This is a genomic window from Roseivirga misakiensis, assembly GCF_001747105.1.
GTDB lineage: Bacteria > Bacteroidota > Bacteroidia > Cytophagales > Cyclobacteriaceae > Roseivirga > Roseivirga misakiensis.
This window is the reverse complement of record NZ_MDGQ01000003.1, coordinates 57,672-519,044: the sequence shown is the minus strand read 5'-3', so window position 1 is coordinate 519,044 and position 461,373 is coordinate 57,672. Positions and strand designations below refer to the sequence as shown.

The 461,373-nt window shown below is 40.0% G+C and carries 407 protein-coding genes, 4 tRNA genes, 1 other RNA gene and 1 pseudogene (2 of these 413 running past the window's edge); 183 read left to right on the top strand and 230 right to left on the bottom strand.

Translation table 11 applies throughout. The annotated features are described in order from the left end of the window. Together BFP71_RS02620 and BFP71_RS02615 are read right to left on the bottom strand one after the other, a co-directional pair. Positions 1-59, bottom strand: partial view of a hypothetical protein gene (locus BFP71_RS02620; protein WP_069833893.1) — the start only. The gene continues 547 nt to the left of window position 1, outside the view; the window shows 59 of its 606 coding nt (coding positions 1-59); it begins with the start codon at positions 57-59; its stop codon lies beyond the left edge, outside the window. Between the two features lie 8 nt (positions 60-67). Next, positions 68-730: a CAP domain-containing protein gene (locus BFP71_RS02615; protein ID WP_069833892.1), complete on the bottom strand. Its 663-nt coding sequence runs from the start codon at positions 728-730 to the stop codon at positions 68-70. A 93-nt stretch (positions 731-823) separates the two neighbouring features. On the opposite strand from BFP71_RS02615, the gene BFP71_RS02610 reads away from it, so the two are divergent. Further along, positions 824-1,297: a C40 family peptidase gene (locus BFP71_RS02610; RefSeq protein WP_088124898.1), complete on the top strand. Its 474-nt coding sequence runs from the start codon at positions 824-826 to the stop codon at positions 1,295-1,297. Between the two features lie 123 nt (positions 1,298-1,420). After that, positions 1,421-1,494: transfer RNA gene (locus BFP71_RS02605), tRNA-Ala, on the top strand. 609 nt (positions 1,495-2,103) lie between these two features. On the opposite strand, the gene BFP71_RS02595 is transcribed toward BFP71_RS02605, so the two are convergent. From BFP71_RS02595 to BFP71_RS02565, 7 genes are all read right to left on the bottom strand, one after another. Then, positions 2,104-2,616: an NYN domain-containing protein gene (locus BFP71_RS02595; protein WP_222843460.1), complete on the bottom strand. Its 513-nt coding sequence runs from the start codon at positions 2,614-2,616 to the stop codon at positions 2,104-2,106. Between the two features lie 416 nt (positions 2,617-3,032). Further along, a complete protein-coding gene (locus BFP71_RS02590) occupies positions 3,033-4,217 on the bottom strand; it encodes an AbiH family protein (protein ID WP_069833890.1) in 1,185 nt (394 codons plus the stop codon). A gap of 271 nt (positions 4,218-4,488) precedes the next feature. Beyond that, the gene (locus BFP71_RS19225; RefSeq protein ID WP_069833889.1) at positions 4,489-5,355 is read right to left on the bottom strand and encodes a hypothetical protein; all 867 of its coding nucleotides are present in this window, start codon (positions 5,353-5,355) and stop codon (positions 4,489-4,491) included. 74 nt (positions 5,356-5,429) lie between these two features. Next, entirely contained in the window at positions 5,430-6,245 is an 816-nt protein-coding gene (locus BFP71_RS02580) for a hypothetical protein (RefSeq protein ID WP_069833888.1), read from the bottom strand. Between the two features lie 133 nt (positions 6,246-6,378). Beyond that, positions 6,379-7,200, bottom strand: coding sequence for a hypothetical protein (locus tag BFP71_RS02575; protein WP_141719658.1), 822 nt, complete (start codon positions 7,198-7,200; stop codon positions 6,379-6,381). Between the two features lie 240 nt (positions 7,201-7,440). Continuing rightward, positions 7,441-9,063: an alkaline phosphatase PafA gene (gene pafA / locus BFP71_RS02570; protein WP_069833886.1), complete on the bottom strand. Its 1,623-nt coding sequence runs from the start codon at positions 9,061-9,063 to the stop codon at positions 7,441-7,443. A 7-nt stretch (positions 9,064-9,070) separates the two neighbouring features. Next, positions 9,071-11,728, bottom strand: a complete 2,658-nt coding sequence (locus BFP71_RS02565) for a WG repeat-containing protein (protein ID WP_069833885.1) — start codon at positions 11,726-11,728, stop codon at positions 9,071-9,073. A gap of 228 nt (positions 11,729-11,956) precedes the next feature. On the opposite strand from BFP71_RS02565, the gene BFP71_RS02560 reads away from it, so the two are divergent. The 10 genes from BFP71_RS02560 (at position 11,957) to BFP71_RS02515 (ending at position 22,393) form a co-directional block, all read left to right on the top strand. Further along, positions 11,957-14,398 carry a TonB-dependent receptor gene (locus tag BFP71_RS02560; RefSeq protein ID WP_069833884.1) on the top strand — a complete coding sequence of 814 codons (2,442 nt, stop codon included), beginning with the start codon at positions 11,957-11,959 and terminating at the stop codon, positions 14,396-14,398. Positions 14,399-14,404: 6 nt separating this feature from the next. Next, the gene (locus BFP71_RS02555; protein WP_069833883.1) at positions 14,405-15,505 is read left to right on the top strand and encodes a DUF4249 family protein; all 1,101 of its coding nucleotides are present in this window, start codon (positions 14,405-14,407) and stop codon (positions 15,503-15,505) included. 15 nt (positions 15,506-15,520) lie between these two features. Next, positions 15,521-16,657: a DUF4249 family protein gene (locus tag BFP71_RS02550; RefSeq protein WP_069833882.1), complete on the top strand. Its 1,137-nt coding sequence runs from the start codon at positions 15,521-15,523 to the stop codon at positions 16,655-16,657. Between the two features lie 61 nt (positions 16,658-16,718). Then, positions 16,719-17,042, top strand: coding sequence for a hypothetical protein (locus BFP71_RS02545; protein ID WP_069833881.1), 324 nt, complete (start codon positions 16,719-16,721; stop codon positions 17,040-17,042). Between the two features lie 81 nt (positions 17,043-17,123). Continuing rightward, on the top strand, positions 17,124-17,615 hold the full coding sequence (locus BFP71_RS02540) for a DUF4920 domain-containing protein (protein WP_069833880.1): 492 nt from the start codon (positions 17,124-17,126) through the stop codon (positions 17,613-17,615). 98 nt (positions 17,616-17,713) lie between these two features. Continuing rightward, positions 17,714-19,249, top strand: coding sequence for a 7TM domain-containing protein (locus BFP71_RS02535; protein WP_069833879.1), 1,536 nt, complete (start codon positions 17,714-17,716; stop codon positions 19,247-19,249). A 3-nt stretch (positions 19,250-19,252) separates the two neighbouring features. Next, positions 19,253-20,131 (top strand): sugar-transfer associated ATP-grasp domain-containing protein, encoded by an 879-nt coding sequence (locus BFP71_RS02530; RefSeq protein WP_069833878.1) that lies wholly within the window; start codon positions 19,253-19,255, stop codon positions 20,129-20,131. Position 20,132: 1 nt separating this feature from the next. Beyond that, a complete protein-coding gene (locus BFP71_RS19325) occupies positions 20,133-20,363 on the top strand; it encodes a hypothetical protein (RefSeq protein WP_069833877.1) in 231 nt (76 codons plus the stop codon). Continuing rightward, complete coding sequence (locus BFP71_RS02520) at positions 20,317-21,507, top strand: hypothetical protein (RefSeq protein WP_141719657.1); 1,191 nt, start codon at positions 20,317-20,319, stop codon at positions 21,505-21,507. Before BFP71_RS19325 ends, BFP71_RS02520 begins: the two co-directional genes overlap by 47 nt. Before the next feature lie 160 nt (positions 21,508-21,667). After that, on the top strand, positions 21,668-22,393 hold the full coding sequence (locus tag BFP71_RS02515; protein ID WP_069833875.1) for a pentapeptide repeat-containing protein: 726 nt from the start codon (positions 21,668-21,670) through the stop codon (positions 22,391-22,393). A gap of 60 nt (positions 22,394-22,453) precedes the next feature. Here the strand turns inward: BFP71_RS02515 and BFP71_RS02510 are convergent, their stop codons facing one another. From BFP71_RS02510 to BFP71_RS02500, 3 genes are read right to left on the bottom strand one after another with little or no spacing between them, the layout of a single operon-like run. After that, positions 22,454-23,254 carry an SDR family NAD(P)-dependent oxidoreductase gene (locus tag BFP71_RS02510; RefSeq protein ID WP_069833874.1) on the bottom strand — a complete coding sequence of 267 codons (801 nt, stop codon included), beginning with the start codon at positions 23,252-23,254 and terminating at the stop codon, positions 22,454-22,456. Then, complete coding sequence (locus BFP71_RS02505; protein ID WP_069833873.1) at positions 23,247-24,236, bottom strand: SDR family oxidoreductase; 990 nt, start codon at positions 24,234-24,236, stop codon at positions 23,247-23,249. Before BFP71_RS02505 ends, BFP71_RS02510 begins: the two co-directional genes overlap by 8 nt. After that, on the bottom strand, positions 24,236-24,952 hold the full coding sequence (locus BFP71_RS02500; protein WP_069833872.1) for a CPBP family intramembrane glutamic endopeptidase: 717 nt from the start codon (positions 24,950-24,952) through the stop codon (positions 24,236-24,238). Before BFP71_RS02500 ends, BFP71_RS02505 begins: the two co-directional genes overlap by 1 nt. Before the next feature lie 91 nt (positions 24,953-25,043). On the opposite strand from BFP71_RS02500, the gene BFP71_RS02495 reads away from it, so the two are divergent. Next, a complete protein-coding gene (locus tag BFP71_RS02495; protein ID WP_069833871.1) occupies positions 25,044-25,775 on the top strand; it encodes a DUF6503 family protein in 732 nt (243 codons plus the stop codon). 6 nt (positions 25,776-25,781) lie between these two features. Here BFP71_RS02495 and BFP71_RS02490 read toward each other — a convergent pair whose 3' ends face one another. Next, positions 25,782-26,429, bottom strand: a complete 648-nt coding sequence (locus tag BFP71_RS02490; RefSeq protein ID WP_069833870.1) for a hypothetical protein — start codon at positions 26,427-26,429, stop codon at positions 25,782-25,784. A 147-nt stretch (positions 26,430-26,576) separates the two neighbouring features. On the opposite strand from BFP71_RS02490, the gene BFP71_RS02485 reads away from it, so the two are divergent. The 9 genes from BFP71_RS02485 to BFP71_RS02440 all read left to right on the top strand — a co-directional run bounded on the left by BFP71_RS02485 (position 26,577) and on the right by BFP71_RS02440 (position 34,836). Continuing rightward, positions 26,577-26,960 carry a metalloregulator ArsR/SmtB family transcription factor gene (locus BFP71_RS02485; RefSeq protein ID WP_069833869.1) on the top strand — a complete coding sequence of 128 codons (384 nt, stop codon included), beginning with the start codon at positions 26,577-26,579 and terminating at the stop codon, positions 26,958-26,960. Between the two features lie 141 nt (positions 26,961-27,101). Next, complete coding sequence (locus tag BFP71_RS02480; RefSeq protein WP_141719656.1) at positions 27,102-28,082, top strand: hypothetical protein; 981 nt, start codon at positions 27,102-27,104, stop codon at positions 28,080-28,082. A 7-nt stretch (positions 28,083-28,089) separates the two neighbouring features. Further along, positions 28,090-29,178, top strand: a complete 1,089-nt coding sequence (locus tag BFP71_RS02475; RefSeq protein WP_069833867.1) for a 6-bladed beta-propeller — start codon at positions 28,090-28,092, stop codon at positions 29,176-29,178. A 361-nt stretch (positions 29,179-29,539) separates the two neighbouring features. Beyond that, entirely contained in the window at positions 29,540-30,727 is a 1,188-nt protein-coding gene (locus tag BFP71_RS02465) for a 6-bladed beta-propeller (protein WP_069833865.1), read from the top strand. A gap of 56 nt (positions 30,728-30,783) precedes the next feature. Then, positions 30,784-31,479, top strand: a complete 696-nt coding sequence (locus BFP71_RS02460) for a YjjG family noncanonical pyrimidine nucleotidase (RefSeq protein ID WP_069833864.1) — start codon at positions 30,784-30,786, stop codon at positions 31,477-31,479. Positions 31,480-31,553: 74 nt separating this feature from the next. Further along, positions 31,554-33,185 (top strand): L-glutamate gamma-semialdehyde dehydrogenase, encoded by a 1,632-nt coding sequence (gene pruA / locus BFP71_RS02455; protein WP_069833863.1) that lies wholly within the window; start codon positions 31,554-31,556, stop codon positions 33,183-33,185. Between the two features lie 48 nt (positions 33,186-33,233). Then, positions 33,234-33,716: a DinB family protein gene (locus tag BFP71_RS02450; protein ID WP_069833862.1), complete on the top strand. Its 483-nt coding sequence runs from the start codon at positions 33,234-33,236 to the stop codon at positions 33,714-33,716. Beyond that, complete coding sequence (locus BFP71_RS02445) at positions 33,706-34,149, top strand: PaaI family thioesterase (protein ID WP_069833861.1); 444 nt, start codon at positions 33,706-33,708, stop codon at positions 34,147-34,149. The genes BFP71_RS02450 and BFP71_RS02445 overlap by 11 nt, the downstream gene beginning before the upstream one ends. Before the next feature lie 180 nt (positions 34,150-34,329). Next, positions 34,330-34,836, top strand: a complete 507-nt coding sequence (locus BFP71_RS02440) for a hypothetical protein (RefSeq protein WP_069833860.1) — start codon at positions 34,330-34,332, stop codon at positions 34,834-34,836. Positions 34,837-34,907: 71 nt separating this feature from the next. Here the strand turns inward: BFP71_RS02440 and BFP71_RS02435 are convergent, their stop codons facing one another. From BFP71_RS02435 to lepB, 4 genes are all read right to left on the bottom strand, one after another. Beyond that, the gene (locus tag BFP71_RS02435; protein WP_069833859.1) at positions 34,908-35,912 is read right to left on the bottom strand and encodes a DUF4407 domain-containing protein; all 1,005 of its coding nucleotides are present in this window, start codon (positions 35,910-35,912) and stop codon (positions 34,908-34,910) included. 211 nt (positions 35,913-36,123) lie between these two features. Then, a complete protein-coding gene (locus BFP71_RS02430; protein ID WP_069833858.1) occupies positions 36,124-37,497 on the bottom strand; it encodes a M28 family peptidase in 1,374 nt (457 codons plus the stop codon). Between the two features lie 32 nt (positions 37,498-37,529). Beyond that, positions 37,530-37,919 carry a hypothetical protein gene (locus tag BFP71_RS02425; protein ID WP_088124843.1) on the bottom strand — a complete coding sequence of 130 codons (390 nt, stop codon included), beginning with the start codon at positions 37,917-37,919 and terminating at the stop codon, positions 37,530-37,532. Positions 37,920-37,966: 47 nt separating this feature from the next. Then, positions 37,967-39,136, bottom strand: a complete 1,170-nt coding sequence (gene lepB, locus BFP71_RS02420; protein WP_069833856.1) for a signal peptidase I — start codon at positions 39,134-39,136, stop codon at positions 37,967-37,969. 183 nt (positions 39,137-39,319) lie between these two features. On the opposite strand from lepB, the gene BFP71_RS02415 reads away from it, so the two are divergent. Genes BFP71_RS02415 through BFP71_RS02400 form a run of 4 tightly spaced genes read left to right on the top strand, consistent with a single transcriptional unit; the run spans position 39,320 to position 42,103 of the window. Beyond that, a complete protein-coding gene (locus tag BFP71_RS02415) occupies positions 39,320-39,955 on the top strand; it encodes an ABC transporter ATP-binding protein (RefSeq protein ID WP_069833855.1) in 636 nt (211 codons plus the stop codon). Continuing rightward, entirely contained in the window at positions 39,952-41,202 is a 1,251-nt protein-coding gene (locus tag BFP71_RS02410) for an ABC transporter permease (protein ID WP_069833854.1), read from the top strand. The genes BFP71_RS02415 and BFP71_RS02410 overlap by 4 nt, the downstream gene beginning before the upstream one ends. 10 nt (positions 41,203-41,212) lie before the next feature. After that, positions 41,213-41,674 (top strand): hypothetical protein, encoded by a 462-nt coding sequence (locus BFP71_RS02405; protein ID WP_069833853.1) that lies wholly within the window; start codon positions 41,213-41,215, stop codon positions 41,672-41,674. A gap of 18 nt (positions 41,675-41,692) precedes the next feature. Then, on the top strand, positions 41,693-42,103 hold the full coding sequence (locus BFP71_RS02400) for a hypothetical protein (protein WP_069833852.1): 411 nt from the start codon (positions 41,693-41,695) through the stop codon (positions 42,101-42,103). Between the two features lie 3 nt (positions 42,104-42,106). Here BFP71_RS02400 and BFP71_RS02395 read toward each other — a convergent pair whose 3' ends face one another. From BFP71_RS02395 to BFP71_RS19320, 8 genes are all read right to left on the bottom strand, one after another. Beyond that, positions 42,107-42,865 (bottom strand): energy transducer TonB, encoded by a 759-nt coding sequence (locus tag BFP71_RS02395; RefSeq protein WP_069833851.1) that lies wholly within the window; start codon positions 42,863-42,865, stop codon positions 42,107-42,109. A 3-nt stretch (positions 42,866-42,868) separates the two neighbouring features. Then, positions 42,869-43,345, bottom strand: a complete 477-nt coding sequence (locus BFP71_RS02390) for a c-type cytochrome (RefSeq protein ID WP_069833850.1) — start codon at positions 43,343-43,345, stop codon at positions 42,869-42,871. Beyond that, positions 43,338-43,982, bottom strand: a complete 645-nt coding sequence (locus BFP71_RS02385; RefSeq protein ID WP_069833849.1) for an SCO family protein — start codon at positions 43,980-43,982, stop codon at positions 43,338-43,340. Before BFP71_RS02385 ends, BFP71_RS02390 begins: the two co-directional genes overlap by 8 nt. A 3-nt stretch (positions 43,983-43,985) precedes the next feature. Next, on the bottom strand, positions 43,986-44,528 hold the full coding sequence (locus tag BFP71_RS02380) for a CopD family protein (RefSeq protein ID WP_069833848.1): 543 nt from the start codon (positions 44,526-44,528) through the stop codon (positions 43,986-43,988). A 189-nt stretch (positions 44,529-44,717) separates the two neighbouring features. Beyond that, positions 44,718-45,545: an MOSC domain-containing protein gene (locus tag BFP71_RS02375; RefSeq protein ID WP_069833847.1), complete on the bottom strand. Its 828-nt coding sequence runs from the start codon at positions 45,543-45,545 to the stop codon at positions 44,718-44,720. Between the two features lie 69 nt (positions 45,546-45,614). Continuing rightward, a complete protein-coding gene (locus BFP71_RS02370; protein ID WP_069834539.1) occupies positions 45,615-46,448 on the bottom strand; it encodes a hypothetical protein in 834 nt (277 codons plus the stop codon). 4 nt (positions 46,449-46,452) lie between these two features. Further along, a complete protein-coding gene (locus BFP71_RS02365) occupies positions 46,453-47,064 on the bottom strand; it encodes a TIGR04282 family arsenosugar biosynthesis glycosyltransferase (protein ID WP_069833846.1) in 612 nt (203 codons plus the stop codon). A 2-nt stretch (positions 47,065-47,066) separates the two neighbouring features. Further along, on the bottom strand, positions 47,067-47,453 hold the full coding sequence (locus tag BFP71_RS19320; RefSeq protein ID WP_176723304.1) for a rhodanese-like domain-containing protein: 387 nt from the start codon (positions 47,451-47,453) through the stop codon (positions 47,067-47,069). A 211-nt stretch (positions 47,454-47,664) separates the two neighbouring features. On the opposite strand from BFP71_RS19320, the gene meaB reads away from it, so the two are divergent. Further along, positions 47,665-48,657 carry a methylmalonyl Co-A mutase-associated GTPase MeaB gene (meaB, locus tag BFP71_RS02355; RefSeq protein WP_069833844.1) on the top strand — a complete coding sequence of 331 codons (993 nt, stop codon included), beginning with the start codon at positions 47,665-47,667 and terminating at the stop codon, positions 48,655-48,657. A gap of 115 nt (positions 48,658-48,772) precedes the next feature. On the opposite strand, the gene BFP71_RS02350 is transcribed toward meaB, so the two are convergent. Continuing rightward, on the bottom strand, positions 48,773-49,477 hold the full coding sequence (locus BFP71_RS02350; protein WP_176723303.1) for a head GIN domain-containing protein: 705 nt from the start codon (positions 49,475-49,477) through the stop codon (positions 48,773-48,775). Positions 49,478-49,684: 207 nt separating this feature from the next. Here BFP71_RS02350 and BFP71_RS02345 point away from each other — a divergent pair, with 207 nt between their 5' ends. Beyond that, positions 49,685-51,022 carry an NAD(P)/FAD-dependent oxidoreductase gene (locus tag BFP71_RS02345; protein ID WP_069833842.1) on the top strand — a complete coding sequence of 446 codons (1,338 nt, stop codon included), beginning with the start codon at positions 49,685-49,687 and terminating at the stop codon, positions 51,020-51,022. A 13-nt stretch (positions 51,023-51,035) separates the two neighbouring features. Beyond that, complete coding sequence (locus BFP71_RS02340) at positions 51,036-52,460, top strand: 4Fe-4S binding protein (protein WP_069833841.1); 1,425 nt, start codon at positions 51,036-51,038, stop codon at positions 52,458-52,460. A 179-nt stretch (positions 52,461-52,639) separates the two neighbouring features. On the opposite strand, the gene BFP71_RS02335 is transcribed toward BFP71_RS02340, so the two are convergent. The 5 genes from BFP71_RS02335 to BFP71_RS02315 form a co-directional block, all read right to left on the bottom strand. Beyond that, the gene (locus BFP71_RS02335; RefSeq protein WP_069833840.1) at positions 52,640-53,131 is read right to left on the bottom strand and encodes a DinB family protein; all 492 of its coding nucleotides are present in this window, start codon (positions 53,129-53,131) and stop codon (positions 52,640-52,642) included. Between the two features lie 164 nt (positions 53,132-53,295). Further along, positions 53,296-54,843 (bottom strand): DUF547 domain-containing protein, encoded by a 1,548-nt coding sequence (locus BFP71_RS02330; RefSeq protein ID WP_069833839.1) that lies wholly within the window; start codon positions 54,841-54,843, stop codon positions 53,296-53,298. A gap of 36 nt (positions 54,844-54,879) precedes the next feature. Beyond that, positions 54,880-55,383: a lipocalin-like domain-containing protein gene (locus tag BFP71_RS02325; RefSeq protein WP_069833838.1), complete on the bottom strand. Its 504-nt coding sequence runs from the start codon at positions 55,381-55,383 to the stop codon at positions 54,880-54,882. 236 nt (positions 55,384-55,619) lie between these two features. Then, a complete protein-coding gene (locus BFP71_RS02320; RefSeq protein ID WP_069833837.1) occupies positions 55,620-56,105 on the bottom strand; it encodes a lipocalin-like domain-containing protein in 486 nt (161 codons plus the stop codon). 208 nt (positions 56,106-56,313) lie between these two features. Continuing rightward, positions 56,314-57,027 (bottom strand): pirin family protein, encoded by a 714-nt coding sequence (locus BFP71_RS02315; protein WP_069834538.1) that lies wholly within the window; start codon positions 57,025-57,027, stop codon positions 56,314-56,316. A gap of 241 nt (positions 57,028-57,268) precedes the next feature. On the opposite strand from BFP71_RS02315, the gene BFP71_RS02310 reads away from it, so the two are divergent. The 3 genes from BFP71_RS02310 to BFP71_RS02300 are packed head-to-tail and all read left to right on the top strand — an operon-like array spanning position 57,269 to position 60,778. Then, the gene (locus BFP71_RS02310) at positions 57,269-57,970 is read left to right on the top strand and encodes a glycosyltransferase family 2 protein (protein WP_245701804.1); all 702 of its coding nucleotides are present in this window, start codon (positions 57,269-57,271) and stop codon (positions 57,968-57,970) included. Further along, positions 57,970-59,460: a cellulose synthase family protein gene (locus BFP71_RS02305; protein ID WP_069833836.1), complete on the top strand. Its 1,491-nt coding sequence runs from the start codon at positions 57,970-57,972 to the stop codon at positions 59,458-59,460. Before BFP71_RS02310 ends, BFP71_RS02305 begins: the two co-directional genes overlap by 1 nt. Beyond that, positions 59,450-60,778: a hypothetical protein gene (locus tag BFP71_RS02300; protein ID WP_069833835.1), complete on the top strand. Its 1,329-nt coding sequence runs from the start codon at positions 59,450-59,452 to the stop codon at positions 60,776-60,778. The genes BFP71_RS02305 and BFP71_RS02300 overlap by 11 nt, the downstream gene beginning before the upstream one ends. Here the strand turns inward: BFP71_RS02300 and BFP71_RS02295 are convergent. The 4 genes from BFP71_RS02295 to BFP71_RS02280 all read right to left on the bottom strand — a co-directional run bounded on the left by BFP71_RS02295 (position 60,771) and on the right by BFP71_RS02280 (position 65,644). Continuing rightward, entirely contained in the window at positions 60,771-61,895 is a 1,125-nt protein-coding gene (locus tag BFP71_RS02295; RefSeq protein ID WP_069833834.1) for a hypothetical protein, read from the bottom strand. The genes BFP71_RS02300 and BFP71_RS02295 overlap by 8 nt on opposite strands. A gap of 92 nt (positions 61,896-61,987) precedes the next feature. Further along, positions 61,988-62,383 (bottom strand): NUDIX hydrolase, encoded by a 396-nt coding sequence (locus BFP71_RS02290; RefSeq protein WP_069833833.1) that lies wholly within the window; start codon positions 62,381-62,383, stop codon positions 61,988-61,990. Between the two features lies 1 nt (position 62,384). After that, complete coding sequence (gene scpA / locus BFP71_RS02285) at positions 62,385-64,508, bottom strand: methylmalonyl-CoA mutase (RefSeq protein WP_069833832.1); 2,124 nt, start codon at positions 64,506-64,508, stop codon at positions 62,385-62,387. After that, positions 64,505-65,644, bottom strand: coding sequence for a methylmalonyl-CoA mutase family protein (locus BFP71_RS02280; protein ID WP_176723302.1), 1,140 nt, complete (start codon positions 65,642-65,644; stop codon positions 64,505-64,507). The genes scpA and BFP71_RS02280 overlap by 4 nt, the downstream gene beginning before the upstream one ends. Before the next feature lie 260 nt (positions 65,645-65,904). Here BFP71_RS02280 and dnaA point away from each other — a divergent pair, with 260 nt between their 5' ends. Further along, complete coding sequence (gene dnaA, locus BFP71_RS02275) at positions 65,905-67,332, top strand: chromosomal replication initiator protein DnaA (RefSeq protein ID WP_069834536.1); 1,428 nt, start codon at positions 65,905-65,907, stop codon at positions 67,330-67,332. 47 nt (positions 67,333-67,379) lie between these two features. On the opposite strand, the gene BFP71_RS02270 is transcribed toward dnaA, so the two are convergent. Beyond that, positions 67,380-67,964, bottom strand: coding sequence for a hypothetical protein (locus BFP71_RS02270; protein WP_141719654.1), 585 nt, complete (start codon positions 67,962-67,964; stop codon positions 67,380-67,382). A gap of 229 nt (positions 67,965-68,193) precedes the next feature. On the opposite strand from BFP71_RS02270, the gene BFP71_RS02265 reads away from it, so the two are divergent. Further along, a complete protein-coding gene (locus BFP71_RS02265; protein ID WP_069834535.1) occupies positions 68,194-69,072 on the top strand; it encodes an AraC family transcriptional regulator in 879 nt (292 codons plus the stop codon). Between the two features lie 38 nt (positions 69,073-69,110). Here BFP71_RS02265 and BFP71_RS02260 read toward each other — a convergent pair whose 3' ends face one another. Then, on the bottom strand, positions 69,111-70,595 hold the full coding sequence (locus tag BFP71_RS02260; protein WP_069833829.1) for a S1C family serine protease: 1,485 nt from the start codon (positions 70,593-70,595) through the stop codon (positions 69,111-69,113). A gap of 303 nt (positions 70,596-70,898) precedes the next feature. Between BFP71_RS02260 and BFP71_RS02255 the strand changes: the two genes are divergently transcribed. Together BFP71_RS02255 and rseP are read left to right on the top strand one after the other, a co-directional pair. Further along, the gene (locus BFP71_RS02255) at positions 70,899-72,056 is read left to right on the top strand and encodes a 1-deoxy-D-xylulose-5-phosphate reductoisomerase (RefSeq protein WP_069833828.1); all 1,158 of its coding nucleotides are present in this window, start codon (positions 70,899-70,901) and stop codon (positions 72,054-72,056) included. Continuing rightward, on the top strand, positions 72,056-73,369 hold the full coding sequence (gene rseP / locus BFP71_RS02250; RefSeq protein ID WP_069833827.1) for an RIP metalloprotease RseP: 1,314 nt from the start codon (positions 72,056-72,058) through the stop codon (positions 73,367-73,369). The genes BFP71_RS02255 and rseP overlap by 1 nt, the downstream gene beginning before the upstream one ends. Before the next feature lie 51 nt (positions 73,370-73,420). Here the strand turns inward: rseP and BFP71_RS02245 are convergent, their stop codons facing one another. Next, entirely contained in the window at positions 73,421-75,403 is a 1,983-nt protein-coding gene (locus BFP71_RS02245; protein ID WP_088124842.1) for an OmpA family protein, read from the bottom strand. 195 nt (positions 75,404-75,598) lie between these two features. On the opposite strand from BFP71_RS02245, the gene lon reads away from it, so the two are divergent. Genes lon through hslU form a run of 3 tightly spaced genes read left to right on the top strand, consistent with a single transcriptional unit; the run spans position 75,599 to position 80,484 of the window. Then, a complete protein-coding gene (gene lon, locus BFP71_RS02240) occupies positions 75,599-78,034 on the top strand; it encodes an endopeptidase La (RefSeq protein ID WP_245701821.1) in 2,436 nt (811 codons plus the stop codon). Positions 78,035-78,068: 34 nt separating this feature from the next. After that, a complete protein-coding gene (gene porQ, locus BFP71_RS02235) occupies positions 78,069-79,103 on the top strand; it encodes a type IX secretion system protein PorQ (protein ID WP_069833825.1) in 1,035 nt (344 codons plus the stop codon). After that, positions 79,096-80,484, top strand: coding sequence for an ATP-dependent protease ATPase subunit HslU (gene hslU / locus BFP71_RS02230; protein ID WP_069833824.1), 1,389 nt, complete (start codon positions 79,096-79,098; stop codon positions 80,482-80,484). The genes porQ and hslU overlap by 8 nt, the downstream gene beginning before the upstream one ends. A gap of 13 nt (positions 80,485-80,497) precedes the next feature. Here hslU and BFP71_RS02225 read toward each other — a convergent pair whose 3' ends face one another. After that, positions 80,498-80,998 (bottom strand): SixA phosphatase family protein, encoded by a 501-nt coding sequence (locus tag BFP71_RS02225; protein WP_088124841.1) that lies wholly within the window; start codon positions 80,996-80,998, stop codon positions 80,498-80,500. Between the two features lie 76 nt (positions 80,999-81,074). On the opposite strand from BFP71_RS02225, the gene BFP71_RS02220 reads away from it, so the two are divergent. Beyond that, positions 81,075-81,266 (top strand): cold-shock protein, encoded by a 192-nt coding sequence (locus BFP71_RS02220; RefSeq protein ID WP_069833823.1) that lies wholly within the window; start codon positions 81,075-81,077, stop codon positions 81,264-81,266. Positions 81,267-81,325: 59 nt separating this feature from the next. On the opposite strand, the gene BFP71_RS02215 is transcribed toward BFP71_RS02220, so the two are convergent. From BFP71_RS02215 to BFP71_RS02205, 3 genes are all read right to left on the bottom strand, one after another. Then, the gene (locus BFP71_RS02215) at positions 81,326-82,279 is read right to left on the bottom strand and encodes an aldo/keto reductase (RefSeq protein WP_069833822.1); all 954 of its coding nucleotides are present in this window, start codon (positions 82,277-82,279) and stop codon (positions 81,326-81,328) included. 61 nt (positions 82,280-82,340) lie between these two features. Next, positions 82,341-84,998, bottom strand: a complete 2,658-nt coding sequence (locus tag BFP71_RS02210; RefSeq protein ID WP_069833821.1) for an ABC transporter permease — start codon at positions 84,996-84,998, stop codon at positions 82,341-82,343. Continuing rightward, positions 84,999-85,328, bottom strand: coding sequence for a PadR family transcriptional regulator (locus BFP71_RS02205; RefSeq protein WP_069833820.1), 330 nt, complete (start codon positions 85,326-85,328; stop codon positions 84,999-85,001). A 162-nt stretch (positions 85,329-85,490) separates the two neighbouring features. Here BFP71_RS02205 and BFP71_RS02200 point away from each other — a divergent pair, with 162 nt between their 5' ends. Then, positions 85,491-86,963 carry a response regulator transcription factor gene (locus BFP71_RS02200; protein WP_069833819.1) on the top strand — a complete coding sequence of 491 codons (1,473 nt, stop codon included), beginning with the start codon at positions 85,491-85,493 and terminating at the stop codon, positions 86,961-86,963. A gap of 61 nt (positions 86,964-87,024) precedes the next feature. Here the strand turns inward: BFP71_RS02200 and BFP71_RS02195 are convergent, their stop codons facing one another. The 9 genes from BFP71_RS02195 to BFP71_RS02155 all read right to left on the bottom strand — a co-directional run bounded on the left by BFP71_RS02195 (position 87,025) and on the right by BFP71_RS02155 (position 96,138). Then, positions 87,025-88,572 (bottom strand): hypothetical protein, encoded by a 1,548-nt coding sequence (locus BFP71_RS02195; protein WP_069833818.1) that lies wholly within the window; start codon positions 88,570-88,572, stop codon positions 87,025-87,027. 1 nt (position 88,573) lies between these two features. After that, positions 88,574-89,437 carry an ABC transporter ATP-binding protein gene (locus tag BFP71_RS02190; protein ID WP_069833817.1) on the bottom strand — a complete coding sequence of 288 codons (864 nt, stop codon included), beginning with the start codon at positions 89,435-89,437 and terminating at the stop codon, positions 88,574-88,576. Between the two features lie 199 nt (positions 89,438-89,636). Further along, positions 89,637-90,038 carry a DUF5367 family protein gene (locus BFP71_RS02185; protein WP_069833816.1) on the bottom strand — a complete coding sequence of 134 codons (402 nt, stop codon included), beginning with the start codon at positions 90,036-90,038 and terminating at the stop codon, positions 89,637-89,639. Between the two features lie 5 nt (positions 90,039-90,043). After that, positions 90,044-90,886 carry an NmrA family NAD(P)-binding protein gene (locus BFP71_RS02180; protein ID WP_069834532.1) on the bottom strand — a complete coding sequence of 281 codons (843 nt, stop codon included), beginning with the start codon at positions 90,884-90,886 and terminating at the stop codon, positions 90,044-90,046. A 72-nt stretch (positions 90,887-90,958) separates the two neighbouring features. After that, positions 90,959-91,804, bottom strand: coding sequence for a MipA/OmpV family protein (locus BFP71_RS02175; RefSeq protein ID WP_176723301.1), 846 nt, complete (start codon positions 91,802-91,804; stop codon positions 90,959-90,961). Between the two features lie 35 nt (positions 91,805-91,839). Continuing rightward, the gene (locus BFP71_RS02170) at positions 91,840-92,346 is read right to left on the bottom strand and encodes an anthrone oxygenase family protein (RefSeq protein ID WP_069833814.1); all 507 of its coding nucleotides are present in this window, start codon (positions 92,344-92,346) and stop codon (positions 91,840-91,842) included. 2 nt (positions 92,347-92,348) lie between these two features. Continuing rightward, complete coding sequence (locus BFP71_RS02165; protein WP_069833813.1) at positions 92,349-92,576, bottom strand: hypothetical protein; 228 nt, start codon at positions 92,574-92,576, stop codon at positions 92,349-92,351. A gap of 106 nt (positions 92,577-92,682) precedes the next feature. Next, positions 92,683-93,669: an AraC family transcriptional regulator gene (locus BFP71_RS02160; protein WP_088124839.1), complete on the bottom strand. Its 987-nt coding sequence runs from the start codon at positions 93,667-93,669 to the stop codon at positions 92,683-92,685. 126 nt (positions 93,670-93,795) lie between these two features. Continuing rightward, entirely contained in the window at positions 93,796-96,138 is a 2,343-nt protein-coding gene (locus tag BFP71_RS02155; protein WP_069833811.1) for a preprotein translocase subunit SecA, read from the bottom strand. Between the two features lie 411 nt (positions 96,139-96,549). Here BFP71_RS02155 and BFP71_RS02150 point away from each other — a divergent pair, with 411 nt between their 5' ends. Further along, positions 96,550-105,654 carry a LamG-like jellyroll fold domain-containing protein gene (locus BFP71_RS02150; protein ID WP_069833810.1) on the top strand — a complete coding sequence of 3,035 codons (9,105 nt, stop codon included), beginning with the start codon at positions 96,550-96,552 and terminating at the stop codon, positions 105,652-105,654. A gap of 30 nt (positions 105,655-105,684) precedes the next feature. Here the strand turns inward: BFP71_RS02150 and BFP71_RS02145 are convergent, their stop codons facing one another. From BFP71_RS02145 to BFP71_RS02135, 3 genes are all read right to left on the bottom strand, one after another. Continuing rightward, positions 105,685-108,327, bottom strand: a complete 2,643-nt coding sequence (locus tag BFP71_RS02145) for an FtsX-like permease family protein (RefSeq protein WP_069833809.1) — start codon at positions 108,325-108,327, stop codon at positions 105,685-105,687. 2 nt (positions 108,328-108,329) lie between these two features. Further along, positions 108,330-108,653, bottom strand: coding sequence for a PadR family transcriptional regulator (locus tag BFP71_RS02140; protein ID WP_069833808.1), 324 nt, complete (start codon positions 108,651-108,653; stop codon positions 108,330-108,332). 123 nt (positions 108,654-108,776) lie between these two features. Then, complete coding sequence (locus BFP71_RS02135; RefSeq protein ID WP_069833807.1) at positions 108,777-109,115, bottom strand: winged helix-turn-helix transcriptional regulator; 339 nt, start codon at positions 109,113-109,115, stop codon at positions 108,777-108,779. A 153-nt stretch (positions 109,116-109,268) separates the two neighbouring features. Between BFP71_RS02135 and BFP71_RS02130 the strand changes: the two genes are divergently transcribed. Both BFP71_RS02130 and BFP71_RS02125 read left to right on the top strand, forming a co-directional pair. Next, complete coding sequence (locus BFP71_RS02130) at positions 109,269-109,757, top strand: luciferase domain-containing protein (protein WP_088124838.1); 489 nt, start codon at positions 109,269-109,271, stop codon at positions 109,755-109,757. Between the two features lie 35 nt (positions 109,758-109,792). Further along, on the top strand, positions 109,793-110,908 hold the full coding sequence (locus BFP71_RS02125; RefSeq protein WP_069833806.1) for an ABC transporter substrate-binding protein: 1,116 nt from the start codon (positions 109,793-109,795) through the stop codon (positions 110,906-110,908). A 139-nt stretch (positions 110,909-111,047) separates the two neighbouring features. Here the strand turns inward: BFP71_RS02125 and BFP71_RS02120 are convergent, their stop codons facing one another. The 6 genes from BFP71_RS02120 to mce all read right to left on the bottom strand — a co-directional run bounded on the left by BFP71_RS02120 (position 111,048) and on the right by mce (position 118,598). Beyond that, a complete protein-coding gene (locus tag BFP71_RS02120) occupies positions 111,048-113,975 on the bottom strand; it encodes a S9 family peptidase (protein WP_069833805.1) in 2,928 nt (975 codons plus the stop codon). 484 nt (positions 113,976-114,459) lie between these two features. Then, on the bottom strand, positions 114,460-115,488 hold the full coding sequence (locus tag BFP71_RS02115) for an alpha/beta hydrolase (RefSeq protein ID WP_088124837.1): 1,029 nt from the start codon (positions 115,486-115,488) through the stop codon (positions 114,460-114,462). A gap of 159 nt (positions 115,489-115,647) precedes the next feature. Further along, positions 115,648-116,037 (bottom strand): VOC family protein, encoded by a 390-nt coding sequence (locus BFP71_RS02110; protein WP_069833803.1) that lies wholly within the window; start codon positions 116,035-116,037, stop codon positions 115,648-115,650. 47 nt (positions 116,038-116,084) lie between these two features. Continuing rightward, the gene (locus tag BFP71_RS02105) at positions 116,085-116,519 is read right to left on the bottom strand and encodes a helix-turn-helix domain-containing protein (protein WP_222843459.1); all 435 of its coding nucleotides are present in this window, start codon (positions 116,517-116,519) and stop codon (positions 116,085-116,087) included. A 217-nt stretch (positions 116,520-116,736) separates the two neighbouring features. Continuing rightward, complete coding sequence (gene rlmD, locus BFP71_RS02100; protein WP_069833802.1) at positions 116,737-118,146, bottom strand: 23S rRNA (uracil(1939)-C(5))-methyltransferase RlmD; 1,410 nt, start codon at positions 118,144-118,146, stop codon at positions 116,737-116,739. A gap of 50 nt (positions 118,147-118,196) precedes the next feature. Next, positions 118,197-118,598 (bottom strand): methylmalonyl-CoA epimerase, encoded by a 402-nt coding sequence (gene mce, locus BFP71_RS02095; protein ID WP_069833801.1) that lies wholly within the window; start codon positions 118,596-118,598, stop codon positions 118,197-118,199. A gap of 204 nt (positions 118,599-118,802) precedes the next feature. On the opposite strand from mce, the gene BFP71_RS02090 reads away from it, so the two are divergent. The 4 genes from BFP71_RS02090 to BFP71_RS02075 all read left to right on the top strand — a co-directional run bounded on the left by BFP71_RS02090 (position 118,803) and on the right by BFP71_RS02075 (position 121,618). Continuing rightward, positions 118,803-119,219 carry a hypothetical protein gene (locus tag BFP71_RS02090; protein ID WP_245701802.1) on the top strand — a complete coding sequence of 139 codons (417 nt, stop codon included), beginning with the start codon at positions 118,803-118,805 and terminating at the stop codon, positions 119,217-119,219. After that, positions 119,219-119,545, top strand: coding sequence for a HesB/IscA family protein (locus tag BFP71_RS02085; protein ID WP_069833799.1), 327 nt, complete (start codon positions 119,219-119,221; stop codon positions 119,543-119,545). Before BFP71_RS02090 ends, BFP71_RS02085 begins: the two co-directional genes overlap by 1 nt. A 124-nt stretch (positions 119,546-119,669) precedes the next feature. After that, the gene (locus tag BFP71_RS02080) at positions 119,670-121,115 is read left to right on the top strand and encodes a hypothetical protein (protein WP_069833798.1); all 1,446 of its coding nucleotides are present in this window, start codon (positions 119,670-119,672) and stop codon (positions 121,113-121,115) included. Continuing rightward, the gene (locus BFP71_RS02075; RefSeq protein ID WP_069833797.1) at positions 121,115-121,618 is read left to right on the top strand and encodes a YdcF family protein; all 504 of its coding nucleotides are present in this window, start codon (positions 121,115-121,117) and stop codon (positions 121,616-121,618) included. Before BFP71_RS02080 ends, BFP71_RS02075 begins: the two co-directional genes overlap by 1 nt. A 62-nt stretch (positions 121,619-121,680) precedes the next feature. Here the strand turns inward: BFP71_RS02075 and BFP71_RS02070 are convergent, their stop codons facing one another. The 14 genes from BFP71_RS02070 to BFP71_RS02005 all read right to left on the bottom strand — a co-directional run bounded on the left by BFP71_RS02070 (position 121,681) and on the right by BFP71_RS02005 (position 138,159). Further along, entirely contained in the window at positions 121,681-122,382 is a 702-nt protein-coding gene (locus BFP71_RS02070) for a carbon-nitrogen hydrolase family protein (RefSeq protein ID WP_069833796.1), read from the bottom strand. Between the two features lie 66 nt (positions 122,383-122,448). Further along, the gene (locus BFP71_RS02065; protein WP_069833795.1) at positions 122,449-124,335 is read right to left on the bottom strand and encodes an amidophosphoribosyltransferase; all 1,887 of its coding nucleotides are present in this window, start codon (positions 124,333-124,335) and stop codon (positions 122,449-122,451) included. After that, positions 124,332-125,846 carry an NADH-quinone oxidoreductase subunit N gene (locus tag BFP71_RS02060; protein ID WP_069833794.1) on the bottom strand — a complete coding sequence of 505 codons (1,515 nt, stop codon included), beginning with the start codon at positions 125,844-125,846 and terminating at the stop codon, positions 124,332-124,334. Before BFP71_RS02060 ends, BFP71_RS02065 begins: the two co-directional genes overlap by 4 nt. Positions 125,847-125,850: 4 nt before the next feature. Beyond that, positions 125,851-127,542 carry a complex I subunit 4 family protein gene (locus BFP71_RS02055; RefSeq protein WP_069833793.1) on the bottom strand — a complete coding sequence of 564 codons (1,692 nt, stop codon included), beginning with the start codon at positions 127,540-127,542 and terminating at the stop codon, positions 125,851-125,853. A gap of 3 nt (positions 127,543-127,545) precedes the next feature. Next, the gene (gene nuoL / locus BFP71_RS02050; RefSeq protein WP_088124836.1) at positions 127,546-129,681 is read right to left on the bottom strand and encodes an NADH-quinone oxidoreductase subunit L; all 2,136 of its coding nucleotides are present in this window, start codon (positions 129,679-129,681) and stop codon (positions 127,546-127,548) included. Then, a complete protein-coding gene (gene nuoK, locus BFP71_RS02045) occupies positions 129,678-129,980 on the bottom strand; it encodes an NADH-quinone oxidoreductase subunit NuoK (RefSeq protein ID WP_069833792.1) in 303 nt (100 codons plus the stop codon). The genes nuoL and nuoK overlap by 4 nt, the downstream gene beginning before the upstream one ends. Then, entirely contained in the window at positions 129,970-130,497 is a 528-nt protein-coding gene (locus BFP71_RS02040) for an NADH-quinone oxidoreductase subunit J family protein (RefSeq protein ID WP_069833791.1), read from the bottom strand. Before BFP71_RS02040 ends, nuoK begins: the two co-directional genes overlap by 11 nt. A gap of 3 nt (positions 130,498-130,500) precedes the next feature. Next, positions 130,501-131,448: a 4Fe-4S dicluster domain-containing protein gene (locus tag BFP71_RS02035; protein WP_069833790.1), complete on the bottom strand. Its 948-nt coding sequence runs from the start codon at positions 131,446-131,448 to the stop codon at positions 130,501-130,503. 71 nt (positions 131,449-131,519) lie between these two features. Continuing rightward, complete coding sequence (locus tag BFP71_RS02030; RefSeq protein ID WP_088124835.1) at positions 131,520-132,617, bottom strand: complex I subunit 1/NuoH family protein; 1,098 nt, start codon at positions 132,615-132,617, stop codon at positions 131,520-131,522. Positions 132,618-132,746: 129 nt separating this feature from the next. After that, positions 132,747-133,550, bottom strand: coding sequence for a glutamate racemase (gene murI / locus BFP71_RS02025; RefSeq protein WP_176723300.1), 804 nt, complete (start codon positions 133,548-133,550; stop codon positions 132,747-132,749). Positions 133,551-133,609: 59 nt separating this feature from the next. After that, positions 133,610-136,252, bottom strand: coding sequence for an ABC transporter permease (locus BFP71_RS02020; RefSeq protein ID WP_088124834.1), 2,643 nt, complete (start codon positions 136,250-136,252; stop codon positions 133,610-133,612). Continuing rightward, on the bottom strand, positions 136,252-136,587 hold the full coding sequence (locus BFP71_RS02015) for a PadR family transcriptional regulator (RefSeq protein WP_069833787.1): 336 nt from the start codon (positions 136,585-136,587) through the stop codon (positions 136,252-136,254). The genes BFP71_RS02020 and BFP71_RS02015 overlap by 1 nt, the downstream gene beginning before the upstream one ends. A gap of 102 nt (positions 136,588-136,689) precedes the next feature. Beyond that, a complete protein-coding gene (locus BFP71_RS02010; RefSeq protein ID WP_069833786.1) occupies positions 136,690-137,895 on the bottom strand; it encodes a TlpA disulfide reductase family protein in 1,206 nt (401 codons plus the stop codon). Positions 137,896-138,086: 191 nt separating this feature from the next. After that, positions 138,087-138,159: transfer RNA gene (locus BFP71_RS02005), tRNA-Lys, on the bottom strand. A gap of 394 nt (positions 138,160-138,553) precedes the next feature. Here BFP71_RS02005 and BFP71_RS01995 point away from each other — a divergent pair. Continuing rightward, complete coding sequence (locus BFP71_RS01995; protein ID WP_069833784.1) at positions 138,554-139,291, top strand: SH3 domain-containing protein; 738 nt, start codon at positions 138,554-138,556, stop codon at positions 139,289-139,291. Between the two features lie 10 nt (positions 139,292-139,301). Here BFP71_RS01995 and BFP71_RS01990 read toward each other — a convergent pair whose 3' ends face one another. From BFP71_RS01990 to BFP71_RS01940, 11 genes are all read right to left on the bottom strand, one after another. Next, a complete protein-coding gene (locus BFP71_RS01990) occupies positions 139,302-140,519 on the bottom strand; it encodes an NADH-quinone oxidoreductase subunit D (RefSeq protein WP_069833783.1) in 1,218 nt (405 codons plus the stop codon). Continuing rightward, complete coding sequence (locus BFP71_RS01985) at positions 140,519-141,004, bottom strand: NADH-quinone oxidoreductase subunit C (RefSeq protein WP_069833782.1); 486 nt, start codon at positions 141,002-141,004, stop codon at positions 140,519-140,521. The genes BFP71_RS01990 and BFP71_RS01985 overlap by 1 nt, the downstream gene beginning before the upstream one ends. Beyond that, positions 141,001-141,522, bottom strand: a complete 522-nt coding sequence (nuoB, locus tag BFP71_RS01980) for an NADH-quinone oxidoreductase subunit NuoB (protein WP_069833781.1) — start codon at positions 141,520-141,522, stop codon at positions 141,001-141,003. Before nuoB ends, BFP71_RS01985 begins: the two co-directional genes overlap by 4 nt. 3 nt (positions 141,523-141,525) lie before the next feature. Continuing rightward, a complete protein-coding gene (locus BFP71_RS01975) occupies positions 141,526-141,993 on the bottom strand; it encodes an NADH-quinone oxidoreductase subunit A (protein ID WP_069833780.1) in 468 nt (155 codons plus the stop codon). Between the two features lie 2 nt (positions 141,994-141,995). Continuing rightward, positions 141,996-142,628, bottom strand: coding sequence for an LON peptidase substrate-binding domain-containing protein (locus BFP71_RS01970; RefSeq protein ID WP_069833779.1), 633 nt, complete (start codon positions 142,626-142,628; stop codon positions 141,996-141,998). Between the two features lie 121 nt (positions 142,629-142,749). Then, on the bottom strand, positions 142,750-143,976 hold the full coding sequence (icd, locus tag BFP71_RS01965) for an NADP-dependent isocitrate dehydrogenase (protein WP_069833778.1): 1,227 nt from the start codon (positions 143,974-143,976) through the stop codon (positions 142,750-142,752). Positions 143,977-144,087: 111 nt separating this feature from the next. Then, the gene (panB, locus tag BFP71_RS01960) at positions 144,088-144,906 is read right to left on the bottom strand and encodes a 3-methyl-2-oxobutanoate hydroxymethyltransferase (RefSeq protein ID WP_069833777.1); all 819 of its coding nucleotides are present in this window, start codon (positions 144,904-144,906) and stop codon (positions 144,088-144,090) included. A gap of 106 nt (positions 144,907-145,012) precedes the next feature. Continuing rightward, complete coding sequence (locus tag BFP71_RS01955; RefSeq protein ID WP_069833776.1) at positions 145,013-145,831, bottom strand: mechanosensitive ion channel family protein; 819 nt, start codon at positions 145,829-145,831, stop codon at positions 145,013-145,015. Between the two features lie 30 nt (positions 145,832-145,861). After that, the gene (locus BFP71_RS01950) at positions 145,862-146,362 is read right to left on the bottom strand and encodes a phosphoribosyltransferase family protein (protein WP_069833775.1); all 501 of its coding nucleotides are present in this window, start codon (positions 146,360-146,362) and stop codon (positions 145,862-145,864) included. A gap of 3 nt (positions 146,363-146,365) precedes the next feature. After that, entirely contained in the window at positions 146,366-146,836 is a 471-nt protein-coding gene (locus BFP71_RS01945; protein WP_069833774.1) for an Lrp/AsnC family transcriptional regulator, read from the bottom strand. A 93-nt stretch (positions 146,837-146,929) separates the two neighbouring features. Beyond that, positions 146,930-148,117 (bottom strand): tetratricopeptide repeat protein, encoded by a 1,188-nt coding sequence (locus tag BFP71_RS01940; RefSeq protein WP_141719653.1) that lies wholly within the window; start codon positions 148,115-148,117, stop codon positions 146,930-146,932. A gap of 112 nt (positions 148,118-148,229) precedes the next feature. On the opposite strand from BFP71_RS01940, the gene BFP71_RS01935 reads away from it, so the two are divergent. Together BFP71_RS01935 and BFP71_RS01930 are read left to right on the top strand one after the other, a co-directional pair. Continuing rightward, the gene (locus BFP71_RS01935) at positions 148,230-148,874 is read left to right on the top strand and encodes a hypothetical protein (protein WP_069833772.1); all 645 of its coding nucleotides are present in this window, start codon (positions 148,230-148,232) and stop codon (positions 148,872-148,874) included. A 79-nt stretch (positions 148,875-148,953) separates the two neighbouring features. Next, positions 148,954-151,950 carry a glycosyltransferase family 117 protein gene (locus tag BFP71_RS01930; protein WP_069833771.1) on the top strand — a complete coding sequence of 999 codons (2,997 nt, stop codon included), beginning with the start codon at positions 148,954-148,956 and terminating at the stop codon, positions 151,948-151,950. A 52-nt stretch (positions 151,951-152,002) separates the two neighbouring features. Here BFP71_RS01930 and BFP71_RS01925 read toward each other — a convergent pair whose 3' ends face one another. Then, complete coding sequence (locus BFP71_RS01925) at positions 152,003-152,776, bottom strand: class I SAM-dependent methyltransferase (protein WP_069833770.1); 774 nt, start codon at positions 152,774-152,776, stop codon at positions 152,003-152,005. 108 nt (positions 152,777-152,884) lie between these two features. Here BFP71_RS01925 and BFP71_RS01920 point away from each other — a divergent pair, with 108 nt between their 5' ends. Together BFP71_RS01920 and rlmB are read left to right on the top strand one after the other, a co-directional pair. After that, positions 152,885-154,099, top strand: a complete 1,215-nt coding sequence (locus tag BFP71_RS01920) for a GWxTD domain-containing protein (RefSeq protein WP_088124832.1) — start codon at positions 152,885-152,887, stop codon at positions 154,097-154,099. Continuing rightward, positions 154,100-154,846, top strand: coding sequence for a 23S rRNA (guanosine(2251)-2'-O)-methyltransferase RlmB (rlmB, locus tag BFP71_RS01915; RefSeq protein WP_069833768.1), 747 nt, complete (start codon positions 154,100-154,102; stop codon positions 154,844-154,846). On the opposite strand, the gene BFP71_RS01910 is transcribed toward rlmB, so the two are convergent. Both BFP71_RS01910 and BFP71_RS01905 read right to left on the bottom strand, forming a co-directional pair. Then, a complete protein-coding gene (locus BFP71_RS01910; protein ID WP_069833767.1) occupies positions 154,839-155,909 on the bottom strand; it encodes a mannose-1-phosphate guanylyltransferase in 1,071 nt (356 codons plus the stop codon). The genes rlmB and BFP71_RS01910 overlap by 8 nt on opposite strands. 1 nt (position 155,910) lies before the next feature. Further along, entirely contained in the window at positions 155,911-156,879 is a 969-nt protein-coding gene (locus BFP71_RS01905; protein WP_069834527.1) for a KpsF/GutQ family sugar-phosphate isomerase, read from the bottom strand. 72 nt (positions 156,880-156,951) lie between these two features. On the opposite strand from BFP71_RS01905, the gene recQ reads away from it, so the two are divergent. Genes recQ through BFP71_RS01885 form a run of 4 tightly spaced genes read left to right on the top strand, consistent with a single transcriptional unit; the run spans position 156,952 to position 162,252 of the window. After that, positions 156,952-159,150: a DNA helicase RecQ gene (gene recQ / locus BFP71_RS01900; protein WP_069833766.1), complete on the top strand. Its 2,199-nt coding sequence runs from the start codon at positions 156,952-156,954 to the stop codon at positions 159,148-159,150. 30 nt (positions 159,151-159,180) lie between these two features. Beyond that, positions 159,181-160,473, top strand: coding sequence for a phosphoribosylamine--glycine ligase (purD, locus tag BFP71_RS01895; protein WP_069833765.1), 1,293 nt, complete (start codon positions 159,181-159,183; stop codon positions 160,471-160,473). 35 nt (positions 160,474-160,508) lie between these two features. Next, positions 160,509-161,786: a PSP1 domain-containing protein gene (locus BFP71_RS01890; RefSeq protein WP_069833764.1), complete on the top strand. Its 1,278-nt coding sequence runs from the start codon at positions 160,509-160,511 to the stop codon at positions 161,784-161,786. Next, positions 161,779-162,252, top strand: a complete 474-nt coding sequence (locus BFP71_RS01885; RefSeq protein WP_069833763.1) for a gliding motility lipoprotein GldH — start codon at positions 161,779-161,781, stop codon at positions 162,250-162,252. Before BFP71_RS01890 ends, BFP71_RS01885 begins: the two co-directional genes overlap by 8 nt. A 15-nt stretch (positions 162,253-162,267) precedes the next feature. On the opposite strand, the gene BFP71_RS01880 is transcribed toward BFP71_RS01885, so the two are convergent. After that, entirely contained in the window at positions 162,268-166,266 is a 3,999-nt protein-coding gene (locus BFP71_RS01880; RefSeq protein ID WP_069833762.1) for an AAA domain-containing protein, read from the bottom strand. A gap of 144 nt (positions 166,267-166,410) precedes the next feature. After that, complete coding sequence (locus BFP71_RS01875) at positions 166,411-167,229, bottom strand: SDR family oxidoreductase (protein WP_069833761.1); 819 nt, start codon at positions 167,227-167,229, stop codon at positions 166,411-166,413. Positions 167,230-167,316: 87 nt separating this feature from the next. Here BFP71_RS01875 and thiL point away from each other — a divergent pair, with 87 nt between their 5' ends. Continuing rightward, the gene (gene thiL / locus BFP71_RS01870) at positions 167,317-168,360 is read left to right on the top strand and encodes a thiamine-phosphate kinase (RefSeq protein ID WP_069833760.1); all 1,044 of its coding nucleotides are present in this window, start codon (positions 167,317-167,319) and stop codon (positions 168,358-168,360) included. After that, complete coding sequence (locus tag BFP71_RS01865; RefSeq protein WP_069833759.1) at positions 168,360-169,208, top strand: aminotransferase class IV; 849 nt, start codon at positions 168,360-168,362, stop codon at positions 169,206-169,208. The genes thiL and BFP71_RS01865 overlap by 1 nt, the downstream gene beginning before the upstream one ends. On the opposite strand, the gene BFP71_RS01860 is transcribed toward BFP71_RS01865, so the two are convergent. From BFP71_RS01860 to BFP71_RS01835, 6 genes are all read right to left on the bottom strand, one after another. Further along, the gene (locus BFP71_RS01860; protein WP_069833758.1) at positions 169,205-169,501 is read right to left on the bottom strand and encodes a hypothetical protein; all 297 of its coding nucleotides are present in this window, start codon (positions 169,499-169,501) and stop codon (positions 169,205-169,207) included. The genes BFP71_RS01865 and BFP71_RS01860 overlap by 4 nt on opposite strands. A gap of 53 nt (positions 169,502-169,554) precedes the next feature. Further along, on the bottom strand, positions 169,555-169,920 hold the full coding sequence (locus tag BFP71_RS01855; RefSeq protein WP_069833757.1) for a hypothetical protein: 366 nt from the start codon (positions 169,918-169,920) through the stop codon (positions 169,555-169,557). 23 nt (positions 169,921-169,943) lie between these two features. Then, positions 169,944-170,354: a DUF3052 domain-containing protein gene (locus BFP71_RS01850; protein ID WP_069833756.1), complete on the bottom strand. Its 411-nt coding sequence runs from the start codon at positions 170,352-170,354 to the stop codon at positions 169,944-169,946. Positions 170,355-170,457: 103 nt separating this feature from the next. After that, entirely contained in the window at positions 170,458-173,037 is a 2,580-nt protein-coding gene (locus BFP71_RS01845) for an ABC transporter permease (RefSeq protein ID WP_069833755.1), read from the bottom strand. Further along, positions 173,024-173,359: a PadR family transcriptional regulator gene (locus tag BFP71_RS01840; protein WP_069833754.1), complete on the bottom strand. Its 336-nt coding sequence runs from the start codon at positions 173,357-173,359 to the stop codon at positions 173,024-173,026. Before BFP71_RS01840 ends, BFP71_RS01845 begins: the two co-directional genes overlap by 14 nt. 110 nt (positions 173,360-173,469) lie before the next feature. Continuing rightward, positions 173,470-174,792, bottom strand: a complete 1,323-nt coding sequence (locus BFP71_RS01835) for a hypothetical protein (protein ID WP_069833753.1) — start codon at positions 174,790-174,792, stop codon at positions 173,470-173,472. A gap of 109 nt (positions 174,793-174,901) precedes the next feature. Between BFP71_RS01835 and BFP71_RS01830 the strand changes: the two genes are divergently transcribed. Continuing rightward, positions 174,902-175,600 carry a hypothetical protein gene (locus BFP71_RS01830; RefSeq protein WP_069833752.1) on the top strand — a complete coding sequence of 233 codons (699 nt, stop codon included), beginning with the start codon at positions 174,902-174,904 and terminating at the stop codon, positions 175,598-175,600. Between the two features lies 1 nt (position 175,601). On the opposite strand, the gene BFP71_RS01825 is transcribed toward BFP71_RS01830, so the two are convergent. The 3 genes from BFP71_RS01825 to fabG form a co-directional block, all read right to left on the bottom strand. Beyond that, positions 175,602-176,360 carry a tetratricopeptide repeat protein gene (locus tag BFP71_RS01825; RefSeq protein WP_069833751.1) on the bottom strand — a complete coding sequence of 253 codons (759 nt, stop codon included), beginning with the start codon at positions 176,358-176,360 and terminating at the stop codon, positions 175,602-175,604. A gap of 142 nt (positions 176,361-176,502) precedes the next feature. Next, positions 176,503-178,497 carry a hypothetical protein gene (locus BFP71_RS01820; protein WP_069833750.1) on the bottom strand — a complete coding sequence of 665 codons (1,995 nt, stop codon included), beginning with the start codon at positions 178,495-178,497 and terminating at the stop codon, positions 176,503-176,505. A 197-nt stretch (positions 178,498-178,694) separates the two neighbouring features. Next, positions 178,695-179,441 (bottom strand): 3-oxoacyl-[acyl-carrier-protein] reductase, encoded by a 747-nt coding sequence (gene fabG / locus BFP71_RS01815; RefSeq protein ID WP_069834526.1) that lies wholly within the window; start codon positions 179,439-179,441, stop codon positions 178,695-178,697. Between the two features lie 163 nt (positions 179,442-179,604). On the opposite strand from fabG, the gene lpdA reads away from it, so the two are divergent. From lpdA to BFP71_RS01780, 7 genes are all read left to right on the top strand, one after another. Beyond that, positions 179,605-180,999 (top strand): dihydrolipoyl dehydrogenase, encoded by a 1,395-nt coding sequence (gene lpdA, locus BFP71_RS01810; RefSeq protein ID WP_069833749.1) that lies wholly within the window; start codon positions 179,605-179,607, stop codon positions 180,997-180,999. Between the two features lie 558 nt (positions 181,000-181,557). Then, on the top strand, positions 181,558-181,761 hold the full coding sequence (locus tag BFP71_RS01805) for a hypothetical protein (RefSeq protein WP_069833748.1): 204 nt from the start codon (positions 181,558-181,560) through the stop codon (positions 181,759-181,761). Position 181,762: 1 nt separating this feature from the next. Further along, positions 181,763-182,182, top strand: a complete 420-nt coding sequence (locus tag BFP71_RS01800) for a DUF2721 domain-containing protein (protein WP_069833747.1) — start codon at positions 181,763-181,765, stop codon at positions 182,180-182,182. A 208-nt stretch (positions 182,183-182,390) separates the two neighbouring features. After that, positions 182,391-182,849 carry a MarR family winged helix-turn-helix transcriptional regulator gene (locus BFP71_RS01795; RefSeq protein ID WP_069833746.1) on the top strand — a complete coding sequence of 153 codons (459 nt, stop codon included), beginning with the start codon at positions 182,391-182,393 and terminating at the stop codon, positions 182,847-182,849. Positions 182,850-183,017: 168 nt separating this feature from the next. Beyond that, complete coding sequence (locus BFP71_RS01790; protein ID WP_069833745.1) at positions 183,018-183,962, top strand: glycerophosphodiester phosphodiesterase family protein; 945 nt, start codon at positions 183,018-183,020, stop codon at positions 183,960-183,962. Next, a complete protein-coding gene (locus BFP71_RS01785) occupies positions 183,959-184,975 on the top strand; it encodes a threonine aldolase family protein (RefSeq protein ID WP_069833744.1) in 1,017 nt (338 codons plus the stop codon). The genes BFP71_RS01790 and BFP71_RS01785 overlap by 4 nt, the downstream gene beginning before the upstream one ends. A 1-nt stretch (position 184,976) precedes the next feature. Continuing rightward, positions 184,977-186,146: a lactonase family protein gene (locus tag BFP71_RS01780; protein ID WP_069833743.1), complete on the top strand. Its 1,170-nt coding sequence runs from the start codon at positions 184,977-184,979 to the stop codon at positions 186,144-186,146. Positions 186,147-186,182: 36 nt separating this feature from the next. Here BFP71_RS01780 and BFP71_RS01775 read toward each other — a convergent pair whose 3' ends face one another. From BFP71_RS01775 to BFP71_RS01755, 5 genes are all read right to left on the bottom strand, one after another. After that, positions 186,183-187,283: a Gfo/Idh/MocA family protein gene (locus tag BFP71_RS01775; protein WP_069833742.1), complete on the bottom strand. Its 1,101-nt coding sequence runs from the start codon at positions 187,281-187,283 to the stop codon at positions 186,183-186,185. 19 nt (positions 187,284-187,302) lie between these two features. Next, positions 187,303-187,833 (bottom strand): DinB family protein, encoded by a 531-nt coding sequence (locus BFP71_RS01770; RefSeq protein WP_069833741.1) that lies wholly within the window; start codon positions 187,831-187,833, stop codon positions 187,303-187,305. Positions 187,834-187,915: 82 nt separating this feature from the next. Further along, positions 187,916-188,635 (bottom strand): LytR/AlgR family response regulator transcription factor, encoded by a 720-nt coding sequence (locus BFP71_RS01765; RefSeq protein WP_069833740.1) that lies wholly within the window; start codon positions 188,633-188,635, stop codon positions 187,916-187,918. Continuing rightward, the gene (locus tag BFP71_RS01760) at positions 188,632-189,672 is read right to left on the bottom strand and encodes a sensor histidine kinase (protein WP_088124829.1); all 1,041 of its coding nucleotides are present in this window, start codon (positions 189,670-189,672) and stop codon (positions 188,632-188,634) included. Before BFP71_RS01760 ends, BFP71_RS01765 begins: the two co-directional genes overlap by 4 nt. A gap of 56 nt (positions 189,673-189,728) precedes the next feature. Then, a complete protein-coding gene (locus BFP71_RS01755) occupies positions 189,729-190,634 on the bottom strand; it encodes an alpha/beta fold hydrolase (protein ID WP_069833738.1) in 906 nt (301 codons plus the stop codon). A 221-nt stretch (positions 190,635-190,855) separates the two neighbouring features. Between BFP71_RS01755 and BFP71_RS01750 the strand changes: the two genes are divergently transcribed. The 4 genes and pseudogenes from BFP71_RS01750 (at position 190,856) to BFP71_RS01740 (ending at position 195,199) form a co-directional block, all read left to right on the top strand. Next, positions 190,856-191,173: a helix-turn-helix transcriptional regulator gene (locus tag BFP71_RS01750; RefSeq protein WP_088124828.1), complete on the top strand. Its 318-nt coding sequence runs from the start codon at positions 190,856-190,858 to the stop codon at positions 191,171-191,173. After that, positions 191,173-191,358, top strand: a pseudogene (locus BFP71_RS19495) (permease prefix domain 2-containing transporter); the annotation flags it as partial. The gene BFP71_RS01750 and the pseudogene BFP71_RS19495, both read left to right, overlap by 1 nt. Before the next feature lie 48 nt (positions 191,359-191,406). After that, a complete protein-coding gene (locus BFP71_RS01745; protein ID WP_176723298.1) occupies positions 191,407-193,857 on the top strand; it encodes an ABC transporter permease in 2,451 nt (816 codons plus the stop codon). A gap of 73 nt (positions 193,858-193,930) precedes the next feature. Further along, the gene (locus BFP71_RS01740; protein ID WP_069833736.1) at positions 193,931-195,199 is read left to right on the top strand and encodes a replication-associated recombination protein A; all 1,269 of its coding nucleotides are present in this window, start codon (positions 193,931-193,933) and stop codon (positions 195,197-195,199) included. 16 nt (positions 195,200-195,215) lie between these two features. Here the strand turns inward: BFP71_RS01740 and BFP71_RS01735 are convergent, their stop codons facing one another. Beyond that, positions 195,216-195,971 (bottom strand): hypothetical protein, encoded by a 756-nt coding sequence (locus BFP71_RS01735; RefSeq protein WP_141719652.1) that lies wholly within the window; start codon positions 195,969-195,971, stop codon positions 195,216-195,218. A gap of 83 nt (positions 195,972-196,054) precedes the next feature. Here BFP71_RS01735 and BFP71_RS01730 point away from each other — a divergent pair, with 83 nt between their 5' ends. Then, complete coding sequence (locus tag BFP71_RS01730) at positions 196,055-197,707, top strand: M28 family metallopeptidase (RefSeq protein WP_069833734.1); 1,653 nt, start codon at positions 196,055-196,057, stop codon at positions 197,705-197,707. 114 nt (positions 197,708-197,821) lie between these two features. After that, complete coding sequence (locus BFP71_RS01725; RefSeq protein WP_069833733.1) at positions 197,822-198,181, top strand: hypothetical protein; 360 nt, start codon at positions 197,822-197,824, stop codon at positions 198,179-198,181. 2 nt (positions 198,182-198,183) lie between these two features. Here the strand turns inward: BFP71_RS01725 and BFP71_RS01720 are convergent, their stop codons facing one another. Together BFP71_RS01720 and BFP71_RS01715 are read right to left on the bottom strand one after the other, a co-directional pair. Beyond that, positions 198,184-198,912 (bottom strand): nitroreductase family protein, encoded by a 729-nt coding sequence (locus BFP71_RS01720; protein WP_069833732.1) that lies wholly within the window; start codon positions 198,910-198,912, stop codon positions 198,184-198,186. Between the two features lies 1 nt (position 198,913). Continuing rightward, complete coding sequence (locus BFP71_RS01715) at positions 198,914-200,362, bottom strand: SLC13 family permease (RefSeq protein WP_069833731.1); 1,449 nt, start codon at positions 200,360-200,362, stop codon at positions 198,914-198,916. Between the two features lie 85 nt (positions 200,363-200,447). Here BFP71_RS01715 and BFP71_RS01710 point away from each other — a divergent pair, with 85 nt between their 5' ends. Both BFP71_RS01710 and sucD read left to right on the top strand, forming a co-directional pair. After that, positions 200,448-201,413 (top strand): endonuclease/exonuclease/phosphatase family protein, encoded by a 966-nt coding sequence (locus tag BFP71_RS01710; RefSeq protein WP_069833730.1) that lies wholly within the window; start codon positions 200,448-200,450, stop codon positions 201,411-201,413. 327 nt (positions 201,414-201,740) lie between these two features. Further along, complete coding sequence (sucD, locus tag BFP71_RS01705) at positions 201,741-202,613, top strand: succinate--CoA ligase subunit alpha (protein WP_069833729.1); 873 nt, start codon at positions 201,741-201,743, stop codon at positions 202,611-202,613. Between the two features lie 412 nt (positions 202,614-203,025). Here sucD and rny read toward each other — a convergent pair whose 3' ends face one another. The 7 genes from rny to rpsT all read right to left on the bottom strand — a co-directional run bounded on the left by rny (position 203,026) and on the right by rpsT (position 209,464). Next, on the bottom strand, positions 203,026-204,591 hold the full coding sequence (gene rny / locus BFP71_RS01700) for a ribonuclease Y (RefSeq protein WP_069833728.1): 1,566 nt from the start codon (positions 204,589-204,591) through the stop codon (positions 203,026-203,028). Positions 204,592-204,637: 46 nt separating this feature from the next. Beyond that, positions 204,638-204,925, bottom strand: coding sequence for a cell division protein ZapA (locus tag BFP71_RS01695; RefSeq protein WP_069833727.1), 288 nt, complete (start codon positions 204,923-204,925; stop codon positions 204,638-204,640). A 12-nt stretch (positions 204,926-204,937) separates the two neighbouring features. Next, positions 204,938-205,231, bottom strand: coding sequence for a hypothetical protein (locus BFP71_RS01690; protein WP_069833726.1), 294 nt, complete (start codon positions 205,229-205,231; stop codon positions 204,938-204,940). Continuing rightward, on the bottom strand, positions 205,231-207,645 hold the full coding sequence (gene pheT / locus BFP71_RS01685; protein ID WP_069833725.1) for a phenylalanine--tRNA ligase subunit beta: 2,415 nt from the start codon (positions 207,643-207,645) through the stop codon (positions 205,231-205,233). The genes BFP71_RS01690 and pheT overlap by 1 nt, the downstream gene beginning before the upstream one ends. A gap of 65 nt (positions 207,646-207,710) precedes the next feature. Beyond that, positions 207,711-208,340 carry a DUF1684 domain-containing protein gene (locus BFP71_RS01680; protein WP_088124827.1) on the bottom strand — a complete coding sequence of 210 codons (630 nt, stop codon included), beginning with the start codon at positions 208,338-208,340 and terminating at the stop codon, positions 207,711-207,713. Positions 208,341-208,414: 74 nt separating this feature from the next. Next, on the bottom strand, positions 208,415-209,104 hold the full coding sequence (gene radC, locus BFP71_RS01675; RefSeq protein ID WP_069833723.1) for a RadC family protein: 690 nt from the start codon (positions 209,102-209,104) through the stop codon (positions 208,415-208,417). A 108-nt stretch (positions 209,105-209,212) separates the two neighbouring features. Next, entirely contained in the window at positions 209,213-209,464 is a 252-nt protein-coding gene (gene rpsT, locus BFP71_RS01670) for a 30S ribosomal protein S20 (protein ID WP_069833722.1), read from the bottom strand. A 197-nt stretch (positions 209,465-209,661) separates the two neighbouring features. On the opposite strand from rpsT, the gene BFP71_RS01665 reads away from it, so the two are divergent. Further along, entirely contained in the window at positions 209,662-210,402 is a 741-nt protein-coding gene (locus BFP71_RS01665) for a membrane or secreted protein (protein ID WP_088124826.1), read from the top strand. A 196-nt stretch (positions 210,403-210,598) separates the two neighbouring features. Further along, on the top strand, positions 210,599-211,153 hold the full coding sequence (locus BFP71_RS01660) for a YXWGXW repeat-containing protein (protein WP_069833721.1): 555 nt from the start codon (positions 210,599-210,601) through the stop codon (positions 211,151-211,153). A gap of 35 nt (positions 211,154-211,188) precedes the next feature. Here the strand turns inward: BFP71_RS01660 and ytxJ are convergent, their stop codons facing one another. Together ytxJ and BFP71_RS01650 are read right to left on the bottom strand one after the other, a co-directional pair. Then, complete coding sequence (gene ytxJ / locus BFP71_RS01655) at positions 211,189-211,557, bottom strand: bacillithiol system redox-active protein YtxJ (protein ID WP_069833720.1); 369 nt, start codon at positions 211,555-211,557, stop codon at positions 211,189-211,191. A gap of 2 nt (positions 211,558-211,559) precedes the next feature. After that, positions 211,560-213,539, bottom strand: coding sequence for an alpha-ketoacid dehydrogenase subunit alpha/beta (locus BFP71_RS01650; protein WP_069833719.1), 1,980 nt, complete (start codon positions 213,537-213,539; stop codon positions 211,560-211,562). 88 nt (positions 213,540-213,627) lie between these two features. Between BFP71_RS01650 and BFP71_RS01645 the strand changes: the two genes are divergently transcribed. From BFP71_RS01645 to BFP71_RS01625, 5 genes are all read left to right on the top strand, one after another. Beyond that, positions 213,628-214,866 carry a M16 family metallopeptidase gene (locus tag BFP71_RS01645; protein ID WP_069833718.1) on the top strand — a complete coding sequence of 413 codons (1,239 nt, stop codon included), beginning with the start codon at positions 213,628-213,630 and terminating at the stop codon, positions 214,864-214,866. A 25-nt stretch (positions 214,867-214,891) separates the two neighbouring features. After that, positions 214,892-215,371: a 2-C-methyl-D-erythritol 2,4-cyclodiphosphate synthase gene (ispF, locus tag BFP71_RS01640; protein ID WP_069833717.1), complete on the top strand. Its 480-nt coding sequence runs from the start codon at positions 214,892-214,894 to the stop codon at positions 215,369-215,371. Then, positions 215,368-216,048, top strand: a complete 681-nt coding sequence (gene mnmD, locus BFP71_RS01635; RefSeq protein ID WP_069833716.1) for a tRNA (5-methylaminomethyl-2-thiouridine)(34)-methyltransferase MnmD — start codon at positions 215,368-215,370, stop codon at positions 216,046-216,048. Before ispF ends, mnmD begins: the two co-directional genes overlap by 4 nt. 343 nt (positions 216,049-216,391) lie before the next feature. Beyond that, a complete protein-coding gene (locus BFP71_RS01630) occupies positions 216,392-216,802 on the top strand; it encodes a hypothetical protein (protein ID WP_141719651.1) in 411 nt (136 codons plus the stop codon). Positions 216,803-216,810: 8 nt separating this feature from the next. Continuing rightward, positions 216,811-220,518 (top strand): T9SS type A sorting domain-containing protein, encoded by a 3,708-nt coding sequence (locus BFP71_RS01625; protein ID WP_069833714.1) that lies wholly within the window; start codon positions 216,811-216,813, stop codon positions 220,516-220,518. 55 nt (positions 220,519-220,573) lie between these two features. On the opposite strand, the gene BFP71_RS01620 is transcribed toward BFP71_RS01625, so the two are convergent. The 4 genes from BFP71_RS01620 to BFP71_RS01605 are packed head-to-tail and all read right to left on the bottom strand — an operon-like array spanning position 220,574 to position 224,423. Further along, entirely contained in the window at positions 220,574-221,155 is a 582-nt protein-coding gene (locus BFP71_RS01620) for a 5-formyltetrahydrofolate cyclo-ligase (RefSeq protein WP_069833713.1), read from the bottom strand. Continuing rightward, positions 221,148-222,734, bottom strand: coding sequence for a bacillithiol biosynthesis cysteine-adding enzyme BshC (bshC, locus tag BFP71_RS01615; protein ID WP_069833712.1), 1,587 nt, complete (start codon positions 222,732-222,734; stop codon positions 221,148-221,150). Before bshC ends, BFP71_RS01620 begins: the two co-directional genes overlap by 8 nt. Before the next feature lie 51 nt (positions 222,735-222,785). Then, on the bottom strand, positions 222,786-224,102 hold the full coding sequence (gene rimO, locus BFP71_RS01610) for a 30S ribosomal protein S12 methylthiotransferase RimO (protein WP_069833711.1): 1,317 nt from the start codon (positions 224,100-224,102) through the stop codon (positions 222,786-222,788). A 60-nt stretch (positions 224,103-224,162) separates the two neighbouring features. Next, entirely contained in the window at positions 224,163-224,423 is a 261-nt protein-coding gene (locus BFP71_RS01605) for a hypothetical protein (protein WP_069833710.1), read from the bottom strand. 278 nt (positions 224,424-224,701) lie between these two features. Here BFP71_RS01605 and BFP71_RS01600 point away from each other — a divergent pair, with 278 nt between their 5' ends. After that, on the top strand, positions 224,702-225,784 hold the full coding sequence (locus BFP71_RS01600; RefSeq protein WP_069833709.1) for a BF3164 family lipoprotein: 1,083 nt from the start codon (positions 224,702-224,704) through the stop codon (positions 225,782-225,784). Here the strand turns inward: BFP71_RS01600 and ftsY are convergent. From ftsY to BFP71_RS19315, 8 genes are all read right to left on the bottom strand, one after another. Next, positions 225,781-226,740 carry a signal recognition particle-docking protein FtsY gene (gene ftsY, locus BFP71_RS01595; protein WP_069833708.1) on the bottom strand — a complete coding sequence of 320 codons (960 nt, stop codon included), beginning with the start codon at positions 226,738-226,740 and terminating at the stop codon, positions 225,781-225,783. The genes BFP71_RS01600 and ftsY overlap by 4 nt on opposite strands. A gap of 72 nt (positions 226,741-226,812) precedes the next feature. Beyond that, on the bottom strand, positions 226,813-226,968 hold the full coding sequence (locus BFP71_RS19120) for a DUF4295 domain-containing protein (RefSeq protein WP_088124825.1): 156 nt from the start codon (positions 226,966-226,968) through the stop codon (positions 226,813-226,815). 2 nt (positions 226,969-226,970) lie between these two features. Then, a complete protein-coding gene (rpmG, locus tag BFP71_RS01590; RefSeq protein WP_069833707.1) occupies positions 226,971-227,156 on the bottom strand; it encodes a 50S ribosomal protein L33 in 186 nt (61 codons plus the stop codon). A 133-nt stretch (positions 227,157-227,289) separates the two neighbouring features. Next, on the bottom strand, positions 227,290-228,765 hold the full coding sequence (locus BFP71_RS01585; RefSeq protein WP_069833706.1) for an aminopeptidase P family protein: 1,476 nt from the start codon (positions 228,763-228,765) through the stop codon (positions 227,290-227,292). Between the two features lie 28 nt (positions 228,766-228,793). Beyond that, positions 228,794-229,033, bottom strand: coding sequence for a 50S ribosomal protein L28 (gene rpmB, locus BFP71_RS01580; RefSeq protein WP_069833705.1), 240 nt, complete (start codon positions 229,031-229,033; stop codon positions 228,794-228,796). Between the two features lie 94 nt (positions 229,034-229,127). Further along, on the bottom strand, positions 229,128-230,639 hold the full coding sequence (locus tag BFP71_RS01575; protein WP_069833704.1) for a PH domain-containing protein: 1,512 nt from the start codon (positions 230,637-230,639) through the stop codon (positions 229,128-229,130). Next, complete coding sequence (locus BFP71_RS01570; protein ID WP_069833703.1) at positions 230,620-231,159, bottom strand: PH domain-containing protein; 540 nt, start codon at positions 231,157-231,159, stop codon at positions 230,620-230,622. The genes BFP71_RS01575 and BFP71_RS01570 overlap by 20 nt, the downstream gene beginning before the upstream one ends. Further along, on the bottom strand, positions 231,156-231,314 hold the full coding sequence (locus BFP71_RS19315; RefSeq protein WP_176723297.1) for a DUF5522 domain-containing protein: 159 nt from the start codon (positions 231,312-231,314) through the stop codon (positions 231,156-231,158). Before BFP71_RS19315 ends, BFP71_RS01570 begins: the two co-directional genes overlap by 4 nt. An 80-nt stretch (positions 231,315-231,394) precedes the next feature. Here BFP71_RS19315 and rocD point away from each other — a divergent pair, with 80 nt between their 5' ends. Both rocD and BFP71_RS01560 read left to right on the top strand, forming a co-directional pair. Continuing rightward, positions 231,395-232,669: an ornithine--oxo-acid transaminase gene (gene rocD, locus BFP71_RS01565; RefSeq protein WP_069833702.1), complete on the top strand. Its 1,275-nt coding sequence runs from the start codon at positions 231,395-231,397 to the stop codon at positions 232,667-232,669. Between the two features lie 136 nt (positions 232,670-232,805). Further along, a complete protein-coding gene (locus BFP71_RS01560; protein ID WP_069833701.1) occupies positions 232,806-233,012 on the top strand; it encodes a hypothetical protein in 207 nt (68 codons plus the stop codon). Positions 233,013-233,157: 145 nt separating this feature from the next. On the opposite strand, the gene BFP71_RS01555 is transcribed toward BFP71_RS01560, so the two are convergent. From BFP71_RS01555 to BFP71_RS01545, 3 genes are all read right to left on the bottom strand, one after another. Further along, a complete protein-coding gene (locus BFP71_RS01555; protein WP_069833700.1) occupies positions 233,158-234,048 on the bottom strand; it encodes an anti-sigma factor in 891 nt (296 codons plus the stop codon). Between the two features lie 165 nt (positions 234,049-234,213). Then, a complete protein-coding gene (locus BFP71_RS01550; protein WP_069833699.1) occupies positions 234,214-236,943 on the bottom strand; it encodes a TonB-dependent receptor in 2,730 nt (909 codons plus the stop codon). A gap of 118 nt (positions 236,944-237,061) precedes the next feature. Then, positions 237,062-239,980 carry a TonB-dependent receptor gene (locus tag BFP71_RS01545; protein ID WP_069833698.1) on the bottom strand — a complete coding sequence of 973 codons (2,919 nt, stop codon included), beginning with the start codon at positions 239,978-239,980 and terminating at the stop codon, positions 237,062-237,064. A 118-nt stretch (positions 239,981-240,098) separates the two neighbouring features. On the opposite strand from BFP71_RS01545, the gene BFP71_RS01540 reads away from it, so the two are divergent. The 6 genes from BFP71_RS01540 (at position 240,099) to hemB (ending at position 243,978) form a co-directional block, all read left to right on the top strand. Then, on the top strand, positions 240,099-240,854 hold the full coding sequence (locus BFP71_RS01540; RefSeq protein WP_069833697.1) for a DUF2975 domain-containing protein: 756 nt from the start codon (positions 240,099-240,101) through the stop codon (positions 240,852-240,854). Between the two features lie 20 nt (positions 240,855-240,874). Then, positions 240,875-241,249, top strand: coding sequence for a hypothetical protein (locus BFP71_RS01535; RefSeq protein ID WP_069833696.1), 375 nt, complete (start codon positions 240,875-240,877; stop codon positions 241,247-241,249). 20 nt (positions 241,250-241,269) lie between these two features. Then, positions 241,270-242,094 carry a CPBP family intramembrane glutamic endopeptidase gene (locus tag BFP71_RS01530; RefSeq protein WP_141719650.1) on the top strand — a complete coding sequence of 275 codons (825 nt, stop codon included), beginning with the start codon at positions 241,270-241,272 and terminating at the stop codon, positions 242,092-242,094. A 126-nt stretch (positions 242,095-242,220) separates the two neighbouring features. Further along, a complete protein-coding gene (locus BFP71_RS01525) occupies positions 242,221-242,739 on the top strand; it encodes a DUF2975 domain-containing protein (RefSeq protein WP_176723296.1) in 519 nt (172 codons plus the stop codon). 2 nt (positions 242,740-242,741) lie between these two features. Continuing rightward, on the top strand, positions 242,742-242,951 hold the full coding sequence (locus BFP71_RS01520) for a helix-turn-helix domain-containing protein (protein ID WP_069833693.1): 210 nt from the start codon (positions 242,742-242,744) through the stop codon (positions 242,949-242,951). Between the two features lie 64 nt (positions 242,952-243,015). Beyond that, entirely contained in the window at positions 243,016-243,978 is a 963-nt protein-coding gene (gene hemB, locus BFP71_RS01515; RefSeq protein WP_069833692.1) for a porphobilinogen synthase, read from the top strand. Here hemB and BFP71_RS01510 read toward each other — a convergent pair. The 9 genes from BFP71_RS01510 to BFP71_RS01470 form a co-directional block, all read right to left on the bottom strand. After that, entirely contained in the window at positions 243,975-245,036 is a 1,062-nt protein-coding gene (locus tag BFP71_RS01510; protein WP_069833691.1) for a flavin monoamine oxidase family protein, read from the bottom strand. The genes hemB and BFP71_RS01510 overlap by 4 nt on opposite strands. A gap of 201 nt (positions 245,037-245,237) precedes the next feature. After that, entirely contained in the window at positions 245,238-246,335 is a 1,098-nt protein-coding gene (locus tag BFP71_RS01505) for a fatty acid desaturase family protein (RefSeq protein WP_069833690.1), read from the bottom strand. 177 nt (positions 246,336-246,512) lie between these two features. Then, positions 246,513-246,887 carry a co-chaperone GroES gene (locus BFP71_RS01500; protein WP_069833689.1) on the bottom strand — a complete coding sequence of 125 codons (375 nt, stop codon included), beginning with the start codon at positions 246,885-246,887 and terminating at the stop codon, positions 246,513-246,515. Position 246,888: 1 nt separating this feature from the next. Next, positions 246,889-248,196: a DNA recombination protein RmuC gene (locus BFP71_RS01495; protein WP_069833688.1), complete on the bottom strand. Its 1,308-nt coding sequence runs from the start codon at positions 248,194-248,196 to the stop codon at positions 246,889-246,891. A 59-nt stretch (positions 248,197-248,255) separates the two neighbouring features. Further along, on the bottom strand, positions 248,256-248,807 hold the full coding sequence (locus BFP71_RS01490) for a mechanosensitive ion channel domain-containing protein (protein WP_069833687.1): 552 nt from the start codon (positions 248,805-248,807) through the stop codon (positions 248,256-248,258). Positions 248,808-248,970: 163 nt separating this feature from the next. After that, the gene (locus BFP71_RS01485) at positions 248,971-251,394 is read right to left on the bottom strand and encodes an MFS transporter (RefSeq protein ID WP_069833686.1); all 2,424 of its coding nucleotides are present in this window, start codon (positions 251,392-251,394) and stop codon (positions 248,971-248,973) included. A gap of 123 nt (positions 251,395-251,517) precedes the next feature. Then, complete coding sequence (locus BFP71_RS01480) at positions 251,518-251,931, bottom strand: RidA family protein (protein ID WP_069833685.1); 414 nt, start codon at positions 251,929-251,931, stop codon at positions 251,518-251,520. Then, on the bottom strand, positions 251,928-252,368 hold the full coding sequence (locus BFP71_RS01475) for a GNAT family N-acetyltransferase (protein ID WP_069833684.1): 441 nt from the start codon (positions 252,366-252,368) through the stop codon (positions 251,928-251,930). The genes BFP71_RS01480 and BFP71_RS01475 overlap by 4 nt, the downstream gene beginning before the upstream one ends. Before the next feature lies 1 nt (position 252,369). Further along, positions 252,370-253,659 carry an aminopeptidase P N-terminal domain-containing protein gene (locus tag BFP71_RS01470; protein ID WP_069833683.1) on the bottom strand — a complete coding sequence of 430 codons (1,290 nt, stop codon included), beginning with the start codon at positions 253,657-253,659 and terminating at the stop codon, positions 252,370-252,372. Positions 253,660-253,803: 144 nt separating this feature from the next. Here BFP71_RS01470 and BFP71_RS01465 point away from each other — a divergent pair, with 144 nt between their 5' ends. Beyond that, positions 253,804-254,961 (top strand): DUF4221 family protein, encoded by a 1,158-nt coding sequence (locus BFP71_RS01465; protein ID WP_069833682.1) that lies wholly within the window; start codon positions 253,804-253,806, stop codon positions 254,959-254,961. Here BFP71_RS01465 and BFP71_RS01460 read toward each other — a convergent pair. Then, a complete protein-coding gene (locus tag BFP71_RS01460; RefSeq protein ID WP_317040693.1) occupies positions 254,948-255,961 on the bottom strand; it encodes a glycosyltransferase family 9 protein in 1,014 nt (337 codons plus the stop codon). The two genes, BFP71_RS01465 and BFP71_RS01460, sit on opposite strands and share 14 nt — an antisense overlap. A gap of 74 nt (positions 255,962-256,035) precedes the next feature. On the opposite strand from BFP71_RS01460, the gene BFP71_RS01455 reads away from it, so the two are divergent. The 5 genes from BFP71_RS01455 to BFP71_RS01435 all read left to right on the top strand — a co-directional run bounded on the left by BFP71_RS01455 (position 256,036) and on the right by BFP71_RS01435 (position 261,987). Beyond that, the gene (locus tag BFP71_RS01455) at positions 256,036-257,085 is read left to right on the top strand and encodes a DUF2652 domain-containing protein (RefSeq protein ID WP_069833680.1); all 1,050 of its coding nucleotides are present in this window, start codon (positions 256,036-256,038) and stop codon (positions 257,083-257,085) included. A 140-nt stretch (positions 257,086-257,225) separates the two neighbouring features. After that, positions 257,226-258,461, top strand: a complete 1,236-nt coding sequence (locus BFP71_RS01450) for a M16 family metallopeptidase (protein ID WP_069833679.1) — start codon at positions 257,226-257,228, stop codon at positions 258,459-258,461. Then, positions 258,461-259,102 (top strand): O-methyltransferase, encoded by a 642-nt coding sequence (locus BFP71_RS01445; RefSeq protein WP_069833678.1) that lies wholly within the window; start codon positions 258,461-258,463, stop codon positions 259,100-259,102. Before BFP71_RS01450 ends, BFP71_RS01445 begins: the two co-directional genes overlap by 1 nt. Next, positions 259,102-261,003, top strand: coding sequence for a LysM peptidoglycan-binding domain-containing protein (locus BFP71_RS01440; RefSeq protein ID WP_141719649.1), 1,902 nt, complete (start codon positions 259,102-259,104; stop codon positions 261,001-261,003). The genes BFP71_RS01445 and BFP71_RS01440 overlap by 1 nt, the downstream gene beginning before the upstream one ends. Positions 261,004-261,027: 24 nt before the next feature. After that, positions 261,028-261,987, top strand: a complete 960-nt coding sequence (locus BFP71_RS01435; RefSeq protein ID WP_176723295.1) for a DUF3078 domain-containing protein — start codon at positions 261,028-261,030, stop codon at positions 261,985-261,987. A gap of 21 nt (positions 261,988-262,008) precedes the next feature. Here BFP71_RS01435 and BFP71_RS01430 read toward each other — a convergent pair whose 3' ends face one another. Beyond that, a complete protein-coding gene (locus BFP71_RS01430; RefSeq protein WP_069833676.1) occupies positions 262,009-262,434 on the bottom strand; it encodes a hypothetical protein in 426 nt (141 codons plus the stop codon). A gap of 31 nt (positions 262,435-262,465) precedes the next feature. On the opposite strand from BFP71_RS01430, the gene BFP71_RS01425 reads away from it, so the two are divergent. Further along, on the top strand, positions 262,466-262,648 hold the full coding sequence (locus BFP71_RS01425) for a hypothetical protein (RefSeq protein ID WP_069833675.1): 183 nt from the start codon (positions 262,466-262,468) through the stop codon (positions 262,646-262,648). Between the two features lie 43 nt (positions 262,649-262,691). Here the strand turns inward: BFP71_RS01425 and dnaX are convergent, their stop codons facing one another. After that, positions 262,692-263,807 (bottom strand): DNA polymerase III subunit gamma/tau, encoded by a 1,116-nt coding sequence (dnaX, locus tag BFP71_RS01420; RefSeq protein ID WP_069833674.1) that lies wholly within the window; start codon positions 263,805-263,807, stop codon positions 262,692-262,694. 131 nt (positions 263,808-263,938) lie between these two features. On the opposite strand from dnaX, the gene ssrA reads away from it, so the two are divergent. Next, positions 263,939-264,306: a transfer-messenger RNA gene (gene ssrA / locus BFP71_RS01415) on the top strand. A gap of 401 nt (positions 264,307-264,707) precedes the next feature. On the opposite strand, the gene BFP71_RS01410 is transcribed toward ssrA, so the two are convergent. The 3 genes from BFP71_RS01410 to BFP71_RS01400 all read right to left on the bottom strand — a co-directional run bounded on the left by BFP71_RS01410 (position 264,708) and on the right by BFP71_RS01400 (position 265,976). After that, positions 264,708-265,082, bottom strand: coding sequence for a hypothetical protein (locus BFP71_RS01410; RefSeq protein WP_141719648.1), 375 nt, complete (start codon positions 265,080-265,082; stop codon positions 264,708-264,710). A gap of 83 nt (positions 265,083-265,165) precedes the next feature. Continuing rightward, positions 265,166-265,564, bottom strand: a complete 399-nt coding sequence (locus BFP71_RS01405) for a hypothetical protein (protein WP_069833672.1) — start codon at positions 265,562-265,564, stop codon at positions 265,166-265,168. Beyond that, entirely contained in the window at positions 265,554-265,976 is a 423-nt protein-coding gene (locus tag BFP71_RS01400; RefSeq protein ID WP_069833671.1) for a hypothetical protein, read from the bottom strand. The genes BFP71_RS01405 and BFP71_RS01400 overlap by 11 nt, the downstream gene beginning before the upstream one ends. A 493-nt stretch (positions 265,977-266,469) precedes the next feature. Between BFP71_RS01400 and BFP71_RS01395 the strand changes: the two genes are divergently transcribed. Next, on the top strand, positions 266,470-267,108 hold the full coding sequence (locus BFP71_RS01395; protein WP_069833670.1) for a hypothetical protein: 639 nt from the start codon (positions 266,470-266,472) through the stop codon (positions 267,106-267,108). A 104-nt stretch (positions 267,109-267,212) separates the two neighbouring features. On the opposite strand, the gene BFP71_RS01390 is transcribed toward BFP71_RS01395, so the two are convergent. Beyond that, the gene (locus BFP71_RS01390) at positions 267,213-267,593 is read right to left on the bottom strand and encodes a hypothetical protein (RefSeq protein WP_069833669.1); all 381 of its coding nucleotides are present in this window, start codon (positions 267,591-267,593) and stop codon (positions 267,213-267,215) included. 277 nt (positions 267,594-267,870) lie between these two features. Between BFP71_RS01390 and BFP71_RS01385 the strand changes: the two genes are divergently transcribed. After that, positions 267,871-268,278, top strand: a complete 408-nt coding sequence (locus BFP71_RS01385) for a hypothetical protein (protein WP_069833668.1) — start codon at positions 267,871-267,873, stop codon at positions 268,276-268,278. A 109-nt stretch (positions 268,279-268,387) separates the two neighbouring features. Here the strand turns inward: BFP71_RS01385 and BFP71_RS01380 are convergent, their stop codons facing one another. After that, complete coding sequence (locus BFP71_RS01380; protein WP_069833667.1) at positions 268,388-270,595, bottom strand: helix-turn-helix domain-containing protein; 2,208 nt, start codon at positions 270,593-270,595, stop codon at positions 268,388-268,390. 95 nt (positions 270,596-270,690) lie between these two features. Here BFP71_RS01380 and BFP71_RS01375 point away from each other — a divergent pair, with 95 nt between their 5' ends. Together BFP71_RS01375 and BFP71_RS01370 are read left to right on the top strand one after the other, a co-directional pair. Continuing rightward, complete coding sequence (locus tag BFP71_RS01375; protein WP_069833666.1) at positions 270,691-270,939, top strand: hypothetical protein; 249 nt, start codon at positions 270,691-270,693, stop codon at positions 270,937-270,939. 88 nt (positions 270,940-271,027) lie between these two features. Then, positions 271,028-272,053, top strand: coding sequence for an SDR family oxidoreductase (locus BFP71_RS01370; protein ID WP_069833665.1), 1,026 nt, complete (start codon positions 271,028-271,030; stop codon positions 272,051-272,053). Here BFP71_RS01370 and BFP71_RS01365 read toward each other — a convergent pair whose 3' ends face one another. The 3 genes from BFP71_RS01365 to BFP71_RS01355 all read right to left on the bottom strand — a co-directional run bounded on the left by BFP71_RS01365 (position 272,054) and on the right by BFP71_RS01355 (position 274,396). Next, on the bottom strand, positions 272,054-272,806 hold the full coding sequence (locus tag BFP71_RS01365) for a LytR/AlgR family response regulator transcription factor (protein WP_069833664.1): 753 nt from the start codon (positions 272,804-272,806) through the stop codon (positions 272,054-272,056). Further along, the gene (locus BFP71_RS01360) at positions 272,803-273,840 is read right to left on the bottom strand and encodes a sensor histidine kinase (protein WP_069833663.1); all 1,038 of its coding nucleotides are present in this window, start codon (positions 273,838-273,840) and stop codon (positions 272,803-272,805) included. The genes BFP71_RS01365 and BFP71_RS01360 overlap by 4 nt, the downstream gene beginning before the upstream one ends. 154 nt (positions 273,841-273,994) lie before the next feature. Then, a complete protein-coding gene (locus tag BFP71_RS01355) occupies positions 273,995-274,396 on the bottom strand; it encodes a hypothetical protein (RefSeq protein ID WP_069833662.1) in 402 nt (133 codons plus the stop codon). A gap of 197 nt (positions 274,397-274,593) precedes the next feature. Here BFP71_RS01355 and BFP71_RS01350 point away from each other — a divergent pair, with 197 nt between their 5' ends. The 4 genes from BFP71_RS01350 (at position 274,594) to BFP71_RS01335 (ending at position 279,479) form a co-directional block, all read left to right on the top strand. Next, on the top strand, positions 274,594-274,902 hold the full coding sequence (locus BFP71_RS01350; protein WP_069833661.1) for a PadR family transcriptional regulator: 309 nt from the start codon (positions 274,594-274,596) through the stop codon (positions 274,900-274,902). A 10-nt stretch (positions 274,903-274,912) separates the two neighbouring features. Next, the gene (locus BFP71_RS01345) at positions 274,913-277,570 is read left to right on the top strand and encodes an FtsX-like permease family protein (RefSeq protein WP_069833660.1); all 2,658 of its coding nucleotides are present in this window, start codon (positions 274,913-274,915) and stop codon (positions 277,568-277,570) included. 73 nt (positions 277,571-277,643) lie between these two features. Then, a complete protein-coding gene (locus tag BFP71_RS01340; RefSeq protein WP_069833659.1) occupies positions 277,644-278,471 on the top strand; it encodes an alpha/beta hydrolase in 828 nt (275 codons plus the stop codon). 135 nt (positions 278,472-278,606) lie between these two features. Next, on the top strand, positions 278,607-279,479 hold the full coding sequence (locus BFP71_RS01335; protein ID WP_069833658.1) for a lysophospholipid acyltransferase family protein: 873 nt from the start codon (positions 278,607-278,609) through the stop codon (positions 279,477-279,479). Between the two features lies 1 nt (position 279,480). Here the strand turns inward: BFP71_RS01335 and BFP71_RS01330 are convergent, their stop codons facing one another. From BFP71_RS01330 to htpG, 3 genes are all read right to left on the bottom strand, one after another. Continuing rightward, positions 279,481-281,985 (bottom strand): ABC transporter permease, encoded by a 2,505-nt coding sequence (locus BFP71_RS01330; protein ID WP_069833657.1) that lies wholly within the window; start codon positions 281,983-281,985, stop codon positions 279,481-279,483. 146 nt (positions 281,986-282,131) lie between these two features. Then, the gene (locus tag BFP71_RS01325; protein WP_069833656.1) at positions 282,132-283,100 is read right to left on the bottom strand and encodes a TlpA family protein disulfide reductase; all 969 of its coding nucleotides are present in this window, start codon (positions 283,098-283,100) and stop codon (positions 282,132-282,134) included. Between the two features lie 163 nt (positions 283,101-283,263). Then, positions 283,264-285,159, bottom strand: a complete 1,896-nt coding sequence (gene htpG / locus BFP71_RS01320) for a molecular chaperone HtpG (RefSeq protein ID WP_069833655.1) — start codon at positions 285,157-285,159, stop codon at positions 283,264-283,266. Between the two features lie 508 nt (positions 285,160-285,667). On the opposite strand from htpG, the gene BFP71_RS19220 reads away from it, so the two are divergent. The 5 genes from BFP71_RS19220 to BFP71_RS01300 all read left to right on the top strand — a co-directional run bounded on the left by BFP71_RS19220 (position 285,668) and on the right by BFP71_RS01300 (position 290,354). Continuing rightward, positions 285,668-285,925: a hypothetical protein gene (locus BFP71_RS19220; RefSeq protein WP_141719646.1), complete on the top strand. Its 258-nt coding sequence runs from the start codon at positions 285,668-285,670 to the stop codon at positions 285,923-285,925. Positions 285,926-285,986: 61 nt separating this feature from the next. Then, complete coding sequence (locus BFP71_RS01315) at positions 285,987-287,060, top strand: DUF4221 family protein (protein ID WP_069833654.1); 1,074 nt, start codon at positions 285,987-285,989, stop codon at positions 287,058-287,060. A gap of 315 nt (positions 287,061-287,375) precedes the next feature. Continuing rightward, on the top strand, positions 287,376-288,563 hold the full coding sequence (locus BFP71_RS01310; RefSeq protein WP_069833653.1) for a 6-bladed beta-propeller: 1,188 nt from the start codon (positions 287,376-287,378) through the stop codon (positions 288,561-288,563). After that, positions 288,553-289,164 carry a hypothetical protein gene (locus tag BFP71_RS01305; RefSeq protein WP_141719644.1) on the top strand — a complete coding sequence of 204 codons (612 nt, stop codon included), beginning with the start codon at positions 288,553-288,555 and terminating at the stop codon, positions 289,162-289,164. Before BFP71_RS01310 ends, BFP71_RS01305 begins: the two co-directional genes overlap by 11 nt. A gap of 170 nt (positions 289,165-289,334) precedes the next feature. Further along, positions 289,335-290,354, top strand: coding sequence for an NHL repeat-containing protein (locus tag BFP71_RS01300; protein WP_069833651.1), 1,020 nt, complete (start codon positions 289,335-289,337; stop codon positions 290,352-290,354). Between the two features lie 14 nt (positions 290,355-290,368). Here BFP71_RS01300 and BFP71_RS01295 read toward each other — a convergent pair whose 3' ends face one another. Both BFP71_RS01295 and BFP71_RS01290 read right to left on the bottom strand, forming a co-directional pair. Continuing rightward, complete coding sequence (locus BFP71_RS01295; RefSeq protein ID WP_069833650.1) at positions 290,369-293,410, bottom strand: efflux RND transporter permease subunit; 3,042 nt, start codon at positions 293,408-293,410, stop codon at positions 290,369-290,371. A 5-nt stretch (positions 293,411-293,415) separates the two neighbouring features. Further along, on the bottom strand, positions 293,416-294,474 hold the full coding sequence (locus tag BFP71_RS01290; protein ID WP_069833649.1) for an efflux RND transporter periplasmic adaptor subunit: 1,059 nt from the start codon (positions 294,472-294,474) through the stop codon (positions 293,416-293,418). Positions 294,475-294,535: 61 nt separating this feature from the next. Here BFP71_RS01290 and BFP71_RS01285 point away from each other — a divergent pair, with 61 nt between their 5' ends. Both BFP71_RS01285 and BFP71_RS01280 read left to right on the top strand, forming a co-directional pair. After that, positions 294,536-297,709: an efflux RND transporter permease subunit gene (locus tag BFP71_RS01285; protein ID WP_069833648.1), complete on the top strand. Its 3,174-nt coding sequence runs from the start codon at positions 294,536-294,538 to the stop codon at positions 297,707-297,709. 98 nt (positions 297,710-297,807) lie between these two features. Then, positions 297,808-298,899, top strand: a complete 1,092-nt coding sequence (locus BFP71_RS01280; protein WP_069833647.1) for a TolB-like 6-bladed beta-propeller domain-containing protein — start codon at positions 297,808-297,810, stop codon at positions 298,897-298,899. On the opposite strand, the gene BFP71_RS01275 is transcribed toward BFP71_RS01280, so the two are convergent. Next, positions 298,896-300,128 (bottom strand): glycosyltransferase, encoded by a 1,233-nt coding sequence (locus BFP71_RS01275; RefSeq protein ID WP_069833646.1) that lies wholly within the window; start codon positions 300,126-300,128, stop codon positions 298,896-298,898. The two genes, BFP71_RS01280 and BFP71_RS01275, sit on opposite strands and share 4 nt — an antisense overlap. A gap of 262 nt (positions 300,129-300,390) precedes the next feature. Between BFP71_RS01275 and miaE the strand changes: the two genes are divergently transcribed. Further along, positions 300,391-300,978, top strand: coding sequence for a tRNA-(ms[2]io[6]A)-hydroxylase (gene miaE, locus BFP71_RS01270; protein ID WP_069833645.1), 588 nt, complete (start codon positions 300,391-300,393; stop codon positions 300,976-300,978). 84 nt (positions 300,979-301,062) lie between these two features. Continuing rightward, complete coding sequence (locus BFP71_RS01265) at positions 301,063-301,677, top strand: hypothetical protein (RefSeq protein ID WP_069833644.1); 615 nt, start codon at positions 301,063-301,065, stop codon at positions 301,675-301,677. Between the two features lie 4 nt (positions 301,678-301,681). On the opposite strand, the gene BFP71_RS01260 is transcribed toward BFP71_RS01265, so the two are convergent. Then, positions 301,682-302,179 (bottom strand): DUF4293 domain-containing protein, encoded by a 498-nt coding sequence (locus BFP71_RS01260; protein WP_069833643.1) that lies wholly within the window; start codon positions 302,177-302,179, stop codon positions 301,682-301,684. A gap of 128 nt (positions 302,180-302,307) precedes the next feature. Between BFP71_RS01260 and BFP71_RS01255 the strand changes: the two genes are divergently transcribed. From BFP71_RS01255 to BFP71_RS01240, 4 genes are read left to right on the top strand one after another with little or no spacing between them, the layout of a single operon-like run. Continuing rightward, positions 302,308-303,507, top strand: a complete 1,200-nt coding sequence (locus tag BFP71_RS01255; protein WP_069833642.1) for a thiolase family protein — start codon at positions 302,308-302,310, stop codon at positions 303,505-303,507. Positions 303,508-303,526: 19 nt separating this feature from the next. Continuing rightward, a complete protein-coding gene (gene truA / locus BFP71_RS01250; protein WP_069834522.1) occupies positions 303,527-304,273 on the top strand; it encodes a tRNA pseudouridine(38-40) synthase TruA in 747 nt (248 codons plus the stop codon). A 3-nt stretch (positions 304,274-304,276) separates the two neighbouring features. Next, the gene (locus tag BFP71_RS01245; protein WP_069833641.1) at positions 304,277-306,052 is read left to right on the top strand and encodes an ABC transporter ATP-binding protein; all 1,776 of its coding nucleotides are present in this window, start codon (positions 304,277-304,279) and stop codon (positions 306,050-306,052) included. Then, positions 306,049-306,573, top strand: coding sequence for a hypothetical protein (locus BFP71_RS01240; RefSeq protein WP_069833640.1), 525 nt, complete (start codon positions 306,049-306,051; stop codon positions 306,571-306,573). The genes BFP71_RS01245 and BFP71_RS01240 overlap by 4 nt, the downstream gene beginning before the upstream one ends. A gap of 57 nt (positions 306,574-306,630) precedes the next feature. Here the strand turns inward: BFP71_RS01240 and BFP71_RS01235 are convergent, their stop codons facing one another. Next, a complete protein-coding gene (locus BFP71_RS01235) occupies positions 306,631-308,424 on the bottom strand; it encodes an ABC transporter ATP-binding protein (protein WP_069833639.1) in 1,794 nt (597 codons plus the stop codon). 149 nt (positions 308,425-308,573) lie between these two features. Between BFP71_RS01235 and BFP71_RS01230 the strand changes: the two genes are divergently transcribed. From BFP71_RS01230 to coaE, 7 genes are all read left to right on the top strand, one after another. Then, the gene (locus BFP71_RS01230) at positions 308,574-309,677 is read left to right on the top strand and encodes a Glu/Leu/Phe/Val dehydrogenase dimerization domain-containing protein (protein ID WP_069833638.1); all 1,104 of its coding nucleotides are present in this window, start codon (positions 308,574-308,576) and stop codon (positions 309,675-309,677) included. Positions 309,678-309,742: 65 nt separating this feature from the next. Continuing rightward, entirely contained in the window at positions 309,743-310,921 is a 1,179-nt protein-coding gene (nusB, locus tag BFP71_RS01225) for a transcription antitermination factor NusB (RefSeq protein WP_069833637.1), read from the top strand. Between the two features lie 3 nt (positions 310,922-310,924). Then, the gene (locus BFP71_RS01220) at positions 310,925-311,230 is read left to right on the top strand and encodes a YtxH domain-containing protein (RefSeq protein ID WP_069833636.1); all 306 of its coding nucleotides are present in this window, start codon (positions 310,925-310,927) and stop codon (positions 311,228-311,230) included. Positions 311,231-311,241: 11 nt separating this feature from the next. Beyond that, positions 311,242-311,775 carry a DUF1573 domain-containing protein gene (locus BFP71_RS01215; protein WP_069833635.1) on the top strand — a complete coding sequence of 178 codons (534 nt, stop codon included), beginning with the start codon at positions 311,242-311,244 and terminating at the stop codon, positions 311,773-311,775. A 9-nt stretch (positions 311,776-311,784) separates the two neighbouring features. Then, positions 311,785-312,108 (top strand): preprotein translocase subunit YajC, encoded by a 324-nt coding sequence (yajC, locus tag BFP71_RS01210; protein WP_069833634.1) that lies wholly within the window; start codon positions 311,785-311,787, stop codon positions 312,106-312,108. Positions 312,109-312,113: 5 nt separating this feature from the next. Next, positions 312,114-313,088: a YbbR-like domain-containing protein gene (locus BFP71_RS01205; protein WP_069833633.1), complete on the top strand. Its 975-nt coding sequence runs from the start codon at positions 312,114-312,116 to the stop codon at positions 313,086-313,088. Next, positions 313,081-313,686: a dephospho-CoA kinase gene (gene coaE, locus BFP71_RS01200; protein ID WP_069833632.1), complete on the top strand. Its 606-nt coding sequence runs from the start codon at positions 313,081-313,083 to the stop codon at positions 313,684-313,686. The genes BFP71_RS01205 and coaE overlap by 8 nt, the downstream gene beginning before the upstream one ends. On the opposite strand, the gene BFP71_RS01195 is transcribed toward coaE, so the two are convergent. Then, a complete protein-coding gene (locus BFP71_RS01195) occupies positions 313,679-313,936 on the bottom strand; it encodes a hypothetical protein (RefSeq protein ID WP_069833631.1) in 258 nt (85 codons plus the stop codon). The genes coaE and BFP71_RS01195 overlap by 8 nt on opposite strands. A 177-nt stretch (positions 313,937-314,113) precedes the next feature. Between BFP71_RS01195 and BFP71_RS01190 the strand changes: the two genes are divergently transcribed. The 3 genes from BFP71_RS01190 (at position 314,114) to BFP71_RS01180 (ending at position 316,732) form a co-directional block, all read left to right on the top strand. Then, a complete protein-coding gene (locus tag BFP71_RS01190) occupies positions 314,114-314,896 on the top strand; it encodes a pentapeptide repeat-containing protein (RefSeq protein ID WP_069833630.1) in 783 nt (260 codons plus the stop codon). A 217-nt stretch (positions 314,897-315,113) separates the two neighbouring features. Next, on the top strand, positions 315,114-315,305 hold the full coding sequence (locus BFP71_RS01185; protein WP_069833629.1) for a hypothetical protein: 192 nt from the start codon (positions 315,114-315,116) through the stop codon (positions 315,303-315,305). 104 nt (positions 315,306-315,409) lie between these two features. Continuing rightward, positions 315,410-316,732 carry a tetratricopeptide repeat protein gene (locus BFP71_RS01180; protein WP_069833628.1) on the top strand — a complete coding sequence of 441 codons (1,323 nt, stop codon included), beginning with the start codon at positions 315,410-315,412 and terminating at the stop codon, positions 316,730-316,732. Here the strand turns inward: BFP71_RS01180 and BFP71_RS01175 are convergent. From BFP71_RS01175 to BFP71_RS01160, 4 genes are all read right to left on the bottom strand, one after another. Then, positions 316,729-317,061 (bottom strand): hypothetical protein, encoded by a 333-nt coding sequence (locus BFP71_RS01175; RefSeq protein WP_069833627.1) that lies wholly within the window; start codon positions 317,059-317,061, stop codon positions 316,729-316,731. The genes BFP71_RS01180 and BFP71_RS01175 overlap by 4 nt on opposite strands. A gap of 69 nt (positions 317,062-317,130) precedes the next feature. Next, entirely contained in the window at positions 317,131-317,526 is a 396-nt protein-coding gene (locus BFP71_RS01170; protein ID WP_069833626.1) for a hypothetical protein, read from the bottom strand. A gap of 252 nt (positions 317,527-317,778) precedes the next feature. Then, a tRNA-His gene (locus BFP71_RS01165) sits at positions 317,779-317,852 on the bottom strand. 77 nt (positions 317,853-317,929) lie between these two features. Next, on the bottom strand, positions 317,930-319,267 hold the full coding sequence (locus BFP71_RS01160) for a dihydroorotase (RefSeq protein WP_069833625.1): 1,338 nt from the start codon (positions 319,265-319,267) through the stop codon (positions 317,930-317,932). A gap of 65 nt (positions 319,268-319,332) precedes the next feature. Here BFP71_RS01160 and BFP71_RS01155 point away from each other — a divergent pair, with 65 nt between their 5' ends. After that, complete coding sequence (locus BFP71_RS01155; RefSeq protein ID WP_069833624.1) at positions 319,333-320,655, top strand: DEAD/DEAH box helicase; 1,323 nt, start codon at positions 319,333-319,335, stop codon at positions 320,653-320,655. A 72-nt stretch (positions 320,656-320,727) separates the two neighbouring features. Further along, a complete protein-coding gene (locus BFP71_RS01150; protein ID WP_069833623.1) occupies positions 320,728-321,606 on the top strand; it encodes a DUF4097 family beta strand repeat-containing protein in 879 nt (292 codons plus the stop codon). 21 nt (positions 321,607-321,627) lie between these two features. Here the strand turns inward: BFP71_RS01150 and BFP71_RS01145 are convergent, their stop codons facing one another. After that, positions 321,628-322,542 carry a hypothetical protein gene (locus BFP71_RS01145; RefSeq protein WP_069833622.1) on the bottom strand — a complete coding sequence of 305 codons (915 nt, stop codon included), beginning with the start codon at positions 322,540-322,542 and terminating at the stop codon, positions 321,628-321,630. Between the two features lie 70 nt (positions 322,543-322,612). Then, positions 322,613-324,088: a M28 family peptidase gene (locus tag BFP71_RS01140; protein WP_069833621.1), complete on the bottom strand. Its 1,476-nt coding sequence runs from the start codon at positions 324,086-324,088 to the stop codon at positions 322,613-322,615. Positions 324,089-324,270: 182 nt separating this feature from the next. Between BFP71_RS01140 and gcvP the strand changes: the two genes are divergently transcribed. Beyond that, positions 324,271-327,168: an aminomethyl-transferring glycine dehydrogenase gene (gcvP, locus tag BFP71_RS01135; RefSeq protein ID WP_069833620.1), complete on the top strand. Its 2,898-nt coding sequence runs from the start codon at positions 324,271-324,273 to the stop codon at positions 327,166-327,168. Between the two features lie 69 nt (positions 327,169-327,237). Here the strand turns inward: gcvP and BFP71_RS01130 are convergent, their stop codons facing one another. The 4 genes from BFP71_RS01130 to BFP71_RS01115 all read right to left on the bottom strand — a co-directional run bounded on the left by BFP71_RS01130 (position 327,238) and on the right by BFP71_RS01115 (position 329,936). Then, positions 327,238-327,828, bottom strand: a complete 591-nt coding sequence (locus BFP71_RS01130; RefSeq protein ID WP_069833619.1) for a hypothetical protein — start codon at positions 327,826-327,828, stop codon at positions 327,238-327,240. Next, a complete protein-coding gene (locus BFP71_RS01125; protein WP_069833618.1) occupies positions 327,825-328,166 on the bottom strand; it encodes a PadR family transcriptional regulator in 342 nt (113 codons plus the stop codon). The genes BFP71_RS01130 and BFP71_RS01125 overlap by 4 nt, the downstream gene beginning before the upstream one ends. Positions 328,167-328,260: 94 nt before the next feature. Next, complete coding sequence (gene lipA / locus BFP71_RS01120) at positions 328,261-329,145, bottom strand: lipoyl synthase (RefSeq protein ID WP_069833617.1); 885 nt, start codon at positions 329,143-329,145, stop codon at positions 328,261-328,263. 65 nt (positions 329,146-329,210) lie between these two features. Continuing rightward, positions 329,211-329,936 carry a hypothetical protein gene (locus BFP71_RS01115; RefSeq protein WP_069833616.1) on the bottom strand — a complete coding sequence of 242 codons (726 nt, stop codon included), beginning with the start codon at positions 329,934-329,936 and terminating at the stop codon, positions 329,211-329,213. Positions 329,937-329,995: 59 nt separating this feature from the next. On the opposite strand from BFP71_RS01115, the gene BFP71_RS01110 reads away from it, so the two are divergent. Continuing rightward, positions 329,996-330,400 carry an OsmC family protein gene (locus tag BFP71_RS01110; RefSeq protein ID WP_069833615.1) on the top strand — a complete coding sequence of 135 codons (405 nt, stop codon included), beginning with the start codon at positions 329,996-329,998 and terminating at the stop codon, positions 330,398-330,400. Here BFP71_RS01110 and BFP71_RS01105 read toward each other — a convergent pair. Further along, positions 330,384-331,100: a hypothetical protein gene (locus BFP71_RS01105; protein WP_069833614.1), complete on the bottom strand. Its 717-nt coding sequence runs from the start codon at positions 331,098-331,100 to the stop codon at positions 330,384-330,386. The two genes, BFP71_RS01110 and BFP71_RS01105, sit on opposite strands and share 17 nt — an antisense overlap. A 52-nt stretch (positions 331,101-331,152) precedes the next feature. Then, positions 331,153-332,832: an energy-dependent translational throttle protein EttA gene (gene ettA, locus BFP71_RS01100; protein ID WP_069834521.1), complete on the bottom strand. Its 1,680-nt coding sequence runs from the start codon at positions 332,830-332,832 to the stop codon at positions 331,153-331,155. A 99-nt stretch (positions 332,833-332,931) separates the two neighbouring features. Between ettA and BFP71_RS01095 the strand changes: the two genes are divergently transcribed. The 4 genes from BFP71_RS01095 (at position 332,932) to BFP71_RS01080 (ending at position 337,055) form a co-directional block, all read left to right on the top strand. Then, on the top strand, positions 332,932-334,176 hold the full coding sequence (locus BFP71_RS01095) for a DUF349 domain-containing protein (RefSeq protein WP_176723294.1): 1,245 nt from the start codon (positions 332,932-332,934) through the stop codon (positions 334,174-334,176). Positions 334,177-334,285: 109 nt separating this feature from the next. Next, positions 334,286-334,507, top strand: a complete 222-nt coding sequence (locus tag BFP71_RS01090; protein ID WP_015329640.1) for a DUF2795 domain-containing protein — start codon at positions 334,286-334,288, stop codon at positions 334,505-334,507. A 169-nt stretch (positions 334,508-334,676) separates the two neighbouring features. Further along, positions 334,677-336,428: a GMC oxidoreductase gene (locus BFP71_RS01085; RefSeq protein WP_069833612.1), complete on the top strand. Its 1,752-nt coding sequence runs from the start codon at positions 334,677-334,679 to the stop codon at positions 336,426-336,428. A gap of 3 nt (positions 336,429-336,431) precedes the next feature. Next, positions 336,432-337,055 carry a gluconate 2-dehydrogenase subunit 3 family protein gene (locus BFP71_RS01080; protein WP_069833611.1) on the top strand — a complete coding sequence of 208 codons (624 nt, stop codon included), beginning with the start codon at positions 336,432-336,434 and terminating at the stop codon, positions 337,053-337,055. Positions 337,056-337,129: 74 nt separating this feature from the next. On the opposite strand, the gene BFP71_RS01075 is transcribed toward BFP71_RS01080, so the two are convergent. Genes BFP71_RS01075 through BFP71_RS01065 form a run of 3 tightly spaced genes read right to left on the bottom strand, consistent with a single transcriptional unit; the run spans position 337,130 to position 340,022 of the window. After that, on the bottom strand, positions 337,130-337,780 hold the full coding sequence (locus tag BFP71_RS01075) for a response regulator (RefSeq protein WP_069833610.1): 651 nt from the start codon (positions 337,778-337,780) through the stop codon (positions 337,130-337,132). After that, the gene (locus BFP71_RS01070; protein WP_069833609.1) at positions 337,773-339,527 is read right to left on the bottom strand and encodes a tetratricopeptide repeat-containing sensor histidine kinase; all 1,755 of its coding nucleotides are present in this window, start codon (positions 339,525-339,527) and stop codon (positions 337,773-337,775) included. The genes BFP71_RS01075 and BFP71_RS01070 overlap by 8 nt, the downstream gene beginning before the upstream one ends. A 6-nt stretch (positions 339,528-339,533) precedes the next feature. Further along, positions 339,534-340,022 carry a hypothetical protein gene (locus tag BFP71_RS01065; protein WP_069833608.1) on the bottom strand — a complete coding sequence of 163 codons (489 nt, stop codon included), beginning with the start codon at positions 340,020-340,022 and terminating at the stop codon, positions 339,534-339,536. A 236-nt stretch (positions 340,023-340,258) separates the two neighbouring features. Here BFP71_RS01065 and BFP71_RS01060 point away from each other — a divergent pair, with 236 nt between their 5' ends. After that, entirely contained in the window at positions 340,259-340,471 is a 213-nt protein-coding gene (locus BFP71_RS01060; RefSeq protein WP_069833607.1) for a response regulator transcription factor, read from the top strand. A 290-nt stretch (positions 340,472-340,761) separates the two neighbouring features. Here BFP71_RS01060 and BFP71_RS01055 read toward each other — a convergent pair whose 3' ends face one another. The 7 genes from BFP71_RS01055 to recA are packed head-to-tail and all read right to left on the bottom strand — an operon-like array spanning position 340,762 to position 347,467. Then, a complete protein-coding gene (locus tag BFP71_RS01055; RefSeq protein WP_245701800.1) occupies positions 340,762-341,442 on the bottom strand; it encodes a 3-keto-disaccharide hydrolase in 681 nt (226 codons plus the stop codon). Positions 341,443-341,489: 47 nt separating this feature from the next. After that, positions 341,490-342,542 (bottom strand): sugar phosphate isomerase/epimerase family protein, encoded by a 1,053-nt coding sequence (locus BFP71_RS01050; protein ID WP_069833605.1) that lies wholly within the window; start codon positions 342,540-342,542, stop codon positions 341,490-341,492. Between the two features lie 5 nt (positions 342,543-342,547). Next, positions 342,548-343,684, bottom strand: a complete 1,137-nt coding sequence (locus BFP71_RS01045; protein WP_069833604.1) for a Gfo/Idh/MocA family protein — start codon at positions 343,682-343,684, stop codon at positions 342,548-342,550. Between the two features lie 3 nt (positions 343,685-343,687). Next, complete coding sequence (locus BFP71_RS01040) at positions 343,688-344,917, bottom strand: MFS transporter (RefSeq protein WP_069833603.1); 1,230 nt, start codon at positions 344,915-344,917, stop codon at positions 343,688-343,690. Positions 344,918-344,937: 20 nt separating this feature from the next. Next, positions 344,938-345,720 carry a 3-keto-disaccharide hydrolase gene (locus tag BFP71_RS01035; protein WP_069833602.1) on the bottom strand — a complete coding sequence of 261 codons (783 nt, stop codon included), beginning with the start codon at positions 345,718-345,720 and terminating at the stop codon, positions 344,938-344,940. 51 nt (positions 345,721-345,771) lie between these two features. Then, positions 345,772-346,437, bottom strand: coding sequence for a 2-C-methyl-D-erythritol 4-phosphate cytidylyltransferase (locus BFP71_RS01030; protein WP_069833601.1), 666 nt, complete (start codon positions 346,435-346,437; stop codon positions 345,772-345,774). Positions 346,438-346,447: 10 nt separating this feature from the next. Beyond that, on the bottom strand, positions 346,448-347,467 hold the full coding sequence (gene recA / locus BFP71_RS01025) for a recombinase RecA (RefSeq protein WP_069833600.1): 1,020 nt from the start codon (positions 347,465-347,467) through the stop codon (positions 346,448-346,450). Between the two features lie 91 nt (positions 347,468-347,558). On the opposite strand from recA, the gene BFP71_RS01020 reads away from it, so the two are divergent. The 9 genes from BFP71_RS01020 (at position 347,559) to tsf (ending at position 354,775) form a co-directional block, all read left to right on the top strand. Continuing rightward, positions 347,559-348,599, top strand: a complete 1,041-nt coding sequence (locus BFP71_RS01020; protein ID WP_088124820.1) for an aminopeptidase — start codon at positions 347,559-347,561, stop codon at positions 348,597-348,599. Between the two features lie 43 nt (positions 348,600-348,642). Further along, on the top strand, positions 348,643-349,449 hold the full coding sequence (locus tag BFP71_RS01015; protein WP_069833599.1) for a DUF3108 domain-containing protein: 807 nt from the start codon (positions 348,643-348,645) through the stop codon (positions 349,447-349,449). Positions 349,450-349,511: 62 nt separating this feature from the next. Then, positions 349,512-350,201, top strand: a complete 690-nt coding sequence (locus BFP71_RS01010; RefSeq protein WP_069833598.1) for a response regulator — start codon at positions 349,512-349,514, stop codon at positions 350,199-350,201. Between the two features lie 2 nt (positions 350,202-350,203). Continuing rightward, the gene (locus BFP71_RS01005; RefSeq protein ID WP_069833597.1) at positions 350,204-351,301 is read left to right on the top strand and encodes a sensor histidine kinase; all 1,098 of its coding nucleotides are present in this window, start codon (positions 350,204-350,206) and stop codon (positions 351,299-351,301) included. Positions 351,302-351,325: 24 nt separating this feature from the next. Further along, complete coding sequence (locus tag BFP71_RS01000) at positions 351,326-352,036, top strand: RluA family pseudouridine synthase (RefSeq protein ID WP_069833596.1); 711 nt, start codon at positions 351,326-351,328, stop codon at positions 352,034-352,036. 177 nt (positions 352,037-352,213) lie between these two features. Then, positions 352,214-352,657: a 50S ribosomal protein L13 gene (rplM, locus tag BFP71_RS00995; protein ID WP_069833595.1), complete on the top strand. Its 444-nt coding sequence runs from the start codon at positions 352,214-352,216 to the stop codon at positions 352,655-352,657. Between the two features lie 10 nt (positions 352,658-352,667). Then, positions 352,668-353,054: a 30S ribosomal protein S9 gene (rpsI, locus tag BFP71_RS00990; RefSeq protein ID WP_069833594.1), complete on the top strand. Its 387-nt coding sequence runs from the start codon at positions 352,668-352,670 to the stop codon at positions 353,052-353,054. 24 nt (positions 353,055-353,078) lie between these two features. After that, positions 353,079-353,849, top strand: a complete 771-nt coding sequence (rpsB, locus tag BFP71_RS00985; protein WP_069833593.1) for a 30S ribosomal protein S2 — start codon at positions 353,079-353,081, stop codon at positions 353,847-353,849. 95 nt (positions 353,850-353,944) lie between these two features. Further along, positions 353,945-354,775 carry a translation elongation factor Ts gene (tsf, locus tag BFP71_RS00980; protein ID WP_069833592.1) on the top strand — a complete coding sequence of 277 codons (831 nt, stop codon included), beginning with the start codon at positions 353,945-353,947 and terminating at the stop codon, positions 354,773-354,775. A 283-nt stretch (positions 354,776-355,058) separates the two neighbouring features. Here tsf and BFP71_RS19465 read toward each other — a convergent pair whose 3' ends face one another. The 4 genes from BFP71_RS19465 to BFP71_RS00965 all read right to left on the bottom strand — a co-directional run bounded on the left by BFP71_RS19465 (position 355,059) and on the right by BFP71_RS00965 (position 357,466). Then, positions 355,059-355,187, bottom strand: coding sequence for a hypothetical protein (locus BFP71_RS19465; protein WP_262501519.1), 129 nt, complete (start codon positions 355,185-355,187; stop codon positions 355,059-355,061). A gap of 133 nt (positions 355,188-355,320) precedes the next feature. After that, positions 355,321-356,148, bottom strand: coding sequence for a mechanosensitive ion channel family protein (locus BFP71_RS00975; protein ID WP_245701799.1), 828 nt, complete (start codon positions 356,146-356,148; stop codon positions 355,321-355,323). A 127-nt stretch (positions 356,149-356,275) separates the two neighbouring features. After that, positions 356,276-357,250, bottom strand: coding sequence for an MBL fold metallo-hydrolase (locus BFP71_RS00970; protein ID WP_088124819.1), 975 nt, complete (start codon positions 357,248-357,250; stop codon positions 356,276-356,278). Positions 357,251-357,253: 3 nt separating this feature from the next. Beyond that, entirely contained in the window at positions 357,254-357,466 is a 213-nt protein-coding gene (locus tag BFP71_RS00965; protein WP_069833590.1) for a hypothetical protein, read from the bottom strand. Between the two features lie 275 nt (positions 357,467-357,741). Between BFP71_RS00965 and BFP71_RS00960 the strand changes: the two genes are divergently transcribed. The 5 genes from BFP71_RS00960 to BFP71_RS00940 all read left to right on the top strand — a co-directional run bounded on the left by BFP71_RS00960 (position 357,742) and on the right by BFP71_RS00940 (position 361,675). Further along, on the top strand, positions 357,742-358,278 hold the full coding sequence (locus BFP71_RS00960; protein ID WP_069833589.1) for an RNA polymerase sigma factor: 537 nt from the start codon (positions 357,742-357,744) through the stop codon (positions 358,276-358,278). An 18-nt stretch (positions 358,279-358,296) separates the two neighbouring features. After that, on the top strand, positions 358,297-359,163 hold the full coding sequence (locus tag BFP71_RS00955) for a DUF4097 family beta strand repeat-containing protein (RefSeq protein WP_069833588.1): 867 nt from the start codon (positions 358,297-358,299) through the stop codon (positions 359,161-359,163). A gap of 4 nt (positions 359,164-359,167) precedes the next feature. Continuing rightward, a complete protein-coding gene (locus BFP71_RS00950) occupies positions 359,168-359,962 on the top strand; it encodes a HEAT repeat domain-containing protein (RefSeq protein ID WP_069833587.1) in 795 nt (264 codons plus the stop codon). A 27-nt stretch (positions 359,963-359,989) separates the two neighbouring features. Then, a complete protein-coding gene (locus BFP71_RS00945; RefSeq protein WP_141719643.1) occupies positions 359,990-360,925 on the top strand; it encodes a DUF4097 family beta strand repeat-containing protein in 936 nt (311 codons plus the stop codon). 141 nt (positions 360,926-361,066) lie between these two features. Further along, entirely contained in the window at positions 361,067-361,675 is a 609-nt protein-coding gene (locus tag BFP71_RS00940; RefSeq protein ID WP_141719642.1) for a LolA family protein, read from the top strand. 43 nt (positions 361,676-361,718) lie between these two features. Here BFP71_RS00940 and BFP71_RS00935 read toward each other — a convergent pair whose 3' ends face one another. The 5 genes from BFP71_RS00935 to BFP71_RS00915 all read right to left on the bottom strand — a co-directional run bounded on the left by BFP71_RS00935 (position 361,719) and on the right by BFP71_RS00915 (position 367,401). Further along, positions 361,719-362,654 (bottom strand): carbon-nitrogen hydrolase family protein, encoded by a 936-nt coding sequence (locus BFP71_RS00935; protein ID WP_069833584.1) that lies wholly within the window; start codon positions 362,652-362,654, stop codon positions 361,719-361,721. A gap of 115 nt (positions 362,655-362,769) precedes the next feature. Then, a complete protein-coding gene (locus tag BFP71_RS00930; protein WP_069833583.1) occupies positions 362,770-363,531 on the bottom strand; it encodes a DUF6503 family protein in 762 nt (253 codons plus the stop codon). Between the two features lie 365 nt (positions 363,532-363,896). Then, on the bottom strand, positions 363,897-365,111 hold the full coding sequence (locus tag BFP71_RS00925; RefSeq protein ID WP_069833582.1) for a hypothetical protein: 1,215 nt from the start codon (positions 365,109-365,111) through the stop codon (positions 363,897-363,899). 80 nt (positions 365,112-365,191) lie between these two features. Next, the gene (locus BFP71_RS00920) at positions 365,192-365,689 is read right to left on the bottom strand and encodes a DUF4440 domain-containing protein (protein ID WP_069833581.1); all 498 of its coding nucleotides are present in this window, start codon (positions 365,687-365,689) and stop codon (positions 365,192-365,194) included. Between the two features lie 65 nt (positions 365,690-365,754). Further along, entirely contained in the window at positions 365,755-367,401 is a 1,647-nt protein-coding gene (locus BFP71_RS00915) for a S41 family peptidase (RefSeq protein ID WP_069833580.1), read from the bottom strand. Positions 367,402-367,568: 167 nt separating this feature from the next. On the opposite strand from BFP71_RS00915, the gene BFP71_RS00910 reads away from it, so the two are divergent. The 7 genes from BFP71_RS00910 (at position 367,569) to BFP71_RS00880 (ending at position 374,635) form a co-directional block, all read left to right on the top strand. Further along, the gene (locus BFP71_RS00910; RefSeq protein WP_069833579.1) at positions 367,569-368,321 is read left to right on the top strand and encodes a hemerythrin domain-containing protein; all 753 of its coding nucleotides are present in this window, start codon (positions 367,569-367,571) and stop codon (positions 368,319-368,321) included. Next, entirely contained in the window at positions 368,321-368,731 is a 411-nt protein-coding gene (gene ruvX, locus BFP71_RS00905) for a Holliday junction resolvase RuvX (protein ID WP_069833578.1), read from the top strand. Before BFP71_RS00910 ends, ruvX begins: the two co-directional genes overlap by 1 nt. Before the next feature lie 2 nt (positions 368,732-368,733). Beyond that, on the top strand, positions 368,734-369,294 hold the full coding sequence (gene def / locus BFP71_RS00900) for a peptide deformylase (protein WP_069833577.1): 561 nt from the start codon (positions 368,734-368,736) through the stop codon (positions 369,292-369,294). A 9-nt stretch (positions 369,295-369,303) separates the two neighbouring features. Next, positions 369,304-369,729 (top strand): Dabb family protein, encoded by a 426-nt coding sequence (locus tag BFP71_RS00895; protein WP_088124818.1) that lies wholly within the window; start codon positions 369,304-369,306, stop codon positions 369,727-369,729. Positions 369,730-369,844: 115 nt separating this feature from the next. Continuing rightward, positions 369,845-370,168 carry a PadR family transcriptional regulator gene (locus BFP71_RS00890; protein WP_069833575.1) on the top strand — a complete coding sequence of 108 codons (324 nt, stop codon included), beginning with the start codon at positions 369,845-369,847 and terminating at the stop codon, positions 370,166-370,168. Positions 370,169-370,194: 26 nt separating this feature from the next. Continuing rightward, entirely contained in the window at positions 370,195-372,819 is a 2,625-nt protein-coding gene (locus BFP71_RS00885) for an ABC transporter permease (RefSeq protein ID WP_069833574.1), read from the top strand. Between the two features lie 112 nt (positions 372,820-372,931). Then, positions 372,932-374,635 (top strand): alanine/glycine:cation symporter family protein, encoded by a 1,704-nt coding sequence (locus BFP71_RS00880; RefSeq protein WP_069833573.1) that lies wholly within the window; start codon positions 372,932-372,934, stop codon positions 374,633-374,635. Positions 374,636-374,776: 141 nt separating this feature from the next. Here BFP71_RS00880 and BFP71_RS00875 read toward each other — a convergent pair whose 3' ends face one another. From BFP71_RS00875 to BFP71_RS00815, 13 genes are all read right to left on the bottom strand, one after another. Further along, a complete protein-coding gene (locus BFP71_RS00875) occupies positions 374,777-375,664 on the bottom strand; it encodes a hypothetical protein (protein ID WP_069833572.1) in 888 nt (295 codons plus the stop codon). Positions 375,665-375,762: 98 nt separating this feature from the next. After that, on the bottom strand, positions 375,763-376,044 hold the full coding sequence (locus tag BFP71_RS00870; RefSeq protein WP_069833571.1) for a DUF427 domain-containing protein: 282 nt from the start codon (positions 376,042-376,044) through the stop codon (positions 375,763-375,765). A gap of 54 nt (positions 376,045-376,098) precedes the next feature. Then, positions 376,099-378,045, bottom strand: coding sequence for a thiamine pyrophosphate-dependent enzyme (locus BFP71_RS00865; protein ID WP_069833570.1), 1,947 nt, complete (start codon positions 378,043-378,045; stop codon positions 376,099-376,101). Positions 378,046-378,048: 3 nt separating this feature from the next. Beyond that, positions 378,049-378,447 (bottom strand): DUF2721 domain-containing protein, encoded by a 399-nt coding sequence (locus tag BFP71_RS00860; RefSeq protein WP_069833569.1) that lies wholly within the window; start codon positions 378,445-378,447, stop codon positions 378,049-378,051. Then, positions 378,447-379,232, bottom strand: coding sequence for a hypothetical protein (locus BFP71_RS00855; protein WP_069833568.1), 786 nt, complete (start codon positions 379,230-379,232; stop codon positions 378,447-378,449). The genes BFP71_RS00860 and BFP71_RS00855 overlap by 1 nt, the downstream gene beginning before the upstream one ends. A gap of 3 nt (positions 379,233-379,235) precedes the next feature. Continuing rightward, complete coding sequence (locus BFP71_RS00850) at positions 379,236-380,261, bottom strand: Rieske 2Fe-2S domain-containing protein (RefSeq protein ID WP_069833567.1); 1,026 nt, start codon at positions 380,259-380,261, stop codon at positions 379,236-379,238. A gap of 3 nt (positions 380,262-380,264) precedes the next feature. Then, positions 380,265-380,702 (bottom strand): hypothetical protein, encoded by a 438-nt coding sequence (locus BFP71_RS00845; protein WP_069833566.1) that lies wholly within the window; start codon positions 380,700-380,702, stop codon positions 380,265-380,267. Then, on the bottom strand, positions 380,699-380,914 hold the full coding sequence (locus tag BFP71_RS00840; RefSeq protein ID WP_069833565.1) for a hypothetical protein: 216 nt from the start codon (positions 380,912-380,914) through the stop codon (positions 380,699-380,701). Before BFP71_RS00840 ends, BFP71_RS00845 begins: the two co-directional genes overlap by 4 nt. Then, positions 380,907-382,133: an NAD(P)-dependent malic enzyme gene (locus tag BFP71_RS00835; protein WP_069833564.1), complete on the bottom strand. Its 1,227-nt coding sequence runs from the start codon at positions 382,131-382,133 to the stop codon at positions 380,907-380,909. Before BFP71_RS00835 ends, BFP71_RS00840 begins: the two co-directional genes overlap by 8 nt. A 12-nt stretch (positions 382,134-382,145) precedes the next feature. Then, positions 382,146-383,759 (bottom strand): glutamate synthase-related protein, encoded by a 1,614-nt coding sequence (locus BFP71_RS00830; RefSeq protein WP_069833563.1) that lies wholly within the window; start codon positions 383,757-383,759, stop codon positions 382,146-382,148. 91 nt (positions 383,760-383,850) lie between these two features. Beyond that, complete coding sequence (locus BFP71_RS00825; protein ID WP_069833562.1) at positions 383,851-384,537, bottom strand: ceramidase domain-containing protein; 687 nt, start codon at positions 384,535-384,537, stop codon at positions 383,851-383,853. A gap of 153 nt (positions 384,538-384,690) precedes the next feature. After that, positions 384,691-385,317, bottom strand: a complete 627-nt coding sequence (locus BFP71_RS00820) for a fasciclin domain-containing protein (protein WP_069833561.1) — start codon at positions 385,315-385,317, stop codon at positions 384,691-384,693. Between the two features lie 232 nt (positions 385,318-385,549). Continuing rightward, on the bottom strand, positions 385,550-386,344 hold the full coding sequence (locus BFP71_RS00815; RefSeq protein WP_069833560.1) for a LytR/AlgR family response regulator transcription factor: 795 nt from the start codon (positions 386,342-386,344) through the stop codon (positions 385,550-385,552). A gap of 132 nt (positions 386,345-386,476) precedes the next feature. Between BFP71_RS00815 and BFP71_RS00810 the strand changes: the two genes are divergently transcribed. Then, positions 386,477-387,010: a hypothetical protein gene (locus BFP71_RS00810; RefSeq protein ID WP_069833559.1), complete on the top strand. Its 534-nt coding sequence runs from the start codon at positions 386,477-386,479 to the stop codon at positions 387,008-387,010. A 312-nt stretch (positions 387,011-387,322) separates the two neighbouring features. Here the strand turns inward: BFP71_RS00810 and BFP71_RS00805 are convergent, their stop codons facing one another. The 6 genes from BFP71_RS00805 to BFP71_RS00780 form a co-directional block, all read right to left on the bottom strand. After that, positions 387,323-388,048 (bottom strand): DUF6090 family protein, encoded by a 726-nt coding sequence (locus tag BFP71_RS00805; RefSeq protein WP_069833558.1) that lies wholly within the window; start codon positions 388,046-388,048, stop codon positions 387,323-387,325. A gap of 3 nt (positions 388,049-388,051) precedes the next feature. After that, complete coding sequence (locus BFP71_RS00800) at positions 388,052-388,780, bottom strand: hypothetical protein (protein ID WP_069833557.1); 729 nt, start codon at positions 388,778-388,780, stop codon at positions 388,052-388,054. A gap of 77 nt (positions 388,781-388,857) precedes the next feature. Continuing rightward, positions 388,858-389,463: an SGNH/GDSL hydrolase family protein gene (locus BFP71_RS00795; RefSeq protein ID WP_222843458.1), complete on the bottom strand. Its 606-nt coding sequence runs from the start codon at positions 389,461-389,463 to the stop codon at positions 388,858-388,860. A gap of 243 nt (positions 389,464-389,706) precedes the next feature. Next, positions 389,707-390,420: a hypothetical protein gene (locus BFP71_RS00790; RefSeq protein ID WP_069833555.1), complete on the bottom strand. Its 714-nt coding sequence runs from the start codon at positions 390,418-390,420 to the stop codon at positions 389,707-389,709. Continuing rightward, positions 390,417-391,139 (bottom strand): hypothetical protein, encoded by a 723-nt coding sequence (locus BFP71_RS00785; RefSeq protein WP_069833554.1) that lies wholly within the window; start codon positions 391,137-391,139, stop codon positions 390,417-390,419. Before BFP71_RS00785 ends, BFP71_RS00790 begins: the two co-directional genes overlap by 4 nt. A gap of 66 nt (positions 391,140-391,205) precedes the next feature. Beyond that, a complete protein-coding gene (locus BFP71_RS00780; protein ID WP_069833553.1) occupies positions 391,206-391,484 on the bottom strand; it encodes a hypothetical protein in 279 nt (92 codons plus the stop codon). A 153-nt stretch (positions 391,485-391,637) separates the two neighbouring features. Here BFP71_RS00780 and BFP71_RS00775 point away from each other — a divergent pair, with 153 nt between their 5' ends. The 5 genes from BFP71_RS00775 (at position 391,638) to BFP71_RS00755 (ending at position 398,424) form a co-directional block, all read left to right on the top strand. Continuing rightward, positions 391,638-392,456, top strand: coding sequence for an oxidoreductase (locus tag BFP71_RS00775; protein WP_069833552.1), 819 nt, complete (start codon positions 391,638-391,640; stop codon positions 392,454-392,456). A gap of 35 nt (positions 392,457-392,491) precedes the next feature. Next, positions 392,492-393,409, top strand: coding sequence for a helix-turn-helix domain-containing protein (locus BFP71_RS00770; RefSeq protein WP_069833551.1), 918 nt, complete (start codon positions 392,492-392,494; stop codon positions 393,407-393,409). 202 nt (positions 393,410-393,611) lie between these two features. Further along, positions 393,612-396,368, top strand: a complete 2,757-nt coding sequence (locus tag BFP71_RS00765) for a S9 family peptidase (protein ID WP_069833550.1) — start codon at positions 393,612-393,614, stop codon at positions 396,366-396,368. Between the two features lie 12 nt (positions 396,369-396,380). Further along, a complete protein-coding gene (locus tag BFP71_RS00760) occupies positions 396,381-397,523 on the top strand; it encodes a methionine aminotransferase (protein ID WP_069833549.1) in 1,143 nt (380 codons plus the stop codon). 118 nt (positions 397,524-397,641) lie between these two features. Further along, positions 397,642-398,424 carry an amidohydrolase gene (locus BFP71_RS00755; RefSeq protein ID WP_069833548.1) on the top strand — a complete coding sequence of 261 codons (783 nt, stop codon included), beginning with the start codon at positions 397,642-397,644 and terminating at the stop codon, positions 398,422-398,424. On the opposite strand, the gene BFP71_RS00750 is transcribed toward BFP71_RS00755, so the two are convergent. Together BFP71_RS00750 and BFP71_RS00745 are read right to left on the bottom strand one after the other, a co-directional pair. Further along, positions 398,421-398,813, bottom strand: coding sequence for a hypothetical protein (locus tag BFP71_RS00750; RefSeq protein WP_069833547.1), 393 nt, complete (start codon positions 398,811-398,813; stop codon positions 398,421-398,423). The two genes, BFP71_RS00755 and BFP71_RS00750, sit on opposite strands and share 4 nt — an antisense overlap. Continuing rightward, the gene (locus BFP71_RS00745; protein WP_069833546.1) at positions 398,810-400,969 is read right to left on the bottom strand and encodes an FG-GAP-like repeat-containing protein; all 2,160 of its coding nucleotides are present in this window, start codon (positions 400,967-400,969) and stop codon (positions 398,810-398,812) included. The genes BFP71_RS00750 and BFP71_RS00745 overlap by 4 nt, the downstream gene beginning before the upstream one ends. Positions 400,970-401,072: 103 nt before the next feature. Between BFP71_RS00745 and BFP71_RS00740 the strand changes: the two genes are divergently transcribed. After that, positions 401,073-402,359, top strand: coding sequence for a UDP-N-acetylmuramoyl-tripeptide--D-alanyl-D-alanine ligase (locus BFP71_RS00740; protein WP_069833545.1), 1,287 nt, complete (start codon positions 401,073-401,075; stop codon positions 402,357-402,359). 96 nt (positions 402,360-402,455) lie between these two features. Here the strand turns inward: BFP71_RS00740 and BFP71_RS00735 are convergent, their stop codons facing one another. The 4 genes from BFP71_RS00735 to BFP71_RS00720 are packed head-to-tail and all read right to left on the bottom strand — an operon-like array spanning position 402,456 to position 407,565. Next, on the bottom strand, positions 402,456-403,403 hold the full coding sequence (locus BFP71_RS00735; RefSeq protein WP_069833544.1) for a FecR family protein: 948 nt from the start codon (positions 403,401-403,403) through the stop codon (positions 402,456-402,458). A 52-nt stretch (positions 403,404-403,455) separates the two neighbouring features. Beyond that, positions 403,456-406,158, bottom strand: a complete 2,703-nt coding sequence (locus BFP71_RS00730; RefSeq protein ID WP_088124817.1) for a TonB-dependent receptor — start codon at positions 406,156-406,158, stop codon at positions 403,456-403,458. Then, positions 406,158-407,060, bottom strand: a complete 903-nt coding sequence (locus BFP71_RS00725; RefSeq protein WP_069833542.1) for a FecR family protein — start codon at positions 407,058-407,060, stop codon at positions 406,158-406,160. Before BFP71_RS00725 ends, BFP71_RS00730 begins: the two co-directional genes overlap by 1 nt. A 13-nt stretch (positions 407,061-407,073) precedes the next feature. After that, a complete protein-coding gene (locus tag BFP71_RS00720) occupies positions 407,074-407,565 on the bottom strand; it encodes an RNA polymerase sigma factor (protein ID WP_069833541.1) in 492 nt (163 codons plus the stop codon). 158 nt (positions 407,566-407,723) lie between these two features. Between BFP71_RS00720 and BFP71_RS00715 the strand changes: the two genes are divergently transcribed. From BFP71_RS00715 to BFP71_RS19485, 4 genes are all read left to right on the top strand, one after another. Further along, positions 407,724-407,798, top strand: a tRNA-Val gene (locus tag BFP71_RS00715). Continuing rightward, on the top strand, positions 407,784-408,074 hold the full coding sequence (locus tag BFP71_RS19490) for a GIY-YIG nuclease family protein (protein ID WP_088124815.1): 291 nt from the start codon (positions 407,784-407,786) through the stop codon (positions 408,072-408,074). The genes BFP71_RS00715 and BFP71_RS19490 overlap by 15 nt, the downstream gene beginning before the upstream one ends. 110 nt (positions 408,075-408,184) lie before the next feature. After that, positions 408,185-408,490 (top strand): GIY-YIG nuclease family protein, encoded by a 306-nt coding sequence (locus BFP71_RS00710; protein WP_088124814.1) that lies wholly within the window; start codon positions 408,185-408,187, stop codon positions 408,488-408,490. A 62-nt stretch (positions 408,491-408,552) separates the two neighbouring features. Beyond that, positions 408,553-408,858, top strand: coding sequence for a GIY-YIG nuclease family protein (locus BFP71_RS19485; RefSeq protein ID WP_088124813.1), 306 nt, complete (start codon positions 408,553-408,555; stop codon positions 408,856-408,858). Positions 408,859-409,047: 189 nt separating this feature from the next. On the opposite strand, the gene BFP71_RS00700 is transcribed toward BFP71_RS19485, so the two are convergent. The 5 genes from BFP71_RS00700 to BFP71_RS00680 all read right to left on the bottom strand — a co-directional run bounded on the left by BFP71_RS00700 (position 409,048) and on the right by BFP71_RS00680 (position 415,281). Next, complete coding sequence (locus BFP71_RS00700) at positions 409,048-409,503, bottom strand: hypothetical protein (protein WP_069833540.1); 456 nt, start codon at positions 409,501-409,503, stop codon at positions 409,048-409,050. A 68-nt stretch (positions 409,504-409,571) separates the two neighbouring features. Beyond that, entirely contained in the window at positions 409,572-412,250 is a 2,679-nt protein-coding gene (locus BFP71_RS00695; RefSeq protein WP_069833539.1) for a valine--tRNA ligase, read from the bottom strand. A gap of 101 nt (positions 412,251-412,351) precedes the next feature. Further along, positions 412,352-412,972 (bottom strand): T9SS type B sorting domain-containing protein, encoded by a 621-nt coding sequence (locus BFP71_RS00690; RefSeq protein ID WP_069833538.1) that lies wholly within the window; start codon positions 412,970-412,972, stop codon positions 412,352-412,354. A 37-nt stretch (positions 412,973-413,009) separates the two neighbouring features. After that, complete coding sequence (locus BFP71_RS00685; RefSeq protein ID WP_176723293.1) at positions 413,010-414,629, bottom strand: SprB repeat-containing protein; 1,620 nt, start codon at positions 414,627-414,629, stop codon at positions 413,010-413,012. Between the two features lie 193 nt (positions 414,630-414,822). After that, positions 414,823-415,281 (bottom strand): Lrp/AsnC family transcriptional regulator, encoded by a 459-nt coding sequence (locus tag BFP71_RS00680; RefSeq protein WP_069833536.1) that lies wholly within the window; start codon positions 415,279-415,281, stop codon positions 414,823-414,825. Positions 415,282-415,451: 170 nt separating this feature from the next. Between BFP71_RS00680 and BFP71_RS00675 the strand changes: the two genes are divergently transcribed. The 6 genes from BFP71_RS00675 to BFP71_RS00650 are packed head-to-tail and all read left to right on the top strand — an operon-like array spanning position 415,452 to position 421,859. Next, a complete protein-coding gene (locus BFP71_RS00675; protein ID WP_069833535.1) occupies positions 415,452-416,681 on the top strand; it encodes a Glu/Leu/Phe/Val dehydrogenase dimerization domain-containing protein in 1,230 nt (409 codons plus the stop codon). Between the two features lie 12 nt (positions 416,682-416,693). Further along, entirely contained in the window at positions 416,694-417,854 is a 1,161-nt protein-coding gene (locus tag BFP71_RS00670) for a homogentisate 1,2-dioxygenase (RefSeq protein ID WP_069833534.1), read from the top strand. 22 nt (positions 417,855-417,876) lie between these two features. Beyond that, the gene (hppD, locus tag BFP71_RS00665) at positions 417,877-419,016 is read left to right on the top strand and encodes a 4-hydroxyphenylpyruvate dioxygenase (protein WP_069833533.1); all 1,140 of its coding nucleotides are present in this window, start codon (positions 417,877-417,879) and stop codon (positions 419,014-419,016) included. A gap of 17 nt (positions 419,017-419,033) precedes the next feature. Continuing rightward, the gene (gene fahA, locus BFP71_RS00660) at positions 419,034-420,305 is read left to right on the top strand and encodes a fumarylacetoacetase (RefSeq protein ID WP_069833532.1); all 1,272 of its coding nucleotides are present in this window, start codon (positions 419,034-419,036) and stop codon (positions 420,303-420,305) included. A 29-nt stretch (positions 420,306-420,334) separates the two neighbouring features. Then, entirely contained in the window at positions 420,335-421,222 is an 888-nt protein-coding gene (locus tag BFP71_RS00655) for a flavin reductase family protein (protein ID WP_069833531.1), read from the top strand. Between the two features lie 37 nt (positions 421,223-421,259). Next, complete coding sequence (locus BFP71_RS00650) at positions 421,260-421,859, top strand: outer membrane beta-barrel protein (RefSeq protein ID WP_069833530.1); 600 nt, start codon at positions 421,260-421,262, stop codon at positions 421,857-421,859. Positions 421,860-421,896: 37 nt separating this feature from the next. Here BFP71_RS00650 and bioB read toward each other — a convergent pair whose 3' ends face one another. Next, a complete protein-coding gene (gene bioB, locus BFP71_RS00645; RefSeq protein ID WP_069833529.1) occupies positions 421,897-423,000 on the bottom strand; it encodes a biotin synthase BioB in 1,104 nt (367 codons plus the stop codon). Positions 423,001-423,075: 75 nt separating this feature from the next. On the opposite strand from bioB, the gene folK reads away from it, so the two are divergent. Further along, the gene (gene folK / locus BFP71_RS00640) at positions 423,076-423,567 is read left to right on the top strand and encodes a 2-amino-4-hydroxy-6-hydroxymethyldihydropteridine diphosphokinase (protein WP_069833528.1); all 492 of its coding nucleotides are present in this window, start codon (positions 423,076-423,078) and stop codon (positions 423,565-423,567) included. A 55-nt stretch (positions 423,568-423,622) separates the two neighbouring features. Here folK and fabD read toward each other — a convergent pair whose 3' ends face one another. The 5 genes from fabD to BFP71_RS00615 all read right to left on the bottom strand — a co-directional run bounded on the left by fabD (position 423,623) and on the right by BFP71_RS00615 (position 433,729). Further along, positions 423,623-424,495, bottom strand: a complete 873-nt coding sequence (gene fabD / locus BFP71_RS00635; protein WP_069833527.1) for an ACP S-malonyltransferase — start codon at positions 424,493-424,495, stop codon at positions 423,623-423,625. A 41-nt stretch (positions 424,496-424,536) separates the two neighbouring features. Continuing rightward, a complete protein-coding gene (locus tag BFP71_RS00630; protein WP_222843457.1) occupies positions 424,537-424,959 on the bottom strand; it encodes a thiol-disulfide oxidoreductase DCC family protein in 423 nt (140 codons plus the stop codon). Further along, positions 424,938-427,802: a T9SS type B sorting domain-containing protein gene (locus tag BFP71_RS00625; RefSeq protein WP_069833526.1), complete on the bottom strand. Its 2,865-nt coding sequence runs from the start codon at positions 427,800-427,802 to the stop codon at positions 424,938-424,940. Before BFP71_RS00625 ends, BFP71_RS00630 begins: the two co-directional genes overlap by 22 nt. Positions 427,803-427,873: 71 nt before the next feature. Next, positions 427,874-430,750, bottom strand: coding sequence for a T9SS type B sorting domain-containing protein (locus BFP71_RS00620; protein ID WP_069833525.1), 2,877 nt, complete (start codon positions 430,748-430,750; stop codon positions 427,874-427,876). A 123-nt stretch (positions 430,751-430,873) separates the two neighbouring features. Next, positions 430,874-433,729 carry a T9SS type B sorting domain-containing protein gene (locus BFP71_RS00615; protein ID WP_141719641.1) on the bottom strand — a complete coding sequence of 952 codons (2,856 nt, stop codon included), beginning with the start codon at positions 433,727-433,729 and terminating at the stop codon, positions 430,874-430,876. A 184-nt stretch (positions 433,730-433,913) separates the two neighbouring features. Between BFP71_RS00615 and BFP71_RS00610 the strand changes: the two genes are divergently transcribed. The 5 genes from BFP71_RS00610 (at position 433,914) to BFP71_RS00590 (ending at position 451,446) form a co-directional block, all read left to right on the top strand. Next, on the top strand, positions 433,914-434,600 hold the full coding sequence (locus tag BFP71_RS00610) for a succinate dehydrogenase cytochrome b subunit (RefSeq protein ID WP_069833523.1): 687 nt from the start codon (positions 433,914-433,916) through the stop codon (positions 434,598-434,600). 9 nt (positions 434,601-434,609) lie between these two features. Then, a complete protein-coding gene (locus BFP71_RS00605) occupies positions 434,610-436,619 on the top strand; it encodes a fumarate reductase/succinate dehydrogenase flavoprotein subunit (RefSeq protein ID WP_069833522.1) in 2,010 nt (669 codons plus the stop codon). 28 nt (positions 436,620-436,647) lie between these two features. Next, positions 436,648-437,421 carry a succinate dehydrogenase/fumarate reductase iron-sulfur subunit gene (locus BFP71_RS00600; RefSeq protein WP_069833521.1) on the top strand — a complete coding sequence of 258 codons (774 nt, stop codon included), beginning with the start codon at positions 436,648-436,650 and terminating at the stop codon, positions 437,419-437,421. Between the two features lie 228 nt (positions 437,422-437,649). Continuing rightward, positions 437,650-450,579: an MBG domain-containing protein gene (locus BFP71_RS00595; protein WP_069833520.1), complete on the top strand. Its 12,930-nt coding sequence runs from the start codon at positions 437,650-437,652 to the stop codon at positions 450,577-450,579. A 111-nt stretch (positions 450,580-450,690) separates the two neighbouring features. Further along, positions 450,691-451,446, top strand: coding sequence for a hypothetical protein (locus tag BFP71_RS00590; protein WP_069833519.1), 756 nt, complete (start codon positions 450,691-450,693; stop codon positions 451,444-451,446). A gap of 1 nt (position 451,447) precedes the next feature. On the opposite strand, the gene BFP71_RS00585 is transcribed toward BFP71_RS00590, so the two are convergent. The 3 genes from BFP71_RS00585 to BFP71_RS00575 all read right to left on the bottom strand — a co-directional run. After that, positions 451,448-453,532 carry an OmpA family protein gene (locus BFP71_RS00585; protein ID WP_176723292.1) on the bottom strand — a complete coding sequence of 695 codons (2,085 nt, stop codon included), beginning with the start codon at positions 453,530-453,532 and terminating at the stop codon, positions 451,448-451,450. A 96-nt stretch (positions 453,533-453,628) separates the two neighbouring features. After that, entirely contained in the window at positions 453,629-454,549 is a 921-nt protein-coding gene (locus BFP71_RS00580) for a PorP/SprF family type IX secretion system membrane protein (protein WP_069833517.1), read from the bottom strand. 12 nt (positions 454,550-454,561) lie between these two features. Then, positions 454,562-461,373, bottom strand: the 3' portion of a protein-coding gene (locus BFP71_RS00575; protein WP_069833516.1) for an FG-GAP-like repeat-containing protein. It continues 35,299 nt past the right edge of the window; the window shows 6,812 of its 42,111 coding nt (coding positions 35,300-42,111); its start codon lies beyond the right edge, outside the window — the gene reads right to left on this strand; the stop codon is at positions 454,562-454,564.

Genomic DNA, 461,373 nt, shown 5'->3' with positions numbered 1-461,373 from the left:
GAAATTGTAGTCGAAATGGCGACTATGGCGATCGAGGTAAATAGTAATCTTTTAAGCATAATTGATATTAGTTAGAAGGACCTTTATCCTTCGCTTTTTTAGTTATAATCGGATTGTAAAGTTGAAAGTTTTGTGTTGCGAACCAGAACCCATTGCCCTGTTCGTAAACGTCTCTGTTTTTTTGCCAGATACCATCGTAAAAGTAGGTGCCACAGCCGAGCTGAACGGCGGTGTCTGAATAAAGCGTTTTCCGATGTGGTGGAGAATCAATCCATCCTTGTACCAAGTGATCGGCCAGTTCTAAATAGCTTCCAAAGGTTCGCCCACCAACGGCGGATATATTCTCTGCCACCGTCGGGTTCTTGACCCCTGCCAGGGAAGCTCGTTTTTGCGGATCGCGCCTCTTTTTGTCCTTCTTGTTATAATGATCGAAGAAATCCTTTTTAGCCATGCTCACCGAGTGATTCCAAGCCATGGCTTCCAAATTTGGGTGATATTCTAGCGCTTTAAGTCCTTGCTCTAGGCGCGCTTCGTTTGACACAAAGAAAACAGCCGCATCCAGTAGTTTATAGTCAATTTTATTGAGGTTGATGGACTTTTGAAAGAGCTTAAAATCTCTGAATGTCTCATCGGTGAGGGTGGTATAAAAACTGTCTTTCCATTTACACTGTGCCAGCGTGGCGGTACTCACGCCAATCATCAATAAGAAGAGGAAAAAACCTTTTTTCATTTGGCTAGCAATTTAAAGATTTGTCGATAGCTTCTATTGATTAATACTGATTTCATCAATTGTCTTATTTTTGATAAACCAAAGAGAAATACGTTGTCTACCGTCCAAAAGCGAAGTATTGGCCTATTAGTTATATGTGTGCTACTATTTGTAGGCTGTGCTGGAAACACTTCGCGCAGCAACAATATAAAAAGGGTAGTACAAACGGCCCGATCTTACACAGGAACACCCTATAAATTTGGAGGAACCACCAGAATAGGGATGGACTGCTCAGCGTTGATCTATCATGCCTACCGAAGTATTGGCGTAGACATGCCGCGTGTGACAGCCGATCAATCCAAAAGAGGGGATAAGGTGCGTTTAAAACAGCTAGCGGTAGGAGATTTAGTGTTTTTTGCCACTGGCAACAAGAAGAGAAAAGTTACCCACGCAGGAATTGTAACTTCCGTTTCTGGTAAAAACCAAGTACGTTTTATCCATGCTTCCTCGTCATTGGGGGTGATAGAAAGTAATCTGTATTCGCCTTATTATATCAAGCGGTTTTTGAGTGGCCGACGAATTCTTTGATATAATCAGGGGCAATCCTATATTTGCCACCGCTTGGGGGATTAGCTTGTCTGCCGATAGGCAGGGTCAACTGGCATTGGCCAGCGCATCTTTTAAGCAAAAGGCTTGTGATCAAGTCATAATGGGGGATTAGCTCAGCTGGCTAGAGCGCTACACTGGCAGTGTAGAGGTCATCGGTTCGACTCCGATATTCTCCACTAAAAACCCATAAATAATTGTAAATCAATAAGTTGCGAGTTTTATTTTGTGACAGTTTGGTGTCAGATTTGGACCAATTCAATATTTGAAATATCTATGGTACTTTTTCCAAGCCGCGAAATGCTGTTGAACAGAGTATCCTCCGCTCTTATTACTTTTCTTGACTTCTATTTTATAGTTTAGCAATGTTGTTATTTCTGTTTGGCACAAGGCAGCATAGATTTGTAATCTTTCTTCGGATATAGAAGTGTCGTCTGAAACCTTAATTTTTTTATCTCTCATATAGGTCGACCAAGAGATTGTAGATCTCCCAACGAATTTTCTCTCACTAAGGTCGCTTTTGTAGGCACTTATTGAGATCAAAGGATTGAGTAAATACTTAAGAGGGTGATAAGTGTTATAGGGAGTTTTTATTATGTTATACGACATATAATTGAACTTTTAGGGTTTAACCGACTATGAAAATCGGGATTCAATTGAATATGTTATTAAAGCAGAGCTTTTTGGATTAATTTGGGCAGGTTAAAGGGGGATGAGAAGAAATATGAATTCTTAAATTTGAATATATTCTTTTGTGAGCAATGGCAAAAGCTAATTGTTGTTATTCCTTACACCCAAGATGTTGGCCTTTTTAGCTCAAAGCCACTCTTGGTTTTTATAGAATCTGGTAAGAGGCTTGTTTTGAATCTTTTCTTCCAGTGCTCTAAATAAAGTGCATTATCACACACAGATTTAAGGTGCAACCCTGCTCTTCTTGGAGGAAAGTAAACATAAACTTGATGATCAGGACTATGGTTTTTGATAAATTCTATAGGTGGGGTTAAGTCAGAATCTCCAGAGACTATTATACTCTGGTCGCATTTTTCATAAATACAATCGCCAATCATATTTGTTGCAATATTGACATCCGTTTTTTTCTCCTCTGGAACTTGAAAATCGCTGTGACATATTTGACAACTTACATCTTTAAGTACATAGCTGCCTAGTATCAATTTGAAACGTTTGTTGAGTTTATTAGCCGAAAAAAAGGCACTTTGCCGTTGATATTTGCCGTTGATATTTGCCGTTGTGTTTTGTTGGTGCCGAGAAGTATTTGACGGATACCAATTCTTGATCTTCATTCATGAACGAATCAAAGAATTTTACGAGATCAAGCCAATAGTACTTTTTCCAATTAGCATCCTTCAGGCCATAATAGAAATTATAACCATCGACATAGACAATGACTCTCTTTTTTGCTGTGTGCATATAAAATAAAAGCTCTCCTTATGAGAGAGCTTGGCCTAAGAATATTTCATCATAGGGGGGTAAGGGAAAGGACAAATTTAAATTAATATGTCCAGCTTACACAAATTTTTACGTAAAAATGTGGAAAACGTTACGAAAAATGTGGAAAACTGAGCAATGAACTCATGGGACTATATTGTATGACACATATGCAAACGGTTGTCGATTAGTAATTTTTTAAAATGCATAAAGCTTAAATTGTGTGACGCACTCGTTGTTGTACGTTACATGAGTATCCAAATAGCGTTAATTAAGAAACTGAACCTGTCAGTTGCGGACATCTGTTTTCTACCCTGAATGGAATTACTTTTGACCGAACTTTTGATTTATTCTCTGGAGAGAAACATCTTGCAATATGTGTAAATATTTCTCTATGATGAAGCTCACCAGAACCATTACCCTTTCCGTCATGGTGTCGAATTGTAATTCCTTTGCAATTGTTAGGTTCGAATATTTCTTTTAATAAAACTCGATCTGACAGCCCACATGAATGTCCAATTATATCGACCCAGTAACTGCCTTTTTTTAAAAAGCTCTCTAGTTGGTGGTAATTCTCAGTTCTTGAGTAATGAATAGATTTAAAATGTTCTAGAGCCTTATCATCATTTAGCGCCTCTATTTGAGAATAATGTTCTTGCATTTCATCTCCGTACCCAAAAATTATTGGGTTATTAGGGTTACCAGCTTCGCCATGTATGTCTATAACTTGTGCTTGTGTGATCATTTTTCCGGCTGTATCAAATTCAGGTAAGCTATAACGCCGCACAGTATCAGTGTAATTGAAATTCAGAATGAGAACTTCTGATACTTCATGGTGCTCGTAAGTCATATCATCTATGCTAGTCACCTTTCCTTTTATTTTTTTACTAAGAAAAAGTGATTGAAGACTAACACTCTTTTGTTTAGGAGCTGATTGGTTCACCTTGGCTATGTAATTGGAAAATTCAACTTTTACTTGATTGAACTGTTCGTTGAGTGAATGAATGGCCTTAATTCTAAATTCTTCTTTCTTATAGTGTCCCTTAAAGATTTTCAAGAAATGTTTATAGTAGTTGTGCTCGAATTCAACCCAGTTGTTAACAGACGTATTACTTAAGACTGTTGCGAAAAACTTATTAGGGTATTCGAACTTTATACTGTTCCTTAATTTTAATTCTAGAAATTCAGGTAAGTGAAGATTACTTATTTTGAATAGAGATTTTACGCGAATTTCATTGGTGATATCATTGATTGGTTTAGTGAAGTCTATCTCTTTGGATGTTATTTTGACTCCTTCATCTACCTGGTCAGGAAGAGATATTTGAACGAGTTGACTTTCTGAATCTACACCATGATCAATTCTAGAACGTATAAGGTCTTTGACAAAATCATCGAAAGAAGTTGGCATACCATGAGCTAAATCGAAGCCATTACCGATAAGGAAAACTCTATTCATTGTGTGATATCTATTTAATAATAGTTAGAACTCAATTCTTGAACAACTTTTGAATTAACTGTTTTGGCCTAATAGTTGTCACAACTATTGGCACACTTAAGTTTTGACAAAGCATTAAGAAGCGATTTGAGTTAAAAAGTCACACTATTGAATTGAAAATATAACTATCTGTAAATGAGAGAGAAAGGTGTATTTGATACAAAAAACAAACTAATCCGGTATTCTCCACAAAAAAGCCCCACATTTGCGGGGCTTTTTTCATTATCGAAGATCAATTCTCTTTGCTCAGCGTATATTTTAGCTTAACCGTTTGGTCGCTAAACATATCAACGCCACTATTTGATTGCGCCTGATTGGCATTTGGTCTTCTGCCACCAGCTCCGCCACGGCCTCCTCCACCGCGACCGCCGCCAGCGCCACCTCTACCACCGCCGCCACCTCTCAGCGATGTGCCTCCACCACCAGCACCTTGTGGTCTTTCGATTCCATTGACCGTAATATTAATAGCTAATTCCGTGCTATAGACTTTATCCCAGTTGGGAGCCATGCCGTAGAGTGTTTTTAAAGCAATCTTTATTTCATAACCAAAAGTCGGTGCTTCAGTGGTTTCATCCATGCCTAAAGCCATTTCTACACCATCTAAGTCGGTTAGTAGTAAATGTCCGTTGCTAGCGCTAAAACCCTTTAGTTTTGCTTGGTTTTTGGATTGAAGCTGTCGCTCTATGCGTTCTTTGAAAAGTTTTTCTCGATCTACCGCTTCTCCAGAATTTCTTTGTCCTTGCGCTGCGCGTTGGCCTTGTCCTCGGTTACCACCTTGTGCTCTTACTGTCTCCAGAGGGAATTCAAGCTTGGCATTTAATTTCGGTTTTGTCTTGGCCTTAAATGTGATTTCCATACCCGCCTGAAGTAGTTTGTTTATGGCTAATCGGTCTGCGGTTTGGAAAAGGATATAAAGGTTTTCAGAATCATTGCGTATGGCAGTCGTGAACTTAGTTTTCTCGTCTACCGATAGTATTTCTTCAGACCAATCGGCAGAAAGGCCATCAATGGCAGAACTTCCAGTAAAATAAGTGGTGTTTTGGGCAGAGACCTGATGGGCGAAGAAGCTAATCGCCAGCAGCACAATGATTCTTTTCATGAAATGGACATTAAATATTGCTTGGACAAGTCAGTGCCCTTGAGGTTTAATTCGCCCGAAACTAAAAAAAGCCATTACCTGCTGAGCGCATATTTGAGTTTTACGTTTTGATCGCGCGTCATGTACTTGCTATCCTTCAATTTGTATTGATAAGCCTCTGGTTTTTCAACACCAGCAGGAACACCTCGTTCTTTTGATCGATTATTTATGGCACCCCCTGTTTTCACGTAATCGTCCGTTTTAAAAGGTATTTCAATGCCTTTTACGGTAATGTTGATCATCAATGCAGTTTTATAAACTTTATCCCAGTTGGAATTTGGACCATAAAGCTTGCTCAATGCAATTTTTAATTCATAGCTAAAAACTGGCTTCTCAACCGTCTCGTCTATGGCGAGCGCCATTTCAATTCCTTCAAGGTCTATTAACGATTTACGCCCATTTCCCGCATCAAAGCCATTCAGTTGTGCTTCTTTTTTTGATCTAACCTGTAGTTCACGATTAGCTTTAAGCAGCACCGCTGCATCAACGCCTTCACTAAGGACTCTTTTCTCGCTAGAGTCACCTGCATTATCCTCTTCAGTCACTAAAGGAAACTTCAATTTGGCATTCAATTTCGGTTTTGTTTTAGCCTTGAAAGACACTTCCATGCCAGCTGCCAACAGTTTATCAATAGCCATTTGGTCATCTGTTTGGAATAGGATGTATAGGTTCTCAGTGTCGTTTCGTACTGCGGTGGTAAATGCAGTTTCCCGATCGAAATTTAACAAGTCTTTGGACCATTCAGTAGACAATCCATCTATCGCGGCTGTCTTGGTAAAGTAAGCATCGTTTTGCGCAGAAACATTTTGGGTCAGTAGACCGATCAATAGAAATACTAAAATATTTTTCATGGTGGGTGGGTTTATTGTGTTTTTCTATCACTACAATCTAACGGTAGAATAGAAGTATTATCGTAAGAGCTACATTTTCAGTGATTTAGTTATACGTTTCTTATGGTTGGCCATCGTTAGAAATCGGAAAAAGTCACTGCCTGCTGATCCTATATTTGAGCTTTACATATTGGTCGTCAAATATACTTCCTCCTCTATTTGAAACCGTTTGATTCGCATTTGGGCTTTGGAAAGTCTTTGGCGTGCCAGCAGTGCCAGCGCGTCCAGCTCCACGGATTAGCATTGCATATTCAGTAGTATTTTGGCCTCTAGGGATATCATTTACATTGATCTTGATATTTAATGCAGTTTTATAGACCTTATCCCATTCGGGATTTGTCCCGAATAACGTTGCCAATGGAATCTTCATCTCGTAGCTAAGCGTAAGTATCTCTTTAGTTTCATCTTTTGCTAAAGCCACTTCTACCCCTGGCAATTTATTCAACGAAAAACGACCATTTCCTGAACTAAAACCCTTGAGCCTAGCTTCATTTTTACCCATCATTTGAAGAGTCATTCGTTCTAGAAAGCGCTTCTCGAAACTAGCGTCGTCATCTTGGCTGCCTGAGCCCTTGTATCCATCCACAACATCTGACGCGGTCTCTATTGCCAAAGGGAATGATAGTTTAGCGTTAAGCTTCGGTTTAGTCTTAGATTTCAACGTTACTTCCATGCCGGCTTGAAGGAGCTTGTTCATGGTAAATCGATCCGAGGTTTGGAATAGTATATAGAGATTCTCAGTGTCGTTCCGTACCGCTGTGGTAAATTGAGTTTTTCTATCAAAAGTGAGTAAGTCTTTAGACCATTCTGTAGATAAGCCATCTATAGCCGTTGTCTTGGTAAAGTAGGCATCGCTTTGCGCAGAAACTTTTTGGGTCAGTAGACCGATCAATAGAAGTGCGAATAAATTTTTCATGGCAGGTGGGTTTATTGTGCTTTTCTATCACTTCAGTCTAGAGGAAGTGTAGAGGGTTTGGTGTAACAACTACATTTTCAGTGATTTAGTTATTCTTTTTATGTGAAGAATTGAAGCTTTAGATCGCGGAATGCTTTTACGTTGTAAAACGCGAGGAATCGGGTCTCAACCGAACGTAACGCCGTTTGAAAGACTGCTCAAAGAAAAAGGCCAGTTGACACTGGCCTTTTTAAATATCTTTTATTTGATCGCTTCGAAAATTGGTTCCCCTTTAGCACCGTTTGGCACTCTAATGCGTAGGAGCATGCTCAGTGTTGGGGCAATATCAGTGATGTGCATTTCTCTGACAGAAATACCTTGTTTCACTCCCCATCCATAGAAAATGATCGGCACGTGGGTGTCTAAGGTCCAAGCATTGCCATGTCCAGTTCCTTTATCTCCGCCACGCTGCCATGCTGGGTCCAGAATAGTCTTAATATCACCAGATTCTTTAGGATGAAACGATTCTTGCATGAGTGAACGGGTCTTGTCATTATAGCTATTACGGACAAGGTCGGTATGGGTCAACGCCAAATGAATTCCTTCGAATGCCATCGCTTTTCGTGCCACGAACATTTGTATTTCGTAGAGGTCAACATTTTTTTCGGCCACTACATCGTGATCTAGAAATAAATCATAGCCCATTGGCCCTTCAAACCATTCCGCTTCACCGTACTTCTCGTTTACTGCTTTTTCAAGGTATTCTGAATATCCACGACCATTCAGGTTGTCCACTCTGAATTTATCGTCTTTCATGCGCTTAGAGTTCTCCGCCACTGCGTGATCTGCCGATAGAAAAACTACATAGTTTCCTTTGCCGACTTTGCTATCTAATGTGTTCAGGAGTTTTTCGATTTCCTTGTCTAGGCGAATGTAGGTGTCTTGAATTTCCTTTGATTGTGGTCCGAAATTATGGCCGATATAATCGGTGCTCGAAAAACTTACAGCAAGAAAATCTGTAATGGCATCGGCTCCTAAGTTTTCTGCATCTATGGCAGAAATCGCGAATTCATTAAGCAATTTATTACCGAATGGCGTGCTCGATAGTAATCCAAAATTTCCGTTTTGAGCTCTAAGTGTCGACAAGTCATAAGGGAAGGTAGGTGTTTCTTTGCCCCTAAATCCTCTTTCGTAAGGCGAGTTATCCACGCCGCTTTCGGTATACTCGGCCATCGGTTTGTAGGTATCCCAAGTTTGGTTTAAATACTCATTGGCGAGTTTCTGTTGATTGAATTTCACTACCCAATCTGGGAGTTCGTCCATATAATAAGAGGAAGTCATGAAAGTACCCGTTCTAGAGTCGTACCAATAAGATCCATCGGAATAATGCCCCCCAGGAAGGGCAGAACCTCTATCTTTTATCGACATGGCGATCACTTTGCCCTGTTGCATGGTAGAGATTTTTAATTCATCGGTAATGGTAGAACTGTAAAGGTTCATCGGGGAGATTTTACCGCTTCTGGCCGATCCGCCCACTGCCACTACAGAAGTATCTTCCGCACAGTAAACTGTTCTATTTAGCAGTCGACTATACCATGTATTTCCTACGATTCCGTGTACAGAAGGCGTGGTACCTGTGTAAACCGAAGCATGTCCAGGGCCTGTGCTAGTGGAAGCATAATTATAATGTCCGTTTTGAGCTGAAAAGCCATCTTTCAATAATCTTTTGAACCCGTTTTCACCAAAATCACTTTGAAAACGCCAAATGTACTCTTGTTTCATCTGATCAACCATAATCCCAACAACGAGTTTAGGTCTGTCATTTTGGCCTTTTAGTGCAATAACAATAGTAAAAAGGCACAGTATAAATAAGGACTTCTTCATGATCTTGTCATTTTGATGGGCAAACTATTCTAAAATATTCGTCTTGCCGAAAGCTCTGTGTGAAAAGTTTGTTACCCTTTTTGTCAAAGTAAATTACGACATAAATATTTGCCTCTGCCACGAGCTTCATAGCAAAATAAATTGGGTTATCTGGAGTGCCCAAGATTTTGATTTGCGTGTAGGTGGGTTCCACTATTTCACCCGCCGTGGCACTATAAATTCCCTCACCCGTGGCTGTTTTTACTTTTAGTAGCTTATCCTCACCTGTATTTTCGAGCAATTCAAAGGATTCAATACCCTCAAGTAAGGCTTCGTCCATACCGATGTGGTAAATCAGCCATTCGTCTTCTATTCTGGTTAGTGCCACCGTATCCGAAAAGTATTTGACCTCATCAAACTCAAAAGTGGTCAGTTCTTTATTGTCTTTATTGATAAATCCCTTGTATTTGCCATCCGAGGCTACCAAAATCGTGTCGGCATAGGGCTCTATGAGCTTTTCGTAGAACGGCGCTATTTTAATATCCTTAGCGGGGTTAATCACACCCACTTTGCCCTTATCTAGTATACTTACATAGCCCTGATTGCTCGATCCTATACCGTCATAAATAAAGTTTAACAAGTACTTACCAGTGCTATCGGCCAGTGCCGCATTACGTTTTTGTAAGCGGATCATATTTGGCCCAAGCGCTGTCACATCCCTGTATGTCGATGAGAGTATTTCGCGGCCGGTATCATTATATATCTTTCGAAAATTCTTGGCATTTGACACCATGAAAAAATCTGTGGTTGCTTTTTCCCCAGTGGCAATGTACTCCTGCGGAATAAGGAGTTTTGGTGTCCAACTGCGCTGCATCAGCAGTTTTTTACCGGTTTTGAATTGTGCCCAAGAGGAGTCGTTTCTAAAGAGCATGACCATGTTTTCGCCCCAAAAAGCTAAAGAATCATATCCGCTTTCTGGCTGAATTTTGCCTTGCTGATCCAAGAGCGTCCAGGCACTGTCTTTTTCTAACGCTAGCCAGCGGTCATTCTCTAAAACCTGAGTAAAAGGTGCTTGCTCCGCTAGGCCATTGTAGCGTTTATGGATGATCGTGATACCATCGCTTGAAGCAATTCGCCAACCATAATCTCGATCGTAAACTTCTTGTTTTCCCAATGCAATCAACGGGCTTAAGTCTTGATTGATGACGCCTTCCTGATTGTCTTTTGAAACCCAAAATTTACCATTTGGTAGTAGCTCCAACTCATCAAACATCGGTTGGAATTCAAATGCCTGACCCTCTAGTACTGCAAGCAATGCATCTGGGGAAACTAAGGCGATTCCCGTAGAATTTTCTAGCCAGATGTAAGTGCTAAAAGTGTCAATAGCCACATATTCATTAGGCAAATATTCAGCACCGGCATAGTTTTCTAGGCCAAAAAGACCTTGAGTTTGCGTGCGAATAAAGCGATTGTCTAGCACTGAAATACTTTCTTTCGGTTCATCGATGACCACCTCACCAGATTTGTGTATTAAACGGTCTCCGGCAGCACTTTGCACCCCTATAAATCCGTAGCCAAGGTCTGTGGCTTTATCAAAACTTCCCTCATAAATCAACTGGCCATTTCTGCCCCATAATTGGCTTGTCGCACCCACTGATCCATAAACAAAATCCGTCGATTGTGGAGTACAACGGCAATCTTCGGGAATAGACTTAAAACTGGTCTTTAGCTTCGTTTGCCCCGAATCATCCATGAAAGAAATATTCCCATCCTCCAGTTTGGGCAACCAAATACCACTTTCTACGCTCATGGCCCGCTTTAAAGAATCTGTATTTAGGCCAAAGTCAAAGTCTTTGAGAAAATAGCTATCCGGATACTTCTGTTTGTAGATATGATAAGCCCGATCGGAAAGTGTTTTGCTGTACTTCTTATTCGGATAATTCACTAAAAAAGACCTAAAGGACTCCAGTGTATTGACGCCAGTAGCGAAAGGAAAAATATTGTCCACAACTACGGATCGATAAGGTGAATTCGGGAAGTCGGTTAAGTAATCGACTAAATTGTCATAACTGCCATCCGCAGTTCTTTCCTCATACAAGAGTTTCATGTATCGGTTACTAGCTACCGTAAAATCCTCTGCCAGCGGGTATTCTGTCATGAAACGCTCATATCCTTGCCAGGTATTTACCGCTTCCGCATTTTCAAAAGCGATCCGGTTTCTTCTGCTAATGGCTTCAGGTCTTTCATCGGCATCGTCATAGGCCATCACAAAATCATTGTAAGCTTCAATCGTGTGAATAGCTTTGACTTCGATAAACTTGAGGCTATCAATTCTATCTTTTAAGTTTTCTAGAGAAAGAGAGTCAACCTGTAGGTCTCTAAGGGAAGAAATATCTTTCGCTTCTGTTACTAGTGGCAGCTGGCCGATCGCTTTTTTGGCATAAGCATAAGCCGTATCGACATTATAACTGCTAAAGGCAGTATCTGTATAAACCTTGGCATAGAGCATATATGCCCCAGGATTTAGGGTGTCCTTTTGCACCGATTTCTCCAGTGCTTCCACGGCTTTCACTATGTCCCCCTTATCATACAGCCTAAAAGCACGTTTCGGAATTTCAATATTCCAGAAAACGGTGATGGCCGCAATACTGTAGATCAGAAATAACTTTTTGCTTAAGGCTGTCATTATTGAATTTCAAAAGTAATAAACGCCAGTTCAAAAGTGGTATTATTCAACCCTTCAATGTTCCATTATTCGGCATATGACGTTTTAATTACATAGTCAATACAAAAAGCCGACCGTTTAGAGTTTATGAAATCGTTTGCATAGAGTAAATGTCTAATTTTCTATCCATAAAAGACTACATTGAATCGATTGCACTTAAAATCTTAACCACCTAATAACTGAGACCTTATGCAAAAGGGAATTAGATACCTCATCCTGTTGATGCTCTTCTCAGTATCGATGCTCACATATGCACAAAATACCAAGGAAGTTATGATAGGTGACCCATCAAAAACTTCTACCGGAAGAGCGCGTGTTCAAGGTAAAATAACCTCAAAAGAAGATAAACAAGCACTTTTTGGAGCCACTGTCGCTGTAAAGGGGACAAACATTGGAGGGGTTTCAGATGAAAATGGAAATTACGAGTTCAGCATTGCGCCTGGACGCTACGAATTTATATTTCAGTTTGTGGGTAAAGAGACGATTACCTACAATGTGCAAGTGGTCGGAAATGGTCGGCTTGATGTAACGTTAGTAGATGCCAGTGTTGATCTAGATGAAGTGCTCATTGAAGGGGAAGCGGAAGATCAGAATGTGCAGCGAATTAGTGCGGGTGTAAACCGACTAAATATAAAAGAGATTGAAAGTCTACCTGCTTTCATGGGTGAGGTAGACGTTGTAAAAAGCTTGCAATCTTTACCAGGAGTTTCTACCGTAGGTGAAGGGGCTAGTGGTTTTAATGTAAGGGGTGGCCGAACAGACCAAAATTTGATCCTTCAAGACGGTGCTATTCTCTTTAACGCGTCTCACGTACTCGGTTTTTTCTCAACATTTAATCCTGATGCCACAGAAACTTTCTCCCTATACAAAGGAAATATGCCAGCCCAATATGGAGGTAGAATCTCCTCTGTTTTGGATGTAACCATGAAAGAGGGGAATAGTGAGAAAGTGAAGGTAAGAGGGGGGCTCGGAATGGTCGCTAGCCGATTGGTAGTAGATGGGCCATTAAATGGAGGCCGTACGCGGTTCCTCGTCGCGGGCCGATCGTCCTATTCTGATTGGGTATTAAGTCAAGCCAGAAACTTCGATGTACAAAATAGTGCCGCTCGTTTTCACGATGTGAACTTGAAATTGAGCCATCGTTTTGGTACTAAAAACAAATTAACCGCAAGCTACTACCGCAGTGGTGACTTCTTCAGGTTTACCCAAGACTTCGGGTTCGAATGGGATTCTGATATTTTCAATTTTAACTGGCAGAGCAGTATCACTGATAAACTGATCAGTTCTACTCGATTTGTGAAAGGTGTTTACAAAAGTACGCTCTTTGATCCTTCAGGAATAGACGCTGCCGAAGTGGCCAACGGTATGGATTACTACCAAGCCAACCAGACATTTTTCTATAACCCAAGTGACAAACACAATATCAATTTTGGAGTCGATTTTGTCAGGTATGACGGTTTGAACGAAACGGCTACACCGATTGGCCCAGATTCAGGGATACCCGCAGAAACGGTATTCAAAGAACAGGGCAATGAATACGGATTTTTTGTGAATGATGAAATTACTTTGACCAAAGATCTTGCTCTTTCAGTCGGTCTGAGGTATTCAATGTTTGAGAACAGAGGACCTTATGACGTTTTTCAGTATGCCGATGGTGCTCAAAGATTAGTGGAAAATATCACGGACACGATTTCCTACGGAGAAGGTGATGTGATTGCGCGTTATGATGGCTTTGAACCGAGAATCGGTTTACGTTTCAAAATTGATGAGGAGAGTTCAATTAAAGCCAGTGTCAACAGGACGAGGCAATACATTCATACACTTTCTAATAGTACAGCGGCTACTCCAACTGATATCCTTCAGCTAAGCAATAGCTATCTAAAGCCGCTGGTTTCTAATAATGCCTCGATTGGCTATTTCAAGAACTTTAAAGATAACCTCTGGGAGACGAGTGTAGAAGCTTACATCAGAGATATCGACAACTTACTGGACTACAAAGATTTCGTAGACCTGCTCTTGAATAATCATCTAGAAACGGACTTGTTAGCTGGAAAGGGAAGGGCCTATGGCTTGGAATTATACGTTAAGAAAAACAGAGGCGCCATGACGGGTTGGTTGTCTTATACGCTATCGAGAACGGAAATTCAGATAGAAGGAGAGAACTTAGACGAAACTATCAATAATGGTGAGTGGTACCCTGCCAATTTCGATAGAACGCATAATTTCTCATGGGTTTCTAAGGTGCAATTGAGAGGTCAGAGTTCCTTTAACTGGAATGTGGTTTATAGTACAGGCCGACCGATTAACGGAATTGTGACCAATTATAGAATCGGCAGTACAGTGGTTCCTCACTTTTCAGAGAGAAATGAGTTCAGAATTCCAGACTATTTCAGAATTGATTTGAGCTTTACTTTTGGCCGAGATATTCTGAAGGCTGAAACAAGAAAAAAATTAGAGGGTAGAAACTACAGTGGTACTTTAACCATTGGTATTTATAACATCCTGTCTCGTAAGAATGCTTTTTCAGTATTCTTTAGAAGACCAGACGATTTAAGTCTAATACCACGCCCACACCGATTGACAGTGCTAGGTGCGGCGTTTCCAAACATCACATACAATTTTAAGTTTTAGAAGGATATGAAGCGGATTTTATTGCTGTTAGGATTTGTCTTTTTTAGTCTCGGCTGTGCTGAGGTCATAGAATTAGAGAATGACAGAATAGGCGGGCAGTTGGTGATTTTTGGGAGAATTACCAATGGTGGCGACGGAAATATTGTAAATATTACGCGCACCCAAGAAGACGGTCAGGCACCACTAGATATCAGTGGAGCTACGGTAGTGGTAGTAGACGAGAATGGCAACCGTGAACAGTATGTAGAAATTGGGCCAGGTACTTATGAGTTGAATAGAAGTCTGGTTGTTGGCCAAGTAGGTGGGACTTACCATTTGGAGGTCATGGTTGATGGCAAACTTTACACTTCCTCGCTTCAAGAAATGATGCCTGCCATTGCCGATGATGAGTTGAGGTTTGAGGTAGATATTAATGAGGATATTTCGCCAACGGGTGCCTCAACCAGAGAAAACGTAATTAGGGTTTTCGCTACCAGTACATTTCAAACCTTACCTGAGGAGTTTTACTTACGCTGGAAAATGGAAGAGGTCTACACCACCTTTGGAATATCATTGCCACGAGGCAATTTCCCAAGGTACACTCCACAGCAATGTTATGTAACCAATGAACTGAGTGCTCAGGACATATTTTTAGTCGATGGTACAGCGGTTAGAAATGTGGAGTTAGCCAACAGAGAGGTTGCCGTAAGGAAAATGGATTTTAGCTTCGAGAGAAAACACTATTTCAACATTATTCAATTTGGTTTGAACGAGGAGTCACATGAATATTGGAAGAAACTTCAATCAATTACTACCAGACAGGGTTCTATTTTTGACGTGGCTCCTGCTGCGGTACCAGGTAATTTTACCAGTTCAGACCCTGAGGAAGATGTATTTGGATTCTTTGAAGCATCTAGTGCCGATACCACAAGAGTCTTTACCACACGAAACGATATCCCATTTGCATTCGTTGATCCTTGTCAAGTGACAAGGGAAGAGTTCTTTCTGATGACAAGAGTACCATTCGAATGTTTGAGCTGCCTTGTCGAAGAGGAAATAGTTGAAGCGGAATGCCTATTCTGTTCTTTGTTACCGAATAGTAGCCTGCGTAGACCAAGTTACTTTTAGAAAAATTCTTTTTTGATGGCAAACACACCAAATATTCCAAAGCAGTTTTACAAGGCAGCGGGGTTGGTGTTTTTTGTCTTTTTGATCATCGCGAGTTGTTCTGAAGTCATAGAACTAGACATAGAAGCTTCTGCCAACGAAGTAGTTATTTATGGCCGTATCAGCAATAGTTACGATGCCAACGAGATATTCATCAGTCGTACACAAGGCGCTGAATCAGCGGCCCTTCCTATATCCGGGGCAAGTGTACAAGTAATTGATAATAATGGTTTGGTACGCGAATTTCTCGAGAACGAACCAGGCGTTTATGTGATGAGACCGTCAGATGCTCCGGGAGAATTTGGAAGCTCTTATCGGTTAGAAGCAGTCATTGATGGTAAGGTATATAGCACGGAGTTTCAAGAACTCATGCCGGTGATCTCTCAAGATGAATTGAGATATGAGATTGGAGTTGAACGCGATATTACTTCCACAGGAGCAAATATTGAAAACGACGTGGTTAAGATATTTGCTGACTCAAAGTTGCCAGACGATCTGCCAGAGGATTTCTTTATTCGTTGGGAAATCGAGGAGGCATATTCCACTTTTACGGCTTTCTTACCTGTTTTTTGGTTTCCTCGCGCCCCACCGAGAACACAATGCTATGTGGTGAATAAACTGGGAGCGGATCAAATTTTCTTACTAGATGGACGAGTCATCAGAAGAAATGATCTCAATAATCGCCCGATCATCACAAGAGTTATTGATAATAGCTTTCAGAACAAGCACTATTTCAACCTAATTCAATCATCAATAAGCCAAGAGAATCATGATTATTGGGATGATGTGAGAAGCCTGACGATAAGTAACGGTACTATTTTCGACCCGGTCCTTGGAAAGCTACAGGGGAATATTTCAAGTAACGATCCAGGTGAAGAAGTCTTTGGATTCTTTGAAGTAATAGGTATCGATACTACACGACTTTTGATGACAAACAATGATATTCCAGTCTTTTTTGTTGATCCATGTTTGTTCCTAGGCGATCGAGTACCACCATTATTAACGGTGCCACCCAATTGTGTACAATGCTTAATTGACGAAAAAATAGTAGAGGAAAGCTGCATATTCTGTTCAGCCGTACCTAATTCTACTAGCCGGCCAAACTATTATTAGAAACATGCCATAACTTGATGTCGTATAGTTAAAAACCGACATTCAGACCTAATTATTTTAGATGACGACAATCAATGAAAGGGTATCAGCGCTAATTAGTGCTTTTGGCGACTCAGAAAGTGCCTTCGCTAAACGTATCCAAGTATCTAGTTCGGTTATGTTTAACATCGTAAACAAAAAAGGTCGGTTAAGCTATCCTAGTGGTCCAGTCTTAGAGAAAATCCTAAGCTTGGAAAAGGATGGAAAACAAGTCTCAGCCGAATGGCTGATGCGGGGAAATGGAGAAATGCTGGTGTCAGGAGATGGTCTACAAATTACTAGTCCAGAAGCAGCACTATCCTACCTAGAAAAGACAATTATTGATTTAAAGGCAAAGACTAAGTGAAAGGCAGGCTAGAAAGTGACAAAAGTCATTAGTCTGACAAACATTTACTTGATATCTTTGCACTGATTAAAGGAGAAGATTATGAGAAACTTATTATTACTAGCGCTCGCTATTTGCATGTTTTCATGTGCAGGCCAGAAAGAAGAGCAGCAAGCAGAAGTGGTAGGAACTTACGGAGAAGAAATTAACAATAAAGGAGTTATTACAGTGGCTGAAATGGAACAGCAGCTGGCGAAAGCTGATACTGTCTTTGTGAAAGTAAAAGGAGAAATAACAGCCACCTGTGCTATGAAAGGATGCTGGATGAACCTTGTGCTCGCCGATGGTGAAGAAATGAGAGTGACTTTTAAAGATTATGGGTTTTTTGTGCCTAAAGAGGGTATGGAGGGCAATGAAGCACTCATAGACGGAATGGTGACTAGAACGGTAACAGACGTGGAAACTTTAAAGCACTATGCAAAAGATGCTGGTAAATCAGAGGAAGTTATCGCGGCAATTACTGAAGATAAGGAAGAGCTTGCCTTTGTGGCCAACGGTGTCATTATTTACAAGACTGAAGTGGCGCCTCAATAGAGCGATTAATCTTAAAATATTGAAGCCATCACAATGTATGTGATGGCTTTTTTTATTTGAGGGGGTAGGGAAGATAGCATGCAGATGTATTCAAAGGCATGCAACCAAATAAATCATACAAAGCCATAAGTGCCCTTCTTTTGATCCTTCCGTTGGTTTGGATTGGTTTAAGAATAGTCACCAATACCAGCCGCGTAGCGCTAGATGAGTTCGATCATCGATATAATCTGAATTATGAGTTTACCATTCGAGGAGACAAAGCCTATTGGGTAGAAACCTTCCTTCCACAGAGTGATGACCGTCAAGTCATCGAAATCGCGAATCAGGAAATTCCACCAGTTGTATCTCAGGTAGCTTCGAATACCGTGGCAAGGTGGGAAGGCCAATCTGAAGGACTTAGTCAAATAAATCTCTCGTTTTTATTTCAGGGTAAATCTGTGGAGTATCAGATTTCAGATGAGATCAATTATGCGCCTTATATGGTCATAGATGATTTGGAAACGCTTTCGGCGACTGATTATATCCAATCAGATACTGAGGCCATTAAAACATTGTCGGATAGCCTGAAAGGTGAGCTCAAGGGCGTGAAAGATATCTTAAGAGGCTTCTATAATTATGTGCATCGCCTGCCATCCAATGGTACCAACGAACTTACGGATGCACTTACCGCGCTAGAAGATCAAGAAGCCTCCTGTAATGGCAAAAGTAGACTTTTGGTCGCCCTATGCCGTGCGCAAAGAATTCCGGCTAGAATGGTTGGTGGTATAATCATGGAAGATATTGAGAAAAAGACCTCTCATGCCTGGGTGGAAATCAAAGTGAATGACGCATGGGTGCCGTTCGATCCATTAAATGGATATTTTGCCGCACTTCCTGCCCATTATTTGAAGTTATATGCGGGCGATAACTTCCTAATCACACGGAGTCCCGGCATAACATTCGACTATCAATACCAAATTCAAGAACAAAGGAATAATACATTTCCCAAGTGGGCTTTATTAGACCTGTGGGCGCTAAGTGAAGCACAGAATATACCCCTAAACATGTTGAAAGTATTGTTGCTGCTGCCACTAGGAGCACTCCTGATTGGGATACTCAAGAATGTGATTGGTTTCAAGACCATTGGAGTTTTTCTACCCGTATTAATTAGCGTAGCCCTGATACAAACAGGTTTAGTTACCGGCTTAGTGCTTTTTACGGGGATTGTGTTTTTAGTAGCTGGGTTGAACTATCCGCTTACCAAATGGGGTGTACAACACACAGCCAAACTTACGCTAATGATGTCGGCCGTGGTAATAGTAGTACTTGGACTGGTACAAGCATTTTCGTTAAGCACGAGCTTCTCTGCGGCTACACCACTTTTCTTTCCATTCATAATCCTGACACTGGTATCCGAAAAAGTAGCTAGAACAATAGATGAAGATGGATTGAGAACCACTATGGAAATGTTCGGACAAACATTGGTTGTCACCGTGATCATCTACTTTGTCCTTAACTCTACAACCATTCAAAACTTCCTAATCACTTTCCCAGAAATCATCTTGTCTTTTGCAGGTATCAATTTGCTCCTCGGTAAATGGATCGGCTTTAGAATCTTGGAGTATGGAAGGTTTATAAACACGGTAAAAGCTTAAGCCATGAGAGAATTTTTTAAAAACATCAAAAGAATGGAAGCCGAAGTAATGGGTATTAATGAACGAAACATCGATTTCATTTACCAATACAATAAGCGATCGGATTATAAGCTGGCAGATGATAAATGTCTGGCGAAAGAGATCTTTTCGGCCCATAATATTCCTTGCCCTACTACCTATGGCGTCATCACGCATTTATCAGAGATAGATTTAGTCTGGCAGTCCGTACAGTGCCACCAGAAACTGGTCATAAAACCCGCTAAAGGTGCTGGAGGAAAAGGGATTATGATCCTTAGAAAAGAAAAAGAGCAATGGTTTAGTGGTTCGGCAGCCGTGAGTGTCGCACAAATTTATCACCACGTGGCCAATGTATTATTTGGACTTTACTCCTTCGGAGATAATGACAAAGCGATTATCGAAGAGTTTATAAGCCCACACTCATTCTTTGGAGATATCTATGCTGATGGTGTACCTGATTTCAGAATCATCCTGTTAGAAGCAACTCCGCTCATGGGGATGTTGCGCATGCCAACGAGTGCGTCTGATGGAAAAGCAAATCTACATCAGGGAGGTTTGGGCATCGGTATCGACATGGAAAATGGCCTGTTGAAAACCGCTTACAATGGCAAAAAATATATGAGTTACCACCCAGATAGTCTGCAGCAGATAGAAGGACGACCTATTCCTTATTGGGACCAGCTACTACGCATGTCAAAAGATGTTGCGGAGGTGTTTCCGCTAAGATATTTGGGGGTTGACTTGGTGATAGACCAAGTAAAAGGACCCATGATTATGGAGGTAAATGTGAGACCGGGCTTAGGTATTCAGCTAGCTAATAAAAGTGGTCTTAAAAGCACTTTAGAAACTATAAAGACGAAATAGAATGAGACTTAATAAATCAAAATCACTTTATGTATCGGTCTTGATGACCTTCTTACTCATAGCATTTATAGACTATCAGGATAGCAAGAGCGATCAATTGACATATTCATTGCACCCAGTGCAAAAAACAGAAGTGCTAGTTGCCTCTAACGCAACTGAAAACATCAACCAAAAACAACAATTAAATGAAACGGATCACAATTATAGCAGCCTTATGCTTCCTTGCAGGTAATGAACTTGTGGGGCAATGGCAAAAGAAATTTGTCGCTGGAGGATTTGCTGGGTATGAGCATAATATTTTCCTAAGTCCAGGAACATTACTTAGAGACGGGGATCAATTGACAAGACAAGACCTCCTAACCAGTGGGTTTTACGAAGGCGTATCCTTTAAAGGCGATTTTGAAAACAAGTTTAAAGAAGGCAGATGGAAGTTTGGTTTTGCCACTTCGATAGCGAATTTTCATACAAATCCCGATGCCGATCGATTTACATTAAGCTTAAAATCTTCTTATCGTAAACGCTATGCCAAAGGCAAATACTTCGAAATAGCCCCCGAGTTTTCCCGTAGATCACAGCAAGGAATCAATGAATCGGATGGGGTATTAAGGACAACATTTTCTTACACCAAATTCTACTTACCTCTTCATTTAGACTACTATTTGGGTAACAAGACCTGGTTTAAAACTGAAACAGCCTACACCTTCAAAGCATATGACCAAAACGATTTGGGAGAGAAAGTCTCATATCATTCCGCTAAAACAGGCCTCAATTTCAGTAAGAAATGGGATAAAAATGAAGCTATAAATAAGCTGACCTTTTCAGGCGGTATAGAGTATAGGTATTACACAGATTTAGAGTTAGAAGATGAAGATGATGAGGACATCGAGGAGGAGGATGAAGAGGACGATTTTGTGGCAAGACCCAATAACCCTATTGCTTTTATTGCAGAAGAACGTCAGTGGTTCTTTTATACCATGGGTTTGGACTACAATGTGAAAAATGACCGAACGAATTTCGACTATACGCTTGGCCTATACTTTGTAGGGAGAGGCGATTCTGAAAAACGTTTCGGCTACCGAGAATTATCACCAGCACTGAGCATGCGCTACAGTAAAAAGAAACTGTCGGTGACGGCATCTTTGAAGTACGGCATGCGAAAATTTTCAACCCTAACAGTAGGAGACAACGACCAGCTCCTGACTTACAATTATCTGAGAGGTAGTGTCCGATTTAACGTGGCACTTCCAAAAAATAAAGCCTGGTACATTAAAGGAAATTTGGTTAATCGCACGGCGAATAATAACAACATTAACAGTTTGGCTTTTCGAGGCTATTTAAATAATAGCATAGAAACAGGAATTAGCATTCGGTTCTAGTATCGAAGTGATTCAAGAAATTTTGGTTGATTAAAAAGGTTCGGGCAGACGGTTCGGACTTTTTTTATGCAACCTTCTGAGTTCAAATTACATCTATTAAAAAAACGATGTAACCAAAACAACGTTTTTAAGTCTATTATAAAAACTCAATCAAAAGGTCATGAAAACAAATAATATTTTTAGAACAGTGTTCTCTGCATTGTTCATGCTCGCTATTATATCCTCATCAGTATTTGCACAAAAAACAGTTGATGCATCAGAGATAATGAAAGCACTAAAGGACGGGAAAGATGTTTCCTATAGTGATGTCACTATTACAGGTATCTTGGATTTCACTTTTATGGATGAAAAACTTGAGGATTTGCCAACGAGAAGAAGATGGTGGAGAAACGGAGGTAGTAACAAGGTGGAAGAGTTAATTGAATCTAAAGTGTCATTTGTGAACTGCACATTCGAAGATGATGTGTTAGCTTATTTTCACGACAAAAGATCGGAATACACCTTTACCGCAGACTTCGCTGATGATGTGAAATTTGAAAACTGCAAGTTCCAGAGAAACGCGATGTTTAAATATTCTGTATTTGAAAAATCAGCGATTTTTACTGGCTCATCATTTGAAGAAGAATCTACCTTCAAGTATGCAGAATTCGATCGCGAAGCTCAATTTGCCAATACTTTCTTCGACGAAGATGCCATATTCAAATACACAAAATTTAGAGACGGGGCTAATTTCAACCGTGCTAAATTTGATAGATCCCTTGACATGAAATACACTAAGGTTCAGGGAGATTTTAACATTGATGGCTTAGATGTTAGATGGGATATTGACTCAAAATATGCCAAAATCAATGGTCGAAGCATGACACGTTATCTGATCGATAATTGAGTTAAATCGATCAACCAAAAAGCTGCTTCAAATAATAATCTAGATTTTGGAGCAGCTTTTTTATCTCGACTGTTTAATGAAAGCATTGGCCAACATGCGCATTTGCGTCTTGTAAGGAATAATTCTTCCTAGTGCCTTATAAGCCTTAGGCATAAAGCCCGGAATAGCGACTGGCCTACCCCTGAAAGTTCTGTTGAGCGCGTATTCCGCAACCTCTTCAGGAGTTTGTTGGGTCATTTTAGAAGCTCTGCCCATCTCTTTGTCTCGTTGAATCACATCAGGATTTGTCAACACAGCGGCAGGGCATAGCACGGTTACACTAATGCTAGTGTCTTCCAATTCCTTTCTTAAAGACCTAGAGAAAGAATACACAAAGCGTTTAGAAGCTGAGTAAATCCCTTTGTAGGGTATGTCGAAAAAGCTAGCCATACTACCGACATTTAAAACGTAGGCCTTCGAGTGGCTTTTCATTTCTGGCAGAAACAAATGAGTCAGCATTACCAAAGCCACCATATTCAACTGCATTTGGCCAAAGTAGAAACTACTATCCCTACTTAAAAATGGTCCTGAGTTTCCGAGCCCAGCGTTATTGACCAGAATGTCTACATCGTAATTGTTGGATTTACACCAATCATAGATTTGTTGAGGACTGTCTTTGTCCATCATATTGGTCCCTAAGGCATCGAAAGACTGATTAGGGTATTGCTGCTTTAGCGCAGCAGTTACTTCGTCTAGTTTTGGCTCAGGTAGTGCGACCAGTAACACATTAAAACCTCTAGCAGCGCAATTCTCTGCCAGTGCCTTACCTATGCCATTACTGGCTCCAGTTACTAGTGTATATACTTTTGAAGGATTACTCATTACTTTCTTTTAACCAAGCCACTGTCTGCTCAATTCCTTGTTTAAGCGGAGTGATTTTATAGCCGAGCTCTTTTTCAGCTTTGGCACTAGAAACACTCCATTTGTAAAGATACTTTCTTACCCAGCCTGGTGTAATTAGTGGTTGTCGGCCAAAATTCTCGGCTAAGAATAGCTGTAGCTTCCCAAAGGCCAAAAGGATACCTAGTGGCATATGATATAGCTTGTACTTTCTTCCACCTATTTCGGCAATGGTGTCAAACAATTCATGATATGTAGCATCGTCACCGCTCAACAAATAACGTTCGCCTGCACGCCCATTGGCCATGGCTAGGATATGTCCATTGATGACGTCGTCAACGTAGACATAGTTACCCGTGCTTTTGCCATCACCCGGAATAAATTTCCATTTGCCAGCGATATATTGCTTAATAAGTTTAGTGACAGAGTTACTCACATTCAAAGGACCAGGTCCATACACTCGTGTTGGATTTACGATAACCACATGTTGGCCTTCGGCTACGAGTTCTTTAATCTTTAACTCAGATTCGTACTTAGTGCTTTCATAATCAGTAAAGAAATCTACCTGTCTTGGGGTTTCTTCATTCACTGGGCCATCAATGGCAGGGCCAATAACACCCGCAGTTGACGTAACGACTACTTTTTCTACACCTTGAGCTTTTGCCGCTGCTAAAACATTTAAAGTCCCGTCAATATTGACAGTTTTGAAGGTGTCTCCTTTCGCCCATACGCTAGCAAACGCTGCCAGATGGTACACCTCTTGACAGCCTTCCATGCCTTTATTAAGCGCATCGATGGCAAAAAGGTCTCCCGTGACAAAAGTGATGTTAGCATGTTTTAAGTCTTTCGCTTTTCCTTCTGATCGAATCAGAGCGATAACCTGGTTCCCTTCGTCGGCCAGTTTTATAGCCAATTTTCTACCAATAAAACCTGTGCTACCAGTAATGAATATACGCTTTGCCATTAGATTACTTTCATTTCAGGATGATGCTTTAGCGAGAAGAAAAAATTTGATAGCGCTAAAGTGATATGTACAAAAAATGCTACCCAGATGGTACCCGTGGTTAATGTGATAAGACATAGAATAACGCCGAGCGGTACAGCACCAATTGTTTCTTCTAAATTTTTAGGGACATGCACTAAGGCGTACAAGGCGGCATTTAAAATAATCGCGGGCCATTCTCCCAAAAGAGGAACCGTGGCAAAAAGTAGTAAGCCGCGGAACATCAGTTCGTATCCAAAAAGGTAAGCGCACCATGTAAATGCATTTTTAACCACCATCGGTTTGGTCCATTCCTTCTCTCTTACATTAGGATAGAAAGCCAAGTTCTTTTCCTTTTTTGAGTTAAAGAAGTTCATCGGGATGATGATCGCTCCAAGACCAAGAATCCAATAAAGCGACAAAGCATGATTTTTGAAAGCTACGCCATAGGCAGATAGATCTTTATCTAAAACCAGAATCATAATAATAGCTGGAATTATGCCGATCGTCATGGCACCTAGGTAACGGTAAAACCAAGTGGCCTTAGTTCGTCCACGAACTTCACCGTATTTTTCTTGATAACGTTGCATCAATTTATCTGAAATTGAAGCGAAATGATAAATGCTAAAACCTAGAGTCACCAAAGCGATCGCTAAGACGGGTTCTAAGTATTCTGCTTTCCAAGCGGGGATGTCCATTAAAAATAATTGGCTGTATAAAGCGCAAAAATAAAACATCTACTGTAATAAAGACCCAAGGGTTTATAAATTACAGTTTAAATCATTTCGCATGAAGAAGTTAGCCCTAACCCTTTGCCTTTCTTTTTTTCTCTTTCAAAGTTATGCGCAGTCTATCACGCCACAGCAGTTGGTTAATAGAGCTATCGCATTTCACGATCCGGACGGGTGGTGGAGCAAGGTAAAAATGGAATATGTGATAGAAATGGAGAGCCCGAAGATTACGCCTAGAACTAGCCATGTTGTGATCGATAATATTAAAGGAGGCTTCCATTTGTCTGTTTTAAGAGGAGGGCGATTGCTTGAATGGATGGTAGATGGAGAAGGAAATGGTGACTTTAAGCTGAATTTTACTAAACCTACTACCCCTGAACAGGCAGATTCATTGAGCTTAACCGAGGATAGGGCCCGATGGTGGAGAGACTATTATACTTTTTTGTATGGTATGCCTATGAAGCTGACAGAAGAAGGAACTGTTATAGGAAATGAAGTGATAGAAACGACTTTTATGGATCAAGAAGTATTAGCAGTTCGTGTGACGTTTGATGAGTCAATAGGCAAGGATATCTGGTATTACTATTTTAACCCGAATACCTATGCAATGGTAGGCTATCGCTTTTACCATGATGAAGCGAAAAACGATGGCGAGTATATTGTACTGAGCGATATGATCATTGAACAAGGTCTACGAATCCCTAAAGACAGAGCTTGGTATACCAACGCCGAAGATGAATTACTCGGAACTGATAGACTAATAAGTTTTAAGGTAGACAGAGGTTGGTAAAAACCGCTACTTCTTCTTTTTCTTTTTCAAGGAATTGATAAACTGACCCCATGCAAATGGATTGAGCAAAGGATTGGCTCTTGGGCCAGCTCTCTGTTGCAGATTATTAAACTGCTGATTGAGCATGTAACGATAATTTGCACTCGGGCTCGCCGTGAGCGGGGTAGAGCGGATTAACTCTTGAATTACCTCAGGGGCAAAATTACTCATCACATTTTCTTGATCATCCGTCAGATTCATGGCCAGGATAGCCTCTTTGAACAACTCTTCAGATGGAAATGGATTTACTTCTACAGGATCAAGTTCTCGTGCTTCTGATTCTAAGGCAAAAATTACCGTCCATTGATCACCAATATCTTCAGGTACTTTAACACGCTGATTCTTAAAACCGACTGCACTAATTGTAAGGCTGTCACCAGCGAAAAACGCATGGTTTATCCATCCTCTAAAATCTGTATTGTCTCCTCTACCGCGCTGATTGAAAATATGAACAAAAGGGATGGTGCGCGTACTATCAGCATTCATAACCAAAGCGGATAGTTGCACGATCAAGCGGTCCTCATTGTCTTGCGCCTGTAAACTACCAGAGGAAAAGGCCAATGTGAAAATCACAAGGCTTAATGTTAGGTAATATTTTAGCGTATTTCTTTTCACAAAAACAAAGGTCCACTTTCTTGTACGGAAATTAAATCAATTGGATTTAACGCTTGATTTACCTTTCTCCTACAATGATAACACTCAAAAAGCGGAAATTGATTGGTGAATTAGATTTATTCTACTCAAATTAACAATTCTTAACCCATGCGTCTCAAGAACTTCAGTTTAAGCTTCGGTAGCCAAATATTTAAATCAGTTTCTGATGAAGCCCGCCTGCGCATATTGCATTTGCTACATAGAAATGGAGAATTGACTATTTCTGATTTGGAACATATTCTTGAATTCACTCAAACCAAGACCTCAAGGCACATTACTTATTTGAAAAACTCGGGCATGGTAAGCGCTAGAAAAGTCGATCAATGGGTTTTCTATGGTATTCGAGAAGAAGTGGAAGAAATGACAAATCGAATTTTTGAGTTCCTGATCAAAGACAGCACTCTTTTAAAAGATCAGGAGGTATTCGAAGTCCTAAAATCTAACCGTGAACTAGCACAGAGCCGAATGCAAAATAGAGGGTTGGGTAGGTAATAACTAATTATCAACCTATTGGTTATTGATCCGAATTAAGTCTTATATTTAATTTAAATAAGTCAATTTTCTGAGCTGCTGATCAATATGAGAAAGATTTATGTTCTACTAGGTTTTCAATTTTTATTTAACTCATTTCTAATGAGTTATCAAAAGCCCAAGGAGTTCACCATTAAAAATGATGTAAATAGGAATCTAAATCTTTCAGAGATCGCAACGTCTCTTGAAATGATAATCTTAGATTCACCCGCTAAAGGTAAAATTGAGGACATATCCGAATTTATCCTTACTTCCGAATTCATTTTTACCTTAACTAGATTAAGAATTGAGAGCAAGGATTTTACAAGAGTTTTGCAATTCAACAAGAAGGGTGGATTTATTCAACAGGTTGGGGAGGACTTTAAGGGAGGGAGGAATTTAGTTCATAATCCAACAAAAGAGGCAATCGGAATTAGCGATGGTAAAGAAGTTGTGTTTTACAATTATGACGGCCTTCGAACAGGAGTGGCTAAAGCATTTGCAGTTAGGCAAGTTTATTTTAATGATCTTTTTTGGGGTGTGAGTAGTATTTATTCTTCGAATCAATGGCAATATACGCTAAAGAAGAGTGACGTAAATGGTGTGAAATTTGAAGAAATTTTCAAGTTTTCCGACCCTGATAGGAATATTATTGGTCCTCAAGTTAGTCTTTCTATTAGAAAAGGTCGCCTTTATTTTTGGGAAATGTACAAAAAGAGTTTTTACGAAGTAAGGGGCAATGAAGTGATTGAAAAATTTAAATTATCGAGTAGTCCGAAAATCGGATTCCACAGCAATGCCCAAATTAAAGGTGATTGGATAGTGGTATCAGGAATTAACCAAATTAGGAGAAAGCAATTTTTGAAGCTTATTAATATTAAAAGTGAAGTACAATATTCAGTGCCTTATCATGCGAGGGAAGCTTCTGGTATTTTAGATGATATTTCTGGCGCCGGGTTTTTGAATGTATTTCCGAGTGGGCCAGTTTATGGAGAAGTTGCGAATAAACTTTTCTTTGTAGAAAAGAAGAAAGATGTACCGAGCTTATCGGATAGTCAATACCCGGAAGATAGTCTAGTAATCTTTATAGCAACATTAAAATAACCTCAGTATGTATAAGAATACCATTTTACCCTTGTTGGCGGCACTGCTGTTTTTATGGAGTTGTGGTAATGAAGTTGAGCAAACTGGATTGGAGGTTATTAAGGTAGATGTGAAGAATGCGGAGGAAGTATTCTTATCAGATATAGCATCTGATGTAAAGTATATACCGCTAGAAACGACTGATGATAACTTGATTGGCTTCATAAGGGAAGTTGAACATAGTAATGACTTTGTCTTTATTTCAGACTATAATTCACTTTATCAGTTCTCCCTTGATGGCAGTTTTGTACGAAAAATTTCTCGAAAAGGAGAGGGGCCTGGGGAATTTCTGGCTGTAAATTCATTTACTATCGATGAGCAAAAAGGACACATTTATCTACTCGCAGGATTAAATGGGAAACTACTCTGTTATGACTTTGAAGGTAAATTTCTTTCAGAAGTTAAGCTTCCTGTTTTAGGGACACTAAATGTCATAAATGGGCAATTAGTACTACTCCAAACAGCTTACAGTCTTCCTAGTAATAAGGAGGGTATGAGAAATAATATTACCTATAAAATTACACTTTCAGATAATTTAAAACTTGGTGATAGCACTATTGTGAGTAAGGTATTGGTGAAGGCAGGAACTGGCGCGGCCATGCCAGCTGGTATGTCTTTCATTTCCGCTGTGAATAACAATGAGTATGTTTACTATCCTTCCCCGTATGAAGAAACCTTCGTTAGAGATACCTTATATCAGATTAAAGAGGGTAGGTTGATTCCCGATGTTAAAATGGATTTTGGTATTAATGATAAGACGTCCTCAGGGTTCTTACTTCTGAATATTTTAAGAACAAATGAATATTTGATTTCAACATATTCTTTAAGAAGGAATTCGAGATTGACTCTAATTCATTTGCCAACATTAAATTCTTACACCGTGGAAGGAGGTTTCCAAGATGACTTTTTTGGCACAGGAGAAGCGAAACTAGTACCATGGAATTCATCAAAAGATGAGTTCTATTTTATCAAAGATGCTTATGACCTCGAAGGTGTTATTGACGAAGTGAATGTAGATGGTAACCCATATATTTTTATCGCCAGCCTGAAGGAATAGCCTAAGATAGAAGAAACTGATTGTGAAAGAGTTGTCGAATAACGCACGAATTATACAAAACATCTCGAATGCACAGAATTAGATTACTATTATGTTTTTTTGCCCTCTCAGCTTGCAACAGTTCTAGGCAATTTAATGATCAAAGTGATCTTTTAGTGATAGACCTAGAAGATGCCTTAAACAATTCGGCTCAATTGAATTTGAGTTCTTTTGTTTCAAGTCTATCATATATTCAACTCGAAACAAGTGATCAAACATTTTATGATTTTCTCAGGGTCACCGATATTATTAATGATTCATTGTTAGTAGCTATTTAGGAAAATCTGCGTTAATGCTATATTGATATCAATACAATCAGAAAATGAAAAAGAGGCTCCTATTACTTTCACTGCTTTCATTATTCCTTGCCTGTGAAGATAAAATAGAGGGCATTCAAAGTATTCCTGTTATTCAGATTGCAGAGGCTTTCGATAATCCTTCGCCGATAAACCTAAGCGAATTGGTTTCGGACGTTGAATACGTGCAACTGGAAACCAATTCATCTACGCTCTACAGGTTTCCACACATATGTGGCTTAATTGGGGATTCCCTCATTTTGTTAAAAGCTAGTAAAAGAATATCTCTGTTTAACAGAAGAACAGGAGGGTATGTTAAGGATCTCGGTCACGCCGGTGACGATCCAGAAGGCTATAGGATGAGTGCTAGGAACCTTGGTGTAAATACGTTTACAAATAGCGTTTATGCCAGCCGGAATCAGGAAAAACTGATTGGTTACCCATTAGACGGTAGAAGTGCTTTAGATTTTGTGAATTTACCAACGATCATAAACCAAACAGACGATATGATGTCTGCTGGATTTTTAAGTGCTTATAGCTATTTGGATAGTACCCATTTCTTAGGCTATATCTCTAATATGAGTGGTAGTGAGAAGAATAGAATTCTAATTTTCGATAGATCAGGAGATGTTAAAAAGAGCTTTCCAAATCATTTGACATTTGAAAATAACCCTAATCGTATTCAGTTTTCTATAACCTACTTTCAAACTTACAACAACGAGGTTATGTTCAAGGAGACTTATAATGACACTATATTCCATATTTCTCTAGAAAGTATGGAAAGTGCATATGTGATGAGTTTCCAATCATACGGCATTCCGTACGAAGAACAAGAAACCGTGGTGGGAAATGATTTAAAAGAACGCATGCGCTTAACAGGGATCTTAGAGAGTGATAAATTTGTCTGCTTCGAAATCGATTTTCAGGGTGTCTCATACTCTGGTTTGTTCGAAAAGGCTAGCGGTGAAACACGTATAGCGAAAAACAAGGAACTTAGTCATGGTTATGTGAATGATTTAGATGGTTTTGTTGCCTTCAAACCATCCTATATATCTAGAAATGGAGAACTGATTTCGACAATTCCTGCTGAAAGAATAGCTGAATGGTTCGAAACACACCAAGATAAGATTTCATCATTACCTCCGCATATTCAAAAATTACAGAATGTGCAGCCAGAAGATAATCCAATCATCATGATTGGTAAATTGAAGTAATTTTTGGTCGCAACTCAAACTTAAACCAGAGGTGTTAGTTCTCTTCAAAAACTATTTTGTCTAAATACAAGCATATCTTTTTCGACCTTGATCATACCCTTTGGGATTATGATGCCAACGCCACCGAGGCCTTGGGTGATTTATACGATCAGCATAATTTCCAAAGACTTCAGCTATTCGATAAAACTGATTTGGCCAAGACCTTTTTTGAGGTCAATTATGGTTTATGGGATTTATATAATATCGGTAAGATTCAGCGACCAGATATTCGCGAACTCAGGTTTAAAACGATCTTCGAAAAACTTGGGGCAAAGCCATCCGATATGCCTGTTAATCTTGAACAAGAATACATTCAACTGGCACCCACGAAAGAAAAAGTCTTTGCCGATGCGTATGCTGTGCTAGATTACCTTGCCGATAGATATCAGCTGCATGTAATTACTAATGGCTTCGACGATATTCAATCAACCAAAATGAATAGCTCTGATTTGAGGAAGTATTTCGATGTGGTGGTGACGTCCGAAACTACGGCATATCGAAAGCCTGATAAGGAGATTTTTGAATTAGCCATGAACTTGGCAAAGGCTCCCTTGGAGGAATCGATCATGATAGGGGATAATCTGGAATCAGATATCGCTGGAGCAAAAAATGTCGGGATGGATTATGTGTGGTTTAACCCCGAAAAACAAAAGGCGAATTCTACAATTCAACACGAAATTCAGAACTTAATTGAGCTGAAAAGCATTCTATAAAAGTCGGTTTCATAACAGTGAATTGAAACTGTATATTTGCGACAATCATTTTGATCAAAATAAAAAAGTAAACTATGGCAACTGGATTTTTCAATGTACCCACCCCAACCAACGAACCTGTATTGAGCTATGCGCCAGGATCTAAGGAAAGGGAGGAGCTGAAAGCCGCTTTGGCTGCAGCAAGGGCCAAAGAAATAGATGTACCGATGTACATCGGTGGAGAAAGAGTGACTACGGATAATAAGAAACCGATGTCGCCACCGCACGATCACCAACACATCTTAGGGCATTATAATGAGGGCGGATCGGAGCACGTGGCTGCGGCTATTGATGCGGCGATGGCAGCGAAATCTGCATGGGCTGATTTGGGCTGGGAGCATAGGGCTTCTATCTTTTTAAAGGCAGCAGAATTACTCGCTGGACCGTACAGAGCTAAGATTAATGCAGCGACCATGTTGGGTCAGTCGAAAAACGCATTTCAGGCGGAAATAGATGCCGCTTGTGAGTTTATCGACTTTTTGCGATTTAATGTGCAATACATGACTGAGATTTATGCTCAGCAACCTAATTCAGCACCTGGTATTTGGAATCGTGTGGAGCAGAGACCTTTGGAGGGATTCGTTTTTGCTTTGACGCCATTTAACTTTACCGCTATTGCTGGTAACCTGCCTACTTCTGCAGCTATGATGGGAAATACCATCGTTTGGAAGCCATCTAATACTCAGATTTATTCTGCTAACGTGCTGATGGAGGTATTCCAAGAAGCGGGAGTTCCCGATGGTGTGATTAACCTTGTTTACGTAAGTGGTCCTACAGCTGGAGATGTGATCTTTAATCATGCTGATTTCGGTGGAATTCACTTCACAGGTAGTACGGGCGTATTCCAGCATATCTGGAAAACAATCGGAGAGAACATTTATAAGTACAAGTCTTACCCTAGAATCGTAGGAGAAACTGGTGGTAAAGACTTTATCATGGTGCACAAATCATCAGATGCAAAAGAGGTGGCTACGGCTATTTCTCGAGGTGCTTTTGAATACCAAGGTCAAAAATGTTCTGCGGCGTCAAGAGCTTATATTCCATCTAACCTTTGGGATGATGTGAAAGACTACGTTGTAGCAGATTTGGCTACGTTCAAAATGGGGCCAACTGAAGATTTTGGAAACTTCATCAATGCCGTTATCGATGAAAAATCATTTGATAATATCGCGGCTTATATAGATGGTGCAAAGGCTAGTCCTGATGTGGAAGTAATTGCAGGAGGAAACTACGATAAATCGAAGGGCTACTTTGTAGAGCCGACCGTTTTATTAACGAAAGATCCAAAATACACTACTATGTGTGAAGAGATTTTCGGTCCTGTGATTACAATATATGTGTATGATGAGAATGAGTTCGAGGCGACTATGGAATTGCTAGATTCGACTTCTCCATATGCGTTAACAGGTTCTATTTTCGGAAGAGATCGTTACGCTGTAGAGCAAGCGACTAAAACACTTCAAAATGCTGCTGGTAATTTCTATATCAATGATAAACCGACAGGTGCGGTAGTAGGGCAACAGCCTTTTGGAGGTGCAAGAGGATCTGGTACAAACGATAAGGCTGGTTCAATGATCAACTTATTGCGCTGGGTGTCTCCTAGAACGATTAAGGAAACATTTGTGCCACCGAAAGATTATAGATACCCATTTTTGGGAGAAGACTAATTGAATTGTAAAGGCTCCGTTTATCGGAGCCTTTTTTTATTTTAGAATATGGAAGAAACACAGACGGCACAGCTATTTTTTCAAGAGGAGGTTCCTGATTTACTGAAATGCCTGAGGGCAGATCAAAAACCGCTATGGGGATTTATGACGCCTCAGCACATGGTCGAGCATCTAATTGTCATTTTTAAAATGTCTATTGGAAGAATTAACCTGCCTGTGGTGTCAAAAGAGGAAGATTTCCCAAGGTTGAAGGCCTATTTGATGAAGGATAGTCCCATGCGTCGATCTGTTCCTGCCCCCAATGGGAAAAATGAATTACAGCCATTAAGGTCGGCGAATCTGGAAGAGGCAAAGGAAAAGTTATTGAAGGAAATAGAGGTTTTTTTGGCATTCATGAAAGATAACCCTGATCGCGAGCTCAATCATCCTTATGGCGGCCCAATGAAGCCCAGTGAATGGATACTTTTTCACAGAAAGCACTTTAAACACCATTTTATTCAATTCGGCCTTATTCCTGACTATGAGTCTTGAGCATTATAGAAACTTAGAAAATATGTTCCATGCCGCGCCAATTCAGAAAATCCTGAGTGGTGCTGAAATGAAGGTTTCTGAAGGCAAGGCCACTTATAAACTTGCCATCAAGCAGGACTATTTTCATGCGGCAGAGGCTATGCATGGTGCTATTTATTTTAAGATGTTGGACGATGCTGCTTACTTCGCTGCTGCATCAATGGAATCCACCTATTTTCTATTGACAAAGACCTATAACATAGAATTTATCAGGCCCGTATTAATTGACCAATTGATCGCAGTCGGGGAGATCATTTCCGTTGAAGAAAACAGATTTTTGTCTAAATCAAGTATTCAGAATAGTGCCAGAAAGGTTGTAGCCACAGGCGAAGGCATCTTCGTCAGGAGTAAGAAATTATTGGCTAACCAAGGAGGTTACTTGCCATTGATCTAAAAGGGTTGATATCAATCTTATGACTATCAATTAGTTAATGTGATTTAATCATGCTGATCATTTATATGCTCCATACAACCGCCTTCTAAAACCGTTTGGGTTCATCACTTATGGCTTCTGTAACTTTTTGCTTTTATTGGAGTCTTTAAAGAGGATACTTAAAACTCAAATCAGGTCAATATGAAAAAAATCACAGCAGCACTACTACTGGTTCTAGTAAGTGCATCGTTAACAGCGCAGTCAAAAGTTAGGGAGAAAGATGTTCTGGGAGAATGGGATGTCATTATCGATTTACAAGAAGCAAGAGAAGAGGTCGAAGATGATCTTGAGGAAGAAGACTCTTGGATTGCCAGAAGATTTGCCAGAGGCATCAGTAATTTTGCCTTTAACATTGTTGAAAGCATTGATATTAGGTTCGATTTCAGGAGAGATGGAGAATTAAAAATGTCGTTCAATGTGCTCGGTGATCGAGAAGTAGAGTACATGGAGTGGTACATTAACCGTGATGGAGAACTTATCATTGAAGATGATGACAGGAACCGAAGAAGACGTAGAAACAATAGCTCATTCAATTTCTCTAATGACGATGATGTTTGGATGATGAAAGATGGTAAACTTCAAGCGTTTGAAAGAACGAGAAGAGGTCGCCTTGAAATCAAAAAGGAGCTTTATTTAAAAAGAAGATAATAATACCATTCCGAAAAAAAGGCTCGTAAACTTAGTTTACGAGCCTTTTTTTGTGCGTGACAAGCCTTTCTTTAGCGGGCATAGAATTTCAGCTTTTCGTAAGTTTCACTGTCCATTTCAGCGATTTTCTCCAGGTTGTGATTCTTATAAAAGTGCTCTCTTATTTCCAGTAGTTCATCATAGGGTCCGCGAGGCGCAATCAACTTGACAATTATCGGTGTACACTCCAGCATGATAAACAGTAACATGATAAAGACGTTGGCGATAAAAATGGCGCGGTTTTCTTCTCCAAGAATTCTGAGTGCTTCTAGCTGCGCTGCCATGCCATTCCATGCAGTTCTTTTAATTTGATCTAGTTCGCCTTGCTTGCTTTTCAGCAGTACGCTGTACTGTTGTTCTTTAGCCTGAATGATCGGTTTATTCTCATTTAAAACATTGTCAAGTTCCTTTTGCGCTTGATCTGCATCAGCCTTCTTCAGCTGATAAATGGGGCCGGCTGATCTTCTCATTGATCCACCAGTACCGTCAGCTTCGCGTCTTGCGGCATCGGCTAACTCATTTCGCGTCGCAGTTTTCAGGTTTATTTCATCCTTCAATTGGGTGATTTGGTTTTGTAATGCTACGCCCGACGCTTCATATCGTTCCTCAATAGCTGAAATCTCCTTTTGAAAGATTTCTTCCTCTAAAAGCACAAGTTTTCTGTCGATCTCTTTCGAGAAAATTTTAAGTTCTAAAGGCTTAGAAATAACGATCGCCAGCATAACAGCTAAAAGAATGCGTGGTGATGCAATGAATAGCTCCTTGAACCATCCGCCTTTCTTCTTCCGCATGGTCGAAACAATGAATCTGTCCAAGTTGAAAATGATAATGCCCCAAACCAATCCAAAGGTCAAGGCCCAGAAGGTATTTTCGAATACGGTAAAAAAGGCATAACCTCCCGATAGTGAGGCTAATACTCCGGTGAAAAAAACTGCTGCGCCCATGCCAGTATACTTCGATGCATCGGTAGGGCAGCGTTTAAGTAATGATCGATTAGTTCCTGCACAGAACCAGAAGAATTCTTTGAGTGATGTCATAGTTGTTGCTTTTGAGTTTGACCACAATAAAAATTGAGGAGTAAAGCCTTAGTAGCCTTTCGTTTGACAAAATTCTTACGATAGAGGTTGCTGTAGACTTGGTAAATAAGGGAACGGATGTATTTTCAATATGTTGTGTAAACTAGTACCTTTTTATACATAGTACTAATTTAAAGTGATGAACACCTACTTTTCCATGCTGAACAAGTTCTTATAAACCGTATTTATCGATGAGGTAAATCATAGAGGCCATTGCCGCCGCACCAAGTTCCAGTTCGCGTTGATTCACTGCTTCGAAATTATCTATACCTGTATGATGGTATTTGAAGTATCGCTGGCTATCTGGCAGGTAACCAATCGTTGGAACGTCCTGTGTTCTTAGTGGACTTATGTCGGCGCCACCTCCGCCTCGCTTTAATTGATGTATTCCGTAAGGGGTAAATAGCGGCTGCCAAGAGAGTAGCTTGTCTTGTTGTGCTTTGGTCCCTGTAATTCCAAATCCGATCGGTAAAAAACCACCACGATCCGACTCTAAAGCGGCCACATGATACTCTTCATTTTCTTCTGCTAATTCAGCATACTTCCTTCCACCCATCAAGCCATTCTCCTCATTCATGAACATTACAGCTCGGATTGTTCTTTTAGGTTGATAGCCAATTGCCTTCATCAATCTTAAAACTTCAATTGACTGTACACATCCGGCACCATCGTCGTGAGCACCTTCCGAAAGATCCCAAGAGTCTAGGTGACCACCGACCACAATGATTTCATCTGGAAATTCTGAGCCCTTAATTTCTCCCACGACATTGTAAGAAAGTACGTCTGGAAGCATTTCGGCATGTGTTTCGAAATAGAAGTTAAGGTTTTGATCGTCCTTGAGTAGCTCACTCAATTGATTTGCACCATTCGTGCTGATCGCCACGGCAGGGATTTTAGGAATGTTTAGCGCATACCGAGTTCCGCCTGTGTGTGGAATGTCATCATTAAAAGAACTCAAAGATCTAACAACCGCTCCAATAGCACCATATTTGGCTGCTTCTGAAGGTCCTGAACCTCTTTGATTTGAAGCACCACTATAAGCACTGAATGTATCCATTAGTTTGGCATCCATTGGACGATTGAAGAAGACGATTTTACCTTCAATCTTCGCTCTACCCAGTTTCGCCAATTCCTGAAAATCCTGTACTTCTATAATTTCACCAACAACACCTTTAGGGCCTGTGCCTACAGAATTACCTAGGGCTACTACATCCATCGGCACGGTACCCAGTTTTTTGGAATTGACTACACGCGCTATTTCTTTTTTTCCACGAACCCAATGTGGAACCATCACAGGCTGCAAAAAGACGGTATCAAAACCATAGGCAATCATTTGTTGCCTACTCCACTCTACCGCAGCAGCGGCTTGTGGCGATCCGCTTAATCGACCTCCGATATTCTTTGTCAAATAGCGGAGCATTTCATAGCTCTCACCTTTTTCTAAGGCTTCATCGAAGATTTTTCTGATTTGCGCAGCGTCTTGAGCTTGCTGTGCAGAAAGTGTACTTGAAAAAAGGAGTGCTAGTAGGATTATAAGGTTTCTCATGACTTAGGTTTCTGTGGATAATAGAAACCTAATCAATCCATGATTTCGGCTTCTTCCAAAATATACATCAGCTTCAAAGGATCATCACCATTTACGGAGAGTTTACCTTTTACTTTAATGCGCTTCTCTGTAAAGTTGAGGTCTTTTTTCAAGAATACCTCAACCACAGTTTCTGGGCCTGCACCACCACAAAAAAAGCAGTTGGCAAATGGCAATGCTGATAAAACGAAATAATTTTTACCCCTAAGCTCATCCAGCGGGATCATCCATCCATCGAGCGAAATCTCTTTTCCATTAAGGGCCTTTACTTCTTTACTAAAAGTTGGGTAGTCTATCTCGTAATTCAATGTTTCGTCAAAACGCTTTTCAATCTTGACTTTTGCTAAGGTCTTCCAGGCATTAGGCTTAGATGACTGATCCAAAGGGACAGCAAATGATAGGAAACAGAATAGTATAACGGAACGAAGCACTACTTAATCAAGTCTAGAATTCTATCGAAACGGATGTTTTGGAAGAAACCTGTCTCTGGGTTAGTTCTATCCATAGACCAGAAAATGAATAAAGGTTTACCAACAATATGATCTTCTGGAACAAGGCCCCAAGTTCTAGAATCTTCTGAATTATGGCGATTGTCACCAATCATAAAATAGTACCCTTGTTTGAAGGTGTAACTTGTCACTTTTTCGCCTTCGATGAATACCTCATTGCCTCGGATTTCAACCTCATCGTTGTGCTCATAGTGTTCGATCGCTTCGCCGTACAACGCGATGTTTTTTGGTGTCAATTCAATGGTCTCGCCTTTCTCTGGCATCTTCAACGGTCCGAAGAAGTCGCGGCTCCAATTAAATCCAGGCGCATTTGGAAAAAGTCCGCTTTCTTCACCAGCCTGATAAGTAATCTCTTCCACACTTTTAATAAAAGGAAGTTCGGCAAGCTGGTCGGCTTTCTCTTTTGTAGTAAATATTTTAAATCCGAGTTTATCTTTATATGGGTAGTTAGGAATGGCGGTAGTGGCATATGTATCACTCGGGTTATCATCGTAATAATCCGTAATGCCAATTTCTCTCATATATCTTGGGTGAACACCTTGATCGGCTTGGACAAAGAAGCTAGTTAGCATACCAGGAGGGTTTTCAGCAGCTTCTCCATTGATATAAATCTGCTTATTTCTTACTTCAAAGACATCTCCTGGGGTAGCCATGCAACGCTTTACATAGAAAGTCTTGATGTCGAGCGGGAATCCTTTATCATAGTCAGGAGGATAGTTGAAAACAACTGGTTCTCCAGCGCGAACATCCCTCAGTCCTGGAAGCCTAAAGGTAGGCACTTGCAAGATTTTGGAATAAGATGGAATATTTGTGCCCCAAAACTTCTGATGAGCGAGTGGGAATTGGATCAATGTTTTAGGCGTTCTAGCACCAAAATGAACCTTACTTACAAATAGATGATCTCCAATTAGCATTGAGTTTTCCATTGATCCTGTAGGGATGGCGTAAGCCTCAATGAAAAACATTCTAATTATCGTTACGGCAATCAGAGCAAACAGAATGTCATTAATCAGCTCTCTAAAAAAACCTCTCTTCTGTCTTGGTTCTGATTCTGTTTCAACTTTTGGTTTGCGCTTTAAGAAATCAAGCATTAGCTAAATATTAGGCTTTAAGTAAGCGGTAAAGATATTATTAATTTATCAAAAACTGATGTCCTGGATTTTGACAGATTTATTGATAACGAAGAAAACCGTTCTGAGGTTTTTTGAACTTCTACACGATTGGTTTTATTAATTAAGCAGGCTTACGTTACTTAGCTATTGAATACAGGAGATATGATCAGCATAGATAATCTTAGTTTCGGCTACTCAGACCAAAAAGTCCTCGCTATACCCCATATGGAGGTAAAAGAGTCTGAGCATTTACTGATTTTGGGCAATTCGGGTAGTGGTAAAACCACGCTGCTCCATATTCTTGGAGGCTTGTTGGCACCGAAAGAAGGAAAAGTAGTTATCGGCAATACAGATCTTTATGGATTATCGGCCCACCAACGCGATAAATATCGTGGGCAAAATATTGGATTAGTTTTTCAAAAAGCGCACCTGATTAGCGCTTTATCCGTAGGTGATAATCTTCTATTGGCACAATACCTTTCTGGGGCAGCCCAAGATAAGGGGCGAGTATATGAAGTGTTGGAGGAATTAAACTTGGCACAAAAGGTAAATAAACGTGTGAGGGAGTTGAGTCAAGGGGAACAACAGCGAGTGACCATTGCTCGGGCGCTGTTGAATAGGCCACAATTGATATTGGCCGATGAACCCACCGCAAGCCTTGATGACGAGAATGCGATGAAGGTGCTTTCCCTATTAAAAAATCAGGCCGAGAAATATCAGGCATCCTTGCTGATTGCTACACATGATCAACGTGTAAAAGACGAATTTAAGCAAACACTTAACCTTAACACGCCATGAATCTGATATCGTTAAGTTGGAGCTACATTAAAGCAAAGCCCTTAAACACACTGCTGAATGTGCTTTTAATGAGTTTGGGAATTGCGATTATTCTGGTACTGATTTTATTAAGCAGTCAACTAGAAGAAAACTTATCAAAGAATAAAAGAGGTATAGACCTGGTTGTAGGAGCCAAAGGAAGCCCCTTACAATTGATTTTGGCCAATGTTTACCATATAGATTTTCCAACGGGCAACATCAAACTAGACGAGGCTAAGAACCTAACCAGAAACCGATTGGTCAAATCAGCCATTCCTTTAGCCTTGGGCGATAATTATGGAGGCTTTAGAATTGTTGGTACTAATCATGATTATGTAAAACTGTACAGCGGAGAAATTGGCTCAGGGGTACTTTGGAAAAATAACTTAGATGTCGTTTTGGGTGCCAATGTATCTGAGAAGCTGAATTTAAAGGAGGGGGCAGAGTTTTTTGGAGCTCATGGTTTATCTGTTGCCGATTTAGAGCATGAAGAGCAGTCTTACCGTGTGGTGGGTGTTTTGAAAAAGAGTGGAAGCGTACTTGACAATCTTATTCTCACCAATATTGAAAGTGTCTGGGCAGTTCATGATCATGAAGCATCAGACGAGGAGCACGACCATGATCACGACCACGAAGTGGAGGAGGGGAGTGCTTGGGAAACGGGCTTACCTGATGGAGATACCAATGCGGAAATTACGTCCATGTTGATAAAGTATCGCTCACCGATGGGGGCAGTACAAATGCCAAGGTATATTAATGCGAACACCAATATGCAAGCAGCATCACCAGCGTTTGAAACACAGCGGCTTTTTTCACTGTTAGGTATCGGTGTGGATATGCTCAGAAGTTTTGCGTACATCATTATAGTTATCGCAGGTTTGAGCATTTTCATCTCATTATATAATGCCTTAAAAGATCGAAAGTACGATTTGGCCATTATGCGTTCGTTGGGCGCTGCCAGAAGTAAGCTTTTTGTCCATGTGGTTATAGAGGGTATTATCATCACCATTATTGGTGGCCTTTTAGGCATGGTTTTAGGTCATGGGTTAATGGAGGTACTGGCCAATTCGTATGAGAAATCAGACGATATTGGCATTACAGGTTTAATCTTTGTGAACCAAGAACTGTATGTTTTACTTATAAGTGTGGGTATCGGGGTTGTTGCTTCGCTTATTCCCGCGTTTAATGCGTATAAAACGGATATCTCTAAGGTGCTTGCCGAAGAATAAAATTTTAGACATGAAAAGAATTTTAATAGTATTGATCATTTCAATTTTCGCACTGCCGAGTATGGCACAAGATGTGAAAATGAAAGGCGCTAAGCTTTGGAAAACCTTAGCCGATGTAAGCTACGATATCAAGAAAGACGAGTACGGCGATGTCTTTGTGCCTGTTTTTGGAGAAAGTATTAAAGGAGTTGCCGATCAATTAGTGGAGATTGATGGTTTTATCATTCCATTCGATGGTATGTTTAAACCTACAGAACTGATTCTATCTTCCTTGCCAATCAGCGAGTGCTTTTTCTGTGGATCAGGTGGACCAGAAACCGTCATGGAGATATCGATGAAGGAGAAAATTAAATACACCACAAAACGTGTAAAAATCAGAGGTAAACTGAAACTTAATTCCGACAATCCCGATAAGCTAATGTATCAACTAGTCGAAGGCGTTTTCGTTGGTTTGGCTGACACTAGCTACTAGATTTTGGAAATAAGAAACATGAAGAAGATTTTCGCATTATTCCTGATTACACTATTCGTCGTTTCATGCGGTGATGGATATGATAGACTTGCTGAGCGTGACAAGGTAATTGATGTTCATGATGAAGTCATGCCCAAGTTGGGTGAGGTGATGAACCTTAGAAAACAAGTGTTGAATAAGGTGTCAGAGATAGAGGGAGATAGTAGTAAAGTTGAATCATTAAGAGATCTAGCTATGCAATTAGACGACGCTAGAAAAGGTATGATGACTTGGATGAATGACTGGTCAAAAACTTCTGCCAAACATGTAAACGGTGAATCTACAGTCGACGAGCAAAAAGCCTATTTTGCCGCTGAAATGAAGCGCGTGACTAAGGTTAAAGATGATATTAACTCGTCCATTGACGAAGCCAAGGAAGTTCTGAAGTAGGCTTTAGCTTGATCTAAATACAATTCTCAAATTCATTGTCCCGTCCACTGGCTTGCCATCAAGCTTAGCTGGAATCCATCTAGGTGACAGATTAATGACTCTAATACCTTCTTTAGTTAGGCTTGGATGAGTACTAGAGATGGCCTTTGGGAGTACGATTCGTCCATCCGCCAAAACAACAAATGAAAGGACTACTTCCCCACCTCCGTATCTCTTGGCTGCAGTGGGGAACTTTAGGTGTCTTCTGAGGTGCGCATTCCAATTGTCCATTCCGCCAGGAAACTCCGGTTTGGTTTCAAATACTATTTTCACACCGTTGATTGAATCCTTCTCATTATTTTGTGAGAATATGTTGTCCCTTGTTTGAAGTAGTTTTCCTGCATCATTATACTCTACTAGTTTAGTAATGCATTTATTCTGATCATAAAAAGCCCAAAAACCCACTTGGTTTCCATTCTTGTATTCACCATTTATCATTAAGTCTCCATTTCTATGGAATCGCTGATAAAGACCTTCTTTTATCCCTCTCTTGTAGGTGAATGTTTCTAGGAGTCTACCGTTTTTAGCATACTTTTTAACTAGGCCAACGACACGCTTTTTCTTGTCAAGCGATCTAACTTCATAGGTGAGGAATTCTTGAGAACGATCAACTTGTACTCCTTCTATATCTAAAAATGCTGTGTCAATTTTTTGTCTTTGACCTACAGCCGAAAAGTTAATTAGTATGCCTAAGAGTAATGAAAAAAATAGTTTTTGATGCATTGATCATGGTTTATTGGATTCGAGATAGTCTTTTACTTCCTCCAAGGACAAAACCTCAGCTTCATTTCCCCATGCATTAGAGATGTAAACTTGAAGTTGTAGTATTTCGAAAGGAGTAAGACTAGGGTTGCCCGGCATGGGCTGGTTATACTCTTGTCCGTTAACCATAATCGGCCCTTTCATTCCATACTTAATGATTCTTGAAGTGGCCAGGATATTATTGAGTAAATAGTCAGAGCCTTTTAGCGGAGGGATTAGCTTGCCAAGCCCCTGACCATTTTCCATATGACAATTTATACAATATCGTGTGTAAAGCTGCTGTCCAACAGCAAATAGTTTTAACTCTTCACGAGTAAGGCGTTCCTGAACGTTCTGATTATCGCTCTTTTCACTACTTCCACCACAGCTGAATACAATCGTCGCTGTTACACAAACGATCAGCGTCTGAAGCTTTGATAAGGATAGTATAGACCTACTCATATTCGGCTAACAATCTAGGGATATCATTAATAAGCGCACTAACCTCTATTGGTTTAGTCCCATCATATATCCCTCTAATTCTTCTTTCTTGATCGACTAAAATGAAAGCGCCACTGTGAATAAATCCTCCCGGTGCATCTGCATCTTCACCTACAGGAACCAAATACCCCTTTTCGCTTCCAATCTCGTAAATCTCGTCTTGGTCTCCGGTAACGAATTTCCAAACCTTGCTATCCGGAATACCCAATCTCATGGAGAAATCTTTCAAATAAGCAACGGTATCATGCGCTGGGTCTATCGTATGAGATAGTATGCCGAAGTTTGGGTTGTCCTTAAACTCTTCGTAAACCCTGAGCATTTGTTGCTTCATAATTGGGCAAATGGTTGGGCACGTGCCAAAAAAGAAATCGGCCACGTAGATTTTACCTTCAAAAGTTGCGGGTGTTACATTGAGACTGTCCTGATCTGTAAATGAGAAATCAGGTATGGTATGATAAACCGTATCCAGTTTACCATTCACTTCTTTGTAATCCGTTAGGCCTAGAACAGGTAGTTTCTGAGTACTACCAGAATCACAAGAAATAGTACTACCGATCAGTACCAATGCCATTACAATTTGTAAACCTCGCTTCAACATTTCTTATCCTTCTTTTTTACTTCTTATGCGTTTGTAAATTCTTATCCCGATCATTAAAGCTATCGCCACTAGGAAGAAGCCAACTGTCCCTTTTACCCAATCGAATTCATTTTTAAGGACTATGATAAAAACGACTGAAATCAAGATAAGTGATGATAATTCATTCCAAATTCTTAGTTGATTCGATGTATAGCGCTTGACATCATTTTGAAGCTGCTTGTAGAGCCTATGGCAAAGAAAGTGGTAGATGTATAAAGCCACCACAAAAGTAAGTTTGACATGCATAAATGGAAGTTGCAGCATAGCAGGGTACTGGTAGATCATGGTTCCACCAAAAATCAAGGTTAAGATAGCCGATGGCCATGCAATGATGAACCATAGCCTGTTCGCCATAAGCTTCAATTGATCCCCAAGTATAGTTCTATCGGGTTCGGGCTTATCCAGTGCTTCCCTTTGATAGATAAAGAGCCTTACGATGTAAAAAAGCCCAGCAAACCAGGTGACAATGAAGATAATATGGAGTGATTTGATATATAAGTCAGCCATAACTTGCTAGCGCAAAGATATGCACTAATTGTATAAGTAGAGTGCTTATTTTGGTTAATCAGGTGTTTAGAGAAATGGTTTGAGGGGACTACAAAATTCTGTCCCAAATTTTACACTCTCGGTAGGTCGTTTTTATCGTTTTATCGACGACTCGGTAATGCTAAAAGTACTTTGGGCAAAAGCGTATTACTACAGTGCCGTCTTTTTCGTGGAGTGAACAATGATTTCTTGCCCTATTTCGATCGATCCCTCTGAAGCGGGAATGAAGTTTTCGCCAAAGAGAATTTTATGCCCTACTTTTCGGTAAGTAGAAAGCGTTTTAAGAGGCTCTTTTCCTTTCAAACCAGTATCAATATCAATGGTGGTCATGACGCATCTTGCGCATGGTTTTACACCAAACAGTTTTACACCATCTATCTCTATTTTATGAAGTGAATCTTCTTGGTGCGCATCTGCACCAGAGATGATGATGTTGGCTCTAAACCGATTCATTGGGATGTTTTCTTCGGTCTTACTATTCAGTAAAGCCAATGAAGCTTCGCTAATCATTAAAATTGGGTAGCCATCGGCATAACTCACTTCATCTGCATCACTGATTGCATATCGTGGGTCGGCTGGTCGGATACCATCTTTGTGCATATATAAAAGTCGAACAGGTTTTCCCAGAAATTCACTAAACCAGGCATCCGCAGACGCGTCAACTGGGGTTCCGGTACACACATCATCCCAGACTGTAACTTTTACCGGGTCAGTATCTGGCTCAGAAAGGCTAAAAGTCAATGACTCTTTTTCACCCTGTTTATACTTGATAGTGATTGAACTTTCGTTGATAATAGGCTGTAGAAAATTCATTTCAGGATAGTCTCGCTGGTTCACAAAGACGCCGTTTTCATCGACCAATACCCACCGACGATCATATTGTAGGCCGCGCCTTTCTACTGTCGCTTTGGTTAATTGTATGCCCGCTAATGACTTAATGGGGTATATCCAGAGGTCGCTGATTTTTAGGTTAGCCATAAGCTGAGTGATTAGATAGACTAAATTAATGACTCTCAGTGCAGGATGGTATGATCTTTTGGAATTAATCTATCGCCAATACTGATATCTGCTCACCGATGATAGTTTGAGGTTGTAGCCGTACCATGTTTTTTGACTCATCAGTAAATTCGGGTAGAGTTTCTGAAAAGTATAAGTGTTGACCTTCTCGTCATCCAATGCTACTTGTACATGCCAAACGCTGTCTTGATCGCTTATGTCGAATTGGGCTTGGTAAATCGTTGGTTTTCTAGTTTTAGTATTTACTTGCCCATCGACTACCTTTTTTTCAAACTGGAGACCATCTTCAAAGTTCAGCGACCTTAATACATAGGGAAGCTGATCCTCCCAAAGTAGGTCAGTCCCTTCTATGGCCATTCTTCCGTCTCCATAGCCATCGAAATAACTGTTATAGTCATACTCGTAACCTGATGAAGTCAGTTCAAACTGTTTAAAGGTATTACCACACCATTCCTGACCCGTATGAGTCATTTTATGAAGTTGTTCGGGTTTTTCTCGCTTAAAAAAGAGACTGGTCAAAAAGTGATATGGATAGTTTTCCGTTTCAAATCTTGCAAACATATTAACCTTCATCACACTAAAAAGATCGTCTCTTTCGTAGTCGTTAGTTTTTACGTTAAAGTCTTTATTAAATTCCTCCTTTACGGTGATGTAGACATTGTCAAATTTCCTAATCCTGCCATAAACAACCATTTCAGCATCGTAATGAGCGACTTCGGCCTGTCCATCTTCCCAAATCTTATCCATTGCCCAATTATGATTGAACTGCTCACTATTGGCATAATTGATTTCATCGGTAGCCGAAGGCTGACCTTCACAAGCCACTAGAATTGTAAAAAGAACCAATGGAATTAATTTCTTCATGATCTTAAGCATTTGCAGTTAAAATATGATCGGCCCAAGGGCCTAAGTCGGCTTCGGTATCTATATCGTTGAGCGTAGGTAATTCTTGAAAAGTCATACCTAGGGATTTGAAATCCTCGATGGTATCTGAAGCTACAGTTTCGGTGCTCCAATTTTTGTTTTCGAAAAGCTGTTTATTCATCGTTGAGATTCCGAGCAGATAGTATCCGCCATCTTCCGCGAGTCCTATGACTGCCTCATGCTTTTGAAGTGCTTCAAATGCTGTTTCCAAATGATTTTGCGTCAGGTCATAGCAATCACTCCCAATAATGCAGATTCTTTCATAACCAGTATCGAAAGCGCTTTGAAATACACTCGAGATTTTCTTTCCTAGGTCACCATCCGTTTGTAAGCCTTTCTTATAGCGATCGTTGTCCCAAAGGTCATTTTCATCTATGAAATCGGCATAGTAGACAATCTTGTCTACCGATAGGTTGGCGGTTTCTTCTTTCGTCTTGGCCAGCAGAAGTTCATAAACTGCGAGCGCCTTTTCTTTCCCAACAGTTGCTGCAAGTCGTGTTTTGGCCTTACCTAATTGAGGGTTTTTTACAAATACAATGAGTAACTCTTTCGACATGGTTAATAAACTGCTGTACCTTTTTTTAGAAATGTGCCAAAGAAGCGATTGTAAACATGTACCTCGTCGGTATTCGAGTTTTGGGTGTCAACCATCGGCATATTGGCATTAGACCAACCGATTAGTCCGTTTTTTAGTTCGTAAATCTGATTAAAGCCTTGTTTTTGTAGCCTTTTCGCCAATTTATTACTCCTTAAAGAAACCGTGCAGTACACCAGAATCGGTTGATTTTTCTCCAAGTCGTCAAGCATACCTTCTTCATATCGAACAGCACCTTTTAAATGACTGACAGTGTATTCAATTTCATCTCTTACGTCAAGAATTGTAATCGGATTGTCTTTGAGTAAACTCAAGGCCTCTTTCGGTTGAATTCTTTTCACCTTTTCCATATTAAAAATAGTATAGACCCCTCGATGATAAACTTGAAATAAAAAAAGTGCAATTAAGAGCACTAGGCTAATCAAAAGGTACTTTCCTCGTTTCATATTACTGGTAGTCAAAGTTACTACATCTTTGAGATGGAATTGTTTGTGAGAAGTATAATTCCAGTTTGCCGATATGTAACTGACATTTGATTTATGCTTACCTTGCTGATCGTAAATGAAGCGAAGTAAACTTAGCACTGAAGCCTATATTGATGGCGTCCTGTCAGGGGATAGAATCCTTCTTAGTCGTGCCATTACCTTATGCGAAAGCCATCGGCCTGAAGATGTAAGCCAAGCTGAAGCTCTGTTGATGGCTATTATGCCGCATACTGGAAAAGCAGTTCGTATAGGGATTACGGGTGTGCCTGGTGTGGGAAAAAGTACTTTTATTGAATCTTTTGGAGGGTTAGTCACCCAAAAAGGGAAGAAACTCGCCGTGCTCACCATAGACCCGAGTAGTCAAAAGACCAAGGGCAGCATATTGGGTGATAAAACTCGCATGGAAGAATTGGCTAGAAACCCGAATGCATTTATTAGGCCATCGGCATCAGGTTCAGCACTTGGTGGAGTGAGTAGTAAAACAAGGTCCGTTATGCTTTTGTGTGAAGCGGCTGGCTTCGATGTCATTTTTATTGAAACTGTTGGAGTCGGTCAATCCGAAACGCTAGTGCATGGCATGGTTGATTTTTTCCTGCTCCTGATGTTAGCAGGGGCTGGGGATGAACTTCAAGGTATTAAGAAAGGTATTATGGAAATGGCCGATGCGGTTGTGATTAACAAGGCCGACGGTCCAAATCAAGCAGTGGCTAAAAGGGCGAAGGTAGATTACCAAAATGCCCTTCATCTTTTTCCAATGGATGAATCTGGTTGGCTTCCAAAGGTAAAACTGTGCTCTGCTTTAGAGAAAACGGGTCTTGAAGACGTTTGGGAGGTGATCCAAGAGCAACAAGAGCAGGTGAAGCAATCAGGTTACTTTCAGCTGAATCGCCAGCGACAACAAGTAAATTGGTTAAAGGAAAACGTCAATGAATTGCTCGAAACGGCTTTCTATCAAAACAGCGAGATTCAATCTGTCTTAAATGACGTAATTGAAAAAGTGGAGAAAGGTGAGCTACCAGCCATGAATGCTGCTAACCTTTTAATGAAGAAATTTTCGGATCAGAATTGAGCCAAGTGGCCAAGACTTTATCAAATCAGAAACGTCTAAAAATAATGTTCCCTTGCCCTTCCGAATATTACTTCTTCTGAACAAGGGATATAATCGGTCATGATTATATTCTTATCTATCTACTTCTTTTTACGCTAGAGGCGCCAGAAGTATCCATTTTTAATTTAGGATCACCCTTATAATAAATACTTGAGGCACCAGATGCACGAACATCTAAATCTTCGCTTACCGAAATACTTGCGTTACTAGCACCGTTCACTCGAACTACACCAGTTTCACTTTGCAAGTCAAAAGCTCTGTAGATAGAAGAACCAGACATTTTTATGTTTTGGTTTTTAGCTTCTCCTTCAAGATTAACTACACAAGCACCAGAAGCTTGTAAATTCAAGTCGTTCGTTTCTATTTCTAATCTGGCTACTGAAGCACCAGATAATCCTACACGGAGTTTATCTGATTTTAAAATATCTCTAGTGCGTACACTTACGGCACCACTAACTTCTATTCTTTCTAAAGATTTAACAGTAAGAAAAGCCTTGGCCGAACTATTCATTCTCCGCTGCTTTCTACTCCAGTTCTTGTTATCTAAACCAATAACTAAAGTACCGTTTCTCACCTCTGCTATAAGATATTCTCTAAATTCGTCTTCTATTTCAATCTCCAACGCTTCTGTATTTCCAACACTAATTTCAACAACGAATGCATTACTAACACTCAATTCAGTGAAGTTAGAAACGTTCACACTCTCACGATTTTGCGCAAATGATAGGCTGGCGATCATCAAAAAAGCCAAAGCAATCATTGCGGTTCGTAAAGAGTTCATTTTAATTTTTTTCATCGTTTATCGATTATTTGCATTAAAGATACTATTGCCTAGTGAAGGTTGCATATGCTTCACAAAATCTTTTCGCCGTTGTGAGACTTTAGTCCCGTTAAAACTTTAAATTATCCATCACTATTTTTTAACGAGGTCTCTGGTACGACATAATCCCGGAACCAAAGGGTATATTTTTATTATTATAAGCCTGCTATGCAACACATTGTTATTATTGGGAATGGTATTTCTGGTATTACTACCGCGAGACACATCAGAAAGAAAAGTGATCAAAGAATCACGGTAATTTCTGCAGAGACAGACCATTTCTACTCTCGAACAGCCCTTATGTATATATACATGGGGCACATGAAATACGAACATACTAAGCCATATGAAGATTGGTTTTGGGAAAAGAATAGAATAGAACTAAAAAGAGCATATGTCGAAAAGGTAGATACCGAAAGTAAGACCTTGACTTTCGCAGGAGGTGAGTCTATGCCATACGATAAGCTTGTTTTGGCGACTGGTTCTAAATCGAATAAGTTCGGTTGGCCGGGACAAGACTTAAAAGCTGTACAAGGACTCTACAATTATCAAGACCTAGAAAGCATGGAAACCTATACGAAGGATATTTCCAGAGCGGTAATTGTAGGTGGTGGCTTAATCGGAATTGAGATGGCTGAAATGCTATTAAGCCGAAATATACCAGTGACATTTTTGGTTCGTGAAGGAAGCTTCTGGAACAATGTGTTACCTGATGGAGAGTCTGAAATGATTAATCGACACATTAGAGAGCACCACGTAGACCTCAGACTGAGCACTAATCTGAAAGAAATTTTGTCTGATGAAAACGGACGAGCCAGAGCGGTAGTCACCGATTCTGGCGAGGAAATTCCATGTCAGTTTGTAGGCCTAACCGCAGGAGTTTCACCGAATATTGGTTTTTTAGAAGGTTCGGGTATCGAAACGAACCGAGGAATCATGGTCGATCCTTATCTGGAAACAAATGTCAAAGATGTATTCGCTGCCGGGGACTGTGCAGAGTTTCGGGAAACTAATGGGGAAAGAAGAAACCTAGAACAAGTTTGGTATACAGGAAGAATGATGGGAGAAGTACTTGCCGAAACCATCTGTAATAAGCCGACTAAATATGAGCCAGGTCACTGGTTTAACTCCGCGAAATTTTTCGATATCGAATATCAGACTTACGGATGGGTATGGGCTAAGCCAAAGGATAACGAAAACGACTTTTACTGGGAGCACGAAAGTGGCAAGATCTCTTTGAGACTCCGCTGGGATAAAGAAACGGATAAGCTTTTAGGGGTAAACAATTTCGGTTTTCGCTTAAGACATCACGCTTTCGACAAGTGGTTTAAGGAAGAGCGTACAGTTCAATATGTCTTAGAACATTTGAGAGATGCCAACTTTGACCCAGAATTTTACAAATCTCATGAAGAAGAGATTGTTAATCAGTTTAATGCTGAAAATGGAACAAAAGTCAGCCTGAAGAAGAAGAGCTGGAAAAGAATTTTACAATTAGTCTCAAATTAGAATTACAAGAAATATGTCATCAGTAGATCCAAGTTTATCTATCGCTAACCCTGACTTAAAGGACGCAGATGTTGTCCAGAAAGCTGGCTTAGCACTTGCTGGTTTGGGAGTATTAGTCCTTTTTTTATCATGGGGCGGTGTAGCTATTCCACCATCAATTGGCCTTCCCATCGCTCTATTGGGTATTTTGGTTGGTACAGTTATTTACTCTGCACGACTCTATTTAAACCAACCAGAAGGTATTAAAAATAATGGCGTTTGGTTTAGGAGTCTGACAAGCAGAGGTGTGTTAGGTTGGGTAGCAGGTATTGTGCTTACAGGGTTTTATGTATTGCTGTACTGGTTTCCAGAATACATCGGTTTTAAAGCGTCGGGCAATGAGGGTTTTGTGGCCTTATTCGATCCTTTGAGTATGTTTTTTAAAGGAAAACCTGCGAGTCAATGGTTTTTATATGGTACGCTATACACCCTTTGTATTACCGCACTTGGCGTTAAATTTCTTTTTAAGTACCGCCATAATCGATACCAGTTCGTGAGAACACTCGTGGTGATTGCTAGCCAGTTATTTCTGGCTTACCTCATCCCAGAGATACTCGCTGGTCTAAATTATAATGATGTCACAACGGCAAGCGGAGAGTATCTAGGCTACTTCAATACAGACTTAAAGAATTCTTGGCCCTTAGATTATGATTTCTTTTACGATTGGCAACTCAATGCCTTTCAAGAACCATCATATCAGCCGGTAGGAACACTTTACCTAATCATCGGTATTGCCATGTTTCTGGTTGTTACCCCTATCATTACTTACTACGTGGGTAAAAGGTGGTACTGCTCATGGGTATGTGGCTGTGGAGGACTAGCTGAAACTGCTGGAGATCCATTCAGACACCTATCATCAAAAAAATTAAGCGCATGGAGACTTGAAAGGTGGTTGATCCACTCCGTTATGGTTTTCGTTTTCGTAATGACTGCTGCCACCATTTACGGATATTTCTGGAACACCGGAGAAGTCTTTGGTCTGAACATCTACAAGACTTTTCAGCAGCCATACGGTTTCCTAATTGGAGCAACTTTCTCGGGTGTCATTGGGGTTGGTTTTTATCCGATGCTTGGCAACCGTGTTTGGTGTCGCTTTGGCTGTCCGATGGCTGGCTATATGGGCATTATTCAACGCTTTAAGTCTAGATTTAGAATTACTACGAATGGCGGCCAGTGTATCTCATGTGGTAACTGTTCTACGTATTGTGAGCAAGGAATTGATGTTAGGTCTTATGCACAAAAGGGGCAGAACATTGTAAGAGCAAGTTGTGTGGGTTGTGGCGTCTGTTCTGCAGTATGTCCAAGAGGTGTTTTGAACCTAGAGAATGGCCCAGAGCAAGGAAGGACTGATTTACCACCAATCATTATCGGTAATGAAAGTATTAAGGTGAGTAATTAGAAAGGGTATTAAGTGCTTAGTATTGGGTAATTAGTACCAAGTACTTGGTATATGGTACTTAGACTAGAAAAGGCTATTCCAATGAGTTGGAATAGCCTTTTTTTATTTAGAAATAGACTACAATCGGTTAATCAATCGAGCCGATTTAAAAAGTCTCAATACTCATTACTTAATACTTTTTACACATCATCCATACTCAAAACATCGCGGACTTGCCCTAAGTGATGTTTTACGTGGACCACATAATCTTGCATAAAGTAATCTAAAGTTGTCGGTTGATTTTGTTGTACAGTGTAGAAAGCTATCTCATGTAAGTTATGCTGAATTCTTTCTTTACTTCTAACATCATCGGGAGTTTGTTCCATTAGGCTAGACATGTGCAGGTTTAACTGTCGCCATAAGATCAAAATGTCGTGCCAGTTCATTGATTGATAGTTCTGGACTTCTACCCAAGCTTCTTGGTCGTAGCCTTCTCCAATCAAGCTGTCTGACTGCTGAGCCTTTACAAATCGGCCTTGATTGTTAATTGCCGAATCAATTAGGTGGCCCATAATCTGTTTTGCCGACCATTTGTCATAGGCTGGCTTTTTTTCAGCGTCATTATCTTCAACGGTCAAGAATTGTTCAAAAGCAGCAAGTGTTATCTCACGGAGATTATAGTCGGTTTTCATGCCACAAATTTAACCGAGATAATTTCAACAGCTTTGATTTCTTTCTTGAATTAAAGTGGGTTCGCATCAGGGCATAAAAAAAATGTCGCCCTTTTCAGAGGCGACATCCCTTAATCAACTATGAATCTATTTTCTAAGCTAAATTCTATTTTTCATCTATTGAACTATTTCAACCATCTAAAGCCGAGGTTGAATGTTTGTCCACCACCATCATTTCTTGATGCAAAAAAGTTGGAGTAAGACGCTTCCAGTTCTAGTTTACTATTCAGTTGATATTTGAATCCTACACCTGCTTGCTGAAACCATTGAGATAAACCAAACTGACTATCAAACCCATTGTCAAGGCGTTCGAAACGAGGAGAATACTGATACAATGCGAATAGTGACGCTTTACCATTCGGGAGGAAATAAGATAGAATACCTGTTAATGGTGTTCTGAAGAAATCCACTTGATCATCTCTTCGGGCAAACCTGTACAGTAAATCTGCCTCTAAGAAGAGTCTCCAACTAGTGTTTAATTCCATATCGTAAAATAACTGTGTAAAGGAGGTATAACGATCGTGGTTTACGAATACGCCATTTCTATCTTCGAGATTACTCGCACCTGGAAACCAAAAAGCAGACCTGATTGATAAGTTCGGTAGCTTTTTGAATGGTGAAAATCTCACCACCGGGCCAAAGGCAGCTAAGGCTACCTCATTTCTATCGCCCGATTGAAAAACTGGTGAAAGGAAGCTGCCATCGGAGAAAGAACTCACAATTACATCGACTCCTACATTTAATCTTGCTGATTTTGTAATCCCGTAGTTAAACGAGTATTGAACATTAAAAAAGCTTTGACGATCCTCTAGCGCAACGCTATTGCCTTCTCTGTTTCTTACACTGTTCTGGGTGTAAATGTTATAAAATGACCTGAGCTCTACTTGTCCTTTTTTCAAGAGTACAGAGGGCGTAAACACCTGAAGGTTTGAAGTAGGCTCGTTATCTTTTTTTGACGCTTGTGCGTTAACAGTCCAGTTGTAGGTGTAATAAGTAGTTTTGTAAGAAGACGGTATCTTATTAGTTCTATACTGATTGATATATGCGATGATATTGTCTGCTTTATCCTTAAAATCTCCAGGATACCATTTGAAGATTTCAGAAAGTCCCACAGATTTTTTGTCATCATTTACCTGAATGAATTCATCGTTGGATAGCGCCATTTTAGTTCGTTCTAAGATTTGGGCATCCAAATTCTCTGGTCGGTAAGCAAAAGTGGCAATTGGCGGACAGCTAATAGCGGCGCAAACCAAAACAAAATGAAGTTTTTCGTCACCTGTCACTTTTAAAAGATTGTCTTTTTCCAGCTCGTTCAATGTCATTTGCTGGCCAGCGATCGTATGCTTTTTTGTATCGAAGAATCCACCAATTTCCAAAGGTGATTTTGTAGGATATTCTTTGATTATACCATTGATCACCAATATGTTGTAAGCATTGATAAAGAACGCTTTTCTTTCGATTGGGCTCAGGCTAGCGGCATCAAAGCTGCCGATCTGATTTACTAGACCATTTAAGTCTTTTCCGTCAGCTTTTATGCTGGCGTAGTCTACTAGACCATTGGCTACATTTGCTTTGAAGAAAGCATCTGCTTTATCCAAAAATCCGTCTAAGTTCTGTGCATTGGCCAATGCTCCGAAAAGTAAGCCAATGAATATTATGATTGATTTTTTCATTTTTCTGCTGTTGATAATGTTTTGATTGTGATCTGCTTATTCAGCAAATTCGTAGATACCTCTAATGTCTAAAAGCTGCCCAAAGATATCTACCTGTCCAAGTAGCTCGATTCTATTTTCCGATAAACCAGACACCGTGGCAATCGCTTCAATTGATGTTCCTGCATCGAAAACCAGCTGCAGGTTGTCAAAATCTATTGTCCAAATACCAGTTTTAATTCGCTGATCGTCTGCTCCACCACAAAGTGTTTCTCCACCGTCGTAGCGGTAAGTACCATCATTGAAGAATACTAGCATATCATCTCTTCGGCATTGTTGAACCCCCACACCTTCAAGTGAAAAAGTTACGGCACGCCATTCGCGATTATCGTCATTGGTAAGTGCCGTCATAAGTTCTGCTTCGGATTGTGGTATACCTATTGGTGATTCAACTTCAGGTGCTGCTGGTGGATTTTCCAAGTCTACTAAGCTGCACGCACCAAGTATAGAAATGGTCGCTAGGAAGCTGATTAGTTTTGCTGTTGATCTTAGTGTTTTCATAATTCTCGTTTTATCATCCTTCTCTCGGATTCAGGACATTAATATCAAGTTCGAAAGAAAAGTTCGCGGCAAAACGAAAAAATGTGCCTAATAATCAAAGTGTTAGGGTTTAGCGACGTCCACGTGACACTTCTGTGATATTTACAGTGAAATCGTGAGTTTAGTGATCAAAAGAAGAAGTCAACTACACTGATGTTCGGCCCATTAGGTCAATAGTAAAACCCTGGTTGACTGGTTTAATCTACCATGCCGTAGACACCTCTGATATCCATAAATTCTCCGAAAATGTCTACCTCGCCAATAAGCCATATACGGTTTTCAACATTAGCCTGAAGTGTTGCGATCGCTTCAATGGATGTGTCTTTATCAAATATGATTTGGAGGTTATCAAAATCTACCTCCCACATGCCAGTCTTAACTCTTATGTCGTCTGCGTCACCACAAAGTGACGATCCACCATCGTAGCGATAAGTGCCATCGCCATAAAAGGTAAAGGTATCGTCAAGCCTACAGCCTTGAAGACCTCTGAAACCTTCTAACGTGAAGGATATTGTTTCCCACTTTTGATCTGAACCACTAGTTAGTGCTGCTATAAAAGCTTCTTCCGTTTCCGGTAAACCCCTTTCTTCCATTAAATCTGGTGGTGTCTGCAAGTCTGTCAGTTCGCATGAGTATAGAAGTGTGAGGCAAAGTGCCAGGTAAGTAAATTTTAAGTGTTTCATCGTGTTGCGTTTTTAGTGTAAAGCTTGATTTGCTATTAAGCCTGTCGGCTTATCCAACTATAAACAGCATTAGAATTGAAAAGAAACGCTTTTGGGTAACTCGTAGTGGGGGACATTTTTAGCGATCCTCTTCCGGCATGGTAAAAAAAGAAGCCATCCTCGTATGACGAGAATGGCTCTTATCGATCCTTTTTCTGCGTATTCTTACTTAATTGAGGGCCATCGGTACTTCAATCGCCAAAACTTCTGCATAAGAACTAGCTTTCAAGTGAGCACTTTCGGTATCGCTCACACCCACGGCATCTCGAGTGTCTAATTTTTCACCCGCGATACTAAGCTCCCCATTCAGAACAAAGAAGTATACACCATTACCAGGCTTTTTAACTTCATAAGTAAGTTCAGTCCCAGCGTCTAAATTCGCTAAACTGAAAAATGCATCTTGATTGATCCAAACAGCGCTGGTCTCTTCAGGAGAAACCACAGTCTGAAACTTATTAACCCTGTCTTCTGCGCTAAATGTTTTCTGTTCATAACGTGGTTCTATATCTCGTTCTTTTGGAAAAACCCAAATCTGGAGAAATTGTACTTCATCTTCTTGGCTATGATTGTATTCAGAGTGACGAAGCCCTGATCCGGCAGACATAATCTGTACATCACCAGATTTTATCACCTTTTCATTACCGGTGCTGTCTTTATGCGCCAAGTCTCCATATAATGGAATAGACACAATTTCCATGTTGTCATGCGGATGTGTACCAAAACCTTTACCAGCCGCTACTTGGTCATCGTTTAAAACCCTGAGCGCACCGAAATGAACGCGTTCTGGGTTATGATAGCCAGCAAAACTAAAAGTATGTCTACTTCTTAACCAACCATGATCGGCAAACCCTCGTGATTCTGCTTTGTGTACTATCGTTTTCATAATTGTCCTTTCTTTTGAATTAATTTGTATGTACATACATATAATAAAAATTCAACTTAATTAGTTCCCAAGTTAAGGTTAAAACGTTCTGTGTCCAATGAAACGACTCGCCGCAGGCCATTCTGCTAAGTTAGAGCGCTTGTCAGCTAGATTACATTTTAAATTGAATGAAAATTTGAATGGAACTAATCGATAGGTCGGTGGCTTATTAGTGCCTGTTTATTTTAATTTTGCACACGGTTTGACCCAACATGCTATTCCAAATATTAAGGTAGTAATACCGGCTTTCAATGAGGAAAAATCCATTGCTCATGTGATCAATGATATTCCTAAAGAATGGGTCAAAGAGGTAGTTGTAGTAGACAATAGATCTACTGATCAAACAGCCGAAGTAGCTAAAAAAGCAGGTGCTACGGTACTTTCGGAGACTAATGCAGGTTATGGAAATGCATGTCTTAAGGGCATCAATTATTTGTCGGAGCCGAGCAGGCAGCCTGAAATTCTAGTATTTATTGATGGAGACTATTCTGACTTTCCAGAGCAGTTACCGGAATTAGTGCAACCAATCATCGATCAAGATATCGATATGGTTATTGGATCGCGTGCCTTGGGTGATCGGGAGGGAGGTTCAATGACGTTTCCTCAAGTTTTCGGCAATTGGCTAGCCACATCGTTGCTAAAGCTGTTTTACGGCGTCAAGTATACTGATTTGGGACCTTTTAGGGCCATAAAGTTCGACGAGCTACTGGCCTTGCAAATGCAGGATAAGACTTACGGTTGGACAGTTGAAATGCAAGTGAAAGCTGCAAGACAAAAACTTAAAACCACCGAAGTACCGGTAAACTATAAACGGAGAATAGGTGTTAGCAAAGTATCTGGCACAGTAAAGGGCACCGTACTAGCGGGCTATAAAATTCTGTATACTATCTTTAAGTATCTATAATGTATTGGCTTGAACTAACCATAATTATTCTCTATACAGCGGCCTTGTCGTTCATATTTGTATACAGTTTGTCTCAGCTGAACTTGGTACTTATCTATAGAAAAGCGCAGCGAAAAAAGACAATTGCTAAACCAGCTACCGTTCCTGAGAACTATGATTATCCGGTGGTTACTGTGCAGTTACCAGTTTACAACGAATTGTATGTTGTTGAACGATTGATCGATGCCGTAGCGCGACTAGAATGGCCGAAGGATAAGCTAGAAATTCAAGTCTTAGATGATTCTAATGACGAAACCGTCGATTTGATCGCCCAGACCGTTGAAAAGTGGAAAAAGGAGGGTATTGACATTACTCAGGTGAGAAGGCCTGAACGCAAAGGGTTTAAAGCAGGTGCCCTTCAATACGGCATGAAAGTCGCGAAAGGCGAGTTTATTGCCATTTTCGATGCTGATTTTGTACCTGAGCCTGACTTTTTGATACACAGTGTACCTCATTTTGAAAAGGATAAAAAAATTGGTGTGGTACAAACACGTTGGGGCCATATCAATGAGAAATATTCCATGCTGACCAAGCTCCAAGCGTTCGGTTTGAATACCCATTTCTTTGTGGAGCAAAACGGTCGATCTCAAGGAGGACATTTCCTCAATTTTAACGGAACTGGAGGCATTTGGCGGAAAACTTGTATTGAAGATGCAGGCGGATGGAAAGCCGACACGCTCACAGAAGATCTCGATTTAAGTTATAGGGCGCAGCTAAAAGGCTGGCAAATTTTCTACAATCCAGATACAGTAGCGCCAGCAGAATTACCAGCTGCCATGAGTGCCATAAAATCACAACAGTATCGATGGACTAAAGGCGCCGCTGAAACCAGCATAAAGCTATTACCAAAAGTGTTGAAAGCACCTTTATCTTTGGGTACTAAGTTTCATGCTACATTTCACTTGCTTAACTCTGCAGTGTTCATTTGCATAGTGTTAACAGCCTTTTTGAGCATCCCGATTCTATTCATTAGAAACCTGTCCGATGGCTGGCAAACCATTATGGATATCTCCATGATGTTCCTTTTGGGTTATGTCTTTTTGGTCATATTTTATTGGAATGGTTTCCGAGAAAAGAGGGAGGGCTTTTGGAAAACAGTCAAAGATTTTGTGCCTCAAATGTTTATGCTACTTTCAGTTTTTCTAGGCTTGAGCTTGCATAACGCGGTGGCAGTTTTCGAAGGCCTAATTGGTAAAAAGACACCTTTCGTGAGAACGCCTAAGTTTAATATTACTGGGAAGAAAGGCTCCTGGAAAGGAAATATCTATTTCAAAAAGAAGATAAATCCACTCACTATCCTAGAAGGATTCTTGGGACTTTACTTTACAGGAGGATTGGCCTTAGCATTTTATTTCAACGATTTTGCCTTACTTCCTTTCCACTTACTGCTGAGTTTAGGATTTTTGCTAGTGTTCTATTACACTTTGCAACATACAAGGCATGCTTCGTAAATCTTCTCCTTGGGTAAATCTTGCCTACGTTTTATCAGGCGGAATTACGCTGTATATCGGCTATTTTGTGTCGAGAGAAGAAACTTGGCTACTCCTTACGCTCTATTCCATTCTTTTTGCAGCTGTATTGACAATTGTCAGAAATACAGAACAGCAAGATGTCGATTTGGCCTACTATTGGGGGATTCTCTTGCGGATCATTCTAATAGCGTCAATCCCTAAGTTATCAGATGATTTTTACCGGTTTATCTGGGATGGTCGACTCGTTTTTAATTTTGAAGATCCTTATAAATACCTTCCAGCACATCATTTAGATGGTAATTTGACGGGAATAACGCAGTCGTTATTCGATCAACTCAATTCGCAAGAGTATTTATCGGTTTACCCGCCACTGAATCAAGTAATCTTCTTCCTTTCCGTGCTTTTTTCTCCCGGATCGATCGTTTGGTCAGTTGTAATTCTTCGGGTAATTATCCTAGTATTTGAATTAGGCGCTATCTCGTTAATCCGAAAATTGCTTCGACATTATAAACTTCCTCAAGCATATGGCTTACTGTATGTTCTTAATCCACTTGTTATTTTTGAATTAACAGGAAACCTCCATTTTGAAGGCATTGTCATCTACTTTTTGCTTTTAGCCCTTTGGAACTATGAGCAGAAAAAGCTGAATCGATCGGCTGTCTTTTTTGGCCTTTCAGTGGCTACCAAATTTCTTCCGTTAATCTTTCTTCCGCTTTTATTAAGGAAAATTGGGTTCAAGAAAACTGTGATTTACGGGTTAATTGTTGGCGTCACCGTTGCCATTACCTTCTTGCCTTTAATCAACACCGCGCATATTTGGGCAATAAAAGATAGCATGTCGCTCTACTTCCAAAAGTTCGAATTCAACGGTAGTATTTATTATTTGGCCAGGTGGTATGGCTTTGAAACTGATGGTTATAATATTATCGCTAAATCCGGTAAATGGATGATGTACGCCACGTTGGGTAGCATTATGCTGTATTCCCTGCTCAGCAAGCCAAAAAAGCATTGGCCAAGTCAAATGGTTTGGGTGTGGACGCTTTATTTGCTTTTCGCTACAACTGTTCATCCTTGGTATGTAATTCCGCTCGTCGCAGTGGCCGTCTTCTCGAAAATTCGGTTTCCTTGGTTGTGGTCTTATCTCATTTTTATGACTTATGCCAATTATGCCGGTAGCGATTATATGGATCGAATTGAAGTAGTTATCGTTGAATACAGCCTTGTCGCCCTAATTGCATTGTGGGAGGTGTTCGGCAAATCGTCGGAACAACTTTTCTTTGGAAGAAAACTTAGTTAAGCTCCAATCGGTAAGTAATGTGCTTTTTAGATGGTACTGCCCCGAGGCCTTTGTGAATAGCGATCATTTTGTCGTTGAAATCACCAACCCAACTCAGTTCAACCTCATTAAGCGGAGTTTCATTAAAGCAGTATTCAAAGGACTTGTAGGTTACCACAGATTCTAGTCCTATGCCTTGAAATTTTGGATGAGTTCCCATCACAACCACCCGAACCCGATCGATCATTTTTTTCCTTTTGAGCAATACGAACCTGATTTTATTAATGAGGTTGAGTTTCCCTTTAAAGCGCTTGAAAATCTGGTTTACATCTGGAAGAGACAGTACAAAACTTGCAGGTTCCCCATTTACATAGGCAAACTGGACCAAGTTTGGGTCTAAAACAGGTTTCATTTGCTTGAACGTCTCTAAAACGTACTCCTTTTTTATCGGTGTAAAGTTTTCGAACTCTGCCCAAGCGGCGTTATAAATGTATAAGAAGTCCTCGGCGTATTTATCAATGCGTTTAGGGTCGAAGCGTTCCGTACTAATGCTTGGCTTACGCTCCATGATGTAGTTGGCGATTTTAACGAAACGCGGACTCAACCCTTCTTTCAAGTAGAATTTGTTGGTCATTTGTTCCATTTTGACCTTAAACCCATAATTCTCAAAGAACTTTTGATAATAGGGTGGGTTGTAAGCCATGCCATAAGAAGGAGAGGAGAATCCTTCTACTAATAATCCCCAATACTGATCGTTTTCCCCAAAATTTATCGGGCCATCAATGGTGTTAATGCGTCTTTCTTTCAACCAAGCCACCGCTGTATCAAAAAGTAATTTTGCTGCATCTTCATCTTCAATACATTCGAAGAAACCAAGGCCACCAATGCGCTTGTCTTCGTAGTCAGCCTTTTTTTCATTGATAAATGCTGCGATTCTGCCGATCAGTTGGCCATTATTCTTTAGAATCCATCGGCAGGCTTCGCCGTGGTTAAAATAGGTGTTGACTTTTGGGTCAAAAACAGCTCTAATGTCATTGTCAAGGGGGCAAACCCATTCGGTATCATTGACATAAATTTCACGAGCCACGTCTAAAAACTCGTTGGCTCCTTTATTATCAATTACTTCGATGATTTGCATGTTCGACATGTGAGGCTCTGATGGTTTAGCAAAGAAATCTGATTATTTCGAATCCATAAAACAGATATTCTCTTTTTTTATCAATATCTGAGTTAAAGCAGGTTTTTTGATCTTAAATCTTTGAAGATAATTTTATCGACATGGGAAGTTTTGTCCATTTCTTCGAATTCCAGCCAAGAGACCTCCTCTATTTCGGCTGCGGCTTTCAATTCACCATCATATTGTCCCATATAGCAAGTCATTTGAACTAATACACCATCGGCATGGCCATGGGCTTGAGCCGAAAAGGTACCATAATAGGCCAAGGAGTCTTCATGCAGCTTCACGCTTAATTCTTCATCGATTTCTCGAATAAGTGCTTGTGCATCCGACTCACCCAGTTCTCTTTTACCACCTGGGATGTAAAAAGCTTCTTTGCCTTTGCTTCTAGCTACCAGGATACGATTATCCTTAATTTCTAACCAAGCCAGTTTATCGATCACCTTCATCTTATTCGTCTTCAGCCATCATCTTTTCTAGAATCTCTTGCGCAGCTTTTGCGATGACGGTGCCAGGCCCAAAAACGGCCGACACGCCAGACTCATAAAGAAAATCGTAATCGTTTGGCGGAATTACACCGCCAGCGATCACCATGATATCTTCTCGCCCCAAACGTTTCAATTCACCAATTAATTGCGGAATCAAAGTCTTATGGCCAGCCGCTAAACTTGATGCGCCAATCATATGGACATCATTTTCGGCTGCTTGAAGAGCGGTTTCTTCTGGGGTCTGGAACAATGGCCCTATGTCTACATCAAAACCCATATCGGCGAAGCTGGTGGCAATTACTTTCGCGCCACGATCATGACCATCTTGGCCCATTTTTGCGATCATAATTCGGGGTCTTCGACCATCGAGTTCAGCGAATTTATCGGCCAATTCACGGGCTTTTATGAAATCTTCGTTTTCTTTCACTTCGTTTGAATATACACCAGAAATGGTTTTGGTCACAGCTTTATGTCTACCGAAGACACTTTCCATTGCCAAAGATATTTCGCCAAGCGAAGCTCTTTTTCTAGCAGCATCCACTGCTAGGGCCAATAAGTTGCCAGTACCATTTTCGGCAGCTTCTGTAATAGCCTTTAAAGCCTGGTCTACAGCTTCTTGATTTCGCTCATTTTTGAGTTTTGCCAATCGCTTCAATTGTGAATCGCGTACTGTGGTATTAACCTCAAGCAAATCAATATCGGTGGTTTCGTCAACCTGATATTGATTTACGCCAACAATCACATCTTTACCAGAATCAATTCTTGCTTGTTTTCTGGCTGCAGCTTCTTCTATTCTCATTTTAGGCAAACCAGCTTCAATCGCCTTTGCCATTCCATCCATTTCCTCAACTTCTTCGATTAATGACCACGCTTTCTGAACCAATTGGTCGGTCAAATACTCCACATAATGTGATCCGCCCCATGGATCGATCACGCGGTTAATACCAGTTTCTTTTTGAAGATAGATTTGAGTGTTTCTAGCAATTCTAGCTGAAAAGTCGGTAGGTAAGGCAATGGCCTCATCCAAAGCATTGGTATGTAAAGATTGCGTATGGCCGAGTGCAGCAGCGAGGGCTTCTACGCAAGTCCTGGTTACATTATTAAAGGGATCTTGTTCTGTTAGACTCCAACCCGAGGTTTGGCAATGAGTTCTTAAGGCCATTGATTTAGGGTTCTTCGGGTTAAATGACTTCACAATTTTAGCCCAAAGCAATCGGCCAGCCCTTAGCTTAGCGATTTCCATAAAATGGTTCATGCCAATGGCCCAAAAGAAGGATAGTCTTGGAGCAAACGCGTCTATATCTAGCCCTGAAGCAACACCAGTTCTTAAGTATTCCAATCCATCGGCAAGCGTATAAGCTAATTCGATATCGGCAGTTGCACCAGCTTCCTGCATGTGATAGCCTGAAATACTAATGGAATTGAATTTCGGCATATGTTCTGCCGTGTATTTGAAAATATCTCCAATGATTCTCATGGATGGCGCGGGCGGATAGATATACGTATTTCGCACCATAAATTCCTTGAGAATGTCGTTTTGAATGGTTCCCGTCAGTTTCGATTTATCGACACCCTGTTCTTCTGCTGCAACGATATAAAAGGCCATGATGGGAATAACTGCGCCATTCATGGTCATGGAGACAGACATTTGATCCAGAGGAATTTGATCGAAAAGCACTTCCATATCAAGGATGGAATCAATGGCTACACCCGCTTTTCCTACATCCCCTGTAACACGTGGGTGATCGGAATCATAACCTCTATGTGTAGCTAAGTCAAAGGCCACGGAAAGTCCTTTTTGCCCAGCGGATAGGTTTCGTCTATAAAAAGCATTTGACTCTTCAGCTGTAGAAAAACCTGCGTATTGCCTTATGGTCCAAGGTCTTACGGTATACATTGAACTGTAAGGTCCTCTTAAATAAGGCGGAACTCCAGCACCAAAACCCAAGTGTTCAGCGTTTTCGATCGTTTCGAAACTAACATTTGGTGGCACGCTAATACCCTCGGCAGTTTTCCAGTCATTGTTATTCGAAACCTTTTTTGAGGTGCTCTTAGCGTCTGCGATTAAATCTAAATTGGGTCTCATACTGTTGCTGTTTTAGATTCCACAAATGATGCAAGGTCTAGTTGGCTCAAACCTCCTTTAGCCTCTATACTTTTGAGTAATTCAATCGACTCGTCTGTTAAAGATTTTGTCATTGACTCCAAATAATAAGAACCAGCAGATGGATCGACATTTTTCGCGAGATATGATTCTTCTTTTAAAATCGTCGAAATGTTTCTAGACATCCTCTCGGCAAGGGCGCTATTTTTATCGAATACCTTATAGAATGGGTTCACAATAAGACCATCCGTTCCACCGATGATCGCTGCCATAGCTTGGGTGGATGCATGGAGCATAAAACTATGTGGATCGTCAATTTCACTGCTCCACTGAGGGCTTAGGCTTACCAGCATTGGCTCTTCGATTTCGAGCCCATAAGTTTTGGCAAGTTTTAGCACAGCAAGCCTTAATGCTCTGTGTTTAGCGATCTCCCCAAAATAGTCGTTTGTCAAATGGGTTTGTATAGACAGCATGTTGAAAAAGTCAGCTGCCTCAAGTTGTTTGTGATCAATGATATCAATGACTTCGCCCAGTAAAAGCGCTATTTGTTTTGAGTAGTTTTCGGTTTGTGCTGAGGTTTTTAGCGTTATGGTCTTCAGACCCGTGACTATATCTTGAATATGGAATCCTTGTCCATCGACAAAGCCATTCAACTTATTTAAATCAATAGCAGAATTGCTGAGGTAGCTGTGGTAATGGTTGAATATCTCTTCTGTTGATAGGCTTTCAGAGCGAAATGAAACGTGGCAATAGATGAGTTCAATATCCTTGAATAGAATCTCCAGGTCTGCCAGACTATCTAATTCGAATAAAAGTCCATCGGCACCATTTTGAAGTGCTAATAATGCCTTCTGATTGGCTTCTTTCTCATTATTAACTGGAATAAACTGATAATTCACCCAAAAGCGATGGCCGAAGGCCTCTGTGTTGGGGTGCTCCTTTGATAGCTGGGGAATTACCGGAGGTAAGTCGTTGCTCGTATAAAAAGGTTTGCCAGTAATGCCGTGGTTTTCCCAGCGTAAGTCGTCAAATGATTTTCCCTTCAAATCAACAATTAATTTCTCCTTCCATTCCTCAGGAGACTGCGACTTAAAATCAGCAAACAATCGTTTATTCATTTCCATAAGTTTACGCTCGCAAAATTAAAGTTTATTATTTAGAGCCGTTCTAAAATTTCTGCAAGAGGTGTCAATGTTGCCTGAATACTCTTAAAGGTTGATGATCAGGGTTATCCACAAAAATCATGTGGATAAGCTCGCTAAATCTGGGGAAAAGTATTTCATTTCTCATGTCAGATCACCTTTTATGTTGGTGGTTTTTTTATCATTTTTGTTCCCCTCCAAGTGTGTATTGGTGTGTGTAAGTGCAAAAAGAATTGATGGTAAAAAGTGAGAAGTCGGTTTGGGAAGATTGCCTAAGGTTTATAAAAAGCCAGGTACAAGAACAAAGTTACAAGACTTGGTTCGAACCAATAAAGCCGTTAGGGTTGAATGAAACGACCATAACCATCCAAGTACCCAGTCAGTTTTTCTACGAATATCTAGAAGAACATTACGTTCATTTACTGCGTGAGTGTGTTCAAAATGAGCTAGGGCCAGAAGGCAAATTAGAATACTCTGTGATTGTAGATAGTGGTAGCGTTCAAAATCAACCATATATGGTTACTCTGCCGAATCAGAATCAAAATCAGAACGGAAAATCTTGGGGTAAAGAGGTGGTAGAGCCAGAAATGGTGAACCCTTTCAAAATGCCATCTCTAGATAAGGATTCTAGATACTCTAATCTGAATCCGAATTACTATTTCGACAACTACATCGAAGGAGACTGTAATAGATTGGCCCGCTCGGCTGGAATTGCCGTAGCTGAAAAACCAGGAATTACATCTTTTAACCCACTAATGATTTACGGTGGTGTAGGATTAGGAAAAACACACTTGGTGCAAGCCATAGGAAATAAGGTGAGTGAGCAGCGCAAAGACAATTTTGTCTTATACGTGTCTTCTGAAAAATTTACTACGCAGTTCACCGATGCCATCCGTAATAATAGCATTCAGAGTTTTACCAACTTTTACTTACAGGTTGATACTTTAATCATTGATGATGTTCAATTCTTTTCTGGCAAGGAAAAGACGCAAGAAATGTTCTTTCACATTTTTAATCACTTACATCAAAATGGTAAGCAGATTATCATGTCTAGTGATAGAGCACCTAGAGATTTGAAGGGACTACAGGATAGATTACTATCTAGATTTAAATGGGGTTTGACAGCAGATTTGCAGATGCCTGACTTCGAGACTCGAATGGCGATCATTATGCGGAAGATGCAGTCTGATGGAATCTATATTCCTGATGATGTCGTTGAGTACCTTGCTTATAGTGTGGATACTAATGTGAGAGAGCTAGAGGGTGTATTAATTTCTTTAATCGCCCATGCGACGCTTAATAAAACAGATATTGATCTTGAATTGGCGAAGCAAACACTCAAGAATATTGTTCACGATATCGAGTCTGAGGTTGGCGTAGATTACATCCAGAAAACTGTAGGAGAATTCTTCCAAATCAGTGTTGAAGACTTAAAGGACAAGACACGTAAGAAAGAAATTGTGATAGCGCGTCAAGTATCGATGTATTTGTGTAAAGAGTATACAAACCACTCGCTCAAATCTATCGGATATCATTTTGGCGGTCGAGATCATAGTACGGTAATTCACGCGGTGCAGTCCGTGAGTGATATGATGGACGTGGATTCGAAATTCAGTAACTCGATAGATGAGTTAAAGAAGAAAATGAAAATGAAACTGGTTTAAAATAAAAAAGGGGCTTAAGCCCCTTTTTGTTTGTAACTAACTCCTAGCTACTTCACTGAAACTGATTGTACAAAGTTTCGTCCTTTTGTTGTCATTTTTACTGTGTAAGAACCTTCTGTTAATTGAGACAGGTCAAATCTTTTAAGTGCTTCACCATTAAAGTTTTCGGAAGCTAATTTCTTAAAGTTGCTGTCGAATATTGTAACGATTACATCATCACAATCATCACTCGGAAGAATAATATCCAATTTTTCACCAGACTGTCTTAAGACAGGTTTTAAAATTGTGATTTGATCTTCGTTGTTGATCCAAGCTGAATCTTTATTAATAGATACTGGAGTTGCAGTAAAACTCATCGCGTTTTCTACTTCTACGGTATAGTTACCAGCTTCTAAAGAACCTAAGTCGAACTTTTTAGCAAACTCAAGACCATCTTTCGTTTGTGTATTATATAATGTTAATCCGTTCTCATCTTTCAGCTTGATCTGTGTCTCACCTTCCTTCGATCCGTTAACGAATACCACTAGGGTCTTAGTCCCTACCTTTTCTACTCTAACACTTGGTTTGTTGTCGTTGGCAATAGCAAACGTTGATACCATGACCATCACGGCTGTCAACAATACTTTTTTCATAGACTTCATTGTTTCAATTGTTTAATAGTTTAAACCAATTTATGATAACAAAGGTATAGGGTCGGGCTATCTCTCACTACAGCTGAATTGGCAAGTATTGATGTTAAATTAACCCATATAACAGAAGTTATTTGTTAATTGGGTAAAATAGAACATTAATTGGTTAATTTTGTGGTAGTTGTGGGAACTATATAGTCTTACATTGGTTAATAGAGATATGAATAAATCCATGGTAAATACTAAGCCGTCGTTAGAGCAAATTCTACCAGCATTTGGTAGTAGCTTTCTAGTAAGGAGGTACTCAAGCTCTTGTGAACATAACTTGGCAAACTGGCACTTTCATCCAGAGCTTGAGTTGGTTTATGTGCATGGAGGAAGTGGTAAAAGGCATATTGGTAAACACATGTCATACTTCAATGATGGTGAACTGGTCTTGATAGGATCATTTTTACCACATTATGGTTTTACGGATCGATTTAGTGGTAATAAGTCTGAGACTGTTATACAGTTTAAACAGGATTTTTTGGGGAATGACTTTTTTGGAATACCTGAAATGGAGTCGGTCAAACGTTTACTCGAGTTGGCAAAGAAGGGCTTGACTTTTCATGGTAGTACCAAAGATAAAGTAGGAGCAAAAATTGAAGCACTGGCTTGGGAAGATCAGTATGGCCGTTTAATCGGTTTATTGTCAATATTGAAAGACTTGTCGGATTCACAGGAATATGAGGTACTCAATGCTGAAGGGGTTGCCCTTGCAGTAGATGCCAAGGAAAATGACCGAATGAATGTCATTTACAGTCACATCCGATCCAATTTTAAAGAACATATCAGTTTAGAGGAAATGGCTGATAAGGTTAGTATGACGGTTCCTGCCTTTTGTAGGTACTTTAAGAAGATTTCCCGAAAGACTTTTACCAAGTTCGTGAATGAATATCGAGTTGTGCATGCCTCAAAGTTATTGGCTGAAACATCGATGGCCATTACGGAAGTGAGTTTCGAAAGCGGATTCAATAACTTCTCTCACTTCAATAAGTCATTTAAGCTATTTACAGGAAAAAGTCCTTCCGAATATCGAAAGGACTTTAAGCATATAATTTTAGAAAAGTAAAAGAAGCCTTGATGTCGATTTCAAGGCTTCTTGGCTATCTACCGACCGAACCTATAGGTTTCGGTTCTTAATCTCCCCCTCTTGTCTATAACCTGAAAGTAGATTTTGCCATAGTACTGTTCTATGTAGTCAGCAAGCGCCTCTGGGTTATCAACGGACCTTCGGTTCACTGCTACAATTATTTCACCTTCTTCTATATCATCTAGTTTTCTAAAGAAACCTCGATCCTTGTCGATTTTACTAACCTTGACACCGTAGTTTGTTCGTAAACCTTTCTTTTCTTTTTCTGTCAATCTTCTGAATTCAGCGCCCAAGAAACTAGAGAAATAAATGTCTTCTTTGTCTAAGAAATTATCTCTGTCTAGCAAAGCTGTACTACCGTAAACATTTTCTAATGTTAACTTGGCCTCATAGCTTCTATTATTTCTTTGGTATTCAATGTTGATTTCATCACCTGGCGACATTGAGTTGACTACCTCATCGAAGCCCGATTTGGTTTTGATGGTTTTGCCTGAAATCTTTTTGATCACATCGCCGGATTCTAGCCCTGCTTTGTCGGCTGCCCCATTTCGTCTAATGGATTGTACCAATACCCCTTCTAAGCTTCTTAGTCTTTCTTCTTTAGCAACGTCTTCATCTATTTCTATGATTTCCGCACCAGTGTATGCCTTCTGAACTACTTTATATTTCTTCAAATCTTCTACAATCTTGCTCACGAGGTCGGAAGGAACCGCAAAGCCGTATCCTGCATAAGAACCCGTACGAGAAATGATGGAAGTATTGATTCCAACTAATTCACCATTGGTGTTTACCAGTGCACCACCGCTGTTTCCAGGGTTAATCGCTGCATCTGTTTGAATGTAAAGTTCAATTGGGAAATTTTCTCTTATTGAATTAGCCTCACTACCGATGGCACTTACTATACCAGCAGTTACAGTAGAAGTAAGGTTAAACGGGTTCCCAACGGCTAATACCCAATCCCCAACTCTTACGTCTTTGCTCTTCGCGATATCGATAGCTGGTAGATTATCTGCTTCAATCTTTAGTACCGCTATATCCATTTTAGGATCAGTGCCTACCAGTTTAGCTTGATAACTCCTTTTCTCATGTTGCACTTCAATAGCATCTGCACCTTCGATCACATGATTATTGGTAATTATATATCCATCCTTAGAGTAAATGACACCAGACCCGGAGCCAATCGCTACTCCATTCTCTGATCCGCCTCTGCCACCATAGATATATTCCATGAAGCTCATGCTTCGTCTGCTTCTTTGGATATTTTTAATGTAAACCACACTACTAACCGATCGATCGGCGGCTAGTCTAAAGTCGGTTGGCAACGCTGCTCCAGGAGAATAGGTATCTACTTTTGCAGGTTCGTAATTTGCCTTTTCAAAACTGATAGGGTTTTCAGTAATTATCTCAGTTTTATCGGAATTGTCAGAGAGCTTTTCATAAGTAAAAGCACCTATAAGTCCGCTTGAGAATGCGATTAAAACTATAGCGATCTTATTTTTCATATTTTGATTTATTCTTAATGTCTAATGATTTCTAAATCGTGAAACGATTTTAATCCATACTAAAGGTGTAATGTCCTTGTTCAAACTTACGCTTCATGAATAAATTGGGTTTGAGTTCAGTGTTAATTAAGGTTAAAACACATATAAACCTCTAAAAGCATGTTAATTCAACAATCTGGGAATAAGGGTGTTTCTCAGGTAGATAAGATTTGGTGACCTTTCAAAAAGGCCTAAATTTGCAGCGCTGTACGCTGATTCGTTCTCAATGAATTAGCCAATTCCGTGATTATATAAAAAAGACCATTGTCAACAAAAAAGCACATCGCCATTCTTGGCTCAACAGGCTCTATTGGTACACAAGCGCTCGACGTCATTAGAGCGAATCCAGACAAGTTTATTGTGGAAGTGCTAACAGCGATGAACAATGCTGACTTATTGATTAAGCAGGCAATAGAGTTCAAGCCAAACGTGGTGGTAATTGTCAATGACAACTTGTATGATCAAGTCTTTGAGGCCCTGGATTCCTTAGACATTAAAGTATACTCTGGAGCAGAATCGCTTAATTCTGTTGTTCAAATTGAAGTCATTGATTTAGTCTTAACAGCCCTAGTTGGTTATGCGGGTCTTAAACCGACGATTTCGGCTATTGAGAGTGGTAAGAATATTGGGTTGGCAAATAAAGAGACACTGGTTGTGGCTGGTGAGTTAATTACATCTTTGGCGGAATCTAAAGCAGTAAATATTTACCCTGTCGACTCTGAGCATTCAGCAATTTTCCAATGCTTAGTTGGTGAGTTTCATAATCCGATCGAGAAAATAATCCTTACGGCTTCAGGAGGACCTTTTAGAGGTAAATCTTCGCAAGATTTAGTAGCCGTAAAGAAGGAGCAGGCCTTGAAGCACCCTAATTGGGATATGGGTGCCAAAATAACGATCGATTCAGCAAGTTTGATGAATAAAGGTCTGGAAGTGATAGAAGCAAAATGGCTTTTTAACCTCCGAATGGATCAAATTGAAGTTATCGTTCATCCTCAGTCAATAATTCATTCGATTGTTCAATTCGAAGATGGAAGTATGAAGGCTCAAATGGGGCTGCCGGATATGAAGTTGCCCATTCAATTTGCCATGACTTACCCAGAGCGGATTAAATCGGATTTTCCGAGATTCAATTTCCTTGACTATCCTGAACTGACTTTTGAGCAGCCAGATACTGAGACTTTTAGGAATCTGGGGCTCGCTTTTAAGGCGATGGAACAAGGCGGCAATATGCCTTGTATACTAAATGCGGCTAATGAAGTCGCGGTTAGCAAGTTTTTAAAAGATGAAATAGGCTTTCTAGAAATGTCTGACCTTATTGAAGATTCAATGGGCAAGGCATCTTTTATCAAAAAGCCAACGTATGAGGACTATGTCATGTCCGACAAACAAACTAGAGAAATAGCAAACGCATATAAAAATTAATGGAAACCGTTGTTCAAATAGCGCAGCTTTTGCTTGCGCTTTCAATTTTAGTGGGGATACATGAGGCCGGTCATATGTTGACAGCCAAAATGTTTGGGATGAAAGTAGAAAAGTTCTTCATTGGATTTCCACCGACTATTTTCTCATTCAAAAAAGGCGAGACAGAGTATGGCCTCGGTGCAATTCCATTAGGTGGTTTTGTGAAAATATCAGGAATGGTAGATGAGTCTATGGACAAAGAGGCCATGGCTAAACCACCACAACCTTGGGAATTTAGGTCTAAACCAGCTTGGCAGCGATTAATCGTGATGCTGGGTGGTATTTTTGTCAACGTTGTCGCAGGTGTGATCGCAATGATCATTCTAACTTATAACGTAGGAGATGAATTTACACCAAGTAAGTATACCAAGGAGATCGGTATTTTACCAGGTGAATATGGCCTAGAAGTAGGTTTCGAAAAAGGCGATAAGATTGTTAAAATCAACGGTGAGGATTATCGTAGAGTAGAAGATATCTACAGTGGAAAAACACTTCTTACTGATGGCGCCTATTGGACAGTCGATAGGAATGGGAGCGTGGTAGATATTCCGATACCTAATGGTTTTATAGAGACCTTGGAAAACCCCGATTTTCAACAAAGATTCTTTGACATAAGGAGAGAATTTGAGGTCACTCAGTTAGGAGAGGGGATGGAAAGTTTACCATTTCAGCCAAAGGATAGGATCGTTAAAATCGGTGATCAAGAAGTTAAATACTATGATCAGTACCAGTCGATTGTCGCAGCAAATGCGGGTGGAAGTGTACCGATGGTAATTAAAAGAGGTGATAGTGAGCTTGATGTCAATGTAGATGTTAGAAGTGATTCGACTGTAGGGATTGTGGTATCAGTTTATGGTATAGATGGTGACAGTGATGAATACAGCTTCGGCGAAGCGATTCCTGTTGGAACGGCCAAGGCTTTCAACATGGTAATATTAAATGCAAAAGCTATCGGTAAGATGTTTACTGGTGATATTTCTCCAAGAAGTATGAGTGGGCCTATCGGAATTGTTAATTACTTCCCTAAAACCTGGGATTGGAATGCCTTTTGGAGAACAACTGCAATGATCTCAATGATACTTGCTTTCATGAATTTATTGCCAATTCCTGCTTTAGACGGCGGCCATGTAGTCTTCCTTCTATTCGAAATGATATCGGGTAAAGCCCCTTCGGTTAAGTTCCTCGAAGCAGCTCAAGTCGTAGGTATGGTTATTCTATTGCTGCTGATGGTATTCGCTTTTGGAAATGATATTCTGAAGCTCTTTGGGATTTAGCGAAATAGTACAGAACTGATATTAAAAAAGGAGGTTTAAGGACTTCCTTTTTTAATTTCTACTCACGGGCGGCCTGTATATCTCGAATTCTACGCGTCTGTTTAGCTTTTTGTCCTCGTCAGTCTTTTCCTCCTTAATAATTGGTTTGTTGCTACCATGACCGATGGCAAAGATTCTTGATGGGTTAATGTTGCTATTGTTTAGAATGTATCGCTTAATGGAATCGGCTCGACGTTGCGAGAGAGTTAAGTTCATCACGGGGTTTCCGCTAGAATCTGTATGGCCCGAAATGTTAAGGTTGAAGGTTGGGTTATCAATTAAGAAATCTACCACCTTTTTTAAATCCTCTTCCATGCTTGGAAGGATGTCGGCTTTCGCATTTTCAAATTCAATGGTTGAAAACTCGATTTTACTCGCTATTCTTTCCACGATACCCTCATATTTGGTGTCTCCATCTAAAAAGAAGAGCTTCTCAAGTCTAAAAAAGTCATCTCCCTGAACGATCAATAAGTAGTTTCGTTGATTAATCAAATCAAATTCGAAGGTGCCGTCATCTCGAGCAAACTTTGGGGCTACTTCTATACCTTCATCTAAATCAATAATTGAAACGATGGCTTTTTGTGGCACTTTCCCCTTTAAAGCCTTAATCTGTCCTGAAAAACGTGTGGTTGCCAGTGGCTGACCGGCCATCGGTAGGGGGAAAGAATATAGGTCAAGGTTTTTCATACTTTCCTCTTCCGACCTTGAATAAAAAATAAAGTTAGCCGCTTGGTCAATACTGAAATAAAACTCAGTCCCTTTGCCATTCACTAAAGGACCAATATTGATCGGTTCAGACCACTTACCAGTTCTTCTATATGACTTGTAGATATCATAATCTCCAAAATTGAGTAAATGGCCATTACTACTGAAATATAGTACGTTATGCTCCCAATGGTAGAAAGGGCTCACTTCGTTATTTCTAGTGTTTATAGTTGGGCCAAGGTTTTGGGCAGTTGTCCATTTGCCTTTCTTGTCCAGGGTAGAAAAGTAAATATCGGCTAACCCAAACCCTCCACGTCTGTCGGATGAGAAGTAAAGCGTGTCTTCGGTAATATTTAAGGTAGGGTGAGAATCCCAGCCATCAGAGTTAACTTTTGGGCCTAAGTTTTTGGGTATTGTCCAAACAGTATCACCTTGGAATTTACTCATGTAAAGGTCACAATTACCGAGTCCCTCGGGAGAGCCACAGCGAGAAAATATAAGAGATTTACCACTTTTAGATAAGTATCCAGAGCCTTCGTTGAAGGTTGAATTAATGTTTTTAAATACTTCTGCTTTCCCCCATTGTTCGCCCTCTTTAAGTGTAAAGAAGATATCTTCATTTATGTCTTTCGTAATTCCTGTGTTGATTGAGTTTCTTTTAGAGGTGAAAAGGAGTACTGAATCGTTTCTGGAAACCATAGGAGCATAATCCTCATCGTTTGAGTTTACCATAGGCCCCATATTCGTGAGAACACTTCTTGGTGGTAGCAAAGTATCCACTTGGCGTCTGAAATCGACTAATTCATAGTAATACTCAAGAGGTACATAGTAATCCTTTTTGTTTTTATTGAGTGAATCATATCTGGCTAGAATAGCACCAATATCTAACCCACGCCGGTGGTGTTTCAATACTAAAGCGTATAAAGGCTTAGCGGCTTCTGGCGACTCAAAGACCTCTGTGAGCTTGGCAAGCCTCCATATATAGTACGTCTGAAGGGCGAAGTTTTGAGTGCCAAAGTTCGACACGAACTTTTTTAATTCTGGATATAGTTCCTCCCACTTCTCCTCTCTATCGAGCTTTTCGATCTTTTTCTGAAGCTTTTTATTCAGGTAGACTGGATCCTTATTTATGTTGGGGAAAGTCAATTCCGTAACGTCAATGCTCACAGAATCAGAATCTAGGAGAATCTTTTTTTGTCTCTTTTCCTTATTCCTTTTAAACAGTTGTCCTTGAACTGCTAAAGAGCAGTGAAAGATTAGTAGAATAAAAATTGCGCCCCGCCTGAGCATACTTATTACCAATTGAAACTGAGTGAAAGTCGTTCTTTAAAGAAAGGTACGCGTTTTTCGTAAAAATTAGTATGTGTTACATGACATCATTTCAGTTGGCATAACCCTTGCAATAGCAGCACAAATTAATTTTTCTGACCTTATGTGCCAGATTGGCACCTCACTATGAAGATTGACAAGAATACATTAGGAAGCATGTTGGCAGCGGAGTTAAACCAAGAAGATAGTGGGGAGTTTATTCAGATGATCGCCCCTGAAGAGGAAGATGGTACCAAAGTGTCTGACCTTCCAGAAGAATTACCAATTCTGGCAGTAAGAAATACCGTTTTGTTCCCTGGTGTTTTAATACCGATAACGGTTGGCCGACAGAAATCTATCAAAGTTGTAAAACAGGCACACAAAGGAGATAAGATTATCGGCGTATTGGCGCAAGAAAACCCGCTGATCGATGATCCGAAAACTAAGGATTTATTCCAGGTTGGTACAGTTGCTAAAATTGTAAAAATGTTGGTTTTACCTGATGGTAATACTACGATTATTGTACAGGGGAAGAGGCGATTTGAAGTAAGTGAGTTTACTAGTGAAACACCGTTCTTCAAGGCGAAGGTGAACTACTTGGAAGAGAACTTTCCTCAGCGTCAGAATAAAGAAGTAAAGGCGCTGGTACAGTCCATAAGAGATACGGCTAACCGTATCATGAAACTCAATCCAGAGATTCCAAAAGAGGCACAGGTAGCCCTTGATAACATCGAAAAACCTAGTTTTCTAGTGCATTTCTTGTCCTCCAACATTAATGCAGAACCTAAGGATAAGCAGGGTTTATTAGAAATAAATGATGGTATTGAGCGTGCCACCAAGTTGCTTCAATTCATGATGAAAGAGATCCAGATGCTGGAGCTTAAACATGAAATTCAAAACAAGGTACACTCGGACATCGACCAGCAGCAAAGAGACTACTTTTTGAGGCAACAAATGAAAGTGCTTCAAACGGAATTAGGTGACGGTGGTCCTGAGCAAGAAGTGGAGGCATTAAGAAGAAAGGCACAGGATAAAAATTGGCCAGATAAGGTAGCTGCTCATTTCAATAAGGAACTCGATAAAATTTTGCGCATGAATCAAATGGCAGCGGAGTATCCGATCGCCATGAATTATGCTGAATTAATGGTTGATTTACCATGGGGAGAGTATTCGGAAGATAACCTCGATCTGAAGCGCGCTAAAAAGATATTAGAAGACGATCATTATGGGCTTGAGAAGGTCAAAGATCGTATCCTGGAATATTTGGCCGTTCTAAAATTAAAGAATGACCTGAAAGGGCCTATCCTTTGTTTATACGGACCTCCGGGCGTTGGTAAAACCTCTTTAGGCCGATCAATAGCGAAGGCATTGGACAGACAATATGTCAGAATGTCACTTGGTGGTGTGCATGATGAAGCGGAGATCAGAGGCCATAGGAAAACCTACATTGGGGCAATGCCGGGTAAGGTGATCCAAAATATTAAAAAGTCTAACTCATCAAATCCGGTTTTTGTGCTGGATGAGATTGATAAGGTAAACGCGAACCTTCGCGGTGATCCTTCTTCGGCATTGTTAGAAGTTCTGGATCCTGAGCAAAATAGCGAATTCACTGATAATTACCTTGAGGTAGAATACGACCTGTCTAAAGTACTCTTTGTGGCCACGGCGAATTCATTGGATACCATCCAGCCTGCTTTGCGAGATAGAATGGAAATCATCGAGGTATCGGGTTATACAATTGAAGAGAAAATTGAGATTGCGAAGCGTCACTTGATCCCGAAACAGAAAAAGGAACATGGGCTAAAGGCACGTGATCTCACTTTTGATAAGAAATCGATCCAGTTTATCGTCGAAGGATATACGCGTGAGTCAGGTGTTAGAAGCCTGGAAAGAGTGATCGGTTCGGTGGTAAGAAAAGTGGCTAAGCACATCGCACTTGAAGAGGAATACCCTAAGAAACTGACCATTGAGTTTATTGAAAAAGCACTTGGTGGACAGCGTTTTGATAAGGAAATCTACAATGATAATAAGTCTGCTGGTGTGGTGACCGGTTTGGCGTGGACTGCGGTTGGAGGAGAAATCCTTTTCATAGAATCTAGTTTGAGTCGAGGCAAGGGAAAACTGACCTTATCTGGTCAATTAGGCGATGTAATGAAGGAATCAGCGATGGCGGCTATTTCTTACCTTAAGTCGAACGCCGATCACTATGGCATAGATTATCGTGTATTTGATAAGTATGATTTGCATATGCATGTTCCAGCGGGAGCGGTACCAAAAGACGGTCCATCAGCTGGAATCACGATGTTGACTGCTTTAACATCCCTTTTCACCCAGAGAAAGGTAAAAAGTAAATTAGCCATGACTGGTGAAATTACCCTGAAGGGAAATGTACTGCCGGTAGGAGGAATAAAAGAGAAAATTCTCGCTGCAAGGAGGGCTGGAATTAAGGAGATAATTCTGAGCGCTAGAAATGAAAAAGATATCAACGAGATAGACGCGCAGTATATCAAAGGGTTAACCTTCCATTTTGTTGAAAAGGCAAATGAGGTAATAGAAATTGCCCTCACATCTCAAAAGGTAGATAATCCCGTCAAATTTATAGTGGAGGAGTAAAAATCAGTGTATTTTCAATGCATAGGATGAGTTTATGAAGAAAGCCCGACTGCTGGTTATATTGTGTCTTTGTACGATCTGGCAATCGGCTAGTGCGCAGTTAGGAGGTAGTCGTGCCTTTGAATTCTTAAACCTTCCGAATAATGCGCGACAATCTGCATTAGGAGGCGTTAACATCACTTCGGGTTGGAACGACCTTGGCCAAATTATTTCTAATCCGGCATTATTAAATGCAGATATGGAAAACCAGTTGGTTATATCTAGGCTGAGTTATTTCGCTGATATTGCCAATACTTCACTGACCTATGCCACGGAAATTGGAGACTTGGGTACGTGGGCCATTCATTTAGATTTTTTGAATTATGGAGACATTCAAAGTTTCGATGAAGCAGGGTTTCTTAATGGCGAATTCAGTGTAAATGAGTACGCGTTTGCGATTAGCAATAGTCAAAAATTTGGACCATTCAGTGTTGGAGCTAGCGCTAAATTGGCCATTTCAGATTTGGCTTCGTTTAAGGCGTCAGCACTCCTGCTAGATCTTGGTGGAACCTTTAAGCATCCAGAAAAGGATTTGACGGTGGGTTTTACTGTAAAAAACATGGGATTTTTATTGTCAGACTATATTGAAGATAATGGCAGTCAATTGCCTACCGATATCCAATTGGGAGTATCGTTTAAACCAGAGTTTATGCCATTTCGATTTTCGGCAACAGCTCGGAATTTAGTCAGGGCAGACGCTGTTTTCTTCGATCCATCGAGTAATGCGCTTTTTGGTGAAAACGAGGAGCCTGGGTTTGGTGAAGAAATATTTAGACGATTGGTATTTGGAACAGAGTTGCTCTTCTCCCCGAATTTCCAACTGAGATTTGCGTACAACCATTTACTAAGACAAGAACTTAAGTTAGAAAACGTGAGTGGAGGAGCTGGATTCTCCTTTGGCTTTATGTTTAAAGTAAAAAGATTTGAATTTGCTTATAGCCGAGCTTTATATCATACGGCAGGCGGAAGTAATACCCTTCAGATGAATTTAAATCTGAGTGGATTGATTAAGAAAAAAACAGATGATTGATAATAGTTATTTAACCCCGAGACAGATTGTTGCGGAACTTGACAAATACATCATTGGTCAAGCAGATGCCAAAAAGAATGTAGCGATTGCCTTGAGAAACAGGTGGAGAAGGATGCATGTGCAGTCTGAGATGCAGAAGGAAATTGTACCAAACAACATTCTGATGATTGGTGCTACAGGTGTAGGTAAGACAGAGATTGCAAGACGATTGGCTAAGATTGCGGATGCACCATTTACAAAGGTGGAAGCTTCAAAGTTTACTGAAGTAGGTTACGTAGGTCGAGATGTGGAAAGCATGGTGCGCGATCTTGTGGAACAATCAGTAAATCTTGTCAAGCAATCGAAGAAAGAAGGGGTAAAAGAAAAAGCTGCTCAAGCGGTTGAAGATATAATTCTCGATGCCTTAATACCACCTGTAAGGACGGCGCCCAAGCCGATCGGTTTGCAGCAAGACGACAAAGAAGCGGCACAAATGAGTGATGCTGAATTGAATGAAAAAACCCGTGAGCGTTTCCGTGAGAAGATTAGGTCTGGGGAAATTGATGATCGAAAAGTCGAGATTTCAGTACAAGCCAACAACGGGGGTGGATTAGGCATGGTCGGTGGTGGCATGGATGAAATGTCCATGATTAACTTACAAGACATGTTAAGTAATGTCCTGCCTAAGAAGCAGAAAAAGAGAAAAGTCACGATTGCGGAGGCAAAAAGACTATTGATAGAAGAGGAGAGTGCTAAGCTCATCGATATGGATGAGGTGAAAGAAGAAGCCATCTGGAAAGCTGAGAATACAGGAATCATCTTTATCGATGAAATTGATAAGATTGCTTCAGGAAAGAAAGGTGGCAATGGAGCAGATGTAAGTCGTGAAGGGGTTCAGCGTGATCTACTTCCAATTGTAGAAGGAAGTGCTGTTAATACGAAGCATGGAATGATCAAAACGGATCACGTACTTTTTGTAGCGGCAGGTGCCTTTCATGTGGCAAAACCATCTGACTTGATACCGGAACTTCAAGGTAGATTTCCGATTCGTGTAGAACTAAATAGCCTAACAGAAGACGATTTCTATCAGATTTTAAAGGAGCCAAAAAATGCGTTAACAAAGCAGTATGAAGCCTTAATTGACTCTGAGGATGTTTCCCTTGAATTTACGGACGATTCGCTCCGCGCTTTAGCGAAGTTAGCCTTCAGAATCAACGAAGAGGTAGAAAATATTGGCGCGAGAAGGCTTCATACAGTGATGAGTAAGTTGCTAAATGATATTCTATTCGATATTCCAGAGGAAATACCGCCAAACGCGAAGGTGGTCATCACCAAAGAAATGGTTGGAGAAAGGTTAGATAACTTAGTTCAAGATAAAGACCTAAGCGAGTTTATCTTATAATCGTACCTGCTAGCTATAGCAAGCGAGATTTAGGAAAGTCGTAATAGACTTTTTTACCTGATGCATTCGAGATCTTTTTCCAAGAGCTCATTTCGAAAGAAATACCGTAGATGGCACATGTAGGTAGGTTATAGAGGCTAAAGTCCGAAAGCATTTCGATTAGTGAGGTAAGCGCAGGGTTGTGACCAAAAATCATAACTGTATTATGGTCATCTTGAACCTGGCTGAGCTCATCCCTGATTGTCCTTATGGAGGCATGGTAAAGATTTTCTTTTGCTAAAAACCGATCCTTTGGAACGCTCAATGCCTCTGAAAATGCCATTGCTGTAGTCAGTGCTCGATTAGCAGGAGAGGTCAAAATCAAGTCGATTTTGTAATCCATTTGAGAGAAACGATCGACCATATCAGGCAAGTCTCTTTTACCTCTTCCATTTAAAGGTCGCTCAAAATCAGTAAGATGCGGATGCTTCCAACTTGACTTTGCGTGTCTAACTATAAATACTGTTTTCAACATGGTGCTATTGAATATACCAAACAAAGTATTACTTTTGGCGCAATTAATATTTTATAATCTTTTAATACATATTTAAATGAGAACTGGTACCGTAAAATTCTTTAATGATGAGAAAGGCTTTGGCTTCATCGTTGACGACGAAAATGGAGACGAGGTATTTGTACACGTTTCTGGTACAATTGACGAAATCACAAAAGGTGATTCTGTTTCTTTCGAGATAGCTGAAGGTAGAAAAGGACCTAACGCTGTAGACGTCAAGAAAATATAATCACTTGATTTATAGATTTTTGATTACCAACCCCGACCTAGAGGTCGGGGTTTTTTATTTTAGGCATTCCAAAGTTCCTCAGCGGTATAAGACCCGCCATCTCTTTCCCAAAATTTACCATCCAGAAAACGATAACCTTTATCCAGATTGTTGATAGAAGCCATTTCTTCAGCACTCAAGTTGATATCTGCTGAAGCTAAATTTTGTTTTAGACGCGTAGGGTTAACAGATTTTGGTATCACAGCAGTACCTCTGCCTTCCGCCCATTTAATTAAAATTTGTGCTGGATGAACGTTGTGGTTATCAGCAATCTCTTTCAAAGTATCGATTTCGAAAAGATCTGGCTCTGCATCGCCTTTCATTCCAGGCGCTCTATCTCTTGAACCTAATGGAGAGTAAGCAGTATAAAGTATTCCATTGTTCGTGCAGAAATCTAGTAATTCATTTTGTGCTAATAATGGGTGGGATTCTACTTGATTCATTTCAGGAACAATCACTGCCGTTTCCATCAGTTTTTGAAGTTTAACTACATTGAAATTAGAAACCCCAATATGCTTCACTAACCCTTTTTCCACTAAAGCTTCCATGGCTTTCCAAGTATCCGCGATAGGATAGTCTTCGATAGGAGCAAAACCAGATGCATCTTCTGAAAATACTACGCCAGGTTGGTGGGCGATCGGCCAGTGAATCAAGTATAAATCTAGGTAGTCAAGTTGTAAAGCATCCAAAGATTCTCTTACCGCTTTTTCTACATCTTCCGCAGCGTGAAAAGAATTCCAGAGTTTAGAGGTTACAAATAAGTCTTCTCTACTAATATCACCATCGCCAAAAGCGGCTTGAAAAGCATCTCCGATTTCTTTCTCGTTCTGATATATCCAAGCGCAATCAATATGACGGTAGCCAACTTTTATGGCTTCTCTTACGGCTTGTCCTACTTCTCCTGGTTCCGATTTCCATGTTCCCAGTCCTATGGCATCTATTTTATCTCCGTTTCTAAAGGCAAGTCTGTTCATTCTATATAAGCTTTTTCAACGCTGTTAAGCTACTAAGAATATCAGGTGTATGCAACGCAGATCAGTCGCTTCGCAAAACCTTTGTAGGATTTATTAAGGCCATTTTCACCCCTTGGTAGCCGATCGTAATAAAGACAAGTAAAACGGTAATAAAACCTGCTAGCATAAAAGCGAAAAGACCAATTTGGATATGATAAGCAAAGTTGTTAAGCCAAGCGTCTAAAGCAAAATAGGCTATTGGTGCTCCGATAAAGAACGCCAAACAAATCAACAACATAAAGTCTTTGGCAAAGACCTTTATAATATTAGGTAAAGAGGCACCGAGTACCTTACGAATACTCATTTCTTTTAGCCGCTGATTGACCACATAAGTAGCCAAACCGAAGAGTCCAGTACATGACATAACAATGGCGATTAAGGTGAAAATGTCAAAAACTGAAGTCGATGCTTTGTCTGCTTCATACTGTCGCTCGAGGTTATCATTTAAGAAGGAGTATTTGAAGGGCTCTTCCGTCAACGACTCCCATTTGCTTTGAACTTGTGCGATGGTTTCTTCCAAATTTGTTTGATTTACCCTTAGAACCGTCACGCTCGGGACAAAATTCCCAACCCCATAAAACATCATTAACGGGCCGATTTCGGAATGAAGTGAATAATAATTATAGTCTTTGACGACGCCAATTATGGTGAACTCAAAAGTTGGTGTATTTGGATTATTATTACTCAAAAATTTCATGCCGATCGGGTTTTCCACCCCCATGGCTTTCACAGTCGCTTCATTGATAATTACCTTTAGCGAATCGTTATAGGTTCTGTCAAAGTTTCGCCCCATAACTATCTCAAATTCCATCGTTTCAAGGTATTCTTGATTAGCTGTAATGGTGTTGCCACGGATATCGTCCACATTTGGATCATCTACTCCAAAAACACCGCTTCCCATAAATTCACCAGGTATAAAAGTCGATCCGCCAACTCCGTGAACACTGCTCATTTGAGAAACTTCATTAGAAAAAGCATTATAGTTTTCCGCTAAATCATCGGTATAATGAATAACTAAAACGTTCTCTTTATTAAAGCCTAAATCCTTATTCGTCAAATAGCGCATTTGCTGGCTTACGATAATTGATCCGGATATCATGAAAATAGAAATCACAAACTGGACAATGATTAAACCATTTCTGAGCCAAATACCTTTGCTGCTGTGTTTGTAGCTCCCTTTTAGCACTTTGCTTGGTTGAAGTGCGGAAATGACCAAGGCTGGATAAAAGCCAGAAATAATACCAATGACGAAAATAAAGGCTAGAAGAATCACCATTATGATTGGCTGAAGTATAGTTGAAAAGCTGAGTGATGTGCCTAAGATTTGATTGAATTGAGGTATGGTGATATAGACCAAACCAATGGATAGGATTGAAGCTAGCAGACATATAAAGATTGATTCTGTCAAAAACTGAGAAATCAATGCCGACCTCTGAGAGCCCATAACCTTTCTTATCCCCACTTCTTTTGCCCTTTCGGTAGACCTTGCTATCGATAGGTTGACAAAATTGATACTTGAAATGGTTAGAATTATTAGCGCTACGATTGATATGATGTAAACGTAGGTGATATCACTATTGGGTTCTACTTCCACATCAAGTTGGGATTCTAAGTGAATTGACTCGATGGGCTGTAGAAAATAATTAAATGCATGCCCTTTGGCCTTCCAATCTGTACCAGCGCCTTGAGCGATGTTTGCGCCACCATAAGTATCTACAAGGTTTGAAAATTCAAGTTCGAAGGTCTTCGGATCTATGTCAGGCCTCAGTTTGAGATAAGTATATACCCATGGGTTTGTCCAACTACCAATCTCAGCAGCATTGATCAATGCACCCACCGATCTGATAGATCCCAATAAATCAAAGTGAATATGAGAGTTAGCAGGGTTGTCCTTTATTACTCCAGAAACGCGCCTTGTGCCAGGAGAAACAATCAGTTCTCTTCCAACCACATCCGTTGTTCCAAAGTACTTTATGGCAGTCGATTCTGTTAAAACCACATCCGTTGCACGATTTAGCGCGGTATTTGGATCGCCAGCGACAAATTCATAAGAGAATACCTTAAAAAAGAGGGAGTCACCATACAAATAACGAGTCTCCATAAAAGTTTTGTCATTGTCGGGAAAAGCTACGGGGACCTCATTGGCAAAAAACAATCTGTGTAGTCGAGTGACAGCTTCAACTTGCGGATAATTTTCATGGAGGGTAGGCGCCAACATGATAGATGAGGTGCCAAACATTTTCATTCTACCTGGGTAAACTCTTTCTAAGGCGGCTCTATAGATTCTATCACTATCCTTAAAAAATTTGTCATAGGAGGTTTCGTACTTCACATACACCGCTATGAGCATAACGCAGGCAATACCAATGGATAAACCTAGAATATTGATGGTCGCGTACACCTTATTTTTCTTCAAATTCCGATATGAAATTTTTATGTGATTCCCTGTCATCATAATTCGAGTATGTTGTTTTGTTCGTTTAAAAAGGTGTGGTCTGAGCAGTCTGATTACTTCTAACCAATAAATGAGTTGGGCTCTTTTTAGACCCTTACTCTCCAAAGAGTCTTGAAATTGTTCTTCTAAATCACCCGCCAACTCCTGCCACCACCGATCGTCTAAAAATCTAGCCAGTAAAGAGGTGGCCAGTTTTGGGGGCTTATATGTTGATCGAGAGCCCACCTAGAAAGAGGGCCTGTTTGTCACCAATTTACTCCACATAGCCTGTCGAGTTTCCTGTATGGTTTCTACACTTCGAAAACCTTTTGCAGTGAGGCTATAAAGCCTTTTACTTCGTCCACCTCGCTTTTCAGAAGAGCCACCCATTTCTGATTTGACAAGTCCCTTTTTATCCAGCCGATAAAGAATTGTGTGTATTGTGCCAATGGACCAGTTAAGATTCGCCTGAAGCTTGATCTCCTTTTGAATACCATAAGCATAAGCCTCTGGCTCTAGACTGCCAACGCTAAGCAAAACTATTTCTTCTTGAGTGCTAATGGTTTCTTGTGGCATAAATGATTTGTTTTCTAATCAAAGAACAAATAACATATTTATGACGAGAAGTCCAATGGGAAGGTTACGAAGGGGTTCATACTGATGATTGCGGAGGTGCGGATTATATACCTACCTATTTTGGCCTGAGAATTGATTGGCATAAAAAAATAGCACTTAAAGATGACCGAAAAGATTGAACTAAAATTATGTAGTAAGCTTGATTATGAAGCCTTCATCGAAGATCATTCATTAGATACTTTTTTAGAACCCGAAGAAGATTTTATACCAAGTGCCCTTGAATTCATAAAAGATATTCCGAGCATTCTTATTGAAAAAGATCAGACCATTGTGGAGGTGGCAAAATTAGTTTGGAACGAAGAAGAACTAATAGATCAATCAAGTAGTGAATTGTTTTTCAAAGAAGCTGATGATCTTAAAGTAGTCAGAAGATTTTATTGCCCTCAGTTAAATAATTGGGCAATACCTGTTGCTACGGCAATGGATGAACTCCATTATAAGGACAAATTGGTGATTTATTATATGCAAGAGCCTTATCAAGAGCCCAGTCGAGCTAGTAGGTGGAGAATTCAGTTAGCGCGGACGAACTCATGGGTAAGGACGTATACATATTGTGTAGATAGCGAGCTTCCCGACCCGATTCTAGGTAATACACTTAGGGGGGTAGTGTTATCAACTTCGGATGTACCTAATTCCATTAATAAAGAACTGAGGAAAGATTTTGGTCTTTTAATGAGGGTTTCAGCCCGAAGAATGAAACTAACCTTCTTAGAGAAAGAAAACGACAATTATGATAAATCATTCTTGGAGTACTGGGAGTCTAAATACCAGGTACCAGGTCAGTTTGAAGCTGAAAGCCTCGTCGGCCATACTAATAGTATGCCCTTTAGCAAGCAAGAACTTCTACGTTTATTGCCAGGCATAGAAGGAGTTACGGGTTCAGCGCAGTTGCTGTTATACAGAGATTTGTCGGATGGCCATATTCTGTTGGATATTGACAGCGATCTCAATCTCTTTTTCGATAACCTTAATAGAGCAATAGTTTACACAGGGCAACGAATTAGAGAAGAGATTTCGGAACTGAAAGCTGAGATTGAATCTCGTCTAGAGCTTGTCGAACTACCACCATATCAGTCGGAGCCTGGTTCACAAGCACGAATGCAAGAGACCTTTGCTCATGTAAAAGAAAAAAAAGCACAGGAACTACAAGGTAAAATAGCACCAGAGAAGGTCTATGAAACGGTTAATGAGATTTTTAAGATGGAGGGAAAGTCACTCGAAAGTTTTGACCACTTTAAGAAACAGTTCTTAACATATTACCCTGATTTTCAAAAAGGTACTGATCATCTGTTACCAGGTGATAATTCTTATTATACCGAATTAAGGGGGGCAGCCGTCGGTAAGAATATTGAAAATGAAGCCTACCGGTCGGCTTTATGGGAACATTTGACTCGCCGAGATATTGAGGTATTGAAGTTGCTTGCAAAAGGCAAGACTATCCAAGAGATTGCGGACGCACTTATGCTCGTACGCTTTTCAGTAGACACCCTTCGAAAAAACTTACTCGGAAAGTTACATTTAGAGCACACTAAAGACCTTATTCATTTTGCCAAATTAGCGGGTTTGGACGATTAATAAATCAAGTCATTTTTAGTATCGACTTACCTGACCATTGTGTTTATCCTAGCGTAAAGAGTCATAGGCTTCGGAGTTGCTTTTTTCTACTTATGATACTCAGGCCAATTAATGCCGTACATACCATTAGGAGACTTCCTAAATAGTCTAGGCTAGAGTGCATTCCAGCAAAGTAGTCCAGAAATGGAATTCCATTGACATTGCCATAACTCAAGAAGAAGAAAAGTATTTCAAAGAGCTTTTTACCCTGACTGATGATACCTGAAATCGCAGAAAGGCCAACAATAAAAACGCTTCCCAAAATAGGCCCTATTGCTTGATTCAAATCACCAGCAGTTAAATGACGGAGGACTAATGGTAACGCTATAAGTATACCAAGCGCTATTCCGGCAATGAGTTGAGAAGCATAAACCCTCGAAATTGGTTTGTAAGCCGCAAAAGTGAATTGATGGACATTATAGAATTGTTCTTTCGTCGTTAATTGTGACCATCGGCTTACTTGTAAAAACCATAGTATAGGCAGTATAATGGTATGAGCTACCTTCAAATCGAGAAATGCTAAAAGTGCTATGCCTACTAGGTTGAGCATCCATAACCATCGACTGCCTTGTCGGATTAAAAGTAGGAACTCAGTCTTCAAGAGGGGCCACAGAGAGTAGGAGGTGTCGGCTTTGGGGAGTACACTTAAATCGAGATTTGCAATGGGCAGTACATCCAGTACTGCTTTTTTCTGCTTCTTTCTTTTGAGGTGCTCCTTTAAATCAAACCTATGGAATGATCTTGATACAGCGAAAGTCAATAGAACCCCGGCTATCATCCAAATGAATCTGCCGGCTACGTTGACTAGGGAAAGTGAGATGCCCTCAAACACAAAGGGCTTTGTTTCTTGCTTATTGCCAAGTCTAAAACCAATATTCAATTGAGATACTTTTTCTTCGTCACTCAGGTCATTCACCTGCGATATCATATCAGCCGTACCTAATCGGGTGCCGAATGGGTCTATTCCTTTAGAGCCATCGGTTTTTACATTTTGAGCAAAGGCGATCGCGATCAATAAGAAGTAAAACACATTTTGTAAGGTAGATTTCTGTTTAAAGATCACCTCTAGTACCACGGCCAAGTTGGCAACAAGAAACATGGCGGGGATAGGAATAAATAGGTAGGGTAGAATGAACTGGAGTGGTTCGAATGAAAATTCAGAACCATAGAGAAAAAACAATCCCACGTTCATCCCTAACATAACTGCTATCATGGTAGAGAGTACTAGAAAGTTGCTCGTTACTTTTGAAAATAGATATCCAAAATTTGAGACACGAGTCGTTGCAATGATCTGACCCACTTTAGAGTCAATGTCTTTGCTCAGGTTACTATTGATTACATAAAACCCCAATAAACTCACGAAGGTGCTGGCCATAACAGCCGATACTACGCCTATCCATGCCGAGTTATAGACACCCTTGTATGTACCGACGGTAACGGTTTCATAGGTAGCATCAGCAGCTGGGATGAATAGAAACCCAAGTGCCAAGCTCACGGCCATAATGATAAGAAACCGGTAGCTCCGTATCCTCTGTAAATAGTCATATTTCACCTGATTGAAGAAGGTCATATCAGTTTGTTTTAGTGAAATAGAGATAGGCGTCTTCTAATGAAGCAACTGCTTTCTTTGAACCATCAACGGACTCGTTGGCGATATACCTGACGGTTACTTCTTCCTTTTTTCTAATGGTGTTTACCACCATATGTTTTTCTTTGAAATCACTTGCCTGTTCTTTGGGAATATCGATTTCGAATACCTTGTCTTTTACTTTGGCTATTATCTCTTCAGGGTAGTCCATGGTAATGAGACTACCTGCTTTCATAATCGCTACTTGGTCAGCAATGGTGTCGATGTCTGATACGATATGAGAGGATAAAATCACAATACTTTTGTCTGCTAACTCTGAAATCAGATTTCTAAATCGGACTCTCTCTTCAGGATCGAGTCCTACGGTTGGCTCGTCAAAGATTACCACCTTGGGTTCATTGAGCAAGGCTTGTGCTATACCTACACGTTGCCTCATTCCTCCAGAATAACTACCGATCGGTTTTTTAGCTGTCTCAATTAGGTTTAGGCCCTCCAACAAAAATTGAATTCTTGTTTTTAAACCGTCTCCGCCGATGCCTTTCATGGCTGCTATGTAATTCAAGAACTCGTAAGCATTAAGGTTGGGATAAACCCCGAAGTCTTGAGGTAGGTAGCCCAGCTGTTCACGCATATAGTTGGGTTGCGCGACTATATCTTGATCATTGAGCAAAATACTTCCTTCGGTAGGTTTGCTAATGGTGGCAATCATTTTAAGGAGAGTGGATTTACCGGCACCATTAGGGCCTAATAGCCCTAGAATTCCTTGGTTTACGGAAAGTGAAAAGTCTTGAAGTCCATATTTGTCTTTGGTGTAACGTTTACTCAGTCGATCAATAAACAATTTCATATATCCGTGTTATGGCTGTTATGTATGCTTCAATTAAATCCATTTTTAGGCCAGATACAAACCGTATGAATAAACTGACAAATAGGAGATCGACACAGCCTCAGCTTGAGTCTTTCGACAAAGAGCAAAGGACTGCCTTTTTGACAACCCCTTGTTTGGCTCATACCTATTTAGATAAATCTTATTCCTAAGAATAAATCTATACGACCTTCAACTTTCTACTGAAGATCCAATTGGCGACTATTACGAGTATAATATACTCTATTCCCAATATCCAAAAACCCGGATCTAAAAAGAAGCTGAGATGATCGCCCCCTGCTGGAATAATAAATAATGGAACTGTGATGACAGAATCCAATAGTATTGTGACGAGGAACATATAAACTGCCAATGGTAATCCATTGGTTTGTGTGCCTTTCTTATTGTAAAAGTATACTCCTATGATAATGGCGGGAATCAAAGCAATGATTAGAAACAAATTCGCTTGTTCATTTGCATTATTCAGTATGGTAAAGTTATAGGAGCCAACAAAGGCGCTGACTCCTATCCCCCAAATGATCAATGCTGAAAGACTTGCTTTTTTTAGATTAATACTCTGCATGATCTTTAGATACTTTCTGTTATAGCTTGATTCCAAACCCCAGTTTTAACCGTCTTTTCCACATACGCTTTAAAGTCGGTAGCCTTTCTTCCCAAGACTTTTTCTATGTCGTGAGATACGTCCTGATTCTCAGGATTACCAAGCACTTCTTTAAACAAGTAGCTAAACAACCAGACATATGAATCGGGTAAACCAGCAGCCTTCATGCCATCAGCGAATGCTTCAATGGATATTGGTATATATTGAATATCTCTACCGATGCCATCGGCCATGGTGGCAACTACTTCTTTGAAAGTCATTTTCCTCGGGCCAGTAACTGTTATTGTTTGACCATTGTAAGAATCATCAATCAATACTTTAGTCACTACATCGGCGATGTCATCTGCATCTACAAATGGGATTTCTGCATCTGGCATGGGTAAGGCCACTTGGTCGGCTAATACAAAGTCGAGAAAAGCACCTTCACTGAAATTCTGATTGAACCAAGAGGCTCTCACCAAAGTGTAGTTCAGTCCAGAGTTTGCAACAATTTGCTCACAAGCTTCTGCTTCTGTTTCTCCTTTTCCAGATAGTAGTACTACCTTTTCTAAACCTTGTTTTAGAGCAGTTTCTGTAAGCTTAGATATAGCTTCTTTAGCTCCTGGTACCGCCAAATCTGGATAATAGACAATATAAGCTCGATCCATTCCTTTTAAGGCTTCCGCATATGTGCTTGGGTCTTCCCAATCAAATGCAGGGGAGCTTTTACGACCACCTATGCTTACATGGTGACCTTGTTTTGATAGGTTTTCAACGACGCGGCGACCAGTCTTACCAGTCCCACCGATTACTAAAATGTTGTGTTTCATTTTTATGATTTTTGAGTTTAAATAATTGTTTTCATGGGCCATCTGAGCCCCTTATTTTCTTTTTAAAATGTTTTAAAGGCTGTAGTTGAACACGATGCCCGTTGCCATTTGATGTCTCGACCCGAAGCGCTTCACTAAGTTTGATTTAGCAATAGGGTCACCCAAACGGCTGTAATTGAAGTAGAGGCTTGTTGAGACTCTATTACTCACAGGAATGGCCAATGATCCGTTAAGTCCAATGGATAGTGCACTTGATGTAGGCCGATATACACCAATGTTTGATTCTTGAGATTGTGCCTGATTAATGCCAAAGAAAGTTTTATTGTAGGCTGAGTTGGTCATCCTGGCCATTGGTCCAACGCCATATTGGATGGACTTACCAAACACTTGAAAAACTTCTACATACTGAGTGCTAAATTCGGCTAGCAAGCCACTATGCCCACCGACACCCTTTCTCATGTTAAAAATGGAGACGACAGAACCTTGATTGAATTGAATATAAACTCCAGGTTCTAGTGAAAAGTCAATGTCGCCGAGCCCTGTAAGGTCACTGGTATTCTCACCGATGATGCGGCCTGGTAATGTTCCATCTTCAAACCGACCGATATTGAATTTAAGCATGGCTCCCATGCGCCATGCTCCAAATTCAATGGCGTTGTAGCGCAAACCTTCGAGTAGAGAAGCAGAAAACTTATCCGCATATGTGGCTGTGAAATTGGGGAACATCACTGCTTGGTAACTATTATCCCCTAAGTATGACGGCACTACGGCCATACCTACTCCCACAGAATAGGACCATTCCTCGGTATCGTTTTTTTGACCAAAAACAGCACTTTTATTAATGAGCAGTAATGCTGTAAGTAAATACACTCCTCTTTTGATGGAGCGAGACTTGTTGTTTGTGACTTTGAATTTCATGTGATTTAATTGTTTTGAGTTTGACATACTTTGGGCTACTTGATGAATTTGAGGGTACTGAAAATGGAAGCGGTGGCAAAGACGAATGACGCGATTGCACAAATCGTTCTGATGAGATGAAACCTATTCCATTTCGATTCATAAAAGGATCTTAGATCCTCTAGTTGGACTTTATTCAGCAGGTTAAGCTGGGTACTCTCCAATTGATCGTTCAATGGTACATTGCCTAAACCAGTTACCGCTAGAGTTCCAATTAAGTAAGTGGCAGCAGCTATAAGCATGAACCAAAAAGCACTACTGCTTACATGGAATTGATAATAACTTGCAGCACCTAAGAACAAGAGGCTGCCAAAGAACACCATGAAAAAGACCGGGTTTAGTATAGCCCGATTAATCGACTGCATTGTCTCTAAATAGGCCTCTGAATTGATCTTTTGTGTTCCTGGAATAACTGAAACGGACCAAGCAAAGAAAAGCCCTGCTGAAAGTCCTGTGAAGACAACCGCTCCAAACAGGCTGAGTGTCTTAATTGAGATATCCATGATCAATTGGCTTTTGGATTGGGTAACCAACGATGGATCTTTTCAGATGCCTCAATAATTAAGTAGAACTCTCCTTTTCTATTGTTAAGAAACAAAAAGGCCTCATTAGCAAATGGATTGATTGAAAGCTTTGAGTGATTTGGTTTTAACCATGAACTTGAAAATGCTTGAACTGCTAGGAATCCAGTGAGTAAGCCGATCCAGATCATATAGATTTGTCTTTTTTTCATTTTACTTCGAGTTTTAATTCGTTTGTAAAATTGAAGGCAAATCGAGCCGGAAACTTGACACTTTGAGCCAGTGTTTTGACAGTTTACGCCAAACTAAAAATTAGAGTCAGTTTTTTCGAAATTCTAAAGGCGCTAAGCCAGTCCATCGCTTAAAAGCGCGGTTAAAAGCGCTCTGCTCAGAGAAGCCCGTTTGGTAAGCTATTTCAGCAATGCTCATGTTGGTGTTTGAAAGTAGGTCTTTGGAAATCTCCTCTTGTGACTTTTTTATGAGATCTCTAAAGGTCATGCCTTTTTCTCCAAGTCTTCGGGTAAGTGTTCTGTTGCTCATTCCCATTTGCTCACTTAACTCGGCAATGCCAGGGATACCACTTGGTAAAGCATCTTTGATTAGCGCCTCCACATCTCTGGCGATTTTCGTAGCATTTAATTCTAATCCCTCAGTTTCCTCTTCCACCCTTTCAAGTAAGAACTGGTTGATGCTTTGGTCAGCTTTGGCAGTTCTTATTTCTAAATCGACAGTTTTATAAGTAATAGAATACTGTGCTTGGTTGAAAAGAACTGGACATTGAAAAGCCTTTTCATGACTGGAAATATCATGGGGTGCCTCATGTTTAAATGTGACTTGAATTGGGCTAATGTCCGTTTCGGTCATAGCCTTTAGTACAACAACTGTTGCAGAAATTGTGGCTTCATTTGAAAGTTCTAGGCCTCTACGGTATGGCTCTCGATAAAGAAATACAGTGGATTCATCCTGTTGTTTTTCAACCTTAAAAACATAAGTATTAGAAAGCATTTTAAAGTACCTTTCACTTCTGTCAAAGATTTCGCCAGCCCAAGAACAGGTGCGCCATGAAAGGCCGAGCACGCCATAATCTTCGATTTTCATTTGCTGCCCCACACGAATCGCGAATCCTGGACCCAACTTTTCGTCCAGTATTTCATGCAATTCAAAAAAGTGATCAGCAGGAACAGCTTTTAATTGATCTAGGTCCTTAATTGGCGTTGGAATACGACTTAACTCATTTTCATCAATCTCCTCGGCGCGTGCCCAGTTGATCATTTTCTTGTAGAGATTAATCGAGATGTATTTCATGCCAAGCTTGCCGCCATTTTCAGACAGTCACCAATTTAATGCTTAATGGAGCTTTTAGCAATACACTAAGTCAATTCAATTCTGGCCTAGATTTGATTGTCAGTAAAGTCGTTTTAATCACTTTTTCTAGCTGACGCTCTTTCTAAATATTCCTAGAATTGGCCAAAAGAATAATTTGGCGAAAGTAAAACTGGCGCCAGAAGCGGGCACATATAACAACTCCATCCATTCGCCAAAAGGTTGATCGGTGATCAGTTCGGTATAGGTAGAAGAAGGATTGGCCACGCGATCCAAGAGCGCTGTTCGACTGTCTTTGTCTTCTATCTTTTCGATAATTTCTTCCTCTATTCGCCTAGCCAAATCCCCTTGAAGCTCAATAAATGCCTCAGCCATAATTCTTTGAAATTCATTGGAAGGGGAGAGTCTCGCCAAACTAGAAAGATGAATACTTTCCTTTACCTCATTCGCTAAATGCAAATGCATAGACCAGGCATCATCCATGGTTGTTAAGGCAATGATTTTATATAAATGATCAATTTCTTCTTGGGAGTAAGCCTTTGATAGTTCGGCTTTTTTCGAACTCAAAATGATCTTTTTGGATGGATCGTAACCATGAGTCAATATTTCGGTTCTGTCCTCTTGAAATATCTTTCTTTGGCTTTCGATCACCTCTGAATAAGTATTCAGGGTTTTTCGAATCTTTTGGTTTTGCTCCTCAATTTTTTGCTGGACCTTATTGACAGATTCGATGGTCAAAGGGTGGTTAATATATTTGTTAAGGTCATTTTTAATCTTGTTTGGTAAAAAATCTTGAACCCCGACACTCGATAGCAGTTCGTCTTCAAGGCTAATGAAAAATCTAGATTTACCAGGATCACCTTGGCGTCCAGCTCTTCCACGAAGTTGATCATCTATGCGTTTACTTTCATGTTTGTATGTGCCGATTACATATAATCCGCCTAGGGATTTGACCTGTTCATGCGCCTGTATGTCACCATTGCCAAGTTTAATGTCGGTGCCCCGTCCTGCCATAGCCGTCGAAACAGTAATCTGATTGAGCTTACCAGCTTCACTGATGATTTTGGCTTCTTCCGCATCGACTTTAGCATTTAATAAGTTTACGTTCAGTCCTTTAGAAACTAAAAGTTTTGTCAGGCGCTCGGAAGCTTCTACACTCTCGGTGCCTACAAGCACGGGTTGTCCGTTTGCATTAGCTTTTAATACTTCTTCAGCAATCGCGGCTTCCTTTGCGGCTGATTTTTCGAAGACTTTGTCAGGAAGGTCTTTTCTAATCAGTGGTTTTACTGTGGCTATTGGAATAACATTCAATTTGTAGACCTCTTGAAATTCTTTGGCTGAGGAAAGTGCTGTACCAGTCATTCCCGATAGCATGTTGTACTGTTTTAGGAAATCTTTCAGCGTGATAGACCCCAAAAGTTGCGTCCCAGCATTAATTGGTAAGCCCTCTTTAGCTTCCAAAGCGGCTTGCAGGCCATCAGCCCAGCGTCGTTTATCAGCGACTCGGCCTGTGAATTGATCGACCTGCTCAATTTTCTCGTCTCGAATAATGTAGTCGTCATCTTTTCGCAATAAGAATTGGGCATGTAGGGAAAGGTTAACTGCATTTAAAATGCGAAGGGCCGTTTGACTGTATAAATTCTTGATTTCAAGAGCTTCTTCTAAGACATGGAGCCCGTCGTCAGTAAGATAAATCTGGTTGGTATCAATGCTGGTTTCGAAGTCTTTGTCAAGCTTTAGATTCTTTACAACTTCCGATATTTCTTTTAAGCGCTGGTGTTCACCTTTTCTGTTTTTGGAAATGATGAGGGGAACACGGGCCTCGTCTATCAAAATAGAATCTGCCTCGTCTATGATGGCAATGTTGAAGCTTCTGTGGACGCTGTCCTTGCCTGAGTAAACCATGCCATCCCTTAAAAAGTCGAATCCGGCTTCACGCGCTGTCACATAGGTGATGTCACAAGCATATGCTTTTTTGCGCATTTGTCGATCTGAACCCTCAGTAATAAATCCAACTTGTAACCCGAGAAAATCCGCCACCGGCTGCATCCAAGTAGCATCTCTTTCTGACAAGTAATCATTAAAAGTTAGGACGTGGACACCCTTGCCGCCTAGCGCATGATAGCAGGTAGCAAAAACTGCCGAAAGCGTTTTGCCTTCGCCAGTTTTCATTTCAATAATATTATTTGTGATCAGATGAAACCCAGCTATGATTTGGCTCTCGAAGGGTTCTAAATCTAAAGTGCGCTTAATTACCTCTGAAATTAAGGCATGGTGTTTCGCGATCAAATCGAAGTTAGCAAATTGGCTTTCATACCGGCCTTTGAATTGGTCGTATTGCTTTCTTAATTCTGCACGGTCAAGAGTTACTAGTTTGCTTCGTTCCAAACGAACCTGTTCTAGTAGCTTATTTTGTAGCTTTTGATGTCTTCGCTTCAGGCCTATATTCACTCTGCTTTAACTAAGGTGTGTTTTCCAACATTAATAATAGCATAATTTCCATGGGATATACATTTACGCAAGAAATAGTAATTCGATAATTAGTAGTTCAATTCTTTTTCAAAAGAACCCTCTAGAATAATGGCAAACTGATGCCCCAATATTGATAGAGCTGCAACCGTTGGCGAGAAAAAATGCCAAAGAAAACATATCAAAGAAATGATTAGTTAGCTTTGCAAAGGATTCGCCTGGACCAGGGTAATTATTTGAGTACTGCTTCAATTCTTGGGGTGTTCAAATAGGTAATAACAAGAAAGCCAGAATGTTAATACAACTGTGCTTCGGTTAAGTAACGACTTTGACCTTTCATTATGATTTAGGTCAATAGACCTATTTGAGTCAAAGGTGGATGACTGATTGACAATGATGAGTTTATCGCGAACCACTTTTTCGAAGCGTATCTTCGCTATAACCCGCTTCCTAGGCGTCATCATCGCGGTGTGTCTTTTCCTAGAACATCAATCTTATGGTCAGTCGATAACTTACAACAAAGGATTCGATATATCTGGTGCATCCTTTGACGCATCCGTACTATCTCTATCTGCCCAAGAAACCGATCCGGAAGCTCTGCTTTTTAACGATGACGGTACGGTCTTATATGTGCTTGGTAGAGCTGTGGCCGATATTAACGAGTATAGCCTAAGCACTCCTTATGATATTTCGACAGCCAGTTTCACGCAAATAGCACTAGATGTATCTTCGCAAGATGATACGCCTCAGAGCATCATCTTTAATGATGATGGTACAGTGCTATATCTACTTGGGAATACTGGCAATGATGTGACCGAATATAGCTTGAGTTCCGCTTATGATATTTCCACAGCCATGTTTGTACAAGTGGCCTTGATTGTGACCACGCAAGAGGAAGAACCACAGGATTTTATGTTTAATAATACGGGCAGTAGACTATACGTGCTTGGCTCTACCACAGGAGAAGTTCATGAATATATATTGAGTACGGCTTTCGATATTTCGACGGCCTCCTTTTTGCAAACAGCACTCGATTTATCTAGTCAAGAATCCGAAGCCAGAGCCATGACTTTTGATGAGACTGGTGACTTCTTGTATGTGATGGGAAATAGTGGCGACGATGTCAATGAATACAGCCTTAGTACGGCTTACAATATATCAACAGCATCTTTTGTAGAGGTAGTTTTATCATTTAATGGCCAAGAGAATTCCCCTCAAGATTTTGCCTATAATGATACGGGTAGCAAGCTTTATTTAGTTGGTAATAACGGCGATGACGTCAATGAATACGATTTAGCGGGTTTTTTCGAAGAAACAAGTAGTAACAATGGTGCCGTTAGCGGATCGGCGAGTATCACTCTAGATGGAGATACCTTTACAGGTACTAATGGCGACGATTTTATTGGAAATGGCAATACGAGCATAAGTAATGTGCCTTCGGGACTCACGGCAGTACTCACGCGCATCAGTAGTACAGAACTGACTTTAACTTTCACAGGTCAGGCTACAAATAATGACGATGCGAATGACGTAGCCAGTCTAGTCTTCACCTTTGTTGATGCCGCATTTGATACCAACCCAGCCGCAAGCGTAACGAATGCAGTATCCACACTTTCAGATGTGGGTATTGATTTTAACGATAATTTCTCACCAACTTCATTGACATTGAGCAATAGCAGTATTGCTGAGGAAAGTCTTTCCACTATTGGGACCTTTACTACTACCGATGTAGACATTTTGGATACCCATACTTATTCATTGGTAGCAGGTTCGGGAGATGATGATAATGGATCCTTTACCATTAACGCAGACGCAATTTCCTTTACAAGCGAACCAGACTTTGAAACGCCTTCTGACCTTGGGGATACACCAAGTAATAATACATATGCTATTCGGGTACAAACAAATGATGGGAATGGAGGCGTTTTAGAAGAAACATTTATCATAACAGTCACAGATGTAGTCACAGAAACGGATACCGATTCTGATGGCATATTAGATTATGTAGATATAGATGATGACAACGATGGAATATTGGACACAGAGGAATCAAATTGTACCGACGCTTCCGCTCAGTTTGTCATTATGCCTGTGGCCTTTTGGGCATTAGATAACAATACTGACGATAGTCAAGGGGCTAACGACGAAAATGGTACTTCATTTTCATCATTTAGTACCACTGCGATCCAAGGAACTCATTCTGGAAGCTTCGACGGTTCTACGAGCATACAATACAGTGTAAATGGTGCTTTTATGGAATCTGCATACACTAACATCAGTTTTTCAGCCTGGATTTTGCCTGATAATCTTACTGGAGATCGTGTGATTTATGAAGAAGGAGGAGGTACAAATGGATTCATGCTATGGTTAAATGATGGCACGCTTACGGCTACGGCTAGATCAGGAGGGGCAGGTACTGAAGAATCGGCAGTAGCAGCCAGTACATTGACATTAGACGGACTATGGCATCATGTAGCAGCAACTTTTGATAATGGAACTATCACAGTCTATTTGGATGGTGTACCCGTAAGTAGTACCGCGAGTTATTCCACGATAGCCGCTCACACCGACAATGGGGGTATTGGAGGACCCGTTTCCACAGCTCCAAATGGTGTCTCAGGATTCTATTCTGGGCTAATGGATGCCGCTCGATACAGCAACGCAGAGACATGGTCTTTTTCAGAGATTAGCACTGAAGCTCAAAGGCTTTGCGATGCAGATGGAGATGGTGTTTTTAACCACCTAGACCTTGATTCGGATAATGATGGTATTCCAGATAATATAGAAGCACAAACCACCTCGGGATATGTTGCTCAAGGCGTATTTACAGACGCTAATCTAGACGGTCTAAATGATGTTTATGCAGGCGGTTTGACCCCAGAAAATACAGATGGGACCGATGACCCAGACTACTTGGATTTAGATTCAGATAATGATGGTCTTTTCGACATTGCAGAATCAGGTTCCGGACTTACCGATACAACACCAAATGATGGCCGTACCGACGGCACTGTAGGTACTAATGGTCTTGATAATACCTTAGATGGTGGTGCAGATGACTTTACCGATGTAAATGGCTCTTTTGATGACTCACAAGCCGATAACTTTACGAATACCGATGGTATAAACGATGTCGATTACAGAGATAGCGCACTGTCAATATTCTATAATGCTGGAACTTTCACGGAAACTGCCAATAATGATGGATCCGTAGAAAGTGCTTCATCAGTTATCGTCACACTTTTCCAAGATACATTTACAGGCACTAATGGTGATGACTTTATCGGTAACGGCAATGTTAGTATTAGTAATGTTCCGATAGGTTTGACCGCCGTACTCACCCGATCGAGTGATACCGAACTAACACTTACCTTCACAGGTCAAGCCACTGATAATGACGATACTGATGATGTTGCCAGCCTTATCTTTACATTTACAGATGCTGCTTTCACCACGAATACAGCTGCATCAGTTGCGAACTCAGTAGCGGCTTCATCAGATATTTCTATTGATTTCAATGATAACTTTGCCCCAACCGAACTGAATCTTAGTAATACTGAAATTCAAGAAAATAGCACAGCCACCATCGGCAGTTTTACGACGACGGATGTCGATTTAATTGATGCACATACCTACACGCTTGTAGCTGGTACTGGAGATGAAGATAACGGCCTTTTTACCATCAGTACTGATGCAATATCCTTTACCAGTGCTCCAGATTTTGAAAGCCCAAGTGATATTGGAGATACCCCTGGGAATAATACTTATGCCATACGCGTGCGTACAGATGATGGTAATGGTGGCATCTTCGAGCAAACCTTTATTATTTCGGTGACAGATGTGGTCGATGAAACCGATACTGATTCGGATGGAGTTTTAGATATCGTCGACCTTGACGATGATAATGATGGTATACTTGATGTAGATGAAACAGCTTGCTCAGACCCTTCAGCATCATTCGTAACAACGCCTGTCGCTTATTGGACAATGGATAATTCTACCGATGATACACAGGGAAGTAATGATGAAAATGGCACTTCATTTTCCTCCTTTAGCACCACAGCCATCCAAGGAACACATTCGGCTAGTTTTGATGGCTCTACCAGTATTCGATATAGTGTAGATGGAGGTTTTATGGAGTTGGCCTACACCAACATCAGTTTTTCAGCATGGATACTTCCTGATGATTTAACTGGCGATCGAGTTATTTATGAAGAGGGAGGTGGTACTAATGGTTTCTTGTTATGGCTTGATGATGGTATCCTTACAGCAACCGGTCGCTCTGGAGGTGCAGGATCTGAAGAGTCAGTAGCCGTATCGACAACCTTGACTCTTGATGGATTGTGGCACCACGTAGCCGCGACTTTCGATAATGGTACGATGACTGTTTACTTAGACGGGGAGTCCGCTTCTATTTCGGCTGGTTTCAGCAGTATACCTGGCCATGGAGATGACGGCGGTATCGGCGGCCCTGTTTCTACAGCTCCCAATGGGGTGACGGGGTTCTTTTCTGGATTGCTGGATGCCGCGCGGTATAGCAACGCATTAACCTGGACCAATGCGGAAATTATTTCAGAATCGCTTAGGCTATGTGATACTGATGGCGATGGTATCTACAATCAATTAGACCTTGATTCGGATAACGACGGTATCCCTGATAATATAGAGGCACAAACGACATTAGGGTATCTCGCGCCGGGGGTATTTACCGATGCAAATGTAGACGGTGTCAACGATGTTTATGCAGGCGGCCTTTCTATTGAAAATACTGATGGAACAGACGAGCCAGACTTTTTAGATCTTGATTCAGATAACGACGGCATTTTTGACATCGCGGAATCTGGTTCAGGCTTAACCGATACCACACCGAATGATGGCCAAACCGATGGCGCAGTGGGTACCAACGGTTTAGATAATACGCTCGATGGAGGTGCAGATGACTTCACAGATGTTAACGGTTCATTTGACGATTCCCAAAGTGACAATTTTACTGATTCTGATGGCGATGTGAACGGTGGAGGAGATGTAGATTACAGAGATATCACCTTGGCTATATTTTACACTTCAGCCACTTTTACAGAAACTGCGAATAATGATGGTGCCGTTTCAAGTGCAACAACGGTGAGTATCACTTTACTTCAAGATACATTTTCGGGCACAAATGGCGATGATTTTATAGATGACGGTAACGCTAGTATTAGCAATCTTCCAGTTGGACTAACAGCCGTGCTAACGCGGGAAAACGACACGGAGTTAACATTAACCATTACAGGACAAGCCACGGGTAATGAGGATATCGATGATGTATCTAGCTTGGTTTTCACCTTTACTGATGCTGCATTTACAACGAATGCGGCAGCGTCGATCACAAATGCAGTAGCGGCATCATCAGGAATCGCGATCGATTTCAACGATAACTTTGCACCGACTGAATTAGTATTGAGTAATAACAGTATCCAAGAGCGCTTGACGAGCACCATTGGTACTTTTACCACTACTGATCAAGATGCCCTCGATACGCATAGTTACACACTCGTAGCCGGTTCAGGTGATGAAGACAATGCGCTATTTACTATTACTTCTGATGCCATATCATTCATAAGCGCACCTGATTTTGAAAGTCCTAATGATATCGGAGATACACCAGGCAATAATACTTATGCCATACGTGTACAGACTGATGATGGAAACGGAGGAACCTTTGAAGAAACCTTTATTATTAATGTTACCGATCTGGTGAACGAAACGGATACAGATTCAGACGGTATCATAGACACAGAGGACCTTGACGATGACAACGACGGAATTTTGGATGAGGTTGAAACTGCTTGCTCTGACCCTTCCGCAACCTTTGTAACTACGCCAGTCGCATTTTGGACCTTAGATAATAATACTGATGACACGCAGGGCAGCAATGATGAAAATGGCACCTCTTTTTCTTCCTTTAGTACAACATCAATTCAAGGGACACATTCGGCCAGTTTTGATGGCTCTACAAGCATTCGCTATAGCGTAGATGGTGGTTTTATGGAGTTAGCATACGCCAACATCAGCTTTTCAGCATGGATACTTCCAGATAACATTACGGGCGATCGAGTGATATATGAGGAAGGTGGATCTACTAATGGATTTATGCTCTGGTTAGATGATGGGGTATTAACGGCTACCGCTCGTGGAGGAGGAGTCAGTACAGAAAGATCGGCCGTTGCATCAACTTCATTAACCTTAGATGGTTTATGGCACCATGTGGCTGCCACCTATGACAATGGTACGATAACCGTTTACCTAGATGGAGTAAGTGCTAGTAATATTACCGATGATTTCACAACTGTACCAGCGCACGGTGATGACGGGGGGATAGGCGGCCCGGTTTCGACAGCACCCAATGGAGTCACAGGCTTCTTCTCAGGATTGATGGACGCTGTACGATACAGTAATTCACAAACTTGGTCGAGTCCAGATATTCTCACGGAGTCATTGAGAGTTTGTGATCCAGATGGTGACGGAATCAGTAGTCAACTTGATCTGGACTCCGACAATGATGGTATTCCTGATAATATCGAAGCACAAACAACGCTAGGATACGTGGCACCGGGTGTGTTTGCAGACGCGAATTTTGATGGTGTCAATGACGTGTACGCTGGAGGTCTTCCAGTTGAGAATACAGATGGAACTGATGAACCGGACTATCTCGATTTAGATTCCGATAACGATGGTATCTTCGATATAGCCGAATCAGGCTCTGGGCTTACGGATACTACACCAAACGATGGTCAAACAGATGGTACAGTGGGCACCAATGGATTGGACAATACACTCGATGGAGGTGCCGATGATTTTACAGACGTCAACGGTTCATTTGATGACACCCAAGATGATAATTTCACGGATTCGGATGGTGACGTCAACGGCGGAGGTGATGTGGACTACAGAGATGTAAACCTTTCCATATTTTATGGAAATGAAGACTTTACTGAAACAACGGATAATAATGGAGCTGTGTCTAGTGCAGGATCGGTAGTGATTACGTTGTCACAAGATACCTTTACAGGTACAAATGGAGATGACTTTATCGGCAATTCTAATGTGAGTATTAGTAATGTTCCAGCAGGTTTGACAGCCGTACTTACGCGATCTAGTGACACCGAGTTAACCCTTACTTTAACAGGAGAAGCCACTGATAATGAGGATGCAGACGATGTTTCGAGCCTTGAATTCACATTCGTAGATGCCGCTTTTACAACCAATAATGCGGCGAGTATTTCTAATGCTGTAGCTGCATCTTCTGGAATCTCGATTGATTTTGAAGATAACAATGCACCAACCGCTTTATTCTTGAGCGCTAACAGTATTTCGGAAAATAGTACAGCGACAATTGGTACATTTTCTACAACGGACGCTGATGCTGGAAATAGTCATATCTACACATTGGTAGCCGGATCTGGCGATGAAGACAATGGGTTTTTTACTATCACAGGTGATGCGCTCAGTTTTACATCCGGACCAGACTTTGAATTACCAGATGATACAGGTGGAACGCCTGGAGACAATGTTTACGCTATAAGAGTACAGACCGACGATGATAATGGAGGCACATTAGAAGAAATCTTCCTCATCACGGTAGTAGACGTGAACGAACCTGGCGTAGTGGATGGAACTGTACTTTGGATGAAAGCCGATGCAGGTACAGCATTTACAACCGATGGAGGAAATGCTGGCGCATGGACAGATCAAAGTGGTTCGTCAAATGATGCATCAGTCGCCAACGGAAACCCTACTTACGTACTCAATGGAACGAGCAACACCAATTTCAATCCACAGTTAGATTTCGATGGAGACGATAGTTACAGTCTCGCTGATCCTGCGCTTTTACCGACAGGCAGCGCTGCAAGAACGTACTTTGTGGTCAGTAGAAGTGCCAATGTAGCCACAGGGGGAGAAGCACTTTTTGCACATGGTACCAGTGCTGCCGGAGAACAAGTTGCACTCACTTTTAACGGAGGAAACGAGCTGATTTCTTTAGGGGTTAATGGGCTGAGAAGAGGTGTAAGTGGAAGTACTTCGACTAATCCACAATTGGGCTATTATAATATTAGTACATCAAATTCTAGCAGCATTGCTTTAGGAGTAAATGGATTGGATCAAACTGCGGCTGTCCTCTCTGGGGCAGATCAGACCATTAACACTGGTTCTACATCGGCGAATATCGGGGCTGATATTTCGGCTAGTAGCTTTTGGAATGGTAGCCTTAATGAACTCATGGTCTTTAACCGTGATATCTCAGGCACCGAACGTCAACAAGTAGAGTCCTACCTGGCCTTAAAGTATGGTATCACCCTAGATAATTCAGGAGGAGGTACCGAAGGTGATTACTTATTTTCTAATGAATCACCAATTTGGGATGCCTCTGATAATGCAACCTTCCAGAATAATGTAGCCGGTATTATCCGAGACGATGGCTCAGATTTAAATCAAAAGCAATCACGATCTATCAATGGCGATGCGATTGTTACGATTGGGTTGGATGATAACTTAGATGGACTGGAAGCGACTAATACTGCAAACTCAAGTGCATTTTCAGCCGACTTTTCGGCACTGATTTGGGGACATGATGGTGAAGACCTCTACGATAGCGAAGATAATATCGACTTTGACCGATCGCAGGTGAACAGCCGACTCAATAGAGAGTGGCGCGTCAGGGAAATTGGTACTGTAGGTACAGTGGTCGTGCAGTTTGATGTCAGTGGCTTACTGGGTCCAGGTGACGTAGTAGGAGGAAATGATGAAAGCGAAATCGTGCTTTTGGTAGATGCCGATGGAAATTTTGCTGCGGATGCAGCGGTTGTATCTCAGTCATTTGTCGTTGCTTCGGACGGATTGGTAAACTTTATGGTTGATTTTACAGACGGAGCATATTTCACCTTAGCATCAGCCGAAAACTTTGCCCTGCCTGTAACCCTAACCTTATTTAAAGCGGAGGTGGAAAATAATCAAGTTCAATTAGAGTGGCATACCGCTAGTGAAGAGAATCATAGTCACTTTTTACTAAAACGGTCTAGTGACGGATTTGATTTTGAGACAATTGCTCTTGTTGAGGACTATTCTAAAGCCTTTGATAGTGGAGTAAAAGTATATCAATGGGTTGATAGACGTCCAAAATTCGGGAATAACTACTATAAGTTAGTCGACGTCTCGATAACAGGTATTGAAGATTCATCGGAGATTATTCGAGCCTACTTCGAGTACAATTCGAAAAATTTCAAAGTCTATCCAAATCCAGTACAAGTAGGAGAGGTGATCAAAGTACAGTTACCAACTAGCGGTGGAAACTTGAATGTTAATGTCTTAACAGTCGATGGTAGATTGGTGCCAACTGAAATGACACGAACTAACGATCGACTTGAACTAAAAATGAAACAAGCGAGACAAGGCTATTATCTAATCAAGATTATCCTTGATGACCGCGTTTTTAGTTACCCGATTTTAATCAAGAAGTAAAATCAATTTTCAATTCGGGGCCTTTTCCTTTCACTCCGCCTTCAATACTTCAACTGGGTTTCTCTTATTCAATTTGATAATCTGAAAGACTAAAGTTGAAAGTAGCACAAGTGTCAGGAAGCCGAATGAAATAAGGATGCTAGTGCCATTAATTTCAATGCGGTATGTGTATGCTTCGAGCCACTTTCTGCCAAATGACCAAATCAAAGGGATGGCTAGAAGAAGACTCGCCAGCGCGATCAGCACATATTCCTTTCCTAGTAGGTTGAAAAGGTTCTTTAAGTTCGCCCCAAGAACTTTTCGAATCCCCATTTCTTTGAGTCTTCTTTCTAAGTTGTAAGAAACTATGCTGTAAAAGCCCAGAAGTGTGATCAGCATAGCAATGAAAGAGAATGCCATCATTAATGTTCTTTGAACTTGCTCTGCCTGATAAAGTCGGTCAACTTCCTGATCGGCAAAAATGAGTTTAATGGGTAGTTCTGGGTACATTTCATCCCAAACTTTTTCGATTTTTCCGATTAAAGCAGGATAGTCTTCGGAAGTGGTTTTGATTAGAATATTATTTAACCAAATAGGTTCATAGGCAAAAACTACAGGGTCAATAGCAGCATGTAAGCTCTCTTGGTGAAAATCTTTAACCACACCTACAATGGGTGCTTGACCCAAGTTGAACGAGCCTATAGCCCAACTAATTTGTTGATTAATGGCTTCTTCTGGAGTAGACCAACCGAAAGTTTTGAGGGCGCTTTCGTTAATTAAATAAGCCCTTCTTTTGTTGGTTAAAAAAGCTTGTAAATCCTCCTCCAAACTTGGTAAACGAGGTTGGCTTTTGGTGCTTTCAGGTATGTTAGAACCTGCCAAGAGATCGATCCCTAAAACATCCAGTCCATTGAAATCTAACACCTGAATATCAGCAGTATAAGCTTCGTTTTCCGGTCTGCCAGTGATCACCACACGGCCTTCATCTTTAATGGGTCTGGAAGGTAGTTCCATAACGGCACTCACATCTTTGATACCATTTAAGTTCAACAACTCTGTTTTGAATACTTCATAAGATGCTTTGACTTCTCTAGGGATATTGTCAATCGCCAAGAGTCGTTCTTGGTCGTAACCTAACTGGCGGCTTGTTAAAAAAGAGAACTGTCTTTGAAGTATTAGGGTGCCAGAAAGTAAAGTAAGTGCGATCAAAAACTGTAAGCCAATGAGCGATTTTTTAAATCTAGTATGTTTAGGGAGTGAGTCAACTTTTCCTCTCAGGGATGAACCGAGCGCGTATCGCATAACAATTCTTGCTGGATAAATGGAAGAGAAGAGCGCGATTAAAAAGATTAAACCTAAACCACTTAAGGCCACGCTCGTCCAGTCTATAGATAATTGGAATCCAGTGAGAGAAGTTAGCCATGGGCTAATAGCCAGATAAATGGCCATAGCGATTACAAGGCTAGTGCCGATTAGTACAAATGCTTCCACAAGGAAGAGGCTGTACAATTGTCCTTTACCAGAACCTAAAACCCTTCTAACACCTACTTCTTTCGATCTTGAGAGTGATTTAACAATACTCAAGTTGGCAAAATTGACTGATGAAATAAGGACTAGAAAAACAGCTACAATACTGAATAAGGTGATGTAGGAAGAGTTACTATTGGCTTTTAGTTCTCTACTCAAATTGGAGTGCAGATGTATATCGGTGATGGGTTGCAAATTCAAGGTGAGGCCTTCTCCGCCGCCATCATCTTTTTCCATCACGAATTCGGGTAGCTTGGCATTCAGCGACGCTACATTGCTATTTTGATTGAGCAGCAGATAGATGTATGCCCAACCTTGGCGTTCGTCGACACTGTTAATTGAACTCAAAAAAGTGATCGGTAGGTGAGTATTCGAAGGTTGATCCTGAATAATTCCTGTCACCTTATGACCTAATTTCATCCCAGTGATTTCATCATAGATATCTATGGTCTGGCCCATCGGATTTTGGTTACCAAAATATTTGTAGGCGATAGATTCGGTCAAAACGACTGTTTGCGGTTCCGTTAGGGCGTCTTTATCACCTTGCAATAAATTGAGATCTAACACGTCGAACACTCTTGGATCAACAGCGAAGGCATTAGATTCCATGAATTTCTGTTCATTTACGACTACTCTTCTAGGCCGAAATGACTGAAATCGTACTAAGGCGTCTACTTCAGGGGCATATTCTTCAAGTTCATTGATATAAGGAAGATTTACACGCGCCCAGTGTATATCATAACCATTATTGTTTTGTAACCTCTGTGTTACACGGAATACCTTATCGGCATTGGAGTGATAGCGATCGTAGCTTGTTTCGTGTGATACGTAAGCGAATATGGCCAATGCAAAGGCAAATGCCAGTGACATACCCCCAAGGTTAATCAAAGTATAAGATTTATTCTTGACTAAGTTTCGATAAGTAATTTTGATGTGGTTTTTGGTCATCATCACACGAGAGCTTTTATGAGTTTTCTTAAAAATATGGGGTCGCATTAACCGAAATACTTCCCACCAGTATTGTCGTTTTGCACTTTTTGATCCGTTTCGCGCCACGTTATCATAGAATTGTTCTTCCAAATCACCAACTAGCTCAGTCGCCCAGTCATCAGAGCAAAAGTAGGTGAGGAGCTTCTTGGCGTATTTAGGTGGCTTTGGACTAGGCAAGATTATAATCGATTAGTTGAAAGTTTGGCCCACATGGATTGTCTGGTCAACTGAATTTGCTCTAGCATTTTAAGCCCTTTGGCACTGAGCTTATATAGCCTTTTGCTCCTTCCGCCTCTTTTCTGAGAAGAACCACCCATTTCGGAATCTAAGAGCCCTTTGTTTTCCAATCGGTATAGTATGGTATGAATAGTACCAATGGACCAACTCAGGTGCGCTTGTTCCTTTATTTCTAGTTGTAGGGCATAGGCATAAGCGTCAGGTTCAAGGCTACCTACGCCTAGAAGAACAATTTCCTCTTGCTGACTAATATTTTCATGAATCATGGTTATTTGTTCTCTGTATACAAAACAAATAAAAATTATGAGAACGAGGAAAAGAAATTTAGGTTTTGATTCAGATTAAAAGAATCTTAAAAAATACATCTTTGGTTGACTCTGGGATATAGTTTAGGGTTGTCGGAAAATTCTCTTCCTATGTTGTTTACCCCAAGTTCTGATAGATTCTATAACTGGCTCCAACTCATATCCATATTCTGTTAAACTGTATTCTACCTTGACCGGGACAGTAGGAAATGCTGCTCTAGAAACCAAACCATTAATTTCTAAATCCTTTAGTGCATTGGAAAGTGCTCTAGAAGATACACCTTGAAGGTCGGCCTCCAACTCTTTAAACCTCTTTTTACCTTTACAAAGGCTGTAGAGAATTGGAAACTTCCATTTCCCTCCAATGATTTCAAACGCGTCCAATACGGCCTGTATTTCTATAAAGTCTTCTCCTTTATTCATGGTATACTAAAATTCACTAACTGTACTTTGTGCCACTAATGTATTATGTATAGTGCAAAAATATAGCTTTACAAGCATTAAACCAGACAGGCGTACAAAGTCAGTTAATCTGCTCAGAAATGCTTGCGCAATTCATTTAAAGAATAAGGTACAATGAATATAAAAATGACACTTGGCAATATGCCAATCAGAGAAGGCGTCAGGCCAAAGACGACAGATACCAACCCTCATACTCAACTGACTCAACAACCCAGCGATACTTCATTTATAGAAGCATTATCTGATTGGGCATTTGAGTTGAGCGATATTCAAAAGGAGCCCAGTGCCATCTCAGTTCCTGGTGCGATGGCCATGTGTATGGATGCTGATCACGTTTGTGATCGCTGTAATGCTTTTATGATTGGAACTGAGTTTGCACATTTTCACCCCAAACCAGACTATAGCCTTCATTTGGGATTGCCAGAAAGAGATGCGGAGGTAATTATACTTAATGGTTGGGGCGAGTGGCATCCTTTGATTGAAAGAGGTATTCTGCCACCAAACATAATCATGATGTACGCTCCGAGAAACCAAGAGGAATTGAATGTGTCCAAGTTCATTCTAGGCCGATCCTATGCCTTTGCAAAAGGAGATCTCAAATAGAATTTAACAGCTTCTGATTACAAAAAGACAAGCATATGAAACAGAAAAACTATTTCTTTTTATTTCTTATTCTGAGTTCCATTACCACCTCCATCGCTCAAACCAACAAGGGTTCGGCATACGTTCAGGTTGAAACCCGATCTCTTGAAGAGCTTTACGCTGAGGCGTTGAAAGAGGGTGGTGAATTTGTTCTTAGAGCGGGGGGTGATAAGTCTGACCAAATAGATTATTACCTCGATATGTTTAAGGCACGGTTTCCGAAGTTGAAAGTTACACATAGTGTAGATGTGAGTATCAATCATGCCCCGCGCTACGATAATGCGCGTGCAGCAGGCGGAGAAAAAAATATTCCGGATGTAATTCAATTTCAAACCTTACATCGGTTTACCTATTATACAGAGCAGGGTTATTTAGACATTTACAAACCTAAAAACTGGGATAAGGTATTTCCTGACTATAAGGATCCCCATGGACATTGGACTGGTTTATATGGAGTGACTTTTTCCAATTATGTCAATACCGATATTATTCCGGAAAGCAAGGCCCCAAGAGATGCTTTGGATTATTTAGACCCAGCTTTGAAGGGTAAAGTCATATTGACGTACCCGCACGATGATGACGCAGTATTATACCAGTTTTGGAACCTTAAGGAAATGTATGGCTGGGAGTATTTAGAAAAGCTAGTTGCTACCGAGCCTGTCTGGACCCGAGGTACAGCCATGCCATATGTAGCCATCAATAATGGTTGGTATGCGGCAAGTTTTACTACTTTTTGGGCATTCGAACCTATTCCGGGTCTCAATACAAAGTTTATAATTCCTGAAAATGATTACTTCCTTACTTGGTTTCAAGCAGCTGGTATTCCAACTCAAGCAAAACACAAAGCCGCGGCTAAACTTTACTTGAATTGGATGCTTTCCGAAGAATTTCAAGCAAAGTGGTTACAATTTCCTGTTCGAAGAGATGTAAAAGCTCCAGCAGACTATCAGTCGGTGCACCATCATAATACCTCACCCGCTGATTTTCATCGTTGGTTATTAAAAAGAGATATTGTGGAACGATTTCGAATGCAAATGCTACATCTGATTGGCCCAGTAATAGGACCAACCCCTATTGATATTGATTATAGCGTCAAACCTGAACGTAATTAATGATATCCATTATTTGATTACCTGTGCGGTATAATTCCTCTTGAACAAGTCATCATTCTAATAACGGTTTAACAAAAAACCTCTGGTATATACCAGAGGCTTTTTAATGCAATTATCAAATAGGTACGAATATGTTATGCTAGAAGCTTCTTTTCTCTAAATGCTCTTTCAGGTCCAGTTTATTTATTCCTTTGTCCAACCAATCTGGAGCTTTATGGCCTTTCAAGTGGTGATCGAAAAATTCCATCATCCTTACGCTATAATCCTTTCGGTTTTCTAGCTTTCTAAGTCCATGATTTTCTCCTTTATACTGTACAAGGACAACTGGTTTCTTCAACCTTCTTAGTGCAGAGTAATATTCGATTCCCTGTGTAAAATCAACGGCACCATCCTTATCATTATGAAGCATCAGTAGCGGGGTATTCACCTTTTTAACATGATATACAGGGCTATTTCTTAGGTAAGAATCCCAGTTTTCCCAAGGTGCACCTCTGAATCTACCTTGAGAGGCTTCGAAAATCGACATGTTTCCTCCTCCTGAATTCCAGTAGATTAAATCATACATAGAGACCATGTTAGTCAGAGGCGCTCCAGCCGCTGCTGCCTTAAACATATCGGTTTGTGTGATCAAAAATGATGTTTGATAACCACCCCATGAATGACCGTGAATTCCAATATTATCAGCATCGATAACGCCAGTAGCAATCGCCGCTTTTACCGCAGGAAGTACAGCCCATACTGCTGACATTCCTGGGTCATCTAGCTTATAAACAATGTCTGGAATAAATACCGCGTAGCCATTGCTTGTGTACATTGTTGGATTCCAGCCTGTACCACCAAACGATGGGTTTGACCAGTTATGCCGAGTCTGAGATAGTTTCTCATAATAGTAAACTACCGTAGGGTACTTCTTGCCTTTTTCATAGTTAGCAGGAAGGAACAATGCACCTTGGAGGGAGTCTCCTTTGTCTGTAACATAATCTACTAATTGCGTTCCTTCAGACCATGCATATTTATCGGCATCTGGCGTGTTCTTAGTCACCTGCTTTGGCGAAGAAAGCGACAGATCAGTCATAAACATTTCAGGAGGTGTATTGAAAGTTTGTTTGCCGAAGAAAACTACATCAGCATTTTTCGCTTTTCTAAGGTTACCAATGTTAGCGTCTTCCCAAATTAATGATGTTGCGCCTGGCTTTAAACCACTTTTCTTAGTTGGTGAAAGAGTAGCAACTCCGCTTTTCTTATTCCATTCGCCGTAAGTTCTCAAGTAAACCGTTTTTGTTAGATCGATTCCTTTCTCTTCTGGGTCTAAACCGAATCTGTACTGATAGCGAATGCCTTCTTTTCTGCCGTTTTGAGTCAAGTTCACTGGTTTAGCCTTTCCTTGTAGAGGCACTTGCCAAATATCCCAGCCATCTCTCAGTAAAACATATTTACTGTCAGAACTCCAACCCAAAACGCCTACCATTGGCTTTTCTACGTTGTGATCGTCTTCAACATCAACAAAAGTAACGGGTAGGTTTTCAGTGATATTAGTCGTGCTACCTTTGATAATGTCATGCACGAAATAGTGTCCATCTTCAGCATAAATGAACTTAGTGCCATCTGTTGAAGGGCTAGGGTTAGACCAAAAAGAAGGTAGATAAAACTTAGTGAATAACTCTTTTCTCGTACCTGTTTTTAAGTCAACTAGGTAGAAGTCACTGTATCGCTGGCCATCTAAGTTGATGTCTAATTCATAGTTTTGATTGTCAGAACCGATCGCGTACAAGTGTTTCGGGAAAATGCTCAAGCTCTTCATGCTTTCATCTTGAAGGGCAGTGTGCTTGGCAGAGGCTACATCATACATGGCCCACATGCTGTAGTTCTTATCTTGTCGTTCAGTTACTTGTTGACGAGATTGAAGTCTACTATCGTTCCAATGCCAAATGGTCATATCTGGTTGATCTACATTGGCCTTCTTTTTAGGTTTTCCTTTTTTAGCGTCTACCTTGGCGATCGCTTTTTGCAAGTCTGCGATAGACTTGAGCGATGTATCTGCCATAATTTTTTCTACTGCTTTGGCTTGAGCCAACTTCATAGAATCCTTATCCAACTCTTTTTTAGGCGAAGGCTTTTTGACGAGCTCTAAAGGGTGAATTCCATAAAACAACCTTGTTAAATCTTCAGACCACATAGGTCTTCGATTGCCACTGATTGTATAACTCTGATCAAAACCTGTGGTGTCTTTTTGAGCGTCATAAAGCGTGATCTGTGGCTTTTTTAAATTTTTTACTCCAACTACTTTACCGTGAGGCTGCTTATATTTTTTGTCCTCGACCATTTTGAGTGCAGCAAAAGCTTCACCTTTTTCAGTCCAGTTGATAAACTTATAGGCTGCATCGTCAGAATCTAAGATTTGCGTGCTATTGCTCGCCATATCCATAAGATAGATGCCATTACCAGTTTTATTCGCCGCGTCAACCACATAAGCAAGGTGACTACCAGACTTATTGAATCGGAATTCTGTCACATTTCCGATGTTTTGAGATTTATCGGCATTTAAATGGTAAATCAAAAGGTCAGAACCTCTTGCTTTGCTATTGCCATCTTTGGCGAGATTAATCGCGAGCTGAGAAGCCTGCTCGTTATTGAATGAGAAACTAATCACATTTTCGAATGTTTTCTTCTCATCGGTACCCAATTCTAACAAGCTCAACTTATCTCTTAAAGGTTTACTTCTCGGTCCTTTGTTGGCTTGTCTTTGGCTAAATTTCGGGTATTCTTTGAAAGCGATCCATTTACTATCATCACTGAATTGAATAGATGGAAAAGTAGTTGACCCTATTGGGAAAGACTTTGCCAAAGAGTCAGGTTCGGATAATTTTTTTAGGATAAGTTCTCCATCAGCTTCAGAAGCAACGATAGCATAGGCTATCCATTGGCCATCAGGAGATACTCTAAAGCTATTGCCCTGCATGTATTTCCAAGTCGGAATATCTTGCCAAGACATAGGCTTTTTTTCTTGGGCTGTCGCAATGCTAGCGAATAAGAAAAGCACCCAAATTGTTAAAAGTTGTTTGCGCATTTTTTAAGTTTTTGTGTGAAATGATAATAAAAAGTTCTGATTCGAGTGGCTAGAGACAAGTTCAGATAGCTCATATTCAATGAATCAGCTGAAAGTCTTTGCTTTGCCACCCTACAATATAGCCCTCACTTGTGAATTTGCCCTAGATTTTATGATCTCATTTTAGAGTCATGGTGATGACTTCAGCCTCAAAACCGGACTGAGTTAATTCCTGATTTAGCCTTTTATGGCCAAAATGATCAGATTTGTAATCTTCTGAGTTGGAGTGATTCGAATTTAGAATGCCAGACTTTTGGGGACTGTTATTATTTAAATGGCTTATGCGTTGACATCGTTGAGTAACCTCTCCACCACTATGCTCTAAATATTCAAGTGGCCAAACGCCTCAATACTAGATGAATCATTTATTCTGGACAGGAATACTCAAACTTATGCCAATGGAATGTTAAGATCATCGAGGTCTTGATTTTAAGAAATGGTAAAGCTATTCGTTTATTTTCCGAGTTAAGAACTCCACATATTCTTCATTATTCGGATCACTAAACAAAATTGGATTTCCATAGGTAGTCACATTTAGTACACCTGCAGCATCGGCAAATTCTTTTATCTCCCTAGCGTGAAATGGATGATGGTTGAAGCTACTGGTTGTCATTGGTACATCGTTATGTCCGCCAGTATTCCTAACCCAAATCTCTGGGTCATCCGATGACAATAACGACAGCATATCTACTTGTTCTCGATATGCTTGAATTTCAGGGGTCTGGTATGCCTCCATGGTGCTTACTCCATAAAAACTATAAACGGTTTCCTCTCCATATTCTTGAATGATATCTTCTAAGGATGTATTAAAATCAACGAATACATCTCCAAGCCACCTCGATTCAATATCTAAGCTGGATTGTGTCGCATTCAGTGCAATCCCTCTTACTCTTGTACTTTCTTGAAGTACCAAATCTGGACTGTTTGGGTCGGCTAAATCGTCATTGGTGGCCAACCAAAGTGCTGTAGATGCGCCAGCTGAAGTTCCGAATAAGACAATTTTTTCTTTATCAATATTGAGCTCTTTATGAATGTACCTGATATACTGTAAGGCTCTTTTTGAATCATTTAAGCTCTTCAAAACCCCTTCATTGTCTCCTACTTCTATCAATCTGTAATTAATCGTGGCCACAGCAATACCATTGTTTAATAACCGATTGACTTCATTCTCGAAGTTTGTGTTGTAGATGAAAGCTTTGTCACCTCCGGTAAACCCTCCACCATGGATAAATATGACTAATCCTGATGGAGATGAACTATTAGGTAAAAAAATATCAAACGTAGTTTTATCATGTTCATCATAGGCGATGTCAGGTGCAAATTGTGTTTCTGAACTTTGAATTGTTATTGGTGGATTAGTAAAGTGCAGCTCTATTAGCGGTTCTTGACCTTCTGGTATCGTCGCTTGCTCATCGCTACTACAAGACATGATGGTAATCGCGACCAAAAAGTAACATATTGTATTAAAATTCATTGCTTAGTTTTCTTTTAGACAGTCTTAGCGCGGTTGAGTTTAAGAGGACATATACATATTAGGTTCTTGATGCAATCCCCATCTTAAGCCAAGCGCCTGAAAAAATACCTGCTAAAACTCTATTGATCTTTTGATTTGAATACAATCGATCACTAAGCACTACAGGGTTTGCATGAGCTGAATATTATTCCCGCAGGTATCGTCCAAAACGGCAAACATTACTGGACCAGCTTCCTTGGGTGGAATGGAGAATTCTACTCCCAAGCCTGTCAGCCGCTCATATTCTTTCTTTACATCGTCTACTTCAAATGCCGTATATGGCATGCCGGCATCCTTACATGCTTTTTGAAATACCTTTGCAGGTTCAAAACCAAGTGGCTCTAGAAGCAGTTCTACGCCATTTTGTTCTTTGGGAGAAACTAGCGTTAACCATCGGTGTTCACCCATAGGGATATCTGTTTTTTTGATGAAGCCGAGTTTTTCGGTGTAAAACGCTAATGCTTTCGCTTGGTCATCAACCATAATACTAGTTGCGCTAATCCATATCATATTGCTAAGGTTTAATTTTCTCTAAAACTGCTCCATTATTTGGCGGGTCACTTATCCAAAATTGCTTTATTCAAATCTTGATACGCTTTTGGCGACAGACCAGTTCCTTTTTTGAATACTCTAGAAAATGTGGATAGACTTTCATAGCCCACCGCAAAGCAAGTTTGAGTCACCGATAATCCCTCTTTTAGAAGCTCTTTCGCCCTATCGATCCGAAGGTCTTTGAGATACTCCTTCGGTGTAAGTCCGTAGACAAGCTTAAAAATCCTAATAAAGTGGAAAGACGACATGCAGGCAGCTGCTGCAATTTCACCTAGTTCAATTTTTTTCGACAGATTATCCTTCATGAAGGCTCTGGACTGCCTAACCTGAGTATAGTAATATGCAGGCTGATAAACCTCCTGAGAAATTCGGTCAACATACCTTTCAAACTGAGTCTTTTGCTTCATCCTAGTTGCACCAGCAGGATTATGCCCTGCCATGACCACTTAATTTCGGAAATATTCATCAAATATTAACAAGACTTCAAGCGTAGGCTGATATGCAAGAGTCCCATAGCAGGAGCATATTGCGCAGGTATGGGCTCCAAACTTCTAGATAGTACACTGATTGACAGTCAAGAATATACTGCGCTTACAGAATCGGTCCAGCGAGCTTTGCACATAGCAAAAAGTATCTAATACAAGGTACGCGCAGATTCTAAGCCCTCAACTCCAAGAGTACCACATTTTCCACATGGTGTGTTTGTGGGAACATATCAACTGGTTGGACTTTTGTCACTTTGTATTTAGCATCTAGTAAAGCTAAATCTCTCGCTTGAGTGGCAGGGTTACAGCTAACGTAGACTATTTTGGGTGCTTCGATTTTCAATAGCATATCAACCACATCTGCATGCATTCCAGCCCTCGGAGGGTCGGTGATAATGACGTCTGGCCGATCATGATTAGCCATAAAATCATCATTTAATAATTCCTTCATATCACCAGCATAGAACTGCGTATTTTCAATGTTGTTGATTTCAGAATTCACTTTCGCGTCTTCAATAGCGGCCTCTACATATTCGATGCCGATAACCTTTTTGGCTTGTTTGGCAACAAAATTGGCGATGGTTCCCGTTCCTGTATATAAGTCATAAACTACCTCGTCTCCAGACAGATTTGCGTAGTCCCGAGCGACTTTGTATAACTCATAAGCCTGAGTGGCATTGGTTTGGTAGAAAGATTTCGGCCCTACTCGAAATTGAATCCCCTCCATTTCTTCTGTGATGTAAGCTTTACCATGGAAAACCTTCACTTCAAGATCGTGAAAAGTCTCATTTGCCTTATTATTAATCACGTATTGTAGGGAAGTGATTTCCGGGAATTTTGACTTTAAATGCTCTAATAAGCCTTCGTTTTCCGATTGATCTAGCGCAAACTGAACAATGACCATCCATTCATTTAGAATTGAATTTCGGATAATGAGATTTCTAACTGAGCCAGTTTTTTTAGAGATATCGTAAAAGGGGAGATCATGCTTTCTACAATAATCTTTAACGGCATTGCGAATCTTATTCGATGGATCGGGCTGATGAAAGCACTTTTCGATGTCTAGAATCTTATCAAATCTGCCAGGGATATGGAAGCCCAATCCACGCCGATCCAGTTCATCACCACTGTCTATTTCCTCCTTTGTAACCCAACGCCAGTTTGTAAATGTATATTCCAGTTTGTTTCTGTAAAACTGAATATTTGAAGACCCAAGGATAGGAGTGATTTCAGGAAGTTCTACTTTGGCAATTCTTTCCAAGCTATCAACTACTTGCTGGTGCTTATATTTTAATTGTGTTTTATAGGGGATATGCTGCCATTTACAGCCGCCACAGGTACCAAAATGTTCGCAAAACGCCTCAACTCGATCTTCAGAATATGAGTGAAATTTTATTGGGGTAGCCTCCATGAAATTTGGCTTTTTCCTAGTCACTCGTACATCCACTACATCGCCTGGGGCCACTTTTTCAACAAAAACGACTTGCTCATCTACTCTAGCAATACATTTGCCTTCTGCGGCAATACCTTCAATTTTGACTTGCTCGAGTACCTTTTGTTTTCCCCTGAACTTTCTTCCCATGGCGCGAAATTAGTAAATAGTTAATCGGTTTGCTCAAAAGTACCTACCACTTACTGAATCTCTTGACAGAGTTCGATCAAAACGCCATTTGTGGTTTTGGGATGTAGGAAACAGACTAGCTTATTATCTGCTCCTTTTTTGGGTTCTTGATTTAGCAATGTGAAGCCTTCACCTTCAAGTCTTTTCATTTCAGCTCGAATATCCGCAACATCGTAAGCGATATGGTGAATGCCTTCTCCTCGTTTTTCTAGAAACTTAGCAATCGGACTATCGGGATTAGTGGCCTCTAAAAGTTCAATCTTGTTGGGTCCAACTTGAAAGAATGATGTATTCACACCTTCAGAAGCCACACTTTCTACTTTGTAATGCGGTTCTCCGAATAGTTTTCCAAAAAGCTCGTTTGAAGTGTTCAAGTCCTTTACGGCAATGCCAATGTGTTCTATCTTTTTCATATTCGGTCTTTTTTCGTCATCCTTTTTTCACGAAGGAGCAATTTAACAGCGAAAAATTTAAGATTGCCTCTTACACAACAATTATGGTTAGTGTTAGTATCTCTCGATTAGTTATCTTTGTAATGAAAACAGGAAACTAATTAAAGGTTTTTGCTGTTTCTATAATTGCTCAATAAACCAAATTGAGTGTAATTAAAGGCCAATATGAGTATGACTGGTGCAGGCACAGATATCCATGTAGAAAGTGTAAGACTTCAAAAGAAGATCGAGAGTCACTTAGGGATAAAAGGAAGCGAACTGAGTTTTGAATTTGTAGCGACCGAAGGGAAGATAAAACTTGATATGATCACCATCAACCCAAGGCATAATCAGTCTTTTCTATTTCAGTCAGAGATTGGGATTGATAAGCTTGATGCTTTAAGGAAGATGTTGGATTACGTAAAGTCATACAAAGACAAATACAATTCCTACACTATCCAGTGGATCGCTAAGGATGAAAGCGAGTTACATACTTCATATTTTACGGCCAGTAATATGTATGATGCACTTGATAAACTTTATTATGGTAGAGATATTAATACCATAACGGTTTTTAGTGTGGTACTTAACCCAGTAGCATAATGATAACAGTAACAGATACAGCCAAGAACAAGATCGTAGAGCTTAGAACTAAAGAAGGTCAGAGCGAAGATTCAAATATAAGGGTAGCCGTACAGGGCGGGGGATGCTCTGGACTGATGTACGACTTAGAATTTGATGCCGAAATCAAGGAAAAGGATGAGGTTTTTGAAGACAAAGGGGTGAAAATCTTAGTCGATAGAAAGAGTCTGTTATACCTCTTAGGTACTACGCTCGATTTTTCTGACGGATTGAACGGAAAGGGATTCCAGTTTATTAATCCAAATGCGTCGCGTACATGTGGCTGCGGAGAAAGTTTCTCGGTTTAATTTTAATTAGTGTTATTAAGAATTTTAAGCCACTCCTAGAGTGGCTTTTTTTATTGAGAAATTCAAACGCTCTTCAATTAGCCCTGAATTATTTATATTGTTCCATTAACTTCATTCACACATTATGAGAAAATGGACACCACTCGATGTACTTTTTGTACTCTTTTCTTCATTAACTGTTTCTCTCCTCATTTTTTGGCTAGCGTCCCAGCTTTTGGGCGACGAAATCCTGAATGAGTTACCTCCATGGTTGAATACTATAGGGAGTAAATTCTGGTCGTTTTTGGTTACGGGTTCTGCCGCAACTCTTACTCAATTTCTAAACAAGAATAGAGAGGATTCTCCTAACTATATGGTTTGGATTGTCTTCATGACCGTCTTTTTTATGGGTAGTACACTTGTGATTTATACTGTTCTCGATAGTGATGAAGAATATCAAGAGTCATTTGAAGCTAAGATGTACCTAAGTCTCCCTTCAGTCAAAGACAACCAAAACCTCACCTATTTGCAACAGGCACCACAGTGGGTAGATTGGAAAAATCGTGCAAGGCAGAATGATGGCTTATTCGAACTGGATGTAATTCTGCCTAAAACGAATAATACATTTATAATTAAACTGGCACCTCAAATCATAGAAAGTACCTTCACTAACAGGAGTAATACTACCGAGCTGTGTTTACAGCGAGCTTCAGTGTGTGAAGGTCCTCATCAGATGGGAATAAAGTATTCGAATAACAGGCCAATCATTACAAGGGTTGGTGAAAATGACTGTAGTATATCCTTATGCGAAGGTCAAACAGCACATCTTGACGAATTCCAAATTATTAAAGCAAACGCATTTCAGGATCGCTACTTTTGGAATGTTCCGACACTCGAATATCTGGAAAAATCTGGCCGTAGGGGTTATGCTCACTTTAAAGTTACTGTCGAACAAACTGCTGATTTAGATTTTGACTATTTCACCTACAGAGTTATCGTCAACGGTAATGAGGTGTTATTTAATGGAATAAGCTCAGATGATTTAAGACACGCCAAAGGTGAGTCTGATATCAGTTTAGATTTTGGGCTTGAGAGTTTGAATTTTAATGGCCAAGATAACGGTGTGGAACACGTTGATATTACGGTTAGCCTCCATAAAAATGGAAATATTTCGCAAAGTATTGAAGTGCCACTTGAGTATGTGGCCTTTAGAACATTTAGAAAGCGTACAATTACTTATGGTAACAACACTGTTACTTGGGAGTCAAAATACTATGCGCCAGAGGATGCTGCGCATGAATTGATTGTGGTTTCGGGTACCAATCTCGCTGGATTAGTGTTGGATAAAGAGAAAATTGACGAAGCTAATTTGGAATATGATGGCAAACGGGTTATCGGAGTAATAAGACCTCCACTAGGTGAAAATCTGAATTATGGCTTAATTGTGGGCCTAGAGTTACCAAATAAACAGACACTAATAGACTTTTCTAGAAATGAAGTCGAGCGCTTGAAACAATGGGTTTTGGAGCCTGAACATGTTAATTATTTTAAACAGGATGCCTATATCTATAGACTGAATAGGGCTAATTGATGAGCACTTATGTGATTTTTGGTGCTGCTGTGAGAAAGGGAGGTGCTCCTTCTGGTTCGTTGCAACGTAGAATAGATGCAGCAATCAATATGGCTGAAAATGATGACACACCTTTTTTCATACCCTCTGGCGCTGTGGGCAAGTTTCCTCCGTCTGAGGCGCAAGTAATTAAAGATGAGTTGGTCAAGTCTGGCTATTCGCCTAACCAGATATTACTAGATGAGGATTCCATAGATACTCTGGAATCAGTCATCAGGTGTACTAAAATAATCAATGAAGAAAATTTGAGGGATGTAGTAGTATGTACGGACAGATATCACCAACCTCGTTGTATTTGTCTTTTTAAGCTAAGCGGCGTGAAAGCGAGAAAAGCTCGAATAGCTCCGAGTCTCTTGAAATTGGGGTTTTTGAAATGGGCTAAGTACTGCTTGAAAGAGTTTTTGGCGGTACTTTATGATAGCTTCTTAATTAAAATCTATCCTTCAAGGGCTATTAGAGCTTAGTTTCTATTAACTGAACGTATAGAAATATTTGTTTTGCTAACCTTTTAAAAATTAGTCGCCTTTTACGGTACTTGATAGATGAGTATACCTGTTTGTAACTTGTCCAAGTTGGTGGTTAGCTTACCTTCCAAGTCCCAAACTCCAGATTGTCCGCCACCAATGTTACCATCGAATTCACCCACACAGTTGCACATTAATACAGGGATTTCATAGGTTTTTGCAATTTCTGACAGCCTGGGATTATTTCTAGCGACACCGTTTACAGTTTTTGCCACGCTGGCAATGTAAATCTCCGACTCATTCTGTTTTGCAGTTTCACAATGGGCAGGGATGGTCAATTCGTAGCATATGGCAAGAGATATAGTCTTTTCTGCCTTGATAATTCCTGCCTGTTTCGGACCAGCTACAAAATAGGGTAATTCATCAGCGTGTAGATATTGTTTGGCGTAAAGCGATCTAACTTGATGAGGCTTAATTATAATGAGGCTAATATGAACACCATTATCCGCCTTGGTTGGAGCTCCAATACAAATGATGATGTTATGTGTGTCGCTAAGTGTTTGAAATTCATCTAGCCGACTATCCTCTAAATCCAATGCCAAATCTTTTACCATTTCAGGCTCGTACCCAGTCAGGGAAAGCTCGGAAAATATGATAAAGTCAGCAGATTGATCAATCGCTTCTCTGACTTTACTTAAATGATCTTGAATATTAGCGGCTATATTTCCTGCTACAGGCTCTGTTTGGGCAAGACAAATCTTCATGAATTGAATATCCACAAAACTCGACTTCTAGCAAAGCGATAGATAATAAGAAAGAAGGAATTCTGTCTAGTAAGCCCTTACCTCTTTACCCTCCATAAAGTTAATGAAGGCCTTATTTACTACACGATTTCCACCTGGAGTAGGATAGTCTCCTGTAAAATACCAATCACCGAGGTTTTTAGGGCAAGCATGGTGAAGGTTGTCAACCGTTTGATAGACAACTTCCAACTCCGCCTTTAACCCCTCTGGTCTGACGATATCGGTGATTTTTCTAGAGATTTCGTCATAGGTGAACTCATTATACAAGTCCTGGACACAATTTTCTTGATCGTCGGAGTTGATATTCGCTAGCGCTTTATGATAAGCCTTTTCTAGAAGATTCTCTTTAAAGTTTTCTTTTAGCAATGCTAGCATAGCTCTAAAAGCGACAAACTCCTTAATCTTAGACATGTCTATACCGTAGCAATCAGGGTATCTGATTTGCGGAGCAGAGGAAACAATCACGATCTTTTTAGGCTCGAGTTTATCAAGCATCTTTAGAATACTTTTCTCCAGCGTTGTACCCCTTACAATAGAATCATCGATAACCACCAAGGTATCAACACCCTTGTTGATGACTTCATAGGTGGTGTCATAAATATTGGCCACCAAATCATCCCGACTACTATCATCGGCAATGAATGTTCTGAGTTTAGCATCTTTAATGACCAGTTTCTCAACACGTGGTTGAAAACTCAAAAGCTCTTCGTGAGTCTCCAATGAAGGTTGGCCATGAATAATGACTTCCTTTCTGCGCTTGAGCATGTATTGATCCAGTCCCTGCATCATTCCTAAGAATGAAATTTCAGCAGTATTTGGGATATAGGTAAAGACCGTATTCTTTAGGTCCATATTAATGGACTTCAGAATCTGAGGTATCACGAGTTTACCAAGATCTTTTCTTTCGTTATAAATATCAGGATCAGTGCCTCTAGAAAAATAAATTCTTTCGAACGAACAGGCTTTAAGTTCGCCTGGTTCCATAATCGGTACCTCTTTATAAGAGGCATCTTTGTTCACAATCAGTGCATGCCCAGGTTGAACCTCCGTTATTTCTTCGTAATTGACGTTAAAAGCCGCTTTGATTGCTTGCTTTTCAGAAGCGACCACGATCACCTCGTCGTCAATGTATTTAAAGGCAGGTCTGATACCATTCGGATCTCGCACAATGAAAGAAGCACCATGACCTAATAAACCAACCATGGCATAGCCACCATCAAAATCTTTGAAAGAACGCTTCAAAACACGTTGAATGTTCATTTCATTTTCAATATGCTCGGTGATTTCGTTGTTGTCTTTCTTCTTTCGGTATTTATTGAAAATGCGTTGATTTTCTTCATCGATAAAGTGACCGATCTTTTCCATCACGGTTACAGTATCTGTCTTTTCTTTTGGATGTTGTCCTAGCTGTACTAGTAGGTCGAATAGCTCATCAACATTGGTCATGTTAAAGTTGCCGGCCATCACCAGGTTTCTACTCCTCCAGTTATTTTGTCTTAGGAAAGGATGACAACTTTCGATGCTATTTTTCCCATGAGTACCATACCTCAAATGACCCATCCAAAGTTCTCCAGTGAAACCCATGTTGTTTTTCAGCCACTTTGAATCTTTAGGATCGTACCCAGCTTTCTTTTTAGCCTTCTCGAACTTACGGGCAATCTTGCTGAAAATCTCCGTGACGGGTTGCTGATTAATAGTCCTATAACGACTAATAAACCGAGTGCCCGGTTCTACATCTACTTTGATGTTTGCTACACCCACACCATCTTGACCACGGTTGGACTGTTTTTGCATCATGATGTAAAGCTTGTTGACCGCGTAGGTTGCAGAGCCATATTTATCAATATAGTACTGAAGCGGTTTTCGGAGTCGAATGTGCGCTATGCCACATTCGTGTTTAATTTGCTCACTCATTTAGGTATCCAAAGCTCAAAATTAATACTATTCACTAGGCCTACAAACCAATCTGACCTAAAGAATAGGAGTAACAAAGGAACAACGAATAAAGTGCCCAACACATAATCAATGCGTTGAATGTCTTTTATTTGACTCTTGCCGTAGAATGGTTTGAAAAAGAGGAAATAAGGAAACCTGAGATAATAAAAAAGAGAGACAATTGTATTCATTAAACCGAATACAAAAACCCAAAATAGGATGTCCTTTTCACCTGTTTGGTAGCTATCCCATAACGCTGAGAAAATATAAAGCTTGGCATTGAATCCTGCCGTTGGAGGTAAGCCAGTTAAGGCGATCATTACGACTAAAACCAACGCTGATAAATATGGGAGTTTTGATCCTAAGCCTTTGTATCTAGCCAGATCTGTGGTGCCCGTGTGTTTTTCAAAGATCTGAACGAGGAAGAATGCAGCACAATTCATCAGCAAATAAATGATTGCATAGAAAATCATGGCTTGATTACCTCCGCTAGTAAAAGCCAAAATACCTACTAATAAAAAACCTGCATGCGCGATAGAGGAGTAGGCAAGCATTCGCTTGATGTCTTTTTGCCAAAGGGCTGAAAAATTTCCAATTGTCATACTCGCGATCGCTAAAACACCAACCCAAAGTTGCCAGTCGATTAAAGGGCTGTCGATGATGTTTATAAACTTGAATATGATGCTTAAGGCGGCGAGTTTTGGGATCACGGAGAAAACCGTGACTACCGGTGTTGGTGCAGCTTGATATACGTCTGGAGACCATACATGAAGTGGGAATGCGCCAAGTTTAAAAAAGAAACCACTCATAATCATTATACAAGAAATGAATATTGGGAGCTTGGGTATCTCGCTCAAAGCCGCTGAAAATCCAGCGTCGGTCAGGTCTAAACTTCCTGTAAATCCATAAAGCCAGCTCATGCCATAGAGCATGATAGCGGAGGCGACTGCGCCATAAATAAGATATTTTAATCCAGCTTCTGCTTTAGCTTTTCCTTTTAGAATGGCCGTTAGTATGTATGAACAAATTGAGACAACCTCTATAGCGATGTAAATAATCAAGAGATTGCTCGACATGGTCATAAAGGAGGCTCCGAGTAGTAAACCGAAGAGCATGACAAGCATTTCACTGCTATCGAAGAAATCTCCACGTTTTGCTGATCTTACCGCTGTGATTAGTGCTATGGCCATTGCCATTAAGAAACCACCTTTAAGAATTATTGAAAGTCGATTGATATCAAGTAACCCACCCATTAAAGCCTTGGAGTCTGGGAAAGCATACCATTGTTGGACTACCAAAACAAAAGCATAGGCAATGCCCGCAAAAGAAATCGAAAACAAACCGATCGACTTATTCTTATTAAAAATTAGGTCGAAAAGAATCAAAAGTATTATCGAACCAACAATCGTTAACTCAGGAAGGAGCGCCCAGAGATCGTGACTGGTACTGCTGAGCTTTTCACTTAATCCTGTATGTTGGTTTTGAAGCATCAAATTATCGGGCAAATAGCGAAAGGTGATTTGTGAAACTCTCTACTGATGAGTTAATAAGGTCTAACAATAGCGAAGGGTAGATGCCATAAAGGAGAATTAGGATGACTAAAGGCACAAGCATTAGGTATTCTCTAATCTCCAAGTCCTTCAAATTGGCCACCCAAGTTTTGTCCTTGACCCAAAACTGTCCGAAGAACATTCTTTGAAGCGTCCAGAGATAATATCCTGCGCCAAGCACTAGTCCAATGGTACCGACTACTGGCATCCAGCCTGGAATTGCACCGATCATGTCAGACGACCTAAATGCCCCAATGAAAACCATTAATTCTGCAATAAAGCCTGAAAAACCAGGTAGCCCTAGAGAGGCAAAGAAGGCGATGGTTACGAAAACCGTATACTTCGGCATTTGATGTGCCAAACCACCATAGTTTTCAATAAGCCTGTTGTGTGTTCTATCGTAAAGTACCCCAGCGAGTAAGAATAATAATGCTGAAATAAGGCCATGAGAGAACATTTGGTACATGGCACCAGTAATACCTTCGACTGTAAGTGCTGCCAACCCGAGCAATACAAATCCCATGTGAGAAACAGAGCTGTAAGCGATTAATCGCTTCAAGTCTTTTTGTGCCAGTGCATTTAAAGCACCATAAATAATGGCGATTACCCCAAAGAAGCCAATGAGCCAAGAGTAGTGAAAAGCACTATCGGGAAATATGGCAAAAGCGGTTCTAATGAGCCCGTAGCCTCCAATTTTTAGAAGAATTCCTGCAAGTACTACTGAAATTGGGGTAGGGGCCTCTACATGGGCATCTGGTAGCCATGTATGGAATGGTACGGCAGGTAACTTAATCGCAAAACCAATGAGCAAAGCTAAAAAAGCCATCCACCGGGCGGGTTGACCAAAGATTTGAGCGATGCTAGAAGTAGCTAAGAAAGACCCTGGTATAAAGTTGTCGGAATCGGCCATTTGGATCATATTGAACGACTTGACAATTTGCTCCGAGCCAATGGTTCCATCTTGAACCATGTTTTGAATTTGTTCGATAGAAGCCTGCTGATAACCAGCCTCTACACCAGTTTTCATTGGATCGTAAACGGAATTGTACAAACCGATCATCACGATAAGGATGAGAATCGATCCGACTAAAGTGTAGATGAAAAATTTTATTGCTGCGTATTCTTTTCTAGGTCCACCCCAAATACCAATAAGGAAATACATTGGTAAGAGCATAAACTCGAAGAAGAGGTAGAAAAGGAAGAAATCGAGGGCTACAAAACAGCCAAGCACCGAGGATGAAAGCAATAGGTATAGTCCAAAATAGGCTTTCTTTTTCTCTTGAATATTCCAAGAGGCGATCATACCGATAAATAGTACAATTGCCGCTAAAAGCAGTAAACTAATATTGATGCCATCGGCACCTAGGAAATAGTCTACGGAAAATCTTCCTAAAGAACCCAGTGAAATAGAAAACCACTCTGTTTTTTCCACCAGTTGTAATGAACCTTCACTATTGATAGCACCTTGGCTCAATTGATCAAAACCGAATACGGCAAACAAGGTTAGCCCTAGTGTTACGCCAAGGCTTAACAGCCCTACCGATCGATATAGATTCTCATATGCCTTTGGAGTCAGCACAATCAGAAGTGCGGCTACTAAAGGGATAAAGACGATATAGGACAACAAATGCACCATAGTTTAAAAGACTAAATAAAGCATTAATAGTATGATGAAAACAAAACTCACCATAATATATGTCTGAACATTTCCCGACTGAATCGACCGAGTAAAATGACCAATTCTGCCGCTGGTAAAGGCGGTTAGGTTGACGATGCCATCGACAAAGTACCGATCAAACCACTTTGTGCCATGGGCAAGAATCACTTGCCATTTTGCCAAACCATTAATAATTTCGTCGATTACTTTTTTATCAAACCAAGACAAGGCCTGTGCCTTTAGAAGGATGAATTTTAGTATCCATTTTCGGTAGAAAGCATCTTGATACCAATGATAAAATGAAACTTGACCGAGAAATCCATTTGGTTCTCGGCGTTCCACAAAAGTCTGTTCTAGTTTGGCATTGGGTCGGTAAGCAAAATATCCGATGATGATTCCTAACAGGGCGAGTCCAATGGAAACACCATTGACCAAGCCGTGCAAATGATGGAATGTCTCAGGCGACACATCGACCAAGCTCTTAGCGGCATAGCTAGCAGGAACAAGGTAGATTGGGGTTGGAAAAGCCTCAACAAACCAAGTGTGTTCCGCATTTAAAGTTAATCCAAAGAAAGGGCTGAGCGAAAGTATGGCAAGTATGCCAGCGGGAACTAATAAGGTCCAGTTTCCCTCTTTCAGTTTACTGCCAATCTCTGCCTGTTGGACAATCTTCGGTAGTCGAAAATTTCCAAAGAAGATCAGGAAGATCATTCTAAAGGTATAAAAGGCGGTTAGAAGAACGGTAGCAAAGGCGAGTACTTCTGGTATATAGAATCCACCTCCTTTTATATCTGCCCATACAGATAGATTGAGTAGAATGGCATCTTTAGAAAGGAAGCCCGAAAAGCCTGGAAGCCCGGCAAGTGCCAATGCACAAATCAAGAAAAAGAAAAATGTGCGCGGTAAGTGCTGTCTCAGTCCACCCATTACACGCATATCTTGCGTATTGAAGCTGATTTCTTTCGACTCCAATTTATGAAGTTGATGAATAATAATACCTGCACATAAAAATAGCCCTGCCTTAAAAAATGCATGGGTCACCAAGTGAAAGAGTCCTGCAGTATAGGCGCCGACTCCCATAGCCATAACCATATACCCGAGCTGAGAAATGGTGCTGTAAGCCAATACTTTTTTGATGTCGAATTGTGATAAAGCGGCAATAGCGGCCATAAATGCAGTAATGGCACCAACAATTGCTACAACTTCTAGTGCTTGGGCATCAAGGATTACGAAAACACGTGCTAGTAAATACACCCCGGCAGCTACCATGGTGGCGGCATGTATCAAGGCAGAAACAGGGGTAGGACCCTCCATCGCATCTGGAAGCCAAACTTGCAGTGGAAATTGTGCTGATTTTCCTACGGCTCCGCAAAATAAAGCGATACCAGCCGCGCTGAGCCACCTGGCATCTAGACTGCCCATCATTTCATGGCCGTTGTTTAAAAAGTGGGTTACCCAGTTCCCATTTTCGATCTTACTATCAATCATTAAGGTTTTAATGACCTCCAGATCGAAAGATTGAAATTGGGTGTAGAGGATCATTAGTGCAGTGACAAATCCAACGTCACCAATACGATTCATGATAAATGCCTTGTTTGCAGCGATTGATGCAGATTTCTTTTCGAACCAAAACCCAATGAGTAAGAAAGAAGATAGGCCTACAAGCTCCCAGAAAATGAAAATGAAGAGGAGGTCATAGAAAAGCACTATGCCCATCATAGAAAACGTAAACAAGCCGAGGTAGGCAAAATACCTTGGTTTAGCCTTGTCTTTTCGCATGTACTCCTGTGAAAACAAGTGGACAAGCAAGGAGATAAAGTTCACGATGACTGACATGATTAGCGTAAGCCGATCGACAAGAAATGAGTAGGTGATTTGAGTATCTCCAACTTTAAACCAATGCCCTCGAACACTCAGGTTTTCTCCGTTCCAATGTAAGGCCGTCAGATAAATAGCGATACACGTATTGGCTGCTAGTAAAAAGGTTGCCCAGTGTGGCGCTCTTTGACCCAGCTTTTGAGTAGTGAGAAATGAAAAGAAAGGAATAGCCAACAAGGCGATCAGCCAGTAAATGATCGGGTCTCCTTTGGGTAATATGAGTTCCTGTAGTTCTATCACCCTTTCAAGTCATTAATTTTATCTAAGTCTGCTGTTTGGAAATACTTATAGACTTTTACCACAATAGAAAGGCCTACGGCGGCTTCTGCGGCGGCGACGGTAATTACAAAAATCGAAAATACCTGTCCTTGCAAAGCCTGCGTGTCAAAGCTACTAAAGGCAATTAAATTTAAGTTTGCCGCATTGAGCATTAACTCAATCCCGATCAAAACCATAATGGCATTCTTTCTAGTGATGACCACAAACAAGCCAGCACAGAAGAGGAATGCGCCCAATGCGAGGATATAATCAAGAGGCATCGTGAACCTCCTTCCTTGTATTTCCGGCAATTCTAACTGCTCCAATAAGGCCTAGTAAAAGGAGAATGCCAATAATTTCAAAAGCCAGCACATAATCAGTCATCAGCGTGAGACCAAAATCTTTAATCTCTGGAGCTTTTTTGATACTGTTGTTTGTCCAGGCTAGCGTGCTGAAATTTGCCGCTAGAATTCCTTTAAATAACAAGGTGAATAGGCCAGCAGCAATCAGGAATCCTAATAGTTTGTGGTAAGTCGGACTTACTACCTTCTTGCCCTTCAAGCGATTAGTCAGCATAATTCCAAAAACCAATAACACAAGAATACCACCGACATAAACCAAAATTTGAGTCACCGCTATAAATTCAGCCCCGAGTAGAACAAATAGTCCAGCCATGCCTATGAAGGTCAAAATCAGGGCAAAAGCAGCATACAAAATGTTCTTTGTGAACATAATGTAAAGCGTAGAAAGGGCAGTGATACCCACAAACGCATAGGATATGATAGTTGTCAAATCCATAGTTTATTCATCACCCTCCGGGTTCTCCTTTTTTCTTGTTGGAATCTTTGGCCGAGCAGGTACCTTAGGTTTTATGACCGGTCTAGGTGGTTTCTTTTCATCGGAAGTATTCGTAGTGGGTATTTTAGGTCTAATGACTGGTTTTGCCTTGGCAGACGAATCCGTAGCTTCTTTTTTTACTTGAATTTTGGGTTTTATGACCACCTTTGGTTTGGGTGTTCCCGATTCGCTAGCAGTTTTGTTTACCTGAACTTTCGGCTTTATCACGACTTTTGGTTTCGGTGTTGCACCAGGGACCTTCGGTTTAGCCAGAGCTGCTGTTTTAGGTCTCATGGCTGGTTTTGCTCCAGGCTTTACAGACGCAGCGCTTGCCTTAGCTTTTTCGGCTGCTTTCTTCTCACTGAATGCTTCAAATGCCTGTTTCTTCTCTAAAATTTCGAGTGGCGTCATATTTGAAAAAAGCACGTTATGCTCCTCAAAATCAAAAGCACTGAAGTCGTACTCGCTAGTCATGGTCAGGCATTCTGTAGGGCAAACCGTGGTGCATAATCCGCAGAAACAGCATTTCGCCATATCAATGTCGAACTTGGCAGCATAGATTCTCAAGGGAGTTCCGTCGGAAGTTTTGCCAAAAGTTTCGGTGGCACGAACGGGTTCAATGTCGATACAATTTACGGGGCACACTTTGGCGCATTTGTCACAAACAATACAGTCATCTATTTCATTATGAAGCTTGTATCGCCCATGATCGGGAACAGGAATGGTTTCCCTTGGGTATTGAAGCGTGAAAAGCCCTTGCTGCTTTTCAAAGTAGTTTTGGTCATTGGGGCCAATAGGTGTTCTTTGGTCCCAAGCCTCAAGCATGTGCTTACCAGTTATTTGCATACCTTTTTTCAAGGTTTGCGTAGCCGTTTTAATTCGGATCCAATATGATTTAATCCCTTCCGACATTTATATCTGGTGAAATAGTAAAGTTATGAAGTAAAAAGTCTTCGGTAGCCCTATTTGTTCACAGTTCCACATCATATCATAAGCATCCTCCAGATTGCACTAAATAACACTAAAAGGATCGCTGCAGGAGTTAAGTACTTCCAACTCAGGTTCATCAGTTGGTCGATTCGCAGTCTTGGAAACGTCCATCTAATCCAGATTTGAACGCCAACCAGTAGAAATGCCTTGCTCAGCATCCAGAAAGCTCCCCATAAATGCCCTGCTACAGTGCCAGGTACACCACTTGTCCATTGGGCGAGTTCAACACTACCAATGTTAGGTAAAGGAGTATTCCATCCCCCAAGAAATAAAATAGCCGCCAGAAAAGAGACTAAAAGCATCAAGCCGTATTCACCCATCATGACCAAACCCCAGCGGAGCCCAGAGTATTCGGTGTGAAAACCTCCAACGAGTTCCGATTCAGCTTCAGGAATATCAAAAGGAGCACGATTACTCTCAGCTAGAGAAGCAATAAAGAAGATGATAAAAGCGAATAAAAAAATGGGTGCGCGAAAGATGTTCCAAGTTAAAATGCCCCCTATTTCAGTTGTTTCTATGCCGATCGCTTTGATGCCAAACAGGTAGTTGGCGGCTTCAGCGTCTATACTATTCCACCAGATGCCCTGTTGGTAAATGATTTCTTGTAAATCCAGTGTTTGAGACACCATGACTACACATACTACGGTCAAGCCAAGCGGTATTTCATAAGAGATAATTTGAGCCACCGAGCGCATTGCCCCAAACAGGGCATACTTGCTATTCGATCCCCAACCTGCCATAAGTATTCCGATAACATCAAGTGAAACAATAGCCAATAAATAGAAAATGCCTACTTGTACTGAAGAGTTGCCAAATGCGGACGTTAAGGGAATAACTGCAAAACCAGCGAAAACAGCGGTGAAAATAACGACAGGACCAGGCTTGAAGATGCGCTTGTCCGCAGCTAAAGGAACAATGTCCTCTTTCTGGACAAGCTTGAGTAAGTCCGCAACAGTTTGGAGAAGCCCATAATAACCTACTTCCATTGGGCCATATCGATCTTGTATAAAGGCCGATATCTTTCGCTCTGCGTAGACTACAAAAACCATGTAGACAAGGAAGAAAATCAAGATAATGAGAAAAGTATACACTTTTTAAGGGCCTTTACGTCTGCAAAGAAAACATAATAATCTGTAACAAACACGTACTAGTCTACTAAACCAGTAGGTTAATAATTTGTTCCGAAAATTTAAGCCACTTGAAGGTGAGTGTTTTGGGTTTTATTCCCAGAGTTTGTGTTTTTGTAAAGGTACTTTTACCCCAAAAAACAGCGATGTAGCGGCTTCGAACGATGGCGTAATATCTGAAACCAAAAATTCGTTTTTATTGACCCTTTTATCGGACTGGAGATTTTGCTCAGCTAAAAGATTACTTAAAGCATTAGCCACTATTTCTGAAGAGTCTATGACGTCGATCTGGTTTTTAAAGTAGGCCTCAACTTTGTCCTTTATTAGCGGGTAGTGCGTACAGCCGAGAATCAATGCCTTGATTTCTGCAAGAGCTGGATTCGATAAGTATTCTTGGATGATAGCTTCTGAGATCTCGTTTTTGTGAAAGCCCTCTTCAATCATTGGCACTAGAAGAGGAGTGGCCAGCGCACCAACGCTAATTCCACTATTTCTTGCATGAATTTGATTTTCATAGACATTGGAGCCGACAGTCTGTTTGGTCCCAATAAGCCCTACTTTTTGGCCAGAATAATTATTGGCCACATAGTCAACTACTGGGTCGATTACGTTGAGCACCTGTGCTTTTGAGCCTAAATAAGCCTTGATTAAATCATAAGCCGCCGCAGAGGCAGAATTACATGCGATAAGAATAACCTTACAACCTTTTTCGAGTAAAATGTCACAGATTTTGATGGAATAAGCCTGAATAGTAGCAGCCGATTTATCGCCATAGGGGAGGTGAGCAGAATCACCAAAATAGATCAGTTGCTCGTTCGGTAAAGCCTTACTCACTGCGTGTGCCACTGTGAGGCCACCCATTCCACTATCAAATATGCCGATAGGTTGTTTATTCATTGACACGAAGGTATTTGAATCTAATCAAATATCTAACGTGCAATTTTGGAAATATTGAGTTATTCATTTCTCAGCCATTTCACCGGATTTGCTGTAGCAAACCGAATGGCTTGAGAACAAATAGTAATCACTGCTAAAGTTGCCGTCATTATACCAGCAACACTTATTATTCCCACACCAATACTGATATGGTAGGCAAAAGAACTTAGCCATCCGTCAAGTGCATAAATCGAGAGAGGAACCGCTATGGCGAAGGCAATAAGAATCAATACGGCATAACTACGATTTACCAGTAACAAAATGCCTGTAACACTCGCACCGAGTACTTTTCTAACGCTTATCTCCTTGGCTTTTTGTTCTAGTGTAAAACTGACTAGCCCCAAGAGTCCAATACAGGCAATAAAAATGGCCAGAACTGAGAATATTTTTGAAATATCGCTGAGCTGTTTTTCGTCTTCATATTGCCGATTGAAATCATCGTCTAAGAAAGAGGCGTCAAATGAGCGATCGGGACTATATTCTTTGAAAATATCTTCTAGGTAAGTCAAAGTTTCAGGCATATCAGTAGGCGAAATTTTGACCGAAACAATTCTTTTAGCTCTTGTCGTATTGTAAAAAATCATCGGTTGAATTGAGGAGTGAAGTGATTCGAAATGAAAGTCCTTCACAACACCCTTTATGAAGCCTGTTAAAAAGCCGTATCGCATTCTTTTACCAATAGCTTCTTCTGGGTTGGTCCATCCTAGTTTCATTACGGCAGTTTCATTGAGAATAAATGATTGATTATCGTTGGCGGGTATCTTATCTGGTAGATTCTCACCAGTAATCAAATCTATTTCATAGAGTTTCAGAAAATCGCGATCGGCTCGAATAAATGGTAATCTGAAATCGACATTTGTTTCTAATTCTCCGTCTAAAAGTGTTGCATCCATGGAGTCTGCCAATCTTCCTGTAGGTACTCTGGTGGACATTGCCGATTGTTGAATTTTTGGGTTATTCAGCAACCGTGTTTTAAAAATATCTGATTGATTATTCATCGCGGCATTTCCAGAGAATGTGATCACTTGCTTCCTTTCAAAACCCGGGTATTGGTTTCTAATAAAGCTTAACTGACGGTCCACCACAATAACACCGATGACCAAACTGATGGTAATTACAAATTGAAAGATTACCATCCCCATTCTAAAAAACGATCGGTTTTTAATGTTCAATTTGCCGTTTTTGAGGGCACTTACGGTTTTGAATCTTGACATGAAAAATGCTGGATAACTTCCTGCCAAAAGACCAACAAAAAAGACTAGCCCAATCAGAAATAGGTAAAGCGATAAGTTCGTGGCTAATTCAAGGCTTAAAGATTTTTCAGTGAAAGTATTCAATGTTGGCAATAGTAAATAAGCCAAGCCAATGCTAAGTATTAAGGCTATAGTGGTATAGGAAATCGACTCTACCAGAAACTGTTGGGATATGCTGGAGGAGCCCGCACCCATTACCTTTCGTACACCAATTTCTTTTAGTCGATTCGCGTATTTGGCAGTAGCTAAATTCATGTAATTAATGCAGCCAATCAAAAGAACTAAAAACCCGACGGCTGAAAACAAGTAAAGATAGAATTCCCGAGGTGTGCCGCTTGTGCCAGGTGTACCCTTTAGGTGAATGTCCGTGAGCCTTTGAAAGGTCAACCCAAGTCGACTACTTGCTTTATCCCCTTGAATATTGTCTATGTATTTATCAAGAAGTGCTGGGATTTGTTCTGATAGAACTTCAATGTTGACACCATTTTTGACCTTCAGATAAGTGGGGTAGTTATAATTACCGTAATAAGACGTCCTCGTACTGAGGTCGACAGTCGACTCAAAGGTGGCCCAAGATCCAAGGAAATTGTAGCTCATGTGCGATTGCTCTGGGAAATCTTCTATCACACCAGTCACTTTAAAGAGAAATTCCCTTCCATCGAGGACATTGAGCGTTTTACCCAGCGCTTTTTCGGTGCCAAAGTATTTTTCCGCTGTAGATTGAGTGATCACTACGCTAAAAGGGTCAACTAGGGCATCTTTTGCTTCCCCTTCGATGAAATTAAAGGTAAAGACATCAAAGATGCTTGGTTCGACAAGGTTAAAGAATGCCTCTTCGAATTGTTTGTCCTGATACTTGATAATGGGAAAATTGAAGGGGTTGAACCGTACAACGGATTCAATTTGGGGGAAGTCATTTCTTAGGAGCTCACCATGTCTCAAAGAGGCATAGCTAAACACCCTGCTCAACTCGCCATCGGCGTCGTAATTGGGTACTACTATCCGGTAAATGTCTTTGGCTTCGTTGTGATATCTGTCGTAGCTTAATTCGTCTTGCACGTACAAGAAGATCAATAAAAAGCAGGTGATACCCACTGAAAGGCCGGCTATATTTATGGAAGCGTAAACCTTATGTCTACGCATGTTGCGGAATGAGATTTTGAAGTAATTCTTGAACATATCAGTTTGATTGAGTTGTTGTTTCTTTCTTTTTCTGAATGCGAAAGGCCTGAGCATATCAAAAGTATCCTTGATGAAATGCAGTTTTGCCTTGAGCTTTCCTTTTTTGGCAAGTCGATACTCGTAGAGCTCCAGCAGGTCTCCGAGTAGAATATCAAAGTGTTTATCAGAGCACCATTTCCGGAGTAACCGTTGAGGCCATTGTGGAGGATTTGACCAGTTTTCCTTCATCAATTTAGGCCTTCAGTAGATAAATTCGGGATGAGGTTGAAAAGCTCATTTCTTAATCGATTGGCTTTTACGAGTGTAGATTTCCCAGCGGCAGTAATCGTATAAAATCGCTTGCGCCTACCACCCCTTGCTTGCGTGGCGCCACCTTCTTTAGATGCGATGAAGCCTTTGTCTTCTAAACGGCTTAGCGCAGAATGCAATGCGCCGATGCTAGGTGTTCTGCTGGTACGGGCCTCTATTTCTAATTTAATAGCCACACCATAAGCGTCATCTTGTAGCACCCCGATCGTTAATAGTACGATTTCTTCAAACTCGCCTAAGTAGGTTCCTTTCATAAGTTAAACTTATTAGTTTCCTAAATGTAGAGTTGATTTTATTAATTTCCTAATTGTAGAACTAATGACTTTAAAAGCAGAGCCTTATTGAGTTAACTGTGATTATTGAGCAAACAATTCTTTTAGTTTATTGTCGAGGTCTTCTCCTCGGAGATCTGTGGCTATAATTCGGCCACTTTGGCTGTCAATTAGAAAGCTGCTTGGAACTCCCGTAACGGAATACAATGTGGCGACATCATTAGCAGGGCCTTTCAAATCAGAAACTTGCGTCCAAGGCATGCCATCTTGTTCAATGGCCTTTTTCCAAGCTTTTTCCTTCTCGTCGATTGAAATCGCGAGTACGTCAAAACCTTTGTCATGAAATTCATTGTAGGTTTTGAGAAGGTTTGGATTTTCTTTTCTACAGGGCCCACACCAGGAAGCCCAAAAATCTAATAATACATACTGGTTTGATTCGACAATATCACTTGCTGTGATTGGTTTTCCTTCTGGATTATTTTGTGTAAAGTTTTTGTATTTATTGTCTACGGTAACTTCTCGCGCTAATCGCATTTGTTCTGACTTCCTATGAATTTCGCTGCTGTAATAAGCCCTCAGGTGTGATGTCTTTAAATCTCCGTGTAGCTCGTCGAATGCTTCCTCGCAGAGCTCAAATGAATTGAAAGGGGCGATTCCCCAATGATATAGCTCAGGTATTGCTAATAACTTGAGTACTTCATTTTTTCCTTGAGCAGATTCAGAAAGGAATTTATTTCTTTTCAAAGTGGCCTCTTTATCTATCTCTTCCATTTTCGCTACTTGCGCTAAATCCTCTTTAGACCATTGGTCCATAGGTAATTGTCCGTTATTTCCCAGTTTTCTAAAGGTGGCAGCGAACATTGACACCTCTTTATTTAGTTCTCTCAAGGTGGTGGTCATTTTTTCGAGTTCATCATTGCTTTTTGACCCATTGAGGATAGCGTCATAGGTAGGAGGGATGTCATTTGGTTCTTCGACTTTCCAAATCTTTAAATCCATTGTAGAGTTATCTATTAAGAACCTTTTCCATAGCTTGACTCCTTCTTGTTCGAAGACCAGGGAAACAAGTGTAGGTGGTTGAACTAATTCTCCTTCGATTTTGAATTTTCCATTCACTATCTCAACTGCATCAAATTTTTGAACTTGCATACCTTCACCGCTGAGTAGTGTCAGTTTTACCTGTTGATCATTAATTCCCTCTGTGCTACCGTTAATTATAAATTGGTTTGAGCTTTTATCGTTGCAGGCCGTCAACAGAATAAAAGCGGCAAGAATGATGTAGTTCTTCATGTAGAAATAAGATTAGAAGGTCAATCAAAAGCTTCAGAAAAACGAAAAAGTAGAGATCCCAATTTTGTCAAAGGTAATAATTTTTGATCTCCTTTTCTAAAAAGCGTCGCGATGGTCCAGCTATTAAGGCCTGCTTAAATTGAGTGGATTAAAACAAAAAAAGACTTCATAAAATGAAGTCTTTAACGGTGTGATCTGGCTGGGGTTCGAACCCAGGACCCTCTCCTTAAAAGGGAGATGCTCTACCAGCTGAGCTACCAGATCATCCTGTTTTTGTGGCCGAATTTTGAGTGTCTCTCATAATTCGGACTGCAAATGTAAGAGGTTCAAAATTAAATGCAAACACTGAATATAAATTTATTTTACAATTTCTTTTGGTCACCGTTTATCGAGAAAACAACTGGTATTCATGTCTTTTTACTAGCACACTTTCCTATGCCGATTGTACCAATATTTCCCAAGATTGTGGTGCTGCTTAAATGGGTTGACCTAACTGTTTTTAAGCCTGAAGTTTAGGAACTCACCTGAAAATAATCCGATCGGCTTGTTAAATGTTGTGAAAGGTATGGGCGAAGAAATTGTGCTAACTATATTCGTGCTTCTAAAAGTCTGATCGCTGGATTTTGGAGCACAATTGTAAGTGAGGAATTCATATAATATGCAAAAGAGGTTTTCTAGGATTACTTTTCTATTCTTACTCGGATTGATTTTTTCTATCCAAAGTGTTTTTAGTCAAGAGGTGACTTCGAATCTAGCCAAGGCAGATTCACTTTTCAAGGAACGTTTATACACACAATCTCTTGAATTATATGAGTCCATTTATGAAGATGCTCAACGCGCCACTCCAGCCATGCTTTTAAAGATGGCCTACAGCCAGGAGGCTTTAGGTAACTTGAGTAGGGCACTTATTTATTTACACGATTATTATAGACTGACTTCGGACAAAGAAGCTTTAAAGAAGATGGATGCATTGGCACAAGTCAATGGTCTGGAAGGTTATGATACAAATGATTTTCAGCAGTTTGTTAAGGCTATTCAGGACTACAATATCCTGATCATAGCCGTGCTAGTCGCATTGAATTTGCTCATTTTAACTATGATGTTCAGAAAGCTTAAAAAGCATCAAGAAAGATCTCCCGGATTGGCGATCGGTCTGTTGATTGTGTTAAGCCTTACCTTTTTCTTTGTGAATTTCACTGGGCCAAAAGACCAAGGTATTGTCACTAGCGATAATGCATATGTAATGTCGGGTCCCTCTGCCGCTGCCGAATTAATTGAAGTTGTTGGCCAAGGTCATAAAATCGAGATTATCGATAAGCAAGATATCTGGTATCAGATTAAATGGCGAGGTAAAAGGGCTTACGTTCGAGAAACCAATCTAGAAGCTTTATTGTAGCTAAAGCCAACTAGCGATCAACTTCTCCGAGGACAATATCAATTGATCCAAGAATCGCGATCAAATCTGCGATTAAGCCACCTTTTGCTAGTTCTCCAAGAATGGATAGGTTCACAAAACTTGCTCCACGAGCTTTGCATCTAAATGGTATATCTGATCTTCCGTCAGCTCTAAAAAAGAATCCTGTTTCGCCTTTGGGATTTTCTGCGCGCACATAAAAATCTTGCGCTTTTGGTCGTATTTTTTTCGGAACGGCTGCTCTTGGGTCGAAGTCTCTCGTTCTTTTGTGATCCCCAGTCAGTTTTTGGATCGCCTGTTCTATGATTTTGACGGATTCATAACACTCTTTCATCCGTACATCTGTTCTATCCCAACAATCACCGAGGCTCCCCATTTCTCCCTTGCCAACGGGTACATCAAAATCGATTTCCGGGTAAACCGAATAAGCGTCTACTTTTCTTAAATCATATTTGAGCCCCGAAGCCCTGAGCATAGGTCCGGTAATACCATAATTGATAGCTAAGTCAGCGGGTAAAACACCAACATTGGCCGTTCTATCAATAAAAATCTTGTTTTGAAGGACGACTTGTTCGAACTCTATCAGTTTAGGCTTAATGTATTTTATAAACTCCAAACATCTTTCTTCAAACCCAACCGGTAAGTCGTAAAAGAGTCCGCCTACCCAGATGTAATTGTAAAGCATTCGTGCTCCCGAAACCCATTCTAGCAGTCGCAGAATGTGTTCTCTGTCGCGAAGCATCCAAGGAAACGGTGTAATGGCACCAATATCCATGGCATAAGTTCCCAGCGCAATAAAATGCGAGGCCATTCGATTCAGCTCTGCGACTACTACGCGTATGTATTCTACTCTTTTGTCGATTTGGCCTTCTATGCCGAGCATTCGTTCTACGCCCATCACAAAAGCATGCTCTGAATTCATGGCCGCTATGTAGTCCATCCGATCGACGAATGGCAGAATTTGATTGTAAGGCAGGTTTTCAGCGTGTTTCTCGAAACACCTGTGCAGATAACCGAGATGTGGTGCTACATCTACTATTTCTTCGCCATTCGTAATAACTTCCAAGCGCAGTACACCATGGGTAGAAGGGTGTTGAGGTCCGATATTCACAATCATTTCCTCACTTTTCAAATCTTCGGATTTGAATTTCTGAGGTGCTGATTTTCTCAGGTTTTCATTGTCGAATATGTATTGAACTTCGTTTGCCACTAATATTCAACTTTAATACCGCGATAATATGTTTGATGTTCGTAGTCCTTTCTTAAAGGATGTCCATCCCAATCTTCGGGGAGCAAAATTCTTCTTAAATCGGGGTGGTTGTTAAAGTAAATCCCAAACAAGTCATATACCTCCCTTTCTTGCCAATTGGCTGTTTTCCAGATAGAAGTTAAAGAGTCGATTTTCGGATCATTTCGATTCAGCGAGACTTTCACCATAAGGTGGTGATCATATGGAATAGCATATAGATTATAAATGACCTCCATCGTATTAGTTTCAGGACCATTGTCTAGACCTGTGATGCAGGACAGTGAATCAAAGTATAGACCCTCTGTGCGGTGCAGATATTCCATGCATTTGACAAGGTTATCCGCTTTAATCTCAATACATCTTGGTGATGCATTTTCGTCGGTAGCAACGATTATTTCTTCGCCTAAATCCCGTTTAAGGATCGATATGATCTCATCGAAAGTCATACTGCTTCTTTAGCCATTAATTTCTCAACCGCTTTTGGTGCGACTATACTTTCGCCTTTGATTTTTTCTTGAAGCTTTAAAAGTCCTCCAATTAACGCTTCCGGACGAGGAGGGCAACCTGGTACATATACATCTACAGGTATAATTCTATCTACTCCTTTTACCACATGATAACCATGCTCCCAATATGGGCCACCACAGTTTGAACAAGACCCCATGGAGATGACATATCGCGGCTCTGCCATTTGTTCGTAAAGTCGGCGTACACGATCGGCCATTTTAAAAGTAACTGTTCCAGCTACTATCATCACATCTGATTGTCTAGGACTTGCTCTTGGCACAATGCCCAGTCTATCAAGGTCGTAAGGCGTGCCTTGAGTACTCATGAATTCTATGGCACAGCATGCGGTACCAAAAGCCATTGGCCACATAGAAGAGAGTCTGGCCCAATTAATCAGGTCGTCAAACTTGGTGATTATAATACCACCTTTGCCAAGTTTTTGATCTAGAAGCCCCAAGTGCTATTCTTTATATTTTTTGTACGCGCTTTCTGGTATCGGTGATTTATAATCCGTTTGAATTTGTTGTGGTTTTACCCAATTCAAATATCCTTTTCGCCATGCATATGCCAGCCCCAAGGCCAATATAAAAATGAAGATGAACATTTCTGCGATGGCAAACCAAGCCCAACTCCAATTTGTAGATGCTATCAACTCTTTATCACCAAAAATAATTGCCCATGGAAATAGGTAAATGATCTCTACTTCAAATAGGAGAAAGATTAAGGCAACGATGTAGAACTTTATGCTGAATTGACCCCAAGCTGTTCCTACGGTATCTTCCCCTGATTCGTAGGTAGTGAGCTTTTCAAAATTCGGCTTATTTGGTCTGAGTAATTTTGAGGCAGTAAGACCCACTATGGCGAAAGCGATTGCGCCAAGGATAAATATAAGTAAGGTTCCGAATTCTGATAAGTCGGTTTGAATCATTCTTAAAAGTTCAGCGGATCGTGATGCTGAAAATGACCATTCATTTTGATGCGATTTTTAGCGCCTTCCATTTCACGAATCAAAGGCAGTGCTCTTTCTAAATGATTGATCATATAGGCCTGTCTCTGAGATTCACGGGTCATTTGCAGCATGTCGTATTCCTGCTCCAAAGATAAGCCTAATTTGTGGGCTAATTCAAACGAACTAGACAACAGTTCTATATCCAATTTATCATCCATTTTCAATATGGAGATCAACTGTTTGGCTAAATGCTTTAGTTCCATCCACTGATCAATAGTGGCATCTTGAAAGTTTTCTATGCTTTCTACATTACCACCTGCGTATAATTTGCCTGGCGCTTTTTCATCAAAAGAAAAGATTTGAATCGTGCCAATACACCTAGTAGAGATATCCATCTCCCCAGTAGCATATGTTTTTACCACTTCTGTGACTTCCATTTCCCCTCCAAATTCTTTCATCCCTTTTTCAAAGACAGGAATTCCGAATGTTTTTCCCTCATCTACACACTCGTTGATCAGTTGTTTGTAGCGAGGTTCGAAGACGTGCAGGTTTAATTGTTCGCCTGGAAATGCGACAAGTTTTAGTGGGAAAAATGGAAGGTAGCGCTTGGCCATAATTTTATTTACTTAGCCAAGCGGTAAATATCGATTGGCGTCAGTTCCTGAACTGTGAATAAACCCTATCTGTCACTACAGAGGGCACCATAATACAAAAGCCCCTTTCGGGGCTTTTTGTTTACATATTTTTCACAATTTCTTCTCCAAACTCTGAGCACTTGAGTAGAGTTGCTCCTTCCATGAGTCTTTCGAAGTCGTAGGTGACGCGTTTAGAGGCTATTGCTGCTTCCAATCCTTGATAAATTAGATTTGCCGCTTCTTGCCAACCCATATATTCTAGCATCATCGCACCCGATAAAATTACCGAGCCCGGGTTTACTTTATCCTGTCCTGCGTATTTTGGTGCAGTACCGTGAGTAGCTTCAAAAATGGCATTACCTGTGATGTAATTAATATTCGCCCCTGGCGCAATACCAATTCCTCCTACTATGGCTGCTAGGGCATCAGATACGTAGTCTCCATTTAGGTTTAGCGTTGCTATTACAGAATATTCCGCTGGCCTTAGTAATATCTGTTGCAAGAATGCATCTGCTATTACGTCCTTAATAATCACTTGGTGACCATCTTTCTCAATGATTTGCCAAGGTCCACCTTCATAATCTTTAGCACCATATTCGTTCTTAGAAAGCTCATAACCCCATGCTTTAAAGGCGCCTTCTGTGAATTTCATAATGTTGCCCTTGTGAACAAGGGTTACTGAATCTCTTTTTTGGTCGAATGCGTAATCGATGGCGCTCTTCACCAAGCGATGTGTTCCTTCTTCAGAAACAGGTTTGATTCCGTAACCAGCACTTCCAGGAAATCTGACTTTGGCATATCTGTCAGGGAAGTTTTCGGCCAGAAGCTTACCAAACTTTTCGCAATCTTCTGTGCCTTCTTCAAACTCGATTCCAGCATAAATATCTTCTGTATTTTCTCTGAAAATAACCATGTCACAAAGACCAGGTTGTTTTACTGGAGAAGGTGTGCCTTTGAACCATCTTACAGGTCTAACACAAGCATATAAGTCAAGTTCTTGGCGTAATGCCACGTTCAATGACCTAATGCCGCCACCAACTGGTGTGGTTAGAGGGCCTTTGATACCCACTAAGTATGATCTAAATGCATCGAGAGTTTCCGAGGGCATCCACTCGCCTGTAGCATTAAATGCTTTTTCTCCAGCTAGTACTTCTTTCCAATTAATTGATTTTTTGTCTCCGTAAGCTTTTTCGACAGCGTTGTCGAATACGTGTTGTGCAGCTGGCCAAATGTCCACACCAATTCCGTCACCTTCAATGAAAGGAATGGTTGGATTATCGGGTACGTTCAGTACACCGTTGTTGATGGTTATTTTTTGTTCGCTCATATATATTTATGAAATAGTATTATTCTGTTTTGCGATGTGCAATGTAACACTTTACGAGTGTATCAATGTATCCGCTTTTATGTTTTGGCATGAAAACGTTTGATACTAGCCTTAGTAGCTCTCTTTTTCGTTAGGAAAGTCTTTTGACTTCACGTCTTTTACGTAGTTGCCTACGGCTTCGGTAATCATACTGCCAACATCGGCGTATTGTCTTAAAAACCTTGGTTTGAATTCTTTAGTAATGCCAAGCATATCGTGCATCACAAGTACTTGGCCATCTGTATGTGGTCCAGCTCCAATGCCAATTGTAGGAATATTTACCTCTTCCGAAACTCGTTTGGCTAAATCTGCAGGTATTTTTTCTAGTACTATCGCATAGCAGCCACATTCCTCGAGAAGTTTAGCGTCGGCGATGAGTTTGTCAGCCTCCTCTTTCTCTTTTGCCCTTACTGCATAAGTACCAAATTTATAAATCGACTGAGGTGTAAGCCCTAAATGCCCCATAACAGGTACGCCAGCACTGAGTACTCGAATTACCGATTCTTTGATTTCTGCGCCGCCTTCCATTTTTACAGAATGGGCTCCAGACTCTTTCATAATTCGTATAGCCGATCTCAGAGCTTCCGACGAATTTCCTTGATAAGAGCCAAAAGGTATATCTACAACTACAAAAGCTCGAGATACAGCTCGAATAACTGAACTCGCGTGATAGATCATTTGATCTAGTGTAATCGGAAGTGTCGTTTCATGACCTGCCATTACATTAGAGGCAGAATCACCAACTAAAATAATATCTACTCCAGCACCATCTATTAATTGCGCCATGGAGTAATCATAGGCGGTAAGCATGGAGATTTTCTCTCCACGATCCTTCATTGTTTGTAGTTGGTGTGTTGTTACTTTCTTGATATCAGACTTGTGAATAGACATGCCTTAAAAAATTTGGTGCGTAAATATACATATTTGAGTCTACCTAGAAAGGGACAAAAAAAGGGAACGAAGTTTATTCGTTCCCTTTTTTCAATGATCTAAAAATCTATTTCTCGTTGTAAACGTGAATATCTCTCTGTGGATAAGGAATAGAAATTCCAGCTTTGTCCATTTCCTTCTTGATGTTTTCAATCATATCGAAGTGCACATTCCAGTATTCTGAAGTATCAACCCATGCTCTAATGGTGATATCAACACTACTATCTCCTAGATTGCCTACTCTTACAAAAGGAGCAGGGTCTTTGTGAAATCTATCGTCTGCAGCAATTAAGCCTTGAATGATCTCTTTCGCTTTATCAAAGTCATCGTCATAGCCGATACCACATACAAAGTCCCATCGTCTGGTAGGTTCTTGTGTAATGTTAGTGATGGTTGCACCTGCAACAGCTCCATTGGCCATGTAGATTACTCTATTATCGGGTGTTTTTAAAGTCGTAGTAACGATCGAAATGGCCTGTACTGATCCTGTTTCTCCATTGACGTTGATGACATCACCGTTTTTGAACGGTTTTAATACCAGAATTAAGATACCACCTGCAAAGTTGGCCAAACTGCCTTGTAGTGCAAACCCAACAGCAAGACCCAAGGCTCCCAGAACTGCTACAAAAGCACTGGTATCTGCGCCCATTCTGCCAACGACAAAGATTAAGAGCATGATGGTCAGCATGCCTTTGGTAAAACCTCTTAAGGTTGGTATTAAGGTTTCGTCAATGCCTCTTTTTCTTAAAACACTAACGAGTTTGTTTACAATCCACTTGATTACCCAGAGTCCTACAATTAAAATCAAAATTGAGACTACGATATTCAAGCCTGTGTTAATCACGGTTTCGGAATACTTATCCCATAACCCTTCTAAAGTTTCCATAATTAGTAAGTTTAAAGTTGGTTCTAAAAATTAGTACAAAAAGGCCGAATATTCATCATTCAATTGTACATCAATGTGTTCCTGAATGGTGGTTCCTAACTCAAACCCTTTATAATCCACAGCAATCGGAAATCTTTTATGACTTCTGTTTACCAGGACAGCGGTTTGGATTTTGGACACATTCATTTTCAAGAAAGGATCCAATGCATAAATCATTGTTCCTCCTGAATTCAGAACATCATCAACAACAATTAAAGTGAAATCGGTCACTTCAGGCTGGGCAGAAAAACTAACTTGAGGTTGGCTTTTGGCAGACTTATCTATGTCTATTCGTATGAGGGAAACACGAATATCCGAAATCTTTTCAATTTCCTCTTTGAGTAAAACTGAAATTTTCTCTCCATTGCTATCTATTCCCGCTAGAAAAAGCTCCTGAGTATTATGGTTTTGCTCATAAATCTCATAAGCCATTCTCCGGATGATTTGCAAAATCTGGGAATGTTCAAGGATTCGCTTTTTCTCTTGTTGCATTGACTATTCCGGTATTGGCAGCACTTTACTGTCCTTAAAGGTAGAAAGGATAACCATTGATTGTAAGTTGTCCACCACGTTAATGTCACTTACTTTTTCAAGCATCAGTTTCTGATAAGAAGAGATGTCTTGCGCTATGACTTTTAAAACGAAATCGCCAGAACCTGTGACGTGATGACATTCGATGACCTCGTCGATTTTACTGATTTCGTCTATAAAAATCTCGATGTTTTGCTTGTTGTGGCCTTTGAGTGTAGCGTACACAAAAGTACTGACCCCCATGCCGATCTTGTCGGTATCTAACTTGGCATGATAGCTTTTAATAATACCGGAGTTTTCTAGCTTTTTAACACGCTCTAAAGTAGGTGCAGGAGATAGACCTATCTCTTTTGACAATTGAGCATTTGTGATTTTGGCATTAGATTGAAGAATATCCAAAATCTTACGATCGATTTTATCCAATTTTAAATTCAAGACCTGATTTGTTTAGATACGAAATATAATTCTGTACAAAGGTAGTAATATCGAAGAAAGTTCTAAGTTGAGGGGTAGAATAATGGTCAATAATTACCTTTTCTTCCGAATAACCTTTCTTAAGGCACGTGCTTTTTTGTTCAAATCTTCTTTTCTACGGGTATTATCGCGGATAATCTCGATTCTATCAAGCGCTGTTTGGTAATCGCCTGATTTTGCTTCTTCTTCTGCTAAATACATCTGCGAGAAGAGATAATAGCCCGATTTTTCATCAGAAATCGTTTCGGTATACTCAATAACCTTTTCAAAATACGGTCGGGCAATGTCCCAATCTCCTTGCTTTTTACTGATATGACCTAGGAAGAAACTCGCGTAACGGCCACTGACTTCTTCATATCCGAGTTGCCCCTTTTCCAGTCTTCTTAATATTTCCAGTGAAACATCTGCTGCACTCTGATACTGACCAACGGTATAGAGCATGCGCGCGTAAAATCTGTGGAAATACGGATTATTTGGGAATTGGGTATGGACCTGTTTGGCTAGCCTAAGCGCATCGTAGGTTTCTTTCAGTTCGAACGCCTTGATGCGCATCAAAAAGAAGACGGCCTCAATCCGAGTATAAAAGGCGTTTTGTGATACCTCTTGGAGTTGTTCTACTCCCAAGCTTTTGTCACCTTTTGGAAAGAAAAATAGAATGGGTCTCAAAGAAGGGTAGTTCTCACGTATCCAGATAGAATAGTAATTGAAAAGGGCATCGCCAAAAAGGATTTCGGGGCTAAAACTTTCATTCCCCTTGGTTTTTTTAAGTGCTTTAAGCGCTTTTTTTCCTACGCCGGCTGCTTTTAGCCAATTCTTTTTCTCAGAATGATACCTGCCCTGGAAGCCGTAAGATCCTGCTAAGAAGAACGCTGCTTCTACATCATTTTCGTCCTTCTTTAACATGGCTTTTGCCTTCACGATAGCCGTGTCCATGTAGGCAATGAATTCATCACCAAGTGGTGTTTCAGCATTTAAATTAGGCATCATTTGCCACCATGTACTGATACCAAATAGGAAGTAGGGAAGTGGGTGTTCCGGATGATTGTACTTGAGCCAGTTAAAGTCAACTTCAGCTTTTCGGAAATTGAAATTATACATGCTATCTACCGCATCTGTAATCTGGAACTGAAGTTTTCTATTCAGTAGTAAGTATCTGGCACTATCACTGACTTCCTGTCCATCAACACTTTTGGCTATGACTAGCTGGGCAAAAACAAATAAATAAATAAGGAGTCTCTTCACTTTTTTTATTCTACATGCAAACTTAAGGCCGTTCGGTTCAATAGTCATGCATTGACACTTTTTTATTACGTGCTTCGTCCTATAATCGTACTTTTATGCAAAATAGTTTTCAATGCCAAGGGAGTTTAGTTCGTTAGAGCTTCGTGTTAGGGAGTGGATCAGCTTTGATAAGAAACTGTTCTTTGTTGCTTTATGCATCATTTCTTTCCTCTTACTGTACGTTCAACAGTCTTTTATTATCGGAGAAATTGCCGCATTTCAATTTCTTGAAGGTCCTGAAGCACTTGTATTTAAGATAATTTCTGGATTTAAGTATCTCGCCATTCCTATAGTCTACGGGATCAAATTTACGGTTGTAGGGTTTATACTTTGGGTTGGCTGTTTTCTTTGGGGATATCGAGTTGAATACAATAAGTGTTGGCAAATCGCGATGATTGCTGAAGTGATATTTTTCGTGCCAGTATTACTCAAAATATTTTGGTTTATGTTCGTGAGTACAGATCCCAATTACTTCGAATATCAGGCCTTTTACCCCTTTTCGTTGATGAATTTCTATCATTATGCCGACGTTGCTGACAGTAAGATTTACCCTAACCAAGCGCTGAATCTTTTTGAGATTGGGTACTGGATCGTGCTCGCTTATGGGGTTGATTTTGCGGCGAGAAAGAAAAAGTCCATTGCTAATTCAATCGTGGCGACTTCCTACATACCGCTCTTTTTATTTTGGCTCTGGTTTTATATCAGCGTTTACGGCTAAAAGAAAACCCGGCGATTAATAAAAATTAACTCTCTGAGAGCCATATTTTTACTATTTTCACGCCTCAAACTTGGAATAAATGACGGATTTTAAGAAGATAAATAATCTTACAGGCTGGGGTGTTTTTCTAGTTTCATTGGTCGCATACATCTTGACCATAGAAGAAACTGCCAGTTTTTGGGATAGTGGGGAGTTTATTGCCATCGCGTATAAACTAGAAGTATCTCACCCTCCAGGGGCTCCACTTTTTATGCTTATTGGTCGTTTGTTCTCCTTTTTATCATTCGGAGATGTTACCCAAGTTGCTTACTGGATTAATATGTCCAGTGCGGTGGCTTCAGCCATGACTATTCTTTTCCTGTACTGGTCGATTGTTATGCTTGGAAGAAAGCTAATCGATGCGAAATATGGTGAAGAGAATGATTTACAGAAATTATTACTGATGGGGGCGGGAGTCGTTGGCTCCTTGGCATTTACCTTTACTGATTCATTTTGGTTTTCTGCGGTTGAAGGCGAGGTTTATGCATTGTCGTCATTCTTTACCGCTGTAGTTTTTTGGGCCATTTTAAAATGGGAGCTTGTTGAAGAAGAAAGTCGAGCAAACAAATGGCTCGTTTTTATTGCTTACATGCTTGGACTATCGACAGGTATCCACTTATTGGGGCTTGTAACACTGCCTGCACTGGGCCTGATATACTATTTCAAAAAGTACGAAAACGCAACATTGAAGGGTGGTATTCTGGCTGTTTTAGCCAGTCTAGTGCTGATTGTTGTAATCAATAGCTTTATCATTCCTGGCCTACCGACCTTGGCAGGCGCATTTGAAATTACTTTTGTCAACACGTTTGGGTTACCATTTGGATCAGGAGCATTGTTCTTGACTATTATGGTAATTGTAGCAATTGTTCTTGGTTTAAGATATACCGCGAAAAAAGACTTCGTGAATGCTAATACCTTGATTTTGTCGATGGCATTTATCTTGATAGGTTATGCTTGCTACGCCGTAATTTTAATTAGATCACGAGCCGATCCACCGATTGATCAAAACAACCCTGAAGACGTAATGACTTTCATCTCTTACCTGAAAAGAGAGCAATACGGAAGCCGACCACTCCTAAAAGGGCAGTATTTCAACGCTCCACAGGCAGGTACACGAAGAGGGGCGCCAGTATACTATAAAGCTGATGGGAGCTATAAGATTAAGGATTATAAAACTATTATAGATTACGATCCAGAGTACACTACTTTTTTACCGAGAATGTGGAGTGCTAACCCAGGTCATCCGCAGACTTATATGGCAAAAACCGGTTTAAGGCCAGGTGAAAAGCCAAGTTTTATGCAGAACCTAGGGTTTATGTTTAGTCATCAGATTGGACATATGTACCTCAGGTATTTTATGTTCAATTTTGCTGGGCGTGAAAGCGACATTCAAAACGCAGATTGGATAGGCCCATTCGAATCTAGCGAAGGTGTACCTAAAACAATACTAGAGAACAAGGGAAGGAATCAGTATTTTATGATTCCGTTGATTCTAGGGTTAATTGGTTTCTTTTTCCAATTCAATAAAGACCCTAAGCGATTTGCCGCTACACTAATGTTCTTTATCCTAACGGGTTTGGCTTTGGTTGTTTATTTGAATTCTCCACCGATAGAACCTCGTGAAAGAGACTATATATATGTAGGCTCCTATTATGTATTCGCCTTCTGGATTGGATTTTCAGTATTGGCGATTGGCAAAACTCTGCTGAGTCGAAAAGCCGCCAAATCAATGGTTATTGGTTCCATCGCCATTGGAATGTTAGCGCCGATTATTTTGGCTAAAGAAAACTGGGACGATCACGATCGATCAGGTAGATACCTTTCAGTTGATTCCGCTAGAAACTTCCTAGCGTCTTGCGCACCAAATGCAATCTTATTTACCGGTGGTGATAACGATACTTTCCCGCTTTGGTATATCCAAGAAGTAGAAGGTTTTAGAACTGACGTGAGAGTGGTTGTGATGAGTTATTATGAAACCGATTGGTACATTGATCAAACGGCTACAAAAATGAATGACTCAGAAGGATTCCCTTATTCTTTGACAATCGATAATTACCGCGAAGGGACAAATGATGCGCTTTATATCAATGAAATGCAGCAGTTTGCAGGTCAGGCGGCAGATTTAGATGACTATTTGGATATCGTGAAACGTGATGTCGATGGTTTTAAACTGACTATGCAGTCTGGTGATAGAATCATGTCTGTTCCTACTGAAATACTGAAGTTGGAAGTAGATACTTCGGCAGTTTTAGAGAGCGGTATAATTCCTGATAACTTAAAGCCGTACGTTACACCTACAATGTTCTTTGGTTTCAAGAAGGATCAGAATGGTGAATTGCAAAGTAGGGTTTTGACCAAAGGTCAGATGATGTTGTTAGACTTGATTGCCCATAACAATTGGGAAAGACCAATCTATTTCAATTACACTTCTGTGTCATCATTAAACTTTAACATCGATCCTTACCTGGTGCAGGAAGGTATGGCTTACAGGCTGTTACCGATTATGAATCCAAATGGTGTTGGTCGAGATATGGTCAACACGGATTTAATGTATGAGAACATTACCGAGAAGATGAGGTTTAGAGGTCTTGATGACCCTAAAGCTAACTTGAACGAGGATTACCGAGGTTTTATCCAAAATCATCGATCTATGTTCACTGCCCTTTCTGATGCCTTAATTGCCGAAGGTGATACGCTAAGAGCGAAAGAAATGTTGGACATGGGCATGGAAAAAATGCCAGTTGAAGCGTCACCGTATGATGTATCATCCATCGGGTTCGTTCAAGGCTATTTCGACATAGGCGAGACAGATAAAGCAACCCAAATAGCTGTGGATATGGCTAATCAGTTCGATGCCGAGGTGACCTACTTACAGAGTAAGTTGCGCTATGACAGAGAGTACAGTTTAAAAACCCGAGGTCTTAGATATCTTGAGGCCCTTTTAAGAGGTAATGGTAAAACTGAAGAGGCAGAAAAGATTAGATTGATGCTAGATGCTCAAAACGTGAGACTTGAGGCTGACTATAGAAATTTCTAACGTTAGTATATTAATAGAATATACTGATGCCCGTTCTTATGAGCGGGCATTTTTATTTTTCAAGGATTAGGAATAAGTCTAGCGCTGTATCAGCATTATCTTGAAGTAAATAGTCTTTGTGCCTGATTTCCGAGACTAATCCAGTATTTGAAGTATTGAGCTTATTGCGGTTTATTCTATTCAGAATGTCGTAAGGAATCCTGAGTAACGGGGCTGGTAAATTGTACTGTAAATTAAAAATGTCGAAACGTGTAATGCGCTCAACAGACTTCTTGTTCTGTTCGTAATAGGTCATTACTTTCTCATTACCACCAACGCCTTTCATCTCAACTTTTTCAAAATACTTTGAGGCCAACTTGGTTAGTTCCTCAGCGGTGTACTCTCGTACATGCCATGGGTTCCGAGTCAATGTTTTTTTAATGTTGGGCGTGGTCAGAATGGCTTTGCCCCCAGGTTTTAAAACTCTGTGAATCTCTGACAGAAAGGCTCCATCCGCTTTTACATGCTCAATCACTTGAAAACTGACGATAGAATCGAAAGTATTGTCCTCGATTCCAGTAAAAGGTGGGAAAACAGCCTGTCTAAAATCCAATTCAGGGTGTTTCGCCTTTAAGGCGTCTATAACACTTCCTATTTTGTCCAAGGCCATATAACGATCGGCACGTGGGACGAGTAAGTCTACACCCCGGCCTTCTCCACAGCCCAATTCCAAGAGGGAGCCTTTTATGTAAGGTTCAGCTAAATAATAAGCCTTTAACAGACGTTGATGTATCGGGTTGTCTGAAGGTATAGAGTCCGAAGCAATTTCAGTGGTATACGTAGCCATCCTTGTATTTTGGCCAAAATTAAGCTTTTTGAGCTAGAATCGTTGAATTTGAGTAACTTTGTTATGGGTCAGTCAATTTCTATATATCTTTGATTAGCACACCGAATTATGAAACGTTTTATAATCCTTTCCATTCTATTGTTCTCGGTAATGAGCCTGTCCGCTCAAAGTCGAATGAGTTCAGTAGAAATAAGCTATCTATTTGACGAAGACCATGAATTTTTAGTTCGACATCGTGTTGCTGCACAAGATGGGAAAGTCAAGTTGTTTCTGAAGTTTATCTTGAACAGCGGTAATGTTAAATTTTCAGATTACAGGTTGAGTTACGATGTGCGTGCAAGTTATATCGACGAGAAAGAGGTGAACTCAGCGGTTGCTCTGGATTCAAGCTACATTATTGACGTCGATTTTCGCCAGTACGTTTATGCTTTTGAATTAGATAATCCTTCGGATGAAGCTTTAGTGGTGGTTGACGTGTACAATGCCGTCAGGGATAAGCACTACAATATTGATATTCCGTTGAAGATTAAAGACTGGGTACCTGCCCCATTTTTACTATTTGAGGCTGATAAGGATATACCGTATTTCGCCAATTATATAAACAAGGGCCATGCGGTTAGAATAATTAATCCATTTAATCCTCAAACGAGCTATGAAGTAAACGGAGTTACTAATAATAAGCCTGTAGCATTGCCGCCATTTGATGAATCAGTAAAAGATCCGGTTGAAAAGGTTCCTTTAGATACAGCGTATGGTGTTAATCATGGAGAAGAATTTCGATTTTATACGGAAGGAGTCTATAAAATCCAGTCTCAGAATTATCCAGATCATTTATTGAGCATCATGGTCTCCGACGAATTTCACCCCTATTATGGTAGTTACTCGGATTTAATAACGCCACTTATTTATGTGAGCACAAACGATGAGTATACCGAACTTAAAAGTGCCTCCGAAGGAAGAGCTGCTTTTGAGTCATTTGTAAACAGCACCATCTCATCTAACGAGCAAGTCGCCAAGGATTTCATCAAGTACTATTATCGTAGAGTTAGAAAGTCCGAGCGCTTGTTCTCAGAAGATAAAGAGGGATGGAAAACAGATAGGGGTATGGTTTATCAGGTTTTTGGTAACCCTTTGCAAGTGTTTAGAAATGAGAGTACAGAACTCTGGGTTTTTCCCTCGTCAACAGGAGGGAGGCTTCGGTTTATCTTCGATATTGTAGTGGAAGACGGTTTGGTGAAGTATAAATTGATTAGAGGAAAACGTTATCGTGAAAATTGGATGCTTGCTGTTACACAGTGGAGGTCTGGTCGAATTATCGAATAAATGCATTCAAATTTTAAAGCAGACTTTATTTATGGTACTAGAGCCATAATTGAGGCGATCGAATCAGGCAAAGAATTAGATAAACTCTTTATCCAGAAAGATGCCAAGAACGAATTGACAGGGGAGTTACTGAAACTGTGTAGAGAGTTGTCAATTCCCGTACAGCGAGTACCGATCGAGAAACTCAATAGGATTACTCGAAAAAATCATCAAGGTGCAATTGCCTATGTCTCGGCTGTTTCATTTGCTTCTTTAGATAATCTGATTTCTGAATCTTATCAAAAAGGAGAGAATCCATTCTTTATTATCCTAGATAGAATTACTGATGTAAGGAATTTCGGAGCCATAAGTCGTACGGCAGAGTGTGCTGGCGTCAATGGTATAATAGTTCCAAGTAGAGGCAGTGCGCAGATTGGTTCGGATGCAATGAAAACATCTGCTGGGGCGCTCAACTATATGCCTATTTGCAGAGCTGATAATTTGAAAACAACCATACTGAGTCTTAAAGAAAACGGAATCCAAGTTGTCGCGTGTTCTGAAAAAGCAAAGCATACCATTTACGAGATGGATTTTTCAGTGCCAGTAGCCTTATTAATGGGTTCTGAAGAAGATGGTATTTCGCCAGAGTACTTAAAACTGTGCGATAGCCATGCGAAACTACCGATTCAAGGAAAAATTGAATCTTTAAATGTCTCGGTTGCTACTGGGATTATCAGTTATGAAGTAATCCGGCAAAGAACTAAGTAAATTCTTCCCCTTTAGATTTGGCGTCGTTTAGAAAATCTCTAAACTTTTTCTCGGCATCCTTTTTACAAATCAGGATTACATTGTCCGACTGCGTAACCAAGTAGCCATCTAAACCTTGCGCTACGATCAATGTATCATTCGGGCCTTTTATGTAGCTGTTTTTAGTGTCGTAAAGGAGGGCGTTTCCATCAATGAAATTTTGATTATCGTCCTTTTCCTTGATTTCATGCAAAGAGTCCCAACTTCCTAAATCGGACCAATCAAACTTACCTTTGACCATATAGACATCTGATGCCTTTTCCATAATACCGTAGTCAATAGAAATACTTTTGCATTGAGAATAAGCATTATCTATAAAGGCTTGCTCTTTTTCTGTGAAGTAGACCTCTTCGCCTTCTTCGAAAATCACAGCCATATCTTTTAAGTGCTTATGAAAAGCTTTAGTGATGGCATCAATTGACCAAATGAAGATTCCCGCGTTCCAAACAAAATCCCCACTATCCACGAATTTTTTGGCTAGCTCAAGTTCAGGTTTCTCGGTAAAGGTTTTTACTTTCTTAACCTTTTTCAAAGGACTAGAGTGATATTGGATATAACCATAGCCAGTTTCTGGTCTAGTAGGTACTATGCCCAAGGTTATCAATTTTTCCGATCCTTTAGCCGACTTTATAGCCGTTTTGAGGTTGTCTTCGAAAATATTTTCCTTGAAAACAACATGATCAGATGGCGCAACGATCATAACTCCATCAGGATCTTTCTGCTTAATTTTAAACGCAGGGTAGGCTACAGCAGCAGAAGTGTTCCTGCCAATCGGCTCTAAAAGAATTTGATCATCAGACAATTCTGGGAGTTGGGATTTTACTAGGTCGTAGTAACGCTTGTTGGTAACCACATAAATATTCTCACTTTGCGATACGTTTAAAAAACGGTCAAAAGTCATTTGCAAAAGAGATCTTCCCGTTCCAAGTACATCTAAGAATTGCTTTGGTTTTTCAGCCCTGCTATAAGGCCAGAACCTACTACCAATTCCTCCTGCCATGATTACTACATAATTCTGTGCCATATCAGACTATTCCTTCGTTTATAAGATCACTAATGTGGAGAAAACCAACTACTCTCTTTCCTTCTACTACTATTAATTGATTGATATCGAATTCACGCATTTCATTTAAAGCACGAATTGCGTATTCCCCTTTTTCTATTGTCTTAGGGTTAGACGTCATTACCTCTCCAATGGTTAGGCTAGAAAAATCATCATGCTTTTCAAGCATTCGTCTTAAGTCACCGTCCGTGAAAATCCCAACGAGTTCTTGTTGTTCATTAACTATCGCTGCTGCCCCTAATCTCTTTTTCGAAATGATTAAAATACTAGCCTTGACCAGCTCCATTTCATGAATAATTGGTAATTCATTTTTAGGGTAGATGTCATCAACCTTTAAGTAGAGTTGTTTACCAAGCGCTCCGCCAGGATGATATTTGGCAAAGTCCTGAGAGGTGAAACCTCTAGATTCCAACAAACAAATTGCTAAGGCATCTCCTACCGCCATTTGCACCGTAGTGCTCGTTGTTGGAGCTAAATTATTGGGGTCAGCTTCGGCGCTCACTATCGCTTTAATTGTAAAATCAGCATGTTTGGCCACATAGCAATCCTCATTGCTTACCATTCCGATCACTTTCGCACCCAATCGTTTAATGAGGGGTAATAAAACTTTTATTTCTTCTGTATTGCCGCTTTTAGAAATGCATAAAACGAAATCATCCGATTGTATCATTCCTAAATCACCGTGAATTGCATCTGCGGCATGCATGAATATTGAAGGTGTTCCGGTTGAATTCAATGTGGCAACAATTTTATTCGCCACAATGGCACTCTTACCAATTCCAGTGATAATCAGCCGACCTTTCATGTTTAAGATCTGAAGCACAATTTCTTCAAAACCTTCGTCAATATAGTTGGCAACGGCTTTGACTGCTTCCGCTTCTAGCAGAAGCGTGTTTTTGGCTATTGTTTGGATATTTTTCTGTAACTTCAATTTAGTCACGCATTCGGTATGCGAACAAAGATAAGGAATGGGACAATTCCTTTTTAGATTACACAAATTAATATGATAAGTGTAGAAGAAATCCGATCGACACTCAAAAGAGTCTTCGGTTACGACAAGTTCAGAGGTAACCAAGAAAAAATCATCCTAAACATCCTTAACCAGCGTAACACCTTTGTTATAATGCCTACGGGCGCTGGCAAGTCCTTATGTTATCAGATACCTGCCATCATGCAGGAAGGAACCGCAATTGTGATTTCTCCTTTGATTGCTTTAATGAAAAATCAGGTAGATCAGCTAAAGGCTTTTGGTGTTAATGCTCGTTTTTTGAATTCTACAATCTCCAAATCGGAGGTGAATAAAATTAAAAAAGCCACACTTGAAGGTGATATTAAGCTTTTATATGTGGCACCAGAGTCTTTGACTAAAGAGGAGAATGTCGAATTTTTAAGACAGGCCAATATCTCCTTCGCGGCGATCGACGAGGCACACTGTATTTCTGAATGGGGACACGATTTTAGGCCAGAATATCGACGAATCAAGTCGATTATTGATCAAATAGGCGAAGTGCCGATCATTGCCCTTACCGCGACAGCTACACCGAAAGTTCAGCTCGATATTCAGCGGAATTTGAATATGGAGGAAGCCGATCTTTTTAAATCTTCCTTTAACCGAGCCAACCTTTATTATGAGGTAAGGCCCAAAAAGAATATTAAAACGCAGCTGGTTAAGTTTATTCGCGACAATAAAGGGAAGTCAGGGATAATTTATTGTCTAAGCCGAAAGCGTGTAGAAGAAATTGCTAGTTTTCTACAAGTCAACGGTATTAAAGCGGCTCCATATCATGCTGGTTTTGAACCATCCGTTCGGATGAAAAATCAGGACGATTTTCTGAATGAGGAAGTAGACGTTATCGTAGCAACAATCGCTTTCGGAATGGGTATTGACAAACCCGACGTAAGGTTTGTAATCCACTACGATGTGCCAAAGTCACTTGAGGGCTACTATCAAGAAACGGGTAGAGCAGGGCGCGATGGTCTCGAAGGCCTTTGCGTAATGTTCTACAAGTATGACGACATACTGAAGCTAGAAAAATTTAATAAGGACAAGCCAGTAACAGAGCGCGAGAACGCGAAAATCCTTTTGGACGAGATGTCATCCTATGCAGAATCGGCGGTTTGTCGTAGAAAGCAACTCCTACACTATTTCGGTGAGGAGTATGATGATTCCACCTGTCGCAGTTCAGGTCTTTGCGATAACTGTAAATATGAAAGAGAAACCTTTGACGGGAAAGACTATATTTTAACTGTTATCCAAACGGTTGAGCAAATAGAAGGTCGTTTTGGAATGGCTCATATTGTAGCTGTGATCAGAGGTTTAGATAATCAGTATATCAAGAGTTATGGACATGATAAACTGGAAGTTTATGGAAAGGGAAAGGATCAAGACGATCATTTCTGGAAGTCTATGGTTCGTCAAACATTGCTAAACGAATTTCTTAAGAAGGATATCGAAAATATCGGCTTGTTGAAATTAGCCGATAAGGGGAAAGAGTTCTTGAAAAAGCCTTTCAGCGTGGATATGATGAAGGATTTGGACTTCAGTGATGTCGATACCACTGAAAGCGACAGTAATGAGGCGCCACCAACGATGCAGGCTAAAAACGCCTTTGATAAAGTGCTATTTGAGCTGCTAAAGGGTGAGAGAAAAAGAATAGCCAGAGAGAAGGACCTTCCGCCATATGTCATTGTTCAAGATCCATCGCTGCAAGAGATGGCGACTACCTACCCAACGACTGAGGAGGCTCTAGCGAACATAAATGGCATTGGAATGGGAAAAGTGCAAAAGTTTGGCGCTTCTTTCCTGAAAATCATCAATGAGTATGTAGAGGAAAATGATATTGGAATAGACGAAGTTGTGGTGATTAAAACGGCAGGTTCTAAGTCGAAGAATAAGATTTATATCATTCAACAAATTGATCGTAAAATTGACTTGGAAGAAGTTGCGGAGCAGAAAAGTTGGTCCATGAGCGAGCTTATTGATGAAATGGAGATAATCTGTTTTGCAGGCACAAAGCTGAAATTAGATTACTATTTGGAGCAGATACTAGATGAAGAGCGCCAAGACGATATCATGGACTATTTTATGAACGCAGACTCGGATGATATCGATGACGCGTTAGATGAATTCGAGGATGAAGATATTTCTGAAGAAGACCTCAGATTGATGCGTATTAAATTCATCTCTGAATACGCAAATTAACTACCTTTATCATTCAAAATTATTGAATCAATGAACATCCTGATCCTAGGAAGTGGAGGACGAGAACATGCCTTCAGTTGGAAAATTTCTCAAAGCAACCAATGCAATAAGTTATTCATAGCTCCTGGCAATGCGGGTACAGCCGCTGTCGGTCAAAATGTCCCAATTGGGGTAAATGATTTTGAGGCAATAGCTGAGTTTGTGAAGACCAATTCGATCGATTTAGTGGTAGTTGGACCAGAAGATCCGTTGGTAAATGGCATTAGTGATTACTTCAAAGCTGACGACGGCTTAAATCATGTTGGCCTAGTTGGTCCTTCAAAAGAGGGGGCTCAATTAGAGGGAAGTAAAGACTATTCAAAACAGTTTATGAATAGGTATCAAATTCCAACAGCCAAATCACAGACATTTACAAAAGATAACCTAGATGAAGGACTCAACTATGTGACCAGTCATCCACTCCCGATCGTTTTAAAGGCCGATGGTTTGGCATCGGGTAAAGGGGTAATCATTGCAGAAACACATGAACACGCTCGAGAAACGCTCAAAGAGATGCTGCTCGATGCCAAGTTTGGAGAGGCATCAAGCCGAGTAGTGATAGAGCAGTTTTTAGAAGGGATAGAACTATCAGTTTTTGTTTTGACTGATGGTGAAAACTATAAGATTCTCCCAGAAGCAAAAGACTACAAAAGAATTGGCGAGCATGATAAAGGTTTAAATACCGGCGGCATGGGAGCCGTTTCTCCAGTACCATTCGCTAAGGGAGACTTTATTAGAAAAGTAGAGGAGCGCGTGGTAAAGCCTACCGTAGCGGGGCTTAAAAAAGAAGGGATTGATTATAAAGGATTTATTTTTATCGGCTTAATGAACATGAACGGCGATCCTTATGTCATTGAATACAATGTGCGTATGGGTGATCCAGAAACACAAGTAGTGCTGCCAAGAATTGATTCTGACCTCGTCGATTTACTTAGTGCTACGGCCAATGGTACCCTGGGAAAAACGGAGTTTTCTGTGTCTGATGATACTGCCACAACTGTTGTGATGGTTTCTGGAGGCTATCCGGAAAGTTATGCCAAAGGCCATGAAATTAATGGCATCGAGCATGTGACCGAGGCGACTGTATTCCATGCTGGTACTAAAAATGGAGAAAACGGGCAACTTCAGACAAGTGGGGGCAGAGTGCTGGCGGTGACTGGCCGCGGAAACTCCGTAGCAAATGCCCTTGAAAATTCTTATAATGGAATTGGAAAGATTACTTGGCAAGATGAGTACCACCGAAGGGACATAGGCCAGGATATCTTGAAGTTGTTAGAAGATTAATTAATCCAAATCTAGGAGTGATTAAGTAAAGAAAAATGAGCTGTAGCTGCGGTGTAAGTGTTGAAGGAAAAACAGCAGGTTGTAACAACAACGGTGGCTGCGCTACTGGCGGTTGTAACAAACTAAATGTATTCGACTGGTTGTCGAATATGGACAGCCCTACTCAGGAAAAATTCAATATCGTTGAAGTCCGTTTTAAAAATGGACGCAAGGATTTTTACAGAAATACTAAAGGCCTAGACCTTGTAACTGGTGAAGCGATTGTAGTAGATGTACAAGGTGGCCATCACCTTGGGCACGTGTCAATGCAAGGTGAGTTAGTCAGGCTGCAGATGAAAAAACGCGCCATCGCCGATGACCAAGAAATTCGTCAGATATACCGGAAAGCTACCATTGTAGACTTAGAAAAGTTCGAGGAGGTTCGGAAACGAGAGTCACCTGCTCTTTATAGGACCAGAAATATTATCCTAGAACAAAAACTAGCCATGAAACTCACCGATATCGAGTTTCAAGCTGACAATACCAAGGCTACTTTTTATTACTCAGCCGATCAAAGAGTAGACTTTCGAGAATTGATCAAGATTCTCGCTTCTGAATTCAAAATCAGAGTTGATATGCGTCAGATTAGTCTGCGCCAAGAAGCCAGCAGGTTGGGCGGAATAGGCTCATGTGGCAGAGAGTTATGCTGCTCTACTTGGTTGACTGACTTCAAAAGCGTTTCTACTTCGGCAGCACGATATCAAAACCTCAGCTTAAACCCAAGCAAACTCTCTGGACAATGTGGCAGGTTGAAATGTTGTCTGAATTATGAGTTAGACACTTATATGGATGCATTAGAGGATATCCCTAATGTGAAGAGCTTGCAAATTAAACATGGCGATGCCAAGCTGCAAAAAACCGATATCTTCCGAAAAATGATGTGGTTTAGTTTTGAGGGAGAAAATGTCTGGCACCCTATTTCTACAAGCCGTGTTAAGGAGATTATGGAACTCAATAAGAACGGAGAGCGTCCAGAAACCTTAACGGTCGATCATATTGAAGTGACCATTGCTGATAATGTGATCAATAAGGACTTGAAGCGAATGGACGAGAAGTTCAAGAAAAAAGATGCTTCCACTAAGTCAAAAAAGAGAAGGCCAAATAAGAATAGAAACAGGAATAAACCACAAGGGCAAAATACCGGAAACAATAATCCAAAAGCTGTATCACCTAGCAACGGCCAAGGCAACTCCAATGCAGAACATCCTAAAAAGGGCAATAGGAACAAGAAAAGACGTTATCGTTCCAAAAAGACCAACAAAAGCAATGAGTAAATCGATTTTCGGCTTGCTGTTCGTATCCCTTTTGTTCATGATGGGCTGCGACTCTGGGAGAGTTTATGAGGCGGATCACGACTTTGAGGAACTCACTTGGAATATGGACAGCATTCCAGACTTCCAGTTTAGTATAGAAGATACCGCACCAAAAGACATCATTTTTAAAATCAGAAATAGCTTAGATTTTCCATTTAGAAACTGTTACATGAAGTATACCCTTGCTGATACGCTGGGTAATACGCTCAAAAGCGAATTGATTAATCTAAAGCTGTTCGATGAAAAGACGGGTAAACCCTTTGGCAAAGGAAATAGCGTTTTTCAACACGCAGAAACCATTCTTAGCGACTATAATTTCCCTAAACCTGGCACCTACATCTTAAGTGTGGCGCAGTATATGCGCACCACCGAATTGGCTGGTACTTATTCCATAGGGGTAAGAGTAGAAGAGACCAGCGATTACTAATCTATTCATTATCTGCTATTCTGACCGCTCGATAAACTTGCTTAGTTTGTCTTTTACCTTTTCTTGATTTATCCAGAATTCACGTGAATGGACGGTTCGAAAAGGCCAGTTTTTAGAAGTCAAATGATTTGGCCGATAAACACAGACCTCTTTCATAGAAAGGCTTTCGAAAAAGTGATTGTCATCTGTGAAGAGTAAACCGATTGGTCGATCCTCTTTTACTAATTCAACATCGGCGAAAGGAGTTTCTGTTTTAACCTCGATATTCAATTCATTTCCCCAATCCTGTATTTGATTTTTAAGGTACCAATTAGGTTTAAAGCTGGCCGAAGCATCTACTAGAGGCTCAAAATTCCCTTCTGATACCGCATAGGCGTAGTTTAAATATGCCTTTAACAACTTCGGGCCATCGTTTTTAGTTTTTTCTACCTTCAAAGCCTCAGGTAAAATAGAAGTGATGATAATTACCTTTTCTCTAGCCCGACTTATGGCCACGTTCAAACGGTTTTCCCCTCCGGCCTGATTGAGACTACCAAATTGAACGTTGAAATGCCCATTTTTATCAGGAGCATAACCAATGGAGAAAATGATGATATCACGTTCGTCACCTTGAACGTTTTCAATGTTTTTTACGAATAAGTCATTGGGCAAATTGATGTCAGATTCATCCAGTTTGTCCAATATCAGTGATTGTTGTTGCGCATTGAATGTGACGATACCGATCGATTCCTCAGGCGTTTCCTCCAAGCACGACTTTACGTGATAAACCACAGAATTTGCCTCGGCTTCATTTTGCTGTTTTTCCCATAGACCAGGCACTTTGATATACTCGATCGGGGGCTCAGGGTTGGTCACCCTGTTGAAGTCTGGTAATACTTTAAGCTTCCCTTTATAGAAATGTTGGTTTGAAAAATCAATGAGAGATAGAGAACGACTTCGATAGTGACCTTGGAGCGATATTTCCATGAGGTGATTCTTAGCCAAGTCCAGAAGAGAGTCGACTTCCAAAGCGATGTCCTCTTGTTCATCTTCCCAACGTACCCGATAAAGATCATTGGGCTTTAATTGTTGGCTATCTCCAGCAATTACGAGTTGTTTTCCTCTAAAAATGGTCGGTAATCCCTTTTCTGAAAAACACTGGCTTGCTTCGTCAAAAATGACCAAGTCAAACAAGGCCTCCATTGGGAAAATGGCCGATACGGATTCAGGCGAAGCCAACCAGCATGGAATAAGATTGAATAACTCGCTCTCAAAATTTGAAATTAACCTTCTGATGGGCCAAATTCTCTTTTTCTTAGTGACCTGATGGTGTAAATCCCTGTAAGTAACCTGATTATTAAGTCGATTAAACTCAAGGGCACTATAAGTCTTTTCCCTTGCGCGCTGAATTAGAATTTGAGCACTTGCTTCGGCCTTTTCTGAAACAGTTTCTTGAAATTCATCAATGAGTTTTTCAAATTTTAAAGTAGAAACAGAAGTCAGAATCGGGTATTTGTTTTCGATATGATCGATCCAAGCAAGGCGTATGCTATTATCAAATAACTGAATGAGCGACGCTTTGTCCGAAAGTTCCTGATCAAAGAGCTTGTCAACAGTAGATAAGGCTTGAGCACTCAAAGAACTTCTAAGTTCGTCGAGGGATTTTAGGGTATCAAAGTCCTTTTTTAAGGATTGAGCGAGCGCTGTTCCAAAGTTTTGATGAGCTAAAATAAGGTCAACCTGTTTTGGTAAAATGTATCTATTCCAATCAGCACGCTGTACGGGCAATGACTTAAGCGCAAGTTCTATGTTAGTTAATTTTGTCCTGAAGATTTTTGCGGACGAGTTTTTAAAAGGGAAGAACTCCTTAAAGTTGGCGAAGGAATCAAACAAAGCTTTTGCCTCTATGGCTAATTCCATTTCGTCCAGCCATTCATTAATCTCTAGCTGGTTTGTAGTTTTTGGCGTGGTGTCTATCCACCCAATGCCACGTAGTTTAGTTAACTGATGTTGCAGATTAAGCCTGTTGTCAATTTTCGCAGTTAGTGTCTTTAGACCGTTTTTGTCATCTCTAAGGTCATTGGCGACAAGAATTCTGGCGAGGCGGATCTTTTCCTTTGAAAAGCGCCATTTCAAAGAAGTCAAAAAAGAGTTTTTTGCATCGCTTCTCTGTTTCAGAATAAGTTGAACTTCACCTATTTCATTCGCAGGAATGCTATGCTCTATTCCGACACCCTCAAAGCAGGTGTTAATGAGGTTTCGAGTGTTTTTTAGCCATAGTAAACTGGCATCGTCAGCCCCAAATTGAACCATCGGTCTGAATAGCTCAAAAATACGCTGATTCTTAATCTTCGATCGAAGAACTTTTAGTTTGTCTAGGTTTTCACTGATAGTTCGGCAAGCATCAAAATCGACAGACTCGCTTACTATTTCTGAAATAGCAGCTGTTAAGCGAGTCGCTTCTTGAGGAATTTCCTCTAAATAATCAAGAATCTGTTTTAAATCGCTTCGCTTAAATGCTCCAAAATTGGTGCGTTCAGCCCATGGGTGATCAGCAGCATTTACAACCAACGCATAATCGAAATATAGGTCCAGTTTCCGTAAGAAGTCGTTGAGCTCGTCGAAGTGAAAGCCATTGTACTCTTGGACTAACGAAATGTGATCTTTGTTGGGGTCCGAAGTCAAGTATAACTCCTTAACCGAAATTCCACATTCGCTATCGTCAAAAAGTGCCGTTTTGTATTCGCTTAACTCGTCTGAAATGCTCTCAATAGTTAAGCTAGACTTTTTAAATGCCCTATCCAGCTGTAAAGCATCAAGGTTATTATTACTCTTTTTATAAGTCTGTGTATGCTCAATTTGGTTGGCAATTTGATCGTATATGGCTTTCCGATCACCTTTAAAATCATGAACTAAAGCGGTGAAATCGTGAACACCAACCGATTTCAATCGATCGTAAACCACATCTAGTGCAGCCCTTTTTTGACTGACGATTAATACTTTCTTTCCTCTGGCAATAAAGTCTGAGGCTAAGTTGCAGATCAGTTGTGACTTTCCGGTACCAGGAGGGCCCTGAACGACAATGGAATTACCTTTTTTTACAGCGTTTAAAGCATTTTCTTGATAAGCATCTAGGGCAAGTGGAGTATAAGTCTCGGACTCGTCGATATTGTTTAGAAAGTGTTTCGTTGGATCAAAATCCTTTGCAGAGACATCGATCGGATTTAAGCTCTTCTTGGCGAAAAAATCATCCAAGTTTGCATCATCTACATGATCAATTAAAAAATCATAGTCTGGTACTAAATAAGAGTCAGCTTGTGGAAAGATTCCAAAAACCGCCTGCATCTTAATGTCAATTTCCCCCCGCTCTTTAGCCTCTTCAAAGGCCGCTTTGTGTTGCATGGGGTAAGACTCGAGTTTTTCAGCGTAAAACTCTCTGCTAAACCTCAAACTGATCGGGCTATCTCTCAGTTGCTCGTAAAGCATATTCTTGAAGCCGGTACTGTCTTTTTCGTAGCCGTCAAAGGTGAATTCTACCAATTCATCAAGAAGCTCAACCTGATTATAATGAGCAAAAGCCAGTAAAAGGCTCTTATTAAAACTGATATTGACATCTTTTTTTGGAACAATTAGCCAGTCATTGTTCTCTTGTTGAAGTGTCACTGGAAAAAAGCAAAGCGGGGCTCTTAAAGGAGTACCATCATTGAATTTTCCTTCCACAAATGGCCATCCAATATATAAATCGGTGGCTCCGGTTTCTTGAAAAATAAATGACTCACGACGTTTTAAACGTTTAAGTCGTGTTGATAGTAAATTTGAATTTTCATCGCGCGGATCAGATACAGGAATCAATTTCACTTTTGATTTTCGACTGATCACTTGATCTATTATTTGCCAAGAGGGCTCTCCATTGACATGGTCAAAGTCATGAACATCAAGAAATTGCTCTTTATTCAAGCGCAAAAGCAACAATGATCTGTTGTTACCTGAAAGGTTCGTCAGTCGCCTTTGGTAGCTTTTCAGTATTTGTTGCATCAAGGAAATTAGTAATTAGTTAGCACTAATTGGCCAGCAAATTAGAGATAATTGATTTTCACTTTTGGCAGCGTTTTAAAGCGCAGATTTTTGTCGGTATAATGCACTTTTGGTAGACTTTAAGTCTGTCCTTGAGGACCTTTTCTATGGTTTGGCAAAGGGAGAGTCAGGTTCTTTAGCAAAGACATTAAAAACTATTTTATCCATCCGGCCAGGCATCCATTTATTTAAGAAAACGGCCAATTTACCTTGAGTAGTAAATACAATATCTCTTTTTCTTTTTCGAATGGCCTTAATAATGCCTAGGGCTACCTCTTCGGCCGTCATCATTTTGCCTTCATCACGCGGAGAACTTCCCTGCTCCGAACCATCCGCCGTTAATGCGGCATTTCTAATATTGGTGCCTGTAAAACCAGGGCAGGCTACGAGTACATGTACGCCTCTATGCATCACTTCCGTTCTGAGTGCCTCAAAAAAGCCATTCATCGCGTACTTGGATGCTGTATAGGCAGTTCTGGCTGGTGTTCCTCGGTATCCATTAATTGAAGAAATCCCGACTATACTTCCCTTACTTTTTAGAATATGCGGCAAGCAATATTTGGTCGCATAAAGGGTGCCATTGAAATTGATTTTCATCACTTTTTCAAACACCTCAAGCTCGATCTCTTCAAGCAGTGCCCGCATAGAAATTCCGGCATTATTAATCAGGATATCTATACGATCGTATTTTTCAATAGTCTTGTCGACCAGCGTGGCATTATCCTTTTCTAAAGAGACATCTAGTGCTAAACACAAGTTAGGTGCATTCAAGGCTTCAAGAGCTTGGCTTACTTCAGTCAACCGAGCTTCATTTCTGCCTGTGATAACAATCTTAGCACCGAGTTTTGCAAATTCTAAGGCCAATGCCTTGCCAATCCCAGAAGAACCTCCTGTGATGATGACTACTTTATCTTTCATTGCCACAAATTAAGTCAGAATTTCATTCATGCACACGCCTAGGTTCTCAAACCAAACAAAGCATTATCTTTGCCGAGCGAAATTTATAGCATTATGTCAGAAGAAAGAACAGAATTATCGGACCTAGGAGAATTTGGTCTAATAGATCGATTGGCTGAAAAATTAAACCCAAAACAAGAGAGTACTGTGAAGGGAATAGGAGATGACGCTGCTGTAATTTCTTCTGGTGAGCAGTACGCTTTACTTTCCACAGATATGTTGGTAGAAGGGGTACATTTTGACCTGTCATACGTGCCCTTACAGCATTTAGGCTATAAGGCGATAGCAGTGAATGTATCAGATATCGCGGCAATGAATGGAAAACCTTCGCAAGTTGTAGTTTCATTGGCGCTAAGTAATCGTTTTTCTGTGGAGGCTATTGAGGTTTTATATTCCGGGATGAGAGCGGCTTGTGAAGATTACAATGTCGATATCATCGGTGGAGATACGACGGCTTCAAGAAGCGGTTTGGTAATATCAGTTTCGGCATATGGTACCGTGAGTGAAGATAATATTGCCTATAGAAGTGGTGCTGGTAAGAACGACATTCTGTGTGTTACTGGCGATTTAGGAGGCGCATTTGTTGGTCTTCAAGTTTTGGAAAGGGAGAAACAAACCTTTTTGGGTAACCCCAACATGCAGCCACAACTAGATAAATATCAATATATCGTTCAACGACAATTAAAGCCACGGGCTAGAATGGATGTGATTCATGAGTTAAAAGAGCTCGGTGTGGTACCAACTTCCATGATAGACGTATCTGATGGCTTAGCTTCGGAGGTTCTGCACTTGTCGAAAGCATCTGGAGTTGGTTTTTCAGTTTACGAAGAACAATTTCCTATAGATCGACAGACTTATGAAACGGCTGTTGAATTTAATCTTGACCCAGTAACATCCGCATTGAATGGAGGTGAGGATTATGAGTTACTATTTACGATCAAGCAAGAAGATCATGCTAAGCTTGAAAAGCATGCCGACATCCATTTTATCGGTCACTCGCAAGATCTAGAAAAAGGTAACTTGATGATCACCAAAAAAGGTAACCATGTTGCTTTGCAAGCACAAGGGTGGAATCATTTGAGCCCCGATAACGAATAATGGACTCTAATCTAGTTCAATACTTCAACGGTGAATTTGTACCGAAGGAGGCCGTAAAACTCTCCATTGATGATGTTGGGTTGACTAGAGGGTATGCCATTTTTGACTTCTTCAAGGCAAAAGGGAATACTCCAATTTTCATCGAAGATCATTTAGATCGGTTAGTAAATTCTGCTCGACAAATAAATTTAGCCCTTCCACTAAGTATACCGGAGATAAAGCAGGTGGTACAAGCTTTACTGCTGAAAAATCAGCTAGCATATAGTAGCATTAAGGTCATAGTGACTGGCGGAGTTTCCAACGATGGTTTTACCCCAGGAAAGCCTCAAATAATAATTCTTAATACACCGTTCTCTGATCCACCGCATACACTTTACCAAAAAGGCGGAAGCTTAATGTTGCAAGCGTATACAAGAGATAACCCTTTAGTCAAGTCTACCAATTATGCGAATGCATTGGCCGTGCAGTCGCGCTGGCAGGAGGAGGGGCATATCGATGTGCTATATCACCAAAATGGACTGGTCTCGGAGGTATCGAGAAGCAATATTTACTATTTTAAAGAAGGTAAGTTATACACTAATGATGATGGTGTACTGTTAGGCGTTACCAGAAAGAATGTTCTGAAATGTGCTCAAGAAATTTTCAAAATTCAATTAGGACCAATTTATTTGGAAGATCTATGGTCTGCTGATGAGGTTTTTATCACGAGTAGCACTAAAAAAGTCTTACCGATTGTGAAAATTGGGGATAGAGAAATTGATAGCGGGGAAGTAGGAGAAAATACTATGCTACTAATCGATCGTTTTAACCGCTACATCGACGATTATATTGCCAATACTACGGCTTAGGAATTGCTATCTAATTCGTAGCCAATAATATCTAACAGCATATCCATAATCTGGATGGGGATTCTCTTTTCTAGGTCTTTATACCTGTAATTAATCACGTGACCGTCTTCTAATTGAAAGGCGATTCTACCTGTTTGCACCTTTTTTTCGAAGATTTGAATTTCTAAAACAGTGTTATCAATACCGTTACTGTATGTGTTATTTATTCTCCAAGTGCATTCTTGAACTACTTCTGTCAGCTTGTTTAATAAATTCCTTACTAGTGCCTTTTTTTCTGTGGTGACTACCTCCATATAATGGAAATCTAATGAATGTTTATTAAAACAACGACTTAATCACACTTTGGTTATTCATCTTCTGGATACGGCACAAAGAGAAAGTTGGTAAAGGTCTGGTCGACTACAAAAAGGCAGCAGAACTCATCAGGATTTTTATAAGCTTTTTTAAAGGCTTCTTCATCTTCTACCAATTGTCTTTGAACGAACTCATCCAAATAGGTCATGTGATAATTGAAATCCGTTGCTAACTCATTTTTGCCAATCAGTAATTGCCCCAAAGGAATTGAGGTTTGAGATATTGGAAAAATTGGAAAATCAGAGAAGCCTCTTTTTCGGACCTGATAGGAAGCCTCTTTTAAGGTATCGGCAACCAAAACAAAGTCTTTTGTAATGGTACCGAGATATTTGCCATTTAATTCCGGATCGTTTTGCATGATGCAAAATTAGCAAAGGAAGTTTATCTATCCTTCACTCGATACATGAACTTTAGGCCCGACCAAATATCGTCGACCGCAGCTACTTTTACGTCGACTAGACCGTTATCCAACCCAAAGGTTCTGATTACATTTCCGTCCAAGTCGGTTTTTAGTTTTGATGCTTTTTTGGGCCAAGAAAGCCATAGCGTCCCTGTTTTCTTTAGATAGTCCTTCACTCCTGGTACAATCTCATTCATTTCTTCTTGTGACATGAGAAATATATGGGCAAAGTCTAAGCTCTCCTGTGTAGGTGCTTCGATATCTTCTATTTCAGGTAGTTCTTGAAATAGGTTAAAGTAATATTCTGGAATGTGAATAAAATGGCACTTAAAATTATGCTTAATCCCTAGCTTTTTGGCTAGAGGAGTGCCCGAGTATCCGGCTGTAGTCATGGAAGTAGTTGAAAAAATAAAGCAAAATATAACTACTTTCTTGGACTGGTAAAAGGCCTTTTAGGATGATTTACATCTCAAAAGGCCTTTTCTATTCATTTTTTCACTCCTCTTTTAAATAGTGGATAGGATTTGCCTTAAATGCCCGATAAAGCTGAGATAGCACCGTGAGAACTGCGACCGATAAAACACCGATAATTGCAGTTGCCCCTATAGACCAACCAAGTTCAATCTTGTAAGTATAGTTATCTAGCCAGTCGTTCATGATCGATATGGCAATGGCTAATCCAGTAACCGATCCTATGGTGAGCAACCAAATGTATTTTTTCAGGTAAAGTGAGAAAATTTGCTTGGCATTAGCACCAACTACTTTCCTTACACTCACTTCTTTCATTTGTTGCCTGACTTGATTGCCAACAAAACCCATTAAGCCAAGGCACGAGAGAAAAATAGCGGCTATTGAACCCACTTGGGCTACTTTCTTAATACTTGCTTCTAAAGCATATCTATCGGCAATGTCGTCTTCCACAAAAGCATAACTCAATGGATATGGGGAAAAGTACTTTTCATGAATCGCCTCGATCTGAGCAATTTTATCCTGATCTACTTCGGAAAACTTAATGAAGGTATTGTATTCCATCAATTGGTCTCCCATATACATAATGAGCGGATCGATGCCTGAACGCAAGGACTCGAAATTAAAATTCTTGACCACCCCGATAATGGTTGGTTTGTCGAATTCGCCATAATTAAAATAGATCTGTTCACCGATCGGGTTTTCTAGCCCGACCATTTTTACAAATGCCTCGTTTACAATGGCAGCATTGGTGAAATCGCTCGGTCGATCGTTATCGAAATCTCGACCACTCAATAATTCTATGCCCATGGTTTTGATGTAGTCAGCATCAATTCGGGCGTGCCTAACATCAATACGGTTGTCATCGGCATCTCTGTAGTTTGTTCCATTAAACCCAGAAGCGACACTGATGTGTTCAACTCCTGCTATGGCACTGATCTCATTTTTAAAATTCAGCTTTGTTTGTCCGTCAGGCATTGGTCTAAATACCCTCACAAGATTGTCACCTGAATAGCCCAAATCATGACCAAGCAGGAAGTTCAGTTGGCCATTCATGGTGAGCATACCTGCAATGAGAAAGCAAGAAATAGCAAACTGGAGTGTAATTAATCCACGTGAGAGATAGTTCCTGCCACCAAGTTTTGATTTGCCTTTCAGGCCATTGATTGTTTTATAACGCGAAAGAAGAATTGCAGGGTAGATGCCAGAAAACAGAGTTACAAAGAGCATGAGCGCCACACCACCAAGCAATACATCGATATTTAATATGGTATTGAAGGCATAACTCTTATTCGCATAGGCTGAAAATCCAGGGAGCATAAGTGCGATAAAGCCTAAAGAGACAACCAAGGCTAGAAATGAAGATATAAATGCTTCTACCACAAACTGCTTAAATACAGACTGCTTTTCCGCACCGAAAACCTTTCTTAAGGCTACTTCCCTTAAACGAACAATATAATTCCCGACAGCAAAATTGGCGTAGTTTACGCAGGCGATCAAAAGGCAAAAAACACCAATAATAGTGACGATAGTTATTAGCTCATTGTCGCCCCTGGCTTCAATACCATTACTGGCGTCGAATGTCGGGTTTAAGTGAATGTCTGTTAGTGCTTGTAAACCCAAACTAACCTGAGTTTCGCCCATCTCCTCATCTTTAGGCATGATACCTGTCATTTTTTGCGCTACGGCTTTGGGGTCAGCGGAAGGGTCTAATTGAAAGAAGCTATTCATATTTATATCGAACCAAATTTTGGTACGACGCTCGTTTTGCGCAGCCCATTGAGCAAAAGGAAATATAATGTTGGGTCTGATTGAGGTATTTGATGGGAAATCTTTATATACGCCGATAACCTTTAACTTCTGCTCAGGCTGATCCCCCGATGAAATTGTAATCTCTTGTTCGCCGATATTTAGTCCAATGCCCAAACGGTCTGCCGTAGATTTAGACATAACGACTGATAATGGATCTGTGAAGTCATTGGCGCTTCCTGCTAGAAAATCTACTGAAAACATCTCGAAGAAATCGGGATCGGCGTAGTGTAATCTTTCGGCCTGAAAATCTGCGCGAACTTTGAGAAGGGTAGAACCACTTTTGTAGCGCGTACCTTTTATGATTTCCGGAATTTGGCTGGGAAATTCATCTCCCATTATGTAAGACGAACCTGCAAAGCTTTGAGATTGATCACCATTTGACATGGTGGCTGTCGGTCGGTAGATATTATCGCCATTTGGATAAAATCCATCGAAAGAGTTTTCGTCGGAAACGAAAATATAAGCCAGCCAACAGATGGCAATACCAAGGGCAAGCCCAAGGATGTTGAGACTAGAATAGCCTCTTGTTTTCCATAAAAACCTAAAACCGGTTTTAAAGTAATTTTGAAATAGCATAATGTTGTTGTTTTGAGTTTGGACTTTTATTCTGGTGTATCGAAGACACCTGAATACTTCGAAAATGTATTTTCTTTTGGCGTAAGTGTGACCTTTTTCTGAGATACGCCATTGATATGCCTCATAGAGATCGCCTTCCACTTCCTCGACCAAATCGGAAGGGCAGACATATTGCAATAGTTGAAGTGCCCACCTTGGGGGACTCTTATAGGATGCCATACTGTAGTGACGTTTTTGGTACTAAAGACCACATCTGTGATCTTCTCTCCTGTAATTCGTTGGCTATTCTGTAGCCACTAGTGGTACCCCGATAGTATTTTTTTCTTTTGCCACCACGTTCGGGAGTAGGTTCTCCAAAAGAAGAGGTCACCATGCCTTTCTTTTCTAGCCTTTTGAGTACAATATGAATGGCTGGTAAGGAGATGCTCTGTTTTACATGGGCTTCATAGACTTTAGCTATTTCAACACCATGACATTTCTCCTTCATCAAAACGATGACCAATATGGTTTCTTCAAGTGACCCGAGTGATTGTTCGCTCATTTAATTAACTATTGTTTAAAATATAAAGACGAATATAATTAACAAATGTTAAAAAAATAAAAACCGACTCATATGAGTCGGTTTTTTAATACCCAGTTCATGACTTCCTTTTACCAATTAGGCTTTGGTAAAGTATCGTAAACGTGCCATGGACGCTCACTGACCCAATGAAAATCTCTATTGGTTAAATAGAATTTCTTTAGGTCATAGGTCTTTAATTTTAGTCGTAGTGTGTCTTGTTCCAATATGCCCTCCATCACTAAACCATCAGCGACTTTTCTATATTCCATCAGATAATCTTTACTTAAAGAATCCCTCCCGATCGTAAATGTAACAGTGGATGCGACGGTGTCTATTTTACTATTGAAATATCTACTGCGGTCGTTCATGAATATTGCTCTTGTACTCCCTGGTGCGTCGAAAATAACACGCTGCCACCTTTCTTTATCGGTCAGCAGAGGAGGAATAGTATCACCATTTTTAATAAAGTCCTCTACATCATACAAGCCGTATAGCGCCGATTTTGGCCTCAATTCACCGTATGATGTTCGACCATTTACGCCTCTTTTTACATTGCTTTGAACAAATTGGAAAACTAATAGACCTTGGATGAGCAATAGGATATAATTCTTAACAGGCGTTTTGAACATGGGTGGCCATGGCGTTGGATTTACAGCCTTCTGGAAGAGTAATAAGCCAAAAATCGCTTTTCGATCAATCATTGCTATGTAGAGTCCCATGATCATCAGCTGCGCGGAAAACAATTTCACGGGCACATCATAGGCCAGGTTTAGCATGAATACATTAAACATTACACCGAATGTGACCATGCCGCCTAGTGTACGAGTTCTTCTGAAGAGGAGGAGAGTGCCAGCGATTACTTCACTAAGTCCTGCATAAACAGAGTATGTCTTAGAGGCACCCATAAAAGTCCATAAAAGTCCCATTGGTGAAGATTGGCCATATGTCTTCAATAATCTATCGATTCTAGGAGCGGGCATTTGTAACCAGTAGACTTTTATAAACCCATAGAAAAACATATAGTATACTAGGTAAAAGACAACCAGTAAGACGAACCAGCGCCAAACGCGATAGTAATTTTTACGCCTTTTATCAACGGCTGACCATATAATAGTGCCGATAACCGAGATGCCTAAAACACTTAATTTTTGTACCCAATCGTAAGTTTTGTCTCCACTTCCAGTAACGGGATTTGAGAATCCTTCAATCCCTAAAATATTGGATCCTACAAACTGTGTTGTCCACGACCAGAAATCGGCAAAGGCTTGACCCAACCAGTAACTATCCAATAAGTACAAGGGTGTTGTAAAAGGGAATGGTAAGATTATAAGAGCAAAAAATAGGTAAATAAATCTGAACCCTATTTTCCTAAAAATGCTCCATTCTTCTTGAATGGCGATATTTGATTCCATAGAAAAAATGATTTATAGCTAAATTAGTTGAAAATTCGCCTCTTTTTAATACCGCTAAAAACATATAAAGTGTCAAAATTCTTTTTTAGGTTTAGCTATTCTAAGCGATATGAAAACGAATAAATCTTCTAGAAATCTCCGCTATTTTCTTGCTGAGCTGCTCATCTTAATCATCGGAATTACCGTCTCATTTGCTTTAAACGATTATAGACAAAGTAAAAAAGAGGAAAAACAGGAGAAATTATTACTTTCGAGTTTCAAAGCTGATTTAGCCAGAGATAGTACTGTTTTGAAATTTGGAGTCGATTTAATGGATCGGCAAATTGAGGCAGCTCAAAAAATCATTACCACTGACCCGAATACCGTCCCCATAGACTCTTTAAACCTTAATACCGTTACGCTTTTGAGTTACGTACCATTCAACCCACAAAGCATAACTTATGAAGAAATGAAGAGCCTGGGTAATACTCATATTATAGCTAATGATGAATTGGCTAAAGATATTATCGGTCTTTATGAAGCGTCCTATGCCAACATTGCGGAGTGGTCTTCGATTGATGGTGATCATGTGAAAAACAAATTGATAAATTATACGATCAATAATTTTCCATTCGCATTAAACTTGAATTTTGCTTCCCTTTCACCCCAAGATCAACGCGAACTTGTAAAGTCAATCGATAAAGATGAATTTAAGCATATAGTACAGTGGGGCTTAATCTACAAGAATGCAACAAAAGCCACTTTCGACAGTGCTTTGGTTAGCGTTAGATCAATTATTGAGACTATTGATAAGTCAATAGAGGAGTAATTTATTTGCAGTAATTCTTAATGAGCGCTAGCGTTAGCTCATCTTCGTCATCTATTTCTTTAGATTTTTTAAAATCTGCACAAGCACCGGAGGTACGGTGAAAAGAAGACTCAAGCTTCGCCATTCCTCGCCTCGTGTATGCTTCTGAGTATTCTGGGTTTTGCTTGATGGCAATATCTAAGTATTCAATCGCTGCATCCCAATTTTCATATAGATAAAAAACCACACCCTTGTTAAAGTTAGCTACGGGAAGGTTGGGCTGAATTTTTAAGGCTCTGTCAAAATCCTTAATACCAGAGGTAGCTGCACCACCTCTTACCCAAGCCACACCTCTGCTCACAAGGAGTTGAACGTCGTCTGGTCTTTGATTTAAAACTCGACTTAAATCTGTTATCGCATCATTGGCCTGGCCAAGTTTTACGAATGCTCTGCCACGCAAGGCACTGGCATCAAGATTTTCTGGATCGGCTTTCAGAATAATGTTGGTATCAAACACGGCTCCTTCATAATTCTCCATTTCAAACGAACACCTAGCCCGACCTAAGTAAGCTTTTCTAGTGTTGAACTTCATTTGAATTAACTTAGCGTAGTCCGTGTAGGCATCTTCATAGTTCTCGAGCTTTTCGTTACAAAGCGCCCGATTAGATAAAGCGTACTTATCTTCAGGCTTAAGCTTTATCACCCGATCATAAGCGGCTAAGGCTGCCTCATAGTCACCAGACTTCATAAATTCATCGGCTTCTTCACGGGTAGCTGTCATGCTACATGAGCTTATGAGCAAACAAAGGCACAGAAAAAGGGATACTTTAAGTCGCATACACAAATAAACTAAATAGTTAGTTTAAAGTTGACGAATTATATGAAAAAATTATCCTCAAACGGGGCGAATTTCCCAAATGATATTAATAACTGCCGTTATATTTACGCATAAACCACTCTATTGACACTAGCAGGCCTAGCAAAAGCAAAATCCAAGGGTTGTGAACTATTGGGTTAAGTCGTTCGTTGGATCGGACCACTGGTTTAGCATTCAAATCTAATACTTCTTGTACTACTTCTTCCGAATTGGATAACTCGTAAAACTTTCCACCAGAGTTGTTAGAAATATTTCTGAGTAGTTGAAAGTTTGCCGTTAAGTCAATGTCTTCTAGTGCCAGCTTTTGCACGGCAAACGTCCCAGACGCTTCCTCTCTTTTGCCAGCCAGACTTGTAGAAGCCGTGTAGTTGTAAACACCTGGGGCTAGACCGTTAATTTTAAAGTTTTCGGCAGGAGAGTTTACATAATTGTATTCAACCGTTTGGTTATCGGCATCGGTAAGTCTAAGGTCGATATTGTAATCGTACACCTTTTCGAAAAGCTCATTATAAACTTCACTATTAAACTCCACAGATTCACTTTCGAAATAACTTTCGGCCGTGGTGCCTACTCTAAAGTTTCGCTTGTCATCCTTTGTTGCAAGATATTGAATGAGCTTGCCGAAGATTTCATTGAATAAGTCTGGTTTTTCATGTAGGCCACTTTCTTGTAGTTTCCATTTCCAAATGCCACTGCCCGAAAGAACGGCCGATTTACGTTCGTCGCCATTATAAATACTTAGTAATGGTCTATTGGTTTGAATACTGCCTATTTTCTGATAGAGATAAATATTGACATTGTTTTTCAGGGTAAACTCTCCATAAGGTGCTCTTAGCGGAGGGTAGTCGGCAGCTCGACTCAGTAAAACCTCGTCAATTTCGAATAGCTCAAAATTCGGATTCAAGTTGGCACCAACTAAATCTGACTGACCGAAACTTTGGTAGCTGATTACTGGGTTCTTTGCATTTACCGGAGACAGTGACCCCGTACCTGTTATATACCATGAATTGGTTTCTTCAAGCCACCTGTTTAGCCAATCAGGAAGATCAGTAATGCCAGGAAGTTTGTGCATAATAATCAAATCGAAGGGCCCCTCAGGAACCTCTTCAGTTATACCGGAAAGATAAATCTGAACCTCCGTACCTTCTTTTTCTTCAATCAGGCCTTTAAGCGCCTTTACATCAGGGTGCGGGGCAGCCGCGGCGATAAGTATTTTTTGCTTACTATCAACTGTTTCGATAAAAGCACGCCTTGAGTTGTTCGTTTCAGTGCTTTCATTCTCTTTAGGTACAACGGTTACACTGTAAGTTTCTACTCCTAATACCTCAGTGTCTAGAATAAATTCAAAGCTATTGATTTGCTGATCGCCCTTTAGGTTTAAGGCCTTGCTCGCTACCAAACTACCCCTTTTCCTAACTTCAACCGTAATATTTTCGCCTACATATCCATTATTGAAAACGTCTACGACCAATGGGAATTTATTCCCTTGATAAACTACTTTGTTATAGTTCAACCGCTTAATACTCAAATCTTGCGCTGGTATAGTATCACCAATGCCAACACTATAAACAGGGTAGTTGAGCGTTAGGAACTGAGGGGTACTACCGTAATTATGAATACCGTCGCTAACGAGCATCGTCCCGACTAAATTTTGCTGCTCAAAGTCCTGTCTAATTCCTTTGAGAATTCCGTGTAGGTTGGTTTTTTGTTGATCAAAAGCAATTGATTCTACATTGTCATAATAGCGATCTATGCCCCGAATTTTTACTTCCAGATCGGCCCGGCTCAAAGCGGAATACATAGATGACAAGCGAGATTTAACATCTAAAAAGTAGGCAGAATCATACGCATCCGTCACTGAAGCTGAATCATCAACAGCAAGCACAACAATTGGTTTTTCGTCAAAAAAGTCGATCTGATTTAATAAAGGCCCTAGAAGTAGAAAACAGATCAGGGAAATAAGTATAAATCTGAAGGCCGAGAGCAGTCTATTGATTTGTTTTGACCAAGGTGCCTTTTTACTGTACAGTAGGTAGGTCATGCCTGCCCCGACGACCAAGCATAACGGAATTAGCCAAGTAGATAACTCTGTTTGTAAGGTAAGCTTAGAAAGAATATTGGGAAGGCCGTACAATGCGAAGAAAAGTAATTAAAAACCGGATAATGACATTATAACGCTTTAGAACGTAAAGAGGTCATTAACCGATTCAAAATTTGTAAATGAATTTTATGAGTGGCTTAAGTAAGCATTCCGCCGTCCACGACTAAAGTTTGGCCAGTCATGTATGTCGACATGTCCGAAGCTAAGAAAACGCAGGCATTTGCCACATCTTCTGGCGCTCCACCTCTTTTTAAAGGGATAGCATCTCTCCAGCCTTGTACGGTTTTTTCATCAAGTGCATCGGTCATTTCTGTTTCAATGAATCCAGGAGCCACCGCGTTTGAGCGAATTCCTCTAGAACCTAGTTCCAATGCTACAGATTTAGTAAATCCTATGATACCCGCTTTAGAAGCCGCATAATTGGCTTGACCAGCATTACCTTTTATCCCTACTACAGACGTAATGTTAATGATAGATCCAGCACGCTGTTTCATCATAGTTCTAGTGGCTGCTTTTACAGTATTGAAACAAGACTTAAGGTTGACGTTGATTACGTCGTCCCACATTTCCTCTGTCATTCTCATTAAGAGGTTGTCCTTAGTAATTCCAGCATTGTTTACGATAACGTCTAAAGAGCCAAACTCAGCTACTACGTCGGCCACTAATTGCTCTGCTGCTGCAAATTCAGCTGCATTTGATCGGAAACCCTTGATTTTGGTTCCAAACTGTGCTAACTCAGTTTCTAATGCTTGCCCTCTTTCAACACTTGAAAGGTAGGTAAAAGCAACATTGGCACCCTGCTGAGCATAGGCTGTTGCTATGGCTTTTCCAATGCCTTTTGAGGCACCTGTTACTAAAGCTGTTTTTCCGTCTAAAAGACCCATAGAAATTATTTTGAAGTCAAAAATCTTTGATAATGGAAAGTCTACTCCACTATCAAGTTTCAAATAAAACTAAAAGGATTAACTCCTACAATTCTAGTATTTTTTTGTCTTCGTATTTGGCTTAACTTTGCGGCTCTTCAAAACGAGAAAAAATAATAGAAATATGGCAACAAAATACGATCTAATAGTCATTGGAAGTGGTCCTGGAGGATATGTGGCAGCGATTAGAGCATCTCAGCTTGGATTGAAAGTAGGAGTGGTAGAACGCTCAGAATTAGGAGGAATTTGTTTGAACTGGGGTTGTATTCCGACCAAAGCACTTTTGAAGAGTGCGCAGGTTTTTGAATATGTACAACACGCTCAGGATTATGGCATTAAGATAGATGGTGCAGCTGTTGACTTTGATGGAATGATCAAAAGAAGTCGCGATGTGGCAGGAGGAATGAGCAAAGGCATTCAATTTCTATTCAAGAAAAATAAAATCGATCATATCGAAGGATTCGGTAAGCTGAAGGCTGGTAAAAAAGTTGAAGTTACTGCCGAAGACGGGTCGAAAGTTGATTATACGGCAGAGCATATTATTGTAGCCACTGGTGGTCGATCAAGAGAGTTGCCAAACTTACCGATTGATGGAAAGAAGATTATCGGTTATCGCGAAGCCATGGTTATGGACAAGCAGCCAGAGTCTATGGTGATCGTTGGTTCTGGAGCTATAGGTGTTGAATTCGCTTATTTCTACAATTCAATCGGAACTCAAGTAACGGTTATTGAATACCAAGATCGCATTGTGCCGGTAGAAGATGTTGACGTTTCTAAGCAATTAGAAAGAACTTACAAAAAGGCCAAAATGAAGATCATGACGAACTCTGAAGTGACGTCAGTTGATACTAAAGGAGCTAAGTGTAAGGTTAATGTCAAGACTAAAAAAGGGGAAGAAGTAATTGAAGCAGATGTTGTACTATCAGCTGTTGGTGTTTCTACTAACCTTGAGGGAATCGGCCTTGAAGATGTTGGTGTAGCTACAGATAAAGGAAAAGTACTTGTAGATGACTACTACAAAACGAATATTCCAGGCATCTACGCGATCGGAGATATTGTTCATGGACCAGCTCTAGCTCATGTAGCTTCTGCTGAAGGAATTATTTGTGTAGAAAAGATTCAAGGCATGCACGTTGAGCCGTTGGATTATAACAATATACCGGGATGTACATACTGTAGCCCAGAAATCGCTTCAGTTGGCTATACCGAGCAGGCTGCCAAAGACGCTGGCTATGAAGTGAAAGTAGGTAAATTCCCATTCTCAGCATCTGGTAAAGCGAAAGCTGCTGGTGCAAGTGACGGATTCGTGAAAGTGATCTTTGATGCTAAGTATGGTGAGTGGCTAGGTGCACATATGATTGGTGCTAATGTAACAGAGATGATCGCGGAAGTGGTAGCAGCTAGAAAACTAGAGACTACAGGGCATGAAATCATTAAAACGGTTCACCCACACCCGACCATGTCAGAAGCAGTAATGGAAGCTGCTGCTGCCGCATATGATGAGGTTATTCACCTATAGGAATACAAAAATCTAATTTTGAAACCCGCCTTAATCATTTGATAAGGGCGGGTTTTTTATTTGAAGACTATAATAAGTACTTGAAAGTACCACTATAAATTGATTCGAAAAAAGATGTGGATTTAATGCCTCGCCATCGTTTTGCAACAATGACGAGGCTAAGTTTAACAATGATACCGTGCTTGACGACTGGCACAGCATCCAATGTGTAACCCAGGGCAAACTAGGTTACTGATCAATTGCTACACACTATACGACCTATGTATTGGAAATGGATGCGTAGGATGGTGAGATTGGGTACTTTTTTTAAGGAGATGTAATACGCAAGACACAAATTAGGCGTCATGCTGATAAGACATGACGCCCTCTTTCAACCTAGGGCAAACTAGGTCAGGTTCAATTGCTATTTTTATTACGATTTGAAGTGCCGCTTTAGATTTCGATCGAGGTAATTTATCGATCTATTTATAGCTCTAGATTTACTGTAGTTAATTGAAAATAGAGAAGGACGAATTCTTGTATCTAGTTGGTTAAATATTTTTTGCCAATCTTTGCCATATGAGTCCAGCACAAATCAATTTACTCTTTTGGATGGGGCTATTGCTCACCGTTATAGGAGTAGTAGCCATTTTTATCATTGAAGTAGAAATGAGCGATTTTGACCTCTATATTTCAAAAACCATCTTGTATCTATCTGGACTTGGTACGCTGTTTTGTGGTTGGAAGAAAATTGAGCATAAATTCCCAGGTAAAAAGGATTAGCATGCAGATAGATATAACGACTCCAGCGCTACTTTTTCCTGCAATAACTCTTCTGTTACTAGCTTTTACTAATCGATTTGTGGCACTGGCAACCTTAGCCAGAGGATTAAGGCAGCGATATAAAGAAACACCTGGGATGGAAGCTCCAGTACTCGGTCAAATTAAGAATTTGAAAACCAGGTTATTATTAATCCGCAATATGCAAGCGCTCGGAATTGCCAGTTTTTTTTGCTGTGTGTTAAGTATGGTGTTAATGTATTTATCTAAACAAGTAGTTGCAGATTATATCTTTGGTGCAAGCCTATTTTTATTACTTGGATCACTTGTTTTATCATTTGTTGAAACACAAATTTCCACTAAGGCGCTTAATCTTGAGCTGAGCGATTTAGAAACTATCACTTCAAAGAAGAAGCGCTCTTAATACCGTTCTCGTTAAAAATAAGCCACCAGTGCTACTTAATCGATGTTTTTAGAAGCATCGCGTCAACGCTTTTCTAAATCAGGATATTCCAATTAATCAAGTCATGTGACTTTTGGATCCGAAGTCACATTTAAGTTAATTTTTTTTCAAAAAAAACTTGTCTAGACAAGTTTTTTAGCTTAGTTTTAACAAGATTTTACCACCAAATATGGATTTCGGTAAGGCTCTCTTTCACCTCAATAACAACTTAGGCTACAACCTATATCGGGCATACCTGCTATTTCACAGGGAGCTGATACGGGCGCTCAAAGGGTATCAAGTTACTCCTGAGCAGTGGCAGGTGTTGATTATTTTATGGAATCACGGCAGCGTAACGCCAACTGAGATCAGTGGTGTGACGCTCCAGGATTTGCCCTCCATATCTAGGATGCTAGTAAGGATGGAGAAAAATGGATGGATTCAGCGCGTTGTTAATAAAGAGGATGGACGCTCTTTTCATGTGGTTTTGACTGAAAAGGGTAGGAAGAGCAAGAATGAAATGATTATTAAGTTGGATAATCACTTTGCTGGCTACTTACAAGAAGTGCCGCGCGTTTTACATGATGAAATAAGAAGTGAGCTTCAAAATTTAAGAGCTCACTTAGGAGATTACACACCCAAAAAGTGACAGACGGTCCGGTCATTTAGGATGTTTGACATCACAATCTTCATATGTTTAGGTTATTATTGGAGATTACCGATGCGATGGACATAAGGTCTATCGCATCGGGAATGACTTTACAAAAAACTCTTGCACTTCCCTTCTGAGCCCTATACCTTCAGGCCAAAATCATTCATGTTTTCTACTAATACCAGATTCACGTTTTTCTTACTTATTCTATTTTGCTTTAGCTGTTCACAGCCTGCCAAAGACCAAAAAGAAGAACCAATACAAGTCAACACAAATGCCATTTCAATCCCTGATGGCGAGACCAAATCCTTCTATTCTTGGTCTGACGATAGAATTCCCATGATTAGTGCACACCGCGGAGGTCCTTACCCAGGCTTTCCGGAAAATGCGATCGAGACATTTGATATGGTTCTTAAAGCCACACCCGCGGTGATAGAGTGTGATATAGAAATGACCTTAGATTCTGTATTAGTGATGATGCACGACAATTCACTTGACCGCACAACTAATGGTACGGGTTTAGTGCGCAACGTTACATGGGAGTATATACAATCGCTCCAGTTGGTGGATAATGATGGTGAGCTGACGGACTTTAAAGTGCCTACACTACTTGAAGTGCTAGAATGGACCAAGGAAAAGGCATTGCTAACTCTGGATGTAAAACGAGGTGTTCCCTTTCAAAAAGTGATCGCTCAAGTAAGGCAGGCAAAAGCTGAAGATTATTCAGCCATTATTACATATAGTGCAAATGATGCGCAGTTGGTCTATCAGAATGCGCCAGAGCTTATGATTTCCGTGGGTATCGGTAATATTGAAGCTTATGAGGCACATAAAAAGCTAGGCATTCCAGATGAGAATATGATAGCTTTTACGGGTGTTTCCGAGCCAGACCTTTCAATCTATAAGTTCTTACATGAAAAAGGGATTTATACTATTTTAGGCGTACTTGGTAACTTGGATAAAAAGGCCTTGGCTAAGGGAGATTCAATATATGCGGACTTCATTAATCGAGGAGCCGATATATTGGCGACAGATCGACCAATTGAAGCAGCGAATGCCATTAGTGGGCTCATACCTGAGAATAGTTCGAAGTCAAAATATTTTAAATAGTGATAGATTTAAGAAGTGATACACTGACAAAGCCAACACCAGGAATGTTGGACGCTATGATGTCTGCTGAAGTTGGTGATGACATGTTTGGAGAAGATCCAAGTGTAACGGCATTAGAAAAGCGGGCTGCCGATATGTTTGGGATGGAAGCTGCCCTCTATTGTGCTTCTGGTACAATGACCAATCAAATAGGTATTCGACTTCATACTACTTTGCAAGATGAAGTTATCTGCCACAAATACTCCCATATTTACCTCTACGAAAGCGGCGGCTTAATGTCCAATTCGGGAGTTTCTGTTCGATTGTTAGAAGGAGAGCGGGGTTTGATAAAAGCTGAGGACGTAAAAGCAGCTATTCAACCAGATGATATCCATGCACCAGTTTCACGTGTAGTTTCTCTTGAAAATACGATGAATAAAGGTGGTGGAAGCTGCTATGATTTTGATGAGATCACCGCGATACGAGAAATATGTGATACCAATGGATTGGCGCTTCACTTAGATGGTGCTCGCTTGTTTAACGCCCTCATTGCGACTGGTCAAGACCCGAAGGCTTACGGTGAAGTTTTTGATACTATTTCCATATGCCTATCGAAAGGGCTTGGCGCACCAGTTGGTTCAATATTATTGGGTAATCATGATGATATTAAAAGATCGAAACGAATAAGAAAAGTTATGGGTGGTGCATGGCGGCAAGCTGGATATATTGCGGCTGCTGCCAATTATGCCCTAGACTATCAAGTCGATCGGCTGGTTGAAGATCATGATCGTGCCAAGGCAATAGCTACCGTTCTTGGTGATTTGGCCTATGTTGAAGAAGTATATCCTTGTGAGACAAATATTCTCATTTTTAAACTCTCAGATAAGTACACTAACGATGCCTTTTTGAAGAAACTGGCAGATAAAAACATCCATGCGTTTGGCTTTGGGCCACAACTTATCCGTTTCGTAACGCATCATGATTTCACTGATGATCACATGACAGAACTCATTGCAGTTCTTAAAACCCTTTAAGATGAAACACTCTATATTGATCGTTTTGGCACTTTTATTTATGATGAGTTGCCAGTCTGAAAAGAAAGAAGCTGCTATGGAAAAGCCTGAAGATGTAGAGATTCTTTTTGTTGGTACCTACACCAAAAAAGAGGGGCACGTAGACGGTCAAGGTGAAGGGATTTATATGTACGAAATGAATAAGAAAACTGGTGCCTTACGCTATTTAGGCGTGTCTGATCAGATTACCAGCCCATCTTATTTGGCAGTCCATGAAAATGGGAAATGGGTTTATGCGGTAAATGAATATGATGGCGGCGAAGAAAGTTTTGCTTCTGTAACTGCCCTAGAATACGACCGCGAAGAGAATAGCCTCCGGTATCTAAATGAAGTTAGTAGTATGGGTCAGTACCCTTGTTACATCACGATCGATAATACAGGAACTTTTGTAATGGCGGCCAATTACGTCGGTGGGAGTGTAGTCCTCTATCCAATTCAAGAAGACGGACTGTTATTACCATATAGTAGTTATAAAAAACATGAGGGGAGTTCTTCTCACCCGAGACAAGAAGCAGCACATGCTCATCAGATCTTTCAGCACCCCACAAAAAACTGGGTGGCGGCGGTAGACCTCGGGGCCGACAGAATCTATGAGTATAAATTAGATACGCTTTCTATGACTTTGGACTATGTGGGAGATTACCCGAATTCTCCACGTATGTCTGGCCCCAGGCATATGGCATTACACCCAACACTGGAAATTGGCTATATGTTGAATGAGCTGATCGGTACCGTAGAAGTGCTTTCGACGCATAAAGACAACCGATTTAGAAGGAGTTTGCAAATGATTTCTACACAGGAAGACGATGATAATCGAGAGCCTGCAAGTGCCGCGATTAAGGTGCATCCCAATGGTAAATTCCTTTATGCTTCCAACCGAGGCGAAATAAATGAAATTGTGACCTTTTCTATTGCAGAGAATGGAACTTTAGCCTTTGTAAGTCGCCATTCTACGCTTGGTGAGGTGCCAAGAGATTTTGAAATTGACCCTTCAGGCCGTTTTTTATTGGTAGCGAATCAGAATACCGATACTATCGTGACTTTCGCGATAAATCAGGAAACGGGAGAACTTACCGATACGGGTTACATTGCGGAAGTGCCTACACCTGTGTGTTTAAAGTTCTTGGATTAGGGGAATTCGTTTTTGGTAAGGTGGCGAAGGATTTACTCAGTTTTTTAGTTTCACTAATTTTCCGCTCGCTACACTCTTTTTAGCAGCTTCGAGTATTTCCATAACGATCATATTATTTTCTAGGGCAGATAAATCCGTCGGTAAGGGCTTAATAGTGCCCCTAACGACACCAGCTAAGAGGCTGAACGGATCGTCTAAAGGACTTGATTTTTTCAATTCGGTCAAAGTCACTTCCTTATGATCATCACCTAGTTTGTAGCGCAAGGTGGAACCATTGTCAGCGATTATTTGTCCGTTTTCCCCATATACCTCCATGTCTTTTCGGCTCACTGGCCAATTCCAAGAAGCTTGTATGATAACCTGGGTTTTGGGGTATTTTAATACAATCGTTGCATCATCATCTACCTTAGGGTATAAATCAGGTTTGTTAGTTTGCGCTAGGGCAAATACAGATTCTGGCCTTTCACCTTTCATTAGCCAAGTGGCCAAATTAGCGCCATAACAGCCAAAGTCCGTCAAGGCACCCGCACCATTCAAAACAGGATCGGTCAGCCACTCCAAAAATTCCTCATTTACACCAATTTCTTTGGGTCCGCGATGGCCATCGTGCACAACGATTTTTCTAATTTCACCAATGGTCTTGTCATGATGCACCATTTCATAAGCCTTGAAATTACTCCCATACCAAGTGGTTTCGTAGTTCGTGAGCAAATGGATATTATGCTTTTCAGCCAAACGTTTCATTTTCTCGGCATGCTTAAAGCTTACAGCCAGAGGTTTTTCTACCATGACATGAATACCTTTTGGTGCGAAAAACTCTACCACAGCCAAGTGATCGTAAATAGTGCCAAATGCAGTAACCGCTTCTGGTGATTTATTGGCCATTAAGGCCTCCATAGACTCATAAACCATGTCCATAGAATAGCCATGCTGTTTAGCATATCGGCTGGCTAAGTCTTTGTTTGGTTCTACAATTCCTATTATTTCTATGTCACCTAGGTCTTCGCGGCCTAATATCCAGTGTACATGCGTATGGGTTAATCCGATTACCGCAACCTTTACGGGATCAGCTTTTGATTGTCCCTTGATATTTCCGATCGAAAGCGTCACGATTAATAATAGGATTAGTTTTTTCATTAGAGGAGGCTTTTGGTGGTTAAACACCACGCAAGTAAAGCTTAATAATGCTCTGGTGGTGATCGGCATGATAAATTGTGAAATACATCATTTCCCTAACCGTCACTTTGCCTAAAAGTGGATGCGGAAATACATATTTATCCATATCCTTACCAGACCAGTTGTCAAGCTTCTTGACGATTTTCTCGATAATCTCATTTTGCGTTTTCACCAACTTGGGGACATCGGAAAAACTGACTTTTCCTGGCGCGAATGCTGATGGGGCAGGCTTGTCGTTGCTGGCCAATTGCTCCTGATATCGCTCTACTAGCTCATGATAAGTTCTGCTAGGCCGATTGGCTTTTCCAAATTGCATCCCGATCATCATTTTAGGTACACTTAGCCCATTTAAAATAGGTTTAGTACTTTTTATTAGATGTTCTGCTTGCTGGCCAGCGTTCCATTTCCCGGGAGGAGCGTAGTCAAATTCATCTTCTGATAAGTCGCTTAAGAACTCTCCAAACTGCTTATAAGTCTCTTCAAGTTTTGCTCTAATTTCTACCCGGTTCATAGAGGGAAATTAGAGTTTATGCTGGTACATCCAAAGAAATAATTTTCAAAATTAAAGCGACTCCTTAGTCGAGACCGATGAATCAAAAACTCATTATTTCTCGGAATTTAATGCTCTGCCTTCTGGAAACTTCAATTTCCTCGCCTCCCTTAAGATAGACTTTTAGCGTGCCGCTAAACCAAGGTTCAATTCTTTCTACGAATTTGAGATTAATGATCTGTTGCCGATTGGCTCTAAAAAACGCCTCGGGATCAAGTCTTGACTCCATATAATTTAGGGATCTTGGAATCATAGGTTTCTGTTCCTTAAAGTAAATTCTGGTATAACTCCCCAAAATTTCAAAAACGCTTATATCCGCTAAAGTCACAAACCAACACTGCTCTCCATCTTTAACAAAAACCTGATTGTGTAAACCCAGTTGTTGGTTTTTTTTGCTCTCGTCCAACCGAGATTTTAATTTTTGTGCAGCGCGTTCTAAGGCCAGCGATAGGCGGTCTTCTTTAATCGGTTTTTGGAGGTAATCCAAGGCATTATGGTCGAAGGCTCGCATGGCATATTCGTCATACGCCGTAATAAATATTATTTCTGGTACCTCTTCTAACAACTCCAATAGCTCAAAACCGTCTTTATCCGGCATTTGAATATCCAAAAAAATGAGTTCAGGTTTCTTTTCAGCGATTAGAGCTTCTGCCTCCTCGGCATTTTCCGCTTCACCGATAATCTGCACATCATTGAATGACTTGAGTAGATGCTTTAACTCTTGACGCGCTAGTTTTGAGTCGTCGACTATAACGGCTTTCATGTAACAGGAATTTTAAGTGAAGCAGTAACCGTGTCTGCTGAAGAATTTTCTAGTTTGAATTCTGCAAATTCGCCAAAAAGTATTTTCATCCTTTCCACTAAGTTTTTCAGTCCTATACCCTCCCTTTTCTTTTTAGTCCCGAGTTGCCCTGTATTAGTCACTTTAATAATCAGCCATTCGTCTTTGTGAGTTGATTCAACACGAATGAAACCACCGTTCTTTTGAATAGAAAGTCCGTGTTTTATGGCGTTTTCGACCAATAATTGAATGGCCATTGGTGGAATTTTTAATGATTTCGTTTCTTCGTCAATATTGAAAATGTACGCAAGCCGATCGTTGAACTGGATAGACTCTAACTGGAGGTAGTCCCTTACGATCTCCATTTCTTCTTCTAGCGTGACCTTTTCAGAGGCATTAAACTGGATAGAATAGCGCAATAAATCAGAAATATGCGTCACCATATGCCTCGCTCGGTCCTGATCGGTTAGAATTAGCGATCGTATATTATTGAGGGCATTAAATAAGAAGTGCGGATTGATTTGATTCTTCAATATCATGAGTTCGGCTTCTTGGAGTGCCGATTTCAGTTCAAGTTTTTCAATTTCACCCTGCTGACCCTTTTGAATAGATTTAATAAGAATATAAATGGCCGACCAAAGCACAAGTACCCCAAAAACCCCAAAAACATACCCAACAAAACTAATGAAGCTAAACTCCGATAAATCATCGGATGGAATCAGGCCATAAATGACAAAATGAATGGCAATTTGGGCTATTACCGCCAGGATCAGGGCACCAAGAATCACTCGAAAGGAGAGTGGAACGATTTTAAGGGAGAGCCAATTTTTTCGCTTGATATAAAGCCTGAATAAATGGGAAGCTGTAATGAGTGCGGCAAAAATGATAAGCTGAAGAAAAATGGCAGACGTCGTTAAGGATTCAAGTCCACCGAATACGACAATCATTGATAGGGAGAACGCAGAATAGAGTGTCCAACCTGTAATTTGACAGAGCCAATATATTAATCGCTTATTCATGGGTAAAGTATAGTGGATAATTTAGCATTAATCATCCACCATTCAGGTATTTTCTGTTAAAGGAATTTTTTCAACCAACCGTAAAAGAACTCTGGATCATCCCACATGATAAAGTGGTTGCCAATATCAGTCATGTCTACAGTTACATTAGGGTGTTTTTCATACTGGCCTTTGTATAAAGCAAGAGTACTTTCTCTGGTGTTGCCGTAGGGTTGATATGCTACCCAAGCCCCGAGCACAAGCGTAGGCACCTTAATTTTTGCTAAATCCTCTCTGATATCGGTCGTGTACATTTCATACATCGACTGCGCTACTGTCGGGCTGTCGCTATCGGCTCCCCAACCTGCCGCAATGTCAATCTTCTTTGCATCTAATATCATGCTTTGGAGCATCTGCTTTTGGTAAGCTACTTTGCTCGCTCTTGGTTGAGTACCACTGGCAATAACCATCGCCTTCATTTGTTGGGCCATTTGCTTAGCTTGTTCTGCGTTTTGAGCTTGTGGCATTTGTATGCTCGTGAGATAAGGCAGCGAATCAACAATTACCAATTTAGACGGTAGATTTGGTCGTTTGATTGCAATGTTTAGTGCCATAAATCCACCTAAGCTGTGGCCAATGATAATTGGCTTTTCAATGTTGTTCTTGTCTATATAGTCCAAGACCATAGCTTCAACCTGCTTGAAGAACCCTGCTTCAACATCGGCCAAAGGAGCATTTCCAGCAAAACCAGGTAGTGTCATAACGTGGTACTCGTAGTTAGAGCCCATCGCCGCGATTGTTTCATCCCAAACAGAACCATCGCAAGTCAGGCCTGGAATCATAATGACGGCCTGACCTTGGCCAATCACTTTAGTTTTAATGGTTCCATTGACTAAGTCGGCTTTTGCTTGAGAAGCCATAAGCAGAAGAGATGAGAAAACCAGTAATATGGTGCGTGTTATGTTGTTGCTTTTGTTTTTCATGAGTTTAAAATTTTGTTTGATCAAACTTACGCCGCCATGTATCGATTAAGGATGGTTTTTAAGGGAGCGGAAGAATTTCCTCGGGAGTGGATTGGTTAAAAATGAATCGTTTGGTTAAAAACATAGCCCGATATTCTATTTCCTAAACAAATATTTAGTTAATTATTTTATATCCTTAACAAATGTTTTGTATACTTGCGTTAAGGTAATTAAAATCTATCATGATGAATCAGACATTGGGAGCACTTGAGGAGTTGATTCTCTTGCTTGTATTAAGAGAAAGAGCCTCTTATGGGGCGGAGTTGGTCAAGCTTTACGAGGGTCATACAAACAAAACGATAACGCTACCGGCGGTCGTTATGGTTTTAAAGCGCCTGGAGAAAAAGAAGATGCTGAAGTCCTACACGGGGGAACCTTCCGCACAAAGAGGCGGTAGGCGTAAGGTAATGTATGAAGCCACAGAACTTGGTTACTACAGTGCTGAAGAAGCTGTGAAAACCAAAACTCAAATATGGGATATGGTACCTAAAATGTCCTAATGCAATCAAATGAACCTATAGCACCTTCGAAATTCGCGGAATGGCTGGTAAAGCTATTTTGTCGGAAGAGCTACGCTGAAGAAGTGCTTGGTGATATTCATGAGGTTTATTGCTGGAGAGTAGAGGAAAGGGGAAAATCGATAGCCACCTTCTTTTATTTTTTAGATGCTTTTTCGGCCCTTCGATTAATACGAATACAAAATAAAACAACGGTCAAACTTAATTTTTTAGCTATGATTTCTTTAAAGGTCACTCTTCGCTCATTTAAGCGAAACAAATTTCAAACTGCCACCAACCTTTTTGGTTTAGCGTGTGGTTTTATGGTTTTTCTGGCCATTTTTCAATACGTCTCTTTTGAAAAAAACTACGACAATTTTAATCAGCACGCAGCTGATTTATACCGCGTCAACAGTACTCTTTTAAAAGATAATACTACGGTTTTTGAAACAGCAGAAAGTGTTCCGCCTGTGGGCAGAAGTGCCTATGAGCTTTTTCCGCAAGTAGTAGATTATTTTAAGCTTTATAATACTAGTGGTGATAATAACTGTGTCATCAGTTTGGATGAAAGCGGTCGGAATTCTTTCAATGAAAACGGAATTATGCATGCCACACAGCATGCACCAAGCCTATTGGATCTCAACCTTATTGAAGGCAACCCAGCCTATGTTTTGGATCAACCAAACGAAGTTATTATTTCTCAATCCTTGCAGCGTAAGTATTTCCAAGGAGCCTCTGCCATGGGTAAAACCATTATTTACGATGACGATGATGGCGATGGAAATCACGAAGTACTAACTGTCACAGGTGTTTTTGAAGATTACCCAGGAGACTCTCACCTTGCTTTTGATATGCTAATCTCCTTTCAGACGCTCTACACGCGCGATGTGAGAAGAGATATGACGGCCAAATTTCGATATGAAGAAGATTGGGGAGGGAGTAATGATTTTTTAACCTATCTGAAATTAACACCTGCGGCCGATCAAGCTTCAATCGTGTCTATGTTGGAAACTAATATTAATGAACTAGTCACATATCCAGGTTATTCATTCAAAATCGGTTTAAAACCTATCCAACAGATTCATACTTCGGCTACGATCAGAGAAGAATTAAAAGCCGGTGCTGATTTAGAAAAACTTAACATCCTTTTGATTTTGGGTGTTTTCGTACTGGTGCTTGCTTGGGTTAATTTCATCAACCTAACGACCGCCACGGCTTTGGGTCGAGCTAAAGAAACGGGTATGAGAAAAGTGCTCGGTGGTACTAGAAAACAATTGGTTTGGCAATTTCTATTTGAATCGGTTTTTATTGGATTTCTGTCTTTCATGCTGGGTTTGGTTTTCTTTAACCTTGCCTTCCCATACTTTAATGACTTCTTGCCTGTTTCTGAAAAGTGGCACCTCTTTAATAACCCAGAGGCTATAATCATTGTAGGCGGTATTGTACTCCTTTCTGGCCTTTTGGCGGGTGTATATCCTGCGTTGGTTTTATCAGGATTCAAACCTGTAACCGTTTTAAAAGGTGTATTCAAAACATCCACTAATGGGTTGGTCGTCAGAAAAGGTCTCGTCATACTTCAAGCTAGTATATCGGTTTTCCTTATTACAGGTTTACTCGCTATCGTAAAACAGGTCGATTATATGATTAATAATGATTTGGGGATGGACCCGGAGCAAGTTTTAGTGATTGCGGAGCCCGGTAATTTAAATATGATGCCTGATGACGATAGAGATTATAAGACTTTATTCAAGTCTTTATTGACTGAGAAATCTGCTGTTAGAAACTATGCTGTTACGGATGCGCTTCCTGGAAGTAACTTGAGAAAGGGTAAAGACATTAACCTGACAGAGGTTGAAGAAAATGAAATTGAGGCGCGGGCAATTTATGTGGAGTTTGATTATTTCGATTTGCTTGACATACCATTTGTGGCGGGCCGAGATTTTAGAAATGCATTAAGTGATGAAAAGTCAGCGATTTTGAACGAATCTGCGGTTGCAGCTTTGGGTTTGGCAAATGCTGAGGATGCGATTGATAAACGCATTTATGATGGGAATGAATGGGTCAATGTAGTTGGTGTTATTTCCGATTATCACCATACCAATCTCAAAAATGCTGTCGTACCCATGATTGTCAGTACTAGAAGTAGAGGTTTGGATTATCATATGATAAAGCTAGCGGGTGGAGATTTAAGGCAGAATTTGGCTGAGATAGAGACTATTTTTAATCAAGTATTCCCAGGAAATCCATTCGACTATTTCTTTTTAGATGCTCATTTCATTCAAAATTATGAGCAGGAAGGGCGATTTGGAAGGTCATTCGGTTTCTTTGCGATTATCGCTATACTGATCGCGAGTATAGGGCTCTACAGTCTTTCTTCTTTTATCACGGTTTCTCGTAGTAAAGAGATCGGTATACGTAAAGTCTTAGGGGCGAAGGCATCGAGTATCGTGAATCATTTAAACCGAGATTTCCTCATCCTTGTCTTGTTAGCTTCAGTTGTTGCCACACCATTATCACTTTGGGCAGTTGAGAATTGGTTAGCGTCTTTCCCTTACAGAATATCGGTCGGGCTAGTTTTAATTCTGGGACCTAGTTTATCCATTCTACTGATCAGTTTGGCCAGTGTAAGCATAAAAACTATCGCGGCTTCAAAAGTTAACCCTATCAGGCTACTTCAAAGAGAATAAATTTTTATGTGCTGAGCGATGAATTCTTGTTCATCGCTCAGTATTTCTACGCCAACATTCCTAATTTCATGGAATGGATTTCTCCTCAAAACCTCTGGCAGAACGTACCCGACCTCAATTGCTCGACGACTTAATTGGTCAGGAACATTTGGTAGGTAAAAATGGCGTTCTTCGGCGCGCCATCGAGTCTGGGAGTATTCCATCTATGATACTCTGGGGACCTCCGGGTGTAGGAAAAACCACCATCGCAAATATTATTGCGAATGCTGTCAAAGCACCCTTTTTTACCCTAAGCGCGATTAGTTCGGGGGTAAAAGAAATCAGAGATGTGATCCAACGTGCCAAATTTCAATCGAACACTATCCTTTTTATTGATGAGATTCATCGGTTCAACAAAGGCCAGCAAGATGCACTGTTGGGTGCTGTTGAAAAGGGTGATATTACTTTAATTGGAGCTACAACCGAGAACCCATCTTTTGAAGTGAATTCGGCTCTTTTATCCAGATCACAGGTTTACACGCTTAAGAATCTATCGAAAGAAGACTTGACACGATTGGTAGAAGTGGCTTTAGAAAAGGATGATATTCTTAACAAGAAAAAGGTCACCTTAAAAGAGACTCAAGCACTCTTCAATATCTCTGGAGGTGATGCCCGTAAGCTCCTTAATTTACTGGATTTGGTTGTTGAAAATATCGGTGGGGATAAAGTCACGGTTACCGATGAGCAAGTCATCAATATTGCACAGCAGAGAGTTGCCACTTATGACAAATCAGGTGATCAGCACTACGATATTATTTCGGCATTCATAAAGTCTATCAGGGGTAGCGATCCCAACGCGGCCGTTTATTATTTGGCTAGAATGATTGAGGGTGGGGAAGACGTTAAGTTTATTGCTCGCCGATTGGTCATTTTAGCATCGGAAGATATTGGCAATGCAAATCCAACTGCTTTGGTTATCGCGACTAATGCTTTTCAAGCAGTAAATATGATTGGTTATCCAGAAGGAAGAATCATTCTTTCGCAAGCTGTAACCTACTTGGCATCTTCTCCTAAGAGTAACGCGGCTTATATGGCCATTAATCATGCACAGAACTTAGTACAGAAAACTGGTGATTTGCCTGTGCCCTTACCCATAAGAAATGCGCCAACTAAACTGATGAAAGAGGAGGGTTATGGAAAAGGCTATAAGTACTCTCACGACTTTCCGGGAAACTTTGTCAATCAAGAATTCTTGCCAGATGAGATTAAAGGAACGACGCTTTACGACCCCGGTAAGAACGCCCGTGAAGAGGAAATGAGGAAGCGTTTAAAAGCTATGTGGAAAGAGAAGTATGGGTATTAGAATTTGGATAATCTCCTCATTTATCCCTTAACAGCTTAATCTTTAGCGTCTGTAGTTCAGTCTTATGTTCAAGCTTAAGCGATTTTGTTGAAAGATCAAGGTCGAACCCAGTCTTAGTGTTGTCTTTATCACTAATTAACCATATCCAGTTGGAATGCGCTTCTATATGCCAAATTCCTGTCTCAATCCGCTTTCCAGTTTCATCGTACTTTTTAAAACGCCTATCCCAGCCAAAATAGATCGCCGAAAAATTCACAAAGTTATCCTCAGGCGCATGATCGTCTTTATTTGAATTAATAGTCTGCTCTTCCACCTCCCAGTTACCGATAATTATATCCCACGGAGCCAATGGTTTTTTATCAACTTTTTTGAGAGTCACTTTTACCGGGGTTTCCATTTCTAGCCGCTTCCAAACCATGCCATCCTTAGTTATGGTCACATCAAAAGCACCAAATTCGTCGACTGTACCTTGGCTTGCCTGTAAAAGCTTTTTAGTGTCACGATCATAATTGAAACTTCCGTCGAAATTCTGTACCCAACCATTTCCACTTGTCATTGAGCCATCGGAGAGGAGATGAAACCATTTGGCAGTAGGTGTAAGTTTTTCGTCTCCGACTATAACTTCCAAAACTTCCCATAAACCAACAACTGGCGCAGCAGAAGCATCATAGTCGCCTGTCTTCAAATTCGCGATATCGGAATAACTTTGCCCAAAAATGGTCGCTGAGACAAAGGTGAGCATTAAACTAAGTGCAGAAATACGTCGCTTCATAACATAAAACTATAGTCTTAGGTGAAGATTACGAAACTAAACCTCAAAAAATATATATCTTCGTTTGCTTTTAAATGTGTGTCATGAAGAAATTTTTAGGTTGCCTTGCTGTTTTACTTGTCATCGCCAGCTGTCAGTCAAGCCCTGATACGCCTACGGTGGACGTAAATATTGATACGTTGACCATCGCAAGGCATATGGAAATCCTTGCTTCTGATGATTTTATGGGTAGGAAGCCCTTTACAGAAGGTGAAGAGAAAACCATTTATTATCTGGAGTCGGAATTAAGGGCAATGGGACTAAAACCGGGAAATGGTGATAGTTATTTTCAAGACGTGCCGTTAGTAGAAATCAAAGGAAAACAGTCGCCCAACGTAGTGTTTGATGTAAATGATTCTGAAGATAGATTTCGGTTTAAAACTGGAAGTGAGGCAGTTATTTACACTCAGCAAGTCGAGGAAATGGCGCAAGTTTTTCAGTCAAACGTCGTTTTTGCTGGATATGGAATTGTAGCCCCTGAATATGGCTGGAATGACTATGAAGGTATGGATGTTACGGGCAAAACTGTGATCGTTTTGGTGAATGATCCTGGTTTTGGGTCTGGTGATAGCACACTTTTTAAAGGAGATGAAATGACTTATTATGGTCGGTGGACTTATAAATATGAAGAGGCCGCAAGACAAGGAGCAGCTGCAGTGCTGATCGTTCATGAAACTGTTCCAGCAGGCTATCCTTGGTTAGTAGTCGAAAGCTCTTGGACGGGTGCCAAACTAAACCTCGACGATCCAAATCCTCCATATACCTGTGCCTTGCAGGGTTGGATTACCAGAAGCTCTGCTGTAAAATTATTCCAAAGCGCTGGCATTAAGAACTACTCTGAAATGGCCAGAAATAAAGATTTTAAGCCTGTAGATATGAATATGAAATTCAGTGGAGGGGTGGTGAATGAAATAAAGAAAGACATGTCTAGAAATGTCGTGGCAATGATTGAAGGGAGCAAAAGACCAGATGAGTATATTATTTATTCTGGCCACTGGGATCATTTAGGTGTTGGTGCCCCAGTTGATGGAGATTCTATATACAATGGTGCGCACGATAATGCTACTGGTGTAACTGGTATTTTAGCTATCGCTGAGGCCTTTGCCAATCTGGAAACCAAACCTGAAAGATCTGTAGTATTTCTTTTTGTAACTGCAGAAGAGCAAGGACTACTAGGGTCGGCATATTATGGCCAAAACCCAATTTTCCCTCCGAACCAATCCGTGGCGAATATCAATATCGATGGTTTGCCTGCTTATGGTGAAATGAAGGACTTAACAATTACAGGCTATGGTCAGTCGGAATTGGACAATTATGCCACGGCAGAAGCAAAAAAACAAGGGAGATATGTGATTCCAGATCCAGACCCAGGAAAAGGTTATTTCTTCCGATCAGATCACTTCAACTTTGCGAAAATCGGTATACCTGCTCTTTACGCTTCAGGTTCTTATGAGTCTATGGATAAAGGGGTAGATTTTATTGAAGAAAAGACCCAAGAATACCTTTCTGTTCGATACCATATGCCTTTGGACAATTACATACCAGAAGAATGGGATTTGAAAGGAATTGCTTTAGACGCGCAATTGCTATTCAACGTAGGTTATAAACTGGCTAATGAAACTTATTTCCCACAATGGAATGAGGGGTCGGAGTTTAAGGCGAAACGAGATACAGATATGAGCATGCGAAAGAAATAAAACTCTTTTGAGGTAAACCAATTCGCTCGTAAAGCGTTGATTAAAAGGAGTCTGACGGGTAAGAAAGTAGCCTGAAGGAGAACTGAATTTAGTTTTTAATCAAAATCATGAACTATGAAGCTTTTAAAAACACTTGCCTTATTATTTCTTTCATCCGGCTTGTTATTGGGTCAAACATCCAACGACAATTTAGCTAAGGCCGATACTCCTGTTAAAACGCATCAGTTTAAATTCGAAAAAGCCACGCCGACACTATTAAAAGTAGATGTTAAAAAAGTGCAGACTTTACAAAAGGCGAATCTTCAGACTTTCGATTTGTCATTTCTCAAGGACTACGAATTTAAAGAGTATAACATGGGAGAATATTACTTCAATAGTACCCTAATTTGTATGCCATTTATTGAATGGGGCTCACACGTTATACCGTTTCACTTGAAGCAACAGACCTTTACAGTAATGAAGAAGAAAAAGTAGGGTTATACCTCGAAAATGACTTCTTCATTGGGTATTCTGAACCTACCGGAATAGATACCGTCTTCAGCGGCAGGCCCACATCCAATCACCATTACTACTTCGGCTTTTCTAGGTAATTTCAAGAAGCTTTTTATTCGTTTGGCGTCCATACCTTCCATGGGGCAAGTGTCATAGCCTTCGGCCTTCATGCTCATCATAAAATTCTGAGCTGCCAGCGCAGCGCTTTTGTGAACAGAGATTCTAATATCGGCTCTATTGCCATGCCTTACCATTGGGCCTTTCAAGCCAGCAAAAAAGAAAAAAATCTTTTTACCAATACCCCAAAGGTCCAACCAGTCTGTCCAATAGTACTTTGGGATTAGATTTTTATAGTAGTTCATGGCTCGTTTCGCAGGTTTCGATGCCGCATCTGGATAAACTCGCTCCATTTCTGCTACCAATGCTTCTTGACGTTTTTTCCAAAGGTCTCTTCTCCCCACTACCACCACTAATTCTCTTGCAGTTTTGGCAGCTTTTTGGTTCATACACATCCAAGCTACTTTTTTCAACGCCTCAGGTGATTTAATACGGTAGAATTCCCACAGTTGCATGTTACTGCTGTTAGGCGCCAAAATACCGCGCTCAATACTTCTTTTTACAGCGTCATGGTCAAAGAATGCATCGGAATCATAAATACGAACCGACCTACGATCTTGTACTATCTGGTCGAAGTGTAGCGCTGATTCTTTCATATTAATAAATGGCAGGAATGAGGGTTTGCGATAAGATCACCAATAGCAGGATGGCAATTACATTCAATAGGATACCAGCTCTCATCATATCCTTGATTCTTACCATTCCGCTCGAGAATACAATAGCATTTGGAGGGGTAGAGATAGGCATCATAAAGGCATAACTAGCTGCCAGGGTAACGGGCATGGTAAGGTACATCGGGTTAATTTTTAAGCTTATAGATATACCAATGACCACAGGAATAAAAATGACTGTTAGAGCTACATTGCTCATTAACTCAGTCATAAATAGCATAAAAGCAATCAGACCTGCAACTAGCAAAATGGTATTGATGTCTCCATTTCCAGCTATTGATTCTCCGACTATTTGCACGATGTCCGACTTTTCCATTGCCTTAGCCAAGGTGAGTCCGCCACCAAACAACAGGAGTATTCCCCAAGGTAGTTTTGAAGTGTATTCCCATTCCATTAAGTACTGCCCTTTCTTGATGTTCAAAGGTGTTATGAACATCAAAATGCCTCCTGCCATGGCGATAATCGAATCGTTTAATAGATTAGTATCGAACCAGTTGTTAATACTACCTCTAAGTATCCAAGCCAAAGCAGTCGATACAAAAATGATAGCGACTCTCTTTTCAGCTTTACTAATTTGACCAAGTGCAATGAGTTGGTCTTCTATTACCTGAGAAGATTCTGATAATCGATCTAATTTGCTAGGGTATAAAACCCTGGTGATTAAAAGGTAAGTGATCGTGAGCATGATAAGACAAATGGGGAGGCCCACCGTCAAATATTTGGCAAATGTCACTTCAACGCCCAGCATATCGTTCATAAACCCAACCCAGGCTACATTGGGCGGCGTACCGATGATTGTGGCTGTACCGCCAATATTTGCTGCGTAAGCGATACCCAGCATTAAGGAAAGGGCAAACCTTTTTTGCCCCTTGCCTGATTCATTATTGATTCCCAAAAGGTTGGTAATGGAAATAGCTATTGGTAACATCATCACTGTTGTAGCAGTATTACTAATCCACATTGAAATAAATGCAGTTGTAACCATGAACCCTAAAATTATGCCGTTAGGGTTTGTGCCTGTAAGCTTAATAAGGTTTAAGGCGATCCGTTTATGAAGATTGTGACGTTCCATGGCCAAACCCAGTAGAAACCCACCCATAAATAGGAAAATGATTTTGTTGGCATATGGCGCCGTCGCTTCATCGACTGTAAAGACACCAGTTAGCGGAAACAATATTATGGGTAGAAGTGCTGTTACGGCTATTGGTGCCGCTTCCGTTACCCACCATACGACCATCCAAACCGCACTAGCGATTACTTTCCAAGCCAGCGGATTCAATGCGGTTTCGGGGCTCCATAGTATGATTAGAATAAATAGGGCGGGTCCGGAAATTAAGCCAAATACCTTTGCTCCACGAAACTCTGGTTGCTTCAATGTTTTTGATTTTATAACAGTTCGTTAACGGGAAACATTGAGCCGTCAACTTTCTAGATATTTACTTTACTGAAAAGATAAAGGAATGAAAAGAATAATCATATGCTTGATGGTTTTATCGGTGATCACTGGAACATACGCTACGGGTCAATCTTTGAAGAGAAAAGGCACGAGTGTACCGGTAGGGTTTAATTATCAGCCTGATCAGATCAAAATTCTCAGCTGGAATGTTGAGCATTTTGTCGATGGCCATGACAATCCGTATGTAAACAATGGGAGAGAGGATGATCCTAAGGACCAAATGAATGGAAAAGAGGCTTTGCTCGCAGAAGCGATCAAAAAAGTGAATGCCGACATCGTAGTATTACAAGAGTTTGAGAGTAGTGAGTACCTGAGAGCCATTGCAGATAAGCATTTTTCGAATTTAGGATATCAGTTTTTTGCAGGAAATGAAAGTGATGGGTGGTATATGAACGTAGTGATTATGAGCAAAGTGCCACTGGGCACTATGTATAGTTATGGCTCGCTTTATACCCCAGTTCCGGGTATAACTGACAAAGATGGTAATGAAGAAACCCAGATCAACTTGAATACTAGAATGTGGTCGATCGATATTTTTCCCACTAACGATTATGAGTTCAATTTGACAGGAGTTCATCTTAAAGCTGGCCGCGGGGAACGGAATGAGCAAATGAGAATTGGGCAAATTTCATTCTTGAAAAATCAATTCGCCAGATTCATCAAGGAAGATAAAAAGGCAAACTTGGTAATGATGGGTGATTTTAATAGTCTTCCGGATAGTAAGGAGATGAAGGTGTTGTTAAAAGGAAAGAAAGGTCTTCAGTTTATAGATCCTTTGGACCCAACAATTTTTTCGCATCCATCGGATGCTCCGAGCAGGCGATTGGATTATATAGTTCCTAACAAAAATATGATGAGTGAGCTGGTGGAAGGGTCACTAAAGGTTGAGTATATTTTGGACAAAGCCGAAATGATAAGATTAAGTGATCATTTACCATTAATAGCAGAATTTCAGACAAGCGATAAATAGAAAAAGCCCCTAATCTAGGGGCTTTCTCATCTTCAACCTTAAAATACTAAAAACTAACTAACTACTTTTAAATCTGTTAATAGTAGAATTTAATTCTGATCAACAACTCAAATCAACTCAATTTTAGAATTAACTTCTGCATATAAGACGCAAGCCTCAAGAAAATAGTTTCGTTTAGTTGGTAAATTTTTGGTTAAAAACTGTTAAATGCCGATGGAATGGAAATAAGACGCATCACAGTTAGAGAAAAGGCCTTTTCTTGATCATTATTCCTTTTGCTGAAGCCGTTTTATATTCTATTTTTGCCTCAAATTTAAACCCACTACCATGAGCGTTTTAGTGAACAAGGATTCAAAGGTGATTGTACAAGGATTTACAGGTTCTGAAGGTACATTTCATGCAAGTCAAATGATTGAGTACGGTACCAATGTCGTTGGTGGTGTTACTCCAGGCAAAGGAGGACAAACTCATTTAGACAAACCAGTTTTCAACACAGTTGAAGATGCAGTTCAGCAAGCTGGTGCCAACGTATCTATCATATTTGTACCACCTGCTTTCGCGGCTGATGCCATCATGGAAGCGGCAGACGCTGGTATCAAAGTGATTATCGCTATTACTGAAGGAATCCCAGTGAAAGATATGATTCACGCTAAAGAATATATCAAGAGTAAAGACGTAACGCTTGTAGGACCTAACTGCCCAGGTGTGATTACTCCTGGAGAAGCAAAAGTTGGTATTATGCCTGGTTTTGTATTTAAGAAAGGTAGAGTAGGCCTAGTATCTAAGTCTGGAACATTAACCTATGAAGCTGCCGATCAGTTGGCTAAATCTGGGTTGGGTATTTCGACTGCTATTGGTATCGGTGGTGACCCTATTATCGGCACGCCGACTAAAGATGCGGTGCAAATGTTGATGGAAGATCCTGAAACAGATGCAATTGTTATGATTGGTGAAATTGGTGGTAACTACGAAGCACAAGCTGCTAAGTATATTCAAGAAACTGGTAATAAGAAACCTGTTGTTGGCTTTATAGCTGGTCAAACCGCTCCTCCAGGTAGAAGAATGGGACATGCTGGTGCAATTATCGGTGGCGCTGAAGATACAGCAGAGGCCAAGATGAGAATTATGGCAGAGTGTGGGATTCACGTAGCTAAGTCTCCTGCTGATATTGGTGAGACTATGGCCAATGTATTGAAGTAATTATTGAAAATTCATATTAAAAAAGCCCTTTCTGGTGTATCCAGAGAGGGCTTTTTTTTAGTAAATGAGTATGAGCGCTATCACTACAAGCAGTATTAGTAATTCGAATTGCTCAGATACTTTCTGTATCGCTTTTGAAAAGTAATTCATGATGGCACTGGTTTTGGTTGTCTATGGCTTAATGAAAAAGTGTGTGCTTATTTTCATTTTGTAGAACTGGAGGTCGTCATCTACGACCTCCTATTCCAAGAGACTCAACTAAATCAGACTACTATTGAATCTTACTGACAAGTCAAAGTTGAGGCTTTACCTAGGAGTGGACAATACCCAGAACTAGGTATTTTGCAAATACCGTTCTAACACTGCTAGATACGCGGAGTGCTATAATGTGGAAAGGGGCTTCTGAGGCTACTTATTTGGCGTAATTCACTGCTCTCATCTCACGGATAACAGTGACTTTAATTTGACCTGGGTACTGCATTTCTTTTTCTATTTTCTGAGAAATGTCAAAGGAAAGCTGCCCAGCTTTTGAATCCGTTACTGATTCTGCATCTACCATTACCCTAAGCTCTCGACCTGCTTGGATAGCATAGCATTTATTTACGCCATCAAAACTTAGGGCAAGATTTTCTAGGTCTTTGAGTCGTTTGATGTAAGACTCCATTACCTCACGTCTAGCACCAGGTCTAGCACCAGAAATGGCGTCACAAGCCTGTACTAGAGGGGAGATCATGGAGGTCATTTCTACTTCATCGTGGTGTGCACCGATTGCGTTACATACTTCTGGGTGCTCTTTATATTTTTGAGCTAATTCCATTCCTAGAACTGCGTGTGGTAACTCTGGCTCTTCATGCCATACTTTACCAATATCGTGTAATAGACCTGCGCGTTTCGCTCTCTTCGTGTTTAAACCAAGTTCTGAAGCCATTGTGGCACAAAGGTTGGCAACTTCTCTTGAGTGCTGTAACAGGTTTTGTCCATAAGAAGATCTAAAACGCATTCGGCCCACCATTTTTATTAATTCAGGATGCAAACCATGAATTCCTAAATCAATGACAGTTCTTTCTCCAATCTCAGAAATTTCTTCTTCGATGTTCTTGGTGGTCTTCGCTACTATTTCTTCAATGCGTGCAGGGTGAATCCTTCCGTCCGTGACCAATCTATGGAGTGATAGCCTAGCGATTTCTCTTCTCACAGGATCGAAACCTGAAATAATGATTGCTTCAGGGGTATCATCTACTATGATTTCCACACCAGTGACGGCTTCTAGTGCTCGGATATTTCTTCCTTCTCGGCCGATCACTTTCCCTTTGATATCATCGCTTTCTATGTTAAAAATAGATACACAATTCTCAATGGCATGCTCTGTCGCTGTACGCTGAATCGATTCTATGACAATCTTTTTAGCCTGTTTGGCACCAGCCAATTTGGCTTCGTCAATAATGTCTTTCACTAAAGCGGAGGCTTTTGATTCGGCCTCCAATTTTAAGGTCTCAATGAGCTGTTCTCTGGCTTCATCGGCTGAAAGGTTAGCTACTTTTTCTAGCGCTTTTACTTTTTCTTCCACCTTATGCTCAAGGTCTTCTTTTCGCTTTTTAACAATATCTAGCTGCGCTGCTACATTCTGTTTGAGGCTGTCTAGCTCCGCTTCTTTGCGGTTAGCATCGGCCTGCTGTTTATTTACTTTTGACTCGCGCTGCTTGATTTTATTCTCGTTCGCTATGATTTGATTTTTCCGACGGTTGGCCTCATCGTCAAAGTCAGATTTAATCTTGAGGTACTTCTCCTTAGCTTCAAGAATTTTATCCTTCTTAATGCTCTCGGCGGTGATCTCAGCTTCTTTAATTAACAGTTTAGCTTTTTCTTCTAGATCGGCCGCTGCTTTTTTATTGACTTTTTGTAGGGCAATTCTTCCGATGATCACACCGATCGCAAGTGCTGCGATGCCTACTATTATGATTGTTAATGAGTCTCCCATAGGTATAAATCTATGCAGAGAGGGTAGAAAGAGCTGAAATTAGAAGTTAAGAGATAGCTTCTTTGACCATTTGATTAATAGAATCGATTTTACTGTCAGTAGTACTATCGATTGCACTACTGGATTCTTCACCTTTCAATTTGGCTACCATGCAGTCAAAGGCCACCATGGCTAACAAATCTTCTTTGTCGTCAATACCGAACTTTTCTCGATAAGACTTCAATTGGTCGTTTATAAATTTTCCTGCATTACGTACCCTTTCCTCTTCGTCCGGTTTCACCTTCATGGGGTACTCGCGGTCTCCTATTTTTAACTTTACTGATAGAAGATCCATCTATTTATTGGCTTAGCTCAGATGTGCAATACACCTGTCTATCTCTTTTATATACTCGTTTAACTTATGTTTCAACTCAGTAGATTCTTCCTTCTCTACTGTTGTGCTAGATACAATTTTAGCGATTTTATACTGATTTTGAAAATCAGTTAGTTGACCCTTAAGGGTCTCAATTTCTATTTGAAGTTGTTCGTTTTGCTGCTGCAATTGAAGTTTAGCTTCTTTATCGGCCTCGCGAGATTGGATAAGTATCTTGAGGTTATTCTCAAGATTTTGAAGTTTGCTATCAATTGTATCAGCGGCCATTATTTTCTAATTATTGCGCCAAGTTCTTTTTCAAAACCATGCATAAGCCTACTCATGGTCTTGTCTATTACTTTGTCGTTCAACGTTTTTTCTTGGTCTTGTAAAAAGAAACTAATCGCGTAAGCTTTCTCGTTTTCACCGATTTTGTCACCCTCATAAACATCAAAAACATTTAATCGAGTGATCAGCTGGCGCTCTAGTTTCATTGCCAATCGTCTAATCTGGTCAAAATTTATGGCTTTATCAACTACTAATGATAAGTCTCTTTTAACTTCTGGGAATTTTGATAGCGGTTTATAGTCTACAGAGAGTGGATAAATGCTCTTCATGAAATCCCAATCTATGTCAGCCATAAATACTTCCTGCTTCACCTCATTTTTAGCGGCTAATTTGGCATTTACCTTGCCCAATGACACTAATGGCTTCTTACGAGTCGAAATTGTTAAGCCATATGAAAAAATATCGCTTTCGACTGGATTTACATCGTATTGTTTTACACCAAATTTGTCAAGCAGTTGGCTAATGATCTGCGAAAGATCATGATATTGAACTGGGCGTTTTTTCTCTTGCCAGTTTTCTTCTAAGTTTTCACCCGTAATGAAAATTGCTAGACGTTCATGCTCTTTATACTTATCGTTGACTTTATGATAAGTTCTTCCAAACTCATACAGAGATAAGTTGTTTTGTCTTCGCTTGATATTTCTATCGATAACCTCAAGCCCATTAAAAAGAAGGCTTTGGCGCATGACAGTTAACTCTTCACTGAGGTAGTTGAGGATATTCACATTTTCTTCTTCGGCCAAACTAGAGGTGCTTTCTGAATAAGCTTTTTTGGTCAATGAGTTAGTCACGATCTCGTTAAAACCAGCGCCTGAAAGTATTCTTGAAACTTCTAATTGGATCGCATCCGAATCTCTTTGTGGAAATTCTGAAAGGAAAGAACTACTAAGGGTGTCTTTTAGCTCAATATTATTGTAGCCGTAAATTCGCAATACCTCCTCCACGATATCAGCTTCACGTTGTACATCAACTCGATAAGCAGGCACAACTGCTGTGAAGCCTTCCCCAGTTTGATCAGTGAGCTGAATATCTAAAGATTCGAGTATTGCATCAATTTTCTCGTTACCGATGGCTTTACCAATCAGCCTATCGATGTTTTTATACTTAACAGGCACTTTGAAATCTGCTATCGGTTCTGGATAGATATCGGTGATTTCGGAAGTGACTTTACCACCAGCTAATTCTTGGATAAGTAAGGCTGCATATTTTAGCGCGTAAACGGTAATGTTTGGATCGGTACCTCTCTCATATCTAAAGCTGGCATCTGTTTTTAGTTGATGCGTTTGCGCGGTTTTTCTAATGTAATCAGGTGAGAAATAAGCGCTCTCTAAGAAGATACTCGTTGTACTTTCGGTAACGCCTGACTTAATACCACCAAATACTCCAGCGATACACATGCCTTCTTCGGTGTTACAAATCATCAAGTCACGTGCTGATAGTTTTCTTTCTTTTTCGTCTAACGTGGTAAAAGTGGTGTCTTTTGGTAGTGTTTTTACAATGACCTCATTGCCGGTTATTGCATCGGCATCAAAGGCGTGCATTGGTTGGCCCAAACTATGCAAAACGTAGTTCGTAACGTCCACTACATTGTTGGTCGGGTTTATCCCAATGGCATTAAGTTTAGCTTTCAACCAATCAGGAGAATCGGTTACGGTAAGCCCCGTCATGGTAAGCCCAGAATACCTTGGGCAGGCTTCTGTATTTTCAACACTTACTTTAATGGTCTTTTCTTCGGAGTCGATTTTAAATTCCTCAATCGATGGAAGTTTTACCTCTCGATTAAACAACGCCTTCAGGTCTCTAGCCGTGCCTAAATGTGATGCAGCATCCGCTCTGTTTGGTGTAAGACCAATTTCATAAACGAAATCCGATTCTACTTTGAAATATGTACTGGCAGGTGTGCCATTCGGTAAATCAGTGTCTAAAACTAAAATACCATCGTGTCCGCTACCCAGACCAATTTCGTCTTCGGCACAAATCATACCTTCTGAAACCTCACCTCTGATTTTTGCCTTTTTTATTTTAAATGGATCGCCACCAGCTGGGTAAAGCATAGTATTTACCGTCGCTACTACAACTTTCTGTCCAGCTGCTACATTTGGAGCGCCGCATACAATAGGCGCTGGTGTATCCTGGCCAATGTCTACGGTGGTAATGCTCAACTTATCTGCTCCAGGGTGTTTTTCACAAGTAAGTACCTCGCCAATAACAAGACCTTTTAATCCACCTTTAATGCTTTCGATTTCTTCAAGACCCTCTACTTCTAATCCTGAGCTTGTCAACTGCTTGCTGATTTCCTGAGGTGTTTCAGGTAAGTCAATGTATTGTTTTAACCAATTAAGGGAAATCTTCATAAGTATTGAATTGATCCGATTAGCGGAATGCCAAAATTAAGGATTTAGCTTTTTCAATTAACGGTTTATTCAATTTTATAAAGCTTCTCGCCAGCCTCAATAGGAATTTTTAATATGTTTTCTCTGGGTGGAATGGGGCAGCTATATTCCTCGTTGAAATGACAGTAAGGGTTGTAGGCCGTGTTAAAGTCTATGGTAACCGCATTTGTATTTCTGTACATGACATCAATGTATCGACCGCCACCATAGGTTTGAAATGCACTCGTTTCATCAGCAAACATTAGCGATAATTTATTGGGGTCCGTTTCTTCCCAATCCTGATAGATCAATACTTTCTGGGGAGCTCCGTTGAGCTCAAATTCGGCATAGCCAAAAGGAATGTACTTCAATTCTTCACCAGTTGTGGATGGTATGAATATCGGTCTTTGTTTTTCTAAAAGGGTCAGTCTTGCTGTTACCTTGTAATCCTCATTAATTGGGAAGTAGTTTAAACCTTTAAAATTTCGGCGGTCTTCTTCCTTTAATGGTGAGGTGCTCGAGACCATAAACCCATTTTTGTCTTTGCGTTCGGTGTTTAATCGCTCTATGTAGTCTTCTGTACTTTCACCAACCGTCAGAAAATTCAGAATGGTAATCCCAACGATGGCAACAACTAAGATTCCAAAAATGTTATTTCGCTTCATACATAAAGCCATCACAGGCCGGTTTATACTCCTGCGAAGTTAGCCCTCACTGCACTGAAAAGGAAATTATTAGTGATCAATTCCGGTCAAAGAATGCCTTGATCAGAAAAGCTAAAAAAACCATGATCTGTAAATATGATATGGTCGATAACGTTGATTTCGAGTAGTTTTCCTGCTTCCTTTATTTTGTTAGTTATTTTAAGGTCTGCCTCGCTCGCATTAAGGTTTCCGCTAGGGTGATTATGAACAAGGATTATGCTACTGGCAAAATTGTCCAAAGCTGTTTTGAATACAATTTTAGGGTCGACAATCGTACCTGAAATGCCACCTAAGCTGACTAGTTTCTTGCAAATGAGGGTATGGCTCCTGTTGAGAATAAGTATCCAGAACTGCTCAGTTGGTTGATCTAGTAAGTCAGGGATCATTAGGTCGTAGACATCTTTGGCGCTCTTGATTAGTAACCTGTTTTCTAGCGATCTGTTTTTTCTTCTACGACCGAGTTCTAGAGCACTCACTATTGATATGGCTTTGGCTGCGCCGATGCCTTTGAATTTTCTAAGTTCTGATACACTTAGTCTAGCTAAACTATTGAGGTCGTTACTGACGGATGTAAGTATTTGTTTGGAAAGGTCGACGGCACTTAACGATTGTGAGCCAGAACCGATTAAGATGGCTATGAGTTCTGCGTCTGAGAGAACGGATTTACCTTTTTCTTGAAGTTTTTCTCGTGGCTGATCGGACTGGGCCCAGCTTGAGATATTTAATTTTTCATCCATTCAGTAAATATATACTGAAAAGATATGACAAAATATATTAATTAATTTGTAAAAGACATAAAAAAACCGAATCACGTAGTGATTCGGTTTCATTGAATTTCTTAAGTCTTAAAGACTGTTTACCATCTTAGTCAATTTAGACTTGTTATTAGCAGCTTTGTTCTTGTGAATGATATTCTTCTTTGCAAGCTTATCCAACATGCCAACTACTTTCTTCAAAAGCTCTTGTGCTTCGCCTTTATCAGATGTACCTCTTAGCCTTTTGATATAGGTACGAGTTGTTTTACTCTGATATCTATTTCTCAAACGCTTTGCTTCGTTTGATCTAATTCTTTTTAACGCGGACTTATGATTTGCCATTTAATCTGTGCTTTCTAAATTGGGATGCAAAGATAGGTGTATTTCAAATAATTACAAAGAGTTGCAATTTTATTTCCAAGTAATTTTCACCACTGCATCTATCAGGTTTGATTCTTCACATCAAATTTAGGCCTTTCGTAGGATTCATCATTCTTTTTTGAGCTTAGATCGGGTATTTTGATATAAATTTTAAGATTATGAAAGCTTTACTATCCTTACTTACTTTTTCAGTCTTCTTAATTGCATCGGATCATCGTTCAGAGGCTGATTTAGCAGAAGCACTCGAGGGTGCTTGGGAAATACAAACTGTAGACGGTGAAAAACTGGACCACAGGGGCGTACTTTTAATTGAGTCTCCTTACGCTTTTTATACAGAATTTGATATTGATTCTAAAAAGTTTGTCGGTAGCCGAGGGGGTGCCATTCAAATAATGGGAGATAAGATTTCCTACACCACAGAATTTAATACTTGGGATAAAGAAAATGTTGGGACCGATTATGAAGTTACCGCTTCTATGAACAGAAAAAAGGCGACGCTAGAATTTAAGTCTTCGGGCGATTCTTTTACCATGGTATTAACCAGAATAGATAATGGCGATGGAGATCTTGCAGGTGCTTGGCGCATTACTGATAGAATGCGAAATGGGGAAATGCAAGCCATGAGACTAGGAGCTAGAAAAACGATTAAGATGATTACAGGCTCGAGATTTCAGTGGGTAGCTTTTAACCCAGAAAGCAAACAGTTTTCAGGTACTGGTGGTGGAAAGGTTGTGCTGAAGGACGGAAAGTACAATGAGCACATTGAGTTCTTTTCTAAAAACCCAGATCGGGTGGGAGCGGATTTAAGCTTTGACTACAAAGTAAATGGTGATAAATGGGATCACAGTGGATTAAGCTCAACTGGAAACCCTATTCGAGAAATTTGGACTAAGCAATAACTTTAATAGTTTTTGTCAAACGTATGAAGGGCCTTTTTGGTCCTTTTTTTATGGCGTTTAGTCAATTATATGCTGGTATGAGTAGGTGTTTTTTGAGGCTCCGATTGCTTTTTGGCATGGTAATGGATTAGTGTAGGTCAATGCATTAATTATGGTCCGGGCCTTGAATTTATTTTAGAACTTAAATATCAAGGTTATGAAAAAAGCTTTACTAACATTAGCGATACTATTATTCACTGGTCTGTCAGTTGAAGTACTGGCACAGCGTAAAAGATCGGATGATCGAAGCCCAAGAAAGGAAGCGACCTTGAATAATAGAAGGGATGCGGATCTTCGCAATTCCAGAAATAATAGGAATTCCAATATCAGGAATAACAAACGTAACAATAAGGCTTACGTTAAGAACAATCGCAGAGCCGATAGGGTAGTCCGTGTAGTTGATAGAAGGGTGTCGAGAGACCGAGGATGGACAAATTACGGTTATGCTGATACACGCAGAAATAATCGCAGCTACTACGATTTTGACGCCCGAAGAGGAAGAAGAATACTAGTTAATAGAGGTTATAGACCTAGTAATCGACACATCTGGTTGGCTGGATACTGGTCTTATAATCCTAGGTTAAGAAGAGATGTTTGGGTTGAAGGTCGTTGGGCCATCAGACGAGCAAATCACAGATGGATTGCAGGTCACTACCAAAGAGTTAATGGTCGTAGAGTCTGGATAGACGGATGTTGGACAATTAGATTGTAATATATATCGAGCCCCGAATTTATTCGGGGCTTTTTTTATGCCTGATCCTTTATGGCACTAAAAGAAATACTCATGTGCGAGGCATTGAATGTGGCTTTGCCATCTTTAAGTAAGATCACTTGTGGAGACTCGTGATATATTCCGAAATTCTCGGCAATCGCATTTGAAACGTCCCGGAATGAGATTAGATCCAAGTAGTAGGCCTTAATATTATTGCCCTCACTTGACCAGCTTCTTTCCAAACGGTCTAAAACCATGCTTGAAATACTGCATCGTGTGCTGTGCTTGTAGATCAGAACTGGCTGTTCTTTACTTTCTTCAATTAAAGAATCAAGTTGGTTAACACTTGATAGTTCGTGCCAGTTGACGCCTTCATTAGACTTGTTACTCTTTTTCCAAAACATGATTAATAGGAGATTAAATGCTTCAACTTATCTAAAAGTCTTTTTTGAGGTAAAAAGTTTGCTTCTAGTGGTTGACTAAATGGAACTGGCGTATCAAGACTGGCCTCTCGTTTCACGGGTGCATCAAGATATTCAAAGCAGTGTTCACTGATCCAAGCAGCTATTTCAGCCCCAATACCACCTATTAGCGTATCTTCATGAAGGACTAAAACTTTATTAGTTTTTTTCACAGATGCCGCAACTGCCTCTTTATCCCATGGTAAAAGAGTTCTTAAATCGATAATATCCGCGGAAACACCTTCAATTTCTTTCATAGCTTCAATAGCCCAGTGAACCCCCATTCCATAAGTAACTATGGTCAAGTCGTTACCGACACTAGCCATGGATGCTTTTCCAACTTCAGAAGTGTAATAGTCCGTCGGTATCTCTTGGCTGTGCGACCTATATAATGCCTTGTGTTCGAAGAATAAATAAGGGTTAGGATCTTCTATAGCTGCATTGAGTAGGCCTTTCGCATCTTCGGCGTTAGAAGGGTATACTATTTTTAGACCTGGTGTATGGAAGAACCAAGCCTCATTCGATTGTGAATGAAAAGGGCCAGCTCCAACACCTGCTCCTGTAGGCATTCTCACAACTACATCGGCATTTTGACCCCATCTATAATGAATCTTGGCTAGATTATTCACAATTTGATTGAATCCACAGGTGACAAAATCTGCGAATTGCATCTCCACTACGGCTTTGTAGCCATTTATACATAAGCCTAATCCTGTACCAATAATTGCTGATTCACAGAGCGGGGTATTTCTCACTCGATCTTTACCGAAAAGATCAGTAAAACCTTCAGTGATTTTGAAAACACCGCCATAATCGGCTATGTCTTGTCCCATTATCACTAGGTTGTCATACTTTTCCATGCTTTGCCGCAATCCATCAGAAATAGCATCAACAAATCGTCTTTCGGTCTTTTTTGATTCGATCGGCAAGTGAATTTTCTGTTCAAATGGGTAGAAAAGATCAGTAACCTCAGTTTCAGTCGAAGCCTCTGGTAAGTCTTCGGCATACGCCAAATCCAATCCAGTTTCAATATCCTCTTTGATTTTAAGCCTTATCGAACTAATGACGTCATCAGTCAGTATGCCTTGTTTAATCAAATACTTTTCGAAGTTTTCAACCGGGTCTTTCTTTGCCCAACTGTCCATTAATTCTTTTGGAACGTACTTGGTGCCACTAGCCTCTTCATGCCCTCTCATTCTAAAAGTCAATGCTTCTAGAATTACTGGTTTGGGGTCTTTGCGGATCTCTTCGGCCAGTGATTTGATGGTTTTGTGCACTTGCAATAGGTTATTACCATCTACTTGAACCGCTTTGATACCATATGCAGGCCCTTTATCTATAAAGTGCTTGAATCTAAATTGTTCCTCACTCGGCGTAGAAAGGCCATAGCCATTATTTTCAATGACAAAGATCACGGGTAAGTCCCATACGGCTGCCACATTTAGGGCTTCATGGAAATCACCTTCAGAACTGGCACCGTCGCCGGTAAAAACCAATGTAGCTTTGTTTTCAGCTTTTAGTTTATTGGCAAAAGCTATACCATCTGCTAGCGCCATTTGTGGGCCAAGATGGGATATCATGCCGACAATATGGTGTGCCCTGGTTCCGAAATGAAAAGAGCGATCTCGTCCTTTTGTAAAACCGCTCATTTTCCCCTGAAATTGAGCAAAAAGTCTTTGATAGGGTACATTTCGACCGGTGAACACGCCAAGGTTACGGTGCATGGGTAAAATGAATTCGTCTTGTGCTATGGCATTGACTGCTCCAACGGACACTGCCTCCTGACCAATACCTGAAAACCATTTACTAATTTTCCCTTGTCTTAAAAGAATGAGCATTTTTTCCTCAATCATTCGAGGTCTAAGAATTTGCTCGTATAAGTGGAGAAGTTCTTGGTTGGAATAACCCGATTTGTTAAATCTCATATTGTCGAATAAGCTAAGGTAAAATTAAAGTAATGATGGCATTGCAAAAATTATAGATCATATTTTTAATTTCGCTCACCTTCCAGAGATGATAGCATTCGATAGTTTTGTTTTAGATAATGGATTGAAGGTGTTGGTTCATGAAGACCACACTTCTCCGATGGCCGTAGTTAACCTATTGTATAAAGTTGGTGCTCGAGACGAGGAGCCGTCTAAGACTGGTTTTGCTCATCTTTTTGAGCATTTGATGTTTGGTGGTTCCAAAAATGTTCCAGCTTTTGATGAACCTCTTCAGTTTGTTGGTGGTGACAATAATGCTTTTACCTCTAATGATATCACCAACTATTATATCACAATCCCTTCGGCAAACCTTGAGACTGCCTTCTGGCTAGAGTCAGATAGGATGCTGAGCTTGTCTTTCGATCCTAAGGTGTTGGAGGTGCAACGATCGGTAGTGATTGAAGAGTTCAAACAACGCTATTTGAATCAGCCTTATGGTGATGTTTGGTTAAAATTGCGACCACTCGCCTACAAAGAACACTCCTATCGATGGCCTACAATCGGTGAGAAAATCGAGCATATTGAAAAGGCAACGATGGAGGATGTGAAGGACTTTTTTTATCGTTATTATGTGCCGAATAATGCCGTTCTAGTAGTGGCTGGCGATGTTACTTTAGAGCAGGTTAAAACATTGTCGGAAAAGTGGTTCGGACCAATTCCAGAGGGTAAACGAATAATCAGAACGATACCTAAAGAGCCTATTCAGGATGAATATAGATTGTTGGAGGTGGAGGAGGCCGTGCCAGTCGATTCCTTATATATGACCTTTCATATGGCGGGAAGAGTTGATGAAACTTATCATGCCGAAGATTTATTGAGCGATGTCTTAGGTCGAGGTAAGTCTAGTAGGTTATATCAAAAGCTGGTTGATGAGAAATCAATTTTCAATTCTTTAAGTGCTTATGTGATGGGATCGATCGACCCCGGTCTATTAGTAATTCAAGGTAAGTTGAATGATAACTTCGAGCTAGAAGAAGCAGAAGAGGCTATTTGGGAATTGATCGAAGATTTTAAAAATTCAAGCATTACTGACGAGGAACTCGAAAAAGTAAAGAACAAAGCCGAGTCGACCATTGTTTTTTCGGAAATGGAGTTGCTCAATCGTGCTATGAATTTGGCTTATGCTGAAATGCTTGGAGATGCCAACTTAGCTAACACTGAATTAGAAAAGTTGGCTTCTGTTAGTGCAAAGGATGTAAAGGAAGCTGCAGAAAGAGTACTTCAGAAATCTAATGCTTCTGTAATGCGGTATAAGGCTAAACGCTAATTACTGTAGTTTAAAACGAACACTTATGAAGGTAAGAGTAGGTTATGGATATGATGTTCACCAGTTGGCCGAGGGGGAAGAATTTTGGTTAGGTGGCATAAAAGTGCCTCATACGCATGGAGCAGTAGGACATTCGGATGCAGATGTACTTATTCATGTCATTTGCGATGCGCTTCTGGGAGCAGCCAATATGCGAGATATTGGATTTCACTTTTCAGACCAGGACCCTAAATACAAGGGGATTGACAGTAAGATTCTCCTTCGAGACGTTCTGAAGCTTATCCGCGAAGAAGGCTATGAGGTAGGAAATATTGATTCTACCATATGTTTACAACAACCAAAAGTTAATCCACACATCCCTGCCATGAAAGAATGCCTTAGCGAAGTGATGACCATTCCGATAGAAGATATTTCGATTAAAGCGACCACCACGGAGAAGTTAGGTTTTGTTGGTAAACTAGAGGGCGTGTCTGCACATGCAACTGTTTTGATCCAGAAAGGATGAGCCACATCAAAATCATTGAAACGAGTGATGGATCTCAATCATTATATCATGAAAGTCTCAATGAAACTTACCATTCTACGCACGGTGCGGTTACAGAGTCGCAGCATGTTTTTATAAAACACGGACTGGAGTTTTTAGTCAATTCTGGTAAGGAGCATATTCGCATTCTTGAAGTGGGGTTTGGCACAGGACTGAATGCTTTACTAACCTTAGGTTTTACAAACATTGCCGGTGGCATTTCTATCGATTATACCACTTTGGAACCATATCCGCTTACACAGGCTATTATTGATCAGTTGAAGTATCACGAGCAACTAGCCGATCAGGTGTCTCAAAACGATTTTCTGAACTTACATAACGCTAACTGGGGAGAACGCCAACAATTAACCTCTCAATTCGCCTTTACGAAACACCAAACCACTTTACAGTCCTTCAGGCCGTCCGATTCTTACGACTTAATTTATTATGACGCATTTGCACCTAGTAAGCAATCTGAAATGTGGGAACTATCATTATTAAAACAACTTAAACAAAACTTCAATGATGGTGCTGTATTGGTGACGTATTGTGCACGAGGTCAGTTTAAAAGGGACTTAGCTACCATTGAAATGAGTGTTGAAACTTTACCTGGCCCACCGGGGAAAAAGGAGATGGTGCGCGGTATATTCAATAAGTAGCTTTTTTCTTCTTGTCATTCGAAAGCCAAATGATCATTACGTTCCTTTTAATGATTTTCCAGTTAATAAACTTAATCGCTTTTAGTGTTGATTAGTCGGTCAAATTGCTTTGGAGATTTAGGTCCTATACCTCAAGTCTTTAAAGAAGTTTATTAGCCTATTGACTGTGAGGGTGATTTATTATCGGTACCTAAAGAATATACTTGGTTGTATGAATGCGTAAGCGGTGAGGCTAAATCATTTTAAACTAGAAATAAAAAATGCGGTCTTTGTCATACTCCTGCTCTTCTAGGTTCTGAATACGCGAGATATATTGTATATTTCAAGACTAATTAATTATTAAATGAACAGATATTTTTCAAATACAAGTAAGCTCTGTTTTGCGCTCTGTATAGCCATGATTTCGGTTGTTGGTTGTTCTTCAACAAAGGGGTTAGAGGGTTATTCAGTTGATGCCAATGGGGCAATCCAAGCCTATAAATCCAATATGAATAAAGATGTAATCCGATTAAAAGGAGAACTGATGACGAAAGGTAAGCGAGTTGGTGATCGGTGGGAATATTTGTTTAAGGTAAATGAAGTCTTAAAGTATGGCGATACTTTTTCTACAGTAGCGCCAAATGTAAGCGAAGAGGTGGTGCTTTTTACACCAACCGAGGTCAAATTCAAGAAAAACAGCGAGGTCGTTTTAGATGCTTTCACCCCAATCAAAAGAGGTGTGGACAAGCTCATTATTAACATGGTTATCGATTAACACCTATTATGAAGAAAAAAATACTACTAACTGTTATTGTACTTATCGCGGCGGTCGGCTTCATTTATACGACTAATGACGGCAATGATGTTGCGCAACAAGAATTGATCAAATATAGCTTTGATGCAAAAGCAGATATTTCTGCAGAAGATGGAGAAGGCGAGGAGGATGAGTTAGAAAATCCAATCGATAGGGCAGAATATGAGGCGAGTCTCTTGATTGACCCAGCTACGGGAAAAGTACCTATGGGTATTCAAAATAGGGAGATAGCCTTTGCTAAAAAGTCTTTGAACGCTTATCGAGATGCAGGTAACCCTTTCAGCATTCCGTCCGCTGCTTCAGGCACTCAAGAAGATGCACCTTTCAGAAATGTTGGACCTTTCAACATTGGTGGAAGAACAAGAGCACTTGGTCTAGACATTGATGATGAGAATATAATCTTAGCCGGTGGCGTATCTGGCGGAATGTGGAAAACCACTGACCAGGGTGCGACATGGACTAGAACTACAGCGCTGCAGCAACATCCAGCTACGACTACACTAGTTCAAGACCGAAGGTCAGGCAAAACCGATGAGTGGTACTATGGAACTGGAGAATTTAGAGGTAATTCAGCAAGTGCTTCAGGAGCTACCTACTTAGGAAATGGTATTTACAAGTCTACAGATAATGGTGATAGTTGGACTTTGATTTCTTCTACAGCTGTACCGGGAACATCAGGTACGGACGTTATTACGGACTTGGGAGATTTCACTAGAGTTGAGCAATTAGCAATTGACTATTCAAATGACACTGGGACTGAGATTTATGCAGCAGGTGGTAGTCAAATCATTCGCAGTGAGGACGGATTTGAAACTTACAGTGTCGTTCTTGGAGGTAGCAACACTGGTAGTAATATGTGTGATGTTGCAGTTACTTCAAGTGGTAAAGTATTTGCGACAATCGGTAACTCTAGCAATAATGGTACAAGCGCTGAACAAGGCGTGTTCATGTCCGATGACGGAATTAACTGGACTGAGATTGATCTAGATGGTCGTGACAATGTATCGACGCGTATAGAAATTGGAATTGACCCTGCCAACGAGAACAATGTCTACTTTTTGACTGAAGATCAGTTTTTCTTATTTAATGATCTTACTGACACCTCTACAGATTTAACTTCGTCTATTGACGTATCTACTGATTCTGGAGAAGGCTATAATTCTCAAGGCGCTTACGACGTCATTACAGCGGTTCATCCGGATGATGGAAGCGTGGTCTTTGTTGGTGGTACGAACTTATTAAGGTCTACTAACGGTTTTGGAACGGCTGCTACCAATGATCAAATTGGAGGTTATCGAGCAGATGGAAACGCTAATAGTTTCCCGTCTTATCCAAATCACCACCCAGATTTGCACGAGATTGTATTTTTTGATTCAGATGCTAATATCATGCTAACTGGATCAGATGGAGGAGTACATTTAACAAGAGACAACCAACAAACAGGTAGTTCTACATCAACGACTCCTGTGGTTTGGGAAGATTTGAACAATGGCTACCTTATTTCGCAATTCTATCATGCCAATATCCATACGACTGCCTTCGGAGATGTTCAAGTGGTAGGTGGTATGCAAGATAATAGTTCTTACATCAGTTTAAACGGTGAGGATCAGGGAGATTGGTCCTTGGTACGAGGTGGTGATGGAGCATACGCTGCTATTACTTACAATGCTTTGTATACATCTTCGCAAAATGGAAGTACCCAAAGAAATGCTTTGGTTGGAACGACTTATCAAAATGGAGTAGGGATTACACCTGGTGGGGCTAACGAAAGCTTCTTATTCGTAAACCCATTCAATTTCAATCCTATCAACCAAGATCAATTCTTCATCTCTGGAAGAGGTAAACTATTTGCAACCAATGATATTCGCCAGAATCCATCAGGAAGTGAGTGGCTTGAATTAGATGGTCCAGAAACGTTAATCAATCAGTCTGTTTCGGCCATTACAGCATCTGTTCAGCCTGAAGCTATTCTTTACTTTGGTACCAGAAGCGGAGGCCTTTTTAAAATAGAGGATCTAAGAGGGCTGACGGAAGATACTGAAATCCTAACAGTAGACACTGGTGACATGCCAAATGGTAATGTGTCTGGCATAGCAATAGATCCGAATAATGCGGATCGAGTTTTCATTTCATTTTCTAACTACAACGTTGTGAGTTTGTGGATGTCTTCAGATGGAGGCGAAACATGGTCTTCTATTTCGGGTAATCTAGAAGAAAATGCTAATGGTACAGGCGCTGGTCCTTCTATTAGAGATATTGAGGTGATGCCTGATGGAAACGGAGGAAATTATTACTTCGCAGCTACTTCTGTTGGTTTGTTTATGACAAAAGAATTGAAAGGTGACGAGACTAATTGGGAGCAACAAGCTGCTGATGTCATCGGAAACGTAGTGGTTTCAAACGTGCGTGTAAGACCAATCGATGGTGTTGTAATGGCGAGTACGCATGGAAGCGGTGTTTTCATAGGCGGTTATGATGTAGGGTTCAATGCTATGGCATTTTACTCCATCAGTACTGACGGGAGGGAATATACCCTTAGAGCCAATGGCTCATCAGTTAATCCAAACCCGATTTCATACCAGTGGATTAAAGATGGCAATGATATAGAAGGAGAGACAGGTGAAACAATGACTATCACTGATGGGGGTACTTATCAGGTTAGAATTGAAATCAACGGTAAAGAAGGTTCAGGCCTTTCTAATACCCTAGAGATCAACTTGGATGGTCAAGGGCCGAGTATAACTTCTATAACTCGCCTTGATCCAACAGATGCTGCTACTGACCAAACGACTGTACAGTTTCAGGTGACATTTGATGAAACTGTTCTAAATGTGAGTACTGAAGATTTTGAAACGGCTAGTGCTGCGAGTGGAGTCATTACGAATGTTGTTGAAAGTACTGTAGGAACAGTTTTCGATATAACAGTTTCAAATATTGGTGGTAGCGGTGAATTGAACTTAGATGTTTCAAGTACTGCTGATATTACTGATGAAGTAGGGAATGCCTTCTCTGGAACAGTCTTGTCAGAAGAGACTTTCACAATTACGGATAACACAAATCCTACCGCCAGTATTGGTAGAAGTGTGCCAGCCACCGAATTAACCGATCAAAATGAGGTAACATTTTTAGTTACTTTCTCAGAAGGAGTAGATAATGTAGATGTAACAGATTTCGTGACAACTGCTGGTTCACCAACCGCTTCTGTGGGAACAGTCACGGAGGTAAGTGCAAATATCTATCAAGTAATAGTAACTGATATTTTAGAGGATGGAACCTTAGGAATAGATTTCGCGACAGCTCAGGATATTGTAGACAAAGCTGGAAATGCTTTTGACGGAGTAGCCACTGCCACCGAAACCTACACAATAGAGAACGTGATTACTTCAATAGACGATCCTCTAGCCAGATCGGCACAACGAATTTTGGTTGATGCCAACCCATCAGCATCGGGTATATTTAACTTGGCATTTCCTCCAGCATTTATCGGAGATTTTGAAATGCAAATCGTCGATGCAGAGGGTAAAAGAGTTATGGTTCGAGGAGTTGAGAATTATAGTTCTGGAGATCAGCTTGAAGTTAATTTATCAAACTCACCTGATGGAGTTTATATCTTAGCAGCTTCTAATGGTACTAGAAAATCAACTATTAAGTTGTTAAAAAGTACTGGCTCGAGATAGTCAATAATTTTAACGCATAAATTCAAATGCCACCTTTAACTAGAGGTGGCATTTTTTATGGTCTTTGACAAAAGTCTATACCTAAGTGATTAATACACAAGTCAATTGGTATATCGTGAATGGAGTGATAATCGATGTTGTCTAGTGGAGGGGTAATGGCTAGACCTATTTTTTTGGTTTCAGGTCTCAATTGGCTTAAGAATCTATCATAAATACCAGCACCATAACCTATCCTGTTGCCCATTAGGTCGTAGCATATCAATGGTATAAAAACAATATCTAGAATGGTCAGATCTACTTGTATACCTCCCAGAGGCTCGGGAATGTCAAGTTTTGATTTTTTAATTTCGGTATGTCGATCGACCCTATAATGACTGAGTTCCTTGGTTTTGAAATTAGTCTTAGAAAGAAAAGCTTCATGATCGGTCGATTTCAAAAGCCATTCAAATATTGGCCATGTATTCGGTTCATTGAACTTTTCGATCGATAGAAATATATGGCAGTTCCCATTGTTCTTTGGGGTATTCAAGAATTGAATGACGTGTTGTAATAATGACTGATTCCGTCGATTCTGTTCAGAAATCGTGAGTGTTTTTCTTTTATCGAGAAATAAGGACCTGAGTACCTCTTTATTCATCGGCTAAGATCAAATGAAATTGATAGTCTAGCGGATCAAAAGCGTTCATGCAGGTTTCTATAAACTGATCATTCCGTAAATAGAAGTTCAGAAAATTATCTTTTCGTTCTTGCGGAGTTCCGGTCGGGAATAGCGCCTCTTTTAGATTATAGATTCTGTTAACAAGTACCTCTTGGTTCTTCCGCTCAGCTTTCAGGATTTTATGTTCAATTTTCTCAATCGATTTTTCCGCTCTTCGCTGTTCAGCTAGCACTAACTTTTCCAGGGTAGTATCTATTTGTATTGCCTGATCTTGAGCCTCCGAGAATATCTTTTGAATTCTTTCTCGCTGCTCCTCCAAATCAAGTTTATGAGCAGTGTTTTCTACTACTTTCTCGCGAACAAGTGTGTTTTCCTCTTTGAAAAGGTCCTCAAAGTTGAGGCCAGCCTTATGCATTTTTTCTACGTTCCTTGGCGTCAAGACACCAGCAAAATTCCGTGGCATTAAAAGTGGAAAAGTTGTATTGAAATGATCAAATACCCCTTTTAGCTGTAACCAGTAGACCAGCTCAGAAGGCCCTCCAACATAAGCCAAATTCGGAAGTAAGATTTCTTGGTAAAGTGGCCTGAGCACCACATTGGGACTGAACCGCTCAGGGTTTGAATCTATTTCAGTCTTTAGCTCATCCTCAGTGAAGAATATTTCATGGTCGAGAACTTCAAATCCATTATTGGACCTGATAATTCTTGATCGAATGTTATCCTTCATGTAGAAGAAGTTAATAGCTCTAGGGTTTACCTGAGTCTTGTAATCGAGCTTATTTAGTTGATCTGACACATCATTAACTTCCTTTTCAGGGATTTGATGAAAGATATCATCTGATATCACAGGTTTGAAAAGAGTCTTTAAACGAACGTCATCAGCGTCTACAATTATAAGTCCATATGCTCCAAATAAATGGTTCATATAAGAACGCACTGCACTAGCTAAATCTTTACTTTTTAGATACGCCTCTGAGAAGAATTTCGGTAGGCCTGGGATTTCATCGAAAATGGCTTTTAAGGATTTAGGGTCAAACCGACCAACTGCTCCTGTTTGGTCGGTATGCCATGTAAACTTTTTTTCGCTGTACCTAAAGTGGCTTATTTCTTCAAAGTCGTGATCCTCACTCGCCATCCAGTAAACAGGAACAAAATTACAGTCGGGGCGCAGCTTCTTCAGCTCTTCACAAGCTCTTATGACGGATACTATTTTGTAAATGACGTAAAGTGGTCCGGTGAAGATATTTAATTGGTGGCCGGTAGTTATGGTGTAGGTGTTTTCAGAAGCGAGCTCTTCCAAGTGTTTTTTGGTCAAACTTGAGAGCTCTGAGTAACTATGTTGCTCTTTTAAAACTTGTGTGAGTATTTCACGATTCTTGGAAGGGAAGTTTCGCTTCTCAATTTGCTTGAGTAGGTTGTCTGAAGTTGGAAGTCCGTTATGAAAAGAAGCTAATTTTTCGTTTCCTTGGATGTAATCTAGAAAAAAGTTGGAAAAGCTGTTCGTTTTTTCAAATGGTATTTTGGCCAGTAAACAATCCGTTTCTTCTATTGTATCCATATAGTAATTCTTTGGCGAAATCCCTTTTTTCACCGTTGTGACTCATAAAAATCAATCGGTTACAGGCTCGCCGTACAAATCAAATTCTGTAGCGTCAGTAATTCTAATATTCGCAAAATCGCCTATTCTCAAATAGTGTTTCTTAGCGTCAATATAAACTTCATTATCCACTTCTGGAGAATCGTGTTCTGTTCTTCCAATAAAGCTGCCGCTTTCTTTTCTATCGATTAAGACTTTAAATGTCTTGCCTATTTTATTCTGATTAATCTCCATAGAGATTTCTTCCTGTAATTGCATTACGCGGTTAGCACGCTCGTGTTTCACCTCTTCAGGAATATTGTCATCCATAGTGTAAGCGTGGGTGTTTTCCTCGTGGGAATATGTGAATATCCCAAGTCGATCGAATCTAGACTCTTTTACAAAAGTCATCATTTCCTCAAACTCCTCTTCAGTTTCACCCGGGTGCCCAGCGATCAGTGTGGTGCGAATGGCAATATCTGGCACCCTTTTTCGCATTTCCGCTAACAGTTTCTCGGTTTTTTCTCTAGTTGTCCCACGACGCATCAACTTCAAAACATTGGTAGAACCATGCTGCAGTGGAATATCTAAATAATTACAGATGTTATCTCTTTCTGCCATCACATCTAACACATCCATTGGGAAGCCAGTGGGAAATGCATAATGCAGCCTTATCCACTCAATTCCTTCTACATCAGATAATTTCCTGAGTAATTCTGCCAGATTCCTCTTTTTATAGATATCAATGCCATAGTAAGTGGAGTCTTGAGCAATTAAAAGCAGTTCTTTAGTACCGTTTCTAGCTAGATTTTTTGCTTCGGTAACGAGTTCTTCTATCGGGCGCGACCGATGTTTTCCTCGCATAAGAGGAATGGCACAAAATGAGCAGGGTCTGTCACAACCCTCGGATATTTTTAGGTAGGCATAGTGATTAGTAGTAGTTGTTATTCTTTCACCTACTAATTCGTGTTTATAATCAGCCTTAAATTTTTTAAGCAGGGCAGGCAACTCCATGGTGCCGAAGAAAGCGTCTACTTGGGGAATTTCTTTTTCAAGGTCGTCTTTGTATCGGTGCGATAGACATCCTGTCACGTATACCTTATCCACGATGCCTTCTTCCTTGGCGTCGACGTATCTAAGGATAGTATCGACTGATTCTTGCTTGGCATTGTCTATAAAGCCACAAGTATTAATTACGACGATATTGGCATCATCATTTGAAGATTCATGTGTTGTGTCAATGCCATTCCCTTTGAGTTGGGTTAGCATCACCTCAGAATCTACTAGATTTTTAGAACAGCCTAGTGTTACAATGTTAACCTTATCTTTTTTCAGTCCCTTCGCCTTCATGCTACAATTTAGTGAGGCAAATTTACGAAATAAAAGGAGGGTAACTAAGGCGTAATTGGACTAAACTCTTTTCCTTCTAAAGGTGATTGGCACAAGTGTATCAGTAGGCATGCCTATGGTGTAAAGCTCCCAGTCGGAATCATATTTTGCAAGAATTTGTCTAATACAGTCGACTCGATCATCACTTGGATTGTCACAATCTGCCCAATGGAAAACCTCCACTCGATAATTGTAAGACATTTTCTTGCCGTTAACTTTTACTTCTACCTCAATATCTTGTTCCCCAGAGATTTGTGGGATTTGAATGGCGATTGCGCTCATATAAATGTTCGTTAGTGTACAAATGATTTTTATCCGTGTTTGTACTTACAATATGAGTGCCATTGTTGTAAGTAATTGAAAATGAGTAATATAGAATTTATAAGCATCCCTGGTTGACCGATAAAGTGCAGCAAAATGTACGCGAGCGTCCATGTTTGTTTGATTGTGGCAATCACTGATTTTTGACGTTATTCTGTACGCTGATATGATAGTTAAATAAGACCTCTGAAACAGAACTTCCTTTTTTTATCGCTGATGAATTACTTTATTGATTGAAGATGAAGAGATATATTTTACCACTCACTGCTATTCTTTTGCTGGGTTGCGAAACCAAGGTAGATAAAAATTTCAGCGAATTGACTTTTGAAGAAACCTACGATATAAAAGGAGAGCGAGTATTAGAGAATGAACTTAGCTGGATTGTCGATGTGGTTGATGATTATATTATTTGCAAGCAGAATTCAAGTGACTCCTTAAAACGGTACTTAACCGTTTATGACGCTGATGGACTAGAGTATTTGGGTAGTGTTGGGTTTAGGGGTAGAAATTTGAATGAGTTTCAAGCTGCTAATTTTTTTGGTCAATCATACCGAAAATCAGATGAGGTCGTAATATGGGTGAATGACCCACCCCAATATCGCATGACTGCTATCAATTTAACAGCAAGTCTGATCGAAGGTGATATAGAAATTGAGAGATCGATCCGGCATGATCCCCAATTGGATTTTCACAATGCCTTATTTTTTTTAGATGATTCAACCTTTGCTGCACACCAACCAGGTTTTGAGCTTTCTACGAATCAAAGCCCAATGGTGATCGTGACAAATAATACAACTATGAATATCGGACAATACCCAAAGCTTTTAGCTAGAGAAGATGTCCGTCAAGGTGAAAGATATTTTTCGGTTTTAGATGATGTCAATCTAGCGATGCGACCAGACCAGGAGCGATTCGCTGCAGCCTTTCATTATTACGACAGGTTAGATATTTATTCGATTAATGGTGATTTAGTCAAGTCAGTCACAAATCCTACTATATATAAAGAATACGATGCGAGAAAGATTTTTGTAAGAGGTAAGGATAGTTTAGTTGGGGTTGTAAGTTACTATGGGCAGGTAAAGGTTACCACAGATTATATTTTTATTAAGTACTATGGTAGAGAGCGCAAAGGAGGTGATACCGAAGACGTTCCTACTGAGATTCGAGTTTTTGATTGGGATGGCAATCCAAAATTTGTTCTAAAATGCACTGAAAATTTGGCCTCCTTCGCGATAGATGAGGAAAGAGGTTGGTTATATGGGCATGATATTTCCCAACAACGCTATATGAGATACAATATAGGTGAGTATATGAAGGATTAGTTTCCTTTCTTAAAAAGAGAGTCTACAAATTCAGCTTTATTAAAGACTTGTAGATCATCCACTTGTTCTCCTACACCAATATATTTTACTGGAATTTTGAACTGGTCTGAAATTCCTATAACCACTCCGCCTTTAGCCGTGCCGTCAAGTTTGGTAATGGCTAGGGCACTAACTTCTGTAGCTTTTGTGAACTCTTGAGCCTGTATAAATGCGTTTTGACCTGTTGAACCATCCAGAACAAGCATAATTTCATGTGGTGCTTCGGGGATAAACTTCTGCATTACGCGCTTAATTTTCGAAAGCTCGTTCATCAAGTTTACCTTGGTGTGCAGTCTACCTGCGGTATCTATAATTACCAAGTCGGCACCAGTATCTACGCCTTGTTTCACGGCATCATAAGCAACAGCACTTGGGTCTGTATTCATGCCATGGGAAACTACGGGTACGCCTACACGTTCTCCCCAAAGTTTCAATTGATCTACGGCAGCAGCTCTAAATGTATCAGCGGCACCCAATACTACGGATTTACCTTTAGCTTTAAATTGGGCAGACAGTTTACCAATGGTGGTAGTTTTACCAACACCATTAACCCCAACTACTAGTAGCACATGTGGTTTGTGGTTTTCTGGAATCTCGAAATCCGCTAAGTCTTCAGTATTATTCTCCGATAAAAGCGCAGCAATTTCGTCTCTGAGTATACGATCAAGTTCAGCCGTATTCATAAACTTATCTTGAGCTACTCTTTCCTCTATTCTCTGAATAATTTTAACCGTAGTGTCTACGCCAACATCGGATGTAATCAGAATTTCTTCTAATTCGTCTAAAACCTCGTCATCTACTTTAGATTTTCCGGCAACGGCTCTTCCGATTTTGGAGAATAGATTCTCCTTGGTTTTCTCCAAACCTTTATCAAGAGACTGTTTTTTGTCTTTTGAGAATAGTCCAAATAATGCCATGGTACGAGTTTAATTAGCGTGAACAAAAAAGTCCCTCAAGGGGACTTTAATTTATAATATTATATCTGATTATTACTTGTCAGCTAAGACAGTTTTAACCATATCTTCAGTAACCATCTCTTCTTTAAAAGTATAGGCACCAGTTTTCGGAGATCTCACCGCTTTAATCACTTTGGCGTATTTAACTCCGCCTTCTTTCTTTAGGGTTGCAACTACCTTCTTAGCCATGATTATTTAATTTCTTTGTGAACTGTATATTTCTTAAGAATCGGGTTGTATTTTTTCAATTCCAACCTTTCAGTCGTATTCTTTCTATTCTTAGTGGTAATGTAACGAGATGTTCCAGGCATGCCGCTTTCTTTGTGCTCTGTGCACTCCATGATTACCTGAACTCTATTGCCTTTACTTTTAGCCATTTTTCTCTACTTCTAAAATTCGGACTGCAAATATACGAACCTTGTTTAGAATTTGAAACTGACAGAATAAAATTAATTCACTTATTCTCAAGTATAAAGCAAGTGATACTCAGTTTACGATAAATAAACTCCACTACTTTCTCTTCTTACCCTCTAACGCAGGTAATTGAAATTGCTCTAAAGGGCTCGGCTGAGCCATCATTGCTTCAATTTCTTCTGTAGTTCTTGGAGCGAAAGACGATAATAGTTCGAATCCATCTTTAGTGATTAAAATATCATCTTCAATTCTTACGGCAATTCCCCACCATTTTTTGTCACAGTTGGAGCCTTCTGGAATATAGATTCCTGGTTCAACCGTAATGACCATATTTTCCTGAAGGTCCGAATACGTTCCTTTATCATGAACATCGAGTCCAATATGGTGTGAAAGCCCATGTGGGTAATAAAGGTGTCGGCTATCAGGTCTTTCAATAATACCTAAGTCCACCAGCCCTTGATTAATGATGTCTTTGGCTAGTTTTCCAAGTTGTCCAAAAGTAACACCCGGTTTTGCCATTTGAATGGCTTCTTCTTGGGCCTTATATACTAGATCATAAATGGCTTTTTCTTCAGGTGAGAATTTACCGTCAATCGGAATGGTTCTAGTCACGTCCGCAGTATATCCGTGGTATTCTGCCCCTAAATCCATTAAAATCATCTCATCGCTTTCAATTTCAGGCTTGTGGTTTTCAATATAGTGTAGAATACATCCGTTGTTCCCAGCTCCGACTATAGAAGGGTAACCTTCATATTCAGAACCATATTTTTTGAATACAAATTCGTGAATACCTTGAATTTCAGTCTCTGAAAGCCCTGGCTTCATGGCCTTCATTACTTCAACTTGGCCAACGGTAGAAATAAATACAGCTTTTCTAATGAGGTCTAACTCTTCCGGTGTTTTGATGCCTCTGAGTTCACTCATTATTTGGTTGAGCCCTCTTACATCAAGATTGTTTTTTTGAGGTTCGGCACCCAAGCTTGAGGCATCGGTTTGATAGCCCGCTTTAGTTTTGAATTGACTAATTAGGCTAAATAGATCAGACGAATCTAACGGGTTATCTCTTACATCATTTTTGAAATCGTAAAAAAGAACCTTATCAAACTTCTCAAAATCTATCTGGTACTTTGCAAATTCTCTACCGTTGAATGTATTTTGGATGGCGAGTTTGTTTTTCACACCCTCATCACCGAGTCGTCTTCCAGTCCACATTTCGGCACGAGCATTTTTCTCCTGAACAAAGAAGATCTCGTTGTATTGATCACCGTTTTCATTGGTTTGATCATCCTTAAACACAAGCAATACTGCATGTGGTTCTCTGTAGCCAGTTAGGTAAAATAAATCAGGGTCCTGATGGTAGATGTAATCTACATCGTTAGCCCTATTTCTGACAGGGTTTGCGAAAAAGACAGCGACACTATTGTTAGGGAGCTTTTTACGAACTGCGTCCCTTCTCCCTTTGTGGAAGTCTGAAGATAAAATGTCGGCAGGAGTCTCTTGGCCATTGGCCATAAAAAATCCCGACAGTAGGATTACCATCAGGATTGTAAATCTTTTATTCAATTCTTTCATAGCAGCATAATAACGTATGGAAACGCTATTATACTAAAATGTTACCGTTTTGTCTTGCCTTTTTTAGAACAGCTGAGATACCATTTTTATTGATGGTTCTTAAAGCCGAAGTAGAGACCTTCAACGTTACCCATTTATCTTCTTCTGGGATGTAAAAACGTTTTTTCTGAAGATTCGGGTAGAATTTTCTTTTTGTTTTATTGTTCGCGTGAGAAACATTGTTTCCTACTTGAACTTTCTTTCCTGTAATATCACAAACTCTTGCCATAACGTCTGAATTAACCGCTTTTTGGAAACGGAATGCAAATATCTGAATAATTCCTGAACCGAGCAACTCTCCCTGAGAATTCTCTGAGAAAAATCTACATCCATTCTCTGCGATCGGATTCCACCCTATATAAGATGAAATTTTCCAAGGCTTCTGCCTGATCCAATCTGATAAAAGGAATCTTTACGGAACCAGCTGCCGTGTAAAGGACTATGTTAGCCAATTGTTTTCTTCTTTGATACCAACTTTGCTTCACTTCAACAGATTGTACCTTATAAAGCTGTGTGATTTCGTAGTGGTGGCCGAAGGTGCCTCTGTTATTCTTTAATAGCTCGTCATTAATCTCAAAGGACCTTTTTCTATAGTATAAACTGGTAATTAACCAGACTATTACTGCCCAAATTAAAAAGTAAAGTGACTCCCATTCTAAAAAGAAGAATGTACTGCCGCCAGCAGCCAATGCAGGTAATGCACCTAGAAAAAAGAATATACGGTACTTCAAGAGCTTATTGACACTATGCTTTGTTTCTTCACGGTAATATTCTTCTGGGAATACAGTTTTAATCACAGCATCTACTTGCTGCTGATAACTCCCAGGCACTCGAATCTTAGATTTCAGCTGATCTACATCGGCACTACTTGCTTGTTCAATTTGAAGCGTGAACATTTTAAATAACATCCGAATTGGGTTATCGGACCATGAAACGATCTGCACTTTCTTTTTATTAACGGAGATTTCTTCTCTGTTTAGAAGACCTTTGACAAGTTTTAAACCACCTTTTCTAAGTGATAGTCTTAAATCGTAATTTGTCAAAAGTGTGGTTACCAAGGAATAAATGAAGGAAAGAATAATGACTATAATGGAGGTGATCAAGAAAACAATCCAGCCGGTATTAAAAACCTCATCATTATAGGTAGATAACTCATCTTCTACCAACTCTGGAATGTTTTGGTTTAGTTCGTTTAGGATTGAAAAAACAAAAGCAAACAAAAGTGCCATTGATCTGAGGTGATTCTGACTCACGCCTACTTTAAATAGATCGGGTACAGAAAGGTGTAGTACTTCCTCTTCTTTTTCATCCAAAACAGCCTTCTCAATTTCTTCAGGCGTAGACTCCTCTGTTGTTATTTGTGCTTTTTCAGTGAGAATATAATTTCTAAGTTCCTCAGCATCCTCTTTATTTAGGGCATCTATGGTGAGCTCGGATTTTTTGGCGCCGGCAGTATCAATCTCTAGGCTTACCACACCAAATATTTGGTGTAAAATGTTTTGCTTAAAGTTGATTGTTTGGATTCGTTCGAAAGGGATATTGGTTTTTGTCCGCTTAAGAATTCCTTTATCTATAATGATAGCACCTTCTTCCAAGTAAAAGTAGAAACGGAAATAGGTCAGGATAGAACCAATCAAGTTGAACGCTGCAAAGCCTAATGCGATGTAACCTATAATTTGCCCAAATGAGTCACTATTTCTACCCCCGAGAAAAAAACTCAATAAGATCGGCCAAAATGACTTAACCGTTATTCTGATAAACTTGATCAGAATTATGCCGATCGCAACCCTAGATTGACGTTGCGGAATCGAGAATTTACTCAGCGTCGCTTCCATCTAGTGCCGTTTTGCCGAGAATAAAGTCTTTAAGTCTTGTTGCGGTGTTTTCTGGTAAGCCAGGTATAACTAAATCGCTACTCTGTCCGCCTGCGGTAAATATTTTAAGGCTATGCAATTTAAAAATACGTTCTATAGGTCCTTGCTTAAGTTCGGCATGCTGAATTCTATTAAAGGGGACACTCGTTCGAACGTGCCACAATAACCCTTTTGTATATAATATGTCTCGCTCCCTGAGGGCATACTGCTTTTTTGGAAATGCTTTGACGCTGATCAAAATATTCAATAACCATAGGAATAAGATCGAGCCCAGCGAGATACCATATTGGCTTGTAGTTCCTTCTATTTCGTCGCTAAAAAAAATGATGCAAAAAGCGGCAATCATCAAAATCAAGAAAAATATGGCACTTGATAGTAAAGTAACCGTAAGGTACCCTTTCTCAATTTGGTTGAATTCGGCTGACTTTACTTGGGGTAATTCGGATGGTTGGATTGAGAGATTCTGAAAGTCTGTTGTCATTTTTTATATCCATATGGGCAATGACGGCAACCGTTTTGGCAACAATAACCGCGTTTTTGCAGATAGTGTGCTGTAAACACAAGCTTACCATCTTTTCCAATGTAGTAATCTTCTGTTTTACTGGCAACGAATTCCTTCTGCTTTGAATCTTTCATCTTCTTTTCTCCCGTAGATAGATTTGATACCTTTGGTACAGGGAAATTGTTCAGATCAAAAGCAAATAAAGTAAACTATCATGGAATTAGTGCAAACTAGTAATGACGCAATCACACTTGAAAATAAATACGGAGCTCATAACTATCACCCACTTCCGGTTGTCTTGGCCAAGGGCGAAGGGGTATATGTTTGGGATGTTGAAGGAAAGAAGTATTTCGACTTCCTGTCATCCTATAGTGCTGTAAATCAAGGGCATTGCCATCCAAGAATAGTAGGAGCTTTAAAAGAGCAAGCCGATAAATTAACGCTAACATCTAGAGCATTTTATAATGACGTACTCGGTCCATACGAAAAGTATGTAACAGAATATTTCGGCTTTGATAAGGTACTACCAATGAATACCGGCGCTGAAGCAGTTGAGACGGCCATTAAAATTTGCCGAAAATGGGGTTACGAAAAGAAGGGAGTAGCGGAAAACCAAGGTAAAATCATCGTTTTCGATCAAAACTTTCATGGGCGTACAACTACTATTATTTCTTTTTCCAGCGATCCTGATGCAAGGAAAAATTTTGGCCCTTACACCAGTGGTTTCATCAAAATTCCATACAACGATCCAAAAGCATTGGCGGAAGCGCTAAAAGAAGATGGTATAGTTGGGGTATTAATTGAACCTATTCAAGGTGAAGCGGGTGTTTTTGTGCCTGACGAAGGTTTTTTGAATGAAGTCGCCAGTCTATGCAAAAGTCATAATGTACTGTTTATGGCAGACGAGATTCAAACAGGAATAGGTAGAACAGGAGGACTATTGGCTATATGTGGCAACTGTGATTGCGCTGGTCATTGTGAAAAGCAGAGTACTTACGCTACTCCAGACCTACTCATTTTAGGTAAAGCTATTTCAGGAGGCGTTTATCCGGTTTCTGCAGTTTTGGCCAATGATGAAATCATGGAAGTTATTACACCTGGGACACATGGATCTACTTTTGGTGGTAACCCTTTAGCAGGTGCTGTGGCAATGGCAGCTTTAGAAGTGATTCGTGATGAAAAATTAACTCAGAATGCTCGCAAACTAGGTGAGTTATTCAGGGATCGAATGAACAAATTCATAGAAAGAACCGAACTCGTCACTTTAGTAAGAGGAAAGGGTTTATTAAACGCAATTGTGATTAATGATACTGAGGATAGTTCTACCGCATGGGATATCTGTGTGGCCTTGAAAGAAAATGGATTATTAGCGAAACCTACTCACGGAAATATCATCAGATTCGCGCCGCCTTTGGTTATGACGGAGGAGGAATTACACAGTTGTTGTGACATTATTGAGTCTACTATTCTGGAATTCACAGCCGTTTAACTGCATTTTAAACCATTCTCAGAAAAGTAACATTAGAATAATGTACAATTTTTTGTTCCTTTTCTCTTAATTAACATTTTTGCAGTAGGGTGTTTCGAAAGTAGCGCCTACTATTAATTGAACCAAAGACACTAGTATGCTTACTTCAACCAAAAGAAGAATACTTCATATTCTTTCTGTATCAATGGCGATTGCGTCGGTTGCATATGGTTTGGTGCTTAAATATGACGGCGCCCCAAGTGTTCCTAATGATCTTGCACAAATAGATAAGCAAGAAATAATCACAGACGAGCCTGCTACTGTGTTAAAGGTGAATAACCCAGTTACTAGCCCCAATAATTAGTTAAGAATCGATTTAAAGAAGTTATAGAAAGGCCATTTAGTGGCCTTTTTTGTTTTACACCGTTGGTTAAAACAAAGAAAGGCTAATGCGCCCACTTGTAAAAGTGGATATGCATTAGCCTTTTTATATGAGTAACTAAATAGTTTTATTGTCTCGTTACCATTCCCGTTGGAACTGAACCAAGGTTTTGTCCAAAGTTGTGTGATGCAGGTGCTACCGCAGCGTCAGTTGCTAAATCAACTAATAATGGCTTAAGCAAGAACGGAGCAGGAGAGTTATCAGGAACTGGTTCTACTGATATCACTATTCTTCGTCCTCTAATGTCTAGAGGGAAAGTTTCGCCAGCTGGAGCAGCATTAAAGAAGTCTTCTCCTGGTACAGGAGGTCCTGCGTTATTTTCAGTACCGCTAAATGGGTTGCCAGAATCTCTATCACCAAAGTCAGTGAATGTTCCCGTTGAAATTGGTCCAGCGTCACCAATTACCCAACCTTCATATACCCAACCTTCCGCAAGTGTAGGTAGTGTAAAGTTAGGGGTAGGAGGCATACCTGGTGTTCCAAACCAGACACCATAAATGTCATTTCCATTATTGCCAGCGGTTTCATCCGTTGGAGTTCTCAAGAAAAGTGTCCCAGCTGAATTGGAAAAGTCACCAAGCGCAGGGGCAGTTCCTGTAGACAGTGTAGCACTAGTATTACCATTAAAATCACCTGCTAATAATTTCGCGGCAGCTGGGGCAGGGTCAGGATCAGGAATAGGCTCAATAGTCAAAACAAACTTTGTCGCAGCATCTGCATCTTCTGGGTTTACATTAAATGAAGTGGTTGAAAGTGTTCCATTGGCATCGACGGTGAATGTTCCTGTGCTTACAGGGTTTCCACCGACTATTAACCAACCTTCATATTGTGCAGAAGTACCTAAATCTTCTAAACCGTTGATGTTTAGATTGAGCGCAGCCGTTTCAGGAGCGCTATCATCATCTCCACAACTAAAAAGGAAAGCTGGGATGATTAGTAAAGTGAGTAATTTTCTCATGTCTATGTTTTAATGTTTTCAGGATCAAAACTCATAGAATGAAGTCACAGAAATGTCACAGACTTTTCACGCGGGAGTACCACTTCGGAAATTAATGACAGCTAAATGACAGAATTTCAAAATGTGGAGGCCTAATGAGGATGAAGTAAGCAGTTTTAGGGCCGATTATTTGCCACCCATTTTAGTGAACTTATAAGATAGACTGAATCTGACAATCTGGACTAGTACGTTGGTTTCAGAATTCTGAATATATTCAGAAGTAATATTTCGGTTAATCAGAGCATTTTGTCTCAAGATATCTGTCGCAGAAACTCTTAAATCGAGCTTCTTGTCAAGCATTTTTTTGCTGATTGAGAAATTCCATAACCATTGACTTGTTCCCGAAATGCCTTCTACTGATCCCTGCACTATATTGGAGACTGATGTAGTAGCCGAAAAACCCTCAATAAATTTCCATGTTGCCCTAAATCTGTTCGATAAGTTGAAAAAGCTTCGGTCATTTTGTTCTCTATTCGAGTTCCTTACAATCGAGTAGTTCGGAGCTATGCGCAGTGACATATCAAGTTTATCATTAAAGTTACTGGTAAGGCTTACAGAAACTCCATAATTCATAGATTTAGCGAACTGACTAACTCCATTAAGTATTTGAGGGTTTTTGCTATAACCTAACGAACCTCCAAGTCCTAGCTTTAGTTTTTTTCCCTTAAGCGGCTTAGAAACTTGTAAATAAGCGTTGGCGCTTGTCCTGCCTGGTAAATTGACAGGTGCTGTAAACCTGGCTCCGATTGGTAAAACAATGCCTTCCGGGCTATTACTTCCATTTCCGACAATTGTACTACTGACAATCGAGTTTTCGGTAAAACCTATAGAAGCAGAAATTTGCACAAAGGATTTCTCTTTCTCATTGTAGCCATAATGACCTATCGAAATGCTATTGGAGAAACTAGCATTTAGGTTGGGATTGCCTTGCCTAAGAAACAACGGGTTTCGGTTATCGATCACGTCTTGTAACTGATTGGCCGAAGGTGCTCTCATAGACCTTCTGAAACTTAAACTTGATTGTTTACCATCTTTGGTGCTTTTCCTAAAAGTGATGCTTGGGAGTAGGCCATTAAATGAATTCTTAGTATTGACATTGTTTGGATAAACCTGATCATTTTGAATTATCTGACTTTGGTAATTCGCATTGGCAGAGACACTAATTTCTTTGATTTTAAAGCTTAACCCTGAATTGATTCGGTGCGAGGTATTGATCAATTCGTAATCGCTTGATCGCTGAGGGTCTAGATCGGTATAGTCTTGATCCGATTCATTAAAGTCTAACAGTAATCTTTGTTGTTCACTGACATTCCTTGATCCCGTATAGGATAGCCTTAGACTACTCTTTTCTGCAAGAGGTTCAGTATATGAAATGGTTGCTCTATGATTTCTAGTCCTGCCATTTGGATCGCTGATCTGGTCAAAAATTTGATTTTCCACATCACCTGATGTGAAGATATTGGTTGATCTTACGGTATCAATACCACTTCGATTTGAAACTGAACTGGCGGTTGATATTGAAATTGTCCGTCCTTTCTTTTTGAATCTATGTCGCCAAGAAAGGCTATTCGACCAGCTGTTATTCAAATTGTCAGAAAAGTTGAAGTTATCGGTGGAGTTTAGTAGCTCATTATTGAGTAAAGTTTCTCCATTCAAAGTCGATACATTATTACTTGTGCTCTGACTTAGTGACTGTGAAAGTCTTATTTCATCCTTCTTTGAAGGTTTATAAATGACTCTCACACTGCCACTATTATTGTTACTACTTGATGAGTTTTCAGATTTCTCATTATAGATTCTGCCCTCGTCCGATGCTTGAATAAATTGCCTTGAGATATCCCTGAATGATTCAGTTTGAGAATCGTTGTGCCGATAAGTGAGTGTAACCTCCAGTTTTTTATTTATTTCAGTGTAGTAATAAGTGCTAAGAGACTTATTTTCAGATATACCGCCGTTACCTTGACCGAAATTCTGAGGTATGGCCAACCCGTTGGACCTTATAATTACCTCTTGTGCACCACCCGCACCACCGCCTAAGTTGTTATAACCTCCACTTACCGAAAATCGGTTATTGCCTTTCAGGAAATTAATGTTACCGTTTAGATTGTATCGATCTGGGTGACTGTAGGTAAGACCACTACGTCCAAAATAACCTTTTTTCTTTTCTGGTTTGGTCACCACATTTATGGTTTTTGTTCTCACTCCATCGTCATGGCCGGTAAACTGGGTGTCTTCACTTTTCTCATCGATTATTTGGACTTTTTTCACCATATCGGCAGGTATATTCTTTAATGCCATTTCTGGACTGCCCTCAAAAAACGGTTTACCATCCACTATTATCTTGGTGATTTCTTTTCCTTGGGTCTTTACTTTGCCTTCTTCCACTTCCATACCTGGAAGCTTCTTGATCAAATCTTCAAGACTAGCTTCATCGGTGGTTTTAAACGCGGAGGAGTTGAACTCTACAGTATCTTGTTTTAGTACTACGGCCTCCGCTTCAGCTACTACAGACACGGAATCTAAGTTTGTGGGGTCTTCGGCGAGCAGAATCTTACCTAAAGCGAGTGGGCCGTTCTTAATCGAAATCCGTTGTTGGTAAAGCTTAAATCCAACAAAGGACACATTTAACTTATACTCTCCATTGGGAACATTTTCTAAAAGAAAGTGTCCTTTTTCATCTGTTACAGTCGCATCTAATAAGGAGTCCTTTAGGTTTCTTAGTGCCACGTTGGCTAAGAAAAGAGGCTCATTATATGTACTATCTATTACATCGCCCGATACCGAATATTTTTGACCATTAGCTTGAAACGCTAGTGACGTTAAAATGAAGGCGAGTAAAAGTGTAAAAAATCTCAAAGCCGAATGTATACCTATGAAGGTAGTTGTAAAAACGGCTTTTTAAATGACTTAATTGTAAATTAATCTTAAATGGGTGATAATTTTTGTTAATGGTAAGAATTATGGTGTGAATTGATTACCATTCACCATTTCCCCCTCCTCGACCTCCACGGCCACCGAATCCACCTTGACCATTTCCAAAACGACGTCTTAACTCTTGAAGTCTATCGTTTTCAACTGGTGCCTGTCCTTGTCCGAACGATCGAATATTGTAGACAAATGATAGCATGAAATATTGAGTCAAGATTTGAGTTTGGTTATCCTCGATATACGAACCAGTGATCGATCGGCGTATGTTTTGGTTTTGCTTGAGTAAGTCAAAGATTGTTAGCTTCAATTCAGCTTTGTCTTTCAAGAACTTCTTACCCGCCTCCATATTCCAGAGTATAAAATTTTGATTAAATCCATCTGCTAAACCTGAGTTTGCCGTATGGCTAACAGTAGAACGGAACACGAAACTTGGCCCGAAAATCCAGTTTAATCTTAACCTAGTCGCTTGGGTAAAGAATTCTGTGTTGGCTGTAGTTTGTAGCGTATTCGATACCGAGCTAAATGTAGAGTTGCTTGAAAGTGTAAAATCGACTTTTTCACTGATGTTACTACTTAATACAAGACCAATGCCTACAGCAGGAGTTTGCGCTTTGTTAAGTTCATCGTTAATCAATTCGGGAGTTTGGGTATATGATACCGTACCCGTAAAATTTAGATTGGATTTGATAAAGCCTAAAGGCATTCCGTATGAGATAAAGCTTCTTACATTCCAATAACCTTCTAGGTTTACAGGTTTGCTAAAAGTAGCGCCTGGCTGTAGGTTTATTCCATCTACGACTGTATTTCCTCTTGATGCAATTGTAGTGCTATTTCCGATATAGTTATCTGAAAAAGTACTGCTCAATAAGGTGAAAAAGCTATGCGAACTTTCGGTATTGATTTTATTATAGCGAATAGTTGCCGAGTGCTGGTAACGCTGATCAAGCTCTGGATTACCGGCAGAAATGTTCAAAGGATCCGTATTATCAATCACGCTTTGTAGTTGTGTAACAGACGGTGAGTTTGTTGATGCTCGATAGTTAAAAGTAAAGTTGCTCGATCTGCCTACTCTATATCTGTAGCTTATGTTCGGTATAAAGTTGTTGAATTGACGATCCACATTATCCTCGAAAGGGAAGGTCTGATCATTATCCAAAATAGCATGCTGTATAGTTCCTCTAAGTGTAAAGGTAGATTTCTCTCCTCTGAGGTTATAACCTATTGTACCTCTATGAGTATAATAGTCATTTTCGAATGTGTTACTTAGCGGAATATTCAAATCTGTATAACCATCGTTCCCTTCGTTAAAATCGAAAGTTTCAGTGTCGGTATCGTTAAACTGATAGCTGTAAGCATATGTAAATAATACTGAGCTTCTATCAGCTAATGGTTCTGTATAGGTAGCATTCACCCGCATGTTAAACCCGTCGGTGTTAGCATCCGAGAATTGATTGAAATCCGTTGATCTGCCCGTTCCAACGAAAAAGTCTGTTTCTGAGAGTAAGAAGCTCTCTCCGTTATTGTTATTCAGTCCTGTATTTAAGTTTATCGAGAAAGTTCTGCCACGTTTTTCGAAAGAGTGTCTGAAAAGTATGTTGTTGCTAAAGCTAAAAGCTTCTAATGCCGACGTATTTTCGGTATTGATCTGATTCAATAATTCGTCTCCTAATTGAGTAGTTCCAGTTACTAATGCAGAGCCAGAGTTGTCTTGAAAAGTGAACCTAGGACGCATGATAATCGAGTTCTTATCATTGATTTTATATTCTAATTGGCCACTGAAGCGATGATTGGTATTTCGACTAGGGGAAAAACTATTTTCTGCATAAGTCTGACCCTCGTTTTCCGGTAAAGTAAACTGTCTGAATATCGATTCATCAGATGAGTTGTCAGATTGATTAAAGAAATAGCTACCGCTGAATTTTATCCGTTTTTGATCCTCATAAGAGTAATTTATCCCGACCGCACGGGTTTCATTAATTCCCCCTTGCTGGCCTACTTGAAAGTTACTGGCATTTCCACCGTTGGTGAATCTAGCACCGCCGCCACCGCCAGCGCCTCCACCTCCACCTCCGCCGCCTCTACCGCCACGGCCTCGTCTACCGCCGCCAGAAGTTATCCCCAAGAGATCGCTAGTCGAGAAGTTTTGTATGTTAATGTTATTTGTTTGGGCGAGTATTGTAGTTCGAGCCTTGGGCCTAAAAAGGTTGATGCTACCACCAATATTATACGTTTCATCTGTACCTGCACCAGCGTAAACCCTGCCAAATTCACCATTCCGCATACTCGCCTTGGTTATGATGTTCATGGTTTTAGAGGTTTCTCCATCTAGGAAACCCGTAAATTGGGCCTGATCACTCGCTTGATCATAAATTTGGATGCGTTCAATCATTTCAGCAGGTAGATTCTTTAAAGCAGCATTGGGATCATCGCCAAAGAACTCCCTACCATCAACCAAAACGCGTGACACATTTTCACCTTGGGCTTGAACTTGCCCATTTGAAATGACCACGCTCGGCATTTTTTCGATTAGGTCTTCCGCAGTTGCATCTGGATTTACCTTGTATGCTGCGGCATTAATTTCTGTAGTATCACCATTTTGTCGAATCCGTTCTGTAAGTCCCTCTACGGTTACCTCTTGTAGGTTCTTAGCATCAAGTCCTAATTGAATATTGCCAAGGTTGAGTGATCCGTCCTTTATCTCGAAATTCTTAGCGTATTTTTTGAATCCTACATAGGAAATAGACAGTTGATACCTGCCGTTTACCACGTTCGATATTCTAAACCCTCCTAAGTCATTAGTGGAATATGCTTTGGCAGTAGAATCGGCCAAATTGATAAAAAGCACTGTGGCAAATTTCAGTGGTTTGTTCTGGGTACTATCCAAAACGTTACCCTTGATTACCCAATATTGGGCCGATGCTGAAAATGATATTGTAAGTAGTAATACTGTTAAAAAATGACGCATGTTGTTGAGATTTGGGTTTTAGACATCCATGGTCATCGAAAGTTTAATTGATCTGAAATACAATAAGTAATTATTGTTTATCAATAAATATTTATTACATTTCGAAAAATTAGTTAGAATGAAAATCTCGAAAGTACTGCTTTGGATAGTCAACATCGCCATGATAGGGAGCATTGTGATATTCATATCATTCATACTCGTTCATGAAATTTATGCTCCAATTGAGAAGTCTCAGAAGGAGCGAAACCTGGAAGGAGCGCTTAGTATGACAGAGTATCATAAACTAAGTAATAGGTTTTATGATCTGGACTACTTTTTTATTTACAGAGATGGAGAAGTTTTGATAGATGCCTTTATGCTCAGTAGTGATAAGATTGGAAAAAGCTTCGATTACAGCAATGCAACCAAGGCTGATTTTTTGGAAGTGAAGACTGCTAAAGGTGAATCCTTTATGCCGAATGTTTCCGAAACGTTTTCTGTTCCAATCTCAGCTGAGCGGATTGGTTTCTTCAATAACCTCGCTCGCCTGCTGATATTTGCTTCATGGTTATTCTTTTTTCTACAGCTGATTTGGTTGAGAAAACTGATCAAAAATACGGCTGACGGTAATTTTTTTGAGGAATCCAATGTAGGCGTCTTTACCAAACTGGGTATCCTTTATGTGGCTTTACCGATTGTTTTGGCCATTATCAACGGGCTGGTCCATAACCTCATTATACCAGATGATTTGTCATTACCTGCCGGTTATCAGCTGGTAACAAAGGACACGGAATTTCAATTTCAATACTTGTTTGTTGGCCTAATGCTTTTGCTCATTTCACAGGCTTTTAAGCAAGGTTTAAGACTAAGAAAAGAACAGGAATTAACTATTTAAATATTCACAACTCAAAAATTATGAAAACAACAATTTATACTCTAGTACTATTAGTAAGCCTCTTATCAGCTGATTTACCTATCAAGCAAAGTCAAAGCGAATCGAATAAAGAAAACATTGAAGTAGTATTTGATCGAAAAATGACTTTTGATGATTTGGCCGAAATTAAGGCTGACTTGAAAAAGAAAGAGGTAGAACTCTCTTACTCCAGACTCTCTTTTGATGACAATGGAATGTTAAAGGCCATTTCATTCAAAGTAGATTGCGGAGATGGTTTTAAAGGGGAAGCCCGAAAGTCCTCACTAGGGTATAATGACTTCGGATTTTTTAGAAATTATGACAGCGGTGTTAGGGTGCCGTTTGGCGTCGGTTTGATCAACAAAATTCGAGACTAATCTATCAATAGAAACGATCAGTGATTATTAAACGAAACACATATTGGATAGCTGCTATTAGTTTGGGCTTTGCCGTGTTGCTGGCATTAGCCGTACCATTTAGGCGCTTGCTAAGTCAATTCTTTGACAATGAACAAGAAATAAAGCTAATGGCAGGAATTGGGGCAAGACTTTTAATTCTGTTTGCCTCAATTTATCTCATCCGTCGACTTAGGTTTCAGAACTTTTTGGGCAAAGACTGGAAATTTGAGTGGCAAAATTTGATGCCTTTGATAATACCCATGCTGATCGTTTCTATGGCAATATTTGGAGACTTAGATACGTATAGAAACGCTGGAATAAGTCTTTTGAGTCTATTTTTGATTAACAATCTACTGGTTGCGACTATTGAGGAATTTGTATTTAGAGGATTGGTCCTTCCTTTAATTATTCAAATTCGGTCAGAAAAGAAGAGGTTGTTTCTAGTTAGCGTTAGCCTTACCGCATTGATTTTTGGAGTGCTTCATTACCTGAACCTTTTCAGGGAACCAGATAACTTTTCTGGAATCACAAGTCAAGTGATTTTTGCCGTGTGTATCGGCATTTTTTTAGGAGGTTTGATGCTTAGAACTAGAAATATTGTATTTCCATTGATTATCCATTTTTTGATCAACGTAGGTTTCGGCAAAGATGTGCTGAAGCCGCAAACAACTGAAAAGGTAACCCAAGTGGCAGATACGGCAACTGATTGGGCAAGTATAGCATTGACTCTGGGGCTGTTTGGGTTTATTGCTCTAGGCGGAGTTTACATGATTAGACTCGTGAATAGAGTTGAAATTTTACAATTAATAAATAAAGAGAATTAAACCATGAGGTGGAATAGACTGATCACATCTGTATGTATTTTTATATTGGAAATGAGCAAGATCCTTTTAGTCATTATTCTGGGATTTTTGTTAATCGGTGCTTTAACAAAAAAATTGGAAACACCTATGAGCTTAGAACTTGGAGAGCGCTATGGATTTGATTCAACTGTTGACGCATTTACGAAAGTTTCTGGCTCATTTAAGGGAGTACCTTTCGCTTCAGGGAGCATTACCCCAAAAAATTATTACTTCTCCATTTTCGGTGAAGAATTGCCATTTTACCTTAGTAAGCTGCCTTTGATAGGTATCAGTACGGCCGTGTTCCTATTTATATCTTTATTAGTCAAGCTTTTAAGGTCAATTGAGGAGCGAGAGTTCTTTAGTTTAGCGAATGTTAAGAGGTTGCGGTACATGGGGCTTACATTTATGATAGTACAGGTTGCAGTTTGGGTTTATCGATGGCTCTATATCAGTTTTATTGATAAGAACCTTGTGATAGAAGGGATGTATAAAATCAGTAGTGGTTTTTCTCTCAATTTCGATTTCATATACTCATATTTCTTTTTGGGTTTAATGATTCTCCTAATCGCCAACGCTTTTGAGCATGGCCTTAAGTTGAAAGAAGAACAGGAGCTAACGATATAACTATGCCCATCATTGTAAACCTGGACGTAATGTTAGCCAAACGTAAAATGCAAAGTAAAGAGTTGGCGGAGACCGTAGGAATTACCTTAGCCAACCTTTCTATCCTGAAAACCGGTAAAGCTAAGGCAATTAGGTTCAGTACATTACAAGCTATTTGTGAGGCACTTGATTGCCAGCCAGCCGATATTCTTGAGTATCAACCAGACGAATAACTGGCCCGAAACCTTATACTCAATTCCTCTTTTAGCCCTATCTTTAAGGCATAACTTTCTAATGATGGATATCAGACCGAGAAGAAATAGAAAATCTGCGGCTATCAGAAATATGGTGGAAGAAACGCAAGTAAAAACAAGTGACTTCATATTTCCACTGTTCTTGCTAGAAGGGGCTGGTAGCAAAGTAGAAGTTGATTCAATGCCGGGGATTTTTCGACTTGGTTTGGATCCTATGCTAAAGGAAATTGAGGAATGTGTGAAGTTGGGAATTCATACTTTCGATATTTTCCCAGTGGTAGATGAACATTATAAAGACAAACTAGCTACTAAGAGTCATGACACTAGTTTCTTTTACCATAAGGCGCTAAAAAAGATCAAACAGGAATTCCCTGAGGTAGCTATTATGACCGATGTTGCGTTGGATCCTTATAGTTCCGATGGACACGATGGCATTGTAGAAAATGGTAAAATCCTAAATGACGAAACGCTCGAAGTCTTAGGTAAACAAGCACTATCTCAAGCAGCTTGTGGTATCGATATCATAGGCCCATCTGATATGATGGATGGTCGTGTTGGCTACATCAGAGAGGTTTTGGATGATGCTGGGTTTTCGGAAGTTTCTATCATGTCTTATACGGCTAAATATGCCAGTGCATTTTATGGCCCTTTTCGCGATGCTTTAGACTCTGCACCCAAAAGTGGAGATAAAAAGACCTATCAGATGAATCCTGCCAATCAACGGGAAGCTTTGATTGAAGCAGATTTAGACGTTGATGAAGGCGCTGATTTTTTAATGGTAAAGCCAGCTTTGGCCTATCTAGATGTAATCAAACTCCTGAAAGATAATTATGCGCAGCCGATCGCCGCCTACAACGTAAGTGGAGAGTATGCCATGTTAAAAGCGGCAGCGGAAAAAGGGTGGTTGGATTATGATCGGGTAATGGCAGAAACGCTGCTCAGTATTAAAAGAGCAGGTGCGGATATTATCCTGACATACCACGCAAAAGAATTTGCGCAGCTCTAAGGATTTACTTTCTCTAATTTATCAGTAATCATTTTGGCGCTTAAAAGGCCACTATAAACGGCTCCATCCATGTAGCCAGCATAAACTGGAGAGGACTCTGTGCCTGAGAAGATTAGTTTTCCATCTAACAATGGCTCTCGCAGTAACGAATGTCCGTTATTTTGATGCGGTGCAACAGCTATAGGATTTGAAATAGAAGTAAAGTGATCGTTTTGCCAAACATGTTCGTAGTAGCTAATGAACTCGGTGGCTTCTTCACCAAACAGCCTTGCTAGCGTACTAATTACCATTTGTTCCCTATCAGTCTTTCTAAATGCTCTTAGGTTGGGGTTTAAAAAGCCTTTAAGAACGAAAGTGCTTTCTTCAAAATTGCAATGATCATGAACTTCTTGAAGTACACCGGCTTGAGAGAATCCCATTCCTGAAAAGCCTTTGGTTTTCCAAAAAGGAGAGTTATATCGAACGGCATATTTTATAGATTCTCCCATCCAAGTATGCGTATTTTTCATAAGGGCTCTTTTGCTTTCGGGCAGGGGAGGATCAAATGCGATCTTATCTTGTGTGAGTTGTGGAGGCGTTGTTAACACTACAAATTCAGAATTGTAAGATTCGCCATTATTCAAATACACAGTAATACCTTGATCAACTTCCTCAATTCGATCGACAATAGCGTTATAGCTGATGGCCACATTTGGTATTTGCTCAATCAAGGAGTGAATTATCGTGCTGCTTCCACCTTTTATACGATAAGAAGGAGCTTGGCCAGCTGGCATGTCAAATACTTGGATAGGTTGATCGTGTTTGGCTTCGTAAGATATTTTGCCGTGAGTGAATTGCTCGAATAGGTCAATCTTTAACGCTTTGAGCAGTGATCGTAAATGCCCATGCTGATCACCCAGCCAAGTAGCACCCATTTCTATGGGACCGTCCAAAGTTTTAATTCTTCCACCGGGTAAATCTCTCGCCTCTAAAACCAAACACTCAATCCCTACTTTATTTAATTGGAAAGCAGTCGTAAGGCCTGATAAGCCTGCGCCTATAATGATCACGGTATGCATGTTCTACTTAATGGAAACACAATCCATAAAGTTCATCAAGTCTGGATAAATATGGTTCTTCTGTTATAGAAAAGACAATAATACTGAATAGCTAAGCCGAGTAGGGTGCTTGTTGGGTCTATTAAACTTAGATAACCGTCTATAAATGCAAAAGCCACAAATGGATTCCCATTTGTGGCTTTTGTTAGTTCAAATTTGTGTTTAAACAGTCTTTATTTGACCTAAAGATTTCAGCATACGCGCATGACTGGCAATGGCAGAAACAAAAGTAGGTTCTAGATTATAAGGTAAGCCATATTCTTTGGCTGTTTCTCTCACAATTTTCGAAATACGCTTATAGTGAACATGACAAATATTTGGAAATAAATGATGTTCGATTTGATAATTTAATCCACCAACGTACCAAAAGAATAATTTACTCTTAGGCGAGAAATTAGTGGTTGTAAATAATTGGTGAACTGCCCAGTTATTCTCCATATTCCCAATATTATCTGGAATAGGGTAATCTGAATGCGGCATTACGTGTGCTGGTTGGAAAATTAGCGCAATCCAAAGTCCAGTGATGATATGCATTAACAAGAAGCCAACAACGATCAACCACCAAGGAGCTTGAATGAAGATCAAAGGTAATACGAGCGCATAGGCATAATAGGCAACCTTTGAAAATATGGTTTCAATAAGAACGCTTCTATAAGTTCTCTTTTGCCCTTTTATAAGGCCCATTTTCTTATACCTGTTCAATTGAACAAAATCTTTAGACGTAAGCCAAAGAAATGTCATGATGGCATAAAAAAACCAGCCATAGATATGTTGAAACTTGTGAAGTCTATAATGCTTAGCGTGAGGGGATAACCTCATTAAAATTCCTGGGTCAATATCTTCGTCTACACCCTCAATGTTAGTGTAGGAGTGATGTAAGACGTTATGTTGAATTTTCCAGTTAAATGAACTCGCTCCAATGAGGTTCATCACATAACTCAAAATCTTATTTACTTTTTTGTTCTTAGAATAAGAACCGTGATTAGCGTCGTGCATGATCGAAAGACCAATTCCAGACATACCGAAGCCCATAATCACCCACATGAGTAAAATTAGCCAAGGCTGCGTAATCACCCCAGTTAGCATAAGTACGTAAGGGCCGAAATACATTAAAAACATCGCAACAGTTTTGGTCACCATTGTTGCATTCCCGTAAACAGAGATTTCGTTGGAGTCGAAATACGTTTTTACTCGCTTTCGGAGATCACTAATGAATTCCGCTTGGTTTGTACGGGAGAATTTTATGGCTTTGTAATTCATATGCTAGATTGACCTGTTCTTGATGAATGAAATACTTCGTTTATTAAAATGGTTTAGCTTAAGCCCAATATCTTTTAAAAAAGCTATCGGTTTTTGTTAGACACTTCAGTCTATTAGACCCTTCGCCAGTGTTTAATGTTGCAAAATTAATCAATATTCACTCTTAACGGAAACCATTCACAGATCTTGTTCGCGCTCCAGCATTAAAACGGATGCCTGAGGAACGATGAATAATTTTTCTCCTTGGTAAATAATCTCCACGGCACTCTTTTGAAGAAAAATAGCTAAATCTCCTTCTTCGGCCTGTAATGGCACATATTTCACCTTTTCATCATTATTTTTCCAATGTTCATCCTCGTCTGTAGGCAACGGGATGGGGTATCCTGGCCCAACTTTCAATACATAACCCGTCTGAACTTTTTCTCTTTCTTGAACACCTGGCGGTAAATAAAGACCACTTTCCGTCTTTTCGGCATTCTTTTTTGGTCTAATTAATAACCTATCTCCAACTACAATGAGTTTTTTGAGTCTGTTGTCAGCAGTTAATTCCATATTATTCTTCTATACCTTTGTTAAGCAACGAGGGGTGTAAATGTTTACTTGTTTTTGCACCCAACTTTTTGATTTTTTCAGTCTTGCGAATCAGGTTGTCTTGGCCATCAGTCAATTTGTTTAGCGCAGCAGCATAATTCTTCTGTGTAGTAGTCAAATTGTCGCCGATTTTCCTCAGGTCTTCTGTAAAACCAACAAATTTATCGTAGAGTGCTCCGCTCTGCCTTGCAATTTCAATAGCATTTTTGCTTTGATACTCTTGCTTCCAAATGGAAGAGATCGTTCTGAGCGTTGCCATGAGTGTTGTCGGGCTAATAATGACGATATTTTGAGCGTAAGCCTCATTAAACAAATCTGGGTCTTCTTGTACAGCAATCATGAAAGCAGGCTCAATCGGAATAAAGAGAAATACAAAGTCCAGACCGTCTAGTCCATATAAATTTTGATATTTCTTATCGCTTAAACCCTTAATGTGTGATTTGATTGATCCTATGTGAAGTTTTAATTGAATTGCCCTTTCTTCCTCATCACTGGCACTAGTAAATCGTTCATATGCTGTTAGGGATACTTTTGCATCAATAATTATATGCCTTTCTTCTGGCAATGAAACGACCACATCAGGTTGATATCTTTTTCCATCTTCACCAATCTTAGCAGTCTGAGTTTCATATTCTCTACCTTTTTCTAACCCTGATTTTTCTAAAATGCGTTCTAAGATTACTTCACCCCAATTGCCTTGTGTTTTGGCATCACCTTTCAGCGCTTTAGTCAACTGTTCAGCTTCTTTTGTGATTCGCTTATTGAGTTCACTTAAGTATTTAATCTGCTCCGATAGCTTGGTGTTTCTTTCAGCGCCGTCCTTATTGGTTTCTTCAACTCGTTTTTGAAACTCACCGATTTTCTCTTTTAGGGGGCTTAAAATATCCTGAAGGTTGACTTTGTTTTGAGCCGTAAATTTCTTGCTCTTCTCCTCAAAAATCTCGTTTGCTAAGTTTTTAAATTCGATGGCGAATTTTTCGTTTAGCCTACCGATCTCATATTGCTGTTCGTGAAGTTTTAACTCTAGATTTTTAAACTCGGTGTTTACCCTCGTCAACTCATTACTTTGGTCTTGATTTTTTTCTCTTTCAGATAAAAGCTCTGATTTTACCTCGGTAAGATTGGTATTGGTAGTTTTAAAACGTTCTTCAGCTAATTGGAGCCTGCCCAATAATTCATCCGAACCCGATCCTTTACGACGAAGTTGCGTGAATAACCAACCGATGATGGTACCGAGCACTATACCGCATGCAAGCCAAATGAAATCCATAGACAATTCGTTTCAACAAATATATTCTATAGACCAAACAAGGAAAAAGATGCGGGGTTTTAAGCCAACATTTTTGTGTTCTTGTAAGTAGATTCTTGTGTCTCGACAACAAAGTTCTTTGAAACCAAGTGTTGCATTAAATCAGATTGTAAAGTCAAGTCAAGTGAAAGGAAGTCGACCTGAGCACACCAAGGTTTAATGGTAAGCTCAACAAAATCAGCATTGATTTTAGAAACGTGAATTTTGGGTTTAGGTAAATCCAATAATTGTTCGTGTTGCGCAAAGAAGGATAGAATTTCTTCTTTGGCTTTTTTCATATTGCTTTCATAACCTATACCAATGGTCAATTCTAAGCAAGTAATGTTTTTATCAGTTAAATTCTTTATCTGCTTTTTGAAGAAAACAGCATTTTGAAGCTTTAACTCTCCGCCACCAATTTTTTCGATTGTGGTAAACGTCCAACCACTCTTTTTAACCGATCCTAGTTCATCGTCGATTTCTATGAAATCGCCTTCAGCAAAAGGACTTAAAACTTTTAAGAGTACACCACTACCCAAGTTAGTCATGGGTTTGAATACTCTTTTTTGTAGTCTTTGGGTTAAAGCAGTCATTTTTAAATCGTTTGGTATGCGATACCATTTACAATTCACATACCAGTACGTTTAAAACATGATTTACCCTACTAAATGGTCAATAATGGCCGTTTTCTGAGATTTAGAACTCTTTTGATATTCCCATTATGGGATTTTTGTTTTAGAAAATGGACGTTTTTGGCTAGTGAACGGCTACTTTGTCTAGAATTATGACTCCTTTTTTGATTTGATCAAAAACAAACTCCACTGCCTTAATAGCCGAAGAATCGAAAGCTGGATTGACCTCCTTTAGTTTAGCCAAATCCACAAAGAAAGTATTGTAAACAGCTTCGGACCTTCCAGTACTCTGAAGTTCCGTGTTCTTTAGCACATCAACGGATAGCTGTCGTTGGAGGTAGCTATAATCACTCAATTTGATAGTTGATTGTTGGCCTTGATTATCGGTGAATGTGATAGAAAAATCAATCGGTTCGGGTGCCTTCTTTTTCTCCTCCTCGTCTTCTTCATCTTTTTCGTCCTTATCATCTTCGTTATCTCCCTCACTTTCGTTGTTCTGGTTTTTATCACTTTCTTCCTCTTCGCTTTCCACTTCGTCAGAATTAGTGTTGTTATCGGCTTCGCTTTCTTCTTTTGCTTTCTCTTCAGCTTCCTTTTTCTTTTTGTCCCTACTCTTGTCAGGGTAGGTACTTCCTTTAGCTTCCGAAAGCTCGAAAGTCATAACATTTGCTGCTATATCTTCGGCAAAATTGATTCTATATCTAGCGGTATCAGCTTCATAGGCCAGACTATCCCAACCGATATAAGCTGCTCTTGTGCCTCGATTTCCCCATTTCATACCGACTATTTTTTCCTTCCAAACGGTTAGGTTCTCAGTTTCAATAGTTCCTCCTGAAGAAGTGGTTAGTAGGTTCAAATCCTCTTCAAAGTCAACCACCACTTTCCAGTCAGACGCCTGATATTGGTTTAAGTAAATAGTTTCTGGGAGCCAGTCTTCTCCTGCGCGATAGTCTTTGAATAAAGGCTGATAGCCTTTTTTGCCTTGAAGCGTAGTTTGTAAGAAGGCACTGATGTAAGTTTTGCCTATGGTCAACTGATCTTCCATTGGCATTAAGGCATCTACATTTAGCAGTGACCCAAATGGGAAGCCCGAATCGCGGTTTCCCCAAGAGGTATTGAATTGACCATGATTGGCGCCATATACATAAACCGCCGATTTGAAGTAGTCTGAAGAATCAGTGAACTCCACGCGTTCATACTGTCTCAGTCCAGCAAATGATTGAACATCGCCATCATTTGAACCATGGATTACCAAGTAATTCACATTTTCTAAAGGAGTAGGAATGTTGGCAGGTCTGTATTGTCCATCAACTGGTGCAATGGCCACTACAGCTTTGATATTGAAGTTAAAGTCGAATTTTTGCTTCGCATTATCAGGGTAATAGGTCAATCTGTTAAAAAAGCCAGCTACTGCGGCGGCTTCACCACCGCGTGAGTGACCCATGACTGCCACATTTTCAAAGTCTACTTTAGCATTGAAAATCCCACCATCAGTTTGGTTCCATTTTCTCCAATATCTTAAATGCTCTAATAAAAGCCATCCTCGGGCATCATTTTCTTGGCTTAAACCACTCCCGATAAAATCCGTCCAGCCGCTATTAATAAAGTTTTCATCTACACTAACCGTAATTATTCCTTGGCTGGCCAAAAGCTTACCGAGGTATTCATAGCCGCCATCGGAATAGTCAAACATGCTATGGTTTCCGTGAACGATCAGGGCAATCGGGAATGGGCCATCGCCTTTTGGATACCAAACCCGTCCATTAATAGGCAGTGCTTCGTCATCAAATCCCCAATACCATGTGCGGAGTTTTCCAGTGGTTCCTTTCCAATTTCCCAATAGCCTAGAGCCGTCGATCGAGTCTGTGACAATAGCGACATCTTTTCCGAATTCGTCTCTATGTTTATCTTTTCCACTCCCGTAGGTCAAATATTCCACATCATAATCGCCAGGTTCGTTAGGATTGGCTAATTGTATATGTGCGGGTTTGTAATCTGATTTTTGGGCGGCGTTGATGTGTTCTACCTCAGGTTTGAAACCAGTGTCCATTAACCATATTAGACCCCAAACCAATCCAGCAATGCCAACCAGACTTCCGCCTATGGCGACAATTTTTTGTAATAAGGTATTGTTACTTCTCGAAGGCTTCGTCAGGGTGAAAAGGCCAGCGCCTAAAGCTCCGGCAAACACAATTACAAAAACTGGAAATTTCCAGCTCAGACTTCCTGCACCAAAAACAAATGACATTAAAAAGAAAACGCCGGGGATTACCCAGAATAGGCCTTTATTCATTGACTTAATGAGGAGTCTAGCGAGAATGCCAGATAAACCCATTAAAAATGCTATGATCAAGCCCAAGACCACCATGACAATTCCAAAATAGGTAGAAGGCTGAATGACGAACATCATAGCCGAGCCGAGAATCCAAATGATGGCGGCGGTGGTCGCTATCGCTTTGTTCGCGCCTTTCCAAGCGACTTCTCCAGGTTTTAACTTTTTGAAAAAATTGGCGATTGCCTTCCAGATGCGTTTAAAAAATTTGATCATAGTGTTTCGGTTGATACTGACTACACAAAACTATCAAGGCTGAAAGCCTTTTTAAAGTAAGTCTTGAGGCCATACGTTTTTAAAACGAAAGCATCAATATAACCAAAATGGATAGGAATGGCGTTAGAGTGTCGCTACACACTTTAACTCAATGGCAATCGGTGTTGGTAGGCAGTTAATCTCTACCGTAGTTCTGCACGGTTGGTTGTCAGCAAAATACTCTGCGTAAATCTTGTTGTACGTAGCAAAGTCGTCTTTCATGTTGGTTAAGAAAACCGTTACATCAACCAGCTTATCCCAGCTACTGCCAGAAGCTTCTAAAATGAGTCGAACGTTTTTGAATACCGATCGGCACTGCTCCTCTATATCATAAGCAACTATTTCTCCGTTTTCACCCAGTGTTACGCCAGGAATCTTTTTTGTATTTCTTTCACGTGGCCCTACACCAGAAAGAAACAAAAGGTCACCAACTTTTCTCGCATGCGGATAAAGCCCTACAGGTTCTGGTGCTTTTTCACTATTAAACTCTTGGCTCATAATAAACTCTTTATCATTTCAATTCTATAATTCCCTAGTTCGTCTTTGGGTTTAAGACCATAAATCTCAAATCCATTTTTTATCGCAAAGATGATCATGCTTTTATGACGATTTAAGGTTTTGAATTTAATGGACTGATAACCTTTCTCCCTTGCCCATTGTTCTTGGCGGTCTGCTAATTTTTGTGCGATCCCTAGTTTTCGGAAATCTGGTATCACGCCTCCAAGACTACTGTAAAAAGATCCATCGCTAAACCGATCGTAACCCACTTTGCAACCAATCAGGTTACCATCTTTTTTTGCGAGTAAAACAAGACTCGCCTTATTGCCGATTTTTTCTCTGTAGTGCGCTGTAGTTTTTAATACATCGAATTCAGGTAACGCTTTTAAAACCGATAAGGCTTCAGGGATAGATCCTTCGACTATATCGTAACTCATGTTAAGCGTTCATAATGTCTTCAATTTCTTCCGCCTCAATCGGGATATTCGCCATTAGGTTCAAATGACCGTCTTCCGTAATGACAATGTCATCTTCTAGGCGAATCCCGATTCCCTCATCAGGAATATAGATGCCAGGTTCTACGGTAAAAACCATTCCAGGCTTAAAGTCAGTATAAATACTCGCTACGTCATGTACGTCTAAACCAATGTGGTGAGAGGTGCCGTGCATAAAGTACTTTTTGTAAGCTGGCCAGTCTGGGTTCTCATTCTTAATATCCTCCAAAGAAATTAACCCCAAATCCACCAATTCTTTAGACATAATTTCTCCTACCGCTTCGTGGTAGTCAGGTATACTGTTTCCAGGCGTTAGAAGAGCGGTTGCCGCATTTTTCACTCGAAGTACAGCATTGTATACCGCCTTTTGTCTGTCTGTGAATCTACCATTAACTGGTATCACTCTAGTCATGTCGGCATTGTAATTAGCGTATTCTGCTCCTACATCCATGAGTAGTAAATCGCCATCTTTTAGTTGATCCTTGTTTTCAATGTAGTGTAAAACGCAAGCGTTTCCACCACCTGCGATAATTGGCGTATAGGCAAAACCCTTGGATCTTTGGCGAACAAATTCGTGTAGATATTCAGCCTCTACTTCAAACTCCCAAACCCCAGGTTTTACGAACTCTAATATTCTCCTGAAACCACTATCTGTTAGATCGCAAGCGGTTTGCATTAAGGCTATTTCTCGCTCCTCTTTTACAGTTCGCAAGTCGTAAGCGATCGGTGCGAGACGTTCGAAATTGTAGTTTCCATATTTCGTTTGGCACCATTTATTGAAGCGATCAGATCGTGTTTCAACTTCAGATCCGTTTCTGATATGTTCGTTATTGTAGAGGTAAATATTATCTGTTTCGGCCAGTATCGTGTTCAGCGTGTTTTCGAATTTATCTACCCACATCACAGTTTCTACACCAGAGGTTTCGGTGGCCTCTTCCATGGTATATTTATGGCCTTCCCACACCGCTATGAGCTCATTAGTTTCTCGCACAAAAAGCACTTCTCGCATTTTAGGATTTGGAAAATCTGGCGCTACAATAAGCATTGATTCTTCTTGGTCAATGCCAGAAAAATAGAGGAGGTTACTATTCTGACGAAAACTCATTGTGCCATCGGCGTTCGTAGGCATAATGTCATTCGAACAAATGATCGCTACAGAATTGGGTTTCATTTTCGCCTTAAGCTTTTCTCTATTTTTGATAAAAAGTGCTTTGCCGATGTGTTCGTATCTCATAGTGCTCTATTTCATAGGATTTAGCCTAAAATAAGCAGGAAATGACGAGAAAAGGAAGGTTGTTGTCGATTCCTTGAAGAATGGATAATGATGTAGAACATAAATATCTTTCCGGTCGTTAAAGCAAGAGCCCCTAAATCCTCCATGTCAAAAACGAGATTCAATTTTTACATTTTCCTTACATGTTTGCTCGTGTGCTCTTGTGGAAAAAATGATCGTCAAGAAATTGTCAAAGCCTCAAGCCAAGAGGGGGAATTGGTCTTTAAAGTGGATACTGTAAAAGTAGATATAGGCGATCAAATCAGCTATACCTACTTTCGATTCGATACTTACGAGGAAGAGGGGAGATTTTATTTTGTAAAATATCAAGGATCTCAGCACGCTCTTTTATTCTATGATTTAGAAAAACGAAGGTTGAGCAAGACCATTGCGCTAGAAAAGGCTGGTCCTAATGGTATTGGAACACTCCAAAACTTTCATGTACATAACCTAGATTCCATTTTCGTGTTTGATGCTGGTAATATGAAAGTGCTCAGTGAAGATGCGGAGGTGTTTTTTAGCATGAACTTGTTCAGTCAGCTGCCTCAGGGAGTGCTTATAGATTTTGCTAGTCCTGAATCCAAACCATTTTATAGTTCTAAACTCAACCGAGTGATCCTTGAAAACTCTTTGCGTAGGAATGCTACTGCGGAAGAAAAGAATCAACCATTTCTTGCTGCGATAAACCTTGAGTCAAAGTCTTTTGAATTAATAGGTCCGCAGCACGCCCCATTTATGAAAAATGCCAAAGTGGGCTATGGTAGTTATCAGGGCATATCGTTTACCAACCATGAGAATTTAATTTTCTACAATTACCCGGTGTCCTCGAAGGTGTATAGTTATGATTTGCTTACAAAGGAGAACAAGGCATTTAATGGTAATGTAAGTTCTATACCGAATCAGGCTAGTGAATTTAAGAATGCAGCTTCACAAGCATTTATAAATGCTTATCGTTTCGAGACTGCTATCTTTTACAACATCATTTATGACCCCTATAAAGAGTTGTTTTATCGGCTGCATAGAACTGGAAAGCCTTACGATCCTGCAGTGAGGAATACTATTCAGAATACTAGATTCTATGTTTCTGTTTTTGGTAGAGAAATGAACTTTATCAAAGAAATTGAGGTGGCTCAAAATACCTACAGTCAATATACAGCCTTCGTAGGGCCTGAAGGCTTGTTTTTGAATGCTTCCTTTAAAGAATTTCCACTATTGGAGGAGGATAAAATGATTTTTCACGTTTATGACTTTAGCTTCCAGTAGGTCCTTTTTTGTCTAATAGGGCTATCATTTCTTGAATATCTATATCGTAACCACATTTATAATGACCTAGAGGACAAGCTTTTTTGCCATGTAGTCCGCACGGTCTGCAGTCTAATTTGTTATTGATTTCTACAATGTGGCTATCATCGGCTAGCGGTCCAAACCCAAAATCAGGAATGGTAGAGCAAAAGATAGCACATGTTTTAGCATTTACGGCAGAGGCTAAATGCATAGGGGCACTATCATTTACATAATTCATTCGAGCTGTTTTCATTAAGGCTGCCGATTGAAGTAAAGAAAGCTTTCCAGCTAGGTTAACCACCTGATCGCTACCCGACTTCTTCAGAATTTCATCGCAAAGAGAGTCATCATTTGGTGCGCCGAGTAAGTAAATATTCCCCTTGAAGTTCAGGGCTTGAATTAGCGAAATCCACTTTTCTTTAGGAAACTGTTTGGTAAACCAAACAGATGCGGGTGCCATACATACATAGGGTGCTTCGGTATATGTTTTCACATATTCAAAATCATCTTTAGTTGGGTGTAGCTTGGGATTTTCGTGCTCACCATCTGTTATCGCCTTGATCAGTTCATGATTTCTAATTACCTCGTGAATCCCAGGTTCAATCCGATGAACGATTTTCTTATTAAAAGCCCACGAAAACGGATTTTTGTCAAAGCCTATCTTCATGCTACCCTTCGATAAGGCAGTGAGCATACCTGAATTGGCAAACCTTTGAATATTTACGACAAGGTCGTACTGGGTTTTACGAACCTTTCCGATCAGCTTAAAAAGGTTTCTATATTTTCCGCCGTTTTTATCCCAAACTATGGTTTCTCGAACAAATGGGTGGTCATTTAAAAGGCTATGATTACCCTTTCTTACCAAAAAATCTATGCTAGCATCTGGGTATTGCTCATGGAGTTTTTCCAATAGTCCGGTGGCTAAAATAACGTCTCCTATGAAGGCAGTTTGTACCACTAAAATTTGACGAAAAGCCATAAGCATTGAATTGGAACAAATATAAAGGAATTGATTTTCCAAAATATGTGTTGCTACAATTAGAAAAGTAACAAATGAAGTACGCAACTATATTGATACCCGATATCAGCGGTTATACCAAGTTTCTGCACAAGACGGAATTGAGTCATAGCACCCACATTATTAATGAGTTATTGCAAGTGGTAGCGGATACTTTACAGCCAAAATTTACCTTGGCTGAAATTGAGGGGGATGCCTTGCTTACATATGCGGATGGAAAATTAACTCAAGCTGAAATTGAAGAAGTCTGCACCAATGCGTTCAAAAACTTCAATTACTTTTTAAATATTGTTGAAAGGGACAGTGTTTGTCGGTGCGGAGCTTGCAATAATGCCAGTAGCTTAAAACTTAAGTTTATTGTTCATTATGGGCAGTTCGAGGAGGTAAAGATATCTCAGTTTACAAAGCTATCGGGACTTGATATGATTATTGCCCATCGTTTAATGAAGAATACCATCCCCTCGAAAGAATACATTTTGGTGACGGATTCTTTTGGTTTGAATAGCGATACTTCTTCTTTTGAATGGCAGTCTGCAAAGGATAATTACGAAGTCTTGGGTGATGTAACTTATCAATACGCCTTAATTGACGACTTAAAGAAAGAGGTGCTAAAACCTGAAACTACCGAAGACTACTCGAACCTTTTCGGTTTAGCCAGAGTGATGGAAGTCGAGATCAATGCGCCAATAAAACGAGTGCACGAAGTATTAACAGACAATAGCCAGAAGGCCAATTTTGTCGAGGGCTTGATAGATGTAAGGGCTGATTCTGAAATAAATCGTGTGGGGAGTACCCATGTTTGTGAGTTTGAAGGCGATAGCTTTGATATCAAAACACTTCAAAACATCGATGAAAAGGATCAGTTAGTGTATATCGAGAAAGCACACTCTATCAACACGGGCATAACGATGCTTACATATTTTGAGTTGAAAAAAGTGAGCGAGAATACAACTGTTATTTCTTTTAGAGCACTAACAGGTGATCGAAACATAATTCCTGAGCCGCATGCTGATATGGTCTACGATCAAACAAAACATACCCTATTAAGCCTGAAGAATTATCTAGAAGAAAAAAAGGTAGCCTAAAATCAACGTAATTTTTGACCCGTAGATCATAAGGATTTCTTCCATTGGAGAAATGATGTCCAAATTGACAAAAGCTCTATTTTGATCTTCAATAATGCGTTAGAAATCAGTATCTTTGCGCGATTCAGGAGAAATCGGAGATGGTGGATTACAACTTATTTACCCTACCAAATGGCATCAGAATTATCCATAAAGAGGTGCCAAGTACAAAAATTGTTCATTGTGGTTTTGTGCTTGATATTGGTAGTAGAGATGAACGCGAAGATCAGTTAGGCATTGCCCACTTTTGGGAGCACATGGCTTTTAAGGGAACTAAAAAGCGCAAAGCTTTTCATATTCTCAATAGACTCGATTCTGTAGGGGGTGAATTGAACGCGTATACCACAAAAGAAAAAATCTGTTTCTATGCTTCTGCATTGGAGAAGCATATGGAAAGTGCTTTCGAATTACTCCAGGACATTACTTTTGATTCTGTATTTCCCGAAAAACAAATTGAGAATGAACGAGGCGTGATTCTGGAGGAAATGTCGCTTTATCATGACAGTCCTGAAGATGCTATCCAAGACGAATTCGACAATGTAGTCTTTAAGGATCATCCACTCGGAAAAAACATTCTTGGTACAACCTCAAGTGTTAAGTCCTTTAGAAGGAACGATTTCCAGCAATTTCTAAAGCATAATTTGAATACCGAAGGTGTGGTTTTCTCATGTGTTGGAAATGTGCCATTCAAAAAAGTTAGACGACTAGCTGAAAAGTACTTTGGTTCTATCCCTCATTTGAAGGCCGAGAGAAATAGACTCTCTTTCGGTCTATACGAACCAAAAAGTGAGATAGTTAAGCGGAATATTACACAGGCACATTGTGCCATCGGTACTACAGCCTATGCACTCGGAGATAAGAAAAGGCTTCCTTTCTTTATGCTGATGAATATTTTGGGTGGCCCTGGAATGAACTCAAGGTTGAATTTGGCCCTGAGAGAAAAGTATGGTTTTGTCTATAATATTGAGGCGTCCTACCATCCTTACTCAGACACTGGTTTATTTGCCATTTTCTATGGTACGGAATTGAGTCAAGTAGCACGAAGCAAAAAGCTAATTGCGAAAGAGCTCAAGTTATTGCGCGATAAACCGTTAGGAACCCTTCAACTACATAAAGGTAAGGAGCAACTAATTGGTCAATTGGCCATGGCCGAGGAAAATAATGCCAGTCTTATGCTTATGATGGGAAAAAGTATTTTAGACCTGAATAAGGTGCATAGCCTAGACTCTATATTCAAAAGAATTAGAGCTATTTCCAGTGCAGAGTTGCAAGACATAGCAAACGAAGCATTGCGTGAAGATCAAATGAGTTACCTCACATTTTTGCCCAAGAACTGATGGACTTTTTACCTGTAGATATTCAAAAATATGTGGAGGCTCACACCGATCCCGAGTCTAATACGCTCAGCGACTTAAACAGGGATACACACAGAAAAGTGTTAAAACCACGCATGTTGTCAGGGCATTTGCAAGGGAGAGCCCTTTCTATGATTTCTCATATGATCAGGCCGAAAAGTGTTTTGGAAATAGGGACATATACGGGTTATTCGGCCATTTGTATGGCTGAGGGCTTAGCAGAAGGTGGTAAGGTAATTACCATCGACGTGAATGAAGAATTAGAAAGTCTGGCGCGAGGTTATTTTGAAAAAGCGGGCTTTAGCGAACAGATAGATTATCGGATCGGGAATGCTCTAGATTTGGTACCAGAAGTTTCAGAAACACTAGATTTGGTCTTCATTGATGCGGATAAGAAAAATTACATCAATTACTATAACTTAGTCATTGATAAAGTTAGGCCTGGAGGTTTTATTATCGCCGATAATGTACTCTGGAGCGGCAAAGTGGTTGCAGAACTAAAGAAAACTGACAAAGAGACACAAGCTATTCTCGATTTTAACCGTTTGGTTCAAGAAGATGGGCGCGTAGAGAACGTGCTGCTTCCTATTAGGGATGGCTTAATGACAATAAGAAAAAAGTAGTGAGGCATACATTCGTGTCAATCATCATCATTATGATGGCTTCGTTGAATCTTTCAGCGCAAGCCCCTATGAATGTCCCCTCTGTTATAGATGTAGCTGGCGTAAAGTTGAAGCTAAATGCTGAAGCTAAGCGAGATGTTGAAGAAACGCTCGACTTACTAGTTCGAAGCCAATATCATTTCCAGTTAAAGGCCGATCGCTCAAATCTTTACATGCATTTTGTAGAGGAAATACTCCGAAAAGAAGGTATTCCTGAAGATTTCAAGTATCTGGCCATCCAAGAAGGAGAGTTTATTTCTGATGCAGTTTCCACATCAAATGCCGTTGGATTTTGGCAGTTTAAGAAAGCTTCGGCACAAGAGCTGGGTGTAAGAGTGGATAATGTTGTCGATGAACGAAAACACATCATTGCTTCTACCATTGGAGCCACCAAGTACTTTAAACGATCGAATTTTGTGTTTGATAATTGGGTGCTCAGCCTGCAATCTTATCTACAAGGCCTAACTGGTACGCAGCGATCGGCAAGTGATAAGCTATATGGGGCAAAGACCATGAATATTACCGGTAAATCCCATTGGTACATCAAGAAATTTATCGCGCACAAATTAGCATTTCAAGACTTTGTCGGCGACGGAAGAAAGAATCCGAATATTCAATTAGCTGATTACGAGGGTAAGGGGAAGACTTTGAGGCAGGTTAGCAAAGAGGTAAAGGTCGATTACGATGAGTTGAAGCGATTCAATAAGTGGTTAAATCAATCAAAAATTCCAGATGATAAATCCTACAAGGTTATCTATCCAATAAAAGGGGATAGGCAGCCGATTGCCCAAAAGCAGCAAAATCCGTCAACAAAGCAAACTTCTAGTAAGCCAAAAACACAAGCAAGTCGTAAAACACCGAAAAAGCGTAATACATTTTCGCTTGGTAAAGCAGATACGGGTATTAAACCTTTGGAAGGAAATGTAGGCGTCTACCCTCAAGTGACTGGAAATATTGATGCCGCTTATCAGCCGAAGCAAGTCAAAATGAATAATATCTGGGCGATTAAAGCCAGACCTAATGAAACCCTTCAAACATTATCCTCAAGAACTGGAGTGAGTACGACAAAACTGAAACGATTCAATGATTTAGGGCAAAGAAGAATTCAAGGGGATAGGTACTATTACTTAAAGAATAAAAAGACGAAAGGCAGAGTACATTATCACGTGGTGTTGCCAGGTGAAACACTCTGGTCTATTGCCCAAGATTATGGTATTAGATTAAAGAAGCTTAGGCAAAAGAACCGCATGAAAACCAACGAGGCATTGAAGGTTGGACGGGTGCTCTGGCTTAGGTTTATCCGACCTGAAAAAACTCCTATTGAGTACAGTAATGTAAAAGTAGAAAGGCAAGAAGAGTCAGCTGAAGATCGATTAATCAGCGAAGTTTCCTTGGCCAAGCAGCTAACAGAAGGTAGAAAGTTGCCTAAAGATGAAGCACCTAAACCTGTTAATGAGTCAAAATCTGAACCTGAAGAGATTGAAGTTTTTAACAAACCGAAACTTAGGCGACCTCTCGTTAATTCTGCCACTGATACTGTAATTACCCATTATGTAAAGAAAAAGGAGACATTCTTTGCAATATCCGGGCAATACAAGGTTGAAATTGACGATATATTATTCTGGAATAACTTGAAACTCGAAGATGGTTTAACGGTTGGCCAGCCCTTGAAACTGTTAGTGCCGAAAGTGATTGAACCAGAGCCAAAAGTTGAAGAGATTATCCATACGGTTAAGAAAGGGGAGACCTTATGGTCGATTTCCAAGCTGTATGAAGTTGATCTTGAGGATTTAAAAAAATGGAATAACAAACTGAATAACGAACTGTCATTAGGGGAGAAGTTAAAGATCCTGAAACAGTAATTCAGATTGAGATTATAATTAATTTTGTCACGACTATTTTTTCATAAGACGCTGCGAACTCTACTCACAATTTTTCTAGCCTTTATCGCGATCCAAACTGTATCGGCATTTCAGGAAAAACCTGCTGCAACTGATACCGCTGCTACTACGCCTGATAGTCTCATTTATTGGAAAGATGGCGGGCGTTTCAACTTGAATATTCAACAAGTCGGCCTGACTAACTGGGCGGCAGGAGGTGAGTCTTCCGTCGCTATCGGTGCGGCTGTAGAGGGTTTTGTTAATTATGAGAAGGATGATGTTGTTTGGGAAAATAAAGGTAGAATTGCCTATGGTGTGATTAGGAATGGCGGTGGAGGGAATCGCTTCGAGAAAACTAACGATGTGGTGGATTTCTCCTCTAAATACAGTCAAAAGTTTAGTGAAAAGGTATTATTGACTTCTGCTGTCAATTTTCGAACCCAAATGGATAATGGGGTGAAAATTGAAAACATTGCCGGAACCAGTGATACGCGCCGAATTTTGATTTCAGACTTTATGTCTCCTGGATATTTACAAGCATCGCTTGGGCTTACCTACCGAGAGACTAAAAAAGGTTATTCCGTCACGCTTGCCCCATTCACAGGCCGATTTACTTTCGTATTGAATGATTCATTGTCCAATGTGGGTTCTTTTGGTGTTGAGGCAGGTGAAACAATCAGATCGGAAGCGGGAATCAGTTTAACGGGTGGTGTTCAACGTGACGTTATGGAAAACGTGAAATTGCAAATGAATTTTAACCTCTTTTCTAACTATGATAAATTCCCGAATACCGTAGTGAATGTTGAGGCCGGGTTGAACCTAAAGGTCAATGACTATATACAGTCAAATATTTCTTCCCAAATTATCTATGACGATGATGTTATCATTACTCGATCCGATGGTTCCCGAGGTAGGGATCTTCAGATCAAAAACGTCATCAATGTAGGCTTTACACTTGGGTTTTAGGCACAGGTAAACTTGCGTGGCTTAAAATTCAGGATCTAAACCAAGCTTGTCCTGTAGGTCTTTTAATGCTGGGTATTTCTCTTTCAAGAACTCGAATTTTTCTCTATCCGTATATCTCATTTTTTCTCGATCAAGTTCCACAACTACCGATTGTAAAGAAATATGATCGTTTTTTAGTGAAGTTCTAAGATGCTTCAAGAGTTCTGCCCGAATTTTTTCGAAACCAGGTACTAAGGCTTCGTTAGGGACGGTAACTGTTACTTGCGTTCCTGATAGTTCATAAGATTGATTGAGCACTTCGAGGTCTAGTACTTGAAAATCTCCTTGATCTATAAACTCTTGCCAAACTCGTTTTACATCCTCAGGTGTAAATTCAGTATTTCGTAATTCTACCTTTTCTTCTACATCAGCCTGATCGGTTTCTTCTTGTGCTTTTGGCTTATTCATGGCAGCTTGAACAGCACTGAGGTCGGTCGGTATGTCGACAGTTTTTGTGGATGATCTTCTTACCGATGGCCTGGTGGCCGGTATTGGTTGTGTAGGAGTAGCAGGTGTTTCTGGAATCTGCGGTTCTGAATCAGCGTCTGTAGTAGGGGATTCTTTCGCTTCTTCTGTTGCCTCAGGCGAAGTTACTTTTTCGGGTTTTTCGACTTTAGGCTGATTGTCTTTTGGTGCCTCAGAAGTTGATGCTGATTCAGCCTTGGCTAAGCTTTTTTTTTTGAATCGTCCATGCCCCCTCCAGCTTGTGCAAGGGAAATAGCGGCGTTGAGGTGAGCCATTTTTACCAAAGCTAGCTCTACGTGTAGCCTGTGATTTTTACTGCCTTTGTAATTGATGTCGCACTGACTGGCAATGTTCATGGCAGTGAGTAAGAAAGACATTGGAGTTTTGTTAGCCTGCTCGGCATAACGGGCTTTTACGGCATCTGAAACCTCCAAAAGTTCTATGGTGGCATTATCCTTACAAACCATCAAATCGCGTAGATGGCTACTCAGGCCAACGATGAAATTGTGACCGTCGAAACCTTTCTTCAAGATTTCATCAAAGATCAATAAAGTATCAGAGGTGTTTTCGGTAAAGAGTGCCTCTGTCATTCTGAAATAATAATCATAGTCCAGAATGTGTAGGTTATCAATAGTGTCTTTGTAAGTAACCTTTTGTCCTTTAGAAAAGGTCACAATCAAGTCGAAAAGTGATAAGGCATCTCTCATAGCCCCGTCAGCTTTCTGCGCGATTAGGTTTAAAGCTTCTTCCTCAACTTCAATATTTTCTTTAGCAGCAATCATCTGTAATTGCTCCGTGATGTTTCCAATTTCAATTCTATTGAAATCGAAAATCTGGCATCTAGACAGAATGGTTGGAATCACTTTATGCTTTTCTGTGGTCGCCAATATAAAAATGGCATACGAAGGTGGCTCTTCTAAAGTCTTCAAAAACGCATTGAAGGCTTGGTTAGAAAGCATGTGAACCTCATCTATAATATAGACTTTGAATTTCCCTTGTTGAGGAGGGTATCGTACTTGCTCGATTAAGTTTCTAATGTCATCAACTGAGTTGTTAGAAGCCGCATCCAGCTCGTAGATATTAAAGGTGTCGTTACCCATTAACGGGTTGTCGATGGACTGATCGTTGATTAGTCTGGCTACAATTCTAGCACAGGTGGTTTTACCAACACCTCTCGGACCGCAAAATAGTAATGCTTGGGCCAATTGGTTGTTGTCAATGGCGTTTTTAAGGGTTGTAGTAATGTGCTCTTGGCCCACTACTTCCTCAAAGCCAACCGGTCTGTATTTCCTAGCCGAGACAACGAAGTTTTCCATTGCCGCAAGATATAAATCTTAGCCAAGATGTTTAAAGTTCTTTGATCAAAGTTTTTAAGAGTAAGGTTCAGAACTAAAAAGAGATTACCTTTACATCCCCATTTTGGCAAACGGCTAAAGCATTGAAAGATGGGGCCGACTGGAATTGACAGTAGGTGAAATGCAAGTGTAAGCATGTCGGGAGTTGTTCGTATTTCCTGTAAATCAAACGATCACACTTTATAATTGGCGAAAGACAATACGCCCTTGCTGCCTAATCAGATTTAGATAGCAATGTGTCTCGCTGGCCCCCTGTTCTGCCGGGCTGGCACTAGAGGCATCAACTGCAGAACTGGCTGCTTCGGAGTTGTGACGGAGTAGTAAGATTAATCGCATCTAAGGTTTAAATCAGGGTGGTTGCTGTCCTTATTAAACTCGAAAATTAATCAGCAAATAAGCATGTAGAAGGCGCTTTGTGTTCCTTATCTGGACGAGGGTTCGATCCCCTCCGGCTCCACCATTGCCCACTGAAGTTCGAGAGGACTAAAGTGGGCTTTTTTATATACTTAAGTTCTATTTCGGTGGAGATGGATTGTCCATCCATAGGTTTCGGTGGAGAAATTCCACCAGTTGTATACTTTTTCTGTTTAAGCTAAACCGCCGATATTCTCTTTTATACATGAATAGCTCATATATACTGTGACTAGTCATCTTAACGATAAATGTCCCTGCTTCAAACTTCACAGGGGCAATCTAATATATTTAGTGAATAACTAATATAATTAGAATACTAAAAAGTAAGTATATTCTAGCTTCTTTCAACTCACCTAACAATAGCTTTACTGAAATGGGATAGCGAGAGTAGCTAATCTATGAAATTAGATGAGGTTTTGAAAGTGAGAAATTAGGATTGAGGTTTAATCAATCAACTTTTTTAAACGAGAAATGATTACCTCTTGCCATATAATAAAGTTCCATCGATTCGCCCTTAGAATCCATAACTATTAAGAAACAAAGTTCTGACTCTTTAAGATTTAGGTAAAACTTGTTTGGCTCTGATTTAGAAGATTCCTTGTTCATACAAGAACCTTGGACACTATACTTCTCTTTATCAAAATCGTCATTTGGTTTGGTCGTTCCTGTGAAAAGGTACTTACCATCGAATTTCCAAATTTCTTTATAAGGTGCGTCTTCAGCCTTAGAGGTCATCCCCCACTTGCCCTTTAGCTTATCCGATACTGTTCTGTCTTGAGCAGATAAAGTATTTGTGGACAGAACAAAAATTACTGCTAACAAAACTGTAACTAATATGGAAAGGCTTCTAATAATCAAATTCTTAAGTACCCCAATCAAGAGAGTAAATGTTACAGATACAACTACTAATCCTTAAAAATCAATACGGCCAATGAGAGTCCGATTAAGGAAATACCCAAAGGGTAAGCTATGTCGGTAGAAGTAATTTTACCCTCTTGATCTACTGCTTCAATAGCTAGATAAAGTTTGTTTATGCCTATCCCAAAGAGTGTTGTTCCAATAATACCTAGAACCTTTCTCAACTTTGAAACCCTGTTAACCTTTAAGCCTATCTGATCACCGGCTCTTGAAACATGAGAATCGCTAATTTGTTGAACACCATCTTTAATAGCCAAGTCATGACATTTTTTATCAAGCTTTCGAGCATATTCCTCTTTATGCTGATAGAACAATAATTCTGCCTCTGGGGACCAAGGTTCTCCAGAGGTTCTTAAAAGTGCTTGGCTTCTATCTTTACTTGTCATCAAGCCTCACTTTAATGTCACTAAAATACTTATTGATCGTTTGACCTTCTTCGTCTTTCAAATCAACAATCTTATCATACATCTGACGATAAGACTTTAATAGGAGTAGAGAATTAATGTCCTTTAGGTCCTCCTTTAGTCTTGATCTTTTGTCTGAATCTTCAGAAATATCCTTTTCGTCCAGCCTTTGTTCTATTATCTCCTTAAACGCCTTAATATTTCTCTTAACCTGATACTCTTGAATGCGACTTGACAGGTATTCACTTAATGCCATGAACAATAAAGAAATACTGGGAGCCGAGATAATAAACCCTTGAGAGATTTCAATAGGGAAATATTCAACCAACACCCAAAGAAGAAATGTAGACAATCCTACCCATGTTGACGGCTTAAGAAATTTCTTTGTTATCATGAGGCTATTTACGAGATAGTTTAAATCTTAGCAGGAATTTATATCATTAAATATATGTATTTGAAACTTTCTTGTCAATCAACTGATTCCGAAATTATAATTCTTGATAAGAAAACTAAGCCAAACAGTAACATGAGATTACTTTTTTTGATCAACTACATTTTCCTGTATGTGTACAAATAATTTTAGTTAAACATATCTTTATCAACTGCTTATCGTATGAATTTTCATCACCATTTATGTATTATTTCTACTGTTTTCAAAAATAGTTTTGCATGTTAAGGACGTTGATCGATTATGATCACTATACACGGAGACTCTACACCTTGCTCTTACTGACAGTAACATAAGGTATCATTCTAGATCATTTTAGACTGCTAGGTTAACTACCAGATTAAGGTAGTAATATAAGACCACAATGCGTTTGAGCCACTTATGAGACTGGTTAGAGTATAAAACCAAGAAATTATAATTGAAAAAGAGCTAATTCAAAATGCCCATTTTCGGAGACATAAAGGAGTACAAAGAAGCTTGGAAGACGGCACCTGTTTTTCTTAAAGGGCTAATTATTGTAATGTTCTTTTTGTCTGTAAGTTCTATTACTTCTTTAGCTGATGAGGTATTTAAATGGAGAGGCTTTATACGAGATGGAATAGATTTTTATCATAACACTCTTACGGTACCCATCATTGACTTTCTAAAAAGATACAACATTGTCTTCTATAAGATCGGAATAGATATGATAACACTCATATTACTATTTCACAGCGCTGGACTTAGAGCAATATATGTGGCATTTAAAAAAGGCAGAGATTTTGACTTATTTTCAAAAGTAATATTTAGTGTTTTAGTTCTTTATACACTTTATCAGACGGGTGAAACTATAATGGTTTGGCATAATTCGGGAGAAAACTTAGAGAATAAGGCTTTTGAAGAAATTAAAAGTGTCAGTCTTTACCTATTTATGATGTTGGCTCTGTTTTCAATTGCCTGTATTATTTTAATTCCACGAGTTGAAAATAGAAAAGCCGTCTTAATATCCCTTTGGGTTCCAGTATTAATACCTGTTCTGATTGTATTAGTTCTAGCAGCAATCAACTCAGGCCTAACAAAAGAACTCCCTCCTATTTAGACCTGTAGCTTTTAAATTTTAAATGGAAAAACTTTAGGTAAGCCTACAAACGAACAAAGGTCTGAAAATGTCAGACCTTTGTTCGTACATATTGATAATAAACTCTACTTCTCCCTTTCGCCAGAAAAAGTAATCTCAAAACCTGCGAACGAGATAGTCCCTTCTACTGAATCATCATCAAAAGTCATTTCTATTGTTGCTGCCATACCCTCCGTTTCAAATTCTCCCGTCATTACCATTTCTTCTTCATCAAAAGAAACTTCATCTAACTCTATATTTTCATCCTCATCAGTATCTACTAAGGTGACTTCGTAATCACCGTCCTCATCTTTGGTAATTGTTATGGCACCTTCTTCTTTGCCAGAAGGCAATTCTACTTCAAGTTCCCAGTTCCCACTAGGATCGTACGCAACAGCCGAATCAATTGTGGTTGATCCAAACAAAAGAGAGAGCGCGAGGCTTAGGCTAATAAATAATACTTTCATTTAATCAGATTTAAGTTTCAGTATAAATATAATTATTAAATACGCTGGTCTACTTATCTAGTCCGTTTTAATCACTTCTAAATCAAACCCATAATACCTCATATCTCGATCAGGTTCTACCTTTAATCTCTTGATTTCATTTATCAAGCCAACTAAGTAGATAGTAAGTCTTTTTCATAAGATGCTCTTTCAATTGTTTATATTTTTAATGTGATTAATTCAAGATTAAGAATATTTTTTTATTCTTGTTTCTGATTCTAAAAGAGTCAAAAGTCCTATGATTCGTAATTTTTTCAAATTCCTATTGCTAGGCGCTTTACACAAGCAAAGAGGTGACCATACCAATATCTATCTTAGTCGAGCTATATTCTGGGTTTCACTATCCACAAGTCTTTATTTAACAAGTTTAGCACATTATCTTATTCCAGATCAGTTTATTGCCTTCAGTAAATTAGAGAGCGATAGTCTTTTCTCGTATAAAAGCTTTGATGGTAGCTACCTCATGGCTGGACTACTGACAATAGGACTTATGATTGCCTTCTTTTTTGTTTATGGATTGCCTTTGATAGATGAATTCAAAGAGAGCAAAAAGCGGGGAATGCGCTATAGAGTTTTCTTGCTTTATTTTCTACTAAGCATTATCACTTTTGTTTTCACTATGGGGTTCGTTCGACCTGGTTATTAAGCAATTATTCGATAACCAGCATTCAGCCAAGGACTCTGGTATTGTTAAATATCTATTGATTCAGTAGTTCTCAAGGTCCTTACTTTTGCTAAACAGAAGTTGACTTTTACTATTCAGTCTTAGACTTATTTTGATACCTATAATATGCCATGGCTACTTTCACGTCTGTGTAAGTATATTCGTCGCCTAGTTTAGCCTTTACTTCACTTGAGCTAGTTGTTTCGTCGTTTATCAGCGTTAACATATTGTCTAGCTTTTCCATATCGACTATTCTATAAGCATCCACGTCTCCAGACTCTATATATTGGCATAAGTGTCCGCCAATAGTTCCAGGAACCAAACCTCTTTCTTCGGCGATTTCTTCGATTGACTTACCCGATTGATAGAGTTTTAAGGAGACTTCCGCTGTCGGTGTTTTGTCCCGTCTTTTAGTCTTTTTGGTCTCAGTTTTTCGCGACTCATGAAGTTCGGTAAGTTCCAAGTCTTTGCGAGAAAGCATCCTGTCTTCTAATGTAAATTGAAGTAAGAGATTTACTTTATGGATGGATTGCCATTGATTGAAAAACTGCTGTTCCAACTCCTTCAATTCTTTCCTGTAAGTTTTAAGCTTAGTCTTGTCCGTTAAGTTATCATCGTGAAGCTTAATGTCCTTTGATGCTTTCTGGAGTATTGGAATAAAATAGGCCGATGCTTTACTGACTCTTTCAGTGGCTAATGCCAAATAATCACTTTGGTTAGCCGCTATTTTTCTGATCTGATTTATAAAGTTATCACCGATCCCTTTGATCGGTTGAACCTCTTTCACCAAGCCAATTGTCCAAGGAAGATGTTGCTGTTTTACCGATCGATTCTCTTGCTTATTGAAGCTTTTAACGTGTTCTTTTAGAGCAAAATCTATTGTGGCAAAGTTAAAAGTCTCAGTGATGAGCTTTACTAAATAATTTTTCCTGTCGGTCACTAGGTTTTGCGATAGCTGATGCGCAGTGGCTCTTGAATTCGAGAACTCCTTCATTGAATCACTTATCGCAAAATTGGAATCTGGAATCTTTGATGATAAGACCAATCCATTTAGGGATGTCAATCTAGATAAAGCCACATATACTTGCCCTTGGGCAAAAGCATCGGTTAGGTCAAGAATAGCGCGGTCAAAAGTTAATCCCTGACTTTTATGAACTGTCACAGCCCAAGCCAATTTTAGAGGGTATTGCTCGAAACTGCCAAGAACTTTTTCTTCGATCTCGTTGGTCTCCTTATTAAGGCTGTAACGTTTATTCTCCCAAGTGTAAGACGGCACTTGTACCGCCAAACCGTCATCAAAAGTGACCCAAATATCTTCAGCATTAATCTTAGTGATATGACCAATTTTTCCATTAAAAAAACGTCCTTCACCATTTGGGTCGTTTTTTATAAACATCACTTGAGCCCCTTCCTTTAATCTCATTTCAAGGCTTGTCGCTTGTAAGTTTTCTGGAAAGTCGCCAGAAATTTTGGCACGATAAGTAAATGTGTTGCCTGGTAAATCCGCTAGTCTTTCGGCATTGATCTCATCTGCCTTTTTGTTGTGCGTGGTTAGATGTATATAGCCTTGGCCAGTTAAGCTTTGGTAATCCGATCGGTAGTGCTGATTGAGTTTATTGATGTCTTCTGGCGATTGTTGGTTTTCACGAAACCTATTCAGAATATCTATAAACTCCTGATCGCTTTGTCGGTAGATTTTATCTAGTTCCACATTAAGCGGAGGGTTGTTTTTCAAACCAATGGCATCGAAAAAGTAGCTACTGCTGTAGTACTGAGAAAGAACTTGCCATTCGTTGTCTTTCACCACAGGTGGTAGTTGAAGCAAGTCCCCTATAAAGAGTATTTGAACGCCCCCGAATGGTTCGTTTCGTCTTCTTCTTAAAAACCTCAAAGTATGATCGATGCAGTCCAAAAGATCGGCACGGAGCATACTGACTTCATCGATTATTAACAGTTCTATTTCTTTAATGAGGTTTCTCTTGGAAGCATTGAAACGGACATTTGAAAATAACGTCGCTAGAGTGGTAAACTGTGCATTTACGTTCGGCGGTTGAGTATGCTGTGGAATAAAAGCACCGAATGGTAATTGTAGAAGTGAGTGAAGTGTGACCCCTTCGGCATTTATTGCGGCAATTCCTGTTGGGGCGGCTACTACGGTTTTCTTGTGTGTATGAGCAACTATGTACTTGAGAAAGGTTGTCTTTCCTGTGCCCGCTTTTCCTGTCAGAAATATGTGTCTGTCAGTAGTATTAATGTAGTCGGCTGTGATTTTTGCCAGTTCGCTAAGCTCAAAAGACATATTATGCTAATTGTGCATCAAAGATGAGGTTTTCAATCGAATATTCACATGGAAGACTTGTGTTGCCAAGCACATCTCGATAGTATTGTATTAATATGGCGTGCCCCACCCACAAATACGAGTACTACAATAAAGAATTGGCTGAAATGGCCATGATTGACCAGCACATTTATAAAGGTTTTGAACCGCATCAGGGACCTCAGAATGTTTACGAATGTGACCATTGCGGGGCTTGGCACTTGACGAGCAAATCGGCAAGTCGGAATCCTAAACTTCAAGAAATGATCGACTCAGGTGAACTTAAGCGTAAACAGGAGGCAAGCAGATGGGAAAGAGGTTTTTAGGAGTTCGTTTATCGTACCTTGATTAATAGCGTATTTGCAAAATGCTTTTATTAGTTTTGGTCTTCGCAGGATTTTCTACTTCTGATTTATGAGTAAAATTTTAGTTACGGGAGCTACCGGTTTTATTGGGTCGCACATAGTTGTGCAACTATTGAATACTGGTCATGAAGTGGTGGGTTCTATGCGTGACTTAAAGCGGGCTGAGCGCATGCGAGAGGTTTACGCTGAACATGTGAGTGACTTGAGTAATTTATCTTTTGTAGCCTTGGAATTACTCAACGATGATGGTTGGGCGGATGCCCTCAAAGGTGTTGACTATGTTATCCATACTGCATCGCCAATTCCTGCTCGTTTGCCAAGAAGAGAACGTGACATTATTGTACCTGCTGTTGAGGGTACTAAGCGCGTTTTGAAGTTCGCTGCGGAGGCAGGGGTAAAAAGACTAGTACTTACTTCATCCATTGTAGCCATTATGTATGGACATGAAGCTAACAGAACGCGTTTTACCGAAGAGGATTGGTCTAACCCGAATCATCCGAAAGACAAGTCTGCTTATACGAAAAGTAAGACCTTAGCCGAGAAAGCGGCTTGGGAGTTTATGGAAAAGGATGAGTCTGGTTTAGAACTCTCAGTGATCAATCCTGGGTTGGTTCTTGGGCCAATTTTAGAAGCCGATTTTGGCACTTCAGCTATGGTGGTGAAGAAACTGTTGGATGGTGCCTTTCCAGGAAACCCTAAGATTGGATGGCCTGTAGTAGATGTGCGTGATGTGGCAGCTTTACATATTGTAGCTATGACCCACCCGAAGGCGAAAGGGGAGCGCTTTATGGCAGCGAATGATTTTATGTGGGTAAAAGATATCGCTAAAGTGCTGAAGGAAAAAGTACCGAACTTATCAAGGCGAGTTTCAGATAAAGATATCCCTGTTTGGATGGTGAAAGCGTTGTCGAATTTTGATCGCGAAGTGAAATCTGTAAGTTTTGAACTAGATAAAAAACGCGTAAATGTCAGTAAAAAAGGATTTCAATTGCTTGGCTGGACACCTAGACCAAATAGCGATGCCATAGTGGCTACGGCAAAAACGCTGTCCAAGTATGGAGGGCTCAAACTTTAATTACTGCCCAGCCCAAAGCTTAAAACTTAATACCCTTTCTCGGCTAACTACCACTTCAGTATCTGTATTTGGTTCAAGCGTCAGTAAAAGTCGACTATTGAAATAAGAATGGATTTCTTTGACAGCGTTAAGACTTACGATGAATTGGCGATTAATGCGGAAAAATTCTTTAGGGTTTAGTTCATTGATTAGCTGATCGAGCGTGTAGTCAATGGGCAAGCACTGATTGTTTGTCTGTAAATAGCTGAGACCATCATCGTAGTAGAAATAAGCGATGTCTTGAGTAGCAATACTTTTGAATTGCATGCCTACTTTCACTAAGAAACGCTCCCGAAAAGTAGGTAAAAAGTGCTTGCTTAGTGCCTCAATCTTATCATGGTAAGCACTTTCTTCTGTTCTATGTATCTGTTCTAATTTGTCATAAGCATTGATCAACTCACTTTTATCGATTGGTTTTAGGAGGTAATCAATACTGTTGAACTTGAAGGCGTCAAGAGCATACTGTTCATAAGCTGTGGTAAAAATTATATGCGGATAGCCATCCAGTTTCTTCAGAATTTCAAAGCCTGTACCGTCGTTTAATTGTATATCTAAAAAGATTAGATCGGGATAGGTGTTTTCATTAAACCAAGCGAGCGCCTGATTGACGGATTCAAGTATAGCGATCACTTCAATACTTGGTAGAGATTCTTTGACCAGTTTATCTAGCCTTTTCGCCGAAAGCGCTTCATCTTCTATAATTACAGCTTTCATGCAGTGGTTTGATCTTGGTGGATAAGTGGGAGCTTAACGGTGAAGAAACCATCCTTTTGATTGACTATGATGGGCTTGTCGATCAACATTAAATAGCGGTTGTTAATATTGTCAAGGCCAATTTTGGTTGGTTTTTCTGTGATTGATCTCTTATTGATGTTATTCTGGACTACTATGTATTCTTCTTCATGATAAACATTTATCTCCAATGGTTGCTCTTTAGAAAAGTAGTTGTGTTTTAAAGCATTTTCTATGAGCATTTGCATAGATAGGATCGGGATTTTAAACTTTTCTCTATTGACGTCTAAGTTAATATTGACAACTAAACTATCGATATGCCTGATTTTTAAAAGAAAAGTGTAGTGGTCTAAATACTCTAGTTCTTTTTCGAGCGAAACTATCTGGTTATTGGTGTCTAGTACGTAACGATAGATTTTAGAGAGTTTTGACACGAATTCTACGGCTAGTTTTGGGTCATCTTCAATGACAGTACTCAATACACTAAAACTATTAAACAGAAAGTGTGGCTTGATTTGATCTTTCAAACTTTCAAATTTCGATTGGGCGAGCTCCTTTTGGATAAGCGCTTTTTCACGTTCGGAAATCCTACTGTATTCAAAGTAGATCATGAACGTTTTGGAGAGAATAATCAGCCAAGAAAGGACTATTCCCTGGGCTATGGTGGTCACTAAACCCGGTTCCCAGTCTTCTGGGCAACAGGAAAAAGTGGGGATCAATATTTCGACATGAAATAATGACGCAACAACAATAATAGGGGCACTGACTAGGCAATTTCCCCAAAAGAATTTTAATAACGTTTTGTGTTCGGTGAGTCTTGTTTTGTAGTGCCTAATGAGATGCCTTGCACTATAATCTAGTACTTCGAAAACAGCTAAAACCACCAGCAATGTGAAACACACAGATATAAAACTTGCTGGTTCCCACTCCAAAAAATGACCTGATGTGACTTTATAAAAAAGAAAGACAGATAGTCCTATGGCAACCCGAATGGAGTAGATTTTTCCTTTAGACATTTGCTAATATACAAAAGAAGAGTTCTTGATATGAGTATACTCCTTTGAGTGATAAAGGATGTAGTGGACTTAGGGGATAAAAAGAAAAGCCATTGCGTCAAAAAAATAGAGACGGCAATGGCTTATAAGGTTAGCCAAACCCAATTTGATATTATTATTCCTGCTCTGCAGAGACTACTTTTAGTAGGATTGTTGCCCCTTTCACGGCATTTCGACCGATGCCATCTACATTGAGCACATACATGTGATCTCCCACTGGGGTGCTTTCGTCGACTTTTATTTTTACACCAAACGTTATTGGGTCTTCAGACTTGGCATTAAACCAAAAGTCTACACCGTCTTTACCCTTCGCCTTTGGCGCACCTAGATTGAGTTTATATTTCTTTGCTTTGACTACCCACATATCAATGTTTACCTCCTGACCTTGTTTTACGGTAAGCGTGTAGTCCTTCAGCCTGATGGCATTGCCCTTTTTAGGCTTTGTTAAATTTTGTGCAAATGAAGTGCTAAGTCCAACTATCGTCAGAAGCATTAGCGTGATTGAGAGTTTTTTCATAGTTGTTTGTTTACTCTAATTGACGCTTTTTAAGTCCTCTGTGCTATCTGTTTCGGCTGAGTTGTAAGATCAGGCTGTTGATCTGTGATTTAATAATTGTGAGTTGTTTGGCAACGAATATTCTACAAATGTTGATATAATCAAAAATTTTACTAACCTTTATATTCTACAAATGTTGATGTAATAAATTCTTTACGATGAAGAACCTTGGAAACTTAGAAGAGACTGTGCTACTGCTCGTCATGATTATGGAAAAGCCTTATGGCTATGCGATCGCCGATGAATACCGTGATCAAACTGGTCAGGTTATTTCGATTAGCGCTATTCACACAGTTTTAATGAGGCTTGAAAAGAAAGGTTTGATCCTTTCGAAAATGGAGGGCGCTACAGAAACCCGTGGCGGCAGACGGAAACGAATTTGTGAAGTGACAGGGCTTGGTCGATCTGTCATTCAAGCTTTAAAGGAGAACAGAATGAAGCTTTGGAGTCAAATTCAAGGGATTTAATACAGATATCATGCACAATTCAGCTGACAACAATATTCAGCCGCCGAAATACTTACAGAAAATTCTTCACTGGTTCTGTGATGATAACCTTGTGGAAGCTATTTCAGGTGATCTATTTGAAGGCTATCAATTTACCCTTGGCAGCGTTGGTCGGCGCAGAGCCAATTGGTGGTATTTCATCAATGTTATCAAATTCTTAAAACCTCAATTCATGCAAAAACTTAAAAGAACTCAAGATTTCACACCCAAATTTGGCAACTACTTTAAAGTAGCCTTGCGTAATGTTGGTCGACATAAATTAGTGGCGGGAATTAATGTAGTTGGGCTTACGCTCGGCTTAGCCGTGATGATATTCTCTGCGGAATATCTCAGGCATCAATTAACATCAGATCAGTACATGCCAGATTCTGATCGCATCTACAGGATAGTCAGGAAGTATCGTTCCCAGACTTATTCTAATCTTAGCTTTTCTAGCTGGTACAGTACCAGCCGAGAGGGCCAGCTAGCCAACATGAGATCTTTCAGTGAACTACCTGAAGTTGAAGAAGTAGGTCAGTTCGTTATTTCCAATAGCGATATCATGGGCCGTGGTTTTTTTATCAATGCTAATGACCGGAAATTTCGTGGCGGGCCCATCCTTTACACGAATACTGCCGAATCGATCCAAAATATTTTCCAGTGGGATTTTCTACGCGGCAGTATGCCCACTAATAAAGAAGGTGTAATTCTGACTGATAAAATCGCAAGGCGATATTTCGGCGAATTAGCAGATGAGGCTGTTGGTAAAACCATCAGAATAGAAGATAAACCATATATAGTCAATGGGGTCGTGAAGCATATTCCGGAAAACTCTCATTTCGACTTCAACGTGATTGCAGTCGTTGATAGTATACCGTACACCTGGGGAGCCTATACTTTCGCAAAACTTCGGGAAGGCACAAAAGATATTGAGGCAGTTTCGGATAAGATTACAAAGGCCAGCTACATAGCCGATCCTGAATCAGAATCTGATCCATTGGAAAAAGGGCTTCAATTACAACGATTAAAGGATATTCACCTAGGTTCGCAATACCTATATGAGATAGAACAAAACGTAAAGCCAGTTTATCTGTATTTGTTTGGAGTAGTAGGTTTACTGGTTCTGATCATAACCATTACCAATTATGTTAACCTGGCAGTCGCGATCAATGCCAATCGATTAAAAGAAGTTGGGGTGAGAAAAGTAATAGGTGCCAAGAAAAGGGATGTTTTTGCCCAATTTATGTTTGAAGCTGTTTTATCGACTTTTTTAGGACTCTCACTCGCTATTCTTCTCGTTTACGCCTTGTTACCTCAATTCAACCAGCTTTTATCGGTGAAATTAGCTTGGTCTACTATTATAGCACCAAGTCATCTGATGGCATACGTACTTTTCAGTTTACTTGTGGGTATTATCAGTGGAATTTACCCTTCGGTTTTACTTTCATCAAAACCTTTACTCGGGTTATTAGGTAAGCATCGGAATTTGAGTATTGGTAAAATGAGCCTCAGAAAGATTTTACTAGGTATGCAATTTTTCCTGCTTGTGTTGATGACCGGGTTTGGGTTTTATGTTAATAGACAATTGAAATTTGTGACCGAAACCGATCTAGGCTTTGAAAAAGAAGGGATAATGAGTTTTTACCTGAGAGGGTTAGATAAAATTAGACCAATTACCGCGAAGCTTCTAACCAACCCAAACATAAAAGAAGTCGGGCGAGGAGGGACACCGGGCAACCTGCCTTTTAATACGGTCACCTACAAATTTGAGAATAACGATGAAGTTTTTGACGATGCTAATCAGGTCTTTATGGATTATGCCACGGTCAAGATGTTGGGGTTGAATTCGGCGGCTTTTACTTCTTTGGATGAGGGTAAAGAAAAGGTTGTGCTACTAAATAGGGCCGCTGGAAGGAATTATGAAAGACTAACAGGCGAGCCGATGGAGAATTTAATAGGACAAAACTTAATCCAAGAACCAGAATGGACGCAAGATGATGGAACTGTTGGCGACCCAGAATTTATAGATGGCTTCATTGAGGACTTCCACTATTTTTCAAAAAGAGAGTCCTTCAGTCCGCTGTTTATTCAAGTCTATAACGATTTGCCTTGGGGCTACGGCTTAAATGTCAAAATGGATACCGAGAACCTATTTGAAACTATGAGTTTTATTAGAGAGGCTTATGCCGAAGTGGAAAAAGAGAGGCCATTCAACTACAAATTTTTAGACGATAAACTACAATCTCTTTATGCCGAAGAAAGTAAAGTTGGGCTCATCGTTAAGATATTGAGTATTCTGTCAGTGGTGTTGGCTTCTGCTGGTCTGATCGGTTTGACCTACTACAATGCGAAAATGAAACAAAGAGAGATTGCCATCAGAAAGGTGCTCGGTGCCGGCACGCGTCACATTTTAAAGCTTATGTCCCAAGACTTTTTGCGCATTGGCCTTATAGCACTTGTGGCCGCGCTACCTTTGACCATTTATGCGATAAACTTATGGTTAGATAATTTCGCTTTTCACATCGACACCGAACTTTGGGTATTGTTGGTGATTGGTGGTTTGGGGCTCTCGATCATGCTGTTCGGCGTATTGACACAATCCTATCGAACTACTCGAATAAACTTAGTGGAGCCATTAAAACAAGACTAAACTTCATCTGATTAGTGAGTAATAGGTGGCTAATGTCCTCTTTATTCTTTTATCTTTCCGACAAAGAGAATTTATGAGGACGTTGACACTATTTTGGGCCATTTTACTATTGTTTTCTTGTCAAACGGTAAAACAAGATAAAGCTGGAATATCATCAAGTCAGATAACAATCTTTGATAACGAGTTGACGATTGAAGGCTTAGATAGACCTAGAACTATTCGTGTTTATACACCTCCTGGATATGCCGATGGTGATCAAAACTACCCAGTGATCTACATGCACGATGGTCAAAACCTCTTTGAAGACTCAACCTCTTTTGCGGGAGAATGGGGCGTCGATGAGAATCTAGATTCTATTAGCAAAATAAACGGCCTCGATTTAATAGTAGTAGGTATCGACAATGGTGGTGAAAATAGAATCCATGAATTAACGGCTTGGGATCACCCGAGGTATGGTAAAGCCGAGGGAAAAGCCTACATGGAATTTATTGTAAATACAGTCAAGCCGTTTATTGATTCTAAATTTAGAACTAAGCCTGAACGGCAGCATACGGCTATTATGGGAAGCTCTTTGGGTGGTTTAATTTCACATTATGCCATTTATGAATATCCAGAAGTATTTAGTAAGGCTGGTATATTCTCACCCTCCTATTGGTGGGGTAAAGGACCTTTTGATCAAGTAGAACAAAAAAAGCTGCCTAACGATACCCGCTTAGCCTTTTTAATGGGGGGCAAAGAAGGAGATAATATGGTAAAGCCGATGCAACAGATGGTTTCTAAGATTTTGGCCAATGGGCATTCCGATACGAATCTTACTTCAATAATAAATCCAGAAGGAGAACACAATGAAAAACTGTGGAGGTCGGAATTTCAGGAAGCAATATTATGGTTGTTTCAATAGCTAAATCCTTATCGATCTCAATATTCAGGTGTTGCACTTTTAATGAATAAAAGACCACGTTCGTGAGTCTTTTTTATGCCTTTACAAACCAAAAGAATAGTTTTGTACTAGGTTCAAAATACAACAACACACTCAATGTTTTTTGTCAAGCTACTTTCATATCTGCCATCGTGGTGTCTATATCCTTTTGCTGAGGCTGGCGCTTTTTTAGCTTATCACATTCTGAAGTATAGAAAAGGTGTGGTGATGGAAAATCTAAAAACAGCCTTCCCCGAAAAACCCGATGTTGAGCTTAAAAAGATTGCGCGTCAGTTTTATCGTCATTTTTGTCAAGTATTTGTAGAAATGATTTTAGCGTATAGCTACAAGAAAAAGGATTGGCAGAAACGCATGAAGCTTATAAATAGCGAAGAAGTGCTGCATTATTTAGATAAAGGAGTTCCTACAATTCTTGTTTCTGGCCATGTGGCCAATTGGGAATGGCCGGCCTTTTCAGTGGGTAGTCAGTTGGGGTATCCCATAGAGTTTCTGTACAAATCAGTGGACAATGGTTATTTTGAAAGTATCATGCATCGTTTGAGGACCAGGCATGGTGGCACGCCAATACCGAAGGATAATGCGCTACGGGAAATTGTTAAGCGTAAAAACCAACCTCGGGTAATTGGTATAATAGGAGATCAGTTGCCGGCTATGGGAACAGAAAAGCAGTGGATCGATTTTCTAAATCAAGAAACAGCCTTTTATGTAGGTGCCGAACGGATCGCTAAACTCACAAAGTATGTCGTCTTTTACGCCTCTGTTAAAAGAGTTGGTTTGGGTAAGTATGAAATGTGTGTAAAAGAAATAGCAGCGCCTCCTTATAATAAAGAAGACTTAAATATTACTGCTAATTATGTGTCTGCCTTAGAAGAAACTATTCGCGAAAATCCTTCAGATTATCTCTGGTCGCATAAACGATGGAAGTACACGAAAGCCCAAGAGCAGGCCGCATTAAACCAAGTAAATTAAATTATTCATCGCGCAATACTTCCACCGGGTTTCTGCTAGCCGCTCTCAACGACTGGAAACCGATGGTTAGCCAAGCTACTACTAACGAACCCAGCGCCGCCAATAGGAAAACCACAATGGAAATTGGCGTCTTAAAGGCAAAGTTAGCCAGCCAATTCTTGACAAATAAATAGGCAAGTGGACTGGCGATCAAAAGCGCAATTACAATGAGCACAGTGAATTCTGCCGTAAAAACATATACCAATCGGTAAACCGATGCGCCAAGAACTTTTCTTACACCTAACTCCTTTTTTCTTTGTTCGGCAGAAAAAGCGGCTAAGCCAAAGAGACCTAAGCACGCTATAGATAAGGCCATAATGGTGAAAACATTGAGCACCTCTCCCATTTGCTGTTCTTTTCTAAAGAAGCTTTCGAAATCTTGATCCATGAAAGAGTATTCAAAAGGAATCCCAGGGTTTACTTGTGCTAATTTTTCTTCAATATCATCGATCAATTCCCCCAATTCACCTGAATTTTGAACCAAACTGGAGTTCAATCGGACAGAAATAAAATCAGTGCCGCTTTCCCATAAGAAATCATTCTTTTCGTTGATGATCATTAATGGGCCTATTTCAAACCTCACACTATTAAAATTGAAGTCCTTTACAACGCCTATGACCTCAAATAGGGCTTCTTCACTTGAAGGAAGTGTTATAAACTTGCCAATTGGAGAATCCTCGCTATAATTATCGGCAGTACCCCATCCCATATCTTGGACGGCCGTTTCGTTCAAGATGATTTTGCTTTTATCGTTACCTCTAGTTTTATCAAAGTTGCGGCCTGCTATAAACTCAAGGTTTAATAGCTCTAAATAATCTTCCTCAGATCTGAGTCTGTTTAGCGTTATGGGCTTCATATCGGCACCATAAGCCTTGTATTTATCTTCGGCCCAAATGTTTGGGGGAACATAATCCGATAATGCTACTTTTTCGAAAGCAGGATTCGATTTAAGCAGCGTCTGGAAAGTTTCCTTGTTACTTTCATTCAGCCACTCCATACCGTGCATTTGAATGACGTTATCATTATCAAAACCTAAGTTGGCACTTGCCGCAAAATTCAGTTGCTTTTGTACAAACATGGCTGAAATTATGAGAGCGATTGTTATGGTAAACTGAAATACGACCAAGCCGTTTCTAATAAATTTCCCTTTAAAACCACTGCTTAGTTTGCCTTTCAAAACCTCAATAGGGTTGAATGATGACAAATAGAAGGCTGGATAACTACCAGCCGCAATGCCCAAAGTGAGAATAAACCCAATTAGAATTGTTAAAAATATTGGGTCGGCAAGCTTGTCATAAAGAGACAATTGCGTTTCAGATAATTTATTGAATGCATTCAATGAGAATTCCGTAGCCACTGTAGCGATAACGGTGCTTACAAAAACGAATAAAACAGATTCAAAAATGAATTGTTGGATCAATGCATTCTTAGGAGAACCAAGCGTTTTTCTGATGCCTACTTCTTTCGCGCGATTGGCCGATCGAGCAGTAGATAAGTTCATGAAATTGATGCTGGAGAGGAGTAATATGAGCAATCCAACTGCTCCAAATACCTGCACATAGACAATATTTCCCGCAGGACCGAACCTGTTGCCAGTAGGGGGGGAGTAAATATATGCTTCTCTAACAGGCTGCATATATAGCGTCCATTTGCGACCTTCTAAGTAGTCTTCCAATGATTTCTCGAAGACTCTTTTGATTGCTGGAGCAGCCCATTTTGAAGGTATTTCTTGGAGCTTAGCTTCTAGCGCCTCTATGTCAGTGCCGGGGCGAACAAGTCCGTAAGTTCCGAAAGTCGTCCAAATCCATTGATGCTCGCGTCTTTTAATATGAGGGTAACTGCTCATCGATACGAGCATATCAAAATTGATATGGGAATTAGCAGGAGGGTCTTCTGTAACCGCCGTTACTACGAAGGGCCTCGGTGCGGCGCCAGAACGTTTTATCTCTAATGTCTTTCCGATTGGATCTTCTGTGCCAAAGTATTTTGTAGCCATCCTTTCCGTAAGCACTATGCTCTGAGGAGTTACCAAAGCTTGATCTAAGTTACCTTTGATGGCAGGGAAGGAGAAAATTTTAAAAAAGTTATCCTCTGCTATAAAGACTTTGCCCTCACCAAAGGATTTGATATTGCCGCCATCTGGCTCATATGTGATTACATACTGACCAGGTGAGTGAATTCTTGTAACTTCTTCAAATTCTGGAATATCAGACCTTAATGCAACTGCAATATTTGGCCCTGTTGACGCAAACTGGTTCTCCCATTCTCCCCAAATCTCTGGTTGATTAATTCTATAAACTCGATCGCCTTTTTCATGGAAGTTATCATAAGAACTTTCATTTAAAACATAAAGCCCGATGAGAAAACAAGCGGTTATCCCGATGGAAAGCCCTAGAATATTCAGAACTGTAAATTGTTTGTGCCTAATGGCATTCCTCCAAGCAACTATGAACATGTTAGCCAGCATAACTATGAATTTAGCGATTTTAGGTTTGTGCCTAGCCAAATAGAGTGCCAGTTATAAATAGCCAAAAAAGCCCAAAAATGGGCTTTTTTATTCATAGATTTTGAGTCGGTGTCCTTCACGGAACAACAGCGTCCGCTCGTGGACGGCTAGTCTAAATGTTTTTTCAGAGCATTCTTCAACTTAGTTTTGCCTGCACCAAACCATTCCTCTAAAACTTTTCCTTCAGGCGAGATTAGAAAGAAAGAGGGCCATCCCTCAATTTCATACATTTCGAATATCTCGAATTTCTCTTCAGAGTCCCATAGTACAGGCCATTTAATATCAAGGTTTCGAGCTTTAGCAAACTTGTTCCAAGTCTCCTTCTGATTATCTTCATTGAAAGTCAAAACTTGTAAATCTTCGTATTTACTGACCGTTTTTATCATCTCTGGATAACCTTGCCAACATGGTCCACAACCTGTGCTTGCAAAGTCCAGCAGCAAATACTTACCAGCAAAATCCTTGGTATTTATTGTTTCTCCTGATTGTGTCTTGGCTGTAAAGTGATAGAGTTGCGTTCCTTTAGCTACTTTTTTCATATCACTTGTTTTCACATAAGCAGTTATCCACGAAAGCTTTTGCTGTGTTTCTTCTGAATAGCCATCGATTAGTTTGGATAAGAATTCGTTACTGTGTCGTTTATAGTATCCTGCCAAGTAATTGAGTGAGGCAACGTGTTCAGGGTCCTCTAAAATCCTCTTCTCTACTTGAGTGATATCTTTAGTGTATTTAAAATATTTATAGAGTGCGTCGGTCTCTGAGCCAATAACCTCCATGGTCTTGGGGAATCCACTTTTCTTAATGGTTACATCCATGTCTCCTGGTTCAAGCCAGAAGTCGCCATATCTGCCGTTGGGCATAATGACTCTGCCTCTGATAACCTTATCTATTTCACGACTTCCTTCATAAATGATTTTTCCTTCGCTATCTGGTGTTAATCGCTCGTCGTCCAGATAAATTGTAAACTTATTTTTCTTGCCAAAACCTTCTTTTTTGATAGTCAGGTTAACAACATCTTGTTGGGCAAAGCTTAGTGTGGATATAAATAGTATTGTGGCGGTAAATAACTTTTTCATCTGAGTTTTTGTATTTGTTTCTTAAATGAATACTAAATTCAGAAATATTTGTTTCACAAATGAAGACAAAATATTTTTTATCTCTCCTCAAATTTGAATGAAGCCATAAAAAAAGCGCCCTGAAATTTAATCAGGGCGCTTTATTGTTTCTTTTGAGAAATAATTATTTGCTCAAAATTTCTGTACTCCTTTTGATGAAATCAGTCAAGTCTTTACCGTCAAGTAGTCCTTGAGACAGCAAAGCAAGGTCAAATGCCTGCTTAGCAACTTTCTCTTTAGTCTTGTCGGTTTTTGCTTTAATAATCTTTTCAGCAAGTGCGTGATTTCCGTTTACCGAAACATCGTAGCTATCAGGCATCGATCCAAACATGTTGAACCCGCCGCCACCGCCAGTAGCTTGCATTTCCTTCATTCTCCTCATAAACTCAGGCATGGTTACCGTTACTGGAGCGTCAGTAGGAGATAAAGGCTCAACTGAAACCTTATATGTCGGATTGCCTATTGATTTTTCGAAAACGCCTTGCAGACTTGTCTTTTCTTCTTCTGAAAGTATCAGTTCACGTTTTTCATCTTTATCAATCAGTTTATCCACGTTATCGGCATCCACACGCTTGATTTGTGTTTTCTCCAACTTAGTTTCCATATGATTGATGAAGTGACTATCGATCGGTGTATCGAAAACTAATACGTCATAACCTTTGTCCTTTGCGGTAGCGATAAAGCTATCTTGCTTGGCTGGTTCTGATGAGTAAAGCCAGATTTTATTTCCGTCTTTATCTGTTTGATTGGTTTCAATATGCTTGGCGTATTCGTCTAGCGTAAAGAATTTGCCCTCAGTGTTTTTGACTAGTCCAAAATCCTTTGCTTTGTCATAGAACTTTTCTTCTGAAAGCATGCCGTACTTCACGAACAAACCGATATCGTCCCACTTGCTTTCGTAAGATTCACGCTCTTTCTTGAAAAGATCGCCGAGCTTGTCCGCTACCTTTTTCGTGATGTAAGAGTTGATCTTCTTAACATTTCCATCTGATTGCAAATAGCTTCTAGAAACATTTAATGGGATATCAGGAGAATCAATAATACCATGTAGTAACATTAAAAATTCAGGGACAACGTCTTTCACCTCATCAGTAATAAAGACCTGACGTGAATAAAGCTGAATCTTATTTCGTTGCATCTCAAAGTCATTTTTGACTTTAGGGAAGTACAAAATACCGGTTAATTCAAACGGGAAGTCAACATTTAAATGAATCCAGAAAAGTGGATCTTCAGTCATCGGGTAAAGCTCCTTATAGAAGCTTAAGTAATCCTCATCTGTTAGATCAGAAGGAGACTTTGTCCAAATTGGCGCCGTATTATTGATGATGTTATCAACCTTAACAGTTTTCCATTTCTTTTTGCCCTCTTTATCCTCACCGTCTTCCACGGACTGATCTTTTTGGCCAAACTGAACCTCTACAGGTAAAAACTTCGCGTATTTATCTAAGATGTTTTGAATTCTGCTGTCTTCAAGAAATTCTTCAGAGTCTTCGTTTATATGAAGTGTGATGGTAGTACCGCGTTGTTTTCTTTTGCCCGCTTTAATTTCAAATTCAGTACTGCCATCGCAAATCCACTTGGCAGGTTCAGCGCCTTCTTGATAAGACAAACTGTCAATTTCTACTTTCCCTGCTACCATAAAAGCAGAGTAGAACCCAAGTCCAAACTTACCGATGATTTCCTTTGCGTCTCCTGCATCCTTGAATTTCTCCATGAATTCAGTAGCACCTGAAAACGCAATTTGGTTGATATATTTTTTGATTTCTTCAGCTGTCATGCCAATACCACCGTCTTCGATAGTGATGGTTTTCTTCTTTTTATTGACAGAGACTTCTACACGTGGGTCACCAATGTCGCCTGTGTATTCGCCCAAAGCAGCCAGTCTTTTTATTTTCTGTGTTGCATCTACCGAGTTAGAAACTAACTCCCTTAAAAAGATTTCATGATCTGAATAGAGAAACTTCTTAATAATCGGGAAGATATTCTCGGTGTGGATCGAAATTTTACCTTTTTCCTGCATAGCTAAATTTTGTCATTGTTTAATTCTGAATCGGCATAATCAAATGCCATACCAAGGGAAGGAAGGTGACAGGATGTCAGAAATGAAGCTTACGATTAGACTCAAGCTCATTGATCAGAAGAAAGACCAATCGACGACTTTATGCTTAATGTGTGATAAAAATTGAATTTTTTTCGAGCCGATCGAGATTCTTACAATGCAAATCCTTACCCCTCAATATTCTTTAATCTTTATTTATTCTAGGCTAAGTGAAAGTATCAAAAGTATTTTTATTTATTCTATTAAACATATTGAAATATTATAACAACAAAAAATGCATATAATACTTGTAAATTTTAAATAATAATCCCTTCATTGTGTGAGTATTAAATATAGGGCGTTCCGAAAACCCTTTAATAGAGTAGGAAAGTCAAGGTGATCTGTGCGAGTGTACATAGCAGTTTGATCACTAAAAGGGAGGTGCCGAAAACCCTGAAATAGAGTAGGTAACGATTCAAATAAAGAAAAGATGAAAAAAATTAGAGCTGTAGTTTTATGTTTATGCTTAGCTTTCTCTTGCTCTCAAATCTCATTCAGTGAGACGAGTGGGTGGGATTACAAGTCAGATAATTCCATTGATAAGATAGAGGGTAGATGGTATTTTAGGACGGACTGTGAAGATAAGCCGGGTGATGATTGTACTACCCCAGGTTCCGCATCCAGAATTGACATAACAAGTTTAATGAAGTTACTTAGTCCATTGAATAGACTTCCGGTAATACGCTAGTAATTATATGAAAGTTTATACGCTTATTAAGAGTCACCTATTGGTGACTCTTGTACTAGTTATGGCTTCTTGTAGCGATCCTGGCTTCGTATATTCGGAATTTGCAAGCCTGGATAGTCTAGAAATCGAAATGCCTAAAGATTATCTCCAATTTACAAGTTGGTCGAATTATGTTGATCAGGATAGAAATATTCTTGTGGAATATGGCTTAAATAGTAAGTCAGACTTGGTTATTCACCAAATTGATTTCATTAGTGGTAAGTATCGAGATCCAATTATTATAGAACGAGAAGGGCCCGAGGGTCATAATTCAACAGATGTCTCTGTATTTTTTAAATCCAACGATTCGATTTATCTATTTCCTGCCGCTAGACAACATTTTTATTTATTTGGAGGTGATGGAAGGAAAATAGATCGTTACCCTTACAATTCAAGTGATTACTCAAGGTATTATAGGGCTGGATACTATTCAAATGCAATTTTAAATGAAGGTGAACTAATTATCCCAGTCGTAAACGATATTCGATACGATGATCCACTGTACTTTTCCAAAACCGTTCCAATCAAATATTATGATTTTGAACAATCTAGATTTGATAGACAAATTAGTTATCCGAATTATGTATTCGGTAACCTTGTACCATCGAGCTATACCGGCCCAACTGTATCTAAATATGACAGAAGTTCATTTTTGATCAATTATCGCTTCTCTGATTCACTGTATATTTGGAATTTCGAATCTGAAGAAATGACGTCTTTGTATTGTGGGTCAGAATACTTTGGAAGTCCAAAACTTCTACAAAGTTACCCCGATCAGGCTAAGGAGTTAGAGTATAAAATACTTGAAGTAGACTTCGAGCAGTCCTTTCGGAATGATGATAAATTATATCGCATAGTTGCACATCTTTCGGACCAAAAATTTAGAGAAGTACCAGTTTTTGAGATAATAGATCGAGGTTACAGAGTAATGTCATTGATTGAATTAGACTTGAATACTCAAGAATTATCCTATTATAAGTTACCAATTGCCAAATACTTCGTTTTTGACGGTAGTTTTCTGTACGCCGGAGGAGTTTCGATTAGAGAAGAAGGTGATTTAACTTTCAGGAGATTCTACAGATATTCTCTCAATTAGTTCAACTTTAAAACTAACACAGTTTGGTAATAAAAGCGTTTCCTTAAGACTTTTGCTCCTTTAGGGATGAATTCTCTTTAGCTTATCAATAACCTTAGAGTTAATAAGAATTTAAAAGAACTGGATCGAAGAATAATTGTATAAAGTCGATTAATTCTTATTGTACCGAAAGTCCCTGTAAAAGTGTAAATCTTCAGTCGTTGACTGAAGCTATTAAAGAGGTTCTTCAAGATTAACCTTCTGAAAAAAGTAAGAGTTCTGGATAATGTAAAGTAATCCAGAACTCTTTAAGGCTCTCCCCTGATGGTATATAATATGTTAAAAAAAATAATTACACCCCTCTTAATTTTATGTTGGATTACTTCTTGCGAAGATGGTGCGAATATTGGAATTGAAGAAGTTGAAAATGGTTCAATGCTAATATCTATAGATGCAGGTTGGTTTGAACCTCCTAAGGATTTTCTAGGTCAATATGATGTTCAATACATTCCGTTAGAAACAAATAGTCAAGCTTTAATAGGAACTATTGATGAACTGAAAGTGGTTGATGATTTGGTTTTTGTATTGGATAAAAATGTCTCTAAAGCATTATTCATTTATCGGAGTGATGGAAGTTTTATAAATAAAATAGCTGCCAGCGGACAAGGTCCTGAGGAATTGAATAGAATCAACGACTTCACTATCAATCGAGAAGAGAAAGAGATTTTAATAAGTGATTTAGGTAAGCGTAGGCTATATGTATTTAATTTTGAAGGCGATTTACTCAGAGTGGAACGAAATGACCTTTGGTATACGTCTCTTGAATGGATTAGTAATGATTTGTTCTTATATTATTTGAGTCACTACAGTGTAGATGAAAATGATGGAGATGTTGGTCCTTTGGTAGTTTTAGGTGATGTTGATGGAAGGGCCTCGAAAGAGTATTTCAAAATCGATAGTCGACAAGCGAATATGACAATTGTCGAGAGGTTTCATTTGTCACACAATGGGCAAGAGGTTCTTTTCACAAAAAAGTTTGACGAGAATATTTATTCATTGAACAAGAACAATGAATTGGTTTCAGTTGCCAAAGTTGATTTTGGACGTTTAGGAATCGAGAAAGACTATAGAGAAATAAAAGTCAATAATTACCGCATTTTTGAGAATAAAAAACCATTCGCACAACTCAGAAATGCCTACTCAACTGCTTCAAGCTATGCTTTAGGTTATACAAATCCTGTAAAAATGAATGGATTAAGGATTCATATGCAGGCTATAATTCCAAAAAACAAGAGCGATGGATTTCTTTATCTACCCACAAATAAACCAGATTCAAAAGGGGTAATGCTACCTTCGATCATAGCATCGGATGATAAATACTTTTATGGGTTTTATGATGCTGATGAATTTCTTGCGGCAAATGATGAGAATGGAGAGGTAATTATGAAAGAATATCCTTTTCAAAATGTAAATGAGACAGATAATCCGATTCTAGTTAAGATAAAAGTTAAAGATGAAAAATAGATTGATGTCGATATTGACGCTGTCCTTGGCGTTGGTCTTTTTAATTCTTTTCATGTTTGAGCAATCAAATAAAACTAGAATCAGCGAGGATTATGACTTATTGAAGTATGAAGAAATGGTAGGGTCTTTTATAAACAGTAAACTTTCGAATAACTTAATTAGGAGTAAGGATTTTTACATATCGAGCTTAGATTTTGAAAATATTGAACTTCTTAAGGAAAGTGGTATGTCAATAAATATGAAAAATGTTTTAACCAATGACTATACAATCTTTTTTAGATATACAGAACTTGGATGCAATACTTGTACTGAGGAGGTTATTAAACTTTTAAATACTTCTAATTTGAAACTAGAGTATTTATCTACATATCAGAGCAAATCATACCTGAACACTTTTAAACGTATTAATGGTATAGAACAAGATGTTTACAATGTGCCATTGGGTCAAGACTTGTTTCCTCTAGATAGTTTAAATATACCTTACTTTTTTGTAGTCGATAAATTTGGAAAAGTTGTTGATGCACATATTCCTATTAAAGAAGATTTGAAATATACGGAAGAGTTCATAACGAGTCACGTAAAAAGAACAGAGTTATTTTAGACAATTCTTGCTCGAAATTTGCGGAGCAATAGAGATAAGAGCTCTGTCGAGTTATCAATCCAATAAATCCGAAATAGTAGGCCATGAAGGTTTAATGGAAACCTATCCGATTGAACGCTGAACAATGAATCTACTTTCACGTTGATTTTGTAAATAAACACGACAAGATTATGAGGTTCATTAGTAGATTCAGTGTACTAGTTATTCTATTTTTTTTCAGTGTTACTTCATTCTCACAAGAGCCCGAAGATATTGTAGCCAAAAGAACTAAGAGTATTGATACTTATGGTGAAAAAGGGTTTGTTGTAAATGTCACTGATATCAAAGTTCTTGATAATCAATGGGTGATAGTTGATGATAAAGCAGGTAAGATTGCTATTGGCGATATAGACCTAAATGATATACGAACTTTTGGTGAATTGGGACAAGGACCTGATGAGTTTGGTCGGCCTTATATGCTTCTACATGATAGATATGAAAAAGAACTATACATCTATGACAACAACAACTTTAGAGTATGGCCTATTGATATCAAAGAGGCCAAGTTAAAAAAAGGATTCTCTTTTGAGTATATGCTGATATACCAGACAGTGGCCATTGATAAATCAAAGATGTTCTTTACAAGTATCTCTGACCCAAGTGTTGATGTTTTAAGTTATAATTTAAGTAAAAGAGAAAGCGCTGAGAGCATTTCTTTGGATGAATCAACTGTTCCTTCGCCTATGGGGCGTTTTATACTTTCAGGCGACAATCAATTCATTGTTATTTCTGCTTTCGATGGCCTAGTAATTGATACCTACGATAAGAATTGGAGTTTAATCGACCGTAAAGATTTAAAGGATTTGTCGATGGTTAAAAAGAGGTTGAGCACGAATAACGCTACTGGGCTTTCTATTAATGGTAACGGAAAGAACCAGATTAGAAAGACGTCAGGTAAATTGACCATTAGTAGTGTTAGATTGATTGATAATGAGTTGTTTCTAATGATCTATTCACGCGATAAGGATCAAAAGAGTAGAGCTAATATTTTATTGAAATACACTAATGAGAATGAGACTTGGCGTCCATCAGGAAAAATTCTTTTACCAGAAAAAAGCTCTTATGCAACTTTTGAATTGCAACCAGAAGGTAATAAACTGATTGCTTTCGATCGTGAAAACGGAACGATTGATCTTTTCGAGATTAAATAATTCGAAAAGAAGTGCTATTTCTTCTTAGTCACAAACCAGTAAGCTAACGGTACAAAGTACAGTGCGGTAAAAGTTCCTATTGTTAGGCCGCCAATCACAGAAAATACCAAAGGCCTTTGCAAATCAGCACCAATACCGGCAGAAAATACAACTGGTAGAAGGGCTAATATTGTGGTAATGGAAGTCATCAAGATAGGTTTAAGTCGTATTTGACCAGTTTTTGCAATCGCTTCCGCAATCATGTTTTTCCTTTCACTTTTATCTTTAGATGTAATTTCTGCTTTGAATCTATTAATCGTATCGATCTTCAGAATAGCATCGTTCACCATGATTCCTAACATCACAATGATCCCTATTGCAGACATTACGTTCAAGGTAATCCCAGCAAGTTTTAAAACGACCAAGGCGCCCAAAATACCAAGTGGTAGAGTGAAGATTACAATTAGCGGTTGAATCAAAGACTCAAATTGGGCGGCCAGAATAAAGTAAAGCAGTGAAACAGATATTACTAAAATAAAAATGAGCTGTTTCAGGTTCTCTTTACTTTCAAAATAGCTACCACTAAAATCAACGTTTAGTCCGTATTTAGCACCTACTTTTGGCAGAGACTTCGTTAGTTCCAAGACATCTTCATCTGATATAGCTTCCCACTCTATCGACTGGTAAGGGCCTGTTCTATCGGCTGTTATATTTTTTTCTATGTTAACGAATTCGAGGTTCACGAAATTTGTCAATTGATATTCCTGCCCATCCCTGCCTTGAACAGTTGCATTGGCAAGCTTAGACCTTAAGTCTCCTTGAGAGCGATTAATTTTAATAGGGGTGACCTCTCCAAATCTTCTTATTTCCGTCACTAAGAATCCATCTAATGATTTCGATAAGGCATTTTTGAAAGAACTTTCTGTAATGCCGTAAAAGGCCAACGCTTTACTATCAATAACAGCCTGAAGCGATTCTTCGAACAGAAATCCCTTACCATTTTGAGTTGGAGCATTGGTATAGGCAGAAATATCGGCTAAAAGTTTACTAAGGCTATTTTCATCAAGTAATTCATTACGTCCTAAATTCTTCCATTTGGAAATGAAATAGCGATTATCACTTTCAAAAATTTGATCAAAAGCATTTGGCGCGTCTTCGATTTTTAAAGAAGCATTTGGGTGCCTCGCTTTAAAATAGTCAGAGAACCAGTTTTCTGTTTCAAACTTTTCTTCTTTGGATTCGAATTTCAGATACAACTCTGCATTTTCAACTCTTCCATCTTCTAGGGCGAGTAAAAACTGACTAATCCCAATATCAGTTTCCGTGATGGCGCTAACAGGTAGATCCGTTAAGAGTTCTTTTACTCTCACCTTATTGGCTTCTGCATCTATCGGTTCGTTCCAATTAATCGAGATCAAACTTTCGGTCTTTTCTATGTCGGGTAGTCCACTTTTTTCAAAACTAGCTATGCCAAAATAGGCCAAAGGGATTAGTAAGAGAAGAATCAGAAAGCTCAATCCTTTAAACTTCCAAATCGCGTTAAATATTGCTTTATATCCTTTTAGAATTAAAAGAAAGAAGAAACTATCCTCCTTAATTTTCCGCTTTGATTTTTGGAAGAAAACCCGGTAAAGCAATGGTAATAGTATGAAGGCAACCAATAATGAAGTACCAAGAATGATCGCAACAGAAACTGCTTGATCATAGAAAAGAGAGCCAGTTAACCCATTTAAAAAGACAAGTGGTACAAAAACGGCTAGAGTGGTGAGTACGGAGCTTATCAGTGGAGCCATTACTTCATTGACTCCTTGAATGCAGGCTTCAAAAATATCTAACCCATCTTTTCTTTTTCTAGTAATGTTATCAATCACAATGATGGCATTGTCTATGAGCATACCTAGCCCTAGCGCCAAACCACTTAGTGAAATAATATTGATTGATAGCCCTACAGCTCTGAACAGTATGAAGCTTATTAAGAGAGAAACGGGTAGGGTAATACCCATAATGATAGGCATTTTGAAATTTCCCATGAATAAGAAAAGCACAAGAAATGCAAAGACACCACCGTATATTAAACTTGTAGTCAAGTTGTCTATGCCAGCGTTCAGGAGGGTCGATTGATCTTGTGTTAAGTCAAAATCGGCATCAGGGTAATCTATTTTGAACCTTTCGATGGCCTCATAAACAAGAGGCACAAGCTCAGTCATTTTGGCGCTGTTTTGCTTGTGTACTGTTATAACTAAACCCTCATCTCGTCCAAATAAATGATAGCTTAATACTTTTTCAGTTTCGAATTGAACAGTTGCAATTTGATTTAAACTGATCACTTCACCTGAAGGAGTAGCAAGTGGAAGCTTTTTGATTTCATTAATGTCATCGAGCCGATTAGCCATTCTCACAAAGTATCGGTACTGGCCGTCTTTTATAGACAGCTTACCTAGCGACTGATTGGCACTGTTGAGAACAGATTCAATCTGTGACTCTGGAATTTTAAGGGCGGCTAATTGCTCTTTATTAGGCTGGATGGAGATGTATTGTTCGCGGGCTCCATTGATGTCTACAATGGAAACTCCTTCGATTTGTTCTAACCTCTTTTTTAGTACCCTATCGGCTAATTCTGAAAGCCCAATAAAGTTATCGGCATCTTTTGGGATAACTTGGAGTCGAACGATTGGAATATCAGAAGTATTGATTCTAATTATTCTTGGCCGATCGATATCTCTAGGAATAGATTCTTGAAGCCGATCTACTTTCTCGTTGATTTCAATATAGGCTAAGTCCATTCTAGTACCGTAATTGAATTCTAGCTTGATCAGGCCAGTTTCACTACTCGCTGTACTTTCTATCGACTTTAAGTTATTTAGTGAATTTAGCTCAGTCCTGATCTGGTCTAGAATACTATTTTCAACTACTTGAGCTGAATTATTCGGGTAGTCTACTTTGATGACTACCGATGGCACTTCAATACTTGGTAGTAGAGAGATGGGTAAATTCTGAATAGCAAGTACACTAAAGAAAAGTATACCTATGAAGGATAGAAAAACCGCAATAGGTCGATTTATAAGAAACCTTACCATGAGGCTTAATTGTTATTTAAGTCAGAACTGATGGCCACTTTTGCCTCATGTCCAATTTGAAGTAGGTTGTCAGAAACAATGACTTGATCACCTTCCTCAAGTCCCTCTAAAATTTCGATATCAACCCCATTATCAAGTCCTACTTTCACATATTTCCATTTTGCCATACCGTCTTCAAAAGTAAATACTACCTGACGGCCTGATTTGATGACCAAAGCATCTCGAGGTACAATAATATTGTCCGACTGCGGTATTCTTATCACAGCATTCGCATTCATGCCAGGTAGTAAGCCTTCGGTATCTTTTAATTGCAGCTTAACTTCAACCATGCCATTATCATCCACTTTGGGATTGATTTCATTGACAAATGCCTCGAATACTTTTTCCCTAAAGGATAACGCGTATACATCCGCTCGTTGGCCTATGCTCACGTATTGATAATCTGTTTCTAGGATTTTTGCCGACAGCGTGAGGTTTTTCGGTTCATAAATAGCGGCTAGCTTGCTACCACTCGATACTATGTTGCCTTCTTTTTCTTCCAATTCAGCAATGATTCCCGTGATTGGTGCCAAGATTTGAGTTTTGGCTAGATTCATCTCCGCCTCTCTCAGGTTAATCCTTGCTGTAGGTACTCCATTTTGAACTTCTATGTTTTTCTTTTGTAAATCACTGATTTCCGATCCGTAGGTCATGGAAGCATCTGTGAATCTGACTTGGGCATCTTCAAGGGCTACTTTGGCTTTCTCTAATGCAAATTCTTGTTGAGTATTCTCAAGTTGACCAATGATTTGGCCTTTTTTAACCATCTGCCCATTCTTAATATTGAGTTGTTCTAATACACCACTTCCTTGAAAAGTAATGGCCAGTTCATTGCCCGAAGCGATTGTTCCAGAGGAATTAATCAAGAACTCAAAAGGTCGATATTGGGCGGTGGCTACAGAAATCATTGTAGGGGCCACATCCTTTTTGAGCGATTGTGTTTCGGGGATTTCAGTTTCTACCTGCTCTGGTTTACAACTAAAAATACAGGTGATTAGAAATAGGTAGATTATTTTTTTAAACATATTTGTTAAAAATAGTACGAAACAAATGAATTAAAAATAAAAATTTGCGTAAAATTACGTTGTGCATTCCGTACAGAGACCTTTCAGGCTAATCATTGTTTTTATAGTACTTGCCATTATCGGTATAGCAACTATTCCTCGCCTGAATATTAACTTCACGCCTAATTATCAGGTTCCTGCACTTACAGTCTCCTATAGTCTTTCCAATTCGTCTCCGGATATCGTAGAACGTTTGGCAACTTCACCAATTGAAAACGCTTTATCACAACTAGAGGGTTTAAACGGGCTAAATAGTGTATCTGGTTATGATTTTGGACAAATAACTTTAGATTTCGATAAGAATGATGATATCGATTTTAGAAAGTTTGAAGTCAATACCATCATCAGAAATATTTATAAAAAACTACCTGAAAATCTGTCTTATCCTCGCGTAGAACAGAGTAGTGGTGAGGATAATCGAATTCAGGAAACGCCCATTCTTTCTTATTCAATTAACGGCCCTTTTGCCTCACATAAGCTTCAGCAAGAAGTAAATGAATTTATCAAGAAACCTTTGTCTCAGATAAAAGAGGTAAAGGAGGTAAATGTAACTGGTGGAAACCCTCTTCAAATTACCGTAGACTTTGATTTGCCAACGCTTATTCGTTACGATTTAAACAAGGCCCAAATCGTTCAGGCATTAAATACCAACAGTAGAGATGTTTTTGCTGGAATGGCTCAACTGGCAAGCGGTCAACAATTCTTTTTGAAAACGTCCTCCCGCATGTTGGATTTGGACAACCTTAGAGAAGTCGAAATTGCCTTGATTGATGGGAAAGCAATTAGACTTAAAGATGTGGCCGAACTCTACATTGAAGAGCAAAAACCAAATTCCTATAAACGGATCGATGGTAAGAATGCTGTTTATATGAGTATTTATGCTCGCGCTGGAGTCAATAAAATTGTGTTGGCTGAAGAGGTGAAGGAAAGCATAGCACAGCTACAACTAAACCTCAATAGCGATATAGGTATTACACTAGAACAAGATGATACAGAGTTTTTGGCAAAAGAGATGGATAAGATTTACATCCGAACAGCCTTGTCTATTTCTATTCTGATCATTTTTATTTTACTCATTAATCGAAGCCCAAAATACCTTTTCACGCTCTTTTTAGGGATTATCGTCAACCTCTGTATTACCGCCATTCTAATCTTTCTCTTTAAAGTAGAATTGAATATTTACTCGATTGCTGGTGTAACAATATCCTTTGGGCTGATTGTGGATAATGCAATTGTGATGCTCGATCATATGCATCGGAAAAAGAATGCGAGAATTTTCCTGGCACTTTTGGCAGCATCGTTAACCACGATTATGGCTTTGCTGATCGTTCTTCTTTTGCCAGAAGAAGATAGAAGGGACCTCACGGACTTCTCTATAGTTGTAGCGATCAATTTAGGCGTCTCACTCCTTATAGCATTGTTCTTTACGCCTTCCCTTTATATACTACTATTTAAAGAAGAGTTGTCTATAAGAAAACAGCTAAGCATTAAGGGGCTTAGAAGGCGTGTGAAAGGCTTTAGAGCTTACACCGCAACGATTGGTTTTATTCTTCGATTTAGGAAAACATTTATTCTCATGGTGATTTTGGCTTTTGGCTTGCCTGTATTCAAATTACCTGTACAATGGGAAGGTCAAGAATGGTATAATAAAACCATAGGAAGCGACAAATACCAAGATGATATTCGGCCTATTACTGATAAGGTTTTGGGTGGAGCCTTGCGGAAATTCGTTAACGAAACCTATTCTGGATACAGATATGGTTCTCCTGAGAGAACCAGACTGTCTGTTAGAGCAACCTTACCATTCGGGACAACACTAGAAGATGCAAATTTCGTTATTTCAAAAATTGAGGAATACATAGATGGTATTGAAGGGCTAGATAAGTACATAACGAATGTAAGGACAGGGTCGGCTGATGTTTCCATTATGTTTAAGGAAGCATATGAAAATTCAGCTCTTCCATATCAATTGAAAGCTAGGCTACAATCAAGGTCAGTAGATTTAACTGGTGTTGAATGGCGAATTACGGGCTATGGTCAAGGTTTTACAGCTGGAGGAGAGAGTGGTGGATCATCAAGCCTATCTATAAAAATGAAAGGTTATAACTTTGATGAACTCGAAGTACAGGCTAAAATTTTGGCCGAAAAACTCAAAAATCATTTAAGGGTTAGTGAGGTAAATGTAAATGCACAAGCAGGTTGGTACCAAAAGTCTACGAGTGAATATGTTCTAGATTTCGATATAGATCGATTGGCATCTGCAGGAATAAATCGAGGTGATGTTATCAGAATGTTACAGGATTTAACACCTGCCAATGGCGCATCACTATCGGCAAATTACAATGATGAATTGTTGAACGTATATGTCGAAGCGGGTAGTGCTGATAGGTTTTCCAAATACGATCTAACCGACCAAACTTTGCCTTTGGATACCGCTAGATTTATCAAAATTCAAGATTACGCTTCTCTGACCTTTGAGCAAACTGCGAATAGAATTTTCAAGGAAGATAGACAATACATTCGCCGACTAGCTTATCAGTATAACGGAGCACCTAAATTTGCTAATAGACATAGAGAAGCTACCATCGAAGAAATGACAGCAGTACTACCTGTAGGGTATACTGTGGAAAAGAGCGACAATAGATGGAGTAGTTCTAGTGAAAAAGAAAAGTACAACTTGCTTCCAGTTTTATTGATTGGAATTTTCTTTATATGTGCCGTACTATTCGAAAGTCTGAAACAACCGCTACACATTATTGTGACGATACCAATTTCATTTATTGGCCTCTTCCTAATATTTACGCTATTCGATTTCCCAATGGATTCTGGGGGGTATGCCGCATTTATTCTATTAGGAGGCTTGGTAGTAAATGCATCGATTTTTGTGGTAAATGATTTTAATAACAGCAACAAGCGAAATCATAATCGTGCCATATTAAAGGCATTAATGGGGAAAGCACAGCCAATATTATTGACAGTACTGTCTACCTGTTTCGGCTTAATCCCCTTTTTACTGGAAGGTGAAAATGAATTCTTTTGGTTCTCGCTTGCCATCGGAACGATTGGTGGTTTAATCTTTTCCATGATCGCAGTATTCGTATGCCTACCAGTTTTCTTATCGCGCAAACCGGTTCGAATTCCAAAGAAAAGGAAGCAGGCCATTGAAGCTCAAGTTAATCCAACCTTAAGTTTATAATTACTCGGGTACTTCTGATTGTTTCGTTTTATATGTTTATAGATCAAAAAACGATAATCAACTTAAAATCGATGGCATTTACTTAAATAATCAATCCTATGAAAAAAATTATTGAGTATTTGCTCCTCCTTTTGATCATTTCAGTTTGTGCCTGCAAAAAGGAGTCGAAAGTTATTCAACCAACTACTTCTCCATTTGATACAACAATAGAGGTTCTGGGACTCTTGGATACTTTATTATTGACGGAAAATATTTTGAGTACAGCTGGCTTTGTTTCGACTTCCGATATATTGTTTTCAACAAGTAATAATTCGACCCCGATTATTAAAGCTTTTGATTATTCTGGTAAATACTTAGGCGGCTTTGGTAAAAAGGGAGAAGGCCCGGGTGAGTTCAATCGAGTAAATGGGGCAAATTTTAACAGAATAGGTAATGATATTGTGGCAAGCTCTTCAGAGTTTGTAAGGCGCTATGGAGTTACAATGGGACCAAATGGACTTCAGGTTGAAGTAAAGGTCGAGAAGAAAATTCCTGGATTTTATCGTCCAATTAACGATATATTCATGATAAATGATTCCACTTTCGGTGGAGTGGTAGGTTTTACTCATAATGAGTATTCAACATTTACGATAAACGGCGATACTTCTAGTTTTGGGGATTTCCTTGACCTAGAACCTGAAGTTCCAAGGACGGCCTATTCTGATCTTTATCAAAGCAGAACAGCGTCGAAGCCAGATAAAGGTAAAGTAGTATCTGCCTATACTCGTTTCCCCTTTCTCAAGATAGAGAACCTAATAACTGGAACATCAAAAGTTGTTGAAGTATTGCCTGAAAATCAACAAAAACCAATTGAAATTGGTCCTTACAAAATGGGCTTGCGTGGTTTGGGTTATTATAGTTACTTCCAGAGCTTGGAGGCGAATGATGATTTTATAATTAGTATCTATCAAGAGAAATCTTTTGAAAAAGTGGATCCTCCGACCAATACAGGTAATTTGAGAAGTGTGCCTTTGACAGAGCGTAAGTCTTATATATTTGATTGGGACGGTAATCCAATTCTGGCTCTCAAAATTGAAGAATGGATGCAAGTTTACACCATCACGCCTGACAATAGAATCATCTTTTTTCACCCTGAACAAAAGGATGAACTCTATGTCCTTGATTTGATTTCTTTAATCGATAGTGTTTAGAGATCTCCAACAGCCCTTAAAAGTTCTCTTGTTCGAGAATCCCAATCGAAATCAGCATGATCCATAGCTTTGATGATGGGTATGTTTGGATGGAAGTTATCCCTCACAAAATGTACGTACTTCATGCAAAGGAAACCATCGAACCAAATAAAGAACTGTTTTCTAAATTGATCGTTTGATTTACAGTTTACCTTGATCAACTCCAATTTTTCTTGGAAAGAGAACTCCACCATAAAGGCTTTAGAAATAGGAGATAGGCGTTCTAATACTTCAATAACTTCATCCTGATAAAAGTCATCGACTGTACGAAAAAGATCCTTCAGTTCTGAGAAAATTTTCGGGTCATAAGCAAGATAAATAGATTCCGATTGATCCAACCAATCCTGTTGTGCTTTGCCTGTACCAAATGGTACCCTATCTGACGTTCTACAAGATGGATATACCTTCCCAAGGTTAACCTCGGTAAATTTTTCATGTGGAATAATCTTGTGCAAAAAGTAGAAATCTTCCCCTGCTTTCCGCTTGTTCATTCCACCATGTTTGGCATAAACAGATGCTTTTACAAGCATACATGAACCGATGGTTTGAATAGCATAAGGGAAGCCAGCATATTTCAACCCTTCCACATAATACCTTAGAAATAGCTCGTAATAAAGGATGCCAGTTTTTAGAGATAAGTCCGACTCTCTTTCAAAGAGGTGTTCGTATGACACCTCACCCAGTCCTGCATCGGAAGCTGTAAATTTTTGATCAATGGACTTTAGATAACTCTTGGAAACAGTGCAGTCGGCATCCAAACATACAATTGTACCATCTCGATGAATAGATATAAACCTTCTGAGGGCTTCATCCATGCCAATTTTTCTGGCAAGTCCTACTCCAGCGTGTTTGGCTGGCATAGAAAGAGCTTCGATGAGGTGAAATTTTAAGGTGCTATTTAGGTGGTTTTTCGACCATTGATTGAATTCTGAAAGGGTCTTACGGTTCTGTTTATTTTCCGCTTCATTTCCCACTTCAGATTTTTGATTTAAAACGACTAACACTTCGACAGAAACGTCAGGCAAATCACAAGCGACTAAGGATTCTAATGTGCCGAGTAGGTTCGGTTCATTGTGACATGGAATCACAATAATCATCTCGCATTTTGGGTCAATCGGTTCCTGAATTAAAGGTTCTTTTTCAGCGAACCTCTTAAAGTAGTTCTCGATATACTTTTGAGGAATTGGCACAGAGCAAACCTAATCATCGGGGTATCAAAAAACCTAAACAATGGTCTTAAATGTGTAGATGTTAATCTATCTCATAAAGTTAATAGGATGCCCTGCTGTCGTTTTCTTGATTACTTACCGTTTTGACCAGGCTGAGTTCGAAACAATAACTCCTTGCGGTATAACGAAAGGCGTAGATGTACTTTTGTTGTTAAACATTCCTTGGCACTCCTTGAATATTCTTTCGTTTCAATAACTTAGGGCCAAGTTTAAAGCAAATTTCATGAAGTATTCTGTAGAAGTATTGACTGCGTCTTCGCAAGATTGGATAGATGCTGTAATGGCCGATTTCCCTTCATTTTTACAAGATCATGCCGATTGTGAGCGTAAGGCTTCTGCCATGGCAATGAGTTTGATAGCAAAATATCCAGATCGGGATTTAATTATCCCAGATATGATCGAAACGGCGCTTGAGGAGCTCGAACATTTTCAACAGGTATATGAAGTAATGAAACAGAAGAACGTGCCGCTGCCAGCTAAAATGGAACCAGATTTATATATACACCAGTTGATGAACGAGGCAAAAGGAGGCTCATCGGATTCACGTTTCTTAATTCGGTTGCTATTAGGCTCCGTAATTGAGTGCCGGGGTTGCGAAAGGTTTAAGTTAGTCGCAGAGAATATTGATGACCCTGTGCTAAAGAAATTTTACAAAGAACTATGGGTGTCTGAGGCTAAGCACGGTAATATCTATGTGAAACTGGCGCTGAATTATTTCGATGAAGACCTTGTCTATTCCAAATTGGACGAACTCATGCAAAAGGAGGCGAGAATTCTGGCCAATCTGAAAATAAGATCTGCGCTACATTAACAGATATTAACCGCTTTAAACATCTATTAACTAGGCTTAACGGTTATTTAGAAATGGTTTCATTTGCTTGCAACAAAAAACACCATGAAAAAGACACTTTACATCCTAACGATGTTTTTTACAGCATCAATATTTCTTTTTGGACAAGAGACAGATAAGAAATCAGCTTCAATTGATATTACCATCAACCCACTAGCTGCTGCTCAGAAAAATGAATTATTCGGCGGTATGTCCATTTGGTATAACAAACCGATTAATGATCGAATTGTACTAGGGGTTGAAGGATTTTACTCCTTCGGTAAGAATATCAGCAACACCATCATTGACGTAACTACAGAGGGAGAAGCCAATGTGAGAGATGCACATAACATAAAAATGTCATTGAGTTTAGACATGAAATACTTCTTGAAAGAAGGAGTTTACGAAGGACATTATTTTGGAGCAAGAGTAAATAACCTCCTAACTTTTGCATCCACTAGAGAGCAATTGTCATTTACAGCTTCCGACAGAACATTTGAAGCATTACCAATGATTGGCGTCTACTACGGATATAGAAAGACTTTTCTTAAGTCCTTTTTTGTTGACGCTGCCATAGGAATTAATCCTCATTTTCAGCCCTTTCGAGACGTAAGAATAAATCGAGATCAGGTGCTAGACTTTAGACTAACGATCGGCTATAGAATACCAACAGGAAAATAAATCGCTAACGAATTCTATCAACAGATTTGACCAGTTTTTCATCTTTACGGATGAACCTATTGGCCAGAATGTTTAAAATCATGGCTGCTGCTGGAAAGAAAAAGCCCGCTTGAATGCTCCCTTGTATTTCAGGACTGATTTTTTCAAACTCAGAGATATTATAAAAACTCAGACCAAGAGTAGCAGCCATTAATAATGCATTTAATGCACCTAGTTTCATTTGGTTCAGTCTGTTTTTAAACTGAAAAACAGAAAATATGGCTACCAAAGAAGCCGCAATTGCTAAAACACCAATGTACCAGGTAGAGGTAGTAGAAACGACGGTGTCGTCAGACTTATCGGATAAAGTTCCAGCTGTATCAATAACTTCCATTTTAAAAGCCGTCATCACTGAAACCGTGTTGTTGCTTTCGTTTACTTCTGCCCAAATAAAATAGGCGAGTACCATTCCCATACAAACAGCGACACACAATAAAAGGACAGTTTGAATTCTTTGGATCATTGTTTTGTTATTTGATCGACAAATTTAAGCGTTCGGATTTTAGAATTACGTTTTGCTTTGGAATTTTCAATGCTAAACCAAAATTCTTTACTTCGTAGCTTCTAAAGCTCACACCGTAAATTATAGCCATGGAATCTGCTTATATCGTTGATATTGTAAGAACACCAATAGGAAAGTTTGGAGGAACTCTTGCCTCGGTAAGACCCGATGATTTAGCTGCTCACGTTATCAAATCGCTCTTAGCTAGAAATGCATCTTTCGATCCTGCGTTGGTAGAAGATGTGATCTTTGGCGCAGCTAATCAGGCCGGAGAAGATAACCGAAATGTCGCTAGAATGGCGGCTTTATTGGCAGGTATGCCTTTAGAAGTTGGTGGAATTACTGTCAACAGACTTTGCGCTTCTGGGCTTCAGTCTATTATGGATGCCAGTAGAGGACTAATGGTGGGCGATGGAGATGCATATATTGCCGGAGGAACAGAAAGTATGACAAGAGCACCCTTTGTCATGGCTAAATCTGAGACGGCATTTAGCAGAGCAACTGACATTTATGATACGACTATTGGATGGAGGTTTCCAAATCCAAAATTATCGGAGCTTCACTACCCTTACGGAATGGGTGAAACGGCAGAGAATGTTTCAGAACGATGGAAAGTTAGCCGTGAAGCACAAGATGAATTTGCCCATCATACGCAGTTGAAGTATCAAGCGGCACACGATGCAGGTAAGTTCAAAGAAGAGATCGTTCCGATAGCTGTACCGCAACGAAGAGCCGATCCAATTCATTTTGATAAAGATGAACACCCAAGGCTATCCTCAATCGAAAAATTAGCGAGTTTGAAGCCAGCATTTAAGAAAGATGGAAGTGTCACGGCAGGTAATTCCTCTGGAATTAATGATGGAGCTGCAGCTTGTCTCATCGTTAATGAGAATACTTTAAAGAAATACAACCTAACACCAATGGCGCAGGTGAAATCAATGGCCATTGCTGGTGTTTCACCAGATATAATGGGTGTCGGTCCTATTCCAGCTTCAAGAAAGGCGCTAAAAAGAGCAGGGTTGAAGGCTAGTGATTTAGATCTAGTTGAACTTAACGAAGCTTTCGCGGCACAAGCTATTCCTTGCATGCAAGAACTAGAGTTAGATCCTGCCAAAGTAAACGTAAATGGAGGCTCAATCGCCATAGGCCATCCACTTGGTGCTAGTGGCACGAGGATTACAGCAACACTACTCCACGAAATGAAAAAGCAGCCCAATGCCAAGTACGGTTTAGCGACGATGTGCATAGGAGTAGGTCAAGGTGCGGCAATAGTCTTTGAAAAATGTTAAGCCACTAGAAAATTTAGATTTGGCCCGCTACTTTCTTCATCTCAGTTATAAAGGTACTCGCTACCATGGTTGGCAGATTCAACCCAATGCGCATACTATTCAAGCTGAGATACAAAATGGTCTTTCCACCATTTTAAGAGAGGAGATTAGCATAATGGGTAGTGGAAGAACAGATACTGGGGTGCATGCAAAAGTGCAGGTTGCACATTTTGACTATGATAAACCATTAGTGTCAGAAGAATTGGTGTATAAACTGAACAGTATTCTTCCAAACGATATAGCCATCAATGCTTGCCGACCTGTGGAGGGAGATGCACATACTAGATTCGATGCGGTTGAAAGGGGGTATCACTATTTTATTCACACAAAGAAATCACCTTTCCTGATTTCAGATAGTTATTACTTTAGCCAAGCGCTAGATTTGGGTTTAATGAATTTGGCAGCAGAGAAGTTAGTTGGTGAGCAGGACTTTGAGAGTTTTAGTAAGGTAAAAACCGAAGTGAATAACTTTATTTGCAACATCAGCCATGCAAACTGGTTTATAGAAAACGATCAGTTGGTTTTTCACGTAAGGGCAAACAGGTTTTTACGTGGTATGGTCAGGGCTTTGGTCGGAACCTTGCTACTAGTAGGGGAAAATAAACTTTCGGTTGAAGACTTTGTCCAAGTCATTAAATCAAAGGACAGGCAAAAGGCAGGCCGAGCGGTGCCACCTCATGGGCTATTTTTAACGGCGGTTAATTACCCCAAAGACATTTATCTCTAGCAATTGGAACAAGAGAAAGAAAAAGTAAAAAGTGGTAACCTGATCGATTTTCAGGTGTTGAGAAGACTGTTTCGGTTTGCTGAGCCATACAAGAAACAGTTTTACCTTTTGGTGTTCTTGACCATATTCATGGCCCTTTTGGCACCTATTCGCCCTGAACTTGTCCGAAGAGCCATTGATAATTATGTGCCAGAGGGAGACTATGATGGTCTAGTTTTTATGACCACCATTCTGATCGTGCACCTCGTCCTCTCCGCAATTGTACAATACTCCCATACCTATTTGTCGGGGTGGGTTGGTCAGGTAATAATCAAAGATGTTCGCGTAAAACTCTATGAGCACCTGCTCAAGCTTAAACTCAAATTTTTCGATAAAACTCCTATTGGCCGACTGGTTACCAGGAATGTTTCGGATATCGAGACGCTCTCCAATGTGTTCAGTGAGGGAATTGCCGCGCTTATTGGAGATTTACTTCAACTGGTTGTGTTAATGATCGTGATGTTTGTGACAGATTGGAGGCTAACACTGGTTAGTTTATCGTCCTTACCGCTCTTAATTTTCAGCACATATATTTTCAAGGAAAAAATAAAAGTTACTTTCAATCAAGTCCGTAATGCCGTTTCCAATCTTAATTCCTATGTTCAGGAACATGTAACAGGAATGAATATCGTCCAGATTTTTAACGCCGAAAAGCGAGAAATGGAGAAATTCAAAGAGATCAACGAAGAGCACAAAAAGGCACATATCAAGTCAGTACTTTACTATTCGATCTATTTTCCGGTGGCTGAAATCATACAAGCCGTCGCGATAGGGATGGCAGTTTGGTATGGGGCTAGGGGTATTTTGGTGAGTATAAACACAGGGCCAGGCGTGATCATTGCCTTTATCATTTACATTCAGATGTTCTTTAGACCCATCCGAATGATTGCCGATCGGTTTAATACGCTTCAAATGGGTATAGTAAGTTCTAATCGGATCTTCGATCTTCTGGATAGTAAAGAAAATATAGCTGACCAAGGCACTTATGAACCAAAAGAAATTCGAGGAAAAGTCTCGTTTAAGAATGTTTGGTTTGCCTACAACGATGAGGATTACGTCTTAAAAGACATTTCGTTTGAGGTAAAAGAAGGAGAAACGATCGCTTTGGTAGGGGCTACTGGCGCAGGGAAGTCATCGGTAATTAATCTCTTGTCTCGGTTTTACGAAATTAATAAGGGTGATATTGAAATCGATGATCGAAATCTAGCTGAGTTTGACCTGGGAGCATTGAGAAGCCATATTGGGGTTGTTCAGCAGGATGTATTCTTATTTTCCGATACCATTCGCCAAAATATTACGCTTGGCAACCCTGATATTCCAGATGAAAAAATGCGAGAGGCAGCCAAGTTGGTTGGCGTGGATAAGTTGATCGAAAGACTGCCTGGCGGATATGACTACAACGTGATGGAAAGAGGCTCCACTTTGTCAGTTGGCCAGCGTCAGTTGATTTCTTTTGTAAGGGCCATGGTTTATGACCCAAAGATCATAGTTCTAGATGAAGCTACGTCATCAGTGGATACGGAAACGGAAGAATTAATACAAAGTGCTATAGAAGTGCTTATGAAAGGGAGGACTGCCATAGTAATAGCACATAGACTTTCTACCATTCAGGGTGCTGATAAAATCATAGTTTTAGACAAAGGTGAAGTGAAGGAAATTGGTAGTCATCAAGAACTTATTGATCATAATGGGTTTTATGCCAACCTTTATCAAATGCAATACAAAGAAGTAGTTACATGAGTAAGAAATTAGTCACTATACTTGGAGTCACCACGATTGCGATAATAACAGCAGTTTATTTATACCTCGGCGGCCTAAATTCTGTTGAGTACTCTCTAGAAAATATTTCTGATTACAACCTTGTTGGAATTCCTTTTGAAGGTAAGGCGAAAGATAAAGCTATTGAGGAGGCCTATTTTGAGGCTAAAGCATACATTGAGAACGGTACCATTTCTGGAACATTGGCATTGGTTCATTACAATGACACTACATTGGAAAAAGATGAGCAAAAGCTTTTCATAGGCATAAAATTAAATGGTGGAACGTCCAAAGTTCCAGAAAACTACGAGCGCATAACTATTCCGGCAAGAATGGCCATGAGAGCGACTATCGAAGCGCACAATTCTGTAATGCCAAGTCCTCATAAAATTGAAGAAACCCTTTATCAGAAAGCCGAAGAACTGAATTTGAAGCTTCAAGACTTCACGGTAGAACAATACGTTTCTGCCAACCTTTTGATCATAGATATGATAGCCAAGTAACCAGCAGGGTTATACAATCTTATAGAGTTTGTGTGAAGGTTTAGACCTTAAAGCAGGCTACTGAATTTCGCTAGATTCTTCTTGCTTCAACTGCTTTTCGTAAAGCTCCTTATAAACGCCGTCTTTGGCCAGTAGAGACTCATTCGTACCCTGTTCTATAATTCTTCCCTCGTCCAGAACGATGATTTTGTCGGCTAGTTTGGCAGAAGAAACTCTATGCGAAATTATAACAGTGGTACGCCCTTTCATTAGACTAGAAAGGCTATTGAGAATGGTGTTTTCAGTATTTGTATCAACTGCCGAAAGTGCATCGTCAAGAATCAGGATATTCGGGTTCCGTACGATAGCTCTGGCGATGGAAGTGCGTTGTTTTTGGCCTCCAGAAAGCGTAATTCCTCTTTCACCAAGCATTGTCTCAAAGCCTTTTGGGAAATCGATTATGTTATCATACAAATCCGCATCTTTGGCCGCTTTGAAAACTTCATCTTCCGAAATATTACTATTACCGAAGGCAATGTTATTTCGAATGCTATCTGAGAAAAGGAAAAGGTCTTGCGGTACATAGCCCATTTGACTTCTCAAATTCGGGATATCGTACTTCTTGATATCATTGTCGTCAACAGATACAGTTCCTTCAGTCGTATCATAAAGTCTAAGCATCAAATTGGCAATAGTACTCTTCCCAGAGCCCGTAGTACCGATAATAGCGATCGATTGACCGGCTTTTACATCAAATGACACATTTTTTAGCGCCTCAATTCCAGAGTCTGGATAAGTGAAACTCACATTGTCGAAAATTAGATCACCTGCAATGTCTTTTTTAAGGTCGTCAGTTGATTGTATGTCGTTCTTTTCTTTTAAGAATTCATTAATTCTCTTTTGCGATGCTGCTGCACGTTGGTTAATACTAGTGATCCACCCCAAGGCAGTCACAGGCCAAGTGAGCATGTTCACATAAATGACAAACTCCGCAATGTTCCCGTAAGTGATTTCTCCATTGATCACTTTATTGCCGCCAATATAAATTGTGAGAATTACGCTTAGGCCAATTAGGGCCATGATAAGCGGGAAGAACAAGGCATTCACAAAAGTCAATCTAAGCGATCGGTACTTGTAAGTTTCACTGGCATTTTCGAATTGCTGCGTGGAATCCGCTTCACGAACAAAAGCTTTTAATACTCGAATACCAGAAAAGGCTTCTTGAACACCTGTAGAAAGATCTGACAAACTTTCTTGAATCTTTTCAGATCGCTTATTAATAATATTATTCACGAAGTAGATGCTAATAGAAAGCACAGGTAATGGCAGCAAAGCATAGAAAGTTAATTCAGGGTTTACCCTTAACATTTGATAAATCACCAAAGGAAAAAGCACCAGCAAGTTTATCCCATACATAATACCGGGCCCTAAATACATTCTTACACGACTTACATCCTCCGATATTCTATTCATTAAATCACCGGTATTATTCCGCCTGTAGAAACTTAAAGGTAGATTTTGATACTGTTCAAAAATCTCATTTTTGAGGTCGAACTCTATCTTTCTAGACATAACGATAATGGTTTGTCTGACTAGAAAGAGGAAAAATCCACGGAGTAAAGCCATTAAAATCATCAGCGCACCGAGCACGAGTACACCCATCTCAAGTTGATCGAATAAGTCGGTGCCCAATGTACCTCCTTCAAAAAGTCGATAGAGTGCGAAACTGTCCGTAACGTAGTCTATGGCATAGCGCACAACTTTAGCTGGCCATACGGCAAAATAGTTTGAAATGACCAAGAATATAAAACCCAAGATGAGCAGGTGTTTATACTTGAACAAGTACTTATTAAGGTGCCGGAGTTCTTTCACGTTGTAGTTAACATAAACAACCTGATAAAGGTTGCCGAGCCTATTTTATTCTTTAGAATATGTCGATTTATTAATTAGTTTTGCGGACTGTCAAACCGACTATTTTAGCCGAACTTGACAAATATAAAGTAAACTGTAATACGAACGTAATGGAAGAAGTTGATGTGACCGAAAAAACCGGAACCATATCCATCTTTGAGCAAGCATCTAAGATGGGGCATGAGCAGATAGTATACTGCCATGATGAAGCAACCGGTCTTAAAGCAATAATTGGCATTCATAACACTGTTCTAGGACCTGCGCTTGGAGGAACGCGATTCTGGAACTATGCTACTGAAGAAGAAGCCGTTATTGATGTTTTAAGACTTTCTCGAGGCATGACCTATAAGGCTGCTGTTTCGGGTCTAAATTTAGGAGGGGGTAAAGCCGTAATTATTGGCGATGTCCACAAACTAAAAAATGAAGCATTTCTAAGGAGGTTCGGAAAGTTTGTGAACAGTCTTGGTGGTCGGTACATCACCGCTGAGGACATGAACATGAAGACCAGCGACATGGAGCATATTGGCATGGAAACTAAGCATGTTACCGGGCTTCCAGTTGATATGGGTGGCAGCGGTGACCCATCACCAGTTACGGCTTATGGAGTTTACATGGGTATGAAAGCTGCCGCCAAAAAAGCGTTTGGAACAGATAGCCTAGCAGGTAAGAAAATATCTGTCCAGGGTGTTGGTCAAGTTGGTATGTATTTGGTAGATCATTTAGCCAAAGAAGGTGCTCAAATTTCAATTACCGATATCAACCAAGAGCGTCTGGCTAAAGTATCTAAAGACTCAGGTGCTACAGTTGTGAGTATGGATGAGATCTATGATTTAGACGTAGATATTTATGCGCCATGCGCCATGGGTGCCACCGTGAATGACGATACGCTTAAAAGATTAAAAGCTAAAGTAATTGCTGGAGCTGCAAATAATCAGCTTGCTGACGAAGTTCGTCATGGGCAAATGATCTTAGATGCAGGTTTAGTCTATGCTCCAGATTTTGTGATTAACGCTGGAGGTATCATTAACATATCATCAGAATTAGCAGGCGCTTACAATAAGCAGCAGGCTTATTCTTGGACAGAAAAAATCTACGATACGACGCATAATATTTTCACATTAGCAGACGCAGAAGGAATTCCTACGCAAGATGCTGCAATGAAATTGGCCGAAAAACGTATTGAAGACATAGGAAGAGTAAAACTTTCCATGTAATATTAGGTGAGCAGTTGGAAAAGCTGCTCACTACTAGTTAATTTTAAGTTCTTATACTTTTTGCAATGCTCAACAGGAGATCATTAAGAGTCAAAGCTATGCAAGCGATGTTTGCATACAGTCAATGTAAAGAAGCTAATTACCACATTGGCTTAGCTGAAATAGACAAAATCTTCGAACCGGACCTCAATTCGATGGAGGTTCAGGATAAAGAACTCCTAAAATCTAATAGTAATCAGGCCAAAGCAGTTTTATCTGAAAAGGTAAACGGGACACCACTACCCGAAGCGCTGACTATCTCGGCCGAAGCCCAAAAGGCGGCTAACGCAGTGCATAAAGAGTATCTCAATAATTCTAAAAAAGACTTTACTGGGTTAAGAAAAGAAATGATCCTTGACGCTGAGTCTTTGGTCGATCGTTTTCTATGGGTGATGAGCCTTTTGGTGAGTTGGTCTGATTTAAGCAAAAGCGAAGCCGATAAAAAGCAAAAGATTTCGCCAGAGAAGATTCTGGTTGGAGACTACAATCTGTACCAAAATAAAGTACTCGATTTCTTCCGTAAATCTTCCAAGGTCAAGGTGGGGCTGGTAAAAAAAGATATTACCTGGGAAGGTGAAGAAGATCACCTTAAAAGTTGGTACAAGGATATTATCAAAAGAGACGAATCGTTCAACACTTACCGAAGAACTGCCAACCCTAGTTTTGAACAAGACCATCAGATCATCGATCACTTGATCAAACAGATTATTTTCAAGGAAGAGGTTATTCTCTCATATTTTGAAGAGAAAGATATCCATTGGAAAGAGAATAAAGCCATCGTTAGAAGCTTGGTTGCACGATCGGTAAGGGATGTGGAAGCAGATTCAGACCCAAAGGACTTTACACTGCCTGACTTTTCAAATAACTGGGAAGAGGATAAAGAGTTCTTCGAAAAAATATTTGACACAACTATTGAGCACGATCAGGAGTATAGTAAAATGATTGCTGCTAAAACAAAGAACTGGGAAGTTGATCGTTTAGCAAATACTGATCAAATTATACTTAAAATGGCCATTTCGGAGATGATGAATTTTAGAAACATCCCTGTTAAGGTGACCATTAATGAGTATATTGAGCTCTCAAAAAATTACAGTACGCCTAAGAGTAAGCAATTTGTCAACGGCATTTTGGATGTAATCTCAGGTGAATTAAAAGAGAGTGGAAAAATGAAAAAGTCCGGAAGAGGACTGTTAGATAATAAATAGGATATGAGTAAAGGGTCAAGTAGTTTATTGGCATTTGTTATTGGTGCGGCAACAGGTACTATTTTAGGTATTTTGTATGCACCGGATAAGGGATCTAATACAAGAGATAAGTTGACTTATCAGTTAGATAAGTATAAGAAACAGTTGGAAGTTCTATTGGAAGATCTAATTAATGGAAAAGTGGAGATTTCTTCCACCGCGAAAGAAGAAGGACAGAAAGTAGTTTCTGAGGCGCGTCAAAAGGCTGAAAAGCTATTGAGCGATGTGGATGACCTAATTGGTCAAATCAAATCAGGAGATTCAGAATAAAAATTAAAACTATGAAAACGAAATTAACATTACTTGTAGCATTGGTTTTTGGTGCCATGTTGACAAGCTGCAGTAACGATGCAGAATTGGAAAAGAGAATCGCCAATTTAGAGCGAAGAATAAACCAATTGGAAAATGGTGGTGTGGTTAGAAATGCTACTACTCCAACTCCAGCTACGACTGCTTCTCAGTCAGTAGAGACTAATTTAACAGCGAATGCTGCCTTTAAATGGGATAATACTATCTACAACTTTGGTACAATTAAACAAGGTGAAGTTGTGAATTACACCTTTAAGTTTACCAACAATGGCACTGAAGATTTGAAAATTCAGAGTACTTCAGCATCATGTGGATGTACTGTACCTCAGCATACAAAAACTCCAATACCTCCAGGCGGAAGAGGAGAGATTGTTGTAAGGTTTGATAGTAAGACAAAAACAGGACAGCAAAGTCCAGTAATTACTGTAGTGGCTAACACTAGTCCAAGACAATCGAGATTAAGCTTAAGAGGATTTGTTCAGGTGAACGCTGCTCCTCAACCGTAATATATATAAATGATCTATTCAATTTTTTTACAAGCCGAAGCAGCACCACAGGGAAATGGTATGCTTTCACAATTATTGCTATTTGGCGGTATCGCCTTGGTATTTTACTTCTTTATGATTCGTCCGCAACAAAAAAAGCAGAAGGATCAAAAGAAATTTATCAGCGAAATTAGTAAAGGAGATGCGGTAGTAACCATCGGTGGTATCCACGGAAAGGTATTTGCTTCTGATGAAGAAACCGTAACACTTGAAGTTGATAAAAGCACAAAAATAAAATTTGAGAGGTCAGCAATATCTCTTGAGGCTAGTAAACGTGAAGCAGGCAAAGCCTAATTCAATTGAGAAGTGCAGAAGATATAATTGAAAAATTAAAAAGGTCTTTTCAGACACCAAGTAGAAAAGACGAAAGGTTTAAGGTGGTAGTTGTGTGCATAGTCATATCTACCACCTTTTGGTTTTTTAGTGCTCTTAATAAATCGGACTACATAAGCCAAATCAATTACCCTGTCGAAATAGTATTTGATGATCAAAACTATATCGCTACTTCCGAGCTACCAGATAGAATACCAATTGAAGTCACTGGTGGTGGCTGGGATTTAATGACAAGATCGTTTGGGTTCAACATGAACCCGATTCAAATCAGGTTGACAGACCCTGACGCATCCAATCACATCTTAACCTCATCTTTAAGAGGTCAGTTAACTCCAGGTTTAGATCCGGTGATAGTGAACTATATATTAGAAGATTCGCTACGCTTCGATATTCAAAAAAGAGCATCAAGAGAGTTCGAGCTTATTCTTGATCCTGAATCGATTAATCTAGATGCTGATTTTAGGCTTGCCTCATCGGTCACTCTAAACCCTAGTTCTGTTACCTGGACTGGTCCAGAGAGATTAATTAATGCTATGGATCGGGTGATTTATGTAAATGCTGGGCTAGACAATATTGATGAGGATGTGATCGAAACAGTCGATATTCCAGAAACGCCAGAGTTTTTTACTTCTGATACTGAAAGTGTAGAATTGAGTTTTGAGGTAGTCAGACTGATGGATATTGAAGCAGACCTAACGGTTGAGCTCATAAATTTCCCTGATTCGTTATGGGAAGTGATACCACCAAGCATCAAGGTCCGGTATAGAATAGAAGAAACTAAATTCGATGTTGCAGATACTTTGAGTATTCGCCTTGTGGCCGATTATCAGTCATTAAACCCGAGTGACTCATCCATACAAGTTCAGGCTATTTCAAGCCAAGATTATATCGAAGAATTGAGGCTTTCAACCCAAGCAGTCAAAGGCCAGAAGAATGACTAAACCATTATTAATCGGAGTTACGGGAGGTATTGGATCTGGAAAAAGCACTGTTTGTCGAATTTTTCAAGCCATGGGAGTGCCCGTGTATTATGCCGATGATCGCGGGAAGTTTTTAATGAGCAATGATGAAGGCCTGATTCAGGAAATAAAAAAGGAGTTTGGTGAAGAAAGCTATGATGAGAATGGTGCCTTGAATCGAGAATATTTAGCCAAGACGGTGTTTGCCGATACTGATCGCCTTAAAGTGCTCAATTCTTTTGTTCATCCCGCAGTCGCTCGAGACTTTGAAACATGGGTCAATATAAATTCTGACCACCCTTATTTACTGAAAGAAGCCGCCTTGTTGTATGAAATTGGTTCCTACAAAGAGTTAGACAAGACAATTTGTGTAATGGCTCCAAAAAAGGTAAGAATTGAAAGAGTATTATTGCGAGATATCCAGCGGAAAAAGGAACAAGTCGAGCAAATTATGAGCAAACAAACCGATGACGCGACTCGGAGAAATCTTGCAGACTATCAGGTTTCAAATAAAGGCGATTTGCTACTTATACCGCAAGTCTTAAATATCCACGAGGAACTACTGAATTCAGTTAGCTAGCCAAGGATTTTATCTTAATCTGATCGGCATAGAATTTCATTCTTGTATGCTGATAATCCATCAATTGAATTTTCTCCACCAAATCAAGTTTGTGATTGTAGAAAACTTCTATGTACTGATTCTTATAAATGTAAAGGTTGACTTTATAACCGTAGTAACGAATAGATACGACGAAAGTCCCTTCTAGGTAAAGTTCTCTAGCTTGTTGAACTATGGGCTGTTTAAAGAAAGAATCTTCAATTTTCAACATAAATGAAGATAGTCATTTTCAATAAAAAAACGGATATGACGTCTTAAATGATATAAACTAAAAAAATACCTAAAACTGGGTATTGATTTGGAAGTGGATGGGCTCTATTATGCAATGAAATAGAGTTGCGCATTTTGGGTGTCATTATTGTGGGGGTCTATTTATTAAATCAGGCTCATGCGTAGAATCAACCAAAAACAATTCTTAAGGATCATTAAGGGTGAAGATCTGGAATTTAGAATTAGCCCATTCCCTTTCAAATTGAATGAACCGCTTATCATTCGAGAAGCTCATTTACCTTACGATTTATTTTTCCAAGATTGTAAACTAGATAGCCTGAAGTTTATCAATTGTAAGTTCTCTGGGGATTTGAAGTTAGAGCGCACACAGATTAAATCGATGACTTTTGAGTCATGCCAGCTTCATGATTTTAAAATTAATGAGACTGATATTTCTTCGTTGGAAATAAAAAACGGTTGTGAGTTCAAAAGCCTAGCGATTGGTGATAGTGCCATCGATAAAATCGAAGTGACAGATAACCCTATTTACGAACTTATCCATCTTGGCTGTGGCAATAGTATTAAAACATGCTATCTCCTTAACAATGGAGATGTAAGTCGTAATTCATTTTCCACGAAAGTATTCTTGTGCCCAGAGCGTTTTGATTTTATTGAAATCGATGGAGTTATTACAGATTTACTTCATGTAGGTACTTTTGGCGAATATGCTCAATTGAAGTTCAAAGATATTCATGCTGAGATTGTGCTGATAGAAGGATGTAATTCAGATTTGTCTAAAGTGAACTTTGAAAATATTAGTCCTCTAGATAAAGAGGCAAGTGCGCTGCATTTTGTAAACACGGCCTATGATCAAGAATTGTTTGGCGAGAAAGCCTTTAGAGATTATAGCCTTACTAAAATTCACCATGATACTGTTAACATAGAGGAACTCTTCTCCTAATCATGGCTCCATAAATTGAGAGGGATGTCTGGATTACCAAATTATTCTCAATTGAACTATAATTATTTAAAATTTAACTTGTCGAATAGGACCCTCTCAGTATTTTCTTTCATAATTCGCATATCCTTTTAAAAGCACGACTTTCCGATTAATTGTAGCCGATCAGTAAAGTGGATTCAATATATTGTTCCCCTCAATCAAAAAAAAATCGACTATTATGAAAAAGACAGTGTTTTTATTATTCGCCCTTTCAGTTTTAACTTTTGGATGTGCAGACAACTCTGAGGATACAATTCCAGATCCAGTAGTACCTGAAGTTAACTTAGACAATGAAAAAAGCAGTACCGAACCGGTAACGCAAACTTCTAAGAAAGACGCGAAGAGAAAAGTTACTCGAATCAGAGGATAATTCTCAAAAACTATTAGGTGTAAAAAAGGGGAAATGTTTGAATCATTTCACCTTTTTTAATTACTTTCAAGGTCAACAACGCTTTGAAAAACAGTTGTTTATAGATGTTGAAAGTAGTTTACACACTGATTTTTATTTTTTGCACCCAGCTTTTTGTAGTTGGTCAGGAAAATAGTGCCGATGATCTACTGAATGATGCGCTCGGTATTATGAGCGAAGACCCAGAAGAAGCCATCGATTTGACCATGCGAGCGTTTAAACTTGCTGGAAAAAATGGTGATAGCTACGGTATGATATCTGCCAAAAGTGTAATGGGTGATATCAGTATGCAAGAAGGTGATTTCGAGGCTGCTTACATCAACTTCTCAGATGCACTAGAATACTTAGAAAAATCAGACACGGTTGACGTTTACAACCGTATGCTCATTCTGAGCAACTTAGCCGAAATTAAATCTGTTTATGGCGATCATGGCGGTGCGGCGGACCTTTACGGCTTATCCAATAAAGCTGCGATGGAATATGTCCAGAATTATTCAGATATCGCCGAGGAATACGACGAGCTAAATGTTTCTGTGGAAATTCTCTACAATCAGGCGCAGGAATTAAAATTAGATGGTAGGTACCTTGAAGCAGGAGATATACTCTTGAAGCTTTGGGAAGACTCTGAATTTGAGAAAGATACTATTCTATTGGCCAAAGTTGTGAATGAACTTGGCATGATCCGAAAGGAAAATAAGCAGTACAACGATGCACTAGAATTCTTTGCTATATCGGCTTTTGGTGATGGTGTTGAAGAATATATTCAAGCTATTGCGATGCACAACTTAGCCGAGACCTACATGGAACAAGGCGATTTCGTTAAGGCCGAAAAGTACTATGGGGAAGCCTTAGAAAAGAAAATGATCCATTCAAGTGAATCATCACAGTTTAGAACTCTACTAGGCCAAGGAGAATTATTTTTCAAAAAAGGTGATGTGAACCTCGCCATAGAAAAGTGGGAAACAGCTTTGACTACTTATGACAAGGTCGAAAGCTATCCTGATCTATTTGTTGTCTATGATTGGCTTCAAAAAGCCTATCTGAAGACAGATTTGCAAAAAGCTTCAGTTTATGGAGATTTATATAGCGGTCATATCAAAGAATGGATGAAAATTCAGAGCAGCCAAAGAAATAATGCACCAACCTTACAGGCTTTCAATACCAAAATAGACACCATTCTTGCAGATCGTCAGTTGAAGGCAGAAAGGCTGGCATTATTGAAGAGGTATTGGCCATTTGGTGTAGTTGCCTTATTACTAATCCTATTGCTTGTTTACACCGTACAAGTTAGCTTTAATAGGAGGAGAGAACGTTTGCTAGAGGAAAGCTTAAAGTTAGATAGAGCATCTGTGGCAGATGAAATCCTGAATAGAATAAGAAGAGACTAAGCTTCTTTATTGCCCTCCACGTACAATTCGTATAATTCTTGAATACCTGTTCTGAGTCTGTGGTTTTCTTCCAGCGCGTCTAATTCTGTATCGCTTAGTTCCCGCTTAATAGGACCTTGGTTTAAGATAAACCAATGGATATTTATTTCAGGATATGCTCTAAGGATCCCTTGAATAGCATCATAACCAGGCTTAGTGTTTTCACGCAAATAGGCATCAACTGTTGGTGCCTTTAACGATACCTTTCGAGCAAAAGCGGCAGTATTACCGTTTTCGAAATGCTCAATTATCCATTTTATTTTCTTTCCAGGATGTTGGTCGAGGTCCATTACTCTAAGATAAAATAATTTGACTTATCACTTCACCTACAGGCAAAGAGATTCAACTTTCTAAAATGATTATGATTCTTCAATTAGCTCTATAAGCGCCGTTACTTGATGGCTTACGGCAGAACTTATCTCCCCTTGCTCTATTTTAGTTGCGTATAAAACAAGGCTATCCCATCTTTCCATACACTTTTCGCGAATAGATTCAAGAATCGCTTTTAAAGCGATAGAATCAGTGGCTCTTAGTTCTGCTTCCAATAGTTGAAAGACGAACTCGAGGTTATCATCGTAAAACTTGTCATCAGCCAGCTTGCATAGGCTATCAGCTAAGTCGCCATTTAAGTGTTTTGTGTAATCGGAATCTAGTTTATTTAAAGTAGGCTGTGTGTTTTTGTCATCGAACTTATTGTTTTTCAATTCCAAATCGTTTGTATTTCCTGCTATAAAAAGTCTCCTTAATTGGAGCATGATCAAATTAGCTTAAATCTATGGAAAGGGATTAACCATTTACAAAAATTGTTAGCTGTTCAAATGAAGTAGAGCATGGCTTATTTTATGATTATTTACGAAATGACCATTCATTTTTTTGTTAAGTATTCTGGAATATTTCCCACGTACAAATAAAGTTTATCATTCGGGTGATAAACATGCCTTAAAAAAAGTCAGGATTTTTGGGGGACATAAAAAAAGAGCTACCTAAAAAGGTAACTCTTTAAAAAGGGTGGATGATGGGATTCGAACCCACGACCCTCGGTACCACAAACCGATGCTCTAACCAACTGAGCTACAACCACCGTGTACCCTACAGCTTTGGAAGGGTGTGCAAAAGTAAATGATCACATTTAAATTGCAAAAGAGTAAATACTAAATTTTATCTGTCAAATCTAAGACGGCTACCTGTACCAACTTCAAGTATAGTGCCATTGTCATAAACAACTTTACCGTTTACGATTGTCTGACTTACTGTTGATTTAAAAGTATGGCCTTCAAATGGCGACCACTGACATTTATAGAGTAAGTTTTCCTTATTCACGGCATACTCAGTTTTCAGATCAACAATAGCTAAATCAGCATGAAAACCTTCTTTCAAGTATCCTCTATTTTGGATGTCAAATAAATCAGCAACCGCATGAGAGGTCTTTTCCACAATCTTTTCTAGGCTTATTTTGCCTTGGTGATTCATATCTAATAATGCAGGTAAACAGTGCTGAACTAATGGGCCTCCGGAAGGCGCTGAAAAATATGAGTTTTGCTTTTCTTCTAATGTATGTGGTGCATGATCAGTTGCGATTACATCGATTTTATTATCAATGACAGCTTGTAGAATAGCGTCTCTGTCGGTTGATTTTTTAACCGCTGGATTCCATTTGATGAGCGTTCCTTTTTCAGCATAATCTTCTTCTGAAAACCACAAGTGATGTACACATGCTTCAGAAGTAATCTTTTTGTCCTTTAAAGGAATATGATTATCGAAAAGTGCTAATTCTTTCGCAGTCGAAATGTGAAGAATGTGAAGTCTAGCACCGTTCTTTCTAGCTAAATCAACTGCGAAAGAAGAAGAAGCATAACAAGCTTCCTCGTCACGAATGATCGGGTGCATTGCAATTGGTACATCTTCTCCGTACTGCTCTTTTGCTTTTTGAATGTTCCTTTGAATAACTTCCTCAGATTCACAATGCGTGGCGATCAGGGTAGGTGAATTAGCAAAAATGCCTTCAAGCGTCTTTTGGTTATCTACCAACATATTTCCTGTTGAAGAACCCATGAACACCTTAACACCACAAACACTTTTTGGGTCAGTTTTTAGAACCTCATCCAAGTTGTCATTAGATGCACCCATAAAGAAGCTATAATTAGCAATACTACTTTGGGCAGCAATGTCATATTTATCTTGGAGCAGTTCCTGAGTTAGGGTGTTCGGAACAGTATTGGGCATTTCCATAAAGGAGGTAATCCCACCTGCAACCGCCGCTCTAGACTCGGTGTAAATTTCTGCTTTATGAGTAAGCCCTGGCTGTCTGAAATGAACTTGATCATCAATCAAACCTGGTATAATTACTTTACCACTTGCGTCTATGACTTGATCAGCCTGTTTGTGCTGTAAATCTTTGCCAATGGTATGTATTAGGTCGTTTTCGATGTAAATATCAGCTTCAAAAACTTGATTCTCATTGACGAGTGTTCCGTTAAGTATCAGGATGGAGGACATAATGATTTTATTTTGCAGAGTGTTTCACGTAATTGCGCCGTAAAGCAAGCACGAATCCAACAAAAATGGCAGTAGAAATTCAAAATTTTGAGGAACTTCGATTAAATCGGCAAATTTTGAATGCGATCGGTGAGCTTGGTTTTACAAAGCCGACAGAAATTCAGCAGAAAGCTATCCCGATCGCGTTAGCAGGACATGATCTTCTTGGCATTGCTCAAACAGGTACGGGTAAAACTTTAGCATTTGCTACTCCGCTGATTATGAAGGTAAAATATGCACAGGGTGATCATCCGCGCGCATTAATTCTTGCACCTACACGAGAATTAGTCATTCAAATCTCCAATCATTTTACGGCCCTAGCTAAGTATACGGACCTGAGAATTGTCACTTTATACGGAGGTTTAGGCCCCAAGCAACAACTTGAAGCATTGGAAAAAGGCGCTGATATTTTGATCAGTACACCAGGTCGTTTTTTAGATCTCTATAAAAAAGGAGGTATATATCCACGAGGAATTAAGACATTGATTCTTGATGAAGCGGATAAAATGATGGATATGGGGTTTATGCCTCAAATCAGGAATATCCTTGAACTTATTCCAACAAAACGCCAAAACATGCTCTTTTCAGCAACCATGCACGATAAAGTGGTTCGGCTGACAGAAGAGTTTCTAGAATATCCAGAGCGTATAGAAGTGGCACCGCAAGCGACTGTTGCTCAAACGATAGATCAGTTCCTATATGAGGTACCAAATTTTAAGACTAAGCTTAATCTATTAAGTCATTTCTTGGGCGATGATAAATTTGAGCGAGTCATAGTTTTCGTAAAGACTAAGACAGTAGCAGACAATATCGCACACTTTTTAGAGAGAAAATCTTTTGGTCTTATCAGGGTGATTCATGCCAATAAAGGTCAAAACTCTAGAATCAATGCGATGGATGAGTTCAAGGAAGGACATGTTCGCGTTTTAGTTTCCACCGATGTTACGGCAAGAGGAATGGATGTTTCCATGGTAAGTCATGTCATCAATTTCGATTTACCGGTGGTTTATGAGGATTATGTGCACAGAATTGGGCGAACTGGTCGGGCTGAGCAAGAAGGCGTTGCCATTACGTTTGCCAATGAATTAGAAATGCACCATGTACCAAAAATTGAGGCATTGATCAATGAAGAAATCCCACGAACAAAGATTCCTGCCGAGGTAACCATTGAAAAAACACCTTTTGCTGAACAACAAGAGATTAATAAAACACTAGATAATATTCGAAAGAAAGCCGACCCTAATTTCAAAGGCGCTTTTCATGAGAAGAAAAAGAGTTTTGGTAAAACTGATAAGAGTCATAGGTGGTCGGGAGATAAAAGAGGTAAGTCTAAAAGAAAAAGGCGTTAATCGATCAGTTGGTCAAAAACCTAAGGAATTCATATCTTGGTGTTGTCAAAAATTTTTAAACAACAAATACTTATGAAGATCAAGGCACTATTTACAAGTTTACTCATAATCAGTTTAGGGTTGACGCAAATGTCAGCCCAAGAGAATTCTGAATTCAATTTAGATCGCTATTATAAGCTCGCTGCTGATGGAACTGTGCATTTAAATACCTCCGATGCCAATATAAAAATCACTGGGTCCGATCGATCGGATGTACACCTAGATGTCCAAAGGAAAGAAACCGTTAGAGGGATTCGGTCAAGAAAATCAAATTTTGATATGGAAGTTGAAGAGCGCGGCGGCGATCTATATATTAATGAGCGAACGGGTAGAGGAGGAGTGACTTTTCAGATTGGTTCAAGAAGGATTGATTATGAGATAGAAATTGAAATGCCAATGACTGGTTCACTTAGAATCAAAGGTGATGACGATGATTACGTCATTCGCAGCGTTAATGGAGATATCTCGATTAAAACAGATGATGGAGATATTGATTTATTGGACTGTACGGGTGATGATTTTGATATCGAGATAGAAGATGGCGACCTAAAAATGGATGGCGGTAAAGGCGCTATTTATGTAAAAATCGATGACGGCGATATTGATATTAGAAACGGTAGTTTCGACCGTATGGAACTGGATGCAGAAGATGGAAGTGTTTCGGTAGAAACTTCTCTTTCAGATAGAGGAGATTATGAGTTAGTTGCTGACGATGCTAATGTAGACTTTGTAGTGCTTGGTGGTGGCGGTGAGTTTAATGTTTCTAAAGATGATGGGAGAATATCTGCTTCATCGGCTTATGATACTGTTCAGGAATCAGAAAGACGTTCAAGATTTGAATTGAAAGGTGGAGAAGCGAGAGTAGAGATTCGAATTGAGGATGGTAGAGTAAGACTTTCTACCAGTAAATGACCTGAAGGACCATTGAAAAAATTATGACGCTGATTCTGCTAGGATCAGCGTTTCTTCATTTTTATCCCAACGCCAAGCCGATATATCTGCTCCACCTAGAAAATAGTTTCGTGAGATTAGTTGAGAATCGATTTGGGTAGGTAATTCAAGTTTATCGAAATCTTTGAAGATAGGCGCCATCCTATTCAAGATGTTGATGTATTGTAAATCTCCAAAACCCTGATGGGTTTGCCACCGCAACATTTTACCGATTAGTTTCATTTTATCGGATTCTCCAGCTTGGATAAAAATGATGAACTGTTCCTCAATTTCGGTGAGTCCAGTTTGTAAAGATGGGAACCTTCTAAAGTGACTTTCTAGCGCATTGGGCAAATAAGGAAATTCGCCAAACGGCATCAAGATATAGTTATACAAGTCGTCTGGAGAATCTGAGGTATAGACTTCGTAGACATCAGTAGCATAGTCAAATTCTCTTGAGCCAAGTTTTAATCGATTTTCAAAGACTGTTTTATATGTTTCTGGCGATATTTCCCCAAGGGCATAAAGCTTTCCTGAGTCGTCAATGTCGCCAACACAAACTAGCGAAGCAGTGCCCTGAAAAGAAGTCTTTCCTAACCAATGGATCAAAGCTATCATATTGATTTGGCAGAATAAGTCATATTCAAACCATAGAGTGATCTCAGTATACTGATTGAGCGATTCTGTTAAGTTTTCAAAAGGCCGTCTAACTTCTTTGTCATACATACCAGTCGAAATGTCAAACTCATTTGACATGAATGCATCACGCTGTACCCAGAACTTTTCGCTATTAAAATCGGAGTCAACAGGTCCATTACTCAGCACCTCTTTCCAGACAAAAGTATCTCCTTCAATACCTGAGTCTTTGAAGATATTTAAGGTGCTATCACCGTTTAGAATATGCAGATTCTTATCCATAAGCGTAAAAAAAGAGGCTACTCTAAAGTAGCCTCAAAATCGTGTTAATCACAAACGTAAATAGATTCTATTATCTATTGTACTCCATGTCGTCAGTTCTGTCAATAGGAGTTCTGTCATTTCTATTGGCCAAAATCCAAGCAGTATGGAATACGAGTTGGGCTCTTTTTGCCATGACATCAAACTCAATTTTATCTACAGTATCCGTAGGCCTGTGATAATCAGCATGTACACCATTAAAATAGAAAATGATCGGAATGCCTTTCTTAGCGAAGTTGTAGTGATCAGATCTATAGTAAAAACGGTTAGTGTCATTAGGGTCATCGTAACGATAATCCAAGTTCAAGCCAGTATACGTGATATTTGCGTACTCAGAAATGATTTTCAAATGGCTTGATAATTTTTCAGAACCGATCGCGTAGACATAGTCTCTATCATTTTCGTGATCAGGATCAACTCTACCGATCATGTCAATATTAAGATTGTTCACTGTCTTTTCGATAGGGAAAAGTGGATTGTCGGCATAGTAAGCAGATCCTAATAGACCTTTTTCCTCACCAGTTACATTTAAGAAAAGAATACTTCTTCTTGGTCTATTTCCCTCTTTGGCTGCTTGAGCAAATGCTTCAGCGATTTCCATTACACCAGTAGTACCAGAACCATCATCGTCAGCACCATTGTTGATGACTGATCCATCTTCGTTCTGACCAATGTGGTCATAGTGAGAAGAAATAACAAGAACTTCGTCTTTTAGATCAGTCCCCTCTAGGAAGGCCACCATGTTTTCAGTTTCTAGTTCAACGACTTTTTCTTTTACCTGAAAGCGAACCGTCCTTGCTTTAATGCTAGCAGGAGAATCCATGTTAGCATCAAGTTTTTCAACAGAAGTATTCAGTAATTCTGAACCCATCTTCTTAGTGATGTAAAAAATAACACTCTCGTTTCCGTTGAGCTCCTTATTAAACCTTAATCTACTTTTAAGTCTAAATCTAGCCTGACGTGGCATGGTTTGCATGAACTGCTCATCATTTCCACTCATTATAAAAATTGCTTTGGCACCTGAATCTCTGAGCTTACCGAGCGTCTCTCTTGATGCCCCAGTAATCATCACACCTTTGCCTTCAACATCCATATTATCGATGTCCGATCCATTACCAATAAACATAGTTGGCAACTTCATTTCCTTGGCCATATTGGCACTTCCAGCGAAAATAAAGTCAACACCGTTCTTTTTCTTTCCGCCTTTACCTTTGATGTAAACATCAGACCAATCGGACTGGTACATACTGAATTTTTGACGATAAGTACCGTCAGCAGGGCCTTGTAGGCCGATCTCTTTGTAGAAGTTTTCCAAGAACGCAGAAGCTTTCTTTTGTCCTTCAGTTCCAGTTTCTCTACCGCCAAACTCATCAGAAGCCAAAACGGTTAGTTTTTCTCTCATTTGCTCTGGCGTAATGGTACTAGCGTATTTGACAGATGCGTCCTGCGCAGCCACGCTAAAACCGAGAGCCATTAGTCCCAAAAAGGATACCTTTAATTTCCTCATTTTATAAACAATTTGTTATCACAGTTTTTTAAGTGCTTAAAGCTAAACAATATTTTAAAAGTCAGCCAAAATCTTATTCGGACGGACGGCTTTTTTGAGTGGATATGTAAGGAAATCAACCCTTTGTAACTTACATTTGTGCAACTTTTGGAAGAGGAAATAACAATCAAGGAAATTCGAAAATGACAAAAATCGATATAACACAAGCCCCTAAATTTGAGGATCGTCATAATAGCCCTCAAGCGTCAGAAATAGATTCTATGCTCAAGGTTATCGGTGCCGATAGTTTAGATACTTTAATCAGCGAAACGGTTCCTGCAAATATTAGAATGCAAGGCGAAATGAACCTGCCTGCTGCTAAATCAGAATTCCAATTTTTGAATGATTTAAAACAAACGGCTTCCAAGAATAAGCTGTTTAAATCATACATAGGAATGGGCTACTATGGTACAGTTGTACCAGGTGTTATTCAAAGAAATATTTTAGAAAATCCTGGGTGGTACACTGCTTATACGCCTTACCAAGCCGAGATTGCTCAAGGAAGACTCGAGGCACTAATCAACTTCCAAACATTGGTAATCGACTTGACGGGTATGCCGATCGCTAATGCATCACTTTTGGATGAGTCAACTGCAGCGGCGGAGGCCATGACCATGTTCGCAGGCCTAAGAAAGAAGGATAAGAAGAAGGCTAACAAGTTTTTTGTTGACCAAAATACTTTCCCACAAACCCTCGATGTACTTAAAACTAGAGCTATTCCAGTAGGGATCGAATTGGAGATAGGGGATATCAATAAAGTTGACCTTACAGACCCGAATTTATATGGAGTTTTATATCAATATCCAGGAGGCGATGGAAATGTCAAAGACTTTACGGCATTCACTGCGTCGGCAAAAGAGCAAAATGTATTTGTAGTAGCTGCTGCCGATTTAATGTCTCTTACACTACTAACCCCTCCAGGTGAAATGGGAGCAGATGCAGTAGTTGGTACAACCCAGCGCTTTGGCGTTCCAATGGGCTTTGGTGGACCACACGCTGCTTATTTTGCCACTTTAGAAGCTTACAAAAGACAAATCCCTGGTAGAATCATCGGTGTTTCGGTAGACAGCCATGGAAATAAAGCATACCGAATGGCGCTCCAGACACGTGAGCAACACATTAGAAGAGAAAAAGCGACATCGAACATTTGTACTGCTCAAGTACTATTAGGTGTCATGGCCGGAATGTACGGGGTTTATCATGGGCCAAAAGGATTGACGGCAATTGCGCAAAAAATACATGCATCCGCCAAATTACTAGCTAATGCGTTGACCGAAATGGGCATTGAGCAGTTAAACGACGTTTTCTTCGATACTATACAAGTCAAGACAGATGCAGCTGACGAGCTAAGGAGAATTGCAGAATCAAAAGAAGTCAATTTCAGATATTTCGATAATGGAAATGTTGGTATTTCGGTAGATGAAACTACTAATTTGAATGACCTTGAAGTCATACTAGACATCTTTTCGGAGGCTACTGGAAAGTCCAAAAGCGGGAATTTAGCAGCATTAGCGACGGAAGTAGCAATTGATTTTCCTGAAACCTTAAAAAGAACAAGTGACTTTTTAACGCATCCGGTTTTCAATCAATATCACTCGGAGCATGAAATGCTACGCTACATCAAGCGGTTAGAAAACAAAGATTTATCGCTGGTACACTCAATGATCTCTCTGGGTTCATGTACTATGAAATTGAACGCCACAGCCGAAATGGTACCCGTTACCTGGCCAGAGTTCGGTAATATTCACCCATTTGCGCCAGCGGATCAAACCCAAGGTTATCAGCAAATGTTCAAGGAGTTAGTCACCTGGCTATCTGAAATAACTGGGTTCGCAGATGTTTCCTTACAACCAAACTCAGGAGCACAAGGAGAGTACGCTGGTTTGATGGTAATTAGAGCATATCATCAAAGTCGCGGAGATCATCATAGAGATGTAGCGATTATCCCTACTTCTGCACACGGTACAAATCCAGCTTCTGCGGTGATGGCAGGAATGAAAGTTGTACTCGTCAAGTGTGATGAAAAAGGTAATATTGATCTTAATGATTTAAAAGATAAAGCCGAGTCGCATAGCGAGAATTTAGCAGCCTTAATGGTTACTTACCCTTCGACACATGGTGTATTCGAAGAGGGAATCAAAGATATCTGCGATCTGATCCATCAGCATGGTGGTCAGGTCTATATGGATGGAGCCAATATGAACGCACAAGTGGGATTAACTAGCCCTGGTTTGATAGGGGCCGATGTTTGTCACTTAAACCTTCACAAAACCTTCTGTATTCCTCACGGTGGAGGAGGCCCTGGCATGGGTCCAATCGGAGTAGGAGCACATTTAGCACCATTTTTACCCGGTAGCCCTGTCGTGAAAGCTGGGGGTGAGCAGGCAATCACAGCCATTTCAGGAGCAGCCTGGGGTAGCGCGAGTATCCTGACAATCTCTTATGCCTATATAGCTATGATGGGAGCTGAAGGGCTGACCAATGCTACAAAAATTGCCATTCTAAATGCCAACTACATTAAAGCAAAACTAGAACAAGAATTTCCAATTCTTTATACAGGAACAAATGGAAGATGTGCCCATGAAATGATTGTCGACTGCCGAGAATTTAAATCTGTTGGTATTGAGGTGGAAGATATCGCTAAGCGATTGATGGATTACGGCTTCCACGCACCGACCGTTTCTTTCCCGGTAGCGGGCACAGTAATGATTGAACCGACAGAATCTGAGTCCCAAGCTGAATTAGATCGTTTCTGCGATGCGATGCTTAGCATTCGAGCTGAAATAGCAGAAATTGCGAATGGAGAAGCTGAGGTTGGTAACAACGTATTGACAAATGCACCGCATACTGCTGGTCTGGCACTCTCAGAAAATTGGGATAAGCCATACGGAAGAGAAAAAGCGGTTTACCCAGCACCTTACGTTAGACAATCTAAATTCTGGCCGACAGTTGGTCGAATAGATTCGGCTTATGGGGACAGAAACTTAATGTGTAGTTGTATTCCTGTTTCGGATTATGCCGAGGAAGAGGCTATGGCATAACAAAAGCTATTAGAAACCAAAAGCCCAAGGTGTGAAAACCTTGGGTTTTTTTGTTTTGTGTTTTATGGATTAGCTGTACCGCAGTTCGCTTCTCTTGTAACCTTGGTAGAATCGGTATGGTAAGTAGGTCAAGCCGAATAGGAGTATTGAAATGATTAAGAGCATCTGACTGGTAGAGCTTTGGCTAATTGCCTTTAGTTTCAATTGTGAAGTCTGGCTATAATAATTTTCATAGAAACCATTTGTTTCCTCCTTACTTAAATCCTTGCCTAAGTTTACGGTGAGATACTGTTCTGTCATACTTTCTCGTCGGCTATCGACTAATGATTCATTTTGAAATGAAAGTATGGTGAATAGGATAGCTAGGCTGAACAAAAAAGCACTTAGGTATCCACCAATATAAGCTGTTTTCTTAATCATGATATATGGAGTTTGCGTGGTTAAAATTTTTAAATCGTTTTCAATTTGCAGAGGGTCTTCTGGTAGTATTTTGCCTTTAGCGATTTCTAATGCTTGATTGAATGTTAAACACTGGGTTTCCATCAAAACTTCAACTTCACTAGAAATATGGTCTACTAGGTCATCCAATAAGGCTTGATCGCTGAAGTGCTGTTCAATCATGAATGATCGAATTTCATTAGTTTGGTGGTTCTCGATCATGATAAAGCAGGTTTATCGTTTCCAAAGAGTAAACCAAGCGTTGTCCGAAAGTCCAAAACCTCTGCGACGGATGTGCTTAACAAACCATTACCCTTTTTTGTAAGGCTATAATACTTTCTCGTTCTGTTACCGATGAGTACAGAGGTCGTTGATAAATATCCTTCTTGTGTCAAGCTGTGAAGTGTAGGGTAGAGCGAACCTTCTTTTATCAGCACTTTACCTTCTGTTCGGACTTTCACATGTTGTACAATCTCGTAGCCATACATTTTATCATGCTCAGAAAGTAGTTTTAAAATGATGGGTTTTAAGATCCCTTTTAATAATTCTCTTGAATACATAGAACAATAATACATCATATTATGATGTATTACAAAAGAATCCAAAAAAACCACTGCTCAATAGAACAGTGGTTGCATAGTCTTTTTATGCTTCTTAAACGTGAACGTGTCTTTCTGCGTGGTAAGAAGATCTGACTAGTGGTCCAGATTCAACATATTTAATACCTCTTTTTAATCCTTCTTCCTTAAAGAATTCGAATTTATCAGGATGCACGTAGTCGATCACTTCATGGTGCATTTTTGTAGGCTGTAAATATTGTCCAAGGGTTAAGATATCTAATTTAACTTCGGCCAAGTCATCCATAAGTTTGAAAACTTGCTCGTCAGTTTCCCCTAAACCCAGCATGGCGCCAGATTTAGATCTTTTACCATATTCCTTGATTCTATGAAGCTCTTCTAAACTACGATCATATTTTGCTTGGGGTCGTACTCTGCGATAGAGGTCTTTTACAGTTTCCATATTGTGAGAAACTACTTCTTGCCCAGCATCAATCATTCTATAAAGTGCCTCCCAATTTCCTTTTACATCTGGGATCAATGTTTCAATAGTAGTTTCTGGACTAAGTTCTTTAGTCTGTACCACCGTTTGATACCAAATTTCAGCACCTCTATCTTTTAATTCATCTCTATTGACTGATGTGATCACCGCGTGTTTTACTCCCATGAGTTTAATAGCTTCAGCAACACGTTTTGGTTCTTCAGCGTCATACTCTGGTGGCCTTCCAGTGGCTACAGCGCAAAAAGAACATGACCTTGTGCAAACATTACCTAAAATCATAAACGTAGCGGTTCCAGCACCCCAGCACTCACCCATATTTGGACAATTGCCACTCTCACATATTGTGTGAAGTTTATAATTGTCGACAAGCTTGCGAACTTTTGCGTATTCCGGTCCAATTGGCAGTTTTACCCTAAGCCAGTCTGGTTTTTTACGTCTTCTCTCAACTGTTTCCTTCGAAACGACAGGTAGTTCTATCATATCTTTCTCCTATGCTATAGAAACACAAAGGTAAGGCAAAGGTTCCAAAAAAATCGTGTTGATACTTATCTTCTTCTTCCGAAGTATACAGCTAAGAAGGCGGCAGCAAAACTGCTGTTATTTTCAGACTCTGGGATTATATTGATCTTTCTGGTGTAAACATCTAGTGACATTCCAACCTCTACTCCGAAAACTTTCTTTTTGCTCGAATTCGTTTCAAAAGTTAGTGAAGCCTTGGCATGCCCTCCTAGAACGAATTTTGATCTTCCGAGCCCTCTAAAAGGACCTGCTGTACCGATTATGAAATTTCTAGCGTGACTAGGATCAGCGGGGTCATATTGTTCTTTTCTATTACCGTTGAATTCTAAAAAGTAAGGAACTTCTATACCGATTGACGGGCCCGCTGCTACCATGGCTGTGATTCTTGCGCCTTGTTGTGGGGCTTTTTTAAATAATATTTTTTCTCTACCGTAGGTCGGCCTCAACGCGAGTAGGTAGTTCGATTTTCCAAAGACGTAAGAACTTCCAGTTATGGTCGTCTCTTTTGTTTCTCTTGGGTGTTTTATGTTAACTAGTTCGATACCATAGTTCACTAGGTTGCCATCATTTAAGAACTTTGACTGCCGATAGTAAAAGCCACTTATAAGCCCTCCGTTGGTGCCCTTATTAATACCAAATACATTTTCAACAGTGTATTCTTCATCCACAGTTTGCCCAACTTGCTGTGCAGCAACGTTTAAGGAAACTAAGAGGAACAAGACTAAGAATAAGCTTTTTGTAATTGAAGTCATACAGTTTTGACGGTATTAATATGGTCTCTAAATTAACGAAAAATAATCCTGCTTAGTTTATGGCTACAATCAAATCTAAATATGAAGGAGGCCTGCGTACTTCTGCTATTCACGTAAAATCTGGTAATCAATTCCTTACCGATGCTCCAGTTGATAATAATGGGAAAGGGGAGACTTTTTCTCCTACTGACACCGTTGCAGCAGCCCTGGGCAGTTGTATGATGACCGTAATGGCGATTGCTGGTGAAAAGAAGGGAATAGATATGACTGGTTTGCATTTAGAAACGACTAAGGTTATGTCTGCTAATCCAAGAAGAATTTCTACACTACAGGTTGAATTTCATTGGGATAATTGTCCGATAGACAACGAACAAAGAGAATGGCTTAAGGAAATTGGAAGAAACTGTCCGGTGGCCTTAAGTCTTCATCCAGACTTGAAGCAAGAAATTAATTTTTATTTTTAGCGACCCAAGAAACCATTTCTCCTACATCTTCAGGGTTCTTAACTTTCAACTTGTTTTTGCGGGCATATTTCCGCAAACGATCAGAATAGCTACCGAATATATTGTAAAAGGCAGTTTTGGTTGTCGGCAATACTATCCATTTGTTATTCAACTTTAAATATTTGGTCGTGAATGTCTTGATTTCGTCATTCATGGATCCTATTTCAGTTGTTGGATCATAATTACTAGGTACAAACTCCAAGTAGTGTTTAACCTTCACAAATGGCGAAGAGCTCACGTCTTGTATAAAGCCCCCGTACTCACTTTCAGGCCAAACAAGCTTTATGTTAGTGAAACTCACGGCCTCTAAATCACCCTGAGCATCAAAATTGAATGATTTTACGATATTCCAAGGTAGGATTTTATCTGACTGAGCATCTTCTAAAGACTCAGTCTCCATATTGTATCGATAGTTGCCAGTGACTGTATCTCCCTTCAACAAGAATACAGTTGCTTTTCGACCTTGATCATAAACATAGGGTGAGTAGTCAATGATCGACTTGGCTTCTGGGAGTCTAGATCTAACAGAAACTCGTCCGTTGACACCGATTCTTAAATCACCGCCACCTGTTCCTGAAATTTCGCTTCCACTAATTGTTTGGCCATACGATGAAAGACTTATGCCCAACAATAATGCGAGTACTATTTTTATCCTTTTCATAGTCTATCCTTATCCCCCTTCAAACTAAATTTAACTAAAAAGAAACAGTTTATCAACCGAGCTTCTTGTATCGAATCCTTGTCGGATCGACATCACCAAGCCGTTTTTTTCTATTCTCTTCGTATTCCGTGTAAGTACCTTCGAACCAGTAAACCTGCGAATCACCTTCGAAAGCTAAAATATGAGTACAAACTCTATCGAGGAACCATCTGTCGTGAGAAATAATCACAGCACACCCCCCAAAGTTTTCTATACCCTCTTCTAAGGCCCTTAAGGTATTAACATCTAAGTCGTTCGTTGGTTCATCTAACAAGAGTAAGTTGGCACCTTGTTTTAGCGTTAGCGCTAAGTGTACTCTGTTTCGCATACCACCAGAAAGCTCACTAACTTTTTTATTTTGGTCATTACCATTAAAGTTGAAACGGCTAACATAGGCTCTGGAATTCATTTCTTTGCCACCAAGGTTAATCAACTCGTTTCCTTCAGAGACTACTTCCCAGACTGTTTTATTTGGGTCAAGCTGTGTATGCCCTTGATCTACATAGGCGATATCAACAGTAGAACCGACCTCAAAGTCACCTGAATCAGGAGTTTCTTTTCCAGTAATTAAGTTGAACAACGTGGTTTTTCCTGCCCCATTCGGACCGATGATACCTACAATACCTCCTTGAGGTAACGAAAACTCAAGGTTTTCATAAAGTAGCTTATCACCGAAGGCTTTTGAAACTCCTTTGGCCTCAATCACTTTGTTTCCAAGTCTTGGCCCAGCAGGAATGTAGAGCTCTAGCTTTTGTTCTCGCTCCATCGCCTCCTGACCGACTAATTTGTCGTAAGCTCCTAAACGCGCTTTAGATTTCGCTTGTCTTCCTTTTGGCGACATACGCACCCATTCCAACTCCCTTTGTAATGTCTTTTGTCTTTTGGATTCAGTCTTTTCTTCATCGGCCAATCTCTTCTGTTTTTGATCTAGCCATGAAGAATAATTTCCTTCCCAAGGTATACCCTCACCACGATCGAGTTCGAGAATCCAACCAGCCACATTATCAAGGAAATATCTATCGTGAGTTACGGCAATTACGGTTCCTTTATATTGTCTTAGATGTTGTTCTAACCAGTGTACCGATTCTGCGTCTAAGTGGTTAGTAGGTTCATCTAGTAAAAGCACATCTGGTTCTTGGATCAGTAATCGGCAAAGCGCTACTCTTCTTTTTTCACCACCCGATAAATTCTTGATTGGGGCATCAGCCGGAGGCGTGCGAAGCGCGTCCATAGCACGTTCAAGCCTTGAGTCTAGGTCCCAAGCACTTACTTGGTCTAGTTTCTCTTGAACCTTTCCTTGATCTTCGATCAGTTTTTCCATGGCATCAGGATCAGCAAGAACAGCAGGATCGGCAAATTTCAGGTTGATCTCTTCAAATTCTTTCAAAAGATCCACTGTTTCCTGAGCTCCCTCTTCTACAACTTCCTTTACCGTTTTATTAAGATCTAAATCAGGTTCTTGCTCCAGCATTCCAACCGAATAGCCTGGAGAGAAAACTACTTCACCTTGATAATCCTTATCGACGCCAGCAATAATTCTCAATAATGAAGATTTACCAGATCCATTTAAACCGAGTACGCCAATTTTGGCACCATAGAAAAAGGATAGGTAAATGTTTTTTAGGACTTGCTTCTTAGGAGGGTAGATTTTACTAACCCCCGCCATTGAAAAAATTATCTTGTTATCACTCATTTTGGCTGATTTTGAGTCAAATATGCTAAAAAATATCATTGAATTCAGCGCAATAAATTGAATTAGCTATTTTCGTGCGCGAATTGAAAAATGACAGCTTTGGAAAAGACAAGCTACGGCTACATTAAAGAGGGTAAAGTTTTTAGGAAAGGTTTCTTGGAATACCCTGATTTAGCGATCGGTGATGTAAAGGGTACTGAAGAAGAAAGCATAACCTTTTATGAAAATCGATTTGATTTGGCTGAGAAACAGGTGAACACCGTTAGCGAGAAAATTGAATCCAATACCAATAAAGGCTCTTTCTTAATGAAGGTTCTTCACTTAAAGGAAACCTTACATCAATTCGATGCCATTGGAGATTTTGAGAAGCTTTATAGTCAATTGGGGTCACTTGAGACCGAACTCAACGCTTATGTGGAAGCTAATCGCCACAAAAACCTTCAAATAAAAACGGCGCTTTTAGAAGAGTTAAAGACAGTCGCAAAAAGTAGTGAATGGAAAACAGCTTCACTCGCGGTCAAAGAAATTCAGTCTAAATGGACTAAAACCGGTGCAGTAGCGGAAGAGCAGAAGGAAGCCATTGAGGGTGCTTACAATGAGTTAATCAAGTTCTTTTACGATAGTCGGGCAGCATTTTACGCCGATTTGGATAAGATGATGGCTGAAAAAGAAGAAGACTACAAGGCCTTTATCAAAAAAGCAGAAGCGCTGAAAGAAATTGATGCCATTAGTGAATTAAAAGCTGCCATTCGAACACATACTGAAGAGTGGAAAGCACTACCAAGAATTAAACCTGCCAAGCACAATGTCTATTGGCAAGAGTTTCAAGTTGTCATCAAAGCAGCATTGAACAAGGCTAGAAAAATCGAAAAAACTAAAAAGAAGGCGAGTACAAAAGATAACCTAAAGGCGAAGCAAGAAATTATTGAGCAACTCACTGTGGCTAATCAGGAAATAGCGCCAAACTTTCAATTATCACAAGTTCAAAAAGCGTGGAAAGCTATTGGTCCTGTAGATAAAAAGGTGAGTAATGAACTTTATGAAAAATTTCTCTTCTTAACGGATTCAATTTCTGAAAAACAGTTTTTGAATTCACTGGTTAAAAAGAAGTCGAAAAAAGATAGCTCAGAAGATGAACTAAAAAAGCTTCGGATTCGGTTGTTGAGAGGATTGATGGATCGAGATATCAGTGAACTTCGAACTTTCGAAGAAAACCTCGGGAAATTTAGCATGGCTAAAGGGCTCGATGGACTGTTGGACAAGAAGTTGAGTCAGCAAAAAAGGAAGGTAGAAGTGAAGAAAGGTATCTTACAAGAATTAAAAAAACAGGTAATAAAGAGTTGAGGATAAGCTTTTTGTAATTCAAATAACAGTGATTAAATATTTGCATTTAAGCATTTGAATTTTAGAAATTTATTCTATTCTTTTGCACGCCAAAGAAACAGGAAGATATATGTACTGGACACTAGAACTAGCATCATACTTAGAAGATGCCCCATGGCCGGCTACTAAGGATGAGTTGATTGATTTCTCCATTCGATCAGGAGCTCCTTTAGAGGTTGTTGAAAACCTTCAAGAACTCGAAGATGATGGACAGCCATATGAAAGTATAGAAGAAATTTGGCCGGATTATCCGACTAAGGACGACTTCTTCTTTAATGAAGATGAATATTAAGAAACTTAAGCCTCGCTAACCCCGAGGCTTTTTTATTGACCTACCCTAAAGCATCCCGCCCAGCGGTCAAACCGCACTGTTATTTTTAAAGCTTTCTGCTTATATTTCTAATCTATCCAAAATACGCGCTGGATAAGATTGTACAACTTTTTATTCAATACTATTCTCAATGAATTTAAACCTTAAAGCAAAACAGGAGAGAATCTATGATGCAATTGTGGTAGGTTCGGGGATCAGTGGAGGCTGGGCAGCTAAGGAACTTAGTGAAAATGGCTTAAAAACACTGGTACTCGAACGTGGTCGAAAAATCGAGCACATTAAAGACTACCATACGGCTACTATGGACACTTGGGATCTTCCAAACCGAGGAAGAACCAAAAAAGAAGTAATAGAAAAAGACTACCCTAAACAAAATAGAACGGGTTATACCACTAATGTGGCCCATAGGCACTTCTTTGTAAAAGATAGTGAACACCCCTACCAAGAAGATACCCGTTTCGACTGGATGCGAGGTTATCATTTAGGGGGGAGATCAATTACATGGGGTCGTCAAAGCTATAGGCTCAGTGATATAGACTTCAATGCAAATCGTGAAGACGGTTTTGGGGTAGACTGGCCTGTGAGATACAAAGACATTAAACCTTGGTACGACTACGTAGAACGCTATATAGGCGTAAGTGGTGAAAACAGAGGATTTAAGCAATTACCTGATGGTAAATTCCTGCCACCAATGGAAATGAATTGTGTGGAAAAGGATTTCAAAAAGGCTGTAGAAAGCAAATGGAATAATCGGTGGGTAACCATCGGTAGAACTGCTCACTTAACAGAACCTTTAGCAAATGCACAACCTGATCACAAAAACCCAGGTGGAAGAAGCCAATGCTTGATGAGAAACAGGTGTATGAGAGGCTGTCCTTATGGAGGTTATTTCTCTAGCTTGTCCTCTACACTTCCAGCAGGTGTTCAAAGTGGTAACCTAGAAATCCAAACCGACGCTATTGTTCATGAAGTGATATATGACGATAGCACCGGTAAGGCCACTGGTGTAAGAGCCATAGACCAGAATACAAAAGAGTCTACCGAGTATTATGCAAAAGTCATTTTCTTATGTGCTTCTGCAATTGCCTCTGCAAGTATTTTAATGCAGTCGAAAAGTGCTCGTTTCCCGAATGGTTTAGGAAATGACAGTGGCGAATTAGGTCACAATATCATGGACCATCATTTAGGTGTTGGTGCTTATTCTACTGTAGAAGGATACGAGGATAAATATTTTAAGGGCAGACGAGCCAATGGTATTTATATTCCTAGATTCAGAAACCTTGGTGGAAGTTCAAATATGAAGAATTTCATTAGAGGTTATGGCTATCAGGGTGGTGCCGGTCGTGATGGCTGGGGCAGAAGTATCGCTGAAATGCGCAATACTCGAGTTGGTGGTAATATTAAGGATATGCTTATGGAACCTGGTAGCTGGACAATGGGCTTCGGTGGTTTTGGTGAGGTGCTTCCTCAGCATAAAAACTACATGATGTTAGACTACGATAATCTAGATGCTTGGGGCTTACCTCAAGTCAGATTTGACGCTGGTAACTTCCATGAAAATGAGTATGAAATGCGGAAAGATATGGCCGCAGCGGGTGCTGAAATGCTAGAAGCGGCAGGCTTTAAGAATGTTGGTACTTATGACAATGGTCCACATATGGGACTTGGTATTCACGAAATGGGAACGGCCAGAATGGGTCGCGATCCAAAAACTTCGGTTTTGAATAAGTGGAATCAGGTGCATGCCTGTAAGAACGTATTTGTAACAGATGGAGCGTTTATGACTTCAGCAGCTTGTCATAACCCATCTTTGGGGTATATGGCTTTCAGTGCTAGAGCCGCTAATTACGCAGCAGATCAAGTGAAAAAAGGAAAACTGTAAATCATGGAAAGAAGAAAAGCGATTAAAAATATAGGGTACGGTTCAGCCGCACTGTTTTCTTCCAGCTTACTATTTGGGTCATTGCAGAGTTGTACCGCAACACCTAAAGTAGATTGGATTCCAGTTTTCTTTACTCCAGAAGAGGCTGCACAAATGGAGAAGATTTGTGAAGGGATTGCACCTAAAACAACCACTCCAGGTGCTATAGAAGCAGGTGTTCCAGCACATTTGGACGAAGCTTTCAGCATATTTAGCACCGCTGACGAAGCGAGCTATTTCAAGCGAGGACTAGCTGTTTTTGTAGATAATTTTAAGGATAACGGGGAAGTGTCTTTTAACAAGGCCACAACCGAGCAAGTGACCGATGTAATCAATGCTTACTATAAGCGATACAATGATCAACCTGATATTCTGAAGAATTACAGAGAAACCTATAATGATCCCGGAGAGAAATCTGATGAATTTGTAGAGGCGCACTTTGTAACGAGTGTAGTTGATGCGACTTTCAGGAGTTATTTCACTTCAGAATTAGTGGGAGAGACCGTTATGCGATATGACCCTATTCCAGTTAAATATGAAGGATGTATTCCTTACGAAGCTGGACAAAAATCTTGGTCTAGCGTTTGATAAAGTCATAATAAAAGAATAAGCCTCTTCGAAATCATCGGAGAGGTTTTTTTATTTTAGGTAGACGCGATTTTCTAAAGTTCGTAAACCTCGTTTTGGATAGCCCATTTTGCCAAGCCGACAGAGTTTTTAAGTTCAAGTTTCAATAATATATTCGCTCGATGACTTTCAACAGTATGCGTGCTGATCGATAATTCGTCCGCAATTTCTCCAGTTGTTTTTTCCTGACAAATAAGCTGGATTATCTCTAACTCTCTTTTCGTCAATAAGTCTTTCTTTCCGAAGCTGCTGGAGGTTTTTTTATTTCCAGCATCAAAAAATGCCGACATTAATTGAGGATCGAAGAAGTTTTTGCCAATAGAAACTTCGGAAATAGCAGTAAGAATGTTCTCCTTACTGGAATTCTTAAGTAAGAAGCCGAAAGCCCCATTTTTTATCATGCGTTTAGCAAGTCTAGGGTTATCATGCATGCTCAATGCTATCACTCTAATGTCAGGGTAGTGTTTGTTTAGATAAGCCGTACACTCCAAGCCGTCCATTTCAGGCATATTAATATCCATAAGAATTAGATCAACCAATTTTTGGTTTTCAATGGCCTCTATTACTTGTCGTCCATTAAGTGCTCCACCCACAAATTCTAAATTAGCGGTGTTATTGATAATGGCTTCCATACCATCAATAATGACCTGATGGTCATCCGCTACCATCACCTTAATCTTATCCATATTGTGGAATTGTAATATTAAATGCTGTACCCGTCTTAGGGTCGCTTTCAAAAGAAAGTTTGCCCTTTAGAATGTTTACTCGAGAAGCAATGCTTTTGAGTCCAAGGCCGTGTTTGACTTTTGCTTTATCAAAACCCTGACCGTTATCAGCGTACTTCAATAAATAATCTTCCTTCACCTTGGTAATGGACAGTTCAAGTTTTTTTGGATTTGCATACTTAAGACTGTTATTCACTAACTCTTGAACTATGCGATAAAGAAGAACTTCTTTTGACTCGTCTAATGCACCCTCTTCATAATCGAAAGTCTCCTCAATCAGAATATCAGTGGAGGCGCTTACATTGTCTAGTAAGTCTAGAATCGCTTCTTGTAAACCAAGTTTGGTCAAACTTGCTGGTACCATATTATGAGAAATTCGACGTACTTCCGTGCAAGCATTATCAATCTGATCTAGTGAACCTTTAAAATCGTCTTGGGAAGAAACTTTATCCTGGAAACTACTAAGCCGGAGTTTAATTCCTGTAAGTAAAACACCAATGCCATCGTGTAGATCTTTGGCAACTCTTTTCCGCTCATTTTCTTCACCAATAACCATGGCTTGGAGGTTCTCTAGTTGTTTCTTTTGGATAGCTCGGGTAAAAAGCAAATAGCTAATGATTAGAACTATAGCTAGTATAACGATAATCAACCCGAACATTTGGGCTCTTTGTGTAGCTGAAACAGCTTCCTCTTCTGCTTCATCGAGTTGTTTGTCGGTCCGAAAATCTTCTGTGATTTGAGCGACTGATTCTGTCCTTTGACTCACAAGGAAAGAGACAACAGTGTCAAATTTTTGTTTTTGGTACTCTAGTGCTTTGCGATAGTTGCCTTCTGCGGCATAGACATCGGTCAATAATGAGTATATGCGATTGTATGCTCCCCAATCATCAAAGGCTTTTAAGTCCTTTAAATTGTCTTCAAGAATTTTTTTGGCTTCTGTAAACTGCTGTTTTAATATGTAGACCTGGGCAATTTCAGTATTTAGACCAATTTTTAATTGATCTAACTCCAGTTCATCATATAGCTCTTTTGCAAAACCAAAATAATATACAGCACTGTCATAAGAATTTAGTTCCTTAAGGCTATTCGCAAGCATATAATAGGTATTGGCTAATAGCGGCTTTTGGTTATCATTTTCAACATCTACACTTGAAATGCCTTTTTTAAAATTATTTGCCGCCTCTTGGTGATTGCTAAGTCTAAATTGAGCAGCGCCATAATAGTAATAAGACTTCGGAAGCTCAGATGTAAGTTTATTTTTCTCCCTTATTTCTAAGGCTTCGCTGATATAGTTGAGGGCTTGCTGATGTTCTCTCAGCTGAACATAGATAATACCAATCTTATCGTTGAGATCTGCATATAGCGATAACTTATCGGATTCCTTTAAATCAACTAATAGTTTAGTATATACCTTGACGGCACTATCATATTTTAAGTTTTTATTATAGAGGTCACCTCTAAAAACTCTATAGTCCAAGAGTTCATCTTGCGTTTTTAATAGGGCTTTTACTTTGCTTAAGTACTGTTTTGATAAGTCTGGATCTGAAGCCAATGCTCTCTTTAGCAGTAGCATGCCTGTTTCAGGATTCGGACGCTCATCGAAGACAGTTTTTAGGCTATCAAGGTTTATAGCCTGACTTAAGCTCAAATTAACAACAAATACAAGTAGCAATGATGCCAATTGTAATTTGGTCTTTAAGGTTTTCAAGGTTTACTAGGTTGGTGGTACAGGTGGGATTCCAATCTCACAATCGTTCGTAAAGAATGAAGGCAAGCCGGTATCTCTATCAATGAAATCCCCACCACCGATCGGATTTTTAGGGTTAGCTTTATTATAAGCGTTTATCGTTTCTTGGCTTGCGAGCATTCTAAAAAATAGTGTATTAGATTTAAGATCTTTTTTAAAATAGTAAGTGTTTTTCACTACCATATTCTTTATGCTCTTATCAAATGTCTCAGCATTGAACTTCAATACATTTCCTTCAGGCAGCTCGTCAAAGTACTGGCCGTCTACAAAAGGGCTGGTGACCCTGAGGTTCTTGTAGAAATAAAGAAAATCCATAGTGATATACTCGTTGCCATTATGCGCCTTTAGAAATGGACGAAACATAATAAATGGCATGTGTGTGATGATGCTCTTGGGCAAATCCTTCACCTTTTTCAAAGGGGTTCCTATTGGAACTATGTTGTTCGTGTCAGTCATGATAATAGTGTTTTGGATCAGTATTTAAGCTACAACGACTTTGAGTCATTAGCAATTAAGATATCAGATAATAACTGAATTCATCTAGTTATTTAGGTCTAGAAAGCTAATTAGCTGTTTTCTGCCAAATCAAATTCGTCTAGCTGAAAACCACTAATTCTGATTGTGAGGTAAATCGGCTAGAAAGTTTTGTGTGAATATGACTCACTTTATATCACACTTAAAACCGACTACAGATGAAACACATACAGCTCATTATCGACTTTACGAAGAGAGAATTTGAAATCATCAATCTGCTAGCTGATGGAAATCGCGCAAAAGATATTGCCTCTACCTTGTTTGTTTCAGAATTCACTGTCCGTACCCATTTGAAAAATATTTTAAGGAAGTCACAAGCACGCAACACTACAGCATTAGTGGCAACTTGTATTAGACAAGGCTTAATCTAGCAGTCGAGCTGCGTTTGATACGTATCAGGGTGCCGAGCAGTCGGCACCTCTTTTAATACCCCTGAACAAGACATATGGTTTTCTCAGGGAGTACCCATTATCCTAAGCGTCCTTTTGTCAGTAGAAATGGATGCTTAGTACTTACAATAAATAATAGTAGTCGATTATTTATCTAAAAACCCCTCTCCAATTGCCACTATGTCAAGGAAGGGGTTTTTTCGTATAAAGAAAACGGTCAATTCCTATTCGCTAGAATTAGAATTGACCGCTAATTTTTGAGTAATGCTGGCTTACAGTTCCCTGATCCAAATATTTCTGAATCTTACAGGATTACCGTGGTCTTGAAGGATAATTGATCCGTCGCCATGCGCAGGATTTTTTGGGAACCCGATGTATTCAGTCGTTCCTAGTAGTCTTTGATGGTTTTGGACTACTATACCATTGTGAAGTACAGTCACGTAACCATCGGCCACTTTAATGCCATCTTTGTTGAATTGAGGCGCATGGAAAATGATATCATAAACATTCCATTCTCCCGGAGCCACTGTAGCATTTACTAATGGGATACTCTGTTTGTAGAGGGCTGCAGCTTGGCCATTCGAGTAAGTCTTGCTCACATAGCTATCAAGTACTTGAACTTCGTAACGCTCTTGAAGAAAAACGCCTGAGTTACCTCGACCTTGACCTTCTCCGACAATTTCTGTTGGTGCGCTCCATTCAATATGGAGCTGAACATCACCAAATTTGCGTTTAGTAATGATATCGCCAGTTCCTCTAACCACTTCCATGTAACCATTCTCGACTTTCCAACCAGCAGCATCGCCACTTTTTCTTGATTGCCATTCGTTGAGCGACTTGCCGTCAAAAAGTACAATGGCATCGGAAGGTGCTGTACCATTCATGCCCGGAGTAACCTTTTTAGGTACAGGTTCATACACTTCGGTAGCCTTCGGATCGGTTATTTGTGCCATAGCAAGCACACAAAATAAAGTTAGTATGGAGGTTAATGTATATTTTCTCATTCTTCTATTCCTAATAGGTTTTTAAATTCTTCATCGCTTATACCCGCGTCAGCAAAGTCATCGAAACTCTTTTCGGTAGCCTCAATAATAAAGTCTTTGATGTATTCAGCACCTTCTCTGGCGCCTTGTTCTGGTGATTTTATACAGCATTCCCACTCCAAAACTGCCCAGCCATCATAGCCATATTGAGTTAGTTTAGAGAAAATACCTTGGAAGTCAACTTGACCGTCGCCAATTGAACGGAATCGGCCTGGTCTATCTCCCCAGTCTTGGTAGCCGCCGTAAACGCCTGATTTTCCATTGGGATTAAATTCTGCATCCTTCACATGGAACATGCGGATAAATTCATGGTAGTGATCGATATAGGCTAAATAATCTAATTGTTGAAGCACAAAATGCGACGGATCATAAAGGAGCTTCACGCGATTGTGCTTATTCGTCGCTTCGTAGAACATTTCAAAAGATGTACCATCATGGAGGTCTTCTCCTGCATGAACTTCGTAGCAAACATCTACACCCTGTTCGTCAAAATGATTGAGAATAGGTTCCCACCGATTAGCTAATTCCTGAAATCCTTTTTCTATCAGACCAGATGGACGCTGTGGCCAGTTGTAGAAGTATGGCCAAACTAAGGCTCCAGAAAAAGTCGCATGCACGTTTATCCCTAAATTCTTAGAGGCAACTGCGGCCTTTTTTACCTGATCAACCGCCCAACTGTTTCTTTGCTTTTTATTCAATCCCTTAGGCGCAAATCCCTTGAAAAGTTCCTCATAAGCAGGGTGCACAGCGACGAGTTGTCCTTGCAAATGGGTAGATAGCTCGCTTACTTCTAAATTGTGATCGGCCAGTGTCCCTTTTAATTCGTCACAGTAAGTCTTACTTTCTGCCGCTTTATCTAGATCGATTAATCTTGAGTCCCAAGTAGGGATTTGAACGGCCTTATAGCCCAAGCTGCTGGCCCATTCAGCCATTCCTGCCAACGAATTGAAAGGTGGCTGATCATCTGCAAACTGTGCCAAGAAAATGGCAGGTCCTTTGGTAGTTTTCATCTTCGTTAATCGTCAATTTCTGCCCAAGTATTACCATTCTTGTCTGATTCAAGAACAGCCTCAATAAATTTCATGCCGCGTACCCCATCTCTAATAGTTGGGAAGGCACCGTCTATATATTCCTCGCCTCTAATGGCTTTCGCCGCACCAATGTAAAGGTTGGCCATCGAGTCAAAAATGCCCTCGGGGTGTCCAGGAGCCATCTTTGTGCTCTGTTTAGCAAATTCACTTGCATAAACATGTCCTGGTTTTAACACTTTCACAGGCTCTCCATCTTCCAAGTGGTATAAATAATTAGGGTCTTCTTGTTCCCATTTTAGTGCGCCCTTTGTGCCATAAACTGAAATTCTGAGACTATTTTCTTCAGCGGTTGCAATCTGGCTTGCCCGAACTATACCACGAACTTCATCTTCGAATCGTAGCATCGCAGTGCCATCAATGTCCAGCGGATTATCTGCATATAACGTGTTTAAATCCGAAAGTACTTTCAAGGTTTTTAGTCCCGTCGTGTATTCTATCATGTTAAAGGCATGAACACCAATATCACCCATACAACAACTTTGACCTGCTTTTGCAGGGTCTAAACGCCAAACGCTCTTGCGTTTTTCTGGGTCATGAATTACAGGATTAATCCAGCCTTGATAATACTGTGCATCGACTTTTTGAATATCACCAATAATGCCTTCGGCAATCATGGATTTCATTTGCCTAACCATAGGGTATCCCGTGTACGTATGCGTCAGGGCAAAAACTACTTTGTGCTTGTTTACGAGTTCTTCCAGTTCAATTGCTTCGGCAGCAGTATTGGTGACTGGTTTTTCACATATCACATGAAAACCAGCTTGAATTAACTGCTTGGCCATCGGGTAGTGTAAGAAGTTTGGGGTAACCACCACTACTGCTTCTATCCGCTGATCGCTTGGAAGGGCCGACTCTTTTTCAATAAAAGTATCTATGTCTGGATAGGTTCTACTTGGATCTAACTCTAACTTATTCGCGAACTTAATCGCATTGTCATAATCAGTATCGAATGCCCCACCAACAAGAGTGTATTCCTCTCCAATATAGGCTGCAATTCTGTGAACAATTCCAATGAAAGAGGACAGACCTCCTCCAATCATTCCTAGTCTTATTTTACTCATTTTTTAGTGTGATTGAGGTACGCGTTGTTTCTCTATTTTATTTCGGTTTAAGAAAAGAATTCCGAATAGGACAACCAATATGGCCGGGAAGTAAACGATGTTCCCTAAAGTGGCTTGTCCTGCAGCAAGTTCAGCGGCTTCGGCCGTCATACCAGCATCTAACGCAACGGTACGTTCGGCATCTAGCCAACCACCGATTACCGGTTGCCAAATACTTGTAGCAAACATACCTGCACCTCCAATAAGTGACATACCTAAGGCACCAGTGCTTGGGATATATTCTCCTACAAAACCAATCATTGTTGGCCAGAAGTACATAACTCCGATGGCAAAGAGGATAGCAGCTACATATACCATTCCGCCTGTCGCAGAACTCATCAGATAAATAGCTAAGGTTGCGATGATAGACGATCCCCAAAGTACTCCTGCTGGGTTGAATCTCTTAATGACAGGCCCTGCAAAGAACCTTCCTACCGCCATGAGACCTGTAACTAATGCTAAAATAAGCATTGGGCTTGCACCTGTATTACCGAGAATCCTCTCCACCCATTGCTGTGTTCCTAATTCTGCCGTAGCTGTTAGGGTCATACAGATTACCATGAAGATGAATAATGGAGATACGAGGCTTTTAATATTCTTAGAAGTATTGCTTTCGGCGCTTTCATTTTCAGGAAATGCCTGTCCGAAGAATAGGTAACCATAAATCAAAGTTGGGACTAACATGATGGCAATTTGTAGTTGCCAACCCATGTCAAAATCAGTCATGAATTTTGAAGCTAAAGAGCCGATTACTATTCCACCTGGGAACCATACGTGAAATCTATTGAGCATAGTAGTTTTATTACCACTATGCATATCAGCGATCATGGGGTTACAAGCCGCTTCTACTGTACCGTTGGCAAAACCAATAAAGAAGGTTGAAATAAGTAAAGTCCAGAAATCGCCCGCGAAAATTGTAAGCACCAATCCGATGATATGCGATACAAAAGCAACAAACATTAGTTTTTTCGGCCCAAAGGTATTGTAGATCAATCCACCGATGATTGTTGCGATCGGGAAACCTAGAAATGCCATAGAATTGACGAATCCTAATTGTGTATCTGTTAGGCCAAAATCTGTACCGAGTTGACCTAAAATTCCCGCACGTATGGCAAAAGTCATTGACGTTACTGTCAGAGCCATGCAACTAGCCGTGAATAGTCTACTCTTGTTAATTGAATTATTCAAACTCATAGTTATTAGTTTTAGTAGTCTTATTTAGAAAGATCTTTGAGCATCACTTTTCTGAATTGAATAGGGTGGCTCTCGCTTTGCAGTGCGATAAATCCTTCTTTTAGTGGTTTTCCATCCACCTTGGTAGATGGATCGAAGTTATTTACAACACCGCCACCGATTATGGGGTTGGTGTATTTTATGATTGTGTCGCCTTCAATGATGTGGGCGATTTCTTCGTTATTTCTAACCAAAATATCGATTGTTACCCATTCTTCGCCATGAAAGGTGGGAGCTTTTGATGTGATACAATGTCTTTCTGTGAACTCATTGTCTATATCTACATGTGTGCCTGGTGTACAAAGGCTACCTGTGGGTCTTTCGCCATTATTTAGCCCGCCAAGAAATTGGGCCTCTAGAGAAATTGGGAAGTCTTGTTGGTTTTTCATCGATTCTGGGGACTGGGCATGAAGCATGACTCCGCTGTTTTTTAACGCCCATTGTTCTCCACCTTCAGCCTGCTCTCCGATAAAGCGATATTCAATATGTAAGAGATAATCTGAAAATTTATCCTTGTAGAAGAGGTGTCCGAATCGGTTTTCGAACCGGTAGTATTTGTCATAGGATACTGTCAGAAGACCATCAACAACTCTGAAAGTGTTGCCGTAATTCTCGCCGACGTCATAACCAGTTATTTTAGGAGTCCAGCCTTCTAAATCCTTACCATTAAAAAGTGCTATCCACTCGTCTTCCTTAGAATTACAGGATACTAGGCAAAGTAAAGCAAGCCCCAAAATCGAGGCGCTGAATAGGGCGCGTTTCATGGTAAAAAATTAGAGCAATAAGATAGGGAAAATCTTACTCAATTCAAGTGCCTAGTTTGGTCTAAGCAAAGATTCGGCAATCCTTAAATCTTCGGGAGTAGTGATTTTTATATTGCTATAGTCACCTTCGATTAAATGAATGCGTTCACCAGAGTTCTCAAGCACAGAAGCGTCGTCGGTAAAGGTATCTTGTTCTTTCGTTTCAAAAGCCTTCTTAATGAGTTCAATTCTAAAGGTTTGCGGTGTTTGAATGATCTGGAATTTAGATCTATCGACCGCTTTATTACCCCAATCACCTATTTCTCTCAGTGAGTCTTTGGCTGCTACAGCGGTGATGGCATTTCCTTTTTCATCGGCAATGCGATAGGATTCGGAAATAATTGATCTTTTGATTAGCGGTCGAACGCCATCGTGAATTGCCACAAGTCCGGTGGTGTTTTCGATAGCAGATAAGCCATTTTGTACGGATCTGAATCTGCTTGTTCCGCCTTCAACTATACGGTGCGGGATGTCAAAATTATGTTGAATACACAGGCTCTTCCATTGTGTCAATTCTTTAACTGGAAGCACGAGGATAATTTCGGTCTGCTCATAGTAGTAGGCTTCAAGCGTGTGCATTAAAATGGGTTTCCCAGCTAGTTCAAGAAACTGTTTGGGTAGCTCACTTTGCATGCGTTTTCCACTTCCGCCTGCTACTATGATGGCATATCGTTGCAAAAATTAGGTTTTATTCTGCTGGTGTCGCTTCTACCTCACCGTTGATCACAGCTTTGATCTTAGTTTCTAATTCTTCGGCCAATTCCGGGTTATCTTCAATCAAGCGCTTAACAGCATCTCTACCTTGGCCAAGTTTTTCACCATTGTAGGAAAACCATGAGCCGGCCTTTTTGATGATTTCGAATTCAACTCCTATATCTAGGATTTCGCCAGATTTAGAAATTCCTTGACCATACATAATGTCAAACTCAACTACTTTGAATGGAGGTGATACTTTATTTTTTACCACTTTCACACGAGTTCTATTACCCATTATGTTATCAGCACTTTCTTTGATTTGACCGATTCTTCTGATGTCAAGTCTTACTGAAGCGTAGAATTTAAGGGCATTACCACCGGTAGTTGTTTCAGGATTTCCGAACATTACACCAATCTTCTCTCTTAACTGGTTAATGAAAATACAGGCACAACCCGTTTTATTGATGGTTCCTGTCAGTTTTCTTAAAGCTTGAGACATCAAACGTGCTTGAAGTCCCATCTTGCTATCACCCATTTCACCTTCGATTTCGGCTTTAGGGACAAGCGCAGCTACTGAATCAATAACGATAATATCTAATGCGCCTGATCGGATAAGGTGTTCTGCAATCTCCAATGCTTGCTCACCATTATCTGGCTGAGATATGAGAAGGTTTTCAGTGTCGATGCCCAGTTTTTCAGCATATCCTTTGTCGAAAGCATGTTCAGCATCAATAAAGGCTGCTAAACCGCCTCTTTTTTGAGCCTCAGCAATGCAGTGCATGGTTAAGGTTGTTTTACCTGAAGATTCAGGGCCATAAATCTCAATAACCCGTCCTCTAGGTATACCGCCAATACCCAGCGCGATGTCTAATCCAAGAGAACCCGTTGGGATAGATGGTAAGTCTTCAACCTTATTATCACTCAGCTTCATTACGGCACCTTTGCCGTAAGATTTTTCTAGCTTATCTATTGTTAATTGTAATGCCTTTAATTTTTCGGAATTCTCACTCATCTTTATGGGGTGTTTTGTCTTGAATAGTTTGTGAAGATAGTGGTAAAGACTGCAATACACAACCATCCATTATCCCTTATTTTCGTAATAGATGAAGGTGAAGAAAATCTTAAAAAGAGTGGGGCTCGCGTTGGCCGTTTTAATCGTCATTTTTGTTGCATGGCAATTCGAATTGGTCAGCTATGGTATGATGCAATTAAGGGGACAGCTGCGTGTTGTAAATCAGTCAGTTCCGTTAGAAGAATTCCTAGCTGACACCAGTACTACCCAAGCACAAAAAGAAAAAGTTCAGGTTATAATGGAAGCGAAACAATTCGCTTTCGATGAGCTTGGGATTAACTATTCAGAAAATTATTCTACGATTTTTGACCAGGAGGGCAAACCTTCGATGTTCGTTGTTACTGCATGTGATCCCTATTCTTTTAGACCTCGAACCTGGAAGTTTCCTTTCATTGGTCGTTTTCCTTATAAAGGATTCTTTGTGAGGGAAAAAGCAGTCGAAGAGTTTAATCGTGTAAAGGAGGAAGAGGGCTTAGATGTTGGTTTAAGAACAGCAGGTGGTTGGTCTACTCTGGGTTGGTTTAAAGATCCAGTACTTTCCAATATGCTCAACCGATCAGAAGGAGATTTGGCCAGTTTAATTATTCATGAATTAACCCATGGAACTTTGTTCGTAAAGGATTCCGTTACTTTCAATGAAAACTTGGCATCCTTTATCGGAGATAGGGGAGCCATCATGTTTCTTGAAGATAAGTATGGTAAGGGTAGTCAAGAGGTGACTGATTATATAGCCAGTAATGAAGATCAAGTGATGTTTAGGACGTACTTACTCGGCGCATCGCAAAGGTTAGATTCCTTATACAAGGGTATGACGGATTTGGAAGTCGATGAAAAGCAAGTCCTAAAAGATCAAATGATCGAACAGATTAAGGTCGACTTTAAAAACGTCCCTTTTAAATCAGCACGGTATCTGAGTTACTTTGATGATTTTACGCCAAATAATACTTTCTTTATGTCGTTGCTGAGATATAACTCTCAACAAGACGTTCTGGAGGCACAATTAGATGGTGAATTTGGAGGAGATTTATTGGCTTATTTAGAATATCTCAAAAAGCGATATCCGTCGCTATAACGATTCTGGTACGACCTTTGTCATTATTGGCAGAAAGTTGAATATGAGGAGAAGTATTTTTAGTATTTGTGCACTTGTCTTTTTCCAATTAGGTTTTAGTCAAAGCTATCAGTTAACTGAGGACATGCCTTTTAAGGCTGGTGAATTCTTGGAGATGAAAGCTTCAATAGGATTTATTAAAGCGGCAGAGGTTTCCTTTAACGTTAGCAACATTATTTATAGTGTAAATGACCATCCCACTTGGAAGATCGATATCAATGCCAAAACCTCCGGTATGTTCGATTTATTTTCTCCTGTCAGAGATAATTGGGGTACTTACTACGATACGACTAAGCTAATTCCTCAGCGATTTTATCGATATATAAGAGAGGGAAGGTTCAGGAAAAACGAAATCTTATACTTTGATCACGACAAGGATTCAGTCCTTGTAACTAAGCTTCATAAGGAGACGAAGAAGCTAGAGAAGAGAGAAGAATATGCCATTCCTCATAACGTGCAAGATATGGTTACCGGCTATTATTATCTCCGGTCGATCGATTTCGATAAACTGAACGTGGGAGATATTATTACGGTCAATACCTTTTTTGATGAGAAAGAACAGCCTTTCCGTGTTAAGTTCACAGGGCGGGAAGTGATTAAAACAAAATTTGGCAAGGTCAAATCTGTCGTGCTGGTACCAATAATCGAAAAGGATAGTCTTTTTGAGGAGGATAATACCCTAAAAGTTTGGCTATCCGATGACTTAAATAAGATCCCCCTCAAGTTTCAGGCTAAAATCTATGTAGGTTATCTGAGAGTTGAGTTGAAAAAAGCCAAAAACCTCAAGCATCCGATGGCTGTCGTTCAGTGATTTAAAAATTGTTGTACACAAGGATATAATTAATATATCTTTGTTTGACAACCACAAAATCCATGACAAGCAAGCAATCTCCAAAAGTTCTAGTTGTTGATGATGATTTAGACATCTTAGAGCTGCTTAAATACAACCTAAAAAAAGAAGGTTACGAAGTTGAAACTGCAGAAGATGGAATGAAGGCAGTAAGTATCTGCAAAAAATTCAGTCCAGATTTAATTCTCCTCGATATTATGATGCCTCAGCAAGATGGTGTTGAGACTTGTAGGCAGATTCGCGAACTTCCAGATATGTCAGATGCACATATTACTTTTTTAACCGCTCGTACAGAAGAATACTCTGAAGTGGCTGCTTTTGAAGCTGGTGCTGATGATTACATCACTAAGCCCATTAAGCCTAGAGCATTAATGAGTAGAATTAGCGCACTGTTTAGAAAGGAGAGTAAGAGCAGTAAGAAGAAATCACAAATTGTAGCTGGAAACTTAACGATTGATCGGTCTAGCTATACGGTGAACATTGATGGCGATCAGTTCACGCTGCCTAAAAAAGAATTTGAATTGCTTTACTTTTTGGCTCAACACCCCAATAAGGTGTTTAGTCGAGATGAGTTACTCCAAAACATTTGGGGAACCGATGTTTACGTGTTAGCAAGAACAGTTGATGTACACATTAGAAAAGTAAGGGAAAAAATAGGTGAAGGTTATATCTCCACTGTAAAAGGGGTAGGATACAAGTTTGACATTGCCTAATCATGTTATTTAATTCCAGAGTTGTAGCGCTAATTTTAGCAATAGTCGTAGCTGGTGTCACCACCGCTTTTCTATCTCTGGTTCCCGATGTTACTGTGCAAAGTTTGCTCGTAGCAGGGTTACTTTCCTTTGCTGCTACTTATCTCCTCGTTTTCGTCACTTTCGAATTTCTGGTTTTTAAAGAGATTGGCGAAATATATAAGGTGCTCAATAAAATGAGGAATAAAGACTTCTCTTTTACTGAAAGCGAAGAAGATGCCTCTACAAGTACCAACCCTTTAAAAAGGATTAACCGAGAGATTCTGACCTTTGGAGTTAATCGTAACAAAGAGATCGAAGACCTAAGGAAACTCGAAGTTTTTCGACGAGAATTCCTAGCCGATGTAAGTCATGAACTGAAAACGCCAGTGTTTGCAGCGCAAGGATTCGTACATACCTTGCTGGATGGTGCAGTAGATGATAAAAAGGTTAGAAAACGATTTTTAAAACGAGCTGCCAAAAGTTTAGATAACCTCGATTCCCTTATTCATGACCTCTTAACCCTTTCTCAAATCGAAACGGGGGAGATTAAAATGCATTTTGAGCATTTTGATATCGTAGTTACAGCCCGAGAGGTAATTGATCAATTAGAGAATAAGGCAGAAAAGAAAGGGCTCACCATTAGAATGGATACCTCTTATCCAGATCCAATATTTGTTCATGCAGATGCGATTAGGATATATAGAGTATTGGTAAACCTGGTTTCTAATGCGATCAAATACACAGATAAGGGAAGTATTCAAGTGGGCTTTGAGGTTGAAGATGATATGGTTCAAGTTTTTGTGAGAGATACAGGAGTTGGAATTCCACCTGAAGACCTGGATCGCATATTTGAGCGTTTTTTCAGAGTTGATAAGTCCCGATCGAAAGAAAGCGGAGGTACAGGCTTAGGCCTGGCCATTGTAAAACACGTTGTGGAGGCGCATAATGCTAACATAAACGTAGTCAGTACTGTAAATGAAGGCTCTAATTTTAGCTTCAAACTACCAATTGGTCAGAGTACGGCAGAAATGGAAGAGGAAGCAAAGTTGGAGTTAGAAATGATGTCACAAGATCGATAAGTTCTTGTTACTTTTGTGCCCTTCATGAAAATCAAATTCGAATCGTTAATCATATTTGAGGACGACAACTTCTTAGTCGTCAACAAACCTCCTTTTATGGCCTCTTTGGAGGATCGAAACGACCCGATGAACTTGCAAAAGTTGGCTAAGTCCTTTAGTGAGTCCCTGTCGGCATGTCATCGGTTAGATAAAGAAACTTCTGGTTGTCTGCTTTTTGCGAAAAATAAGGAGGCATACCGTCATGCTTCACTTCAGTTTGAGCACCGATCAATCAAAAAAACTTATCATGCATTTGTTCACGGTATTCACGAATTCAGAAATGAAGTAATTGACTTGCCTATTTATACCTTAAATAAAGGAGTGACGAAGATTGATTACGCGGTAGGTAAGCCAGCTAAGACAACGGTGAATACTATGGAGTTATTTAAAAACCACACGCTGGTTTCATGTATTCCTAAGACAGGTCGAATGCATCAGATAAGAATTCACCTTTCTAAAAAGGATGCCCCGCTAATAAATGACGATATGTATGGTGGAGCTGATCTCTATTTATCCCAGATTAAAAGGAACTATAAATTGAAAAGGGATACAGAAGAATTGCCATTGATTAAACGCTTTGCACTGCATGCTAGCGCACTCGCTTTTGACAACCTGAAAGAACAAGTAGTAGTTATGGCAGATTATCCCAAGGATTTAAGGGTTTTACACAAACAATTATCCCTCAATAAAAGATAGTATACATTGCTTTAAGAGCGTTTTGTGCATGCTTTTAGATAGAACATGCCTATGGCGTAAAAAGTGTTAGAGAATTATTAATAGTGGGGTTGGAAATCAAAAATCAAACTTCTATCTTTGTGTCCCTTTTTAAGGGAGGACTGAATAAAGTATTAAAAGTCAATAAAATATACTGAAGTGGATACGCTAAGTTATAAGACAATATCGGCCAACAAAGCAACTGCAGATAAGCAGTGGGTTGTAGTAGATGCCGATTCAAAAGTATTAGGTAGGCTGGCAAGTGAAGTAGCCAAGATGATTAGAGGAAAAAATAAGCCTAGCTATACTCCTCACGTTGATTGCGGTGATAATGTAATTGTTATCAATGCAGACAAAGTAAGGATGACAGGTAAGAAATGGACTGACAGAGTTTATTTTTCTTACACAGGTTATCCTGGGGGGCAAAAGTCAACCACACCAAGACAGCTTAAAGAGAAATCTTCTACGCTTTTAGTGGAAAGAGCTGTAAGAGGTATGTTGCCTAAGAATAGATTAGGAAGAACCTTGTTCACTAATTTATTTGTATATGAAGGAACAGAGCATCCACATGAAGCTCAACAACCAAAAGCAGTAGAAATATAATACCGTTACCATGGACGTAATCAATACAATAGGAAGAAGAAAGACATCTGTAGCAAGACTATATATGCAGTCAGGTAATGGCGATATTTTAGTGAACGGCAAAACAGTTCAAGACTACTTTAACTCAGATGTTTTAGAAATTATCGTGAAGCAACCTTTAGAGAAGGTAGAGCAAACAGGAAATTTCGATATTAAAATCAATGTTGATGGTGGTGGACCAACTGGTCAGGCGGAAGCAATTAGACTAGCAATTTCTAGAGCTCTTTGCGAAGTTGATGCTGAGTTCAGACCTGCATTGAAATCTGAAGGTTTTATGACACGTGACCCAAGAATGGTAGAGCGTAAGAAGCCAGGAAGAAGAAAAGCGAGAAGATCATTCCAATTCTCGAAACGTTAATTCGAATTAATTTCAAATTATATAATGTCAAAAATTACTAACAAAGACTTACTTGATGCTGGTGTTCACTTTGGGCACTTGACGAGAAAGTGGGATCCACGTATGGCACCGTATATCTTCATGGAGAAGAACGGTATTCATATCATCGATCTTAATAAAACCCTTAACAGCCTCGAAGAAGCATCAAATGCTGTTAGGAGCATCGTTCGTTCCGGAAGGAAAGTGATGTTTGTAGCGACTAAGAAACAAGCTAGAGCTATCGTTTCTGAAGAAGCGCAAAGATTAAATATGCCATTTGTAACCGAAAGATGGTTAGGTGGTATGTTAACCAACTTTGCTACCATGAGAAAATCGTTGAAGAAATTAGCGGGTATCGACAAGCTAATGAAAGACGAAAGCTTCAAGGTATTGGCAAAGCGTGAGCGTTTAATGAAGACGCGTGAAAAAGCAAAGCTTGAAAGATTATTAGGCGGTATTACTGACCTAACAAGACTACCAGCTGCACTTTTCGTGATCGACGTTAAGAGAGAGCACATTGCAGTAGCAGAAGCCAAGAAATTGAATATTCCTGTTTTTGCTTTATGTGATACTAACTCTGATCCTACGCAGGTTGACTTCGCTATTCCAGGAAATGATGATGCATTCAAATCTATTGAAATCATCACTAAGGCTTTCGGAAAAGCTATAGAAGAGGGTTTATCTTCTCGTAAAGAAGATAAAGAGCAGAAGGAGAGAGAAAGAGCGGAAGAAGAGAAGAAAGCTGTAGATCAGGCAACTGATAAACAAGACGCATAAATATTGATAAAAGCTTATACAAAATTGAACATTGGATTCGCTTCGATGTTCAATTTTTGTTTAGACCAATCTGTAATTAATAAAAAACGAATAAAATGGCTATTACAGCACAAGAAGTTAACAAACTAAGACAAATGACCGGTGCCGGTATGATGGATTGTAAAAAGGCATTGGTAGAAGCTGAAGGCGACTTCGATAAAGCAATCGAACTTCTTAGAAAGAAAGGACAAAAACTTTCTGAGAAAAGAGCTGACAGAGAAACTAAAGAAGGTTCTGTTTTTGTGAGAACAAATGATGATGCATCAAGTGCTATCATGATTGCTTTTACTTGCGAAACTGACTTTGTGGCCAAAAATGAAGACTTCCAAGCATTAGGAAACGAGATCGCTGACGCGGCTATGGCTAACGCTCCAGCTGACCTTGAAGCACTTAATGCAATGAGCCTAGGCGAACTTAGTGTTCAAGAAAAAGTAACCGAACTACTTGGTAAAATTGGTGAAAAACTAGCTGTAACTTCTTACGAGCGTCTTTCTGCAGAAAAAGTAGCTTCTTATATCCACTCTAATGGAAAATTAGGCGTATTAGTGGCTATGACAGGTGTTGGCGAAGGTGACGTACTTGAGGCAGGTAAAGATGTAGGTATGCAAGTAGCTGCAATGAATCCTGTTGCTTTAGATAAAGACGGTGTTGATGCTTCAGTGATCGAAAAAGAAATTGAGATCGGAAAAGAGCAAGCACGTCAAGAAGGAAAGCCAGAAGCAATCCTTGATAAAATTGCACAAGGTAAACTACAGAAGTTCTTTAAAGAGAATACTTTATTGAGCCAGTCTTTTGTGAAAGAGCCTAAGCAGTCTGTGGCACAGTACTTAGATTCAGTAAATAAGGGTTTAACTGTTTCTGCATATAAGAGAGTATCTATCGGATAATCCATCCGAATCTATAAATTCAAAAAAGCGGTTCCGTATTTCGGAACCGCTTTTTTTATGCCCACTGTTGCCGTCATTCTGAGGGAGCCTTCAGGCGACTGAAGAATCTACCAATGTTCTGCACTTCATGCTGAGTGAACGAAGAATCTCTTCAACTTTCACGTTATCCAAATGCAAGTATGATCGAAGCCGCCGTAGATGAGTTTAAGGGATTCCTGCCGGCCGCAGACGGGCTTCATTACGTTTCCCTCCACTCAGAACGACGTTTCTTATCTTACCTGAATCACTTTTTTACGGTTTTGACTTCTTCGCTTAGTTTTTTATTCTCTTTCTTTAATTCCTCAAGCTCCTTCTTTATCTCAATCATATAAAGGGTTAACTCCTCTACTTTCTTGAGTAGGGTCGCGTCCATATCACCCAGGTCTAACCCCTCTTTTTCCACAGATAGTACATTGGGGCATTGTTTTACATTCAGTCTAGAGAGTTCATTAAAAAAGCCCCTTCTTAATAAATAAGAAGGGGCTTTTGTTGATTGTTATGACTAATTAGGCTTTGTGTTCATATAAATGAACATCTCTTTGTGGGAATGGTATGGTAATGCCAGCTTCGTCTAGTGCGTCTTTGGAACCCTCTAAAACATCGAAGTATACATCCCAATAATCGGCTGGGTTACACCATGGGCGAACAGCCAAGTTGATTGCACTATCCGCTAATTCAGATACGCCAACAAAAGGAGCAGGGTCCTGTACAACTTTATCATGTTTGCTCATAACATTGAGTAAAAGCTTTCTAGCTTCTTTGATGTTTTCATCATAAGCGATACCAATCGTTAGGTCGACCCGAACGCTATCTTTGGCGGTTAAGTTTTTCAAACTACCATTTGAGAGTGCACCGTTTGGTATGATTACTAATCTGTTATCCGGAGTTAAGATTTTGGTGACAAAGATTTCAATTTCTTCAACCACGCCTAAGTGTCCTTGGCCTTCGATTAAATCGCCAACTTTAAAAGGCTTGAAGATTAGAATGAGTACACCACCTGCAAAATTGGCCAGCGTGCCTTGTAAAGCAAAACCAATTGCTAAACCAGCTGCACCGATTATGGCTACGAAAGAGGTGTTCTCGATACCAATCATGTCTGCAACGGTAACGATTAAAAGGACCTTAAGAATCCAGTTAATTAAATTGGAGATAAATGGGCGAAGCGTTACATCGATGTTACGTGTTTCAAATGTTTTGTTCAGTAGCTTTACGACGAACTTTATAAGTCTTAAGCCGATAATTAAGACTAGAATGGCCAAGAGAATTTTTGGGCCACGTTGCATGATCAATTCTACAGCTTGATCGTAGTATTTTTCGAAATCGAATTCCATCATTAGTTTGTTTAGTTCAAACTTGCGATGCAACTCTTGTGCCTTCGGGAATAGTAGTCTTAAATTGCTTTTTTAGCCCTTTTTTGAAAGAGTTAAGTCTCATTTTTGATTCGTTCTCCAATATTGGGAATCAATCAAACGTGAAGAGTTGTCCGGGTCTAGCCACTTGAAAACCAGCTTCCAATACTGACTTGTGTTCAGGGCTATTGGGGAAAAGCAGTGGGTTTGTATGATTAAAGTGTATAAAGTGAATTTTTCGTTTTTCTTGAGCATTTAAATTTTCAAACAAGGCCATGCTCTCCTCAACGAAAGGGTGAGGAATTTCACTCATATCTCTACCCGGTATTTCGCCATTTTTGAAAAAGGAGGCATCTAGTAATGCTGCATCAACTGTTTTGATAACTGCCTTAATGTCCATATCCCATTTTTCCCACTTATCAATGTCAGGAATAAATAGGATTGATTTCCCATTTGATTCGATTTTAAAGCCTACCGTTTCACTGAATTCATCCCGATGAGGCACGATTAAGGGTGTAACACGAAATGCCCCGATTTCTGTCACATTTCCATTTGAAAGCGGCTTTATATTAATGTTATCTAATACAACTAGCTGACTCCAAGGGCCATTATTTCTTAGGAATTCAGACATTTTAGGCATCGCATATACCGCGGTGCTTTGTGCCCCCATAGCTTCCCTTCCCAAATGCATTAAACCCGTGTAATGTCCAATATGTGCGTGTGTCAAAAAGATGCCGTCATAGGGGTATGAATCGGTGGTGGAGATTTGATCCATAAGCTGAAGCTGCTCTTTAAAGTCCGGAGTAGCTTCTATAAGCCAACGTTGTTTAGTCTTAGGGTCAATTAGACCTAGTGAAACTGCATACGCTTTTTTAGCCTTTCCTTCCTTAATGAGTTGCCACTCTTTTTGCTGGCCTGCTTGCGGATAACCTGCATCTTGAGCTACTCCAAGTACAATTAAAAATGGCTCATCAATTGGTAAGTCGGTCTCTTGGTATTCAGCTTTCGGTTGGCAAGATGAAATACATAGGAATAAAAAAAGAGCCACTAAAGGCTCTAAGTTTAAGGTTGAATAAGGTGCTTTCATAAATTAACTTCCACAACCTACACAATCGAAATGTGAATCCATTGGCTTAATGCCATTGAGTTTCATTGTGAGGTTATGAATTTGGTCCTTAATGTCCATGTCGGCGAACATGTCACCAGTCAATTTGCTTGTTAAAGCATCAATTTCAGTTTGTAGTTGTTCAGTTGTCAATTCCATGGGTTGGTTATTTGGGTTTTCTAAGAAATAACTACTCATGACTCGTTTGCATTAGTCAGATGCGTCATTTGCAATTCCTTTCCTCGAAGTGTTAAAAGTATTTGATAGGTTTATGAAATTAAGGTATCCTCACATAAAAACAAATACTGGTTAACATATAAAATTATGTGACTCACCTATTTTTAGCTTAAATCAAAGGGAATGAGTTATTTATAAAAAAATGTAAATTCCCCTGTAACCATTTTTAGAAGCATGAGTTTCCCACACTGAATTCTCAAAACAAAACATTGGATTCACTCTCAGACAACACATTAATGCTCAAGGTCAAGGCTGGCCAAATTGATCAACTTGGATTGCTTTTCGAGCGTCACAATAGGCCCCTTTATGGGTTCTTTTATCGCTTGACCTCTGACGGCGCCGTTAGTGAAGATCTTGTGCAAAATGTGTTTATCAGAATGATGAAATATAGTCATACCTATAAGGGGGATGGAAAGTTTACGACTTGGATGTATCATATGGCTCGAAACCTATTTGCTGACCATTACAAAAAGCAAAAGAAAATGGGGTACAAGGAAGATCCAGAAGTGACTGATAAATATTTCAGAGATGAATTTAATGCAGAAGAACAAAGGATTAAGCAGGAGCAGTTGGATATACTCCAAACGGCTCTAAGCAGGCTAACCCCTGAAAAGCGTGAAGTATTGGTATTGAGCAAATATCAGGGCATGCGATATCAGGACATTGCTGAAATTCTAGAAATCACAGAGAGTGCTGTTAAAGTCCGAATTTTTAGGGCTTTAAAAGACCTTAAGGTGCATTATGAAAAGCTAGATTTTGTGAATTCAAAATGAACTCAAAATAGCTGAACAATGAAAAGAATAATAAATATAGCGCTCTTAATGATGTTATCTATTGGTGCACTGATCGCCCAGAGAGATAGCGAAACAATCACTAAGAGCCTCAAGGTTAAGGATAACTCCAAGGAGTTTTGGTTTGCCGTTTGCAACATTAATGGCAATGTCGATGTGGAGGCATATAGTGGAAATACGATTGAAATCGAGCTAAAGAAGCAAATTTCTGCTCGAAGTGCTGATAACGTTAGGGCTGGGATGGAAGAAGTAAAGATGCTAATCAGCGAAGGCGATGACTTTGCTAAAGTGAACTTCGAATTTCCAGATCAAAAGATTAGAGAGAAAGATGATCCGTTGGACTGTGGATGGGATTGGAATGGGAATAGAAGGAAATCTAGATATTCCTACCTGCTAGATTATAAAATTAAAGTCCCGAATGGCATCAGTGTGAAAATTTCAACCGTCAATGAAGGAGACGTGAGTATCCGAAATGTTGAGGGTGAGATTTATGCAGGCAATGTTAATGGTGACATTACCTTGATAAATATTGAAAGTAACACAAAAGCCAGTACGGTTAACGGTGTAATTGAAGCTGTATATACCAAGATGCCATCAGAATTTGGGAGCTTTAATACCGTGAATGGCGATATTCTATTGGAAGTACCAAGTAAGTCAAGTGGAGTATATAATTTCCAAACACAATGGGGGAAGGTGTATAGTGACTTAGATTTTGACAGTAAAGTAGCGCCAAAAGTGATGAAAACATCATCTGGCAAGGGTACTAAATACAAGATTTCGAACTCGAATGGTTACCAAATGGGAAAAGGAGGACCATCAATGGAATTTGAAACGCTGAATGGAGATATCCGCATAAGAAAAAAGTAAGCAAATGGAAGAGCAGTACATGTCATTGATAACAGAATATATCGACGGTAGTCTTTCCGAAGAAAGTAGGAAAGAGTTTGATGCCTATGTCACTGAGGGGCATATCGATATGCACGAGGTAGAAGCATTAGCCGAACTTCAGGGTAAAATGATAACTGCTCCTGAACCAATACCGACTGATGCCATGAGCGAAGGCTTTTATAGCCAATTAAATGCCGCAAAAGTGGAACAAAGCACGGATAGTGGAGCATCGAAGTGGGAGGTTTTATGGCAAATGATTCTGGGTACTAATAGAGGGCGATTAGCTTTTGGAATGGCAGTGCTTGTTTTTGGAATTGTGATTGGAAGAACTTTAACAGGCTCATTTTATCAGAATCAACTAACCGATCTTTCGGCACAAATGGTTGATATGAAAGAAATGATGATGATGACCATGCTTGAAGAGGAGTCTGTAACAAAGAGATTGAAAGGTGTCCAAATGAGTAGTGAACTTGTAAGTACAAACGCGGAAGTAACAGATGCTATGTTTATGACACTAAATAGTGATGAGAGTACTAATGTACGGATGGCTGCATTGAATTTATTAGCACAGTACGCCGATGATCCAGCGATAAGAGAGGGCTTGATTAATAGTATCAGTCAACAAGAATCTCCGCTGATGCAAGTGGCATTGGCCGAGCTAATGGTTGAATTGCAAGAGTCAAAAGCTGTAAGTGAATTTAAAAATATTATAGAAGGAGAGTATACGCCTGAAGAGGTGAAGACAACGTTGCGTGAGAGTGTGAACAAGATCATGTAATTAAAAAAGGAAAGAGAAATGAAAAATATGAAAACAATAATTAGTGCTTTGGTGATTGGTGCAATGGCTTATCCATTATCAGCACAGCAGATCGACGTTCAGGTTGATGTAAAATCGATCGAGGCAAGCGTTGAAGAAATGGCTGAGATAGCTGTGGAAAATGTCTTTGAAAGTTTGGGGCAAGTAAAGGTTAAGAATAAAGGTAAGGCTGAGTTACAGGAGCAGTCTACGCAAGAAATAGATATACCGCTTTCAAGACCTGGAGAACGAGGTTTCTTGGATCTAGCTACTAGAAATGGAAGATTGAAGGTGACGGGTTATGATGGTGCAACTGTGAAAGTAAAAGTCATCAAGTACGGTAAAAAGATCGATAAGAATAAGACCAAAAATGGTCTACGCCTTGTGAGTAATGGTGGTTTTAACTTTGATGCCTCAGAAAACAACAATCGGGTAAAGGTGGACAGCGATGGATGGAATACCAGAGTTGATTTTGAAGTACAAGTACCTCGAAATTTCGACTTAAAACTAGACACCTATAACAACGGATACATTGATGTGGATGGTGTGAATGGTGAGTTCGATATGGAAAGCTACAACGGCCCGATTACCATGACTAATATCGGTGGAGCGGTGTCAGCTTCAACTTATAATGGATCGATTAAGGTCGCTTTCAATGAAGTGACACCAGATACGCCAATGAGTTTTGAAACATACAATGGTGATGTAGACATTTCAGTCCCTGATGGCACCAAGTTGTCAGCTAAAATGAAAACAAATAGAGACATATATACCGATTTTGAATCATTCACCTTATCCCAACCAGAACCTGAGACTAACAAAAGCGATAGCAGAGGAGGGTTTAGCATTAAGTTCGATAACTGGGTACAAGGCGATTTAAATGGCGGCGGTCCAAGTGTTACGATGAAAACCAGAAACGGAAACGTTTACATCCGCAAGAACTAAGCAATAATAAAGAATTGAGTATTGAATCCTGTGAGTGAAAATTCACAGGATTTTTTTATTTTTGAGTTCCTCAATCAAGCAACCTATGGTTGTACCATCACATCGCTTTCTTATATTAACGACAATTAAGATATGATTTCTATGAAAAGAGGTTTCTCTATACTCGTCTTATTACTAATTGCCACATCTATTCAAGCGCAGGATGCTGGTGGAAGGTTAATGGCCATTCTTGAAAAATATGGTCAAGTGCCCACTTACAAATTGAATGTGGTATATGAGTCAGTGAACGACAGAATGGGATTTAGCAATACACAAAACGGTGTGTTGGTGGTAGACGGTGATAAGTATATCATGACATTTGGACCTAATGAGACTTGGTTGAATGATGGTAAAACTGAATATATAGGGACTAAAGAAGAGGATCATTCACAAATACTCTATTTCTGTCCGGGCCAGAATACCGAAGCGATCATCAATTTTGGCGCAATGACTACATTTTTCACAAAGGATCACAAAGGTGTTATTGAGGGATCAAATATTAGATTGAGACCAAATAACGAGATGCCTTACGTTGAAGTTTATGTGGAAACTGAAAATGGAAATCTAACTGCAATCACGGCCACTGATGATTTTGGAACTGCGCATAAGTTCATATTATCCAACTTCAGCACTAATACAGCTGGAACTAAGTTTGTCATAAACCCGAAAGAGTACGAGGAAACCATTGACGAAAGAAAAGGCTGTAAATAAATAAGACTGTAGTCTACTCTGCTCGAAAGGGTAGACTATTTTTTCATCTTCTGCTCTTGTTCACATCGAGATGAAAAACATCATTGCGCTGATAATGACCAGTAACATCTAAGGCCATTTTTTCTTCCTTGCATCGGTGCAGGTCGACTTCTGCGGTAAAGACTCCCTCTTTATCCCAAATAGGTTCCATAACATAATGCCCGTCAGGTCCAACGATACAACTTCCACCATTTAGTAAAAGGTGGTCTGGTTTGTCAGCCAATTCGGCTGGAAGGTTAAGAACATCAGGAATATCCTTCACCCGCATTATTTGTCCAACGCCAACTGCAAAACAACGCCCTTCAAAAGCATAGGAACGCGTAGCGATTTGTAGCATTTCATGCACCTTTGGCCAAACAGCAATATGTATGTCTTCTCCGGCATTGTGCATGGTTTGTCGAGTAAGTGGCATCCAATGTTCCCAACATATAAGCCCGCCAACACGACCTATCGCCGTATCCACAGGTTTTAACCCAGCGCCGTCACCTTGTCCGTATAAGAGCCTTTCGGTATGTGTAGGCATCAGCTTACGGTGGTGGTTGGCAAGAATACCTTTTTCATTCCAAGTAAGCAGGCTATTATAAATTGTACCGTTACCAGGGCCAGTGGGCACTTTTTCATTTATGCCCATTACGATACTCAATCCTAATTCTTTAGCCCACTTTCCAATCTGTGCTACTTCAGATCCGTTTACGTCTAGGCTATTTTCATAAGTTTTGGCAAAAACCTCTTTGGTAGGTCTAAAGTCCCATTTCGCATACTCATCGCAGTAATCAATCCAAGCCGGATACCCTGTAAACCAAGTTTCACCGAAACTGACTAACTGAGCTCCCTGATCAGCAGCCTCTTTCAATAAAGATTCTACCTTTCCTAAAGACTTCTTTACGTCCAGGTATTCTGGTGCTGATTGCACCACCCCAATGGTCACATTTCTGTTCATAGTTCGAGTATAAGCAATCTCAATAGGATAGAAAAGTACCAATTCATCTGATGGTCATCAGGAAGTCGGAATGGTACTAATTAATGAATTTAACCTGTTGAGTGACTGAAATCACTCAGTTGATCACCACATTTTCATTAATGATTTTTGAAAGTTCAACGAGTTTGTTTTCGTTGAAAAGTTCATCTATGGTCATAATGTCAATGTCCTCATTTTCGGGTTTGTAGTTGACGTAATCCTGAATGAGCATACCATTTACCCTTCTTGGGTTAATCGCCTCTCGAAAACGCATGCCACCCTCATCAGTATGGTATAAATAAGCTAGGTAATCCATGCTATAATCTTCCTTATCAAACCAATAAAGAAAGACATCATCATAATCTTCACCGCCACCTTCTTGAGCAAAAGTGACTTTCACTTCGTGGTAAGCCTTGCCTTTAATATTCGTTTCACCGACATAAATCTTATTTACTGCCGGATCATTTAAGCCAAATGGAAGTCTGAAAAAGTAGATTACCGAATTGACGGATCTAGTATAAGCTGCTCTTTTTTCATCAGTAATTTCAGGTTCTACACCGTTTACAGTACGGCGCAGTGTATCGTTGTCCATTCTATCAATTACAGTAGCCCCAGTTGAGTCAATTTGGGTTCTGGTATATTCATACAAACCCTTTTCGTTTTTGTAAGTGTAATCTATATCTCTAAAAGTAAGTGAGAATGAAGTATTATCAAGGTTGCCCATTTGATGATACTCGATGGACTTATCAATGATAGTTTGGACCTGCGATTTAACCTCTTCAGTTTTTGGTTTTTCCTGCGTTGAGGTACACGCAGAAACTAGCGTGATAGCCAATAGAAAGTATAGAAATTTCGACATAGTAGGGGTTTTCTGCATTTATGAAGGTCGTAACAAAAAATTGATCTATAAAATTCAAAATTAGCCAAACACAAGGCATAAAAAAACCACCCCAACATCATTGGGGTGGCCAATAAACACACACAATACCAGAGGCTATGGAACCTCTAGATTTTCTTTAAGGAAGACTTTGATTGCGAAGTCTTCCAATACATTTCGAAGGAAATTTAAAAATTTGACACGGACAAATATTTCAGGCTAAATCACATAATTATATGATTATGTATAAAAACGTAGTCAAATAGTAATACTATCAAATTTTAATTGAGAGATTTGATGCGGTTTCGGCTGCTACTAATGGTAGTAGTAATACTCCTTTTACGGGCTTAATCTAGACTTATAATTGCTGACTTGACAATAGAAGATTCTTCAGATTCTGTCCAAGCCATAATTAAGTTATTGCCATTGCGAGTCATAACAGGGAAACCACTGGCTCTACTAGCCGCTGTTTGAGCAATTATTTTTCTATTTATCTCATTTCCTTCTCGATCAAAAATGCCGACCAAAATATTGGCTTCTTTGTCGATGGTTTCCATCCAGCTAACGGCAATGTTTCCATTTTCGAGTAGCACCGTACCCACACGTCCGTTAGTGTTTCCTTGACTAATTATAACTGGGGTATTGAAATTTTCCCCACCATCTTTTGATATAGCCATTTTCACTTGCGAAAAACCTGGAGTAGCAGTAAACCATGCAATTGCTACTAAGTCTTGACTAGCCACTATGGATGGGCCATTTACAGGGCAACCTTTTATTTCCCAATTGTCATTATAGATCGCTTTGGGAGTTGTCCATTTGCCATTTAAATGCCGTGTGATATAAATGTCGCGGATTTCTTCATGCGATCGATCACGATAGGCTACAATTGGACCGTTAGAGGTGATAGCCGCCGTGGTTTGACAGCAATCACAGGTTCTCCCATCTAATTCCCATTCGTTGATCATTTCACCTTCATCATCAAAAATTCCAGCTCTAATAGTCATGGCACCGCCACTATGATGTCCATTGTGAGACATCTGTGTGTCGCTCTTGGTATTTCGTCCATCAAGCCAGGTAATGAAATTTTGATTTTCATCCAGTGGGAGCATGCTTACAAAACCATGTTCGGCAGCTATGCTGTCTTTGTGAGCGATAAATGAAGAGGACCAAACCTGGCCACGATCTCGCGATTGGGTTACGTGTACATCATAGTCGTAAGTGCCCTCAGCACGTTTTTTTAGCCAATGGGCTGACAGCGTACCTCTATTTTCTATAAGAGAGGGGAAATCTGCCCAGTTTACAAACCAGTTGTTCCCCTCACTAATGAGCTTAGGAGCATCCCATTTGGTGCCATTCAGTGTGGTGAACTTGAACTGTATGCTTTCAGATTTTCTTTCCAGCCATGATAAGTAGACCTTGCCTTCATCATTAGTGAAAAGCCGAGGTGTTAAACTGTTTGTCGAGGCCGGGGAGTCAAGCGACAAAACTTCAATTTTAAGCTCATTATTGCTTTGGCAAGCACAAAAAGCCAATAGACACAGAAAGTAGAAAACCCGATTCATAGTCTAAAGATAAAGATGTTCAGCTATGTAAGCTTAAATAGCCAATCGATTGTGGTTTGTAGTAGGGGAAGTGATAAAAATTAGTATTCCAATATCTTACCTTTTTGGAAGTCAGATTCCCCAATAGAGTCATTTGGATTGGTGTCTGAATCCATCTGAATCTTCCATATGCCTTTTATTTTCCGAAGTACAACGTTGAATTTGCCGTAAAAAGATCGCGCCTTACCACCCTGATACCGTGTTAACTTGTAAATACCAACTTCGTAAGCGGCATTGCCTTTTTGAATTCGATCGTAGAAGCTAAATTCTATTCTCTGTTGTAGACGTTGGGAGTTCCAGCGATTAAAGTTTTCTAGATTTCTATCCTTATAATCTTGTCCAACTAATAAGCGTTTATTATCAAGAGTTAACCGCATTACATCATCCGTATGGATTTGATTAAAGAGACTGGCATCCAAATCTTGATAGGCCTGCATAAAGTTGTTCCACACGTCCTTATTGATGGCCTCTTGCTCGTTATTCTGAGCAAGTGCACTATGGCACAACAATAGCGCACTTAAAAAATATACTATCCTCATTTTAATGACCTTTAATTCAGAACGAGAGGTGCACTGCTTTGTTATTGGCAACAAAACAAAACTTATCAACGCATTTGTAGCAACAAACCATTCGACTGGTTCTGCAGTAAATCAGGGTTGTTAAAAAGCGTTATAGCTTGACGGTAAATCTCATTGGTCTCGTTGTAGATTTTGTAAAATGCATCATCATCAAAATTGTCACGAGCAATTCTGGCTTTGATCAAGTATTTCAAGAGCTCACGAGATTTTTCAAACTGCTTTTTGTTAAAACGAATTCCCTTTTTTACACCCAAGCCAACAACTTCGCGAAGCATAGCGGCAGTTACCTCAAAGTTCTTATTGTAGTCCTCAAAAGACATGTCTTTTAGCTCTGGGTGGTTATCCCTATAATCCAGCGTATACTCACGAATGGTGTTACTGTTTACCAAACGGTTTACATAAATGCTATTGTCGGTAGTATCTAGCGGCACAAAATAATCTGGCATAATACCGCCACCACCATAAACAGTTCGTCCTTTTGAAGTTTTGTAGGCCAAATCTTCATCGAATTGTACGCTATCTTTTACGAACAACTCGCCTGAAGTGTAGCGATTGTAATAGTCTGCATCGTAACTTTTTTCACCATCATCGTAAGGCTTTTGAATCGAGCGTCCACTAGGCGTGTAATATCTAGCAATGGTCATTCTAAGTTCAGAACCATCCTTTAAATCAAACGGTAATTGCACCAAGCCTTTACCGAACGATCGTCTGCCAATGACTAAGGCACGATCATTATCTTGAAGAGCACCCGCCACAATTTCGGAAGCTGAAGCACTGCCCTCATTGACCAATACAATCAAAGCACCGTCTTTAAAGATTCCTTTTTCAGTAGACTTGGCTTCGCTGTCATATTTTTCGCTTTGGCCTTTTTGGCTTACGATCAATTGATCTTCACTTAAAAACTCATCCGACATGCGGATAGCAGCACTCATATAACCACCAGTATTATTCTGAAGGTCCAATATGAGTTTGGTCATGCCTTGAGATTTTAATTCTTCAAGTGCGGATTTAAACTCATCATAAGTCGTTTCGGCAAATCGATTGACTTTGATATAGCCCATGCCGTCTTCCACCATATAGCTAGCATCAAGCGAATATTGTGGAATTGCACCCCGTTCTAACTCTATATCTAGTAATTCAGGTTCATTACGTCGGACAACTCCTACATTCACTTTTGAACCTCGAGGGCCCCTGAGCATATCATAAACCTTTCGGTTGTTGACGCCAATACCAGCAATGTTTTCACCATCTACTGAAACAATTTTATCACCCGCAATAATACCGGCTTTCTCAGAAGGTCCGCCAGGTAAAGGATTAACGACATACAGCGTGTCGCGTAATAAGTTAAATTCTACACCTATGCCGTCATATGTTGCTCGAAGCTGCGATGCGCTTAGTTCTCTGTCTTTCGGCGGGATATAAATTGTATGTGGATCTAGTTTGTCCAACATATTCTCGATAGACTCCTCTATCAGCGTTTCTGTGTCAACAGTGTCTACATAATCATTTTCGATATACTCCAGGAGCTCTCTGAATTTCTGAATTGAGCTGAGATATTTTTTGTCCTCTTTTGGTTCTCCAAATTCTGATCCGATGAGAATCCCGATAATGACGGCTATTGTCAATAGAATTGGGAGCCTAATATGGTATGATGAGTTCTTATGTTCGTTCACTTTCGACCTTTAATTAATTTGTAAAAATATACATTTGGGACGAAAACATGGGTAAATGTCATAGTATGATTGTAACGAATGACTTTAGTTTGTGTTCAAGAATTTTACTTCACCTCCTTTAAAAAAATGTGACTCAAAATTCTTAGTTTCGTTAATACACCTTTTTTATGGATCATTTACTAAAAACCACTATCACAGACCTTGTTTCTGAAAACCATGTACGAGCTTCTGTGCTCTATTATTTCGGTGTCAAATTCTATGATTACAAGCTTGAGACGTTAGAAGAGGTGTGTTCAAAGTTGGGCTTGGATGCTCTGTCAGTCATCAAAAGTTTAGAGCTGGTTTTAGACGAGAAAGAGACTACTCAAAACCAACTGAAAGCTTACCCCCCAGAGCTCGTGACCGAGTATCTGAAACATGCACATTATGTATTTATCAAAAAGCGATTGCCATATATCGGACAACTCATCGATGGGGTGAAAGACGTGAACTTTAGATATAAATCTCTCTCAAGTGACCTAAAGTCTATTTTCCCAATGTTCGTGGAAGATTTTATTCACCACATTTATGAAGAGGAAGATACCATGTTCACTTATGTAGAAAGACTGAGTAAGTTTTTGGTCGACGAAAAGCCCTCTTCGGAGATCTACTACCTGATGGAGAAGTTTTCAGTTCAGGAATTTGCGCTTGAACATGAAGTGCATGAAAGTGAGATGGAAGGTTTTAGAAAATTTACAAATAACTATCAATACTGCGATGAGGCAGATTTACATATCAAAGTGCTTTTTACGGAGTTAGAAAGATTTGAAAAAGATTTAATGATCCACGCAAAAATTGAGAATGAGATTCTTTTTCCGAAAGCCTTGCAGCTTGAGCGATTAGCTAAGCTTAAGTTTTACGACTTTTCTAAACTGAATTAATGGGTAGAATATTAGCCATCGACTATGGCACCAAAAGAGTGGGTTTGGCAGTCACCGATCCACTTCAAATCATCGCTTCTGCTTTAGATACCATACATTCAAAAGATGTTATTGCCTTCCTGAAAAAATATGATCATGAAGAGGGTATAGAAGTGTTTGTATTAGGAATGCCCAAAAAGCTTGATGGTACGCCTACAAATGCCACGCCTTTGGTTCAGCAATTTCATCGGCTTCTTAAAAAACACTTTCCTGAAAAACCTGTTTATTTGCATGACGAAAGATATACTTCCAAAATGGCGCTCGATGCCATGATCGCGGGGGGTGTCAAAAAGAAAGATAGAAGAGAAAAAGGTAATATTGATAAGGTAAGTGCCACCATTATCCTTCAATCCTACCTCGAAAGCAAATAGATATGATTTACCCTATTGTTGCCTTTGGCGATAACGTATTAAGAAAAGAAGCAAAAGACTACCCGAAGGATTCGGAAGACCTGACCACCCTTGTAGAAAACATGTTTGAAACCATGTATAATGCAAATGGTGTGGGACTAGCTGCACCACAAATAGGCATGTCGCATAGAATTTTTGTGATCGATTCGACACAAATGAATTCAGAAGAAGAAAGTAATAAGGGTGTAAAAAGAGCATTTATAAACCCAGAGATACTTGACGAATACGGCAATGAATGGAGTTTTGAGGAAGGTTGCCTCAGTATTCCAGATGTACACGGAGAAGTAATTCGACCTGAAAAACTTACTATTCATTATTATGATGAATTGTGGAATCCCCATGAAGAAGAATTCGATGATTTAACTGCAAGGGTTATCCAACATGAATATGACCACCTAGATGGCGTCCTATTTACGGATTATATCAAAGGGCTCAAGAAACAAATGCTTCGCTCAAAGTTGGTAGGCATTTCTAAAGGAAATGTGAATGTGAAGTATCGAATGAAATTCCCGATCAAAAAATAACGTCTACTTATGAATAAGTTTTTTCTAGCACCCGTTTGCGTTCTAGCCTTTCTAATGACAGGATGTCAAGCTAATGTTAGTGATAATGCAGCCACTGTAGTTTCAGTAAGCGAGGAAAAAAGGTTAGAAAATCCATTTGTTCACACGGCCTATTTTTGGTTCAAGGAATCGGCAACAACACAGCAAATAGAAGACTTTAAGGAATCTGCCAAGCGATTGGCGGAAATTGAAACTGTAAAATTCTTTCATGCCGGAGAGCCAGCACCTACCACTAGAGAAGTTATAGAAAACACCTATGACTATGCAGTAGTTTTTCATTTCAAAGACCTTGAAGCCCAAGAGTTTTACCAAAAGGCACCTCTCCACATACAAATGATCGAAGATCATTCTGAAATCTGGGAACGCGTAATGGTGACAGATATCAGCAATAATTAGTCAAAATTCCCATGTTAGTCTGTAACTAATATTTCTTTTCGAAGTATTGTACTATATTAGTTTGACAAATAAGAGTGAAATAAGCTTCTTAATTGACAATTGTAACATTCGATTTATGAAAGGGACACATTTAGGTGAGTTTGAAGAGTTAGTCTTGCTAACATGCGCTTTGCTCATTAACAGCGCTTATAGCGTCACTATAGGTGCTGAAATAGAAGAACAAACAGGAAGAACTATCACCCTGTCGACAGTGCATACGGCGCTCTATAGATTAGAAAAGAAGGGATATTTGGAATCCTATATGGGAGGTACCACGGGAGAAAGAGGGGGGAGGCGCAAGCGTCTTTATAGGATTACTGCTTCAGGGTTTGAAGTACTTAATCAAGCTAAGGATATGAGAAATAGAATGTGGGATATGATGCCCGATTATAAATTTTAATTTTCCTTATTAGTTTGACAAATAAGATGGAAATAGATAAAAACAAACCACCACGCTTGGTCGATCGCTTTTTAGAGTGGTACTGCTCTTCCAAATATCTGGAAGAGGTACAGGGCGATTTGCATGAATGGTTTGATAGGAGGGTAGAGCGCCAGGGTTTAAGGCAAGCAAGACTTTTCTACATATATGATGTCATAGCCTATTTCAGGCTTTTTAGGTTAAAACGAATCAACGAAATGGAAAAAAACAACAACATGTTAATGCTCAACTATTTGAAAGTGGCCGCTAGGCAGTTCAAAAAGAATTTTTGGTACTCCTCTTTAAATGCTGCCGGACTTACTATCGGTATTCTAAGTTCTTTACTCATCTCACTCTATATTCTAGATGAATTGAGTTTCGATCGGTTTCATGAGGGACATGAGAACATATATCGATTGCTAAATCACAATCCGAAGACAGGTGATAAAGCAGCATCAACACCATCGCCTTGGAAGATAAATATGGGGACAGGCTTCCCTGAAATAAAGGCACATACACGAATGGGTCAAGATGGAGTTTTAGTAAAGCAAGCAGGTCAAAATTATTTTGAGAGCGGGTTTTATTGGGCAGATGAAAATTTCATGAGTTTTTTCAGCTTTGAAGTCCTTCAGGGAGATAGAAATACAATGCTTGAAGAACCAAATAGTGTGGTCATAACAGCCACCAAAGCCTTGAGGTACTTCGATCGCTTAGATGTAGTGGGTGAGCAACTTCCCATCAAAGTTTATGATGGCAATAAAGACTTTCTAATGAAAATCACTGGGGTAATAAAGGACGTACCCAGTAATTCTCATTTGCAATTTGATTTTCTAGGCTCCATGTCAACCACAAAAGAGATTTATGGTAAGTTCGATAATTGGTGGGGGCTAAATTGGCTTCAAAGCTATGTGAAATTAGAGTCTAAGGCAGATTTAGCGGCTGTGGAAGCTAAAGTGCCAGGTTTTTTTGAAAAATATAGAAGAGAAGGAGCCTCAGAATTTAGTGGAATCATTTTTCAACCACTCGCCGATGTTAGACTCAACTCCTCTGACATCCACGGAAACTTCGAAAAGGGCAATAAAGATTATATCTATCTATTTGGTTTTATAGCCATCATGATCCTGCTGGCGGCCATTATTAATTATGTGAATTTAACGACAGCCAAATCCTCGCTCAGAGGTAAAGAAGTGGGCATGCGAAAAGTTTTTGGAGGCACAAGGAGACAGGTGGCACGCCAATTCTTTATTGAGTGTGCATTTCAGGTTTCCGTAGCCCTGCTATTAGCGCTTAGTCTAGCCTTGTTAATCCTTCCGCTATTCAATGAGATTGTCTCAAAGAATATGACACCGGCAGATGTATTTCAAGTGCCCGTCTTAATGGTTTTAGCGTTTACATTTGTGGCCATTTTAACAGCATCTGGCATATACCCGGCAATCGTTATGAACCGTTTTAGACCAGTGGATGTGATCAGAGGCAATAAGTCAGGTGCCTTAGGTACTAAATCCTGGGTCCGAAAAGTTCAGGTGTTACTGCAGTTTTCGATCGCTGCCTTTTTGATATCTAGTACGCTTATCGTCATCAATCAGATGAATCATATCAAGCAGTTTGACAAAGGCTTTAATGCCGAGCAGTTAATCACTATCCCCGTAGATGACCGCGGAATGCAAGATGAGCTTGTCCTAATAAAAGAAAGGATGCGTAAAGTTCAGGGAGTAAACATGATTTCTGCCTCAGGCGAAAGTTTACCAAGTGACATGAATAATACGGTGGGTTTTTCATGGGATGGGAAACTAGATAGCGAAATGGCCTCCATCCATCTCGTGGCGATCGACTACGATTACCTACAAACTATCGAGGCTGACCTGCTTTTAGGTAGAAATATTTCAAAGGAAATGGTTTCAGACTCGAGTGTGGTTTGTTTGATTAATGAATCGGCTTTTAAGAAAACAGGCTGGGAAGACTTAGCTGGGAAGAAAATTCAATTGGATGCCGATAACAGAGTTGTTGCTGGTGTAATTGAAGACTTTAATTACAATTCGCTTCATTCGGCAGTTGCGCCTACAGCTTATATACTTCTCCCTCCTGGGTCTAGGTCAAGTCCTGATAATTTGATTATTCGTTTAAATACCGATCAAGTAACAAGTGCTCTAGATGGTATTGATCAAATCTGGAGAGCATATAGTGACCAACCATTGGATTTTAAATTTGTAGATGAAGCTTTTGCCAGCCTATATGGCAACGAGCAGAAGTTTGTGAAAATGGTGATTGGGTTTTCCATTATCGGAATTTTCCTGACCATTTTAGGGCTTGTAGGGTTGGTATCATTTATGGCAGAAAGGTATGCCAAGGAAATAAGCATTAGAAAGGTTTTAGGTGCTTCTATTGGGAGTGTTTTGACCAAATTTAGTAGTCAGTTCGTACTAATTTTCGTCATTGCGATGGCAGTTTCCTTACCGCTGAGCTATTTAGTCATGCAAGAATGGCTACAAGGTTTTGCCTTTCAAGTTGATGTTTCTTGGACCATTTTCTTTGTGGCTGGACTCATTTCGATTTTTATTACGCTTGTAAGTGTTGGTGGCCAAAGCTTAAAAGTGGCATCCGCAAATCCAGTGAAATACTTGTCTGATCATTAACGTTAACTCGCATAAAGGTAAGCCTCAAAGTATATCAATAGGGATTATGTCTTTGCTGAGAAGGCAGAATCCCTATTTTTGTGCCTTTGTTTCTAAAATTTGAGCAGTTGATATGCAGCAAGTAGATGATTTCCTGAGTTTAATTGATAGTTATATTGGAAGTGCGGGATGGTTCCCGTTTGCCCTATTAGGGGTAGGACTATTCTTTACCATATACCTCAAATTTCCTCAAATACGGTTTTTTGGTTTTGCCCTAAAGGTGGTAAAAGGGAAGTTTGATAGTAAAGATGACGAAGGAGATACTTCTCATTTTCAGGCCTTAACCACAGCACTTTCTGGTACTGTCGGAACAGGAAATATTGCTGGTGTCGCTTTGGCGCTTCATTTGGGTGGTCCTGCCGCCTTGTTTTGGATGTTAGTAACAGCTGGAATTGGTATGTGTACCAAGTTTGTGGAGGTAACTCTATCACATAAGTATAGAGAAAAAGCACAGGATGGTACAATGGCTGGTGGCCCTATGTACTATATGAAGAACGCCGATTTCATGTTAAGTGGGAAAAAAGTTAACATGAAATGGCTGGCTATAATTTTTGCTATCGCCACCGTTTTATCAGCTTTTGGAACAGGTAGTTTACCTCAAATTAACAGTATTTCTACTTCCATTCAGGCTACTTTTGGTATTGAGCTATGGATCACTGGAGCAATTCTAGCTGTGCTTTTAGGAATAGTGATTATTGGCGGAATCAAACGTATTGCGGCAATTACTGAGAAACTTGTACCTGCAATGGCTTTGATTTATTTCATCGGCTGTTTCGCGGTAATACTAGCTAACCTCGAAAACCTTTTACCTGCTTTAGTAGCAATTGTAGGAGATATATTCACAGGATCGGCAGCGGCTGGAGGTTTCCTAGGTGGAACCATTTGGTATGCTTTTGATCGTGGTGTAAACAGAGGCTTATTCTCAAACGAGGCTGGTCAGGGTAGTGCCCCGATTGCGCATGCATCTGCAAAGGCACATGAACCAGTATCAGAAGGAATGGTAGCGATACTTGAGCCATTCATTGACACTATTATTATCTGTACAATTACTGGTTTGACCTTACTTTCCTCAGGTGTGTGGAATGAAAAGCATCAAAATGTTTTTCAAGCTGCGGACATGGAAATTTTAGCAGGAACCAATTTCACTGATGAAACAGACGAGGGTGTTAAGGCACTTGCAGAGCACATCGGTGGAGTAAATGAATTGGAACTTTTCAATGGCCCGTTAGATGTTCAGGCAGGTAAAATCACAACTGCTGCAACCGTAATACACGCAAGATCTTTGGCCGAAGATGTTGTCGTGAAAAATGACATCGACGAACCATTCACCGGAATAATCATGGTCGAAAACGGCCGACCGGTGGATTCAGATGAAACATTTGAAGGCTTATCATTAGTACATAGTGCTCCTTTGACAGCACTAGCCTTTACCAAGGGGTTTTTCGGCGAGTATGGAAAATATATTGTTTCAATCGGTTTGCTTCTCTTTGCCTTTAGTACAGCAATTTCGTGGTCTTACTATGGTGATAGAGCAATGACTTTCTTATGGGGTTCTGGCTCTGTAAAGTACTTTAGAATAGTGTATGTAGTGGCATTCTTCTTGGCTTCGTTTCAGGATACCACCATTATCTGGACCTTGTCTGGGATCACAATTGCCCTAATGACCTTACCAAACTTATTAGGTCTGTTCTGGCTGAGAAAAGAAATGAAGTCGACAATAGCCGATTACTGGAAAGGATTTAAGAAAGAATTCCCCGATGTAAAAACACCGGAATAGTAAAAGGCCCTTCGAAAATCGAAGGGCTTTTTTTATGCTTACTCTTTCATCTGCCTTCTCGAGCCTACAGTGGCAAATTGCCTGAATTCGTCAAGTGTGTGATTAATGTTTTTTCGTGCTTTGATCAAGACTCGAGTCTAATTACTGATCAATACCTAGAATGTTTAAAGAAGCCGCAATTCCTGCTTTCAAGAAATCCATCACTATTTTAGATTGTTGCGCTGCTGATTTTGACTTTACTATTTCTGAAGCCTTCAACACTGCCCCTTTGAATGGTTCACTGATCCACTGCCCATGCGGTAGTTTAGGTAGATCTTTGTATTCGTTATCGCCATCTTTCGACCAAGTCGTGATATAATAGTAAGGTTCTTCACTGGCTGGGTCTGGAATACCCATGCCGATACTGAAAGATTTGATCGGGTCCTCTCCATCATCAAAAACCATTGGAATATAGACACCGTGATCAAAATGATGAGGCCATGTCCTTACAGTTGATGACGTTTTATAAGACTGAGCAAAATATTCTAGGGCTAAATTGCTATTTGATCGGTACTTAGCCATTTCTTCGAAAAGTTCTGGGTTTTCGAACTGGTAAGGGGCTCCGTTGTCAGTCTCATGGGTTGGAATATCATAGTGGATATCCATTTTCATAAGCCCAGCATCTTTACCGAAGGTAGTCAACTGGTCCTTTATCCATTCAAGTGCTTCATCATTCGTTTTGCGATTAAGCGGATAATTAGCTACTCCTTTCATATCCGCATTATAAGCGATCAAAGTCAAGTCCTTTGGTCGCATAGCAAATCTGAAATTACCCTGGCGTTCTCTTATCCAATTTCCTGCGAGTACTTCTTCTCTAGGCAGCCACCTGAGATTTGTATGGCTATCGTCGGGTTCATTTTTGATATAGTGTTTTCCCGCCATGGCGATGAATTGAACACCTCGATGAATTTGCTCAATAGCCGGAGCTAAAGTTTTTGGATCTACACTACTTAATAGCGACCAATTGGATTTGATAGAGGCAAGGCTCATAATTATCTGCTAATTTCTTTGAATTCCTGAGTGCATTCGGTTAGTCAAATACCTTCTAGGGGAGGGGGTGGATTCTTTTTCAATGGAAAAAAAACCTGTCAATCTTCGATTTTGACGCCTTTCCAAAAAGCGACGTAATTCTTAATGCCTTTCGCCAATTCTGAGGTTTCAGGATAGTACCAAGCGGCATCTGGATTTTCAGAACCGTTTACTTCAATCGTGTAGTAACTTGCTATTCCTTTCCACGGACAGTTGGAGTGTGTACTACTCGATTTAAAGTATTCTTTTTTGATAGACTCATGAGGGAAATAATGGTTTCCTTCAACGACTACCGTTTCATTACTTTCGGCGATAATCTCATCATTCCAAATTGCTTTCATCTTCTTCTTATTTATTGTTAGTTCATAAACTGATTGGTGAGCAGGAACGTTCCACTAGATTAGTCCTACATCTGTCATAACTTCTAACATAGCAGGTCCATCGTGCGCTATCACTTGTTTCATAGCATCGGCTAAATCGTCTTTACTTTCTACCCGAATCCCCAAAGCGCCACAACTATTGGCATAATCAGAGAAATTAGGATTGTGAAGTTCAGTAGCCCAAACATCAAATTCTCCTGCGCGCTGTTCTTTAGAAATTTTACCTAGTTCTGAATTATTCAGTAAGATCAACTTAATAGGCATCTTGTATTTTACCGCTGTAGTCAATTCTGCCAAGTACTGACAGAAACCACCATCACCTGCAACGGCAATTATCGGTCTAGAATCACCTACAGCAGCCCAAGCACCCATGGCTGCTGGAAAAGCGAAGCCAATGGAACCTAAGTACCCCGACATCAGAAAGGTATGCTCTTTTGTCTCGAAATATCGACCTAGGGAATAAGCGTTGTTTCCTACATCTGCACAGATAACGGCGTTTGCTGGCGTTAATTTGTTCATCGCATCAAATACCGCGATCGAGCTGACACCTTTACCCTGGTCTTCTAATAATCTCTTTGCTTTTTCCGATTTCCAAATAGCCCAACGCTTAGCAACTTCATCGCGACGATCAACTGTATCTGTTTTACCCGAAAGCCCTTTTTTCAATAAGTCAACAGTCACCGAGATTTCACCCCAAACAGGAACATCGATCTTATGAAATTTACTGAGTGCTAGTGGGTCAAAGTCGATTTGAATTGTTGGAATATGATCAGTAATGCCCGTATGGTTTGAGAAAGACGCTCCAAACACACAAAGCATATCGGCTTCATTCATAAACCAAGAAGCTATTGGTGTTCCACTTCTTCCGAGTACACCGCAGCCCAGCGGATGGTTGTCTGCAATCTGTCCCTTGGCTTTAAATGTAGTCATCACCGGTGCATTAATACTTTCAGCAAATTCGATGATTGCTGGCATATTAAACCGTGCACCATGACCAACGATAATCGCAGGTTTCTTAGATTTTTTAAATAGGGTAATGGCTTCATCCAGACTTTCTTGTGGTGGCGCAATTTGTAGTGGTGTCATTCTTCCATCAGGTGTGCCAGGGCTTGCATTTTCAGGGACAGGCAGTTCTTGTACTTCGTCTGGGAAGGTTAAATGAGAGACATCTCTTTTTAAAATCGCATGTTTGATGGCCGTTCCCATCAGTTCGGCATGTTTACTAGAACTCTGAGTAGCATGGTTAAATTCGGCTACTGCCCCAAAAGCCTTTACTAAGTCCACCTCTTGAAAGTTACCCGTACCGATTACTTGTGTAGCCACTTGGCCAGTAAGGGCGAGTATTGGTGCTCTGTCTACCTTAGCATCCCAAAGCCCTGTAAACATATTAGTCGATCCAGGGCCTGCTATAGCAAAGCATGCCGCAGGTTTACCGGTTAGTTTTCCATAGGCTGACGCAGCGAATGATGCGGCACCCTCATGTCTGATGCCATAGAAGTTTAACTTGCCTTGTTCCTCTTGTCTGCGCATGGCGTCGGCAAATCCAAGATTAGAATGGCCAACCATGCCAAATACCTTTGTAACACCCCAATTCACCATGGTTTCAGCCATTAAATCTGAGATAGTGGCCTCATGTGGCGCTTCTTCTTCAATACCCACGAAAACGGCCCCGTCTTCTACTTTAGTCAGAAAAGTCTCAACGCCATCGTCGTATCCTGGGGCCAAGCCAGTACATGGATGGTAGTCCCAACCATGCCATGGGCACCTCAGCAAACCATTTTCAATGCTTCCTTCTCCTAAAGGACCTCCTTGGTGCGGACATCGATTATCGAGTGCCGAAATCTTACCTTCGAAATGGGTTAAACACAACACTTGATGTTCTGCGTTGGCAGACATGACACGGCCTTCAGGAAGGTCTTTTACGTCGTCTAGCACTTTGTGCCATTTCATTTTTTTAGCCATGGTTCAGTCTTTATGTATACTATTTAAAAATTGGTTGTGCTTAATGCGTACTGCTCGTATTGAAAAAGTGATGAGTAGCAAAGAAGCAATGACCAGTGCCGCTATGCCAACTACTAAAAGCAATTGATGTAGTGTGCCATCATGCATTTCTGTTCGTAGCTCGAATATTCCTTCAATCAGTCCGGCTACTGCGAAAACTGCGGCACTAATGTATAGACAAACCATCGCTACGTTAAGTAGCGACATCTGCGATATCTTTTTCTGGATCAGTTCTGGTTTACAGTCTTGGCGTTCGAGGAGGTTATTGATTTCAGTGCTGATGGCGGTGGCCAAGTTAGAAGTAGACATGATCATCATGCCGATACCAGGTAATAGTGTTAAAGGAATTACCCAGTTATCCATTAGTTGAGTCGTTTAATTTTAGAAGGGTCTACATATAAGATTTTCCATTCTCCCAGTTGTTCAACTTTGCCTTGAAGGTTTGCGCCTTCTGCCACAAATTCTAGAACTTCTTGATTGATATCTTCACCATTTGTCCCTTTAATGATGTAATAGTTGGCTAACTTCTCTTTTGTCTGGACGACGTAGACTGGTGGAATGCCGCCAGCAATACACAAACTAGCACATGATTTATGTGGCTTATTTTGCGCTGGTTTCATGGAACCGAAATAGCATTTTGGGTCCACGATTTCGCCAGTCAGTGAAATTGAACCTGCGCTAGCTCGAATAACCTCGTATTTATTGGCGTTTTCTAATGTGCGATGGTTTTGCAAAGACTTTTCTTTTTCGGTTAGTTCTAGCAGTGTGAATCCATCTTGATAAATCAGTGTTCCTCGTAAAGTGACTTCATAATCACTGATATTGCCGCCGACGGTTTCCTGCATTTTTTCGATAGAACTTCTCGCGCCGAATTTCCCAAAGTCAATCAGCATAATGTTTTTGCCAACCTTACCTTCTTCATCGGCAATTATCCTAATGTGCGGAACAGGTTCCATTTTAATCACGCCCGTCATTTCGGTAAGTTCACCGAACTCATAAGTTCCATTGTTGATATGTTTGTGTGAAGAAGACATGAAAAACGAAACCGCACCCATCACAATGAATATTAGCACTACAAAGGCGATCACAAATCGAGCAATCTTTTTTGGTGCTTTTGGAAGATAACCTACGTAGAATTCGTCTTTCATAATCTATGATTCAAAGGTTATCGGTTCTAGAGCAGTGCCCTCTGGTTGTGGTTTTGGATCGACAAACACTTTTTCACCATCAAGCTTCAATAAATAAGTCGCTACTTTTTCAGTAAAAGGCGGTGGAGAAGTTCCATTGTGAGGCTCATATTGGTAGCCATGCCACGGGCAAGTCACACAACCATCAATAACCTTTCCTTCTCCAAGTGGACCATTTTGATGTTTGCAGACGTTACTGATCGCTGAGAGTTTACCATCGTATTTAAAAATCGCGATATTTTCTCCATTCAACGTGACGACTTTTGCGCAATCATCTTTGATGTCTTCTAAATTACAGGCGTAGTAATAGCCTTTGGAAGTCAATGCTAAACCTCTTCCAGACTTTATGGACGATCCAAAGTGTAAGGCAATGATGATCATAAGTCCCAGCATGAGGCCACCGTAAATAAAAGGGGATGATTCTAATTGAACCACACCGAGCATTACGTGCATAATGATCAGTGCATAGGCCAAATAGACCATCATATGCAAACCCTTCCAGACTTTTGGGCTTAGGTTTTTCAACCAAAAATCATGGCTAGTGGCGGCCATTAGAAATAGAATCATTAAGGCAAAAAAGCCTAATACTTGGAATGGAAATTCTACCAGGCTGTTATAGCTACCATTGGAGGTGAAAAGAGAAATCAGTGGGTTTTTACTACCCAGTGAGTGGAATTGCATAATGCTAAAAACCCCATGTACCAAAGCCACCAAAAACATGGTCACCCCTAAGTGACGTCTGTTGTATAGGAGGGGTAAAAACTTGGAATTCAATCGGGCTAGCGGACCAATAGCTAAAATAATGTGCAGTAGTAATAGGGCTAAAGTCGCAGTTGCCCTGATAATCATGGTTTCGGCTGTTAACTCCGGGTTGTAGAGCCCAGTGAAAACAATGTATAGCCCTAGGTAGCCTAAAACGAAAACAAAGAGGATTGTATCGTAAATCTTCTTTTGCTTATTCCATAATATACCAGCATAGTTTACACTCATAACTTATTGGTTCTTGAATTCCTCGTGATAGAGTGTTTTGTCATTTAATTTATCGGCAAGGAGTAAGTACTTGTAGTTCTCTGCGTTTTCAGGCAGATCGAAATTATACTCACCCATGCTATTAATCGCTCCTAATAACACTGCGCTTTCATCATATTCCTGCTTGTTAGAAAGATAAAGAAGCGTGAAGGCAGATTTGAGTGGTGCGTTAACAACGACACCAAATGAGTTTTTACTTTTTACTTGCTCGATTTGTATTGCTTGTGAGTCGCCTTCATAGTTAATGCCACAAATACCGATATCAAGCGTGCAAGAATGTCTCGGGATGTCCGCGATCACATTTTGAGGAATTCCTTCGATTGCTTCTAGGCAAAGTAGGGGTAAAGCTATGCCCATCACCATCCAGATATACCGATGGCGCTGTCTGAGTTTTACATTCATGATGCTTCCCCTTTCCTTATTTTCTTGAGCAATATGGGCCAAAGTGCCACTGTACCGGGCAGAATTAGAACCTTCATAAAAATTGGTGCTTCTTTGACACCACTATCAATTTTATGAACACCTGATTTGATAAAGAAGGCGTAAAAGAATAACCCCAACAATACATAGATGGCTAGCGCGATTAAAAATATGGTAGCTACTGTCTCAGTCATTACTATCGCCAGCTTCTGCAGCTGAAATTTTCTTTTCCATTTCCCTTTCGTGGTATACAGCTTGTTCCACTGCATCTGCAACTACGTGAGCTAAAGACGTGTCTAATGCCGAAGGGATAACCATTTCCTTGGTTGGGTTTTCAATATATCGAGCGATTGCGTAAGCCGCTGCTAACTTCATTTCAGTGCTAATGGTAGCAGCTCTTGCCGCCAAAGCGCCTTTGAAGATGCCAGGGAAGGCCAAAACGTTATTAATTTGATTTGGGTAATCGCTTCGACCTGTTCCAACAATTGAAGCACCAGCCAAGAAGCATTCTTCGGGAATAATTTCTGGCGTCGGGTTGGCCATAGCAAAGATGACCGGGTCAGGAGCCATGTTTTTAATATCTACTTGAGTTAAAAGGTTTCCTTTACTCACTCCGATAAAGACATCCGCTCCTTTAATTACATCATGGATATCACCTTTCACATCATCGAAGTTCGAGTATTTCAGTAGCTCAGTTTTTGCTTTGTTTAGATCATGTCGGAACCTGTGAATGGCACCTTTACTATCACAAACGATTAATTGTTTAACGGACACACAAAGCTCAGAATCGATGTCAAAACATCTCAGCAGCTTAGCGATGGCTATACCTGCCGCACCAGCGCCATTAATGACGACCTTCATATCGCTGAGCTTCATGTTTTTTACTTTAGCAGCGTTCACAAGGGCTGCTAGTGTAACAATGGCTGTACCATGCTGATCGTCGTGGAATACTGGTATGCCCAGGCCTTGAAGTTTCTCTTCAATTTCAAAGCTTTCAGGAGCTTTAATGTCTTCTAGGTTTACGCCGCCGAACGATGGAGCTATTCGGGTGATGGTCTCGATGATATGACGTGTATTGTTGCTTTCGATACAAATAGGGACGGCGTTAATACCAGCAAACTTTTTAAAGAGCATTGCCTTTCCTTCCATTACTGGGAGCGAAGCTAATGGGCCGATATCTCCAAGACCCAAAACGGCTGTTCCGTTAGTTACCACGGCAATCGTGTTGCCTTTCATGGTTAAGTCATACGCTTTGTCGGGGTCTTTCTCAATCTCTAAACATGGCTGGGCCACGCCTGGCGAGTAGACCAGAGACAAAGTGTCTGTGTTGTCCACAGCAATTTTATTAGTGACCTCAATTTTGCCCTGCATTTCTTCGTGTAGGGCTACTGATCTCTTATATATATCTTCCATTGAATTTTTCTCTTAAGGATTTACCCCTGCATAGGGTATGCCTGTCAATTTATGGATATCCCAGTTGAAAGTGCTCAGGTCAGACGCATTAAATTTCGTAAAATCATCGTGTCCGCAAGACCGCGCTACCACTTTCATTAAATCGTTGGTAGCCTCGAAATAATTATTCAATTGTTTGGCCGAGGATTGAATGATTAATCGCTGCCTCAAATTCTCTTTTTGTGTGGCAATTCCTACAGGGCAATTATTCGTATTACAAGCGCGCATGCCCAAACATCCGATGGCTTGTAAGGCAGAATTGGATACTGCTATGGCATCTGCTCCCATCATCATGGCCTTGGCAAAGTCTTCTGCTACTCTTAAACCACCTGTGATAATTAGGCTCACTCCGTGTGCCTTCTTATCGTCTAAATGCTTTCGCGCACGAGCAAGGGCTGGTATTGTTGGCACATTGATATTGTCTCTAAGGATTGTTGGTGCTGCGCCAGTTCCACCACCGCGTCCATCAAGGATGATGTAATCTACTCCTACCTCCAACGCAAAATCGATGTCATCTTCAATTCGCGCCGCAGAAATTTTAAAGCCAACTGGAATGCCACCAGTTACCTCTCTTACTTTTTCCGTAAAGTCTTTGAAATCTTGGACACCGTGAAAATCTGGGAAAGTAGCTGGAGAGATAGCGGATTCACCTTCGTTTAAACCCCTGACTTCAGCGATTTCTTTAGTCACCTTATGCCCTGGTAAATGACCTCCAGTACCAGTTTTGGCTCCCTGACCTCCTTTAAAATGAAATGCCTGAACTTTTTCTAGCTTATCCCAAGAGAATCCAAATTGCGCAGATGCTAATTCATAGAAATACCGCGAATTGCTTTCTTGTTCATCTGGTAACATGCCACCTTCACCTGAACAGATACCTGTTCCAGCCATTTCAGCGCCTACAGATAAAGCCACTTTCGCCTCTTTTGACAAGGCTCCGAATGACATATCCGAAACAAAGATTGGAATGTCCAGTTCAAGCGGTTTCTTGGCATTAAGACCAATTATCGTTTTGGAACCAACTGATTCGTTATCCAATAACGGCCTTCTTGATAACTGGGCAGGTAAAAACTGAATATCTTCCCATTTAGGAAGGGTTGTCCTATCGACGCCCATGGCTTCTGTCGGGCCATGATGCCCCCAATTTTTTAAGCCGTTTTGAGCAAGTTCCTTGATATACCGTGTATAGGGTTCAGTAGCTTCAGGATGAGTATCGGCATATTCGCCTAAATATTCATCACGATTAAATGCAGGAGGGTTGGCAACCTCAAATTCAAGCACTTCATTTTCATCGATAAGCACTTCATCATCTTTTACAACAGCATCAAATTTATTGAGCACCTCGCTATTGTTGTATTCACTTACTCCGGTATCAATTCTATAGTCCCAGTTGTGCAGTCCGCAAATTAAATTATCCCCATCCACATGGCCATCAGAAAGTAAAGCGCCACGGTGAAGGCACCTTCCATAGAGAACGGATACTTCATCTCCGTATCTTATCACTACAAGGTCGGTTTTTGAAACTAGGGCATGGCTAGGTTCTCTTTGTTTTAAGGCTAAAAAATTGGCAACTACGACAGGCTTCTGCATATAAAAAATAGTCTATTTTAACTAAAGCTAAGTAATTCATTCTCAAAATGAAATGCTGTAGTTTAAATGACAATATCGTAATCTTAATGGCTCAGCTGGTTTGTGCCGCAAGCTCATTTTTTCGAATAAAATAAAGATAATCTGCTAAGAGAAAAGCGCCGATTCCAGAGAAAATATGCCACAAAAAGTGTGTGCCGATGGCAATCGTCTCCGTAAAATCTTTGTCTACTTGTCTAAAATAAATGGCTAATACGAAACATAGGGCACCTAAGATTATATCCCAAGATTTCTTGAACTGATATTTTCGAAGGATGAGAAAAACTGGCACCAAAAAAGCTGCTCCACTGATCATATAGGAAGTATTAATGCCCCCTTGTCCTGGAATTAGATCTATAACACCAAACCGAAGCAAAAATATTGGAACAATAACACCTACACTCATCCACCATTTTGGCAATACTCGTGACCAGAAATAGATCGTGATCATTAATGTTAGAATTAAAGCGGGTAGAAAATCCATCAAAAGGAAAACCCGGGAAGTTCTAAGCCCATGGAATAGTGTGCTACCGATTCCGTTTAGAAATAAGAATGGGATACAAGCCAACAGGAAGGCATACTCTTTTGGATTCTTTCGAATTTTCCACAGAAAGTAAATGGCTGGTGCTGCGATGGCCAAGGAAGAAAACGCATTCCACGGTTCAACGATTAGGTTGTCCGTGATGTGAGTTTCAGCATACCAGGGGCCACCATCAGTAATTTGGTCAGGTCCAAAAATCATATTCAGCTATCTAACCGATAATTATGCAAAAGAGTTGTGTGGATTGATAATTATTCGTCAACCACTTGACAGGAAGCGTCGATCGTGCTATAAAATAGAAAAGCCAGCAATTTGCTGGCTTTTCGGTTCTTTTACTCAATCCAATGTGCAACTTTAGTTGACTAAAGCTGCATGTACTACACCATTGTTTCCTGTAAGGACATCAGTTTCGTAAATGAAATAGGGATTGGCATTGGCTGAGCTATTCTCTAATACAAATCCGAAACCGGAATTAGAGACCTCAGAAGCGATCATGCGCCAACGAATGCCTTTTTCGCTTTCAAAAGATAAGTCTGGTTGAAAACGAGATGAGGAATAGCTTTCTGTAGCTCTAAAGATATGTCCTAGTAGAAAGTCACGGGTTTTAGCTGGCTGTCCGCTATGTGTAAATTCATTAATTACATCGGCAATGCTCGCTTGAAAGTTGGGTGAACTCCATTCAATGGCCAATGCTTCAAATACGGCATCTGATGGGGCAAAAACTGTAATTTGTTCATTGTTGCTAGATTGGTTGAGCATCTCGAGTACACCCAATTCGCCCACTGGGATTTCACTATCTGCGATGTTAATTAGACTTGCAAACTCACTGAATGCTTGTGATTGCATGATTAAAGTACCAACGTTGTCTTGGGTAGAATCTTCTGGGGCCGTTTCTTCAGAATTGTCGCAACCTTGGAATAGCACGCTTACTAAAACGGCAATACATAGGCCTAAAAGCCGGAATTGATTGTCAAGTTTCATAGTTTAAATTAATAGGTGAAAGGATCAATTTGATCTTATATAAAGCTATGAAATCTATTGGTTGTCAGGTAATTACGATTTACAAAGCAGATGTTTGGGTGGGAATAACAAAAAATAATCTGGGTCTGGCCGCAGTCTTGTTACGTATTAAGATAGGCAATCACATTCAAGTAGCTTTTAGGTAATTCAAAGTCTAATATGTTTGCATTCTCTATAATTCTCTTTTTACAACCTAGATTTCGGATTGAAAACAATCTTGGACTCTACTCCGATAACTTCGGCCTATCGGAATCCTTGTGCCTGGAATTTCTAATGAGTCATACCGAATAGCATTGACACACTTTGTATTAACAATGAAGGATTTATGTGTTCTTAAAAAACCTTTATTTCCTAGCTGATCTTCTAGGTTAGCCAAGGTGTGGAGCGTGATGAGCTTCTTGTCTTTGGTATGCCAACGCACATACTCTTTCATTCCTTGCACAAAGAGGATTTCTTCGAGAGGTAGTCTATGAATGACTTTTCCCTCTTTTAGCATTAGTGTGTTTTCATTGTCTTCCTCGTTCTTATGATCGGTTGGGAGCGCGCCTGAATCTACTTCTTTTAAACTATTATTCTCTTTAATTAACCAGAATACGGTACTGCCGAGTAAGGCTATGGAATATGGTGCTGAGCCAGATAGAATGGACCAAAATGATGTGACCCATTGAAATTTATAAGACAGGGATTGTCCTATGGTTGGGTATATCAATGAGAGTGTTTTATCAATTAATGTAAAGGCGAAGGAAAAAATAAGATAAACCAGACTAACTGAAAGGAGCGCATAAATCAGGTACCTTTTCGCAGCGATAAGTCTTAATAAAAGGTGCCAATTCAAGTAACTGATGATGGCTTGTAGCCCAACGATGACTATGTTTTTAGCGAGGTAAAATTCTAGATCTTTTCCTCCACTGAAAAGTAAGGATTGTATGAACCAAAAAACAGTCCAAAAGACTAGTTGTTGATAAAGTGTCTTCTGCTTATGAGTCATTGAATTTTTGTGTTACCTAAAATACGATTTTGAGGTAGATAAGGCATGTGTTGTTGGTATAACTTAATTGGTTGTTCGTTGAAATAATTTCTTTTCTCATTACCAAGTCATCAGATTTCGATAAAAAAGAAGATGAGATTCAAAGTTTTATTGATCACCAGTATTGTACTTTTTGGATTTTGCAACTCTTTATGGGCTCAACACAAAGGCACTTATCAGGTCGTTTATGAGGCTGATAAGGAGGGTAACAGAATTAGTGGAAGCTTAGGTGAATTGCTGGAGTATGTCCGAAATGGCAATTTAGTCAGAGTAGGGTGGGAATTAGGAAAAAAAGGCCCGGGCCAGAATGTTATAGAACATTGGACCGATGCTGGTTTTATTACAATTGTAAAAGGGCACGTCTTTGCTCAGATTAGCTCTATCTATGCCCAAGGGACTTCTGCACCTTCTATTGAAATTCCTTTCGTACGGATAAGCGATGAACCCGACGGCTGGGTGTCGGTGATAGCTACTACAGGAGTCATGCATCAAAAATTCAAAAGAACTCAAGAAATGGTCGACGCTTTTAAACGTATGGGCTTAACCGATAAAGAAGTTGATGAACAGTTTAAGAAACAAGAGCAATCAAAGGTGCCGACCAAATGGGCCGTTTTGATTGGAAGGTAATAAGTAAAACGGCCCTTAGAACTTAATCTAAAGGGCCGTTATTAAGCTCATACCAGCGGTTTCAACTAAATTATCATCAATCTTATATTACTCTAAACCAACAAACTACTGATATGGAAGAGTGAGCTTAATGGAGGTAAATCAGCGTGTTGATTCGAATTGTTTTGATTAATACTGAAAATATGAGGAACGGTATAATTAACTCAGTTACTTCTTGTTACCTCAGTGATTAGGGTTTCACTATTAGCTTATTTCGAGCGTTCAGTTCCTTGCACTTTTTTCCCTTTAAGTTTTCTAAGGAAGTTGAGCACGCTAGTTTTCTTTTTTCAAGAATTTAACGATCAGAATATTTCTTTTGCGCAGGGTTTCCAGTTCCTCTAACTGATCTAAAAGATAAATGCCCTTGTTGAATAGCATGTCTTCAAAAGTTGGGTCTCTCAATAGACCACTGAAATCAGACTTGAAACTACTTTTGGGAAAACGATCTCTGTAATAATAAATGGCGTCACCGATTTGTATGTATTTTTCTAAGAGCGTGTTTACTCGCACAAAATCATCATTTAGCCTTGTTTGTTCCTCTTTAAGATCATTTGTCAATCCTTCCCAACCAAACATCAGGTTTTTTAGTGAGTCGCTCTTTAGTAAATGAATATCCCCCGAAGACATTACATTTTTCAGTACGCCATTTTGGGCGTCATAAGACCATAGGTTTCCTAAATATCCTATCCATTTGGTAAGGGAATCTATCTCATAAACAGCAGGTTGTGACATTAAGTGAATCAATTGATTAGATGCCTGCAACGAGGCTTTTTGATTGCGCTTAACAGTCTCTATTTGTTCTAGGTTTGCACTGAATTCGGAAACTAAATTAGTAACCATTCTCTCGTAAGTGTTTTTATTTTTTAGACGTTGATTAAGTCCGTTAATTGAAAGTGCTATGAGAATGCCTATTACAACCAAGAAAATCTCCCCCAAAGCATACTTTACGTATTTCCCCTTCACGTTTTTCTGTCTGAGTTTTCTAAGGAAGTTGAGCATTATTTATTTTTCGTTAATCTTTTCAATGCATTTCTCTAATATATTGGCAACGCTTGTCAGAAGAATTCTTTTACCACTTTCGGCTTCAAGCTTTAGCGTAAGAATGTTCCATAATTCTAGACTATTTGCAACCTCTTCTAAATTATCGACTGGACCGCCGACAATAAAACGTTCACTATAAATAGGAAGTGATGTACGGGAATAATTTAAGTGTTTAATGATGTAAGGCTCAATAGTATTGAGGTATTGATCGATAATTACCCCGTCAAAAGTTTTTAAATAGTTTGTCGCCTGTTCAAGTTCTACAAGTCGGATTTTTAAAGTGTCATCAGAAATATCGTTAAATAGCCCACTGTCTTTGAATTCTCTAAATACTGGAAGAGTTACTCTTGCTTGCCAAGCTGTGCCTAAGGCACCTATAGTATTGTTCAGTGTATCTAGATAGCCAGAGGGCTTTTCGTTAATTAAGAGCAGTGACTGCTTTAATTTCTCTAGGAGAAATTCATTGTTGATTAAAAGGTCAGATTCAATTTCATCCAAGGTTGAACCAAACTCTTTTGCCATGTTAGTATAATACTTATTATAGATTTTGGCTTTTTTTCGATCATCATTCCAATCACTTATTGCTAGTGCAATTAGAATCCCGAAGACAACGAGGAAGATTTCACCGATGGCGTAACTGAAGTATTTTGAAGAATAGTTTCTTCTAAACTTGCGTAAGAAATTTAGCATTCGTTTTGGCTGAAAATCTTTCTAAGCTAATGATTTTCTGATAAGTCAGCCAACCAACGGGTTAACTGCTCCTGCGATCACCGTGCTATCTCAATTTCACGATGTATAAATCGGGCAAAATCTTTTCCCCAGACTTGGTAGGTAAGTTTGGCCGGATGCACGCCATCACTAAAAAAGGCTGATTTATCTTCTTTTACATTGTATCGCTTGGACCATATTACTAAATCCATGATCTCCGATGAAAAGTAAACTCCTTTGTTTTGAGCGACAACCTTGGCCAACGCATCCCCTAAAAGTTCCACTAAGCCCCCTACTACAAACCTGATTGTTGGTGTAAAAGCTGGAAACTCTTTTATGATCGGCATATTCATAAAAGCAATTGGTGTATCAGGAAATCGTGCTCTGAGATTATTGATCAGAAATTGAATATCATTTTGCCATTTTTTAGGGCTATTCAGCGTAAACGCATCATTGCCGCCCAAACTAATGGCTATAATATCTGGTGTTTCGTCAATTTTTGGGACGAGCTTTTGGTTAAGCGTTTTAGCGGTGTAACCACTTTTGGCTAAAACACGCCAGTGAACACTTGCTTGCATAAGCCTAGAAAGTTCATTGGCTATAGCCCCAGGAATGCCTTCTGCCTGTGTTTTAACCCCCACACCGGCCATCGTACTTTCACCCATGCACAGGAGTCGAATTGTTCGATCTGAGGGATGACTAACAACACCAAGTTTACCTTCTGCTTCGGGTAAACGTGGTATAGTTCTCTTAATTCGCCTCCCTTGATAATACATAATGGGTAGCAAGGGCACTGTTAAGATCGCTCCAAAAAAATATCGTGTGTTCATTTAAAAGGCTGGACTATGGGACTCTAAGTTTTGAGTTGATGATTAAAATTTAAAACATTTTAAGGTTGACCTTACAAATCATTGCTTTGCCCTTTCCTTGATTAGCCTTTTGAGCTTGTTGCCTTTTTGAAGTAATTCATCATAGTGTCTTTCTAAAAAACCTGCCCTAAGACTAATGCTCACTATACTCGGGTGATTAAAAATCTGTTCAAGTTTTTTTTGCTCTTGCGCGTTGAGATTAGGCGTTCTTTTGTTCAAATAAATGTCTGTGACCATAATCATGAATTCTGCTGATGCAACATTTTTGACAAACTCCAATTCCTGAGCCTCTACAAACTGATTGTAACTCAGTTCTAATTCATGTATTTCGTCGAAATAGCTGTAATAGTTAAATAATGCGTCTTCAATTGGGCTACTTTGGATATTACTCAAGTAACCAGATGCTTTGAGGCCCTCAAAACCGTTATTGTTGATGTTGAGGTATTCTTCCTCTAGCTGAACCATTCCGCCCATAAAGGCTTGGAAGTCGGGTTGTTTTTGTTTGACCGCAGACAAGTATTTCTTTCCATCTTTTTCTTTTCTTTTGCTAGTTTCAATAAATCTGACAATCTCAAGAGAATCAGACGATAAGTTATCTGCTATAGTGGCTAAGTAGCCATTTATCTTAATGCCATCTTTTCTGCTTTCGTTCCAGTTTTGAAACCCGATAGCTAAACTGATACCAATAAAGATGAGGACTATCTCTCCAAGGGCATACTTCCAATTAAATTTAAAGTTAGGCTTGCGGGTCATTTTATGTAGTTCTGAATGAGTGTGTTGAATTTGGTCAAACTGTCTGATACAAAACTGGCGTATTGAATGAGATTGTCTTGCTGGATAATCTGAGCACGAAGGATATTCGTGAATTTTCTATTTTGAACAAATGCTTTCTTATCATTTTGAAAGAGATCCGAGGAGATATTCAACTTGATACCTCTTTTAAAATTCATTTGTCCCAAGTTTGCATGTGCTTGAAAATATGGAGATATAGTTTCACTCCAACCTTCCATTGAGCTTTCTGCTCTGGAATTATATTCAGAGAGGAATACACCGTATTGGATAATTTTTCTTCTTATTTCTCCATCTTTTATAAACTCAGTACCGCCTGAGCTGACAATATCTTGATAAGACGATATAGCTAAATCCTCAAAGTATGGTGGACCTAAGGATTCAATCATCTTGGTGATATCTGGCTGACGGATTTTTTGTGCAGTATCTGAATTAAATAGCTCTATGTAATGAATGAGATTCTCAAGATCGTTTTTCGTTCTGATTACATGGTTATCAATGACCCTAATGTTTTTAGTCAATTCCAATTGAAAGACTTTTAGATATTCTAAACCTTTTTTGCGTTCATTTTCCTTATTGGCCCATTGTTGAAGGGCAAAGGCTAAAGAAATACCAATGAAGATCAGAAGCGTTTCTCCAAGGGCATACTTCCAATTAAATCTAAAGTTAGGCTTGCGGGTCATGTTTTGGTCGAAAGACCCAAAATACAATTTTTTAAATACAGGCTGTCAATGTGAATAGCCAAGTCCTTACAATAGGTGTTTAATCTGATTATATCGCTTTTGTTTAGCGCGATACTCAATAGCCCCAAACGTAAGCCCAAATATCATAAACACTAACATACGCAACATAAATTCTGGCCAACTGAAAGCCTGAAATTCGGAATCCATTTTGAAGAGATAGGAGATGATACTTAGAGGAATGCCTCGGTAGATACTACCATGAATAAAATAGAACCTCCACTTTTTCTTGGCTATTTCAGGCCAATTCATAAGGCGCTTTAATTCTTGACTTGTTGGTTCGCGCATAGGTTGAAGTTAGGCACAAAGGAAATAAAGTCTAATAAAATTCAAATGTTCGGTAATTTCATTTAGTCTTTCTGTAGAATCTTTAAGTATGGCTTAATAGACGCAAATAGCTTTATAGTATAAATAGATTATTAGTTATTAAAACTCTTTAAAATGAAAAAAGTAATTGTAATCACGGGTGCATCATCTGGCATGGGAAAGAACTTTGCCCTTGATTTATTAAAGAAAGGACATATCGTTTATGGATTAGCAAGAAGAGTTGAAAAGATGGATGATATAGTAAAAGCTGGTGGAAAAGCTATTGCTATGGATATTACTCAAGAAACACAGGTTGAGAATGCTGTTAACCAAATTTTACATGAACAAGGAAAAGTAGATGTACTTATCAATAATGCGGGTTATGCTTTATATGGACCTGTAGAGGAATCTACAATCGATTCTGCCAGAAGACAATTTGAAGTTAACATGTTTGGTTTGGCTAGTATTACTCAGAAAGTCATTCCAATTATGAGAAAATATAAATCTGGTAGAGTTATTAATATATCTTCTATGGGTGGCAAAATGTACACGCCATTTGGGGCATGGTATCACGCTACAAAGCATGCGTTAGAAGGTTGGAGTGATTGTCTTAGATTGGAATTAGAGTCTTTTGGAATTGATGTTGTAATTATCGAACCTGGTGGGATTGAAACTGAATTCACAAATGTTTTTTTGGAAAACCTTCAAGGAGATGCTAATAATGGACCATATGCAGATTCATTACAGAAAATCATTAAGTCTACAGGTGAAATGGCAGAAAAAGGACAACTTTCATCGCCTAGTGTAATCACAAATCTGATTGACAAAGCTGTTCATAGTAAAAGGCCAAAAACAAGATATGTAGCTGGTTCTTTTGCCAAGCCATTAATGTTTATGAGAAAATATTTAGGCGATAGAAGATTTGATAAAATTTTGATGAGACAGCTTCAATAATGAACAGTGTATTTGTTACTTTCTAAATTGATAATATGTCTAATACCATTATCATAAACTCAATTGGTCAAGCTCATCAGGCAGTGGGCTTGGTTAAGCCCAAACACCCGCTTGTATCCGTTGTTTATGTCAGAGATATAAAAACGGTTTCTGATTTTCGAGATGTGAGGGTGATCAATAACCTTTATCAAATAGGTTTGAAATCATCTAATCAGTGTGGTGAACTTCGGTATGGTAAAAATTCCTATGATTATGAAGAAGGGACTTTAGTATTCACAGCTCCTGGTCAAGTTACAGAATTCAAAGGCGAAGTTGAGGTAGGCAATCAAGATATGGAAGGTTGGACATTATTATTTCACCCTGATTTAATCCGAAAATCAAGTTTGTCGGATAAAATAAATCAATACACTTTTTTTTCTTATGACGTAACTGAAGCCTTGCACCTTTCAGACGAAGAGAGAAGGACTATTGAAGAGCTTTTAGATAAAATAATTAAAGAATACAGTCAAAATTTGGATCGACATAGCCAACATCTGATTGTTTCTAATATTGAACTATTGTTGGATTATTGTCGTCGATTCTATGACAGACAATTTTATACGCGTACCAATCTTAATAGTGATATTGTTTCCAAATTTGAACGATTGCTAAAAGAATATTATCGAAATGATAGAGCAATTAATTCGGGGCTCCCGAATGTTACTTTTTGTGCAAACGAGTTAAGCTTATCAGCCAGCTATTTAAGTGACTTACTCAAAAAGGAAACGGGTAAAACTACCCACGAGCATATTCATTTGTTTGTGGTGAATAAGGCTAAAAACATCCTATTAAATTCTTCCCATCCAGTTAGTGAGATAGCGTACTCTCTTGGCTTTGAATATCCACAACATTTCAGCAATTTATTTAAATCAAAGACTGGTTTTAGCCCAAGAGATTATAGAAATATGAACTAGAGTTACTGCGCCTTGTAAAATGCATTCTGTGTACCATCAGGATACACACTATATTAAGACCTTATAGACCGTTATTTGACTTTAAAAGAAGAATCTGTTTTCATGGTTAGCTCAATGCTAATCTATTCGGGACCACCAATTATAAAAAAAGAGATGGAGGTTATGGCTTGAACCTTAACTTAGGCATTCGAAAAATAAACTTATGAAAGCCAAATTACTATCCATCATTTGTCTATTTGCTTGTTTTACCGCATTTGGGCAGAAAAAAATACTTGACCATCCTGATTTCGAAATATGGAATACCATCCAAGGTCAGCGAATTTCTAGAAACGGAGAGCTTATACTTTATTCCTTAGAGAAAGGAGAGGCGGATAATCACTTTAAGTTAAAGGATAGTAAAGGAGCGTTAGTTTTTTCTCACGAAAGAAGTGAAAATGGTCGCTTCGATTTTAATTCTGATTACGTGTTTTTCACTATCAAACCATGGCAATCCGATGTGCGAGAATTAAAACGTCAAAAAACCAAGAAAAGCGATATGCCGACCGATACGCTGGCTATATATAGCGTAAAAGACAAGCGTCTTGTGAAAATACCCCACGTTAGAGGGTATAAAACACCAGCGAAATGGGGAGGTTATTTGGCTTATCAACTAACTGATGATGCCGTAAAGGTAAATGGTAAAGAGAAAAAGGCTAGCGCAAAAAATGGCTATCATGTGGTGCTTAGAAACTTAAAGACGGGCAAACAAGATACATTAAAGTATGTGACTGATTATAAGTTCGCTAATGAGGGCGAAAAGCTAGCATTTGTTACCACTGGACTAGCGACGGTTCAATCACCAGGAGTTTATATCCAAGAATTAAATACTGCCGAACCAAAAGCAATCTTTACGGCTGATAAGGGTAAGTATGCTCAGATGACCATCAGCAATTCAGGCGAAAGACTGGCATTTGTGGCTGATTTGGATACCACAAAAGCCTTAGTGAGGCCTAATGCACTCTACAGTTGGAAAGAAGGTATGGATCGGGCCGAAAAGGTGGTTGATCAAGTTTCTGCTCCGCAAGGATATCGTGTTTCATCGGATGGAAATATTAGCTATTCTAAGGATGAGTCAAAGCTGTTTTTTGGTCTAGCTACACCGCCTGTTCTTCAAGATACCTCCCTTATCGATGAGGAAATCGTTAATGTAGAAGTTTGGACTTATGACGAGCCTAGACTTTATACCGTACAAGAGCTACAAGTAGCTAACGACAAGCGGAAGTCTTATTTGACAGCTATTCATTTAGACAAAAAGAATAAACTGGTCCAATTAGCTACCAAGGAATACCCAAGTGCCAGTTTTGGTAATGAAGGAAATGCCAATTTGGTCTTAGTAAATACGTCTTTGCCCTACCAATTACAGAGCCAGTGGCAGGGCGGTACATATAGAGATTATGCCTTGGTAAACGTGTCGACTGGTGAGACTAAAATGGCCATGAAAGAGATTAGAGGAGGCGTTATTTTCAGTCCGTCGGCTAAGTATGCATTTGGCTATAGCTCGGCCGATAGCACATGGTTTACTTACAATGTGGCCACAGGAAAAAGACAAAACTTAACCTTAGGTAAAATCTTTTACAATGAATTGAATGATTCACCAAACTTTCCAAGTTCATATGGTTCAGCAGGTTGGACAAAAGACGATGAACGCTTCTTGGTTTACGATCGGTACGACATCTGGTCTTTCAATCCAGAAAATGGACAAGGCGAACGATTGACTAAAGGTAGGGAGTCAGGAACAGCTTACCGCTATGTACGTTTAGACAACGAAGCTCGATTTATTGACCCTAAAGGTAAATGGTTGTTGACTACTTTCAACGACGCGAATAAACATAGTGGCTATTATACTTATAACGCTAGAAATGGGCGTGGAAATCAATTGTTAACAGGCCCTTTTAATTACGGAAGACCTGTCAAAGCTCAAGATGATGATCATGTGATGTTTACGAAGCAGTCTTTCGAGGTATTTCCAGACATCCATTATGCCGACCTCACTTTTGAATCGCCAACCCAAATTTCAAATGCCAATCCTCAGCAGAGCGAGTATAATTGGGGTACCGCTGAATTGGTGCATTGGATGTCTCTAGACGGTGATCAGCTATCTGGTATGCTGATTAAGCCAGAAAATTTCGATCCGAATAAGAAATACCCAATGATTGTGAATTTCTATGAGAAAAGCTCTAATGGACTGTTTTCGCACCGCCCACCAGCTGCTGGTAGATCTACGATTAGTTACAGTTTTTATACCAGTAGAGGATATGTCATTTTCAATCCAGACGTAAACTACCGTATTGGTTATCCGGGAGAGAGTGCACTGAATAGTGTGATTCCAGGGGTTACTTCTCTAGTAGAAAAAGGGTTTATTGATAAGGATAATATTGGTGTACAAGGTCATAGCTGGGGTGGCTATCAGATTGCTTATTTAGTGACGAAAACTGACATCTTTAAAGCGGCAGAGGCTGGGGCGCCGGTGCCAAATATGATTAGTGCCTATGGCGGAATCCGTTGGTGGACAGGGCTTAGTCGTCAGTTTCAGTATGAGCACACGCAGAGTAGAATTGGTGGTACACCTTGGGAATATCCCGCCCGTTTTATAGAGAATTCTCCAATCTTCAATATGGATAAGGTGAATACGCCTTTGCTAATTATGCATAACGATGCTGACGGTCATGTGCCGTGGTACCAAGGGATAGAAATGTTCACGGCCTTGCGAAGATTAGGCAAACCTTCTTGGTTCCTGAACTATAATGGGGAGCCTCACTGGCCACTAAAAAGACAAAATCGATTAGATTTTAATATCAGAATGGCGCAGTTCTTTGATTACTATTTAAAAGGTGCGCCAAAACCAGTTTGGATGGAAAGAGGAGTGCCTGCCCTAGAAAAGGGAATTAATCAGGGATTGGAACTGATGGATAAAAGATAATCGATTAGCGATATGCAAATCAACTCCAAGTTGCCGAACGTTGGCACCACAATCTTTTCGATTATGTCGAAAATGGCCAATGACCACGGCGCTATAAATTTAGCCCAGGGTTTTCCAGATTTTCCGGTTTCTCCTCAGCTCATTGATCGTGTACATCACTATATGAAGCAAGGTTTTAATCAATATGCGCCTATGCCCGGTGTACCCGTGCTTAGAAAGGCCATTGCGGATAAGACTGAAAGGTGTTACGGTTGGCGACCAAACGAAGACCAAGAAATTACGGTGACTTGTGGCGCTATAGAAGCCATCAACAGCACCATTAGCGCATTGATTCATGCAGGGGATGAAGTTATCATTATGGACCCAGCCTATGATGCGTATGAGCCCATTATCAATTTACAAGGTGCTAAAGCGATCGGAGTGCCGTTAAGAAAAACTGATTACAGCATAGATTGGCAGGCGGTTGAATCTAAGATTACAGATCGAACTAAGATGATCATGATTAATTCACCACATAACCCGAGTGGTGCAATTATTTCAGCAGATGATTTAAGAAATCTAGAAATGTTGACTTCTGGTACGGATATATTTATTCTGTCGGATGAAGTCTACGAGCATATTCTTTTTGATGGCGATTTGCACCAGTCGGTTTTGCGTTCTGAAGAATTGAGGAATAGAAGTATTGTAACCTCATCTTTCGGGAAAACATTTCATGCGACGGGTTGGCGTATGGGCTATTTAGTGGCTCCAACGGGAATTATGGCCGAGGTTAGAAAAGTACATCAATACAACACTTTTACCATTCATACGGCCACCCAATATGCCATTGCTGATTATTTAGCAGATGCTTCCAATTATGAATCTGTAGCACCGATGTATCAGCAAAAAAGAGACTTCTTTCTGAACAAGATGGCGAGCTCTAAATTCAAACCTATTCCGGCCAAAGGGACTTACTTTCAGTTGATGGATTTTAGTGCCATAAGTGATACGGGAGATGTTGAGTTTTCAGAATGGATGACAAAGGAAATTGGTGTTGCAACTATTCCAATGTCGGTATTTTATCAAGACAAACAGGATAATAAAGTACTACGTTTCTGTTTTGCAAAAGACGAAGAGACATTAGCTGCAGCTGCTGAAAAACTTTGCGCGTTATAATATGTTCGTCTTTCTGACCGTAGGGAGGAATCTATGATTTCAACAATAATCAAGTCGATTTACCGCCTTTTTTGATACTTAATAGAAGAATTCCGAAATGACGCCCTAATATTGTCTTGTGCAAAAAGAAGATTTAAAACTTACTCTTATTCAATCCGATATCTATTGGCGACAGCCAGAAGCAAATTTGGCGATGTTCGAGGAGAAGGTATGGGAGATAGAAGGGCAAACTGATGTTATCGTTTTACCTGAAATGTTTCAAACGGGTTTTACCATGGAACACGAAGGGGTAAGCGAACCCATGAACCTCTCTACTTTTAAGTGGATGAAGCAAATGGCTGCTCAAACAGGGGCGGTGGTTACGGGGTCTTATATTGTACGTGAAAAAGGGGAGGTTTATAACCGCTTAATCTGGATGCAACCGGATGGGCAATTTAAGTCTTACGACAAGAGACATTTATTCCGAATGGCGAATGAGCACGACTATTTTGCCGAAGGATCAGATCGATTGATTGTAGAGTGGAAGGGTTGGAAAATTTGCCCTCTGATTTGTTATGACCTTCGATTTCCTGTTTGGTCTAGGAATGTAAATCTGGAATATGACCTCTTGCTCTACGTTGCCAATTGGCCAGCAGTACGCGTTTCGGCTTGGGATGCACTGTTAAAGGCGCGTGCCATAGAAAATGTCAGCTATGCTGTAGGATTGAATAGGGTAGGTGCCGATGGAAATGAAATCGACTATAATGGCCACTCGGCTGCTTATTCTTACAAGGGAGAAACACTTGCTTTTTCTGATCAGGAAGAGATTTTATCGATCAGTTTGAGCAAAACAGATTTGAATGCATTCCGCCAGAAATTTCCAGCCCAACTAGACGCTGACTCGTTTACATTGAATACTTAATGGTCCTCCAGAATTTCCTCCACTAGCTGTTTGGCACGCTCTGAATTGGTATAAGGTTTTGGCTTGGCAGCAAGCATTTTGAGCAATTTGTCAAGTAAGGTATGTTTCCCATGAATTATACAGTCTATGGAGGTTTTACTTTTTCTTAGACCCTCGAAAAGGACTTTTAATGAACCAAGTTCCTCTTTGTCAGAAGCTTCAATATGAAGGACTATTTTATCTGCCTTTGGGATCAGCGGCAAGGCTTGACTAGTTAAATACGATTCGGAGTGATTGTCCAGTTCAGCGATTAATAAATCTTTGAAATTGTCCTTAATCCATGTTCCTAAAGGAGATGTAAAATTGATTTGGTCAATTGGCTTTATCTGTAAGTAGAGGTACAAAATCATCTGTAAACGAGGATTTTTTTCGTTGTGGATTGATTCTCGTTGCTGATAATTCTCAAAATATATACGCCAACAGAAAGGCTACCCAAGTCAAGCGATTTTGTCTGTCCACTTACTATGTTGATGTCGAAAAATTTCTTTTGACCGAGAACACTGTATATCTCAGCAACCCCATTTACATTGGCAACTACTGATAGTCTATCACTGGTTGGGTTGGGTGAAACAGCGACTTGAATGTTGTTACTGGCACTTCCACCAGTGCTAAAATTCTCTAAAACAAACACGCCTCCTTTTCCATTACCAATAATGAGCGCAGGTCTACCCGTATTGAATAAATCGCCGCTTGTGATGCTATTCTGTCTCCCAAGTCGGGTGGAAAAAGTGTCGTCGTTCAATCTCAATACATTTTGCGATGGATTACTGGCCACGAAATTCTCATCTATTGGTCCATCATAAATACTTAATGTACCAGACGAATTGATTGTAATTAACTCATCTTCACCATCTCCGTTGAGATCGGCAATATGGGGCCAGAGATTTAGTCCTTGAAAGTCGGTTGTTATTCCCCCAAAATCAGAAATTTCGTTACCAAAGTTAAAGCCTCCCTGATTGATGAAAAGCGATAGGTTTCCTAACCTTCTACCGAGAAGAAGGTCTAAGTCACCATCATCATCAATGTCGTAAAAGAAGGGGTTGTCGTCTAGGATGTTATCCGAGAAAATTTCTATTGGTGCTTCAAATGTGCTTGGGGTAGCCGCTTCTCGATAAAATATTCTGGTATCATTTCCATTGGTGGTTGCTTGATAAAAAAGGTCTTGATCACCATCGCCATCGGCATCCGCAAATTGTGGTTTGAGGTGGCTGACATTGGCAGCAGTAAATCCAAGAAAATCCCGATCGAAAATGTTGTAATCGGGCAAGAAGCGGTTCCCTTCATTATTAAAGAAAGTTATGTTAGCCTGCACGCTATTTCCAGTAGAAAGACCTTTGTTTCCGACTATCAAGTCTTGGTCGCCATCATTGTCCAGATCGACGAGGGCCGGGTAAGCATTTTCTCCTAAATCAACCATTTCATTTTGTAGAAAAGGAATAGATGCTTGATCGAAATCTGGGGTATTGGCAGATCCGATATTGGGGTAAACCTTGATATTATCAGTCAAATCGATCTGATTACCGATGTTTTCGTCAACATTAGTAGAAATGATTAGATCTTCCAGACCATCGAAATCAACATCCGCTAAAAAAGCACTCGGGAAAATGCTAAAGGCCGCTGGGTTATTGATCGGATAACTCAATACTGAACTCATGACCGCATTATTTGCATCGCCTACATTTTCTAAGAAGTAGAGCGTCTCACAGAATTCATCCGAACTGATAATGTCAATGTCTCCATCGTTATCAGCATCGAAAGGCAATATGGTTTTGCCACCTGCATGTTGCACAGCTTCTTGACCATTCGCTCCAAATGCAGCACCCTCTATGCCATTGGTCGGGCAGGGTGATCCACCAAAAGCAAAGCTATCGCAATCGCATTCTTCAAACCTTCCCCATTGTCTTTCAGCTCTTGTAAAAGTTAAGTCACCGCACGAGCCTGTGTTTTCGAAATAATCGACGCTGCTCGCAGTTCCAAAACGGTAGGTAAGAATATCAAGAGCGCCATCGCCATTTACATCCACAATGCCGGGAATATCAGTTGGGCTCACCTGTATATTAGTGCCGGTGTCAAAGCGAAGAAACGCTTCGGCTTCTTCCCAAGAAAGCACACCATTGGTGCTCGTATTCCGATATACCTTAATGCCCAAAGCGGTACTGGTAAAAAGGTCTTTCTGCCCATCGCAATCATAGTCTTTGAGAATAAGCCAATGAACAACATCAGCAGGGAATTGGTAAGCGTACTCTGGGTGCCAGACATAAGTGTTATTAACATTCAGATATGTTTCTATATTTCGAGAAATACGATTGTAAATGACCAAGTCTAAGGTCCCATCATCGTTTAAATCAATGGTTTGAAATTGTGCAGCATTCAGACCACCTTCCCATGCTCTAGTTTTTTGAATTCCATTTTCAGATACTGGAATGTTGGTGTTAAACCGAAATTCAAATTGCCCCTTTAGGGTAATTGGCAGTAGAATTAGGAATAGGAGAAGGGTAGATCTCATTGATGTGACAAGGTAAAGCGAAAATTCTGTCGTTTCAATTCTATTCAACGCAGTTTTTGCCTTTCTGTGTATTATCTTGCTTCAATCTTTACGACTATTTTCTATGATCGATCAACTCTATGCTGCCTTTCAAAAGAGTACTGGTGTTTCTACAGATACTAGAACTATAAAATCTGGTAATATTTGGTTTGCCCTGAAAGGACCAAATTTTAATGCCAATCGCTTTGCAGATCAGGCTTTAGAAAAAGGTGCAGGTTTAGTGGTTATCGATGATGAGAATTATGCGAAAGACGATCGCTATTTTGTAGTTGAAGATACCTTGCGAGCTCTTCAGAAACTGGGAAATCATCATAGAAATCAGTTTTCAATACCATTTATCGGAATTACCGGTTCCAATGGAAAAACAACAACCAAAGAGCTTTTAAGAGATGTGCTGGCCAAAAAATATAAGGTGCATGCGACTGGTGGCAATTTCAATAATCATATTGGTGTTCCACTAACCCTCTTACAAATAGATGAATCTATCGAGATCGCTATCATAGAAATGGGGGCCAATAAGGTTGGAGATATTGCGGAGTTGTGTGGTATAGCTGACCCTACGCATGGAATGATCACGAATATCGGTAAGGCGCATTTGGAAGGTTTTGGTGGAGTAGAAGGAGTAATTAGAGGTAAGTCTGAATTGTACCATCATTTGATTCAAAAGGATGGGGTCATCTTTGTAAATTCTAATAGTGAGGTGTTGTCACATATTGCTAAACGGCGAATGAAATCACCATTTTACTATCCCGCCAAAGGCGATTATTTCCATGCGGAGTTAATCCAGACCCAACCTGTTCTCAGGTTGAAAACCGAAGATAATTTAGAAGCGGCAACTCATCTAACGGGAGCTTATAACTTCGAAAATATGTGTGCAGCACTGTGCATAGGGAAGTATTTTGAAGTTACTGCAAAAGATGCTTTAAAAGCTGTAGCAGATTACGATCCTGACAACAACCGATCTCAGGTTATAAAAAAAGGTTCCAACACTATTATTCTGGATGCCTACAATGCGAACCCATCTTCTATGGCAGCGGCTTTGGCTCATTTCTCAGAAGACAAGAGCGATTCTAAAGTAGTCATCTTGGGTGATATGTTTGAGTTAGGAGAAGATGCTGCTGAAGAGCATAAGGCTATTGGTGCGCTCACGCTGGAGTTAGGGTTTGACGAGGTTCATTTGTGTGGAACGCTCATGGAAGCTGGTAAACTTGGGAACGAAAAGGCCCATTATTGGCAAACCAAAGAGGCGCTAGTTTCGCATTTAAAGGAAAACCCTATTAGAAGCAGTACGGTGCTGATAAAAGGGTCTAGAGGTATGAGTTTAGAATCACTCTTAGATAATTTGACATAAAAAAAGAGGGATGGCACCACCCATCCCTCAACCTCAACCTAAGAATCGGTGTCAAGTTCTGCTTAATCAAAGTCCTTGATCACCTTATCTTTAATATTATTTCTTCTCAAATATGACTTTATCGTCTTCAATTCTGTGCGTCAAGCCCATGGTAAGGGTTATAGACTGAATTGACTCTGTTAAATTGTCTTTATCAAAATCCCAATTACCTGGTCTTTCTAATTCTAGTTCTGGTAGTTCATGTACTACCTCTATATTGAAGATTCTTTCTAACTCTTCGAAACCTTCCTTTATCGAAACACTTTCTAGGAAGTATTCCCCTTTTCTCCATGAATCAATAGCCCTGATATTGGTTTCTTCAGGAGTTTTTACCTCGTTGTTTCTAACTCTAGTCTGAAGCCCAGGAGTCAGAATCTCTTGGCTGCCATTGTCAAATGAAGTGACCCTAACTTTACCAGTTTTACAAGCTACGATTAGCTGTAGCCCTCTAGAACGAACATTAAAACTTGTGCCTAGTACCTCAACAGTACCGTTTTCGGTTGATACCATGAAATTGCTTCCTCGCCTCACTTCAAAGAAAGCTTCACCTTCAAGTTTCACCACCCTGTCTTCGTCCCAATTTTTTGAAACGTATGATATTTTTGATTCTGCGTTAAGGTAGATTATTGAACTATCTGGCAGGTATACTTTTTCTGTTTCAGCCAAAGCTGTTTTAACCTCTATGGCCTTTGTAGATAGTGGGTCTAGAATGTAAAGAACTGTTGCGATGAGAAGTAAGGAAGCTGCAATTCCTCTGATCCAAAAAGTACGGTGAATTGGAATTACTTTCGTTTCTTCCGGTTGGCCGATCGCTGCTTCAAGTTTTGCCCAAGCCTCTTGATGATCGGTTTTTTCTTTAACACTTAAGCCAGCGCTCGCGGAGACAAACTTGTCCAATAGCTCGAAATTGTCCTCGTTTGAGGCCATTTTCGACGCTTCGGCAGATGAGATTTCACCCTCAAGCCATTCGCGCTCCCATTGGTGAAGCTGCTGGTTGTTTTCCATTGCAATACTAGTACACTGAAAGTCAAGTGTACCCTACCAATTATTTTAAAATTTAGAAATAAAGATTTATGAAGATCGAAGGGGTGAAATCTAAGAGTGCTATGTTACGATATAAATTGGTCGGTACAGCGCCTCCAGGGTTCTCATCGATAAGGTTGTTAAGGGCTTCTCGGTTTAGTCTTCGGCTTTGAATATTAAGCCTATTATATACGTTTAGGATAGATATACCCAGTTCTCCCTTCATATAGTCATTCTCAAATTTTCGTGCTGCAGAAATGTCCAATCTATGGTATGCGGGAAGCCGAGTTATGGCTTTAGTAGTATTGTTTACGTCGTAGTTGATGGTGTTCCCTTGGCTATCTGTAATAAGGGTGATTTGCGGCTCATAAAAAGGGCGTCCACTGCCATATGTCCATGTGGCAGAAAGATTCCAGTCGGGTAATTCAACGATGTTCACAAGTTTCAATTCGTTTCTTTGATCTTCCCTCGCCGGAATGTCGTCGCCATCATTAATATTGGCAAATCGATTTGTGGCTTTACTGCGGGTATAGGATAGCCAGCCTTGGTAATTGCCGATCTCTTTTTGTACTAGGAAATCCATCCCGATGATATCACTGGTTCCTGTTGCGTCGCTAATTCTAGGTGTTCTCGTATTGGTTATTGGATTGTAGACATAGGAGACGATATTTTCGTTGAGTCCGCTGACTTGTTTAGCGTAAAATTCCACATCAACTGTGAGGTTGTTTTTTTGATATTGGAATCCCGCAATCCAGTGATCGGCCTCTAAAATGGAAAGGCCATTAGAGGAGTTTTGATTGTCTAGATCGGATAGAATCCAGCCATCTTGAGCATTCGTAAACGGATCGTCAAAAGTTTGCTCTCGAATAATTTGAAAGTATTTACCTCCGGAGGCTTTGATTTCAAAATGAGGGTTGAACTGATAAATGGCTGCCAATCTTGGTGATAAAAACCCTTTATTCGAAACGCTAGATAAGTTATACCTGAGACCCGGATTTATGAGGAGCTTACCCGTTAAATAATACTTATCAGAGGCATAAAAAGAGATTAAATTTCCGCTTCCGTTAAACAATCTTCCGGATAGTCTTTCCTGATCGTTGATCATCAGCTCACTGGTAACGTCCAAGTTAGAATAGTTAATACCGAAATCTACTTTGTGCTTATTGCCAAGAAATACCTCATTCCTAAGATTTACTTGAATGTCGCGCACATTGTTGTATCGATCCAAATCATAAGTTCTTCTGACATCCGCGTTTGCATCGCTAATGGTGTCAGAGTAATTGTATTGATAGAAGTGGTTAGAGTAGGCCAGTTGTAGGTTTGAGTTAAAGTTTGCGCTCCAGTTTCGTGACCACATGAGACCAAGGCCTGTATTGCCCCAATCAGCATGTTCTTCTACTTCTTGAATCCGGATAATATTATTATTCGAATCCCTAAAAATGTCTTCGAAATTAGCATCAAGTATATCCTTGCCCCGATAAACCGATAAGCTTAAAATGTCCTTATCTGTTACTTTGTAAGTGGCTTTTAAGTTCAGGTCATAAAAATGAAAATCCGGTCGTAAAACATCGGCTGCATTGATGGCATCTAGGTCGTTAGATCCATCACGGAAATTTCTGTACAAATTTTCGAATAGTTTACTCCTTATAATGTCCGTATAAGCCCTTCGGGCACTGAAATGCAAGGCGCCTTTCCCTCCATTAATCGGAACATTGGCGCTGAAACGTGCACTCAATAAATTGACTCCAAGTGAATAGTTTGGTTCGTTGAAACTCCCCGTTTTGCCAGTAATGTCTACAACGCCTGATACGCGTCCGCCATATTTTGCTCCAAAGCCCCCTTTATAGACTTGTATATTTCTTACAGCGTCTGCATTTATGGCACTATAAACGCCAAAGAAATGATCGAGCCTGTAGATGGTAAAGCCATCGAATAGCACTAAATTATGAGCAGAGGGGCTGTTTCTGATGGTAAGCGCCGATGATGTTTCGTCTGTTCCGCTGATTCCGGGAAGTAATTGCAGCGATCGGAAAATATCGAATTCCCCTAAACTAGGTAAGGCCGAGAGGTTTTCTGGATCTATAGTCATTTGAGAAATCTCGTCTCCATAACTCACGGTTTTCCTTAAATTTTCGACCACTACGAATTCTGAAAGTTCTAAGGCACTTTCTTCCATAAAGAACTTCAGGGTGCTTTTATTTTTACCTGGTGCCAGTTTGATTTCAGCTTTCTTAAATCCTAAATAGGAAACTTCAATAGTGCTGGTGTCGGTCGGTACTTCTGGTAAGATGAAATATCCGTCTTTGTTAGTGGAGGTGCCTTTTGTAGAGCCTCTGACCCTAACTAAAGCGTTGGGGAGGTTTTCTCCCGTATTGGCATCGACTACTGAACCAAAAACGGTTAGGTCGAATAAGCTAGGGGTGTTGATGTCTAGGTCTACTTGCTTAGGGACTAACAATATTTTTCCGTTCAATAATTGATAGTCTATACCTTTGTTTTTGAGAATAGCGTCTAGAAAATTGGTTACAGAAAGGCCAGTAAAGGCTCCATCTACTGTAATTCCAGTAATTAATGCGTCATCATATGCTATTTTAAGGTCATATTTATTCCGAAGCAAACGGAGAACCTTTCCTAAAGACACATCATCTAGGCGTTCTGTAATTTTGATCCTACTAACGTCTTGCGCTAAGAGGCAACATGTGATGAGTGCAAAGAGAAAGCAAAGAAGTGTTCTCACTAGTAAACATTTACTTTTTTACCATCGATCTTAAACTGCATGCCCATAGGAGTAAAAACCAATTGTAATGCCTCCTTTAAGTCTGATTTACTGAAATAACCCGAGTAAAAATTCTGGTCAACATCTCTGTCAATTTCAATTTCAATGGCAAACTGCCTTTCGAGGGCTTCGATAACCTTGTCGAGCGGAGTGGATTCAAAATGGAAACTTCCCGATCGCCAAGTAGCCGTTTGATTCTCGCTAAATTTATTAACCACCCATTCCTGTTTTTCGCTGTTGAAAGTCAGTTCATCACCTTTTGATAAGATGGCTGAATTTTCTCCGCTTTCTACTTTAACCTTACCTGAAAAAGTGGCTACCCGAAGGAGGTTTTCTCTCACATATACGTTGAAGGATGTACCTAAAACACTAATTTCTCCCAAATCTGTGAGTATTGTAAACTTGCTACCTGGTGTCACTTCAAAAAAAGCCTCGCCACTCAAACTGAGAGTTCTTTCTTGATCCCAGTTTGCCTCCATTAAGGAAATGGTGCTACTCGCGTTTAGGGTCACTTCTGAATAATCAGGCAACAATTTTGATTCAGTAACGGCCAATGCCGTGGTATAGATAGTCGGTTCGGGTGTGTTCTGAAGTCCGAAGTAGCTAATCAGAATAATACCGATAAGACCCGCAGCATAATATAAAATACGTTTGTAGCTGGGCTTTTCAGGCACTAGTACTCGCTCGTTACTGGAGCTCTCTGTATTGATTTTGTCTAGTAAATCTGCCCAAGCATCATTGTGAGATTTTTTCGCAGGCACTTCTAGGTTTTGGGAGAGGGCAATAGCTTTTTCTAGCTGCTGGAAATTTTCAGCCGCTTTCTCTTCTTGAAGCCATTGATTTATGATTTTATCCTCTTTCACCAATTATAAATGATCAAATTTTATATTTGATATGCTCCCTTAAATGTCCTAATGCGCCATGCATACGCTTTTCTACAGCCTTTACGCTCAATTCAAGTCGATCGGCTATTTCTTTGTAGGTCATCTCTTCAATACGGTTCATCAAAAAGACTTCACGCTGTTTTTCGGGCATAGCGCCAATGACTTGTTCCAGTTCTTCTTTAAACTCTTTTTCTTCAAGCTGGAATTCTGGAGAATATTCTTCTTGCTGATTCTTGTTCTTTTCCGCGAAATTGATCACCACCTTATCATGCCGAATCTTATTAAGCAACATGTTATTGGCTATGGTATACAGATAGCTTTTCACTGTATCCATTTGAATCTCATCACGCTTATCCCAAAGTTTAATGAAGACATCTTGTGTAAGGTCCTCGCTTTGGTCTAAATCTCCTGATTTATAGTACAAGAAATTTTTGATTGGCGTGCGATATTGATCAAAAATGCTCTTGAATTCAGCAAGCGTCATTCAGTAGTTGGTGTTTGGTGGAGAGCAAGTTAATGAAAAATCCCTTTTCTATCCATTATGGGATGATTATCGATTGATGTCTTTATTTTTCTAAAATTATTTGAGCGAAGGATTTGCATAAATCAAAACCCATATTACCTTTGCACACCCAATTACAAGGGCGCTTAGCTCAGTTGGTTCAGAGCACCTCGTTTACACCGAGGGGGTCGGGGGTTCGAATCCCTCAGCGCCCACACCAAGAAGCAGTCAGAAATGACTGCTTTTTTTATATTCAGCACTTTGTTTACATCCTATATTCTTCAAGTATTGATCGCTTTTATATCGGTGAGACGGAGGATTTAGAAGTTCGATTGTATCAGCATAGTAGCGGATTTTTCAAGGGTGCTTTTACATCTCAAGTCTCGGATTGGTCATTTTACCTGACACTTCAATGTCGAGATAGATCACATGCTCGAAGAGTGGAGGCTTTTATCAAAAAGCAAAAGAGCACAGCTTTTATAAAGCGTTAAAAGAGCAACGAGAGAATTCAAAAAGACATTATCGAAAAGCATTTGTGATTTAGTGGGGTTCGTCCCGAAGCTTCGGGACCCTCAGCGCCCACACCAAGAAGCAGTCAGAAATGACTGCTTTTTTTATATTCATGCACTTTGTTTACATCCTATATTCTTCAAGTATTGATCGCTTTTATATCGGTGAGACGGAGGATTTAGAAGTTCGATTATCTCAGCATAATAACGGATTTTTCAAGGGTGCTTTCACATCACAAGTCTCTGATTGGTCATTTTATTTAACACTTCAATGTCGAGATAGGTCGCATGCTCGAGGAGTGGAGGCTTTTATCAAAAAGCAAAAGAGCGCAGCTTTTATAAAGCGTTTAAAGAGCAACGAGAAAATTCAAAAAGACATTATCGAAAAGCATTTGTGATTTAGTGGGGTTCGTCCCGAAGCTTCGGGACCCTCAGCACCGACACCAAGAAGCAGTCAGAGATGACTGCTTTTTTTATATTCATGCACTTCGTTTATATCCTATATTCTTCTAGTATTGATCGCTTTTACATTGGTGAGACGGAGGAATTAGAAGTTCGATTGTATCAGCATAATAGCGGATTTTTCAAGGGTGCTTTTACATCACAAGTCTCGGATTGGTCATTTTATTTAACACTTCAATGTCGAGATAGGTCGCATGCTCGAGGAGTGGAAGCTTTTATCAAAAAGCAAAAGTGCGCAGCTTTTATCAAACGTTTAAAGAGCAACGATAAAATTCAAAAAGACATTATCGAAAAACACTTGTGATTTAATGGGGTTCGTCCCGAAGCTTCGGGACCCTCAGCACCGACACCAAGAAGCAGTCAGGAACGACTGCTTTTTTTATATCCATGCACTTCTAATACTTTCTTTATTCTAAGAATCTTAAAAGTCATTGGCAGGACTAGTTAATTGACTATTCTAGTTTCTATTATTGAGTTGGAATATTGATTTTGCTTAATTCACCTTCTTTTGCCATCCGTCATACAGGTCATCTCGGTCGCCATCTTGGTCCCAATCTAGGATACTTATAAATCTTGCTTTGTCGGCTTTGAAAGTTACATGGTAGATGTTTTTGTATCCCGCAGAATTGATCGCCAAGGAGTCATTTACAATTTTCCAGTCTCCTTTTTCCTCCCCAACGGGGTTACCTTCTAGGTCAAAGTACTTCGCTACAAAAGTACCGTCTTCGAAATACGTGGTTTTGATTGGTTTAAGCTTTAAAATGGCTTCCCATTCGCCCAATTCAATTTGTAGTGCACTGTCTAGGTTAGTCTTATTGTAGGTTTTAATGTCTACATCAAGTTCGGTATTCTCCCATGTACCGACAATTTGGCTAGGATCAACTCGATTACTTTTGGTACACGAGCAAGTAATTCCTAATACAAGAACAAAAAGTATAATCCTCTTCATGTTACTAAAGATAGTACATAAAAAAAGAGGTGCCGAAAGGCACCTCTTTACTTTTTGTGAGCCGTCTATTATAAAGACGCCAGTTTTTCCTCTAGCACTTTAATTTTTGATTCAGCATCAGCTTGCTTTTTCTTTTCACTAGCGACCACAGCTTCTGGTGCATTATTTACAAAGCGCTCATTACTGAGTTTCTTGTTAACGCTGTTCAAAAAACCTCTGGTATATTCCAGTTCTTTGGTGATTTCAACTTTTTCTTGTTCAACGTCTATGGTGCCCTCCTGCATTGGCAGATAGAATTCATCAGCTTTTATGACAAAGCTTATCGCGTTGTCAACCTTTTCATTTGTGAACTCAAGTTTGCCAATATTGCCAAGCTTTTTGATTACTCCATTAAAAGCTTCGTAAGCACTTTCATCAGTACTCTTAATATATAGATCTAACGCCTCTTTTGGTGATAACCCTTTGCTACTACGCGCATTTCGAATTTGCGAGACCAACTCAAAAACTTTATCGGCCTGGCTGATCATTTTTTCGTCTACATCACCAATAACAGGCCATGAAGAAACTATTAAATCTTGCCCTTCTTCTCTCGGTCTGATATTACTCCAAATCTCCTCTGAAATAAAAGGCATAAATGGATGTAAAACCTTCATGAGTTTTTCAAAAAGGTTCAGTGTTACTTGATGGGTCGCTGGATCGATCGGTTCACCATACGCAGGCTTAATCATTTCTAAATACCAAGAACAGAAGTCATTCCATATCAGCTTATAGGTGCCCATTAAGGCATCTGACATTCTAAATTTATTGAAATGGTCCTCTATTTCCGTCAATGCTTGGTTGAACCTTGCATCGAACCACTGAACAGCTATTTGGTTTTCGGCTGGCATGGATGTTCCGCTAACTTCCCATCCTTCAACTAATCGGAATGCATTCCAAATCTTATTTGCAAAATTTCTGCCTTGTTCAACCAGTTTTTCATCATAAAGCAGGTCATTACCAGCAGGAGAGGAGAAAAGCATACCAGTTCTCACTGCATCTGCACCAAGTTCCCTAATTAGGTCTAGCGGATCGGGAGAATTGCCTAATGACTTAGACATTTTCCTTCTCTTTTTATCCCTAACAATACCGGTTAAATAAACGTGTTTGAAAGGCTTTTGATCTGTATACTCATACCCTGCAATGATCATTCTGGCTACCCAAAAGAATAATATCTCTGGGGCGGTTACCAAAACTGAAGTTGGGTAGAAGTAATCTAAGTCAGCATTTTTGCCTTTGATTATTTTACCAGTTTCCTTATCAAAGCAGTCATCGTTGAAGCCGTTAAATACCGCCATCGGAAATAGCCAAGACGATGCCCATGTGTCAAGTACATCTTCATCTTGTTTTAAGTCATTAGGGCTTAGGTCTCTACCAGACTTTTCCCTAGCGAGCTGTAACGCTTCTTCCGCAGTTTCAGCCACAACGTAGTCATCGTCTTCAGCACCATAATAGTAAGCAGGAATACGCTGTCCCCACCATAATTGGCGAGAAATACACCAATCACGAACATTTTCCATCCAGTGGTTGTAGGTGTTCTTAAACTTTGCTGGTACCAATTCTACTTCATCCTCCATCACTACTTTATGAGCAGTTTTGGAAATCTCTTTCATGTTTATGAACCACTGAAGTGAAAGCTTCGGCTCGATTACAGAATTAGTTCGCTCAGATCGACCGATTTTAGTTGTAAAATCTTCGTCTCCAACTAGAATTCCAGCAGCGTCTAAATCTTTGATAATCTGCTTTCTTACCTTAAAACGATCCATGCCAACGTAGGCCGGAACTTCGCATTTTTCGTTTAGTTTTCCATCTAGGCTGATCGTATCGATTACCTCAAGGTTATGCCTTAACCCAATTTCATAATCATTCGGGTCATGGGCAGGCGTTACTTTAAGGCAACCAGTTCCGAATTCAATTTCTACATAGTCGTCACCAATTATCGGAATTTCACGACCTATGAAAGGGACAAGGGCCTTCTTTCCAATCAGGTGTTTAAACCGATCATCCTTTGGATTGATAGCGATTCCCGTATCGCCAAGAATAGTTTCAGGACGTTGGGTGGCAATTATTACTTTCTCATCTGAGTCCTTTATGCTGTATTCAACTTTATACAGTTTTGACTGCTCTTCTTTATCGGCATAAATAACTTCTTCGTTAGAGACAGTGGTTTGGGCTTCCACATCCCAGTTTACCATCCGCCAGCCGCGATAGATATATCCCTTTTTATTCAAGTCTACGAAAACTCTAATTACTGCTTTGTAATAGTCTTCGTCCATGGTGAAAGCCGTGCGATCCCAATCACAGGAAGCGCCTAATTTTTTCAATTGTTCGAGGATTATACCCCCGTATTTTTCTTTCCATTCCCAAGCATGCGATAGAAACTCATCTCTAGAAAGGTCTGATTTTTTAATACCTTGTTCGCGCAGCATTCGTACTACTTTGGCTTCAGTAGCAATAGAGGCATGGTCGGTGCCGGGTACCCATAGCGCTTCTTTCCCTTCCATTCGAGCTTTACGGGTAAGAATGTCTTGAATGGTATTGTTCAGCATGTGCCCCATGTGTAAGACACCCGTCACATTTGGAGGCGGGATGACGACAGTAAATGGCTCTTTGTCAGGATTGGCTTTAGCTTTGAAATAGCCTTTTTCCATCCAATGGCTATACCATTTGTCTTCTACTTCTTGTGGGTTGTATTTCGCTGAAATTGACATTGAATTGTTTGAATAAAATTAAGGTGCAAAAATAGCGGGAATAGTCGGAAGTCGGAAGCTAGAAGTCGGAAGAATTGGAATCGAAGTAATTGATGGAAATCTTACCTAACTATAGAAACTGATCCTCGAATGGATTCATTAAATACCTGTCCATTCACGTTGAATTGGTAACTGACCAGGTAGGTGTATTGATTAGGGGGAACTGTCTTACCTTCAAAATTACCATCCCAACCAGAATCAACTTGATTCGATGTAAAGAGCACTTCTCCCCAACGGTTGTAAACGGTCATTTTAAATGAATCAAGAGTACAAGTTGCCACTGGCGTAAATGTATCGTTAACCATGTCGCCATTTGGTGAAAAAGCCGATGGGATGATGATCCTTGGAAATCGCTCAATTACTTCCACGGTCTGACTTGTTGTACAGCCATTCATATCTGAGATAATTACACGGTAAGTGCCTCTGGACAAACCTGTAGCTGTCGGACCTGTTTGTTGTGGCGTAAGTTCCCAAGTAAATGAATAATCAGGGGTGCCCCCTGTGGCGCCAACTGTGACTTCCCCATCTGTTGCTTGTGGGCAAATTGGGTTATTTAAAAGTTGGTCTAGGTCAGGTTGTAGCAGTGTAGGTTCTGTCAGTTGGAATGTGCGGCTTGTCGTACAATTATTGGCATCGGTGATGAATAACTCATAATTACCTGCGGATAAATTATCGGCAATCATGGGTGAATTAGAAACGCTTGTTCCATTACGTCTCCAATCATATTGATACGGGCTTGTACCCCCCCGAAACAGTCGCTTGAGCCAGGCCACTATTATCTTGAAAACATAAAAGGTTGGTGGCCATAATATCGTCTATGGATAAGGGCAATGGCTCATTAATAGTAATCGTTTCAGATACCTGACACATATTGGCGTCGGTGACGGTATAGGTGTAGTCACCCGCAATTAAACCGACTCTATTTTCATCGGTATTGCCATCATCCCAAAGCACTGTGAAGGGTCCTAAGCCACCCGATATGTTTAAGGTGATACTCCCAGAATTTTCACCTGCACAACTGACATCGGCTTGGTCAACATTCACAAAAACTTGTGGGAAAAAGTTTACCGTGAGCATTGGCGATGTTCCCTCGCAATTGGCAATAGACGGATTAAATTCTCTGAACCAAACCATACCTGAGGCATCACCATCCCACTGGACGGTAACTTCATTGGTATTATTAGTGCCGACAAATGAGCCGTTAGTAACAAACCACTCGTAAGTCGATCCATTTGAATTAGGCACACTATAGGTGCCTATTGTATTATCAGAAATGCAAACGAGCAACGGTCCACTCGGAGTAGCGGGCTCTAACCGCGTGTTAATCGTTACATCTAGTCTAATGGGGTCTCCATCACAATTAGCCGAATTAGTAGGGATGGCCTCTAAAAATGCATTTGGGTTTGCGCTGCCCCAGTTTACTTCAACCTGATCAGTATTACCGCCAGAAACAATTGTTCCACCGCTGATTGACCATGAATAAGTGTTGCCTGCACCATTAGGAACATTATAAACGATATTGTTTACATCTGGGCAAACAGATGCTGGGCCGATAATTTCAAGACCTTCAGGTCTAGGCGAGAAGTTCAGTAAAAAACTTCCAATAGAGGCACAGCCATCACTTGTGGAGGTGGCTCGTGCAAAAATTTCATCACCATCGCTAGCTGTATAAATCGCAGGTAGTGGATTATTTCCAAGAGTAGCATCCGCATCATTGAGGTGATAGGAAACAATAACACCAGGGGTTCCTCCAGAAACTAGTAGGTCTAAAGTGCTTAGGTCAAAATCTTCTGATCCATCATTATTGATGTCACAAATTTCTTGGTCGGGGATTGTGTTTAAAGGTGGAGCGTCTACTATTTGTGCTGTACCCGTCCAAACCAAATCGAACCCTCTGTTAGAGTTACTAAAATTATCGATGAGAATAGTATAAACATCCCCTGCTTGCACTTGAAGCTCTGCGACAAAGCCATCTCCGCCACCATCTTCAGAATTATCGGTTGCTGTGCTGTTTAAACCTGTTTCGAAACCATTCGCTGTACTCGCAAAAGAACACCGTATAGCATCGCCAAGAGCTCCACAGTCTACATTTGGACCGAAAACTGCAAAATCGAAATCGTCGTTATTATTTGGGGTGATATTAAAACCTAGCGTGCCATTTGTGGCAATCGGTACCCTGAGCCATAAGCTCTGGTTTTCTTGAACACCACATCCTGGTTGAGGATTATCTAGCGGTGCAAAGTCATCGTTACCGGGACCTGCCGAGTTAAAACTTAAGTTGGTATTTCCACAGACTGTTAATGCATTTGAGCAATCATTCGGATCCTGCCCTTTTGCCATAAAAGGGATGGTGAGCATAAGAAGAACGATAATTTTTCTAAACATCATCCGGGTAAAACGATTCAATTACTAAACTGAAATAGCGTTATTTTATTTTTGGATACTCAGCGGAGGAGGGTACAATTAATCTGCTTCAAGATAGTAATTCCTTCACGACATTGGCAAAACTAGAATCTTTAATGTCGATCGTTTTTTAAATACTGTAAGCCGTTTTATGGATGTTCTTTGAAAGCACAAACGAACTTTGAACCTGGCCTAGATTGGCTATTGTGGAAAGTTTATTGAGAATAAAGGCCTCATATATTTCCATATTCTTTACGACGATTTTAAGTAAGAAGTCAAAATTACCCGCGATGTGATAACACTCCATTACTTCTGGATATTGATTTACTTCATTCACAAATTTCTCTAAATATGAACGGGAATGTTTGGTAAGGCTGATCGAAATAAAGGCCGTCAGCATAAGGTCCAACTTTCTATTGTCGAGTAAGGCCACATATTGTTTGATAATGCCCTCCCTTTCCAATCTTTTGACTCTTTCAAACACAGGGGTCGTAGATAAATTAAGTTGATCGGCTAGTGCTTTAGTGGTAATACGGCCATCTTTTTGCATAACCTCAAGAATCTTGATATCGGTACTGTCTAGTTTCATTAGATGAATCGGCTATTTCGCCTTCAAAAATAAAACTAAAATGGTGTTATCTTCTATCTAATTCATTAATTATAGTTGAATCGAATAATTTATTGATCATTTACCGATGAATTGCATGTCTTTCTTTTGAGTTTTTTAGCTTTGTTTAGATCGGTATAAAAGCTAAATCCATGGATAGTTTATTAGAGAAATTTGAGAATAAAGCCCCTGAAATTGTCTTTGAGTGGAGCGACCCAGAGACTGAGGCTGAAGGATGGGTGGTGATCAATTCACGACGTGGTGGAGCCGCTGGTGGTGGTACCAGAATGCGAAAAGGATTGAATAAAAGAGAGGTAGAGTCTTTGGCAAAAACCATGGAAGTCAAATTTACCGTTTCAGGTCCGGCAATCGGTGGGGCGAAATCTGGTATAAATTTCGACCCAAAGGACCCTAGAAAAGAAGGTGTTCTCCAAAGGTGGTTTGCTGCGGTTAGTCCATTATTGAAGTTCTACTATGGTACAGGAGGTGATTTGAACGTTGATGAGATTCACGAGGTTATCGCCATGACGGAGGAGGCAGGGATTTGGCATCCGCAAGAAGGCGTTTTCAATGGTCACTTCAAACCAAACGAGGCTTCTAAGATCAACCGTATTGGACAACTGAGAAACGGTGTCGTAAAGGTTATCGAGAATCCAGAGTTTACACCCGATGTGTCTAGAAAATACAAGGTTGCGGATATGATCACAGGCTATGGCGTGGCGCAAGCAGTGCATCATTATTATGACATTTGGGGGCAAGATTACCGAGAAAAACGAGCTGTGATTCAAGGCTGGGGAAATGTAGGTGCCGCGGCTGGCTTTTATTTGGCTCAAATGGGTATAAAAGTCGTCGGAATCATTGATCGAGATGGAGGTATTCATAAACAAGAAGGCTATAGTCTGGAAGAAATTAGAAATCTGTTTCTGAATAGAAATGGGACTCAGCTATCGGCTGAAAATATGATTCCTTACGATCAAATAAATGAAGAAATTTGGGACCTAGACTTTGAAATTTTTGTTCCAGCGGCAGCGTCGAGACTCATTACAAAAGACCAAGTCGATCGAATGATCGGTACCAAGTTAGAAGTGATTTCATGTGGTGCCAATGTGCCTTTCAATGATCCAGAAATATTCTTTGGTAAAACAGGGCTCTATGCTGATGATAACCTTTCGGTGATTCCTGACTTTATTGCCAATTGCGGTATGGCGCGTGTTTTTGCGTATCTTATGCAAGGAGGCGTAGCATTAACGGATGAAGCCATCTTTGAAGATACTTCTGATGTGATTAGAAAGGCATTACAAAACGTTCATGACCTTTCATCCAGTACACAGGGCATATCAAAAAGAGCCTTGGAGCACTCCCTAAAACAGTTAGTAAAATAAACCTGATGCCAAATGCCATTTTATCACCAACTCGGTAAAATTCCGCACAAACGACACACTACTTTCAAAAAGGAAACTGGTGGATACTATTACGAGCAGCTTTTTGGAACCATCGGTTTCGATGGGATGTCATCAACACTTTATCACATTCATCGGCCTACACAGGTCAAAGAAGTGATCAAGTCATATGATGTTTCACCAAAAATTGCGGTAGAAAAAAATATGCTGTCTTTGGGTATAAAAGGATTTTCTGTCCCACCAAAGGCAGATTATTTGGAAAGTCGAACTCCAGTTTTGGTCAATAACGATTGTCATATTGTATTGGCATCGCCACAAAAATCTCTTACGGAGTATTTTTACAAGAATACTGACTGTGACGAGTTAATTTTTGTGCATGAAGGTTCTGGTACTTTAAGAACACTTTTAGGAAACATAGAATTTGGCTATGGCGATTATTTGGTAGTCCCCCGGGGAATGATTTACCAAATAGATTTCGATACGGAAGAGAACAGACTCTTTATTGTAGAGTCTGCTAGGCCGATCTACACACCAAAGCGTTATCGGAACTGGTTTGGTCAATTGCTAGAGCATTCTCCCTACTGCGAACGTGACCTACGTAGACCAACTAACCTAGATACACATGACGAAAAAGGCGATTTCATTATTAAAGTGAAAAAGCAAGGTATGATCCATGAGTATGTTTATGCAACACACCCATTCGATGTAGTGGGTTGGGATGGATTTAACTTCCCTTATGCATTTTCAATTCATGATTTTGAACCAATAACAGGACGAGTTCATCAGCCACCTCCAGTACATCAAACATTTGAAACAGACGCATTTGTAGTGTGTTCATTTGTTCCTCGATTGTTCGATTATCACCCAGAAGCTGTACCTGCCCCATATAACCACAGTAATATTGATTCTGATGAGGTGCTCTACTATGTAGATGGCGATTTCATGAGTCGAAATAATATAGAACGTGGGCAAATAACGCTACATCCTGCGGGGATTCCACATGGCCCACACCCTGGAGCAATGGAGCGAAGTTTAGGTGTAAAGGAGACGGCAGAGTTGGCGGTAATGGTCGATACATTCAAACCATTAAAAGTAACTGAAGAAGCAATGAAGATTTTGGTAAAGGATTACCATAAATCATGGTTGGAGCATTAGAAGACATAATTTTTTGAAAAAGATGGCAACAGCAAATACAACATATTCTGGAGAAAAGATTTTTGAAGGAGCCCAAGATTTCCTTCCAATGAATGGTACTGACTACGTAGAGTTATATGTAGGAAATGCAAAACAAGCTGCACACTACTATAAGTCAGCTTTTGGTTTTCAATCAGTAGCTTATGCTGGGCTTGAAACTGGGTTGAAGGATAGAGTTTCTTATGTGCTACAGCAAGATAAGATACGACTCGTGCTAACCTCACCATTGAAAGAGGGTGGGCCTATCAACGAACATATCAGCAAGCATGGCGATGGTGTCAAGGTTATCGCACTTTGGGTAGATGATGCTACAAAAGCTTGGGAAGAAACTACTAAAAGAGGAGCGGAATCATGCATGGAGCCACATCGTGAAGAAGATGAACATGGCTATGTTGTGAAATCTGGTATCAAGACTTACGGAGAAACGCTCCATATTTTTGTTGAAAGAAGTAATTACAATGGTGTGTTTTTGCCGGGATTCCAAAAGTGGGATACCGATTTTAACCCACCTGTCGTTGGCTTGAAATATATCGATCACATGGTGGGCAATGTTGGCTGGGGAGAAATGAATAAGTGGTGCGAGTTCTATGAGAAAGTCATGGGATTTACTCAGCTAGTTTCATTTGATGATAAAGATATATCTACCGATTACACCGCCTTAATGAGTAAGGTGATGAGTAACGGTACGGGGCGAATCAAATTCCCAATTAACGAACCAGCTGAAGGACGCCGAAAGTCTCAGATAGAGGAATATATTGAATTTTATAATGGAGCTGGGGTACAACATGTCGCCTTGGCTACTGATAATATTATTGAGACAATTACAGCATTAAGAGCAAGGGGAGTGGAGTTTCTGAAAGTACCTGAAGTGTATTACGACGATGTTCTAGACCGTGTCGGGGAGATTGATGAGGACTTAGAGCCATTGAAGAACCTCAATATTCTTATCGATAGAGATGATGAGGGCTATTTGCTTCAAATTTTCACTAAACCAGTGCTAGATCGGCCAACCATGTTCTTTGAGATTATACAAAGAAAAGGAGCGCAATCATTTGGGAAAGGTAATTTTAAGGCACTTTTCGAGGCTATAGAAAGAGAACAAGAACTAAGAAATACGTTGTGAACGACGAAGGCGAGATTATGATCAAAGCAAATAATCCAGAGTTGAAATCATGGGTAGTGGTACCCGAAAATTCTGACTTTCCTATTCAAAATATACCATTCGGTATGTTTTCAACTCAAACTTCCAAGCCACGCGCCGCAACAGCCATTGGAGACCAGGTTTTAGACCTAGCTTCACTACATGCCGCTGGGCTTTTTGAAGGAATAGATTTACCAGCTAAGGTTTTCGAGCAAAGTACACTCAATGATTTTATGGCGTTGGGTAAGGCAACAGCTAGAAAAGTAAGGGATAGGATTTCTGAGTTGCTTGCAGAGGGAAATACTGAGTTGAGCGCTTACACTGCACTATGTGAAAGTGCTTTTCATCAAATGGCTGCGGTGGAAATGCATATGCCTGTGCGGGTACCGAACTATACGGACTTTTATTCTTCAGAGCAGCATGCCTTTAATGTAGGAACGATGTTCAGAGGACCTGAAAATGCACTAATGCCTAACTGGAAGCATATTCCTGTTGGTTATCACGGTCGAGCCTCGTCCATTGTTGTATCGGGTACACCATTTCATAGACCCAAAGGCCAAACAAAAGCGGATGATGCCGACAGCCCATCTTTTGGTCCATGCCGGTTGTTAGACTTTGAATTAGAAATGGCCTATATCACTTGCAAGGAAAACGATCTAGGCCGAGCAGTTTCTACAAAGGAAGCTGAGGACTATATATTCGGGTTTGTGATCTTGAACGATTGGTCGGCACGAGATATTCAGAAATGGGAGTATGTACCGTTAGGTCCATTCCTAGCTAAAAACTTTGCTTCGCATGTCTCTCCATGGATTGTTACGATGGATGCGTTAATGCCATTTACTGTCGCTGGACCTGAGCAAGATCCCGAAGTTCTTCCATATTTGAGCTACGAGGAAGACACTCATTTTGACGTGAACCTAGAAGTTGGAATTGTACCTGATGGCAGCGATGAGCAAACAGTTTCTAACTCCAATTTCAAACATATGTATTGGAATGTAAGACAACAGTTGGCACACCATACGGTAAACGGCTGTAACATGCAGGTGGGTGATATGTATGGTTCTGGAACCATTTCTGGCCCTGAAGAAAGTGCATATGGTTCTATGCTTGAACTCTCTTGGCGCGGTACCAAACCGATACTTATGAAGGATGGGTCGGAACGGAAATTTATTCAAGATGGTGATACCGTGATTATGAGAGGCCATGCCGAACGGAACGGTGTTCGTATTGGGTTTGGCGAGGTAAAAGCCAAAGTATTGCCGGCTAAATAGCCAATGGGTCTTTAAAGAAATCATTAGTTATGAAAATTGATCCAAAAGAAATATCAACACCTGAATTACATGCACAACTTTTAGGTTGTATCGGGCCGAGACCTATTGCTTTTGCCAGTACGGTTGATTCCGATGGCAACCCAAACCTAGCTCCTTATAGTTTTTTCAATGTTTTCAGTACTAATCCGCCGACATTGATCTTATCTCCTGCTAAGCCTAGAGACTTACAATTAAAGCATACGTTGCTCAATGCGATGGCAACAAAGGAGATTGTGATCAATGTGGTTAATTATGCCATTGTTGAACAAATGTCTTTGAGTAGCACAGCTTACGCTAAAGGAGTAAATGAATTTATTAAATCAGGATTGACCGCGATAGATTCTGAAAAAGTCGCTGTTCCTAGGGTAAAAGAGTCTATTGCTTCATTTGAGTGCCAAGTGAAAGAAGTGGTGCATTTGGGCGAGGAGGCTGGAGCCGGAAACTTGATTATATGTGAAATAGTACTAGCGCATATTAGTGACGATGTGCTGGGAGCAGATGGGAAGCCCGATCCTTATAAAACCGACCTTGTAGGAAGAATGGGGGGCGATTGGTATTGTCGAGCCAATGGTTCAGCAATATTTAAGTTGCCGAAGCCAAACCGAAATCTAGGTATCGGGGTCGATCAAATTCCTGATGCAATCCGCAATAGTCCAGTACTAACTGGCAATAATTTAGGGAGATTAGGAAATATTGATAAAATACCCGAAAATGATCGCATATTTGCATTCGCAGATACACCTGAAATAGTCGAGATAAAAACACGTTTTATCAATGATCCAGAGTCCTTGGAAAACCAACTACATGAATTAGCGAAGCGCTATTTAGAATCTGATGAAGTTGAAAAGGCATGGCTCACACTTTTACAGGCGTACTGATTTTTAGTTCAAGACTAACTACCATTAAATAAACATTATGAAAAAACTCATTTTAACATTAGCATTTGTTGTAATATCTGTAAGTGCTTCCGCTCAGGTCACACTTGGGCCAAGAATTACCCTAATTTCTTCTAATCTTGATTTAAGAGAGGAAGTAGCTAACGTTCAGGCTGGCGATGCTGAATTCGGATTCCAATACGGATTATTTGCAAGAGTGAAAATCCCTGTGATCGGTCTTTACGTGCAACCTGAATTATTATTTAGCCAAACAGAGTCAACAATCACGTCAAGTACTCAAGATGTAGATTTATCTTTCAATAGAGTAGATGTGCCAATCATGATCGGCGGGAAAATTGGTCCATTAAGAATAAATGCAGGTCCAGCGTTGAGTTTCTTGACTAGCGCAGAAAGCGATATTGCAGGTGCTGTAACTGATATTAAGGATAACTACAGTAGCACGACTATCGGTTTTCAAGCTGGTGTAGGTATCGATTTATTGAAATTTGTAATCGACTTGAAGTATGAAGGTGCTTTGAGTGAAAAATTTGGTGATGCCATCACGGTAGCTGGAAATTCATTTTCTACCGATGAAAGAGGAAATCAAATCGTACTAGGTATTGGTTTTAAACTATTCTAGAAGATCATCATAATTGAAATCAAAAAAAGAAAGGAAGCTATATAGCTTCCTTTCTTTTTTTATTGGCCTTTTTAGTGGCTTCAACGTTCTTTTCAATTCGATGCCCTGGCCTTGACCATTTAATTTTTTCATTGGCGGCATCAGTGCTTTCTTCAGGCGCCAGTGGGGTAGGTTTGGCCCCTTTAGCATATGGTTTCATAGGGTTGATCCCCAAAATTTTGAATAACTCCATATCCTCATTTACATCTGGGTTTGGAGTAGTTAAGAGCTTGTCTCCCGCAAAAATAGATCCTGCACCAGCCAAGAAACAAAAAGCTTGACCTTCTTTACTCATTTCAGTTCTTCCTGCAGAAAGTCTAACAGTAGTATGTGGCAAAACGATTCTTGTAAGTGCCACCATTCTGATCATATCCCAAATAGGCACCACTTGTTCTTCTTCAAGTGGGGTTCCCTCTACAGAAACCAAAGCATTGATCGGCACTGATTCAGGTTGCGGGCTTAAAGAAGATAGTGCTACGAGCATACCAGCTCTGTCTTCAATCTTTTCGCCCATTCCAATAATTCCACCGCTACAAACGGTCACGTTAGTTTTACGGACGTTTTTCAGTGTTTCAAGTCTATCTTCCCAGCCACGAGTTGAAATAATTTCTTTGTAGTACTCCTCTGACGAGTCGAGGTTGTGGTTGTAAGCGTATAAACCAGCTTCCGCCAACCTTTTGGCTTGGTTTTCACTCAGCATACCTAATGTACAGCAAACCTCCATGTCCAAACCATTGATAGTTCTGACCATATCGAGCACCTGATCGAACTCAGGCCCATCTTCGACATTTCTCCAAGCAGCTCCCATACAAACTCTAGAAGAACCTGATGATTTTGCTCTCAATGCCTGTGCTTTTACCTGCTCCACAGTCATTAAGTCATTTGTTTCTATATCGGTATGGTAGCGAGCTGCTTGCGGACAATAAGCACAGTCCTCTGGACAGCCGCCAGTTTTAATAGAGAGCAGCGTACTGACTTGAACCTCGTTTGGGTTGTGATACTTTCGGTGAATTGTGGCTGCCTCGTAGACTAAATCAAGAAGTGGTTTATTATATATCTCTAGAATTTCTTCTTTTGTCCAGTCGTTTCTAATCTCGCTCATTCTCTATTGTTAAACTCTTGGCAAAATAGGCACACCCTGAATCAACTCCAATAACTAATACTATATTTGATCAATATGAACAGTATCTATCTTTTACTGGGTTCTAATTTAGGAGATCGACTCGCAAATCTAAGGCGGGTTTGTGAGCTCTTGATAGTAGAAAGAATTGCCATAAGAAAAGAGTCATCCATTTATGAGACTGCAGCTTGGGGTGTAGAAGATCAGCCAACTTTCTTAAATCAAGTGGTTGAGATAGAGACAAGTAGAACTCCTGAAAGACTTTTGGCACTCACACAAGCTATAGAGTTGGAAATGGGACGTAAGCGGGTGACTAAATGGGGGGAACGTTTAATTGACATTGATATTCTTTATTGTGAAGAGGTCATTTTAAATAAACCAGAATTGATCATTCCGCATCCGGAAATACAAAACCGCAGATTTACACTAGTCCCAATGGTAGAAATTGCACCAGATTTCGAGCATCCAGTGTTAAAGGTTAATCAGCAAAAACTCTTGGATAACTGCCCTGATGAACTCGAAGTACTACCTTTTTCAATCGACTATTGAACAAAAAAAATCCCTCGAAAGGGATTTCATTATTTTCTAGAAGTAAGCTCTTTATTTAAATACTAGATACCTCTGCTGGGCGGTGAATCTTTTTCACTAGGCCTTGTAATACTTTGCCAGGTCCTGACTCCACAAAATTAGTAGCACCATCGGCTACCATAGCCTGTACGGATTGTGTCCATTTCACTGGGGCCGTAAGTTGAACCTTTAAGTTTTCTTTTATCTCCTCAATATCAGTTGAAGCCTTTGCGGTTACATTCTGATAGATCGGACAAACGCCTTGGTTGAAAGTAGTGGCATCAATCGCTTTTTCAAGCTCTTCTCTTGCTGGTTCCATTAGAGGTGAGTGAAATGCGCCTCCAACTGGTAAGGGTAGCGCTCTTCGAGCCCCAGCTTCTTTTGCTTTTTCGCAAGCAATTTCAATTCCTTTATGTGAGCCAGAAATCACGAGTTGGCCTGGGCAGTTATAATTGGCTGCTACAACTACTTCATCAATCGAAGCACAAATATTTTCTACTACATCGTCCTCTAGACCCAATACTGCGGCCATAGTGGAAGGGTTGGCTTCACAGGCTTTTTGCATAGCCATAGCGCGTTGTGAAACTAGTTTCAAACCATCTTCGAAAGACAAATACCCACTGGCAACAAGCGCCGAAAATTCGCCCAAAGAATGACCTGCTACCATGTCTGGCTTAAATGAATCAGATGTTTTTGCTAAGGCTACCGAGTGAAGGAAAATCGCTGGTTGCGTCACTTTCGTCTCTTTCAGTTGCTCCGGCGTTCCGTCGAACATGATATCGGTAATTCTGAAACCTAAAATGTCATTGGCAGATTCTAAAAGGTCTTTTATTTCAGGAGAGGATTCGTATAAATCTTTGGCCATTCCAGGAAATTGTGCCCCTTGGCCAGGAAATACATATGCGGTCATGTGATAATTTTTTTGCTAGCTGCAAAGCTAATCAATAATCGCTAAGCTTCCACAAATCGAGCGCGTAGCTCTGGAGTTGGCATACGGCAAGAATCTCGTTTTCCCCACCAGCGGTACCTATTTTTGGCGATTATATCGTAAACGGCATGTCTGATAAACGGGGGAACAATGATGAATATGTAAAGCAATGGGTATAACCCTGACATTTTCTTGGCAATTCTCAACGCTGCACTACTTTTTTTGTAGACTTTGCCTTCGCTTAATAATACTAAGCTGTCAAAAGACTCTTGATCGTAGCCGAGTTCTTTGAGCTTTTCCTGCCCAAAGTCAGACTGTAAAGCGGCGAATTTGAAATGACCTTTTGGGTCGTGATCAATAATTAGGTTAACGGAACTGTTACACAGGTTGCACACCCCATCAAAGAGTAGTACATCTTGGTTTGCTATCGTATTATTTTTACCCAATTTCTGAATTCTTGCGTTCTTTTCGCTTCATCTAGTACGTCAAAGGTAACAACTGCATGGTAATAATATGTTCCCTCTGGCAGTACTTTACCATTCTTATCTCTTCCATCCCAATTGATGAAAATGTCTGGCTCCGTTTCTCCGCAAGTAGAATAGCTATAAATTTCTTTGCCACCCCACCGATTAAATACTCGGAACTCGACTTCTTTTACAAAACGCGGGCACTCTGAATTTGGTTCGTTAAAAGCACTAAAAGTGTCGTTTCTAGTATCTGCGTTTGGCGTAAAAGTATTTGGTAGTCTGTAGTAAGGACAATTATCGAAACAGATTGTTTCGCTAAAGTCGCTTTCATTTCCTGAGCGGTCGACGGTTGTTATCCTATAGCAACCTTTTAAGGAAGAAAGCCCGTTGTGTGCATATTCGGTGTCTTCCGTAAAAGCAAGAAAACTGAAGCTATCATTGAGTCCTGACTCTGAAAAATAAACTCTGTAGCCCGCTAAATCATTGTCGGTGCTATTCGCAACCCATTCCACTGTATTAGAGAAGTTATCATAGTTGCAAGGCGTATTAGCTATATTCTGGCAGTCGTCTGGGGTAATTAGAATCGCGGAATTACCATCAATGTCTATGCGATCCGGATTATTGTCTACTAGAATATCTGGATTAATAGGTGGAACCTCATCACCCGGAACTGCACATATTTCTTGCGAATTGTTTTGTAATGGGCTTTCTATTCTATCGTTGCCGTAACTGCCTTGCGTGGTAACGAAATAGCAGTATTCTACCTCTTCTTTCAAAGGGATATTATTGAAGCGACCATTATCGGTATATACAAAACTGGTCGATCGCGTATCTACACTATCAATCAAAACAAAGTTTCCAAGATCAGTGGCGTCTGTATCAGTTCGGTTCCTGTATATGTAGTGGTAGGGAGCCGATGAAACTTGGTTATTCCAAGGCACATTTGCTCTCCAATTCACCTCAATGGCGTCTTGTACGGCCAATGCAGATAATCGTACGGTAGATGCGGGTTCTGAAATGGCAATAAGATTATTTGGGTTTGCCACGGTGTACAGCTCAACTCTATAATTGTAAGTGTCATTGAGCGTGTTTAGGTTGGTATCTACGAATGAGTTGTCTTGTGTAGTAGTTACAAGTGTCCCATTTGCCGTACCTGATTGTCCTTCGAATCTCATAAGACTGTATTGGTAAGGCGGTGGGTATACGTCGTCATCAATGTCCAAAGGAGAGGTCCATTTAATGAAAATTTCCCCGTTCGTTTGGTCAGTTTCTTCGATACTGACATTCGTAATTAAAGCCCTGTCAATTGGCGTAGAAATACAGAATTCAGTGGAAGCGTAGCTCTCACCACCAAGTGGTAAGGGAAACTTGGCCACAAGCCGATAGCAATAGTTAGTGCCGGCTCTTACATTGTTGTTGTCAACGGTATTCGTTTGAGATGATGGTACTTCAGTGATTAGTTCATATGCGCCATCGGGGATACCTGTGTTACAGTCGGTAGGTGAAAAATCGAAGCTATCTATCCGACGCCAAACTTGAATAACTGGGTCTAAATTGGAAACTTGGTATTGGTCCCAAACCAGTTGTATACCTCCTCCATTCGTAACAGCCCCACTGAGGCCAGTTGGTGCGGGAGCGACTACCGTTATGTTCCAAGTGGCAAATTCAGAGAGACTGGGTCCAGAAGTATCAGGCGAATCATCTGAGATTTTGAACTGAACTTGATAAGGGCGCTCTCTAATGTGTGATGTGTTGGTCTGCCAATTGAATTCGTATTCTTGTGGTGAATCAATAAATGATTGATCAGGAGAAACCGTAGCTGGACTATTTGTAATTTCAAAAGGACTGCCGAAGGCTTCAAGTGAAATTCGGTGCCCATCTGGATCGCTTCCTAGAATTATTTCTCGAATATTAGTTCCTGCTTCCATACATAGATCATTTGGAATCACGATTTCAGGTCGTTCGTTTTGGCAATCATCCTCAACTAGAATCTGCATGTCGCGCGTTATAAAACCTAGTTGTATCCATTCGTTTCTTAATTCAGAAAAACGCCACTCTTCAACAATAAATGCAACATTGTACTCCCCAACAAACTGAGGAGCGTCCCATGTCAAAAGACCTGTTTCTTGATCGATTTGAATTAATGCTGGACTCGTGCCGTCTTCTCTTTCATTGGTAATTAAGGGGTCATTCAGGTCAGTGTACCCCACTATATTTAAGTTGGGGGCTAATTGAGGTAGTACGATTTTAAATACCAAGCTATCTCCATCGGGATCGAACGCTCCAGGGTTATGGAAATATGTACGACCTACACAAGCTCTATCGATAGGAGGTATTGATAGTTTTGGAGAGGAGTTAACCGTATTTCCAGCTTCTATTCTGGTAACACCCTGTATATGAAATGGTGTATCAACCGAATTAGGAATGTTTACTATCCCGGCGTTTCTGTTCTGTTCGGTATAGCTGGCTACATAGGTTCTAGGTGCCTGATAGGTATGGACAAAAACCATCACCACTTTACCCACTTCGTTGTTGATAACCGTTCTACTGATTGATTCTGCGCGGGCAAGTATGGCATCTTCTCCCTCAATCGTTGTGCCATCGCCGAACCTGACGATAGGATTCCCTTGACCTACTCGTACTTCGGAACCTAGGTCAGTGTAGATGGTAAATGTAAACCTGTAAGTAAGGCTGGTTTGTGAAATTAATTCAATGCAGACATCTCCAGCACGGATATGGGTGGCATATGCTTTGGAAAATGAACATGAAAGTATAACCAAACAGGAAACGGCTAGGAAAGCCAATCTCTTAGAAGTGTGCATATTAGTTTTGGTTGATTGTATAGTTACAACGCACTAAAGGCCCACAAGATTGCTTGAAGTAGGTATGAGTTTTAACGAATGATTCTAACCCAATTCTTGAATTCCTCTGTTGCTATAGATTGGTCCAATACATCATACGTTACGGTGGCTAAATAATAGTATGTACCTGATGGAAGAACATTGCCATTTTTATCAGTACCATCCCAGTCGATAAAGATGTTTGGCTCTACATCTTCCGAAGAATTATAGCTATAAATTTCTTGTCCACCCCAACGATCAAAAACTTGGAAAGCTACGGATTTCACAAATCTCGGGCAGCGTCCATTTGGTTGATCAAAAGCACGGAAAGTATCGTTGATATTATCTCCATTTGGTGTGAATGTATTCGGCAACTCATAGTTAGGGCAATTGTCAAAACAAATGGCATCACTTAGTGAGCTTTCGTTCCCCGATCTATCCACTGAAGCTATTCTATAACATCCTTTTATTGAACTTAGCCCAGTGTGATCGAATGTATTCGTTCTACTGCTGCCCACGAGTATAAAATCGTCTGACGAACCTGTTTCGGAGAAGTAGACATTAAAGCTTGAAATATCATTATCCACATCGTTCACCGTCCAAGAGAGGGTGTTTGTGAAGTTGGCAAAAGCGCATGGTTCCACGGACAGTCGATCACAGTTTTCGCTTTCAAGTAATATCAGTGGTAGACCATCAGGTCCTGTAATAATCACTTCGTCACCCGGGGTATCAATTTCTGGTTCTTCTGGTGGTACGTCATCATTCGGCTGAATACAGATGATTTGTGAGTTATTCTCAAGCGGCGAAGGGATTAAAGGGTTTCCATATCCACCTCGCGTCGTAACAAAGTAGCAATACTCTCTGTCATCCAATAATGGCGTGTTATTAAAGCTACCGTCATCCAAATACCTTAGACCATCGATCGTCACTCGTGCGCTATCGATTAATACGAAGTTATCTACATCGGAAGCAGCGGCATCGGTTCTGTTTCTATAAATTAAATGGTAAGGATCGCTTTGAATTTGATTAGACCAAGGTACATCTGCGTCCCACGATAAATTGATAGACCGAACTTCGCCGAAAGCATCTAGTCTTACGGAAGAAGCGGTCGACGAGCTATCGATAAGGTTATCATCTACGTCATAAAATCTCACACGATAATTGTAAGCCTGCCCGCTTGTATTTAAACCTGTATCAGTGAAGACAGTATCCGTCGTCGATGTGACGAGTGTTCGGTTCGCAGTGCTGTTGAAGCCGTCATAACGGATCAGTTCGTATCTGAAAGGCGGCGGGAATAGTGTTTCATCTATCTCTAGCGGAGAAATCCATCTCACAAATATTTCTCCATTCGTTTCATCTGTTTCTTCTACAGAAACATTGGTCATCGCCGGTATATCTAAAGGAATCGTAATGCAGAATTCTTGTGAAGCGTAACTTGTACCACCACTTGGAAGCGGAAATTCAGCAACGATTCTATAACAATAATTTACTCCTGGGCGAATACCGCTATCATCCAAAAATGAAGTCTGGTTGATCGGCAATTCATCGATCAATTCGTAACCTGAGTTTGCCGGAATTCCTATGTTACAATTCTCTGGATCGAAGTCAAAGCTGTCTACCCTTCTATAAACCTGCATAACAGGATTGAAATTAGCCCCTACATAGTCATCCCAATTTAACTGTATGGATGTGCTGGAGGCTATGCTACCAGTTAAACCAGTTGGTGCTGGTGCAACTACAGTAATGTTCCATCTTTCAAAATCCGTAAAAGAAGGTGCATCAGGATCAGAAGGGTTATCCGATATTTTGAATTGTACCTCGTAAGGTCTAGTTCTCACATGAGAGATGTCCGTATTCCACTTGAATAAAGACTCAGCAGGCTGATCTCTAAATCTTGGGATTGGATTTTCGTCTGGAAGACCAACAAATTCTGCTGGTGAAATATTGAGATCAAAAACCCCACCGAATGCTTCAATTAGTACTTGGTTATTGTCTGGGTCAGTCCCTCGAACAATGGCCTCTAAAAGGGCACCTGCTTCTATACAAGTGTCAAGTGGTATTTCTAATTCTGGCCTTTCGTTATTACAGTCTTCTACCACGATCTGCATATCTCGGGTAACGAAACCTATCAATTCATATCGATTATTCAATACGGAAAAGCGCCATTCTTCAACTATGAAGGCCACGTTATATTCCCCCTCAAATTGAGGGGCATCCCAAGTCAAGTCACCTGTAATTGGGTCAATTTCAAATAGGGTGCCACCAGCGCCTCCCTCACTAATTGTCGAAATGGTCGGATCATCAAGCGGTAAATATGTTTCAATCGCCACGCCTCTGTCTTGCAACGGAGTTACTAATTTGTATGCAAGGCTATCGCCATCGGCATCAAAAGCACCAGCATTGTGAATGAAACGAGCACCTATACATGCTCTGTCAATCGGTGGGATTGTAAGGATAGGGGTATTGTTTAAACCGTCGCCAGCCTGAATTCTAATGGCTGTTTCTACGTGAAAGGCAAGGTTTTCAGATGAGGCACCACCTAGGTTGATGATGTTTGTATTTCTATTTTGTTCTGTAAAACTGACCACATAAACGCCTGGCGCATCAAAAGTATGATCAAATTGTATGGTAATTATTGAAGTATTATTCCCGATGTTTACTTCGCTGATGACATTATCTACCGCTTCGGCTCTGAGCGCGTCAAGCGTAGGGCCAATCGTTCTCCCCTGACCAAAATTGAATACACCACCTTGACCGAATTCAACACCCTCGGTATCTCGGTAAATTGTAAGTGTAAATCTATATCTAAGTCCTGATTGAGAGATTCTTACTGCCGTAATTTCTCCTGCACGAATGTGTGTTGCCTGGGCCTCTAAAAGGAAGGTGAAAAGTAAGGCGAAGCATAGGAAAAACCTCTTTAACATACTCATGCTCTTGATTTCTATATCACTAACGCAATATCTGCAATTAGTTATACTTAATTCTAAAATTTATTGTCAATGTGTTAGGTGATTGACACGCGTCAAAAGTAGCATTTAAAAATACCAAATTTATTACTTAACGATCTTAACCCAGTTTTTGAACTCTTGTTTTCTTTTTTCAGGATCAAATGTGTTAAAGGTGACCGTAGCTGTGTAATAATATGTACCTGCGTTCAGCGGTTTGCCATCATTATCCTTCCCGTCCCAGTCAATGAAGTAGTTGGGGTTAGTCGTTTGTTCTGTGTTGTAGCTGAAAATTTCTTTTCCCCATCTGTTAAACACTTTGAATTCCACTGACGATACAAACCTAGAACATCGGCCATTATCTAGGTCAAATGCCCTAAATGTATCATTCACATTGTCTTCATTTGGTGTAAAAGTATTGGGCAGTTCATAATAAGGACAGTTATCAAAGCAAATTGGGTCGGTCATTTGGCTTTCGTTATCTGCACCATCAACCGCGGTGATTCTATAGCACCCCTTTATTTCTGGTAAGCCAGTATGGGTAAATTGTGTAGTTGTGCTAGTGCCAACTAGTTCGTAACTGTTATCCATGCCGCTCGTTGAGAAGTAAATATTAAAGAAGGCAACATCATCTATGTTAGAAATAGTCCAGTTTACGGTATTGGAAAACTCTAATTGTTCACAAGGAGAAAAATTATCCAATTCGCAAATGGGGCTATTTATGATATTCAACACCGAACCATCTGGCCCTTCGATCGCAATGATATTATCTGGTAAATCTATTTCTGGGTCTTCTGGTGGACTATTGTCCTCGGGCTGAGCACAGCTTATTTGTGAATCATTCAATAATGGTGATAGTATTTGAGGGTTTCCATAGCTGCCCTGGGTGGTAACAAAATAACAGTAAACCAACTCTCCATTTAGAGGTCTTGAATTAAAACGACCATCATCTATATACCGCTGACCTGAAGTGAGCACATTTACACTATCAATTAAAACAAAAGTATCTTCATCCTGCGCATTTAAATCCGTTCGGTTTCTATAGATGTAATGGTATGGAGAAGACTGAATCGAATTCGACCAAGGTACATTCGACTGCCAGCTAAGGTTTACCGCAAGAATTTCAGGTGTACTAGAAAGCCTAGGTGTTGACGCTGTCGCGGCACTGTCAATCAGGTTGTCATCGGCATCGAAGAACCTGACAAAGTAATTATAAGTCTCATCTTGTGTATTTAAGCCAGTATCTACAAACACTGTATCGAAAGTGGAGGCAATCAGGGTTCTGTTTGCATTTCCAGTCAAACCAGTTTGTCTAAATAGCTCATATCGGTATGGTGATGGAAATAAAAGTTCATTGATCTCCAATGGAGCTGTCCACCTTGTATAAATTTCACCTGCAGACTGATCAGTTTCTTGGACGGAGGCGTTAACCATGTTCGGTACGTCCGTATTGTTTTTTAAGCAAAACTCTTGTGAAGCATAGCTTGTGCCACCGTTTGGCAAAGGGAAACTTGCTACTAAGCGATAACAATAATTTACCCCTGACATTACATCGTTATCATCAAGGTAATTTCTTTGGTCAATTGGTACTTCATCGATGAGTTCGTAACCAGAATTTGCCGGTATACCCACATTACAATTGATGGGATTGAATTCAAAACTGTCAATGCGTCGGTAAATCTGCATGACAGGGTTTAGCGAAGCGGCGAAGTAGTTGTCCCACTCCAATTGAATGGCATTCTGGCCTGAAATATCTCCTGTCAGTCCTGTAGGGGCAGGTGCTACTACCTTTATACTAAGTGATTTGAAATCTGTTAATGGGTTTTGGCTTCTATCGGCAGGTCTATCTGTCACTTTAAAAACTACCTCGTAAGGCTGGTCGCGGATGTGAGAAAGTGATGTTTGCCAAGTAAAAAGGCTCTGTGCAGGTTGATCTCTAAAACTTCTGTCATCAACAAGATCGGGGAGTGCTAAGAAAGAAGCAGGAGAGGTGTTTACCTGAAAGGAACCTCCAAAAGCTTCGATAAAGACCTGATCGTCATTCACGTCTCTTCCAGTAACCACCACCTGGATTTCTGAAAGTGCACTAATACAAGTGTCAGCTGGAAGTACTAGTTCTGGACGATCATTTTCACAGGTAACAGCTATGATTTGCATGTCACGTGTTACATAACCGATTAGCTCCGCTTCTCCTGTAATTTCTGATTTACGCCATTCTTCTACGATAAACGCGATTGAATATTCACCTACGAACTGGGCAGCATCCCAAACAAGTGTTCCGTCGAAAGGATCTATTTGAAATCGGGCAGGCGAACCTCCATCTTCCCTCAGGTTAGAGACAGTAGCATCATTTACGGGTAAGTAAAAATTAGCATCTACACCTCTGCCTTGCTGTGGTGTAACAATCCTGTAGGCCAAACTATCGCCGTCAATATCAAAAGCTCCAGAGTTATGAAAGAATTGAGATCCAATACACGCCCGATCAAGTGGTGGAACGGTGAGTTGTGGTGTATTATTAGAAAACCTCGAAGAGATCTTCATGAAGGTCTCAATGTGAAAAGGGATAGTTCCAGAGGCCCCACCACCTAGGTTAATGATGTTTTGATTTCGATTGCCTTCGGAATAACTAACTATAAAATCACCTTCGTTTAGGAACGTGTGTTCAAATTCAATCACTACGACTGATGTGAAATTGGCCAGAGCGGTTTCTCTAAATCCATTTAGAGAGTTGTTGATTAGGGCCTGTCTGCCACCGACGATTCTTCCATCCCCAAAGTTGAAACTTCCATTACCGACCTGAACACCAGATTCTGTATCTCGGTAAATGACCAATGTAAATCTGTAGCGAAAGTTAGTTTCTGAAATTCTAACCGCTGTGATATTCCCAGCACGTAAATGGGTTGCAGCTAGTTCTCCACAGATGGCGCAGATCATTAACAAACCAAATAGTATCCGTCGTGACACCTTTAAAAAGACCAGTTTTGAATCGATAACGTAAATATTGTGAATTAGTGATATTTTCGGTAAAAATTCTCAACAATTGCTTAACACATCCTGTTGGGCATACAAACTAGATCAAAGACGAATTGACTTTGATTGCAAACGTTTGAGGTATAACTTTGGATTGTAAATTTAACGACTATCATAAATGAGTTGGGTTAAACAAACCTTTAGCAGTTCTATCGGGCGAAAGATCGCCATGGCACTGTCAGCACTGTTCTTGATCATATTCTTACTTCAGCATTTCACAATCAACCTAATATCGGTTTTTAGCGATACTGCTTTTAATGAGATATCCCATTTTATGGGTACTAATCCAGTAGTTCAATTCGCTCTACAGCCAGTATTGATTTTCGGTGTAGTATTCCATTTTGTCATGGGATTTATTCTTGAGGTAAAGAATAACAATGCTCGAAAAGTAAAATACGCCATGAATAACGGTGGGGCTAATTCTACTTGGTTCTCAAGAAATATGATATGGACAGGGTTGGTAATCCTTGGATTTATTTGTGTGCACTTCTATGACTTCTGGATTCCAGAGATCAATGTAAAATACATTCAAGGCGATATGTCTGGAATGATCAACGGAGAGTACAGGTATTACGAAGAATTAACGCACAAATTTGAAGACCCGATCAAAGTCGGTATCTACGTTTTGTCTTTTGTTTTCTTAGCAATGCACTTATTGCACGGTTTCCAGTCGGCTTTTCAGTCAATGGGTGCCAAGCACAGCAAGTACACACCTACTATTCAAAAAGTAGGTAAACTTTACGCCATCGCTATTCCAGCAGGCTTTATTTTCATTGCTCTATATCATCATCTAACTGCGCATTAAGAAGTAAGTATGACGACTCTAAATTCAAAAATTCCTAAAGGTCCAATTGCAGATAAATGGACCAATCACAAAAATAACATCAAGCTTGTAAACCCAGCTAACAAAAGATCCATCGACGTTATTGTGGTGGGTACAGGGCTAGCTGGTGGATCAGCAGCGGCTACCTTAGCCGAATTAGGCTATAATGTAAAGGCATTCTGCTATCAGGATTCTCCACGACGAGCGCACTCTATTGCTGCTCAGGGAGGTATAAATGCCGCAAAAAATTATCAAGGTGATGGTGATTCAACTTACAGATTATTCTACGATACTGTAAAGGGAGGCGATTACCGATCTAGAGAAGCCAATGTCCATAGGCTAGCCGAGGTCTCTACTAATATAATTGACCAATGTGTGGCGCAGGGTGTTCCTTTCGCGAGAGATTATGGTGGGCTATTGGACAATCGATCTTTCGGTGGTGTTCAAGTATCTAGAACCTTTTATGCAAAAGGTCAAACGGGGCAGCAACTACTTTTAGGTTGTTATTCTGCTATGTCGCGCCAAATTGGTAAAGGAAAAATTAAGATGTACAACCGTCATGAAATGATGGATGTAGTTGTCGTTGATGGAAAAGCTAGAGGTATCATTGCCCGGAATCTAGTGAACGGCGAAATCGAAAGACATTCTGCTCACGCAGTAGTGATCGCTTCGGGTGGTTACGGTAATGTTTTCTTCTTGTCTACTAACGCCATGGGATCAAATGTATCAGCTGGTTGGAAGGTGCATAAGAAAGGAGCTTACTTTGCTAACCCTTGCTATACACAAATTCATCCAACTTGTATTCCACAGCACGGCGACCAACAGTCAAAATTGACTTTGATGTCTGAATCGCTAAGAAATGATGGTAGAATTTGGGTGCCTGCTAAGAAAGAAGATGCTGAAGCGGTTCGCGCTGGTAAGCTGAAACCTACCGATATCAAAGAAGAGGATAGAGATTATTACCTAGAGCGTAGATATCCTTCTTTTGGTAACCTTGTGCCAAGGGATGTTGCATCAAGAGCGGCAAAAGAGCGCTGCGATGAAGGTTTCGGAGTAGGTACAAACGAAACGGGTGAGGCGGTATATCTTGATTTCTCCGCAGCGATTACGCGATATGGCCAAGAGCAAGCCAATATCCAAGGTTTACATGATGCTTCTGCCCAAAAGATTCAAGAATTGGGTACGGATATAATTGAAAAGAAATATGGTAACCTCTTCCAAATGTATGAGAAGATTACCGCTGATAATCCATACAAAACACCAATGAAAATTTACCCTGCGGTACACTATACCATGGGCGGTGTTTGGGTTGATTATGACTTAATGACTACAATTCCAGGTTGCTACGCGATCGGGGAGGCTAACTTCTCAGATCACGGTGCCAATAGGCTTGGAGCATCAGCCTTAATGCAAGGTTTAGCGGATGGGTACTTCGTATTGCCATATACCATTGGAGATTATCTTGCCGATGATATCCGAACTGGACCAATTTCTACTGATTTGCCTGAGTTTGATAAGGCAGAAAATTCAGTAAAGAAGAGCATTGATTTCTTTATCAATAATAATGGTACTAAGTCTGTCGATCATTTCCACAAACGCTTAGGTAAAGTAATGTGGAATAAAGTAGGGATGGCCAGAAATGAAAAAGGCTTGAAAGAAGCGATAGCAGAGATTAAAGAGATTAGAGAAGAATTCTGGAAGGAAGTTCGTGTTCCTGGAACTGCGGATAGTATGAATCCAGAGTTAGAGAAGGCGGGTAGAGTAGCAGATTTTCTGGAATTAGGAGAATTGTTCGCTAGAGATGCCTTAGAAAGAGAGGAGTCTTGTGGAGGTCACTTCCGAGAAGAACATCGTACGGAAGAAGGAGAGGCTGTTAGAGATGACGAAAACTTCACACATGTTTCGGCTTGGGAGTATAAAGGTGAGCCTTCAGATGCAGTATTGCACAAGGAAGCCTTGAACTATGAGAACATAGAACTCAAGACCAGATCGTATAAATAAGGATTTAAAGCACTAGAAATTCAAAAATATGTCAGCACAAAAAGGATTAAATCTGACACTCAAAGTTTGGAGACAGAAGAACGACAAGGAAAATGGTCAAATGGAGACTTATCAGGTATCTGATATTTCTACTGACAGTTCTTTCCTTGAGATGATGGATATCTTGAATGAGCAACTTATTGCTGAGGGCAAAGACCCTGTTGCTTTTGATCACGATTGCCGAGAAGGGATTTGTGGTAGCTGCTCCATGTACATCAATGGAGAGGCACATGGTCCGGGTAGAGAAATTACTACCTGCCAATTGCACATGAGAGAATTCGAAGATGGCCAGACTATTTACATAGAACCATGGAGAGCTAAAGCTTTCCCAGTAATCAAAGATTTAGTAGTTGATAGAAGTGCCTTTGACAGAGTAATGGCTGCGGGAGGTTTTGTAAGCGTAAATACTTCAGGAAATACTCAGGACGCTAACTCAATTCCAATTCCAAAGGCGGACGCTGATAAAGCATTCGACGCTGCTACTTGTATTGGTTGCGGTGCATGTGTAGCATCATGTAAAAATGCATCGGCTATGCTTTTCGTTTCGGCTAAGGTATCGCAATTCGCTTTGTTACCTCAGGGACAAGTAGAAGCTGCAGAACGTGTCCAAAATATGGTAAAAGTAATGGACGAAGAAGGCTTTGGTAACTGTTCTAATACAGGTGCCTGTGAAGTAGAATGTCCTAAGGGAATTTCACTTGAGAATATTGCTAGAATGAATAGAGAATACCTTTCTGCTAGCGTGTCTTCACAGGATTCATAGAAAATCAATTTTAATAGCTTCAAAGGCCCTCATTCTTGATTGGATGAGGGCTTTTTGTATGTAATGTCTTCAGGGATATCTCTTATTTTTAATAATTGTCTATTGAATATATTCTGGTGTGGGTGGAAATAATCATATCGTTCTAGTATGGGCGGTCTTAAAACTCAATAAACTATAGCTCTAGTTACTCAGAAGTCTGCTATATTTAAGACAGACTCGAACACACTAATGAAAAGAATCTTATTAAATTTAATTGGGCTATTTGTTTCACTAAATGTTATAGCTCAAACAAATGTAAGCGGCAATATAAACGCTAATACCACTTGGACTAAGGCTAATTCTCCATATATACTTCAAGGTGATGTAGGAATAGGTACGGGACAGAAATTAACAATAGAACCAGGTGTAACGGTTAAAAGATCTGGGAACTACTATATACTTGTTAAAGGTGCAATTTATGCAGTTGGGACTGAGCAGGATTCTATTAAATTCGAGGATTCTTATCCAAGTCAAGCGTCAGAAACGAAATTTTTTTTAAGCTTTCAAGAGACTAATTTATCAAATACAACTTTAAGTTTTCTGAACGTTAAGTCGTTAGCGGAATCGTATAATACTCGAACTTTATTTGCCCGTGTAAGTAAGGAGTCTGAGGGAAATCAGGCTGGTGTCAAATCAAGTGGAGTTTTGACTATTTCTAATTCGAGTTTTTTAGGTAATTATTTGGCGACTGATGGTTATCAGGCCAACGGGAAATTGCTATTGGATAATGTAAAACTTTTCAGCTCCACAGTCTATGGGAATTTAAGAGGTGAACCGATTGAGATAAAGAATTCTTATGGCAAATCTTCGGTAATATACAGTGGTTCATATAACGATGGCATTACAATAGATGGATCTAAATTCGAACAATCTGAATTTGTAATCGGTTGTTGTGGTGCGAACCTGTCATTTAACAAGGCAGACCTAATTGATTCTAAATTAATCGAAGGAAGTGGAAATCCTAAAAATGGTCCAGTGTCGATCGACGATTCCAAGTTTATCAACACTTCAATTTATTTGCCTTCAGCTTATGTAGAAACAACAAAATCAATATTTTTCTCCAACAATAGAAACCTCAGAACAGGAGAGTATGGTAATTCCTCTTCAGCTGGAATTGGAGCTCTTATTTTTGTAGGTAGATTGAATATGTCTGACTGTTATGTACGTACTCCTCAGTCTTATGGCGTTTTAATTACCGGAAGAGACGGTTATAATGTGGCTGGTTTGAATTCCATTTCCAATTCGCACTTCGAGAATAATTATGACGCTATTTCTATAACGGATCATGCCGGTACAAACATTTCAAATAATAGTTTTTTTAACACCCTTTACAGCGCAATTTCAAATACAAGCTCCAAAGACGTCAATGCTCGGTCAAATTATTTCGATGGTTTAAATTCATTGGAAGAAATTGAAAACACCATTTGGCATTATGATGATTTTATTAGCTATGGTAAGGTTGATTTCTCAAACTTTTTGATAGCCCCCCCTTCAATTGATTTGTTATTGCCCCCAAAGGTAAGGTTAGAGAGAAAGTTTTCGGGGGATGATTATACTTCAGAAGTTCGATTATCTTTTTCTAACCTAGATAATAGCACAACAAGCCTAAGGGTTCTTAAATATGACTTAAATGATATTTTGGATACCACTTTCGTTACAAATGTAGCATTACCCTTTAATGATATTGACCTCCCTTTATTAATGTCTGGAGAATACAGCGTCGTAGCTAAAGGTTCAGGAGATAGCGAAAGTTGGTTTGGAACAACAAGTAATGAAAGGCCCGTTTATTATCCAATTATTGATCGAATCAGTATTAATGAAGATGAAACTGGTAAGCTTTCGTTCAAATTATTTAATGCTGAGAATGACTTGATAAAGATTAAAGCAAGCTCTCCTGCTGCTGAAAGCTTGATAAATGACGAAAATATTGTCGTTGAGAAAACAAAAACTGATGGGGATACTACTTTTTATGATGTTACTGTTTTTCCTGAGGAAAATGCATTTGGTGTTTTTGATGTTGAATTGAGGATTGAGGATGGTTTGAATATTAATGAAGGAGGTCTAGGAAGAGTTACTGTCAACGCTGTTAATGATTTTAAACCAGTCCTTTCAGATGTTAATTTGATTACTGGTTTAAGTGAAGATCGAACATTCTATTTTAGTAATGATAATTTCTGGTCAAAGATCCAGGCCACTGACCAAGACGGTGATGAGGTTAAATATTTGATTACTGAGATAGTCTCTGGTGACCTCTCTGGTAACTTCGAGACAAATAATGCTCCAGCCAAAGTTGGTGATACTTTGGTCGTTAATCAAAGTTACAATTGGACTCCTGCAGCAGATGCTTTTGGAGAAATTGATGGTTTTAAGATCAGAGCTACCGATGGTGAACTAAATTCGGATACTGAATTGACAGTGAGTTTTGAAGTACAGGGTATTAACGATTGCCCTAGTGCAACTTCACAAAGCGATTATATTTTTTCAACAAACGATGAGTTTAAGTTTCAATTAACTCAATTAAGTGCAGGGCCGAATGAAAGTCAAGAGCTCACTATTACTCCTATAAGCACTGGTAATCTCGGCTCTACAATGGGTGATTTTATTGACTTAGATGATTTCGACTTTTCTATCGACCAGACGAGTCAAGTTATTGATGTAACTTTTAACACCGGTTCAGTTAAAGCTGGAAAAAAGTGGTTCTCTTTTAGACTCTCAGATGGTCAGTGTAACGTAACAATAAACCTAAATATAGAGGTTTATGAACCATTTCTTCCACCTACAATTCAGTCTACTCCCACACTTAACGCATATTCAGGAATTGAATATCAATATTCGCCAACTCTACCCTCTGACGATGCCTATCAGTTAGAGGTTATAAAATCACCCTCATTCTTGAACGGCGATAGTACCTGGGTAGTAGGAAATCTAATTGGGGTTGGAGGAATAGGGGACGAACCTGGAAGCAGAAGAAGTGCAAGGCTATCTCAACCAACCGATATCGTCTTTGATTCTGAAGGAATTGCTTACATATCTGATCGCGGGAGTAACAAAATCTACAAACTGTCCAAAGAGGGTGTCCTCACCCGTTTTTCTGGTAATGGTTACGGTTTTGCAGATGGAGGTCCTCAGGACGCAAAATTCAGAAGTTTGGAAGGTATTGCTCTTGGTCCTGACGGGGATCTCTATGTTGTGGATTTCGGTTCTTCAAGATTGGCCAAGGTATCGAGTTCAGGGGAGGTTTCGTCTATAATTGCATCAGCTGGAAACGACAACGGACCTGTTGAGTCTGCGTCACTCTCCTCACCAATAGATATCCAAATCGATAGCGAGGGAAATGTGTTCGTACTCCAAGCTAATCCAAAAGCTATCAGAATGATAAGTAAGGAAGGTGTGGTTAGCAATTATGTAGATGGAAATACACCAGGTTTCGATATATCTCAACCAGTTCATTTTGCCATAAACTCTAATGATCAACTTATCCTTTCCGACAAGGGATCAAACAATGTATATCTGGTAGAGGATGGTTCAGTTCAAAAGTTGATTTTAGAGGACCCGAGTTTTAGATCTCAGTCCGTAGATTTTTTAAACGATACTACGGCCTTTATTTCAAATGAAAGTGATAGTAAAATATACTTGTTAGACTTGAAGCAGAGTGTATTAAAACCTTTTGCTGGCTTAAATAACAGGCCTTTTAAACATGGAATTGATGCAATTGATTACTTGCCAAATCTGCATTATAAACTTGTTTATGCCAACGATAAGTTATACTCGACCGATATGGGTGGAGGTACAGTGAAAACATTTTTTGAGACTGTTAAGGCCCTGCGGGGTATAGCTGATGTGAATGATGAAGGGAAAGTTTTTGAAGTAGAGATTAAGGCAACAGATTTGTATGGATCGAATACAACCCAATCTTTTGATCTTACTGTTAAAGCATCAGATAAAGTCGAGGCTACGAACCTAACGCAATTGATATCTTATGTAGAAGATGAATTGGTTGAACTTACTGATATCATTATTTCAGGCCTAACAGATGAAGATGTTGTAGAGGCATCATTAATGCTATCAACACCAGAACATGGCATACTCACATCCGATTCTGGAAATGGAGAAGTATACAACCAGTCAACAGGTCGTTGGTTTATCAGTGGAACAATGGAGAAAGTCAATTCAGCACTCACCGCTGTTAGTTTCCAACCTACGGATAATCTTGATGTTAATTCTGAGATTTTATCTAGGGTTATCCTAAGTGGAGGAGCTATTCCAAATGAAGGTATAATCAAATTAGAAGTAACCCCCATAAATGATGCACCAAGTTTGATCAACGATCCAAAAGAGAAGACTTTTACTGAGTTTGAATACTCTTTCGATGTACAGGTAGATGATGTTGATAATATTGCTTATCGAATGGACCTGTCTACAAAACCGGATTGGTTAGCCTATAATTTATCTGAGAATTCCTCTTCCGTATTTGTTGGTAAACCAGAGGTATATGACTACGTGGATGGAAACTCTGATGAGGCACGTATAAGGAATGGTTACGATGTTGAAATAGACTCGAAATCGAATTTATATTTTTTAGATGGGAATGCAGTTCGTAAAGTAGATGAGAGTGGTACAGTTACAACCATAGCTGGAGGATCAGGGAAAGATGATTTTATACTTGCCTATAGTCTAGATATTGATATTCACGATAATTTATATATCACTGATATTGGAAGAAGAAGGCTTACTAAAATAACACGTGAAGGTCAACTTGAGGTCATTTTGGATAAGACCTTTGGAGATTTTGCTGATGGTGACTTAGAGACTTCTAGGTTTAGGAGGTTACAAGATGTTGCAGTAGATAAGGACGGAAATATCTTTATCGCGGATAGCGATAATTATTGTATTCGCAAAATCGATAAAGATGGAAACGTCACTACGCCTATTGGGTCCCGCAACAATCCTGCGACTCCAATAGGTTCCTTTTCGGACATAAGAATAGACAATATGGTTGATATCGAGTTCGACGCAGAAGGGAACCTTTTAATCGCAACACTCTCCAAAGTATATAAAGCCAACTTTCAAACGATGAAAGTTGAGTTATTTGCTGGTAGCAGCTTTAGGCGTATCGAAGACGGTGATAAGGAAGCCGGGTCATTTGCGGAGATAAGATCGTTGGAGACTGATGGTTTTGGGAATGTTTATATTGGTGAACCTACAGCACTTAGAAGAATTGATGGAAATGGACAACTCACTACATTGGCTGGTAACACATCCACTGGTTTTGCTCAAGGGACAGGGGCTGATAATAGATTTAAGTACATTGAAGGTATTGTCACTTTATCAAACGGTGACTTGATAGTCCTTGATCAATCAAACAATGTGCTTCGTAAAATAGATCTAAGGCGAGACTATTTTTCTGGTGTTCCTACCGCTTCCGATATAGGACAAAGTAATTTAGAATTTTCTTTAACGGATGGTAATCTAACCTCGAATTACAGTTTTTCAATCGAGGTTCAATCCAACGGCATGCCTGTTTTTGATGGGTTGAACAATACTTTTTCAGGTAATGAAGATGATGTTAAGATAGATATTAATACACTGATTGTCTCAGAAGTTGAAACCGATCCAGTCGAACTAAAGCTAATATTGTCTGATGCAAAGTCTGGCAAGATACAAGTCAGTGAAAATTCTGACGCTTCTTTTAGTGAAACATCAGGAGTTTGGGAAATAACAGGTTCGCAAGATCATTTGAACACTGTCATTTCTCAGCTTGAGTTCTACCCTGCCCAAGATTTCAACGGCCTAGTAAAGGTAAGTGTAGAAGGAAAGAGAAGTGGAGGGCAATTCACCAGGACAGGTTCATTTAATATCAAAATTAATCCGATCAATGACCAGCCTATTTTTAATCAAGGCAAGATCAATGCGATGGTGGATTTACCCATCTCCATAGATTTAGATATCATGGATATCGATGGTAACCCTGTAAATCTTATAAGCGAGAATCTTCCGCCTTGGTTATCATTGACAAGTAGTTATGATTTTGAAATGTCGACTATTGCAGATTTAGACCCATCAGGGGGGACAATTGCATCTGTTGACGGTAAAATCGAAGAAGCAACTACTTATCGTATTAACTCTGTCACCTCAAACCAAGATGGTGAGGTATATTTCGCCGAAGACAGGAAAATTCGAAAGATTGAGGGTGATTCTGTAGTCACAATCATTGACCATGATCAAATAACAGACTTCTATGCGCAACAGATCAAACGTCTAAGCTTCAGAAATAATGACCTTATCTTCAGTACCCCTTGGAATATTCTCCAATATTCAAACGGTGAGGTTTCATTAATCGCAGGTTCAGCTTTAGGGTATAATGGAGATCAAGATGGATCGGGTTCAGACGCTCGGTTTAATACAATTTCGGATTTTACTATAGATAACGACGGAAACCTCATCATCCTTGATCTTGGTAGTCGAAAAGTAAAGAAGTTCAATTTTGCTACTAATGAGGTGACTACAATTGCTGGAACTGGTGGATATGGTCAGACGGATGGAGATGCTCTCAATAGTGCTTTTCAAAGTAATTATGGTGTTTTTGTTGATAAGAATGGTGCTATATACGTAACCCAATCCGGAGCTGTTAGAAAAATTGTGAACGGGCAAGTTTCGACTATTCCGATTACAAATGGGCCAAGATATAGTTCCGGAGCGATTTATATCGATCTCTTTGAGAACGCTATCTCTACAGAGTCCTCTGGTATTCGGGCTCATAATAAAGAGAGCGAATTATTAAGAACTTTCTTTTCGACATTTCCCTATGCACGTGTTGATGGAAAGAATGACGAAATGAATTGGTTTTCTATAACTGATATTTACTCGCCTGAACCTGGTAAGATACTTATTGCCGACAATAGCGGACTTGACATACGTCTCTTGACCTATAATATTAATTATAAGTTAATTGGAACACCACCTGATGGTGCTGAAGGAAATCAAATCCTCAATTTCAGCGTGAGCGATGGCTTATCTACACCAAATATCTATGAAGTACCAATCGAGATTTTAGCGCCGGATAGACCAGAGGTTATTGGGTTACCGCAAAGTTTTCAATACATTGAAGATGATTCACCGTTTGTCTTGAATGCGATTTCTATAACTACTGGAGATCAAGATGAGCTTTTTGAAGTGTTCATGGCACCGAGCACTGAAAGTTTGGGTGGACTTACCTCCACTGTTCTAGATTTATCAGATTCTTTGAAATCAGGTGTTTATAGACTCACTGGAAATGCTACAAAGCTGAATGAAATTCTTACCTCTTTATCATTTGAGCCGGGATTAAATAATGATCAAAGTGGACAAGTAGATTTTTCCTTTAAAAGGTTTAATGGAACTCTACAGACCAATGGATCAATTGGCCTCACTGTCACCTCTGTCAATGATGTTCCAGAGATTCTAAATCTAAGTGATACTACTGCATTCGTTGGAGATAGTCTGTCTATCCTTTTTAATGCTTTTGATATTGAAGATGGCCCTGACGTTAGCCTTTCCTTTTCAGAGAAACCAGATTGGCTTAACTACAATCAGATTAAGGCTCAAGATGAACTTTTGGCCGGTACCCCAGGTAAATCTGGATTTAAGTTAGGTAAAGGTGATGAGGCACAATTTGATACTCCGTTTCATATGGCACACGATACAAGCAATACCTTTGTTTTCGTATCCTTAAATACTCATAGTGTTTTAAGGTTAGACAAATCTGGAGAAGTTAGTCTTGTGGCAGGTGATGGCAGGAGCGGATTCGTTGATGGTCCTGTTGCCAGTGCTAGGTTTGATAGACCTTCTAGAGTTGTTAGTTTGAAAGATGGAAGCTTGTTAGTAACTGATTTGAATAACGAAGCTATTCGTTTGATAAAAGATGGTCAAGTCACTACACTTATAGGACCAAATTCTGAATTAAGCTTAAGTGATATTGGTTTAGGTTTAGGCCTAAACTATGCACCAATTTCAATGGCACTCTCTAATGACGAGAAAACGTTGATTCTAGGCAGATACTGGCAAATTAGGTTCATTACATTAGAAACTTTAGCGGTGGAATCGCTAGATATAAGTTCTCTAACTGGTAGTGTTAATATTTCCATGATAGATGTCACCAACAATGGGGATTTGCTCGTCTCTTCGAGTTCAGTTATCAATCGATTTAGTAGTTCAGGAACGTATATTACTCGCTACGGATCTGGCAGCTATGGATATAATGACGGCCCTTCAAATCAATCACAGTTTGCCACTACGGCTGGAGCAGTAGAAGATCCTTATGGAAATATTTATGTAATAGACCGATGGAATTATGTGATTCGAAAAATTGACAAGAACGATAACGTTTCAACCGTTCTCGGGAGGAGCGGGCAAGGTGGTTATCAGTCTGGTATTAATGACCAAATAAAAATTAATACCGAAGGCAACTTACTTTGGGATAATGGTAGTTTAATTTTTGCCGATAACTATAATCATGTGATCAGGAGAATTGAACTTGATCAAGAGATCTTATCCGGTAGGCCTAAAGCGTCTGATTTAGGGGAGGCACAAGTCAAAGTAGTCGTTCAAGACGCACAGGATGCAGTAAGTACTTTAGATTTTACTATTAACGTATTGGAGAATGATCGGCCAAGCGTATCTGGATTGGATACGACAATTTTTGTAGGCGAAAGAGATGAATTTGTATCAATACCAAAAGTGGAAATTCAAGAAAGCGATACAGAAACAATAGAGTTAATAATTGAATCAAACGGATCAATTGAATATCAGTTAGGGAGTACACAAACAGACTTGTTGAGTTTTAGTAAAGAAGAGGAAGCTTGGCTGTTAAACGGAAAGGTGGCAGAATTGAACGCAAGATTGGATAATTTGAATCTGTACGCTAATTCTTTCATTAATGAAAAATTGACTTTCAGTTTTAGGAAAGTCGGTGGAAAACTTTTCAAAATAGGTGCAATTCAAATTTTTGCAGAACCTGTAAATGATTCGCCAATACTTCTTAGTCAACAGAATTATGAAGTAACGGTTGGAGAGACTTTTGAGCTTAATTTTGAGGCCACTGACGTAGATACAGATGTGCTTTCCTTTTCTTCAGAAGTGCTACCTAGCTGGTTATCAGGGGACTCTTTGCGCATAATTCAAGAATTTTCTAATCCGATATATAGCGCTGAGCTGCCTGATTCACTTGTGAATGTCCTAAACATAGCCCCAACTGACTTTGCAATTAACTCAAAAGGGGATGTGTTTTTCGTAGATTTTATAAAACATTCAATATATCAGTTAATGTCAGATGGGGCATTCGAGTTATATGCTGGTACCGGTATGATTGGGTTTAAAGATGGGCCGAAAGAAGAGGCACAATTTTCATTTCCAAGAGCATTGGTCATTGACAAAATGGACAACTTTTTTATTGGCAGTAGAGGTAATGCGGGAGTTCGTAAAATAGATACCAATGGAATCGTTACCACCTTGATCGCTTCTGGCCCGATCAGTTTTTCAAATTTCGAAAGGGTTGAAGGTCCGCAGGAAATAGCCAAACCATTTTACGTCTATGAACTAGCTATTGATAGCGAAGGTAATCTATACACTGGTGAGTTATTTCTTATTGGTAAAATCGATATGGACAAGAACTTGTCTACAATTGCAGGTTTGTATGGAAGTTTTGGAGACGTAGATGGTCAAAAAGAATTGGTGAGATTCAATAATGCTCAGTCAGTTATCGCATTAGGTGTTGATTCACTACTCATTTGGGATGCGCAAACTTTTAAGCTTAAAAGATATGCAAACGATCAAGTTAAGACTATCGCTGGTGGCCAATATGGTTTTAGAGATGGCAAGTTTGATATTGCACGGTTTGGTAATGTATTTGAATCGAAAATGCTAAGTTCTGGAAAAATCGCTTTTTCAGATCAATCCTTTTACGCATTGCGCCTTGTTGATTTGGAGGATGGTACAATTTCAACAATTGCAGGAAATGGATATAATGGAGATGATTATGGTTTGGCAACGGAGTCTTCTATAGGGCGTATAACTTCGATAGTAGAATTGGAAAATGGAGATATCTTAATTGGTGAGCTCGGCAAAATTAAGAGGCTCGCTTACACCATGCCAAAGATCACGGGTACACCTCAACTCTCAGACATTGGTGAGCATAAATTCACACTCCGAATATCTGATGGTAAAGATGGTATTATTGAAGAAGAGATTATCATCAACGTAGTGGCACCTAATTCGGCGCCGACTGTTTCTGAAATTACAGATGTTGAAGAGGTCTACTTACCGGAGAGTAATGCAGAATTGTCCTTGTTTGAATACTTCGAGGATGCTGAGAATAGTGACTCCGAATTGATATATGAAGTGATAGCCAATTTAGATCCGACGGTTATCAATCCTCAAACAATAAGTTCGGAAGATGGCCTATTGATACTTGATGTTTTAAATGCAGGTGAAACGGAGTTAAGTATCAAGGCAACAGATGAAGGAGGTCTATCGGTATCAACAACTTTCAAGGTTGTTATTAGTCAAGCAGATGCTTCAATTAAAATAACCTATGATGAGGGGATTGAAGAAGATGGAACGGGTAAAAGCGTAACTGTGACAACAGAGCCAGCTGACTTACTCCTCAATATTACTTACAATGGTTCAACTGAACTTCCTGTGGAAGCTGGAACCTACGAAGTAGTAGTTTCCATAAATGAAAGAAATTATAAAGGCACTAATACTTCAGAATTCGTTTTGCTAACAGCTAATAATGCACCGACAGCAAGTGAAATTCCAGATATATTAGATACATACGCCACTGAATTAACTAAAGAACTGTCTTTATATGAATTCTTCAAAGATGCAGAACAAGAGGACTCCGAATTGACCTACGAAGTAACTGCGAATTCAGACCCAACGGTCATTAATCCTCGAGTAATAAATTCTGAAAATGGCCTATTGATACTAGATGTTTTAAATGCAGGTGAAACTGAGTTAAGTATCAAAGCTACAGATGAAAAAGGGCTTTCAGTATCAACAACTTTCAAGGTTATTATTGACCAAGCAGAAGCATCAATAAATGTAGTATATGCTGAGGGTATCGAAGAGGATGGAACAAGTAAAAGCGTATCAGTGACAACTGAACCTGCTGATTTAATGTTTGACATTACATACAACGGTTCAACTGACTTGCCAATAAATGCAGGGACTTACGAGGTAATCGTTACTGTAAACGAAAGGAATTATAAAGGAGTAAGTACTTCTGACTTCGTCATATTGACTGCTAATAGTTCTCCGATAGCTACTGAGGTGTCTGATATTACGGATACATATGCTCCTGAATTGACAATAGAGTTGTCCGTCTATGATTACTTTGATGATGAAGAACAAAGTGACGATCAATTGACTTATGAGTTGGTTTCAATATCTGATGAAATGATAATTTCTTCAACAGAGTTAGGCGCTAATACTGGTCTTCTAAAATTGATGGTGAATCAGGCAGGCACTGCTACAATAGTATTGAAAGCAACCGATGAAAGAGGCCTGAGCGTTACCAACTCATTCGACTTTGTAATTGATAAAGCTACGGCAACGATATCTTTTGGCACTTTAGAGTTTGTAAACGATGGAGAAGATAAGCCAGTCACAGTTACAACAGTACCTGAAGGTTTAAGCTTCGATTTGACTTATAGTGAACAGTTGGCAGTCCCAAATACAGTTGGGTCATATGAACTCAAAGTAGTTATTGATGATCCTAACTATGAAGGTGAGGCTACGGCAACTCTTAATATTACCAATGTCGCTCCTTCAAAAATTAGTGTAAGTAACAGAGCGGTATATGAAAACATTGGTGCTTCAGTAACTATTGGCGAGTTAAGTGTGACCGATGAAAACGGTGTGGATACGCATACATTTTCTTTAGTTGATGGAGAGGTGGATAATGATTCTTTTGAGATTATAGATAATGAATTGTTAGCGAAGTCCAGTTTTGATTATGAATTAAAGGATACCTATAACATTAAAATAATGGTTACGGATAATCATGGCGGAACATATGAGGAGACTTTCCAAATAGATGTTTTAGACGTTAATGAATCACCTACTATTGATCCGGTTGACGAAGTTCAAATAGTTAAAAATTTAGGAGTACTCAGTTTGAACCTATCCGGACTTAGTGCCGGAGAGGATACGGGTCAAAATATTCTTATCAGTACGACAAGTTCGGGAGTAGTGGCTAGTTCCAGTGTAGTTTTGAATAGCGATGGTCGTAGTGCGTCGCTCAGTTTTGAAACTACTGTAGATCAGGAGGGAAATGGTATAATTACGGTAATCGTAAAAGATGATGGTGGAACTGATAATAATGGAGTTGACACTAAAACAATTGAAATATCTGTTTTAGTCGCTGATCCTAACATTTCTGTTGTATCTGGCAGTAGTTGTGGTGAAGGGTCTTTATCGTTAAGTGCTTCAGGCGCTGATAATTACTTTTGGTATAATAGTCCCATTGGTGGTGAATCTTTTGATCAGGGAGCAGAAATAACCGTATCGTTATCAGAGTCTACCACATACTATGTTGCTGGAGTCTTCGGAAACGAAGAATCTGAACTTAGAGTTCCTGTTAATGCTTCGGTGTTTGAAGCAGTCGAGGTACCAATCATTACAAATACTGATAATGTACTTTCAGTACCACAAATAGCTGGTTTGAACTACCAGTGGTTTAAAGATGGAGTTGAAATTGCGGATGAAACGTCAAATACATATAACGCCGAAGAGTCTGGAAGTTATTTTGTGATGGCCACAAACGACAATGGATGCTTTGCCAATTCGATAAGTCTTGATTTGATAATTACGAGCCTAGAGAAAGAATTGGATGAAGTAAACCTTATTGCCTATCCAGTGCCAGCTAGTGATTTTATAACCTTGGAATTCGAAGAGCTATTCAAGAAGGGTACCACTATTAAGCTCATAGGTAGTTCAGGCAGAGTTTTCTCTACGAACACACTAAAGTCTTCTACTTCTTCAGTTCGAATAGATGTAAGGGGTTTACCTTCAGGGACTCATACAGTTTTAGTCAGGGACGGAGGAAAGTTTGCTAGAAAAAGAATTATAATTAAACGTTAATAAACCGTTTACCTAATTAAGCCCTCATTCTTGATTGGATGAGGGCTTTTTTGTGGGTGGACGGTCAGGTTAATGGTATAGCTACTATATTGGATTAGCGAATTGGTTAAAATGAGTCATCGTAATCGGTTGAAGGGATATTTATTGCAGCTTTTAGGCGTCATTGGGCTCTATAGTTGTGCTGCCCGTAAGACGGTTGAAGGTAGCGTAGAAGGTACATATTTGATGCAAGGATCATTCAATAAGCAGCTTTTGTTAACTAAGGATAGATATTTCCTCTTGAAACCCTTCGAAGAGGCTCATATAAGCCCATATAAATGCTGCGATACACTTTCAGTTGGTGAGTGGAAACGAGTTAACGGAACGTCTTTTCTAAGTCTTAAAAGTGATTTAAAACCTATAGACCCTTTGCTAGAGATGAAAGTTCAGGAGGGCTTCAGATCAAGTTCTGACAGTCTTTACTTTACTATTGATAATCCCATTCAAAAGGACAAAGCATTAGACCGGCATAAAGGTCTGAGCTATCAAGTTCTAATTAATTCTAACAACCCGCGGTTTGACGAAGAATTAAGTCAGCGAAGGTTTAACAACAATGAAATTGCAGTTAAAAAACCAGCTAATTTAAGTATAACGTCTTTTGAGATTATTGCGATTCCTTCAATGGAAATGCCGGTGCGAAGTATTTCAATTAGGCATATTTATACCAACGAATACAGGGTAAAGGGTAAGTCTAGTAACGAATTTTTAGTTGATGTACCCGAACTTACCTATCGACTCATTAGCGAATTAAGGTTTGCCGAAGACTTTGTAAGAGTAATTAGTCCCACTCAATTAGAGTGGGACGGAAAGCGTTATATCAAGCGCTAGGCTAAAATGAAATTACTTTAAATTCAGTTCTCCTGTTTGCTTGATGTTCTTCTGGTTGGCATCTGATACCGTCCTCACATTGGTTCGTAAGCTGTGTTTCACCATATCCTTTGCCCGTAATCCTGTCTTGCGCAATACCTTTCGACACGATATAGGCAGCCGATGAGCGTGCCCTGCGATCAGATAAGGCGAGGTTATAAGGATCGCCACCGCGTGAATCCGTATGCGAACCCAATTCTATTTTAACGGTTGGGTTATCTGTCATCATGGCCACTATTTTGTCAAGTTCTATCGCCGCATCTGGACGAATGTCTGATTTATTCAAATCAAAATAAATGTTTTCAATACGTATTGCTTTTCCAATGATAATTTCATCCATCTCAAGATCGAACTTAATGACACCACCCGGATCATTTCCTGTCGCAACTTTAGTTCTAAAGTTGAAATATCCTGGCTTTTGTAGGAAGACATCATATTCAGCACCAGGTTGGGCTATAAAGTAGAGTAATCCATTTTCATTGGTTCGTACACTATCTACTTCACCTGTAGTAGTTTCAGTGAAGGTCACGAGTGCATCATCCACCGGCCTTCCACCAGGGGTTACCAAATCTCCTTTTACGACAAGAAGTTCTCGGAGTGGAATAGTGATAAATTCTTTATCAAGCATATCGTCAAAGGTGGATGCAGAATCTCGGCCAACTGACCAATCGGGCTTAAGCGCAGTCAGATTGTACTTCTGATCCCAGGCTAACTCATATTCAAAGCCTCCATCAGCGTTTGTAATGAAACTAATGCTATCCCCTTCGCTCGTCGATAAAAAGACCTCAGTATCTTCAAGGGGTCTACCTGATCTTTGATCAACAACAATACCTTTCAGGAAAACCTGTTTAGGTCGTTTTGGTAAGTTCACCTCGATTTGGTAGATATCATCGTTACCAGCCCCACCTGGTCGGTTAGAAGTAAAATAGCCAGTTGTATCGTTTGAGGATAAAATCAGTCCAAAGTCATCTTTTGGAGAATTAATCGGATACCCCATGTTTTTTACAACGGCGGCCGTGTCATTGAAATCGTATTGATAAACATCTAGCCCGCCCATTCCATAATGGCCATTGGATGAAAAGTAGAGGACACCTTTATGAACATGTGGAAACATCTCATCTCCAGGGGTATTGATTTCGCTTCCAAGGTTTACGGGTTCACCCCAATCTCCATCTTCAAAAGTAGACTTATATATGTCGACACCGCCATTGCCACCAGGTCGGTTTGACGCAAAATAGAGCGTTTTTTCATCCTCTGAAATGGTCGGATGACCTGTGCTAAATTCTTTGCTATTGTATTTGAACGACATCGGTTTGTCCCACTCAGAATTCACACCACTTCTTTGGGTCATGTAAAGTTGTAGGTTTATCGTTTCATCGCTGGCCGTACCAACTCGCTTTCCGTTGTAGTTATTTCTGGTAAAAAACGCTTTTTCGTCATCATCATAGAAAACCATTGGGCCTTCGTGGTAACGTGTATTCAGTTTTTTGTTGAATAGCTTAGTTGTTTCAACAGAATCGACGCCTGGATTTGTGAAATACAATTCATGGAAATTCTTATTGTCCCATCCGTGAGTTCGTTTGACGAGTCTGAACTTTTTACGATTCGATGAGAAAACAAGCCCATCTCTGAAATAAGTTGGGCTGTAGTCATCAGCTTCTGAATTGAACTTTGACAGGTTGATTTTATAGTAAGAAGAATCGCTATAGAAGCCTTCAAAATTTGTTATGCCATTTGTCAGGTTCGTTGCTCGAACATCACCTTGACTCGCATAGAAATCTGAAAGTGCTGTCAGCGCGCGATCATACCTCTCGGCACTCATTAAAGCTTGTGCATAATATAGGGTATGAATAGGTTTAGCCACAGATGAATCCGAGACTACTTCTGCATAGAAGGGTAGTGCTTCCTCGGGCATATTCATTTTTCTGTAAGACTCTGCTAACTGAAGTTTGGCATAATTAAATGACGAATCTCTTTCTACTAATCTTTCGTAAATCTTGGCCGCCGCCGCGTACTCAAAATTATCGAACAATTTACCGGCGCGCATTACGTCTAGGCGAGACCTATTTTGGCCATAGGCCATGAAGGAAACCAACGTCAAAAGGGGAACCAAAATGTATTTTAAGTATCTATTATGCATTTCTTAAAAATATCTTGGTGAAATAATTTTTTTCTTTCCGAAAACAAATGTGTAGGTAAGCATGATCTCATGAGAACCGGCATTTACTCGTCTCAAATCAGTGGTAGTGGCAAAATCATATGAATAGCCGAACTGAAACTGTTTGGTGATTTGTACCTGAAATAGTGCATCAAAGGAATCGAAAGAACGGTATGATAAACCCGCCCAGATAATATCCTTGATTAGGAAATTAGCATTCACGTCAAACTCGACAGGAGCATTTTCCACATACTTCACTAACAAATTAGGCTTGAATTTTAAGTCACTTGATATGTCAAAAACATAACCTGCATACCCGAAATAGTGCCTTTCTAGTCTGGAGTCCGAATCGCTGTTGTTTACATCTAACTTACTTCTTACTAATTGAGGCACTGAAACACCTGCAAAGAATCGGTTAGTGTTAAAATATAGTCCAGCACCAAAATTAGGTCTGTTGATGTTTACATCACCATTGGCAAAAACAGGGTCTACACTGCTAATTCTACTAAATCTCGAGATATAGTTACTAATTCCACCTTGTAAGCCAAAGGCCAACCTAGCCGATCCGCTAAACCTAATTCTGTAGGCAAAAGCCAAGTAGGCTGTGGTTTGATCAGTTACCCCAATCTTATCATGGATTAGCAGGGCACCAAGGTTGGCACTTCCACTAGCATTAATCGGGGAGTGAATACTGAATGTTTGACTCGCTGGCGCTCCTTCGAGCCCCACCCATTGTTCACGGGCTAAAAAGGTAGCCGTGATATTATCATGGCTACCCGCATAGGCAGGGTTAATTGCCAGTCCATTAAACATGTATTGTGTAAACATGACCTGTTGCTGGGCAAGTCCAACTTGTCCAAAGATCATCAAAACCAAAGCGAATGTTATGTTTCTTAAAAACTTCATGATCAGTTCCTATTATCGTTTGATGATTACAAATCCACTTAGTGGTTTGCTGCCATTTTTCAAATCTACTACATAGAAGTAAGTACCGTCTGGTAACCTTTCTCCATCTCTATTCACAAACAATCCGACTATGGCATCGCCATTCCACGCTTTGCTTGTATTGTTATATCCATCTGCCTCCCAAACTAGGTTACCCCATCGGTTGAAGATTTTCACATTGTTGTTCGGGAATTTATCTATTCCTTCAATAAACCATGTTTCTTCACCCATTCCATCATTATTAGGGGAGATACCACTACCTGGCCTTACATCTGTGTTTTCAAGGACAGTAATTGTTACTACCGCCTGATCACACTTCACTGGGATGCCGTCATCACATACTTCATATGTAAATGACACTACACCGAAGAAGTCAGGGTTTGGAGTATAGCTGTATGTACCATCTGGGTTAAAGGTTAGCGTTCCTCTTTCACCTGCACTACCAGAACTCACTAAAGTATATGTCAAATTATCACCATCTTCTTCAGTGTCATTGAAGGTAACAGTTCCATTCACAATACTTGTATTCTGAGGTATAGTCACTGCATCGTTTTCTGCAATTGGCGGATTGTTGAACGAAAGCTCTACCGTACTGATATTATTATTTTCATCAGGATCCACTTCGGTTGCCGTTACAGAAACCGTATTAGTGTGCTCACCATCATCCAGCACGTCTACCAAAATGGTGAGTGTCTCGGTCTGATCGATTACCAGTATACCAATATTCCATGTTCCAGCTACTTCATCATAAGCACCTAAAGTGGCCGATGAACTAACAAAACTGTATCCTGTAGGAATTACCTCGGTCAGTACTACGTTAGTGGCTGGGTTCGGGCCAGAGTTGCTCACCACGATAGTAAATGTTACTTGATCACCACTACTCGGATCATCGTTACTCACCGTTTTGACCACTGATAAGTCTGCCCTTGGTAGCGTGATTCTACGTTGTGCCTTATTGTTGGTCAAGTCAGGATCAAATTGATCAGCCTTCGTAATGGCCGCTTCATTTAAGTAGTCACCAGCTGCATTTACGGTCACCGTTATTCCCAATGTTGCAGTAGCGTCAACCGCCAATGCTGGGATACTCCAAATGCCATTGTTAGCATTGTAGGTTCCTGTACCTGCGGCAATACTCACAACTGTATAGCCACTTGGAACAACTTCTAGGACTTCAATATTTGTTGCATCATTCGGTCCGTTATTCGCTACTGTGACGAAGAAAGTGATCTGCTCATTGAGCTCTGGTCTAGAATTACTAACCGTTTTCTCAATCTGTAGATCGGCAATGTCTGGCAATACTTTTGCAAATGCTTCATCATTGGCGCTATTCAAGTCAGTTTGATCGATAGACTGAATACTGGCAATGTTCAAGTAGCTACCTGTAGGTAGAACTTCAGCTCTAACTTCTAGAGTGGCTACTTCGCCAAGTCTCAAAGTATCTACTTTCCAACTACCCAATTCAGGATCAAACTCGCCGATAGCGGTGAATCCAATGAATCTATAACCATCTGGTAGCACATCGCTAGCAATTATGTTGGTGGCTGTTTCAGGTCCTGCATTTGACATGACAATACTGAAAGTCACTTGATCACCAATCAGTGGATTTATGTTACTCACTGCTTTGGTTAAACCAACATCTGCCTGTTTGATTGATGTGAAGGCCGATGATAGATCGTTATTTGGATTTACATCAAACTGATCTACTGATACGAGTCGTGCCGTATTGGTGTAGCTTCCTTCACCATTTACTGTAACTCTAACTAGTAAGAAAGCACTACTACCCTCGATGAGTTGATCAATCGTCCAATCTCCTGTTTCAGCGTTATAAGAGCCAATACTTGCAAACGCATCTACGAAAGTGTATCCAGTTGGTAGCACATCGGAGATCAGTATGTTCGAAGCACCGTCTTGTCCGATGTTTCTCACCAGAATACTGAAGTTCACTTCATCACCGATATTCGCCTCGTCGTTATCGATCGTTTTCGTAACGGCTATATCAACAGTCGGTGGATTAACTTCAACTTCACTTTCATCGTTATCCGCATTTGTGTCCTTCTGATCCAGACTACTAATCGTAGCCGTGTTGTCATAATTACCTTCGACAAGGACTTTAGCTACGATTTGTAGGTTTAATGTCTGGCCATTGTTTATACCGTCAAGTAACCATGCCGATTGTCCAGCATCATAAGCACCAGCATCCGCTGTTGTGCTGACTAACTCGTAGCCTGATGGTAGCTGATCGGTCACTGTGATGTTGGTGGCATCATCAGGTCCGTTGTTAGTAAGTGCTATCGTGAACGTTACTTCATCACCAATATTTGGTGTTGCTGTACTCACGGTTTTCACTACACCCAAGTCAGCCGAACGAGGAGATATACTTGAAGTAGAAGAGTTGTTCGCTGTGTTTGGATCAAACTCATCGACATCGTTAATACTCACCGTATTCGACAGACTACCCTCAGCTTTAGTTTGAACGGTTACTGTTAAAGTAGCTCTCTCGTTAAGCGCCATCGCGTTGATTGTCCAAAGTCCAGTACTTGGATCGAAATCTCCTTTAGTTGCTTCAGTTCCAATAAGGACGAAACCATTAGGGATTCTTTCATTGATCTCAATGTTGTTAGCTTGGTCAGGTCCATTATTAGTGAGGGTGATTGTAAAGTTCACTTCTTCACCAATATCTGCTCTGGTTATGTCAGAGGACTTAGTTAAGGCTAGGTCTGCAGAAGGGAAGACCACTTCAGCTGATGCTTCATCATTGCTACTATCTGGATCAACTTGATCACTATTGCTAATACTCGCCGTATTCACAATGTCACCAGTTGAAAGCACTTCGGCTTGAACAGTCAGTGTTACTGTATCGTTGGCTGCCAATGTACCGATTGTCCAAACTCCAGTAGAAGCCACATAGGTTCCTGACTCAGGTGTTGCTATTTCAAGCTCATAACCGTCAGGAATTAAGTCTATGACTTCTAGACTTGTAGCGGCATCTGGTCCTTCATTAAATACATCCACCGTGAAGATGACACTTTGTCCAACATTCGCTGTTGCATTGTTTACTGTTTTAAGGATGCCTACATCAGCAGTTTGAACAACTACACTTTGCTGAGAAGTATTATTTGTCTCATCTGGATCAAACTGGTCAGATCCGCTAATCGTTGCTATGTTAGTATGATCTCCGGTGGCTTGTGCTTCAGTGATGAAGTTAATCACTGCACTTCCTCCATTGGCAAGGTCACCAACAGCCCATAATCCTGTTGCAGAATCGTAGCTTCCTTGACTTGTCGTGGTACTCGTCACAACAAATCCGTCAGGTACATTATCCAATACCTCTACATTAGTAGCTGGTGAAGGACCGTTGTTCGTCACGGTAACTGTAAATACTACTTGCTCATTAATAATAGGCGTAGGTTGGTTGACAATCTTATCAATCTGAAGGTCAGATTTTAATGCCGTCACACCTTCGCTCGCGCTGTTATTAGAATCGTCTGGATCTTCCTGATCTGCTGAAGTAACCGTCGCCGTGTTCGTGAATTCACCCGACTCTAGTACGGTGGCAGTTACAGAGAGCACTGCGTCTTCATTGACAGCGATCGCCCCAACACTCCAAATTCCTGTACTTGTATTGTAGGTTCCATGCGAAGCACTGGCACTCACTAGCGTATATCCAGAAGGTAGCTCGTCAAGGGCCGTTACATTAGTCGCAGCATCTGGACCTGCATTTGAAAGTGTTACAGTAAATATCACATTCTCACCAACATTAGCATCCGTATTGCTAACAGCCTTCGCCATACTGAGATCAGCATTTTGAGCCACAATACTTGCACTGGCTGTGTTATCACCTAAGTTAGGATCAAACTGATCAGAGTTTGTGATTTGAGCTGTATTGGTAAAGTCTCCACTTGCATTGACCGTTGCCGTCATGGTAAATGTGGCTGACGAACCATTTGGTAACGTGCCGATATCCCATAGACCAGTAGAACTGTTGTAGTTTCCTTGGCTTTCCGTTGTAGAGACGAGGGTATAACCGTTAGGCAATACATCGGTCACTTCTACATTAGTGGCATCCGCTGGGTCTGGGCCATTGTTAGTCACTAACACAGTAAATGTCACTTGATCACCAACGTTTGGATTGTTAGCATTCACTGCTTTCGAAATACTCAAGTCTGATCTTGGCGGTACCACTTCAATTGATGCCGAATTATTTGTTTTATCATCATCAACTTGATCTGCATTTACCACTGCCGCAACGTTATTATAATCACCAAGTGATAATACTGTACCCGTTACAGACAGGGAAGTAGAAGCTCCATTTGCTAAGTTACCAATGGTCCATACACCGGTAGTGCTATTATAAGTACCAGTCGCGGCGCTTTCATTTACCAGTGTAAATCCACTTGGTAATAAGTCATTTACGACTAGGCTAGAGGCATCATCCGGGCCAGCATTGCTAACAATCACGGTGAAAGTCACATTGTCACCGACATTTGCCACAGCATCATCTACGACTTTAGTCACACCGATATCTGCTCGCTGTATAGTGACAGGTCTATCGGCGGTGTTGTTGGTTAAATCAGTATCAAACTGGTCTAGGTCTATAATTGAAGCTGTATTATCATGAACACCAGTTTCGCTAGTTCTTACCCTTAAAGTCAGTACCGCATTTCCACCACTCACAAGGTCACCTACCGTGAAGATTCCAGTCTCCCTATCGAATGATGTTCCTGGTGTCACGTTATTACTCACGAGGGTATATCCATTCGGTAAGATGTCTTCCACAACAACTCCACTTGCTCTTGCTGGACCATTATTTGAAACTGTGATCGTAAAGACAATTTCCTCATTAATGATCGGCGTTGCATTATCTACCACTTTGGTAATGACTAAGTCAACCAATTGCGGTGGTGCCGATGTAGTGGAGGTATTGTTCGCACTATTTGGATCAAATTGATCTACTGCGTTCACTGCAGCAGTGTTATCATAATCCCCAGTATTTAGCACTTGTGCTCTTACCACTAGACTTTCGCTGCCACCGCCATTTAGCGTGCCGATCGCCCAAATACCTGTGGTTTCATTGTATGTGCCTACACTTGGGTTAGCACTCACGAAATCGTATCCGCTAGGTAGTAGATCCAGGATTTCAAGGTTAGTTGCTGCATTTGGTCCAGCGTTGGCAACGTTAATAGTAAAATCGACATTGTCTCCAACATTTGGCTCAGCATCATCCACTGACTTGACTACTGATACATCAGCACCTTGTAGTGTTACACCTGCAGATGCACTGTTGTTGTTCAAGTTTGGATCGAACTGATCCGCATTTCCAATAGCTGCAGTCGCAGTATAGTCACCCGATGCATTGACAGTAGCAACAATTGTAATTACATCCAGTGAACCAGACCCTTGGTCTCCAATCGTCCAAATTCCTGTTGTAGGATCATAACTTCCCTTGCTTGGATTAGAACTCACGAACGTAAATCCAGAAGGTAGTAAGCTTTCCAATGTAATTCCTGTACCGTCTTCAGGTCCATTGTTCTGAACCGTAAAGGTGAAGGTTACCTCATCACCAGCGTTTGGATTGTTATTATCCACTGATGCCATCACTTCAAGATCCACTTGCGGAGGTGATACATTCGCATCAGATTCATTATTCGCAAGATCTGGATCAAATTGGTCAACCGAAGATACCGTTGCCACATTGTTGTAGTCACCAGTACTTTTCACGGTCGCCGTGATCGTTAAGGTCGCTCGACCACCATCGTCTAAATTACCGACTGCCCAAACTCCAGATGTACTAGTGTAAGTGCCAACCGTTGGTACAGCGCTAACTAGATCATATCCATTTGGTAACTGATCTGTAATGTTTAGTCCAGTCGCTTGATCTGGTCCATCATTATCTACAGTAATTGTAAAGACTACATTATCGCCAACATTCGGGAAGGCTATGTCAACCACTTTCGAGATACTAATGTCAGAAGTTGATACATCCGAACCAGCTGAAGCCTCATTATTGGTTAGGTCTGGATCGAATTGATCAGCAAATTCTATCGTTGCCGTGTTCTGTAGATTTTCATTAGATATCACAGTGGCTCTAATGTTAAGTACTGCATTAGCAGAAGCTACAAGGTCGCCAATTGCCCATAGGCCAGTGGTTTCGTCGTATGTTCCTACACTTGCAGAACTGTTCACTAGTTCGTATCCAGCAGGTAGTGCATCCGCAGCTTGAACATTGGTTGCTGCATCTGGTCCATTATTGCTTACGGTTACTGTAAAGAATACATCATCACCGACACTAGGGTTAGAAATGTCAACCACCTTAGTAATACTTAGATCGACAATTTGAGGGTCGACTGTTACAGAACTGATGTTCGAAGTAATGTCTGCATCCACCTGATCTAGGTTCGAAATCGTAGCCGTATTGATAAAGTCGCCGGTTGATCTTACAGTTGCTTTTATATCCAAGGTTACAATACCATCAACAGCTATGGAGCCTATGTCCCAAACACCAGTAGTACCATTATAACTTCCTGTTGTACTTGTTCCTTCTACAAAGAAGAAACCATTCGGTATCGCATCACTTACCCTAACACTTGTTGCAGGATCTGGACCGTCGTTTCGGACCTGAATAGTGAAGGTAATCTCGTCACCGACATTAGGAACATCATCATTGACTGTCTTAGTAATGATTAGGTCTGACGTTTGTAGTCCTACACTTACCGATGCCAGATTGTTTCCTTCGTCTGGATCGAACTGTTCCGCACCTGTCACTTCGGCCACATTGGTAAAGATTC

Coding starts and splice junctions, on each gene's coding strand:
- BFP71_RS02615 (WP_069833892.1), bottom strand. CDS start 730: ATGAAAAAAGGTTTTTTCCTCTTCTTATTGATGATTGGCGTGAGTACC.
- BFP71_RS02595 (WP_222843460.1), bottom strand. CDS start 2,616: ATGAAGATCAAGAATTGGTATCCGTCAAATACTTCTCGGCACCAACAA.
- BFP71_RS02590 (WP_069833890.1), bottom strand. CDS start 4,217: ATGAATAGAGTTTTCCTTATCGGTAATGGCTTCGATTTAGCTCATGGT.
- BFP71_RS19225 (WP_069833889.1), bottom strand. CDS start 5,355: ATGAAAAGAATCATTGTGCTGCTGGCGATTAGCTTCTTCGCCCATCAG.
- BFP71_RS02580 (WP_069833888.1), bottom strand. CDS start 6,245: ATGAAAAATATTTTAGTATTTCTATTGATCGGTCTACTGACCCAAAAT.
- BFP71_RS02575 (WP_141719658.1), bottom strand. CDS start 7,200: ATGAAAAATTTATTCGCACTTCTATTGATCGGTCTACTGACCCAAAAA.
- pafA (WP_069833886.1), bottom strand. CDS start 9,063: ATGAAGAAGTCCTTATTTATACTGTGCCTTTTTACTATTGTTATTGCA.
- BFP71_RS02565 (WP_069833885.1), bottom strand. CDS start 11,728: ATGACAGCCTTAAGCAAAAAGTTATTTCTGATCTACAGTATTGCGGCC.
- BFP71_RS02560 (WP_069833884.1), top strand. CDS start 11,957: ATGCAAAAGGGAATTAGATACCTCATCCTGTTGATGCTCTTCTCAGTA.
- BFP71_RS02555 (WP_069833883.1), top strand. CDS start 14,405: ATGAAGCGGATTTTATTGCTGTTAGGATTTGTCTTTTTTAGTCTCGGC.
- BFP71_RS02550 (WP_069833882.1), top strand. CDS start 15,521: ATGGCAAACACACCAAATATTCCAAAGCAGTTTTACAAGGCAGCGGGG.
- BFP71_RS02545 (WP_069833881.1), top strand. CDS start 16,719: ATGACGACAATCAATGAAAGGGTATCAGCGCTAATTAGTGCTTTTGGC.
- BFP71_RS02540 (WP_069833880.1), top strand. CDS start 17,124: ATGAGAAACTTATTATTACTAGCGCTCGCTATTTGCATGTTTTCATGT.
- BFP71_RS02535 (WP_069833879.1), top strand. CDS start 17,714: ATGCAACCAAATAAATCATACAAAGCCATAAGTGCCCTTCTTTTGATC.
- BFP71_RS02530 (WP_069833878.1), top strand. CDS start 19,253: ATGAGAGAATTTTTTAAAAACATCAAAAGAATGGAAGCCGAAGTAATG.
- BFP71_RS19325 (WP_069833877.1), top strand. CDS start 20,133: ATGAGACTTAATAAATCAAAATCACTTTATGTATCGGTCTTGATGACC.
- BFP71_RS02520 (WP_141719657.1), top strand. CDS start 20,317: ATGAAACGGATCACAATTATAGCAGCCTTATGCTTCCTTGCAGGTAAT.
- BFP71_RS02515 (WP_069833875.1), top strand. CDS start 21,668: ATGAAAACAAATAATATTTTTAGAACAGTGTTCTCTGCATTGTTCATG.
- BFP71_RS02510 (WP_069833874.1), bottom strand. CDS start 23,254: ATGAGTAATCCTTCAAAAGTATATACACTAGTAACTGGAGCCAGTAAT.
- BFP71_RS02505 (WP_069833873.1), bottom strand. CDS start 24,236: ATGGCAAAGCGTATATTCATTACTGGTAGCACAGGTTTTATTGGTAGA.
- BFP71_RS02500 (WP_069833872.1), bottom strand. CDS start 24,952: ATGGACATCCCCGCTTGGAAAGCAGAATACTTAGAACCCGTCTTAGCG.
- BFP71_RS02495 (WP_069833871.1), top strand. CDS start 25,044: ATGAAGAAGTTAGCCCTAACCCTTTGCCTTTCTTTTTTTCTCTTTCAA.
- BFP71_RS02485 (WP_069833869.1), top strand. CDS start 26,577: ATGCGTCTCAAGAACTTCAGTTTAAGCTTCGGTAGCCAAATATTTAAA.
- BFP71_RS02480 (WP_141719656.1), top strand. CDS start 27,102: ATGAGTTATCAAAAGCCCAAGGAGTTCACCATTAAAAATGATGTAAAT.
- BFP71_RS02475 (WP_069833867.1), top strand. CDS start 28,090: ATGTATAAGAATACCATTTTACCCTTGTTGGCGGCACTGCTGTTTTTA.
- BFP71_RS02465 (WP_069833865.1), top strand. CDS start 29,540: ATGAAAAAGAGGCTCCTATTACTTTCACTGCTTTCATTATTCCTTGCC.
- pruA (WP_069833863.1), top strand. CDS start 31,554: ATGGCAACTGGATTTTTCAATGTACCCACCCCAACCAACGAACCTGTA.
- BFP71_RS02450 (WP_069833862.1), top strand. CDS start 33,234: ATGGAAGAAACACAGACGGCACAGCTATTTTTTCAAGAGGAGGTTCCT.
- BFP71_RS02445 (WP_069833861.1), top strand. CDS start 33,706: ATGAGTCTTGAGCATTATAGAAACTTAGAAAATATGTTCCATGCCGCG.
- BFP71_RS02440 (WP_069833860.1), top strand. CDS start 34,330: ATGAAAAAAATCACAGCAGCACTACTACTGGTTCTAGTAAGTGCATCG.
- BFP71_RS02435 (WP_069833859.1), bottom strand. CDS start 35,912: ATGACATCACTCAAAGAATTCTTCTGGTTCTGTGCAGGAACTAATCGA.
- BFP71_RS02430 (WP_069833858.1), bottom strand. CDS start 37,497: ATGAGAAACCTTATAATCCTACTAGCACTCCTTTTTTCAAGTACACTT.
- lepB (WP_069833856.1), bottom strand. CDS start 39,136: ATGCTTGATTTCTTAAAGCGCAAACCAAAAGTTGAAACAGAATCAGAA.
- BFP71_RS02415 (WP_069833855.1), top strand. CDS start 39,320: ATGATCAGCATAGATAATCTTAGTTTCGGCTACTCAGACCAAAAAGTC.
- BFP71_RS02410 (WP_069833854.1), top strand. CDS start 39,952: ATGAATCTGATATCGTTAAGTTGGAGCTACATTAAAGCAAAGCCCTTA.
- BFP71_RS02405 (WP_069833853.1), top strand. CDS start 41,213: ATGAAAAGAATTTTAATAGTATTGATCATTTCAATTTTCGCACTGCCG.
- BFP71_RS02400 (WP_069833852.1), top strand. CDS start 41,693: ATGAAGAAGATTTTCGCATTATTCCTGATTACACTATTCGTCGTTTCA.
- BFP71_RS02395 (WP_069833851.1), bottom strand. CDS start 42,865: ATGCATCAAAAACTATTTTTTTCATTACTCTTAGGCATACTAATTAAC.
- BFP71_RS02390 (WP_069833850.1), bottom strand. CDS start 43,345: ATGAGTAGGTCTATACTATCCTTATCAAAGCTTCAGACGCTGATCGTT.
- BFP71_RS02385 (WP_069833849.1), bottom strand. CDS start 43,982: ATGTTGAAGCGAGGTTTACAAATTGTAATGGCATTGGTACTGATCGGT.
- BFP71_RS02380 (WP_069833848.1), bottom strand. CDS start 44,528: ATGGCTGACTTATATATCAAATCACTCCATATTATCTTCATTGTCACC.
- BFP71_RS02375 (WP_069833847.1), bottom strand. CDS start 45,545: ATGGCTAACCTAAAAATCAGCGACCTCTGGATATACCCCATTAAGTCA.
- BFP71_RS02370 (WP_069834539.1), bottom strand. CDS start 46,448: ATGAAGAAATTAATTCCATTGGTTCTTTTTACAATTCTAGTGGCTTGT.
- BFP71_RS02365 (WP_069833846.1), bottom strand. CDS start 47,064: ATGTCGAAAGAGTTACTCATTGTATTTGTAAAAAACCCTCAATTAGGT.
- BFP71_RS19320 (WP_176723304.1), bottom strand. CDS start 47,453: ATGGAAAAGGTGAAAAGAATTCAACCGAAAGAGGCCTTGAGTTTACTC.
- meaB (WP_069833844.1), top strand. CDS start 47,665: ATGAAGCGAAGTAAACTTAGCACTGAAGCCTATATTGATGGCGTCCTG.
- BFP71_RS02350 (WP_176723303.1), bottom strand. CDS start 49,477: ATGAACTCTTTACGAACCGCAATGATTGCTTTGGCTTTTTTGATGATC.
- BFP71_RS02345 (WP_069833842.1), top strand. CDS start 49,685: ATGCAACACATTGTTATTATTGGGAATGGTATTTCTGGTATTACTACC.
- BFP71_RS02340 (WP_069833841.1), top strand. CDS start 51,036: ATGTCATCAGTAGATCCAAGTTTATCTATCGCTAACCCTGACTTAAAG.
- BFP71_RS02335 (WP_069833840.1), bottom strand. CDS start 53,131: ATGAAAACCGACTATAATCTCCGTGAGATAACACTTGCTGCTTTTGAA.
- BFP71_RS02330 (WP_069833839.1), bottom strand. CDS start 54,843: ATGAAAAAATCAATCATAATATTCATTGGCTTACTTTTCGGAGCATTG.
- BFP71_RS02325 (WP_069833838.1), bottom strand. CDS start 55,383: ATGAAAACACTAAGATCAACAGCAAAACTAATCAGCTTCCTAGCGACC.
- BFP71_RS02320 (WP_069833837.1), bottom strand. CDS start 56,105: ATGAAACACTTAAAATTTACTTACCTGGCACTTTGCCTCACACTTCTA.
- BFP71_RS02315 (WP_069834538.1), bottom strand. CDS start 57,027: ATGAAAACGATAGTACACAAAGCAGAATCACGAGGGTTTGCCGATCAT.
- BFP71_RS02305 (WP_069833836.1), top strand. CDS start 57,970: ATGTATTGGCTTGAACTAACCATAATTATTCTCTATACAGCGGCCTTG.
- BFP71_RS02300 (WP_069833835.1), top strand. CDS start 59,450: ATGCTTCGTAAATCTTCTCCTTGGGTAAATCTTGCCTACGTTTTATCA.
- BFP71_RS02295 (WP_069833834.1), bottom strand. CDS start 61,895: ATGCAAATCATCGAAGTAATTGATAATAAAGGAGCCAACGAGTTTTTA.
- BFP71_RS02290 (WP_069833833.1), bottom strand. CDS start 62,383: ATGAAGGTGATCGATAAACTGGCTTGGTTAGAAATTAAGGATAATCGT.
- scpA (WP_069833832.1), bottom strand. CDS start 64,508: ATGAGACCCAATTTAGATTTAATCGCAGACGCTAAGAGCACCTCAAAA.
- BFP71_RS02280 (WP_176723302.1), bottom strand. CDS start 65,644: ATGAATAAACGATTGTTTGCTGATTTTAAGTCGCAGTCTCCTGAGGAA.
- dnaA (WP_069834536.1), top strand. CDS start 65,905: ATGGTAAAAAGTGAGAAGTCGGTTTGGGAAGATTGCCTAAGGTTTATA.
- BFP71_RS02270 (WP_141719654.1), bottom strand. CDS start 67,964: ATGAAAAAAGTATTGTTGACAGCCGTGATGGTCATGGTATCAACGTTT.
- BFP71_RS02265 (WP_069834535.1), top strand. CDS start 68,194: ATGGTAAATACTAAGCCGTCGTTAGAGCAAATTCTACCAGCATTTGGT.
- BFP71_RS02260 (WP_069833829.1), bottom strand. CDS start 70,595: ATGAAAAATAAGATCGCTATAGTTTTAATCGCATTCTCAAGCGGACTT.
- rseP (WP_069833827.1), top strand. CDS start 72,056: ATGGAAACCGTTGTTCAAATAGCGCAGCTTTTGCTTGCGCTTTCAATT.
- BFP71_RS02245 (WP_088124842.1), bottom strand. CDS start 75,403: ATGCTCAGGCGGGGCGCAATTTTTATTCTACTAATCTTTCACTGCTCT.
- lon (WP_245701821.1), top strand. CDS start 75,599: ATGTTGGCAGCGGAGTTAAACCAAGAAGATAGTGGGGAGTTTATTCAG.
- porQ (WP_069833825.1), top strand. CDS start 78,069: ATGAAGAAAGCCCGACTGCTGGTTATATTGTGTCTTTGTACGATCTGG.
- hslU (WP_069833824.1), top strand. CDS start 79,096: ATGATTGATAATAGTTATTTAACCCCGAGACAGATTGTTGCGGAACTT.
- BFP71_RS02225 (WP_088124841.1), bottom strand. CDS start 80,998: ATGTTGAAAACAGTATTTATAGTTAGACACGCAAAGTCAAGTTGGAAG.
- BFP71_RS02220 (WP_069833823.1), top strand. CDS start 81,075: ATGAGAACTGGTACCGTAAAATTCTTTAATGATGAGAAAGGCTTTGGC.
- BFP71_RS02215 (WP_069833822.1), bottom strand. CDS start 82,279: ATGAACAGACTTGCCTTTAGAAACGGAGATAAAATAGATGCCATAGGA.
- BFP71_RS02205 (WP_069833820.1), bottom strand. CDS start 85,328: ATGCCACAAGAAACCATTAGCACTCAAGAAGAAATAGTTTTGCTTAGC.
- BFP71_RS02200 (WP_069833819.1), top strand. CDS start 85,491: ATGACCGAAAAGATTGAACTAAAATTATGTAGTAAGCTTGATTATGAA.
- BFP71_RS02195 (WP_069833818.1), bottom strand. CDS start 88,572: ATGACCTTCTTCAATCAGGTGAAATATGACTATTTACAGAGGATACGG.
- BFP71_RS02190 (WP_069833817.1), bottom strand. CDS start 89,437: ATGAAATTGTTTATTGATCGACTGAGTAAACGTTACACCAAAGACAAA.
- BFP71_RS02185 (WP_069833816.1), bottom strand. CDS start 90,038: ATGCAGAGTATTAATCTAAAAAAAGCAAGTCTTTCAGCATTGATCATT.
- BFP71_RS02180 (WP_069834532.1), bottom strand. CDS start 90,886: ATGAAACACAACATTTTAGTAATCGGTGGGACTGGTAAGACTGGTCGC.
- BFP71_RS02175 (WP_176723301.1), bottom strand. CDS start 91,804: ATGAAATTCAAAGTCACAAACAACAAGTCTCGCTCCATCAAAAGAGGA.
- BFP71_RS02170 (WP_069833814.1), bottom strand. CDS start 92,346: ATGGATATCTCAATTAAGACACTCAGCCTGTTTGGAGCGGTTGTCTTC.
- BFP71_RS02165 (WP_069833813.1), bottom strand. CDS start 92,576: ATGAAAAAAAGACAAATCTATATGATCTGGATCGGCTTACTCACTGGA.
- BFP71_RS02160 (WP_088124839.1), bottom strand. CDS start 93,669: ATGAAATACATCTCGATTAATCTCTACAAGAAAATGATCAACTGGGCA.
- BFP71_RS02150 (WP_069833810.1), top strand. CDS start 96,550: ATGATGAGTTTATCGCGAACCACTTTTTCGAAGCGTATCTTCGCTATA.
- BFP71_RS02140 (WP_069833808.1), bottom strand. CDS start 108,653: ATGATTCATGAAAATATTAGTCAGCAAGAGGAAATTGTTCTTCTAGGC.
- BFP71_RS02135 (WP_069833807.1), bottom strand. CDS start 109,115: ATGAATAAAGGAGAAGACTTTATAGAAATACAGGCCGTATTGGACGCG.
- BFP71_RS02130 (WP_088124838.1), top strand. CDS start 109,269: ATGAATATAAAAATGACACTTGGCAATATGCCAATCAGAGAAGGCGTC.
- BFP71_RS02125 (WP_069833806.1), top strand. CDS start 109,793: ATGAAACAGAAAAACTATTTCTTTTTATTTCTTATTCTGAGTTCCATT.
- BFP71_RS02120 (WP_069833805.1), bottom strand. CDS start 113,975: ATGCGCAAACAACTTTTAACAATTTGGGTGCTTTTCTTATTCGCTAGC.
- BFP71_RS02115 (WP_088124837.1), bottom strand. CDS start 115,488: ATGAATTTTAATACAATATGTTACTTTTTGGTCGCGATTACCATCATG.
- BFP71_RS02110 (WP_069833803.1), bottom strand. CDS start 116,037: ATGATATGGATTAGCGCAACTAGTATTATGGTTGATGACCAAGCGAAA.
- BFP71_RS02105 (WP_222843459.1), bottom strand. CDS start 116,519: ATGGCAGGGCATAATCCTGCTGGTGCAACTAGGATGAAGCAAAAGACT.
- rlmD (WP_069833802.1), bottom strand. CDS start 118,146: ATGGGAAGAAAGTTCAGGGGAAAACAAAAGGTACTCGAGCAAGTCAAA.
- mce (WP_069833801.1), bottom strand. CDS start 118,598: ATGAAAAAGATAGAACACATTGGCATTGCCGTAAAGGACTTGAACACT.
- BFP71_RS02090 (WP_245701802.1), top strand. CDS start 118,803: ATGAGTATGACTGGTGCAGGCACAGATATCCATGTAGAAAGTGTAAGA.
- BFP71_RS02085 (WP_069833799.1), top strand. CDS start 119,219: ATGATAACAGTAACAGATACAGCCAAGAACAAGATCGTAGAGCTTAGA.
- BFP71_RS02080 (WP_069833798.1), top strand. CDS start 119,670: ATGAGAAAATGGACACCACTCGATGTACTTTTTGTACTCTTTTCTTCA.
- BFP71_RS02075 (WP_069833797.1), top strand. CDS start 121,115: ATGAGCACTTATGTGATTTTTGGTGCTGCTGTGAGAAAGGGAGGTGCT.
- BFP71_RS02070 (WP_069833796.1), bottom strand. CDS start 122,382: ATGAAGATTTGTCTTGCCCAAACAGAGCCTGTAGCAGGAAATATAGCC.
- BFP71_RS02065 (WP_069833795.1), bottom strand. CDS start 124,335: ATGAGTGAGCAAATTAAACACGAATGTGGCATAGCGCACATTCGACTC.
- BFP71_RS02060 (WP_069833794.1), bottom strand. CDS start 125,846: ATGCTTCAAAACCAACATACAGGATTAAGTGAAAAGCTCAGCAGTACC.
- BFP71_RS02055 (WP_069833793.1), bottom strand. CDS start 127,542: ATGGTGCATTTGTTGTCCTATATCGTCTTTATCCCTTTAGTAGCCGCA.
- nuoK (WP_069833792.1), bottom strand. CDS start 129,980: ATGCCTCTTGATTATATCCTCGCATTGGGCGCATTCCTCTTCTGTGCT.
- BFP71_RS02040 (WP_069833791.1), bottom strand. CDS start 130,497: ATGGATTTGACAACTATCATATCCTATGCGTTTGTGGGTATCACTGCC.
- BFP71_RS02035 (WP_069833790.1), bottom strand. CDS start 131,448: ATGTCGGAAGGGATTAAATCATATTGGATCCGAATTAAAACGGCTACG.
- murI (WP_176723300.1), bottom strand. CDS start 133,550: ATGAATAAACAACCTATCGGCATATTTGATAGTGGAATGGGTGGCCTC.
- BFP71_RS02020 (WP_088124834.1), bottom strand. CDS start 136,252: ATGAAGGAAAACTGGTCAAATCCTCCACAATGGCCTCAACGGTTACTC.
- BFP71_RS02015 (WP_069833787.1), bottom strand. CDS start 136,587: ATGAAAGGAACCTACTTAGGCGAGTTTGAAGAAATCGTACTATTAACG.
- BFP71_RS02010 (WP_069833786.1), bottom strand. CDS start 137,895: ATGAAGAACTACATCATTCTTGCCGCTTTTATTCTGTTGACGGCCTGC.
- BFP71_RS01995 (WP_069833784.1), top strand. CDS start 138,554: ATGCAAAAGAGGTTTTCTAGGATTACTTTTCTATTCTTACTCGGATTG.
- BFP71_RS01985 (WP_069833782.1), bottom strand. CDS start 141,004: ATGACTTTCGATGAGATCATATCGATCCTTAAACGGGATTTAGGCGAA.
- BFP71_RS01975 (WP_069833780.1), bottom strand. CDS start 141,993: ATGATTCAAACCGACTTATCAGAATTCGGAACCTTACTTATATTTATC.
- BFP71_RS01970 (WP_069833779.1), bottom strand. CDS start 142,628: ATGGCCAAGCGCTACCTTCCATTTTTCCCACTAAAACTTGTCGCATTT.
- icd (WP_069833778.1), bottom strand. CDS start 143,976: ATGAGCGAACAAAAAATAACCATCAACAACGGTGTACTGAACGTACCC.
- panB (WP_069833777.1), bottom strand. CDS start 144,906: ATGTCTATTCACAAGTCTGATATCAAGAAAGTAACAACACACCAACTA.
- BFP71_RS01955 (WP_069833776.1), bottom strand. CDS start 145,831: ATGGAAACTTTAGAAGGGTTATGGGATAAGTATTCCGAAACCGTGATT.
- BFP71_RS01950 (WP_069833775.1), bottom strand. CDS start 146,362: ATGCAACAAGAGAAAAAGCGAATCCTTGAACATTCCCAGATTTTGCAA.
- BFP71_RS01935 (WP_069833772.1), top strand. CDS start 148,230: ATGCCAAGGGAGTTTAGTTCGTTAGAGCTTCGTGTTAGGGAGTGGATC.
- BFP71_RS01930 (WP_069833771.1), top strand. CDS start 148,954: ATGACGGATTTTAAGAAGATAAATAATCTTACAGGCTGGGGTGTTTTT.
- BFP71_RS01925 (WP_069833770.1), bottom strand. CDS start 152,776: ATGGCTACGTATACCACTGAAATTGCTTCGGACTCTATACCTTCAGAC.
- BFP71_RS01920 (WP_088124832.1), top strand. CDS start 152,885: ATGAAACGTTTTATAATCCTTTCCATTCTATTGTTCTCGGTAATGAGC.
- rlmB (WP_069833768.1), top strand. CDS start 154,100: ATGCATTCAAATTTTAAAGCAGACTTTATTTATGGTACTAGAGCCATA.
- BFP71_RS01910 (WP_069833767.1), bottom strand. CDS start 155,909: ATGGCACAGAATTATGTAGTAATCATGGCAGGAGGAATTGGTAGTAGG.
- recQ (WP_069833766.1), top strand. CDS start 156,952: ATGATAAGTGTAGAAGAAATCCGATCGACACTCAAAAGAGTCTTCGGT.
- purD (WP_069833765.1), top strand. CDS start 159,181: ATGAACATCCTGATCCTAGGAAGTGGAGGACGAGAACATGCCTTCAGT.
- BFP71_RS01890 (WP_069833764.1), top strand. CDS start 160,509: ATGAGCTGTAGCTGCGGTGTAAGTGTTGAAGGAAAAACAGCAGGTTGT.
- BFP71_RS01885 (WP_069833763.1), top strand. CDS start 161,779: ATGAGTAAATCGATTTTCGGCTTGCTGTTCGTATCCCTTTTGTTCATG.
- BFP71_RS01880 (WP_069833762.1), bottom strand. CDS start 166,266: ATGCAACAAATACTGAAAAGCTACCAAAGGCGACTGACGAACCTTTCA.
- thiL (WP_069833760.1), top strand. CDS start 167,317: ATGTCAGAAGAAAGAACAGAATTATCGGACCTAGGAGAATTTGGTCTA.
- BFP71_RS01865 (WP_069833759.1), top strand. CDS start 168,360: ATGGACTCTAATCTAGTTCAATACTTCAACGGTGAATTTGTACCGAAG.
- BFP71_RS01860 (WP_069833758.1), bottom strand. CDS start 169,501: ATGGAGGTAGTCACCACAGAAAAAAAGGCACTAGTAAGGAATTTATTA.
- BFP71_RS01855 (WP_069833757.1), bottom strand. CDS start 169,920: ATGCAAAACGATCCGGAATTAAATGGCAAATATCTCGGTACCATTACA.
- BFP71_RS01850 (WP_069833756.1), bottom strand. CDS start 170,354: ATGACTACAGCCGGATACTCGGGCACTCCTCTAGCCAAAAAGCTAGGG.
- BFP71_RS01845 (WP_069833755.1), bottom strand. CDS start 173,037: ATGGCATCCTATAAGAGTCCCCCAAGGTGGGCACTTCAACTATTGCAA.
- BFP71_RS01840 (WP_069833754.1), bottom strand. CDS start 173,359: ATGAGCGAACAATCACTCGGGTCACTTGAAGAAACCATATTGGTCATC.
- BFP71_RS01835 (WP_069833753.1), bottom strand. CDS start 174,792: ATGGAATCAAATATCGCCATTCAAGAAGAATGGAGCATTTTTAGGAAA.
- BFP71_RS01830 (WP_069833752.1), top strand. CDS start 174,902: ATGAAAACGAATAAATCTTCTAGAAATCTCCGCTATTTTCTTGCTGAG.
- BFP71_RS01825 (WP_069833751.1), bottom strand. CDS start 176,360: ATGACAGCTACCCGTGAAGAAGCCGATGAATTTATGAAGTCTGGTGAC.
- BFP71_RS01820 (WP_069833750.1), bottom strand. CDS start 178,497: ATGACCTACCTACTGTACAGTAAAAAGGCACCTTGGTCAAAACAAATC.
- fabG (WP_069834526.1), bottom strand. CDS start 179,441: ATGGGTCTTTTAGACGGAAAAACAGCTTTAGTAACAGGTGCCTCAAAA.
- lpdA (WP_069833749.1), top strand. CDS start 179,605: ATGGCAACAAAATACGATCTAATAGTCATTGGAAGTGGTCCTGGAGGA.
- BFP71_RS01805 (WP_069833748.1), top strand. CDS start 181,558: ATGAGTCCAGCACAAATCAATTTACTCTTTTGGATGGGGCTATTGCTC.
- BFP71_RS01800 (WP_069833747.1), top strand. CDS start 181,763: ATGCAGATAGATATAACGACTCCAGCGCTACTTTTTCCTGCAATAACT.
- BFP71_RS01795 (WP_069833746.1), top strand. CDS start 182,391: ATGGATTTCGGTAAGGCTCTCTTTCACCTCAATAACAACTTAGGCTAC.
- BFP71_RS01790 (WP_069833745.1), top strand. CDS start 183,018: ATGTTTTCTACTAATACCAGATTCACGTTTTTCTTACTTATTCTATTT.
- BFP71_RS01780 (WP_069833743.1), top strand. CDS start 184,977: ATGAAACACTCTATATTGATCGTTTTGGCACTTTTATTTATGATGAGT.
- BFP71_RS01775 (WP_069833742.1), bottom strand. CDS start 187,283: ATGAAAAAACTAATCCTATTATTAATCGTGACGCTTTCGATCGGAAAT.
- BFP71_RS01770 (WP_069833741.1), bottom strand. CDS start 187,833: ATGAACCGGGTAGAAATTAGAGCAAAACTTGAAGAGACTTATAAGCAG.
- BFP71_RS01765 (WP_069833740.1), bottom strand. CDS start 188,635: ATGAAAGCCGTTATAGTCGACGACTCAAAACTAGCGCGTCAAGAGTTA.
- BFP71_RS01760 (WP_088124829.1), bottom strand. CDS start 189,672: ATGAATAAGCGATTAATATATTGGCTCTGTCAAATTACAGGTTGGACA.
- BFP71_RS01755 (WP_069833738.1), bottom strand. CDS start 190,634: ATGAAAAACAAAAGCAACAACATAACACGCACCATATTACTGGTTTTC.
- BFP71_RS01750 (WP_088124828.1), top strand. CDS start 190,856: ATGATGAATCAGACATTGGGAGCACTTGAGGAGTTGATTCTCTTGCTT.
- BFP71_RS01745 (WP_176723298.1), top strand. CDS start 191,407: ATGATTTCTTTAAAGGTCACTCTTCGCTCATTTAAGCGAAACAAATTT.
- BFP71_RS01740 (WP_069833736.1), top strand. CDS start 193,931: ATGGATTTCTCCTCAAAACCTCTGGCAGAACGTACCCGACCTCAATTG.
- BFP71_RS01735 (WP_141719652.1), bottom strand. CDS start 195,971: ATGAAGCGACGTATTTCTGCACTTAGTTTAATGCTCACCTTTGTCTCA.
- BFP71_RS01730 (WP_069833734.1), top strand. CDS start 196,055: ATGAAGAAATTTTTAGGTTGCCTTGCTGTTTTACTTGTCATCGCCAGC.
- BFP71_RS01725 (WP_069833733.1), top strand. CDS start 197,822: ATGAAGCTTTTAAAAACACTTGCCTTATTATTTCTTTCATCCGGCTTG.
- BFP71_RS01720 (WP_069833732.1), bottom strand. CDS start 198,912: ATGAAAGAATCAGCGCTACACTTCGACCAGATAGTACAAGATCGTAGG.
- BFP71_RS01710 (WP_069833730.1), top strand. CDS start 200,448: ATGAAAAGAATAATCATATGCTTGATGGTTTTATCGGTGATCACTGGA.
- sucD (WP_069833729.1), top strand. CDS start 201,741: ATGAGCGTTTTAGTGAACAAGGATTCAAAGGTGATTGTACAAGGATTT.
- rny (WP_069833728.1), bottom strand. CDS start 204,591: ATGGGAGACTCATTAACAATCATAATAGTAGGCATCGCAGCACTTGCG.
- BFP71_RS01695 (WP_069833727.1), bottom strand. CDS start 204,925: ATGGATCTTCTATCAGTAAAGTTAAAAATAGGAGACCGCGAGTACCCC.
- BFP71_RS01690 (WP_069833726.1), bottom strand. CDS start 205,231: ATGGCCGCTGATACAATTGATAGCAAACTTCAAAATCTTGAGAATAAC.
- pheT (WP_069833725.1), bottom strand. CDS start 207,645: ATGAAGATTTCCCTTAATTGGTTAAAACAATACATTGACTTACCTGAA.
- BFP71_RS01680 (WP_088124827.1), bottom strand. CDS start 208,340: ATGGCTTTATGTATGAAGCGAAATAACATTTTTGGAATCTTAGTTGTT.
- radC (WP_069833723.1), bottom strand. CDS start 209,104: ATGGATGAAAAATTAAATATCTCAAGCTGGGCCCAGTCCGATCAGCCA.
- rpsT (WP_069833722.1), bottom strand. CDS start 209,464: ATGGCAAATCATAAGTCCGCGTTAAAAAGAATTAGATCAAACGAAGCA.
- BFP71_RS01665 (WP_088124826.1), top strand. CDS start 209,662: ATGAAAGCTTTACTATCCTTACTTACTTTTTCAGTCTTCTTAATTGCA.
- BFP71_RS01660 (WP_069833721.1), top strand. CDS start 210,599: ATGAAAAAAGCTTTACTAACATTAGCGATACTATTATTCACTGGTCTG.
- ytxJ (WP_069833720.1), bottom strand. CDS start 211,557: ATGTTTTGGAAAAAGAGTAACAAGTCTAATGAAGGCGTCAACTGGCAC.
- BFP71_RS01650 (WP_069833719.1), bottom strand. CDS start 213,539: ATGAGATTTAACAAATCGGGTTATTCCAACCAAGAACTTCTCCACTTA.
- BFP71_RS01645 (WP_069833718.1), top strand. CDS start 213,628: ATGATAGCATTCGATAGTTTTGTTTTAGATAATGGATTGAAGGTGTTG.
- ispF (WP_069833717.1), top strand. CDS start 214,892: ATGAAGGTAAGAGTAGGTTATGGATATGATGTTCACCAGTTGGCCGAG.
- mnmD (WP_069833716.1), top strand. CDS start 215,368: ATGAGCCACATCAAAATCATTGAAACGAGTGATGGATCTCAATCATTA.
- BFP71_RS01630 (WP_141719651.1), top strand. CDS start 216,392: ATGAACAGATATTTTTCAAATACAAGTAAGCTCTGTTTTGCGCTCTGT.
- BFP71_RS01625 (WP_069833714.1), top strand. CDS start 216,811: ATGAAGAAAAAAATACTACTAACTGTTATTGTACTTATCGCGGCGGTC.
- BFP71_RS01620 (WP_069833713.1), bottom strand. CDS start 221,155: ATGAATAAAGAGGTACTCAGGTCCTTATTTCTCGATAAAAGAAAAACA.
- bshC (WP_069833712.1), bottom strand. CDS start 222,734: ATGGATACAATAGAAGAAACGGATTGTTTACTGGCCAAAATACCATTT.
- rimO (WP_069833711.1), bottom strand. CDS start 224,102: ATGAAGGCGAAGGGACTGAAAAAAGATAAGGTTAACATTGTAACACTA.
- BFP71_RS01605 (WP_069833710.1), bottom strand. CDS start 224,423: ATGAGCGCAATCGCCATTCAAATCCCACAAATCTCTGGGGAACAAGAT.
- BFP71_RS01600 (WP_069833709.1), top strand. CDS start 224,702: ATGAAGAGATATATTTTACCACTCACTGCTATTCTTTTGCTGGGTTGC.
- ftsY (WP_069833708.1), bottom strand. CDS start 226,740: ATGGCATTATTTGGACTATTCTCAAAAGACAAAAAACAGTCTCTTGAT.
- BFP71_RS19120 (WP_088124825.1), bottom strand. CDS start 226,968: ATGGCTAAGAAGGTAGTTGCAACCCTAAAGAAAGAAGGCGGAGTTAAA.
- rpmG (WP_069833707.1), bottom strand. CDS start 227,156: ATGGCTAAAAGTAAAGGCAATAGAGTTCAGGTAATCATGGAGTGCACA.
- BFP71_RS01585 (WP_069833706.1), bottom strand. CDS start 228,765: ATGAAAGAATTGAATAAAAGATTTACAATCCTGATGGTAATCCTACTG.
- rpmB (WP_069833705.1), bottom strand. CDS start 229,033: ATGGCAAGAGTTTGTGATATTACAGGAAAGAAAGTTCAAGTAGGAAAC.
- BFP71_RS01575 (WP_069833704.1), bottom strand. CDS start 230,639: ATGGAAGCGACGCTGAGTAAATTCTCGATTCCGCAACGTCAATCTAGG.
- BFP71_RS01570 (WP_069833703.1), bottom strand. CDS start 231,159: ATGACAACAGACTTTCAGAATCTCTCAATCCAACCATCCGAATTACCC.
- BFP71_RS19315 (WP_176723297.1), bottom strand. CDS start 231,314: ATGAAAGATTCAAAGCAGAAGGAATTCGTTGCCAGTAAAACAGAAGAT.
- rocD (WP_069833702.1), top strand. CDS start 231,395: ATGGAATTAGTGCAAACTAGTAATGACGCAATCACACTTGAAAATAAA.
- BFP71_RS01560 (WP_069833701.1), top strand. CDS start 232,806: ATGCTTACTTCAACCAAAAGAAGAATACTTCATATTCTTTCTGTATCA.
- BFP71_RS01555 (WP_069833700.1), bottom strand. CDS start 234,048: ATGAGAAAATTACTCACTTTACTAATCATCCCAGCTTTCCTTTTTAGT.
- BFP71_RS01545 (WP_069833698.1), bottom strand. CDS start 239,980: ATGCGTCATTTTTTAACAGTATTACTACTTACAATATCATTTTCAGCA.
- BFP71_RS01540 (WP_069833697.1), top strand. CDS start 240,099: ATGAAAATCTCGAAAGTACTGCTTTGGATAGTCAACATCGCCATGATA.
- BFP71_RS01535 (WP_069833696.1), top strand. CDS start 240,875: ATGAAAACAACAATTTATACTCTAGTACTATTAGTAAGCCTCTTATCA.
- BFP71_RS01525 (WP_176723296.1), top strand. CDS start 242,221: ATGAGCTTAGAACTTGGAGAGCGCTATGGATTTGATTCAACTGTTGAC.
- BFP71_RS01520 (WP_069833693.1), top strand. CDS start 242,742: ATGCCCATCATTGTAAACCTGGACGTAATGTTAGCCAAACGTAAAATG.
- hemB (WP_069833692.1), top strand. CDS start 243,016: ATGGATATCAGACCGAGAAGAAATAGAAAATCTGCGGCTATCAGAAAT.
- BFP71_RS01510 (WP_069833691.1), bottom strand. CDS start 245,036: ATGCATACCGTGATCATTATAGGCGCAGGCTTATCAGGCCTTACGACT.
- BFP71_RS01505 (WP_069833690.1), bottom strand. CDS start 246,335: ATGAATTACAAAGCCATAAAATTCTCCCGTACAAACCAAGCGGAATTC.
- BFP71_RS01500 (WP_069833689.1), bottom strand. CDS start 246,887: ATGGAATTAACTGCTGACAACAGACTCAAAAAACTCATTGTAGTTGGA.
- BFP71_RS01495 (WP_069833688.1), bottom strand. CDS start 248,196: ATGGATTTCATTTGGCTTGCATGCGGTATAGTGCTCGGTACCATCATC.
- BFP71_RS01490 (WP_069833687.1), bottom strand. CDS start 248,807: ATGACTGCTTTAACCCAAAGACTACAAAAAAGAGTATTCAAACCCATG.
- BFP71_RS01485 (WP_069833686.1), bottom strand. CDS start 251,394: ATGATCAAATTTTTTAAACGCATCTGGAAGGCAATCGCCAATTTTTTC.
- BFP71_RS01480 (WP_069833685.1), bottom strand. CDS start 251,931: ATGAGCCAAGAGTTTAATAGTGAAAAAGCACCAGAACCTGTAGGGCTT.
- BFP71_RS01475 (WP_069833684.1), bottom strand. CDS start 252,368: ATGAGTTACGATATAGTCGAAGGATCTATCCCTGAAGCCTTATCGGTT.
- BFP71_RS01470 (WP_069833683.1), bottom strand. CDS start 253,659: ATGAGATACGAACACATCGGCAAAGCACTTTTTATCAAAAATAGAGAA.
- BFP71_RS01465 (WP_069833682.1), top strand. CDS start 253,804: ATGTCAAAAACGAGATTCAATTTTTACATTTTCCTTACATGTTTGCTC.
- BFP71_RS01460 (WP_317040693.1), bottom strand. CDS start 255,961: ATGGCTTTTCGTCAAATTTTAGTGGTACAAACTGCCTTCATAGGAGAC.
- BFP71_RS01455 (WP_069833680.1), top strand. CDS start 256,036: ATGAAGTACGCAACTATATTGATACCCGATATCAGCGGTTATACCAAG.
- BFP71_RS01450 (WP_069833679.1), top strand. CDS start 257,226: ATGGTGGATTACAACTTATTTACCCTACCAAATGGCATCAGAATTATC.
- BFP71_RS01445 (WP_069833678.1), top strand. CDS start 258,461: ATGGACTTTTTACCTGTAGATATTCAAAAATATGTGGAGGCTCACACC.
- BFP71_RS01430 (WP_069833676.1), bottom strand. CDS start 262,434: ATGAATAAGCCAAAAGCACAAGAAGAAACCGATCAGGCTGATGTAGAA.
- BFP71_RS01425 (WP_069833675.1), top strand. CDS start 262,466: ATGTCGACAGTTTTTGTGGATGATCTTCTTACCGATGGCCTGGTGGCC.
- dnaX (WP_069833674.1), bottom strand. CDS start 263,807: ATGGAAAACTTCGTTGTCTCGGCTAGGAAATACAGACCGGTTGGCTTT.
- BFP71_RS01405 (WP_069833672.1), bottom strand. CDS start 265,564: ATGACAAGTAAAGATAGAAGCCAAGCACTTTTAAGAACCTCTGGAGAA.
- BFP71_RS01400 (WP_069833671.1), bottom strand. CDS start 265,976: ATGATAACAAAGAAATTTCTTAAGCCGTCAACATGGGTAGGATTGTCT.
- BFP71_RS01395 (WP_069833670.1), top strand. CDS start 266,470: ATGCCCATTTTCGGAGACATAAAGGAGTACAAAGAAGCTTGGAAGACG.
- BFP71_RS01390 (WP_069833669.1), bottom strand. CDS start 267,593: ATGAAAGTATTATTTATTAGCCTAAGCCTCGCGCTCTCTCTTTTGTTT.
- BFP71_RS01385 (WP_069833668.1), top strand. CDS start 267,871: ATGATTCGTAATTTTTTCAAATTCCTATTGCTAGGCGCTTTACACAAG.
- BFP71_RS01380 (WP_069833667.1), bottom strand. CDS start 270,595: ATGTCTTTTGAGCTTAGCGAACTGGCAAAAATCACAGCCGACTACATT.
- BFP71_RS01375 (WP_069833666.1), top strand. CDS start 270,691: ATGGCGTGCCCCACCCACAAATACGAGTACTACAATAAAGAATTGGCT.
- BFP71_RS01370 (WP_069833665.1), top strand. CDS start 271,028: ATGAGTAAAATTTTAGTTACGGGAGCTACCGGTTTTATTGGGTCGCAC.
- BFP71_RS01365 (WP_069833664.1), bottom strand. CDS start 272,806: ATGAAAGCTGTAATTATAGAAGATGAAGCGCTTTCGGCGAAAAGGCTA.
- BFP71_RS01360 (WP_069833663.1), bottom strand. CDS start 273,840: ATGTCTAAAGGAAAAATCTACTCCATTCGGGTTGCCATAGGACTATCT.
- BFP71_RS01355 (WP_069833662.1), bottom strand. CDS start 274,396: ATGAAAAAACTCTCAATCACGCTAATGCTTCTGACGATAGTTGGACTT.
- BFP71_RS01350 (WP_069833661.1), top strand. CDS start 274,594: ATGAAGAACCTTGGAAACTTAGAAGAGACTGTGCTACTGCTCGTCATG.
- BFP71_RS01345 (WP_069833660.1), top strand. CDS start 274,913: ATGCACAATTCAGCTGACAACAATATTCAGCCGCCGAAATACTTACAG.
- BFP71_RS01340 (WP_069833659.1), top strand. CDS start 277,644: ATGAGGACGTTGACACTATTTTGGGCCATTTTACTATTGTTTTCTTGT.
- BFP71_RS01335 (WP_069833658.1), top strand. CDS start 278,607: ATGTTTTTTGTCAAGCTACTTTCATATCTGCCATCGTGGTGTCTATAT.
- BFP71_RS01330 (WP_069833657.1), bottom strand. CDS start 281,985: ATGCTGGCTAACATGTTCATAGTTGCTTGGAGGAATGCCATTAGGCAC.
- BFP71_RS01325 (WP_069833656.1), bottom strand. CDS start 283,100: ATGAAAAAGTTATTTACCGCCACAATACTATTTATATCCACACTAAGC.
- htpG (WP_069833655.1), bottom strand. CDS start 285,159: ATGCAGGAAAAAGGTAAAATTTCGATCCACACCGAGAATATCTTCCCG.
- BFP71_RS19220 (WP_141719646.1), top strand. CDS start 285,668: ATGAAAAAAATTAGAGCTGTAGTTTTATGTTTATGCTTAGCTTTCTCT.
- BFP71_RS01315 (WP_069833654.1), top strand. CDS start 285,987: ATGGCTTCTTGTAGCGATCCTGGCTTCGTATATTCGGAATTTGCAAGC.
- BFP71_RS01310 (WP_069833653.1), top strand. CDS start 287,376: ATGTTAAAAAAAATAATTACACCCCTCTTAATTTTATGTTGGATTACT.
- BFP71_RS01305 (WP_141719644.1), top strand. CDS start 288,553: ATGAAAAATAGATTGATGTCGATATTGACGCTGTCCTTGGCGTTGGTC.
- BFP71_RS01300 (WP_069833651.1), top strand. CDS start 289,335: ATGAGGTTCATTAGTAGATTCAGTGTACTAGTTATTCTATTTTTTTTC.
- BFP71_RS01295 (WP_069833650.1), bottom strand. CDS start 293,410: ATGGTAAGGTTTCTTATAAATCGACCTATTGCGGTTTTTCTATCCTTC.
- BFP71_RS01290 (WP_069833649.1), bottom strand. CDS start 294,474: ATGTTTAAAAAAATAATCTACCTATTTCTAATCACCTGTATTTTTAGT.
- BFP71_RS01280 (WP_069833647.1), top strand. CDS start 297,808: ATGAAAAAAATTATTGAGTATTTGCTCCTCCTTTTGATCATTTCAGTT.
- miaE (WP_069833645.1), top strand. CDS start 300,391: ATGAAGTATTCTGTAGAAGTATTGACTGCGTCTTCGCAAGATTGGATA.
- BFP71_RS01265 (WP_069833644.1), top strand. CDS start 301,063: ATGAAAAAGACACTTTACATCCTAACGATGTTTTTTACAGCATCAATA.
- BFP71_RS01260 (WP_069833643.1), bottom strand. CDS start 302,179: ATGATCCAAAGAATTCAAACTGTCCTTTTATTGTGTGTCGCTGTTTGT.
- BFP71_RS01255 (WP_069833642.1), top strand. CDS start 302,308: ATGGAATCTGCTTATATCGTTGATATTGTAAGAACACCAATAGGAAAG.
- BFP71_RS01240 (WP_069833640.1), top strand. CDS start 306,049: ATGAGTAAGAAATTAGTCACTATACTTGGAGTCACCACGATTGCGATA.
- BFP71_RS01230 (WP_069833638.1), top strand. CDS start 308,574: ATGGAAGAAGTTGATGTGACCGAAAAAACCGGAACCATATCCATCTTT.
- nusB (WP_069833637.1), top strand. CDS start 309,743: ATGCTCAACAGGAGATCATTAAGAGTCAAAGCTATGCAAGCGATGTTT.
- BFP71_RS01220 (WP_069833636.1), top strand. CDS start 310,925: ATGAGTAAAGGGTCAAGTAGTTTATTGGCATTTGTTATTGGTGCGGCA.
- BFP71_RS01215 (WP_069833635.1), top strand. CDS start 311,242: ATGAAAACGAAATTAACATTACTTGTAGCATTGGTTTTTGGTGCCATG.
- yajC (WP_069833634.1), top strand. CDS start 311,785: ATGATCTATTCAATTTTTTTACAAGCCGAAGCAGCACCACAGGGAAAT.
- coaE (WP_069833632.1), top strand. CDS start 313,081: ATGACTAAACCATTATTAATCGGAGTTACGGGAGGTATTGGATCTGGA.
- BFP71_RS01195 (WP_069833631.1), bottom strand. CDS start 313,936: ATGTTGAAAATTGAAGATTCTTTCTTTAAACAGCCCATAGTTCAACAA.
- BFP71_RS01190 (WP_069833630.1), top strand. CDS start 314,114: ATGCGTAGAATCAACCAAAAACAATTCTTAAGGATCATTAAGGGTGAA.
- BFP71_RS01185 (WP_069833629.1), top strand. CDS start 315,114: ATGAAAAAGACAGTGTTTTTATTATTCGCCCTTTCAGTTTTAACTTTT.
- BFP71_RS01180 (WP_069833628.1), top strand. CDS start 315,410: ATGTTGAAAGTAGTTTACACACTGATTTTTATTTTTTGCACCCAGCTT.
- BFP71_RS01175 (WP_069833627.1), bottom strand. CDS start 317,061: ATGGACCTCGACCAACATCCTGGAAAGAAAATAAAATGGATAATTGAG.
- BFP71_RS01170 (WP_069833626.1), bottom strand. CDS start 317,526: ATGCTCCAATTAAGGAGACTTTTTATAGCAGGAAATACAAACGATTTG.
- BFP71_RS01160 (WP_069833625.1), bottom strand. CDS start 319,267: ATGTCCTCCATCCTGATACTTAACGGAACACTCGTCAATGAGAATCAA.
- BFP71_RS01155 (WP_069833624.1), top strand. CDS start 319,333: ATGGCAGTAGAAATTCAAAATTTTGAGGAACTTCGATTAAATCGGCAA.
- BFP71_RS01150 (WP_069833623.1), top strand. CDS start 320,728: ATGAAGATCAAGGCACTATTTACAAGTTTACTCATAATCAGTTTAGGG.
- BFP71_RS01145 (WP_069833622.1), bottom strand. CDS start 322,542: ATGGATAAGAATCTGCATATTCTAAACGGTGATAGCACCTTAAATATC.
- BFP71_RS01140 (WP_069833621.1), bottom strand. CDS start 324,088: ATGAGGAAATTAAAGGTATCCTTTTTGGGACTAATGGCTCTCGGTTTT.
- gcvP (WP_069833620.1), top strand. CDS start 324,271: ATGACAAAAATCGATATAACACAAGCCCCTAAATTTGAGGATCGTCAT.
- BFP71_RS01130 (WP_069833619.1), bottom strand. CDS start 327,828: ATGATCGAGAACCACCAAACTAATGAAATTCGATCATTCATGATTGAA.
- BFP71_RS01125 (WP_069833618.1), bottom strand. CDS start 328,166: ATGTATTCAAGAGAATTATTAAAAGGGATCTTAAAACCCATCATTTTA.
- lipA (WP_069833617.1), bottom strand. CDS start 329,145: ATGATAGAACTACCTGTCGTTTCGAAGGAAACAGTTGAGAGAAGACGT.
- BFP71_RS01115 (WP_069833616.1), bottom strand. CDS start 329,936: ATGACTTCAATTACAAAAAGCTTATTCTTAGTCTTGTTCCTCTTAGTT.
- BFP71_RS01110 (WP_069833615.1), top strand. CDS start 329,996: ATGGCTACAATCAAATCTAAATATGAAGGAGGCCTGCGTACTTCTGCT.
- BFP71_RS01105 (WP_069833614.1), bottom strand. CDS start 331,100: ATGAAAAGGATAAAAATAGTACTCGCATTATTGTTGGGCATAAGTCTT.
- ettA (WP_069834521.1), bottom strand. CDS start 332,832: ATGAGTGATAACAAGATAATTTTTTCAATGGCGGGGGTTAGTAAAATC.
- BFP71_RS01090 (WP_015329640.1), top strand. CDS start 334,286: ATGTACTGGACACTAGAACTAGCATCATACTTAGAAGATGCCCCATGG.
- BFP71_RS01085 (WP_069833612.1), top strand. CDS start 334,677: ATGAATTTAAACCTTAAAGCAAAACAGGAGAGAATCTATGATGCAATT.
- BFP71_RS01080 (WP_069833611.1), top strand. CDS start 336,432: ATGGAAAGAAGAAAAGCGATTAAAAATATAGGGTACGGTTCAGCCGCA.
- BFP71_RS01075 (WP_069833610.1), bottom strand. CDS start 337,780: ATGGATAAGATTAAGGTGATGGTAGCGGATGACCATCAGGTCATTATT.
- BFP71_RS01065 (WP_069833608.1), bottom strand. CDS start 340,022: ATGACTGACACGAACAACATAGTTCCAATAGGAACCCCTTTGAAAAAG.
- BFP71_RS01060 (WP_069833607.1), top strand. CDS start 340,259: ATGAAACACATACAGCTCATTATCGACTTTACGAAGAGAGAATTTGAA.
- BFP71_RS01055 (WP_245701800.1), bottom strand. CDS start 341,442: ATGGCACAAATAACCGATCCGAAGGCTACCGAAGTGTATGAACCTGTA.
- BFP71_RS01050 (WP_069833605.1), bottom strand. CDS start 342,542: ATGAAAACTACCAAAGGACCTGCCATTTTCTTGGCACAGTTTGCAGAT.
- BFP71_RS01045 (WP_069833604.1), bottom strand. CDS start 343,684: ATGAGTAAAATAAGACTAGGAATGATTGGAGGAGGTCTGTCCTCTTTC.
- BFP71_RS01040 (WP_069833603.1), bottom strand. CDS start 344,917: ATGAGTTTGAATAATTCAATTAACAAGAGTAGACTATTCACGGCTAGT.
- BFP71_RS01035 (WP_069833602.1), bottom strand. CDS start 345,720: ATGAAACGCGCCCTATTCAGCGCCTCGATTTTGGGGCTTGCTTTACTT.
- recA (WP_069833600.1), bottom strand. CDS start 347,467: ATGAGTGAGAATTCCGAAAAATTAAAGGCATTACAATTAACAATAGAT.
- BFP71_RS01020 (WP_088124820.1), top strand. CDS start 347,559: ATGAAGGTGAAGAAAATCTTAAAAAGAGTGGGGCTCGCGTTGGCCGTT.
- BFP71_RS01015 (WP_069833599.1), top strand. CDS start 348,643: ATGAGGAGAAGTATTTTTAGTATTTGTGCACTTGTCTTTTTCCAATTA.
- BFP71_RS01010 (WP_069833598.1), top strand. CDS start 349,512: ATGACAAGCAAGCAATCTCCAAAAGTTCTAGTTGTTGATGATGATTTA.
- BFP71_RS01005 (WP_069833597.1), top strand. CDS start 350,204: ATGTTATTTAATTCCAGAGTTGTAGCGCTAATTTTAGCAATAGTCGTA.
- BFP71_RS01000 (WP_069833596.1), top strand. CDS start 351,326: ATGAAAATCAAATTCGAATCGTTAATCATATTTGAGGACGACAACTTC.
- rpsI (WP_069833594.1), top strand. CDS start 352,668: ATGGACGTAATCAATACAATAGGAAGAAGAAAGACATCTGTAGCAAGA.
- rpsB (WP_069833593.1), top strand. CDS start 353,079: ATGTCAAAAATTACTAACAAAGACTTACTTGATGCTGGTGTTCACTTT.
- tsf (WP_069833592.1), top strand. CDS start 353,945: ATGGCTATTACAGCACAAGAAGTTAACAAACTAAGACAAATGACCGGT.
- BFP71_RS19465 (WP_262501519.1), bottom strand. CDS start 355,187: ATGGACGCGACCCTACTCAAGAAAGTAGAGGAGTTAACCCTTTATATG.
- BFP71_RS00975 (WP_245701799.1), bottom strand. CDS start 356,148: ATGATGGAATTCGATTTCGAAAAATACTACGATCAAGCTGTAGAATTG.
- BFP71_RS00970 (WP_088124819.1), bottom strand. CDS start 357,250: ATGAAAGCACCTTATTCAACCTTAAACTTAGAGCCTTTAGTGGCTCTT.
- BFP71_RS00965 (WP_069833590.1), bottom strand. CDS start 357,466: ATGAGTAGTTATTTCTTAGAAAACCCAAATAACCAACCCATGGAATTG.
- BFP71_RS00960 (WP_069833589.1), top strand. CDS start 357,742: ATGCTCAAGGTCAAGGCTGGCCAAATTGATCAACTTGGATTGCTTTTC.
- BFP71_RS00955 (WP_069833588.1), top strand. CDS start 358,297: ATGAAAAGAATAATAAATATAGCGCTCTTAATGATGTTATCTATTGGT.
- BFP71_RS00950 (WP_069833587.1), top strand. CDS start 359,168: ATGGAAGAGCAGTACATGTCATTGATAACAGAATATATCGACGGTAGT.
- BFP71_RS00945 (WP_141719643.1), top strand. CDS start 359,990: ATGAAAACAATAATTAGTGCTTTGGTGATTGGTGCAATGGCTTATCCA.
- BFP71_RS00940 (WP_141719642.1), top strand. CDS start 361,067: ATGAAAAGAGGTTTCTCTATACTCGTCTTATTACTAATTGCCACATCT.
- BFP71_RS00935 (WP_069833584.1), bottom strand. CDS start 362,654: ATGAACAGAAATGTGACCATTGGGGTGGTGCAATCAGCACCAGAATAC.
- BFP71_RS00930 (WP_069833583.1), bottom strand. CDS start 363,531: ATGTCGAAATTTCTATACTTTCTATTGGCTATCACGCTAGTTTCTGCG.
- BFP71_RS00925 (WP_069833582.1), bottom strand. CDS start 365,111: ATGAATCGGGTTTTCTACTTTCTGTGTCTATTGGCTTTTTGTGCTTGC.
- BFP71_RS00920 (WP_069833581.1), bottom strand. CDS start 365,689: ATGAGGATAGTATATTTTTTAAGTGCGCTATTGTTGTGCCATAGTGCA.
- BFP71_RS00910 (WP_069833579.1), top strand. CDS start 367,569: ATGGATCATTTACTAAAAACCACTATCACAGACCTTGTTTCTGAAAAC.
- ruvX (WP_069833578.1), top strand. CDS start 368,321: ATGGGTAGAATATTAGCCATCGACTATGGCACCAAAAGAGTGGGTTTG.
- def (WP_069833577.1), top strand. CDS start 368,734: ATGATTTACCCTATTGTTGCCTTTGGCGATAACGTATTAAGAAAAGAA.
- BFP71_RS00895 (WP_088124818.1), top strand. CDS start 369,304: ATGAATAAGTTTTTTCTAGCACCCGTTTGCGTTCTAGCCTTTCTAATG.
- BFP71_RS00890 (WP_069833575.1), top strand. CDS start 369,845: ATGAAAGGGACACATTTAGGTGAGTTTGAAGAGTTAGTCTTGCTAACA.
- BFP71_RS00885 (WP_069833574.1), top strand. CDS start 370,195: ATGGAAATAGATAAAAACAAACCACCACGCTTGGTCGATCGCTTTTTA.
- BFP71_RS00880 (WP_069833573.1), top strand. CDS start 372,932: ATGCAGCAAGTAGATGATTTCCTGAGTTTAATTGATAGTTATATTGGA.
- BFP71_RS00875 (WP_069833572.1), bottom strand. CDS start 375,664: ATGAGCCTTGCCTCTATCAAATCCAATTGGTCGCTATTAAGTAGTGTA.
- BFP71_RS00870 (WP_069833571.1), bottom strand. CDS start 376,044: ATGAAAGCAATTTGGAATGATGAGATTATCGCCGAAAGTAATGAAACG.
- BFP71_RS00865 (WP_069833570.1), bottom strand. CDS start 378,045: ATGGCTAAAAAAATGAAATGGCACAAAGTGCTAGACGACGTAAAAGAC.
- BFP71_RS00860 (WP_069833569.1), bottom strand. CDS start 378,447: ATGGATAACTGGGTAATTCCTTTAACACTATTACCTGGTATCGGCATG.
- BFP71_RS00855 (WP_069833568.1), bottom strand. CDS start 379,232: ATGAAAGACGAATTCTACGTAGGTTATCTTCCAAAAGCACCAAAAAAG.
- BFP71_RS00850 (WP_069833567.1), bottom strand. CDS start 380,261: ATGAGTGTAAACTATGCTGGTATATTATGGAATAAGCAAAAGAAGATT.
- BFP71_RS00845 (WP_069833566.1), bottom strand. CDS start 380,702: ATGAATGTAAAACTCAGACAGCGCCATCGGTATATCTGGATGGTGATG.
- BFP71_RS00840 (WP_069833565.1), bottom strand. CDS start 380,914: ATGACTGAGACAGTAGCTACCATATTTTTAATCGCGCTAGCCATCTAT.
- BFP71_RS00835 (WP_069833564.1), bottom strand. CDS start 382,133: ATGGAAGATATATATAAGAGATCAGTAGCCCTACACGAAGAAATGCAG.
- BFP71_RS00830 (WP_069833563.1), bottom strand. CDS start 383,759: ATGCAGAAGCCTGTCGTAGTTGCCAATTTTTTAGCCTTAAAACAAAGA.
- BFP71_RS00825 (WP_069833562.1), bottom strand. CDS start 384,537: ATGATTTTTGGACCTGACCAAATTACTGATGGTGGCCCCTGGTATGCT.
- BFP71_RS00820 (WP_069833561.1), bottom strand. CDS start 385,317: ATGAAACTTGACAATCAATTCCGGCTTTTAGGCCTATGTATTGCCGTT.
- BFP71_RS00815 (WP_069833560.1), bottom strand. CDS start 386,344: ATGACTCATAAGCAGAAGACACTTTATCAACAACTAGTCTTTTGGACT.
- BFP71_RS00810 (WP_069833559.1), top strand. CDS start 386,477: ATGAGATTCAAAGTTTTATTGATCACCAGTATTGTACTTTTTGGATTT.
- BFP71_RS00805 (WP_069833558.1), bottom strand. CDS start 388,048: ATGCTCAACTTCCTTAGAAAACTCAGACAGAAAAACGTGAAGGGGAAA.
- BFP71_RS00800 (WP_069833557.1), bottom strand. CDS start 388,780: ATGCTAAATTTCTTACGCAAGTTTAGAAGAAACTATTCTTCAAAATAC.
- BFP71_RS00795 (WP_222843458.1), bottom strand. CDS start 389,463: ATGGGTGAAAGTACGATGGCCGGTGTGGGGGTTAAAACACAGGCAGAA.
- BFP71_RS00790 (WP_069833555.1), bottom strand. CDS start 390,420: ATGACCCGCAAGCCTAACTTTAAATTTAATTGGAAGTATGCCCTTGGA.
- BFP71_RS00785 (WP_069833554.1), bottom strand. CDS start 391,139: ATGACCCGCAAGCCTAACTTTAGATTTAATTGGAAGTATGCCCTTGGA.
- BFP71_RS00780 (WP_069833553.1), bottom strand. CDS start 391,484: ATGCGCGAACCAACAAGTCAAGAATTAAAGCGCCTTATGAATTGGCCT.
- BFP71_RS00775 (WP_069833552.1), top strand. CDS start 391,638: ATGAAAAAAGTAATTGTAATCACGGGTGCATCATCTGGCATGGGAAAG.
- BFP71_RS00770 (WP_069833551.1), top strand. CDS start 392,492: ATGTCTAATACCATTATCATAAACTCAATTGGTCAAGCTCATCAGGCA.
- BFP71_RS00765 (WP_069833550.1), top strand. CDS start 393,612: ATGAAAGCCAAATTACTATCCATCATTTGTCTATTTGCTTGTTTTACC.
- BFP71_RS00760 (WP_069833549.1), top strand. CDS start 396,381: ATGCAAATCAACTCCAAGTTGCCGAACGTTGGCACCACAATCTTTTCG.
- BFP71_RS00750 (WP_069833547.1), bottom strand. CDS start 398,813: ATGATTTTGTACCTCTACTTACAGATAAAGCCAATTGACCAAATCAAT.
- BFP71_RS00745 (WP_069833546.1), bottom strand. CDS start 400,969: ATGAGATCTACCCTTCTCCTATTCCTAATTCTACTGCCAATTACCCTA.
- BFP71_RS00740 (WP_069833545.1), top strand. CDS start 401,073: ATGATCGATCAACTCTATGCTGCCTTTCAAAAGAGTACTGGTGTTTCT.
- BFP71_RS00735 (WP_069833544.1), bottom strand. CDS start 403,403: ATGGAAAACAACCAGCAGCTTCACCAATGGGAGCGCGAATGGCTTGAG.
- BFP71_RS00720 (WP_069833541.1), bottom strand. CDS start 407,565: ATGACGCTTGCTGAATTCAAGAGCATTTTTGATCAATATCGCACGCCA.
- BFP71_RS00710 (WP_088124814.1), top strand. CDS start 408,185: ATGACTGCTTTTTTTATATTCATGCACTTTGTTTACATCCTATATTCT.
- BFP71_RS19485 (WP_088124813.1), top strand. CDS start 408,553: ATGACTGCTTTTTTTATATTCATGCACTTCGTTTATATCCTATATTCT.
- BFP71_RS00700 (WP_069833540.1), bottom strand. CDS start 409,503: ATGAAGAGGATTATACTTTTTGTTCTTGTATTAGGAATTACTTGCTCG.
- BFP71_RS00695 (WP_069833539.1), bottom strand. CDS start 412,250: ATGTCAATTTCAGCGAAATACAACCCACAAGAAGTAGAAGACAAATGG.
- BFP71_RS00690 (WP_069833538.1), bottom strand. CDS start 412,972: ATGATTGCCGATAATTTATCCGCAGGTAATTATGAGTTATTCATCACC.
- BFP71_RS00685 (WP_176723293.1), bottom strand. CDS start 414,629: ATGGCAAAAGGGCAGGATCCGAATGATTGCTCAAATGCATTAACAGTC.
- BFP71_RS00680 (WP_069833536.1), bottom strand. CDS start 415,281: ATGAAACTAGACAGTACCGATATCAAGATTCTTGAGGTTATGCAAAAA.
- BFP71_RS00675 (WP_069833535.1), top strand. CDS start 415,452: ATGGATAGTTTATTAGAGAAATTTGAGAATAAAGCCCCTGAAATTGTC.
- BFP71_RS00670 (WP_069833534.1), top strand. CDS start 416,694: ATGCCATTTTATCACCAACTCGGTAAAATTCCGCACAAACGACACACT.
- hppD (WP_069833533.1), top strand. CDS start 417,877: ATGGCAACAGCAAATACAACATATTCTGGAGAAAAGATTTTTGAAGGA.
- fahA (WP_069833532.1), top strand. CDS start 419,034: ATGATCAAAGCAAATAATCCAGAGTTGAAATCATGGGTAGTGGTACCC.
- BFP71_RS00655 (WP_069833531.1), top strand. CDS start 420,335: ATGAAAATTGATCCAAAAGAAATATCAACACCTGAATTACATGCACAA.
- BFP71_RS00650 (WP_069833530.1), top strand. CDS start 421,260: ATGAAAAAACTCATTTTAACATTAGCATTTGTTGTAATATCTGTAAGT.
- bioB (WP_069833529.1), bottom strand. CDS start 423,000: ATGAGCGAGATTAGAAACGACTGGACAAAAGAAGAAATTCTAGAGATA.
- folK (WP_069833528.1), top strand. CDS start 423,076: ATGAACAGTATCTATCTTTTACTGGGTTCTAATTTAGGAGATCGACTC.
- fabD (WP_069833527.1), bottom strand. CDS start 424,495: ATGACCGCATATGTATTTCCTGGCCAAGGGGCACAATTTCCTGGAATG.
- BFP71_RS00625 (WP_069833526.1), bottom strand. CDS start 427,802: ATGCACACTTCTAAGAGATTGGCTTTCCTAGCCGTTTCCTGTTTGGTT.
- BFP71_RS00620 (WP_069833525.1), bottom strand. CDS start 430,750: ATGAGTATGTTAAAGAGGTTTTTCCTATGCTTCGCCTTACTTTTCACC.
- BFP71_RS00610 (WP_069833523.1), top strand. CDS start 433,914: ATGAGTTGGGTTAAACAAACCTTTAGCAGTTCTATCGGGCGAAAGATC.
- BFP71_RS00605 (WP_069833522.1), top strand. CDS start 434,610: ATGACGACTCTAAATTCAAAAATTCCTAAAGGTCCAATTGCAGATAAA.
- BFP71_RS00600 (WP_069833521.1), top strand. CDS start 436,648: ATGTCAGCACAAAAAGGATTAAATCTGACACTCAAAGTTTGGAGACAG.
- BFP71_RS00595 (WP_069833520.1), top strand. CDS start 437,650: ATGAAAAGAATCTTATTAAATTTAATTGGGCTATTTGTTTCACTAAAT.
- BFP71_RS00590 (WP_069833519.1), top strand. CDS start 450,691: ATGAGTCATCGTAATCGGTTGAAGGGATATTTATTGCAGCTTTTAGGC.
- BFP71_RS00585 (WP_176723292.1), bottom strand. CDS start 453,532: ATGCGCGCCGGTAAATTGTTCGATAATTTTGAGTACGCGGCGGCGGCC.
- BFP71_RS00580 (WP_069833517.1), bottom strand. CDS start 454,549: ATGAAGTTTTTAAGAAACATAACATTCGCTTTGGTTTTGATGATCTTT.